This is a genomic window from Yoonia sp. KMU-150 (assembly GCF_056858355.1).
The window spans coordinates 337,392-798,764 of record NZ_JBXEQF010000001.1 but is presented as its reverse complement, the minus strand read 5'-3'; the positions used below and the strand labels follow the sequence as shown (position 1 = coordinate 798,764).

The 461,373-nt window shown below is 63.1% G+C and carries 411 protein-coding genes, 1 tRNA gene, 1 other RNA gene and 4 riboswitches (2 of these 417 running past the window's edge); of the genes, 182 read left to right on the top strand and 231 right to left on the bottom strand.

Annotated elements, in window-relative coordinates; translation table 11 throughout:
• Window positions 1–598, top strand: partial view of an acyl-CoA dehydrogenase family protein gene (locus tag AC04PH_RS03735; RefSeq protein WP_483064400.1) — the 3' portion only. It extends 1,082 nt beyond the left edge of the window; the window shows 598 of its 1,680 coding nt (coding positions 1,083–1,680); its start codon lies beyond the left edge, outside the window; the stop codon is at window positions 596–598.
• 130 nt (window positions 599–728) lie between these two features.
• Here the strand turns inward: AC04PH_RS03735 and AC04PH_RS03730 are convergent, their stop codons facing one another.
• Entirely contained in the window at window positions 729–1,340 is a 612-nt protein-coding gene (locus tag AC04PH_RS03730) for a hypothetical protein (RefSeq protein ID WP_483064399.1), read from the bottom strand.
• 113 nt (window positions 1,341–1,453) lie between these two features.
• Here AC04PH_RS03730 and AC04PH_RS03725 point away from each other — a divergent pair, with 113 nt between their 5' ends.
• A complete protein-coding gene (locus tag AC04PH_RS03725; RefSeq protein ID WP_483064398.1) occupies window positions 1,454–1,837 on the top strand; it encodes an META domain-containing protein in 384 nt (127 codons plus the stop codon).
• On the opposite strand, the gene recO is transcribed toward AC04PH_RS03725, so the two are convergent.
• The 14 genes from recO to folK all read right to left on the bottom strand — a co-directional run bounded on the left by recO (window position 1,825) and on the right by folK (window position 12,241).
• The gene (gene recO / locus AC04PH_RS03720) at window positions 1,825–2,556 is read right to left on the bottom strand and encodes a DNA repair protein RecO (RefSeq protein ID WP_483064397.1); all 732 of its coding nucleotides are present in this window, start codon (window positions 2,554–2,556) and stop codon (window positions 1,825–1,827) included. The genes AC04PH_RS03725 and recO overlap by 13 nt on opposite strands.
• Window positions 2,557–2,823: 267 nt before the next feature.
• On the bottom strand, window positions 2,824–3,153 hold the full coding sequence (locus tag AC04PH_RS03715) for a DUF1491 family protein (RefSeq protein ID WP_483064396.1): 330 nt from the start codon (window positions 3,151–3,153) through the stop codon (window positions 2,824–2,826).
• Entirely contained in the window at window positions 3,153–4,070 is a 918-nt protein-coding gene (gene era / locus AC04PH_RS03710; RefSeq protein WP_483064395.1) for a GTPase Era, read from the bottom strand. The genes AC04PH_RS03715 and era overlap by 1 nt, the downstream gene beginning before the upstream one ends.
• Complete coding sequence (rnc, locus tag AC04PH_RS03705) at window positions 4,067–4,747, bottom strand: ribonuclease III (RefSeq protein WP_483064394.1); 681 nt, start codon at window positions 4,745–4,747, stop codon at window positions 4,067–4,069. Before rnc ends, era begins: the two co-directional genes overlap by 4 nt.
• Complete coding sequence (gene lepB / locus AC04PH_RS03700) at window positions 4,744–5,580, bottom strand: signal peptidase I (RefSeq protein ID WP_483064393.1); 837 nt, start codon at window positions 5,578–5,580, stop codon at window positions 4,744–4,746. The genes rnc and lepB overlap by 4 nt, the downstream gene beginning before the upstream one ends.
• 70 nt (window positions 5,581–5,650) lie before the next feature.
• The gene (gene acpS, locus AC04PH_RS03695) at window positions 5,651–6,055 is read right to left on the bottom strand and encodes a holo-ACP synthase (protein ID WP_483064392.1); all 405 of its coding nucleotides are present in this window, start codon (window positions 6,053–6,055) and stop codon (window positions 5,651–5,653) included.
• Entirely contained in the window at window positions 6,052–6,510 is a 459-nt protein-coding gene (locus AC04PH_RS03690; RefSeq protein ID WP_483064391.1) for a hypothetical protein, read from the bottom strand. The genes acpS and AC04PH_RS03690 overlap by 4 nt, the downstream gene beginning before the upstream one ends.
• Window positions 6,511–6,584: 74 nt before the next feature.
• Window positions 6,585–6,902, bottom strand: a complete 318-nt coding sequence (locus tag AC04PH_RS03685) for a Dabb family protein (protein WP_483064390.1) — start codon at window positions 6,900–6,902, stop codon at window positions 6,585–6,587.
• A gap of 13 nt (window positions 6,903–6,915) precedes the next feature.
• Window positions 6,916–7,539, bottom strand: a complete 624-nt coding sequence (locus tag AC04PH_RS03680) for a LysE family translocator (protein WP_483064389.1) — start codon at window positions 7,537–7,539, stop codon at window positions 6,916–6,918.
• Window positions 7,536–8,279: a pyridoxine 5'-phosphate synthase gene (locus AC04PH_RS03675; protein ID WP_483064388.1), complete on the bottom strand. Its 744-nt coding sequence runs from the start codon at window positions 8,277–8,279 to the stop codon at window positions 7,536–7,538. Before AC04PH_RS03675 ends, AC04PH_RS03680 begins: the two co-directional genes overlap by 4 nt.
• A 39-nt stretch (window positions 8,280–8,318) precedes the next feature.
• Window positions 8,319–8,990, bottom strand: coding sequence for a DUF2062 domain-containing protein (locus tag AC04PH_RS03670; protein WP_483064387.1), 672 nt, complete (start codon window positions 8,988–8,990; stop codon window positions 8,319–8,321).
• Between the two features lie 37 nt (window positions 8,991–9,027).
• Complete coding sequence (locus tag AC04PH_RS03665; RefSeq protein ID WP_483064386.1) at window positions 9,028–11,160, bottom strand: RelA/SpoT family protein; 2,133 nt, start codon at window positions 11,158–11,160, stop codon at window positions 9,028–9,030.
• 43 nt (window positions 11,161–11,203) lie between these two features.
• The gene (rpoZ, locus tag AC04PH_RS03660; protein WP_483064385.1) at window positions 11,204–11,557 is read right to left on the bottom strand and encodes a DNA-directed RNA polymerase subunit omega; all 354 of its coding nucleotides are present in this window, start codon (window positions 11,555–11,557) and stop codon (window positions 11,204–11,206) included.
• Between the two features lie 93 nt (window positions 11,558–11,650).
• Window positions 11,651–12,241 (bottom strand): 2-amino-4-hydroxy-6-hydroxymethyldihydropteridine diphosphokinase, encoded by a 591-nt coding sequence (gene folK / locus AC04PH_RS03655; protein WP_483064384.1) that lies wholly within the window; start codon window positions 12,239–12,241, stop codon window positions 11,651–11,653.
• A gap of 94 nt (window positions 12,242–12,335) precedes the next feature.
• Between folK and AC04PH_RS03650 the strand changes: the two genes are divergently transcribed.
• Window positions 12,336–12,911, top strand: a complete 576-nt coding sequence (locus AC04PH_RS03650) for a LabA-like NYN domain-containing protein (protein WP_483064383.1) — start codon at window positions 12,336–12,338, stop codon at window positions 12,909–12,911.
• Window positions 12,912–13,108: 197 nt separating this feature from the next.
• Window positions 13,109–13,855, top strand: a complete 747-nt coding sequence (locus tag AC04PH_RS03645) for a helix-turn-helix transcriptional regulator (RefSeq protein WP_483064382.1) — start codon at window positions 13,109–13,111, stop codon at window positions 13,853–13,855.
• A gap of 8 nt (window positions 13,856–13,863) precedes the next feature.
• Here the strand turns inward: AC04PH_RS03645 and nudC are convergent, their stop codons facing one another.
• Entirely contained in the window at window positions 13,864–14,811 is a 948-nt protein-coding gene (gene nudC / locus AC04PH_RS03640; protein WP_483064381.1) for an NAD(+) diphosphatase, read from the bottom strand.
• 103 nt (window positions 14,812–14,914) lie between these two features.
• Here nudC and AC04PH_RS03635 point away from each other — a divergent pair, with 103 nt between their 5' ends.
• The 3 genes from AC04PH_RS03635 to rsgA all read left to right on the top strand — a co-directional run bounded on the left by AC04PH_RS03635 (window position 14,915) and on the right by rsgA (window position 18,096).
• Window positions 14,915–16,696, top strand: coding sequence for a bifunctional metallophosphatase/5'-nucleotidase (locus tag AC04PH_RS03635; RefSeq protein ID WP_483064380.1), 1,782 nt, complete (start codon window positions 14,915–14,917; stop codon window positions 16,694–16,696).
• Between the two features lie 48 nt (window positions 16,697–16,744).
• Window positions 16,745–16,843: signal recognition particle sRNA small type (gene ffs / locus AC04PH_RS03630), an RNA gene on the top strand.
• A 218-nt stretch (window positions 16,844–17,061) separates the two neighbouring features.
• Entirely contained in the window at window positions 17,062–18,096 is a 1,035-nt protein-coding gene (rsgA, locus tag AC04PH_RS03625; protein WP_483064379.1) for a ribosome small subunit-dependent GTPase A, read from the top strand.
• Here the strand turns inward: rsgA and AC04PH_RS03620 are convergent.
• Window positions 18,093–18,581: a phosphatase domain-containing protein gene (locus AC04PH_RS03620; RefSeq protein ID WP_483064378.1), complete on the bottom strand. Its 489-nt coding sequence runs from the start codon at window positions 18,579–18,581 to the stop codon at window positions 18,093–18,095. The genes rsgA and AC04PH_RS03620 overlap by 4 nt on opposite strands.
• A 42-nt stretch (window positions 18,582–18,623) precedes the next feature.
• Here AC04PH_RS03620 and AC04PH_RS03615 point away from each other — a divergent pair, with 42 nt between their 5' ends.
• From AC04PH_RS03615 to recR, 4 genes are all read left to right on the top strand, one after another.
• Window positions 18,624–18,995, top strand: coding sequence for a YidH family protein (locus AC04PH_RS03615; protein ID WP_483064377.1), 372 nt, complete (start codon window positions 18,624–18,626; stop codon window positions 18,993–18,995).
• A gap of 72 nt (window positions 18,996–19,067) precedes the next feature.
• Window positions 19,068–20,801, top strand: a complete 1,734-nt coding sequence (locus AC04PH_RS03610; protein ID WP_483064376.1) for a DNA polymerase III subunit gamma/tau — start codon at window positions 19,068–19,070, stop codon at window positions 20,799–20,801.
• A gap of 65 nt (window positions 20,802–20,866) precedes the next feature.
• Entirely contained in the window at window positions 20,867–21,211 is a 345-nt protein-coding gene (locus tag AC04PH_RS03605) for a YbaB/EbfC family nucleoid-associated protein (protein WP_483064375.1), read from the top strand.
• Window positions 21,212–21,313: 102 nt separating this feature from the next.
• Complete coding sequence (gene recR, locus AC04PH_RS03600) at window positions 21,314–21,907, top strand: recombination mediator RecR (protein ID WP_483064374.1); 594 nt, start codon at window positions 21,314–21,316, stop codon at window positions 21,905–21,907.
• A 42-nt stretch (window positions 21,908–21,949) separates the two neighbouring features.
• On the opposite strand, the gene AC04PH_RS03595 is transcribed toward recR, so the two are convergent.
• The gene (locus AC04PH_RS03595) at window positions 21,950–22,513 is read right to left on the bottom strand and encodes a DUF4453 domain-containing protein (RefSeq protein ID WP_483064373.1); all 564 of its coding nucleotides are present in this window, start codon (window positions 22,511–22,513) and stop codon (window positions 21,950–21,952) included.
• Between the two features lie 185 nt (window positions 22,514–22,698).
• Window positions 22,699–23,472: a DUF1013 domain-containing protein gene (locus AC04PH_RS03590; protein ID WP_483064372.1), complete on the bottom strand. Its 774-nt coding sequence runs from the start codon at window positions 23,470–23,472 to the stop codon at window positions 22,699–22,701.
• A gap of 131 nt (window positions 23,473–23,603) precedes the next feature.
• Here AC04PH_RS03590 and AC04PH_RS03585 point away from each other — a divergent pair, with 131 nt between their 5' ends.
• The gene (locus tag AC04PH_RS03585) at window positions 23,604–24,233 is read left to right on the top strand and encodes a ribonuclease T2 family protein (protein ID WP_483064371.1); all 630 of its coding nucleotides are present in this window, start codon (window positions 23,604–23,606) and stop codon (window positions 24,231–24,233) included.
• Between the two features lie 157 nt (window positions 24,234–24,390).
• Here the strand turns inward: AC04PH_RS03585 and fmt are convergent, their stop codons facing one another.
• Genes fmt through def (AC04PH_RS03565) form a run of 4 tightly spaced genes read right to left on the bottom strand, consistent with a single transcriptional unit; the run spans window position 24,391 to window position 26,764 of the window.
• Window positions 24,391–25,290 (bottom strand): methionyl-tRNA formyltransferase, encoded by a 900-nt coding sequence (fmt, locus tag AC04PH_RS03580; protein WP_483064370.1) that lies wholly within the window; start codon window positions 25,288–25,290, stop codon window positions 24,391–24,393.
• A complete protein-coding gene (gene def / locus AC04PH_RS03575) occupies window positions 25,291–25,785 on the bottom strand; it encodes a peptide deformylase (protein ID WP_483064369.1) in 495 nt (164 codons plus the stop codon).
• Window positions 25,785–26,246 (bottom strand): peptide deformylase, encoded by a 462-nt coding sequence (gene def, locus AC04PH_RS03570; RefSeq protein ID WP_483064368.1) that lies wholly within the window; start codon window positions 26,244–26,246, stop codon window positions 25,785–25,787. The genes def (AC04PH_RS03575) and def (AC04PH_RS03570) overlap by 1 nt, the downstream gene beginning before the upstream one ends.
• Entirely contained in the window at window positions 26,243–26,764 is a 522-nt protein-coding gene (def, locus tag AC04PH_RS03565) for a peptide deformylase (RefSeq protein ID WP_483066144.1), read from the bottom strand. The genes def (AC04PH_RS03570) and def (AC04PH_RS03565) overlap by 4 nt, the downstream gene beginning before the upstream one ends.
• Before the next feature lie 106 nt (window positions 26,765–26,870).
• Here def (AC04PH_RS03565) and AC04PH_RS03560 point away from each other — a divergent pair, with 106 nt between their 5' ends.
• On the top strand, window positions 26,871–28,040 hold the full coding sequence (locus AC04PH_RS03560) for a MalY/PatB family protein (protein WP_483064367.1): 1,170 nt from the start codon (window positions 26,871–26,873) through the stop codon (window positions 28,038–28,040).
• A gap of 18 nt (window positions 28,041–28,058) precedes the next feature.
• Here the strand turns inward: AC04PH_RS03560 and AC04PH_RS03555 are convergent, their stop codons facing one another.
• The 8 genes from AC04PH_RS03555 to AC04PH_RS03520 form a co-directional block, all read right to left on the bottom strand.
• The gene (locus AC04PH_RS03555; RefSeq protein WP_483064366.1) at window positions 28,059–28,415 is read right to left on the bottom strand and encodes a hypothetical protein; all 357 of its coding nucleotides are present in this window, start codon (window positions 28,413–28,415) and stop codon (window positions 28,059–28,061) included.
• A gap of 95 nt (window positions 28,416–28,510) precedes the next feature.
• The gene (cobM, locus tag AC04PH_RS03550; RefSeq protein ID WP_483064365.1) at window positions 28,511–29,284 is read right to left on the bottom strand and encodes a precorrin-4 C(11)-methyltransferase; all 774 of its coding nucleotides are present in this window, start codon (window positions 29,282–29,284) and stop codon (window positions 28,511–28,513) included.
• 199 nt (window positions 29,285–29,483) lie between these two features.
• Window positions 29,484–31,325, bottom strand: coding sequence for a precorrin-3B C(17)-methyltransferase (gene cobJ, locus AC04PH_RS03545; RefSeq protein WP_483064364.1), 1,842 nt, complete (start codon window positions 31,323–31,325; stop codon window positions 29,484–29,486).
• A complete protein-coding gene (gene cobI / locus AC04PH_RS03540; RefSeq protein ID WP_483064363.1) occupies window positions 31,316–32,065 on the bottom strand; it encodes a precorrin-2 C(20)-methyltransferase in 750 nt (249 codons plus the stop codon). The genes cobJ and cobI overlap by 10 nt, the downstream gene beginning before the upstream one ends.
• A complete protein-coding gene (gene cbiE, locus AC04PH_RS03535) occupies window positions 32,062–33,264 on the bottom strand; it encodes a precorrin-6y C5,15-methyltransferase (decarboxylating) subunit CbiE (protein ID WP_483064362.1) in 1,203 nt (400 codons plus the stop codon). Before cbiE ends, cobI begins: the two co-directional genes overlap by 4 nt.
• Entirely contained in the window at window positions 33,261–33,899 is a 639-nt protein-coding gene (locus AC04PH_RS03530; RefSeq protein ID WP_483064361.1) for a precorrin-8X methylmutase, read from the bottom strand. The genes cbiE and AC04PH_RS03530 overlap by 4 nt, the downstream gene beginning before the upstream one ends.
• A 67-nt stretch (window positions 33,900–33,966) precedes the next feature.
• On the bottom strand, window positions 33,967–35,166 hold the full coding sequence (locus AC04PH_RS03525; RefSeq protein ID WP_483064360.1) for a sirohydrochlorin chelatase: 1,200 nt from the start codon (window positions 35,164–35,166) through the stop codon (window positions 33,967–33,969).
• Window positions 35,163–35,378 carry a DUF6732 family protein gene (locus AC04PH_RS03520; protein WP_483064359.1) on the bottom strand — a complete coding sequence of 72 codons (216 nt, stop codon included), beginning with the start codon at window positions 35,376–35,378 and terminating at the stop codon, window positions 35,163–35,165. Before AC04PH_RS03520 ends, AC04PH_RS03525 begins: the two co-directional genes overlap by 4 nt.
• Before the next feature lie 315 nt (window positions 35,379–35,693).
• Here AC04PH_RS03520 and AC04PH_RS03515 point away from each other — a divergent pair, with 315 nt between their 5' ends.
• The gene (locus AC04PH_RS03515) at window positions 35,694–36,668 is read left to right on the top strand and encodes a glutathione S-transferase family protein (protein WP_483064358.1); all 975 of its coding nucleotides are present in this window, start codon (window positions 35,694–35,696) and stop codon (window positions 36,666–36,668) included.
• Here AC04PH_RS03515 and AC04PH_RS03510 read toward each other — a convergent pair whose 3' ends face one another.
• Window positions 36,669–37,052, bottom strand: coding sequence for a response regulator (locus AC04PH_RS03510; RefSeq protein ID WP_483064357.1), 384 nt, complete (start codon window positions 37,050–37,052; stop codon window positions 36,669–36,671).
• Between AC04PH_RS03510 and AC04PH_RS03505 the strand changes: the two genes are divergently transcribed.
• The 6 genes from AC04PH_RS03505 (at window position 37,045) to AC04PH_RS03480 (ending at window position 42,130) form a co-directional block, all read left to right on the top strand.
• A complete protein-coding gene (locus tag AC04PH_RS03505) occupies window positions 37,045–37,644 on the top strand; it encodes a DUF1636 family protein (protein WP_483064356.1) in 600 nt (199 codons plus the stop codon). The genes AC04PH_RS03510 and AC04PH_RS03505 overlap by 8 nt on opposite strands.
• Window positions 37,641–38,579, top strand: a complete 939-nt coding sequence (locus AC04PH_RS03500) for a threonine-phosphate decarboxylase (protein ID WP_483064355.1) — start codon at window positions 37,641–37,643, stop codon at window positions 38,577–38,579. Before AC04PH_RS03505 ends, AC04PH_RS03500 begins: the two co-directional genes overlap by 4 nt.
• Window positions 38,580–38,593: 14 nt before the next feature.
• On the top strand, window positions 38,594–39,475 hold the full coding sequence (cbiB, locus tag AC04PH_RS03495) for an adenosylcobinamide-phosphate synthase CbiB (RefSeq protein ID WP_483066143.1): 882 nt from the start codon (window positions 38,594–38,596) through the stop codon (window positions 39,473–39,475).
• A gap of 54 nt (window positions 39,476–39,529) precedes the next feature.
• The gene (locus AC04PH_RS03490) at window positions 39,530–40,693 is read left to right on the top strand and encodes a lytic murein transglycosylase (protein WP_483064354.1); all 1,164 of its coding nucleotides are present in this window, start codon (window positions 39,530–39,532) and stop codon (window positions 40,691–40,693) included.
• A complete protein-coding gene (locus AC04PH_RS03485; protein ID WP_483064353.1) occupies window positions 40,660–41,073 on the top strand; it encodes a ParB N-terminal domain-containing protein in 414 nt (137 codons plus the stop codon). The genes AC04PH_RS03490 and AC04PH_RS03485 overlap by 34 nt, the downstream gene beginning before the upstream one ends.
• A 115-nt stretch (window positions 41,074–41,188) precedes the next feature.
• On the top strand, window positions 41,189–42,130 hold the full coding sequence (locus tag AC04PH_RS03480) for a hypothetical protein (protein ID WP_483064352.1): 942 nt from the start codon (window positions 41,189–41,191) through the stop codon (window positions 42,128–42,130).
• 92 nt (window positions 42,131–42,222) lie between these two features.
• On the opposite strand, the gene smc is transcribed toward AC04PH_RS03480, so the two are convergent.
• On the bottom strand, window positions 42,223–45,678 hold the full coding sequence (gene smc, locus AC04PH_RS03475; RefSeq protein WP_483064351.1) for a chromosome segregation protein SMC: 3,456 nt from the start codon (window positions 45,676–45,678) through the stop codon (window positions 42,223–42,225).
• 239 nt (window positions 45,679–45,917) lie between these two features.
• A riboswitch (cobalamin riboswitch) is annotated at window positions 45,918–46,133 on the top strand.
• A gap of 110 nt (window positions 46,134–46,243) precedes the next feature.
• Between smc and AC04PH_RS03470 the strand changes: the two genes are divergently transcribed.
• The 3 genes from AC04PH_RS03470 to AC04PH_RS03460 all read left to right on the top strand — a co-directional run bounded on the left by AC04PH_RS03470 (window position 46,244) and on the right by AC04PH_RS03460 (window position 48,494).
• Window positions 46,244–46,888: a HupE/UreJ family protein gene (locus AC04PH_RS03470; RefSeq protein ID WP_483064350.1), complete on the top strand. Its 645-nt coding sequence runs from the start codon at window positions 46,244–46,246 to the stop codon at window positions 46,886–46,888.
• 78 nt (window positions 46,889–46,966) lie between these two features.
• On the top strand, window positions 46,967–48,034 hold the full coding sequence (cobW, locus tag AC04PH_RS03465) for a cobalamin biosynthesis protein CobW (RefSeq protein WP_483064349.1): 1,068 nt from the start codon (window positions 46,967–46,969) through the stop codon (window positions 48,032–48,034).
• Window positions 48,035–48,044: 10 nt separating this feature from the next.
• A complete protein-coding gene (locus AC04PH_RS03460; RefSeq protein WP_483064348.1) occupies window positions 48,045–48,494 on the top strand; it encodes a GNAT family N-acetyltransferase in 450 nt (149 codons plus the stop codon).
• A gap of 2 nt (window positions 48,495–48,496) precedes the next feature.
• Here AC04PH_RS03460 and AC04PH_RS03455 read toward each other — a convergent pair whose 3' ends face one another.
• The gene (locus tag AC04PH_RS03455; RefSeq protein ID WP_483064347.1) at window positions 48,497–48,748 is read right to left on the bottom strand and encodes a hypothetical protein; all 252 of its coding nucleotides are present in this window, start codon (window positions 48,746–48,748) and stop codon (window positions 48,497–48,499) included.
• Window positions 48,749–48,795: 47 nt separating this feature from the next.
• On the opposite strand from AC04PH_RS03455, the gene cobN reads away from it, so the two are divergent.
• From cobN to AC04PH_RS03430, 5 genes are all read left to right on the top strand, one after another.
• Window positions 48,796–52,611 (top strand): cobaltochelatase subunit CobN, encoded by a 3,816-nt coding sequence (gene cobN / locus AC04PH_RS03450; RefSeq protein ID WP_483064346.1) that lies wholly within the window; start codon window positions 48,796–48,798, stop codon window positions 52,609–52,611.
• Window positions 52,612–52,816: 205 nt separating this feature from the next.
• Window positions 52,817–53,425, top strand: coding sequence for a cob(I)yrinic acid a,c-diamide adenosyltransferase (gene cobO / locus AC04PH_RS03445; protein WP_483064345.1), 609 nt, complete (start codon window positions 52,817–52,819; stop codon window positions 53,423–53,425).
• Window positions 53,419–54,099 carry a YrbL family protein gene (locus AC04PH_RS03440; protein ID WP_483066142.1) on the top strand — a complete coding sequence of 227 codons (681 nt, stop codon included), beginning with the start codon at window positions 53,419–53,421 and terminating at the stop codon, window positions 54,097–54,099. The genes cobO and AC04PH_RS03440 overlap by 7 nt, the downstream gene beginning before the upstream one ends.
• Before the next feature lies 1 nt (window position 54,100).
• Window positions 54,101–54,445, top strand: coding sequence for a Lin0512 family protein (locus tag AC04PH_RS03435; protein ID WP_483064344.1), 345 nt, complete (start codon window positions 54,101–54,103; stop codon window positions 54,443–54,445).
• Entirely contained in the window at window positions 54,442–54,810 is a 369-nt protein-coding gene (locus AC04PH_RS03430; RefSeq protein ID WP_483064343.1) for a Lin0512 family protein, read from the top strand. Before AC04PH_RS03435 ends, AC04PH_RS03430 begins: the two co-directional genes overlap by 4 nt.
• Before the next feature lie 122 nt (window positions 54,811–54,932).
• Here AC04PH_RS03430 and AC04PH_RS03425 read toward each other — a convergent pair whose 3' ends face one another.
• The gene (locus tag AC04PH_RS03425; protein ID WP_483064342.1) at window positions 54,933–56,576 is read right to left on the bottom strand and encodes a thiamine pyrophosphate-binding protein; all 1,644 of its coding nucleotides are present in this window, start codon (window positions 56,574–56,576) and stop codon (window positions 54,933–54,935) included.
• 122 nt (window positions 56,577–56,698) lie between these two features.
• Here AC04PH_RS03425 and AC04PH_RS03420 point away from each other — a divergent pair, with 122 nt between their 5' ends.
• Entirely contained in the window at window positions 56,699–57,235 is a 537-nt protein-coding gene (locus AC04PH_RS03420; RefSeq protein ID WP_483064341.1) for an NADPH-dependent FMN reductase, read from the top strand.
• Window positions 57,236–57,241: 6 nt separating this feature from the next.
• Here AC04PH_RS03420 and AC04PH_RS03415 read toward each other — a convergent pair whose 3' ends face one another.
• Window positions 57,242–57,658: a VOC family protein gene (locus AC04PH_RS03415; protein WP_483064340.1), complete on the bottom strand. Its 417-nt coding sequence runs from the start codon at window positions 57,656–57,658 to the stop codon at window positions 57,242–57,244.
• A gap of 34 nt (window positions 57,659–57,692) precedes the next feature.
• On the opposite strand from AC04PH_RS03415, the gene AC04PH_RS03410 reads away from it, so the two are divergent.
• Window positions 57,693–58,484 carry an HTD2 family dehydratase gene (locus AC04PH_RS03410; RefSeq protein ID WP_483064339.1) on the top strand — a complete coding sequence of 264 codons (792 nt, stop codon included), beginning with the start codon at window positions 57,693–57,695 and terminating at the stop codon, window positions 58,482–58,484.
• A gap of 46 nt (window positions 58,485–58,530) precedes the next feature.
• Here the strand turns inward: AC04PH_RS03410 and AC04PH_RS03405 are convergent, their stop codons facing one another.
• A complete protein-coding gene (locus AC04PH_RS03405; protein WP_483064338.1) occupies window positions 58,531–59,571 on the bottom strand; it encodes an NAD(P)/FAD-dependent oxidoreductase in 1,041 nt (346 codons plus the stop codon).
• A gap of 48 nt (window positions 59,572–59,619) precedes the next feature.
• Here AC04PH_RS03405 and mnmC2 point away from each other — a divergent pair, with 48 nt between their 5' ends.
• Window positions 59,620–60,315, top strand: a complete 696-nt coding sequence (mnmC2, locus tag AC04PH_RS03400) for a tRNA (5-methylaminomethyl-2-thiouridine)(34)-methyltransferase MnmC2 (RefSeq protein WP_483064337.1) — start codon at window positions 59,620–59,622, stop codon at window positions 60,313–60,315.
• On the top strand, window positions 60,305–61,165 hold the full coding sequence (locus AC04PH_RS03395; RefSeq protein ID WP_483064336.1) for a DMT family transporter: 861 nt from the start codon (window positions 60,305–60,307) through the stop codon (window positions 61,163–61,165). Before mnmC2 ends, AC04PH_RS03395 begins: the two co-directional genes overlap by 11 nt.
• 54 nt (window positions 61,166–61,219) lie before the next feature.
• Here the strand turns inward: AC04PH_RS03395 and AC04PH_RS03390 are convergent, their stop codons facing one another.
• Window positions 61,220–63,313, bottom strand: coding sequence for a lytic transglycosylase domain-containing protein (locus AC04PH_RS03390; protein WP_483064335.1), 2,094 nt, complete (start codon window positions 63,311–63,313; stop codon window positions 61,220–61,222).
• A 153-nt stretch (window positions 63,314–63,466) separates the two neighbouring features.
• Between AC04PH_RS03390 and dapA the strand changes: the two genes are divergently transcribed.
• Window positions 63,467–64,339 carry a 4-hydroxy-tetrahydrodipicolinate synthase gene (dapA, locus tag AC04PH_RS03385; RefSeq protein WP_483064334.1) on the top strand — a complete coding sequence of 291 codons (873 nt, stop codon included), beginning with the start codon at window positions 63,467–63,469 and terminating at the stop codon, window positions 64,337–64,339.
• Window positions 64,340–64,355: 16 nt separating this feature from the next.
• Here the strand turns inward: dapA and AC04PH_RS03380 are convergent, their stop codons facing one another.
• On the bottom strand, window positions 64,356–65,555 hold the full coding sequence (locus AC04PH_RS03380) for a winged helix-turn-helix domain-containing protein (RefSeq protein ID WP_483064333.1): 1,200 nt from the start codon (window positions 65,553–65,555) through the stop codon (window positions 64,356–64,358).
• 76 nt (window positions 65,556–65,631) lie between these two features.
• On the opposite strand from AC04PH_RS03380, the gene smpB reads away from it, so the two are divergent.
• The 6 genes from smpB (at window position 65,632) to AC04PH_RS03350 (ending at window position 70,125) form a co-directional block, all read left to right on the top strand.
• Window positions 65,632–66,105, top strand: coding sequence for an SsrA-binding protein SmpB (gene smpB / locus AC04PH_RS03375; RefSeq protein ID WP_483064332.1), 474 nt, complete (start codon window positions 65,632–65,634; stop codon window positions 66,103–66,105).
• Window positions 66,106–66,249: 144 nt separating this feature from the next.
• On the top strand, window positions 66,250–66,540 hold the full coding sequence (locus AC04PH_RS03370) for a hypothetical protein (protein WP_483064331.1): 291 nt from the start codon (window positions 66,250–66,252) through the stop codon (window positions 66,538–66,540).
• Window positions 66,541–66,682: 142 nt separating this feature from the next.
• The gene (gene sseA, locus AC04PH_RS03365; RefSeq protein WP_483064330.1) at window positions 66,683–67,549 is read left to right on the top strand and encodes a 3-mercaptopyruvate sulfurtransferase; all 867 of its coding nucleotides are present in this window, start codon (window positions 66,683–66,685) and stop codon (window positions 67,547–67,549) included.
• Complete coding sequence (locus tag AC04PH_RS03360; protein ID WP_483064329.1) at window positions 67,549–68,733, top strand: amino acid aminotransferase; 1,185 nt, start codon at window positions 67,549–67,551, stop codon at window positions 68,731–68,733. The genes sseA and AC04PH_RS03360 overlap by 1 nt, the downstream gene beginning before the upstream one ends.
• Window positions 68,734–68,767: 34 nt before the next feature.
• Window positions 68,768–69,061, top strand: coding sequence for a hypothetical protein (locus AC04PH_RS03355; protein WP_483064328.1), 294 nt, complete (start codon window positions 68,768–68,770; stop codon window positions 69,059–69,061).
• 104 nt (window positions 69,062–69,165) lie between these two features.
• Window positions 69,166–70,125 carry an L-malyl-CoA/beta-methylmalyl-CoA lyase gene (locus tag AC04PH_RS03350; protein WP_483064327.1) on the top strand — a complete coding sequence of 320 codons (960 nt, stop codon included), beginning with the start codon at window positions 69,166–69,168 and terminating at the stop codon, window positions 70,123–70,125.
• Window positions 70,126–70,142: 17 nt separating this feature from the next.
• On the opposite strand, the gene AC04PH_RS03345 is transcribed toward AC04PH_RS03350, so the two are convergent.
• Window positions 70,143–70,565, bottom strand: coding sequence for a hypothetical protein (locus AC04PH_RS03345; RefSeq protein ID WP_483064326.1), 423 nt, complete (start codon window positions 70,563–70,565; stop codon window positions 70,143–70,145).
• A 125-nt stretch (window positions 70,566–70,690) separates the two neighbouring features.
• On the opposite strand from AC04PH_RS03345, the gene AC04PH_RS03340 reads away from it, so the two are divergent.
• Complete coding sequence (locus tag AC04PH_RS03340; RefSeq protein WP_483064325.1) at window positions 70,691–71,653, top strand: acetyl-CoA carboxylase carboxyltransferase subunit alpha; 963 nt, start codon at window positions 70,691–70,693, stop codon at window positions 71,651–71,653.
• A gap of 1 nt (window position 71,654) precedes the next feature.
• The gene (locus AC04PH_RS03335; RefSeq protein ID WP_483064324.1) at window positions 71,655–72,344 is read left to right on the top strand and encodes a M50 family metallopeptidase; all 690 of its coding nucleotides are present in this window, start codon (window positions 71,655–71,657) and stop codon (window positions 72,342–72,344) included.
• 16 nt (window positions 72,345–72,360) lie between these two features.
• Here the strand turns inward: AC04PH_RS03335 and AC04PH_RS03330 are convergent, their stop codons facing one another.
• From AC04PH_RS03330 to AC04PH_RS03315, 4 genes are read right to left on the bottom strand one after another with little or no spacing between them, the layout of a single operon-like run.
• Window positions 72,361–72,969 carry a pyridoxamine 5'-phosphate oxidase family protein gene (locus AC04PH_RS03330; protein WP_483064323.1) on the bottom strand — a complete coding sequence of 203 codons (609 nt, stop codon included), beginning with the start codon at window positions 72,967–72,969 and terminating at the stop codon, window positions 72,361–72,363.
• Window positions 72,959–73,714, bottom strand: coding sequence for a lysophospholipid acyltransferase family protein (locus tag AC04PH_RS03325; RefSeq protein ID WP_483064322.1), 756 nt, complete (start codon window positions 73,712–73,714; stop codon window positions 72,959–72,961). The genes AC04PH_RS03330 and AC04PH_RS03325 overlap by 11 nt, the downstream gene beginning before the upstream one ends.
• Window positions 73,711–74,568, bottom strand: a complete 858-nt coding sequence (locus AC04PH_RS03320) for a cell division protein FtsX (RefSeq protein WP_483066141.1) — start codon at window positions 74,566–74,568, stop codon at window positions 73,711–73,713. Before AC04PH_RS03320 ends, AC04PH_RS03325 begins: the two co-directional genes overlap by 4 nt.
• Before the next feature lie 47 nt (window positions 74,569–74,615).
• Window positions 74,616–75,287: a cell division ATP-binding protein FtsE gene (locus AC04PH_RS03315; RefSeq protein WP_483064321.1), complete on the bottom strand. Its 672-nt coding sequence runs from the start codon at window positions 75,285–75,287 to the stop codon at window positions 74,616–74,618.
• Between the two features lie 168 nt (window positions 75,288–75,455).
• Here AC04PH_RS03315 and AC04PH_RS03310 point away from each other — a divergent pair, with 168 nt between their 5' ends.
• Entirely contained in the window at window positions 75,456–76,412 is a 957-nt protein-coding gene (locus tag AC04PH_RS03310; RefSeq protein ID WP_483064320.1) for a zinc-ribbon domain-containing protein, read from the top strand.
• 6 nt (window positions 76,413–76,418) lie between these two features.
• On the opposite strand, the gene AC04PH_RS03305 is transcribed toward AC04PH_RS03310, so the two are convergent.
• The 6 genes from AC04PH_RS03305 to argH form a co-directional block, all read right to left on the bottom strand.
• Complete coding sequence (locus AC04PH_RS03305; RefSeq protein ID WP_483064319.1) at window positions 76,419–79,121, bottom strand: DUF4175 domain-containing protein; 2,703 nt, start codon at window positions 79,119–79,121, stop codon at window positions 76,419–76,421.
• A gap of 31 nt (window positions 79,122–79,152) precedes the next feature.
• Window positions 79,153–80,418 carry a diaminopimelate decarboxylase gene (gene lysA / locus AC04PH_RS03300; protein WP_483064318.1) on the bottom strand — a complete coding sequence of 422 codons (1,266 nt, stop codon included), beginning with the start codon at window positions 80,416–80,418 and terminating at the stop codon, window positions 79,153–79,155.
• A gap of 184 nt (window positions 80,419–80,602) precedes the next feature.
• Window positions 80,603–80,905 carry a DUF2834 domain-containing protein gene (locus AC04PH_RS03295; RefSeq protein WP_483064317.1) on the bottom strand — a complete coding sequence of 101 codons (303 nt, stop codon included), beginning with the start codon at window positions 80,903–80,905 and terminating at the stop codon, window positions 80,603–80,605.
• A 2-nt stretch (window positions 80,906–80,907) separates the two neighbouring features.
• The gene (locus AC04PH_RS03290; protein WP_483064316.1) at window positions 80,908–81,045 is read right to left on the bottom strand and encodes a hypothetical protein; all 138 of its coding nucleotides are present in this window, start codon (window positions 81,043–81,045) and stop codon (window positions 80,908–80,910) included.
• A gap of 58 nt (window positions 81,046–81,103) precedes the next feature.
• On the bottom strand, window positions 81,104–81,292 hold the full coding sequence (locus AC04PH_RS03285) for a hypothetical protein (protein ID WP_483064315.1): 189 nt from the start codon (window positions 81,290–81,292) through the stop codon (window positions 81,104–81,106).
• Window positions 81,289–82,677, bottom strand: coding sequence for an argininosuccinate lyase (gene argH / locus AC04PH_RS03280; protein ID WP_483064314.1), 1,389 nt, complete (start codon window positions 82,675–82,677; stop codon window positions 81,289–81,291). The genes AC04PH_RS03285 and argH overlap by 4 nt, the downstream gene beginning before the upstream one ends.
• Window positions 82,678–82,690: 13 nt before the next feature.
• Between argH and AC04PH_RS03275 the strand changes: the two genes are divergently transcribed.
• Complete coding sequence (locus tag AC04PH_RS03275) at window positions 82,691–83,251, top strand: TlpA family protein disulfide reductase (RefSeq protein ID WP_483064313.1); 561 nt, start codon at window positions 82,691–82,693, stop codon at window positions 83,249–83,251.
• Here AC04PH_RS03275 and AC04PH_RS03270 read toward each other — a convergent pair.
• On the bottom strand, window positions 83,248–83,817 hold the full coding sequence (locus AC04PH_RS03270; protein WP_483064312.1) for a YqgE/AlgH family protein: 570 nt from the start codon (window positions 83,815–83,817) through the stop codon (window positions 83,248–83,250). The genes AC04PH_RS03275 and AC04PH_RS03270 overlap by 4 nt on opposite strands.
• Window positions 83,818–83,937: 120 nt before the next feature.
• Here AC04PH_RS03270 and AC04PH_RS03265 point away from each other — a divergent pair, with 120 nt between their 5' ends.
• Complete coding sequence (locus tag AC04PH_RS03265; RefSeq protein ID WP_483064311.1) at window positions 83,938–84,735, top strand: protein-disulfide reductase DsbD domain-containing protein; 798 nt, start codon at window positions 83,938–83,940, stop codon at window positions 84,733–84,735.
• Here the strand turns inward: AC04PH_RS03265 and AC04PH_RS03260 are convergent.
• The 4 genes from AC04PH_RS03260 to AC04PH_RS03245 form a co-directional block, all read right to left on the bottom strand.
• On the bottom strand, window positions 84,732–88,136 hold the full coding sequence (locus AC04PH_RS03260; protein ID WP_483064310.1) for an efflux RND transporter permease subunit: 3,405 nt from the start codon (window positions 88,134–88,136) through the stop codon (window positions 84,732–84,734). The genes AC04PH_RS03265 and AC04PH_RS03260 overlap by 4 nt on opposite strands.
• A gap of 1 nt (window position 88,137) precedes the next feature.
• Window positions 88,138–89,595: an efflux RND transporter periplasmic adaptor subunit gene (locus AC04PH_RS03255; protein WP_483064309.1), complete on the bottom strand. Its 1,458-nt coding sequence runs from the start codon at window positions 89,593–89,595 to the stop codon at window positions 88,138–88,140.
• A 77-nt stretch (window positions 89,596–89,672) separates the two neighbouring features.
• Complete coding sequence (gene moaB, locus AC04PH_RS03250) at window positions 89,673–90,215, bottom strand: molybdenum cofactor biosynthesis protein B (protein WP_483064308.1); 543 nt, start codon at window positions 90,213–90,215, stop codon at window positions 89,673–89,675.
• Window positions 90,212–91,009, bottom strand: a complete 798-nt coding sequence (locus tag AC04PH_RS03245; RefSeq protein ID WP_483064307.1) for a uracil-DNA glycosylase — start codon at window positions 91,007–91,009, stop codon at window positions 90,212–90,214. Before AC04PH_RS03245 ends, moaB begins: the two co-directional genes overlap by 4 nt.
• Before the next feature lie 110 nt (window positions 91,010–91,119).
• On the opposite strand from AC04PH_RS03245, the gene AC04PH_RS03240 reads away from it, so the two are divergent.
• From AC04PH_RS03240 to AC04PH_RS03205, 8 genes are read left to right on the top strand one after another with little or no spacing between them, the layout of a single operon-like run.
• A complete protein-coding gene (locus tag AC04PH_RS03240) occupies window positions 91,120–92,073 on the top strand; it encodes an aspartate carbamoyltransferase catalytic subunit (protein WP_483064306.1) in 954 nt (317 codons plus the stop codon).
• Entirely contained in the window at window positions 92,070–92,603 is a 534-nt protein-coding gene (locus tag AC04PH_RS03235) for a hypothetical protein (protein WP_483064305.1), read from the top strand. The genes AC04PH_RS03240 and AC04PH_RS03235 overlap by 4 nt, the downstream gene beginning before the upstream one ends.
• Before the next feature lie 2 nt (window positions 92,604–92,605).
• On the top strand, window positions 92,606–93,151 hold the full coding sequence (locus AC04PH_RS03230; protein ID WP_483064304.1) for a hypothetical protein: 546 nt from the start codon (window positions 92,606–92,608) through the stop codon (window positions 93,149–93,151).
• On the top strand, window positions 93,148–93,684 hold the full coding sequence (locus AC04PH_RS03225) for an aspartate carbamoyltransferase catalytic subunit (protein ID WP_483064303.1): 537 nt from the start codon (window positions 93,148–93,150) through the stop codon (window positions 93,682–93,684). Before AC04PH_RS03230 ends, AC04PH_RS03225 begins: the two co-directional genes overlap by 4 nt.
• A gap of 52 nt (window positions 93,685–93,736) precedes the next feature.
• A complete protein-coding gene (gene pyrC / locus AC04PH_RS03220) occupies window positions 93,737–95,026 on the top strand; it encodes a dihydroorotase (protein ID WP_483064302.1) in 1,290 nt (429 codons plus the stop codon).
• Window positions 95,023–95,604 carry a glycerol-3-phosphate 1-O-acyltransferase PlsY gene (plsY, locus tag AC04PH_RS03215; RefSeq protein ID WP_483064301.1) on the top strand — a complete coding sequence of 194 codons (582 nt, stop codon included), beginning with the start codon at window positions 95,023–95,025 and terminating at the stop codon, window positions 95,602–95,604. The genes pyrC and plsY overlap by 4 nt, the downstream gene beginning before the upstream one ends.
• Complete coding sequence (locus AC04PH_RS03210) at window positions 95,601–96,116, top strand: hypothetical protein (RefSeq protein ID WP_483064300.1); 516 nt, start codon at window positions 95,601–95,603, stop codon at window positions 96,114–96,116. The genes plsY and AC04PH_RS03210 overlap by 4 nt, the downstream gene beginning before the upstream one ends.
• Window positions 96,113–96,388, top strand: a complete 276-nt coding sequence (locus AC04PH_RS03205) for a hypothetical protein (protein ID WP_483064299.1) — start codon at window positions 96,113–96,115, stop codon at window positions 96,386–96,388. Before AC04PH_RS03210 ends, AC04PH_RS03205 begins: the two co-directional genes overlap by 4 nt.
• On the opposite strand, the gene AC04PH_RS03200 is transcribed toward AC04PH_RS03205, so the two are convergent.
• The 5 genes from AC04PH_RS03200 to AC04PH_RS03180 form a co-directional block, all read right to left on the bottom strand.
• Window positions 96,374–96,715, bottom strand: a complete 342-nt coding sequence (locus AC04PH_RS03200) for a hypothetical protein (protein ID WP_483064298.1) — start codon at window positions 96,713–96,715, stop codon at window positions 96,374–96,376. The two genes, AC04PH_RS03205 and AC04PH_RS03200, sit on opposite strands and share 15 nt — an antisense overlap.
• Before the next feature lie 242 nt (window positions 96,716–96,957).
• A complete protein-coding gene (locus tag AC04PH_RS03195; RefSeq protein ID WP_483064297.1) occupies window positions 96,958–98,328 on the bottom strand; it encodes a glutamate--cysteine ligase in 1,371 nt (456 codons plus the stop codon).
• Window positions 98,329–98,389: 61 nt separating this feature from the next.
• Complete coding sequence (locus tag AC04PH_RS03190; protein ID WP_483064296.1) at window positions 98,390–98,908, bottom strand: hypothetical protein; 519 nt, start codon at window positions 98,906–98,908, stop codon at window positions 98,390–98,392.
• Window positions 98,901–99,737 carry a GNAT family N-acetyltransferase gene (locus AC04PH_RS03185; protein WP_483064295.1) on the bottom strand — a complete coding sequence of 279 codons (837 nt, stop codon included), beginning with the start codon at window positions 99,735–99,737 and terminating at the stop codon, window positions 98,901–98,903. Before AC04PH_RS03185 ends, AC04PH_RS03190 begins: the two co-directional genes overlap by 8 nt.
• Window positions 99,734–100,456 (bottom strand): 16S rRNA (uracil(1498)-N(3))-methyltransferase, encoded by a 723-nt coding sequence (locus tag AC04PH_RS03180; RefSeq protein ID WP_483064294.1) that lies wholly within the window; start codon window positions 100,454–100,456, stop codon window positions 99,734–99,736. Before AC04PH_RS03180 ends, AC04PH_RS03185 begins: the two co-directional genes overlap by 4 nt.
• Before the next feature lie 11 nt (window positions 100,457–100,467).
• Here AC04PH_RS03180 and ubiA point away from each other — a divergent pair, with 11 nt between their 5' ends.
• The 3 genes from ubiA (at window position 100,468) to AC04PH_RS03165 (ending at window position 103,715) form a co-directional block, all read left to right on the top strand.
• A complete protein-coding gene (ubiA, locus tag AC04PH_RS03175) occupies window positions 100,468–101,424 on the top strand; it encodes a 4-hydroxybenzoate octaprenyltransferase (protein WP_483066140.1) in 957 nt (318 codons plus the stop codon).
• 61 nt (window positions 101,425–101,485) lie between these two features.
• Window positions 101,486–103,360 carry an OmpA family protein gene (locus tag AC04PH_RS03170; RefSeq protein ID WP_483064293.1) on the top strand — a complete coding sequence of 625 codons (1,875 nt, stop codon included), beginning with the start codon at window positions 101,486–101,488 and terminating at the stop codon, window positions 103,358–103,360.
• Window positions 103,361–103,388: 28 nt separating this feature from the next.
• The gene (locus tag AC04PH_RS03165; RefSeq protein ID WP_483064292.1) at window positions 103,389–103,715 is read left to right on the top strand and encodes a hypothetical protein; all 327 of its coding nucleotides are present in this window, start codon (window positions 103,389–103,391) and stop codon (window positions 103,713–103,715) included.
• On the opposite strand, the gene AC04PH_RS03160 is transcribed toward AC04PH_RS03165, so the two are convergent.
• A complete protein-coding gene (locus AC04PH_RS03160; protein WP_483064291.1) occupies window positions 103,712–104,842 on the bottom strand; it encodes a hypothetical protein in 1,131 nt (376 codons plus the stop codon). The two genes, AC04PH_RS03165 and AC04PH_RS03160, sit on opposite strands and share 4 nt — an antisense overlap.
• 111 nt (window positions 104,843–104,953) lie before the next feature.
• Between AC04PH_RS03160 and AC04PH_RS03155 the strand changes: the two genes are divergently transcribed.
• On the top strand, window positions 104,954–106,879 hold the full coding sequence (locus AC04PH_RS03155) for a cation:proton antiporter domain-containing protein (protein WP_483064290.1): 1,926 nt from the start codon (window positions 104,954–104,956) through the stop codon (window positions 106,877–106,879).
• Here AC04PH_RS03155 and AC04PH_RS03150 read toward each other — a convergent pair.
• The gene (locus tag AC04PH_RS03150) at window positions 106,876–107,826 is read right to left on the bottom strand and encodes an L-threonylcarbamoyladenylate synthase (RefSeq protein ID WP_483064289.1); all 951 of its coding nucleotides are present in this window, start codon (window positions 107,824–107,826) and stop codon (window positions 106,876–106,878) included. The two genes, AC04PH_RS03155 and AC04PH_RS03150, sit on opposite strands and share 4 nt — an antisense overlap.
• Window positions 107,827–107,943: 117 nt before the next feature.
• Between AC04PH_RS03150 and AC04PH_RS03145 the strand changes: the two genes are divergently transcribed.
• Both AC04PH_RS03145 and AC04PH_RS03140 read left to right on the top strand, forming a co-directional pair.
• Window positions 107,944–109,647, top strand: coding sequence for an acyl-CoA dehydrogenase (locus AC04PH_RS03145; RefSeq protein WP_483064288.1), 1,704 nt, complete (start codon window positions 107,944–107,946; stop codon window positions 109,645–109,647).
• 45 nt (window positions 109,648–109,692) lie between these two features.
• Window positions 109,693–110,721 carry an MBL fold metallo-hydrolase gene (locus AC04PH_RS03140; RefSeq protein ID WP_483064287.1) on the top strand — a complete coding sequence of 343 codons (1,029 nt, stop codon included), beginning with the start codon at window positions 109,693–109,695 and terminating at the stop codon, window positions 110,719–110,721.
• A gap of 9 nt (window positions 110,722–110,730) precedes the next feature.
• On the opposite strand, the gene AC04PH_RS03135 is transcribed toward AC04PH_RS03140, so the two are convergent.
• Window positions 110,731–111,486 carry a class II glutamine amidotransferase gene (locus AC04PH_RS03135; RefSeq protein ID WP_483064286.1) on the bottom strand — a complete coding sequence of 252 codons (756 nt, stop codon included), beginning with the start codon at window positions 111,484–111,486 and terminating at the stop codon, window positions 110,731–110,733.
• Window positions 111,486–111,725, bottom strand: coding sequence for a DUF6356 family protein (locus AC04PH_RS03130; protein ID WP_483064285.1), 240 nt, complete (start codon window positions 111,723–111,725; stop codon window positions 111,486–111,488). The genes AC04PH_RS03135 and AC04PH_RS03130 overlap by 1 nt, the downstream gene beginning before the upstream one ends.
• A 98-nt stretch (window positions 111,726–111,823) precedes the next feature.
• Here AC04PH_RS03130 and AC04PH_RS03125 point away from each other — a divergent pair, with 98 nt between their 5' ends.
• From AC04PH_RS03125 to AC04PH_RS03110, 4 genes are all read left to right on the top strand, one after another.
• On the top strand, window positions 111,824–112,285 hold the full coding sequence (locus AC04PH_RS03125) for an Lrp/AsnC family transcriptional regulator (RefSeq protein WP_483064284.1): 462 nt from the start codon (window positions 111,824–111,826) through the stop codon (window positions 112,283–112,285).
• Window positions 112,282–112,767 carry a DUF6173 family protein gene (locus tag AC04PH_RS03120; RefSeq protein ID WP_483064283.1) on the top strand — a complete coding sequence of 162 codons (486 nt, stop codon included), beginning with the start codon at window positions 112,282–112,284 and terminating at the stop codon, window positions 112,765–112,767. Before AC04PH_RS03125 ends, AC04PH_RS03120 begins: the two co-directional genes overlap by 4 nt.
• A gap of 65 nt (window positions 112,768–112,832) precedes the next feature.
• Window positions 112,833–112,967 (top strand): aa3-type cytochrome c oxidase subunit IV, encoded by a 135-nt coding sequence (locus AC04PH_RS03115; protein ID WP_483064282.1) that lies wholly within the window; start codon window positions 112,833–112,835, stop codon window positions 112,965–112,967.
• The gene (locus tag AC04PH_RS03110; RefSeq protein ID WP_483064281.1) at window positions 112,967–113,608 is read left to right on the top strand and encodes a twin-arginine translocation signal domain-containing protein; all 642 of its coding nucleotides are present in this window, start codon (window positions 112,967–112,969) and stop codon (window positions 113,606–113,608) included. Before AC04PH_RS03115 ends, AC04PH_RS03110 begins: the two co-directional genes overlap by 1 nt.
• On the opposite strand, the gene AC04PH_RS03105 is transcribed toward AC04PH_RS03110, so the two are convergent.
• Together AC04PH_RS03105 and AC04PH_RS03100 are read right to left on the bottom strand one after the other, a co-directional pair.
• Window positions 113,592–113,921 (bottom strand): AzlD domain-containing protein, encoded by a 330-nt coding sequence (locus AC04PH_RS03105; RefSeq protein WP_483064280.1) that lies wholly within the window; start codon window positions 113,919–113,921, stop codon window positions 113,592–113,594. The two genes, AC04PH_RS03110 and AC04PH_RS03105, sit on opposite strands and share 17 nt — an antisense overlap.
• Window positions 113,918–114,622, bottom strand: coding sequence for an AzlC family ABC transporter permease (locus tag AC04PH_RS03100; protein WP_483064279.1), 705 nt, complete (start codon window positions 114,620–114,622; stop codon window positions 113,918–113,920). The genes AC04PH_RS03105 and AC04PH_RS03100 overlap by 4 nt, the downstream gene beginning before the upstream one ends.
• A 60-nt stretch (window positions 114,623–114,682) precedes the next feature.
• Between AC04PH_RS03100 and AC04PH_RS03095 the strand changes: the two genes are divergently transcribed.
• From AC04PH_RS03095 to AC04PH_RS03060, 8 genes are all read left to right on the top strand, one after another.
• The gene (locus AC04PH_RS03095; RefSeq protein ID WP_483064278.1) at window positions 114,683–115,561 is read left to right on the top strand and encodes a formate dehydrogenase accessory sulfurtransferase FdhD; all 879 of its coding nucleotides are present in this window, start codon (window positions 114,683–114,685) and stop codon (window positions 115,559–115,561) included.
• Window positions 115,561–116,088, top strand: a complete 528-nt coding sequence (locus tag AC04PH_RS03090) for a hypothetical protein (protein WP_483064277.1) — start codon at window positions 115,561–115,563, stop codon at window positions 116,086–116,088. The genes AC04PH_RS03095 and AC04PH_RS03090 overlap by 1 nt, the downstream gene beginning before the upstream one ends.
• Window positions 116,085–116,627, top strand: coding sequence for a hypothetical protein (locus AC04PH_RS03085; protein ID WP_483064276.1), 543 nt, complete (start codon window positions 116,085–116,087; stop codon window positions 116,625–116,627). Before AC04PH_RS03090 ends, AC04PH_RS03085 begins: the two co-directional genes overlap by 4 nt.
• Window positions 116,618–117,214, top strand: a complete 597-nt coding sequence (gene mobA / locus AC04PH_RS03080) for a molybdenum cofactor guanylyltransferase MobA (RefSeq protein WP_483064275.1) — start codon at window positions 116,618–116,620, stop codon at window positions 117,212–117,214. Before AC04PH_RS03085 ends, mobA begins: the two co-directional genes overlap by 10 nt.
• Window positions 117,211–117,702, top strand: a complete 492-nt coding sequence (gene mobB / locus AC04PH_RS03075) for a molybdopterin-guanine dinucleotide biosynthesis protein B (RefSeq protein WP_483064274.1) — start codon at window positions 117,211–117,213, stop codon at window positions 117,700–117,702. The genes mobA and mobB overlap by 4 nt, the downstream gene beginning before the upstream one ends.
• Complete coding sequence (locus AC04PH_RS03070) at window positions 117,699–119,807, top strand: molybdopterin-binding protein (protein WP_483064273.1); 2,109 nt, start codon at window positions 117,699–117,701, stop codon at window positions 119,805–119,807. The genes mobB and AC04PH_RS03070 overlap by 4 nt, the downstream gene beginning before the upstream one ends.
• A complete protein-coding gene (locus AC04PH_RS03065; RefSeq protein ID WP_483064272.1) occupies window positions 119,804–120,397 on the top strand; it encodes a GNAT family N-acetyltransferase in 594 nt (197 codons plus the stop codon). Before AC04PH_RS03070 ends, AC04PH_RS03065 begins: the two co-directional genes overlap by 4 nt.
• A gap of 92 nt (window positions 120,398–120,489) precedes the next feature.
• Entirely contained in the window at window positions 120,490–121,116 is a 627-nt protein-coding gene (locus AC04PH_RS03060; protein ID WP_483064271.1) for a TetR/AcrR family transcriptional regulator, read from the top strand.
• Here AC04PH_RS03060 and AC04PH_RS03055 read toward each other — a convergent pair.
• The gene (locus tag AC04PH_RS03055) at window positions 121,113–122,168 is read right to left on the bottom strand and encodes a serine hydrolase domain-containing protein (RefSeq protein ID WP_483064270.1); all 1,056 of its coding nucleotides are present in this window, start codon (window positions 122,166–122,168) and stop codon (window positions 121,113–121,115) included. The genes AC04PH_RS03060 and AC04PH_RS03055 overlap by 4 nt on opposite strands.
• Window positions 122,169–122,235: 67 nt before the next feature.
• Window positions 122,236–123,348 carry an S-(hydroxymethyl)glutathione dehydrogenase/class III alcohol dehydrogenase gene (locus tag AC04PH_RS03050; protein WP_483064269.1) on the bottom strand — a complete coding sequence of 371 codons (1,113 nt, stop codon included), beginning with the start codon at window positions 123,346–123,348 and terminating at the stop codon, window positions 122,236–122,238.
• A 117-nt stretch (window positions 123,349–123,465) separates the two neighbouring features.
• On the opposite strand from AC04PH_RS03050, the gene AC04PH_RS03045 reads away from it, so the two are divergent.
• The 3 genes from AC04PH_RS03045 (at window position 123,466) to AC04PH_RS03035 (ending at window position 124,587) form a co-directional block, all read left to right on the top strand.
• Complete coding sequence (locus tag AC04PH_RS03045) at window positions 123,466–123,723, top strand: I78 family peptidase inhibitor (RefSeq protein ID WP_483064268.1); 258 nt, start codon at window positions 123,466–123,468, stop codon at window positions 123,721–123,723.
• Window positions 123,714–124,025, top strand: coding sequence for an I78 family peptidase inhibitor (locus AC04PH_RS03040; protein WP_483064267.1), 312 nt, complete (start codon window positions 123,714–123,716; stop codon window positions 124,023–124,025). Before AC04PH_RS03045 ends, AC04PH_RS03040 begins: the two co-directional genes overlap by 10 nt.
• Before the next feature lie 226 nt (window positions 124,026–124,251).
• Complete coding sequence (locus AC04PH_RS03035; RefSeq protein ID WP_483066139.1) at window positions 124,252–124,587, top strand: DUF2794 domain-containing protein; 336 nt, start codon at window positions 124,252–124,254, stop codon at window positions 124,585–124,587.
• A gap of 44 nt (window positions 124,588–124,631) precedes the next feature.
• On the opposite strand, the gene AC04PH_RS03030 is transcribed toward AC04PH_RS03035, so the two are convergent.
• From AC04PH_RS03030 to AC04PH_RS03020, 3 genes are all read right to left on the bottom strand, one after another.
• Window positions 124,632–125,474, bottom strand: coding sequence for a C40 family peptidase (locus AC04PH_RS03030; RefSeq protein ID WP_483064266.1), 843 nt, complete (start codon window positions 125,472–125,474; stop codon window positions 124,632–124,634).
• Entirely contained in the window at window positions 125,471–126,853 is a 1,383-nt protein-coding gene (locus AC04PH_RS03025; protein WP_483064265.1) for a leucyl aminopeptidase family protein, read from the bottom strand. The genes AC04PH_RS03030 and AC04PH_RS03025 overlap by 4 nt, the downstream gene beginning before the upstream one ends.
• Window positions 126,854–126,915: 62 nt before the next feature.
• Window positions 126,916–127,341, bottom strand: a complete 426-nt coding sequence (locus tag AC04PH_RS03020; RefSeq protein WP_483064264.1) for a hypothetical protein — start codon at window positions 127,339–127,341, stop codon at window positions 126,916–126,918.
• A 114-nt stretch (window positions 127,342–127,455) separates the two neighbouring features.
• On the opposite strand from AC04PH_RS03020, the gene AC04PH_RS03015 reads away from it, so the two are divergent.
• Window positions 127,456–128,103 (top strand): carbonic anhydrase, encoded by a 648-nt coding sequence (locus tag AC04PH_RS03015; protein WP_483064263.1) that lies wholly within the window; start codon window positions 127,456–127,458, stop codon window positions 128,101–128,103.
• Window positions 128,104–128,106: 3 nt separating this feature from the next.
• Here AC04PH_RS03015 and AC04PH_RS03010 read toward each other — a convergent pair whose 3' ends face one another.
• Entirely contained in the window at window positions 128,107–129,138 is a 1,032-nt protein-coding gene (locus AC04PH_RS03010) for an NADP-dependent oxidoreductase (RefSeq protein ID WP_483064262.1), read from the bottom strand.
• A 138-nt stretch (window positions 129,139–129,276) separates the two neighbouring features.
• On the opposite strand from AC04PH_RS03010, the gene AC04PH_RS03005 reads away from it, so the two are divergent.
• Both AC04PH_RS03005 and AC04PH_RS03000 read left to right on the top strand, forming a co-directional pair.
• Window positions 129,277–130,254, top strand: coding sequence for a sodium-dependent bicarbonate transport family permease (locus tag AC04PH_RS03005; protein ID WP_483064261.1), 978 nt, complete (start codon window positions 129,277–129,279; stop codon window positions 130,252–130,254).
• A 3-nt stretch (window positions 130,255–130,257) separates the two neighbouring features.
• A complete protein-coding gene (locus tag AC04PH_RS03000) occupies window positions 130,258–130,566 on the top strand; it encodes a P-II family nitrogen regulator (RefSeq protein ID WP_483064260.1) in 309 nt (102 codons plus the stop codon).
• A 2-nt stretch (window positions 130,567–130,568) separates the two neighbouring features.
• Here the strand turns inward: AC04PH_RS03000 and AC04PH_RS02995 are convergent, their stop codons facing one another.
• The 8 genes from AC04PH_RS02995 to AC04PH_RS02960 form a co-directional block, all read right to left on the bottom strand.
• Window positions 130,569–130,721, bottom strand: a complete 153-nt coding sequence (locus tag AC04PH_RS02995) for a hypothetical protein (protein WP_483064259.1) — start codon at window positions 130,719–130,721, stop codon at window positions 130,569–130,571.
• 136 nt (window positions 130,722–130,857) lie between these two features.
• A complete protein-coding gene (locus tag AC04PH_RS02990; RefSeq protein WP_483064258.1) occupies window positions 130,858–131,880 on the bottom strand; it encodes an aspartate-semialdehyde dehydrogenase in 1,023 nt (340 codons plus the stop codon).
• 65 nt (window positions 131,881–131,945) lie between these two features.
• The gene (locus tag AC04PH_RS02985; protein WP_483064257.1) at window positions 131,946–133,124 is read right to left on the bottom strand and encodes an MFS transporter; all 1,179 of its coding nucleotides are present in this window, start codon (window positions 133,122–133,124) and stop codon (window positions 131,946–131,948) included.
• Between the two features lie 66 nt (window positions 133,125–133,190).
• Window positions 133,191–134,702 carry a malonate--CoA ligase gene (locus AC04PH_RS02980; protein ID WP_483064256.1) on the bottom strand — a complete coding sequence of 504 codons (1,512 nt, stop codon included), beginning with the start codon at window positions 134,700–134,702 and terminating at the stop codon, window positions 133,191–133,193.
• Between the two features lie 72 nt (window positions 134,703–134,774).
• Window positions 134,775–135,554 (bottom strand): IclR family transcriptional regulator, encoded by a 780-nt coding sequence (locus AC04PH_RS02975; RefSeq protein WP_483064255.1) that lies wholly within the window; start codon window positions 135,552–135,554, stop codon window positions 134,775–134,777.
• 15 nt (window positions 135,555–135,569) lie between these two features.
• Window positions 135,570–136,928, bottom strand: a complete 1,359-nt coding sequence (locus tag AC04PH_RS02970; RefSeq protein WP_483064254.1) for a TRAP transporter large permease — start codon at window positions 136,926–136,928, stop codon at window positions 135,570–135,572.
• The gene (locus tag AC04PH_RS02965; protein ID WP_483064253.1) at window positions 136,928–137,596 is read right to left on the bottom strand and encodes a TRAP transporter small permease; all 669 of its coding nucleotides are present in this window, start codon (window positions 137,594–137,596) and stop codon (window positions 136,928–136,930) included. Before AC04PH_RS02965 ends, AC04PH_RS02970 begins: the two co-directional genes overlap by 1 nt.
• Before the next feature lie 118 nt (window positions 137,597–137,714).
• Window positions 137,715–138,947, bottom strand: coding sequence for a TRAP transporter substrate-binding protein (locus AC04PH_RS02960; RefSeq protein WP_483064252.1), 1,233 nt, complete (start codon window positions 138,945–138,947; stop codon window positions 137,715–137,717).
• Window positions 138,948–139,085: 138 nt separating this feature from the next.
• Here AC04PH_RS02960 and AC04PH_RS02955 point away from each other — a divergent pair, with 138 nt between their 5' ends.
• Window positions 139,086–140,681, top strand: a complete 1,596-nt coding sequence (locus AC04PH_RS02955; RefSeq protein ID WP_483064251.1) for a GMC family oxidoreductase — start codon at window positions 139,086–139,088, stop codon at window positions 140,679–140,681.
• A 52-nt stretch (window positions 140,682–140,733) separates the two neighbouring features.
• On the opposite strand, the gene AC04PH_RS02950 is transcribed toward AC04PH_RS02955, so the two are convergent.
• Window positions 140,734–141,192: an Lrp/AsnC family transcriptional regulator gene (locus tag AC04PH_RS02950; protein WP_483064250.1), complete on the bottom strand. Its 459-nt coding sequence runs from the start codon at window positions 141,190–141,192 to the stop codon at window positions 140,734–140,736.
• Between the two features lie 134 nt (window positions 141,193–141,326).
• Here AC04PH_RS02950 and ald point away from each other — a divergent pair, with 134 nt between their 5' ends.
• Window positions 141,327–142,445, top strand: a complete 1,119-nt coding sequence (gene ald, locus AC04PH_RS02945; protein ID WP_483064249.1) for an alanine dehydrogenase — start codon at window positions 141,327–141,329, stop codon at window positions 142,443–142,445.
• A gap of 54 nt (window positions 142,446–142,499) precedes the next feature.
• Here ald and mscL read toward each other — a convergent pair whose 3' ends face one another.
• A complete protein-coding gene (gene mscL / locus AC04PH_RS02940; RefSeq protein ID WP_483064248.1) occupies window positions 142,500–142,928 on the bottom strand; it encodes a large conductance mechanosensitive channel protein MscL in 429 nt (142 codons plus the stop codon).
• A gap of 164 nt (window positions 142,929–143,092) precedes the next feature.
• Here mscL and AC04PH_RS02935 point away from each other — a divergent pair, with 164 nt between their 5' ends.
• Window positions 143,093–143,791, top strand: a complete 699-nt coding sequence (locus AC04PH_RS02935; protein ID WP_483064247.1) for a glutathione S-transferase family protein — start codon at window positions 143,093–143,095, stop codon at window positions 143,789–143,791.
• A 30-nt stretch (window positions 143,792–143,821) separates the two neighbouring features.
• On the opposite strand, the gene AC04PH_RS02930 is transcribed toward AC04PH_RS02935, so the two are convergent.
• From AC04PH_RS02930 to AC04PH_RS02895, 8 genes are all read right to left on the bottom strand, one after another.
• Entirely contained in the window at window positions 143,822–144,256 is a 435-nt protein-coding gene (locus tag AC04PH_RS02930; protein ID WP_483064246.1) for a hypothetical protein, read from the bottom strand.
• Window positions 144,253–144,693: a YtoQ family protein gene (locus AC04PH_RS02925; RefSeq protein WP_483064245.1), complete on the bottom strand. Its 441-nt coding sequence runs from the start codon at window positions 144,691–144,693 to the stop codon at window positions 144,253–144,255. Before AC04PH_RS02925 ends, AC04PH_RS02930 begins: the two co-directional genes overlap by 4 nt.
• A gap of 46 nt (window positions 144,694–144,739) precedes the next feature.
• Complete coding sequence (gene pheT / locus AC04PH_RS02920) at window positions 144,740–147,133, bottom strand: phenylalanine--tRNA ligase subunit beta (RefSeq protein ID WP_483064244.1); 2,394 nt, start codon at window positions 147,131–147,133, stop codon at window positions 144,740–144,742.
• 63 nt (window positions 147,134–147,196) lie between these two features.
• Window positions 147,197–148,015 (bottom strand): CE1 family esterase, encoded by an 819-nt coding sequence (locus tag AC04PH_RS02915; protein WP_483064243.1) that lies wholly within the window; start codon window positions 148,013–148,015, stop codon window positions 147,197–147,199.
• 359 nt (window positions 148,016–148,374) lie between these two features.
• Complete coding sequence (locus tag AC04PH_RS02910; RefSeq protein ID WP_483064242.1) at window positions 148,375–148,803, bottom strand: ASCH domain-containing protein; 429 nt, start codon at window positions 148,801–148,803, stop codon at window positions 148,375–148,377.
• A gap of 21 nt (window positions 148,804–148,824) precedes the next feature.
• The gene (locus tag AC04PH_RS02905) at window positions 148,825–149,355 is read right to left on the bottom strand and encodes a hypothetical protein (protein WP_483064241.1); all 531 of its coding nucleotides are present in this window, start codon (window positions 149,353–149,355) and stop codon (window positions 148,825–148,827) included.
• Window positions 149,352–150,425 (bottom strand): phenylalanine--tRNA ligase subunit alpha, encoded by a 1,074-nt coding sequence (gene pheS, locus AC04PH_RS02900; protein WP_483064240.1) that lies wholly within the window; start codon window positions 150,423–150,425, stop codon window positions 149,352–149,354. The genes AC04PH_RS02905 and pheS overlap by 4 nt, the downstream gene beginning before the upstream one ends.
• Before the next feature lie 117 nt (window positions 150,426–150,542).
• Window positions 150,543–151,406, bottom strand: coding sequence for a mechanosensitive ion channel family protein (locus AC04PH_RS02895; RefSeq protein ID WP_483064239.1), 864 nt, complete (start codon window positions 151,404–151,406; stop codon window positions 150,543–150,545).
• A 134-nt stretch (window positions 151,407–151,540) separates the two neighbouring features.
• Between AC04PH_RS02895 and AC04PH_RS02890 the strand changes: the two genes are divergently transcribed.
• Window positions 151,541–152,389 (top strand): hypothetical protein, encoded by an 849-nt coding sequence (locus AC04PH_RS02890; RefSeq protein WP_483064238.1) that lies wholly within the window; start codon window positions 151,541–151,543, stop codon window positions 152,387–152,389.
• Window positions 152,390–152,844: 455 nt separating this feature from the next.
• Window positions 152,845–153,645 (top strand): hypothetical protein, encoded by an 801-nt coding sequence (locus AC04PH_RS02885; protein ID WP_483064237.1) that lies wholly within the window; start codon window positions 152,845–152,847, stop codon window positions 153,643–153,645.
• A gap of 83 nt (window positions 153,646–153,728) precedes the next feature.
• On the opposite strand, the gene rplT is transcribed toward AC04PH_RS02885, so the two are convergent.
• The 4 genes from rplT to pyk all read right to left on the bottom strand — a co-directional run bounded on the left by rplT (window position 153,729) and on the right by pyk (window position 156,127).
• The gene (gene rplT, locus AC04PH_RS02880; protein WP_483064236.1) at window positions 153,729–154,094 is read right to left on the bottom strand and encodes a 50S ribosomal protein L20; all 366 of its coding nucleotides are present in this window, start codon (window positions 154,092–154,094) and stop codon (window positions 153,729–153,731) included.
• 12 nt (window positions 154,095–154,106) lie between these two features.
• Entirely contained in the window at window positions 154,107–154,307 is a 201-nt protein-coding gene (gene rpmI / locus AC04PH_RS02875; RefSeq protein WP_483064235.1) for a 50S ribosomal protein L35, read from the bottom strand.
• Window positions 154,308–154,419: 112 nt separating this feature from the next.
• Window positions 154,420–154,641: a hypothetical protein gene (locus AC04PH_RS02870; protein ID WP_483064234.1), complete on the bottom strand. Its 222-nt coding sequence runs from the start codon at window positions 154,639–154,641 to the stop codon at window positions 154,420–154,422.
• Between the two features lie 37 nt (window positions 154,642–154,678).
• Window positions 154,679–156,127 carry a pyruvate kinase gene (gene pyk / locus AC04PH_RS02865; RefSeq protein ID WP_483064233.1) on the bottom strand — a complete coding sequence of 483 codons (1,449 nt, stop codon included), beginning with the start codon at window positions 156,125–156,127 and terminating at the stop codon, window positions 154,679–154,681.
• 125 nt (window positions 156,128–156,252) lie between these two features.
• On the opposite strand from pyk, the gene AC04PH_RS02860 reads away from it, so the two are divergent.
• From AC04PH_RS02860 to AC04PH_RS02850, 3 genes are all read left to right on the top strand, one after another.
• Window positions 156,253–156,990, top strand: a complete 738-nt coding sequence (locus AC04PH_RS02860; protein WP_483064232.1) for an N-formylglutamate amidohydrolase — start codon at window positions 156,253–156,255, stop codon at window positions 156,988–156,990.
• Window positions 156,991–157,022: 32 nt separating this feature from the next.
• Complete coding sequence (locus AC04PH_RS02855) at window positions 157,023–157,322, top strand: DUF1244 domain-containing protein (RefSeq protein WP_483066138.1); 300 nt, start codon at window positions 157,023–157,025, stop codon at window positions 157,320–157,322.
• 180 nt (window positions 157,323–157,502) lie between these two features.
• Window positions 157,503–159,062, top strand: coding sequence for a calcium-binding protein (locus AC04PH_RS02850; protein ID WP_483064231.1), 1,560 nt, complete (start codon window positions 157,503–157,505; stop codon window positions 159,060–159,062).
• A gap of 75 nt (window positions 159,063–159,137) precedes the next feature.
• Here the strand turns inward: AC04PH_RS02850 and AC04PH_RS02845 are convergent, their stop codons facing one another.
• From AC04PH_RS02845 to AC04PH_RS02825, 5 genes are all read right to left on the bottom strand, one after another.
• Window positions 159,138–159,998: a D-amino-acid transaminase gene (locus tag AC04PH_RS02845; protein ID WP_483064230.1), complete on the bottom strand. Its 861-nt coding sequence runs from the start codon at window positions 159,996–159,998 to the stop codon at window positions 159,138–159,140.
• A gap of 4 nt (window positions 159,999–160,002) precedes the next feature.
• The gene (gene dgcA / locus AC04PH_RS02840) at window positions 160,003–160,968 is read right to left on the bottom strand and encodes an N-acetyl-D-Glu racemase DgcA (protein WP_483064229.1); all 966 of its coding nucleotides are present in this window, start codon (window positions 160,966–160,968) and stop codon (window positions 160,003–160,005) included.
• Window positions 160,969–161,081: 113 nt separating this feature from the next.
• On the bottom strand, window positions 161,082–162,083 hold the full coding sequence (gene dgcN, locus AC04PH_RS02835) for an N-acetyltransferase DgcN (RefSeq protein ID WP_483064228.1): 1,002 nt from the start codon (window positions 162,081–162,083) through the stop codon (window positions 161,082–161,084).
• Between the two features lie 238 nt (window positions 162,084–162,321).
• Window positions 162,322–163,644, bottom strand: coding sequence for an ammonium transporter (locus AC04PH_RS02830; protein ID WP_483064227.1), 1,323 nt, complete (start codon window positions 163,642–163,644; stop codon window positions 162,322–162,324).
• A gap of 22 nt (window positions 163,645–163,666) precedes the next feature.
• Complete coding sequence (locus tag AC04PH_RS02825) at window positions 163,667–164,005, bottom strand: P-II family nitrogen regulator (RefSeq protein ID WP_483064226.1); 339 nt, start codon at window positions 164,003–164,005, stop codon at window positions 163,667–163,669.
• Window positions 164,006–164,277: 272 nt separating this feature from the next.
• Here AC04PH_RS02825 and AC04PH_RS02820 point away from each other — a divergent pair, with 272 nt between their 5' ends.
• Window positions 164,278–166,401, top strand: a complete 2,124-nt coding sequence (locus AC04PH_RS02820) for a transglycosylase domain-containing protein (protein WP_483064225.1) — start codon at window positions 164,278–164,280, stop codon at window positions 166,399–166,401.
• Window positions 166,402–166,558: 157 nt separating this feature from the next.
• Window positions 166,559–167,515 carry a hypothetical protein gene (locus tag AC04PH_RS02815; protein WP_483064224.1) on the top strand — a complete coding sequence of 319 codons (957 nt, stop codon included), beginning with the start codon at window positions 166,559–166,561 and terminating at the stop codon, window positions 167,513–167,515.
• A 193-nt stretch (window positions 167,516–167,708) separates the two neighbouring features.
• Here the strand turns inward: AC04PH_RS02815 and AC04PH_RS02810 are convergent, their stop codons facing one another.
• From AC04PH_RS02810 to AC04PH_RS02800, 3 genes are read right to left on the bottom strand one after another with little or no spacing between them, the layout of a single operon-like run.
• On the bottom strand, window positions 167,709–168,065 hold the full coding sequence (locus AC04PH_RS02810) for a hypothetical protein (RefSeq protein WP_483064223.1): 357 nt from the start codon (window positions 168,063–168,065) through the stop codon (window positions 167,709–167,711).
• Between the two features lie 3 nt (window positions 168,066–168,068).
• Window positions 168,069–168,653: an MlaC/ttg2D family ABC transporter substrate-binding protein gene (locus AC04PH_RS02805; RefSeq protein WP_483064222.1), complete on the bottom strand. Its 585-nt coding sequence runs from the start codon at window positions 168,651–168,653 to the stop codon at window positions 168,069–168,071.
• Between the two features lies 1 nt (window position 168,654).
• Window positions 168,655–169,389, bottom strand: a complete 735-nt coding sequence (locus tag AC04PH_RS02800) for an MlaA family lipoprotein (RefSeq protein ID WP_483064221.1) — start codon at window positions 169,387–169,389, stop codon at window positions 168,655–168,657.
• 175 nt (window positions 169,390–169,564) lie between these two features.
• Here AC04PH_RS02800 and AC04PH_RS02795 point away from each other — a divergent pair, with 175 nt between their 5' ends.
• From AC04PH_RS02795 to AC04PH_RS02765, 7 genes are read left to right on the top strand one after another with little or no spacing between them, the layout of a single operon-like run.
• Window positions 169,565–171,304, top strand: a complete 1,740-nt coding sequence (locus AC04PH_RS02795) for a type I secretion system permease/ATPase (protein ID WP_483064220.1) — start codon at window positions 169,565–169,567, stop codon at window positions 171,302–171,304.
• Window positions 171,301–172,608 (top strand): HlyD family type I secretion periplasmic adaptor subunit, encoded by a 1,308-nt coding sequence (locus AC04PH_RS02790; RefSeq protein ID WP_483064219.1) that lies wholly within the window; start codon window positions 171,301–171,303, stop codon window positions 172,606–172,608. Before AC04PH_RS02795 ends, AC04PH_RS02790 begins: the two co-directional genes overlap by 4 nt.
• Before the next feature lie 56 nt (window positions 172,609–172,664).
• On the top strand, window positions 172,665–173,129 hold the full coding sequence (locus AC04PH_RS02785; RefSeq protein ID WP_483064218.1) for a RidA family protein: 465 nt from the start codon (window positions 172,665–172,667) through the stop codon (window positions 173,127–173,129).
• Window positions 173,126–173,878 (top strand): glycerophosphodiester phosphodiesterase family protein, encoded by a 753-nt coding sequence (locus AC04PH_RS02780; protein WP_483064217.1) that lies wholly within the window; start codon window positions 173,126–173,128, stop codon window positions 173,876–173,878. The genes AC04PH_RS02785 and AC04PH_RS02780 overlap by 4 nt, the downstream gene beginning before the upstream one ends.
• 31 nt (window positions 173,879–173,909) lie before the next feature.
• Complete coding sequence (locus AC04PH_RS02775) at window positions 173,910–175,091, top strand: GNAT family N-acetyltransferase (RefSeq protein ID WP_483064216.1); 1,182 nt, start codon at window positions 173,910–173,912, stop codon at window positions 175,089–175,091.
• On the top strand, window positions 175,088–175,387 hold the full coding sequence (locus AC04PH_RS02770) for a 4a-hydroxytetrahydrobiopterin dehydratase (protein WP_483064215.1): 300 nt from the start codon (window positions 175,088–175,090) through the stop codon (window positions 175,385–175,387). The genes AC04PH_RS02775 and AC04PH_RS02770 overlap by 4 nt, the downstream gene beginning before the upstream one ends.
• 1 nt (window position 175,388) lies before the next feature.
• Window positions 175,389–176,255 carry a mechanosensitive ion channel family protein gene (locus AC04PH_RS02765; protein WP_483064214.1) on the top strand — a complete coding sequence of 289 codons (867 nt, stop codon included), beginning with the start codon at window positions 175,389–175,391 and terminating at the stop codon, window positions 176,253–176,255.
• Window positions 176,256–176,319: 64 nt separating this feature from the next.
• On the opposite strand, the gene AC04PH_RS02760 is transcribed toward AC04PH_RS02765, so the two are convergent.
• Window positions 176,320–176,808: a redoxin family protein gene (locus AC04PH_RS02760; protein WP_483064213.1), complete on the bottom strand. Its 489-nt coding sequence runs from the start codon at window positions 176,806–176,808 to the stop codon at window positions 176,320–176,322.
• A 90-nt stretch (window positions 176,809–176,898) separates the two neighbouring features.
• Here AC04PH_RS02760 and AC04PH_RS02755 point away from each other — a divergent pair, with 90 nt between their 5' ends.
• From AC04PH_RS02755 to AC04PH_RS02745, 3 genes are read left to right on the top strand one after another with little or no spacing between them, the layout of a single operon-like run.
• Window positions 176,899–178,113 (top strand): NAD(P)/FAD-dependent oxidoreductase, encoded by a 1,215-nt coding sequence (locus tag AC04PH_RS02755; RefSeq protein ID WP_483064212.1) that lies wholly within the window; start codon window positions 176,899–176,901, stop codon window positions 178,111–178,113.
• Window positions 178,110–178,670 carry a 16S rRNA (guanine(966)-N(2))-methyltransferase RsmD gene (rsmD, locus tag AC04PH_RS02750; protein ID WP_483064211.1) on the top strand — a complete coding sequence of 187 codons (561 nt, stop codon included), beginning with the start codon at window positions 178,110–178,112 and terminating at the stop codon, window positions 178,668–178,670. Before AC04PH_RS02755 ends, rsmD begins: the two co-directional genes overlap by 4 nt.
• Window positions 178,667–179,056: a hypothetical protein gene (locus AC04PH_RS02745; protein ID WP_483064210.1), complete on the top strand. Its 390-nt coding sequence runs from the start codon at window positions 178,667–178,669 to the stop codon at window positions 179,054–179,056. Before rsmD ends, AC04PH_RS02745 begins: the two co-directional genes overlap by 4 nt.
• Here AC04PH_RS02745 and map read toward each other — a convergent pair.
• Together map and sfsA are read right to left on the bottom strand one after the other, a co-directional pair.
• Complete coding sequence (map, locus tag AC04PH_RS02740) at window positions 179,047–179,859, bottom strand: type I methionyl aminopeptidase (RefSeq protein WP_483064209.1); 813 nt, start codon at window positions 179,857–179,859, stop codon at window positions 179,047–179,049. The genes AC04PH_RS02745 and map overlap by 10 nt on opposite strands.
• Before the next feature lie 63 nt (window positions 179,860–179,922).
• Window positions 179,923–180,624 (bottom strand): DNA/RNA nuclease SfsA, encoded by a 702-nt coding sequence (sfsA, locus tag AC04PH_RS02735; protein ID WP_483064208.1) that lies wholly within the window; start codon window positions 180,622–180,624, stop codon window positions 179,923–179,925.
• A 40-nt stretch (window positions 180,625–180,664) separates the two neighbouring features.
• On the opposite strand from sfsA, the gene AC04PH_RS02730 reads away from it, so the two are divergent.
• Genes AC04PH_RS02730 through AC04PH_RS02715 form a run of 4 tightly spaced genes read left to right on the top strand, consistent with a single transcriptional unit; the run spans window position 180,665 to window position 183,650 of the window.
• Window positions 180,665–181,396: a competence/damage-inducible protein A gene (locus tag AC04PH_RS02730; protein ID WP_483064207.1), complete on the top strand. Its 732-nt coding sequence runs from the start codon at window positions 180,665–180,667 to the stop codon at window positions 181,394–181,396.
• Entirely contained in the window at window positions 181,393–182,118 is a 726-nt protein-coding gene (locus tag AC04PH_RS02725) for a GNAT family N-acetyltransferase (protein WP_483064206.1), read from the top strand. The genes AC04PH_RS02730 and AC04PH_RS02725 overlap by 4 nt, the downstream gene beginning before the upstream one ends.
• A gap of 4 nt (window positions 182,119–182,122) precedes the next feature.
• Entirely contained in the window at window positions 182,123–182,689 is a 567-nt protein-coding gene (locus tag AC04PH_RS02720; RefSeq protein WP_483064205.1) for a peroxidase-related enzyme, read from the top strand.
• A gap of 13 nt (window positions 182,690–182,702) precedes the next feature.
• The gene (locus AC04PH_RS02715; RefSeq protein WP_483064204.1) at window positions 182,703–183,650 is read left to right on the top strand and encodes an OmpA family protein; all 948 of its coding nucleotides are present in this window, start codon (window positions 182,703–182,705) and stop codon (window positions 183,648–183,650) included.
• Window positions 183,651–183,664: 14 nt separating this feature from the next.
• On the opposite strand, the gene AC04PH_RS02710 is transcribed toward AC04PH_RS02715, so the two are convergent.
• Both AC04PH_RS02710 and AC04PH_RS02705 read right to left on the bottom strand, forming a co-directional pair.
• Window positions 183,665–184,402, bottom strand: a complete 738-nt coding sequence (locus tag AC04PH_RS02710; RefSeq protein ID WP_483064203.1) for a GGDEF domain-containing protein — start codon at window positions 184,400–184,402, stop codon at window positions 183,665–183,667.
• A 134-nt stretch (window positions 184,403–184,536) separates the two neighbouring features.
• A complete protein-coding gene (locus AC04PH_RS02705; RefSeq protein ID WP_483064202.1) occupies window positions 184,537–185,442 on the bottom strand; it encodes a LysR family transcriptional regulator in 906 nt (301 codons plus the stop codon).
• A gap of 240 nt (window positions 185,443–185,682) precedes the next feature.
• Between AC04PH_RS02705 and AC04PH_RS02700 the strand changes: the two genes are divergently transcribed.
• The gene (locus tag AC04PH_RS02700) at window positions 185,683–186,414 is read left to right on the top strand and encodes a class I SAM-dependent DNA methyltransferase (protein ID WP_483064201.1); all 732 of its coding nucleotides are present in this window, start codon (window positions 185,683–185,685) and stop codon (window positions 186,412–186,414) included.
• Between the two features lie 19 nt (window positions 186,415–186,433).
• Here AC04PH_RS02700 and AC04PH_RS02695 read toward each other — a convergent pair whose 3' ends face one another.
• The 6 genes from AC04PH_RS02695 to ilvD form a co-directional block, all read right to left on the bottom strand.
• On the bottom strand, window positions 186,434–188,458 hold the full coding sequence (locus AC04PH_RS02695; protein WP_483064200.1) for an FAD-dependent oxidoreductase: 2,025 nt from the start codon (window positions 188,456–188,458) through the stop codon (window positions 186,434–186,436).
• Window positions 188,459–188,542: 84 nt separating this feature from the next.
• Window positions 188,543–188,968, bottom strand: a complete 426-nt coding sequence (locus AC04PH_RS02690) for an HIRAN domain-containing protein (protein WP_483064199.1) — start codon at window positions 188,966–188,968, stop codon at window positions 188,543–188,545.
• Between the two features lie 75 nt (window positions 188,969–189,043).
• Window positions 189,044–189,433: a hypothetical protein gene (locus AC04PH_RS02685; protein ID WP_483064198.1), complete on the bottom strand. Its 390-nt coding sequence runs from the start codon at window positions 189,431–189,433 to the stop codon at window positions 189,044–189,046.
• Entirely contained in the window at window positions 189,433–190,230 is a 798-nt protein-coding gene (locus tag AC04PH_RS02680) for a DUF6478 family protein (protein WP_483064197.1), read from the bottom strand. Before AC04PH_RS02680 ends, AC04PH_RS02685 begins: the two co-directional genes overlap by 1 nt.
• A 51-nt stretch (window positions 190,231–190,281) precedes the next feature.
• Window positions 190,282–190,902 (bottom strand): dihydroxy-acid dehydratase, encoded by a 621-nt coding sequence (locus AC04PH_RS02675; protein WP_483064196.1) that lies wholly within the window; start codon window positions 190,900–190,902, stop codon window positions 190,282–190,284.
• Window positions 190,903–190,930: 28 nt separating this feature from the next.
• Complete coding sequence (ilvD, locus tag AC04PH_RS02670; RefSeq protein WP_483064195.1) at window positions 190,931–192,688, bottom strand: dihydroxy-acid dehydratase; 1,758 nt, start codon at window positions 192,686–192,688, stop codon at window positions 190,931–190,933.
• 227 nt (window positions 192,689–192,915) lie between these two features.
• On the opposite strand from ilvD, the gene AC04PH_RS02665 reads away from it, so the two are divergent.
• Entirely contained in the window at window positions 192,916–193,179 is a 264-nt protein-coding gene (locus AC04PH_RS02665) for a hypothetical protein (RefSeq protein ID WP_483064194.1), read from the top strand.
• 85 nt (window positions 193,180–193,264) lie between these two features.
• Here the strand turns inward: AC04PH_RS02665 and AC04PH_RS02660 are convergent, their stop codons facing one another.
• Window positions 193,265–193,654: a VOC family protein gene (locus AC04PH_RS02660; protein WP_483064193.1), complete on the bottom strand. Its 390-nt coding sequence runs from the start codon at window positions 193,652–193,654 to the stop codon at window positions 193,265–193,267.
• Window positions 193,655–193,800: 146 nt separating this feature from the next.
• On the opposite strand from AC04PH_RS02660, the gene accD reads away from it, so the two are divergent.
• The 6 genes from accD (at window position 193,801) to AC04PH_RS02630 (ending at window position 199,242) form a co-directional block, all read left to right on the top strand.
• Window positions 193,801–194,730, top strand: a complete 930-nt coding sequence (gene accD, locus AC04PH_RS02655) for an acetyl-CoA carboxylase, carboxyltransferase subunit beta (RefSeq protein WP_483064192.1) — start codon at window positions 193,801–193,803, stop codon at window positions 194,728–194,730.
• 64 nt (window positions 194,731–194,794) lie between these two features.
• Window positions 194,795–196,072: a bifunctional folylpolyglutamate synthase/dihydrofolate synthase gene (locus tag AC04PH_RS02650; protein WP_483066137.1), complete on the top strand. Its 1,278-nt coding sequence runs from the start codon at window positions 194,795–194,797 to the stop codon at window positions 196,070–196,072.
• A 130-nt stretch (window positions 196,073–196,202) separates the two neighbouring features.
• A complete protein-coding gene (locus tag AC04PH_RS02645; protein ID WP_483064191.1) occupies window positions 196,203–196,817 on the top strand; it encodes a rhodanese-like domain-containing protein in 615 nt (204 codons plus the stop codon).
• A complete protein-coding gene (locus AC04PH_RS02640) occupies window positions 196,814–197,749 on the top strand; it encodes a LysM peptidoglycan-binding domain-containing protein (protein ID WP_483064190.1) in 936 nt (311 codons plus the stop codon). The genes AC04PH_RS02645 and AC04PH_RS02640 overlap by 4 nt, the downstream gene beginning before the upstream one ends.
• Window positions 197,749–198,309 (top strand): hypothetical protein, encoded by a 561-nt coding sequence (locus tag AC04PH_RS02635; RefSeq protein ID WP_483064189.1) that lies wholly within the window; start codon window positions 197,749–197,751, stop codon window positions 198,307–198,309. Before AC04PH_RS02640 ends, AC04PH_RS02635 begins: the two co-directional genes overlap by 1 nt.
• A 204-nt stretch (window positions 198,310–198,513) precedes the next feature.
• Window positions 198,514–199,242, top strand: coding sequence for a LysM peptidoglycan-binding domain-containing protein (locus AC04PH_RS02630; protein WP_483064188.1), 729 nt, complete (start codon window positions 198,514–198,516; stop codon window positions 199,240–199,242).
• On the opposite strand, the gene zapE is transcribed toward AC04PH_RS02630, so the two are convergent.
• Complete coding sequence (gene zapE / locus AC04PH_RS02625) at window positions 199,239–200,300, bottom strand: cell division protein ZapE (RefSeq protein ID WP_483066136.1); 1,062 nt, start codon at window positions 200,298–200,300, stop codon at window positions 199,239–199,241. The two genes, AC04PH_RS02630 and zapE, sit on opposite strands and share 4 nt — an antisense overlap.
• Window positions 200,301–200,394: 94 nt before the next feature.
• Between zapE and AC04PH_RS02620 the strand changes: the two genes are divergently transcribed.
• Both AC04PH_RS02620 and AC04PH_RS02615 read left to right on the top strand, forming a co-directional pair.
• Window positions 200,395–201,639 (top strand): MFS transporter, encoded by a 1,245-nt coding sequence (locus tag AC04PH_RS02620; RefSeq protein ID WP_483064187.1) that lies wholly within the window; start codon window positions 200,395–200,397, stop codon window positions 201,637–201,639.
• Between the two features lie 105 nt (window positions 201,640–201,744).
• Window positions 201,745–202,887: a GGDEF domain-containing protein gene (locus tag AC04PH_RS02615; protein ID WP_483064186.1), complete on the top strand. Its 1,143-nt coding sequence runs from the start codon at window positions 201,745–201,747 to the stop codon at window positions 202,885–202,887.
• A 262-nt stretch (window positions 202,888–203,149) separates the two neighbouring features.
• Here the strand turns inward: AC04PH_RS02615 and AC04PH_RS02610 are convergent, their stop codons facing one another.
• The 10 genes from AC04PH_RS02610 to greA are packed head-to-tail and all read right to left on the bottom strand — an operon-like array spanning window position 203,150 to window position 211,109.
• Window positions 203,150–204,067, bottom strand: coding sequence for an alpha/beta fold hydrolase (locus tag AC04PH_RS02610; protein ID WP_483064185.1), 918 nt, complete (start codon window positions 204,065–204,067; stop codon window positions 203,150–203,152).
• Window positions 204,067–204,858 (bottom strand): phytanoyl-CoA dioxygenase family protein, encoded by a 792-nt coding sequence (locus AC04PH_RS02605; protein WP_483064184.1) that lies wholly within the window; start codon window positions 204,856–204,858, stop codon window positions 204,067–204,069. Before AC04PH_RS02605 ends, AC04PH_RS02610 begins: the two co-directional genes overlap by 1 nt.
• On the bottom strand, window positions 204,855–205,766 hold the full coding sequence (locus AC04PH_RS02600) for an ornithine cyclodeaminase family protein (RefSeq protein WP_483064183.1): 912 nt from the start codon (window positions 205,764–205,766) through the stop codon (window positions 204,855–204,857). Before AC04PH_RS02600 ends, AC04PH_RS02605 begins: the two co-directional genes overlap by 4 nt.
• Window positions 205,763–206,386 carry an HAD family hydrolase gene (locus tag AC04PH_RS02595; RefSeq protein ID WP_483064182.1) on the bottom strand — a complete coding sequence of 208 codons (624 nt, stop codon included), beginning with the start codon at window positions 206,384–206,386 and terminating at the stop codon, window positions 205,763–205,765. The genes AC04PH_RS02600 and AC04PH_RS02595 overlap by 4 nt, the downstream gene beginning before the upstream one ends.
• A 55-nt stretch (window positions 206,387–206,441) precedes the next feature.
• Window positions 206,442–207,392, bottom strand: coding sequence for a DMT family transporter (locus AC04PH_RS02590; RefSeq protein WP_483064181.1), 951 nt, complete (start codon window positions 207,390–207,392; stop codon window positions 206,442–206,444).
• A complete protein-coding gene (locus AC04PH_RS02585) occupies window positions 207,389–207,841 on the bottom strand; it encodes a YaiI/YqxD family protein (protein ID WP_483064180.1) in 453 nt (150 codons plus the stop codon). The genes AC04PH_RS02590 and AC04PH_RS02585 overlap by 4 nt, the downstream gene beginning before the upstream one ends.
• Window positions 207,838–208,668 (bottom strand): S-formylglutathione hydrolase, encoded by an 831-nt coding sequence (fghA, locus tag AC04PH_RS02580; protein WP_483064179.1) that lies wholly within the window; start codon window positions 208,666–208,668, stop codon window positions 207,838–207,840. Before fghA ends, AC04PH_RS02585 begins: the two co-directional genes overlap by 4 nt.
• 42 nt (window positions 208,669–208,710) lie before the next feature.
• On the bottom strand, window positions 208,711–209,640 hold the full coding sequence (locus AC04PH_RS02575; RefSeq protein WP_483064178.1) for an AEC family transporter: 930 nt from the start codon (window positions 209,638–209,640) through the stop codon (window positions 208,711–208,713).
• A gap of 1 nt (window position 209,641) precedes the next feature.
• Window positions 209,642–210,628, bottom strand: coding sequence for a hypothetical protein (locus AC04PH_RS02570; RefSeq protein ID WP_483064177.1), 987 nt, complete (start codon window positions 210,626–210,628; stop codon window positions 209,642–209,644).
• A gap of 10 nt (window positions 210,629–210,638) precedes the next feature.
• The gene (greA, locus tag AC04PH_RS02565) at window positions 210,639–211,109 is read right to left on the bottom strand and encodes a transcription elongation factor GreA (RefSeq protein WP_483064176.1); all 471 of its coding nucleotides are present in this window, start codon (window positions 211,107–211,109) and stop codon (window positions 210,639–210,641) included.
• Window positions 211,110–211,327: 218 nt separating this feature from the next.
• Between greA and AC04PH_RS02560 the strand changes: the two genes are divergently transcribed.
• The 3 genes from AC04PH_RS02560 to AC04PH_RS02550 all read left to right on the top strand — a co-directional run bounded on the left by AC04PH_RS02560 (window position 211,328) and on the right by AC04PH_RS02550 (window position 215,684).
• Window positions 211,328–212,977 carry an electron transfer flavoprotein-ubiquinone oxidoreductase gene (locus AC04PH_RS02560; protein ID WP_483064175.1) on the top strand — a complete coding sequence of 550 codons (1,650 nt, stop codon included), beginning with the start codon at window positions 211,328–211,330 and terminating at the stop codon, window positions 212,975–212,977.
• A 148-nt stretch (window positions 212,978–213,125) separates the two neighbouring features.
• Window positions 213,126–214,814, top strand: a complete 1,689-nt coding sequence (locus AC04PH_RS02555; RefSeq protein WP_483064174.1) for a tetratricopeptide repeat protein — start codon at window positions 213,126–213,128, stop codon at window positions 214,812–214,814.
• 6 nt (window positions 214,815–214,820) lie between these two features.
• Window positions 214,821–215,684 (top strand): 4-(cytidine 5'-diphospho)-2-C-methyl-D-erythritol kinase, encoded by an 864-nt coding sequence (locus AC04PH_RS02550; protein ID WP_483064173.1) that lies wholly within the window; start codon window positions 214,821–214,823, stop codon window positions 215,682–215,684.
• Here AC04PH_RS02550 and AC04PH_RS02545 read toward each other — a convergent pair.
• The gene (locus AC04PH_RS02545) at window positions 215,681–216,679 is read right to left on the bottom strand and encodes a polyprenyl synthetase family protein (protein ID WP_483064172.1); all 999 of its coding nucleotides are present in this window, start codon (window positions 216,677–216,679) and stop codon (window positions 215,681–215,683) included. The two genes, AC04PH_RS02550 and AC04PH_RS02545, sit on opposite strands and share 4 nt — an antisense overlap.
• 55 nt (window positions 216,680–216,734) lie before the next feature.
• Between AC04PH_RS02545 and AC04PH_RS02540 the strand changes: the two genes are divergently transcribed.
• The 3 genes from AC04PH_RS02540 to AC04PH_RS02530 all read left to right on the top strand — a co-directional run bounded on the left by AC04PH_RS02540 (window position 216,735) and on the right by AC04PH_RS02530 (window position 217,984).
• Window positions 216,735–216,950, top strand: a complete 216-nt coding sequence (locus AC04PH_RS02540; protein WP_483064171.1) for a putative signal transducing protein — start codon at window positions 216,735–216,737, stop codon at window positions 216,948–216,950.
• A gap of 46 nt (window positions 216,951–216,996) precedes the next feature.
• Window positions 216,997–217,695: a tRNA1(Val) (adenine(37)-N6)-methyltransferase gene (locus tag AC04PH_RS02535; protein ID WP_483066135.1), complete on the top strand. Its 699-nt coding sequence runs from the start codon at window positions 216,997–216,999 to the stop codon at window positions 217,693–217,695.
• A gap of 121 nt (window positions 217,696–217,816) precedes the next feature.
• Complete coding sequence (locus AC04PH_RS02530) at window positions 217,817–217,984, top strand: YdcH family protein (RefSeq protein ID WP_483064170.1); 168 nt, start codon at window positions 217,817–217,819, stop codon at window positions 217,982–217,984.
• Between the two features lie 56 nt (window positions 217,985–218,040).
• On the opposite strand, the gene gcvA is transcribed toward AC04PH_RS02530, so the two are convergent.
• The 4 genes from gcvA to AC04PH_RS02510 all read right to left on the bottom strand — a co-directional run bounded on the left by gcvA (window position 218,041) and on the right by AC04PH_RS02510 (window position 222,260).
• Window positions 218,041–218,979: a transcriptional regulator GcvA gene (gene gcvA / locus AC04PH_RS02525; protein ID WP_483064169.1), complete on the bottom strand. Its 939-nt coding sequence runs from the start codon at window positions 218,977–218,979 to the stop codon at window positions 218,041–218,043.
• A gap of 310 nt (window positions 218,980–219,289) precedes the next feature.
• The gene (gene phbB, locus AC04PH_RS02520; protein ID WP_483064168.1) at window positions 219,290–220,015 is read right to left on the bottom strand and encodes an acetoacetyl-CoA reductase; all 726 of its coding nucleotides are present in this window, start codon (window positions 220,013–220,015) and stop codon (window positions 219,290–219,292) included.
• Between the two features lie 88 nt (window positions 220,016–220,103).
• Window positions 220,104–221,279: an acetyl-CoA C-acetyltransferase gene (locus AC04PH_RS02515; protein ID WP_483064167.1), complete on the bottom strand. Its 1,176-nt coding sequence runs from the start codon at window positions 221,277–221,279 to the stop codon at window positions 220,104–220,106.
• A gap of 174 nt (window positions 221,280–221,453) precedes the next feature.
• A complete protein-coding gene (locus AC04PH_RS02510) occupies window positions 221,454–222,260 on the bottom strand; it encodes an EAL domain-containing protein (protein ID WP_483064166.1) in 807 nt (268 codons plus the stop codon).
• An 86-nt stretch (window positions 222,261–222,346) separates the two neighbouring features.
• On the opposite strand from AC04PH_RS02510, the gene AC04PH_RS02505 reads away from it, so the two are divergent.
• Complete coding sequence (locus AC04PH_RS02505) at window positions 222,347–222,898, top strand: DNA-3-methyladenine glycosylase I (protein ID WP_483066134.1); 552 nt, start codon at window positions 222,347–222,349, stop codon at window positions 222,896–222,898.
• Window positions 222,899–223,118: 220 nt separating this feature from the next.
• Here AC04PH_RS02505 and AC04PH_RS02500 read toward each other — a convergent pair whose 3' ends face one another.
• From AC04PH_RS02500 to AC04PH_RS02450, 11 genes are all read right to left on the bottom strand, one after another.
• Entirely contained in the window at window positions 223,119–223,577 is a 459-nt protein-coding gene (locus AC04PH_RS02500) for a molybdenum cofactor biosynthesis protein MoaE (RefSeq protein ID WP_483064165.1), read from the bottom strand.
• A 1-nt stretch (window position 223,578) separates the two neighbouring features.
• A complete protein-coding gene (moaD, locus tag AC04PH_RS02495) occupies window positions 223,579–223,824 on the bottom strand; it encodes a molybdopterin converting factor subunit 1 (RefSeq protein WP_483064164.1) in 246 nt (81 codons plus the stop codon).
• The gene (pgsA, locus tag AC04PH_RS02490; protein ID WP_483064163.1) at window positions 223,824–224,489 is read right to left on the bottom strand and encodes a CDP-diacylglycerol--glycerol-3-phosphate 3-phosphatidyltransferase; all 666 of its coding nucleotides are present in this window, start codon (window positions 224,487–224,489) and stop codon (window positions 223,824–223,826) included. The genes moaD and pgsA overlap by 1 nt, the downstream gene beginning before the upstream one ends.
• A gap of 154 nt (window positions 224,490–224,643) precedes the next feature.
• The gene (gene uvrC / locus AC04PH_RS02485; protein ID WP_483064162.1) at window positions 224,644–226,512 is read right to left on the bottom strand and encodes an excinuclease ABC subunit UvrC; all 1,869 of its coding nucleotides are present in this window, start codon (window positions 226,510–226,512) and stop codon (window positions 224,644–224,646) included.
• Window positions 226,513–226,816: 304 nt separating this feature from the next.
• Entirely contained in the window at window positions 226,817–227,599 is a 783-nt protein-coding gene (locus tag AC04PH_RS02480) for an SDR family oxidoreductase (RefSeq protein ID WP_483064161.1), read from the bottom strand.
• Window positions 227,599–228,555, bottom strand: a complete 957-nt coding sequence (locus tag AC04PH_RS02475; protein WP_483064160.1) for a calcium/sodium antiporter — start codon at window positions 228,553–228,555, stop codon at window positions 227,599–227,601. Before AC04PH_RS02475 ends, AC04PH_RS02480 begins: the two co-directional genes overlap by 1 nt.
• A 172-nt stretch (window positions 228,556–228,727) precedes the next feature.
• Window positions 228,728–229,522 (bottom strand): S49 family peptidase, encoded by a 795-nt coding sequence (locus AC04PH_RS02470; RefSeq protein ID WP_483064159.1) that lies wholly within the window; start codon window positions 229,520–229,522, stop codon window positions 228,728–228,730.
• 41 nt (window positions 229,523–229,563) lie between these two features.
• Entirely contained in the window at window positions 229,564–230,325 is a 762-nt protein-coding gene (locus AC04PH_RS02465; RefSeq protein ID WP_483064158.1) for an ABC transporter permease, read from the bottom strand.
• Window positions 230,322–231,242, bottom strand: a complete 921-nt coding sequence (locus AC04PH_RS02460; protein ID WP_483064157.1) for an ABC transporter ATP-binding protein — start codon at window positions 231,240–231,242, stop codon at window positions 230,322–230,324. The genes AC04PH_RS02465 and AC04PH_RS02460 overlap by 4 nt, the downstream gene beginning before the upstream one ends.
• A 67-nt stretch (window positions 231,243–231,309) precedes the next feature.
• Window positions 231,310–232,287: a type I glyceraldehyde-3-phosphate dehydrogenase gene (locus AC04PH_RS02455; protein WP_483064156.1), complete on the bottom strand. Its 978-nt coding sequence runs from the start codon at window positions 232,285–232,287 to the stop codon at window positions 231,310–231,312.
• Window positions 232,288–232,416: 129 nt separating this feature from the next.
• Window positions 232,417–233,193: a transporter substrate-binding domain-containing protein gene (locus AC04PH_RS02450; protein WP_483064155.1), complete on the bottom strand. Its 777-nt coding sequence runs from the start codon at window positions 233,191–233,193 to the stop codon at window positions 232,417–232,419.
• A 135-nt stretch (window positions 233,194–233,328) separates the two neighbouring features.
• On the opposite strand from AC04PH_RS02450, the gene AC04PH_RS02445 reads away from it, so the two are divergent.
• The 3 genes from AC04PH_RS02445 to AC04PH_RS02435 are packed head-to-tail and all read left to right on the top strand — an operon-like array spanning window position 233,329 to window position 235,199.
• Window positions 233,329–234,072, top strand: a complete 744-nt coding sequence (locus AC04PH_RS02445; protein WP_483064154.1) for an amino acid ABC transporter ATP-binding protein — start codon at window positions 233,329–233,331, stop codon at window positions 234,070–234,072.
• Window positions 234,073–234,103: 31 nt separating this feature from the next.
• Entirely contained in the window at window positions 234,104–234,853 is a 750-nt protein-coding gene (locus AC04PH_RS02440) for an amino acid ABC transporter permease (protein WP_483064153.1), read from the top strand.
• A gap of 10 nt (window positions 234,854–234,863) precedes the next feature.
• Window positions 234,864–235,199 (top strand): carboxymuconolactone decarboxylase family protein, encoded by a 336-nt coding sequence (locus tag AC04PH_RS02435; protein WP_483064152.1) that lies wholly within the window; start codon window positions 234,864–234,866, stop codon window positions 235,197–235,199.
• Here the strand turns inward: AC04PH_RS02435 and AC04PH_RS02430 are convergent.
• On the bottom strand, window positions 235,154–235,744 hold the full coding sequence (locus AC04PH_RS02430; RefSeq protein ID WP_483064151.1) for a TetR/AcrR family transcriptional regulator: 591 nt from the start codon (window positions 235,742–235,744) through the stop codon (window positions 235,154–235,156). The two genes, AC04PH_RS02435 and AC04PH_RS02430, sit on opposite strands and share 46 nt — an antisense overlap.
• Window positions 235,745–235,826: 82 nt before the next feature.
• Between AC04PH_RS02430 and AC04PH_RS02425 the strand changes: the two genes are divergently transcribed.
• The 7 genes from AC04PH_RS02425 (at window position 235,827) to AC04PH_RS02395 (ending at window position 244,519) form a co-directional block, all read left to right on the top strand.
• Window positions 235,827–236,291, top strand: coding sequence for a (2Fe-2S)-binding protein (locus AC04PH_RS02425; protein WP_483064150.1), 465 nt, complete (start codon window positions 235,827–235,829; stop codon window positions 236,289–236,291).
• A gap of 3 nt (window positions 236,292–236,294) precedes the next feature.
• Window positions 236,295–238,535: a xanthine dehydrogenase family protein molybdopterin-binding subunit gene (locus AC04PH_RS02420; protein WP_483064149.1), complete on the top strand. Its 2,241-nt coding sequence runs from the start codon at window positions 236,295–236,297 to the stop codon at window positions 238,533–238,535.
• Between the two features lie 61 nt (window positions 238,536–238,596).
• On the top strand, window positions 238,597–239,160 hold the full coding sequence (locus AC04PH_RS02415) for a hypothetical protein (RefSeq protein WP_483064148.1): 564 nt from the start codon (window positions 238,597–238,599) through the stop codon (window positions 239,158–239,160).
• 13 nt (window positions 239,161–239,173) lie between these two features.
• A complete protein-coding gene (locus AC04PH_RS02410; protein ID WP_483064147.1) occupies window positions 239,174–239,524 on the top strand; it encodes a hypothetical protein in 351 nt (116 codons plus the stop codon).
• Between the two features lie 73 nt (window positions 239,525–239,597).
• Window positions 239,598–241,685: a hydantoinase/oxoprolinase family protein gene (locus AC04PH_RS02405; protein WP_483064146.1), complete on the top strand. Its 2,088-nt coding sequence runs from the start codon at window positions 239,598–239,600 to the stop codon at window positions 241,683–241,685.
• Window positions 241,682–243,385 carry a hydantoinase B/oxoprolinase family protein gene (locus AC04PH_RS02400; protein ID WP_483064145.1) on the top strand — a complete coding sequence of 568 codons (1,704 nt, stop codon included), beginning with the start codon at window positions 241,682–241,684 and terminating at the stop codon, window positions 243,383–243,385. The genes AC04PH_RS02405 and AC04PH_RS02400 overlap by 4 nt, the downstream gene beginning before the upstream one ends.
• A gap of 45 nt (window positions 243,386–243,430) precedes the next feature.
• Window positions 243,431–244,519, top strand: coding sequence for an AI-2E family transporter (locus tag AC04PH_RS02395; protein WP_483064144.1), 1,089 nt, complete (start codon window positions 243,431–243,433; stop codon window positions 244,517–244,519).
• Here the strand turns inward: AC04PH_RS02395 and AC04PH_RS02390 are convergent.
• Genes AC04PH_RS02390 through AC04PH_RS02375 form a run of 4 tightly spaced genes read right to left on the bottom strand, consistent with a single transcriptional unit; the run spans window position 244,453 to window position 248,412 of the window.
• Complete coding sequence (locus AC04PH_RS02390) at window positions 244,453–245,988, bottom strand: phospholipase D-like domain-containing protein (protein ID WP_483064143.1); 1,536 nt, start codon at window positions 245,986–245,988, stop codon at window positions 244,453–244,455. The genes AC04PH_RS02395 and AC04PH_RS02390 overlap by 67 nt on opposite strands.
• A gap of 2 nt (window positions 245,989–245,990) precedes the next feature.
• On the bottom strand, window positions 245,991–247,682 hold the full coding sequence (locus AC04PH_RS02385; RefSeq protein ID WP_483064142.1) for a histidine kinase dimerization/phosphoacceptor domain -containing protein: 1,692 nt from the start codon (window positions 247,680–247,682) through the stop codon (window positions 245,991–245,993).
• A 14-nt stretch (window positions 247,683–247,696) separates the two neighbouring features.
• Entirely contained in the window at window positions 247,697–248,245 is a 549-nt protein-coding gene (locus AC04PH_RS02380; protein ID WP_483064141.1) for an RNA polymerase sigma factor, read from the bottom strand.
• A 2-nt stretch (window positions 248,246–248,247) separates the two neighbouring features.
• The gene (locus AC04PH_RS02375; RefSeq protein ID WP_483064140.1) at window positions 248,248–248,412 is read right to left on the bottom strand and encodes a NepR family anti-sigma factor; all 165 of its coding nucleotides are present in this window, start codon (window positions 248,410–248,412) and stop codon (window positions 248,248–248,250) included.
• Between the two features lie 103 nt (window positions 248,413–248,515).
• Between AC04PH_RS02375 and AC04PH_RS02370 the strand changes: the two genes are divergently transcribed.
• Entirely contained in the window at window positions 248,516–249,325 is an 810-nt protein-coding gene (locus AC04PH_RS02370) for a response regulator (RefSeq protein WP_483064139.1), read from the top strand.
• A gap of 72 nt (window positions 249,326–249,397) precedes the next feature.
• Here the strand turns inward: AC04PH_RS02370 and AC04PH_RS02365 are convergent, their stop codons facing one another.
• Complete coding sequence (locus AC04PH_RS02365; protein WP_483064138.1) at window positions 249,398–249,583, bottom strand: DUF1328 domain-containing protein; 186 nt, start codon at window positions 249,581–249,583, stop codon at window positions 249,398–249,400.
• Between the two features lie 40 nt (window positions 249,584–249,623).
• Between AC04PH_RS02365 and AC04PH_RS02360 the strand changes: the two genes are divergently transcribed.
• From AC04PH_RS02360 to AC04PH_RS02350, 3 genes are all read left to right on the top strand, one after another.
• A complete protein-coding gene (locus AC04PH_RS02360) occupies window positions 249,624–250,070 on the top strand; it encodes an ElaB/YgaM/YqjD family protein (protein ID WP_483064137.1) in 447 nt (148 codons plus the stop codon).
• Window positions 250,071–250,073: 3 nt separating this feature from the next.
• A complete protein-coding gene (locus AC04PH_RS02355) occupies window positions 250,074–250,439 on the top strand; it encodes a phage holin family protein (protein WP_483064136.1) in 366 nt (121 codons plus the stop codon).
• 404 nt (window positions 250,440–250,843) lie between these two features.
• On the top strand, window positions 250,844–251,572 hold the full coding sequence (locus AC04PH_RS02350; RefSeq protein WP_483064135.1) for a Crp/Fnr family transcriptional regulator: 729 nt from the start codon (window positions 250,844–250,846) through the stop codon (window positions 251,570–251,572).
• A gap of 14 nt (window positions 251,573–251,586) precedes the next feature.
• On the opposite strand, the gene pcaG is transcribed toward AC04PH_RS02350, so the two are convergent.
• The 14 genes from pcaG to ugpB all read right to left on the bottom strand — a co-directional run bounded on the left by pcaG (window position 251,587) and on the right by ugpB (window position 266,776).
• The gene (gene pcaG / locus AC04PH_RS02345; RefSeq protein WP_483064134.1) at window positions 251,587–252,168 is read right to left on the bottom strand and encodes a protocatechuate 3,4-dioxygenase subunit alpha; all 582 of its coding nucleotides are present in this window, start codon (window positions 252,166–252,168) and stop codon (window positions 251,587–251,589) included.
• A gap of 18 nt (window positions 252,169–252,186) precedes the next feature.
• Window positions 252,187–252,921: a protocatechuate 3,4-dioxygenase subunit beta gene (pcaH, locus tag AC04PH_RS02340; RefSeq protein ID WP_483064133.1), complete on the bottom strand. Its 735-nt coding sequence runs from the start codon at window positions 252,919–252,921 to the stop codon at window positions 252,187–252,189.
• Window positions 252,918–253,298: a 4-carboxymuconolactone decarboxylase gene (gene pcaC, locus AC04PH_RS02335; protein ID WP_483064132.1), complete on the bottom strand. Its 381-nt coding sequence runs from the start codon at window positions 253,296–253,298 to the stop codon at window positions 252,918–252,920. Before pcaC ends, pcaH begins: the two co-directional genes overlap by 4 nt.
• A gap of 28 nt (window positions 253,299–253,326) precedes the next feature.
• A complete protein-coding gene (gene pobA, locus AC04PH_RS02330) occupies window positions 253,327–254,496 on the bottom strand; it encodes a 4-hydroxybenzoate 3-monooxygenase (RefSeq protein WP_483066133.1) in 1,170 nt (389 codons plus the stop codon).
• Between the two features lie 57 nt (window positions 254,497–254,553).
• Complete coding sequence (locus tag AC04PH_RS02325; RefSeq protein WP_483064131.1) at window positions 254,554–255,609, bottom strand: 3-carboxy-cis,cis-muconate cycloisomerase; 1,056 nt, start codon at window positions 255,607–255,609, stop codon at window positions 254,554–254,556.
• Between the two features lie 7 nt (window positions 255,610–255,616).
• The gene (locus AC04PH_RS02320; RefSeq protein ID WP_483064130.1) at window positions 255,617–256,384 is read right to left on the bottom strand and encodes an SDR family NAD(P)-dependent oxidoreductase; all 768 of its coding nucleotides are present in this window, start codon (window positions 256,382–256,384) and stop codon (window positions 255,617–255,619) included.
• 34 nt (window positions 256,385–256,418) lie between these two features.
• Window positions 256,419–257,813, bottom strand: coding sequence for an aspartate aminotransferase family protein (locus AC04PH_RS02315; protein WP_483064129.1), 1,395 nt, complete (start codon window positions 257,811–257,813; stop codon window positions 256,419–256,421).
• Between the two features lie 140 nt (window positions 257,814–257,953).
• Entirely contained in the window at window positions 257,954–260,797 is a 2,844-nt protein-coding gene (gcvP, locus tag AC04PH_RS02310) for an aminomethyl-transferring glycine dehydrogenase (protein ID WP_483064128.1), read from the bottom strand.
• Window positions 260,798–260,812: 15 nt separating this feature from the next.
• Entirely contained in the window at window positions 260,813–261,172 is a 360-nt protein-coding gene (gcvH, locus tag AC04PH_RS02305; RefSeq protein ID WP_483064127.1) for a glycine cleavage system protein GcvH, read from the bottom strand.
• Between the two features lie 18 nt (window positions 261,173–261,190).
• Window positions 261,191–262,312 carry a glycine cleavage system aminomethyltransferase GcvT gene (gcvT, locus tag AC04PH_RS02300; RefSeq protein ID WP_483064126.1) on the bottom strand — a complete coding sequence of 374 codons (1,122 nt, stop codon included), beginning with the start codon at window positions 262,310–262,312 and terminating at the stop codon, window positions 261,191–261,193.
• Window positions 262,313–262,474: 162 nt separating this feature from the next.
• Window positions 262,475–262,559: riboswitch (glycine riboswitch) on the bottom strand.
• A 56-nt stretch (window positions 262,560–262,615) separates the two neighbouring features.
• Entirely contained in the window at window positions 262,616–263,665 is a 1,050-nt protein-coding gene (ugpC, locus tag AC04PH_RS02295) for a sn-glycerol-3-phosphate ABC transporter ATP-binding protein UgpC (protein ID WP_483064125.1), read from the bottom strand.
• 3 nt (window positions 263,666–263,668) lie between these two features.
• Complete coding sequence (gene ugpE / locus AC04PH_RS02290; protein ID WP_483066132.1) at window positions 263,669–264,505, bottom strand: sn-glycerol-3-phosphate ABC transporter permease UgpE; 837 nt, start codon at window positions 264,503–264,505, stop codon at window positions 263,669–263,671.
• 20 nt (window positions 264,506–264,525) lie between these two features.
• Window positions 264,526–265,407 carry a sn-glycerol-3-phosphate ABC transporter permease UgpA gene (gene ugpA / locus AC04PH_RS02285; RefSeq protein WP_483064124.1) on the bottom strand — a complete coding sequence of 294 codons (882 nt, stop codon included), beginning with the start codon at window positions 265,405–265,407 and terminating at the stop codon, window positions 264,526–264,528.
• A gap of 58 nt (window positions 265,408–265,465) precedes the next feature.
• The gene (gene ugpB, locus AC04PH_RS02280; RefSeq protein WP_483064123.1) at window positions 265,466–266,776 is read right to left on the bottom strand and encodes a sn-glycerol-3-phosphate ABC transporter substrate-binding protein UgpB; all 1,311 of its coding nucleotides are present in this window, start codon (window positions 266,774–266,776) and stop codon (window positions 265,466–265,468) included.
• Between the two features lie 250 nt (window positions 266,777–267,026).
• Here ugpB and AC04PH_RS02275 point away from each other — a divergent pair, with 250 nt between their 5' ends.
• Window positions 267,027–268,205 carry a M24 family metallopeptidase gene (locus AC04PH_RS02275; protein WP_483064122.1) on the top strand — a complete coding sequence of 393 codons (1,179 nt, stop codon included), beginning with the start codon at window positions 267,027–267,029 and terminating at the stop codon, window positions 268,203–268,205.
• 52 nt (window positions 268,206–268,257) lie between these two features.
• Here AC04PH_RS02275 and AC04PH_RS02270 read toward each other — a convergent pair whose 3' ends face one another.
• The 9 genes from AC04PH_RS02270 to AC04PH_RS02230 all read right to left on the bottom strand — a co-directional run bounded on the left by AC04PH_RS02270 (window position 268,258) and on the right by AC04PH_RS02230 (window position 278,580).
• A complete protein-coding gene (locus AC04PH_RS02270) occupies window positions 268,258–269,736 on the bottom strand; it encodes a mannitol dehydrogenase family protein (RefSeq protein WP_483064121.1) in 1,479 nt (492 codons plus the stop codon).
• Window positions 269,737–269,765: 29 nt separating this feature from the next.
• Window positions 269,766–270,539: an L-iditol 2-dehydrogenase gene (locus AC04PH_RS02265; RefSeq protein WP_483066131.1), complete on the bottom strand. Its 774-nt coding sequence runs from the start codon at window positions 270,537–270,539 to the stop codon at window positions 269,766–269,768.
• Entirely contained in the window at window positions 270,536–271,540 is a 1,005-nt protein-coding gene (locus AC04PH_RS02260) for an ABC transporter ATP-binding protein (protein ID WP_483064120.1), read from the bottom strand. Before AC04PH_RS02260 ends, AC04PH_RS02265 begins: the two co-directional genes overlap by 4 nt.
• A 12-nt stretch (window positions 271,541–271,552) precedes the next feature.
• A complete protein-coding gene (locus AC04PH_RS02255) occupies window positions 271,553–272,383 on the bottom strand; it encodes a carbohydrate ABC transporter permease (protein WP_483064119.1) in 831 nt (276 codons plus the stop codon).
• Window positions 272,384–272,385: 2 nt separating this feature from the next.
• Window positions 272,386–273,252, bottom strand: a complete 867-nt coding sequence (locus AC04PH_RS02250) for a carbohydrate ABC transporter permease (protein WP_483064118.1) — start codon at window positions 273,250–273,252, stop codon at window positions 272,386–272,388.
• A 130-nt stretch (window positions 273,253–273,382) separates the two neighbouring features.
• Entirely contained in the window at window positions 273,383–274,699 is a 1,317-nt protein-coding gene (locus AC04PH_RS02245; RefSeq protein WP_483064117.1) for an ABC transporter substrate-binding protein, read from the bottom strand.
• 93 nt (window positions 274,700–274,792) lie between these two features.
• Entirely contained in the window at window positions 274,793–275,794 is a 1,002-nt protein-coding gene (locus AC04PH_RS02240) for a LacI family DNA-binding transcriptional regulator (protein WP_483066130.1), read from the bottom strand.
• A gap of 206 nt (window positions 275,795–276,000) precedes the next feature.
• Window positions 276,001–277,185 (bottom strand): M24 family metallopeptidase, encoded by a 1,185-nt coding sequence (locus AC04PH_RS02235; protein ID WP_483064116.1) that lies wholly within the window; start codon window positions 277,183–277,185, stop codon window positions 276,001–276,003.
• Between the two features lie 21 nt (window positions 277,186–277,206).
• Complete coding sequence (locus tag AC04PH_RS02230) at window positions 277,207–278,580, bottom strand: aminotransferase class III-fold pyridoxal phosphate-dependent enzyme (RefSeq protein ID WP_483064115.1); 1,374 nt, start codon at window positions 278,578–278,580, stop codon at window positions 277,207–277,209.
• 365 nt (window positions 278,581–278,945) lie between these two features.
• Here AC04PH_RS02230 and AC04PH_RS02225 point away from each other — a divergent pair, with 365 nt between their 5' ends.
• A complete protein-coding gene (locus tag AC04PH_RS02225) occupies window positions 278,946–279,770 on the top strand; it encodes a bifunctional allantoicase/(S)-ureidoglycine aminohydrolase (RefSeq protein WP_483064114.1) in 825 nt (274 codons plus the stop codon).
• A 39-nt stretch (window positions 279,771–279,809) separates the two neighbouring features.
• Here AC04PH_RS02225 and AC04PH_RS02220 read toward each other — a convergent pair whose 3' ends face one another.
• From AC04PH_RS02220 to puuE, 3 genes are read right to left on the bottom strand one after another with little or no spacing between them, the layout of a single operon-like run.
• Complete coding sequence (locus AC04PH_RS02220; protein WP_483064113.1) at window positions 279,810–281,120, bottom strand: uracil-xanthine permease family protein; 1,311 nt, start codon at window positions 281,118–281,120, stop codon at window positions 279,810–279,812.
• Between the two features lie 58 nt (window positions 281,121–281,178).
• Window positions 281,179–281,664: an ureidoglycolate lyase gene (locus AC04PH_RS02215; protein WP_483064112.1), complete on the bottom strand. Its 486-nt coding sequence runs from the start codon at window positions 281,662–281,664 to the stop codon at window positions 281,179–281,181.
• Window positions 281,661–283,073 carry an allantoinase PuuE gene (gene puuE, locus AC04PH_RS02210; protein ID WP_483064111.1) on the bottom strand — a complete coding sequence of 471 codons (1,413 nt, stop codon included), beginning with the start codon at window positions 283,071–283,073 and terminating at the stop codon, window positions 281,661–281,663. Before puuE ends, AC04PH_RS02215 begins: the two co-directional genes overlap by 4 nt.
• Window positions 283,074–283,214: 141 nt before the next feature.
• Between puuE and uraH the strand changes: the two genes are divergently transcribed.
• The gene (gene uraH / locus AC04PH_RS02205; RefSeq protein ID WP_483064110.1) at window positions 283,215–283,568 is read left to right on the top strand and encodes a hydroxyisourate hydrolase; all 354 of its coding nucleotides are present in this window, start codon (window positions 283,215–283,217) and stop codon (window positions 283,566–283,568) included.
• Here the strand turns inward: uraH and AC04PH_RS02200 are convergent.
• On the bottom strand, window positions 283,553–284,485 hold the full coding sequence (locus tag AC04PH_RS02200) for a LysR family transcriptional regulator (protein WP_483064109.1): 933 nt from the start codon (window positions 284,483–284,485) through the stop codon (window positions 283,553–283,555). The two genes, uraH and AC04PH_RS02200, sit on opposite strands and share 16 nt — an antisense overlap.
• A 97-nt stretch (window positions 284,486–284,582) precedes the next feature.
• Here AC04PH_RS02200 and AC04PH_RS02195 point away from each other — a divergent pair, with 97 nt between their 5' ends.
• On the top strand, window positions 284,583–285,812 hold the full coding sequence (locus AC04PH_RS02195; protein ID WP_483064108.1) for a urate hydroxylase PuuD: 1,230 nt from the start codon (window positions 284,583–284,585) through the stop codon (window positions 285,810–285,812).
• A 215-nt stretch (window positions 285,813–286,027) separates the two neighbouring features.
• Here the strand turns inward: AC04PH_RS02195 and gspD are convergent, their stop codons facing one another.
• From gspD to gspG, 5 genes are read right to left on the bottom strand one after another with little or no spacing between them, the layout of a single operon-like run.
• Window positions 286,028–287,974, bottom strand: coding sequence for a type II secretion system secretin GspD (gene gspD, locus AC04PH_RS02190; protein ID WP_483064107.1), 1,947 nt, complete (start codon window positions 287,972–287,974; stop codon window positions 286,028–286,030).
• Complete coding sequence (locus AC04PH_RS02185; protein WP_483064106.1) at window positions 287,971–288,837, bottom strand: type II secretion system protein N; 867 nt, start codon at window positions 288,835–288,837, stop codon at window positions 287,971–287,973. The genes gspD and AC04PH_RS02185 overlap by 4 nt, the downstream gene beginning before the upstream one ends.
• A complete protein-coding gene (gene gspI, locus AC04PH_RS02180) occupies window positions 288,837–289,202 on the bottom strand; it encodes a type II secretion system minor pseudopilin GspI (protein ID WP_483064105.1) in 366 nt (121 codons plus the stop codon). Before gspI ends, AC04PH_RS02185 begins: the two co-directional genes overlap by 1 nt.
• Window positions 289,199–289,687 carry a prepilin-type N-terminal cleavage/methylation domain-containing protein gene (locus AC04PH_RS02175; RefSeq protein WP_483064104.1) on the bottom strand — a complete coding sequence of 163 codons (489 nt, stop codon included), beginning with the start codon at window positions 289,685–289,687 and terminating at the stop codon, window positions 289,199–289,201. Before AC04PH_RS02175 ends, gspI begins: the two co-directional genes overlap by 4 nt.
• Window positions 289,684–290,175, bottom strand: a complete 492-nt coding sequence (gene gspG, locus AC04PH_RS02170) for a type II secretion system major pseudopilin GspG (RefSeq protein ID WP_483064103.1) — start codon at window positions 290,173–290,175, stop codon at window positions 289,684–289,686. Before gspG ends, AC04PH_RS02175 begins: the two co-directional genes overlap by 4 nt.
• A gap of 75 nt (window positions 290,176–290,250) precedes the next feature.
• On the opposite strand from gspG, the gene gspL reads away from it, so the two are divergent.
• The 4 genes from gspL to gspF are packed head-to-tail and all read left to right on the top strand — an operon-like array spanning window position 290,251 to window position 294,565.
• Window positions 290,251–291,393, top strand: a complete 1,143-nt coding sequence (gene gspL / locus AC04PH_RS02165) for a type II secretion system protein GspL (RefSeq protein ID WP_483064102.1) — start codon at window positions 290,251–290,253, stop codon at window positions 291,391–291,393.
• On the top strand, window positions 291,390–291,854 hold the full coding sequence (gene gspM, locus AC04PH_RS02160; RefSeq protein ID WP_483064101.1) for a type II secretion system protein GspM: 465 nt from the start codon (window positions 291,390–291,392) through the stop codon (window positions 291,852–291,854). The genes gspL and gspM overlap by 4 nt, the downstream gene beginning before the upstream one ends.
• A complete protein-coding gene (locus AC04PH_RS02155) occupies window positions 291,854–293,353 on the top strand; it encodes a GspE/PulE family protein (protein ID WP_483064100.1) in 1,500 nt (499 codons plus the stop codon). The genes gspM and AC04PH_RS02155 overlap by 1 nt, the downstream gene beginning before the upstream one ends.
• Entirely contained in the window at window positions 293,354–294,565 is a 1,212-nt protein-coding gene (gene gspF / locus AC04PH_RS02150) for a type II secretion system inner membrane protein GspF (RefSeq protein WP_483064099.1), read from the top strand.
• Here the strand turns inward: gspF and gspN are convergent.
• Window positions 294,562–295,179 carry a type II secretion system protein N gene (gspN, locus tag AC04PH_RS02145; RefSeq protein ID WP_483064098.1) on the bottom strand — a complete coding sequence of 206 codons (618 nt, stop codon included), beginning with the start codon at window positions 295,177–295,179 and terminating at the stop codon, window positions 294,562–294,564. The genes gspF and gspN overlap by 4 nt on opposite strands.
• Before the next feature lie 35 nt (window positions 295,180–295,214).
• Between gspN and AC04PH_RS02140 the strand changes: the two genes are divergently transcribed.
• The 3 genes from AC04PH_RS02140 to AC04PH_RS02130 are packed head-to-tail and all read left to right on the top strand — an operon-like array spanning window position 295,215 to window position 297,708.
• A complete protein-coding gene (locus AC04PH_RS02140; RefSeq protein WP_483064097.1) occupies window positions 295,215–296,357 on the top strand; it encodes a penicillin-binding protein activator in 1,143 nt (380 codons plus the stop codon).
• Window positions 296,354–296,893 (top strand): prepilin-type N-terminal cleavage/methylation domain-containing protein, encoded by a 540-nt coding sequence (locus AC04PH_RS02135; protein ID WP_483064096.1) that lies wholly within the window; start codon window positions 296,354–296,356, stop codon window positions 296,891–296,893. Before AC04PH_RS02140 ends, AC04PH_RS02135 begins: the two co-directional genes overlap by 4 nt.
• Entirely contained in the window at window positions 296,890–297,708 is an 819-nt protein-coding gene (locus AC04PH_RS02130) for a type II secretion system protein GspK (protein WP_483064095.1), read from the top strand. The genes AC04PH_RS02135 and AC04PH_RS02130 overlap by 4 nt, the downstream gene beginning before the upstream one ends.
• A gap of 218 nt (window positions 297,709–297,926) precedes the next feature.
• On the opposite strand, the gene AC04PH_RS02125 is transcribed toward AC04PH_RS02130, so the two are convergent.
• Window positions 297,927–298,133, bottom strand: coding sequence for a hypothetical protein (locus AC04PH_RS02125; RefSeq protein WP_483064094.1), 207 nt, complete (start codon window positions 298,131–298,133; stop codon window positions 297,927–297,929).
• Between the two features lie 24 nt (window positions 298,134–298,157).
• Window positions 298,158–299,783 carry a DUF4331 domain-containing protein gene (locus tag AC04PH_RS02120; protein WP_483064093.1) on the bottom strand — a complete coding sequence of 542 codons (1,626 nt, stop codon included), beginning with the start codon at window positions 299,781–299,783 and terminating at the stop codon, window positions 298,158–298,160.
• A 206-nt stretch (window positions 299,784–299,989) separates the two neighbouring features.
• Here AC04PH_RS02120 and AC04PH_RS02115 point away from each other — a divergent pair, with 206 nt between their 5' ends.
• Window positions 299,990–300,442, top strand: coding sequence for a prepilin peptidase (locus AC04PH_RS02115; protein WP_483064092.1), 453 nt, complete (start codon window positions 299,990–299,992; stop codon window positions 300,440–300,442).
• A gap of 101 nt (window positions 300,443–300,543) precedes the next feature.
• Here the strand turns inward: AC04PH_RS02115 and AC04PH_RS02110 are convergent.
• Window positions 300,544–300,619: transfer RNA gene (locus tag AC04PH_RS02110), tRNA-Lys, on the bottom strand.
• A gap of 85 nt (window positions 300,620–300,704) precedes the next feature.
• Here AC04PH_RS02110 and dapF point away from each other — a divergent pair.
• Genes dapF through AC04PH_RS02085 form a run of 5 tightly spaced genes read left to right on the top strand, consistent with a single transcriptional unit; the run spans window position 300,705 to window position 304,711 of the window.
• Window positions 300,705–301,526, top strand: coding sequence for a diaminopimelate epimerase (dapF, locus tag AC04PH_RS02105; protein ID WP_483064091.1), 822 nt, complete (start codon window positions 300,705–300,707; stop codon window positions 301,524–301,526).
• Window positions 301,519–302,775, top strand: a complete 1,257-nt coding sequence (mtaB, locus tag AC04PH_RS02100) for a tRNA (N(6)-L-threonylcarbamoyladenosine(37)-C(2))-methylthiotransferase MtaB (RefSeq protein WP_483064090.1) — start codon at window positions 301,519–301,521, stop codon at window positions 302,773–302,775. The genes dapF and mtaB overlap by 8 nt, the downstream gene beginning before the upstream one ends.
• A gap of 52 nt (window positions 302,776–302,827) precedes the next feature.
• Window positions 302,828–303,493 (top strand): glutathione S-transferase, encoded by a 666-nt coding sequence (locus AC04PH_RS02095; protein WP_483064089.1) that lies wholly within the window; start codon window positions 302,828–302,830, stop codon window positions 303,491–303,493.
• Window positions 303,468–304,097: an FMN-binding negative transcriptional regulator gene (locus tag AC04PH_RS02090; protein ID WP_483064088.1), complete on the top strand. Its 630-nt coding sequence runs from the start codon at window positions 303,468–303,470 to the stop codon at window positions 304,095–304,097. The genes AC04PH_RS02095 and AC04PH_RS02090 overlap by 26 nt, the downstream gene beginning before the upstream one ends.
• Before the next feature lie 11 nt (window positions 304,098–304,108).
• Window positions 304,109–304,711 (top strand): glutathione S-transferase, encoded by a 603-nt coding sequence (locus tag AC04PH_RS02085; RefSeq protein WP_483064087.1) that lies wholly within the window; start codon window positions 304,109–304,111, stop codon window positions 304,709–304,711.
• Here the strand turns inward: AC04PH_RS02085 and AC04PH_RS02080 are convergent.
• Both AC04PH_RS02080 and AC04PH_RS02075 read right to left on the bottom strand, forming a co-directional pair.
• Window positions 304,708–305,355: an outer membrane protein gene (locus tag AC04PH_RS02080; RefSeq protein WP_483064086.1), complete on the bottom strand. Its 648-nt coding sequence runs from the start codon at window positions 305,353–305,355 to the stop codon at window positions 304,708–304,710. The two genes, AC04PH_RS02085 and AC04PH_RS02080, sit on opposite strands and share 4 nt — an antisense overlap.
• A gap of 91 nt (window positions 305,356–305,446) precedes the next feature.
• Entirely contained in the window at window positions 305,447–305,806 is a 360-nt protein-coding gene (locus AC04PH_RS02075; protein WP_483064085.1) for a GFA family protein, read from the bottom strand.
• A 166-nt stretch (window positions 305,807–305,972) separates the two neighbouring features.
• Here AC04PH_RS02075 and petA point away from each other — a divergent pair, with 166 nt between their 5' ends.
• Genes petA through AC04PH_RS02060 form a run of 3 tightly spaced genes read left to right on the top strand, consistent with a single transcriptional unit; the run spans window position 305,973 to window position 308,776 of the window.
• Window positions 305,973–306,554, top strand: a complete 582-nt coding sequence (gene petA, locus AC04PH_RS02070; RefSeq protein ID WP_483064084.1) for a ubiquinol-cytochrome c reductase iron-sulfur subunit — start codon at window positions 305,973–305,975, stop codon at window positions 306,552–306,554.
• 12 nt (window positions 306,555–306,566) lie between these two features.
• Window positions 306,567–307,910, top strand: a complete 1,344-nt coding sequence (locus tag AC04PH_RS02065) for a cytochrome b (protein ID WP_483064083.1) — start codon at window positions 306,567–306,569, stop codon at window positions 307,908–307,910.
• 11 nt (window positions 307,911–307,921) lie between these two features.
• Window positions 307,922–308,776 (top strand): cytochrome c1, encoded by an 855-nt coding sequence (locus AC04PH_RS02060; RefSeq protein ID WP_483064082.1) that lies wholly within the window; start codon window positions 307,922–307,924, stop codon window positions 308,774–308,776.
• Between the two features lie 68 nt (window positions 308,777–308,844).
• Here the strand turns inward: AC04PH_RS02060 and AC04PH_RS02055 are convergent, their stop codons facing one another.
• The 3 genes from AC04PH_RS02055 to thiB are packed head-to-tail and all read right to left on the bottom strand — an operon-like array spanning window position 308,845 to window position 312,021.
• Window positions 308,845–309,546, bottom strand: coding sequence for a thiamine ABC transporter ATP-binding protein (locus AC04PH_RS02055; RefSeq protein ID WP_483064081.1), 702 nt, complete (start codon window positions 309,544–309,546; stop codon window positions 308,845–308,847).
• On the bottom strand, window positions 309,533–311,059 hold the full coding sequence (locus AC04PH_RS02050) for a thiamine/thiamine pyrophosphate ABC transporter permease ThiP (protein ID WP_483064080.1): 1,527 nt from the start codon (window positions 311,057–311,059) through the stop codon (window positions 309,533–309,535). Before AC04PH_RS02050 ends, AC04PH_RS02055 begins: the two co-directional genes overlap by 14 nt.
• A complete protein-coding gene (gene thiB / locus AC04PH_RS02045; protein WP_483064079.1) occupies window positions 311,035–312,021 on the bottom strand; it encodes a thiamine ABC transporter substrate binding subunit in 987 nt (328 codons plus the stop codon). The genes AC04PH_RS02050 and thiB overlap by 25 nt, the downstream gene beginning before the upstream one ends.
• A gap of 51 nt (window positions 312,022–312,072) precedes the next feature.
• Window positions 312,073–312,174, bottom strand: a riboswitch (TPP riboswitch).
• A gap of 105 nt (window positions 312,175–312,279) precedes the next feature.
• On the opposite strand from thiB, the gene AC04PH_RS02040 reads away from it, so the two are divergent.
• Both AC04PH_RS02040 and aroC read left to right on the top strand, forming a co-directional pair.
• Window positions 312,280–312,699 carry a hypothetical protein gene (locus tag AC04PH_RS02040; RefSeq protein WP_483064078.1) on the top strand — a complete coding sequence of 140 codons (420 nt, stop codon included), beginning with the start codon at window positions 312,280–312,282 and terminating at the stop codon, window positions 312,697–312,699.
• A 167-nt stretch (window positions 312,700–312,866) separates the two neighbouring features.
• Window positions 312,867–313,970, top strand: coding sequence for a chorismate synthase (gene aroC, locus AC04PH_RS02035; protein ID WP_483064077.1), 1,104 nt, complete (start codon window positions 312,867–312,869; stop codon window positions 313,968–313,970).
• A gap of 1 nt (window position 313,971) precedes the next feature.
• Here the strand turns inward: aroC and AC04PH_RS02030 are convergent, their stop codons facing one another.
• From AC04PH_RS02030 to AC04PH_RS02020, 3 genes are all read right to left on the bottom strand, one after another.
• Window positions 313,972–314,325: a PRC-barrel domain-containing protein gene (locus AC04PH_RS02030; RefSeq protein WP_483064076.1), complete on the bottom strand. Its 354-nt coding sequence runs from the start codon at window positions 314,323–314,325 to the stop codon at window positions 313,972–313,974.
• 60 nt (window positions 314,326–314,385) lie between these two features.
• The gene (locus AC04PH_RS02025) at window positions 314,386–315,249 is read right to left on the bottom strand and encodes a DMT family transporter (RefSeq protein ID WP_483064075.1); all 864 of its coding nucleotides are present in this window, start codon (window positions 315,247–315,249) and stop codon (window positions 314,386–314,388) included.
• A 70-nt stretch (window positions 315,250–315,319) separates the two neighbouring features.
• Window positions 315,320–315,610 (bottom strand): HU family DNA-binding protein, encoded by a 291-nt coding sequence (locus AC04PH_RS02020; RefSeq protein WP_483064074.1) that lies wholly within the window; start codon window positions 315,608–315,610, stop codon window positions 315,320–315,322.
• A 495-nt stretch (window positions 315,611–316,105) separates the two neighbouring features.
• Here AC04PH_RS02020 and AC04PH_RS02015 point away from each other — a divergent pair, with 495 nt between their 5' ends.
• Window positions 316,106–316,867, top strand: coding sequence for an IS5 family transposase (locus AC04PH_RS02015; protein WP_483064073.1), 762 nt, complete (start codon window positions 316,106–316,108; stop codon window positions 316,865–316,867).
• On the opposite strand, the gene AC04PH_RS02010 is transcribed toward AC04PH_RS02015, so the two are convergent.
• The 6 genes from AC04PH_RS02010 to AC04PH_RS01985 form a co-directional block, all read right to left on the bottom strand.
• A complete protein-coding gene (locus AC04PH_RS02010) occupies window positions 316,864–318,501 on the bottom strand; it encodes an AfsR/SARP family transcriptional regulator (protein ID WP_483064072.1) in 1,638 nt (545 codons plus the stop codon). The genes AC04PH_RS02015 and AC04PH_RS02010 overlap by 4 nt on opposite strands.
• Before the next feature lie 78 nt (window positions 318,502–318,579).
• Window positions 318,580–320,664: a S8/S53 family peptidase gene (locus AC04PH_RS02005; protein WP_483064071.1), complete on the bottom strand. Its 2,085-nt coding sequence runs from the start codon at window positions 320,662–320,664 to the stop codon at window positions 318,580–318,582.
• Window positions 320,661–321,773, bottom strand: coding sequence for a phosphatase PAP2 family protein (locus tag AC04PH_RS02000; RefSeq protein ID WP_483064070.1), 1,113 nt, complete (start codon window positions 321,771–321,773; stop codon window positions 320,661–320,663). Before AC04PH_RS02000 ends, AC04PH_RS02005 begins: the two co-directional genes overlap by 4 nt.
• 563 nt (window positions 321,774–322,336) lie before the next feature.
• Window positions 322,337–323,710 (bottom strand): MATE family efflux transporter, encoded by a 1,374-nt coding sequence (locus AC04PH_RS01995; protein ID WP_483064069.1) that lies wholly within the window; start codon window positions 323,708–323,710, stop codon window positions 322,337–322,339.
• 201 nt (window positions 323,711–323,911) lie between these two features.
• Window positions 323,912–324,241, bottom strand: a complete 330-nt coding sequence (locus AC04PH_RS01990) for a DnaA N-terminal domain-containing protein (RefSeq protein ID WP_483064068.1) — start codon at window positions 324,239–324,241, stop codon at window positions 323,912–323,914.
• A gap of 68 nt (window positions 324,242–324,309) precedes the next feature.
• Window positions 324,310–324,612 (bottom strand): hypothetical protein, encoded by a 303-nt coding sequence (locus tag AC04PH_RS01985; RefSeq protein WP_483064067.1) that lies wholly within the window; start codon window positions 324,610–324,612, stop codon window positions 324,310–324,312.
• 361 nt (window positions 324,613–324,973) lie between these two features.
• Here AC04PH_RS01985 and AC04PH_RS01980 point away from each other — a divergent pair, with 361 nt between their 5' ends.
• The 3 genes from AC04PH_RS01980 to AC04PH_RS01970 all read left to right on the top strand — a co-directional run bounded on the left by AC04PH_RS01980 (window position 324,974) and on the right by AC04PH_RS01970 (window position 328,378).
• Complete coding sequence (locus tag AC04PH_RS01980) at window positions 324,974–326,284, top strand: AAA family ATPase (protein ID WP_483064066.1); 1,311 nt, start codon at window positions 324,974–324,976, stop codon at window positions 326,282–326,284.
• Window positions 326,281–327,345 (top strand): ParB/RepB/Spo0J family partition protein, encoded by a 1,065-nt coding sequence (locus tag AC04PH_RS01975; RefSeq protein WP_483064065.1) that lies wholly within the window; start codon window positions 326,281–326,283, stop codon window positions 327,343–327,345. The genes AC04PH_RS01980 and AC04PH_RS01975 overlap by 4 nt, the downstream gene beginning before the upstream one ends.
• A 193-nt stretch (window positions 327,346–327,538) precedes the next feature.
• The gene (locus AC04PH_RS01970; protein ID WP_483064064.1) at window positions 327,539–328,378 is read left to right on the top strand and encodes a 3-oxoadipate:acetyl-CoA acetyltransferase; all 840 of its coding nucleotides are present in this window, start codon (window positions 327,539–327,541) and stop codon (window positions 328,376–328,378) included.
• On the opposite strand, the gene gndA is transcribed toward AC04PH_RS01970, so the two are convergent.
• Window positions 328,375–329,775, bottom strand: a complete 1,401-nt coding sequence (gndA, locus tag AC04PH_RS01965; protein ID WP_483064063.1) for an NADP-dependent phosphogluconate dehydrogenase — start codon at window positions 329,773–329,775, stop codon at window positions 328,375–328,377. The genes AC04PH_RS01970 and gndA overlap by 4 nt on opposite strands.
• Before the next feature lie 154 nt (window positions 329,776–329,929).
• Here gndA and katG point away from each other — a divergent pair, with 154 nt between their 5' ends.
• The 13 genes from katG to AC04PH_RS01900 all read left to right on the top strand — a co-directional run bounded on the left by katG (window position 329,930) and on the right by AC04PH_RS01900 (window position 341,763).
• Complete coding sequence (gene katG / locus AC04PH_RS01960) at window positions 329,930–332,155, top strand: catalase/peroxidase HPI (RefSeq protein WP_483064062.1); 2,226 nt, start codon at window positions 329,930–329,932, stop codon at window positions 332,153–332,155.
• Between the two features lie 179 nt (window positions 332,156–332,334).
• On the top strand, window positions 332,335–333,168 hold the full coding sequence (locus tag AC04PH_RS01955; RefSeq protein ID WP_483064061.1) for a tryptophan 2,3-dioxygenase: 834 nt from the start codon (window positions 332,335–332,337) through the stop codon (window positions 333,166–333,168).
• Window positions 333,165–334,352, top strand: coding sequence for a kynureninase (gene kynU, locus AC04PH_RS01950; protein ID WP_483064060.1), 1,188 nt, complete (start codon window positions 333,165–333,167; stop codon window positions 334,350–334,352). The genes AC04PH_RS01955 and kynU overlap by 4 nt, the downstream gene beginning before the upstream one ends.
• A 299-nt stretch (window positions 334,353–334,651) precedes the next feature.
• On the top strand, window positions 334,652–335,350 hold the full coding sequence (locus tag AC04PH_RS01945) for an urease accessory protein UreD (protein WP_483064059.1): 699 nt from the start codon (window positions 334,652–334,654) through the stop codon (window positions 335,348–335,350).
• Between the two features lie 3 nt (window positions 335,351–335,353).
• Window positions 335,354–335,656, top strand: coding sequence for an urease subunit gamma (locus AC04PH_RS01940; protein ID WP_483064058.1), 303 nt, complete (start codon window positions 335,354–335,356; stop codon window positions 335,654–335,656).
• A gap of 9 nt (window positions 335,657–335,665) precedes the next feature.
• Window positions 335,666–335,971, top strand: coding sequence for an urease subunit beta (locus AC04PH_RS01935; RefSeq protein WP_483064057.1), 306 nt, complete (start codon window positions 335,666–335,668; stop codon window positions 335,969–335,971).
• 1 nt (window position 335,972) lies between these two features.
• On the top strand, window positions 335,973–337,682 hold the full coding sequence (ureC, locus tag AC04PH_RS01930; RefSeq protein ID WP_483064056.1) for an urease subunit alpha: 1,710 nt from the start codon (window positions 335,973–335,975) through the stop codon (window positions 337,680–337,682).
• 10 nt (window positions 337,683–337,692) lie between these two features.
• Window positions 337,693–338,163 carry an urease accessory protein UreE gene (locus AC04PH_RS01925; protein WP_483064055.1) on the top strand — a complete coding sequence of 157 codons (471 nt, stop codon included), beginning with the start codon at window positions 337,693–337,695 and terminating at the stop codon, window positions 338,161–338,163.
• A complete protein-coding gene (locus AC04PH_RS01920; RefSeq protein ID WP_483064054.1) occupies window positions 338,153–338,800 on the top strand; it encodes an urease accessory protein UreF in 648 nt (215 codons plus the stop codon). Before AC04PH_RS01925 ends, AC04PH_RS01920 begins: the two co-directional genes overlap by 11 nt.
• Window positions 338,797–339,417: an urease accessory protein UreG gene (gene ureG, locus AC04PH_RS01915; RefSeq protein ID WP_483064053.1), complete on the top strand. Its 621-nt coding sequence runs from the start codon at window positions 338,797–338,799 to the stop codon at window positions 339,415–339,417. The genes AC04PH_RS01920 and ureG overlap by 4 nt, the downstream gene beginning before the upstream one ends.
• An 87-nt stretch (window positions 339,418–339,504) precedes the next feature.
• Window positions 339,505–340,440: a pirin family protein gene (locus AC04PH_RS01910; RefSeq protein ID WP_483064052.1), complete on the top strand. Its 936-nt coding sequence runs from the start codon at window positions 339,505–339,507 to the stop codon at window positions 340,438–340,440.
• 59 nt (window positions 340,441–340,499) lie between these two features.
• A complete protein-coding gene (locus AC04PH_RS01905) occupies window positions 340,500–341,255 on the top strand; it encodes a globin domain-containing protein (protein WP_483064051.1) in 756 nt (251 codons plus the stop codon).
• A gap of 40 nt (window positions 341,256–341,295) precedes the next feature.
• Complete coding sequence (locus AC04PH_RS01900; RefSeq protein ID WP_483064050.1) at window positions 341,296–341,763, top strand: VOC family protein; 468 nt, start codon at window positions 341,296–341,298, stop codon at window positions 341,761–341,763.
• A gap of 44 nt (window positions 341,764–341,807) precedes the next feature.
• Here AC04PH_RS01900 and AC04PH_RS01895 read toward each other — a convergent pair whose 3' ends face one another.
• Window positions 341,808–343,079: a DUF3422 family protein gene (locus AC04PH_RS01895; protein WP_483064049.1), complete on the bottom strand. Its 1,272-nt coding sequence runs from the start codon at window positions 343,077–343,079 to the stop codon at window positions 341,808–341,810.
• A gap of 194 nt (window positions 343,080–343,273) precedes the next feature.
• On the opposite strand from AC04PH_RS01895, the gene hemC reads away from it, so the two are divergent.
• Window positions 343,274–344,224 carry a hydroxymethylbilane synthase gene (gene hemC / locus AC04PH_RS01890; protein ID WP_483064048.1) on the top strand — a complete coding sequence of 317 codons (951 nt, stop codon included), beginning with the start codon at window positions 343,274–343,276 and terminating at the stop codon, window positions 344,222–344,224.
• A 174-nt stretch (window positions 344,225–344,398) separates the two neighbouring features.
• On the opposite strand, the gene AC04PH_RS01885 is transcribed toward hemC, so the two are convergent.
• From AC04PH_RS01885 to AC04PH_RS01835, 11 genes are all read right to left on the bottom strand, one after another.
• Window positions 344,399–345,010, bottom strand: coding sequence for a toxin-activating lysine-acyltransferase (locus AC04PH_RS01885; protein WP_483064047.1), 612 nt, complete (start codon window positions 345,008–345,010; stop codon window positions 344,399–344,401).
• Window positions 345,011–345,098: 88 nt separating this feature from the next.
• Window positions 345,099–377,282, bottom strand: a complete 32,184-nt coding sequence (locus AC04PH_RS01880) for a tandem-95 repeat protein (RefSeq protein WP_483064046.1) — start codon at window positions 377,280–377,282, stop codon at window positions 345,099–345,101.
• Between the two features lie 660 nt (window positions 377,283–377,942).
• Window positions 377,943–378,650, bottom strand: a complete 708-nt coding sequence (locus AC04PH_RS01875) for an RES family NAD+ phosphorylase (protein ID WP_483064045.1) — start codon at window positions 378,648–378,650, stop codon at window positions 377,943–377,945.
• On the bottom strand, window positions 378,644–379,054 hold the full coding sequence (locus tag AC04PH_RS01870) for an MbcA/ParS/Xre antitoxin family protein (RefSeq protein ID WP_483064044.1): 411 nt from the start codon (window positions 379,052–379,054) through the stop codon (window positions 378,644–378,646). The genes AC04PH_RS01875 and AC04PH_RS01870 overlap by 7 nt, the downstream gene beginning before the upstream one ends.
• A 56-nt stretch (window positions 379,055–379,110) precedes the next feature.
• On the bottom strand, window positions 379,111–380,424 hold the full coding sequence (locus AC04PH_RS01865; RefSeq protein ID WP_483064043.1) for an HlyD family type I secretion periplasmic adaptor subunit: 1,314 nt from the start codon (window positions 380,422–380,424) through the stop codon (window positions 379,111–379,113).
• Window positions 380,424–382,133 (bottom strand): type I secretion system permease/ATPase, encoded by a 1,710-nt coding sequence (locus AC04PH_RS01860; RefSeq protein WP_483064042.1) that lies wholly within the window; start codon window positions 382,131–382,133, stop codon window positions 380,424–380,426. The genes AC04PH_RS01865 and AC04PH_RS01860 overlap by 1 nt, the downstream gene beginning before the upstream one ends.
• Window positions 382,134–382,199: 66 nt before the next feature.
• Window positions 382,200–407,585, bottom strand: a complete 25,386-nt coding sequence (locus AC04PH_RS01855) for a tandem-95 repeat protein (protein WP_483064041.1) — start codon at window positions 407,583–407,585, stop codon at window positions 382,200–382,202.
• Window positions 407,586–407,608: 23 nt separating this feature from the next.
• Entirely contained in the window at window positions 407,609–408,250 is a 642-nt protein-coding gene (locus AC04PH_RS01850; protein WP_483064040.1) for a hypothetical protein, read from the bottom strand.
• Between the two features lie 52 nt (window positions 408,251–408,302).
• Window positions 408,303–408,869: a toxin-activating lysine-acyltransferase gene (locus AC04PH_RS01845; protein ID WP_483064039.1), complete on the bottom strand. Its 567-nt coding sequence runs from the start codon at window positions 408,867–408,869 to the stop codon at window positions 408,303–408,305.
• Between the two features lie 135 nt (window positions 408,870–409,004).
• Window positions 409,005–412,451: a hypothetical protein gene (locus AC04PH_RS01840; protein WP_483064038.1), complete on the bottom strand. Its 3,447-nt coding sequence runs from the start codon at window positions 412,449–412,451 to the stop codon at window positions 409,005–409,007.
• Window positions 412,452–412,461: 10 nt separating this feature from the next.
• On the bottom strand, window positions 412,462–424,728 hold the full coding sequence (locus AC04PH_RS01835) for a DUF7507 domain-containing protein (RefSeq protein WP_483064037.1): 12,267 nt from the start codon (window positions 424,726–424,728) through the stop codon (window positions 412,462–412,464).
• Window positions 424,729–425,009: 281 nt separating this feature from the next.
• On the opposite strand from AC04PH_RS01835, the gene AC04PH_RS01830 reads away from it, so the two are divergent.
• The 5 genes from AC04PH_RS01830 to AC04PH_RS01810 all read left to right on the top strand — a co-directional run bounded on the left by AC04PH_RS01830 (window position 425,010) and on the right by AC04PH_RS01810 (window position 429,176).
• Window positions 425,010–425,714: an ABC transporter permease gene (locus tag AC04PH_RS01830; RefSeq protein WP_483064036.1), complete on the top strand. Its 705-nt coding sequence runs from the start codon at window positions 425,010–425,012 to the stop codon at window positions 425,712–425,714.
• A complete protein-coding gene (locus AC04PH_RS01825) occupies window positions 425,708–426,424 on the top strand; it encodes an ATP-binding cassette domain-containing protein (protein ID WP_483064035.1) in 717 nt (238 codons plus the stop codon). The genes AC04PH_RS01830 and AC04PH_RS01825 overlap by 7 nt, the downstream gene beginning before the upstream one ends.
• Entirely contained in the window at window positions 426,421–427,224 is an 804-nt protein-coding gene (locus AC04PH_RS01820; protein ID WP_483064034.1) for an ABC transporter substrate-binding protein, read from the top strand. Before AC04PH_RS01825 ends, AC04PH_RS01820 begins: the two co-directional genes overlap by 4 nt.
• 87 nt (window positions 427,225–427,311) lie before the next feature.
• Entirely contained in the window at window positions 427,312–428,340 is a 1,029-nt protein-coding gene (hemE, locus tag AC04PH_RS01815; protein WP_483064033.1) for a uroporphyrinogen decarboxylase, read from the top strand.
• Window positions 428,341–428,414: 74 nt separating this feature from the next.
• Window positions 428,415–429,176, top strand: coding sequence for an IS5 family transposase (locus AC04PH_RS01810; RefSeq protein WP_483064032.1), 762 nt, complete (start codon window positions 428,415–428,417; stop codon window positions 429,174–429,176).
• 226 nt (window positions 429,177–429,402) lie between these two features.
• Here the strand turns inward: AC04PH_RS01810 and AC04PH_RS01805 are convergent, their stop codons facing one another.
• The 5 genes from AC04PH_RS01805 to AC04PH_RS01785 all read right to left on the bottom strand — a co-directional run bounded on the left by AC04PH_RS01805 (window position 429,403) and on the right by AC04PH_RS01785 (window position 434,552).
• Window positions 429,403–429,882: a hypothetical protein gene (locus AC04PH_RS01805; protein ID WP_483064031.1), complete on the bottom strand. Its 480-nt coding sequence runs from the start codon at window positions 429,880–429,882 to the stop codon at window positions 429,403–429,405.
• Between the two features lie 82 nt (window positions 429,883–429,964).
• Window positions 429,965–431,446, bottom strand: a complete 1,482-nt coding sequence (locus AC04PH_RS01800) for an AMP nucleosidase (RefSeq protein WP_483064030.1) — start codon at window positions 431,444–431,446, stop codon at window positions 429,965–429,967.
• A gap of 64 nt (window positions 431,447–431,510) precedes the next feature.
• The gene (ade, locus tag AC04PH_RS01795; protein WP_483064029.1) at window positions 431,511–433,310 is read right to left on the bottom strand and encodes an adenine deaminase; all 1,800 of its coding nucleotides are present in this window, start codon (window positions 433,308–433,310) and stop codon (window positions 431,511–431,513) included.
• Window positions 433,311–433,431: 121 nt separating this feature from the next.
• A complete protein-coding gene (locus AC04PH_RS01790) occupies window positions 433,432–433,872 on the bottom strand; it encodes a c-type cytochrome (RefSeq protein WP_483064028.1) in 441 nt (146 codons plus the stop codon).
• Between the two features lie 173 nt (window positions 433,873–434,045).
• Window positions 434,046–434,552: a copper chaperone PCu(A)C gene (locus tag AC04PH_RS01785; protein ID WP_483064027.1), complete on the bottom strand. Its 507-nt coding sequence runs from the start codon at window positions 434,550–434,552 to the stop codon at window positions 434,046–434,048.
• Between the two features lie 172 nt (window positions 434,553–434,724).
• On the opposite strand from AC04PH_RS01785, the gene AC04PH_RS01780 reads away from it, so the two are divergent.
• Together AC04PH_RS01780 and AC04PH_RS01775 are read left to right on the top strand one after the other, a co-directional pair.
• Window positions 434,725–437,625, top strand: coding sequence for a sensor domain-containing protein (locus AC04PH_RS01780; protein WP_483064026.1), 2,901 nt, complete (start codon window positions 434,725–434,727; stop codon window positions 437,623–437,625).
• Window positions 437,626–437,698: 73 nt separating this feature from the next.
• Window positions 437,699–438,571 carry an NAD(P)-dependent oxidoreductase gene (locus tag AC04PH_RS01775; RefSeq protein ID WP_483064025.1) on the top strand — a complete coding sequence of 291 codons (873 nt, stop codon included), beginning with the start codon at window positions 437,699–437,701 and terminating at the stop codon, window positions 438,569–438,571.
• Window positions 438,572–438,586: 15 nt separating this feature from the next.
• Here AC04PH_RS01775 and AC04PH_RS01770 read toward each other — a convergent pair whose 3' ends face one another.
• The 12 genes from AC04PH_RS01770 to AC04PH_RS01715 all read right to left on the bottom strand — a co-directional run bounded on the left by AC04PH_RS01770 (window position 438,587) and on the right by AC04PH_RS01715 (window position 454,528).
• Window positions 438,587–440,218 (bottom strand): alpha-D-glucose phosphate-specific phosphoglucomutase, encoded by a 1,632-nt coding sequence (locus AC04PH_RS01770; protein WP_483064024.1) that lies wholly within the window; start codon window positions 440,216–440,218, stop codon window positions 438,587–438,589.
• A gap of 3 nt (window positions 440,219–440,221) precedes the next feature.
• Window positions 440,222–442,348 (bottom strand): glycogen debranching protein GlgX, encoded by a 2,127-nt coding sequence (gene glgX / locus AC04PH_RS01765; protein WP_483064023.1) that lies wholly within the window; start codon window positions 442,346–442,348, stop codon window positions 440,222–440,224.
• A gap of 2 nt (window positions 442,349–442,350) precedes the next feature.
• Window positions 442,351–443,772, bottom strand: a complete 1,422-nt coding sequence (gene glgA / locus AC04PH_RS01760; RefSeq protein WP_483064022.1) for a glycogen synthase GlgA — start codon at window positions 443,770–443,772, stop codon at window positions 442,351–442,353.
• On the bottom strand, window positions 443,772–445,004 hold the full coding sequence (gene glgC, locus AC04PH_RS01755) for a glucose-1-phosphate adenylyltransferase (protein WP_483064021.1): 1,233 nt from the start codon (window positions 445,002–445,004) through the stop codon (window positions 443,772–443,774). Before glgC ends, glgA begins: the two co-directional genes overlap by 1 nt.
• Before the next feature lie 62 nt (window positions 445,005–445,066).
• The gene (gene glgB, locus AC04PH_RS01750) at window positions 445,067–447,271 is read right to left on the bottom strand and encodes a 1,4-alpha-glucan branching protein GlgB (RefSeq protein ID WP_483064020.1); all 2,205 of its coding nucleotides are present in this window, start codon (window positions 447,269–447,271) and stop codon (window positions 445,067–445,069) included.
• A gap of 84 nt (window positions 447,272–447,355) precedes the next feature.
• On the bottom strand, window positions 447,356–448,363 hold the full coding sequence (locus AC04PH_RS01745; protein ID WP_483064019.1) for a P1 family peptidase: 1,008 nt from the start codon (window positions 448,361–448,363) through the stop codon (window positions 447,356–447,358).
• Window positions 448,364–448,481: 118 nt separating this feature from the next.
• Window positions 448,482–449,222, bottom strand: coding sequence for a glucose 1-dehydrogenase (locus tag AC04PH_RS01740; RefSeq protein ID WP_483064018.1), 741 nt, complete (start codon window positions 449,220–449,222; stop codon window positions 448,482–448,484).
• Between the two features lie 10 nt (window positions 449,223–449,232).
• Window positions 449,233–450,687, bottom strand: a complete 1,455-nt coding sequence (locus tag AC04PH_RS01735; RefSeq protein WP_483064017.1) for an aldehyde dehydrogenase family protein — start codon at window positions 450,685–450,687, stop codon at window positions 449,233–449,235.
• Window positions 450,677–452,281, bottom strand: coding sequence for an ABC transporter ATP-binding protein (locus AC04PH_RS01730; protein ID WP_483066129.1), 1,605 nt, complete (start codon window positions 452,279–452,281; stop codon window positions 450,677–450,679). The genes AC04PH_RS01735 and AC04PH_RS01730 overlap by 11 nt, the downstream gene beginning before the upstream one ends.
• Window positions 452,278–453,093, bottom strand: a complete 816-nt coding sequence (locus tag AC04PH_RS01725) for an ABC transporter permease (protein ID WP_483064016.1) — start codon at window positions 453,091–453,093, stop codon at window positions 452,278–452,280. The genes AC04PH_RS01730 and AC04PH_RS01725 overlap by 4 nt, the downstream gene beginning before the upstream one ends.
• Window positions 453,090–454,037, bottom strand: coding sequence for an ABC transporter permease (locus tag AC04PH_RS01720; RefSeq protein WP_483064015.1), 948 nt, complete (start codon window positions 454,035–454,037; stop codon window positions 453,090–453,092). Before AC04PH_RS01720 ends, AC04PH_RS01725 begins: the two co-directional genes overlap by 4 nt.
• Window positions 454,037–454,528 (bottom strand): GNAT family N-acetyltransferase, encoded by a 492-nt coding sequence (locus AC04PH_RS01715; RefSeq protein ID WP_483064014.1) that lies wholly within the window; start codon window positions 454,526–454,528, stop codon window positions 454,037–454,039. Before AC04PH_RS01715 ends, AC04PH_RS01720 begins: the two co-directional genes overlap by 1 nt.
• A gap of 34 nt (window positions 454,529–454,562) precedes the next feature.
• Window positions 454,563–454,703, top strand: a riboswitch (FMN riboswitch).
• Window positions 454,704–454,781: 78 nt separating this feature from the next.
• Here AC04PH_RS01715 and AC04PH_RS01710 point away from each other — a divergent pair.
• Window positions 454,782–455,198: a 6,7-dimethyl-8-ribityllumazine synthase gene (locus AC04PH_RS01710; protein WP_483064013.1), complete on the top strand. Its 417-nt coding sequence runs from the start codon at window positions 454,782–454,784 to the stop codon at window positions 455,196–455,198.
• Between the two features lie 41 nt (window positions 455,199–455,239).
• On the opposite strand, the gene AC04PH_RS01705 is transcribed toward AC04PH_RS01710, so the two are convergent.
• Window positions 455,240–456,721: an ABC transporter substrate-binding protein gene (locus AC04PH_RS01705; RefSeq protein WP_483064012.1), complete on the bottom strand. Its 1,482-nt coding sequence runs from the start codon at window positions 456,719–456,721 to the stop codon at window positions 455,240–455,242.
• A 21-nt stretch (window positions 456,722–456,742) separates the two neighbouring features.
• Window positions 456,743–458,056, bottom strand: coding sequence for an acetylornithine deacetylase/succinyl-diaminopimelate desuccinylase family protein (locus tag AC04PH_RS01700; protein WP_483064011.1), 1,314 nt, complete (start codon window positions 458,054–458,056; stop codon window positions 456,743–456,745).
• A 62-nt stretch (window positions 458,057–458,118) separates the two neighbouring features.
• Here AC04PH_RS01700 and AC04PH_RS01695 point away from each other — a divergent pair, with 62 nt between their 5' ends.
• Window positions 458,119–458,673 (top strand): LuxR C-terminal-related transcriptional regulator, encoded by a 555-nt coding sequence (locus AC04PH_RS01695; protein ID WP_483064010.1) that lies wholly within the window; start codon window positions 458,119–458,121, stop codon window positions 458,671–458,673.
• Between the two features lie 63 nt (window positions 458,674–458,736).
• Here AC04PH_RS01695 and AC04PH_RS01690 read toward each other — a convergent pair whose 3' ends face one another.
• The gene (locus AC04PH_RS01690) at window positions 458,737–459,396 is read right to left on the bottom strand and encodes a flagellar hook capping FlgD N-terminal domain-containing protein (RefSeq protein WP_483064009.1); all 660 of its coding nucleotides are present in this window, start codon (window positions 459,394–459,396) and stop codon (window positions 458,737–458,739) included.
• Between the two features lie 9 nt (window positions 459,397–459,405).
• Window positions 459,406–460,932, bottom strand: a complete 1,527-nt coding sequence (locus AC04PH_RS01685) for a flagellar hook-length control protein FliK (protein WP_483064008.1) — start codon at window positions 460,930–460,932, stop codon at window positions 459,406–459,408.
• Between the two features lie 110 nt (window positions 460,933–461,042).
• Here AC04PH_RS01685 and AC04PH_RS01680 point away from each other — a divergent pair, with 110 nt between their 5' ends.
• The gene (locus AC04PH_RS01680; protein ID WP_483064007.1) at window positions 461,043–461,327 is read left to right on the top strand and encodes a rod-binding protein; all 285 of its coding nucleotides are present in this window, start codon (window positions 461,043–461,045) and stop codon (window positions 461,325–461,327) included.
• Window positions 461,320–461,373 carry the 5' portion of a hypothetical protein gene (locus AC04PH_RS01675; RefSeq protein WP_483064006.1) on the top strand. The gene runs 288 nt beyond the window's last position, so only the first 54 of its 342 coding nucleotides appear in the window; it begins with the start codon at window positions 461,320–461,322; the stop codon falls past the right edge of the window. Before AC04PH_RS01680 ends, AC04PH_RS01675 begins: the two co-directional genes overlap by 8 nt.

Below are 461,373 nucleotides of genomic sequence, written 5' to 3'. Positions count from 1 at the left end.
CGGCACCAACCACGATCCCTTCCCGACCCCCGGCATGACGGGCGGCGAGATCGAGGTGCTCGGCTATCGCGGGATGAAGGAATACGAATTGGCCTTCGACGGACTCAAGGTAGCGGGCGACAACCTGTTAGGTGGCGAGACCGGCAAAGGCTTCAAGCAATTGATGCAAACCTTCGAATCCGCCCGCATCCAGACCGCGGCCCGCGCCGTGGGCGTCGCCGCCTCCGCACTCGACGTCGGCATGCAATACGCGCAGGACCGCAAGCAATTCGGCAAACCGCTGATCGCCTTCCCGCGCGTCGCCGGTAAACTTGCGATGATGGCGGTCGAGATCATGGTCGCCCGCCAACTGACCTATTTCAGCGCCGCACAGAAGGATCGGGGCAAGCGATGCGACGTCGAGGCTGGCATGGCCAAGCTGCTGGGTGCCCGAGTCGCCTGGGCCTGTGCGGACAACGCGCTGCAGATCCACGGCGGCAATGGCTTCGCGCTGGAATACAAGGTCAGTCGTATCCTCTGCGACGCGCGTATCCTGAATATCTTTGAGGGCGCCGCCGAAATTCAGGCGCAGGTGATTGCGCGCCGCCTTCTCGGCTAGCGTAACGCGCCAAACTGTCCGGGGGAAAGTTTGGGATCGGCGGCGCGCGGAAATACAGGCCCAGGTCATCGCGCGACGGTTGCTTGCATAAGCCTGATGCGATGGTTTCGTGCACCGTAATTGAACGGCTTCAGCGCAGCGGCAGGACCACGTCGCTGTGCATCACCACGATCACCTCGCAGGGAAAGCCTGTCAGTGGCGTCTCGTCACCGCTCACCCGCCACTCCTCGCAACTGTCCATGGCGATCTGGATCGCTTCATCCACGTCACGCCCGTTCAAGGAACTGCCCCAGGCCCCGTCACCACTGGCGGCGACCGCGGCATAGCCTGCCTCGTTCAGACTATCGACCTCGATGATCCCCTCGGAAATCGCCGGGCTGATCGGCGGATAGTTTTCGGGGCTCATTCCCTTTGGCAAGAGGCGCGCGACGATACGGCACTGCCCATCGTTGTTGGACACATCGGCACAGAACCTGATTGCCGATGCCTCTGCCGCGGCGACGGAATTCGCCTCGTTCGAAAAGCCGTAAGCCTCGCTCGGATGCAGCGCGAAGGCACCGAAATAAAGCGCCCCGTCCAGACTGTCGGAGATCGTCTGCCGCATGATCGGCGACAACGCCGCACCACGGTCGAATTGCAGGCTGCTCGCGGTCGGCAGGTTCAGCACGTCTTCCAGATCGTAGCCCTGCGCCAGCGCCGCAGGTCCTGTCAGGCTCAACGCCAGGGTCAGTATCAGTTTCATCATCAATCCTTTCGCAAAATTCCTCTCCAGCGAAGAAAACTGTGGCGCATCTGTCAAGCCTCGCGTTCCGAATGCCGTTGCCATTGCACTCCAAGCGGGGCTAGGTCGCAAATATGCTACGCATCATCCCCTTTCTTGCGCTTCTGGCGACCTGCGGTCCGGACGAAACGTTGACCGGCTATGCCGATAGCGATGCCACATATGTGCTGCAGTCGCTGGACGGCACGCCTTTTGCCGCCCGGGCGACACTGTCATTGGCCGAACAGGGCCGGATCACAGGCGAAGGACCCTGCAACCGCTTTTCCGCGCGCCAGACCGTGCCTTACCCCTGGTTCGAGGCAGGGCCGATCACCGCCACGCGCAGGGCCTGCCCCGATCTGGTCGCCGAAGCCGCGTATTTTGACGCATTGGCGGCCATGCGTTTTGCAGAAACATTGGGCGCGACGCTGATCCTGTCGAACGATACCGGGCGCGAAATGGTGTTTCAGGCCGAATGACGTGCGATGGCGTCGATCAGACGTCCGCGAGCGGGCGGTATCGGACGATCGCCCAGGCTTTTGACCAAACGGTTCTCGATGAAATAGCCGGTCGTCCGCAACGCGGTCACGATCTCTTTGGCCGACGCCTCGCCCTGCCCGGCCAGCACCGGTGGTAAAGGTAACAGCCGATCAGCCCAGTCGCCCGCAGCCGCACGGCTGACGGCGCGACCGGACCGCGGCGACACGAATGCAAGATCCTCGTTCACGCCACGGACGGCACAGGCGGCCAGATCGAGGCCGAAACCCAAATCTTCGAGCAGCATCTGCTCCCAGCGCAGATAGGCCAATGGCCAGACATCGCCCTGCCCCAGAAGGTCCAGCAAAGCGATGGTATGACGATAGATCAGCGGATGCGCCTCGCGTTCGGGCAGCACCGTCACCAGCAGTGCACACACCGCGTTCAGGCCGGCAAGAGCGAGGCGATCGCCCATCGCGGCAGCCGAACGGCTGCGAACCGGCTCGACCGTGAACGCGCCCAAATGCTGCTCGAGCCTTGCAGCCCACATGACGCGGAGTTGCGCGCCTGGTTGCAGGATCGGCGCAATCTTGCGACTCCGTCCGCCCCGCACGACGCCCGCGTGGCGGCCATGTTCGGCAGTGAACGCTTCGATGATCACCGCGTTCTCGCCGAACGGGCGGGTGGACAGCAGTGCGGCATCGTCGGTCCATGTGATCATGGAGCGACTATCGGCGCGTCGATACACGCGTTGCAAGGACCGATGGTGCGGGATGCGCTCCGCGCGGGAGTATTTGGGGCAAACTGATGCACGCAGCACCACTTTGCCCCTGTCACACTGCGGGTGTCTCCGCGGCATCACTTTGCACGGCCATCGGCTCTCCAGCCTGTACCGCATCCCCAACATCTCGACTTGACCTTAACGCCAAGTAAACGTGAGCGACGTTGGTATCATTTTGCCAAAAATACTCGAAATCCGCCAGGTGCCTTAATCGGCCAATCCCGGTTCATCGAGCAGGTGTCGCCCCGTGCGGTCCTCGACCTCGATCACCCACAGATCAGGATCGAAACCGCGCTGTTTCGCGATGGAAGCATCTACCGCAGATTCCCGACCCTCGGCCAGCACCTGCCAGGTCCGCGCCCCGGTCATCAGATCGAAACTGCGCTGGTAGCACACGGCGTTCCCGTCAAGCGTATTCAGTTTGACCAGTACCGCGCCCGCCGTCGCGTCGCCTCGGGCCACGACAAAGGCGGGGATCGCCGCCAGCCGCAGCCGCGTCAGATAGGCCGCAACCCAGACGTCGGCGGTCAGCCGCATCAGCCGGCGTTGCCGTCTTTGAAATCAAGACCCATTTCGGAATAGCGTTCGCGCTCTTCCAGCCAGTTCGGGCGCACCTTCACCTGCACGAACAGATGGACACGACGGCCCAGAAACTCCTCAAGCTCCAGCCGCGCGGCCGTGTTCACGGCCTTGGCCGTTTCGCCCTTGCGGCCCAGCACGATCCCCTTGTGGCCATCGCGGGCCACATAGATCACCTGATCGATCCGGACCGAGCCATCCTTGCGCTCGTCCCAGTTCTCGGTCTCGACCGTCAACTCGTAGGGCAATTCCTGATGCAGCCGCAGGGTCAGCTTTTCGCGGGTGATTTCGGCCGCGATGTTGCGCAGCGGCACGTCGGCGATCTGGTCTTCGGGATAAAGCCACGGACCCTCCGGCACCTGGTCCGCGAGCCACCCGCGCAGGGCATCGCAGCCATGGCCGCGCTCGGCGGAAATCATGAATGTTTCGGCGAACGGATAGGCGTCGTTCATCTCCGCCGTCAGCGCCAGCAAGGCCTCGGTCTTGACCTTGTCGATCTTGTTGATCGCCAAAGCCACCTTCGCCTTGCCTGTCTTTTCCTGCAGCGCCGCAAGGATCGTCTTGACCCCTTCGGTGATGCCGCGATGCGCCTCGATCAGCAGTACGACGACATCGGCATCCCCCGCCCCGCCCCAAGCGGCGGCGACCATCGCACGGTCCAGCCTGCGGCGCGGCTTGAACAACCCCGGCGTGTCGACGAACACAAGCTGGGTCCGCCCTTCGATGGCGATACCGCGGATACGTGCGCGTGTCGTCTGTACCTTGTGGGTCACGATGCTGACCTTGGCGCCGACCATCCGGTTGAGAAGCGTCGACTTGCCCGCGTTCGGCTCTCCGATCAGCGCGACGAAGCCTGCTCTGGTGGTGTCATTCATTGGCTTACCTTCTTCAGGAGTGCTGTCGCCGCGGCCTGTTCGGCCTGCCGTTTCGATCCCGCACTCGCCCGTTGTGCATGGCCCGACGCCAAGCGCACCTCGATCGTGAATTGCGGCTGGTGATCAGGCCCGCTGCGCTCGACCTCGACATAATCGGGCGGCGCGTCGCCGCGCGCCTGCGCCCATTCCTGCAATGCGGTCTTTGCGTCACGGGCATCGGCCTTCACATCCGTGATGCGCCGCCCCCAGAGCCGCAGAACCATGGCGCGCGCGGCGGCAAAGCCCGCATCAAGGTAAACAGCAGCGATCACCGCTTCCATCGCGTCGGCCAGCAGCGCCTCCTTGCGGCGACCACCGGATTTCATTTCGGAGCGGCCCAGCTTCAAGACGGCGCCAAGGTCGATCTCGCGTGCGACGGCGGCACAGGTTTCGCGCCGCACCAACGCATTGTAGCGCGGCGCAAGCTGACCCTCGGAGGCCACTGTATCGGCCTGTAACAGCGCGTCGGCCATCACGAGTCCCAAAACACGGTCGCCCAGAAACTCAAGCCGCTGGTTGTCGTCACGGTGCGGAGATACCATCGAAGAATGCGTCACCGACCTGACCAATAGTGCGGGATCGGCGAAATCGTGGCCGATCCGGCCGGCAAAGGCGGACAGGTCGGCCGACAGCTTCATTCAAGCGCCTTGAAGAACCGATCGCCGCGCCAGGTCCAGAACGCCAGCATCGACCGTCCGGCGCTGGAGAACATCACCCGGTCCGCGCGGCCCACCAGATCCTCGCGCGGGACGAACCCGACACCACGCGCTGTCTGTGCGACCCGGCTGTCTGTGGAATTGTCGCGGTTGTCACCCATGAAGAAGAAATGGTCGGCGGGCACGGTGAAGACACCGGTATCGTCCGATTGCTGATCCCCGATATTCAGGATCGCGTGGCGCGTGCCGCCGGGCAGTGTTTCATACTGGCGCGACTTGACACAGTCCGCCCCCTGCCCCACAGCACCGTTTTCGCAACGCGGCAACAGCCCCTGCGGGCCCTGATATTCCATCGTCTCGACGAACTGGCCACCGTCCTCCAGCACGACAGGTTCGCCGTTGATATGCAACACGCCTTCCGTCATCTTGATACGGTCACCAGGTAGCCCGATCAGCCGCTTGATGAAATCGCGGCCCGTGACCGGATGGCGAAATACCACGATGTCGCCGCGCTCGGGATCGGACCCGAACAGGCGATCCTCCGCCCCTTCGAAGATTCCGCAAAAGTCGTCGGCGCCGATGTCGATACCGATCGCCGGAATACGGATCGACGGGCAGGAGGCGTAGGAATAGCCATAGGCCATCTTGTTCACGAAAAGGAAGTCACCGATCAGCAGCGTATCCTTCATCGAACCCGATGGAATCCAGAACGGCTGAAAGAACAGCGTGCGGAAAATACCTGCGATCAACAGGGCGTAAACGACGGTTTTCACCGTCTCTTTCAATCCGCCCAGAAATCCGGTGCTTTCGGCCATGTGCTGATCCTCGTTTGCGGTCCAAGGCTACATGATGCGGGGGCACTGGCCTGTCAAGCGGCGCATCGCGTCACATCTCCTTACGCCGCGCCTCGATCACGACAAAGGCCTGCGCCCAGGGATGATCGTCCGTCAGGGTCACATGGATGATCGCCTCATAGCCGTCCGGGGTCATGGCCTCCAGCCGGTCCTTGGCCCAACCCGTGACGGCCATCACCGGCTGTCCGCTGCGCAGGTTGCTGACGGCCATGTCCTTCCAGGCGATACCCATCGCAAGTCCCGTGCCCAAGGCTTTGGAACAGGCTTCCTTCGCGGCCCAGCGTTTTGCATAGGTGCCGGCCACGTCGCGACGGCGTTCGGCCTTTGCCTGCTCGATATCCGTGAACACCCGGTTTTTGAACCGATCCCCGAACCGATCGAGCGTGCCCTGAATCCGTTCGATATTGGCCAGATCCGTCCCGATGCCAAGGATCATTCGACGGCGGCACCCAGCGTCGCGGTGACCTGGCCGGTGGCCTGGTTGACCGTGATGGCAAGGCCCTGGACCGGGAATGTCGATGTTTCCGGCTCATAGACGCTGACGTTGATGTCGAACAAGAGGCCCCGCGCGGGGTCGTAACCGGCCGAAAGAGACGGCCAATAAATGCCGCCGAACCCGACTGACGATGCGTTGGAGATCACCTTGCACTGGCGGCTGCCCAACTCGTCATAGGGGGGTGACAGCACCACGATATGCGCCGCCCCCGCTGCGGGTTCGATGGTGTCGGTATAAACCAGACGCACCGCGCCGTTGGCAAAGGTGGCGCTGTGTTCCTCCCAAGGCTCCACGATGGCGAGCGCGCTGGCGCGCCAGTCACAATCCTCCACGGTCTGCGCTGTGGCGGGCAGGGCCGCGCCAAGAAAAAGGGCCGCCGTCAAATGATATTTCATGATGAATCTCTCCGCTGTATGCGGAACAGTCTGGCCATGCGCACGGCTCCCCGCAAGCCCTTCGCCCGGGGGGATCAGGCGGGCGTCGCGTTCACGTCGAGGTCGACGACCATGATCCCGTCCGCGCCGCCGTCGCACAGCGCTACGAGCCGCGCGCCCAGCGCCTTGTGCCGGGGATCATCGGCATAAAGCTGCAGCGCGGCCTCATCGTTAAAGCTGCAGATAAAACCATAGGGATAGTCGGGTGACTTGCCCTCGAAATCGCGGTTCGGGCCATGCGCGAAATCGACGAACCCCGGAAGGTCAAGCGTCGCCAACTCCGTCAGCACGGCCAGCAATTCAACCGGATCATAACCGTCTTTCAGGCGCAGCATAACGATGTGGCGGATCATGATACGGTCGCTTTCATGTCAGTCTCGCCGTCAATATCTTGAGCCCCGCCAACCCGAAAAGCAACGCAAACATCGCCTCGAACCAGCGGCGCAACCGCTGATAGCCGCGTACAAATGCACCGAGCGAAAACAGCAGCCCGTACCCCCAGAAAACGCTGCACGACACAGAGAGGAGCGCCAGATAGGTCGCAAACACCTCTGCCTGATCCGCACCCACCGGCACCACGATGGCAAAGACCGCGCCCCAGCTGAAGATCGCTTTGGGGTTCGTGAGGTGGATCAGTAGGCCCTTGCGGAACAGGACGGCCAATCCGCCGGATTTCGCCGTGACGGGCAGAAGCGGCTTATCCGACAGCGCGGATCGCAATGCCTTGACGGCAAGAAAGAGAAGGTATCCCGCACCTATGTAGCGCAGCGCCTCGACCAGCCAGATATTGGCGAGCATGACGGCGGACATGCCAAGGGCCGCCGCCAGACCCCAGCTTGCCGATCCGCAGATGATCCCCGTCGCCACGGCAAGACCCGCGGCGCGACCCTGCCTCATCGATGTCCCCGCAATCGCCAGCGTGGCAGGTCCCGGGGTGCCCGCGGCAACGGCCCACCCGATCAGGAACAGTCCGAACTCCCAGCCGGTCACAACCGGGCCTCATCCATTTTCGCGCGCATTTCTCGCAGCGCCGCCTCAAGCCCTGCAAAGATCGCCTCGCCGATGATGAAGTGGCCGATGTTCAACTCCACAGCCTGCGGGATCGCGGCGATGGGGCCGACGCTGTCGTAGGTCAGGCCATGGCCGTAGTGAATTTCCAGCCCGAGCGAAGCGCCGTAGGCCCCCATCGCGACGAGGCGCGCCAGCTCTGCATCTCGCGCGTCGAAACGACCTTCCGCATGTGCATCGCAATAGGTGCCGGTGTGCAGTTCGATGATGTCCGCTCCGATCCGCGCGGCTGCGTCCACCTGCGTTTTCTCCGGCCCGATGAACAGCGATACCCGCGTTCCCGCCTCCTTGAACGGCGCGATGTAGGCCGCCAGCCGGTTATCGTCGCCAGCCACGTTCAACCCGCCCTCGGTCGTCCGTTCCTCGCGCTTTTCGGGCACCAGACAGACCGCGTGCGGCTGTGTCGCCAGCGCGATGCGCTGCATCTCATCCGTCGCGGCCATCTCGAAGTTCAACGGAATGTCGATCGCGGATTTGATCGCCGCCATGTCGGCATCTGTGATGTGGCGACGATCCTCGCGCAGATGCGCGGTGATCCCGTCCGCCCCTGCCGCCTGCGCCATCAGGGCCGCACGCACCGGGTCGGGGTTGTCGCCGCCGCGCGCGTTGCGCACGGTCGCCACGTGGTCGATATTCACGCCGAGGCGCAGTGGAGTGGGCATAGCCATGTCCCTTATGTGTTTGCACAAAGGGTAGGACGTTCAAGACCCCGCGTCATCCATCTGATCGGTTTTTTTGCCCAATTGCGCGAGCTTGGCCTGAAGCGCCTTGCGCCGCCGCTTCTGATAGGCCGCGATCACGGGAACCGACAGGTAATAACAGATCGTCGATACAACGACGCCCGAAATCGCGCCACCGATCAGGTAGGGCCGGAACACCTCTTCATAAAACAGACCCAGCCCGTGCCAATCGGCCACCGCCGGGGTGAACACCGCGCTCAGGTTGTGCCAAAGATCACCCAGCGCGCTGGAAAACTGGCAGCCAAGGCCACACATGCCGTTGTCGGGCGTGCCCGACAGCACGGTCCGGTCGAACGGGTGACCCAGCAGCTTGTGGCCCGTCGAAAGCGCCGCGACGCCGATCGGCACATATGTCAGCGGGTTCCCGAAGAATGTGGCCATCAGCGCGGCCAGGATGTTGCCGCGCATCAGCTTCGCGATCACTGCCGCCACGATAAAATGAAATCCGTAGAACGGCGTGAAAGCGGCAAAGACGCCGGCCCAGATCCCCCGTGCGATCTTTTCGGGCGTATCGGGCAGCCTGCGCACCCGGTGCTTGACGTATTGCGCGGCCCGCCCCCAGCCGCCGCGCGGGTAGATAAAGTCGGCAACGACCTGCCAGACCGGGCGTCTATCCCTGCGCTTGAAGACCAAAATAACTTTCCTTTGCGCAATCCGCGCGGTCGTCGTTCTATTCCACCGTCGCGCTGGCAAGCCCCGGATCGCGGTGCCGTTCCAGCGACGAAACGTTGCTCTCGGCCTCAAGGGCCGTCGTGACGCGATGTAAGTGTTCCGCATCCCGGAAATCAATATCCATCATAAGACGGTAATAATCAGGCTTTCGTTCGATGAAATTGAGATCGGAGATATTGGCGTCCTGTTCGCCGATCAAGGTGCAGATACGGCCCAGTACACCGGCATCGTTGGTAATCGTCGCGTCCAGCGTCACCGTGTTGACCGCGCCATGCGTGCCTTCCTGCCACTGCAGGTCCAGCCAGCGGTCCGGCTGATCCTCGTAGTCGGCCAGCGCATCGCAGTCGATGGCGTGGACGACGACACCCTTGCCGCGGAACGTCAGACCGATGATCCGCTCGCCCGGGACGGGCTGGCAACAGCGGGCGCGGGCAAAGCTCTGGCCCGCATCGAGCCCGATCACGGCCCGCCGCGCGTCGACCAATTCGCCCGTCATCTCATCCAGATCGGGATAGATCGCGCGCACCACGTCGCGCGATGTGATTTCCGCGCTGCCCAGACGCGCCAGCAGATCGTCGACACCGTCCAGCGCCATCGCCTTGGCCGCGGTCCGCAGCGCCTTGACCGTCGCGGCCTTGCCCATGTTCTCGAAACCCACCCGCGCCAGTTCGCGCCCCAGTCTGATATATCTGTCACGGTCCTCTTCGCGCAGCGACCGCCGGATCGCCGTCTTCGCACGACCGGTTACCGCGATGTCGATCCACGTCGCCTGCGGGGTCTGTCCCTCTGCCGTAATGACCTCGACCGATTGCCCGTTCTTGAGCCGGGTCCAGAGCGGCACACGCATCCCGTCGACCTTCGCGCCCACGACCGCCGATCCGATCCGCGTATGGATCGCATAGGCAAAGTCGATCGGCGTCGCGCCGCGCGGCAGCTTGATCACATCGCCCTTGGGCGTGAAGCAAAAGACCTGATCCTGATACATCTCCAGCTTGACCGCTTCGAGAAACTCGTCGTGGTCCTGATCCTCGTCCAGCCGCTCGGTCAGCTTCGATATCCACTCAACCGGATCGACGGCAAAGCGGTTCTCGACCCGCTCGCCGTTGCGGTATGACCAATGCGCGGCGACTCCAGTTTCGGCCACCTCGTGCATTTCTCGGGTCCTGATCTGGACCTCGACACGCTTGCCGTCGCGACCTGATACCGTGGTGTGGATCGACCGATAGCCGTTGGATTTAGGCTGGCTAATGTAATCCTTGAAGCGTCCGGGCACCGCGCGCCAGCGTTGATGAATCGCACCCAGAACCCGGTAGCAATCCGTTTCGGTCGCGGTGACGACCCGAAAGCCGTAGATATCGGACAGTCGGGAAAACGACTGGTCCTTTTCCTGCATCTTGCGCCAGATCGAATACGGTTTCTTGGCGCGGCCCGCGACCTCCGCCTGGATGCCGGCGCGCTCCAGTTCCACCCGCATGTCGGCGGTGATTTTCTGCACGACATCGCCGGTCTCGCGCTGCAGCGTGATGAACCGGCGGATGATCGAATTGCGGCCCTCGGGGTTCAGCACCCGGAACGCCAGATCCTCCAGTTCCTCCCGCATCCATTGCATCCCCATACGCCCTGCCAGCGGCGCGTAGATTTCCATGGTTTCGCGGGCCTTTTGTGCCTGCTTTTCCGGGCGCATGGATTTGATCGTGCGCATGTTGTGCAGCCGGTCCGCCAGTTTGACCAGCGTCACCCGCAGATCCCGGCTCGTCGCCATGAACAGCTTGCGGAAATTCTCGGCCTGCTTGGATTGCGCGCTGGTCAACTGCAGGTTGGTCAGTTTGGTCACGCCATCGACAAGTTCGGCGATCTCGCGCCCGAAGCGTTTTTCGACCTCGGTATAGGACGCCTGCGTGTCTTCTATCGTATCGTGAAGCAGGGCCGTCACGAGGGTGGCGTCATCCATCTGCTGCTCTGCCAGAATCGCGGTCACGGCGACAGGATGGGTAAAATAGGGTTCGCCGGAATGACGGTTCTGGCCGTCATGCATCGCACTGCCGTATGCGAAGGCATCGCGCAGCAGGGCTTCGTTCGTGCGGGGGTTGTAGGCGCGGACCAGAGCGATCAGATCATCGGCTGTCGTCATTCTGGTCCGTCACCTTCATCTGCAAAGGCCGGAAATCCGGACCCTAGCGCTGCCCTTGCGCTTCCATCAGCGCGCGCAGCAGTTTTTCCTCTGACATATCGTCCTCGACCGGCTTGTCGGCTTCCGTGCCCATCAGCAGGGACATGCTGTCCTCTTCCGGCTCGTCCACCTCGATCTGGGTCTGGTTCGCCTCGATCATGCGCTCGCGCAGATCGTCGGCACCCTGGGTCTCTTCCGCGATCTCGCGCAGCGACACGACCGGGTTCTTGTCGTTGTCACGCGACACGGTAATCGGAGCACCGGATGCGATCTCGCGGGCGCGATGTGCGGCAAGCATGACCAGTTCGAACCGGTTTGGAACTTTATCGACGCAATCTTCTACGGTGACGCGGGCCATAAGCGCACTCCATCTGTGGCAGGGAATCCTGTGAAAGCAATTCCATATGCTCAGATGTACGGAATGACAAGCGGTTTCACAGGCCCGGCGACCTCAGGACAGGGGAACCACGCTATCCCTGTCGGCCGCGTGCAGCGCATCGCGCATCTGCACCACGCTGTGGCCGCTGACCGGGTGCACCCAGTCCGGAGCGACATCCACGAGCGGCACCAAAACAAAGGCACGATCCTGCAGACGCGGATGCGGCAGGATCAACGTGTCGGGTGCCTGGCTTTGCTGCGCCTGTGGGGACAGATCGCGCCAGGCGACAAAGCCGTCGATATCCGGCCTGACCGTCGCGCCGACAGCGATCAGATCGAGGTCGAGGGTGCGCTGCCCCCAACGCCTGTCGCGCACCCGTTTCGCCTCCGCCTCGATCCTGTGCAGATGCGCCAAGATCGCGTCTGGCGACAGCGCCGATTGCACACGGACGGCGGCATTGACGAACGCTGGCCCCGCCCCCGGCGGATACGCCGGCGTCGCGTAACAGGGGCTGGTCTGCAACGTCGGTCCGAACAGCGCACGCAGTGCCCCAAAGGCGGCATCGACCGTCTGGCGCGGGGTTCCGTGACACGACGTCATGTTGGATCCGACCGCGATCAGCACGATCTCGCCCGCTTTCGCCGGGGTCTGGGCTTGCGGCATTGGTCGGTTTTACCTACGTTTACGGGGCTGCGTCATTCTAAACCACTCACACACTCACGGACAACGCGCAGCTACATTCGGAAGGACATTATTTATGTTTTATCGTGACGAGCGTTTGGCGCTCTTCATCGATGGCTCGAATCTGTATGCGGCGGCTAAGTCGCTTGGCTTCGACATCGACTACAAGCTGCTCCGCGCAGAGTTCATGCGCCGCGGCAAGATGCTGCGGGCATTTTACTATACCGCGTTGTTGGAAAACGATGAATACTCGCCGATACGGCCACTCGTGGACTGGTTGCACTACAACGGTTTCTCGATGGTGACGAAGCCCGCCAAGGAATACACCGACAGCATGGGCCGCCGTAAGGTGAAGGGGAACATGGACATCGAACTGGCCGTCGATGCCATGGAACTGGCTCCCTACGTCGACCACATCGTACTGTTTTCAGGCGATGGCGATTTTCGCCCACTGGTAGAATCACTTCAACGCAAGGGTGTGCGGGTTTCCGTTGTTTCAACAATCCGCAGCCAGCCCCCGATGATCGCCGACGAACTCCGTCGCCAGTGCGACAACTTTATCGAACTGGAAGAACTGCGCGACGTGATCGGCCGCCCTGCCCGCGACACCCGGCCCGATCGTGAGGCAGAACTCAGCACGACCGACACCTGACGCGCGGCACCAACGACAAAGCAAGCCGGACGCGGTCACACACTGCGTCCGGCTTGTTTCGTGGCAAATCGCCTACTGAACCCTTCCGGCAAAATTGCCGGCACTCATCGCACACGCAATCGCAAAATCGCGACCTTCACAGTAGCCCTCGGGGCTGTGATGCTGTATCCCCACGTCTGGGGGGATACGGCAGCCACGTGAAACTGAACGATCTTGCGCAAGATATTGAGCGGACAACGACAATTCCCGATCTCTGGGACCTGTGCCTGACGGGATTTTCCCGGCTGGGCGTCGCCTTCGTCATTTACAATACAGTCGATGAATCAGGCGAAAATCCGTTCGTCCTCACGAATGTGCCCGACGTTTTCGCAACCGTCGATCCGGTACACGATCCCTTCCTGCAACATTGCTGCAGCAGCTACGACATCTGGTGCACCGGGCCGGAATTTCTACCCGACTACGACTACCTCGCCCCGCGGGAAAAAGCCTTCATCACTGCCGCATCGAAAACCGGGTTCCGGTCCGGGCTTGGGATTCCCATGCGGTTGGCCGGCTCGGAGCGCTATGGCGGCTTCAACCTGGGCACGCGACTGGCGAAGGACGATTTCGTGGCCCGGATTTTGCCGCTGAAAGAAGATTTCCGCTTCGTCTGCCTGCTGGCACACCGCCGCATCGAAGAACTGTCGCGTGGCGGCATGCCGGACAATCCGTCCGACTTCCGCGCGCTGCTCGTCGCACCGGAATCCGATATCCTGTCCGCTCTTAGCCCCCGCGAGAAAGAGGTGATCTACCTTGTGGCGCAGGGTATCAGCCGCAAGGAATGCGCCCGGCTTTGCGGTATCTCGCCCAATACGGTCGCCGAATATACCAAATCCGCCTACCGCAAGCTAGGGGTCCAGAACAGGGTCGAGGTCGCAAACCTCGTCACCCGTGCGACCGGGTAACACCGCCGTCAGGTCAACGTGTCGGCCAACCAGTTTTCCAGCAGAAAATGCGCGATGGCGCCGCTGCGGGCCGGCTTGATCGTGGGATGCTCGCCCGCGAATACCGTCACCATGTCCTCGCGACTGACCCAGATCGCATCGTCAAGTTCGACCGGATCAAGGGTAATCTCCGTGGTCAGCGCCGCACCGGCACAGCCGAACATCAAGGAAGCGGGAAAAGGCCAAGGCTGGCTGGACAGGTAGGTCACCGACCCGACCGTCACGCCTGCCTCTTCCATCACCTCGCGTCGGACAGCGGCCTCCATCGTTTCACCCGGTTCCACAAATCCGGCCAGCAATGAATACATGCCCTCCGGCCAGCCGGGCGACCGTCCCAGCAGCACGCGGTTGCCATGCGTGATCAACATGATCACGACGGGATCGGTGCGCGGGAAATGATGCGTACCGCAGTCCGGGCAATCGCGCTGCCATCCCGACTGGGCCGACACGCTTTGCGCACCACAGGCCGCACAGAACCGATGCGACCGGTGCCAGTTCAACACGCCCTTGGCCGTCGCCGCCAGTTCCGCATCGCGTGCTGACAGGCGGGTCATGATGCCACGCAGTTCCGCGAAACACTGGTTCGCCGCAAGAAGCGGATGCTGCTGCAGGGACGGATCGAGGAACAGACCGAGCGACGCCTCGTCAAGGTCATCCGGCACCCAGCGGCTGATATCGGCGGCAAAGATCGGACCGCTTTCATCGCGCCCCAAGAGCAGACGCGCGGGCGTCGCGTCGTCCAGGACGGGGTGATCAGGTGCGACGAAAACCAGCGCATCGCCCGCGATCAGCGGTTTACCACGCCACAGCACGGCGACCCGCGCCGCAGGGTCGGAAATCAGGTCCGGGTCGCCACGCTCATGCGCTGCGCGGTCCAGACCGCTGCCACCGAATGTCACCGTTTCTGCATGCCTCATGCGGCTGCAATGCCACGCGCCCCGACCGAATTCAATAAATTCGACGCCGCACCGATGCGAGGGGCAATATTCACGCTAGGGTTGCGCGGAAATGTCAAACCACATGCCGCCCAACCCAACCACGGCCACCCTGCGCCTGTTGCAGACCACCGATCTGCATATGAGCCTGTTATCCTATAGCTATCTGCGCGACCGTCGTGACGACGGTCTTGGTCTCGAAGCACTCGCACCGCTGATCGCGCAACGCCGTAATGCGGGTCAAAAGACGCTCCTATTCGACACGGGCGACTTTCTTCAGGGCAACCCGCTGGCCGATACGGTGATGCACGACGCGCAGGGTCGGCAGCCTCATCCGATGATCGCGGCGTTCAACCTGCTTGACTACGATGCGATCACGTTGGGCAACCACGAATTCGACTATGGGCTGGCGGCACTGGACCGCGCCCTCGCCCCGCTCGCCTGCCCGGTCGCCCTCGCCAATCTGGTGGATCGGCAGGGGCGTGCCCGGTTCGCGCCGGGGTGCCTGCTGCCCCTGGAAATGATCGCGTCCGATGGATCACGGATTCCGCTGCGTGTCGGGGTCCTCGGCGTGACGACACCCGAAACGGGTCTGCCACCCGAAGACCCGGGCAGCACCGGTTTTCATATCGCCCCGATGATCCGCGCAGCGCAGGACGCCGCGCATCGGCTGCGCTGCGACGGGGCCGATCTTGTCATCGCCTTGTGTCATGCAGGGATGAGCGGCGCGGCTGGCACGGAAACCGCTATGGACGTCGCGGCCCTGCCCGATGTCGACGCTGTATTGGCGGGCCATATCCACGAAACCTGTCCCGCGCCCGGCAACACGGTCAGTCACGTGGACTGCACACCGGTCATCATGTCTGGCGCATATGGTCGGCATCTGGGCGAATTGGACCTGCACCTGCAACATGATGGCCAGACCTGGCGCGTGACCTCCTCTACGGCGACGGTCCATATGTCCCCCACATCCGTCCCACAGGATTGTCCGGTCGCGGAGTCCATCAGGCAGGCGGCAACGCCGTTTCATGAAACGGCACTAATCACCGGGCGCACCGCAGTCGCCGTCACCCGAACGCCGCTGCACAGCTACTTCGCACGCGTTTGCGCCGACGCAAGCCAGACCCTTCTGGCCGAGGCATTGTCGCACGCGATGGCCCGCGCCGATCTGCCGTCTGACTTGCCGGTGATCACCGCCGTCGCCCCCTACCGCACAGGCGGGCGCGGCGGGGCCGCGGCATTTCTCGACACCGGACCCGGGCCGGTCACACGGCACGCGACGCGCATGATCTTCCCGTTCGACAATGCGCTTGCCGTCGTGCGCCAGACAGGTGCGGATCTGCGCGCGCGGCTGGAGCAGTCCGCCGCGCAGTATCACATGATCGTCCCGCACCGCACGGACCAGCCGCTGATCGTGAACGCCATGCCAAGCTACAACGCCGATACGCTGTATGGTCTGACCTACATGATCGACCTCACGCGTCCTGCCGGGGCAGGGCGCATCCGGCACCTCGCATATCGCGGGAAACCGGTCCGGCCGACGGACGTCTTCGCGCTCGGTATCGGCACGCACCGGCTGGGCGGTGCAGGTGGATATGCTGCCGTGACACCGGCGGATGTGCTGCATATCAGCGAAACGCCCATTCACGGGCTTTTGCTCGCCTATCTCGCCGAGGTGGGCACGATCAGCCCCGAACCTGCCGCCATGCGCCGTTTCAGCCGCATCGCCGGGGCCAGCGCCGTTTTCGAAAGCAGCCCCGCGGCATCGGAACATCTGGCAGAATTGCAGGGTATCGTTTCAATCACGGCGCTGGATGACCCCGATCATCCAGGGCGCTTTCGGATCGACCTCGATCCAGCGGGTTAGCGGCACCTCCGTATTGCGCTCGCCCTGCAACATCCCTATATGAAAGCGCGAGGGGTTGGCGCGGGCAAGTGCCTCGCCAACCTGGTCAGGTCCGGAAGGAAGCAGCCACAACGAGCCCCACTTGGGTCGATGTCCAACCTCTCACCTTTTCGTCTGCCCCACAGACGAAGATCGGGTGTAGCGCATTTTCCAAGGAAATGCGTCGGCCCGAATTGGAATGTTCAACGTACCAATCAAGGAGGACACCATGATTGCATCATCACTCCTCCCGGTTCGGGCGCGCTGACCCTTTTTCCGCTGCCCTTGCCGTTCCTTGGCACCCGCTCGGGTCCGCCAGAACGCAACCCTTCTCAAAGGGCATACCATTGACCAATGACATCACGCTGCGCGACCTTGGCTGGTCGGCGCATTACCAATCCCAACTCGACATCGACGAAGTCACCGCAACCACCCCCGCCCGCATCAACGCCGTGCATCGCACGCAGGTCAGCGGGTTGACTGTAGACGGTGCAGTCGATCTGACTTTGGAACCCGGCATATCCACGGCCGAAATCGCGGTCGGTGACTGGGTGCTGTGCGATCCCGAATCCGCCCGCCTGATCCGGCGGCTCGATCGGCAGTCATCCCTGCAACGCGGATCGGACTACGTTCACGGCGACAGGCAACTGATCGCCGCCAATATCGACACGCTGTTCATCATGACCTCCTGCAATGCCGACTTCAACGTGGCCCGGCTGGAACGCTATCTCGCCCTCGCCCACGATGCGGAAATCACGCCGGTGATCCTGCTGACCAAGGCGGACGAGGCTGACAAACCCGACACCTACGTGGCCGAGGCGCAAAAGCTGGGGCGCGATCTGGCGGTGCTGGCGCTCGATTCGCGCGCCGTGGCCGACACGGGCGTGCTCGTCCCCTGGTGCGGCAAGGGGCAGACGGTCGCACTCGCCGGATCGTCCGGCGTCGGCAAGACGACACTGGCCAATGCGCTTACCGGCGGTCAGGCCGCGACCCAGGGCATTCGCGAGGACGATGCACGCGGGCGACATACCACCACGGGGCGCAGTCTGCACCGCCTGCCATCAGGCGGCTGGCTGATCGACACGCCGGGGATGCGCGGCCTTGGCGTGGCAGACGTCGCCTACGGCATCGACGCGACCTTCCCGGAAATCAGCGAACTGGCCGACCAATGCCGTTTTCGCGACTGCCTGCACGACAGCGAACCGGGCTGCGCCGTTCAGGCCGCCATCGCAAGTGGTGATATCGACCCCGACCGCCTGAAACGGTTTCGCAAGCTCAAGCGTGAGGATGCCATCGCCACCGAAACCATCGCGCAGTCGCGCGAGCGGTACAAAAAACTGGGCAAGATGTACAAGTCGGCGCAGGCCAAGAAACGGCGTTAACCGGCGGCGGTGGCTTCGGCCGCCCACGCCAGCTGTGCAGGTGTCTCGACCGCACAGGGCCGCACCGCGCGAAGCCTGCGCAGCGCCGTCTCCGGCCTCTCACCCAAAGCCACCATCAACCGCAGCGCCACCATCCCCGAACGTCCGCAGCCACCCCGACAGTGGACGACGATCTTTTTGCCATCCCCCAGGTCGTGCAAGATTTCGACGGCGATCTCCGACCATCGCCCCGCGTCCTCAGGCGTGCCGAAATCCGCGACCGGGAAACGCCAGTGCCGCAACCCGGCCGCCGCAATCGCGCGGTCGAGCGGCGGCACGCCCAGCGCCGCCACCTCTTCGGCTTGCGTCATGCTCAGCAGGCCTGCCGCACCCCAATCGACGATGCGCGCGACATCACCGGCCAAATCTCCGCCCAGCCCCGGCAGCGGCGCGATCGCCAACCGCCCATGCCCGGCAGACACTTCGAAAATCGCAAAAGATGTCATATCTTGCCCACTCTCCCGGATTTCCATGCTAAAGGCCTGTCGATGACCGATAAGACCGACAACACGGAAATGGCGCAAGACCGGACCGACTGGGCCGAGGATCGCACCTGCATGGCCAACGAACGCACCTTCGCCGGCTGGATGCGCACAGGCATGGCCTGTATCGCCATCGCCGTGGGTCTCAAGGCCGTCTTCGGCGATTTCGATCCTACCTGGATCGCGAAGACCGTCGCGAGCCTGTTCCTGCTGGCATCGGTCGGGATATTCTGGTCGGCGCGCAACCGGGCAAAAGCCACCAGCCAGCGCCTTGAAAGCCGTGCCGCCGAAATGCAGCCGACCAGCAATTTCACGGCTCTGGCGACAATCATGACGATCGGCGCGACTGGCACCGGCGCGATCCTCTGGTGGCTCTAGCGGCGGTTTACGGCGCCCGCGCCTGCCCTTAGTCTGCGCAGGTCCGCCGAATCCCGCCAACCGAAAGCACCCATGCCAGACCAGCCCGCCTATCAGGTCCTCGCCCGCAAATACCGGCCCGAAACCTTTGCCGATCTGGTCGGGCAGGATGCGATGGTGCGCACGCTGAAAAACGCTTTCGCCGCCGACCGGATCGCGCAGGCCTTCATCATGACCGGCATCCGCGGCACCGGTAAGACCACGACAGCCCGGATCATCGCCAAGGGCATGAACTGCATCGGGCCCGATGGCACCGGCGGGCCAACGACGGACCCCTGCGGCGAATGCGAACACTGTACCGCGATCATGGAGGGCCGCCATGTCGATGTGATGGAGATGGACGCCGCCTCGCGCACCGGCGTCGGCGACATCCGCGAGATCATCGATTCGGTGCACTACCGGGCCGCCTCCGCCCGCTACAAGATCTACATCATCGACGAAGTGCACATGCTGTCGAAAAACGCCTTCAACGCCCTGTTGAAGACGCTGGAAGAACCGCCCGCACACGTCAAATTCATCTTCGCCACCACCGAAATCCGTCAGGTGCCCGTCACGGTCCTGTCCCGCTGCCAGCGGTTTGACCTGCGCCGCATCGAACCCGAGGTGATGATCACCCTGCTGCGCAAGATCGCCGATGCCGAAGGCGCGGAAATCGCCGACGACGCGCTCGCCCTCATCACCCGCGCCGCCGAAGGCTCCGCCCGCGATGCGACATCCCTGCTCGATCAGGCCATCAGCCATGGCGCGGGAGAAACCACCGCCGATCAGGTCCGCGCGATGCTGGGGCTTGCCGACCGCGGCCGCGTGCTCGACCTCTTCGACATGATCCTGCGCGGCGAGGCGGCGGATGCCCTGACCGAACTCAGCGCCCAATATGCCGACGGTGCCGACCCGCTGGCCGTGCTGCGTGATCTGGCCGAGGTCTGCCATTGGGTCAGCGTGATCAAGATCACCCCCGACGCCGCCGAGGACCCCACCATCGGCCCCGACGAACGCACACGCGGCCAGGCTATGGCCGACGATCTGCCGATGCGGGTGCTGACACGCATGTGGCAAATGCTGCTCAAGGCGCTGGAGGAGGTCGCCGCCGCCCCAAACGCCATGATGGCCGCCGAAATGGCCGTGATCCGGCTGACCCACGTTGCCGACCTGCCCACGCCAGAGGACCTCGTGCGCAAGCTGCAAGACGCCACGCCGCCACCCGGCAGCGGGCCGGGCAATGGCGCGCGCCCTGCCCCGACGGGCAGTGCGCCGACCGCAATGGCCCGCACCCCGGCACCACCGCACAGCGGCAATGGCGGCGCGCAGGCCGCCCTCGCCACCGATGCGCTGGCCCATTACGCCACCTTCGACAGCGTGGTCGAACTGATCCGCACCCACCGCGACGTGAAACTGCTGGTCGAGGTCGAAACCGGCCTGCGCCTCGTCGCCTATCAACCCGGCCGGATCGAGGTGAACCCGACACCCAAGGCCGCCCCCGATCTTGTCGGCAGGCTCGGCTCGCGCCTGCAAGCCTGGACAGGCAACCGCTGGGCCATCACCGTGGTGAACGAAGGCGGCGCGCCCACGATTGCAGAGGTGCGCGATGCCGCTGAAAACGCCCTGCGCGAAGAAGCCGAGAAACACCCGCTGGTGCAGGCCGTGATCGCCGCCTTCCCCAAGGCGAAAATCACCGAAATCCGCACCGAAGCCGAAAAAGAGCAGGACGCGTTCGCCGATGCGCTGCCCGAAGTCGACGATGAATGGGACCCGTTCGACGACGCCTGACGCCCTTGTCTTGCGTCGCCCCGCCCCATATCTCTGATCCAACGCTTTCAAAAAGGAAAATCCAGATGCTCAAAGGTCTCGGTGGCCTTGGCGACATGGCCAAGATGATGAAATCCGCGCAGGAAATGCAGGGCAAGATGGCCCAGATGCAGGAAGAGCTTGACCACATCACCGTCGAGGGCGTCAGCGGCGCGGGGCTGGTCAAGGCCACGGCAACCGCCAAGGGTGAACTCAAGGGGCTCGACATCGACCCGTCGATTTTCAACGGCGACGACAAGGAAGTCGTCGAGGATCTGATCCTCGCCGCGATCAAGGACGCCCAGCAAAAGGCGCAGGATCGCAGCCAGCAGGAAATGTCGAAGATGGCGGAATCGCTGGGCCTGCCGCCCGGCATGAACCTGCCGTTCTGAGGTGTGGCACCCTGCTTCTTCTGGTTGAAAATACCTCCGCCGGAGGCGACAGGATTTCACCGAAATCCTGTCTCCAAATTTTCGTGAAAATTTGATACACCCATGAGCAATGGCACCGAAGATCTCGAAAACCTGATCGCGCTGATGGCGAAGCTGCCCGGCCTTGGCCCCCGCTCCGCCCGGCGTGCGGTGCTGCATCTGATCAAGAAACGCAGCCTGCAGCTGATCCCGCTGGCCGAAGCGATGCACCGGGTCGGTGCCACGGCGCGCGAATGTCTGAACTGCGGCAACATCGGCACCACCGACGTCTGTGACCTGTGCACGTCGGAAAAACGCGCAACAGGGCAGATCTGCGTGGTCGAGGATGTCGCCGATCTCTGGGCGATGGAGCGCAGCCAGGTGTTCAAGGGCCGCTATCACGTCCTTGGCGGAACACTGTCCGCGCTTGATGCCATCGGCCCCGAAGAGCTGCGCATCCCCAAGCTGATGGACCGCATCGCAAGCGAGGAGATCACGGAAGTGATCCTCGCCCTTGGTGCGACGATCGACGGCCAGACCACCGCGCATTATATTGCCGATCAACTGCCCGGCGTCACGGTGACCTCACTGGCGCAGGGGGTCCCCGTGGGCGGTGAACTGGACTACCTCGATGACGGAACGATCACGGCGGCGCTCAACGCACGGCGGCGGGTCTAAGAAAACGCGCACCTCTTTAAGCAACGGGGTGCAGCGGCGGCGCTAGCCGGCCCAGTTGTCGCACATATCGTTGGTGATCTCCGGCAGATAGGCCCAGCCTTCGCTGAACCGCTCGCCGCTGCGCAGGGCATAGACGTATTCCCACTGGCCCTGCCGGTCGAACTGGAACAGAATATCGTCGCCGCGTTCAACGGCCCCGACCAAATCGGCGTGCCCGTGCGATGCCGTCCCGAGGTAAAGCGGCGCACCGCGCCAGCCCAGGCAGGCACTTTCTCCGAAACTGCGCACCGGAAGCTCCACCATGCGCGCGCGCATCGCCATGTCCGGCAACGGATGATCGAGCCTCGTCGTGTCAACGGCACAGCCCATCTCGGCTTCGACGGACTTGATATCGGCGACCGCGCGTGTGTCGTAGGGTTCGGCCGGTGTCACTTCTGTTCCGGTGCATCCCGTATTGTCGAAAACGGCCTGGCCCAGCGGCGAGCCAAAGCAGTAACCGGCACGGTCGAACGCAAGGTTCCGCATCGCCCAGAGATCGGCACAGACCTCGTCTGCGATCGCCGAAAAAGGAAAGAGTGAAAGACACAAGGCCAAGACATGCCGCATCGTGCGCTCCTGAAATCAATTGTTTACGATAATCGCAAGATAAGCCTTCGTTTTCGTGTCGGACAAGTCCGGCTTTCCGGACCCCGCAGAACGATACGATAATTCGGCGACCTGACCTGCAACAGGACACAAAAAAAACCCGGCGCTGTGGCCGGGTTTTCGCGCTCTGCAAAAGGCTGTCTGCCTCAATCCTCGTCGTCGTCGCCACCGCCCTCTGGCAGGTTGAAAAAGCTGTCGGCATCGCTGACGTCGCGGGTATCTTCCGGTGTTTCGTCCTCTTCACCAGCGGTATCGTCGCGGCTTTCGGACAGGCTGAAGGTTTCAAGCCCGGCGATGGCCGTCGGCATCTTCGGTTCTGCCGGCATCCCCAGCGATTGCTCGGTGCTCACCAGCTTGCGGCGCTCGTCGTCGGACATCACGCCGCCTTCCTTGGCCTTCTTGGCGTTGGCCTTCTGCACGGCTGTGTCCAGTTCGGACTGCTTGCACAGGCCAAGCGCCACCGGGTCGATCGGGTCGATGTTGTTGATGTTCCAGTGGGTCCGCTCGCGGATCGCCTGGATCGTGGGCTTCGTCGTGCCGACCAGCTTGGAGATCTGCCCGTCCGACAGTTCCGGGTGGAATTTCACCAGCCACAGGATCGACGCGGGACGGTCCTGCCGCTTTGACAGCGGGGTGTAGCGCGGGCCACGGCGCTTTTCCTCGCCCTGCGCGGACTGATTGAACTTCAGCTTCAGCTTATGCATCGGATCGGCTTCGGCCTTGTCGATCTCTTCCTGCGTCAGCTGATTGTTGGAAATCGGGTCGAACCCCTTCACACCGGTCGCCACATCGCCATCGGCGATGCCCTGCACCTCAAGCTCGTGCAGGCCACAGAAATCGGCGATCTGCTTGAACGTGATCGTCGTATTGTCACAAAGCCAGACGGCTGTCGCCTTGGCCATGATCGGTTTGTCAGACATCCTTTGTCTCCTTTGCTTCGGACAAGCCTCTCCTACGCCCTTGAAGGGGCAGACCGTTTCAGGCCGGGTTCGCATTGTCGGGGAACTTGATCGCTATATAAGGGGGCAGGATCAATTAGGAAAGACCCCAAATGCTGCGTCTGATCGCCCTGTTCCTGACATTTGCCGCCCCGGCCCGCGCGCAGGACGTGGCGGGAGAATTCGACTATTACGTGCTGTCGCTGTCATGGTCGGCCAACTGGTGCGCCTACGAGGGCGACGCGCGCAACTCTCCACAATGCGATGGCACGCAGGATTTCGGCTGGATCCTGCACGGGCTTTGGCCGCAATACGAACGGGGCTATCCCGCCGACTGCCGCACGAACTTCCGCAACCCCTCGCGGACCGACACGGCGGCCATGGCCGATATCATGGGGACGTCAGGTCTGGCGTGGCACCAGTGGAACAAGCACGGCGTCTGCTCGGGGCTGGACAGCGAGGACTACTACGCATTGTCGCGGCTGGCCTACGGCAAGATCGACCGACCCGCAGTGTTTCGCGGCCTGACCGATCCGGTCACCCTGCCCGCATCCCTGATCGAAGAGGCATTCATCCGCGACAACCCGACGCTGGAGCCGGACGGCATCACCGTGACATGCCGTCAGGGTTACATCCAGGAGGCGCGCATCTGCCTGACCCGCGATCTGGAATTCCGCACCTGCGGCGCGGACGTCGTGCGCGATTGCGCGTTGGACGACGCGCGGTTCGAGCCGATGCGGTGAGCTTCCCCGCGACGCGATCTTCCCCACGGGGAATACGTGCGTTGCGTTAGAACGCTATTAACCTCCATGTCGAGCGGCACATTCGGCGGACCATGCCTGACTTGGGGAGGCGTGATGCGCGTTTCCGGGGGGAAGTCCGGCGATGCCGGACGGCACGTTAGATCAGTGTCGCGCCCAAATCCAACCCGCGCAGCGCATCGTCAGCATCCATCGGCTTTTTCCCTGCCCGCTGCACTCGCGTCACGCAGACAGCGCCGGTGCTACAGGCAACCGTGAAACCTTCAAGCACCGTACCAGCGGGAGCATCCCCTGTCGCAACCTCAGCCCCGAGCAGTTTCACCCGCTCACCCGCCACCTCGCACCACGCCCCGGGGAACGGCGACAGACCGTTGATCAGGTTCGCCACGTCTGCAGCGGGCCGCGACCAGTCCACCCGCGCCTCTGCCTTGTCGATCTTGGCGGCGTAGGTGACGCCCTCCTCGGGCTGCATCACAGGCGTCAGATCATCCAAACGTGCCAAGGCCTCGACAATCAGCCGCGCACCCATCGCGGACAGCCTGTCGTGCAACTCCCCTGTCGTCTCGGTCGCGCCAATCGTCACCGCCTCGCGCAGCAGCACCGGCCCGGTATCCAGCCCCGCCTCCATCTGCATGATGCACACACCGGTTTCCGTGTCACCGGCCATGATCGCGCGGTGAATCGGGGCCGCTCCGCGCCAGCGCGGCAGGAGCGATGCATGAATGTTCAGACAGCCGCGCTTGGGCGCATCCAGCACCGCCTGCGGCAGGATCAGACCATAAGCCACGACAACGGCGACATCGGCGTCGAGCACCGCGAAAGCCGCCTGCTCCTCCGCACTCTTCAACGATACGGGATGGCGCACCGGCAGACCCAGCGCCTCTGCCTTGACCTGCACCGGGCTAGGGCGCTCCTTCTTACCGCGCCCTGCTGGCCGCGGCGGTTGGGAATAGACGCAGGCAACCTCGTGCCCCGCCCCAACAAGCGCCTCCAACACCGGCACCGAAAAATCGGGCGTGCCCATGAACACCACCCGCATCTAGCGCCGCGCCTTCTGCGATTTGCGGATCAGCATGTCGCGCTTCACCTTGCTCAGACGGTCGAAATACATGCGCCCTGCCAAATGGTCGATCTGGTGCTGGACCGACGTGGCCCAGAGACCGACAAAGTCCTTGCGGTCCCAGATGCCCTGCGCATTGAGGTAGCGCACGGTCACCGCGCGGGGGCGCGTGACCTTGGCCCGGACATGCGGCAGGTTGGGCGAGCCTTCCTCGTGTTCGCGCATCTCGACGCTGCTGTGCAAAATCTCGGGATTGGCCATGCGCACCGCCTGCCCGCGTTTGTCGCTTGCATCGACAACCGCCAGCGCCAGCCCGATCCCCAGTTGTGGCGCGGCCAGCCCGACGCCGGGCATGGCGTCCATGGCTTCGATCATCTCGTTCCAGATCGCCCGTATGTCGTCGGTGATCGTCTCGACCTTCGCGGCGGGGGTGCGCAGCACAGGGTGCGGATACATGACGAACGGTCTGGGCATCAGGCAGCCCTTTCGGGATCGGTGATCAGGATACCGTCCAGGTGGTCGGTCTCGTGCTGGATACAGGCGGCGGCGAAACCGTCGAACGTGCCGCGATGGCGCGCGCCGGTGACGTCCTGCCATTCCACAGTCACCGTGTCGGGTCGGGTCACATCGGTCGTCTCGCCGGGGATAGAGAGGCACCCTTCAGGCCGCGTGACCGGTGTATCGGACCGCCAGACAATCACAGGGTTCACGAAAATCCGCGGGTCGGGCGTGCCGGTCTTCCAGTCCGCATCCATCACGAACAGGCGCTGCGTGATCCCGACCTGCGGGGCCGCCAGACCGCGCCCCGGGGCCGCATACATCGTTTCCAGCATATCGTCCGCAAGTTCGGTCAATTCCGGCCCGAAAACGTCGACAGGCGCACTGACCTGCCGCAGCACGTCGTCAGGCACGATACGGATCGTCAGCACGGTCATCCGCGCGCCATCTCGCGCTTGAGCTTGACCATCTTGCGGGTGATCATCTGCCGCTTGAGCGGTTTGAGGTAGTCGATGAACAGCTTGCCATCCAGATGGTCGATCTCGTGTTGCACGCAGGTGGCCCACAGGTCGTCGAACGTCTCCTGATGCTCCTTCCCGTCCAGCCCCATCCACCTCACTTTGACCGACGCAGGCCGCGTCACCTCGGCGAATTGTTCGGGGATCGACAGGCAGCCCTCTTCATAGACGCTCTGCTCGTCCGAGGTCCACAGCACTTCCGGGTTCAGCAGCACCATGGGTTCGGGCGTCGCATCTTCGTCCTTCACGCAATCCATCACCAGCATCCGTTTCATCACCGCGACCTGCGGCGCGGCCAGCCCGATGCCCGGCGCATGATACATCGTCTCCAGCATGTCGTCGGCCAGGGCGCGCAGATCGTCGGTCACCTCCGTCACCGGATCGGTGGTCTTTTTCAGGCGCGGGTCGGGATGGATCAGAATGTTTTTCAGGGTCATGCCCGCGATGTAGCCCAGCACCCAGCCTGTCGCAAGGCGGCCAGTTTGGCCTTGCACTGCGCGCGGCAACCGCACAGTTTGGCCCAAAGCGATTTCGGAGCGACCCATGAGTTTTGACCACACCCCTGACCGCCGCGGCACACACAGCGTGAAATGGGACGCGATGGAGGCGCTCTACGGCGTGTCCCCCGACGACGGCATTTCCATGTGGGTCGCCGATATGGAATTTCCCGCCCCGGACTGCATTCAGGATGCCGTGCAGAAAATGCGCGACCACGGGGTCTATGGCTACTACGGCGACGAAGGCGAATACCGCGCCGCGATCCAATGGTGGATGCAGACCCGCCACAACTGGGCCATCGACCCGTCGTGGATATTCACGACGCACGGGCTGGTGAACGGCACCGGGATGTGCGTCGACGCTTTCACCGCGCCGGGTGACGGCGTGGTGCTTTTCACCCCAGTCTATCACGCCTTCGCCCGCGTGATCGACGCCGCCGACCGCGTGGTGGTGGAATGCGAGCTGGTGAACAACGACGGCCGCTACGAAATGGATTTCGACGCCTACGACGCGCAGATGACCGGCGACGAACGCATGCTGATCCTGTGTTCGCCCCACAACCCCGGCGGGCGTGTCTGGACCAAGGGAGAGCTGCGCGCCGTCGCGGCCTTCGCCAAACGGCATGAGCTCATCCTCGTCTCGGACGAAATCCACCACGACCTGACGATGCCCGGTCATACCCATATTCCCATGGCCCATATCGACGGGATCACCGACCGGCTGATCACGATGACCGCGACGACGAAGACGTTCAACATCGCGGGCAGCCACTCCGGCAACGTCATCATCGAGGACGCGGACCTGCGCACCCGTTTTGCCAAGCGGATGGGCGCACTCGGCCTGTCACCCAACAGTTTCGGACTTTTCATGGCCACGGCGGCCTATTCACCCGATGGTGCCGCCTGGGTCGACGATCTGCGCCACTATCTCGACGGGAACCGCAAGATTTTCGACGCCGGTATCAACGCGATCCCCGGTGTGAAATCGATGCCGCTTGAATCGACCTATCTGGCCTGGGTGGATTTTGCGGGTACCGGCATGCCCCGTGCCGAATTTACCGCCCGCGTACAGGACAAGGCGCGCATCGCCGCCAACCACGGTCCGACTTTCGGCAAGGGTGGTGACAGCTTCCTGCGGTTCAACATCGGCGCGCCCCGCGCCCAGATCGTCGCGGCGGTCAAGCGAATGCAGGACGCCTTCAGCGACCTCCAGTAACGACCACCATAAACGGTATCAGAGGTGCCAGCCCGCCAGCAGCCCGGCCGGCGTGAACCCCTCGCGGACGAAATCGACCGGCGGCTTGTCCGTCACCGGATGCAGCCATTTGAACTCGAACACCTGTTCCGCGCCCGACATTTCGGAACTGATGACGAGACACTGATAGAGATGCCGCGCGCCGTCGAAAATCTCGACCCGGCCACGCAGCTTGTCCGCGACGCCGGGCTCCAGCGCAAAGCCGTCGTCCCAGATCCGCAAAATGCGATAGACCTCATCGCCGTCATGCACACAAAGTTTGCTGTTCAGCCGAAGCGCGTTGCGGCGCGCCTCCTGCAAGCCCTTCAAAACCGCGTCCGGTAAAATATCGTTCATCACAAAATCTCCGTTGCCGCATATGAAATGCCTGCAATTTATGAAGATCAAGTGACAAAATCCGCCGCGCTGCGGCACGTGCGATGCTGCGCCGCCTAGATCGCAGGCTTCACTTTCGGGCGCAGCACATGCGGTTTGGCCGCGTCATAAAGGGCGGAATCAGGGAATCCTTGGCTTTCGCCCAGCGCCGGGCCAACCATGATCAGCGCAGTGCGTGTGATCTTTGCGTCACGCACCTTTGCGCGCACATCCGCCAGGGTGCCACGGATAATCAGCTGATCGGGCCAGCTTGCGCGGTAGATCACGACGCAGGGGCAGTCCGCACCGTAGTGGGGAATCAACTGCCGTTCGATCTCGCGCAGGGCGCGGACCCCCAGGTGGATCGCCAGCGTCGCCCCGGTGCGGGCGAAATTCTCCAGCGTCTCGCCCGGCGGCATGCCCGTCGATTTCATCGACATCCGTGTCAGGACGATCGATTGCGCGACCTCCGGCACCGTCAGTTCGGTCCCCAGCGCCGCTGCCGCCGCGGCATAGGCCGGCACGCCCGGGATAATCTGATAGTCGATCCCGTCCACTTTCAGCCGCCTGATCTGCTCGGCAATGGCACCGTAGAGCGACGGATCGCCAGAATGCACACGCGCTACATCCTCGCCGCGCGCGTGCGCCGCGACGATCTCCGCATGCGTATCCTCCAGCGTCATCGGTGCCGTATCCAGCACCCGCGCGCCATCAGGCGCACAGGCGACGACAGCCTCCGGCACCAGCGATCCGGCATAAAGGCAAACCGGACATTCCCCGATGATCCGTGCGGCCTTGAGTGTCAGCAATTCCGGGTCACCCGGCCCCGCGCCGATGAAATAAACCGTCATGTGTCCGTCCCCTTCGCGATTCGTGTCAGGGTCAAGGATCGCGGCACGCGACCGCCGCAGGCGGCTTGTCCTTGACGCTGGCGCGACTCGCATGACCCTCGGTATGGCCTGTTTGCGGCAGACCTGCCCGCAAACGGCCTCTCAGCTAATCTTGCGTGCGGGATGGCGGGTGGGGCGCATTTTGCAGCGCAAAACAGCGTCATCCCGCCAGATCCCCGTCGATCTTGCGGGCATAGCCGCGCGGCGTGTACATCCGCGGCCCCGTGCCCAGCTGCGCCAGCCGCGAATGGGACGAGCCCACCAGCACCACGGTCAGCATATCTACCTCATCCACTTTCAACGCATCCAGCCTGCGATACCGGATATACTCCTCAGGCCGTCCCAGCGACGATGCCAACATCACCGGCGTATCCGGCGGTCGGTGCTGCAGCAGGATGTCGCGCGCTTCGGCCAGCAAGGTCCGCCGCCGCATCGAAACGGGATTATAAAAGGCGATCACGAAGTCCCCCTCGGCCGCCGCTTTCAACCGCTTGACGATATCCTCGCGCGGCGTCAGCAGATCGCTCAGCGAGATCGCACAGAAATCATGCCCCAAAGGTGCTCCGGCCCGCGCCGCCGCCCCCTGCAGCGCGCTCACGCCCGGCGAACACACCACCTCGACCCGGCGCGCGGCATCCGACACGCCCATCTGATCCGGTCCGCGATCCAGTAGTTCAAAGACCAATGCCGCCATCGCATAGATTCCCGCATCGCCCGAACAGACCAGCGCCACATCCTTGCCCTTGCCCGCCTGCTCCAGCGCATACCGGCAGCGGTCTTCTTCTCCACCGAGCGGGAAATCCGCCCGTATTTTTCCCACGGCCAATGGCCCCAGCAGATCGATATAGAGGCCGTAACCCACCAGTTCTTCGGCCTCCGACACCAGCCGCGACACTTCCGGCGTGCGCCAGCTAGCCTGCCCCGGCCCGATGCCGACGACAGACAGCCGTCCCCGCGCGCGTCCGCGCGTTTCCGTCAACGGCTCCGGTGCCAGCCCCAGCGCACAGGTCGCATTCGCCGTCTTGCGCTTGGCCACCAATAGCGTCGCGTCCAACCCGCCCTGCGCCAGTGCTGCCGCTTCCGACACGCCATGCGTGCCGACCTCGGCGAAAACCACATCCGACGGGTTCGCCAGCCGTGGCGTCTCCGCCTCTAGCGCGTCCGCGTCGAACAACCGCAAGGGCACGCCCAGATCGGCGGCCAGATCGATGATCGCGAATTCGTCCGCCTTCAGCGTGATCGTGTTGACGGAATGGATCGCCTCCGGCGCGATCCCCGCCTCGTCCAGCACCTGCGCCACCAGTGTCGCCAATTCCTCGGGCGCGCAGTCCCGCGCACAGCCCACGCCCAGCGTCACCCGCTGCGGCGCGAATTGCAGATGGTCCGGCCCCAGCGTCGCGTGCCGTTCCATGCTCGCCGTCAATATGACACCCTCCGCCTTTGGCACGTCCGCCAGCCAGTCCGCCACCGCATCGCCCGCGACAGTCGCCCCGCCCGCCGCCAGCATCCCGGCCATCGCATCCTTGGCGTCGTCGGGGTTCACCAGCCGCCAACCGGCGGGCGGCGCATCGAGCGCCACGCCCATCGCCACTTCGCCCGCCGTCGTCACCGCCGATACGGCCCCCAGCGCATCGGCAATCCGCGCCGCAAGCCGGTTCGCCCCGCGATGTCCGCCCAACAGCGGCACAACCACCGCGCCGTCGTCCGACACCGACACCACCGGCGGTTCCGTTGTCTTGTCGGCCAGCAAAGGGGCCACCGCGCGGATCAGGATACCGCTGGCACAGACACCGATGATCGGCACGCCCGCCGCGAACAGATCGCGCGTATGATCCAGCGCATTGGCGAAGAACGCTTCGGCCTGTTCGACGCGCCCTTCGCGCCCGTGCACGCCGCAGCCCAAAGCCTTCGCCACACGATGTGCCGTGCCTTCACCGGACCGCGACAGCGCCAGTACGACGGGATTGCGCGCCGCCTGAGGCGCGACAGGTTTCACAGCCATGGATCGGCCCCCTTGGTCAAAAGTATCATCGAAAAATAAGGCGCGGTCTCAGGCGCATCGGCCAGCGGCAGGACCACCTCGTCCGGCAGCGTCGCCCGCTCCACATAGACCGCCTGCGCCGTCAGCCCCAGCCCGTCGATCACGCCGCGGATCTTTGCCAGATGCCGCCCGACCTTCATAATCGCCACGCTTTCCGCGCCTGCAATCCGGTCGCGCAATTCGTCTTCCGACAGCGGCCCCGGCAGCACCGTCAACCGCTCGTTCCGCGCCGCCAGCGGCATTCCCGCCGTCGCAGCACAAGCGGTGATCGAGGTCACGCCGGGCACGACCTGCACGTCATAATCGCCGGACAACCGCGCGAAGACATACATGAACGACCCGTAGAAAAACGGGTCCCCTTCGCACAGGCACACCACATCGCGACCCGCGTCCAGATGTGCCGCAACCTGTGCCGCCCCGGCATCGTAGGCCGCTTGCGCAGGCCCGCGCGCCACCGTCATCGGCACGTCCATGACGATCTCGACCGCATCATCGGCGATCAAATCCGCAGCAATCGCCCGCGCAAAACTGCTGCCGCCCGCCAGCGTCGGGTATGCGACTACGCGCGCGTTCTGAATCAACCGCGCCGCCCGCAACGTGATCAAATCCGGGGCGCCCGGCCCCAGACCGACGCCGTAGAGCGTCCCGCGGGACGGCGGGCGGGGCGCATTGGCATCGTCAAGAGCGTCGCGCGACGTCATCGTTTCACGAGGCTCCACTGCGTGACCGGCATCGCGGGCCGCCAGCCCGTCAACCGGCCGACCGGTTCCGCGCGATAGGTCATGATCTTGACCAGATCGCCGCCGAATTCCGCGTGCAGGCCGATCAATGCCGCCTCGGATTCCAGTGTGACCGCATTGGCCACCAACCGCCCCAGCGGGCGCAGGGAGTCCCACGCCGCCTCAAACGTCGCCCGGCTCAACCCGCCTCCGATAAAGATCGCATCCGGTGCCGCCAACCCGTCCAGCGCCTGCGGTGCCGTGCCTTCGACCAGCTCCAGCTTCGGCGTGCCCAGTGCCAGCGCATTGGCCGCCGCCATCGTGCGCCTGTCCGCCCGCGGCTCGATTCCCACGGCCCGCGCATAGCGCGCCGCCCGCATCCACTCGATCGCAACCGACCCGCAACCACAGCCGATGTCCCACAAAAGCGCCCCGCGCATCGGCATCAGTTTCGCCACCGTCACCGCACGGATCTCCTGTTTGGTCATCGTGCCGTCGGATTGGAACAGACTGTCCGCCAAGCCCGGCACGCGTGGCAAGAGCGCCGCGTCGGGCGCCGCTACACATTCGACCGCCAACGTGTTGAAGGCCGGCACCACGTGGTTCCAGCTTTCCGCCAACCCGTCGAACCGCGCCTCCTCCTTGCCGCCCATCGCGGCCAGCACGGTCATCCGCGACTTGCCGAACCCCCGCGCCGTCAGAAACGCTGCGATCTGGCCCGGTGTCTCCGACCCCGTCGTCAGAATCAGCAGCCGCAGGTCGGGCTGGATGAAGGCGATCATCTGCTCCACCGGCCGCCCGTGGACGGTCAGTGTTTCGACGTCCGGCAGCGACCAGCCCATGCGCGCGGCGGCCAGTTGAAAGGCCGAAAGCTGCGGATGATAGACGATCTCCGCCGGGTCCACCGCCCGCCCGATCCGGGCACCGGCCGAAAACCACAACGGATCGCCGGTCACCAGCACCACGGCGCGCCGTCCGCGCAGGCCTTGTATGGTCTCGATCATCGCGTCGAACGGCGAGGGCCACGCCAGCCGCTTCGCCGTCACAGCATCCGACAGTTCGTGATGCCGGTCACCACCCAGAATGACCTCCGCCGCCTCGACGACGGCGCGGGTGGCGGGCAGCAGCCCGTCCAATCCATCCTCGCCGATGCCGACGATATGCAGCCAAGGTTCGCTCACATCGCATCCTCCGGCAAGCCCGCCGCCAGTGCGTTCACCGCTGCAGAGGCCATGGCCGACCCCCCACGCCGCCCGCGCACGGTGACAAAGTCACAGCCGCGTGGGTCAGCCGCCAGTTCCGCCTTGCTTTCCGCCGCCCCGATGAAGCCGACCGGAAACCCGAGGATCACCGCAGGCTTCGGTGCACCTGCGTCGATCAACTCCAGCAGGTGAAACAGCGCCGTGGGCGCATTCCCGATTGCCACAACGGCACCGTCCAGATGGTCGACCCACAGGTCCACCGCCGCCGCCGACCGCGTGTTGCCGATGGCCTTTGCCCGCTCCGGCACGGAGGGATCGTTGAGCGTGACGATCACAGGATTGTCCGCGGGCAGATACCGCCGAATGATCCCGGCACCCACCATCTCGCAATCACACACGACCGGCGCACCCGCTTGCAAGGCCGCATGGCCCGCCGCAACCGCACCTTGCGAAAACGCCAGCCGATCCGCGATTTCGACCATGCCGCAACTGTGGATCAGCCGCGTGATCAGCGGATGCAGCGCGGGCGCGAAACGGTCCATCCGCGCCTCCTTGCGCACCGTCGCGAAACTGGCGGCGTAGATCTCCGCAGGGTCTTTCTCGTAGGGACGCATCAGGTGATCGCCCGATTTTTCGCCGAAAAATCGAGCCTTGCGAATTTTCGCGAAAATTCGGGGGCCTTCACGATTTCACCGATCTGCGCGCACTTTCCGGCCCGTGCGGGTGTTTTGCGTGCGGATATTCGGCATGTACATGATCGTGGTGATGGTGATGATCGTCACCGTGGTGATGATGATGGTGGTGATCATGCTGCGCCTCCAACCGGCACATGCCGGTGCAGAACGTATCGCACAACCTGCAGTCGGCCACGTTCGACCCCGGCGCGTTGGCCCCTTGCCCTTCGACGTGGTGGTGGTGGCTCTCCTGCACGGCACCCACTTCCGCCTCGAACCCCAGAACGGCGGTGCGGTATTTGCACAAAACGCAGGTCGGCGGCGGGGTGTCGTCGAAGGCCGGATGATTGCGCTGATCGGCGCTGATGTGGTGATGCCCGCCGTCCTCGGTCGCCAGCACCTGTTCGCGATAGCCGCAGATGCCGCAGTTGGGCGGCGGGTTCTTTCCGGTCTGTTCGATGATGCGTTCGGCGAAGGTTTCCAGCACCTTTGGGTGATCCCCCAGATAGCCCGCCTTCACGAAGGTGATATCCGGGTATTCCGCCGCGACCCGATCGGTAAAACCATAAATCCGGTCGATCAGGATACCCGAAAACAGGAAATAAGGAAACACGATCACACGCTTGTAGGGCAGCCGCGCGACATGCTGTAAACAGGGCTCCACCAGCGGGAAGGTCACGCCGGAATAGCCGACTTCGCACCAGCCAAAGCCCATGCCCTCCTGCAACATCCGCGCGATCTTGGACACGTTGCCGTTGGCGTCGGGGTCCGACGCGCCGCGCCCGATGACCACCAGGCAGGTCTCCTCCAGCGGCAGGTCGCCGTGGTCGGCATCCGCTTGCGCCACGGCCTCGCGGATGCGGCCCGCGGCGGCGGCGATCATCTTGGGGTCCACGCCCAGCTCGCGGCCGTAGCTGACGGCGATCCCGTGCTTGGCGGCGTAGGTGTTCAGCACCGTCGGAATGTCGTTCTTGGCGTGCATCGCGGCGAAGAGCATCCCCGGCACAGCCAGAATGCGGTCGCATCCGGCCTCGCGCAGGCGGTCCAGACCGTCGCGGATCACCGGATTGGCAAATTCCAGATAGCCATAGTCGGTGAGCCAGTCGTCGGGCAGATAGGCCGGCAGCTTGTCGGCCAGCGTGGCGAATTCATCGACCGCCGACTGGCTGCGCGACCCGTGGCCGCAGATCATCACGCCGGTTTTCATGCGGCTTCGCCTTCGGGGTCCTCGGCTTCGGCCTCCTCGGCCTCACCCTTCTTACGGCCCTTCGCGGCACCGGCCAGCCCGATGATGACGGCGATCCCGATGGCGGCCCCCGCCAGCCAGTGATCGTGGCCCGCCAATTCGCCCCAATGACCCGGATGCGCCTGCGCCGCACCAGCCCAAACCATCGTCATCACACTCAAGAAAATACGCATTGCCCGTTCCCCCTGTCTCTTGCGCCCGGCAGCCAGAGGACCGTGCGTATCGCACGGCAGGTCGACGACGTGACGCGCCGGTTCCCTGTGGGGGTCAACCTTGCGCCACCAACCATTCTGGCCACTGCGGGCTTCGTCACGGGCGGTATATGGGGCGATCCGGCGCGCCGCAATGAAAGAAGCGGCATCCCCCGGCGGAAACCGGCAGACCTGTGCATTGCCGCACCCCACGTGCGCTGTGGCAGGGATTTGTTCGCGGCGGCGACTGGCCTACCTCATGATCGACACGATGATGGATCTGAAAGGACTGTTCTGATGGGACAACTGGTTGACGGCGTCTGGCACGATGTCTGGTACGACACCAAAAAATCGGGCGGCAAGTTCGTCCGGTCCAACGCGAAGTTCCGCAACTGGATCACCGCCGACGGCAGCGCGGGGCCAAGCGGCGAGGGTGGTTTCAAGGCCGAAAGCGGACGCTATCACCTTTATATCTCCAATGCCTGCCCCTGGGCGCATCGCACCATGGTGTTCCGCGCCCTCAAGTACCTGACCGATCATATTGGCCTATCGGTCGTGCACCCCGATATGCTGTCCGACGGCTGGACCTTCGACACCGATTTCGAGGGCGCCACGGGGGACAGGCTTTATGGCCTGCCATTCGCCCGCGACATCTATCTCAAGGCCGATCCGCAGATTTCGGGCCGCGTGACCGTGCCGATCCTGTGGGACACCGAACGCGAGACGATCGTTTCGAACGAATCCTCCGAGATCATCCGCATGTTCAACAGCGCCTTCGACGGGATCACCGGCAACACCGATGACTACTGGCCGGAAGACATGCGCGACGCCATCGAAGAGGTGAACGACCGCGTCTACAACACCGTGAACAACGGCGTTTACAAATCCGGCTTCGCCACGACGCAAGAAGCCTATGATGACGCGGTGCACCCGCTTTTCGACAGCCTCGACTGGCTGGAGGAGCGGCTAGGCAAGACCCGCTACCTGATGGGCGACAAGATCACCGAGGCCGACTGGCGGCTATGGACGACGCTGATCCGGTTCGACCCGGTCTATCACCTGCATTTCAAATGCAATCGCCGTCGAATCGCCGACTATCCGAACCTCTGGGGCTTCACCCGCGAACTCTACCAATGGCCCGGTATCGCCGAGACGGTGAATTTCGATCACATCGTGCGGCACTACCACTACAGTCACGAAACCATCAATCCGAACCGGATTATCCCGATCAATCCGCTGCTGGATCATGCGGCACCGCACGGGCGGGGCTGATCAGCCGCTTCTGGCCAGGGGAGGGTCGGGCACCCGCGATTGCCCGTAATGCATCACGATCGCCGCCAGATCGTCCGGCGGCGTCGTGGTCGTGACGAAGGCCCGCGCGTTGCCGCTGTGTGCAAAGATCGACCCGTCCGAGAAATAATCGGTGTCGGTGACGAAGATCACGTTGGTGCGCGGATGGTTGAAATTGACGAAATCGGCGATGGCGAACGCACTGCCGTTCGGCACCATAAGATCGAGGACGATCACATCGAACCTGTCGGACTGCAACCTGCGCAACGCCGCCTGCCCGTCATCGGCGAGGGTGACCCGCGCACCGGCCGCGCGCAGATGCTCCGCCCAGTTCTGGCCCAACGCAGGGTTGCTCTGAATGATCATGACTTCGATGGCGAACGTCTCCGACCCGGCGCTTGCGCGCACCTGTTTTCCACGTGTCCTGCAATGCGGCCTGCCGATTTCCCGCCGGTCGGCCTTCGCGGGAAACTGTAACACGGGTTGTGGTATCCGCACGGCACGACTTGTAGAGGTGGCGCAAATCCGCTTGAAGAGTGAAAACCCGGAGGCCGAGCGCGACATGACGTCCACATGGATCACAATCTGCGATACCTGCAAACGGCCCGAATGGGACGCATCCGCGGGCGGGCCGACCGACGGCGAAACCTTCGCCGCGCTGATCGAGACGGCGGCGGCGGGGCTGCCCGATGTCAGAACCCGCCGGGTTTCGTGTCTGATGGGCTGCCAGTCCGGGTGCAACGTCACGGTGCAGGGCAAGGACAAGATCGCCTATACCCTGGGCAACTTCATCCCCGGGGCAGAGGCCGCCGAAGGCATCGCTGCCTACGCGGGCCTGCACGCGCAAAGCGAAACAGGGCAGGTACCCTACCGCACGTGGCCGCAGGCGATCAAAGGCCACTTCGTGACCCGCCACCACCCGATCCCCGCCGATCCAGAAACCACCGGCGACGCATGACCGACCGGCCCCGCGACCACGGTGGCGGAATCGACGCCGCCGCCGCACGCTTCGGCGGCGCGAGGGGCGACTGGCTGGACCTGTCGACGGGGATCAACCCGGTGCCTTACCCTCTGCCCAAGCTGCCACCGGATGCCTGGACCGCGCTGCCCGACCGCGCTGCTTTCGACCTGATCACCGCGCGCGCAAGGACCTTCTGGGATGTTCCGCCTGACGCCGCCGTGCTCGTCACACCTGGCGCATCTGCCGCCATCGCGCAACTGCCCCGTCTGGTACCCGCCGCAACCGTCGCCATCCCCGGCCCGACCTACAACGAACACGCCGCCGCCTTTGCCGCCGCGGGCTGGACGCAAGGCGACGCGAGCACAGATGCCATCGTGGCGGTCCATCCCAACAACCCGACCGGGCGTTTGTGGAACCCCGACGATCTCGACCTGCCTTTCACGATCATCGACGAAAGTTTCTGCGACGTCGCGCCGGAAACGTCTCTGATCCGTCTGGCCGACCGCCCCGGCACGATCGTGCTCAAGAGTTTCGGCAAATTTTGGGGGCTGGCCGGTGCACGACTGGGGTTCGCCATCGGCGACCCGGACCTGATCGACGATCTGGCCACGCGTCTTGGCCCTTGGCAGGTCGCGGGTCCCGCGCTGCATATCGGGGCAGAGGCCCTGTCGGATTTTCAGTGGGCCGAGGACACCCGCATTCGTCTTGCGCAGGACGCCGCGCGACTGGATAAACTCATGATCGGTCATGGCGCGGTCGTCGTCGGCGGCACGTCGCTGTTCCGGCTCTACGAGGTGGCGGACGCGCAGGCCGCGCAGGATCACCTTGCAGCGGCGAAGGTCTGGTCGCGCATATTTCCCTATTCCAAAACGTGGCTGCGCCTCGGTCTGCCTGCAACTGATCGCTGGGCGCAACTGGAAGGTGCGTTTTGACGCTGCTGCTGGCGATGCTGCTCGATGCCGCGTTCGGAGAGCCGCGCTGGCTCTGGTCGCGGGTTCCGCATCCCGCCGTGATGATGGGGCGCGCCGTGGGCTGGGCCGACGGGCGTTTCAACATCGGATCGCAGCGCAAGGTCAAAGGAATTTGCGTCTTAGCCGTTCTGGTGATTGCCGCCGCTGCAATCGGCACCATATTGGCGGCGATCCCGGGTCAACTCGTGGACATCCTCGTGCTGGCGATCCTGCTGGCCCAGCGTTCGCTAGTGGATCACGTGAAGGCCGTCGCCAGCGGGCTGCGCACCTCGCTCGGTGACGGTCGGCGCGCACTTGCCATGATCGTGAGCCGCGACACGGGCGACATGGATCAATCCGCCGTCGCCCGCAGTGCCATCGAAAGCGGGGCGGAAAACCTGTCTGACGGCGTGATCGCGCCGGCCTTCTGGTTTGTCGTCGCGGGCCTGCCCGGCCTGCTGATCTACAAGATCACCAATACCGCCGACAGCATGATCGGCTACAAAACCCCGCGCCATGCCGATTTCGGTTGGGCCGCCGCGCGATTCGACGATCTGCTGAACTGGGTACCTGCCCGCCTGACCGCGTTCATCATGCGCCTCGTCACACCGCAGCGGGCTGCCCCCCGCGCTGTTATCGCCGACGCGGCACTGCACCGGTCCCCCAACGCGGGCTGGCCAGAGGCCGCGATGGCCCACGGCCATGACATCGCGTTGAGTGGCCCGCGCAGCTATGACGGCACCCTGCAACCCTTCGCCTATGTGAATGCAGCGGGTCGCAAGGCGCTGACGGCCTCCGATATCGACGCCGCCGTCACGACCCTGTGGAAAACATGGGCTGTGCTGCTTGTCGCCGCCGCGATTTACAGCCTGTTTTAACCCGCTCCTGCGGCTGATAACCAAGGGCCGAAACGATCTGAATTGGAGCCGCCGATGCGCAGCCTGACCATCCTCGCCCTGACCCTTTGCGCCGGCACAGCCACCGCCCAATGCGGCGGCAGTTTTTCCGATTTCCTGTCCGGCATCCGCACGGAAGCATCAGCGCGCGGACTGGATGAAGCAGCCACCGACAGGTTCCTGTCCGGCGCGCGGCAGGATCAAGCGGTCCTGAACGCCGACCGCAGGCAGGGCGTGTTCCAAAAGGATTTCATCGCCTTTTCACGCGCCTTGATCAGCCAGAACCGAATCGACAACGGGCGCACGCAGGCCACGCGCCAGGACGCAATCTTTGATCGGATCGAGGCGGAATACGGCATTCCGCGCCACGTCCTGCTGGCCTTCTGGGCGTTCGAAACCGATTACGGGTCGTTTCAGGGTGACTTCAACACCCGCAACGCGCTGCTGACGCTGGCGCATGATTGCCGCCGGCCGGAGCTGTTCCGTCCGCAGGTCTTTGCGGGGATCGCGCTGACCGCCCAAGGTGGCATGGACCCGGCCCGCACCACCGGTGCCTGGGCAGGTGAAATCGGCATGGTCCAGATGCTGCCCGGCGACATCATCGAAAACGGCCGCGACGGCGACGGCAACGGCGTGGTCGATCTCAAAGGCTCCGCCCCCGACGCGCTCCTTTCCGGGGCTGCGGTGCTTGCCTCACTCGGCTGGCGACCGAACGAACCCTGGCTGCAGGAAATCCGTGTGCCGGATACGCTGAACTGGGCCGAAACCGGGCTGGATCATCCCAAGACGGTGGCCGAATGGAACGCACTCGGCGTGACATCGCGCGATGGCACGGCCCCTGCAGACATGACCGCCCGGGTCATTCTGCCGATGGGACGCAACGGCCCCGCCTTCTTCGCCTATCCCAACTTCGACGTTTATTTCGAGTGGAACCAGAGTTTCACCTACGTCCTGACCGCCGCCTACTTCGCGACGCGGCTGGCGGGTGCGCCGGTCTATGACGCAGGCAGCCCGTCGCCCGCCCTGTCGGGGGAACAAATCCAGCAGCTGCAACGCAAGCTAGCCGCTCGCGGCCACGATGTCGGCGGGATCGACGGTATTCTGGGCGCCAACACCCGTAATGCGATCCGTGCCGAACAACAGCGTCTTGGTATGCCGGCCGACGCATGGCCAACGGCGGCGCTGCTGAACGCGCTGTGACCCTGCGGTCGCAAAACCACATGCGGCCTGTCGGTGGCGCACTGCATGTCTGGGATATCCTGCCACTGATCCGCATCGCCGAAAGCGCAAAGGTCTTCGATCTGCAACTGGCCACACTTGCGGATATCGACAAACCCTACTGGTTTCTGACCGAAGACCAGGTGCCGACATGCCGCGCCGTCATGGCCCACGCAGCCCAGGTCGATGCCGCAGATTTGCGGTACCCGGTACTGGTCTGTGAAAACGACCGCGTGATCGACGGAATGCACCGCATCATGAAGGCCCTGTCGCTGGGGCACACGACGATTCCGGCGCGCCGGATCGTGTTGCCGCCACCCGATGAGATCCGAAGTCTCGCACCCGGTGCCGCGCAGGCCTGACTGGCCGGAAAATGCGCCCTTCCAGCCACAATGACGCCGCAGATCGCCTCTAGCGTGTAGTGCGGTGCCACCCGTTGCGTGTCGCCGTCGTCGATAACCATCAAGGCGCCTTTCCATGATCATCCTGCGTGCGTTTCCCCTGTCGCTCTCTGTCTTCTGGCGCTATCTGCTGGTTTCTCCGGCACTTCTCATCGCCCTCACACTGGCGTCAGGGCTTGCAGTTCTTGTCGCACTGCTGTCCGCACTGATCCTGCCGCAGGGTCTTGCCTATATCCTGTGCCTCGTCATGCTGATGGGGTTGTTCGTGGCACCTGTCCTTGTCGGCGCACGGATCGGTCTGATGACACTTGGCCACAAACCGGCGAACGGCGTCGCGGGCGTATCGAAGTCAGCCATGCTCTACGGCGCGACCATCGGTCTGGTGATCATGGTGGTGTACGGCATGATCGGTATCGCGCTCTACGCGATTTTCGGACGCGGCGGTTTCGACACGCTGACCGTCTCTGCCATGTCCAGCTTCGGTCTGGGTCCTGTCGCCTTGGCTGTCGTCGGTATCGCGCTGTTCTACGTGCTGCCCTCGTTCATCCACGGGCTGTTCATGATGCCGATGGCCGGTGCCGCGATCGGCCGTGACCCCAATGGCGAGCGGCACACACCCTTTGCCGGGTTCGGCGCGGGCGCGCTGCAACTGCTGTGCCTGATCGTGATCGCGCTCGTCATCAACATCGCCGGTGCGGCGCTCGCCACCTATCTGACACTCGCGATCTTCAGCGAACAGTATCTGAGCGGCCTGTATCTCACCGTCCTGTCCGACCCCACGATGCTGCGCGACAGTACGGTCTACCTGCCGTTTCTTGTATTCTTCGGCACGATCCTGACAATCGCCATGTATGCGCTCAGCCTGCAATCGGCAGGTGCCGCGCTGGTCTATCACGACCAGACCGACAACTTCGACAGGATCAAGGCGGAACCCGTCCGACCCGCCCCGGACGCACCGGCATTCACGCCGACCGATGCCCGCGCATTGTGGCAAAGCCGGATGCCGAAACTGCAGTGACCGCGCTTCGTCAACGCATCATCTCGCCGTAGATACACGAAATACGGGACGGTGGGCGGGGCGTCGGCGCAGCCGCGCGTCGCCCGGCCGGATCAGGCCACCATGGACGCGGCACGCTTGAGGTCGACCGACACAAGCTGCGACACGCCCTGTTCCCCCATCGTCACCCCGAACAGCCGGTCCATCCGGCTCATCGTGACGGCATGGTGGGTGATGATCAGGAACCGCGTCTGCGTGCGCCGCGTCATCTCGTCCAGCAGGTCGCAGAACCGCGCGACGTTGGCATCGTCGAGCGGCGCATCCACCTCGTCGAGCACACAGATCGGTGCGGGATTTGCGAGGAACACGGCAAAGATCAGCGCCAGCGCGGTCAGCGTCTGCTCGCCCCCCGACAAAAGCGACAGCGTCGACAGTTTCTTGCCCGGCGGCTGACACATGATCTCAAGCCCCGCATCAAGCGGATCGTCGCTTTCGACCAATACCAATTTCGCCTCGCCACCGCCGAACAGATGCGTGAACAGCAATCCGAAGTTGTCGTTCACCGTCTCGAAGGCCGTCAGCAGCCGCTCGCGCCCTTCCTTGTTCAGGCTGGCGATACCGGACCGCAGCGCCGAAATCGCGTTTTCCAGATCGGCCTTCTCCGCGGCCAACCCGTCGTGCTCCTCCTGCACGGCACGGGCATCTTCCTCGGCACGCAGGTTCACCGCCCCCAGACCGTCGCGCTGGCGTTTCAGCGCATTGACCTGTCCCTCGACGATCTCGGCTGCAGGCATGGCATCGACATCCACGTCCAGACTGTCGAGCAGCCCTTCCGGCGTCATCTCCTGCGCTTCCATGATCCGTTCGGCGGCCGCCTCGACCGTTTCCTTTGCGGCGTCAGACCGCGCCTCCGACCGCGCCCGCGCCTCTCGCGCCTCGGACGCCGCGCGCTCCGCATCGCGTTCGGCATGGCTTGCCGCGCGCAGCGCACTGTCCGCCTCCGCCAGCCGGTCGGCGGCAGCCCTGCGCCGCGCCTCCGCCGCCTCGATCGCATCGGCCAGTTCTGCGCGCTTGGCGGCGATCTCTCCGGGCGCCGCCGCCGCCGTGGCCAGTTCCGCCTCCGACGCTTCCTTGCGTTCGGCCAGTTCCGCCGTCCGCTTTGCCGCCGTCTCCAGCCGGTGTTTCCAGCCAGAGATTTCCTTGGCGACCTCCTGCGACCGCTTCAGCCGCGCCTCGCCTTCGCGGCGCACCTCGTCGTGGGCGGACCGGCGCGACATCATCGTGATCCGTGCGGCCTCTACGGTCATTTTGACATCCTCGACCTGCGCGCGCGCATCGCCCAGATCGCCCAGGTCGCGCAACGCGGCTTCCGCCTCGGCCAGCGCCTTGCGCGCGACCATCGCCTCCTCGGCATGGCGCTTGACCGCAAGACCGGAGGATTCCAACCGCCCCTGTGCCAGATTGCGGTCGGCCTCGGCCTTTGATGCCGCCCGGTTCGCGTCCGCCACCAGCCTGTCGGCGTCCCGCCGCGCCGTCCGCGCCGCCTGATCCGCAGCCGTCAGGTCGGCCAGCCGCTGCGTTAGTTGCTCGTGCGCCTGTGCCGCGCCCTGCGCCCGCGCCGCGACGTCCTCCAGATCACGCTTCAACTCGACAAGCCGGTTCAACTGCTGCAACCGCAGGGCCGCCGCCGATGGCGCGTCTTCCGACGCCGCCCGAAAGCCGTCCCAGCGCCAGACGTCCCCTTCGAGCGATACCAGCCGCTGACCGGGTTTCAGCACCGCCTGCAACTGCGCGCCTTCCTCCTGACGCACCAGACCCACCTGGTTCATCCGCCGTTCAAGCACGTCAGGCACCGCGACATGGCGGGTCAGCGGCGTCACGCCGTCAGGCAGCGACTGCACGGTCAGATACCCCGACAACGTCGCCCAGCCCGACGCCGCGTCCGGCCCGACCGCCGGAGCACGCAGATCATCGGCAAGGGCCGCGCCAAGCGCCTTTTCATACCCGCTGTCGACCGTCAGCAGGTCAAGCACCTGCCCGCCTTCGGCGGTGTCCCGTTCGACCAGCCGTGCCAGCGCCGCCACTTCGGCGCGCAACGCGTTGGCCTCGCCCTCCGCCTCGGATCGCTGCGCACGCGCGGCACTTTCCCGCTCCTGCGTTTCGGCGCGCGCCTCCTCTGCGGCGACGAGCGTTTCCTCCGCCGCACGCGCGGTGGCCTGCGCCTGGGTTTCGGACGCGCCCGCCGTGGCAAAATCGGTTTCCGCCTGCGCCAGCGCCGCCTGTGCCGCCTCGGACGTCGCCTGCGCCTGCGCCGCCTCGCGCTCGTTCTTGTCCAGCGTCGTGCGGGTGTCGTCCAAAAGCCGCTGCGCGGACTGGTGCCGCGCCGCAAGCCGTGCGACATCCTCGGTGCGCTGGCTCAGGTCCGCCTCGCGCTCCTGCAGGACAGCCCCGGCCTCGCGCGCCACCAGTTCCGCCGCAGAAAGGCGATCCTCGTGGCCGACCCCGGCTTTGGCAAGTTCGGCGGCCTCCCATTCCAGCCGGTCAATCGTTTCCCCGGCATCCCGGTTCAGCCCGCCCTCGCGCGCGATATCATGTGTCAGCTGCTCGATCCGCCCTTCAAGCGTCGAGATCGTGTTCAGCGCACGTGTTTCGCTCTCGTCCAGAGCATCGCGCTGCACCTGCAATCTCTGTAGCACCGCACCGGCAATCGCCTCTTCTTCGCGCAGGGGCGGAAGGGCCTCCTCGGCAACCTGCCGCGCCTTCGCCGCCTGCCGCGCGGCGGTTTCTGCCGCCGCCGCCGCGGTCGTCCGCTCGCGTAGCTGATCGGCTGCTGCCAGCAGCGCCTCATCGGCCTCGCGCCAGCGGCGATACAGCAACATCCCCTCCGCCTGGCGCAACTTGTCACCGATCTCGCGGTAGCGCGCGGCCTGTCGCGCCTGCCGGGCCAGTTGCGCCAGTTGCGCAGCCAGTTGCTCGATCACATCGTCGACCCGCGTCAGGTTCGTCTCCGCGCCCTTCAGCTTCAGTTCCGCTTCATGTCGGCGCTGATATAGCCCCGAAATCCCCGCCGCCTCTTCGAGGATGCGCCGCCGCGATTTCGGCTTGGCGTTGATCAATTCACTGATCATCCCCTGCCGCACCAATGCCGGGCTGTGCGCCCCCGTCGACGCATCCGCGAACAGCATCTGCACGTCACGCGCGCGCACGTCCTTCGCCCCCACCTTGTAGGCGGACCCCGCGTCGCGGGTGATCCGGCGGATGATCTCCAGATGGTCGCTGTCGTTGAACGTGGCGGGCGCGAGCCGCTCGCCATTGTCGATCACCAAAGACACCTCGGCAAAATTGCGCGCGGGCCGGGTGGAGGCCCCGGCAAAGATCACATCCTCCATGCCCCCGCCACGCATCGCCGTCGGGCGGTTCTCGCCCATGACCCAGCGCAGCGCCTCCAACAGGTTCGACTTGCCGCATCCGTTCGGCCCGACCACACCGGTCAGCCCGTCCGCGATGATCAGGTCGGTCGGGTCCACAAAGCTCTTGAACCCGTTGAGTCGCAATTTGCTGAAGCGCAAGGCGGATCGCCCCTTCATGATTCCATTCAGGTCAACAAATGTCACCCGGCGATCCGGCCCAAGTCAACGGATCGCCCCTGCATCTGGGCGATTTTGCGCAGTTATCCACAAGATATTGCGGATTTTGAGCGGAACACGGGACGGTGGGCGGGGCGTCTTGGCGTCAGCCAGACGCGTCGTCCGTCGCCCGACCTCATCATCACGTCGCAATTCCACATTGCGTTTCGCACCGAACCGGCGCACAAACAGTCCCGCAAGGTTCCCCATCAGGTGCAAAGCATCCGGGGATCAAATGGGAATGTGGACGGGCCGATCCCTTCGGGAGACCCAAAGCCACAGCCGCCCCCGCGACTGTATGCGGAGAGTGGCTTGTCACGATGTCACTGGGCAACCGGGAAGACGACAAGCCGCATCGACCCGCAAGCCAGGAGACCAGCCTTGCACCGTCCCGCAGACCGGGGCGGCATGATAACAACGGACGGGGTGTTCCGGGGGTCGGCCAAGGCAAGCGCGCCAAGGGCAATCCACGCATTCCCCTCAGAAAAGAAGACCGAAGGGGACAACCATGAAAAGAATTCTCACCGCCGCCGCCGCGACCCTCGCAGCGACACCCGCCCTTGCCCACCACCCGCTGGGTGGCCTGCCGATGGAAACCTTCAGCCACGGCCTGCTGTCCGGCGTCGGCCACCCCGTACTGGGCTTCGACCACCTGTTCTTCGTGATCGCCATGGGCATCGCCGCCGCCTTCACCGCCAACCGCCTGCTGACCCCCGCCGCCTATATCGGCGCGATGCTGGCCGGTTGCGCGCTGATGTACGCGGGCATCGCCATGCCCATCGCCGAAACGGTCATCGTCGTATCTCTGATCGCTGTCGGTGGCATCGTCCTGTCGGGCCGCAAACTGACAATGCCGGTCGCACTGGCTGTCTTCGCAGGCTTCGGCCTGTTTCACGGGTCCGCCTTCGGCGGCTCCATCGCGGGTCAGGAAGGTGGCGTCGGCGGCGCGGTCCTGCTGGGCTACTTCATCGGTCTGGGTGCCATCCAATACGCCATCGCGGTCTTTACAGGTTGGGCCGTGCGCCAGCTGGGTGCTACGGACGCCGCCGCCATCAATGCCCGCCTCGTCGGTGCGATGGTTGCCGGTGTCGGCGTGTTCCTCGCGCTCGAAATCATCGAAGGCCCCATCGTCGCGGCCCTCGCCGGCGCGTAAACTAGGCCTGACTTACTCAAAGGGAAGGCCACCCGGCCTTCCCTTTTTCACGCCGCCCCCATTCATCACAGGTGTCCCATGCCAGCCAAAATCCCCGCCACCGTCGTCACAGGTTTTCTGGGTGCCGGTAAAACCACGTTGATCCGCCACATGCTGCAAAACGCCAAGGGCAAGCGTATCGCGCTGATCATCAACGAATTCGGCGATCTGGGCGTGGACGGCAATATCCTCAAGGGCTGCGGCGACGAGACCTGCCGCGAAGAGGACGTGGTGGAATTGTCCAACGGCTGCATCTGCTGCACCGTGGCCGATGACTTCATCCCGACGATGGAAAAGCTGCTGGACCGCCCGGACAAGCCCGACCACATCGTGATCGAAACCTCCGGCCTTGCCCTGCCGCAACCGCTGGTGCGCGCGTTCAACTGGCCCGGCATCTCCACCCGCGTCACCGTCGATGGCGTCGTCACGGTCGTCGATGGCCGCGCCGTCACCGACGGTCAGTTCGCCCACAACGTCGCCGCCGTGGACGCCCAGCGCGCACAGGACGAAAACCTCGACCACGAAACCCCGCTGTCGGAATTGTTCGAGGACCAGATCGCCTGCGCCGACATGATCGTCGTCAACAAGTCCGACCTGTTGAGCGAGGTTGAGGCGACCACCCTCACCACCCGCCTGAAATCCGAATCCCGTGACGGAGTGCAGGTCGTCAAGGCCTCCATGGGCGCGCTGCCCGTCGATGTGCTGCTGGCTCAGGGGATCGGTGCGGAATCCGACCTCGAAGCACGTCACGAGGTCCACCACCATCATCATCACGATGATGACGACGACGGCGATCACCACGACCATGAGCACGAACACGGCCACGATGAATTCGAGAGCTTCATCGTCACCCGCGGCGAAATCGCGGATGCCAAGGCGTTCACGGCACAGGTTACCGACACCATTCGCGCCCACAACATCCTGCGTCTCAAGGGCTTCGTCGCGGTGAGCGGCAAACCCATGCGCCAGACGCTGCAAGCCGTCGGCCCCCGCGTCGATACCTATTTCGACCAACCCTTCGGCGACGCGCCCCGCAAAACCCGCCTCGTGGTCATCGGAGAGGCCGGACTGGACAGGGACGCGATCACCGCGGCACTGACCACGTGAATGTCGCACCATGATCGTCGTCGCGAAAACCGATCCCCACGATCCGCAGGCCACCGCCCTGCTGAAACAAAGCCATGCACTCATGCAAAGCCTGTTCCCGCCCGAAGATAACTTCTACCTCGATGTGGGCGACCTTTGCGCCGACCACATCCATTTCTACACCGCCCGCGAAGGCACCACGACACTGGGCACCGGTGCGGTCGCGATTAAATCCGATTATGCAGAAATCAAATCCATGTTCGTCGCTGAAAACGCGCGCGGCAAGGGCGTCGCTGCCGCCCTCATGCGCCAGTTGGAAGATACCGCGCGCGAGGCGGGCGTTCTGGTGCTGAAACTCGAAACCGGTAATGTTCTGCACGCCGCCCACAGGCTCTACGCGCGCCACGGGTTCACCCCCTGTGGCCCCTTCGGCGATTACCACGCCGCCGCGTCCTCCATCTTCATGGAGAAACAGCTGTGACCCTACTGCTTGTCCTCGCGCGCGCGATCGGGGTCATATTGCCCCCCATCCTTGTAGGTTTCGTCCTCGGGTTGCGCGGGCACATCCAGTTCGGTCTTGCCCTTGCCCTGTTGCGCTCGCTTCATCCGCTCCAGCAGGTCTTCCTTGTCTGCACGTCCACCAAACGGTTTCTTATCGGATCCATGCTGATTGTGTTCGCGATGTTTCGGCGCGTTCTTGCCCTTCTTGGGCGCACCGGCTGCCTTGTAATCCATGATGCTCTCCTGTGGTCGAACGCCCGGCTATCACGCCGGTTCCGCCCATGCACCTGCTAGCCGCGACCCCCGGCGCGATTTCCGACGGGCAGGAGCCTGTCGATCTGGGCCAGACCCCGGCCGATATCGTGGTCATCTCCGCCGCCGATACCGAACTGGCCGCCCTGTCGGACGCCCGGTCGCAGATGGGTGCCCCGCCCGATCTGCGTCTGGCCAACATGATGCACCTGCAACATCCGATGTCGGTCGACCTGCATCTGGACGATTGCGCCACCAAATCGCGGCTGGTGATCGCCCGCGTGCTGGGCGGCGCGGGGTATTGGAAATACGGCCTGACCCAATACGCCGCCCGTCTGCATGATGCAGGCGTGACCTTCGTGGCCCTGCCCGGCGACGATAAACCCGACGCCGAACTGCGCGGGTTGTCGACCTGCACTGATGACGACTACGACGCGCTCTGGTCCTACCTCGTCGAGGGCGGGCCGGAAAACAGCACCAACTTCCTGCGCTACGCCGCCGCGATGCTGGACGGGACCGATAAGCCACAAGCCGCCAGCCCACTGCTCAAGGCCGGTCTTTACTGGCCGGGGGAGGGCATTTCCGACGCCTCGGCAGTGCACGCCCGGTGCACGCCCGGTGCACGCATTGTGCCGCTCGTCTTTTACCGCGCGCTGGTGCAGGGTGGTGGGCTGAACCCGATCAATCGCCTGACCAAATCGCTTCTGCGCGCGGGCCTCACGCCACTGCCGATCTTCGTGTCCTCGCTCAAGGATCCGCTCTCCGTCGCCACCCTCGACACCATCTTTCGAGCCGCACCGCCCGACGTGATTCTCAACTGCACCGCCTTCGCCGTGGGCTCCCCGCATGACGGCGACGACAGCCCGCAGAACCCGTTGACAATGCCTTCCGCCAACAAGGCCCCCGTCTTTCAGATCGTCCTCTCCGGCGCTTCCGAGGCGACATGGGCCGACAACCCCCAAGGCCTCACCGCCCGCGACATCGCGATGAACGTGGCCCTGCCGGAAGTCGACGGCCGCATCCTGTCCCGCGCGGTCAGCTTCAAGGGCGAGGCCTATTTCGACGAAGCGACACAGTGCCCCATCGCCACCTATCAGGCGCGTGGCGACCGGATCGACTTCGTCACAGCGTTGGCCAAAAACTGGACCGACCTGCGCCATACATCCAACAAAAACAAACGCATCGCCCTCATCCTCGCCAACTATCCAAACAAGGACGGCAGGCTCGCCAACGGCGTCGGCCTCGACACCCCCGCTGCCACCGTCCACGTGATGAACCTGCTGCGCGATGCGGGTTACGTCACCACGCCTCCCGCAGACGCGACCGCCCTGATGGACCGGATCATGGCAGGCCCCACCAACTGGCTGACCGACCGCGCCGAAAAAGAGGGCGGCGCGTTCCTGCCGCTCGACATCTACAGGCAGCACTTCGATGCGCTGCCATGGGACGTCAAGCAACAAATCACCGACCGCTGGGGGAGTGCGGAACAGGATCCCTTCTTCTGGTCCGCATCGGGGCTCCGCCCGTCACAACCTGAAACGCTCCCCCAGAGCGTTTCCAAGACGGTTGCGACCCCCGCGCCGGGGGCTCCGACATCAGCCCCATGCACAGGCTTCAAACTCAGCATCCACACCTTCGGCAACGCAACCGTCTGCCTGCAACCCGCGCGCGGCTACAACATCGACCCGGTCGATACCTACCACTCCCCCGACCTCGTGCCACCACACAACTACCTCGCGTTCTACTTTTACCTGCGCCACCATTGGGGCGCCGACGCGATCGTTCACGTGGGCAAGCACGGCAATCTCGAATGGCTGCCCGGCAAGGCCGTGGCGCTCTCCGAAACCTGCTGGCCGGAGGTCGTGTTCGGCCCCACGCCGCACGTCTATCCCTTCATCGTCAACGACCCCGGCGAGGGCACGCAGGCCAAGCGCCGCACGAGTGCCGTCATCGTCGACCACCTGACCCCGCCCCTGACACGCGCCGAAAGCTATGGCCCGCTGCGCGATCTCGAAGCACTGGTCGACGAATACTACGAGGCCGCTGGCGTCGATCCGCGCCGGATCAAACATATCGCAGGCGAAATCCTGTCCCTGTCCGAGGTGACGGGACTGGCCAAGGATGCCGCCTTCACCGGCGACAGGGACGGTGATCTGGCGAAGCTCGACGCGTACCTCTGCGAGTTGAAAGAGGCGCAAATCCGCGACGGCCTGCATATCTTCGGCCAAAGTCCGACGGGCACACTCGCACGCGACCTGACCATCGCGCTCGCCCGCGTCCCGCGCGGCGACGGCAAGGGCGGGAATGCATCGCTGCTGCGCGCGCTGGCCGCCGATCTGGACCTGTCCATCGACCCGCTGGACTGTGACCTCGCTGTCCCCGCGTCGGAAAAACCAGACGCATTGCTAGACATAACAACGGACCCGTGGCGCACGAACGGCGATACGGTGGAACGCCTCGAAATCCTCTCGCAGAACCTTTTGCGGGATGGTGGGCGGGGCGTCGGCACAGGCCGCGCGTCGCCCTCCGTCCTGAAAGAAATCCGCGAGACGATCATCCCCAAGGTCGTCCGCTCCGGCCCGGCCGAAGGCGCGGGTCTGCTCACCGCGCTGAACGGGCAGTTCCTGCACCCCGGCCCGTCCGGTGCCCCCACCCGTGGCCGCCTCGACACGCTGCCCACCGGCAAGAATTTCTATTCCGTCGACAGCCGCGCCGTCCCCACCCCCACCGCCTGGGCGCTGGGGTGGAAATCCGCGAACCTGCTGATCGAAAAGCACCTGCAGGACCAGGGCGACTGGCCGCGTACGATGCTGCTGACCGCATGGGGCACCGCCAACATGCGCACGGGTGGCGACGACATCGCGCAGGCGCTGGCACTCATGGGCTGCAAACCGACATGGGACAGCGCAAACCGCCGCGTCACCGGGTTCGAGGTGCTGCCGCAATCCGTTTTGGGGCGCCCCCGCGTCGATGTCACTCTGCGCATTTCCGGCTTCTTCCGCGACGCCTTCCCGCAACTGATCGCTCTGGTCGACTCTGCAGCCAAAGCCATCCAAGCACTCGATGAACCCGAAGACCTCAACCCCGCCGCCGCTCGTGCCAGACAGGGCGAAGATTCTGCCCGCGTCTTCGGCTCCAAACCCGGCGCTTATGGCGCGGGCCTTCAAGCGATGATTGACGAAAAACTCTGGGCGGACAAAGCCGACCTTGGCGCGGCCTATGTCGAATGGGGCTCTTACGCTTACGGGGCCGGGCAGGACGGCAAACGCGCCAAGGCAGAATTCACACAGCGCCTGTCCCAGACCGAAGCCATCGTGCAAAATCAGGACAACCGCGAACACGACATCCTCGATTCTGACGACTACTACCAGTTCGAAGGCGGTGCATCCGCTGCCATCTCAACAATCCAATGCGTGGACCGCCCAATCTACCATAACGACCATTCCCGCCACGAACGTCCGCTGATCCGCACGCTGGACGATGAAATCGGGCGCGTCGTCCGGTCCCGCGTGGTGAACCCCAAGTGGATCGCGGGTGTCATGCGCCACGGCTACAAGGGCGCTTTCGAAATGGCCGCGACGCTGGACTACCTCTTCGCCTTCGCCGCCACCACAGGGGCGGTGAAAAACCATCATTTCGATCTGGTGGAAGAGGCGTTTCTGGCCGACGACGCCGTCCGCCAATTCATCGCCGACAACAACGCGCCCGCGTTGCATGAGATGGCGCAGCGTCTGCAGGAAGCGATCGACCGCAACCTGTGGCAGCCGAAATCAAACTCCGCCCGCGCGCGTATCGCCGGGCTGCTGGGTCAGATGCCGGCCGCCAGCGCCGCGACACCGAAGTAGCTCATGAAAATCACCAAAGAGAAAATCCGCATCGTCCCGCCTCGTCGTTTCTTGCCGTTTTGCCCGAACAAATTCCGGGCTGTCCAATTCAATAACCGACCCCTCCACAAATCGTTCCGCGACTGAGTCGGATCGGCCACAGCAACTTGCACCCCGCAATGGTTCCCGCCACAATTCCCCCGACCCGCCCGAAAGGACCTGCACCATGACCGAAGACACCGACCGCCACGCAATGAAGATGGCCAAGAAAAAGGCCGCCCGGGACAAGATCATGGCGACAAAGACCGACAAGAAGGGTCTGATCGTCGTCCACACCGGCAAGGGCAAGGGCAAATCCTCCGCCGCCTTCGGCATGATCTTCCGCTGCATCGCACACGATATGAAATGCGCCGTCGTGCAGTTCATCAAGGGCGGCATGTCGACGGGCGAGCGTGATCTGATCCTCGACAAGTTCTCCGACACCTGCGCGTTCCACACCATGGGCGAAGGTTTCACCTGGGAAACACAGGACAAATCCCGCGACACCGAAATGGCGCAGGCCGCCTGGGCCAAGGCCAAGGAGTTGATCCTGGACGAGACGAACCACATGGTCCTGCTCGACGAGATCAACATCGCAATCCGCTACGATTATGTCGATATTGCCGAGGTCGTCGAATTCCTCGCCACGCAGAAACCCGACATGACCCACGTGGTTCTGACCGGACGCAACGCCCATGACGACCTGATCGAGATCGCCGATCTCGTCACCGAGATGGAACTGGTCAAGCACCCGTTCCGCTCCGGTGTGAAGGCCCAGGTCGGGGTGGAATACTGACCGCCCTGCTCGCACTCGACGCCGCAAGCCAGGTCGCCGCGGGCGTGCAGCGCAGCGTGCATCTGCACCCGAGCGATCCGACCAGACTGATCAAGGTTCTGCGCCCGGATCACACCCGTCCGAAACGCCGCAACTTCAATGGGGTGATGGACCGGCTGTTCCCTTCCACTCGCCTGCGCCAGATCCGCAAGGAATACCGCGAATACCTGCGCTACATGCTCACCCTGCCGCACGCAGATTTTCACGTGCCGATCAGCCATATGGCGGGCTTCGTGCAGACCGATATCGGGCTGGGCTGCGTGACGGAGCGTATCATCGCCCCCGACGGCACCCTCGCACCGACCCTGTCGCACCTGCGAAAGACAGGCACTTTCACCCCTGCCGACCTCGACCTGCTCAATGACACGCTCTCACGCATCATCGAAAGCCACCTGCGGGCGAGCGACATGAACCCCGCGAACTTCGTCTTCGGGCAGCGACACGTCGGCGACACGCTCGGCCCGCGCGAATGTGTGCTGGTCGACGGGTTCGGCGATATCCATGCGATCCCGGTGCGCTCCATGGCGCGCTGGATGAACCGGATCGCTATCCTGGAAAGCTGTGCCAAACTGGCGCGCAACACCGGGCTGCACTGGGACAAATCCACCCGCCGCCTGACCCTGAAGGAGAACTGACATGCCCAAAACCCGCGTCCTCACCGAATTCGGCATGGGCACAAGCCTGCGCCGGCAGGACTATACGCAGGCGACAAAACGCGCGCTGCAGGACGCGCTCTGGCACAACTCGATCAACCTGGCCGAGCTGTTCGGCGCGCCGAAACAGGCGATGCTGATCGACGTGGAGATCGCCGTGCAAAACCCGGATGCCGTCGACACCGACGCCCTGCTGGATATCTTCCCCTACGGCCAGCCCACGATTACCGTCCACAAAGGCGGACTCGACATCCCGCGACCGGACGGCAAGCCCACGGTCATCGCCAATGCAGCGATCAACGTATCGTTCAACATGGAGCGGACATGACCGAAGACCAACGCATCATCATCGAAATAGGCATGGGCAACGACCTGCACGGGATGGACTATCAAAAGGCCGCCGCCCGCGCGATCGAGGATGCGATGCGCCATTCCACCCTGCCGATTTTCGCGACGACAGGTATTTGCCACACCGATATGCGTGTCGCGGTCACCGTCGGCGTGCAGAAGCCCGACAAGCTGGACACGGATGCCCTCGCGGTACTCCTCCCACGCGGCCGCGCAAGCGTGTCGGCGACCTTCGGTGGTCAGAACGTCCACAACCCGCAAACCGGCGACACGGCGGTGATCGCCACCGCTGCGATCGAAGCGTTCCTGCCCGACCAGTCCGCGCATTGGACCGTCACGTCCTGATCGCAGCCCGCTGATCGCAGCCCGGCTTCTTCCGGTTCCAAATACCTCCCGTGCGGAGCACGAAACGCTGGCCCGGACGGGCCTGCAAAACATCATGTGCGCCTGCAAGGCGCTCCACACCGTCAGCCGCGATCAGGGAGGGACGCGCCTGTGGACATGACCCTGGAGTCCAGCACACATTCGATCACCGCGACGGTGCCGCTGTCCTGCGCCCGCGCGAAGGCGTCTGCGAATTGCGCGCCGTCCGTCACCGTCTCGCCGTGCCCGCCATAGGCCCGCGCCAAAGCCGCGAAGTCGGGCGAGCACAGATCGGTCCCCGACACGCGCCCCGGATAGTGCTTTTCCTGATGCATCCGGATCGTGCCGTAGCGGCCGTTGTTCATCACGATCACGATGGGTTTCGCCCCGTGCTGCACCGCCGTCGACATCTCGTTGCAGGTCATCTGGAAACAACCGTCCCCGGCAAGGCAGACCACCGTGCGATCAGGATATTCCAGCGAAGCCGACACCGCCGCCGGGAAGCCGTAGCCCATCGACCCGGAGGTCGGCGCAAGCTGCGTGCCGTACTGCTTGTAGATGAAATACCGGTGCAGCCAGGCCGCATAGTTGCCCGCACCATTCGTCAGTATCGCATCTTCGGGCAGGTTTTCCGACAGCCAGCGGATCACCTGTTCCTGCTTGACCGCGCCGGGGCTTTCCACCGGCACCAGCCAGCTTTCGTAATCGGCGCGACAGGCGGCGATCCAATCCGACCGGTCCGGCGCCTCGACCTCATGAAACCCCGCCCTCAGCGCAGATACCGCGCGCGGTGCTTCTTCCTGCCAGCCGTAGGTCGCGCCATAGACGCGCCCGATCTCACCCGCGTCCGCATGAATATGCAGGATAGTCTTTTCCGGTGCAGCCGGGTCCACCAGCGTGTAACCCTGCGTGGCGATATCCCCGAACCGGGTGCCGATCAGCAGAAGACAGTCCGCCTCACGCACCCGCGCAGCCAGTTTCGGGTTGATACCCACGTTCAGGTCACCGGCGTAATGCGGGTGGCGATTGTCCAAGTAATCCTGCTTGCGGAACGATGCGGCGACCGGAGCCTGCGCGGCCTCTGCCAGGGCAGCCAGATCGTATGACGCTGCCGCACTCCAATGTGGACCACCCACGACGATCAGCGGCCGCTCTGCAGCCAACAGCGCGCTCACGAACACACCCGCGCTGTCCACGGTGCCAGCGGTATCGGGCTGAATCACGCCGGTGAAATCCGGCACATCGACGCTGGTACTCAACATATTCTCGGGCAGCGCCAGCACCACCGGGCCGGGCCTGCCCGACATTGCGACGCGAAACGCCCGCGCGATATATTCCGGCAGCCGTTCGGTCTGATCGACCTGCGCGACCCACTTGGCCAGCCCGCCGAACATCGCGCGATAGTCGATCTCCTGAAAGGTCTCGCGGTCGGTCTGGCGGTTGTCGATCTGCCCCACGAACAGCACCATCGGCGTGCTGTCCTGCATCGCGATATGCACGCCAGCCGATGCGTTCGTGGCACCCGGCCCGCGTGTGACGAAACACACACCCGGCTGGCCGGTCATCTTGCCGTAGGCCTCTGCCATCATCGCGGCACCGCCTTCCTGCCGGCAGACGATGTTCGCGATCCCGCTGTCGTAAAGCCCGTCGAGCGCCGCCAGAAAGCTCTCTCCCGGAACGGAAAACACGCGCCGCACGCCCAGCCTGACCAGCTGATCGGTCAGGATTTTTCCGCCGTGACGTTGCATGGGACCTCCCGTCTTGCTGCCGCGCACAATGTGCCAGCGCAGGCGCACAGGCAAGCACCTTGGCAACCCCGGCCCGGCGACTACGTAAGGTTCAAAGCAAGCCATGCAAAAGGACAGATTACATGACCACGTTACTGGGCATTTCCGGCGCGCTGCGCGCTGCCTCCACCAATACGATGCTACTGCACCACGCCGCGCGCATCTTCGACGCGGACACGTTCGTCGCGGGCGATATCCGCTTTCCGCTCTACGACGGTGATCTGGAAACGGGCGATGGCATCCCCGATGCCGTGCAGACGCTGTCCGATCAGATCGCCGCAGCCGATGCCGTGATCATTTCGACACCGGAATACAACAAGGGCATCCCCGGCGTGCTCAAGAACGCGCTGGACTGGGTCAGCCGCACCGACGGCGCTCCCTGGACAGGCAAGCCCGTGGCGATCATGTCCGCCACCGCCGGGCGCGCGGGCGGTGAACGTGCGCAGACGATGCTGGTCTCCGCACTGGTCCCGTTCCGCCCGCGGCTGGTTCTCGGGCCAGAGGTGCTGGTGGGTCAGAACAGCGGTCAGTTCGACGACGATGGCGCACTGACGAACGAGATCAATCTCAAGGCACTCAAGGCGCTGATGGAGAACCTGAAAGCCGCCATCGCATCCTAGACGACCTTATGCCGTGACACGGTTGGCGACCTCGATCAGATTGCCATCCGGGTCACGCACATAGACCGACAGGATCGGCCCGGTCGCACCGGTCCGCAGCACCGGGCCGTCTATCACCGCGATCCCCGTGGTTCGAAAATGGGCGACCCAGTCGGCGACGGGAGTCGCGGACAGAAAACACAAATCCGCCGTCCCGGGGGCGGGAGAATCTGCGTGCGGCGCAAAAGGTCCTGCGGCGGCATGCAGGTTGATCTTCTGATCCCCGAACGTCAGCGCCGTGCGTGTCGACCCGTCGGCAGGCACGAACCGCTCCGACTGCATACCCAGCACGTCCTCGTAGAACGCCACCGTGGCGTCGATATCGGCCACCGTCAGCACCAGATGATCCAGTGCCGTCACCGCAGGTCCTGTCGCCTTCGCCATTTGCGGCCTCCGCACAATCGTCTATCACCGCAGCATGCCCGATCCGCAAAGCCCCGTGCAAACCCAAACCGATGTGATGGACCCCGCCCGCGCCCGCGCGCTGCAGGCGACACTCGGCCAGACCCCCGATATCGAAAGCGGCGACCCGCTGCCGCCCTTTGCGCATCAGGTCTATTTCTGGGACCCGCAGCCGCCCGCCAATCTGGGCCGCGACGGGCACCCGGCCACCGGCGCGTTCATCCCCGATCTGGGTCTGCCGCGCCGCATGTGGGCCGCCGGTCGGCTGGTGTTTCACAAACCGCTTCTGGCCGGGGTGCGCGCCGAAAAAACCAGCCGCATCGAAAGCGTCACCCGCAAGGAAGGTCGCTCCGGCCCGCTCGCCTTCGTGCGTATCCGCCATGACATCAAACAACGCCATGGCCTCGCCGTCAGCGAATGGCAGGACCTCGTCTATCGCGCGGATGACGCCCCCGCCGCCACGCCACCTGTCGCAAGCCTCGCCGAAACCCATGCCGAACAGGTCAGCTTTACCACGACACAGTTGTTTCGTTACTCCGCACTCACCTTCAACGGCCATCGCATCCACTATGACGAAACATATGCCCGCGAGATCGAAGGCTACGACGGGCTCGTCGTGCATGGCCCATTGCTCGCGCATCTGCTGATGGATCTCGCAAAGCGTCACCTCGGCACGCTCCAGACCTTCGCCTACCGCGCGACCGGTCCGCTGATGCACACCGATACGGCCGACCTGTGTATCAAGGACAGAACGCTCTGGGTCCGTGCCCCCAACGGACGGCAGGCGATGGAGGCGCAGGCGACCTGAAACGCAACTTTCGCATTATCTTGCCAGAAATACTCAAGAAAAACGCCTACAGACTGCGCTCCGGCCGAAAATCGTCCGGCACCCGGTCCACGCCCTCCAGCACCAGATCGGCCATGACCTCACCCACCAGCGGTGCCATCCCGAACCCGATCTTGAAGCCGCCATTGGCGATGAACTCACCGGGTCGGAACGGATGCGCGCCCAGCACCGGCGCGCGACTGCGGCTGCGCGGACGCACCCCGGCCCAGCGCTCGACGACCTTCGCACCGACCAATACCGGAAGCGCCTCCACCGCCCGCGCATGAATATCGTCAAGCTGGCCGTCCGTGCTGCCGGGATCATCGAACGCCCGCTCCGACGTCGACCCGACCGCCACGGTGCCATCGGCATGCGGCACGATATGCAGCCCGTCGGCGAACAGTTGCGGCTGCCCGACAGCGTCATGTTCCAGCAGCAGCGCCTGCCCCTTCACCCCGTTGCCGACCAGCCGGTGATGACGGGCGGTCATCTCTTCCAGACCTCGCCATCCGGTGGCCCAGATCACGCGCCCTTGCGGGTCTGCTGCCGTTGTGATCGCGCCGCCCCGCTCCACGATCGCCCGGGCCAGTGCGGCGACGGCACGCCGCGGGTGGATCAGCGCCGATAGCGTGTCTCGCACGACCAGACTGGTCGGTGACGGCGGCACCCAGTAAGCCCCGCCGTCTACCGCGATCACATCCCACGTCGCGCGGCCCTGCCAGAGTGCTGCGGCGCCGTCAGCGCGCGCCCGCGCCAGCGTGACCGCAGCCACATCCGCCAATGGCTGCAAACGCCCGGTGGGCCGATAGCCCGTATCGACCCCGGTCTCCTGGCTGATCCCGTCCCAGTAGGTCCGTGACAGCAGCAGACTCTCCAGCTGAAACGCCTTCTTTTCATTCCACTGTTCCGGCACATGCGGGGCCAACGCGCCGACGATTCCGCCGCTGGCACCGGCACCGACGCCGCCCGGGTCGATCACCTGCACCGCAGCACCCCGCCGCGCACACGCACAGGCGCAGGCCAGCCCGAAGGCACCTGCCCCCATCACCGTGACATCGACCGTTGCCATTCCGCCCCCCCGTCGCCATTGATGTTCGCGTGCATAAGGCAATCCCGCATGACCGACCAGCCGACAGATATCACCTGGCGCGACAGCCCTTCGGGTCGCATCCCGGTTTCGACCCGCTTCGACGACCCCTATTATTCACTCGATGACGGGCTGGCCGAGACCGCGCATGTGTTCCTTGCCGGCAACGATCTGCCCGCAAGGCTGCGCGACGGATTTCACATCGCCGAACTGGGGTTCGGAACGGGGCTGAACTTTCTGGCCACGCTGCAGATGTGGCAAGCGCGGGACATCGCGGGCCAGCTGCATTTTACCAGCTTCGAGGCGTTTCCGATGCGCCAGGCCGACGCGCGGCAATCGCTATCCGCGTTTCCGCAACTGGCGGATCAGACGGCGGCCTTGCTGCAGCGATGGGACGACATCTTCGACGAACCTGTCGCGATCACACCGCAGGTCACGTTGCAGGTCATTACCGGGGATGCCCGCGATACCCTGCCGCCTTGGCCGGGTGCGGCGGATGCCTGGTTCCTTGACGGGTTTTCGCCTGCCAAAAACCCCGAACTCTGGCAACCGGATCTGATGCAGGTCGTCGCAAGACACACGCGCCCGGGCGGTACTGCCGCTACCTACAGCGCCGCAGGGCACGTCCGCGCAGCACTGACCGGGGCCGGATTTCATGTCAGCCGCCAACCCGGCTTTGGCCGCAAGCGCCACATGACCACAGCATGGCTGCCCGATGCAGAATAATACGCGCGCCGGGATCGCCCTTATGGTCGCGACCACAATCGTGTTTGCCGTACAGGACGGCATCAGCCGCCATTTGGCGGGCGAATACAACGTGCTGATGGTGGTGATGATCCGTTACTGGTTCTTCGCCGCCTTCGTGATCGCCATCGCCAAACGGCAGGCCGGATCGATCAGGCAGGCCGCGGCCACCACGCAACCGGTGCTGCAGATTTTCCGCGGTCTGCTGCTCGCCTCCGAAATCTGTGTCATGGTCGCTGCATTCGTTCTGTTGGGGCTGGTGGAAAGCCATGCGATATTCGCAAGCTACCCGCTGCTGGTCGCGGCCCTGTCGGGGCCGGTTCTGGGTGAACGTGTCGGCTGGCGCCGATGGGCGGCCATCGTCGTGGGTTTCGTCGGCGTCCTGATAATTCTGCAACCGGGTGTGACGGTCTTTACGCCAGCCGCCATCGTTCCGCTGATCGCGGCCTTGATGTTTGCGCTCTATTCGCTCCTGACCCGCTTTGCCGCACGGCGCGACGGGGCCGCGACGTCCTTTTTCTGGACAGGTGTGTCGGGGTCCGCGCTGATGACACTGATCGGCATCTGGTTCTGGGAGCCGATGAGCGCCCCCGACTGGGGCTGGATGGCCGCACTTTGCCTGACCGGCGCGAGCGGGCATTTCCTGCTGATCAAATGTTACGAGATGGCCGAGGCCAGCGCCGTGCAGCCCTTTGCCTATCTGCAACTCGTCTTTGCCAGCATGATCGGATTGGCCGTCTTCGGCGAAACGCTGAAACCCCATGTCGCAATCGGCGCGGCGATCGTCATTGCAGCGGGGCTGTTCACGCTCTTGCGCGCCCGCAGGGCCTGACGCCTGCGGGACGGCGGGCGGGGCGTCGGCGCAGCCGCGCGCCGCACCGCCGTTCTACCCGCCGGGCCGTGAAATCGGCCTGATCCCCGGCACACCGCTTGGTGCCTGTGGTGCGACCGGGGCCGCGACGGCGGGCGCTTCGGGTGCCGTCGATGTCGAGATCGCTGCCGGTTCGACAGCCAGACTGCCATCCTCGCGCGCACGCGGGCGGATCAGCGGCTTTGCCCCGACCAGCAGTTCCGTAAAGCGGTTCGGCCCAGTCTCGCCGGTCAGACGCGCCTCGTAGACCGGGATCGATTCGGTGACGCGCATCACGTAATTGCGAGTCTCGCGAAACGGGATGTGCTCGATCCAGTCGACCACGTCCACTTCGCCCAGCCGCGGGTCGCCGCGTTCGTCCATCCACCGCAAGGGGCGGCTCGGCCCCGCGTTGTAACCGGCAGCCATCTGCACCGGGGAATAGCCGAATTGATCGCGCAATCCGGCCAGATACCGCGATCCGAGAATAGCGTTGTATTCCCAATCACTGGTCAGACGCGGTTTCGCATAGGGCAGCGCCAGCGTGCCAGCGACCTCCTGTGCCGTGGCGGGCATCAGTTGCATCAGGCCAAGCGCGCCGACCGGGCTGCCCGCATCCGCCCTGAATTCACTTTCGCGCCGGGCGATGGACAGGGCCAGCGCCATCGGCACCGGCAGGTCCATCTCCGTCATGTCGTGCAGCGGGAAATAGACCGAGTTCACGACGATCCCGCGCAACGCCGCGGCCTTGCCCAGCAAGACCGCATAATAGCTTTCGTCATTCTGTTGCAGCCACGCCCCCAGCTGCCCGATCCCCTCGGCATCGAGCCTGCGCCCCAACTGCGCGAAAAAGAGCGTCGCGCGGCCCCGTTCATCGGCGGCTAGCAGCGCCAGCGCGGCGCGGGTCAGGTCCGCGTCCATGACGGCGGCACCCTGCCAGTCCTGCGCATCCTCAGCACCGGTCAGCGCCGGGTCATACGCCATCCCCAGCTTTTCCGCCGCCAGCAATCCGTAAAACCCGGTCTGATGCTCCGCCGCACGCGCATAGGCCTCCGCCGCCGCATTGGCATCGCCCAGCGCCGCATGCGCCCGCCCGATCCAGTAACCGGCCCGGCCTTGCGAAATCGGGCTGTCCACGGCGGCGGACAGGTTTTCAAAATGCACGAGCGCCTGCGCCGGATCGTCCAGGTAGCGCAGCGCCAGATACCCCGCAAGCCACTCCAGATCGGCATAGGCGCTGCCGTCGGTCAAAAAGTGCTGCGATGCCAGTTCGTAGGCAGAGGCGATCCGGCCCTCGCGCATCTCCCACCGGGCCAGCGACCGCCGCCAGCCCGACAAGCGAAACGGCTCGCCCAGCGCATCCGCGCTCACCGACCGCTCGCGCAGGATCGCGATGGCATCGGTCCGCTCGCCCCGGTCGGCCAGCCAGTTGTAGCGGTCATAGGCCAGACCGGGATGATCCGAAAGCCGCGTCGGCACTGCCGCCAGCCGCTCCGCCACATCGCCGGTATTGCGGATATAGCCGACGCGCGCCGCCATCAGCGCGCGCTGATCCTCGTCCAGCAGGGGTGCCATCCGCTGCGCGTCGCTGGTGCGCCAGCGCCAGAGCAGCGCATCGGTCCGGGCCGCGTGATACGGCGCAAGCACATCGTCGAAAGCCGCCAGCATCGCCGTCTGCCCACTGTCCGTCAGCCCAAGCGTCAGCCAGGCTGCGACCAGCACCTCTTCAGCCTTGGTATCCTCGCCCAGCATGATCAGGGCCTCGGCGAGCTTGACCGCACCCTGCCCAGTTTCGGGCGCGGCTTCGCCAAAGAAATCCAGCACCGTCGCGGGCGGCAGTCCCTTGGGCATGTCCACTTCTGCGTGCGCGCGAATCCGGTCAAGCCCGGGCCAGTCCGGGCGCGTGGCCAGAAACGCGCGATATTCCGCAAAAACCCCGTCGCCGTCGCGCAGCTTGATCCACTGCACGAGATCGCGCGCGACCGCGTCGTCACCGGCCAGCGTCATGGCACCGGCATAGTCGCCGACATCCGCAGCGACGATCGCCTCCACCGTTTCGGGTGACACCTCCTGCGCAGACACCGGCATGACCGGCAACACAACAGCTAAGACCACGGCTAGAAAACGCATCGACGGCACCACCTTTGCACAAGCGTAACACAGCCTAGCTTCCACCACCGCAATGACAACGCACAAACTTGGCATTTGGCGGAAACACGTCTAGGTTCCGCGCGACTTCGCGCCGGGCCGCTGGGGCCCGCCAGACACAAAAGGAAACGCGTCATGTTCAAGGGATCCATGCCCGCACTTGTCACGCCGTTTACGGACGGCAAAGTGGACCACGATGCGCTGAAAAAACTGGTCGACTGGCATGTCGATCAGGGCAGCCACGGCCTTGTTCCCGTCGGCACCACCGGCGAAAGCCCGACGCTCAGCCATGCCGAACACGATGCGGTCGTCGAAACGGTCGTGCAGGCCGCCGCGGGCCGCATTCCCGTCATCGCCGGTGCCGGGTCCAACAACACGACCGAAACGGTGCGGCTCGTGAAGGCCGCAAAATCCGCGGGGGCCGATGCGGCCCTTGTCGTGACACCCTACTACAACAAGCCGACACAGGCCGGGCTGATCGCGCATTTCACCGCCGCTGCCGACTGCGGGTTGCCGATCATCATCTACAACATCCCCGGCCGCTCTGTCGTCGACATGACACCGGCTACGATGGGCGAACTGGCCAAGCTGGACATGATCGTGGGCGTCAAGGATGCCACCGGCGATCTGGCCCGCGTCCCGCGTCAGCGCATGACCTGCGGCACCGACTTCATCCAGTTGTCGGGCGAGGACGCGACCGCACTCGGTTTCAACGCCCACGGCGGTCAGGGCTGTATCTCGGTCACCGCCAACGTCGCCCCGAAACTCTGCGCCGAATTCCAGAATGCCACGCTCGATGGCGACTACGGCACAGCGCTGACGTTGCTCGACCGGCTGATGCCGCTGCACGAGGCGGTGTTCACCGAACCCGGTCTTGTCGGGGCCAAATATGGCATGTCCTTGCTGGGTCTTTGCAGCGACGATGTGCGGATGCCCCATGTCGGCCTGACCGACGGTACGAAGGAAAAGATGCGTAACGCAATGGTGCACGCGGGATTGCTGAACTGACGGGACAGATGGGGTTTCACCCCACCTTCACCCACCCGTCCACATAGGCGATATCGTCACAGCCGCCGAACCGCGCTGCACGGGCGATCTCTGTCTCCAGCCGCTGCAACCGCCCGGCCCCCATGCGCACACCGCGCTCCGGCCAGAACGCGGTGACGTCCAGTCTGCGCGCCGGGCGGTCGGCCTTCATGTCGATCCGCCCGATCATGCGACAGCCCTCCATCACCGGAAAGACGTAATAGCCGTATTGCCGCTTGGCCTCCGGCACGAATATTTCGATCCGGTAGTGAAAGCCGAACAGACGCTCCGCCCGCTTGCGGTCGCGCAGTGCAGGGTCGAAGGGGGACAGGATGCGCACCCTGTTCAGCGGTGCTACGGGGATATCGCCCATCAGGTCGGGCCGTGCCACGCACCGCCGCAGCTTGCCGTCGACCCCCTCCACATCGACGGGAACGACGCGGCCCTCACCCAGCGCGGTGGTCACCCACGCCTTTGCCTCGACCGACGTCGCGATATCCCAGAATGCCGCCAATTCGCCGCTCGTTGCAAAGCCCAGCCTGTCCAGCGCGGCACTGCAGGCCCAATCAACCGTTTCCTGTTCGTGAAACCGCGCATTCAACTGCTCGGGCGGAATGACCCGTTCGGTCAGGTCGTAGATCTTGCGAAATCCCTCGCGCCGCACGACCGACAACGCGCCCGACCGCCACAGATACTCCAGCGCCGTCTTGGACGGATGCCAGTCCCACCAGCCGCCCTTGCCGCGTTCCTCGCCCTCGCCCACGTCGCTCGACGAGCAGCAGCCATGATCGGTCACATGCCGCAGCACATCGTCGATCTTTGCATGCAGATCGCCGCGGCGCGCCGTGCTCCAGTATCCGGCCAGCCGCTTGGCATCGCGGGCCATCTTCAGCCGCCAATGCGGGAAAAGCGCGATGTCGATGGCGGCCGCATCATGTGTCCAGTGCTCGAATACGGTGCGGTCCCGCGCAAGCGCATGCCCCAGCGCAGGCGGGCGATACTGCTGCCGCCGCGCCCAGAGGATCAGATCATGCGCGCGGGCAAAGGTATTCACGCTGTCCAACTGGACAAACCCCATATGCCCGATGACCCCGGCCAGATCGGCCCCCTTCCCCGTTCCGCTGGGGTTTTGGGACAGCAGATGCCGCTCCAGAAACACGTGCCGCGCGGCGCTGTTTGTCAGGATCGGCACGGTCATGGCTTGGTCCTTATCGCGGTGCACGCCCGGTGCACGCCTTGTGCACGCGTAGTGCATCGCCTATTTGGCGAAGATCATGGCAAAGAAACCGGAAAACAAAAACTACAAAGTCGTCGCCGAAAACCGGCGCGCGCGGTATGACTATGCCATCGAGGACGATCTTGAGGTCGGGATCGTCCTGACCGGGTCAGAGGTGAAATCCCTGCGCATCGGACAGTCCAACATCGCCGACAGCTATGCCTCCGTCGACGACGGCGAACTGTGGCTGACCAATGCCTACATCGCGCCCTACAACCGCGCGATGTTCCCGCACGAAGAACGCCGCAAGCGCAAATTGCTGTGCAGTCGCAAGGAGTTGTCCAAGCTCTGGAACGCGACAAAGCGCGAGGGCATGACCATCGTGCCACTGGTGATGTATTTCAATGATCGCGGTCTGGTGAAGCTGAAGATCGCCACCGCTAAGGGCAAGAAGAACCACGACAAGCGCGCGACCGAGGCCAAGCGCGACTGGGGCCGCCAGAAACAAAGGCTGCTGCGGCACGGCGGCTAAGGCCTCGCAGTTACGGGGAAATCCCGCCCCAAGCTCCCACTCTTGTTTGATCGACCCGACCTGCTACGCTCCGCCGCAGGGTGCCGCTGGGCCGGCAGCACCTGTCAACATCAATGACGGCCCGAAAATAAGGAACTGGGGACAATGGAACAAATCATCGCACAACTCGTCGCGGGTGCGGCTGGCGGTAATGCCGTCGGCGCAGGCGCGAAAGGCCTTTCGCTGGGCACGATCGGCAATACGATCGCTGGTCTGATCGGCGGCCTCGGCGGCGGCCAGATCCTGGGGATGCTGACAGGCGGTGCCGCCGCTGCAGGCGACGCTGCGACCGGCACGGATATGAGCGGGATCATCGGTCAGCTTGTCGGCGGCGGCGCCGGTGGCGCGATCCTGACTGCGGTCGTGGGCTTCATCAAGAACAAGATGGCAGGATAAGGCAAACTGCCGGTTGCACGACGACACGGGCCGGGCCAACGGTGTTCGGCCCGGTCTCGCCTTGCCCGATGCGGCTTGTCACGCCTGCGCGCCCGCGATACTCACGCGGCATGTTTTCGCTTGTATGCCACGGGGGCCGGACATGACATCGTCACTGCAGGACGATCCGCAAACGCTGGTCAGCACCGACTGGCTGGACGCGCATCTCAAGGACCCGGATCTGCGTATCTTCGATGCGTCCTGGTATCTGCCGGGCAGCGACCGCGACGGGCGCGCGGAATACGACATCGCCCATATCCCCGGCGCACGTTTCTTCGATATCGACGAGATCAGCGACCACCGCTCCGAACTGCCGCACACCGTGCCGCCGGTCGAGAAATTCATGTCCCGGATGCGCGCCATGGGTGTGGGCGACGGGCATCAGGTAGTGGTCTATGACGGGGCGGGCCTGTTTTCGGCGGCCCGCGTCTGGTGGCTGTTTCGCCTGATGGGGCAGAAGAATATCGCGGTGCTCGACGGCGGGATGCCGAAGTGGATTTCCGAGGGCCGCAAGATCACTGACGACAAACCGCTGATCCGTGACCGCCACATGACCGTGAGCCGCCAGAACCAGATGGTGCGTGATGTGACACAAGTGGCGCGCGCGGCGAAACTGGGCGATCACGAGATCATCGACGCCCGCGCCGCCGACCGATTTGCGGGTACGGCACCAGAGCCGCGCGCCGGTATGCGCTCCGGCCATATTCCAGGGTCACGCAACGTGCCCTACAGCACGCTGATGAACGCCGACGGCACCATGAAAGACCCCGCCGGTATCCGCACGGTCTTCGAGGGTGCCGGTGTCGACCTGAACAAACCCGCCATTACGACCTGCGGATCCGGTGTCACCGCCGCAATTCTGGCGCTGGCGCTGGAGCGGATCGGCAAGACCGACCACAGTGTCTATGACGGATCATGGTCCGAATGGGGCATGTATGATGATTTACCTATCGCGACAGGAGCAGCCTGATGCTTGAGAACCTGACAGAACAGCCGCCCGACAAAATCCTGGCCCTCATGGCTGCCTATCGCGAGGATCCACGCGATACCAAGGTCGATCTGGGTGTCGGCGTCTACAAGGACGCATCCGGCAACACCCCCGTTATGCGCGCCGTAAAAGAGGCGGAGCGCCGTATCCTCGCAGATCAGTCCAGCAAGGCCTATACAGGGTTGGCGGGCGACCCTGCGTTTTCCGACGCGATGATCGACCTTGTGTTGGGCGATGCCGTGACACGTGACCGTATCGCCGCTGTCGCCACACCCGGCGGCACCGGCGCGATCCGGCAGGCGCTGGAACTGATCAAGATGGCCGCCCCCGGTGCGACCGTCTGGCTTTCCGATCCGACTTGGCCGAACCATCCGTCGATCATCAAGTATCTGGGCATGAAATCCCGCACCTATCGCTATTTCGACAGCGAGACACGCAATGTGGACTACATCGGGATGCTCACCGATCTGGGCGCTGTTTTACCCGGTGACGTTGTGTTGCTGCACGGCTGCTGCCACAACCCGACCGGCGCCAACCTGACCATGCCGCAATGGGATGGTCTGATGAAACTGCTGAAGGAAAAATCCGCGATCCCCTTCATCGACATCGCCTATCAGGGCTTCGGCGACGGGCTGGACACCGATGCCGCCGCGACACGGAAGGTCGTGGGCGCCTTTGAAGAGTGCCTCGTCGCGGCGTCCTGTTCCAAGAACTTCGGCATCTACCGCGAGCGGACCGGCATTCTGATGGCGGTCAGCAAGACCGCCGATGCACAGCCGCTGACGCAAAAGACGCTCGCTTTTCTGAACCGGCAGAACTATTCCTTCCCGCCCGATCACGGGGCACGGGTCGTCACCACGATCCTCAACGACCCTGATCTGCGCGCCGATTGGGAGGCGGAACTCGAAGAGACCCGCAACACGATGCTGGGCCTGCGCAAGCAACTAGCGGATGAGTTGCGCCGCCTGTCGAACTCCGACCGGTTCGATTTCCTTGCCGATCATCGCGGCATGTTCAGCCAGTTGGGCACGACGCCGGAAATGGTCGAGAAACTGCGTGCCGATCACGGGATCTACATGGTGGGCGACAGTCGCATGAACATCGCCGGTTTGAACGAGAAAACCGTGCCGATCCTGGCGAAAGCGATCATTGACGCAGGGATCTGACAGACCCGCCCCGCTTGCCGCCGGTGATGCGGTTATGTTGCGCGGGCCGGAAGGTGCGCGCGCGGGCGTCGTCGATGCGGTCAAATCATGGGAGTGGATTCGCTTTTCCACTGACGATGACTGGTGGCTCGACGTCGTCGTGCACAACAGCTTCGTCAGCTGGAGCCTCGTTTGTCGCCTCGACGGTCGGGCGAGTGATCAGCTTTGCGACGCAATCGCCGCAAAGGTCACCAGCCGCGAAATCGCCAAGCGACCGCGCGGGCCGGTTTCTGACATTCCGGGATTGAGGGAAACCTGCGGCACCGCATGGAGCATGTCGCGCGCCTGATCCGGCCAGAATGCTGCAACTGCGAAAAGCCTGTTGCGACGCCGTAAGCAATATAATACCAACCCGACAACGCATTGCGCAATTATCATACGTCGAGGTTTCTCATGTCCTTCCGCCTGCAACCCGCGCCGCCTGTCCGTCCGAACCGGTGTCAACTGTTCGGGCCGGGGTCCAACACCAAATTGCACCCGAAAATGGCGGCCAGCGCGGCGGATGTGATCAACCTCGATCTGGAAGACAGCGTCGCGCCGTCCGACAAGGATGCGGCCCGTGCCAACGTCACCAAGGCGACCCATGACATCGACTGGGGCAACAAGACACTGGCGGTGCGGATCAACGGGCTGGACACACCCTATTGGTATCGCGACGTGGTCGACCTGATGGAACAGGCGAGTGACCGGCTCGACCAGATCATGATCCCCAAGGTCGGCTGCGCGGCGGATGTCTATGCCGTCGACGCGCTGGTCACGGCGATTGAAACGGCGAAAGGCCGCGCCAAGAAGGTCAGCTTCGAAGTGATCATCGAAAGTGCTGCGGGCCTCGCGCATGTGGAGGAAATCGCCGCGTCATCGCCCCGGATGGCGGCGATGTCGCTGGGTGCCGCCGATTTTGCGGCCTCCATGGGCATGCAAACGACCGGCATCGGCGGCACGCAGGACAACTACTACATGCTGCACGGCGACACGCGGCATTACTCCGATCCGTGGCACTGGGCGCAAACGGCCATCGTCGCGGCCTGCCGCACGCATGGTGTGCTGCCCGTCGATGGCCCGTTCGGCGATTTCAGCGACGACGAAGGCTACCGCGCGCAGGCGCGGCGGTCGGCCACCCTTGGAATGGTCGGCAAATGGGCGATCCACCCCAAGCAGATCGCGCTGGCCAACGAGGTTTTCACCCCATCGGATGAAGCCGTCGCAGAAGCCCGCGAGATCCTTGCCGCCATGGAAGACGCCAAGGCGCGCGGCGAAGGGGCGACCGTCTACAAGGGCCGCCTCGTCGATATCGCCAGCATCAAGCAGGCAGAGGTCATCGTGAAGCAGTCACAGATGATCGCCGGGGCCTGACCCCCGGCCACACGGTATCAGCGCAGGAACAGGACTTCCGCTTCATATCCGGCCCGGCAATCGGAAGCGTCGGCCATGATGTCTTCTTCCAACAACGCCGTCGTGGTCATCGCCTCGCCGACAAAGCGCAGGTCGTCACACTCGCCGTCATTGGCCCATTGGCTGCTGTCGTCGCCAAAGTCGATTGTGCCGTCGACAGCGACACCGCGCTGAGTGATCGCGCCCGCGTTGAACGCCGTTGCGCAATCGCTGGCATCGCGGTTCACGTCGTCAAACAGAAGCGGCGTCTGCGTCATACCCGGCCCTTCGAAACGCGGATCGTCACATTCGCCGTCATTGGCCCAGTCACCGCTGTCGTCGCCGAATTCGACCTCCTGCGCCTGCGCCGGGACCGCGGCCAGTACCAACAGAAGGCTACAGCAGCCCAGAAACACTTTCATCGCAAATATCCTTTCCAACTTCGCCCGACTATTATGGCCCCCTCCCGAATGGGATACAATCGTCGCTCCATTGCATTGCCGGGTGCCTGATGCCTATATCGGTGCAAGACGTAAAAAGGTGCCGCATGACCCAATATCTGGAATTCGAGAAACCGCTGGCCGAGATCGAAGGCAAGGCGGAGGAACTGCGCGCGATGGCCCGCGCCAACCCCGAAGCGGATGTCGAAAAAGAGGCGGCGCAGCTGGACAAGAAAGCGCAGGATCTGCTGAAACAGATCTACGGCAACCTGACCCCCTGGCGCAAATGCCAGGTCGCGCGTCACCCGGAGCGGCCGCACTGCAAGGACTATATCGACGCGCTTTTCACCGAATACACACCCCTTGCCGGTGACCGGAACTTTGCCGACGATCACGCCGTCATGGGCGGGATCGCCCGGCTGGACGGGCAGCCGGTGATGGTGATCGGGCACGAAAAGGGCAGCGATACCAAAAGCCGGATCGAACGGAATTTCGGCATGGCCCGGCCCGAGGGCTATCGCAAGGCGATCCGCCTGATGGAACTGGCCGACCGGTTCCATCTGCCAGTCATCACTCTGGTCGACACGCCTGGTGCCTATCCCGGGAAAGGCGCCGAGGAGCGTGGCCAGTCCGAGGCCATCGCGCGTTCGACCGAAAAATGCCTGGACCTGCAGGTCCCGCTGATCAGCGTAATCGTCGGCGAAGGTGGATCAGGCGGGGCTGTCGCCTTTGCCACGGCCAACCGTGTCGCGATGCTCGATCACTCAATCTATTCGGTAATCAGCCCGGAAGGATGCGCATCGATCCTGTGGAAGGACGCGGGCAAGGCCGGCGAAGCGGCAGAGGCGCTGCGCCTGACCGCCCAGAACCTTTACGAGTTGGGCGTTTGTGACAGGATCATTCCCGAACCGACCGGCGGCGCGCACCGCGATCCGGCCACCGCAATCGAAAACGTGCGCAAGGCGCTCGTGACGATGCTCAAGGAATTCAAAGGCAAATCGGGTGACGACAACCGTTCGGCCCGCCGCCGCAAATATCTGAAACTCGGATCAAAAGGTCTGGCCGCCTGAGATGATGGCGGCATTACGCGGCCATTGGCAACTGCTGCTGATGATCGTCGTTGTTTTTGCCCTTTGGCGCACGCCGGTGATCGTGCCGCTGAAGATACTCGTCGTTCTGTTGCACGAACTGTCCCACGCGATCATGGCGGTGGCCAGCGGGGGCGAGGTCGTCAGCCTCTCTGTCTCGGCCGATCAAGGCGGCGTTGTCTGGACGCGGGGTGGCAACCGGTTTCTGACGCTGTCGGCGGGATATCTGGGATCGCTGCTGATCGGTCTCGGTCTGTTGCTCGTCGCCCTGCGCACGCAGTGGGATCGTGCGCTGATGGCCGGTTTCGGGGTGACCCTGCTCGCGGTGACCCTGTTCTACGTCCGGGACATCTTTGCCATCGGGTTCATCACAGGAACGGGGCTTGTGATGCTGGCACTCGCCCGTTTCGCCAGCATCAACGTCAACGATCTGGTGCTGCGACTGATCGGGCTGACAAGCATGATCTACGTGCCCTACGACATTTTCAGCGACACCATCGCGCGCAGTGCCCTGCGTTCCGACGCGCGGATGCTCGCAGAAGAAATCGGCGGCGCGACGATGATCTGGGGGGCGCTTTGGCTGGCGATCAGCCTTTATGTGATCTATCTCGCGGTCCGCCGTGGTCTGGGACCGCACAGCAACATCGGCTTTCGTGCGAAAACGCGCGGCTAGCCATATGAGGTGACGGTTACCACATCGTCTTGGCCGCACGCGGAGCCCAATCCGCGTCATATGCGGCACCGTCGAAACCTGCCTCCATCTCGGCCAGCATATCGCCGACGGTGGGCAAGCCGCCGCTTTCGTCACCGCTTTTCCACGTATTGGCCCGCATCAGCGCCCGGGCGCATTGGCTGTAGACCTCTGCGATGCGGATCACGATGACGGAACGCGGCGCGCGCCCGCGATCGCTGAACCGGTCGAGCATTTTCAGGGCGACCGACACTTCGGCCCTGCCATTGATCCGTACGACGTTGTTCGATCCCGGCACCATGAACATCAGGCTGACGCGACCGTCGGTCACGATATTGCGCAGGCTGTCCATCCGGTTGTTGCCGCGCCAGTCCGGCATCAGCAGGGTCTGCGGATCGAGTTCCTGCACCACGGGACCGTCATCGCCACGCGGGCTGCCGTCCGTCCCGTCGGGACCGACCGTGGACAGGACGCAGAGCCGCGACGCCATAATCCATTTGCGATAGGCCGGTGTCAGCCGGTTGGCAACCTTGATCAACGATGCCTTGCCGGGCTGACCGTACAACGCCTCCAGCGCCGCGATGTCGGTGATGCGATCACCGGACAATATCTTGGTCCGTCACATGCGGTATGAAACCGGCCTCTGCCGCAAGCGCGGCAGAGCGTGTCTCGACCGCGTTTTCCATGCGCTCCATGAATTCCGCAATGCCGAGACCCGGCGGGATCGGTTCCAGAAACTCGACCACGGCAAGGCCCGGCTTGCGGTAGATCCCACGCTTGGGCCAGAACACACCGACGTTGCAGGCCACCGGCACACAGGGCTGCCCCAATTCCTGATAAAGCGCACCGGTGCCGACCTTGTATTTCGCCTTCACCCCCGGGGCCACACGCGTGCCTTGCGGATAGATGATCAACTGGCCCGGCAGTGCGGCTCCCTTGCGCACGTCCTCGACCATCCGCTTGATCGCGGCACCACGCTTGCCACGGTCCACCGGCACGCAGCCGATGCGCAGACCGAACCAGCCGAGGATCGGCGCGTATTTCAAAATACTTTTCATGATGAACTTGCCGCGCGGCACAGCGCCGTAGATCAGGATGACGTCCATGAACGACTGATGCTTGGCCGCGATCATCACCTCACCCTCCGGCGGGGTGCCGCGTACTTCTGTCCGCAGGCCGATCATCCATGCCGCCGACCATCGCACCCAGTCGCAATACTTGTGACAGGCCGCAATCGCGCCACGCCGGGAAAAGATCGCCCAGGGCAGATAGGCGACACCGATCACCAGCATGGCCAAATACATGCAGCAGATAAAGATCAGGGACCGCACCCACTGGATCACGTAGCTCATGACTGTTCCTTCAGAACGCGCAATGCCGCGGCGCGGGTCGCGCCGAATGCGACGGCCGCCGCCAGCAAGGGTATGACGATGGGCAACAGCCAATGCCAGCCCTGAAAACCAAGACCGGTCAGGAAGCCACCGGCGACCTCTGCACGGGGGAGCAACATGACAGCGCCAAGGCCCAGCACAGTTCCGACCGCCGCCCCGGTCAACGCCCGCAAGGTGAACCGCCGTACGAAAGCCCGCGCGATATAGGCATCCCGCGCGCCGACGAGCCGCATCACCCGGATGACCTGCGCGTTTGCGGACAGTGCCGCCTGCGCGGCCAGCGTGATCATCGCCGCGGTCGATGCCGCGATCAGCAGGATCGCGATCCAGCCCAACGCGCGCAACCGCCCTGCGGCCGCGACCAGCGGTTCGCGCCAGCGCGTATGATCGTCCAGCACGGCACCCGGCACCTCTGCCTGCAGGCGCGCGCGCAACCCGGTGGGGTCATAGCCATCGCCCTCTTCGATGATTTCGACAAGTTGCGGGATCGGCAGCGTTTCGACCGGCAGGTCCGGTCCGAACCACGGTTCCAGAAGCGCGCGCTGCTCATCGGGTGTCAACGGGCGGGCAAGCGCGACCCCGGGCGTTGTTTCCAGCACTTCAATCGCGGCGCGCAGCTGCGCATCCGCCTGATCCGCAGGTGCAGAGATGCGCAGGGTCGACGTGCGGGCCAGTTCGGCGGACCAGCGATCCGCCAGACGCCCGGTCGCCAGCGACAGTGCCATGGCAAAGACCGCAAGAAACGCCATCGCGGCGCTGGTAAAGACGGTCAGCCGCGCGGTGAAGCCGGTCGGCGGCACGGCACGGTCAGCCATCTTGTCGCCGACAAGCAGGGCCACGATCTGTTTGAAATCCGGGCGCGTCACAGTTCCGCCCCCGCTTGCTGCAGACGCCGGTCCTTGAGCCGCAGCACCCGCGCCGACACCTGCGATTTCGCGGCACGGATCAGGTTCAGATCATGGGTGGCGATCAGCACGGCCTTGCCCATCCGGTTCAGTTCGACCAGCAGCGTCAGCAGGCGCTGCGACATCTCCCAGTCGACGTTGCCTGTCGGTTCATCGGCGATGATGACATCGGGCGACATGATGACGGCACGGGCCAAGGCAGCGCGCTGCCGCTCGCCACCCGACAGTTCCGGCGGCAGTTGCCGCGCCTGATTGCGCAAACCGACCCAGGCCATCAGGTCATCGAGGTTGTCCAGACCGTCCGTGCGCCCGGCGACGGTCAGCGGCAAGGCGACGTTTTCGCTGACGGGGAGATGATCGAGAAACTGGCAATCCTGATGCACTACCCCGATCCTGCGCCGCGCCATCGCGATCTGGTCGCGGTCAAGATCCCGTGCCGCGGCGTCGAACAGGCGAACCTCGCCCGCGGTTGCCTGCAGTTCCCCGTAGCACAGCTTCAGCAACGTCGTCTTTCCGGCACCCGAAGGCCCCGTCAGAAACTGGAACGACCCGGGTGCCAGTGTCAGCGACAGTTGGGAAAAAAGCTCTGCCCCGCTGTAACTGTAGGCCACATTGTCAAGTTCGATCACTGGGCGCACCTCTGGGTCTGTCGCCCTCTTCTGCCCAAATCTGCAACAGGTTTCAATCATATCGCACGGATGCGGGCTTCACATCGTTGGCGTTTCGTTGAAGGGTTGTTACTAAAGTTCAGTCAATACAGGATAAGGCTGAATATTGGCGGGCAAAAGGAAACAGTTATGCGCTTGATCTGCCCCAATTGCGGTGCGCAATACGAAGTCCCCGACGATGTAATACCGGCAGGCGGCCGGGACGTTCAGTGTTCCAACTGCGGTCACACGTGGCTTGAGACGCCGGGTGCTTCTGCCGAGGCCGAAGAGGCGGTGTCCGACCGCGTTTCGGTCGATGACGCGGTGGCAGGTGCCTCGGCCGCGGTGAAGCAGCCGACCGACGACCGCAGTGACTATTCCGGCTCGATCTCGGACGCCTTTGCAGACATCACGCCGTCCGATCCGCCAGCCGATCTGCCTGACACAACGACCGACTTTGAAAGTGCAGAGGGCGAGGAGACACCGACCGTCGCGCCACGCCGCCGCCCCGTCGATGCCTCCGTCGCCAGCATCCTGCAGGAAGAGGCCGCCAGAGAGGCCGCCGCCCGCCGCAAGGAGGCCGATCATATACTCGAACGGCAGGAGGACCTCGACCTGCCGGAACGACCCGCCGTCAGGACCACCCCGACGAACCGTGCGGCGGACACACAGCGCCTGGTTCGGGAAATGCAGGCCGAGACCGAAGCCGCACAGGCCGCTGACGCTCAGGAGGCGCAGAGCGTCGCCGCCGCAGCGACGGTGACGACAGCCGGATCGCGCAAGGAGTTGCTGCCGGATATCGAGGAAATCAATTCCAGCCTGCGATCGAATGCGGAGCGTGGCGACGAAATGATCCCGGAACCGGAGGAGGTCGAGGAAGAAAAGCGCCGCGGCTTCCGGTTCGGCTTCTTCACGGTGCTGCTTATCGTGGCGCTGCTGGTCGCGCTCTACGTCTTTGCGCCCCAGATTTCAGAGGCCGTACCGGCCTTGGCCGGGGCGATGGACAGTTATGTCGCGGGTGTGGACGCTGCACGGATCTGGCTGGATATCCAGGTGCAGGCGCTGCTCGAAATGATCCGCCCGGCAACCGAAACACCGGCGGAATAGACCCGTCTAGAAGCGGTCCAACAGGCGCCGCAGATAGTCACGCTCAACCTCGGGCCGGTCCTGTTCGGCTGACCGACGCCGCAATTCGTTCAGCAGCTCTTCCGCGCGGCGATAGACGTCTTCGCCCTGCAGCAGATTTTCATCCGTGCCGAACTGTCCGGTGTTGCCCAACTCGCGCCCAAGCGGATCGCGTCGGCTGGGTTCCACCCTGCCGGTCGTCTCGCCCTGCTCGGACCCCTGACCCGGTTCCTGATTGCGGTTTTCGGCCAAAGCCTCCGACAGACTGCGCATGCCGTTACGCAAGGCATCCATCGCTTCGGCCTGACGGTCGATGGCTTCGGCCAGATCGCCCTCGCGCAGCGCCTCCTCCGCACCGTCCATCGCATTTTCGGCCCGCTCCAACGCCCGGCGCGCGATATCACCCGCCTCGCCGTCAAGGCCCGGCAGGGCACCGCGCTGGCGGTTCAGTTCGTCGCGCAGCGCCTGCTGACGCTCGGAAAGGGACCGGCCGTCACTGCCGTCCTCACCGCCTTCGCCACCGGCACCGCCATCGTCCTGCAAGCCGTTCTGACCATCGCGCCCAGTACCTTCGGCATCACCCTGACGGCCACCCTGGCCGTCGTCGCCCTGCTGCTGGCCCTGTTGTCCTTGCTGGCCCTGCTGCTGGCCGTCCTGCCCCTGTTGACCTTGCTGCTGCCCCTGTTGTCCCTGCTGGCCTTGTTGCCCCTGCTGCCCCTGTTGCTGTTCACGCTGTTCGGACCGCTCCTGCAACTCCCGGAAAGCATCGTCTGACAGGTCCTCCTGATCCCGCAGGGTTTCGGCCAGATCCTCCATGGATTGCTGACCGGGCGTGCGCGGCCCGTCGCCGCCGCCCTCGCCCTGCGTGATGCGCATGTTTTCAAGAAGCTCGTTCAACTGCTCCATCAGCGCCTCGGCCTCGGCCATGCGGCCTTCCTCCATCAGCTCCTGAATACGGTCCATCAGGGCCTGCAGCTCGTCCTGCGTAAATTCGAAACTATCCTGATTGGAGTCGGGCTGATCCGTCTGGTTCTGCTCGGCGAAGTCCGTCTCGTCGGCAAGCAGCTGCATATAGTCGTCCGTCGCCTCGCGCAGTTCCTGCATCAGTTCTGCGATCTCTTCGTCGGATGCCCCGTTCCGCATCGCCTCTGCCATACGTTCCTGCGCACGGCGCAGCCGTTCGCGGGCGTCCGCGAGCGTGCCGTCCTCAAGCTGAATGGCAAGGTCCCACAGCGCCTGCACGATTTCCGCCTGCCCCTCTTCGGTCAGGCCGAACTGGGCGAACGCATCGAGCCGCCGGATGATCGCCCGCATCCGCAGATAGGTCGTCTCGTTCGAAAACAGGCCCTCGGGGCGATGCGAGATCGCCTTCATGATCTGGGTGATCCGGGTCGCATTGGCACGCGCCCACATCAGATCCCGGCGCTGTTCGATCACGGCTTTCGCAAAAGGCTGAAAAAACCTCCGTCCCGGCAGGATCAACGCCTCCGGCGGGCTGCTCGCCGTCTGGTCGGCGGCATCAACAACTTCGAGCGTCAGCGTCACCGGCAGGTTGGCCAGGGGATGTTCCGACAGGTTGTCAACCAGGAAATCCTCGAAATCCGTGCGGTCACCGTTGAACGGCATCGGCAGATCGAGAACGACAGGCGCGAAACCGTCGGGGTCCACCGTCAGGCCATGCGCCCTGTCCACGGCATCGAGGTCCAGCGCGATGGTCGCGGTGCCGGATACCACGCCGTAGTCATCCATGGCGAGGAACGGCTGCGACATCTCCCCGTCGGCATCGGCCTCGATCGGGCCGGTCAACTCAACGAGCGGTGGCTGGTCCTCGACGACCGTCACGGTCCACGACGCGCCGTTTTCCCCGTCAATCGACAGCGTTCCGGTCTGGTTGATGACGAAACTCTGCTGGGCGTCCGATGCCGCCCCGACATCGCCGGTCCGCCCCGAGACGGTCTCGGCCACGGTGAGCGCACCCACCTCGCCATATAGTCGCAGTGTAATCCGGCTGCCCACAGGCACCCGCAGCGGACCTTCGGGAATATCGTTGAGGTAAATCGAAGGTTTCCCGGTATAGGCAGGCGGTTCGACCCAGCCCTCCCAGACCGGCCCGGTCGCCAGCATCTGCGGATCGTCAGACACCACAGGTGCCTCGCCCACGCGCAGCAGGGACCCGAAGAACAGCGCGACCATGAAGAACAGCAGGGCGATAAAACGCAGACCATAGGGATCGCGGTCGGACACACGCAGGTCCGGGTGCACGGCGGTCGCCGCACGGGTGCGCTCTTCCATCCGGGTGACATGCACGCGCCAGACCGCTTCGGACGCACGGTCACCGCTACCGATGATCTGGCTGTCGGCGATCGCGGCAATCGGACGGCCGGGCAATTTCGCATCCACGCGCGCGACAGCCTCTGTACGGGCGGGCCAGCGGAATCTCCGCAAGCCCAAAAACAGCGTCGCGAGCAGGGCAAGGGTGATCAGAACGACGAAGCCCCATAGAACCTCGAGGGAAACCTGATCCTGCCAACCGAACAGAACCGGTGCGAGCGCGATCAGCACCACCGTCCAGAACGGCCAGAACGCGCGCACCGCCTGTTCGGCCACCATCCCCGCATGGGTCAGCCCGACAGGCAACGCAAGGTGGCGCAGCAGATCGGGGCGGGATGGCGTTTGCTGGTTCAGGTCCATTCTCCGTTCGGATTGCGCCACTCTGGCAGGGTCAGAGCCATTCGGGAACCGTATCGCGTGCAATCATCTCTTCATAGGTAGGCCGTGGGCGGATAACTGCAAATTGATCCCCCCTCACCAGGACTTCCGGTATCAGGGGGCGCGAGTTGTATTCGGACGACATCACCGCGCCATAAGCCCCGGCAGAGCGGAACGCGACCATGTCACCGGATAAGACGCGCGCCATCGTCCGGCCCTTGGCAAAGGTATCGCCGCTTTCACAGACCGGCCCCACGATGTCATAGGTGGCCGGTTCCGCGCCTGGGTCAGCCTCCTGCACCGGCACGATATCGTGCCAGGCGTCATACATCGCCGGGCGGATCAGATCGTTCATCGCGGCGTCGAGAATCAGGAATTGCCGGTCCTCGCCCTCTTTCACATAAATCACCTTGCTGACCATCAGCCCTGCGTTGCCCGAAATCAGTCGTCCCGGCTCGATCTCGATCTCGCATCCCAGATGCCCGACGGTCCGCTTGATCACGTCACCATAGTCCAGTGGCACAGGCGGGGCTGCGTTGGACCGCTCATAGGGGATGCCAAGCCCGCCACCCAGATCGAGGCGCAAAATCTCGTGTCCGTCGGCGCGCAGTTGTTCCGTCAGGTCGGCAACCTTGCGATAGGCCTGCTCGAACGGCTCCAGATCGGTCAGTTGAGAGCCGATATGCACGTCAATTCCCACCACCTTCAGGCCCGCCATGCCCGCCGCCTGCGCATATACGGCGCGTGCCCGGCTGATCGGGATGCCGAACTTGTTTTCCGATTTCCCGGTAGCGATCTTAGCATGTGTCTTGGCATCCACATCCGGGTTCACCCGCACCGTGATCGGGGCGACGACACCAAGCTCGCGCGCCACACCATCCAGCACGGCCATCTCCGGCTCGCTCTCGACATTGAACTGCCGGATGCCGCCCGCAAGTGCCATGCGCATTTCATCGGCGGTCTTGCCCACACCCGAAAAGACGATCCTGTCACCCGGCACACCCGCGGCCTTCGCACGTGCGTATTCGCCGCCCGACACCACATCCATGCCCGCGCACGCATCGGCCAGTACCTTGATGATTGCCTGATTGGAGAGCGATTTCATCGCAAAGCAAACCATATGCGGCAGCCCGTCCAGCGCCTCGTCGAACAGCTTGAAATGCCGGGTCAGGGTGGCCGTGGAATAGACGTAGAACGGCGTGCCGACCTTTGCGGCGATCTCCGCAATCGGCACGTCCTCGGCATGAAGCGCGCCGTCGCGATACAAGAAGTGATCCATGCGTCAATCCGCCCTGTTCAAACCGCGCCAGACATAGCAGACCGCGCGCGATCCAAAACCCTTCTTTTGGTCAAAAATACCTCCGCCGGAGGCATCCGGCGCCTGCGCCCGGCGCACCGGCAGCGATCACATGATCACGCGCCACTTTCAGAACCGGGAATGGCGCGGCAGCGCCTCCGCTGTTTCAGGCCCGGTGTCGCAGGAAGAGGTAAAGTGGCAGCCCACAGCTGACGCCGATCCCGAAGGTCGCCGGGATCGCGATCAGATGCAGCCACCGGCGCGTCCGCACGACCTCCACCACGATCCAGACCGTCAGCGCGACAGCGGCGATCGTCAGGTCCCAGACCAGACCGCTCGAGGCCGCGTTCACGTGCCAAGCGTCGACCATGCGCGACAGGCTCCAGCCCTCGGCCTGAAACCAGGTGACGAAGTAATACATCGGGTGAATGGCACCCCAGATCGCAAGGGCCAGATAGATAAACCGCATCGTCAGAGCTCCACACTCGGGCCAAGCGGCGTGAACGCCGTCGGCGGGTCTTCCGCGCGAAAGCTGTCGGATTCAGTATCGAAATTCAGACCCGAGACCTTGCAACCGCCCAGAAGCGTCAGAATGAGAAGATATCGCATGTCGTACTCGCCCCCTGCCTGATGACCAACATGGCACGGCGCATAGGGAAATCAACGCTCAGCGACGAATGCGCTGCCCCAGGCCGACGCTGAACGTGCCGTTCGACAGGCCGACGTTCGATTGCGCCGACACACCGTTCGTCCCCACGGATATGCTGCCCGACTGTGTCGGGCGCAACGGCGCGCCGTCGGCACCGCATCCGGCCAACATCACCAGAACCACACCGGAAATTACTAGCGTTTTCATCCCAAACGTCCTTTCCATGTGGCGACCTGTGCGCGGACATTGTCCGGTGCGGTGCCGCCGAAACTCGTGCGCGACGCGACCGAGTTCTTCACCCCCAGCACGTCGAACACATCTGCGCGGATATCCTTATGCACCTCGCGCATGTTATCCAATGTCAGGTCCGGCAGATCGCAGCCCTTGCTTTCCGCCATGGCCACCAGCGATCCGGTCACGTGATGCGCATCGCGGAACGGCAGGCCCAACTCGCGCACCAGCCAGTCCGCCAGATCGGTCGCGGTGGAAAACCCGGTCGCGGCGGCGGCCTCCAGATTGTCGACGTTGGCGGTCATATCCGCCACCATCCCCGTCATCGCCGCCAGCGCCAGCATGAAGTTGTCGGCAGCGTCGAAGACCTGTTCCTTGTCCTCCTGCATGTCCTTGGAATAGGTCAGCGGCAGGCCCTTCATCACCGTCATCAGCGCCACGTTGGCACCGAATATCCGCCCGATCTTGGCACGGATCAGTTCGGCGGCGTCGGGGTTGCGTTTCTGCGGCATGATCGACGAGCCGGTCGACCACTTGTCGGACATCTTCACGAAACGGAATTGCGCCGATGACCAGATCACCAGCTCCTCGGCCAAACGCGACAGGTGCATCGCACAGATGCTGGCCGCCGACAGGAATTCCAGCGCAAAATCGCGGTCGGCCACGGAATCGAGGCTGTTCGCCGTCGGCCCGTCAAACCCCAGCGCCTTTGCAGTCATCTCCCGGTCAATCGGGAACGACGTACCGGCCAGTGCCGCAGCCCCCAGCGGCGAAAGGTTCATCCGCTTGCGGGCATCGGCAAAACGGGACCGGTCGCGGCCGATCATCTCGACATAGGCCAGCATGTGGTGGCCCCAGGTGACGGGCTGCGCCACTTGAAGATGTGTGAACCCCGGCATGACCCAGTCCGCCCCCGCCTCTGCCTGCCCCAGCAGTGCCTGCTGCAACGCATCGAGCTCCGTATCGGCGGCGTCGCACTGGTCCCGCACCCACAAGCGGAAATCCACCGCGACCTGATCGTTGCGCGACCGGGCTGTGTGCAACCGACCAGCGGCATCGCCGATCAGGTCGCGCAAACGCGCCTCGACGTTCATGTGGATATCTTCCAGAGCGGCGGAAAATGGAAAATCACCGGTTTCAATCTCTGACAAGACCGTGAGCAGGCCTTTCTCAATCGCTTGCGCATCGGTATCGCTGATGATGCCCGTCGCGGCCAGCATGGCGGCATGGGCACGCGACCCTGCGATGTCCTGTGCGGCCATCCGCTGATCGAACCCGATGGACGCGTTGATCGCCTCCATGATCGCGTCCGGTCCCGCGGCGAACCGCCCGCCCCACATCGTATTCGCGGTCTTGGTCATGAAAGGAAGCCCCATGCGTCTGTTCTATTTCGCTCCGCTTTATACGGCGCTCGTGTTGCTTGCAAACGAAGCGATGGCCGATACAGCGGCGCTGGAAGCCCTGCGCGAGGGTGACATGCGAAAACTGAACTTCCACAGCGAACCCGAGCCGGTGTCGCAGGAGACCTTTCTTGACGCGGCGGGCGAAGAAACCCAGCTCGCGGCCTCCGACGGCAAGGTTCGCGTCGTCAACTTCTGGGCCACATGGTGCGCGCCCTGCCGGGCCGAAATGCCGCAACTGGCTGAGCTGCAGACCGAACTGGGCGGCGACGAATTCGAAGTCGTGACAATCGCGACGGGCCGCAATCCACGCCCGGCGATGGAGATGTTCTTTGAAGAAATCGGCGTCGACAACCTTCCGCTCAATACCGACGCGCGCTCATCGCTGGCGCGCAGCATGGGTGTTCTCGGCCTGCCGATCACCGTGATCTTGGACCGCGAAGGCAACGAGATCGCACGGCTTCAGGGCGACGCAGAATGGAACAGCGACAGCGCCGTCGCGATCATGGAGGCACTGATCGCAGGCGACAGCTAGGCGTGGCCTGCGGTATCCGACAGAAGCAGCGGATCGACCCCAAGAACCCTGAGCGCGGCAGTCCATTTATGCTCGTTGGCGCGCCCGAACAGGATGTCGTCGCGCGGATCGCAGGTCAGCCAGCCGTTGCGCGCGATTTCGCCCTCCAACTGCCCCGGCCCCCAACCCGCGTAGCCCAACGCGAGCATCGACGCCTCGGGTCCCTTGCCGCGCGCGATGTCCTCGAGCACGTCAAGTGTCGCCGTCATGCAGATGTGATCGGCAACATCTAACGTGCCGGTTTCGGATCGGTAGTCGGTCGTATGCAGGACGAATCCGCGGGCGTTTTCCACCGGGCCGCCGATATGCACGCGGATATTGCGGGTGTCCGGGCCGGTATCGATATCAAGCTGCTTCAGGAGATCGCGAAACCGGACCGATGTCGCGGGCTTGTTCACGATCAGACCCATCGCGCCTTCGGTCGAATGGGCACACATATAAACGACACTCCGCGCAAAACGGTCATCATGCATCTGCGGCATCGCGATCAGTAGTTTGCCACACAGATTGGTATCACTCATGTCCATGCCCGATTATCGTCCTGCCGCCGTCAGGTGGCAAGGGCCGCACAGCCGCGTTGTGTCCGCATTTCACTGGATCATCACAACGTGATTTTCGCCTGCGCCGGATTTGCATATGTAGAAGCCATGAAGAATGTATTGACCGCAATCGCCCTGACGATGACGACAGCCTCCGGTGCGGCCGGACAGTCGCTGGATGACATCGCCCGGCTGGATGTCCTGCCGGGATGGCAGACGCGCGACGGCACGCAGATGGCGGGCCTGCGGATCACGCTGGCCCCGGGCTGGAAGACCTATTGGCGGGCACCGGGCGATGCGGGGATTCCGCCGCAACTGTCGCTCGATCCTGCTGGCGGCGTCACGCAGGCCCGGTTCCATTGGCCGACGCCGGAGGTCTTTCATCAGGACGGCATGCGCTCCGTCGGATACCATGACAGCGTGGTCATCCCGCTGGAACTCACCGCGCCTGGCGATGGTCCGGTCGAGGTGTCGGGGCAATTCGACATCGGCGTCTGCGACGAGGTTTGCGTGCCCGTTCAATTCAGCTTCGAGGCGTCGCTGCCCCGCGACGGCGGGCGTGATCCGGCGATCACGGCGGCATTGATCAATAAACCGATAGACGACGCCGAAGCCGGCGTTCACGCCGTGACCTGCAGCGTCGCCCCGACGGACCGTGGGCTGAGCGTGACGGCGTCACTGTCCGTGCCGGCGTCGCTGCGGGCGACCGATGTGGTAATCGAAACCGGCGACCCGCAAGTCTGGGTGTCGGAACCCGATGTCAGACGATCCGGCACGCAGATCACGGCCACGTCGCATCTTATCCATGCTGCGGGCGCGGGCATCGCGCTCGATCGGTCCGCGATTAGGATCACCCTGCTCGGCGGCAGTCAGGCGGTGGATATCACGGGCTGCGCCGCGGGCTAGCCATTGCGTGATCCACGCCATCGCCACGCCAGAAGCAGGCCCGCCAGAGCGTAGATCAACAGCAAGGCCGCGATCAGCCCGGCTGCGAAGACACCGATCGCGATACCCACACCACCTGCCAGAAGCGGCAGCAGGTTGACGAGCGCGGGTAGCGGCGCGCCGGTGATCAACACAGGTGCGACCGTGACGCCGAACCATACCGCACCCAACGCCCCACCCAGCATGGCGGGCCACGTCGCAGCGAACCGCCCGGGACGCAGGGCACGCCGCGCCGCGCGCAGTTGTTTGGAAAAGTCTGCCTGCATCGCGATCAGCGACGGCACGACGAGAAGCACCAGAACCATCCCGAAACCAAGCCCGTAGACCAGCGTAACGACCGTCGGTTTGAGGAATTCCGCCTGGTTCGATCCTTCATAAAGCAACGGCATCAGGCCAAGAACGGTCGTCAGCGTCGTCAGCAGAACCGGTCGCAGGCGGTCACAGGCCCCGTCGATAATCGCCGGAATCAACCCGCGGTCGCGTGCGTATTCGTCGATGGTGGTGACCAGAACGATACTGTCGTTGATCACGATGCCGACCATACCCAGCATGCCCACGACCGTGAACAGGCTCATCGGTATGCCCCAGGCATTGTGGCCATAGATCGTCCCGACAAGCGCGAACGGAATGACCGACATCACGACAAGCGGACGGCTCCAGCTGCTAAAAATCCAGGCGAGCGTCAGGTAGATCCCCGCCAACACGAAGATCAGCCCGTTGCGCGCATCGTTCAGGAACGCGCTTTCCTGCTCGCTCAGCCCCGACAGATCGGTGGTGACGCCGTATCGTTCTCCGATACGCGGCAGAATGTCCTCGTCGATGGCGCGTTGTACCTCTGTCGCGCGTTCGGCGTCGTCATCGGCCAGATCGCCCAGCACGGAAATCAATAGAATACCGTTCTCGCGGCGCACCGTGGAAAACCCCGTGCGGGTCTGCACGGTGACGACATCGGCCAATGGTACGTAAATGCCGTCGGGCGTCCGGATCTGGGTCCGGTCGAGGAAATCGGACGACAGCTCTCCCGCAGGCAGCTCGACCCGAATGGTCGCCGATCTGGGGCCGTCCGGGTAGGTCGCGGCCTCAATCCCGCCCAATCGATTGCGCAATGACCGCCCCAACTGGTCGATATTCAGGCCAAGCGCCTGGCCCTGCGCCGTCAGCTCGAGGATCATCTCTTCCTTGTCGTAGGCCAGCGTATCTTCCAGTCCGGAGATTTCGGGATAACGCGCAAGCTCGGTCTTGAGCGCCTCTGCCGCCTCTTTCAGGGTCTGCGCATCGGCCCCGTACATCTGGATATCAAGACTGTCCCCGCCCGGCCCGCTGGCCCAACTGCGAAAACTGACCGTTTCGGCCAGCGGATGCTGGCGCACTGTATCCTGAAGCTCGGCCACAAAGGCGTAGCTTGAATAGGGCCTGCTGTCCGCGTCGATCAACTCGATGCTGATCGCACCCAGCTGATCGGCATCCTTGGTATCGGCACCCGACAGGGCCCGGCCGGAATTGCCGCCGATCTGCGCAAAAACGTAACTGAGCGGGTTGGTGCCGTAACGCGCCTCATAGTCAGCACCCAGTGCCTCTGTCGCGCGCTGCATCTCGCGCATCATCGCCAGCGTGTCCTCGCGCGTCGCCCCGGGCAGCATCGCGAAGTTTCCGGTGACCTGACCCTGCTCGGGTGCCGAGAAGAACCGCCACTGCACGTCACCCTTGATGAACAGAGCCAGCTGGCTGGCCAGCACCAGCAGCATGCCCGCGAACACCGGATACCGCGCCCAAATGACAAACCCAATGAACGGACGAAAGATAACCCGGCGCGCCCACTCGAACCCCCGGTTCACGATCCGCGACGGGATATCGTACCAGTGTTCCTTCGCCGAATGCGCGATGGCATGGCTGAGGTGGTTGGGCAGGATGATGAAACATTCCACCAGCGAGGCGAGCAATACAACGACCACGGTGAACGGAATATCGGCGATGAGATCGCCGAACCGGCCGCCGATGATGACCAGACCGAAAAACGCGATGACGGTCGTGATCGTCGCCGAAAAGACCGGGCTGAACATTCTGCGCGCGGCGTTCTCTGCCGCCTGAACCGGGTCTTCGCCCAACTCGCGTACCCGGTAGTCGGCGTGTTCCCCCACGACGATCGCGTCGTCCACCACGATCCCGAGCGTGATGATCAGGGCAAAGAGCGAGATCATGTTGATGGTCAGCCCCGATACATACATCAGGGCAATCGCCGCCAGCATCGCAACGGGAATACCCGCCGCCACCCAGAACGCTGTGCGGGCGTTCAGGAACAGGAACAGCAAAAGCACGACAAGAGCCAGCCCGGTCAGACCATTGTCCAGCAGTATGTTCAAACGGCCGGAAATCACCTCTGCCCGCGTGCTGGTCAGGTCGATGCTGACACCCGCGGGCAGGACAGAGACCAGTTCTTCCGCCACCTCCTCCACGGCTGTCTGCAAGCTGATCGCATCGCCCTGTGCAGTACGCTGCACCGAAATCTGCACCGCCTGATTGTCGCCGACGAAATACGCACGCTCCCTGTCGGCCCCTTCGACGCGCACGGTTGCGACGTCGCCGATCGTCAGGTTGGATCCATCGGGATTTGCGCGCAAAACGATCCCCGCGATATCCTCGGCGGTGCGCTTGGCGACACCCGTCCGCACCCGCGCATTACCTGATACGTCACCGGCCGGATCGGCCGCCGCTTCTTCACCGATGCGTGCCGCAATGTCGGACAACCCGATATCGTGCTGAATCAGCGACAGCGAAGGCACCTCGACGATCGTCGACGGGGCGGCGACCCCGCGCACCGACACGCGTGTCACACCGCGCGCGAACAACCGCGTGACCATCTCATCGGCGAAGCGACCAAGCTGATCGACGCCGACCGGTCCCGAGATCACCACATCCGTGACCCGGTCCGACCAGCCGCCCCGCCGAACGTCCGGGTCATCGGCGTCGTCCGGCAGGTTACCGGTCGAATCCACCGCAAGCTGCACGTCCTCGACGGCCCGCTCGATGTCGTAACCGGGTTCGAACTCAAGGCGGATCGTCGCCCGCCCCTCGCGCGACGTGGCCGAGGACGAGGTCACGCCTTCGACGCCAAGCAGCACCGGTTCAAGCACCTGCACGATGGCCGCGTCCACGTCCTCTGCCCCGGCACCTGACCAGCCGACAGAGACCGAAAGGTCATCGACGACAACGTCAGGAAAAAACTGCGCCCGCATGTTCGGTGCCGCCGCCAGCCCCGCCATGATCATCAGGACCAGCAGCAGGTTCGCTGCCGTGCGATGGCGCGTGAAATAGGACAGGATACCCCCGGCCCCGGCTGTCAGACGCTCTCCCCCCGTGGCCATCTCAGCTGCCCATCCGCGCTTCGAGCCGCGTCACGGTTTCCGATGACACCTCCGGCTGTTCGAGTTGCGACAGCACGCGGGCCTTCGCCTCGTCCGGCATCCGGCTTTCGGTGACGAAAGCGACCAGTTTCGCGCGCCGCGCCTCGTCCAGCACGATCATCTCGGGTTCGGGCGGCGCCTCCGCCTGCTGGCCCGGGCGGATCGGGTTCACCTTGATCCCCGTTCCCAGCAGCGGCGACCGCTCGGCCACGATGGTGCGCCGGTCCAGCCCTGCGGCGGAAATGATCACGTCGTCGCCCTGTCGCCGCAACAGCGTGACCGCCTCTGCCGTCAGGCGGTTTTCATCGTCAAGAACAAGCACGGTGCTGTCCGCAGCGACAGCCGTGGCGGGAACAAGCGCGACTTGCTCAAGCGCCGGTTCGACAATCTGGACGGTCACAAAGTCACCGGGCCGCATGCCGGGGGCGTAATCGAGTGCCGCGAAAAGCAGGCGACCGGTCTGGCCCACGCCGACCCCGGCGCTTTCACGCGTGATGACACCGGTCGTGGTCAGGTTCAGGCCGGACACATCGAGCGCGACAGTCACATCCGACTGCATCAGATCACCGGCATTGTCGAGCAGACGCGCATATTGCGACGTTGAAACACGGAATGACACCTCAAGCTGCGTCGGGTCGATCAGCCGCGCGAAAAGCTCGTTGGGTGTGAGACGGCCACCGTCGCTGATGCTCACATCCGACAAGGTTCCGTCGAAGGCCGCAACGACCGTAGTGTCTTCGACAGCCCGCTCCGCCTCGGCCAGGGAAATGGCGATCCGGGCCAACCGTGTGCGGGCCAGATCGAGCCGCGCCTCGGCCTGTGCAAGCGACTGCCTGCGCGACAAAACCGCCGCCTGCGCGCCGGACACCGCAAGTTCCGCAGTCTCGACGGCGGCAGCCGTGCCGACGCCGCGCTCCTGCAGATCACGTGCACGGGCCAGCGCCGCCCGGCGCAGCGTCTCCTGTTCCTCGGATGCGGTCAGCTCGTCGCGAGCAAGCGCCAGCGTCCGCTCGGCGTCGCGCAACTCCGCTTCGGCATCCAATGCATCGGCATCGACCCGATCCCGCGCGGTCTGCGCCTCGGTCGGGTCGATCTGCAGCAGGATCTGGCCCTTGCTTACGACGCCACCCTCGGTCAATGCGGGGTCCGCCATCAGAATGGTCCCGCCGACCGGGCTGCGCAGATCGAGCGTACGTTGACTGCGCAATTCACCAAAGACGGTCAGGGTCGGCGTCATCGTCGCGACTGCAATATCGACCACATTGACCGCGATCACCCGTTCGCGCTGCGGAAAGCTGCGCGGCTCCTGCGCCATCCTTTCGGCCACGGCCTCGCGCAAAGTATTCCCGGCCCAAGCCAGCAGCGCGAACGTCATCGCGAGCAGGAAAATGCCGACAAGGCTGCGTCTGAGAAATCGCATCGAGGGGCCTTCCGTGGACGGGATCGGGTCAGGGCTTTGTTTTTCTTACGTTTGCAAGGCTCATACGGATCAACCGGTCATTTCCGGCGCAGGTGTTCGTCCAGTCGCGGCATGATTTCGACAAAGTTGCAGGGGCGATGGCGGAAATCGAGCTGCGGCTGCAAAATCTCGTCCCAGGCATCCTTGCACGCGCCGGGGCTGCCGGGCAGTGCAAAAAGATAGGTCCCCTGCGCCACGCCCGCGGTCGCGCGGCTTTGCACCGCTGACGTGCCGATCTTGTTCATGCTGACGATGGTGAAGACAGTGCCGAATGCGCTGATTTCCTTTTCATAGACATCGCGATGCGCCTCGACGGTGACGTCCCGCCCGGTCAACCCCGTCCCGCCGGTCGATATGATGACATCTACGGCGTCATCCGCGCACCAAGTGCGCAGCTGGCCCGCGATGGTGGCGCGCTCGTCAGGCAAAATCTGCCGGGCGGCGATGCTGTGTCCGGCAGCCGTGATCCGCGCAGCCAGCGTATCGCCCGATTTATCGTCCGCTGCGGTTCGCGTGTCAGATACGGTCAGCACTGCGATCCGTACCGCAACGAACGGTCTGGTTTCGTCAATCCGGCTCATCCGGCCTCCTGCAATCTGACTTTCAGGGCCAGCAGATCGGCCCAGGCGTCACGCTTTGCCCCCGGGTTCTTCAACAAATGCGACGGATGGAAGGTCGGCAGCATCGGATATCCCGACAGGGTCAGCCATTTACCGCGGCGTGTCGTCAGACCGCCCCGTCCGGTCAGCATGTGCAACCCGGTTTGCCCCATGATCAGGACGACCGCCGGGTCGGCAAGCGCGATATGGCGCTGCAGAAACGGTTGCATCATCGCCAGATGATCCGCAGCGGGCATTTCTGACGGGGTCCGCCATGGGATCGGCGCGACGAGGTATGCGGCCCGCATCGGATCCCCCGCCGTGCGGTCCAGACCGATGGCCGCCAGCATCTTGTCCAGCAGGGCACCGTCCTCACCGCTGAACGGCGTGCCGGTGCGGTCATCCGCGCGGCTGGGAGATTCGCCGATGATCAGCGTCCGGGCCGAGGGTGAACCGCTGGCGAACACCGTCTTGCGCGCGCCGTGCCGCAACTCGCAATGGGCAAAGTTTCCCACGGCCGTTTCAAGCGCGGTCAGATCGCCCGCCTGCGTTGCAATCGCCTCGGCTTCCGCCTGCGCGTCGATTTTCGGGGCGGCGGGTTGCTGTTGCGGGGTTTCCGACGACACCTGCGGCGGCGCTGCCGCCATGGGGGCGGGCGGACGCGGCTTCAGCGCATAGCGATCAATCGGTGCCTCGCAGATCGCGTCGGTCACGCCAAGCTCGATCTGCCATTCCAGCATCGCCCGGTCGGCCCAGTATGTGTTCACAGAATCCATGCTGTCTGCAATCTACGCCCAAACGACGGCAATGGGCAGGGGGCAGTCACACGGCATTGATGCACCCTCGCCCGCCCCCTATAACGCCGGGGACAAGCGAAAGGTGATCCATGACATTCCGCGCCCGCCACCTTCTGGGAATAGAACATCTGGCACCGGATGAGATCACCACACTGCTCGACCTTGCCGATCAATATGCCAACGCTCCCGGCAGTGTCGCCTATCGCGAGGTGCTCGCCGGTATGACGCAGATCAATATGTTCTTCGAAAACTCGACCCGGACGCAGGCCAGTTTCGAGATCGCGGGCAAGCGGCTGGGTGCCGATGTGATGAACATGGCGATGCAGGCATCGTCGCTCAAGAAAGGGGAAACCCTGATCGACACGGCGCTGACGCTGAACGCCATGCACCCGGATCTTCTGGTGGTGCGCCATCCGCATTCGGGCGCGGTCGACCTTCTGGCGCAAAAGGTCAAGGGCGCGGTGCTGAACGCGGGCGACGGGAGGCACGAACACCCGACACAGGCGCTGCTCGATGCGCTGACAATCCGGCGTGCCAAGGGGCGTCTGCATCGGCTCTCCATCGCGATCTGCGGCGACATCGCGCACAGCCGGGTCGCACGCTCCAACATCATGCTGCTGGGGAAGATGGAAAACCGCATCCGTCTGATCGCCCCGCCGACGCTGATGCCTGCCGGTGTCGCCGATTTCGGCTGCGAGGTTTTCGACAGGATGGAGGACGGCCTGCGCGACGTCGATGTCGTGATGATGCTGCGCCTTCAGAAAGAGCGGATGGATGGCGGCTTCATCCCGTCGGAACGCGAATACTATCACCGCTACGGGCTGGACGCGGCCAAGCTGGCCCTGGCCAAGCCCGACGCCATCGTCATGCATCCCGGCCCGATGAACCGCGGGGTAGAGATCGACGGCACCATCGCAGACGACATCAACCGCTCCGTGATCCAGACGCAGGTGGAGATGGGCGTCGCGGTGCGCATGGCGGCCATGGACCTGCTGGCCCGCAACCTGCGCGCCGCCCGAAAGCCACAGGGGGTCATGGCATGACCCGGCATACGAAACACGGCGAAGTCTATCTGTTCGACCTCGGCTATCAGCTCAGTATGGAATTGAGCCACGCGGACACGCTGGCACCGCTGGCGCAGGCCCTCGGCACGGCGGGTCTGAATGCCGCAGACGTCCAGATCGTACAGATGAGCACGGTCGATGACATGGGCCTCGCCGCTTTTCTGGAAATGGGCTATGGCATCGACCCGGCTGAACTGGCACCCCTCGCCGACGACTTCGCGCAGCTGAAAGGCAATGTCGCCATCGTGCGCGGCGGTGGGTTTGCAGACACGCGCTTTGCGCTGGCCGACGACGAGGCGGCCGCTCTGATCGCTGTCCTGCAGGAGGAGAGCGGCGCGGCCGCCGATCTTACGCCGTTGCGCAGTCAGACAAGCGGTGGTGCAGTCGCCCCAGGCAAGTCACCGGCACCAAAACCGAAGTCGGATGCGCGCATCGGGGGCATGGTCGCCACTGTCGCCCTTCTGGTCATGTTCGCCCTGGTGGCGCTGATGGTCTGGGTCGCAGGATAGCGATGAAGGAGCTGCCCCCCCTGGACGACGACGAGGAAATTCTTTGGGAGGGCCGCCCCAGCACCCGGCCCCACTTCGGCGTCGAAACGATGGGCACCGGGATCTTTGCTGGGGCGCTCGTTCTGGCCTGTCTGGGGCTTGCCACGGTCATCGACAGGTCCGATCCCGGCGTTTTCTGGTCGATCCTTGCGCCCGGTATCGCCATCGGGGCCGTCATCGTCCTGGCCTTTCCGCTCTGGCAAAGCTGGCGGAACGCTGGCACCCGATACGTTCTGACGAACAAGCGTGCGTTCGTATTGGGTCGCAATAACCCGAACGTCACCGAACATGATCGCAACGGCTATCCGATCCCGATCCCGGAGCGCCTGATCTATCAGGCGGGCACGCCCCCCAGCATCTATTTCGGACGCCGGGGGAAACCCGGTCGCGGACCCCGGCAAGGACAATATACCGACGTCGGGTTCGAACGGATCGCGGATGCGCGCGACGTCTATCCCCTGATGCGTGACCTGGCAGAGGCGGCCCGCGAAAAAGAGACGACAGCATGAGCAATCACACACCACAGGGTTGGGACGGCATCCTGTCCGAAGGTGAAGAGATCCTGTGGCAGGGTCGCCCCGAACCGGGGCTCCGGTTTTCGCCACGCCACATATTCCCGATGATATTCGGACTGTGCTTTGCCGGCTTCGCGCTGTTCTGGATGACGCTTGCCGCGCAGGCCGGCGGAACCTTCTGGATGTTCGGACTGCTGCACTTTGCCGTGGGTCTTGGCCTGGCGTTCGGCACGGTGCTTTGGCCTGCCTATACCGCAAGCCATACATGGTACACGTTGACCACCAAACGGGCCTATATCGCGACCGACAGTTTTTTCGCCCGCAAGAGGCTGAAATCCTATCCGATCGACGACCGGACCAACCTGTCCATCGAGACCGGCAAACTGACGACGATCAATTTCGCCAGCCGCGAAAGACGCCGGTCAAAGGGCGGCAGCTATACCGAGCATATCGGGTTTCGTGACCTCACCGACGGACAGAAGGTCTATGCGATGATGCGAAAGCTGACCGATGAGGCCCGCGATTGACAGACCAAACCGAACCCCTTCAGGTAACCCTGCCAATGAAAGCGACGCGCCCTTGACCAAGACCCTGTTCACCAATGCCCGTCTCATCGACCCGGTCGCGCTCACCGATCTGCCCGGCGCACTTTTGGTCGATGCGGGGCGCATCGTCCAAATATACGATACACCGTCGCCCGAAGTCACCGGGCCGCAGGTCATCGACTGCGGCGGCAAATGCCTCGCTCCCGGGATCGTCGATATCGGCGTCAAGGTGTCCGAACCGGGTGAACGGCACAAGGAATCGTTCCGTTCTGCCGGGCGGGCCGCCGCAGCGGGCGGTGTGACGACGATCGTCACACGCCCCGACACCCTGCCCGCCATCGACACACCCGAGACGCTGGAATTCGTGGCCCGCAGGGCGGCGCAGGATGCGCCGGTGCACGTGCTGCCGATGGCCGCCCTGACAAAGGGCCGGGCCGGACGCGAGATGACGGAAATCGGGTTTCTGCAGGATGCGGGTGCCGTGGCCTTTACCGACTGCGACCGGGTGATCACCGACACCAGGGTGTTCTCGCGCGCGCTGACCTATGCGCGCAGTCTGGACGCGCTCGTCATCGCGCATGTGCAGGATCCGGGACTGTCGCAGGGTGCGGCTGTCACGTCGGGCAAGTTTGCGTCGTTGCGGGGCCTGCCCGGGGTTTCGCCGATGGCGGAACGTATGGCGCTGGACCGCGACATCGCCCTGCTGGAAATGACCGGTGCCCGTTACCATGCCGATCAGATCACGACCGCCCGCGCGCTGCCCGCGCTGGAACGGGCAAAACGGAACGGCCTGTCGATCACCGCAGGTGTCGGTGTGCATCACCTGACGCTGAACGAACTGGACGTGGCCGACTATCGCACGTTCTTCAAACTCAAGCCCCCGCTGCGGTCAGAGGATGACCGTCTGGCCGTGGTGCAGGCGCTGGCCGACGGGCTGATCGACATCATCTCCTCGATGCACACGCCGCAGGACGAGGAAAGCAAACGCCTGCCCTACGAGGAGGCGGCCAGCGGCGCGGTGGCGCTCGAAACGCTCCTGCCCGCGGCACTCCGGCTTCATCACAGCGGCCATGTCGATCTGCCGCGGCTGTTCCGCGCGCTGTCGCTGAACCCCTCGCGGCTGCTGCGCCGCGATACCGGCCGGATTCAAATCGACGCGCCGGCCAATCTGGTGCTTTTCGATCCGGACGCCCCGTTCAAACTCGACCGGGGAACACTGCTGTCGAAATCAAAGAATACCCCCTTTGACGGCGAACTTTTGCAGGGCAAGGTATTGGGCACATGGGTGGCCGGCACCCGCATCGACACAAAGGACACGGCATGACCCTCTTTCTCTGGTGCGCCCTCGGGTATCTGATCGGCTCGATCCCCTTCGGTATCGTGATCGCCCGCGTCATGGGCCTTGGCAACCTGCGCGACATCGGATCGGGCAACATCGGTGCGACGAACGTGTTGCGCACCGGAAGCAAGACCGCTGCCGTTCTGACCCTCTTGTGCGACGCGGGCAAGGGCGCCTTGGTGATCGGGCTGGCAAGACTGTCGGAGCCGGAAAGCACCGTGCAGCTTGCCGCGATCATGGCGCTTGTCGGGCACTGCTTCCCGATCTGGCTCGGCTTTCGCGGCGGCAAGGGCGTCGCCACGTTTCTTGGGATTGCATGGGCGCTGGCATGGCCGCTGGGTCTGGCGGCCTGCGCCACCTGGCTGGCGGTCGCGGCGATCTTTCGGTTCTCGTCGCTGGCCGGAATGCTTGCGGCAGGCTTCACGCCGGTCTGGGGCATCCTGCTCGATCTCAACGCGACCGTGCTGGCCACCTTCATCATGTCGATCCTCATCTACCTGCGTCACTGGTCGAACATCAAACGGTTGCGGGCCGGCACGGAACCGAAGATCGGACAGAAATGAAACCAATCCTGATACCCCTGATCGTCGCGGCGACGCCGCTTGCAGCACAAAACGAAGACCTGCGCCGATACGTCGCCGACGCCCCCGCAGCCCGCACGATCATCGACGCGGCAGCGGCCTTTTGCCTGAGCGAGACAGGCAGCGCAAAGATGGAGGCAGACGCCTTTCAGTCAGTCGTTTTTACCGATCTGGACGGCGACGGGCAAACCGGCCCGAACGGGGAAATGGACGATCTGGTCATCGATTTCAACTTTATCCATTGCGCGCGGGGGAACCTCTGGGCCGGGACCGGCGGCGCGCCCGTGCATCTTGTCGTCGATGGGACCCTGGCAGAGGTCTGGACCGCCCTGAGCTGGGACATCGTGCGGTTCAATGCCTACATCCCCGCTGTCGTTCTGCTGGGTCGCCATGGCAGTGTCTGCGACGGGGCGGGTGTGACGCCCTGCGTTCAGGCAATCGTGGTCGACGATACGGCGTTCAGCACTGTCCAGTTCCCAGAACCGCGACGGTGAGCGACACGGAAACAGCGTTCCTGCGCGCTTTCAATGCGCTTCCGAACGGCACGTTCCACGGATGCGCTCATGGCCGTCGCTACGTCGTCACCCGCAGCCAGATGGCAGACGGCAAGGCGGAAAAGCTGGTGGCCGAGGCATTGGATGGATCGGACTATATCAGCTTGAACCTCTATCACCTCGATGCGGGCACCCAGTTGCGACCCTGCGAAATGCCATCCGACAAAGTCATCGCCTTTGTCCTCGACCTGCACCTGTCAGAGAAACGCTAGCCCCAGCTTGCGTTTGATCCACCACAACCCGGCTGCCGAGGCCGCCATGATCGGACCTAACCCGATATCCACGTCAGCGGCATAGAAGATCAGGCCAGTCATCAGCAAAAGCACCGGCAAACGCGCCAGCGGGGCGAGCGTTTCGCCAAGGCTGCGCAGGCGCAACACCCAGAGGATCACGGCCAGCGGCGGACCAACAGTCAACACGCCCGCCCAGGCACCGATCACGAACGCCCCTGTCGCCTGCGGGTGAAGCGCCGTGCCACCGGCAAGCGGCAGGCCGATCATCAGCAGAAATGCAAATCGCGGGTTCAGAATGAATGGCATCGGCCCCTCCGCCCATCGGGATTGCGGCAAATTGCGACAAAATTGTGGCAAAGCGCGGCGGGCGTTAAGGCTTTGGTCACGTCCGGGGTGAATGATGCAGATGGCTCAACATCCCGGCTGATTCCGTCAAAGGCGGGCGAAAGGTCGCAATGTCCGAAGTGACGACAATCTCTGCCGCACCGAAGTGCGGCGCGACCGTGCCGGGGATGTGAGCGGCGCAAACTTTCGACCGCGGATCGGGTTCAGTAGCTGTATTCGTCGTAGATCCGGCTCAGATCACCATTCCATGCCCCGTGAAACTGGTCGAGCATCTCGTCGGCCTGTGTCTTGCCGGTTTCGATGGTCTCGTGCAGCGCATTCAGGAAATGCGTCTCGTCGGGGATCGCGCCACCGGCCCCGGGCATCGCACGGGCCGCCAGTCCCTGCTGTGCGATTCCAACGACCTCGCGCGCCAGATCGTGCATCTTGATCCCGTCGACCTGAGCGGCAAGTCCGTCGGTATAGGCCGCAACCCGCAGCGCCTCGCGCTGCTCCGCCGTCCAGCCCTTGCACAGGTCCCACGCCGCATCCAGCGCGCCCTGATCGTAGAGCAGCCCGACCCAAAGTGCCGGCAGCGCGCACAGCTTGCGCCACGGCCCGCCGTCCGCACCACGCATCTCGATGAACTGCTTGATCCGCGCTTCGGGGAACACCGTCGTCAAGTGGTCGGCCCAATCCGACAGCAGCGGCTTTTCTCCCGGCAAAGCGGGCAACTCGCCTTTCAGAAAATCACGAAACGACATGCCCAGCGCGTCGATATACTTGCCGTCGCGATAGACGAAATACATCGGCACATCGAGAACCCACTGCACCCAGGCCTCGAACCCGAAGCCGTCCTCGAACACAAAGGGCAGCATGCCGGTGCGGTCGGCGTCCAGATTGCGCCAGATGTGCCCGCGCCAGGATTTCATCCCATTCACGCGGCCCTCGAAGAACGGCGAATTGCCGAACAGCGCGTTGGCCACAGGTTGCAGCGCCAGCGACACGCGCAACTTTTGCACCATGTCCGCTTCCGACCCGAAGTCGAGGTTCACCTGAACCGTGCAGGTCCGCCGCATCATGGCAGTGCCCATGGTGCCGACCTTCTGCATGTAATCGTTCATCAGCTTGTAACGCCCCTTGGGCATCAGCGGCATCTGGTCATGGGTCCACTCGGGCGCGGCACCCAGGCCGATGAACTTCACACCGATCTCGTCTGCGACCGACCGCACCTCTGCCAGATGGGTATTCACCTCGTCACAGGTCTGGTGCACGGTTTCCAGCGGCGCACCAGACAGCTCCAGCGCGCCGCCGGGTTCCAGCGACACGTTCGCGCCGTCCTTGGTCAGGCCGATGATGTTGCCGTCCTCGAAAACCGGGGCCCAGTCGAAGCGGTGCTGCAAGCCTTCCAGCACGGCCCTGATCGACCGGTCGCCCTCATAGGGCAGCGGCTTGTGCGTATCCTGACAATAGCCGAACTTTTCGTGCTCCGTCCCGATCCGCCACTGGTCGCGGGGCTTGCATCCCTTGGCCAGCAGCTCGGCCAGTTGGTCGTGATGTTCGATCGGGCCGCCGCCGGACTGTGGAATGGACATGGGTGGGCCTCGTGTGGGGGTCGTGACAGGATTTGAAACCTGACCTGCCCGTATCACCCCGTCAATGCAAGAGCGGTTGCACCCGCCGCCAGATCACAACCCGCTGATCGGGGGGGTGCGCGAGGGCGTTCAGCATGTCGTCCGTGCGCATGCCCGGCAGGCCGGCGAAGGCATCGAACAACTCATCCGCGCCCTTGGCCGTGACCGGGATCGCAAAGTGATTATTCTGAATACCGGTCAGCACCCAATGCGGCGCGGGATGGGCGGTCGGGTCAAGCTCCAGCACCTGCAGGTCGGCAAGGTCGAGCGCGCCGCCGGTCAGCGGTCCGAAATACCCGATCCGCCGTTCCACGATCTGCACGACACCCGGCCCGCCCGTGCCCTGCCGGAACCGGCCGCGCTGAATGCCGGTGAACACCAGCACGGCACCCAAAGCGATCAACAGATACCCCAGCCATTGCAGTATCCCGAAACTGCGCAACCCCCACCACAGGCCCAGCGCCAGAATGGCCAGGGCAACGATCACGTCGCGCCAGCGCCAGAATGCGGCGCGCAGTTCGGGGCGGATGAAATCAGCCATCCAGCACCACTGGCACATCATAGATCACGATCATGAAGTCTCCGATCCGGGTGAAACCCAATGCGGTATAGGCGCGCGCCGCGGCCATGTTCGCCGCGGACAGCACCGCCCGGTCAACTCCGGCTTGCCGTGCCTCCAGCAGGTGCAGCCCCAGCGCCTTGCGGGCATAGCCCCGCCCGCGCAAGGCTGCGGGTGTATAGACACCGCCGACCATCACCGTCTCCGGCAGGATCGAGTTGAAGCCGGTCATTGCGACCGGTCTGTCCTTATGCAGCAGCACGCGATGACTGTCGCGGGCGATCATCGCTGCAATCGCGTCGACCGCCTGCAGCGCCGCCGTATCGGGCTGCATGTCCAGCGCGTCGACACCGTATTGCATGCGCCACGCGATCATATCGGCCTGCGGCACCGCCGAAACGGGGACAACCACGCAATCGCGCGTGTCGGGCATCTGCAGATCGTCGAGCCGCAACTCCAGATGCGGTTCGGGCCGGTTTAGATTGCCCTCGGAAAGCCCAAGCGCCCGCTGCACAAACGCGACCGGCCCGGCCTGCCCGACGATGCCCGCGACCCTGGTGCCGCGCAGCACATCGTGCACACCGTCGACCGTAGGTGAGGAAAAGACAGGCATGACCATGCCTCCTTCCGTGCATCCCAGAACATCGGTCAGCCTGTCCCCGTCGCAGGACAGCCAGAACGTCATCGCACGCGGATGCCCGCCCGCCATGCCGAAGTCGCGCAGATTGCAGATCGGGAACATGGCGACGGTCTGGCGCGCCATCAGGAAATCCATGATCGCTTCGCGGTCCGCTTCCGCCGCGCGTCTCATCGCCAGTCTCCCCGGTGATACTGCCACAACGTCAGCGCCGCCAGCGCCGCCGTCTCGGCCCGCAGGATACGCGGACCAAGGCTGATCGGGCGGGCGAACGGCAAGGCACGCAGCCGATCCCGCTCGGCGGGCGAGAAACCGCCCTCGGGTCCGATCAGAATTGCCGATTTTGGTGCCACCGACCCGAAATCGGATGCTTCACCGGCACGCGCCTCGTCGCAGAATAACAGTTCACGTTCCTCAGACCAGTCGGCCAGCACCTGCGCCAGCTTCATCGGCCCGCTCACCTGCGGCACGTAAGTTGCACCGCATTGCTCTGCCGCCTCGATGGCCTGCGCCTGCAATTTCTCCGGGCGCACTCGGTCGCCGTTGTTGGTATAGTCCGTCTGCACGACGCTCATCGCCCGCACCCCAAGTTCCACCGCCTTTTCAACGACGAAGGCCATGCGTTCCTTGCGAATGGGCGCAAAAAGCAACGTCACGTCGCTTGGCATCTGCAACGGGCGTGTCTGCGACAGGCATTGCAAAACGCCGGCCTTCTTGCCCGCCTGCATGACCTCTGCATCCCATTCCCCGTCACGACCGTTGATCAACGACAGCACGGTCCTGACCGGCAGACGCATGACCGAAAAGAGATACAGCGCCTGATCCCGCGACAACTGAACGGATTGCCCCGCCCCCAGCGGCTGATCTACATATAAACGAACCTTGGATGCCATGGGCGGACCTTATGACCGGCGCGGATCAGACACCAGAGGGCGCTGTCGCCGACAGTGCGGGCAATTGGGTCGATACGCTGGCCCCGCCGCACACGCGCCCCTACCTGCGCCTGTCACGCGCGGATCGTCCCATCGGGACATGGCTCCTGTTCATTCCCTGCCTCTGGGGGCTGATGCTCGCGATCCTGTCGAACGGTCGCTATTCGAGCCACGATCTGTGGACCATCGTCGGATGCGGTGCGGGCGCGTTCCTGATGCGCGGGGCGGGCTGCACATGGAACGATATTTCCGACCGCCACATCGACGGTCAGGTCGCGCGCACGCGGTCACGTCCGATCCCGTCCGGTCAGGTCGGCGTGACGGGCGCGATGGTCTGGATGGCGGTGCAGGCACTGGTGTCCTTCGTCATTCTGCTCACGTTCTATGAAACCGCGATCTGGCTGGGCGTGATCGCGCTGCTCCCCGTCGCAATCTACCCCTTCGCCAAGCGATTTACCTGGTGGCCGCAGGTGTTCCTCGGCCTCGCGTTCAACTGGGGCGCGCTGCTGGCCTGGGCTGCCCATACCAACGGCCTCGCCTGGCCCGCTGTCGTTCTCTACGGTTCCGGCATCGCCTGGACCCTGTTCTACGATACGATCTATGCGCATCAGGACACAGAGGACGACGCGCTGATCGGCGTGAAATCCACGGCGCGCCTGTTCGGGGCCGATACCGCGCGCTGGCTGGGGTGGTTCCTGATCGGTGCGGTCGTGCTGATGGCGATGGCGGTGATCATGGTCACAATCGACCGGTCGGTCCTGTCGCTCGTCATCGCGCTGTTGGGGCCATGGGCGATGGGCGTGCACCTGTGGTGGCAGCTGACACGGTTCGATCCCGACGATCAGCCGGGGCTGTTGCGCCTGTTCAGATCGAACAGAAACGCCGGGCTGATCCCGTTGCCGTTTTTCGCCGTGGCCCTGTTCGTGTGATTGAACCCCGTCACAACTGCGCCTATGCAGGGTTCGACTGACAAAACCGCTCAGGACATACATGCGCCTCTCTGCCCTTTTCATGCGTTTCGCGGTCTTTGCACTGGCAGGTATCCTTTCCGTCGTCGGCGCGCGCGCCACGGCGGTGTTCATCGAGGACAGATCGGTCATCGGTGTGCGCGAAACCCTTATAGATCAACAGATTGAATGGGCCTCCGTCGTCAGTGACGGCCTGCAGGTGATCCTGGAAGGCGAAGCACCGACCGAAGCCGCAAGGTTTCGCGCGATGTCTGCCGCCGGAGAGATCGTCGATGCCAGCCGCGTCATCGACAACATGACGGTCACCGAATCGGACAGCATCGCGCCGCCCGAATTCGCCATCGAAATTCTGCGCAACGACAGCGGCGTGTCGCTGATCGGGCTGATCCCCGCCACCACCGACCGGGAGGAGTTCGCCGGGCGCATCACCCGCATCGCACAAAACCAGCCGGTCACCGACCTGCTGGAACAGGCCGACTACCCGGTGCCACCCACCTGGCGACCCGCGATGACCTACGCACTGCGCGCGCTCGAGGAATTGCCGCGATCAAAGATTTCGGTGACGGCATCGCAGGTTTCCGTCGACGCCATCTCCGACAGCGCCGCGCAAAAGCGCACGCTGGAACTTGCCCTGACACGCAATCAGCCTGCCGACGTGCAGGTCATGCTGAACATCACAGCGCCGCGCCCGGTGATTTCACCCTTCACGACCCGCTTTGCGATTGATGAAAACGGCGCGCGTTTCGATGCCTGCGCGGTCGACAGCGAAGCGGCGGAAACCCAGATCGTCAACGCCGCACGTGCGGCCGGATTTACCGGGGATGCCGACTGCACCGCCGCCCTTGGCGTGCCGTCACGCACCTGGGGCACGGCTGTATCGCTCGCCATCAAGGCGGTCGGCGATCTTGGCGGTGGCACGGTCACCATCGCGGACACCGACATCGCGCTGGTCGCGCTGCAGGGCACCGATCAGGACTTGTTCGATACCGTCGTGGGCGAGTTGGAGAATGCGCTGCCCGATGTCTTTGCTCTGGCCTCCGACCTGCCGAAGGCACCGGATGCCAGCGCCGAAGGTCCGCCGACATTCACCGCGACGCGCAGCCCCGAAGGTGCCGTGCAACTGCGTGGCCGCGTGCCCGACGCCCTGATGAACCAGACCGCCGAAAACTATGCGCTCGCCAAATTCGGGCGCGAGAATCTCACCATGGGCACCCGCGTCGTGGAAGGGCTGCCGCAAGGATGGCCTGTCCGCGTGCTCGCCGGGATCGAGGCGCTGTCGGAACTCTCCAACGGCTCTGTCGTGGTCGAACCGGACCGCGTGACGGTGCGCGGCAATACCGGAAACGAGAACGCCCGCAGCGACATCTCGCGCCTGTTGATCGAAAAGCTGGGCGAGGCCGCCGAATTCGACATCGACGTGACCTATGTCAAGCAACTCGATCCTGTCGCGGGGCTGCCGACGCCGGAAGAATGCGTGGCCCAGATCGGCGCCGTCACCGAAAGCCGCAAAATCACCTTCGACCCCGGATCGGCGACGCTGACGGCGGAAACGCAACCGGTGGTCGACGATATCGCCGAAATCCTGAAACTCTGCGCCAACCTCCGCATCCGCATCGCGGGCTACACCGACAGCCAGGGCCGCGAGACGATGAACCAGCAACTGTCCCAGGATCGCGCACAGGCCGTGCTCGACGCGCTGCGCGTGCGCCGCGTGCCCGTCGGCACATTCGAGGCCGAGGGCTTTGGCGAGGCGGATCCCATCGCCGACAACGACACCGCCGAAGGGCGCGAGGCGAATCGCAGGATTGAATTCAGCCTGATTGTGCCGGAAACTGTCCCGGAAGAGCCGACAGCCCTTGAACAGATCGAACAGGAAGCGGCAGAAGGCGACCAGTAGCCGCCCGCGCCAGAGACAGGACCGACACTTGAACAGAACCGAATTTATCATCGCCACCGCCGTCATCCTGTTTGTGGCGTTTGTCCTGGGCTGGTTCGCAAGCTGGCTGGTCAACCGCTTTACCCGCGTGACCAAGGCCGAAATCGGCGAGCTGGACAAGATGGCGCAGGCCCTGCACGAGGCCGAGGAAACCCGCGATCAGGCGATCACCTATCTGCAGCAGCGTGAGGCCGAGATCACGAACCAGCTGTCGCAGACAGAGGCGGAACTGCGCGCGGCGATGGACGGGTTGCGCGAGGCGCGGCGCGAGGCCGAGGAATTGCGCGCCGTGCTGGATCGACAGAACGTCGGCTAGCGATAGAGCGTGATAAACCGGCGGGTGTGATAGTCGCCGCCGACCTTGCCGTTCCAATAGACGACCCCTGCCATCGTGTCCTCGCTGATGAAGTGCAGCACGGTCGTCATGTCCACCGTCTCCCCGCCGGTAATCGCGACCGGGCCGGACACACGCACGATCGGCAGTTGCGTGCTCTCGCACCCCGGCGGTGATGGCAGGGCATCGAAGTCCATCCGCTGTTCGCCGGTCTTGCCGGGCACCAGCATCCCGAATTCACCCTGATTGCCGCCCTGCTCCACATCCACGATGAACCCGTCGGCGGCGCCGATCTGCGCCATCGTGCCACCTTCGGCCGGACGGAAGTTGACCAATGTGCTACGTTCGCCACCACGAATGCCGTCGCGCGGGCTTTCGGTCAGCCCGTCGTCCGACAGGATTTGCCCATAGCCGAACTCCGCCGACCACTGGCCCAGGATAATGTCGTTGATCTCGGTCTCGAAACCTTCGCCTGTCTCGCACCCGTCGAACAGCACCTCCGTCTCGGGTCCGTCGATGACCGGCTCCAGCACGAATTGCTGCGTGCCGACCGCGCGGCTGCCCGTCGCGGTATTCACACCCATGGCCTGCTGCGGCTGGCGGAACCAGACGACCGTCGACAGCGTGCCACCCGACCATGTCCGATCCTCGCGAAGCGCCGGCACCTCGTCCAGCGGGCAATCGAACCATCTTGAGATGAAGTCGTTGCCGACCAACCGCCCGTCGCCCTGCAGGAAATCGGGCCGGTCGAAATCGACCTCCACCTTGTCTTTCCATTCCAGCCTGACAGGGATCGACCGGTCACCGATATAAAGATCGAACCCACGACGGGTGCGGTACATTTCCGCAGGCAGCGTCATGGTGAACGTGTCGGGCAGCACCATATCGTCGACGACCACGACGCCGCCCAGAAACGAAAAATTCCAGTGCCGGGCGATCTGCGGACTGATCTCCGCACGCGCGGTCGCCGCATCACCCGAACAAAACGCGGCCTCGTTGGCAAACCCGATCAGGGCGCTCTCCTCCAGCAGGATATCGTAGATACCCTCATCCTGCGCCAAAACGGCCGTGCCCAGCGGTACAAGGCTTGCGAGAAGAAATTTGTACATCTGCGACCCCTTCACATTACGCCATAAGGCGACCAAAACCGGCACGCCCTTGCAACCCCTCCCGATTGGGGGATGATCGCACGATGGACTTTCACCCATAAGGAACGGCACATGACCGGGTTTCTCCTTCTTTCCTTCATTTTTCTGATCGCGGGCGTCATTTCCGTGCCGATTGCGGCGCGGCTCGGTCTGGGCTCCGTTCTGGGTTACCTGATCGCCGGGATCGTGATCAGCCCGGTTCTGGGTTTCCTTGGCGTCGATGTCGTTTCGATCCAGCACTTCGCGGAATTCGGCGTCGTTATGATGCTGTTTCTGGTCGGGCTGGAGCTGGAGCCGAAGTTGCTCTGGTCGATGCGGGCAAAACTTCTCGGTCTGGGTGGCGGGCAGGTTGGCCTGACGACACTGGCGGTGACGGGTCTGGCGATGCTCTTCGGTCAACCCTGGACCATCGCGCTGGCCGTCGGACTGGTGCTGGCCCTGTCGTCCACCGCCATCGTGCTGCAAACCCTGAACGAAAAGGGATTGATGAAATCGGATGGCGGGCAGTCGTCGTTCTCGGTGCTGCTGTTCCAGGACATCGCCGTGATCCCGATGCTGGCCCTGATCCCGCTGCTGGCCCTGCCGGAACTGGCCGACAGCGGATTGCCCGCCGCCCACGGTGCCGATACCGGCGAGGTGATCGCGGTCGAGGACAGCCACGCCGGAGACGAGCATCACGCCGACGACGGCCACGGTGCGGAAATGAGCCTCGTCGACGGTCTGTCGGGCTGGCAGACCGCGCTTGTCACGCTGGGTGCCGTCGCGGCGGTGGTCCTCGGCGGGAACTTCCTGACCGGTCCGATCTTCCGGTTCATCGCGGCGGCTCAACTCCGCGAACTCTTCACCGCGACGGCGCTGATGATCGTCATCGGCATCGCCCTCTTGATGACGGTCGTCGGCCTGTCCCCGGCACTCGGCACCTTTCTGGCGGGCGTCGTGCTGGCCAACAGCCCCTACCGGCACGAGCTGGAATCCGACATCGACCCGTTCAAGGGCCTGCTGCTGGGCCTCTTTTTCATGACCGTCGGCGCGGGCATCAACTTTACGCTGCTCTTCGACAACCTGCCGCTGATCGTGGGATTGACGCTCGGTCTGATGGTGCTGAAATCGCTGATCCTGCTTGGCCTCGCCGTCGTCTTCGGCATATCGGGAGCGGATCGCTGGCTCTTTGCCCTCGGCCTGGCGCAGGCCGGTGAATTCGGTTTCGTGCTGCTGTCGTTTACCGTGGCGAACGGCGTGATCCCCGACGCCCTCGCCGATCAATTGCTTCTGGTCGTGGCCCTGTCGATGCTGCTGACGCCGGTTCTTTTCATTCTGTATGACCGCGTGATCGCGCCGCGCTTTTCAGGGGACGATAGCCGCCCGATGGATGACATCACCGAGCAAAGCAACATCGTGGTCGCGGGTCATGGTCGTGTCGGGGGGCTGGTCAGCCGTATTCTGAAGGGGGCAGGATACGCGCCAACGGTCATCGACTTCAGCGCCAAACAGCTTGAGATGCTCGAGAAATTCGGTATCCGCGCCTACTACGGCGATGCCACCCGCCCGGATCTGCTGCATGCTGCGGGACTGAAGGATGCCAAACTCTTCGTGATCGCCATCGACGGCAAGGAACAGATCACCCGACTGGTGCACTACGTCCAGCAGACATATCCCGACCTCCACGTCGTCGCCCGCGCGGTCGACAGGAACCATGTCTATGATCTTTGGGCCGCGGGCTGCCGGGACATCATCCGCGACTACTACGACAGTTCCCTGCGCATGGGCCGCAGCGCGTTGGAGGCGCTCGGCGCCAACCGCGATCAGGCCGACCGTATGGTCGGCGCATTCAACGATCTGGACGCAAAGGCGATGCTGGAAATGGCGGAACACTACTCGACGGAAATCGCCGCAACCGAAAACGAGGCCTACATGCGCAAGGTACGCGAAATGGTCGATGTCTGGGAAGACGATCTCAAGGCGCGGATGAGCGACATCATGGCCGACGCCAAAGACTAGCCGCGCGGGGCCGCCGCCCTGCGCAACCGGTCATTGATCGCCCGTCCAAGCCCGTGCGCGGGAATGGGCGACACCGCGATCCGTTCCGCGCCCATCGCGTCGAGTTGGTGCAGGCAATCGAACAGCCGCGCCGCCGCCTCTGTCAGGTCTCCACTCCGCGACAGGTTTACCGCCGCGGCGACAGGCCCGAACCCCAGCAAAGTCTCGCCGTCCTCGACCCGCGTCGCATCGAGCCGGACCGACCCGCGCGGCGCATAATGCGACAGCAACTGCCCGGGCGACTGCGGGATCGCTGGATCGTCGGGCATGGCAAGCGGCACCCCAAGACAGGCTTCAATCGCTTCGGCAGGCAGCCCGCCCGCGCGCAGCAACGCAGGCGCCGGCACGACCCGAACGATCGTCGACTCCAGCCCGACGGCACAGGGACCGCCGTCAAGCACCGCCGCGATCCGCCCGCCCAGCCCGTCGATCACATGTGAAGCCGTGGTGGCGCTGATCCGGCCCGACGGGTTGGCGGACGGCGCAGCGACAGGCCCGCCGAATGCCCGCAACAACGCCTGTGCCAGCGGCTGGTCCGGCACGCGCACGGCAACCGTATCGAGGCCCGCCGTGACCAGCTTGGAAATCCCGGCATCCGCGCGCACGGGAAGCACCAGCGTCAGCGCGCCGGGCCAGAACGCATCCGCCAACCGGTCCGCAACATCATCGAACGCACAGATGCTGCGGGCCGCCGCAATATCCTCCACATGCACGATCAGCGGGTTGAAAGCGGGCCGCCCCTTTGCCTCGAAAATACCGGCCACGGCACGGTCGTCACGCGCACCCGCCCCCAACCCGTAAACCGTCTCGGTCGGGAAGGCGACGCATTCACCGGCACGCAAAAGTGCCGCGGCCCGCGCGACCCCATCGGCGTCCGGCATCAGTCTGGCGGTGGTCATCTCGGTCATGACGTGGCGTTTCGGTTGATGGGCCAGCGGGGTCAGCTACCCTTGGGCGTGAATTTCAAACCCATACCTGCGGCATGTGTTCTTGCCAAGCCACAGGGCACACGACAGGAGCGTCCGATGCCATACACTGCCCCCGTTGCCGACTTCCTTTTCCTGATGGATCACGTGGCCGGTTTCGCGGACGTCGCCGCGACCGATACGTTCGCCGAAGCCACGCCGGACATGGTCGACGCGATCCTGACCGAGGCGGCAAAGATGGCCGAAACCGCGCTCGCCCTCTTGCAGCGCGAAGGCGACCTGCATCCGGCGGTACTGGAAAACGGTGTCGTGCGCACCTCCCCCGGCTTTGCCGACGGCTACAAGGCGATTGCCGAAGGCGGCTGGATCGGCATGTCCGCCCCGCAAGACTTTGGCGGCATGGGCCTGCCGATGACGCTGACGACAACGGTCAACGAAATGATGTCATCCGCCTGCCTGTCGCTGCAACTCAACCCGCTGATGACGCAGGGCCAGATCGAGGCGCTGGAGCACCACGCCAGCGACGAAATCAAGGAATTGTATCTGCCGAAACTGATTTCCGGCGAATGGTGCGGCACGATGAACCTGACCGAACCGCAGGCGGGGTCCGACGTCGGCGCGCTGCGCACCAAGGCAGAGCCCAACGACGACGGCACATACGCGATCACGGGTCAGAAGATCTACATCTCCTGGGCCGACAACGATTTCACGGAAAACGTCTGCCACCTCGTCCTCGCCCGCTTGCCCGATGCGGTGCCCGGCACCAAGGGCATCAGCCTGTTCATGGTCCCCAAACTGATCCCCGATGCAGACGGCAACCCCGGCGAACGCAACGAGTTGCGCGTCGTATCGCTCGAACACAAGCTCGGCCTGCACGGCTCTCCCACCGCCATCATGGAATACGCAGGTGCCACGGGCTGGCTCGTCGGGCCGGAAAACGGCGGTATGGCCGCCATGTTCACGATGATGAACAACGCGCGGCTGGGTGTCGGCGTGCAGGGCATCGGTGCCGCCGAAGGCGCGTATCAGCACGCACTCGCCTATGCGATGGAGCGCAAGCAGGGCAAGGCCGGCGGCACCGGCACCATCGTCGAACACGCCGATGTGCGGCGGATGCTGGCGGGCATGAAGGCCGACATCTTCGCCGCCCGCGCCATCGCGCTGATGAACGCCGCCGCGATCGACATGGCGACCGCGACGGGCGACGCCACGTGGAAAGCCCGCGCTGCCTTCCTGACCCCGATCTGCAAGGCCTTCGGCACCGACACCGGCATCGCCGTCGCCTCGACCGGCGTGCAGGTCCACGGCGGCATGGGCTTTGTCGAGGAAACCGGGGCCGCGCAATACAGCCGCGACGTGCGCGTCACCGCGATCTACGAGGGTACCAACGGCATCCAGGCGATGGACCTCGTCGCGCGCAAGATGATGGACGGCGGTGATGTCGCCCTGTCCCTGATCGACGAGATTCAGGAAGGCGCCGACGCGGGCAAGGCCACCCATCCAACGCTGGCAAAGGCCGTGTGGAATGCCGCCGAAAGCCTGCGCGAAACGACCGAATGGCTGGTCGCGCAGGACGATCTGACACAGCGGTTCGCCGGTGCCGTATCATATCTGCGGGCCTATGCGCGCGTTCTGGGCGGCCACGCGCATCTGCGTGCGGCCCTGTCCGGTGACGCGACGCGCGAGAAACTGGCGACCTTCTACATCACCCGTCTGCTGCCCGAACATGCCAGCCTTCTGGCCGAGGTGCGCCACGGAGCCGACGATCTGATGGCGATCACGCCCGACGATCTTGCCGCCTGATCGCGCTGTTGTGCCGGACGCCGATTGCGGCGACAAGCACCGACCATGACTGACGGTATCAGATACCCCTACCCCGACCCGCCCGCCGAGGGTGCAGCAATCACCGTGGCCCCCGGCGTGCTCTGGATGCGCCTGCCGCTGCCGATGGCACTGGATCACGTCAACGTCTATGCGCTGGACGACGGCGACAGCTGGACGGTGATCGACACCGGCTTTGCATCGCACAAATCCCGCGCGATCTGGCAAACACTGCTGGATGGCCCGCTCGGCGGCAAACGTGTCAGCCGCGTCATCGTCACCCATCACCACCCCGATCACGTCGGGCTGGCGGCGTGGTTCGTGGCACAGGGGGCCGAACTGCTGATGCCGCGCACGCCTTGGCTGATGGCGCGGATGCTGACGCTGGACGAACAACCGTCCTACCCGCCCGAAACCATCGCGTTCTACACCCGAAACGGCATGGACCCGGATGAACTGGCCAAGCGCCGGACCGAACGCCCGTTCAACTTTGCCGATTGCGTCATGCCGCTGCCGCTGGGTTTCACCCGCCTGGCCGAGGGCGATACGATCAGTATCGGCGGGCGCACCTGGGACATCCGCATGGGCGACGGCCACGCGCCGGAGCATGCGACGTTCTGGAGCCGCGAAGACAACCTTGTGATCGGGGGCGATCAACTGCTGCCGTCGATCAGCGCAAACCTCGGCGTCTACCCGACGGAACCGGAGGCCGACCCCGTCGCCGAATGGCTGCGGTCCTGCGAGGATTTCCTGCCGTTCGCCCGCGACGATCAACTGGTTCTCGGTGGTCACAAGCTGCCCTTCACGGGGCTACCGCTCCGGCTGGCCCAGATGATCGACAATCACCACGGCGCGCTTGCCCGGCTGGTCGATCATCTTGCGCAACCGCGGACGGCGGGTGACTGTTTCGTCCCGCTCTTCAAGCGCAAGATCGGTCGCGGCGAATACGGGCTGGCCCTGGTCGAGGCGATTGCCCACCTCAATCACCTGCATCAGACCGGCCGCGCCACGCGCACGCTGGGCAAGGACGGTGTCTATCGCTGGCAAGCGGTCTGAACAACGCCGTCACGCGACCCGGTCAAGCCGCGCGGGGGATATATCCGCCACGGTACAAACGGTGTTTTCCGGTATCGGCCGCCATCTGTCGGCAACCCCGCACAGCGGTTCCGACGCGATCGCCTGCCCGCCGTTGTCCAGCGCGCCGGACAGATAGAGCGTCGGCGCCGGGCCTTCCGATGCATGGCGATAACCGTAAAGCGACTGGCCATCCGAGAAAACGCAAGTGATCTTGACCGGCTCTCTTCCGGTGCCGATCTGCGCGATGGTCCTGTGCAGGGCGCGCTCCGGATCGTCGGACAACCCGTTCGCCAGCAGCGTCAGAAAGATCATCTCGCTGTCGGTCGTGCCACGGCGCGCGGCATAAAGATCATCCGGCAATGCCACTTCGAGTGCACGGCGCACCTGCGGAAAGTGGGGGATCTGGCCGTTGTGGCAGAACGACCATGCCTCGTGGGTAAACGGATGACAGTTCGCCCTGCTGGTTTCACCCATGGTCGAGGCCCGGACATGCCCGATAAAGAGCCGCGACCGGACCATCCGGCACAGGCTCGTCAGATTGCCGTCGGCCCAGGCCGGCAGGACATCCCGGTAAAGCCCGGGAACCGGGTCCACATCATACCAGCTGATCCCGAATCCATCGCCGTTGACCGCCAGCTTCGCCTCGGTCGCGTGCTGGCTTTGCGTCAGCAGGGAATGTGCGGGCCGTATGATGATATTCTCAAGCGGAATCGCAGGCCCGCAATACGACGCGATGCGACACATCAGTGGCGGGCCGACATCTTGGCCGTCAAACGCTTCAGGATACGGCTGGCCGTGGTTTCACAGGCGAACGGCAGAAACGCATGGACCAGCGCCGCGATCCCTGCCACCGTCAACCAGAACGCAAAGCCGAGCGCGAATTTCATATGACCGAAATAGGTTTCGTTCACGCTCGCCGGGTGATCGGTGAACAGCGCCTTGATCGGGTTGGCGGAGGTTTGTGGTGATGTGCTGTCGGTCATGGGAATCTCCTTGATTTCCGGCAGGATATCTCGTCGCGATTGGCACAGCGTCCCAATTTACACTTCAAATTTGTGAATACTTGGGACATGATCCCAATATGGCCTATGAAATTGACGATACGGATCGCAAGATCCTCGATATCCTGCAACGGGACACCACCGTGTCGGTCGATGACATCAGCGACCGCATCGCACTGTCGCGCAACGCCTGCTGGCGGCGCATGCGCCAGATGAACGACGCCGGTGTCATCACCCGCCGCGTGGCGCTGGTCGATCCCGCACGGGTCGGCTGTCCGTTGACGGCCATGGTGCTGATCCGCACCCGCCGCCACGACAAGGAGTGGCTGGACCAGTTCCAGGCCGTTCTGCGCACAATGCCCGAGGTCGTGGGGGCCTACCGGATGACCGGCGATCTGGACTATGTATTGCGCGTGCGCGTCGCCGATGTCCCGGCCTATGATGCGTTCTACAAAAGACTGACATCACGGATTTCTGTGTCGGATGTATCGGCGAGTTTCGTTATGGAAGAAATCAAGGAAACGACGGCGGTACCCTTATGACCCAGCAACCCGACCCGGTGATCATCGCGACGGCGGCGGAAGCTGCCGAAAACGCCGTGCTGCCGACGATCCGTGAAATCCACACCAACCCCGATGCCGACAGCCCCGCGGACGGAAATCTGCCCCCGGCGCTGAAGGAGCCCGCGCAGAAGAAAAGCCCGGCGCAATGGGCCTACGAACGGATCATCCTCTACATCCAGAACTTCGAGAAACAACTCGACAACGATCACGAGGTCGGGCTCGGCTTTACCGGCGGCGATGCAGGCGTCATCAGGATCGAGGGTCTGGGCTTTTACGACCCCGACATCATCACGTTTTACGGCAGCAACGGCGCGGGCATGAAAACCCAGCTGATCCAGCATGTGAGCCAGTTGAACGTGATGCTGACCGCCAGCCCCAAACACATCGACCAGGGTGCGCCGATCCGCATCGGTTTCAAACTGGGCGAGGCGCTGGAGCGTGCGCCGGATGCGGCGACCTGACCCCGTGACACGCCCCGATGAATCGGCTACCACGCATCAAATCGTAACGGAAAGGGTCCCGCCTCATGTCTGACCACAAGCACGGCGAAATGGATATCTCGGCACAGGAAGCCACCTTCAACGGCTTCGTCACCATGGTCACGCGCGCCACGATCATCATCATCGTGGCTCTGATCCTGCTTGCCCTGATCAACGGCTGATGACCGCCCACCGTCTGTCGCGCCGGGCGTTTCTGGTCGGCGCGTCTGCCGCTGCCGCCGCATGCTCCGGGCCGCAGCCGGTCTGGGCACCGCAATCCGACATCGATCGCGTCATCCACAGGACAAGCGGACCCAGATCGCTCACGCTGATCACGGTGCGCAACGTCAGTTCCGGCAACGGGGCGCACACCGCGCTTCTGGTCGATGCCAGCCAGCGCGTGCTTTTCGATCCGGCCGGATCGTTCGGGCATCCGTCGATCCCAGAACGAAACGACGTGCTGTTCGGTTTCACCCCATATCTGGAAGACATCTACGCCAGCTTTCACGCCCGCGAGACGTTCTTCGTCGTCAGCCAAAAGGTGATCGTGCCGCCGCAGACCGCCGAACGCGCGTTGCGGCTGGTGATGGAAAACGGTGCCGTCGGCCAGATGAGCTGCACCCGGGCCACGTCCCGTATCCTGTCGCAGCTGCCCGGCTTCGAACAGATCGGCACGACATGGTTCCCTAACAACCTGATGGACGAGATGCAGCAAATTCCCGGTGTCCAGCGCAGCGAATTGCGCGAAAACGACGCCGATGACAAATCCATCGCCGCCCGTGAACAGGCGGCCCAGATCGACGCCGCTATACCTGCCCGGTAAGCGACAGCCCGGCGGCGAGCGTCAGCGCACCCGCGGCAATCGCCAGCAACACATTCTTGCGCCACAGCCCGACGATAACCGTCACCAGGGCGGCGGTCATGCGCGCCGGATCAGGGTCACCGCCCGTCGCCGCGGGCCACAGCACAAGCGGTGCCACCATCCCCGGCAACACGGCCACGGGCGTATAACGCAGCAGCCGCAAGACCATCGGCGGCATCGGGCGGTTGCCGATCAGCCCCAGAAAGGAAAACCGGATCAGATAGGTCCCCGCACCCAGCAGCACGATGATCAGCCAGATTTCAGCGTCGCTCATGCCCGCCGCTCCATCGCCATCTCGACGACCACGCCCACCACCATGGCGCAGACCGCCGCGATCAGCAGACCCGACCCGGACGGCAACCCGACCAGCACCAGGCTGACAACGATCGACACCAGCGCCGCTGCGACATGCGCAAGTGTACGCATCATCGGCGCGACCATCGCCAGAAACGCAATTGGCAGCGCGAAATCCAGGGCATATTCCGGCGGAAACGCGGCCCCAAGAAGCGCGCCGACATAGCTCATCGAAATCCACAAGGGTGCGATCGGCGTGGCCGTCCCGAAGTAATAGGCGAACCGCTCGCGCGTCGTCATCTGTGCCTTTTCGAACTTCGCGATACTGATGATGTAGGGCTGGTCGAACAGGAAATACGCGGCGAACGCACGCTTCCACAGCGGCGCATCGCCCATGTAGGGCACCAGCGACGCGGAATACATCGCCATCCGCAGGTTCACAGCCAGCGCCGCCAGCAACACAAGCGCAATCCCCGCCTGATCGACGATCATCTGCACGGCGGCGAACTGCGATGCCCCGGCGATCACCAGCACGGTGAACCCCATCACCTGCGCGACCGTCAGCCCCGCCTCTGTCGCCACGACACCGAACAGCAGCGCAAAGGGCACGACCATGAAAACAAAAGGCAGCCCGTCGCGAAAGCCAGCGGCGAAGGCGGATTTCTCGGTGGCGACGGACATGAATTCGGCCTAGCTTGAGCGGGTCTTCATCGTCCTATCCCCGCCGCAAAGGAATGACAATTGGCCCGTCTGAACGACACATCAGGCTACCTTGTCGCGCCCCGGCCCGACACGCCCGGACTGGCGCGCGGCATGCAGGGAACAGACCACACCGGTCAGACCGTCGATCTGCGGGTCGTCGAAGAACGCCCGCTGACGATCTACCTCAACGCCCGCGAAATCGTGACGGCCATGACCATCGGCGACTATCCCGAATACCTGGCCCTGGGGTTCCTGCGCAATCAGGGCATGCTGGCCGACACCGATACCGTGACCGGCGTGGACTACGATGCAGAGCTTGACGTGGTCGTCGTCCGCACCGCCCGCGAGACCGATCACGAGGCGAAGCTGCAAAAAAAGACCCGCACCAGCGGCTGTGCCGTCGGCACGATCTTCGGCGATATGATGGAGGGCCTGGCGCAGGTGCGCCTGCCGGATGCGCGGGTCCGCACCTCCGATCTCTACACGCTGGCGGCGACGATCAACCGGACGCCCTCGCTCTATCTCGACACCGGTGCCATTCACGGCACCGTCCTGTGTCAGAGCGACCGGCCGCTGGCCTTTATGGAAGACGTCGGCCGCCACAATGCCGTCGACAAGATCGCCGGCTGGATGTTCTCCGAACAGGTCAGCGCCGACGACAAGGTGCTTTATACCACCGGGCGGCTGACCTCCGAGATGGTGATCAAGACCGCCCTGATGGGAATCCCCGTGCTGGTGTCGCGCTCGGGATTTACCGCCTGGGGGGTCGAGATCGCGCGGCAGGTCGGGCTGACGCTGATCGGCCGGATGAAGGGACAGCGGTTCGTCTGCCTGTCCGGCGCGGAACGGCTGGTCCGCGATGCGGATCTTGCGACCGTCGCGGACGACCCGGCCAACGCCCGGCGCAAGGGTGCGTGATGGACAAGATTGAACTGACCACCCGCTTCGATGCGCAAGCCTATATGGAAGCCGCCCAGATGATCGGCCCCGCCAACGCAGGCGACAGCTTTGCGATGTCGTTGTTCAAGGGTCTGGCCTTTGGCCTTGTGCTGGGCGGCGGCGGCATGCTGCTGGTCCGGCTGGGCTTCGGGTTCGATCCCGATGGCAGCCATTTCGTGGCACTCGCCATCGGTGCTGTGGCGGTTTTCGCCATCTGGCTGGGCCTCGCGCATCGCACGCGAAACCGGATCATCGCGCTGGCCCAGACCGCGGCCACGATCAACGATCCGCAGATCGTGACGATTTCCGAAACCGGCGTCGCCACGCGCAGCGACCACAGCACGTCGCACATCGGTTGGGCGGCGATTTCCGGGGTCGTCACCGGCCGCCATGCGACCGTCATCCAGTTCGGCGTGATAAATCTGCCGATTCCACACCGCGATTTGCCGACAGGCATGACGCCCGAGGCTCTGGCCGCTGATATCGAGAAGTGGAGGACATCTTGACCGACAAGGTGACATGGACCCACGTGTGGACGCCCGCGCTCTATGCCGACACCCAGCGCGCCAACATGGGCGGCTATGCGCCGGGCATCGACAGCCCCAAGGGCGTGGACACCATCGGTATCCTGCGGTTCGTCGTCTGCCTGCTTCTGGTGCTGGCGATCGGTATCGCCGTCCCGCTCGGGCTGGACCGCACGATCGCCATGGCGCTGATCGGCGGGACCGTGCTCGGCTATCTGATCTTCGGCATCGTCTTCACCTATGTGCTGCAGACCACCGACAGGAAACTGGCCGTGCGCGAACTGTCGAAACTGGAAGTCTTCGAAATGCAGATCGACGCGACGGGGATCGCGCAAAGCAACAGCCATACCGAGGGCCGCACCCGCTGGGCCGGTGTCACCCGCACCTTCGACGCGGCGACCGGCCTCGGCATCGCCTATCACGGTGGCCAGTGCCTGATCGTCCCGGACACCGCACTTCCCGATGGAATGACGCGCGACGACCTCAAATCGCTGATCAAGGGATGGCTGACATGGCACTAGGTCAGCGCGCCCCGCTCGGCGTGATCCTGGCCGGGGGTCAGGCCACACGTATGGGCGGTGGCGACAAGGGGCTGCTGGCGCTGGGCGACACCACGATCATCGGTCACGTCATCGCCCGGCTTTCACCGCAGGTCGACGGCGTCGTTCTGAACGCCAATGGCGATCCGGCCCGTTTCGATCTGGGGATACCGGTGGTGGCCGACAGCATCGCCGGGTTTGCCGGGCCGTTGTCCGGTGTGCTGGCGGGGCTGGATCATGCCGCAAAGCAGGGCTTTTCACACATCGTGACCGCCGCCGCAGATACACCGTTTCTGCCGTGCGATCTGGTCCCGCACCTGCAACTGGCAGCCGAAACCAGCGCGACCGGACTTGCACTGGCCGCCTCTCCGTCAGGTCGGCAACCCACCTTCGGCATCTGGCCCACCGCGCTGCGCGACGATTTGCGCAGCGCCCTGAACGACGGGCTGCGCAAGGTCGTGCAATGGACCGAGCGCCATGACGGCAAAATGGCCGAATTTCCCGACGATACGGCCTTCTTCAACGTCAACACCCCAGACGATCTGAAAACGGCGCAGGCCATGCTATGAAGATTTTCGGGGTCGTGGGATACAAGAACGCCGGAAAGACCGGGTTGATGGAACGGCTGGTGCAAAACATCACCGCGCGCGGTCATACCGTCTCGACGCTGAAACACGCGCATCATGCCTTTGATGTCGACCAGCCGGGCAAGGACAGCCACCGCCATAAAACGGCGGGCGCGCAGCAGGTCCTGCTCGCCTCCGGGACACGCTGGGCGCTGATGACAGAATTGCGCGACACGCCGGAACCTGCGCTGAAGTCGCTGCTGGCGCGGCTCGATCCGGTCGACCTCGTGCTTGTCGAAGGGTGGAAAAGCGACGCCCACCCCAAGATAGAGGCCTATCGCGCCAGCACCGGCCACCCCCTTCTCGCACCGGGCGATCCGACAGTTCTGGCACTCGCAAGCGACACGCCCCTCGCGGTCGACCGACCGGTCTTCGACCTCGACGATACCGCAGCCATTGCGGACTTCATTCTGGCGCAGGTCGGCCTATGACGTTCGACACGGTGATCATGGTGGATTGGTCCGGCGGGAACGACCGGGGGGCGAGACCGAAAAAAGACGCGATCTGGACCTGTCGCGCGCGGCAGGGGCAGGCGGAACCGCCGATCTACCACCGCAACCGGCAGGTGGCAGAGGCATGGCTCGTCACGGCGCTGGAGGAAGAAGTGCGCGGGGGTCGCACCTGCCTGGTCGGGTTTGACCTTTGCTTCGCCTTTCCCGCCGGTTTTGCCCGGAACCTTACCGGCTCGGACGATCCACTTGCTCTCTGGGACTGGTTTGCCGCGCGGGTGACGGATGCCCCGGATCGCAACAACCGCTTCGATCTGGCCGCGGATATCAACGCCCTGTTCCCGGGCACGGGTCCGTTCTGGGGCAATGCGCTGGGCCGCGATATCGCCCATCTGCCGCGCAAGGGCAGTGCCCGTGCGGGCCACGGGTTGCCGGAAAAACGGGCCGCCGATATCGCGGCGAAAGGCGCGTTCTCGCCTTGGCAATTGTCCGGTGCCGGCGCGGTCGGCGGACAGGTGATCATGGGCCTGCCACTGCTGTCACGTCTGCGGCAACGGTTCGGCACCACGCTGAGCGTCTGGCCGTTCGAGGCACCGCAATCCCCTATCGTTCTGGCTGAAACCTATTTTTCTCTGATGCCTAAGGCGCTCGCGGCAGCGACCACCGACAACATCAAGGACGCGGCGCAGGTCCGCCTGTTCGCCAAAGTTTTCTCTGCGCTCGACCCCGACGCCTGGCGGCAACTCCTCGACGTTCCGGCCAGTGAGGAGGGCTGGGTGCTTGGCGCCGGGCAGGAAGACCTGCTTGAACGGGAAGCAAAAAAAATAACCGTCGGATTGGCCCCGCCGCCGTTGCGCAACGACTGTTTCGCCATGCCGCAAGGCGCATACTGGACCCCGGTCGCCGACGCGCTGGACCACCTGCGCAACAGCCTGCGTCCGGTCACATCGACGGAAACCATTCCCATTCAGGCGGCGGCGGGCCGCAGGCTGGCGCGTGACGTCTTGGCCGCGCGCGCGCATCCGCCGTGCGCGAATGCAGCCGTCGACGGTTATGGCTTTGCCGGACCGGCGAGTGCCGGGCCGCAGCAAATGCCACTGGTCGCCGGACGTGCCGCAGCGGGACAGCCGCATGGCGAAACCGTACCACCGGGTCACGCGATCCGCATCCTGACCGGGGCCAGTCTTCCCCGCGGTGTCGACACCGTCATCCTGCAGGAAGACGTCAGCACCGACGGCGCGCATATCGCCTTCCACGGCCCGCTGGCATGCGGCGCGAACGCGCGCAAGGCAGGCGAGGACATGCAGACGGGCGACGTGATCCTGCTGCAGGGGCGCAGGATCACACCGGCCGATCTGGCCACCGTCACCGCGACCGGCGTGGGCGCGGTTGAGGTTCATCGCCCGCTGCGCGTGGGTATCCTGTCGACCGGGGATGAACTGGTATCGCCCGGTGACGCGGCGACGGATGCGCAGATTTACGATGCCAACTGCCCGATGCTTTGCGCGACCGTCGCCGCCTGGGGGCATCAGGTCGTCGATCTTGGCCAGGCCCCCGACGACCGCGACGCGCTGCGTGCGATCCTCGACGATGCGGCAACCCGCTGCGATGCGATCCTGACCTCCGGCGGCGCTTCGGCAGGCGACGAGGATCATATGTCCGCGCTTTTGCGCGACACCGGCAGCTTCGCGCTCTGGCGGCTGGCAGTCAAACCCGGGCGACCGCTGGCGCTTGGCCTGTGGCGACAGAAACCTGTGTTCGGCCTGCCCGGCAACCCGGTGGCGGCGCAGGTCTGCACGCTGATCTTCGCGCGTCCGGCGCTGGGCGTTCTGGCCGGCGCGCACTGGGACGACCCGCAACCTTACCTGCTCCCCGCCGGCTTCTCGAAATCGAAAAAGGCCGGGCGCCACGAATACCTGCGCGCGCGCGTCGTCGACGGCGTGGTGGAAATCTTCGCCTCCGAAGGATCGGGTCGGGTGTCGGGGTTAAGCTGGGCCACCGGCCTTGTCGCGCTATGCGACGACGCGATGACGATCGCGCCGGGCGACCCGGTCCCGTTCATTCCGTTCTCGGCGCTTGGCCTGTGATCGTCCGCTCCGGCTTTGCCGATGAAGACCGCGACACCGCTGCCACCCTGTATTGGGAGGCCTTCGGCGAAAAGCTCCGTATCCCGCTGGGTCCGCGACGGCGGGCGCTGGACTTCGTGACCGGCGTGCTCGATCCGACGCACGCGATTTCCGCCTACGACCCGGATGGCACGCTGCTGGGGATCGTCGGCTTCAAGACCCACAAGGGCGCGCTGGTCGGCGGCACGTTCGCCGATCTGCGCCGGGTTTTCGGCCTTGTCGGGGCGACATGGCGCGCCGCACTGCTGACCCTGCTGGAACGGGACACCGAAAACGAACGGTTCCTGATGGACGGGATCTTCGTCGCCCCGTCCGCGCGCGGTCAGGGGGTCGGGACCGCACTGCTGCGCGCCATCGTGGCAGAAGCGCGTGACCGCGGATACCAGGACATCCGCCTCGACGTGATCGACACCAATCCGCGCGCCCGCGCGCTTTACGAGCGTGAAGGCTTCGTGCCCGTCAAGACCCACGAGATGGGACCACTGCGATGGATTTTCGGCTTTCGGTCGGCGACCACCATGGTCAAAGAGATTGCCCCGCCATCCGGCTGACGCTTGCGGAAAACGGAAATGTCATGTCGTGCCCGCTTGCCGGAACTGAACCGAACGGTTTAAGTTATCCCTCTGGAGATGCAGGAGGCGAAATGCCCGACGGAGGCCCGGATATCAAACGTGGACGCAAGTTCGACCAGGTGCTGAAAGGCGCGCGCGACGTCTTCATGTCTGACGGTTTCGAGGGCGCCAGCGTCGACGATATCGCGAGGGCGGCGCAGGTGTCCAAGGCCACACTCTACAGCTACTTTCCCGACAAACGGCTGTTGTTCATGGAGGTCGCCCGCAGCGAATGCAGGCGACAGGCCGAAACCGCCATCGACATCATCGACATGGGTATGCCGGTGCGCGAGGTTCTGACCAATGTGGCCTCGCAGTTTCTGGAATTTCTGACCTCGCCATTCGGTCAGCGGATCTTCAGGATTTGCGTCGGTGAAAGCGACCGGTTCCCCGAGCTTGGACAGGAATTCTACGAAAGCGGCCCGATGCTGGTGCGCGCGAAGCTGATGGAGTTTATCGCCGCCGCCGTCGCGGAAGACGCGCTTATCGTGGAAGATACGGAACTGGCGGCGGATCAATTTGCGGAACTGTGCAAGGCCGATATTTTCCCGCGGATGGTCTTCAACATGAACACGACGTTCACCGACAGAGAAAAGACCCGGATCATCACCGGCGCGGTCGATATGTTCATGTCGCACTACGGCAGCGCCGCGGATTAGGCGGCGACGCGCGCGACATGATCGAAAATCGCACGCTCGTCCGGTGAGAATGCGTCGCTTTCATCGCCGACATCCAGCCCGTTCAGCGCATAGGCAAAGGCGGTGTCGGCCGCGCGGTCATACCAGATACCACCGTTGAAACCGTAAGCATTGCCGAAGTGGCCGATCAGGGGGCGGGGATAGAACCGTGGGCTGTCGAAATACTGAAGACCAAGACCGTAATGCTGGAATACCCCGTCCAGCAGAACCCCATCATCGTCCCCTTCGCGCCAGAGCGGGTCTGGCGGGGCGTCGGCCAGCGCGCGCGCCAGCGCCAACATACTCGCCAAAGAGGTCCGCAAGCCGCCCTGCGGCGACAGTTGTGCCGTATGCTCGCCAAGGCGATAGCCGGCCTCTGCAATTACACCGCCCAGCGGATGGGTCACGCCTGTATCCGGAACCGCGTCGTCGATCTGGGGGAGGTAGCGCACCCCGTCGGTGCGAAACGTCGGCAGGGCAGCGCGGCGCGACTTGGCGTCGACCCCTGACCAGTTGAATCCGCCGGTGACGCCCATCGGCTGCAAAACCGTCGCCTGTGCCAATACGTCGAACCGCCGCCCCGACAGACGCTCCGCGATCGCCGCCAGCAGGATGTAGCCGAGGTTGCTGTAGCGAAAGCATGTGCCGGGACGATCCGGCCCGAAACACAACGCCGCGTCCCAATGTGTGGCCAGACCGTCCAGCAGAACCGGCGGCGCCAGATCGGTCAGCCCCGCCGTATGGGTCAAAAGCATCCGCAGCGTGACCGGTGTCTTTGGCCAGGCCGGATGCCGCAATGCAAAACCCAGCAGTTCGCCTGCATCCGCGTCGAACGGCGGGCCGATCCCGACCGCCCGTGCCGCCGCGACGCAGGCCGCCGCCGTCACCCCTTTCGACACAGAGGCGACGCGGAACATGGTGTCGTGATCGGCCACGATCCCGGCGGCCGTCTTGACGCTGAACGAAACGTCGCGCCCCCGCGCTAGGGCAAGCCCCGCGAAGGCATAGTCACGCCTGACCGGCAGATCCGTCATTGCGGGCTCTCATGACGACCGCAAAACGCGGTAGCGCAGGGCAAAGCCAAACGCGAGCCCTCTCCGATCAGAATTCCACCACTGCCCGGATCGACTTGCCTTCGTGCATGAGGTCGAACCCTTCGTTGATCTGATCCAGCGTCAACTTGTGGGTGATCATCGGGTCGATCTCGATCTTCCCGTCCATATACCAGTCGACGATTTTCGGCACGTCCGTCCGGCCCGACGCACCGCCGAAGGCCGTGCCACGCCAGCTGCGGCCTGTGACCAGCTGGAAGGGGCGCGTGCTGATTTCCGCTCCGGCAGGGGCCACGCCGATGATGATGCTTTCGCCCCAGCCCTTGTGCGCCGCTTCGAGTGCGGTCCGCATCACCTGCACATTACCTGTCGCATCGAAGGTGTAGTCCGCGCCGCCGCCGGTCAGGTCCACCAGATGCGCGACAAGATCGCCGTCGACTTTCGACGGGTTGACGAAATCGGTCATGCCGAAATGGCGGCCCATCTCTTCCTTGCCGTCGTTCAGATCAACGCCCACGATCTGGTCCGCCCCGGCCAGCCGCAGGCCCTGGATGACGTTCAGACCGATCCCGCCCAGACCGAAGACGATCGCGCGGCTGCCGATTTCCACCTTGGCGGTGTTGATGACCGCGCCGATGCCGGTCGTCACACCGCAGCCGATGTAGCAAATCTTGTCGAAAGGCGCGTCCTTGCGCACCTTGGCCAGCGCGATTTCCGGCACGACGGTGTGATGGGCGAAGGTCGAGCAGCCCATGTAGTGATGAATCGGCGTGCCGTCGAGCATCGAAAACCGGGTGGAGCCATCGGGCAGAAGCCCCTGTCCCTGCGTGCTGCGGATTTTCTGGCAGAGGTTGGTTTTCGGGTTCAGGCAATATTCGCATTCACGGCATTCCGGCGTGTAGAGCGGGATCACGTGATCGCCGACCGCAAGCGAAGTCACGCCCTCGCCCACCTCTATGACGACACCGGCACCCTCGTGGCCCAGGATCGCAGGGAAGATACCTTCCGGATCGTCGCCGGAGCGGGTGAATTCATCCGTGTGACACAGCCCCGTGGCCTTCACCTCGATCAGGACTTCACCCGCGCGCGGGCCTTCCAGTTCGACTTCCATCACTTCGAGCGGTTTTCCGGCTTCCAGAGCCACGGCGGCGCGTGTTCGCATTTTCTCTCTCCCTCTACGATTACGGCGCAGGTTCCGTGAAACGCGATCGGGTTTCAAGCCCGGACAGGACCGGCCGAAACAGTTGCCAGAGTGTCGAAAACCTGATTCTGTCTGGTTATGAAACTGATCCTTGCCTCTCTGGCCCTGTCTGCCTGCGCGCCACCGGTAACGTCGGGCGGCACGCAACCCGACACCTGTGGCAAGGACGGCTATGCGGCGCTGATCGGCGCGCCGTTGGCCGCGACCACCTTTCCCGCCGACCTGAACGCGCGGATCATCGGCCCCGAAGACGATGTGACGCTCAATTTTCAGCCTGACCGCCTGAATATCTTTACCGACGCCGATGGTCTGATCACGAGGATATCATGCGGTTAGCCATCTCGATTGCACTTTGCGCCGGGCTTGCCGCCTGCGCCACGACCACCCCCCCGACCGGAGGCGAGCGCCCCGGTGCGCAGATCAGCGGATCCTACCCGACCGGGCTGGACGACACCTGTGGTGCCGAACAATATGCTGTGCTGATCGGACAGGACGCCACGGCGCTCGAACGGATCCTGATCCTGCGCGAGGTCCGCGTAATCCGCCCGGGCAGTATCGTCACGCAGGATTACGTGCCCGCACGGCTGAACTTCCGGGTGAACGCGGCCGGTGCGATATCTGAGCTGACCTGCGGTTGATCGTTTGCGGTCGTGGTGCTTCTGGTTTTGGGGAGCAGCAAAAGTCCTCCGACGTCACGAACTGGGTGGGGGCAAATAATCGCGACGCCGGAGTAGCACTCTTGCTATGGACGTGTTCTGCACCCCGATTGTGGCGCGGGTTGGAACGGGGCGTGACCGTTTCGCGGCGATGCCTGCGTCGCGCAAGGCCCTTGATCTGACCGCCGTTTGCGGCAACTCTCGGATCATGTTGAACACCCCCTCCAGCGCCTTCGGTCTGCCCGATCAGGTCAGCTTTCACCGCACGGAACTGGCCCCGATCCTGACGCTTTACGGGCGTATGGTGGCCGCGGGCGAATGGCGCGACTATGGCATCAGCAGCCTGCGCGACGTGGCCGTTTTTTCGGTGTTTCGTCACACCGCGGAAAACCCGCTTTACCGGATCGAGAAGCGGCCCAAGCTGCGGCTGCGGCAGGGGCAGTATCTGGTCGTGGGCATGGACGGGCAGATCCTCAAGCGCGGCGACGATCTGCGACAGGTGCTGCGGGTGCTGGAGCGCAAGCTGATCCGCGCGGTCGACTAGGCGTTTCGCATGCGAAACGTATTATGTTGCTTATTAACAGATAGTTAATTCTGGCGCAGGCCCGTTAACCGTTTGCGCGCCAACACGTCGCCGTCGCCCTGTGCCGCGATCCGCAGGATCGCATCGGCGATGGGTTCGTAGGCGACGGCCATGTGATGCGCGTTGGCGTGGATCATCACCTCTGCGTCGACCATCATGCCGACATGGCCTTTCCAGAACATCAGGTCCCCGCGTTGCAGCGCCGCATCCGGCGGCAACATCTGCCCGGTCTCGGCGCGCTGCATGTCGCTGTCCGCCGGGCAGTATATGTCGCAAGCCATCAGCGCGGCCTGCACAAGCCCGGAACAGTCGATCCCGCGGATGGAGTTGCCGCCCCAGAGATAGGGTACGCCAAAAAACAGCTGCGCGATGCCAGCGGGGTCGGCAAAGGGGCGGTCAAGCGGGCGTAGGTGTTTCTTGGGGATGTAGCCCTGCGGCGTCTCGAAGAACTTGCGCCGCTCGTCCACGACCCGCAGCCGGGCACCGAAACTGAGCGCCATCAGGTCGGGTGATTTGAAATCCTCGTCGCGGTAGGCGTGGGTCGCCGGTGTGGCGACGCGATGCGTTGGTTCGACAGGTGCGCCCAGCGCATCGGTGGCCACGTAGCCGACATAACCGTCGGCGGCGGTTTGAACGAAAGACCAGCCGTCGCGATCGTCAAACACCGTAATCTTCGCGCCCAGCAGGATTTGCCGGTCGCGCGCGCCGCCGGGCTGCGCGCAAAGATCGGTCACGGACACGGCGACCGACTGCCTTTCACCGGCCACGAACCTGTCCGCCGTGACCTGGCCCTGCAGGTGCAGCGCGGCCACCCGTCCGTTCGCGGGTGTCAGCCGCCGGTCGCTCATAGGTTCAGCAGCTTTGGCAATGCGTCCAGCATCGCGCGTGCGCCCATGCCCACGCCGCCTTTGGGGCGGGCGGGTTTGGCGCTTGGCTGCCAGCCGTAGATATCGAAATGGGTGTAGGGCGCGTTTTCGACGAACCGGCGCAGGAACAGCGCCGCCGTGATGCTGCCCGCCATGCCGCCCGACGGCGCGTTGTCCAGATCGGCGATGCCCGGTTCGATCATCGCCTCATAGGGGGTGTGGAACGGCATCCGCCAGACCGGATCGGCGACACGCGCCGCCGCATCCGAAATCGCCGCCGCGTGGGTATCGTCGTCGGTATAGAACGGGGCGAGGTCCGGACCCACGGCCACGCGCGCCGCCCCGGTCAGGGTTGCCATCGAGACGATCAGATCGGGCGCGGATTCATCGGCGAGCGCCAGCGCGTCGGCCAGTACCAGCCGCCCCTCGGCATCGGTGTTGTTGATCTCGACCGTGAGACCCTTGCGGCTGGTCAGGATATCCTGCGGGCGGAAGGCGTTGCCGTCGATACTGTTTTCCACCGCCGGGATCAGCACCCGCAGGCGCAGTTTCAGGCCCAGCCCCATGATCATATGCGCCAGCCCCAGCACGGTTGCGGCACCGCCCATGTCCTTTTTCATCAGGCCCATGGAACTGCCGGGCTTGATGTTCAGCCCGCCGGTATCGAAACAGACGCCCTTGCCCACCAGCACCAGCGTCGGCCCGGCATCGCCCCAACTTAAATCGATCAGGCGCGGCGCGCGCTGCGAGGCGCGGCCGACGGTGTGGATCATCGGCAAATTCTGCGCCAGCAGGTCGTCGCCCACCGTGACCGTGATCGCGGCACCGTGGCGGTGACACAGATCGCGGGCCGCGTCCTCAAGCTCTTGCGGTCCCATGTCGGAGGCGGGCGTGTTGATCAGATCGCGGGTCAGCGCCTCTCCCGCCGCGATGGTCTCCAGCCGCCGAGCGTCGACCCCGTCGGGCGCGACAAGACGCGCGGCGAGCGCATTGCCCTTGGCGTAGCGGTTAAAGCGGTAACCCGCCAGCAGCCACCCCAGCGCCGATTCTTCTGCCGTCGCAGGCGTCAGCCCCGACACGATGCGATACGTGCCGGCCGGCAGTTTGCCCGCCCCTGCCGCGACGGCGAACCGACCGCGCCGGCGCGCCGCTTCGGTGCCGATGCCGATCAGCGCGCATTGCGCCCCGCCCAAAGCGTCGGGCAGCATCACCGCCTCACCGATCCTGGCGTCGAACCCCTGCAGCGCGGCAAATGTCTGTGCCGGTCCGGGGAGCGAGGACAGGACTTCGGACAGCGTGTCGGGGGTGACGATATGCAGGTCGATGGCATCGTCGGTCGGCGCGGCGAACGTCAGCGGCATGGGGTGTCCTTGGGTCAGGTTTGCCCCAGACTACCGACCGCAGACGCGACCGCAAGGGATGCCTAGACCGGGCGATTGCGGCGGAAGGTCCAGATCTGGCTGACGGCCAGGTCGAAAGCGCGTTCAAGGCGGGCCAGTGTCGCCCCCACGGCCACCCCGCCCTGCCCCTGTGCCGCCTCTGCCACGTTGTCGGCCGTCGTCGCCACCGTCGTCAGCCCGATCTGCAACGCGATCGCGGCGACGCGGCGCGCCGGCTTGCACATCTGTGACAGGTTGCCGCCCGCGCGGGCCTCGTGCAGGCGATCCAGCCGATGCGCGATATCTTCAAGCGCACGGCAGATCATCGCCTCTGCCTCGTGTTCGGAGAGATCGAGAAACAGAAGTTCGAGCGGAGCGGGATCCATCGTGAATACCTCGTGGCATCGCAGGACCGAAACGCTGGCGGAACGGGTGGGCACATGGGCCGGAAGGGGGCTTTGATAGGTCATGGCCCCGTCTTAGCGGTGCTTGGTATCCAGATAGTTGATACGGCGGGCAATTATCTCTCGAAATCATCGCAAATCCGGCTTAGTGAAATTTGACGAAAAGAAAGGGACAATGCCATGGAATTCGCCCGTCCGCTGCCCGAATACCTGACCAAACGCTATCACGGCTGGAAGGCCACCACCTATGCCGAGAACAAGGGCTGGTACAAACGCCTTGCCGACGAGGGCCAGCGCCCGCGCGCCATGGTGATCTCCTGCTGTGACAGCCGGGTGCATGTCACGGCCATCTTCGGGGCCGATCAGGGCGAGTTCTTTATCCACCGCAACATCGCCAATCTGGTGCCGCCCTACGCGCCGGACGGTGATCATCACGGCACCTCTGCCACCGTCGAATATGCGGTCAACGCGCTGAAGGTCGCGCATCTGGTGGTGCTGGGGCATTCGGGCTGCGGCGGGTGCGAAGGCTGCTATGAGATGTGTTCGGGCAACGCCCCCGAACTGGAAGAGAAAAGCAGCTTTGTCGGGCGCTGGATGGACATCCTGCGCCCCGGTTTCAACCGCCTGCCCGACGGCGACGACGAGACCCGCAAGACCGCGCTTGAAAAAGAGGCGGTGCTGGTCAGTCTGGAGAACCTGATGACGTTTCCCTTTGTCGAACAGGCGGTGAAGGATGGCACCCTGTCCCTGCACGGGCTGTGGAACAACATCGCCGACGGGTCGCTGGAGGTCTATGACCCGGAAACCGGCAGCTACCTGCCGATCTGAGCTTCAGCCGACTTTCACCACAACCTTGCCGAAACTGTCGCCCAGCAGGACATCGTTCAGGGCCTGCGGGGCGTTCTCCAGCCCCTCGACCACCTGTTCGCGGTAAGCGATGCTGCCGTCCGCCAGCCAGCCTTCCATATCCTTGCGGAAAGCCTTGTAGTCGTCGCGCCCGAAATTGTCGAAGATGATGAAGCCCTGCATCTTTACCTTCATTTTCAGGATCGTGCTCAGGATCGACGGCCCCCGGTCCGGCCCGTCGGGCAGCTTGCTCAGGTTATACCACCCGGCGACACCGCAGACGGGCACGCGGGCAAAGGGGTTCAGGAGCGGCAGGACGGCATAGAGCACCTTGCCGCCGACGTTCTCCCAGTAGATGTCGATCCCGTCCGGGCAGGCGGTTTTCAGTTGATCGGCGAAATCGTCTGCGCGGTGGTCGATGCAGGCATCGAAGCCGAGGGTGCCCGTCACATGGCGGCATTTGTCCGCGCCGCCTGCCACGCCGACAACGCGGCATCCCTTGATCTTTGCGATCTGGCCGACCGTCGCGCCGACGGGGCCGGAGGCGGCGGCGACCACAAGGGTTTCGCCCGCTTTCGGTTCACCGATATTCAGCAACCCGGCGTGCGCGGTAAACCCCGGCATTCCCAGAACACCCAGCGCCCAGGACGGTTTGTCGGGGTCCGGGCCGAGGTTCAGCACCTCTTTGCCGTCAGATAAGTCATAGTCCTGCCAGCCGCTACCCGCGACGACCAGATCGCCCTTGGCGAAACCGTCGCAGTCGCTCTCCATCACCTCGGCCACAACCTGCCCCGTCATCACGCCGCCGATGGCCACCGGGGTGGCATAGGATTTCGCGTCGTTCATCCGCCCGCGCATGTAGGGGTCGATAGACAGGTAGCGGGTGCGCAGCAGCATCTCGCCCTTGCCGGGACGGGGCACATCAGCCGTTTCCAGCCGCAGGGTATTGTCGTCAGGCAGCCCGCGCGGGCGTTCGGCCAGAACGATGCGGCGGTTGGTGTCGGCGGATTGTGGCATGAGGTGATCTTTCCCTGTCGAAGGTTCTCCTGCCAAACCTAGTGCAGATCGTCCGCGGGCAACAGCATCCGCCGGATTTCGCTAGGCGCGGCGCGTTGCCGACGCTAAGACAACGGGCAAAGTGATGCGGGGCGGATCATGTCGGAAATTCTATCGCTTGCGGGCAGCAACCTGATCTCTCCGATCATCCTCAGCTTTGCGCTGGGTCTGGCCGCAGCACTTGCCCGGTCCGACCTGACGATCCCCGAGGCCGTGGCCAAAGGCATGTCGATCTACCTACTGTTCGCCATCGGCTTCAAGGGCGGGGCCGCCGTTTCGGCGCACGGGGTCGACGGCACCTTGCTGGCGGCGATTGCCGCCGGTGTCGTGCTGTCCTTCGGTCTGCCGTTCGTCGCTTTCGCCCTGTTGCGGCTGATCACCAAGCTGGACCGTGTGGATGCCGCCGCCGTGGCCGCGCATTATGGCTCCATCTCCATCGTGACCTTCGTGGCCGCGACATCCGTGCTCGAAGGGCGCATGATTTCCGCCGAGGGCTACATGGTCGCCGTCGCCGCGGCGATGGAGGCACCGGCGATCCTGTCGGCACTCTGGCTGGTCGCGCGAGGTGGCGTAGGTGGCAAGATGGCACCGGGGCTGATGCGCGAGATCCTGTTGAACGGGTCCATCGTGTTGCTGGTCGGGTCTTTCGCCATCGGTGCGGTGACCGGGGAAAAGGGGCTGGCAGAAATTTCGTCGTTCATCGTCAATCCGTTCAAGGGCGTGCTGTGCCTGTTCCTGCTGGATATGGGCCTGATCGCGGGGCGCGGGCTGCGGCAGGCGCGCGGTGTGGTCAACCTGCCGATGGTGGCCTTTGCGATTGTCATGCCGATGATCGGCAGCATCGCTGGTCTGATCCTGGGTATGCTGGTCGGGCTGTCGGTGGGCGGCGTGGTGCTGATGATGGTGCTGGCCGCTTCCGCGTCCTATATCGCAGTGCCCGCCGCGATGCGTGTCGCCCTGCCGCAGGCCAATCCGGCTGTCTATCTGACGCTGTCGCTCGGCGTCACATTCCCCTTCAACCTGACCCTGGGCATCCCGATCTATCTGGCCATCGCCCGGGCCATGACAGGAGCCTGACCGATGAAGACCCATACCGCAAAGCGCGTGGAAATCGTGATCGAGGCCCCGCTGGAACGGCGTCTGAAACAGGCGTTGCTGGATGCGGGGGTAACGGGGTTTACCGTCCTTCCGGTGCTAGGCGGTTCGGGCCGGTCCGGTAACTGGTCACGCGAGGGTCAGGTGGGCCGCGCGGGCATGGTCGCAGTGATCTGCATCATCGCGCCCGAACGGCTCGACCCGCTGCTGGAAGCGGCATTCGCCGTCGTCGAACCGCACATCGGGGTCGTGTCGGTCGTCGATGCGCAAGTGCTGCGGGCGGAACGGTTCTAGGATCAACCCGCGTAGCCAAGCTCTTGCGCGAACAGTTTGGCCAGCTCCTCGCGGGTCAGCTGGACGTCGCGGGCCGTATCGCGTGGGGCGGACGGCGTTTCGCTGAATGAATTACGTGACAGGGTGGCGCGGAACATTGCGATGGCACGGGTCATTGGCAGTCTCGTTCGTTTGTGCGCCCCCACACGTCCCAAGCCACGCCGCCGCCACAAAAGAGTTTCATAAAAGCCGCAAAAAAAGGCGGCGCAGAACCACATCTGCGCCGCTTTTCAGAATAAATCGCTGGATTACTTAGCCTTTTTTCAGGCACTCCCGCCCCAACAGCTCTGCAATCTGGACCGCATTCAATGCGGCCCCCTTGCGCAGGTTGTCGGACACGCACCACAGGTTCAGACCGTTGTCGATGGTGCTGTCCTGCCGGATGCGGCTGATGAAGGTCGCGTAGTCGCCGACACATTCAATCGGCGTGACGTAGCCGCCGTTTTCGCGCTTGTCGATCACCATGATGCCCGGTGCCTCGCGCAGGATGTCTCGGGCCTCGTCCTCGTCCAGGAAATCCTCGAACTCGATGTTCACCGCTTCGGAGTGGCCGACGAAAACCGGGACGCGCACGCAGGTCGCGGTGACCTTGATGGACTTGTCGACGATCTTTTTCGTCTCGGCGACCATCTTCCATTCTTCCTTGGTCGAACCGTCTTCCATGAACACGTCGATATGCGGGATCACGTTGAAGGCGATCTGCTTGGTGAACGTGTCGTAGGATTTGTCGTCGGTCGGGTTGTAGATGCTCTTGGTCTGATCCCACAACTCGTCCATGCCGGCCTTTCCGGCACCGGACACGGATTGATAGGTGCTGACCACGACGCGCTTGATCTTCGCGCGGTCGTGCAGCGGCTTGAGGGCTACGACCATCTGTGCGGTGGAGCAGTTGGGGTTGGCTATGATGTTCTTCTTGGCGTAGCCGTGGATCGCCTCCGGGTTCACCTCCGGCACGATCAGCGGGATGTCCGCGTCGTAGCGGTAGAGCGAGGAGTTGTCGATCACCACACAGCCCGCGGCGGCGGCCTTGGGCGCATATTTCTTCGTCGCTTCGGACCCCACGGCGAAGAGCGCCATGTCCCAGCCAGTGAAATCGAAGGTGTCCAGATCGAGGGTCTTCAGGGTCTTGTCGCCGAAGGACACTTCGGTGCCCAGCGATTTCCGACTGGCAAGCGCGGCAATCTCGTCCACCGGGAACGCGCGTTCCGCGAGGATGTTCAGCATTTCGTGGCCCACGTTGCCCGTGGCCCCGACGACGGCGATTCTGTAACCCATTGGTCCTGTCCTTCTAGCAATGCGCCCCTTTACCGTGCAGGTGCAGCGAAAGGAAGGGGGTCGCGTCAGTCGGTGCGGTCACGGCTGAAGGCGTAGGCGAAAAGACCCAGCGCCAGCACGATGGCAAAGAACAGGAAGATGAGGGCGAAACTCTCGGTCGTGGCCTTGGTGTCGATCCGGCTCGCCTCGAACAGGCGGCCGGTGGCGAATTGCATGACGCCGACGCCGCCGATGCCGAAGAGGTTCATCAGCGTCACCCCCCGCCCGGTCAGGTGGGGCGGCAGGAACGCCTTGCCGTGTGCGATGATCATCGGGAAGCTGGCACCCGCCAGACCGACGATAGCCAGAAGAACGGTGGCAAGCACGACGCTGTCCGCCGGGAACATCCACAACGCCAGCAGCGCCGCCAGCCCGATCAGGTTGCCCACGAGGATCACGCCCTTGCGGGTGCCGAACAACCGATCAAGCGGGCCGTAGATGAAACTTCCGGCGATCATCGCCAGCGCCATCACGAAGGTCGCGCGCCCGATGCCTGTGGCGTCCAGCCCGAAGACCTCGGCCATGTAGGGCCCGGCCCAGAGGCCGCGCAAGCCCGCCGCGGGCGCGTAGGACACGAAGATGATCGCGAAGATCGGCCAGAGCACGGGCATCTTCAGCAGGTCCAGCACGGAGCCGCGCTGTGCGTGCACCACGCGCGGCGGGTCCTTGACGAAAATCCAGATCAGCGCCGCGATCACGAGGCAGAGCACCGCCAGCCCGAACATCGTCTCGCGCCAACCGAAAGTCGCCACCGACCAGGCCATCGGGGCCGATCCCGCCAGATTGCCGAGCGATCCCAGCCCGATCATGGCCCCGGCCAATGTGGCGAAGACCGCGGGCGAATAGACCTTTGCAAAGATGTAGTATCCCGCCATCAGCACCGGCGAACAGCCGACCCCGATCAGCGCCATCGCGAGGCTGATGTGCAGCGGCGATTGCGCCAGTGCAAAGGCGGCTGCCCCACCGGCACCGCCCAGCGCAAAGATCAGGGCCGCCGTGATCCGCGGCCCAACACGATCCAGCATCGCGCCCACGGGTATCTGCATCGCGGCGAAGGCCAGAAACCACAGGCCCGACGCCTGCGCCAGATCGTCCGCCGTCGCCCCGATGTCGCGGTCCAGCGCAGGCGTCAGCACCGCCAGAAACGCCCGGAAGAACTGCGACATCGCATAGGCCGCGACAAGGATGGCGATACTGGCTTTCATGGAGTGCGCCCTTTGCTGAACCCTTGGCAATCTGTTGGCACGCCCGCCCGACAGGGGCAAGCCGCGTCAGGGGCGTGGCGTGAAATGGGCTGCGTAGGTTTGGCGCAGGGCGGCCTTTTGCACTTTGCCCATGGTGTTGCGCGGCAGCGCATCGACGGCGACGAGCGCGCGCGGGTGTTTGAACTTTGCCAGGCTATCGACCAAGGCAGCGGCAATCGCCTCCTCCGGCAACGGGCCGTCCAACACCAGAACCGCCAGTGCCGCCTCGCCCAGATCGGGGTGCGGCACGCCGATCACGGCACTCTCGATCACACCCGGAACCCGGTCCAGCACGTCCTCGACCTCCTTGGGGTAGATATTCAGACCGCCCGCGATGATCAGATCCTTGCCGCGCCCGACGATTGTGACGTAGCCGTCGTCCGACATCGTGGCGAGGTCGCCGGTGATGAAGAACCCGTTTTCCCGCAGTTCCGCCGCGGTCTTGTCGGGCATCTGCCAATAGCCCGCAAAAACGTTGTCGCCCCGCACCTCCAGCGTGCCGATCTCTCCGCGCGGTAGCTCCCTGCCCGCGCCATCGCAGACCTTCGCCTCTACCCCCGGCAGGGGCAGACCGACGGTGCCCGCGCGGCGTTCGCCCTCATAGGGGTTCGAGGTGCTCATATTGGTTTCGGTCATGCCGTAGCGTTCGAGGATGCGATGCTCGGTCCGCGCGGTAAACGCACGGTGGGTTTCGGCCAAGAGCGGCGCGGAGCCGGACACGAACAGCCGCATTTTCGCGGTGAGGGCCGCATCGAAACCCTTCGCCGCCAACAAGCGGGTGTAGAACGTTGGCACGCCCATCAGCGCGGTCGCCCGCGGCATGTGCGCGATCAGCCCGTCCAGATCGAATGTCGGGAAGAACACCATCCGCCCGCCTGCAAGCAGGGTGATGTTGGTCGCGACGAACAGACCGTGCGTGTGAAAGATGGGGAGTGCGTGGAGCAGAACGTCATCGTCCGTGAACCGCCATGCCTCTGCCAGCACCCGCGCGTTCGACAGCAGGTTGCGCTGCGTCAGCATCGCGCCCTTCGACCGCCCTGTGGTGCCGGACGTATAAAGGATCGCGGCGAGGTCGTCGGGTGCGCGCGGCGCGACCGGTGCGCTGCCACCCGCCGCCGCCGCCCTGTCGGCAAGTGTTCCGGACCCGTCCCGGCCCAGTGTCAGCACCACTGGTGACGCATCCACGACTATATCGCGCAGGGCCGTCGCCTTCGCCGGGTGAACGATGATCACCGCCGGATCGGCATCTTGCACAAAATACCCGACCTCGGCGGCGGTATAGGCGGGGTTGAGCGGCACCAGCAGCAGCCCCGCGCGCACGCAAGCCGCATAGACGGCAAGCGCCGTCACCGACTTTTCCGCCTGCAACAGGATGCGGTCACCGGACACGGCACCTGCGTCCTGCAACACCTGTGCGATACGCCCCGCCTGCGCCACGAAATCTCTGTAGGAGATCGAGGTGCCATCAAGCAGCGTCAGGAATACCTCATCGCTGTCAGCGTGGCGGCCGAATAGTTCATAAAAGAGGGGGTTCGTCATGGTCGGACCTTCGGCGGATCATACGGCACCAGCCTACCGCGCGCCGCGCGAAACCGGAACCGCATCCGCGCCCTAGTCGTCCATCACCAGCCGGGCCAGCTTGGCCGCCGTCTCCTGCATCAGCGGCAGATAGGATTCGAGCCCGGCAATGTCGATCCGCTGCACCGGGGCGTGGATCGACAGGGTGGACAACAGACGCCCGGTTTCATCCGCGATCGGTACCGCGATGGCGACCATATCGTCCATGAATTCCGCGTTGTCGGTCGCATAGCCGCGCCGCGCGATCCCGCGCAGTTCCATCGTCAGGGTCGGCGGATCGGTGATGGTCTGTGCGGTCTGCTGCCGCAGCGGGGCCGCGTTCAGATACTGATCCAGATGCGCCGGGCGCAGTGTCGACAGATACATCTTGCCGCTGGCGGTGCAGTGAAACGGCACCGACGTGCCGATGGGCAGCTGGATGCGCAGTGGCCATTTCGTCTCCACCCTGTCGAGATAGGTCATTGCGTCACGATCCGGCGTGGCGATATTGCAGGTTTCGCCCACCTCGGCGGCCAGCGATTTCAGCACGGCCAAGCGGGCCGCCCTGATTCGCAACGACGAAAACACGTTGACCGACAACCGCCGCAGCCGTCCGCCGGGGCTGTAGGATCGCCCGTCGAGATCGCGTTGCAGGAAGCCTTCGGCCTCCAGCGTCGAAAACAGCCGGTGGATCGTGGGTTTCGGCAGGCCCAGCTTGGCGTTCACTTCCGTCGGGGTCACAGGCACCCCGATGGCGGCCACCTCCTCCAGCACCAAAAGCAGGCGCAGGTTGGTCGGGATGGTCTGTTTGCCACGCAGGTCGTCAGCCGCCATGGGATATGTGCTCCGTCAGATCGCGGGTATCAGCATCAGCGCCAGCGCCGGGGTCAGCGATACGATCACCCAGACCGAAATCAGCGCGACCAGATACGGCACGGTGTAGCGCAGCAACCTGAAATACGGAACACCCGTGACACCGGACGCCACGTAAAGATTCAGCCCGTAGGGTGGCGTTATGAACCCGATGGAGGCACCGACAAGGAAGATCACCGAAAAGTGGATCGGATCGACACCGACCGACGCCGCGATGGGGGCGAGGATCGGCGCGAGGATGATCGTCACCGGCAGCGATTCCAGGATCATACCCGCGACGAAGACGATGATCATCGAAGTGAAGAGCACCGCGTAGTATCCGCCCATACCCCGCACGAAGCCACCGATCACTTCTTGCGCGCCCAGCAGCGACAGGTTCTGCTGCATGACCACGGAAATGCCGATCAGTGGCGCGAGGATGCCGGTGATCTGTGCGGACCGCATCACGATGCTGGGCACCTGCGTCAGCTTGAAGCCTTCGACGACGACCATGTCGCGATAGCCCTTTTGCTCGACCGGGGTGTCGGCGTCGTTATGCATCACCTTGTTGAGCGGATAACAGATCAGCCCAACGATGAGACAGAAACCGACGGTCACCGCCGCCGCCTCTGTCGGGGAAAACTTGCCGGTGTAAATGCCGTAAAGCACCAGCCCGATGGCGAAGAACCCGAGCCATGCGCCGAACGCCGTTTTCAGGATGCGGGTCAGTTGCAGCGGGATCAGGTAGCCCCAGCCGTTCAGGGTGCAGATGATGAAGGCCGCGGTCATCATCGCCAGCACCATCAGCGCGCCGGGCACGATGCCCGCGATGAACAGGTCGGAAATCGACAGGTTCATCAGGTAGCCATAGACGATGAAGATGATCGACGGCGGAATGATGATACCCACCGTGCCGCCCGCAGCCGCCGTGGCCGCGGAAAACCGTTCGTCATAGCCCCCCTTGACCATTTCGGGGTGCAGCATCGACCCGATGGTCGCCGTCGTGGCGGAGTTGGAGCCGGAGATCGCGGCAAACAGGCCACAGGCCCCGATAGAGGCCATCGCCAGACCGCCGCGCAGCCAGCCCAGGCAGGAATAGGCGAAATCGGACAATCGCCGCGCGATACCGGACTGGTTGATCAGGTCCCCGGTCAGGATGAACAGCGGCATCGCCAGCAGTGCAAAGCCCTTGACGAAGACGTTGGCCAGTTCCGCGCCGACGTTGTCGAGCGTCTGTCCCAGCACGAAGGTGGTGCCGATCACCCAGTAGCCGATGACGAGGAAAACCGGCACACCCAGCATGAACAGCACGGTGACACCGACGGAAATCAGCGTGATCCAGGTCGAGATATCCATTATACGTCTCCCCCGATCACGGCCTGTTCGATCATCACCTCGCCCGAGCGGAATTTGGCGATGTCGGTGAACCAGTTCTGCAGCACCCGCCCCGCCATCATCATGAAGGCGATGGGCACGGTGATCAGGAACCACCATTTCAGAAAGTTATCGGTTCCTTCCAGAATCTGGAAGTTGGAGGCCGATTGCGCCGTGACCCGCGAGGCGGTCACCACGACGATGATACAGAAGCCCAGCCAAAGCACCGCGTCCAGCGTCAGGCAGAACATCTGCCCCGCGCGCGGCATCTTGGTGCGGAATTCGTTGAACGCCAGATGCGTCCGCAGCTTGATATTGTAGGAACAGCCGAACCACGTCATCACGAGGAACAGCACCGGCGGAAAGGTCGTGGACCACGGGGCCTGCACGGAAAAGACGAAACGCCGGATGACCTCCACGAAGATGATCACGGCGATGGCAAGGTAGCTGTAAACCATGATGGACCGCTCAAGATGGCGTTCCAGAAACGGCACGAGACGGTAGATCAGCACGATCAGAAGACCGCCGCCGATTGTCAGGATCGTTCCGGCCAGCCACGCCCCGTTCGTCTTCAACGCCGTGCTGATTTCCCAGCTGTCGTTGCTGGACATGGCTGTGACGACACCAATCGCTTCGGACCACAGTGACATGGCCGCTCCTCCCTCGGTTGTCCCTCCTGCAGGATGCAGGGCCCCTGGGACCTATCGTTCCATAAGACGGCAAGACCGGCCCCGTAACAAGGGCCGGTCCCGATGACGCGTGTGGCGTTTAGCCTTTCCACCAGCGGCGTGGCTCGACGTTTTCGGCCAGCGTGTCGGCGTCGATCTCGCGGGCGATGTCGTATATCTCCTGGTAGGTGTCGGCACCACCCTGCCAGCCGTTGATCCGCTCGCGCCACTGTTCCCACAGTTGCGGCTGGAATTCGGGCGAACACATTTCCTCGGCCTTGCGGATTTCCGCATCCGACAGCGTCGCCAGACGCACGTTGTTTTCCTTGAACATCGTGCCATCGAGCTGCGGCGTGGAGAAGCCGACCGTGTTGACCAGCGCGGCCTCGTTGGCGGCCTGCACGTGGGTCTGCGCCCAGTAGGAGGACTCCATCACGGCGTCCTGCAGATAGCCTTCCAGCCCGTCGAAGACGGAAGCCGACATCGCCGTGTGCTCTGTCCCGCAGAAGAACCGCAGGTCGACGCACTGCGACACCACCGGCGACATACCGGCGTAGGCCACGGCGGACGCCCATGTTTCGGCCCCGTCGATCAGGCCTTGACGCAGACCGTCGAGCGTTTCTTCCCAGGCCACCGGCACCGGGTTCAGGTTCAGCGCCTGCATCGCGATCCGGCCCAGCTGCGTGCCGGTCACGCGGTTCTTGGTGCCGAAAAGCTGTTCGATGGACGTGACGGTTTCCTTGTCTTCCCAGGCCAGTCCCAACTGGATGCCCCGCAGTTCGGCGTGGCTGAACAGGAATTTCAGGCCATGGCGCTTTTCATAGGGGTCACGCAGCAGTTCGACCGACTTGGGGTGATAGAGGAAGTGGTACTGATCCGCACGGCTACGGAACATATAGGCATAGTCCAGCACGTTTAGGTAAGGCGCGCCACCGGCAGAGTTCTGCGTCGAGGCGGCATAGATATCCACGATCCCCTGCTGGGTTTTCTCCACGCACGATGTCTGACCGCAAATCTGGTTGTCGCCGATGAACTCGATCCGAATCTCTCCATCCGTCCGTGCTTCGAGGTCGCGGGCGAATTCGAGGGCACCCGCACGCTCGATCAGAAGGTTGCGCGCATTGAAGCCGGCGGCACCGAACTTCAGCGTGTGCTTGGCCTCTTTCGCAAAGCGGCGCTCATAGGTCGATTCCGCCGCAGAGGCCAAGTTTGCAAGGCTCATCGCCCCGCCGAACGTGCCCGCCGCCATCAGCGTGCTGCTCATCCCGTATTGTCCGGCGAGCTTGAAAAGATCGCGCCGATTGATGCGGCTCAGCTTGTTGCCAACACTCATTATAGTTCCTCCCTTGGTGTGATCTCAATTAATGAGACTTATAGTTTCAAAAAAAGACTAGTATGAGACAGACGTTCTGCATAGACTTTTTTTCACATTCGGGACGACGGCGTGCCGAGCAGCGAACGGGGGATCGCCATGAATGCCGATTTTGTGATTGTGGGCGCCGGCTCTGCGGGCTGTGTCATCGCAAACCGGCTCAGCGCCGACCCCAAGAACCGCGTCGTCCTGCTGGAGGCCGGTGGCCGCGACCTCAATCCGTGGATTCACGTGCCTGTCGGCTACTTCAAGACGATCCACAACCCGTCCGTCGACTGGTGCTACAAGACCGAGCCCGATCCCGGGTTGAACGGCCGGTCGATCGACTGGCCGCGCGGCAAGGTGCTGGGCGGATCGTCGTCGCTCAACGGATTGCTTTACGTGCGCGGGCAGCCGCAGGATTACGACCGCTGGGCGCAGATGGGCAACACCGGCTGGGCGTGGGACGATGTCTTGCCGCTGTTCAAGCGCGCGGAATGCAACGAACGCGGTGCCGATGAATTTCACGGCGATCAGGGGCCGCTGTCGGTCAGCAATATGCGTATTCAGCGCCCGATTTGCGATGCCTGGGTGGCGGCGGCGCAGGCCGCTGGCTACCCGTTCAACCCCGATTACAACGGAGCGACACAGGAAGGCGTGGGATATTTCCAGCTGACCACCCGCAACGGGCGGCGTTGTTCCGCCGCGGTGGCCTACCTCAACCCGGTCAAATCGCGCGACAACCTGACGATCATCACCCACGCGCAGGTGCAGAAGGTGATCATAGAGAACGGACGCGCCACCGGTGTTTCCTACCGTGACAAGACCGGGACGGTGCAGACGGTGCACGCTGCCGCAGAGGTGATCCTGTCGAGCGGTGCCATCGGATCGCCGCAGATCCTGATGATGTCGGGCATCGGCGAGGCGCAGCAGTTGCAGGACAACGGTGTCGCGGTCGTCAGGGACCTGCCTGCGGTGGGCAAGAACATGCAGGACCATCTGCAGGCCCGGCTGGTCTATAAATGCAACGAACCGACGCTGAACGACGAAGTGCGCGGCATATTCAACCAGGCCAAGATCGGCCTGAAATATATCATGTTCCGCGCGGGTCCGATGACCATGGCGGCATCACTTGCCACCGGTTTCATGAAGACCCGCGAAGATGTCGAAACGCCGGATATCCAGTTTCACGTGCAGCCGCTGTCTGCGGAAAATCCGGGGCGCGGGGCGGACCCGTTCAGTGCCTTCACCATGTCGGTCTGCCAGTTGCGCCCCGAAAGCCGTGGCGAAATCCGATTGAACGGGCCGGACCCGCTGACCTATCCGAAAATCATCCCGAACTACCTGTCGACGGAAACCGACTGCCGCACCATCGTGGCCGGCGTGAACATCGCTCGCACCATCGCGCGCCACGCGCCACTGACCTCGAAGATTTCAGAGGAATACCGCCCGAACCCCGATCTGGACATGGACGACTATGACGCCACGCTGGATTGGGCGCGCAACAACACCGCGTCGATTTACCACCCCACGGGCACCTGCAAAATGGGCAAGGGGCCGAACACCGTCGTCGATCAGGACCTCAAGGTGCATGGCATCGCGGGGTTGCGCGTGGCGGATTGCGCGATCATGCCGGAAATCGTGTCCGGCAACACCAACGCCCCGGCGATCATGATCGGCGAAAAAGCGAGCGATCTGATCCTGGCGAGCCGTTAGGCAGACTTTCATCGAAAGTCTGACCCAAAATCCTCTGCAAGGATTTGTGCCGTTAGACCGGAAGCGCCGTCGTCTGCCGCACCGTACGCAACGCAAAGGACGACTGCATCTGCGCAACCCCCGGCAACCGCGCCAGAAACTGCCGATGGATGCGCGCGAAATCTTCGGTGTCGCCTGCCACGACCTTGAGCAGGTAATCCGCGCTGCCCGCCATCAGGTGACATTCCAGAACGTCGGGGATGCGCGCCACCGCGCGCTCGAAGGCGTCCAGCACCTCGTCCGCCTGCCCCGACAGCGTGATCTCTACGAACACCGTCGTCGGGCGGCCCATCTTGCGGGTGTCCAGCAGCGCCACGTAGTCGCGGATGATGCCCACCTTTTCCAGCCGCTGCACGCGCCTGTGGCAGGCCGAGGCGGACAGGCTCACCTTTTCCGCAAGATCGGCATTCGACATACGCCCGCTGCGTTGCAGCACCTCCAGAATACGCCGATCAAGGCTGTCGATCTCCATTTTGCGCAGATTCCTTCGGGCAAATGCGGCTTCTGCGCAAAACCCTACGAATGATCACGCTAACATGCAATGAAATCGCCCCTGCAATTGCGCGTGAGCTGCGCCACAATACCGCAAACGCAGGAGGATTCGTCATGCACATCGGTTGCCCCAAGGAAATCAAACCACAGGAATTTCGCGTCGGCATGACACCCAACGCCGCGCGCGAGGCCGTGGCTCATGGCCACAGTGTCAGCATCGAGACGGCTGCGGGCGTCGGGGCCGGTTTCCCGGACGAGGACTATGTCGCGGCAGGTGCCACGATCATCGACACGGCGGAGGAAATTTTCGCCAGCGCCGACATGATCGTGAAGGTGAAAGAACCGCAGGCGCCCGAGCGCAAGATGCTGCGCGAAGGGCAGATACTGTTCACCTATCTGCATCTGGCGCCCGATCCCGACCAGACCCATGACCTGATTGCATCCGGTGCCACCTGCATCGCCTATGAAACCGTCACAGACGACCGCGGCGGCCTGCCGCTGCTGGCCCCCATGTCAGAGGTCGCGGGCCGTCTTGCGCCGCAGGTGGGCGCGTGGACCCTGCAAAAGGCTAACGGCGGGCGTGGCGTGCTGATGGGCGGCGTGCCCGGTGTCGGCCCTGCCCGCGTCGTCGTGATCGGTGGCGGCGTCGTCGGCACCCATGCGGCGCGGATCGCCGCCGGTATGGGCGCGGATGTCACCGTGCTCGACCGCTCTTTGACGCGGCTGCGCTATCTGGACGATATGTTCGGCGGACAGTTCAAGACCTCCTACGCCAGCGCGGGCAATACCCACGACCTGGCCGTGGCCGCAGACATGATCATCGGCGCTGTGCTGGTGCCCGGTGCTGCCGCACCCAAGCTGATCTCGCGCGATCAACTGGCCGATCTGAAACCGGGTGCGGCCCTTGTGGACGTGGCCATCGACCAGGGCGGTTGTTTCGAAACGTCGAAAGCCACAACGCATCAGGACCCGGTCTATGACGTCGACGGCATCATGCACTACTGCGTGGCCAACATGCCCGGCGCGGTAGCGCGCACATCGACCATCGCACTGGGCAACGCCACGATGCCCTTCATGCTGGCCCTGGCCGACAAGGGTTGGAAACAGGCCTGCGAGGATGACGCGCATCTGCTGAACGGGCTGAACGTGCACGCGGGGCATTTGACCTATTACGCCGTGGGCAAGGCACTGGGCCTCAGTGTCATGTCGCCGCAGAAAGCGCTGAAACTCTGAAACGAAAAAGGCCCGCCAAACCGGCGGGCCTTTGCAATGCGGGGGCGGTGGACGTTACCGACCGGCCTTCAGCGAGTCGCGGATTTCCAGCAGCACATCCAGCTCCGACGGGCCGGTGTCGACCTCGGGTGCCACGTCTTCCGGCTTCTCTGCGGCGGCCTTCACCCGGTTGACCATCTTGACCAGCATGAACACCACAAAGGCGATGATCAGGAAGTTGATGATCGCCATCAGGAAGTTACCGACGGCAAAGACCGAAATACCGGCTTCGGTACAGGCCGCGACCGAGGCGCATTCGCCGTCACCCAGTACATAGAACCAACCCGAGAAATCCATCCCGCCGGTGAACAGCGCGATGATCGGGTTGATCAGGTCGCCGACCAGCGACGTGACGATTGCGGTGAACGCGGCACCGATGATGATACCGACGGCCATGTCCATGACATTGCCCTTGGCGATGAAATCCTTGAATTCTTGAATCACGATATGTCCCTTCTGTGTGTGGTTGCACGCCGCCGATCTGATGCCGCCCTGCGCGCTCGCGCACATCATTAGCGCGATATCGTCACAGAACCATGGCTTTTTTTACGATTGTTTCCCCTTAGGTTGGTTCTGACGCAACCCGGACCTCATACAGGAGCCATATCATGGCCGATCTTTCCCAATTCCCCATCACACAGCGCTGGCCCGCCAAGGACTCGTCGGTCATCCAGCTTTATGCCTTTCCGACACCGAACGGCGTCAAGGCCTCCATCGCGCTGGAGGAGATGGGGCTGGCCTATGAACCCCACCTGGTCACGCTGTCGGACGACGACGTGAAAAGCGATGCGTTCCTGTCGCTCAACCCCAACAACAAGATTCCCGCGATCATCGACCCTAATGGCCCCGACGGCCCCGTGGGCCTTTGGGAAAGCGGTGCGATCCTGCTCTATCTGGCGGAAAAATCCGGCAAGTTCATCGGCACCACCGCGACCGAAAAGGCGCATATCACGCAATGGCTGATGTTCCAGATGGGCGGCGTCGGGCCGATGTTCGGGCAGCTTGGCTTCTTCACGAAGTTCGCGGGCAAGGATATCGAAGACCCCCGGCCCCGTCAGCGCTACTTGGACGAGGCCAAGCGCCTGCTGTCGGTCCTCGACGGTGCGCTTGCGGGTCGCGACTGGATCGCGGGTGATTATTCCATCGCCGACATGGCCATCGCACCTTGGCTGAACGCGCTGAATTTCTACGGCGTGAAGGACGACGTGGGCTTCGACGATCTTAAGAACGTGCCCGGTTACGTCGACCGTTTCTACGCCCGCCCCGCCGTGGACAAGGCCAAGAACATCCCGGCGCGGCCCGCCTGATCCGGATGACCGGGGCCACATCGGCCCCGGTCACTCTCCCAATGCAAAGCCGCTGCCGCTCCAGCGCAGCGACCACGGCGCGCCGCCATGCGCATAGCCCGAAATCACGGGGCGATCGCCAGAGCCGAGCGTGACACCGCCACCCAGAAGTTCCTCTTCGAGTTTCAATAGCTGGCCACGGCGCAGATAGATTTTCACGGTGCAGACCTGCACGCCACAAAAGCCGCTCAGGCTGCGGTCGCCACCGGCGCAGATCAGGCCGTCATGCGACAGCATCAGATCGGGACGGCCATCTCCATCGAGGTCACGCTCGACAGCACCTTCAGGTAAAAATCGGCCCGCTCCGTCACAGCCCGCTGCGATTTCCTCTGCCATGAGGTATCGCGCCGCGTTCGAATAGGTTTGCGCATGGGCGAAAGGCGGCAGACCCGCCAATACCAGCGCGATGAGAATCCGGCGCATCATGGCAGCGTGCCATCCTGCACGTAGCGCAGGATATGCACGACCTGCTCCGGTGTTTCCACGACGGCAAGCGCGGCGGCATCGACCTCTTTCAGCGCGTGCTGATGGTCGGACCCGTGCATGACGATCAGCGACTTGCCAAGTGCCGCGGCATAGCCCGCATCGAAGGCCGCGTTCCACTGCTTGTATTTGTCACCGAAGCGCACGACGACGATATCGGCATCCGCAATCGCCTTGCGGGTGCGGATCGCGTTCAGCTTTGCCCCTTTGTGGTCATGCCAGAACTTGCTGTCCTCCGCGCCCATGATCGCCACGCCGCAATCGTCGGACGCGGCGTGGTCCGTGACGGGTGCGGTGAAGATCACATCCAGCCCCGCCGCGCCGTCGATAATTTTGTCGCGCCAGTCGGTATGGATTTCACCGGACAGATAGATTTTCATCGCGCTACGTTCCTCATTACCTTGCACAAAATACTCAAATCCAAGATCAGCCACGCAGCACACCGCCCGTGGCCTTGCTTACCTTCTCGACGATCCTGGCGGCAACCGCCTCGATCTCCTTGTCTTTCAGCGTGGCCTCTCTCGGCTGCAACCGCACCGTCACGGCGAGCGATTTCTTGCCCTCGCCCAGCGACCCGCCGATGAATTCGTCGAACACCCGCACATCCGCGATCAGCGCCTTGTCGGCCCCGGCGGCGGCGTTCACCAGCGTCAACGCCTCGACGTCCGCGTCGACGACAAAGGCAAAGTCGCGCTCCACCGCTTGCAAATCGGTCGCCTCCAGCGCGGGGCGCGTGGCGGTCTTGCTGCGCGGCAGCGGCACCTCTGCCGGGTAGATCGTGAAGCCGACGACCGGTCCCTTCACATCCATCTCGCGCAGGATTTTCGGGTGGATTTCGCCGAACACACCCAGCACCTTTTTCGGCCCGAGACAGATGCGCCCGTGGCGGCCCGGATGCCACCAGCCCTCGCCACCGCGCAGGATCTGCACCTTAGCAGGCGCGCCGATGGTGGCGAGAATCGCCTCTGCATCCGCCTTGGCGTCGAACACGTCCACGGCGCGGGACTCGCCCCGGACATCCTTTGGCCCGGTGCGACCGACCAGAATGCCTGCCACCTGCAGGTGCTGCTCGCCCGGTTCTCCGCCGTGGAAGGCGTCACCCGCCTCGAACAGCGCCATATCGGCAAAGCCGCGCGCCTGATTGCGCGCCGCCGCCCGCAACAGGCCGGGCAGCAGGCCAGGGCGCATGTGCGACAGATCGGCAGAGATCGGGTTTTCCAGCATCGTCGCGTCGTCACCGCTGCCGAACAGCGTGGCCGCAGCCGCGTCGATGAAGCTGTAGGTCACGCATTCGTTGTAGCCCAGCGCCGCCGCCGTCCGCTTGGCCGCGCGGGTGCGCAGTTGCATCGGCGTCAGCACGGGCTTCGGCACACCGGGTTTGCGCGGCAGTGGTTTGCCTTTCAGCTTTGTCAGCGACGCGATGCGCGCAACCTCTTCCACCAGATCGGCCTCGCCCTGCACGTCGGGCCGCCAGGATGGCACATGCGCCATGTCACCGTCGAGGGTGAATCCCAATGCTTCCAGCGTCGCGCGCTGCGTGTCGGCGGGGATTTCCATACCCACGAGCGACACGACGCGATCGGTGTCCAGACGGTAGGCGCGATCGGTGTCAGGCACGGCCCCGGCGACGATCATCTCCGACGCCTCGCCACCCGCGTGGTCCACGATCATCCGCACGGCGTGCTCCAACCCTTCGGGTGTAAAGGCCGGGTCCACCCCACGCTCGAACCGGTAACGGGCGTCAGAATTGATCTTGAGCGCGCGGCCCGTATACGCAATCTGAACCGGATCCCAGTAGGCGCTTTCGACGAAGACGTTGACCGTCTCCACAGTGCAGCCGGTGTCCAGCCCACCCATGATCCCGGCGATGCTTTCGGGGCCATTGTCATCGGAAATGACCATCTGGCCCGCCTGCATCTTATATGTCTTGTCGTCCAGCGCGGTGATCGTCTCGCCGCCCACGGCGCGATGCACCCGCAGGTTGCCCGCCACCTTGTCGGCGTCGAAGACGTGCAGCGGGCGGTTCAGGTCGTAGGTGAACCAGTTGGTGACATCGACGAGGAAGGAAATCGGGCGCAACCCGATGGCGCGCAACTGCGCCTGCAACCAGTCGGGGCTCGGCCCGTTCTTCACGCCCCGGATCAGCCGGCCCGTGAACAGAGGGCAGCCGTCCAGCGTGTCGTCGGCAATGCTGACGGTCAGGTCGGACGTGAAGGCCGCAGGCACCGGATCGACGCCCAGCGGTTTCAGCGTGCCTAATCCACGTGCGGCCAGATCACGCGCCACGCCCCGCACGCCCAACGCGTCAGGGCGGTTGGGGGTGATCGCAATTTCGATCACCGGATCGACCTTGGCGGGATCGTTCTGCGCCAGCCAGTCGGCAAAGCTCTGCCCGACCTCGCCCGAAGGCAATTCGATGATGCCGTCGTGTTCTTCGGACAGTTCCATCTCGCGTTCGGAACACATCATGCCGTGGCTTTCGATGCCGCGGATCTTGCCCACGCCGATGGTCGTGTCGATGCCGGGGACATAGGTGCCAGGGCTGGCGATCACGACGGTGATGCCGGCCCGCGCATTGGGGGCGCCACAGATGATCTGCGTCATGCCCTGCGCGGTATTCACCTGACAGACCTTCAACTTGTCGGCGTCGGGGTGCTTTTCGGCGCTTTCGACGTGGCCGATGGTGAAATCGGACAGCTTGGCTATGGGGTTCTCGATCCCCTCGACCTCCAACCCCAGATCGGTGAGCGCGTCGGCGATTTCATCGACCGAGGCGTCGGTCTCAAGGTGCGATTTCAGCCAGGAAAGCGTGAATTTCATGGGTCGGGTCCGTCCATCAGATGTGTCGGACACGTCCTAGCGCATCGGCTAGCGGGGGGAAAGCTATGGATAGCGGTTGGGCAGGCCCAGCAGTTCGTCCAGCTGCCGCGCGATCCAGCCGCGCGGAATCAGGTGGCCGCCCGGATGCAGGTCGAGGATCACGGCGCGGTCGCCACAGTCCCAGCGCGCGCGGGTGAAGGTGCGGATATCGGTCGCGGCCCAGTCACCGGCGGGCGTTCCTGCCTCGGCACAGTCGAACAGGTCGCGCCACAGCCGCACCGGTTGCGTCGTATCGCCGCCCGGCCCCATGGGGAAGTCGAGCACGGTGTCGCGCAGGCCATACACGCTGCGCACCTCGGTCGGGGCCTGATCGCAGGACAGGCTGTTGTAGGCGGCGCTGATGGACAGCATCGCGGCCACGCCATCGCCGCTTTCGCAGGCGTAGCGCCAGGCCATGAGCGCGCCGTAGGAGTAACCGGAGACGTAGATGTGACTTGTGTCGATAGGGTAACGTGCGGCGACATCGGCCATGACGGCATCGGCGAAGGCCACGTCATAGCTGCCGTTCTGGCGGAAGTTCCAGGTCTTGTTCAGCCCCGTGGGGGCCACCAGCAGCACGCCGCGCCGCCGCGTCGCCCCGGAAATCCGCCCGTGATAGACCGGCACCGCCCCGGTGCGCGCCCAGCCGTGGAAATGCAGCAGCACCGGCAGCGGGCTGACGCCGTCCCAGCCATCGGGTTCCTTCACATGGTATTCCCGCCCGTCCAGCGCGCAAGGCGCATCGCGCCCGTGGCAGGGATTGCCGGGCAGGATGCTGTCGGGGTTGGTCTGCGCCGGGGCGGCAGTGCCGAGGAACAGAAAGATGATGATGAGGACGATCATGGCGTCCCTTCTAAACGGTCGGGCGCGACTGTCACGTCACATGATTGTGGGCGTCGGCCATAAATCGGACGCAATGATATGCGATCTGCGGGATGTGTCCTGCGCGAAGGAATCGTCGGCATGTTTGCATCACCTGTCAGACTGGGGATCGTCGCGTCCCTGCTGCTGCTCGTCGCAGCAGCCCTTCACGGGCAGCGGCTGAATATCGCGGCACTGCCGACACTTGTGCACGATTTCTATCGCAGTGCGGAAAGCTGTCAGGGCAAGACCGCGATGCAGCGTCTGGGGTGCGGACGGGCGGTGCATGTCACCGACATTCGCAAGCTGGACCTGCGCCGCGACAACAGCCTGATCCGCCGCTACAGCTCCCGCCCGGCCAGATCCTCGACCAGTTCGAAGTGTTCGAAGATCAGCGGCATTTCCGGGTCCCAGCCGCCGTTGCGTTTGAAGAACGCCTTGTGGTCCTTGCGCCAGCCGACCAGCGCGTCGTTCTCGCCTTCGGCCAGTGCCATCTCCTCGGTCACGTCGCAGAAGCGGACAGTCTCGACTTTCGTGGTGCGGATCACCAGAGCGGGCGTGCCGTCCCAGTTCGCCGCGATATCGCAGCGGCCGACGACGGGCATCGTCTCGGGTTCATCTTCGAAGTCCCGCGCGGCCCCGCAGGTGGCGGTTTTCTTGCCTTGGCGCACGAGGGCGATCAGGTGCTGACAGAGCGCGGCGGAGTCGCCGAATTTGAACGTGCCGGCGCCGGGGTAGGTGTCTTGCAGATCTTCGATGTTGTTGGTCATTGTTACATGATGTACATAAATCTACCGCAAGAAACCTAGCATCCGCGCTTGTATCTTTGCCATTTCTGACATTGCTTGAAGAATGTGCTCCAGAGTAATCCTTGTCTCACCGTAAGTGTCTTTGCGCATTGCTTGGAGTGCTATTGCTCTACCACTTTCATATTTGTCTATAGCAAGTACGAATGCGTCGTAACCCGCTTCTACTTCTTGGAAATCGGTACCAAATTTTTGTTGCTCAAGCTGCAAATCGGAGACGAGTTTCGGGATATCAACCCAAGCCTCAGCGACTGGATCTGGGCAAGCAACTTGAATTTCTGCAATCGTGACTTCTAGCGCACGAATAGCTTCAATTTGCTGCGTTTCGTCAGGATCGTTGGTTGAGAGTTGTTGATTGACGCGTTCAAGCAAGACAGCGGCATTCCGATATAGTTCACGTCGTTCACGGCTGATTTCGTTAGCACGATCAATTTGTTTCTGAAGCACGTAAATCAGCGCGCCACCAATCAATCCTACAATTGGGACAATCAGAGTTATCCAGTTTGCAGCCGTCACCCACTCAACCCCCCCGCCAGTTCCGGCACATCCAGCGCGCGGAAGCCGTAGTGGCGCAGCCAGCGCAGGTCGCTGTCGAAGAACGCGCGCAGGTCGGGGATGCCGTATTTCAGCATCGCGATGCGGTCGATGCCGACGCCGAAGGCGAAGCCCTGGTATTTGGTGGCGTCGACGCCCGCGGCCTCCAGCACCTTGGGGTGGACCATGCCGGAGCCGAGGATTTCCAGCCAGTCGTCGCCCTCGCCCACTTTCAGCGTGCCGCCTTCCCATGAGCAGCGGATGTCGACCTCTGCAGAGGGTTCGGTGAAGGGGAAGTGGGAGGCGCGGAAGCGGAGTTCGACGTTATCGACCTCGAAGAAGGCTTTGACGAATTCCTCAAGACACCATTTCAGGTTCGCCATCGAAATGTCGGTGTCGATGGCCAACCCCTCGACCTGATGGAACATTGGGGTGTGGGTCTGGTCGTAGTCGGCGCGATAGACGCGGCCGGGGCAGATGATGCGGATAGGCGCGCCCTGCGCCTCCATCGCGCGGATTTGCACGGGGGATGTGTGGGTGCGCAGCACGTGCGGCGGGCGATTGTCGCCGTCCTTGCGGTGGGTATAGAACGTGTCCATCTCGGCCCGCGCGGGGTGGTGGCCGGGGATGTTGAGCGCGTCGAAATTATACCAGTCGCTTTCGATCTGCGGGCCTTCCGCCACGGCGAATCCCATGTCGGCAAAGATCGCCGTAACCTCTTCCGTCACCTGTGAAATCGGGTGGATCGTTCCGGCGGGGCGGCGACGGGACGGCAGGGTCACGTCGAGCCATTCACCGCGCAGGCGTTCGTCGAGCGCGGCATCGCCAAGGGCGGTTTTTCTGGCGATCAGGGCGGAGTTGATCTCGTTCTTCAGGGCGTTGAGCGCGGGGCCTGCGGTCTGGCGTTCCTCGGGCGACATCTTGCCCAGTTCGCGCATTTGCAGGCTGATTTCGCCCTTCTTGCCAAGGGCCTGCACACGCAGGTTTTCCAACGCGGCCTCGTCACCGGCGTCGGCGATCAGGGTCAGGTATTTGGATTTGAGATCGTCCATGGCGCGCCTCTTGCATGTGTCCTCGCGGGGTTAGCGAAAGGCGGGCGCGGTTGCAAGTTTGGCCGCGAAAGCGGTGTATGAAACGCGTGCACCGGGCGTGCACCGCACGTGCACCGGTCAGTCGCCTTTCTCGTCCTCCCTGTCAGGCAGCGATTGCACCGGCAGCGGTTCCTTGAAGGTGAGCGTGCGGTAGGGGAACGGGATTTCGATACCGGCATCATCCAGCGCGCGCTTCACGGCGGCGACGACCTGATCGCGGGATTTGCGCACCTCGACCGGTTTGGAGCCGGTCCACCATGTTACCTCGAAATCAATCGAGGAGGCGCCGAAGGCCTGCGCGAAAATCTGGATCGGCTTGCCATCGGTGATGACGGTGTCACAGGACTGCACGGCGTTTGTAATGACGTCACGCGACTGGTCCACATCCTCGTCATAGGCGACGCCGCAGATGATCGTGACGCGGCGCTGATCCTGATGGGTGCGGATCACGACCGGATTCTTGAACAAGATCGAATTCGGGACGATCACAAGCTGGCCGTCGGTTTGCAGGATGTGGCTTTCGCGGATGGCGATATGTTCGACCTTGCCTTCGATATCCTCGCATTCGATGAAATCGCCGATCCGCATTTCGCGGCGGAACAGGATGATGATGCCCGCGAGGAAGTTTTCGAACACGTCCTTGAAGGCGAACCCGATGGCGACGGACCCGATGCCCAGACCGGCGAGGATGCTGGCGGGGGTCAGGCCGGGGAACAGGATCACGGCGGCGATCATCAGACCCAGCACCCAGATCAGGATCGACAGCAAAAGCTGGAACAGTTCCTTGAGGCTGGGCCGCAGCTTGGTGCGCGACAGGGAGCGGCGCAGGATGGCGGATGCGCCCTTGCTGACCAGCCAGGTCAGGACAATGACGACGATGGCGACAGCCAGTTGCGGCAGGAGTTCGATGGACGCGCGTACAATCTCGCGCAGTTGGGTCATCAATATTCGGACTGGTTCCACGCGGTCGGGTCCCCTTTTTCATCCAAATTTTCGTTCGCCGTCACCCAGTTGGGTGATGATCCATGCGTCACAGACCGGCACGTTTCATGCAGTTTCAACGACGAGGTTACATCATGCGACTGCAAGTTTTTCCACCACTTTTGTGCGCGGCCCTTGCCGCCTGTTCCGGCGGCGGGTCCTCCACGATGGAGATGGATGATATGGATATGGAAATGGACGATACCATGCGCGATACCGTCGCGGGGCCGTTCACACCGACCAACAGTTTCGGCCTTGGCAGCGGCAGTTCGGTCAACGTACCATCGTTAGGCACTCCGCTGCCGGCCAGCTTCGAAGGTGGCAACGGCGGTGTGCCGCAGACGTTCAGCCGGGACGACACGCTCGATGTCGGCGACGCGACGGCCTACCGCGTTGCGGATCGGGACAGTCTCATCACGATCAACCGGACCGAACACAGTCAGGCGGCGCTCGTCTATCTGCCGCCGGCTCTTGGTCAGAACGTCGGCGTGGCGGTCTCGCGGTTCACGGAGGCGGGCAATGCCCTCGCCGCGACCGGCAGCGCGGTCTATGAAGGTGACTATACCGGGATCATCACGGACGAGAGCGGATTTCAATTGCAGCGCACAAGCGGCGACGTGGCGATTACTGCGGACTTTGCCGCGCGCAGCATCAGCGGCGGCATCACCAACCGCCAGATGATGAGCCTCACGAGCAACACGCCGTTCAATGTCGACGCGACCGATGTGGTTTTCGCAAATGGCGGTATCAGCAACGACGGCCGAGTCGGGACGAGCCTGACCGGAGGAGAGGTGAATGCAGCCGGATGGGACACGGGGACCGGCACCATGACCGGATATGTCGCGGGACCGGAAAGTCAGGACATTGCCGGGTTCGTCCGGATCGAGCACAGCATCAACAACGCGCCCTATTCCGAGCTGGGCGGATTTGTGAGCAGCCGCTGAGGCGCTGACGGTCAGGCGCCAGTGCGGGCCGGGTGCGTGGTCGAGCGTGACCATCACCCGGCCCTTCCCAGACATCGCAGCGGAGTTGCATAGGCGATAGCCCTCGCGGGAGAGATCGGCGTTCGGGGTCGTGATCGGACCGGCATGGTCCCAAACGCGCGCGAAGACAGGTCGTGCTCCAGTGTCAGGAAATCGCTGTCGAGATAGACGCTGCGTGGAATGGCGCGGGCCAGACGAAGGGGTCGGCGACCGTTTCGGGAGGTTGGGTGGCGGCGTCTTTCATGATCCGATCATTACTGTCAGCAACATTGCAGCGGACTTAGCGGAACGGGCCAAGAACCCAACGAAAGCGGTGCCTTATACGGGCATTGGATGGTGAGGATATCCATTGGTCGTTTGCCGGTTTTGACTTGAGCGGTGCGTGGCTGCTATCGTCAAAGTGGAAGGACGGTCCAATGCATACTGCAAATACTATCGTTGTGGCTTCACTGTTTCTTGCGGCTTGCAGCGGTTCAAGTGAATCGACCCAAAATTTCGCTGCCTTCGATACTGACATCGGCGGACGTAGCACGACCGTGGTGCCGGGGGCTGCACCGGGTACTTTCACGGTCGAAGCAGGCGGGCGGACGATCGAGACGATACCGCTGCCGCTTTTTGACAATGGCAGCTTTGTCGCGACACAGGGCACCGCTTCACCGCAAAGTGGGCTTTTCATCAGCAGCACGGATAGCAGCGAAGTCACGCTTTTCCGGCCCGATCCAGCAACGCTGTCTGGCGGCCCGACCGTCGCGATGCGCCGTCTTGCGCCCGCCGAGGTGCCGACGCGCGGAACGGCAACCGTGACAGGGACCTATCAGAGCGTATTGCAGGCCGGCACCGAGGCCGATGTCACTATGCTGATTATCGGCGATGGACGGCTCGATTTCGATTTCGCTGCCGGCACAGTCAGCGGTGCGGTGATCAATCGCGAGGCCCGTGATCGGGAACGGAATATGCCGCCACCTATTGACGGGGCCGATGTGACGGTCGCTGATCTTATACTTAACGCTGCGGTCATCGACGCCAACGGTGCATTCACGACGGACACGTCAGGCGGTGAAATTACGTATGTCGGTCTCGCCACCTCGATCACAGAGGGCGAATATCGCGGTCTGATTGCCGGTGGAGGGGACGAAGCCGTTGCGGGTATTCTCGTCGATCACAGTTTTGGATTTGGAGGCGGCATCGAAGTCGGCGCGCTTGCGGGCGGTCATTGATCGTCGTTCCGGATGTCCCGGTTACAATTGAAAAGGGCCACCCGTGACGGGTGGCCCATTCATTATCCGTAAAGCAACCGGCCTTATGCAGGCAGCGCGTCTTTCGCCTTGCCGACGATGGCGGCAAACGCTTCCGGCTCGTGCACGGCGAGGTCGGCGAGGACCTTGCGGTCGACCTCGATGCCCGCAAGCGTCAGGCCGTTGATGAACTTGGAATAGTTCAGGGTCTCGTCGACCGAACGGACACCGGCGTTGATCCGCTGGATCCACAGGGCGCGGAAGTTGCGCTTGCGGTTGTGACGGTCGCGGGTTGCGTACTGGTTCGCCTTGTCGACGGCCTGCTTGGCGACCTTGAAGGTCTTGGAGCGACGGTCGTAGTAACCTTTGGCCGCGTCAAGAACCTTCTTGTGACGGCGATGAGCGACGGTTCCACCTTTGGTACGTGACATATCAAACTCTCCTTAGCGCGCGTAGGGCATCATCGGCTTGATGATCTTTTCATCAGCCTTGGCGAGAAGGGTCGTGCCGCGAGCGTCACGGATGAATTTGTTGGAGCGCTTGATCATGCCGTGGCGTTTGCCGGCCTGACCCGCCTTGATGCGGCCCGAGGCCGTCATCTTGAACCGCTTTTTGCAGCTCGATTTCGTCTTCATTTTCGGCATTTCCGTCTCCTGTAAAGTGCGGTCGTTGAACGCGACTCGGCATGCCATATCGGCCGGACGCGCGGATAGAGTGCGCCGTATAGGCGCGGATCGTCAGACTGACAAGTGATTCCTAGAACAGATTGCCCACGACGCGCACAAAGACGTCCGGCAGCGTGTCGAAGTTGTAGGCACCCGGGCGCTGATTGATGGCGTAGCCGATCATGACCGCCCCGATCAGAACGATGACGGCCGGCACGCGCGGCGCGCGCCCGTCGAGAAACGCGCTGATGACGGCCGGAATGGCGAAGACCGCGATGATCGCGCCCAGGACAAAAATTGTGTCGGTATCCATACTGCAAAATCCCCGGACAATTATTATTGCCGGGACGCTACTCTGGATCGGCGGCGTAAATCAATCTTTCCGCGCAGGGTGCCACGCGCAGGATGTTGGTCGAACCGGGTGTGTTGAAGGGCACACCGGCGGTCACGACGATCATGTCGTCCTCTGTCGCAAGCTCTTCTTTCAACGTCGCGCGCACCGCCCCGATGACCGCATCCTTGAAGCGGTTGACGGAGCCTGTGACCACGCAGTTGGTCCCCCACGACAGGCACAACCGGCGTGCGGTGGAACGGTGGCTGGTCAGCGCGATGATCGGCACGCGGGGCCGTTCGCGCGATACCAGAAGTGCCGTGGTGCCCGATTGCGAGAAACAGCAGATCGCCTTGACGTCGGTGGTTTCGGCGATCTCGCGCGCGGCGGCGACGATGCCGTCGGCGACGGTCGTGCGGGTGGCGCGGCGTGACGCCTCGATGATTTCGGTATAGGTGGGGTCGGCCTCGACCTCTGCCGCGACGTTGTTCATCGTGGTCACGGCCTCCACCGGGTAGGAGCCGGCGGCGGATTCGGCCGACAGCATGATCGCGTCGGCGCCTTCGTAGATGGCGGTGGCGACGTCGGACACTTCAGCGCGCGTGGGCATCGGGGATTCGATCATGGATTCGAGCATCTGCGTCGCCACGATCACCGGCTTGGCGGCGGCGCGGCACTTGCGGACCAGCTGCTTTTGGATCGGCGGGACGTTCTGCACCGGCAGCTCGACGCCCAGATCGCCACGGGCGACCATGATACCGTCGGAGACCTTGAGGATGTCGTCGAAGGATTTCACAGCCGCAGGCTTTTCGATCTTGGACAGCAGGGCCGCGCGGCCCTTGGCCAGTGTGCGCGCATCTTCCACGTCGGCGGGGCGTTGCACGAAGGACAGGGCCAGCCAGTCGACACCCAAATCGCAGACGAAATCGAGGTCCTTGCGGTCCTTGTCGGACAGCGCAGCCAATGGCAGAACCACGTCGGGCACGTTCACACCCTTGCGGTTGGAAATCGTGCCGCCGACGATGACCTCGCAATCTGCGTGCTTGGCGCTGCAGTCGGTGACCCGCAGCTTGATCTTGCCGTCGTTCACCAGCAGGTGCGCGCCGGGTTCGAGCGCGTCGAAGATTTCCTTGTGCGGCAGTTGCACGCGGGTCGCGTCGCCGGGCGTGTCGTCGAGATCGAGCCGAAACGATGCACCCGGCTCCAGTTCCTCGCCGTCGTCATTGGCGAATACTCCGACGCGCAGTTTCGGACCCTGCAGGTCGGCCAGGATGGCGATGGGCGTGTCGAGGTCCTTTTCGACCTGGCGGATGATCTCGTGACGCACCTTGATTTCCGCGTGGTCGCCGTGGCTCATGTTCAGGCGGAACACATCGGCACCGGCCTCGACCAGCTTGCGGATCATTTCGTAGTCATTGGAAGCCGGGCCAAGGGTGGCGACGATTTTGACATTGCGGTGGCGTCTCATGAAACGGGTCCTTCCGGTGACATGGCATGTGGCGTTAGCGGTAACAAAGCGGTTGCGGCCCTTATTGCGCAATTCCAATCCGGTCACAACTGGCCTATGCGGTAGCGGGATGGAATGAAGCCAATATGACAAGACCTGCCTATATCATAGACGGTGCGGATCGGCCCGGGCGCTGGCTGGTGGCTTGCGACCACGCCAGCAACCATGTGCCCGGCTGGATCAACGGCGGCGATCTGGGACTGCCCGGTGCGGATATGGACCGGCATATCGCATACGATATCGGGGCGGCGGGGTTGTCGACGCATCTGGCTCGGCTTCTCGGCGGGCCTGCAATCCTGTCGCAGTTCTCGCGGCTGGTCATCGACCCGAACCGGGGCGAGGACGACCCGACACTGATGATGCGGCTTTACGATGGCACGATCATTCCCGCGAACCGGCATGCCACGGCGCAGGACATCGGTGACCGGCTGGACCGGCTTTATCGCCCCTACCACGATGCCTATGCGACACTGGCGGCCCGGCGTGACGACACGGTGATTTGCGCGGTGCACAGTTTTACACCGCAGTTGCGCGGCCGGCCGCGCCGCCCTTGGGAGATCGGTATCCTTTACGCCGCTGACGACAGGCTGGCGCGACCGATGCTGGACGCCTGCCGCGCGCAGGGCTGGTGCACCGGCGACAACGCACCCTATGTCGGCTATTTTCCCGGCGATGCCATCGACCGGCATGCCACGCCGTTTCAGCGGCCCAACGTGCTGATCGAGTTGCGCAACGACCTGATCGCCGACGACGCCGGTCAGGCGCTGTGGGCGGCGCGGCTGGCCCCGATCCTGCAGGACGTTCTGACCGAAAGCGGCCTGTGACCGACCCGAAAAAGGAGACCACCTTGGACAAGATCGACGAACAGACACAAATCGAACTGGAAGCCGCGGCCTTTCGCACGTTGCGCGACCATCTGATGAACAAACGGCCGGATGCGCAGAATATCGACATGATGAACCTCGCCGGGTTCTGCCGGAACTGCCTGTCGCGCTGGTATCAGGAGGCCGCCAATGCCCGCGGCATCGCCATGGATAAGGACGAGGCCCGCGAGATTTTCTACGGCATGCCTTTCGCGGATTGGAAGGCCCTGCACCAGACGGACGCCTCTGCCGCGGCGCAGGCAGCGTTCGACAAGAGTCACCCGAAGGATTGATGCCGATCCGGCAACAGTGGTCCGGTTTCAGGGTGGTTATCGCCGTTCCGGCACCAGTGTTTGCGATTTCTTGACAACGGCCCACCCCGCACATTCAATTGCGATGGGCGGGTCCATGCGCCGCGATTTCGTGCGTTTGGGTCCCGATATTTTGCTTTCGGTTTTCTGGGGACGATGACGATGGAATTCTTGCTGCCTGTATTGCTGCTGCTCGGTCTGGGCTTTTTGATTTTTGACGACAGTTCCGACGATGACGGAGAAGGCTCCGGGAGCGGCACCGCCGGGCAAGGCGACGGTGGCGAGACGCCGGTGCAGCCGATGCCTATCGGTCAGATGATCGACATCTCCGCGGAGGGCGGCTTTGGCCAGGGCACGCCCGGCGCTGACACCATAACCGGGCTGGGTGGTGATGACGCGGTCGTCGCGGGTGCCGGAGACGATGTGATCTCGACAGGCGACGGTGACGATACCGTCGCGGGCGAGGCCGGCGACGACGTGATCGACCTTGGCGCAGGTGACGATACCGCGACCAACGATCAGGCCTTTGCGGGTCTGGCGCTCCAGCCTAGCGGATCGCCCGCCGCAGGCGATGACCGGATCAGCGGTGGCGAAGGTGACGACCGGATCATCGACATTCTGGGATCGAACACGCTGTTCGGCGACGCCGGGGACGATATCCTGTCCGGTCGCGATGCGGCGATCGACCAGGGGTCTGTCGACACGCTCTTCGGCGGTACGGGCGACGATGTGCTGCGCGCCAACGACGGCGATATCCTGAGCGGCGGTGAAGGCGACGATATCTTCGACGTAGAGATCAGCGGTACGGCCGGGCCTGCGGTGATCACAGACTTTGAAGAGGGTGAAACGCTTTTGATCCGGATGCCGGGCGAAGGCCCCGCCGACATGAACCGCATCAGCACGGCGCTGGCCGAGAACGGTGCGGATACCAATGTCCTGCTCGACGATCAGGTGGTCGTGGTTCTGCAGGGCTTGACCGAGGTACCGGCAGGTGCCTTCGACCAGATGGCCGGCGGTACGGCAGGCGCGTCAGGCGAAGCCAGCGGCGGCAACTTCGAGAACCCGCTTTTCGGCACGGATGAAGCCGACACGCTCCTTGCCGATGCCGGGCAGGACGCCGTCTTTGCCGGAGACGGCGACGACCGGATTTCAGTCGCACCACCACCCGGGTTCGTCAGCAGCCCCGACGATCAGGACATCCGCGTGCAGGCCGGGGACGGCGACGATATCGTCGTCGGTGGCGGCGGCGATGATGTACTGCTCGGCAGCCTTGGCGACGATATCCTTGGCGGCAACAACGGCACCGACAGCCTGAGCGGCGGATTTGGCCGCGATCTGCTGATCACCGACGATACGGTGGGCGATACGCCGGACACCGCGGACGGCGGGCGCGGCAATGACGTGCTGGTCGGTGATAACGGCGATACGTTCACCGGCGGCGGCGAGACCGACGGGTTCACGAACATCCTGCGCGACGTGACCAGCGACCCGATCATCGTCACAGACTTCGATCCGCAGACCGAGGCGCTGGAAATCGTGGTCCGTCCTGTCGACGACACGGCGACGCCCGGCGTGCCACCGGCGGTCTTTGCCGCGGGAACGGCAGACAACAGCGGTACCGAAGTCTTCTATGGCGACACGGTGGTCTTTTTCCTGCGCGGGGTGGACCCGCAGGATGTCAATGTGGGCGACATCATCGTCACGCAAAGCGCGACGATCTGACGGTTTCCGTCAGCACATGACGAAGGCCGCATCCAATGGGTGCGGCCCTTTTCATTGGCGTCGGTCAGGTGAGGGTCAGATCGCGGCCTTGCGCATCTCGTCCAGGTAGATTTCCCGCAGCCGACCGACGACGGGGCCCGGCGTGCCGCCCCCCACTGCAACCTCGTCGATCTCGACCACCGGCATCACGAAAGTCGATGCGGAAGTGATGAAGGCCTCGTCCGCGGCCTGTGCCTCTGCGATGGTAAAGCTGCGTTCCTCCACCGTCATCTGCGCCTCGCGCGCGAAACGCAGCACGGCGGAGCGGGTGATGCCGTGCAGGATCTCGTTGCCCAGATGCCGGGTGATGATCGTGTTGCCCTTCACGATATAGGCGTTGTTGGAAGACCCTTCGGTGACCTCGCCGTCCTCGACCATCCAGGCGTCGTCCTTGCCCTGCGCCTTGGCGGCCATCTTGGCCATGGAGGGGTAGAGCAACTGCACCGTCTTGATGTCACGCCGCGCCCAGCGCTGATCCTCGACCGAGATGACTTTCATTCCAACCCCGGCGCGCGGATCATCGGCCATGCTCGGCTTGTTCTGAGTGAAGAGCACGATGGTGGGGGCGGTCGTCTCGGGGTCGGGGAACACGAAATCCCGATCGTCCGGCGCGCCACGCGTGATCTGCAGGTAGATCATGCCGTCGGTGATGTCGTTGGCGCGCACAAGCTCGCGGTGGATTTCGAGCAGTTCGTCCATGTCTACGGGGCTGCGCATGTCCAGTTCACCCATCGACCGCTGCAGGCGCCTGGCATGGCCTTCGAAGTCGATCAGCTTGCCGTCCAGCACGGACGTCACCTCGTAGATGCCGTCGGCCATCAGGAAGCCGCGGTCGAAGATCGATACCCTAGCCTGATCCTCGGGAAGGTAGTCGCCGTTCAGATAGACAGTGCGCATCGTGTCAGCCCCATAGTTTGGCGGAGGGGGCATGCACGCCCGCCGCGTCGAATGTCAAAGGTTCGTCCCGGTCTTCAGCCAGAAGCAGCGGGCCGTCAAGGTCGGTAAAGGCCACACCCTGCGCCAGGATCGTCGCAGGGGCCATGGCGAGCGACGATCCGACCATGCAGCCGACCATGACATCATAGCCCGCCGCCTGCCCGGCTTTTTTCAGCGCGAGCGCCTCTGTCAGGCCGCCGGTCTTGTCCAGCTTGATGTTGATCATGTCGTATTTGCCGCGCAGCGCGGGCAGCGACGCGCGGTCATGACAGGCCTCATCGGCGCAGACAGGCAAGGGGCGTGCGATTTCGCCCAGCATGTCGTCCTGCCCCGCAGGCAGCGGCTGTTCGACCATCGCCACGCCAAGGCGCAGCAGATGCGGGGCGAGATCGGCATAAACCTCCGCCGTCCAGCCCTCGTTCGCATCGACGATGATGGTGGCATCAGGCGCGCCGCGGCGCACGGCTTCCAGCCGGGCCATGTCGTCGGGCGTGCCAAGCTTGATCTTCAGCAAGGGCCGGTGCGCGTTCTGCGCCGCCTGCGCCTGCATCTTGTCCGGCGTGTCGAGCGACAGGGTATAGGCGGTGATTTCGGGGCGCGGCGCGGGCAGGCCCAGCAAATCCCAGACCCGGCAGCCCGCCTGTTTCGCGGCCAGATCCCACAGTGCACAATCCACGGCATTACGGGCGGCCCCCGCGGGAAGCGCATCCTGCAGCGCGTCGCGGGTCAGATCACCCGGAAGACCTGCAATCTGGGCGGTTACGCTGTCCAGCGTCTCGCCGTAACGCGCGTAGGGCACACATTCGCCCCAGCCCGTCACACCGCCATCGGTCACGCGCACGGTCAGCACCTTCGCCTCTGTGCGCGAGCCCCGGCTGATCGTGAAGACCTGCGCCAGCCTGAAAACGTCCGACGTCACTTCGATGCGCATCGCCTGTCCTTCTTCCGGTTCTCAAATACCTCCGCCGGAGGCATCGGGATTTCAACGAAAGCCCGAATACGAATATTCGCGAATATTCGCGAATATTCATGGCACCCGATATGTCAGATCGCGTCCAGCGCATCCACCAGCTTGGCCGCGCCATAGCGGAACGGATCGGTCGCGGGCAGGTCCATCCGGGCCTCGACGTCCGCCAGATACGCTTGCGCGTCGGCATCGGACATATGCTGCGTGTTCACCGAAATGCCCGTGATCACACAGGCCGGGTTGGCGATGCGGGCGATGGGGAGGACCATGTCGCGCAGCGCCTCCAGCGTCGGTAGCTTGTAGTCCGGCAGGCCGCGCATATGGGTGCGGGTCGGCTCGTGCGCCAGGATCAGCGCATCGGGCTGACCGCCGTGGATCAACGCCATGGTCACGCCGGAATAGCTGACGTGGAACAGGCTGCCCTGCCCTTCAATGTGGTCCCAGTGATCGGCATCGTTGTCGGGCGTCAGGTATTCGACGGCACCGGCCATGAAATCGGCGATCACCGCGTCGAGCGGCACGCCGCCGCCGGTGATCAGGATGCCGGTCTGGCCGGTGGGCCGGAAGGTGGATTTCATCCCGCGTTTCTGCATTTCGGCATCCATACACATGGCCGTGTACATCTTGCCGGCCGAACAGTCGGTCCCGACGGCCAGACAGCGCTTGCCGGTCCGCTTCTTGCCGTTGGCGATAGGGTAAGCCACGGAAGGGATGCGCACGTCGAACAGGGTCTGCCCGTTCACGCGGGCCGCCGACATCAGTTCCTTCTCGTCGCGCAGCAGGTTGTGCAGGCCGGAGGCGATGTCGTAGCCCATCTTCAGCGCCTGCACGAGAACCTCTTTCCAAGCTGCCGAGATCACGCCGCCCCGGTTTGCGACACCGATCACCAGCGTCTTGGCGCCGGCTGCCAGACCCTCCTCCAGCGTCATGTCCTGCAGGTCGACATCCGCGCCGCAGCCTTCCATGCGGAACTGGCCGACGGCGTTTTCGGGACGCCAGTCCTTGATCCCGCGGGCGACCTTCGCGGCGAGCTGGTCGGGCGCGTCGCCCAGAAACAGGAGATACGGTGTCTGGATCATGGCGCGGGTCCTTTCGGGGATCGGAGGTGACTGATTCTGTGTTGGCGCGACGATATCGGACATTTTGTGCAAATCGCTCTCAATTCCTGTCGTCTTTATTCAATTTGAATGAATATTCTTCGTAAAAATATTCAATAGTTCGAAGAAATTTCTGTTCCTGACATGAGCGCAGCAGGTTTCTTGCGCAAAAAAGCCCGGACCGTGGCCCGGGCTTTTCCAACTTCATGGCACCTACGCCTTAGCCCTTGGAGAAGTCGGGATAGGCTTCCATACCCAACTCGCTCATATCCAGACCGTTGATTTCGGCCTCTTCGCTGACGCGGATACCCATGACACCCTTGAGGATGACCCAGAGCACGATGCTGCCGACGAAGGTGAAGACACCGTAGGCGAAAATGCCGGTCAGCTGTGTCACCAGCGATGCGTCGGTGTTGTAGAAGACCACCGCGATGGTACCCCAGATGCCTGCGAACAGGTGAACCGGGATCGCGCCGACGACGTCGTCGATCTTCAGCTTGTCGAGGAACGGCACCGCGAAGACGACGATCACACCGCCGACGGCACCGATCCAGAGCGCACCGAAGAGCGAGGGTGCCAGTGGTTCGGCCGTAATCGACACCAGACCGGCAAGTGCGCCGTTCAGAACCATGGTCAGGTCGACCTTCTTGAACATCACCTGCGTCAGGATCAGTGCGGCGACAGCGCCGGAGGCCGCGGCCATGTTGGTGTTGGCGAAGATCCGGCCGATGTCGGTGATGTCACCCACGGTGCCTGCCGCAAGCTGCGAGCCGCCGTTGAAACCGAACCAGCCCAGCCACAGGATGAACGTGCCCAGCGTGGCCAACGCGAGGTTGGAACCGGGCATCGGATTGACGCGACCGTTCTTGTACTTGCCCAGGCGCGGGCCAAGGATGATCGCACCGGCCAGTGCCGCCCAGCCACCGACGGAGTGCACGATGGTCGAACCCGCGAAATCCTGGAAACCGGCGGCGTCGAGCCAGCCCGCGCCCCATTTCCACGAACCGGAGATCGGATACATGACACCGGTCAGCACGACGACGAACACCAGAAACGGCCAGAGTTTGATCCGTTCGGCCAGCGCGCCCGACACGATGGAGGCCGTGGCGGCCACGAACATCAACTGGAAGAAGAAGTCGGAGGCGACGGACGCGTAGTCGAGCGATGCATCCGCAGCGGCAAGGCCGACCGGTTCCAGCGATGTGACGGAGAAAAACGGCCCGATCCAGCCCGCCATGATCCAGCCATCGCCCGGATACATCAGGTTGAAGCCGATCAGCCAATAGGCGATGGAGGCCAGCGAGAACAGTGCGATGTTCTTGGTCAACTGCATCGCCACGTTCTTGGACCGGACAAGCCCGGCCTCCAGCATGGCGAAGCCCGCGGCCATCCAGAACACCAGAAAACCCGCCACCAGGAACAGCAGCGTGGTCATGATGTAGGGGCCGACCTCGTCGAACGAGGGGGCGGCATCCTGTGCCGCGGCCAGTGTCGGCAGCAGGGCGAGGCCCGCACCGACCGTGTATTTGTTCAGAAGTATCATATCGTTCTTTCCCCTTCGCCGCTCAAAGCGCTTCGTCGTCTGTTTCGCCGGTGCGGACGCGCAATGCGCTTTCCACATCCAGCACAAAGATTTTCCCGTCGCCGATCTTGTCGGTCTTGGCGGTCGTGGCGATGGTGCTGACGACCTGATCGACCATGCTCTCGGGCACGACGATCTCGAGCTTGACCTTCGGCACGAAGTTCACGGCGTATTCCGCGCCGCGGTAGATTTCGGTATGGCCGGACTGCGATCCGAACCCCTTGATTTCAGAGACCATCATCCCGCGCACCCCGATGGTGGTGAGGGCCTCGCGGACCTCTTCGAGCTTGAATGGTTTTATCGTTGCAATGATGAGTTTCACTGATTTTCCCTTGCGCTTCACCCTGCGGCGGTGCCGACCTCCGACTCCGTCGTTCCGCGGTCAGGAGGACAAATGCTGCAGGTGCAAACAAGGGCGCGCCCTGAGAAGACTGACGTGACATCGGGAGATTTGCACAATATTTGCACAAATTGGCATGATTGCCTGAAAATTAGGCGATCACTTAAGAAAGGCGGGGCGCGGCTTGTGGGTCGTTATTTCCGGCAAGGGCCGATATGGTGCCGCAAAAGACAAACAAAGCAGTTGAGCGCAAGATGAGTGGAAACCGCAAATCGCGTGCCCCCCTGGTGGCAGAGCGACGCAACACATCCGGCAAGAAACCGGCAGCCAAACGCAAGCCCGCTACCCGCCGGCGCCCGGCAAAACGGCAACGGCGCGGTCCTATCGGCTGGTTGCTGGCGCTGATCGGGGGTGTTCTGCGGCTTATCTGGCGATTGGTCTGGCGGCTGACGCTCGTCACCGCGCTGATCGTCGGGATCGGCGTTTTCTACGTCGCCTCGCAACTGCCGCCGATGACGGAACTGGTGGACGGGCGGGCGCGCGGGTCGGTCACGCTGACAGACCGGTCTGGTGAAATCTTTGCGTGGCGCGGCGACCAGTTCGGCGGGATGATCACCACCGACAGCGTCAGCCCGCATATGGTGAACGCGGTCGTCGCCTCCGAAGACAAGCGGTTCTACCGGCATTTCGGTATTTCGCCGCGCGGTATCGCGTCGGCGATCCGTATCAACCTGCGCGCCGGGCGCGGGCCGCTGTCCGGTAACGGCGGCTCCACGATCACGCAGCAGGTCGCGAAACTCCTGTGCCTCGGCGTGGAGTTCGACCCGACAGCGTGGGAGTCGGAAGCGGCCTATGAGGCGGACTGCCGCCGCACGACGCTGTGGCGCAAGGCCAAGGAAGCGGTGTTCGCGATGGCGCTGGAGACGGCCTATACCAAGGATGAGATCCTCACGATCTATCTGAACCGGGCCTATCTGGGGGCCGGTTCGCGCGGGTTCGAGGCGGCGGCACAACGGTATTTCGGGAAATCTGCCGAAGAGGTGCGCCCGGCGGAGGCCGCGATGCTGTCCAGCCTGTTGCCCGCCCCGTCGTCACGCGCCCCGACCCGCGATCTGGCCCGCGCGCAGCAACGTGCGAATGTGGTGATCGGGCTGATGGAGGTTCAGGGGCTGCTGTCTGCCTCCGCCGCGGCAGAGGCGCGCGCCAACCCCGCCACCCTGTCGCCCAACGCGCGGCAGGAGGCCGGTGGCTATTTCGCGGATTGGGTGATGGCATCGGGGCCTGAATTCTTTACCCGCGACACCACCGAGGACGTGATGATCCGCACCACGCTGGATCCCGCCATGCAGGCCGCCGCCGAGGAGGCGCTGGCATGGGTGTTCGAAAACAAGGTCCGCGCGGGATCGGAGGCCGAGGCCGCGATCGTCGTGATGTCCGCCGATGGCGCGGTGCGCGCCATGGTCGGCGGGCGCGATCCGTCGGTCGTGGGCGCGTTCAACCGCGCAACGATGGCGGTGCGGCAGACCGGATCGGCGTTCAAGCCCTTCGTGTTCGCCGCGGCGCTGGAACTGGATTTCTCGCCGCTGGATACGGTGGTGGATCAGGAAACCTGCTGGAACACGCCCGGGTCGGGGCAATGGTGTCCGCAGAACTATGACCGCACCTACAAGGGGCAAATGACGCTGACGCAGGCATTGGCTGAGAGCCGGAACATCCCCGCCGTGCTGTTGTCGGAGGATGTGGGCCGCGAGGTGGTGCGCACGGTGGCGACGGGTTTCGGCATCGAGAGCGATCTGGCAGCGGGGCCGGCGCTGGCGCTCGGTGTGTCGGAAAGCACGCTGCTGGAGATGACCGGGGCTTATGCGGGCATCCTGAACGGCGGATCGTCGGTGACGCCCTACGGGCTGGTGGAACTGCGCCTGCAGGGCGACAGCGAACCGCTGATGACACAGGGCGGCGGCATCGGCGAACGGGTGATCCGCGAATTCGCCGCACGCGAACTGACCTATATGATGACGCAGGTGGTCGAGGGCGGTACCGGCACGCGCGCCCGGATCGACGGCTGGCAGATCGCGGGCAAGACCGGCACCACGCAGGCCGCGCGCGATGCCTGGTTCATCGGGTTCACCGGCGATTACGTGACAGGTGTGTGGATGGGGTATGACGACAACAGCCCGCTGTCGGACGTGACGGGCGGCGGCCTGCCCGCCGACATCTGGCGCGAGACGATGGTCCGCATCCTCGCCGGTCGCGTCCCGACACCACTGCCGCTGCAGGTGCCGCAGGGCGGCGGGCAGCCAATCGACGGACCGACGAACCTCGACGCCCCGAATCAGGAGATTATCAATGTGCTTGAGGGGATATTGAGTGGGCAGTGAGGGGGCCGTGGAAGGGTGGTGTGCGGACAATGCCGTCAGCTCCAAAAGGTCCGCGTTGGAGCTTCGCTCATGGACAAGCGTACTTGGAGGTGACAGCGTCACCGTAGGCTGAAAAAAAGAGATTGATTAAATGGGTTGGCGAGGAACAATGCGTTCCATGGCTGCCATTGCGCGGCAAATGGAACGGGAAGCGGAAAAGAAGCGCAAACAGGAATACAAGGAGGCCGTTGCGGCAGACGCAGCGCAGGACGTTGGTGACTGGAAAAACTACATCGCAGAGCTTGTAAGCATTCATACACGTCTGACTGAGCCGATGGATTGGCAAAGCATTCTCACAAAGCCTGAGCCGCCCAAACCAGTCAGGTCATCCGCCAACGAACGAAAGGCTCGAGAAGCGCTTGAGCGCTTTCGCCCCAGACTTCGCGACAAGGTGCTGGGAAGGACTGCGAAGCGTAAGTCAGAATTGGAACACAAACTCTCCGTTGCGCCTGATCTGGACGACAAGAAGCTCGAAGGGGAACAGCACCGATACGAAAAAGCGCTTGTGGAATGGAAAGAGGATCGGGCGCTGGCGGAACGTCTTGCCGCTGGCGAAGTTGCCGCCATCCGAGAGGTGATCGAAGAAATGCAACCGCTGGTCGAGGAAGACAAGATAGGTTCGGCAATCAACTTCGAGATTGCAGACAACTACCTACATGCCAAGCCAATGGTCCACGGCGACGAGATTGTTCCCGATTTCCGGCGCAAGCAACTCGCCTCGGGCAAACTCTCACAAACCAAAATGCCAAAAGGCGAGTTCAATGAACTGTATCAGGACTACGTGGCAAGCGTTGCGCTCAAGGTCGCAGGCGACCTGTTCCACGTCCTTCCACTCGATGAGGTCTACGTGACCTGCGAAGCCGAGATGCTCAACACCGCGACCGGCCACCTAGAGCCGGCCCCAATACTATCGGTTCAGTTCGTCAGGCCGACCATGGACAAACTTAACCTCGCCAGCGTCGATCCTTCAGATAGTATGGCGAATTTCAATCATCGCATGTCGTGGAGCAAAACTAAGGGCTTCCAAGTAGTTGAACCTCTTGGGGCGGATAGGGTTTCAGCAAGGCTCCCATAAGACCCTTTCTTACAACCACTACCTCAAGGCTCAACCAAAGCGATGAGTTTAGAGACAGTTGCCAAGAGAGCCGTCACTTGCTGCGGTCCAAAAAGCGGTGGGTATAGGCTCAAACCCGGCGTTCGCTGCCGACGCAAAAGGTTCTGTGGTCGATAATCAGTGCACCAACTCACTGCACGCGACGTTGAACCGCTCAGTTCTCGCCCTCTTCGCACCGGTCATAGGCAAACACATAGCCGTCCCACATCATGATGATCCCGTCGTCTTCGGCGGCGTTCATCAGCAGGGCGCGTTCGGTCCAGATCTGGTCCTCGCCGGAGCATTGCATGGTGTAAAGCGTCGCGTCCATATCCACGACGTTGACGGGGCGGGTCATGCGGCATTCGACCTCGACACCGTAGAAAATCCCGTCCTCGATCTTCAGCGATCCGCCGTCGGCCCCGACGAGGGCGCATTCGGCGTTGGCGTTCTGCTTGAACACGCCGTCATAGGGGGTCGCCATGGCGAGTGTCGGGACAAGGGCGAGCGTGGCGGCGATGGTGCGATACATATGTCAGCCTCCGAGTTGGGCGATCAGGGCATCGAGGTCGCGGCCCTGCCGGTCGAGCATCGCGCCGATCTCGGCCCGTTCGGTCAGCAGCATGTTCACGCCCTCGATGATGAAGTTGAAGAACTTGTGGCTGCCGGAGCGATCGGAGACGTGGAAGTCCATCCGCAACGGGGAGCGGCCCTGCAACAGCACGGTGGTTTCGACCTCGATCCAGCTTTTGACCGGCTCGGCCCCCTGCACGGTGATCTGCCCGCCGATGAATTCGCGGAAGCGGCGGCCGTATTTGGACGCGATGTAGTTGCGGAACACGGCTGTCCATGCCTGCAGCTGTGCGGCGGATGCGGTGCGCGCATCGGCACCCAGACAATAGCGGGCGATGGTGGGCACATCCGAATAGCGGTCGAAGATTATGGCGAAGTCGGCGATCATCGCCTCTTCGGACTTGCCGGAGGCGATGACGGCGTTCACCTCCTCCACTAGACTGGTGACGAGTTCTTGCGCGGTTTCGACGGAGAGTGCGCGCGCGGTCTGCGGAACCATGACGGCAGCGGCGGTAGCCAGACACATCTGGCGGCGGGTCAGGAACATCCTATTGGTCTCCAAACAGTTCATCATACGGATCCACCGCATCCACATCGTCGACACCAAGTTCGAATCGGCGGTTCTGCAGATAGATGAGCCGTGTTTGCGCATAACTGTCGGCGCTATCATATAACACGCTGTCGATGGCCCCGCTGTACTGGTCGCGTTTCAGCACCCGCGCGCCCAGACGGGCCACGATGCCATAGTCGACCTGTGCCGCCGCACCAAAGCGGTCGAGCGGGTCGATCAGGTTGTCCACGATCCGCCCGGCCACATCCCTTTCGGTCGATGGGCCCAGCACGGGCAATTCCAGATAGGCACCTTCCGACACGCCCCATGTGGCCAGCGTCTGCGCAAAATCGGTTTCGACCTCGGGCAGGCCGATCGCATCGGCGGGGTCGAACAGGCCCAGTACACCGACGGTGCTGTTCAGCACGAACCGGAATGCGTTGGTGCCGGCACTTGCGATGTCACCCTGCAAAAGACCGTTGAGCACCATGCCCGGACCGCCGGTATTGTCGGCGAAGTTGATCACCATGGCGCTGATGTCGGGATGCAGCAGCGGTGTCGTGTCGCTTGTGCCGTCGTCGTCATCTGCAAAAAGCGCGGCATCCAGCGCCTTGTTGAAGGCGTGCGCCTGCCGGTTTGCCTGCTCGTAAGGGTCGTTGACCACCGCGCCGTCGGGCGCCACGGCGCAGCCCAAAAGCCCCAGCATGCTGAACAGGATTGCAATTCGAGCCATGGGCAATACGGTCTCAACTCAACTTATTCATATGACGATGACATATGGTGTCAGATGTGACACCTGCCATAGAAATGCTGCAAGGCACAGTTATCCTGTAACCAATCGCCGCCTTTTCGACTATTTTGTCGGATTAGAACAGGCGGGCACCAAAAGCAAAGGCGGAATTACGCGCATGGCTGACGAATTCGAGGAAAAAGGCAGAGCAGAACTGCGGGCCGCACGGCGCGAGAGCCGCGGACTTTACTGGATGGTCGCGATTTTCAGCTTCTTCGTGAACATGCTGATGCTGACCGGTCCGCTCTACATGCTCAACGTTTATGACCGGGTGCTGGGGTCGCGCAGCCTTGAAACGTTGATCGCACTGTCGGTGCTGGTGGCGTTTCTCTACGGCATGATGGGTATTCTCGATTTCGTGCGCGGGCGGGTCATGGGCCGCGTCGGCGCGCGGTTCCAGGCGGCCATGGACCGCCGTGTGTTCGCCGCCGCGCTGAAGGCCACGACGATGAACCGGGCCGTCAAGGAAGCGGCGACCGGACTGCGCGATCTGGAGTCGATCCAGCGGCTGATCACCTCGCCCGCGTTGATGGCGCTGTTCGACCTGCCGTGGACACCGCTGTTCTTTCTCGGCATCTTTATCTTCCACCCCTATATGGGCCTGCTGGGTCTGGTCGGCGGGGTGATCCTGATCACCATCGCGATTTTCAACCAGCTTGCGACCCGCAAGCCGCTGCAGACGGCCAATGCCGCGACCTTCCAATCAGAGGCGCTGGGCGCGCAGATCAGATCGGAATCCGAGATGGTCCATTCGCTCGGCATGCGGGATGCCGCGTTTGGCCGTTGGCAGATCGCCCGGGCGGAATCGCTCGATGCGACGATCGGTGCCGCTGACAGCGCGGGCACGTTCAACGCGATGACCAAATCGTTCCGGCTGTTCCTGCAGTCGGCGATGCTCGGCCTGGGTGCCTATCTGGTGCTGCAGGGCGAACTGACACCGGGCGCGATGATCGCGGGCTCGATCTTGCTGGGTCGTGCGCTTGCGCCATTGGAGATGATCGTTGGCCAGTGGGCTGTCTTTCAACGCGGTCGCGAGGGGTGGCGCAACGTGGCCGTGCTGCTGGGCAACGTACCGCCAGACGATCCACGCACCAACCTGCCGGCACCGTCCGCACGGCTTGTCGCGGATCAGGTGACGGTGGTGCCGCCGGGCGAACAGGTGGCGGCGCTGCGCATGATCTCTTTCGCGGTGGGGCCGGGTCAGGCGGTCGGTGTGATCGGCACGTCGGGCGCCGGTAAATCCACGCTGGCGCGGGCGCTGACCGGCGTGTGGCGTCCGGCGGGCGGGAAAATCCGGCTGGATGGTGCTGCGCTGGATCAATACGACCCGGACGTGCTGGGGCAATATGTCGGATATCTGCCGCAGCGGGTGTCCCTGTTCGACGGCACGATCAAGGAAAACATCGCGCGGATGTCGATGCAGCCCGACGATAGCGCCGTCGTCGCCGCCGCCAAGAAGGCGGATGCGCATGAGATGATCCTGAAACTACCCGACGGATACGACACCCGGGTGTCGGCCAACGGCGGACGGTTGTCAGGCGGGCAGATTCAGCGGATCGGGTTGGCACGGGCGCTTTACGGCGATCCGGTGGTGCTGGTGCTGGACGAACCGAATTCGAATCTCGACAACGATGGTTCGCTCGCGTTGAATAACGCGATCCGGGGGGCCAAGGCCGAGGGGCGCTGTGTGTTCATCATGGCGCACCGGCCTGCGGCCATTCAGGAGTGCGATCTGTTGCTGGTGATCGAGAACGGCACCCGCCGTGCCTTTGGCAAAAAGGACGAGGTGCTGCGCGAAATGGTGCAGAATGCGGATCAGATCAAACAGGGCGCCGGTGCCGGCGGGGGTGTGTCATGAGCAATGCGGAACACAAGAAACGCTGGTCGACGACCAAGCCGATGGTGATTGGCCTGCTGGCCCTGCTGGTGCTGGTCGGTGGCTTTGGCACCTGGTCGGTCATGGCGCAAATCAACGGTGCCGTCATCGCATCCGGCCAGATCGAGGTCGACCGTAACCGGCAGGTGATCCAGCACCCCGACGGCGGCGTCGTGAAGGCGATCATCGCAGACGAGGGTGAGTTCGTCGAGGAAGGTGCGCTGCTGATTCAGCTGGACCCGGATGTGCTGCAGTCCGAACTGTCCATCGTCGAGGGGCAGCTGTTCGAAATCCAGGCCCGGCGCGGTCGGCTGGAGGCAGAGCGCGACGGCACCGACGAGATCACCTTTGCGGAAACCCTGCTGGACCCTGAAAACGAAGGGGCCGCCGAGCTGATCGCCGGGCAAACCCGGTTGTTCGACGCCCGGCGCGAATCCATCGCCCGCGCGCAGGAACAGCTGAGCCAGCGCCGCGCACAGATCGTGAGCCAGATCGGCGGGATCGGGGCGCAGCAGGCCGCACTCGAAACCCAGCGGGAGTTGATCACGCGTGAACTGGCAGACCAGCAATCGCTGCTGGATCGCGGTCTGGCGCAGGCCAGCCGGGTGCTGGCGCTGCAACGCGAGGATGCCAACCTGCTGGGTCGTGTCGGGGAGTTGACCGCCGCCGCCGCGCAGGCCGCCGAGCAGATCACCGAGATCGAGATCGAGATGCTGGGGCTGGAAACCAGCCGCCGCGAAGAGGCGATCACCCGTCTGCGCGACATCCAGTATAACGAGCTGGAGCTGTCGGAACGGCGGCGTACGCTCAAGACTCAACTGGACCGGCTGGACATCCGTGCACCGGTGTCGGGGATCGTTTACGGGCTGACGGTCTTTGCGCCGCGATCCGTCATCCGGCCCGCCGACCCGGTGATGTTCCTGATCCCGCAGGATCGGCCGCTTGTCATCGCGGCACAGGTGCAGTTGACCGACGTCGACCAGATTCATCTGGGGCAGGAAGCGACGCTGCGGTTTTCCGCGTTCGACCAGCGGCGCACGCCGGAGCTGATGGGCACGGTCACGCTTGTTTCGGCTGATGCGTTTCAGGACGAGGCATCGCTGCAGTCGTTCTATCGGGTGGAGTTGCGTCTGGACGAAGGCGAGCTTGAAAAGCTGCCGGTGGACATGACGCTTATTCCCGGGATGCCGGTGGAGGCCTTCGTGCGCACCGCAGACCGCAGCCCGATGGATTACCTGATCAAACCGCTGGCCGACTATTTCGCCAAGGCATTCCGAGAGACGTGATTGCAGAGCCGCGCCCGCGCGGGTAGCGTTCCGGCCAACACATACCGGAGGGCGCGATGACATCTGCGATCGAGACCAGACTGAACGAACAGGGCGTCAAGCTGCCCGAGGCCGCCGCGGCGGCGGGCAACTATGTGCCCTATGTGGTCGTGGGCGACATGGTCACGATTTCGGGTCAGTTGCCCACCGGGCCGGATGGCTTGATCAAGGGCAAGCTGGGCACCGATATGGACGTGGAGGCCGGGGCGAAGGCGGCGGAATATTGTGCCGTCGCCCTGCTATCGCAACTGAAAGCGGCCTGCGACGGCGATCTGGACCGAGTGGTCCGCGTCGTGCGGCTGGGCGGATTCGTGAATTCGTCCGCCGACTTCGGCGACCAGCCCAAGGTCATCAACGGCGCGTCCGATCTGATGGTCGCTGCTTTCGGAGATGCAGGGCGTCATGCGCGGGCGGCGGTGAGTGCCGCGAGCCTGCCCTTCGGTGTCGCGGTCGAGATCGAAGGCACGTTTCAGATCAAATGACACTGGACCCTGTATTTCTTGACCGCCCTATTGCGCATCGCGGCCTGCATGACATCGCGGACGGACGCCCCGAAAACAGTGTCGAGGCGATCCGCGCTGCCATGGCGCATGGCTACGGAGTCGAGATCGACCTGCAACTATCGCACGACGGCGTGGCGATGGTTTTCCATGATTACGATCTTGGCCGCCTGACCGGGCAGGCAGGTGCGGTGGCGCAGCGCGATGCGACGGAGCTGTCGCAGATCACCTTGACCGGCGGGGTGGCGGGCATCCCCACATTTGCCGAGGTGCTGAGGCTGGTCGATGGTCAGGTGCCGCTGCTGGTGGAAATCAAGGATCAGGATGGCGCGATGGGGCCGAACGTAGGCGCGCTGGAACAGGCCACGGCGCGCGATCTTGAAGGCTACACCGGGCCGGTTGCGGTGATGTCGTTCAACCCGCATGCGGTGCGCGCCTTCGGTGCCGCGGCACCGGGTATCGCGCGCGGTCTGGTGACCTCTGCCTATGACCCGGCGAACTGGGCACCCCTGCCCGTTTCTGTCTGCGAGCGGATGCGCGACATCCCCGACTATGATGCGACGGGTGCCTGTTTCATCAGCCATGAGGCCGCCGATCTGGGGCGCGACCGGGTGGCGGAACTGAAAGCGGGTGGTGCGCATGTGCTGTGCTGGACGATCAGATCGGCAGAGCAGGAGCAAGCCGCCCGGCAGGTCGCCAACAACGTCACCTTCGAAGGCTACATGGCTTGAACTTGCACGCATCGCGGCCAGTTAACACTGCATGACGGATACCATCGAGATTACGGCGCACCCTGACCTGTCTGGGATCGCACAGGAAGACTGGGATGCCTGCGCATGCCCCGAGGCGGCGGAGGGTCGTCCGGTCGATCCGTTCACGACCTACAGGTTTCTGCGCGCACTGGAGGTGTCGGGGTCCGTCGGGCCGGGGACAGGGTGGCAGCCGCGCTACCTGACCGCCGAACAGGACGGGCAGATCATCGCGGTGGCCCCGCTTTACGCCAAGGGACACAGCCAAGGCGAATACATCTTCGATCACAACTGGGCTCACGCCTATGAGGGTGCGGGCGGGCGGTATTATCCGAAGCTGCAGATGGCGGTGCCGTTCACGCCGGCGACAGGGCGGCGGTTCCTGACGCGGCCGGGGCACGAGGTGTCGGGCATGTCGGCGATTCTGCAGGGGGCGACGCAAATCGCCGCCGACAACGACCTGTCGTCGATGCACGTCACTTTCTGCACCGAAGGCGAGGCGCTGGCGGGCGAGCAGATGGGCCTGCTGCCCCGGATCGGGCAGCAGTTTCACTGGGAAAATGACGGATATGCCGATTTCGCCGGTTTCCTCGCCAGCCTGTCCAGCCGCAAGCGCAAGAACATCCGCCGCGAGCGCGCACAGGCGCAGGATTTCGGTGGCGAGATTGTGCAGCTGACCGGCGACGCGATCCAGCCGCATCACTGGGATGCCTTCTGGCGGTTTTACCAGGACACAGGCAGCCGCAAGTGGGGCACGCCCTATCTGACACGCGCGTTCTTTGACGCAGCACAGGAAACCCTGCGCGACGATCTGCTGCTGGTGCTGGCACAGCGCGACGGCGTGCCTGTGGCGGGTGCGCTGAACGTGATCGGGCGCAATACGCTTTACGGGCGTTACTGGGGCTGCACCGAGCATCACCCCTGCCTGCATTTCGAACTGTGCTACTATCAGGCCATCGACTTTGCCATCGCGCAGGGCATGAAACGGGTCGAAGCGGGCGCGCAGGGTGAACACAAGCTGGCGCGCGGGTATCTGCCGGTGGCCACGCATTCGCTGCACTGGTTTCGGGACGCGGGCTTTCGCGATGCCGTGGCGCGCTACCTAGAGGCGGAACGCGCAGCGGTGGACGAGGAGATCGAAATTCTCACCAGCTATGGCCCGTTTCGCAAGACACATCAGGAGGAACAGGAATGACCGACAAACTGACCGAAGGCGAACGCAAGGACGATCTGCAACCGCTGCTGGACAACGGTTGGGCCATGAGCGACGGGCGCGATGCGATCCACAAGACCTATCAGTTCCGCAACTTCGTGGATGCCTTCGGCTTCATGACCCGCGCTGCCATCTGGGCGGAAAAGTGGAACCACCATCCCGAATGGTCCAATGTCTACAAAACTGTCGAGGTGACCTTGACGACGCATGACGCAGATGGATTAAGCGCGCTCGACGTGAAACTGGCCAAAAAGCTGGATCAACTGAGCGAAGGATAACATGGAAGAGTTGCTGAATACCGAAATCGTCAACGGCAAGACGCTTGCCGACGTGCTGACACTCGAATTCCTGCTGTCCATCACCGGATCGGTGCTGGGCGCGATCCTGATCCTGTTCGTGGGCTTCATGATCGGCGGCTGGGTGCGCAACCGCATCACGTCTATCGGCGGGCGACACAAGCATCTGGACGAGACGCTGTTCAACTTTCTGGGCAATATCGCGCGCTACATCGTCGTCGGTTTTGCGTTTCTGTTCATCCTCAACACCTTCGGCGTCGAGACGACATCCTTCGTCGCCGTCATCGGTGCCGCAGGTCTGGCCATCGGTCTGGCGCTGCAGGGCACGTTGTCGAACGTGGCGGCAGGTGTGATGATCATCTTTTTCCGCCCGATCAAGCTGGGCGATTTTGTCGAGGTGAACGGTAAGATGGGCACGGTGAAGGATATCACGCTGAATTACACAGAGCTTGCATCGCTGTCGAACGTGCAGATCATCATCCCGAACTCCGAAGTCTGGGGCAACACGATCGAGAACTATTCGGTCTATACCACCCGCCGGGCGGAATGGACCTTCGGCGTGGGCTATGGCGCGAACCTGGCGGATGCGGAGCGGATCATCCGGGAGACGATCCTGTCGGACGAGCGGGCACACGAAACACCGACACCCTTCATTCAGGTCAACAACCTGAACGCCAGTTCGGTGGACTTTCTGGTGCGGGTCTGGTGCGACAGCGCGGTGTTCTTTCAGTTCCAGGCCGACATGAAACGGCAGGTGAAAGAGGCGCTGGACGCCGGTGGCGTGGATATTCCGTTCCCCACGCGCACCATCGTCCAGGCAAAGACGGACGAGACTGCGCAAGAGGCATAGAAAAAGGGCGGGGATCACCCCGCCCTTTCTGCCTTGGTAGAACCGCCGCGCAGGTGCGCTGCGACTACATCGCGTCCAGCAGTGTCTCGCCTGCGGAAATCTCGCATTCGCCGGGGCTGCCCTCTTCGTTGAGCACCTTGACGACGCCGTCCTCGACCAGCATCGCATAGCGTTTTGACCGTCCGATGAAGCCCGCGGGCGGGGCCGTGAAATCCATGCCGATGGCCTTTGTATAGCTGCCGTCGGCATCGCCCAGCATCGTGAGTCCCGCGTCGGTCGCCCCGGTGGATTCGCCCCAAGCCTTCATCACGAAGGGGTCGTTTACCGAGACGCAGATGATTTCATCGACGCCGTTCGCCTCGAACTGATCCTTGGTGCGGATAAAACTGGGCACATGGGCGGTTGAGCAAACGCCGGTATAGGCACCGGGCAGTCCGAAGATCACGACCTTGCGGCCCTTGAGCTTGTCGGAAAGCGAAACCGCCTCGGGTCCGCCCTCACCCATTTGCAGCAAAGATGCGTCGGGCAGTGTGTCGCCTGTCTTGATCGTCATATCCGGTATTCCCTTGTTGGATTGCGTCGGTCGTTAGGACGCATATAGGGTTTGCGCAACAATCAGGCCAGCGGGACAGGACATTTCATCATGCAGCACATCGTCGTCGTGGGGGCCGGGCAGGCCGGTGCATCGCTGGTGGCGAAACTGCGCAGCGAGGGGTTCGACGGGCGCATCACGCTGATCGGGGTTGAAAAGGTGCCGCCCTATCAGCGCCCGCCGCTGTCCAAGGCCTATCTGCTGGGCGAGATGGTAGAGGAGCGGCTGTATTTGCGGCCTGCCGGATTCTATGCCGACAACAACATCACCCTGCGCTTGGGTGTGCAGGTCGTGGCGGTCGATACCGTCACGCGCACGATCACCCTCGATACCAAGGAAGCGATCACCTATGACGCGCTGGCGCTGACCACCGGATCGCATCCCAACCGGCTGCCCGCCAAGATCGGCGGCGATCTGGGCCACGTGTTCACCGTGCGCGATCTGCAAGACGCCGATGCCATGGCCCCGCATTTCGCGGCTGGCAAGCGCGCGCTGATCGTCGGGGGCGGGTATATCGGGCTGGAGGCGGCAGCGGTCGCGGCAAAGCGCGGTGTCGACGTGACATTGGTGGAGATGGCGGACCGGATTTTACAACGGGTCGCGGCACCGCAGACGTCGGACTATTTTCGCGAACTGCACAAGTCGCATGGCGTCGATATCCGTGAGGGTGTTGGGTTGGAGCGGCTGACCGGCGAAGGCACCGTCACCGGCGCGCGGCTGACGGACGGGACGGAACTGCCGGTCGATTTCGTGATCGTCGGTGTGGGTATCCGGCCCGCCAGGGCGTTGGCGGAAAGCGCGGGGCTGACGCTCGACAACGGGATCGCCACGGACCGGCAAGGCCGCACGTCGGACCCGTATATCTGGGCTGCGGGTGATTGCGCTTCGTTCGATTTTCGGGGGCGGCGGATCCGACTGGAAAGCGTGGGCAACGCCATCGACCAGGCCGAGGTCGTGGCGCAGAACATTCTGGGCAAGGGTGTGGACTATACCGCCGCGCCTTGGTTCTGGTCGGACCAGTACGATTGCAAGCTGCAGATCGCGGGGCTGAATGTGGGCTATACGGATGTCTATGTGCGCAAGGGCGACTCGGATGGTGTGCAGTCGCACTGGTACTACGATGGCGACACGCTGCTCGCCGTCGATGCGATGAACGATCCGCGCAACTATATGATCGGCAAGCGATTGATCGAGGCGGGGCGCAGCCCCGACCATGCCGCGATCACCGACCCGGCGACGGATATGAAGGCGCTGTTGAAGGCGTGAGGATCATCGCAGGCACCCATCGCGGCACGGCACTGGCCGCTGTCGGCAAGGGCGATGCGGCGGCGCATCTGCGCCCGACGTCCGACCGGGTGCGCGAGAGCCTGTTCAACGTGCTGGGTGGCGGACGGTATGGCGATGCGGTGACCGGCGCGCGGGTGCTGGACCTGTTCGCGGGCACCGGCGCGCTGGGGCTGGAGGCGCTGTCACGCGGGGCGGCGCATGTCACGTTCGTGGACAATGGACGCGCCGCGCTTGATCTGATCCGCGCCAATATCGCGAAACTGCGCCGCGAGGAGGCGTGTCAGGCGATCAAAACCGATGCGACCCGCCTGCCCGAGGCCATGGCCCCGTGTGACTTGATCTTTCTCGACCCACCCTATGGAAAGGGATTTGGCACCCGCGCGCTGGCCGCGGCATCCGTCGCGGGCTGGATTGCGCCGGAGGCGCTGATCGTATGGGAGGAAAGTGCCGCGCAAATTGCACCGTCGGGTTTCCAGACCCTCGACCAGCGCCGCTATGGCGACACATGGATCACACTGATGAGGGCGCTCGCATGACCGAATGGCCAGACCACTTCTGCCCTGCCTGTGGCGCGCAGCGAAAGGCGTTCGCCCGCTATCCGTGGTATTTCTGCCGGGACTGCACCTTGGGGGCCGTCGCCTATGACGGGCGGCGTCTGGAATTTTTCAACACCCACCCCGGCGGCGGGTTCGGTTGGGCCTTCGCGGGCGAGGATGTGTATTACGATCAACACTACGGCGCGATGTGCCTGATCTCACACCGCCCGGTTCTGGTCGGCGAAGCGCGTTTCGGCGGGATCGTGGCCGAACCCCTGATGGATCGCCCGCTGGGGGATCGCTACGACAGATACGTGGACCTGCGGCGGGGGCTGAGATCGAAAGAGCCGCTGCGTCCGATCCCGCGCGTGCCTCGTCAAACCTGATAGGTCGGGTGAAACATACCGCCGGGGGACAGCGTGAAGATATCCGCGCCGTCCGCTGTGATGCCGATGGAATGTTCGAACTGCGCCGACAGCGACTTGTCGCGTGTCACCGCTGTCCAGTCGTCGGCCAGCACCTTGGTATCGGCACGGCCCAGGTTGATCATCGGCTCGATGGTGAAGAACATGCCTTCGTCGAGCCGTGCACCGGTGCCGGGGCGGCCATAGTGCAGCACATTGGGGGCGGCGTGAAAGACGCGCCCCAACCCGTGTCCGCAGAAATCGCGCACGACCGACATGCGCTGCGCCTCGGCATAGGTCTGGATCGCGTGGCCGATGTCGCCGAAGGTATTGCCGGGCTTCGCCGCCTCGATCCCCTTCATCAGCGCGTCATGCGTCACCTGCAGCAGGCGTTCCGCCTTGCGGTTGGGTTTGCCCGCGACATACATCCGGCTGGTGTCGCCGAACCAGCCATCGACAATGACCGTGACGTCGATGTTGAGAATATCGCCATCCTTGAGCACCTTGTCGCCGGGGATTCCGTGACACACCACGTGGTTCACCGAAATGCAGCTGGCGTGTTGATACCCCTTGTAACCGATCGTGGCAGAAGTCGCGCCCGCATCGTTCACCATGGCGGTGATCTTTTCGTCGATCTTGGCAGTGGTCTGGCCGGGAAAGACGTATTGCGCGATGTCATCGAGGATTTGCGCGGCCAGACGGCCCGCAGCGTGCATCCCCGCGAAATCGGAGGGATCGTAGATGCGGATGCCATCCTTGGTCAGGCGGGTCTGGTTCGTTTCCACGGGCGGTGTCCTCTTGCCTAGCTTGCCCGCCACATAGGCGATCTTACCGCGTAAAACCAGTGGTCAGGCCTCCGTGAATGGCAGCGCGCCCCGCAGGGTGATGCCTCCGGGGCTGATCGCGCAGTCGAAGGCCAGCACCTGAACGCCCGCCGCACGCGCCTGCGTGAAGGCCGCAGCATAGGCGGGGTCGAGATCGGCGGCGAGGGTGACGCGGCTGCAATCGGTGCGCTGCACGAGGTAGAACATGACGGCGCGGTGCCCTTCACCCACCATGCGCGCAAGGTCCGCCAGATGCTTTGCACCCCGTGCGGTCACGCTGTCGGGGAATTCGGCAAGGCCCGGCTGGCGGGACAGCGTGACGCTTTTCACCTCCACATAGGTATCCCGGCCCTGCCCCGTCAGCAGAAAGTCGATGCGGGAATTGTCGGCGTATTTCACCTCTGGCCAGACCAGATCGTAGGTCAGCCCCGGCACCTGATGCGCCAGCAAAGCGGCCTTCAGCGCGCGGTTGGGGACGGAGGTATCAACACCGGTGAAATGGCCGTTTTCGTGATCGACCAGCCGCCAGCCGAATTTCAGCTTCTTCTTCGGGTCGTCGTTGGGTTCCAGCCAGATTTTCGTGCCGGGTTCCGCCAGTCCCATCATCGAACCGGGATTGGCGCAATGGGCCGTGACCTCTGTACCGTCCGCCAGCGTCACATCTGCAAGAAACCGTTTGTAGCGCCGGATCAGGCGGGCGGGGACAAGGGGCGTGGCAAACTGCATGGGACGATCTATAACCACGATGACCCGAGCGGAGAAACCCATGACCGACCCAAAGCCCAACCCGACCGCCGCCATGCTGGTGATCGGCGACGAGATCCTGTCGGGGCGCACGCGCGACGGCAACACGCACCATCTGGCGGGTCGACTGACCGAGGCCGGGATCGACCTGCGCGAGGTGCGGGTCGTGTCCGACGACCGCGACGCGATCATCGACGCGGTCAAGGCACTGTCGAAGTCTTACGACCATGTCTTCACCAGCGGCGGTATCGGCCCGACGCATGACGACATCACCGCGGATTGCATCGCGGCGGCCTTTGACGCGCCGATTGACGTGCGCGACGACGCACGCGCGTTGTTGCAGGCGCACTACGATAAATCCGGACAGGAGTTGAACGCGGCCCGCCTGCGCATGGCGCGTATCCCTGATGGCGCGACGCTGATCGACAACCCGGTCAGCACGGCACCGGGATTCAAGCTGGGCAACGTGCATGTGATGGCAGGCGTGCCGTCGGTGTTTCAGGCGATGGTCGCTTCTGTGCTGCCGACCCTGACCGGGGGCGCGCCGTTGCTGTCGCGGTCCCTGCGCGTCGTGCGCGGCGAAGGCGATATCGCCGGGCCGCTGGCGGATTTCGCGCAGGGCCACGCGGACCTTTCTGTCGGGTCGTATCCGTTCCAGAAGGATGGCGTTTACGGGGCCAACATCGTCGTGCGGGGCAATAATGCGGCGCGGCTGGATGACGCGATGAGAACGCTGCAGGCGATCTTTGCATGACACTACCCGACGCCGACACGGTCTTTGACGTGATCGCGGCCACATGGCGCGCGGCGGCGATACAGCGCATCGGCCCCTGGACGATCCTCGAAGGGCGCGGCGGTGGAAGCCGGGTGAGCGCCGCTTCCACGGGCGAGAACGTGACTGCCGCCGATCTTGCAGAGGCGGAGAACGCGATGCGGGCGCTAGACCAACCGCCGATCTTTTCGGTGCGCGGCGGGCAGGATCGGCTCGACGGCCTGCTGGCTGACGCCGGATTTATTGTCCGCGATGCCTCCGTCCTCTACGCCGCGCGCACAACGGATATCGCCACCGAACGTCCTCCGCCCGTGACCAGCTTTGCGGTTTGGCCGCCGTTGCAGGTGCAGATCGACATCTGGTCCGATGGTGGCATCGGGCCGGGGCGCCTCGCGGTGATGGACCGCGCGCCGCATCCCAAGACCACCCTGCTGGGCCGATTGAATGACAGACCCGCCGGGACGGCGTTCGTCGGGATGGCGCATGGCTGTGCGATGATCCACGCGCTGGAAGTCGCTGCGGGATCGCGCCGTCAGGGTCATGCGCGGCACCTGACACGGGCGGCGGCGTTCTGGGCGGCAGAGCAGGAGGCGGAATTTCTGACGCTGGTAACCACGCAGGCGAACGTGGCGGCCAATGCGCTCTATACTTCACTTGGGATGCAGGTTGTGGGACAGTATCACTATCGCATCAAACAGGACTGACACCGTGACAGACAGCCCCACCGCGCTTGACCTGCCGATCGTCGACCCGCTGCCGCCAGAGACGCAAAAGTATTTCGATATCTGTCAGGACAAGCTGGGCATGGTGCCGAACGTACTGCGCGCCTACGCCTTCGATATCGACAAGCTGAACGCTTTTACGGCGATGTACAACGACCTGATGCTGGGGGAGTCTGGCCTGAGCAAGCTGGAGCGCGAGATGATCGCGGTCGTCGTGTCGTCGATCAACAAATGCTATTATTGCCTGACGGCGCATGGCGCGGCGGTGCGCAAGCTGTCGGGCGATCCGATGCTGGGCGAGGCGCTGGTGATGAACTGGCGGGCCGCCGATCTGGACCCGCGGCAGACGGCGATGCTGACCTTTGCGGAAAACGTGACGGTGGCTAGCGCCAAGACGTCAGAAGCCGACCGCGACGCGTTGCGCAAAGTCGGGTTCAGCGACCGCGACATCTGGGACATCGCATCGGTCGTGGGGTTCTACAATATGTCGAACCGTATCGCGTCGGCCACAGACATGCGCCCGAACGATGCCTACCACAGTCAGGCGCGATGAGCGGGCAGACCGGATGATCAGGCGCCTTTGCGCCGCGCTGGCCTGTGGGCTGGCGTTGCCCGCTGCTGCGCAGGACCTAGCCCTGCCCGGAAACGCGGTGCTGCAACTGGAAACGGTGCAAAGCCCCGACAGCTATGCCATCGCGACCGGAGCATGGCAGGGCGACCTGCCCGCACTGCACGTCGAAGGTGCGGTCCGCAGGTCGGTCTGGCGCGTGCCGGCCGTCGGTCTGACGACTTTGCAAATGATCGCACCCCTGCGGCGTCAGCTATTGGCGGCGGGATATGAAGAGATGTTTCGCTGTGACACCGACGCCTGTGGCGGGTTTGATTTCCGCTTTGCGCTCGACCTTGCGGCCCCGCCCGCGATGCAGGTGGACCTGGGCGATTTCCGGTATTTCGCGGCACGGCAGGCGTCCGCGGAAAACGCGCAGCACATCGCCATCCTGGTCAGTCGCGGCGGGCGCGCAGGCTATATCCACATCGTGCAGATCGGGCCGGAAGACGCCGCACCGGTGGTGCCTGCCTCGTCCGGGCCGGTGTTGCGTGACGATACGCCCGATACCCCCGCCGCCGGCGAGCCGCTCACGTTGGCACAGGCGTTGACGCAGCAGGGCCGGGCAATCCTGCACGACCTGCGGTTTGCGACCGGGTCGGCGCAACTGTCGGATGCACCGTCCGCCGCGTTGCAGGACCTGGCCGATCACCTTCTGGCCAACCCGGACCTGACGGTCGCATTGGTCGGGCATACCGATTCCTCGGGTTCACTCGACGGCAATATCAGCCTGTCGAAGCGGCGTGCGGGATCGGTGCTGGAACGGCTTGTCACCGCCTATGGCGTGTCGCGCGATCAGGTCGAGGCGCAGGGGATGGGATACCTGTCGCCGGTGGCGAACAACCGGACGGACGCAGGCCGGGAGGCAAACCGCCGGGTCGAGGTGATCGTCACCGCGACACAGTGACGTGCAAAGAGTGTTCAGGCCGCCGTTGCTTCCGATACTTCGCACCACGTCTTGAGGCATGCGCGGCCAGCGGCCTTGGCGGCATAAAGCGCCTCGTCCGCCTGAATTAACAGCCGGTCGAGGGACGTTTCATGCGCCGTCGACACCGCGCCGACAGAGAGAGTCACGCTCAGGTGGGGATGATCATCGCCGCCCCGAAACGGGATCGGGCGCACCAGCCGTTCCCCGATGGCGCGCGCCTGCGCGATGGTCACGCCCGAGATCAGCACGGCAAACTCCTCTCCACCGACGCGCCCGGCGACGTCGTCAGCCCGCAAATTCCACGAAACGTGCCGCGCGATCGCGACAAGGCAGGTATCGCCCACCGCATGGCCATAAGTGTCGTTGATCCGTTTGAAATGATCGGCGTCGAGCAAAAGCAGAACCGATGTCGGGGCATCGCGCAGGCGGCGCTGCGCAAGATCAAGGAACGTGTAGCGGTTGTTCAGCCCGGTCAGCCCATCCTTGCGGGACCGCAGCGAAAGGTCACGCAGGATCGCGATTTGCCGCAGGGACACGATAAAGAACAGGGCGACGAACGGCGTACCGGTAAAGACCGCGTTGCAGATGATGAGGGCGACCGGCCAGCCCGGAACGTTGGGCAGACTGTGGAACAGCAGATTGACCAGCGTGATCGCGATCAGGCTTGCGGCAATCCCGACCAGGGCCTGCCGCGCGGTGTCCGGTGTCAGAAACTCAATTACGCGCCGCATCGATCACTTTCACATGGAACTGCGAAAGAGCCTAAACGGAACCTGTTTCGACACTCTTAAGGACACAAAAAAACGCAGCCACTGTGGGCTGCGTCAGTCGGGTGCGGTGCACCTCGGGGAAAATGTGTGACGGGTTACCAGACGTCCGGGCCCTTGTCGGCCAGCGTATGCACGAGATAGTCGATAAACGCGCGGACCTTGGGCTGGGTAAACCGCCCCGGCGGATAGACCGCATAGATGCCTTGCGTTTCGACCGGCAGATCGGGGATCGCCTCTTCGACCAGACCGGATTTCATCGCGTCGGCATAAAGAAAGCTGGGCAGGTAGGCGATGCCGAGGCCCCCGACGCAGGCGTTCAGCAACGACTGCCCGTCGTTCACCGTCAGCCAGCCCGCCGTGCGCACCTGGCGCTTTTCACCCGATGGCGCGGTCAGCTTCCAGACTGCGGAATTGGCCTGGTTGGAATAGTGCAGCAGCTTGTGTTCGTTCAGATCGTCGATCTTTTCGGGGCGTCCGTATTCCTCGAAATACTTCGGGCTGGCGATCATGCGTTTCGTGGTTTCGGTGAGCTTGCGGGCGCGCAGGGTGCTGTCCTCCAGCTCGCCGATACGCACGGCCATGTCGAAACCTTCGGAAATCAGTTCCACATAGCGGTTGTTGAGCACCATGTTGACCGTGATATCGGGAAATTCCGTCAGGAAATCGCCCAGCACCGGCGACAGGTGGTTCACACCAAAGTCCGTCGCCACCGAAATCCGCAAGAGGCCGGACGGAGCCGATTGCATGGAGGTGACGAGTGCATCCGCCTCTCCCGCGTCATTCAGCACGCGGCGGGCGCGGTCGTAGTAGGCCAGACCAATCTCCGTGGGGCTGACGCGGCGGGTCGTGCGGTTCAGCAGACGGGCACCCAGCCGCGCCTCCAGCGACGACACATGCTTGGAGACGGCGGATTTGGAGATCCCCATCTTCTTGGCCGCGTCGGTAAATCCGCCCTGATCCACCACCGTGGCAAAGGCTTCCATTTCAGTCAGGCGATCCATTCGCGGTCCTCAACACTACTGCTCTCGTTGATGGACTGTTTGCCGGTCAAATCGGACACGAATGGGGCGGATGCCTGACAATTGCGGGGTAATGCGGGTGACTGTTGCGACAGGCGAAACAGGGCAGCACCTGGATCGACCAACAGGAAAGTCTGCAATTCGGCAAATTTCGATGCCGTTAACCACCTGCGCTTGGGCTACACAAGCAGTGCGCATTTCCTACGGGGAAAGGAGAGAGTTATGACGACCAATCATTTCGACAGCGACATCGCGGCCATCTATGATGCGGTCCACGGCGGCAGCGATACCGCCGAGGTCCGGCAGATGGTCGCAACCCTTTCAGACCTCGCCGGGTCCGGACCGGCACTGGAATTTGCAATCGGAACCGGTCGTGTGGCCCTGCCGCTTGCTGCGCGCGGGGTCGACGTCCATGGGATTGAACTGTCACAAGCCATGCTGACGCAGTTACATGGAAAGCCGGACGGCCACCGGATCAAGACTGCGCGCGGCGATATGATCACGACACGGCTGGAGCGGACATTCACGCTTGTCTATCTCGTCTATAACACCATTGATAACCTGACATCGCAGGATGCGCAGGTTGCCTGCTTCGAAAATGCAGCGCAGCATCTTGTTCCGGGCGGCTGCTTCGTCATCGAAACGCTGGTGCCGCCTTTGCAGAAAATTCCGATGGGCGAAACGATGTGCGCGTTCGACTGTACCGATCAGCATTGGGGCATCGACACATTCGACGTGGTCAGCCAGAGGTATCAGTCGCACCACCTGCATATCGGCGCGGACGGCAACCGGGTGAATTCGGTGCCGTTCCGCTATGCCTGGCCATCCGAACTTGACCTCATGGCACGGATCGCCGGACTGACGCTGGAATCGCGTTGGAGCGGTTGGGACAAATCGAAGTTCACGAAAGACAGCACCGCCCATGTCTCGGTCTGGCGCAAACGCCGGGATTGAGCGGCCCCTGCTCGCCGACCTACAGCGTTGCCGCCAGCCGGGTCCCCTGATCAATCGCGCGTTTGGCGTCCAGTTCCGCGGCCACATCCGCGCCGCCGATCACATGCGGTGTGCGGCCAGCAGCGATCAATTCGTCGGCCAGGCTGCGTTCCGGCACCTGCCCGGCGCAGAGGATCACGTTGTCCACGGCGATCAGGGTCGGGTTCTCGCGCTCCTTGCCGAAGGTGACGTGCAGGCCGTCGGCGTCGATCTTTTCATAGTTCACGCCGCCGGTCATCTGCACCTCTTTCATCTGCAAGCCCGCGCGGTGGATCCAGCCGGTGGTCTTTCCCAGCCCCTTGCCCAGTTTCTGCGCCTTGCGCTGGAGCAGCGTGACCTGACGCACCGCAGGATCGGGCTGCGGGCCTTCGGGGGCGAGACCGGCGCGATGTTCTTCCGGGTCAGCTACGCCCCATTCTTCCAGCCACGCCTGGAGGTCTTCTGTCGGGCTATCGTCGGTCACGAGGAATTCAGCGACATCGAACCCGATCCCGCCCGCACCGATGATCGCGACGCGCTTGCCGACCTCGGCCTTGCCGCGTAGCACGTCGATATAGGACAGCACGTTGTCACCGTCCTGACCTAGGATTTCCGGGTCACGCGGCAGAACGCCGGTGGCGACGATCACCTCGTCGAAGTCCTTGAGCGCGGCGACATCCGCCGCCTGCCCCAGCTTCACCGTGATCCCGGTCTCGGTCACGGCGGTGTTGTAATAGTCGACCAGCCCCCAGAATTCCTCTTTCCCCGGGATTTGCTTGGCCATGTTCAACTGCCCGCCCAAGGCATCGGCCTTGTCGAACAGTGTGACCGTGTGGCCCCGCTCTGCACAGGTCAGGGCAGCGGCGAGACCTGCAGGTCCCGCGCCGACGACGGCGACCGCTTTAGGGGTGTCGGCCTTCTCAATCACCAATTCGGTTTCGTGACAGGCACGGGGATTCACCAAACAGGACGACAGCTTGCCGCCGAAGGTGTGATCCAGACAAGCCTGATTGCAGGCGATGCAGGGCGTGATTGTCTCGGCCCGGCCCGTCTGTGCTTTGGCGACGAAATTGGGATCGGCGAGGAAAGGCCGCGCCATGCTGATCATATCGGCGCAACCGTCGGCCAGCACGTCCTCGCCCACCTGCGGGGTATTGATGCGGTTGGAGGTGATGATCGGGATCGACACCTCCCCCATCAGCTTCTTCGTGACCCATGTGAAAGCCCGGCGCGGAACGGAGGTGGCGATGGTCGGAATCCGCGCCTCGTGCCAGCCGATACCGGTGTTCAGGATGGTGGCACCGGCGGCTTCGATGGCTTTGGCAAGTTGCACCACCTCGGCCCAGGTCGATCCGTTCGGCACGAGGTCGATCATCGACAGGCGGTAGATGATGATGAACTCAGGCCCCACAGCCTCGCGCACGCGGCGCACGACCTCGACCGGCAGGCGCATGCGGTTTTCGTAAGCGCCACCCCACTCATCCTCGCGCTTGTTGGTATGAGTGACAAGAAATTGATTGAGGAAATATCCTTCAGACCCCATCACCTCGACCCCGTCATAGCCCGCCTCCTTCGCGCGGGCGGCGGCGGTGACCATGTCGGCGATCTGTTTCTCGATACCGTCGGCGTCCAACTCTTTGGGTGGGAACGGCGAAATCGGGGATTTCACCGGCGACGGGGCTACACACTCAGGCGAGTAGGCATAGCGGCCCGCGTGCAAAATCTGCATCGCGATCTTGCCGTCTGCGTCGTGCACGCGGTCGGTGACGACCCGGTGGTTGGCGATGTCTTGGTCGGAAAACAGGCCCGCAGCACCGGGAAATACGCCGCCCTCGCGATTGGGGGCCATGCCGCCGGTGACCATCAGCGCCACACCGCCGCGGGCGCGCGCGGCATAGAATTCCGCAACGCGGTTCCAGTCTTTCGTTTCTTCCAGCCCGGTATGCATCGACCCCATCAGCACCCGGTTCTTCAGCGTCGTGAAACCCAGATCGAGCGGGGCGAGAAGATGCGGATAAGTGGTCATGGCGGCACTCCTGTCTGATTGCGGGCACTCTGCCGAAAGCTGACGCGCGCGTCATCATCAACGCGGCGTCAGCGCCGGGATTTTTCAGGCGGACAGTGTGATCACGGGATCACCACCCATAACCCCGGTAAACACGAGATCATCCGGCAGCGTCACATACCCACATTCGTCATGGCCGACAAAGCCGGTGATTTCGGCTTGCAGGGTATCGCCCGCGTCCAGCCGTTCTGCCAGAACCGCAGCGGCCTTGCGAGGCACGTAGCCCAGCTTTGTTCCGTCCTCGGTCAACATTTCGATGGCGTTGGCATCGTAGCGGTTGTCGGCCTCGCGTCGCAACTCCAGTCGCTGCCCTGCCGCCAAGGTGTTCATCACCTTCCCGAAGTCGTAATATGCAGTGCCTGCAATCGCCACTTTCATCACGGGTTGCGCCGCCTTGGCGCGTGCTTTGATCGGCAAGACGACAGTGGCGGCAAGCGCCGTCAAAAAAGCGCGTCGGTCAAATCGTAACATAATCGCACCCTCCCTTGCTGTCTGCGCGAGCCGGTGGCGATAACTTTCGCCTACCGCTGCGTCAAGCAGAAAGAGTCAGCCGGTTTCGGCGCAATGCCTGCGAAATGCACGTTTCAGCATATCCAGTTCCGCGCGCAGCAAATCCATCTCCGCCCGGATATCCTCGGCCAGACCCTCGCCCGCGAGCAAAGCAAAGCTCGCTAGCGTATCGCCTGTCGCCTCGTCCACGATCACGAAGGTCTGGACACCATCGGCGATCAGCGTCGCGGGCACCGGCACCTCGACCTGCCAAGTGCCCGCCTTTTCCGCCGCGGTCAGGGTAATGCCGGGGACCAGCGTATCCTGATGACGTACGGTCAGCACCGGTTCGGTCTTGCCCGCGCCCGTCAGGATGCCCTGCCAGACGCCGGCGGTCATTCGCGTCTTGGTCAGTTTGAGCGTGACGGACTTCGTTGTTTTCGCCATCAGAGTTCCGCCCTTGGATACCGACACAGGGTCAGATCGCGCAGAGTGACCTGATTCATCGCAGGGCCCTCGAAGATCAGATCGAGCCACAGCCGTTCGACCCGCTGTTCGTTGATGTCGGCATAGGCCAGATCGAATTCGACCATGACATCCGGTGTGTCGGTGGGCAGTTCGGCGACGATCTGTTCGGTGTTCGGGCCGTGTTTGATGTTGAGGCGGGCGAATACCTCGATCCGGCGTTCAAGCTGCAGGATGGCGTTGAGCCGCATGACGTGGCGGCGCGACACCCCGGCGGCGGCGTCCAGCGGCAGATCGACGACCAGCGACAGGAAACCGCCGTCAAAGTTCAGCACGTCCATGCGTAGTCCGAACGGGGCAAGGTCTTCCTCGCGACCATTGCGCAACTGGCGCAGGGTGATTTCGCTCGACTTGCAGTCGTGGAAGATCGTGATGGCCTCGCCCAGCTTCGTCTTGTTGTCGACGGCGGCATAGCCTTTACGGCCCAGCGACCCGCGCCACAGGTTCGGTCGCCAGCTCCACTGGGTGCCGGGCGGGCGGTCGAACGCATTCGATCCGACGCGCGGCAGCGCCAGCCGACTGTCGGCAACATGCATCACGGTATCGAGCCTGCTGCGCAGCTGACGCGCCCGCTGGCGTTGCAGGCGCAGGGCCTCCAGTTCGGCGGTCGGAGCCTTCGCGGCATGCTGCGACCAGCGCGCAAGGGTGCGGGTATGCAGCAGCCGTTCCATCAATTCCGAACCCCGATGTGCCACGCTGCGCCCCAGTTTCCTGTCCATTCTGTCGTAACGATAATCCTAACTGCCAAACTGTTGACGGAAAGAAAACAATTATCCGTCGCTGGCGGCACCCGCAGTAGCGGTGTTCACAGATCGCACCGCATCCACCGTCCGGTTGAGAAGTGCGCGCCCGGCGCTGTCGGACAGGGGCTCTGCTGCGAGGCCACGCACCGACAGGGTCACGAGCCGCCCGTTCACATCCAGAAAGGCCCGCCACTGCCGGGACTGGAACCCGGGGAACGGCTCTGGTGCGGTATCGTCGAACACGACGGTGACGCGGTTGGCAGAGCTTTCGGCGCGATGCAGGGTGATCGTCTCGCTCGACCCCGCGCGGCTGAGCAGGCTTTGACCAGCTGCGGACTCCAGAAACGCCTGCATCGCGCCTTCCTGCCCGGCGACGGTCGCCGTCGCCTCTGTTCCGACCTGCGCCGTGATCAGACCGTTCAGCGCAGGGCGCACCGGGCCGCCTGAGATCGCATCGCAGGCCGCGATCAGGGCGAACCCCGCCGTGGCACTGCTCGCCCCCGGAGCCACGCAATAACCTGCGGGTCCCGCGACGGCGACGGCCCCGTCGCGCAGCACCAGCGCGGGCACGGGCGAACCCGCGCCGATCCCGGAAAGCGAGAAAGCCCCGGCGCAGCCCGCCAGCGCTAGCGCGGCACCGAGTGCCATCGCGGTCTTGCGGAACCCCGGCACGACGTCAGAGATCCATGTAGATGTGACGCTCTTCCTTTGCGCCGGGATGCGTGACGGCCCCCAGCCGGGTCGAGCCGACGAGTTTTGCGAACTTCCACAGCGCGCCGGAGGCGTAGATCGTGGGTTTCATGCCTTTCCACTCATCCTTGCGGGCGGCCAGCTCCTCTTCCGTCAGATCGACCGTGATCGTGCCGTTGACCGCGTCGAGCGAGATGACATCGCCATTCCGGATCAGCGCGATGGGGCCGCCGTGTGCGGCCTCCGGTCCCACGTGACCCACACAGAACCCGCGTGTCGCGCCCGAGAAGCGCCCGTCGGTGATCAGCGCCACCTTCTTGCCCATACCCTGACCGGACAGGGCTGCCGTCGTCGCCAGCATCTCGCGCATGCCGGGACCGCCTGCGGGGCCTTCGTTGCGGATCACGATGACCTCGCCTTCCTCGTAAGCGCGGGCCTTGACGGCGGCGAATGCGTCTTCCTCGCTCTCGAACACGCGGGCGGGCCCCTGGAAATACTGTTCCTGCGTGGCCATACCGGCGACCTTCACGATAGCCCCTTCGGGGGCAAGGTTGCCCTTGAGGCCCACGACACCACCGGTTTTCGTCAGCGGGCTGTCGATATGGTAGATGACCTTGTCGTCGGGTTCGCCCTTGATCCGGTCAAGCTCCTCGCCCACCATACGGCCCGATGCGGTCATGCAATCCTCGTGGATCAGACCCGCCTTGCGCAACTCCTTCATTACGACAGGCAGGCCGCCAGCCTCGTAAAGGTCCTTAGCGACGTACTGGCCGCCCGGTTTCAGATCGACGAAATAGGGCGTGTCCTTGAATATCTCGCAGACGTCGGACAGGTCGAAGTCGATCCCGGCCTCGTGCGCGATGGCGGGCAGGTGCAGACCGGCATTGGTCGACCCGCCCGTACAGGCCACGATACGGGCCGCGTTTTCCAGTGATTTGCGGGTGACGATATCGCGGGCGCGGATGTTCCTGGCGATCAGGTTCATCACCGCCTCGCCGGATGCGACGCCATATTGATCGCGGGATTCATAGGGCGCGGGTGCACCGGAGGAATTGAATAGCGCCAGACCAATCGCCTCTGACACGCAGGCCATGGTGTTGGCGGTGAACTGCCCACCGCAGGCCCCGGCCGACGGGCAGGCCACCCGTTCGAGGATTTCCAGCGCGGCATCCGACAGCTCACCCGCCTGATGGCGGCCCACGGCCTCGAACATATCCTGCACGGTCAGGTCGCGGCTGGCGAAATCGGCTGGCACGTCGGCCCCTGTCGGCACCTTGCCCGGCAGGATCGAGCCGCCATACATGAACACGGACGGTGTGTTCAGGCGCACCATCGCCATCATCATGCCCGGCAGGGATTTGTCGCAGCCCGCCAGCCCCACCAGCGCGTCATAGCAGTGGCCACGCATCGTCAGTTCGACCGTGTCGGCAATCGCCTCGCGCGAAGCCAGCGACGACCGCATGCCCTCGTGACCCATGGCGATGCCGTCGGTCACGGTGATGGTTGTGAATTCGCGCGGCGTGCCCATGCCTTTTTTCACGCCCAGCTTGACCGATTGCGCCTGACGGTTCAGGGCGATGTTGCAGGGTGCGGCCTCGTTCCAGCAGGTCGCCACGCCGACCCAAGGCTGGGCGATCGCCTCTTCATCCAGACCCATCGCATAGAAGTAGGACCGGTGCGGCGCACGCGCGGGCCCTTCGGTCACATGACGGCTGGGAAGTCTTGATTTATCGACACGGGACATGGGGCGGCCTTTCACGAAAAACTGTTGAACCGGGTCTAAATAAGCCCTCGGCGCGTGACAAGGCATTTGGGCGGATTCACGCCCTGATGCGGCGGCCATGTCGAAATCGGCCAAAACACACGCAACCCTTCGGACAGACGGGCGTTCTCAGGTCAAGAAACCCGGCGTAGCGATCAAAGGCGAATTTCGGTCGACACAACGCGCCGGATAAATACCGGAGACGAAAAATGGCTGACCAAAACAAAGAGCAAAGCACCCATACACGCGAGACGACGGTCGTGACGACCGGTGGCGGCGGCGGTGCAAGCTGGCTACTGATCGGCATCCTGCTGGTCCTTGTCGTCGGCGGCGTCTATGCCTTCAGCACCGGCATGATCGGCGGCGGTGGCGAAGGTGCGACGATCGATGTCGACATCACCGCGCCTGCCAGCGAAGAGGCTGCACCTGCAGAGGAGGCCGCACCGGCAGAAGAAGCGGCACCTTCCGAATAATTGCCATCACCCGGCATTTGACGCGCCGTCGCCTTGCTTTGGCGGCGGCGCTTTTCTGCGCGGCTTTATCTCGCGATAAACTAGCCTAGATTTCTTGGGCGATCTCCCAGACATTCCCATCCGGATCGGCGAAGGCGGCGGTTCTTCGCCCCCAGTCCTGATCCGTCGGACCGTTGAGCAGACCGACCCCATGGTCGGCCAGTTCCGAAATGACAGAATCGACGTCCGAAACCTTGACCGTCAGCAACATTGCAGCGGCGGTGTCGCCCGTCGCGACGGGCCTTGGCTTTACAAGGTCGGTGGCTTCACCGCGGTCGAGAAGGTTGATCATCAACGATCCGAACGACACGACAGCCGACACGTCATCTTCGAAAACGACGCGACACCCGAAAACGTCGGTGTAGAACGCGCGCGATGGTGCCAGATCACTGACGAACAAGGTCAGCACTTCCAGCTCTTTCAAGGCGTCGATCATGCTGTGGCACCCCTCAAGTCAGCGCAATATGTGCAGGCATTCTTCCGGTATGCGGCCAACCTATCCGACTTTGCCGTTCAGGTAACGGGCATTTGCAATCGCCCTCCGGCCCGCATATCTCTGGATCAACATCGCAGAGGTTTCGCATGAACTGGATCACGAACTACGTCCGCCCGACCATCAACTCGCTGTTCTCGCGCCGCGAGGTGCCGGAAAACCTGTGGTCGAAGTGCGAAGACTGCGGCACGATGCTGTTTCACCGCGAACTCAGCGACAACCAGAACGTCTGCACCAACTGCGGCCACCACATGCCCATCGGTGCGCGCGAGCGGCTGACCGCGCTGTTCGACAATGGTGTGTTCAAAGAGGTCGCGGTGCCGGAACCGGTGACCGACCCGCTGCATTTCCGCGATCAGAAGAAATACACCGACCGCATTCGCGACGCCCGCAAAAAAACCGGCGAAAAAGACGCGATGCTTGTGGCCGAGGGCGAGATCGGGCGCACGCCCATCGTCGCCGCCGTGCAGGACTTTTCGTTCATGGGCGGGTCGATGTCGATGTATGTCGGCAACGCGATCATCGCCGCCGCCGAACGCGCCATCGACCTGGGTCGCCCGCTGGTGCTGTTTTCCGCAGCCGGTGGCGCGCGGATGCAGGAAGGCATTCTGGGCCTGATGCAGATGCCGCGCACGACCATCGCCGTGCAAATGCTGAAAGAGGCCGGACTGCCGTATATCGTCGTGCTGACCCACCCGACGACCGGCGGCGTAACCGCGTCTTACGCGATGCTGGGCGACGTGCAGATCGCCGAACCCAATGCGCTCATCGGCTTTGCCGGGGCGCGCGTGATCGAACAGACGATCGGGGAAAAACTGCCCGAGGGGTTCCAGCGCGCGGAATATCTGCTGGATCACGGCATGCTGGACCGGGTAACGCCCCGCAATGCGCTGAAAGAGGAACTGGTGACCATCATCCGCATGTTGATGGGGATGGAGCCGCAGGTGCGCGGCGATCTACCCGCCCCCGGGGACGCCAAGGCAACGCCCGACACCGGAAAGGCCGCACCCGCAACCTGATGCTTCGCGGGCTGGCTGACGCCCCCGCTGCGTCCTGTTCTTTTCGCACCAGTGAAAGCCCATGATGGCTGTGACATCCGACCAGATCCTTGCGCGCATGATGGCGCTGCACCCAAAGATCATCGACCTCACGCTCGACCGGGTCTGGCGGCTGCTGGACAGGTTGGGCAATCCGCAAGACCGGTTGCCGCCGGTGATCCATATCGCCGGGACCAACGGCAAGGGATCGACGCAGGCGATGATCCGCGCGGGGCTGGAGGCATCGGGGGCGCGGGTCCATGCCTATACCTCTCCGCACTTGGCGCGGTTCCATGAACGAATCCGCCTTTCCGGAACGCTGATCACCGAACCCGCACTGACCGAGGTGCTGGATCGCTGCTATGCCGCCAACGGTGACGAACCCATCACCTATTTCGAGATCACGACCGTCGCCGCGATCCTCGCCTTTGCCGAAACACCTGCCGACTACACCTTGCTGGAGGTGGGCCTTGGCGGGCGGCTGGACGCCACGAATGTGATCGCGAAGCCCGCGCTGACTGTCATCACGCCAGTCGATCTCGATCACCAAAGCTATCTCGGCGATACATTGACCGCCATCGCGGGCGAAAAGGCAGGGATCATCAAGCGTGGCGTGCCCTGCGTCGTCGGCCCCCAGCGTGACGAGGCGATGGACGTGATCGAGGCCGTGGCCGCCCGACACGCCGCACCGTTGCAGGCGCATGGGCAGCACTGGCATGTCATGACCGAACGCGACCAGCTGGTCTTTCAGGACGAGGCGGGTCTGCTCGACCTTCCACTGCCCGCCCTGCCCGGCCCGCACCAGATCATGAACGCAGGGGCCGCCATCGCCGCGTTGCGTCTTTTGGGCCGTGGTGAGGATGCCTGCACCGCCGCGATGACGCAGGTCAGCTGGCCCGCACGGATGCAGCGGCTGCGCGCGGGCGTGCTGGCCGATCTTGCCGCGCCTGCGGAACTCTGGCTTGACGGGGGGCACAATCCGGCCGCAGGTCAGGCGCTTGCCGCGACCTTGCAGGCGCAGCCGCCACGACCCACGCATTTGATCTGTGGCATGCTCAACACCAAGGATATCGCCGGATACCTCGCCCCGCTGGCAGAGGTCGCGCAAAGCCTGACCGCAGTGTCGATCCCCGGTGAGGCAGCGACACTATCTGCCGAGGAAACTGCGCGCATCGCGGCCAAGGTCGGATTGCCGTCGCAGATCGCCGCGGACGTCCCAGACGCGATCCGGGCGATCACGACGGCGACGCCGAACGCCCGGATCCTGATCTGCGGATCGCTCTATCTAGCGGGTGACGTGATCCGCACGAATCAGCCCGTATAAATTTCCCGCACTGATTCGTTTTGGTTTGACCCGCGAATCAGTCATGCGCTATATCTTGCCGAAATTACTATAGACGCCGGGCCTGCCAGCCTTTCGGTCAATATGTAGTAAGTCTGATTGGGGGATCGGCATGAAATCGCGCGTTACCGCGGCCATCGCTTTGACCGGCATCTATATCGCGTCGCATGTCGGCGCACAGGACACCGTCAACGTCGCCTTCGTCTATGACGGCCAGCCGATGTCCATCACACAGGCCCCGACCGTCAATGCAGGTGCCGTGGCCGCGCTCTACCATCTGCCGTCAGACTGTGCCGATTTCTGTCTTGCGCCCCATGCGGCGGCAGAGGGTGTCGCGACCATCGGCGAGGCGGAAGTGATCGCCTTCGTCACCAGCGCCGTGGCCGACGGAAGTGGCCTCCTGATCGACAGTCGCCTGCCCGCGGATCGGGCCGTCGCGTATCTGCCGACATCCATCAACGTGCCGCACACGCTGATATCGCCGGACAACGCGCTTTTGCCGGATATCCTTGTCGCGATGGGCGCGCGGTCACTGGACGGATCGCTCAACTTCTCCGACGCGCTCGATATCGTGGTCTTCGACGACGGACCGACGACACAGGACGCGGCCAGGTTCATCCAATCCATCATCACCGCGGGATATCCCGCCAACAAGATCAAATATTATCGCGGCGGCATGCAGGTATGGACCGCCGTCGGACTGAATGCAGAGGGAGCATCATCATGAGCACAGCAGGACCGATCAGAGAGACACGCCGGTCGTCGGCCCTGCCCTGGGCCATCGCGGTCGGCGCCGTGACATTCGCACTTGGCGCGACAGGGGCGGTCTTTGTGATGCAGTCGCGGCAGGCGGCGCAGACCGAAATGATGACGGCCCTTGCGACGCAAATGATGCAGATGCAGCAGGACACGGTGACCCGTAACGCGGCCCCGGCCCTGCTGGCTGTACCCGCGCAGCCGGTCACCGCACCTGCACCGGCGGCGATACCTGAACCGGTCACCGCCGCGGCCAGCATCCCATCGGCCAGTTCCGCCCTCGCCGCGATCCCGACGGCCACGTCCGCACTGACCGAAACCGTGCAACCTGTCGCCGCCGCGACCGACACCCGGTCACAGGAGGAAAAGGTGGCAGAGGCGATCGCCGCCGCGAACCGCAATCAGGTGCGGATGCTGACCGAAGGGATCGTCGCGGGCCTTTATGACGTCACCAACGAAGGGGACAACGGCGAGTCGCGGATTGCGCTGGCATCGCGCAACGCACCCAGCGCCGTCGTGAAGCTGGAGGACCTGCTGACAGAGGCCGTCGCAAGCGGTGAAATCGAATTGCCGGACTCCGTGGCAAATGCCGATGGTGTCGTCGATTCCCAGACGATGCTGTTCGATCTGGTCCAGCGGTCGCTTGAAAGTGGCAGCGAAGAGGAAATCGCTGCTGCCGCCGAATTGCGCCGCCGCGCGTTCGAGGCATCCTCGGCCCAGACGGAAGTCGTGAACGGCGCACGGTACTACACCGTGGAAAGCGGTGACAGCCTTGCCTACATCGCGCTGCAATTCTACGGCAGCACCGGTGCCTATGGCCGCATCTACGAGGCGAACCGCGACATCATCCCTGCGCCCGACAAGATCCAGATCGGGCAGCGCCTGCGCATTCCCAACGTCTGATGCCCGACCGTCGGTGCCTGTCGGCGATCCGGACCGCGATCCTGTCGGTCGTCTGCTGTGCGACCGGCACCATGACTGTGGCGGCTGATCTGCATATCTGCTGGATCGGCGCAAACGGCTACACCATGACCGGTCAGATGACCGTGCCCGACAGGGCCATGGCCCAGCCGGTCGTCACCGAGGACGACGTGACCCGGTTCAAGATCGCGGGCTATCACGAAGGACGCCTGCTGGGCACGTGGGACAAGGCAGAGGCCGGACCGACGACGACGTGGTATCTGCGCTTTGTGCCCGCAACGATGACCTTTCCTACCGGCGGGCAGTTCCGCAGCCCCGATAGCCAAGGCTGGAATGCCGATGGCCAGGTGAAAAATTGCGGCGTGCCGGGTTTCGGTTTCAACGTCGGCAGCTATGCGCAGGATATCTGCGTCGACGGTGTCTATATCCGCGCCAGCAGCATCGCACCGGACACACCGCTGATCGCGACGACGCGACCGGCCGCAGCGGGCTGCACGGCGGCGGCACCGCTCAGCAAAATGCAGAAAGGCGAATCATTGTGATTGACCCCGAATCACTTTGCGACATAGATTCGCCGCAACGGGACAGAGGCGGACAAAGCCCCTTATTCCACAGACCTTGGCAGGGCGAGGGGGCGGGCTTCGGCCTGTCTTCTTGTTTCTGCAATCCACATATTCCCGGGGGTCCGCACATGGCCCCGCGCCGCCCTGCCGCGCGACCTGTTCTGAAAGAAAGCCGTTTTTGAAATGATCCGCTTTGTTCTTGGCCTATTCGTGTTCGCCGTCGCTCTTTGCGCCTATATCGTCACACGGCCTGCGGACGACGGACGTCGCTCTGCGCTGCCTGTTCCGCAGGCGGACGTCAGCCGCTCGGGATCGGATGATGCGCTGGCCCTGCCGCGTCAGATCACGCTTGGCGACTTTGCACGGCCCGCCGCTGCGCCTGCCATCGCCGTCAGCCGCGACCCCCTTGCGACCACCGTGGCAAACGTTCTGGTCGGTGTGGGGATGACACCAGAGAAGATCAGCGATCTGTCCGCGTCTTCCCGGGGCCCGCAGACCCGTCTTGAGCTGGATGTGCTGCGGATGTTGCAGGCGCGCTGGTCGGATGCCAAGATCGACACTTACATCAACACCGCGGCGCGCGATGCGGGCATGACTGTGCCGGATGTGCTGGTGCGCGCCGATGGCGCTGTCGACACGGCTGCATTGTTGCAATCCATCATCGTGCAGGCCGGGATCGTGGCCGGACAGCCTGCACCGGCAGCGCCCGACTTGCGGAACCACAGCGCGATTTCCTGGGATGGTGCACAAGCGATCTATCAGGTGACGGAAAGCGACAGCCTCGCGGGTATCGCGCAGCGCCTGCTTGGCGATGCCACCCGCGCCGAGGACCTGCTGATCGCAAATGCGCTGACACTGCCCGCAGCCGACCGGCTGGCACCGGGCCAGGTGCTGATTATTCCGACGCGCTAACCGCCCCGTTTCGGCCAGTCATCCGCCTGCATCTCTCGCAGACGACTGGCGGTGCGTTCGAACTCGAACGTTCCTTCGCCTTCGAGGTAGAGCATTTCCGGTGGCGCCGCCGCCGAACAGATCAGCCGGACCTTGCCCTCGTAAAGCGCGTCGATCAGCGTGACGAACCGTTTCGCCTCGTTGAAGTTGGAGCGCGACAGCGTCGGGATGTCGGTCAGTACCAGCACCCGCACCGCTTCGGCCAGCGCCAGATAGTCGGCCGCCCCCAGCGCCTTGCCACACAAGTCATAGAACGGCGCGCGCGCCACGCCGTTCTGATAGCCCGGCAACGTCACGTCGCGGCCCTGCACCCGCAGCACCAGCGGTTCCGACGTGCCGCCGGTCAGGTCATTCCAGATCGCGTCGATGGCGGCTTTCGCCGCGGCGTTGACGGGTGTGAAATACGTCTCGCTGCCAGACAGCCGGCCCTGCCTGTAGTCGGTATCCGACGTCAGTTCATGCACGACCATGTGCTCTTTCAAAAGTGCTATGAAGGGTGTGAACAACTGTCGATTCAGCCCGTTCTTGTATAGGTCGTCCGGCACCCGGTTCGACGTGGTCACAACCGTGACACCGGCGGCGAAAAGCGCCTCGAACAACCGCCCCACGATCATCGCATCGGTGATGTCGGTGATCTGCATTTCATCGAACGCCAGAAAGCGGACCTCGTCGGCCAACGCCTTGGCGACCGGGGCGATGGCGTCGTCCACGCCCTGCTTGCGCGCCTTGGCCATTTCCGCGTGCACCCACTGCATGAAAGCGTGAAAGTGGCGGCGCTGCTTTGGCGAGTCGACAGCCCCGAACAGCAGGTCCATCAGCATCGATTTGCCGCGCCCCACGCCACCCCACATATACAGCCCCTTCACAGGCTCCGGGGCTTTGCGAAAGAAACCGGTCTTCACCGGCGCGGCCAGCCCGGCACGGATCCGTTCCAGCTCGGGCAGAACCGCCTCCTGCGCGGGGTCGGCGCGCAAGGTGCCGTCGGCGACGGCTTTTTCGTAGATCGCTGTCATCGTCATGGGCGCATCGTGGTCAAACTGTCGGGGCATGGCAATGCCCTGCCCCCGACAGGCATGGATTGACGCGCCCGATGCAATCGCATCAATGTGCGGGATGGAACACAAGGCGCCCCTGATCACGCCGGTGCTGATCGCCGGCTGCATCGTCATCATGACGGGGTTCGCCATTCGGGCGTCGTTCGGGGTTTTCCAGATTCCCATCGCCGAAGAATTCGGCTGGCTGCGAGCCGATTTTTCGCTCGCCATCGCGATACAGAACCTTGCCTGGGGGATCGGTCAGCCGATCTTCGGCGCAATTGCGGAAAAGATCGGCGACCGCAAGGCAATCATCGTCGGTGCGCTGTGCTATGCTGCCGGTCTGCTGCTGTCGTCCGGGGCCACAACGCCGCTCGCCCACCAGGCCTATGAGGTTTTGGTGGGGTTCGGGATCGCGGGGACCGGTTTTGGCGTGATCCTCGCTGTCGTGGGCCGTGCCGCTTCGGACGAAAACCGCTCCATGGCATTGGCGATCGCGACAGCGGCGGGCTCTGCCGGGCAGGTCTTCGGCGCGCCGCTGGCGGAATATTTCCTGACCTTCATGACGTGGCAAATGACCTTCGTGACTTTCGCCGGGATGATCCTGGCAGTGCTGCTTGTTCTGCCGATGATGCGCGCGCCGGTCACGGCCGACAAGGCACAGCTGCAGGACAGCATGAGCACGGTCCTGATCCGCGCCTTTCGCGACCCGTCCTACACGCTGATCTTCCTCGGCTTCTTCTCCTGCGGCTACCAGCTTGCCTTCATCACCGCGCATTTCCCGGCCTTCGTGACGGAAATGTGCGGACCGATCATGCCGGGTGGCATGCTTGACGGAATGGGTATCAGCACGACAAGCGCGCTGGGTGCGGTCGCGATTTCGCTGATCGGTCTGGCCAACATCGGCGGCACGCTTTTCGCCGGGTATCTCGGCAAGCGGTATTCCAAGAAATACCTACTGGCGGGCATTTATACCGGGCGCACCATCGTCGCGACGGTTTTCATCCTGATGCCGATCACGCCCACCTCGGTCATCATCTTTTCCGTCGCCATGGGGAGCCTCTGGCTCGCCACTGTGCCGCTGACCTCCGGTCTGGTCGCGCATCTCTACGGCCTGCGCTACATGGGAACGCTTTACGGCATCGTCTTTTTCTCGCACCAGCTAGGGTCGTTCGTGGGAGTGTGGCTGGGCGGCAGGCTCTATGATGTCTACGGCACCTATACCCATGTCTGGTGGGTCGGCGTGGCCGTGGGGGCGTTCAGCGCCATCGTGCACCTGCCAATTCGGGAAAATCGACCGGCACCCATGGCACGCGCAGCCTGAATTCGCGCTGATATGTGTCAAAATTTCACGATTTGACGCCGATCTTAAGTTTACGCTCATCTTCTGCACCTAGGGTCTCCGCAACCGGATGAACAGGTGACACCGATGGAAGACCTCTGGCCCAAAGTGATGATTGTGGCAAATCCCGTGGTGCTCGCCATCGTGCTTGCCTATTCCTACGGTTTCATCGTGCGCAGCATGGCGACGCCGCTGGCCGCAAACTGCGCCATGGGCGTCGTGATGGGAACCGCCGCGATGCTCGCGATCCTGTCGCCGATGCAATTTGCCGAAGGCGTGATCGTCGACCTTCGCACCCTGATCGTGGGCCTCGCCGGCGCGTTTTTTGGGGCCATCGGCGTCGGGATCGCGGCAGCGATGGCAATCGCCACGCGGATATGGTCGGGCGGTGCGGGTACCGTCGCCGGTGTCAGCGGCATCGCCCTGGTGGCAATGCTCAGCATGGTTTGGGCCCGCTGGGTGCGGCCACGGATGACCTCGAACCTGCTGGCGCTGTTCTGGCTGGGGTTCGCTGTGAACCTGACGCTTGTCAGCGCCTTCCTGCTGCCGACACCTATCGCGGTCAGGTTCATGACAAATGTAGCGCCCGTTCTGGTTCCACTCAACTTCCTGGGTGCGATCCTGATCGGAAGCCTCATCATCTACGAAAAGCAGCAGATCGCCCTGACCTCTGACCTGATATCAGCCGCATCGACCGATCCGCTGACCAAACTCCTGAATCGCAGACGGTTGGTGGAACTCTATGACCGGCTCGCACAACCGAAAACGCCCAGTCGCGGCACTGCGATGCTGTGCTTTGACATCGATCACTTCAAGGGGATCAACGACACCTATGGCCACCTGATCGGGGATGAGGTGATCCTGAAGATCAAGGAGCGTATCTCGGCCTGTCTGCGGCCCAGTGATCTCTTCGCGCGCATCGGCGGGGACGAGTTTTTGATCATCCTCCCTGACGTCAGCGCACATCAGACCGCAACCATTGCAGAACGGTGTTGCGGTGCTGTCGGCTCCAACTCCCTGCGCATCGACACCGGAGACATCGACGTGACGATCAGCATCGGCGTCAACTGGTCGCGATCACATCAGGATTTCAACGCCCTCCTGTCGCAGACCGACCTGTGTCTTTACGAAGCGAAGGCCAAGGGGCGGGACTGTGTCGCCTACGGTTACGCGCCATTTGCGCAGGCAGCGGAAGGTGCATTGTCCGCGGCTCGACGGGCGAGCGCATGATTGCGGGGAAACGCACACCGCAATTGCCAAACGGACCAGGGTTGACCTTTTTCCAGGTGAAAGCCCGACATTTGATTGATGTCACCGGATATTGCCCGGTATTGCGCGGTCCGGGTGTCGCTCTAGCGGATCGCAGTTTTTGACCAATTGATCACGACAGCTGACCCGCACGGCGGTCCAATTCATCGCCATCCTACAAGAAACCAGTCGCCGTACGCCGTATGGGTCGCCTCAACGCACAGCGCAGGGCCAATCCACAGCACTAACTTTCCCGGAACGTATCCGTCAGGATTTTCATGACGTCGGACGCGTGGGTGAAGGGCAGACCATGACCTGCATGCTTGACCTCATCCTGTCTGGCGCTGCGGTTCCACTGGGCAAGCCGGCCCATCGCCGAGATCGGGATCACCTCGTCCTGCCCGCCCCAGACCGCAACGACCGGCACGTCCGCACGGCCCAACGCGCGGTGTTCTTGCTCCAGCGTTTCATCGAGCACCCCACGGCGGCTGGACATCACGGAACCAAGAAAACCGCGCCGGTCCAGTTCCGCTTCCTGCGCCGCGCGCACGGCCGGGGGGGCCTCTCCACCCGTCGCCAAGCCGCGCTTCATCCGCCGCGCGCCGATCACGTGATGCACCCAGTCACCGATCACCGGAACACGACGGCAGAACGCTGAAAACCCGCTCTCGCGCGTATCGACACCGGCAGTCGCCAGCAGGATGACCCGCTTGACCCGTTCGGGGTGCGCTGCGGCAAACGCCGTGACAATCGACCCGCCCATGGAATAGCCGACAAGCGTGATATCCTCGGCAACACTCTGATCCTGCAGCAGATCATCGAGTTGCCGCAGGAAAAACGCACGGTCCTGCCGGCCCGCAGGCGCGTCGGACAACCCGCGACCGTAGAGGTCATAGACCAAAACGCGGTAGCCCAGCGCACCGATCCCGGCAGCCAGATCGTCGAACGCGATGGAGGGGGTCGTCAACCCATGCACCATCACGGCCACCGGTCCGCGGACCGGACCGATCCAGCGGTAATGCGTGACGCCTTGCGACAGCCGGACGGTTCGCCCGGAAGACGCTTTGCGCTGCGCGGATGTGATCGGGCTACGCGCCTGTTCCAGAACGAACGGCAGCGCCGCGATGCCGCAGAACACGATCAGCAGAACGATCCAGCCCATCAGTCCTGCCCCTCCTGAATGATCGGAAACCAGTCGGTCCGCAGACGATCACCGTCCTGCATCCCGTGTCCCGGAAACGGCGGCGACGTGCGGCCCGGCCGTGTGACATAACGCGCGTCGTCGCCGACCCAGCGTAATGAAAGTGCCCGCCGCCGCGCCTGCGCGGTGTTACCACGCGCGCCATGTGCAGTGCGGAAATCGAAAAGCACGACATCGCCCGGTTCCATCGCCCATTCCAGCACGCGCTGGTTTTCGGGGTTGGCGTCCGGGTTCGGCACCGGGGTCCAGTCGCCGCTGTCGTAGAAATCGCTGTCGTCGGCCCAACTGACCGGACGGATCATCCTGTCCCAGCGATGCGATCCCGCGATAAACCGCAACGACGCCTCTTTGACCGGATCGAGCGGAATCCAAAGGCTGACCGTCTGTTCACCGGTCACGAAATAATAGGGCGCGTCCTGATGCCATGGCGTAGGCTTTGGCGTGCCGGGTTCCTTCACCAGCACATGATCGTGAAAGAACTGCGCACGCCGCGATTGCATCGCCTGCGCCGCGATCTTTGCCGCCGGGCTTTTGCGCACCACATCCTCGAACGGCGTGATGCGGGTCCAGTTGCAGTAGTCGTCGAAAAACCGACCCTGTGTGACCGCATTCTCAGAGGCATAGGGACCCGGGTCCGCCATGTTCTGCGCCACACCGTCGGCCATCACGTCAATCCAGTCGGCGAATACGCCGCGCAAAACGACGGCCCCATCACGCTGGAAATCGGCGATCTGCTCTTCCGTCATCGTCATTTCTCAGTCCACGCATCCAGAATGTAGCGGCTTGTCATCAGGTCGAGATGCGCGCCGCCGCCGTTCTTGAACAGGGTGATTTCGTCATCACTATGACGCTGAAACCGGTCCAGCGCATAATAATCCGCGATCACATGATCCGCTTCGATGATCCCTGCCGCGATCGGGATTTTCAGCTCTCCGATGTGACCCACGGTGGTGTGGCGGTTATCGACGAATACGCGCGACCGCAGCAGCGCCGCATCGTCGACCTCGCGCATATCGGGGCGATAGGCGCCGATCAGGTCGATATGCTGGCCGGGCTGCAACCAGTTGCCTCGGATCACCGGTTCGGTCGACATCGTGGCGCATGTCACGATATCGGCCGCGCGCACGGCAGTTTCCAGGTCGTCGGCGATGGTCACGTCCGGCAGGTCCGCCTGAAAGGCCTGCGCGCCCTCCGGCGAGCGGTTCCACACGGTGAAAGCAGCATCGGGAAAGGCAGCACTATAGGCCTGATAGAGCGACCGTCCGACAGTCCCCGCCCCCACGATCAGGATGTTGCGGCTGTCAGGGCGGGTCAGACGACGCGCTGCCAGCAGGCTGTCACCGGCGGTTTTCCATTTGGTCACCAGATGAAAATCGAGGATCGCCTCCAGCCTACCGTCATCATCCGAAAACAGGTTCACCGCGCCGCCGATCATCGGCTTGCCCGCAGCCTTGTTGCCGGGAAACACGGTTGCGCATTTCACCGCCAGACCCATCCCCGCGATCCAGGCGGACCGGTTCAGCAATGTGTTGTCGTCACGGTAAAGAAACACGTCCTCGACCTCGGCGGCCGGGGCATCGTGACCCGCGGCAAGCGCATCTGTCAGAGCCAGCCAATCCAGATTGGCCTCACCCTCGGCAAAGGGGATTATGACGGTCATTTCGCGTCCTCCGGTGTCAGCAATCCTTCGGCGACCAGCCGGTCGGCCCAGCCCTGCGGCGTGTCGAACAGATGCGTCTGCCAGCCACGCGCGGCGGCGGCATCGAGGTTTTCCTGTCTGTCATCCGCGAACAACAGGGCCGTGGGCGGCACGCCACAATCCTCCTCGACCATCTCATAAATCCGCGCATCCGGTTTCACGCATTTCATGTGGCCGGAGATGTAGCGTTTGTCGAACTCAGCCAGAAACGGATACACCGGCTCGGCCAGCGCAAAGGTTTCGACGCCGAAATTTGTCAGCGCGAAGACCGGCACACCCTTGATGCGCAGGGCGCGCAGCAAGCGCACGGAATGTGAAATCTCCGGTGTCGCCAACGCCAGCCAATCGTCGTGCCAGCGGCGGATATCCTCGCGGAATTCCGGATACTGCGCTGCCGTCGCATAGACCACATCGCGAAAATTCTCGCCCCGGTCGACGCGGTCGTTCATCGCGTGCAGGTCCACCGCGTCGAACATCGCACGGCGGCGGTCCTCTCCGACCACCCTGTCGAAGTAGCGTTCCGGCTGCCATTCGATCAGCACGTTGCCGATGTCGAAGACAACGGCCTTGATGTCGGACATATGTGGGCTCCCTGATGGCTGTCCGCACTCTACCGGTTGGGGCCGCGCCGTCCAGTCAGCGGCGCAGAATCGCCGCCTGCCGCTGCTCGCGCCATATGGTCACCAGTCCCGATCCGACGATCAGCACGATGCCCGCATATGTCACCGCATCGGGCCATTCGTCGAACACGGCGATACCCCAGACGACGGCCAGTGGCATTGCGAGATACTCGAACGGAGCGACCACCGCCGCTTCCGCCACACGGTAGGCCTGACTGATGAAAAACCCGGCAAATGCGATGCCGCTGCCCAGTAAAATGAAGAGCGGCCAGTCGGCGACGGCGGGCCAGACCCAAGAACGGAACAGAAACGACAGCGACGGATCGTCGAAGGTGTCGAACCGCCCGTCGCCGATCAGCAGACCGGCGACGACACCCACGATCACGAAGGTCAGCTGAATATAGAGCGCCATCGTCGTGGCGCTTTCGGTGCCGCCGATCTTGCGGGTCAGCATGTGCAGGGAGGCGTAGCAGAACGCAGCCCCCAGAGGCAGCAGCGACGCCAGTTGAAACGCACCGGTGCCGGGGCGCATAACCACCAGCACGCCGACGAACCCGGTTGCGATGGCCGCCCAGCGCCACGGCCCCACGACCTCGCGCAGGAATACGACCGAAAAGGCAGTGATCAGCAGCGGGCTGATGAAGAAAATCGCGACCGCATCGGCGAAGGGCATCGCCGCGAGACCCAGAAAGAACAGCATATTGGCGAAGACGACGAACATGCCCCGCAGCAGATGCGCAACCAGCCTGCGGGTGCGGAACGCGCGCAAGCCACCGGTCAGCGGCATGATGAAACCACAGATGATCGTGAACCCGATCAGCGACCGGATCATCACGACCTGATGCAGGGCATAGTCGCCGCTCACGAACTTGATGATGACGTCGTTGAAGGAAAAGAAGGCGACCGCCAGCAGCGCCGACAGTGCCCCCAGTTGCGCCGGGCGCAGTGCACTTAGCCAGCCGGTCACCTGCGCACCGCCGCGGCGCGACGCAACGTGGTTTCCAGCGCATCCAGAAACCGCGACCTGTCAGCCTTGGAAAACGGTTTTCCGCCGCCCTGCCGGAACGGATCGGCCGCGCGCATGTCCGCCATCAGGTCCCGGGTCGCCAGCACGTTGCCGATATTGGCCTGCGTCAGCGCCTCGCCGTTGTGTTTGAGCACAAGCGCACCGTTCTCGACACAGCGCGCGGCCAGTGGAATATCCCCGGTGATCACCACGTCGCCCACCGTCGCTCTATCGGCGATCCACATATCGGCGACATCGGGACCGTCCGGCACGATCACGGTTTCGACAAGCGGATTCTGCGACGGCCGCAAACCACCGTTCGATACGATGAACATCCGCACCTTGTGGCGCGTGCCGACACGTTCGACCTCGGCCTTGACCGGGCAGGCGTCGGCATCGACGTAGATCATGCGTAAAGCGCCTCGGCATGGAAGGCGACATGATCTTCCATGAAGGTCGCAACAAAGAAATACGAATGATCGTAGCCCTTTTGCAGCCGGATCTGCGCCGGTTGCCGTTGCGCGGCGATCGCCTGCGCGAGATGCTCTGTCCCCAACAGATTGCCGAACTGATCGTCGGTGCCGGTGTCGATCAGGATCGGCCCGTCGAAGCCATCGTCCCGCATCAGCAGGGTCGCGTCGTGGGCGGCCCATTTGCTTTCATCCTCACCCAGATAGGCGCTGAACTGCTTGCGGCCCCAGTCGCTTTGCGTCGGATGACAGATCGGGGCAAAGGCAGAGACCGACCGGAACCGCCCCGGCAAGCCCATCGCCAATGTCAGCGCACCGTGCCCGCCCATCGAATGCCCGGTGATCGCCTGCCGGTCCATGTCGAGCGGGAACCTGTCGCCCAGCAACGCAGGCAACTCGTCAGCCACGTAATCCCACATCCTGAAGTGCGCAGCCCACGGGTCCTGCGTGGCGTTCAGATAGAATCCCGCACCCTGCCCCAGATCGAAAGCGTCGTCGTCCGCGACGCCCTCGCCCCGTGGCGAGGTATCGGGAAACACAAGCGCGATCCCCTGTTCCGCCGCCCAGCCCTGCGCGCCGGCCTTGTCCATCGCATTGGCGTGGGTGCAGGTCAGGCCCGACAGATACCACAGCACAGGTACCGGCCCGTGCGCCGCCTCTTCCGGCAGGAACAGCCCGAAAGTCATGTCGGTCCCGGTCGCGGTAGAGGCGTGGGTATAGACCCCCTGCGTGCCGCCATGGCAGCGGTTTTCGGATACAGTTTTCATGGGCGGCGCTCCTTCGCTTTTCGCCCAATGGCTATCCCAGCCTCAAAGCGTTGTCACCCATGCGATCACACCGGAAACCGTCAGCACGCTCAGCACCGTGGATACCAGGATCGCGGCGGAGACGCGCGCAGGTGCCACGCCATAGTGCTGCGCGATCATATAGACGTTGCCCGCGACCGGCAGGGCCGCCGCCGCGATCATGACACCAGCAGCATAGGGTTCGACCCGAAAAACGAACAACGCCGCTACGGCCACCGCCGCCGGGTGCAGCGCAAGTTTGCACAGCGTCAGCCAGCCTGCCACGGCCAGCCGTTCCGCCGACTTGCTGGCCAGCGACGCGCCGATGGCGAACAGTGCGCCGGGCGTCGCCGCCCCGCCCAGGATCGTCACGAATTCGTTGAGCGGCACCGGGATCGGCAAACGGAAGCCTGACACCAGCAGCCCAAGCCCCATCGACATGATCATCGGGTTCTTCAACAATCCCAGCCCGACCGTACGCAGGATCCCGAAACTGACCCGCCCGTCGCGCGATCCGGTGATCAGAATCACGATCAGGCTGCCAAAGAAGATCAGATCGACCGCAAGCACCATCATCACCGGGCCGATGGCGTCTTGGCCCAGCAGCAGGACCAGCATCGGAATGCCCAGAAAGCCTACGTTCCCGATCACGGCGACCTGCGCCTCGACTGCGCCTTCGGCCACCGTCAGCCCACGCAAAAGCGCCACGAGGGTCGCGATCAGATAGACGAACAACGTGCCGCCGAAATAGGCCAACACGAACCGCAGGTCGAAGATGTCCGCCAGCGAAAGGTTCGCGGCAAAGCGGAACAGCATCGCCGACAGGGCGAAATAGAATACGAATTTCGTGAGATACGCCGTCGCTTCCGCCGTAAAGAACCCCGTGCGCGCCGCACCGTATCCCAATGCGATCAAGGCAAAGAACGGCAGCGTTTGCAGGAATATGGCCAGCACGCTAGTCGAAGGCCCCCGTCACCCGCCCCATCAGCATGAAGGCGCGCGCGGTGCGGGTTTCCGACAGCGCGGCGATCTCCTCGTCGCTGGCCTGCGGCTCGAACGCCTGCAGCATCTGGTCGAACTTGCGCAGGAAATGGTGTGCCGCATCGCGAAAGATCGTGTCCTCGCGCATCCGCCCCGCCGCCAGCGCCAACGACGACCGGTCACGCACCCCGCCCAGCGCCGCCATCGGCCGCCCGCGTTCGCCACGCGCAAAACGCCGCCACAATTCGGGGCGGGCACGGTCGGGGCGCAGATCGTCCATATAGATGCCGTCCTGCGACAGCAGCGTCAGCAGGTCCTGACTGGCCTGCACCAACTGCCGTGCACTGCGATCCTTGAGCGCGCGGCGCAACGCGGCGAACCCCTTGGTGTCCTGTTCAGTGTCAGGAAAGTTCAGCGCGCGGATCAGATCGGAATTCAGCAGCGGCGGCGTGATGTCATCAGCAGAGGTGCCCAGCGCCAGCGCGGGCTGGTCGTCCTGCGGTGCTTTCGCGCGTTCGGTGACGAGTTTCTGCGCCTCGCGCGACGATGTGAAGGTCGCCAGCGCGGTTTCCGTTTTGCGGGTCGCTTGAGCGATCTCGTTCAGCTTCTTCTCGACCGTGGGTTCGATCGCGGCCCCGGCGGGACGCCCCTGACGTTCGGCCAGATAGGTCTGGCGCATCCCGTCGATTGCGGTGTGCAAGCGCTGTGCCTCTTCACGCATGACGCGCGCGGACCGGGCGGCAGCGACCGCCACCCAGATCATCGCCACGGGCAGAAAAATCGCCATCAGGGTCAGAACGAACCGCAGACTGTCGAATGACGCCGCATCACCGGTCGGCGGAAGTACCAGAAAGAACAGCCCGACGACCAGCATCCAGCCGACCGACAATGCCAGCGCGATCACCTCAGCGCGGGACGTCGCCGATTTGGCGGGTGGTTGCGGCTGTGGGGTGCGTGCCATCGGCGACCGGTTACTTGTAGGCGATCGACAGGATTTCGTAGGCACGGTCACCACCCGGCGTGCGCACCTCGACGCTGTCACCTTCCTCTTTACCGATCAATGCACGGGCCAGCGGCGACTTGATGTTCAGCAACCCGGCCTCGATATCCGCCTCGTACTCGCCGACGATCTGATAGGTCTTTTCCTCGTCGGTATCCTCGTCGACCAGCGTGACATGCGCGCCGAACTTGACGTTGCCCGACATCTTGGCCGTGTCGATGACATCGGCGAGCGAGATCACGCCCTCCAACTCCTTCACCCGGCCTTCGATGAATGACTGCTTTTCCTTGGCGGAATGATACTCGGCATTTTCCGACAAATCACCATGCTCGCGCGCCTCCGCAATGGCGCGGATGATCGCCGGACGTTCCACCGATTTGAGGTGCTTGAGCTCCGCATCCAGCTTGTTGAAGCCGGTCCGTGTCAAAGGTATCTTTTCCATGCGCGTGCACCCCTCCGGGGCTGTTTGGTGTCAATCGGACGTTCATACATTAGTCTGCCATCGGAAAGTCAAGGGCAAGCCCGTGTTTGCGGGCCGGATCGGCGGTTTTGTCGTGGCGTCCCGATTGCCCAGTCATGGCACTTGCGCTAGGTCGGTTTGCAACTGATTTCATGATTGATGCGGGCGCTGCCCCCGGACGCAAGCAAAGGATACCAACCATGGCCGAAATCGAACGCGAAGCAATGGATTACGATGTGGTCATCGTGGGCGCCGGGCCCGCAGGCCTGTCTGCGGCGATCCGCCTGAAGCAACTCGATGCCGATCTGAACGTCGTCGTGCTGGAAAAAGGGTCCGAAGTGGGCGCGCATATCCTGTCCGGCGCGGTGCTCGACCCGTCCGGCCTCGACAAGCTGATCCCGGACTGGAAGGCCAAGGGCGCGCCGCTGAACGTGCCGGTCAAGGCCGACAACTTCTACATGCTGGGCGAGGCGGGCAAACTGCGCGTGCCGAACTTCGCCATGCCGCCGCTGATGAACAACCACGGCAACTACATCGTGTCGATGGGCAACGTCTGCCGCTGGATGGCCGAACAGGCCGAAGAACTGGGCGTGGAAATCTTCCCAGGCATGGCCTGTTCCGAACTGGTCTATGGCGACGATGGCGAGGTCAAGGGCGTGGTCGCCGGTGAATTCGGCATCGAATCCGACGGCACCAAGGGGGCTAACTACGAACCCGGCATGATCCTGAACGGCAAATATGTCTTCCTGTCCGAAGGCGTGCGTGGATCGCTGTCGAAGCAGGTGATCGCGAAATACGATCTGGATGCGGACGCCGACGTTCAGAAATACGGCCTCGGCATGAAGGAAATCTGGGAAATCGACCCGGAGAAACATAAAGAAGGCACCGTCACCCACACCATGGGCTGGCCGCTGTCGGAAACCGGCGCGGGCGGTGGATCGTTCATTTACCACCTCGACAACAACCAAGTCTACGTGGGTTTCGTTGTCCACCTCGGCTACAAGAACCCGCACACCTTCCCCTACATGGAATTCCAGCGGTTCAAGCACCATCCGATGGTCGCCGAACTACTGAAGGGCGGCAAGCGGGTGGCCTATGGCGCGCGCGCGATCACCGAGGGCGGCTACCAATCCATGCCGAAACTGACCTTCCCCGGCGGCGCGCTGCTGGGCTGTTCGGCGGGCATGGTCAACGTGCCGCGCATCAAGGGCAACCATAACGCCATGCTGTCGGGGATCGCGGCGGCAGAGGCCGCGCACCACGCGATCAAGGCGCACCGTCAGGGTGACGAACTGACCGCCTACGAAAAAGAGGTCCGCGACGGGCCGATCGGCACCGACCTGCTCCGCGTGCGCAACGTCAAACCGCTCTGGTCGAAATACGGGCTGCTGGCGTCGCTGGGCATCGGCGGCATGGATATGTGGACCAACACCTTCGGCTTCTCCCTGCTCGGTACGCTCAAGCACGGCAAGTCCGATGCCGCAGCGACAGAGCCCGCAGGCAAGCACAAGCCGATCGACTACCCCAAGCCCGACGGAAAGCTGTCGTTCGACCGGCTCACGAACGTCGCCTTCAGCTTCACCAACCACGAGGAAAGCCAGCCCGCACACCTCAAGCTCAAGGACCCGTCGATCCCGGTCGACGTGAACCTGCCGACCTATGCCGGTCCCTCGGCGCGCTATTGCCCGGCGGGTGTCTATGAATTCGTGGGCGAGGGCGTGGATACGAAATTCCAGATCAATTTCCAGAACTGTGTCCACTGCAAGACCTGCGACATCAAGGACCCGAGCCAGAACATCACCTGGACCGTGCCGCAGGGCGGCGACGGTCCGAACTACCCGAATATGTAGCGGCCGGGGGGCGTCGCGCCCCCCACCTCGGCAAGGCCCCGCCGCTCTCGGCACGATCCCGCAGCTTTTGCGGCCTGCGGCAATCGGGCAATTGCGCAGATTCGCACCCTCCCCTAGGGTCCGCCTGAACCAAACGGGGGCATTGGGCATGTTCAGAAAATTCACGATGACGACGGGTGTTCTGGCGATGCTCGCGGGCCCGCTTCACGCGCAAAGCGACCCTGGCTCGTATCTTGCGGCGCGGCAGGCCGATTTCGCCAACGACTACGTCGCGGCGGCCCGCTACTACGGCAATGCCCTGCTGTCGGACCCGTCCAATCCGCAACTGCTCGAAGGCACGATGGCGTCGCACCTGTCACTCGGCAATATCGACGCCGCGGCCAGTATCGCGGACGCGATGGTCGACTACGGTATCGAAAGCCAGGTCGCCAATATCGTGCGCAACGTCGACGCCGCCCGGAGCGACAACTGGGTCGCGATCTTCGAGGCGCTGGAGGCTGGACATTCCGTCGGCCCGCTGGTCGACGGTCTGGCACAGGCCTGGGCGCATATGGGCGAAGGCAAGGTCAACAAGGCCCTGATGAGCTTTGACGAAGTGATAGATGCCCCGGGTCTGCGCGCCTACGGCCTGTTGCACAAGGCGCAGGCGCTCGCCTCCGTCGGCGATTTCGAAGGCGCGGAGGCGCTGCTGTCGCTCTCACCGGACGGGGGCGTCCGCCACAACCGGCGCAGCGCGATTGCACTGGCGCAGATCCTCAGCCAGCTTGACCGGAACCCGGACGCTATCGCCCTGATCGACGCGGTCTTCGGCGACAGGCTCGACACCCGGCTGGAAAAGATGCGCGCCGATCTGGAGGCCGGAGATACCCTGCCCTACGACATGGTGCGCAGCGCACGCGACGGTTTGGGCGAGGTGTTCTTTCTTGTCGGCAGCGCCCTGCGGGGGGAGACGCCTGACGGCTATACCCTGCTTTACGTGCGTGCCGCGCAGGCCCTGCGCCCCGACGATACCGAAATCCTGATGGTGGCGGCGGATCTGCTCGACGATCTGGGCCGTTACGAAATGTCGAGCGCGGCCTTCGCGCAAGTCTCACCCGACGACCCCGCTTATATCGAGGCGGAACTGGGCCGTGCCGAAGCGTTGCGCAAGGCTGAAAACTTCGCCGCCGCCGTCGAGGTGCTGCAATCGCTCTCGCGCCAGTATCCCGAAACGCCGCGCATCTATGCCGCCACCGGCGACGTCCTGCGGCAGATGGATCGTGATCAGGACGCGAACGCGGCCTATACACAGGCGCTGGACCTTTATCCGGAGGATGACCCAGCCTTGTGGTTCGTCCACTACACCCGCGCGATCACCTATTTCATGCTCGATCAGTGGCCCGAGGCAGAGGCTGACTTTCGCGCCGCGCTTGCGATCAATCCCGAACAGCCCCAGGTCCTGAACTTTCTGGGATATTCACTGGTCGAGCGCGGCGAAAAGCTGGACGAGGCACTCGACATGATCGAACGCGCCGTCGCGGCCCAACCCGACAACGGGGCCATCGTCGACAGTCTCGGCTGGGTCTATTTTCAGCTGGGCCGCTATCAGGACGCGGTCGAACCGATGGAACGCGCGGCGTCGCTGGAACCGGTCGATCCTGTGATCAACGACCATCTGGGCGATGTCTACTGGGCCGTCGGTCGCGAAATCGAAGCGCAGTTTCAGTGGGAACGCGCACTGTCGTTTGATCCCGAAGAGGACGAAGCCATCCGCATCCGCCGCAAGCTCGACGTCGGTCTCGATGCCGTGTTGATCGAGGAAGGTGCAGAGCCTGTTCGCGTCGCAAGCGATGACTGATCGGCAATGATGCTGCAGACGATCAAGGCTCCGGCCAAGCTGAACTTGACGCTGCATGTCACCGGGCAGCGCGGCGACGGCTACCACCTTCTGGACAGTCTCGTCGTTTTCGCCGACGCCAGCGATACCCTGTCGATACGCCCCGCGCCGGACCTGCGGCTCAGCGTGTCGGGGCCGTTTGCAGAAGGCGTGCCGACCGATCATTCAAACCTTGTCATTCGCGCCGCCGAAACCCTGCGCCGCCTGCGCAACGTGACCGCGGGCGCGGATATCACCCTTGAAAAACAATTGCCCCACGCGGCAGGTGTCGGCAGCGGATCGGCGGATGCCGCAGCCGCGCTCACCGTTCTGGCGCAGGTCTGGAACGTCGCCCCGCTGACGCCGCAGGACGATGCCGTCGCGCGGCTCGGCGCGGATGTTCCCGTCTGCCTTGCCGGTCCCGCACCGCAGCGTATGCAGGGTATCGGCGATACCGTGACGCCGGTGCCGCGCCTGCCGCGCTGTGCCGCTGTTCTTGTGAACCCGAAAATCGCCGTGCCCACGGCACCGACCTTCGCCGCGCTTCAATCGAAGACAAATCCGGGCATGTCCGATCTGGCCGCACAGCTTGATTTCGACGGGTTCATCGGCTGGCTCGACCAGCAACGCAACGATCTGCAGGTCCCGGCAACCACAATCGTGCCCGAAATTGCGCACGCCTTGACCCGGATGCGCAAGATACCAAACGTCGCATGGGCCGGAATGTCCGGATCCGGGGCGACATGTGTGGCACTGGTCAGGGATATGGCGACCGCGCGGCAGGTCGCACGGGTCATTCAGGTGGCCGAAATGGGCTGGTGGGTCACGCCCGCCCGCATCCTGAGCGTCTAGGTAATCCGCGCCACGACGTAGTCGGACAGGTCTTCCAGCATGGTCCGCAACGGGTGTTCGGGAACGGCAGACAGCGATGCACGCGCGCGGCCAGCCCATTCGATCGCGGTATCGCGCGTGCTGTCCATCGTGCCGTGTTTGGCGAGCAGGGCCTGCGCCTGTTCTAGATCGCCGTCCTCCTGTCGGCCCTTGCCGATGGTCCGCGTCCAGAACGCCTGCTCCGTCACATCCGCGGCAGCGATTGCGCGGATCACCGGGAGTGTCAGCTTACGCTCGCGGAAATCATCACCGGTGTTCTTGCCGATGGCGTCACTGCCGCCATAGTCCAGCAAATCGTCCACGATCTGGAACGCGATGCCCAGCGCATCGCCATAGTCGAACAGCGCCTGTTTCGTGGCCGCGTCCTGCCCGGCGATCTCTCCGCCCACTTCCATCGCGGCGGAGAACAGCGCCGCCGTCTTGCCGCGCACGACTTTCAGGTAGGTCTCTTCCGTGGTGGTGATATCAGCAGCGGCGGTCAGTTGCAGCACCTCGCCCTCTGCAATCGTCGCGGCGGCATTGGCCAGAATATCCAGCACCCGCAGCGATCCGGTTTCCACCATCAGCTGGAACGACCGCGCGAACAGGTAGTCACCGACCAGCACCGACGACGAATTGTCCCACAGCAGGTTGGCCGTTGGCCGCCCGCGCCGCTGGTTACTCTCGTCGACCACATCGTCGTGCAACAGCGTGGCGGTGTGGATAAACTCCACCGTCGCGGCCAGATGCACATGATAAGGTCCGTCGTAGCCACACATCCGCGCCGCCGCCAGCGTCAGCATCGGGCGCAGCCGCTTGCCGCCCGCCTCGACCAGATGCGCCGTCACTTCGGGGATGCGGGGCGCGTGTTCGGATGCCATCCGCGCGCGGATCATCGCGTTGACGGCGCTCAGATCGTCGGCCAGCGCCGCGGCGAGTTGCTCGTGCGGTTTCGTGGCTGCAACATCAAGACTCATCACTGATCCCGGCGTGTTTATAGACAAAGGCGGCGGCCCGCCCTAGGTCATCATTATGAAAGAACTTCTGCGCACAAACGACCCGACCGTCATCGCCTTTGCCAGCGCCCTGTTGGATGGCGAGGGTATAACCTTCTTTGAATTCGACGTAAATATGAGCGTGCTGGAAGGCAGCATAGGCATATTGCCGCGGCGCTTGATGGTCGCCGACCGCGATCTGTTTCTGGCCGAAAGCGTCATGCGCGACAACGAGATCGACCTTGGCCGGTGACGACAGTGCCGATCTGACCCGCGATGCCTTTCTGGGCGGCAAGGTCATGGCCTGGCAACCCGCGCGCGGATTTCGCTCCGGAATCGATGCCGTCCTGCTGGCGGCAGCCGTGCCAGCGAAAGCGGGGCAAAGCGTTCTGGAACTGGGCTGCGGTGCGGGGGTCGCATCGCTCTGCCTCGGTGCCCGCGTCGGCGGACTGTCCCAAACCGGGGTCGAGGTGCAGCCTGCGTATGCCGCACTCGCCGCCCGGAATGGTCCCGCCATGAGCATCGTGAACGCCGATCTGCGCGCACTTCCGCCCGATCTGCGCCAGCGCCAGTTTCACCACGTCATGATGAACCCGCCATATTTCGACCGCGCGCGGGGCACCGCCGCCAGCGACACAGGCCGCGATCTGGCGCTGTCGGGCGACACACCGCTGGCTGACTGGATCGACGTCGCCGCCAAACGGCTCGCGCCCAAAGGGTATCTGACGATGATCCAGCACATGACCCGCCTGCCAGAAGTGCTGTCCCACCTGCAGGGCAGGCTCGGGTCGGTCATCGTTCTGCCGATCATGCCGCGACCGAACCGCGCACCCGATCTGTTTTTGCTGCAGGCGCGACATGGCGGGCGGGCGCCGTTTATGATGCGCCCCCCGCTTTTGATGCACGAACACCCGACCCATGACGGCGACCGCGAAAGCTATACCCCGCAGATCAACGCGATTTTGCGCGATGGCGCGGGATTGGACAGTGCTGCTTAACGAAATGGCAATCCTTTCGGCACAGCATCGCTGACAGATCGGCAATGCTGCCCCGCGGCGTGACAGATCGTTCCAACTATGGTGCTATGAATGCACTTTCACACTTCAGAGGAGGACGACCATGAGCTTGAGTTCGCATTTGCAGGAACTGAAGAAGAAACACGAAAACCTCTCTGCCTCGGTCGAGGCGCTGCAACGCTCTCCCGCGACCGACGATCTTGAAATTGCGAAGCTGAAAAAGCAGAAGCTTATGCTCAAGGAAGAAATCACGCGCCTCGCCGCGCACTGACCAGCTATTGGCGCTGGCGGCGTTCGCCAGCGTCGCTTCCCGGCGCACGACAGCGATCAAAGGTCCACAGCCCTCACAAATGTGCGGCCTGCCTCGAATGATTTCGTGGCCTGGATTTCTTTTTTTACCCACTCATGAAATGCCGCGACATGCGGGCGTTTCTCGTGGCCTTTCGGGCACACGAACCTGAACTGCGCCTCGATCACAAGGCCAAGGCTGAACGGTGCCACAAGACGGCCGGTCTGTAAGGCGCGCGTCGCCAGCGAGACCCGCCCGAGAACGACACCCGCACCGGCCATCGCCGCATCGAGCGCGTGGTCGGCTTGTGAAAACTGCGGGCCGTGTGCCGTGTCGACATCCACCTTTGCCGCGCGGCACCACGCCGCCCAGTCCGAAGGTGTGCGAAACCCCGACAGCGAATTGTCATGGATCAGCGTTACACCCGTCAGATCAGCCGGATCACGTAAGCCGGCGGCGATTTCAGGGGTCATCATCGGCGTCGCCCATTCCTTGATGAGCGGGTCGGTATAAAGCGCAGGATCGGCATCGACACCGAAACGGATGGCCACGTCGACAGCGTCCCGGTCAAAATCAGCGACCCGCAGCCCGGCTGCGAACCGCAACTCGACCTCGGGGTGGGCCTGTGCGAAATCGTACATGCGCGGCGCCAGCCATTTCGACGTGAATGCAGGCCCGGCCGTGACGGTCAGCACGCCGGTATTCGTCAAACGCCGGGTGTTCCTCCATGCTGCCGTCAGCGACGCAAACCCGTCCGCCACACCCGGTGCAAGTGTGCGCCCGGCCTCCGTCAACGCGACAGCGCGGTTCAGGCGGTGGAAAAGCGGCTGACCCAGATCGGTCTCAAGCGACTTGATCTGATAGGACAGCGCCGCGGGCGTGACGAATAATTCCGCCGCAGCCTGCGCAAACGACATATGGCGCGCCGCGGCCTCGAAGGCACGCAATGCGGTCAGGGATGGCAGTCGATCAGACATATTCAGTTAAATACAGCTTAACCGAAGTGATGAAAAGTCTCGTTTGCGATGCAGCATTCCAAACGCCATATTATAGTCAAACGCCGAAACCTCTCAAAGGATTTGAACCATGATCGAGACAGCACGCAACACCCGTGAAGCAAACGCCTACCGCATCGCCCACGCCGAACGAGGTGCGGCTTTGCGCCATGTTATCCGGTGGATGACAGGACGCCGCTAAGTCATTCGCTCCGGTGGCCCCCGCGTCGCCGAACGAAAAAGGGCCGCGCCTGATCAGCGCGGCCCTTGCCAATTCTAATTTCCGACCGGTCTAGGCCATATATTGACCACCGTTGGCCGAAATCGTCGATCCCGTGATGAATCCGGCATCGTCGGACGCAAGGAACGCGACCGTGCGCGCGATCTCGGATGCCTCGCCCAGACGCCCGACGGGAATCTGCGGCAGGATCACTTCGTTCATCACCTTTTCGGGGATCGTGCTCATCATCTCTGTGTTGATGTAACCGGGGGCGACCACGTTCACGGTGATACCGGCGCGCGCGCCTTCCTGTGCCAGCGCCTTGGTAAAGCCGATGTCACCGGCCTTTGCGGCTGCATAGTTGGCCTGCGCGAATTGCCCCTTCTGCCCGTTGATCGAGGAAATAGTGATGATCCGCCCGAACTTGCGCTCGCGCATGCCGGGCCAGACGGGATGGGTCATGTTGAAGACACCGGACAGGTTGGTCGAAATCACCTCGTTCCACTGCTCGGGCTTCATTTTGTGGAACGGCGCATCGCGGGTGATGCCCGCGTTGTTGACCAGAATGTCGATGGGGCCCAGATCGCCCTCGACCTTGGCGATGCCCTCAGCGCATGCGTCGTAACTGCCCACGTCCCATTTGTAGGTCTTGATGCCGGTCTCTTCAGTGAAGGCCGCGGCCTTTTCGTCATTGCCCGCATAAGTAGCAGCGACCTTGCAGCCTGCGTCTTGCAGGGCTTTTGAAATGGCAGCGCCGATACCGCGGGATCCGCCGGTGACAAGTGCAACACGGGACATGGAGGTTCTCCTTCAGGAATTTCGTTCGTGATTTAATTACAATGCAACAGCCCATTGCGCAATATTATTACGCCATTGGCTGATCAACTCAGTCGCGGGCGACACACAGGGCCACGCCCATGCCGCCGCCGATGCATAGGGTCGCAATGCCCTTCTTGGCGTCACGGCGCTGCATTTCGAACAGCAGCGTGTTCAGCACGCGGCAGCCGGATGCACCGATCGGGTGACCGATGGCGATTGCCCCGCCGTTCACGTTCACGATCTCGGGGTCCCAGCCCATTTCCTTGTTCACCGCACAGGCCTGCGCGGCGAACGCCTCGTTCGCTTCCACCAGGTCAAGGTCGTCCACGGACCAGCCCGCCTTTTCCAGCGCCTTACGCGACGCCATGACCGGGCCGACACCCATGATCGACGGATCGAGGCCCGCCGTCGCATAGGATGCGATCCGCGCCAGCGGCGTGATGCCACGCTTTTCAGCGTTCTCTGCCGTCATCAGCAGTGTCGCCGCCGCGCCGTCGTTCAGGCCCGAGGCATTGGCCGCCGTCACCGACCCGTCCTTCGTGAAGGCCGGGCGCAGTTTCTGCATCGCCTCCATCGTGGCGCCGTGGCGGATGTATTCGTCCTGATCGACGGTAATGTCGCCCTTGCGGGTCTTCACGGTAAATGCGGCGATCTCATCAGCGAACTTGCCCGCCTTCTGCGCGGCCTCCGCCTTGTTCTGCGAGGCGACGGCGAATTCGTCCTGCTGGTCGCGGCTGATCTGCCATTTTTCGGCGACGTTTTCCGCCGTCTGGCCCATGTGGTAGCCGTTGAAGGCATCCCACAGGCCGTCGCGGATCATCGTGTCGATGTATTTCATATCGCCCATCTTCTGACCGGCGCGCAGGTGCGCGGCATGCGGCGACAGCGTCATGTTTTCCTGCCCGCCCGCGATCACGATATCCGCGTCGCCCAGCTGGATATGCTGCGCGCCCAACGCCACGGCCCGCAGGCCCGACCCGCACACCTGGTTGATCCCCCAGGCCGCACTCTCGATCGGCAAACCGGCGTTGATGTGCGCCTGCCGCGCCGGGTTCTGCCCCTGTGCCGCCGTCAAAACCTGACCCAGGATCGTTTCGGACACGTCTGCCTTGTCCACCCCGGCCCGTTCGACCACGGCTTCCAGCACCGCGGCGCCCAGATCGTGCGCGGGCGTGTTGGCGAAGGCACCGCCAAAGCTGCCGACGGCAGTGCGGGCAGCGGATGCGATTACGACATTGGTCATGTTCAGTCCTCTCAAAGGTTGTTCCTCTGGCGTGCGGGGCAAATGCGCGATCACCGACACAGACCCCGCCCAGCCGCTTGCTATCGTGTTTATGGTGATAAGGGGGGCAGAGCAACGCGATTCCCGGACGGGCAGACCGGCCTTGCCGGAAGCACATGCCGCGACAGGCGGCGATCAGCCACCCAGCTTCGGCACCCCGAAATGATAGCCTTGCAGGCAGTCCGCACCCATGGCCGTCAGAAACCGGGCGTCCCGCTCGGATTCGACACCGTCGGCGACCACGAACATTTCGAACTGATGCGCCACCGTCATCAGTGCCTCTGCCAGGACCTGATTGTCGGGGTCGCCCGCGATCCCCCGCACGAACCCCTTGTCGATCTTGACCAGATCGAAAAAGAAATCCTTGAGATGACGAAAGGCGATCAGCCCGGCACCGAATCCGTCCAGCGCAAAGGCTACGCCGCGCGGCTGCATTTCCGCCATGAAGCGGATCACCACCTCGTGCAGCAGCATGGCAGAGGTCTCGCTGATCTCGAAAATCAGGCGTTCGCCCAGCGTCGGCAGCCCTGCCAGTTCAGCATCCAACGTGCGACGCCACGCGCCATCCCCGATGGATCGGGCAGAAATATTGACCGACAACCGCACCTCCGGATGTTTATGCAGATGGGCAAAGGCCAGTTTCAGCATCGCGCAATCGATGTCCCGCCCGAGCGACGTATCGGCCACGATATCCATGAAATGCGCGGCCGGTATCGTGCGCCCCGCTGGGTCCATGACGCGGATCAGCCCCTCGTAGAACGCGATCCGGCTGGTATCTCCGGCGACCACGATGGGCTGGACCGCGATCCGGGCGCGATTGGCACGCAACGCATCCGACACCAACGACAAGACATCCGCATCGCGGCTGGCCATCGCGGCCTGCAACGGGTCGAGCGGCGGCTGGTCCGGGTCGCCTGCGCGCGGCGGGGGGGCGTGATACATGAGGCCTGTCCTGACTGAACCCTGCCAATCTGCGCCGGGATGCGCTAAGGCGGGGTTAAGACACGGGCAAGAGGGCAGAACAAATGGTGCAACGCTGTGCATGGGCGGGTAACGATCCGATCTATCAGGCCTATCACGACACCGAATGGGGCGTGCCTGAATACGACAGCCGCGCGCTGTGGGAAAAGCTGATCCTCGACGGGTTTCAGGCCGGCCTGTCGTGGATCACGATTCTAAAGAAACGCGACAACTTCCGCGCCGCCTTTGCCGGGTTCGACCCGAACATCGTGGCGACATGGGGCGAGCCGGAGGTCCAGCGTCTGTTGGCCGATCCCGGCATCATCCGCCACCGCGGCAAGATCGAGGCCACGATCACCAATGCCCGCGCGTGGCAACGCATCGAACAGGCGCAGGGCTTCGACAAATTCCTGTGGGACTACGTCGGCGGCACGCCGCTGGTGAACCACTGGCAGACGCAGGCCGAGGTGCCGACGCAGTCGCCGTTATCCGTGCAGGTGTCAAAGGATCTGAAAAAGGCCGGGTTCAAATTCTGCGGCCCCACCATCGTCTATGCCTTCATGGAGGCGACGGGCTTGATCAACGATCACATCGTGAGCTGCTACCGGTATGGGGCGTAGACACGAAAGTCCTGACCGGGACATCGCCGACATCGCTTGGTGGCACAACGCCAGGTTCGCGACCGACCCCGGGGGCGACCCTCAGCATGGCAAGCCGATCACATAAAAATCTACGTCTCATTGTTCATCTGGCCCGGCAAATTCGCGCCCGCCCTGGGGGACAGGGTCGGTCGCGAACCGGATTGCAAGCAGTCCGGGGGATCAAACTGATCTTTTGCCTTCAGGATCTGATCCCCTGCCGCCAGCGGTCCAGCGCCGCCTCGTCGTCGTCTTTCGCGGCAACCCAGCCCGCCCTGTCGCCTGTCGTTTCCTTCTTCCAGAACGGCGCGCGGGATTTCAGGTAATCCATAAGGAAATCGGCTGCCGCAAAGGCATCCGCCCGATGCTGCGACGCCGTCGCCACCATCATGATCGGCTCCGCCGCGCGCAGGGTGCCGAACCGATGGATCACCAGCACATCGGCCAGTGACCAGCGGTCCTGCGCTTCCTGTGCGATCGCCTTGATCGCGCGTTCGGTCATGCCGGGATAATGCTCGATCTCCATGGCCTGCAAACCACCGGCCACGTCGCGCACAAGGCCGGTAAAGCTGACCACCGCGCCCACGTCCGCCCGGCCCTGTGCAAAGCGGTTCAGTTCCGCCCCCGCATCGAACCGGGCCTCCTGAACGCGGATATGCACGTCAGCCACCGGTCATTGGCGGAAAGAACGCGACCTCGCGCACACCTTTCAGCGGCGCATCGAAATCCGCCAGCTCCTGATCGACCGCGACCCGCAGCGCCGTGGTATCGGCAAAGGCCGCGGCGTAGCGTTCTTCGCGCCCGCGCAGTTCCGCCACCAGATCGGCCACAGTCACGGCGTCCGTCTCGATCCGCTCTTTCGGCAGGCCGATCCGTTCGCGGACCCATGCGAAATACATCACGTCCATCACTTCGCTCCCGTCAGATAGGGCATCGCCTTGCGCAGGTAATCCCAGCCGGTGATGAACGTCAGTGCCGCCGCGATCCACAGCAGGCCGATGCCGCCGAACCAGCAGATGTTCCAGCCCAACTCCTTCCAGCGCAACCCGACGAAATCGTCGATCGTGCCGTTCATGATGCCGTCGATGGTATCCTGATCCATGCCGATGGTCTGCTCGATCAGGAAATGTTCGAACGCGCCCTTGGCAAAAAGCACGGCAATGGCGACCATCTGCGCTGTCGTCTTCCACTTGGCCAGGTTGGTCACCTTCAGCGTGCCAGCCGTATCACCCAGAAACTCGCGCAGGCCCGACACGAAAACCTCGCGGAACATGATGACCGTCGCGGGCAGCAGGATCCACGGGTTCATCCCCGAAAAGCCGGTGATGACCAGCAACGCGATGACCACCATCGCCTTGTCGGCAATCGGGTCCAGCATCGCGCCGAACTTGCTTTCCTGTTTCCACGCCCGCGCAAGGTAACCGTCGACGAAATCCGTCACCGCAGCGACGACGAACAGCACCAGCGCGAACCAGTCGGCATAGGGGCGCGAGAAATAGAGGAACATCACCACGACGCCGGGCGCGGCCAGAAGACGCAGAAGCGTCAGGATATTCGGCAGATTCAGGTTCATGTCTGATATCTAGTCTGCTTGCGCGCGTCTTGCCATATGCAGAATGGGCCTTGGCCTGTTTCGGCGGGATCGCGTCCCGCTGCCGGTTGTAGCGCGTTGTGGTCGAGTTGGTTAAATATTTGTTAATATTGGGAAACCTTCCCCGTGGGGAAGGTCAGCCGTTCTCGTGGAAGTAGTCATAGATCGTCTGTGCCATATTGCCCGACACCCCCGGCACCGCCTTGAGGTCGGCAAGGTTCGCGCGCGCGACCGCCTTGGCCGATCCGAAATGCGCCAGAAGCGCCCGCTTGCGCATTGCCCCTACGCCCGGCACGTCGTCAAGCGGGTTGGCGCTGATCGCCTTGGCGCGTTTGGCACGGTGGGTGCCGATGGCAAAGCGGTGCACCTCGTCGCGCATCCGCTGGATGAAATACAGCACCGGGTCGTTGTGGCGTAGGGCCATGACGGGCTTGCCGGTACGGTGGAAGACTTCCTTGCCCGCATCCCGGTCCTCGCCCTTGGCGACGCCGACCATGGGCACATCGCCGACGCCCAGTTTCTCCATGATCTCGCGCACGGAACTAACCTGCCCCGCACCGCCGTCGATCAGCAGCAGGTCGGGCCAGACGCCGCTCTTGCGCTCGGGGTCCTCTTTCAGCAGGCGTTGGAAACGGCGGGTCATCACCTCTTTCATCATGCCGAAATCGTCGCCCGGCGTCAGGTCTTCCCCACGGATGTTGAACTTGCGGTACTGGCTTTTCTCATACCCTTCCGGCCCCGCGACGATCATCGCGCCAACGGCATGCGCGCCCTGAATGTGGGAGTTGTCGTAAACCTCGATCCGCTGCGGCACCTTGTCCAGATCGAAGGCTTCCGCCACGCCTTTGAGCAGGCGGCCCTGCGTCGCGGTTTCCGACATCTTGCGCGCAAGGCTTTCGCGGGCGTTGCGCAGCGCGCCCTGCACCAGTTCCGCCTTCTCGCCCCTCTGCGGCACCGTGATCTCGACCTTGCGGCCGGCCTTTTCGGTCAACGCCTCCGCCATCAGGTCGTCGTTATCCAGCCCGTGCGACAGCAGCAGCAACTTCGGCGGCTCGCGGTCGGAATAGAATTGCCCGACGAAGGCTTCCATCACGACAGCCAGATCCTCCTCGCCACTTATCCGTGGGTAATAGTCGTGGTTGCCCCAGTTCTGGTTGGCACGGATGAAGAACACCTGCACACAGGCCTGGCCGCCGTCGACGTGGAGCGCGATCACGTCCGCCTCTGCCGTCGATTGCGGGTTGATGCCTTGCGCCGATTGCACCTGCGTCAGCGCCTTGATCCTGTCGCGCAGGGCGGCGGCGCGTTCGAACTCCATCGCCTGCGAGGCTTCGTTCATCTCGGACGCCAGCGCCTCCTGTATGCCCTTGGTGCGGCCCGACAGGAATTCCTCGGCGCTTCGCACGCTTTGGCGATAGTCCTCTTGCGAGATCAGCCCGACGCAGGGGCCGGAGCACCGTTTGATCTGGTATTGCAGGCAGGGGCGTGTGCGGGTCTCGAAATCGCTGTCGGAACAGTTGCGCAGCAGGAACACGCGCTGCAACTGGTTCAGCGTGCGGTTGACGGCCCCGGCACTGGCGAAGGGGCCGAAGTAGTTGCCCTTCTCCTTTTTCGCGCCCCGATGTTTCTTGATCTGCGGATAATCGTGCGAGCGTGACACCAGGATATTGGGAAAGGATTTATCGTCGCGCAGCAGCACGTTGTATTTCGGCTTGAGCTGCTTGATGAGGTTCTGTTCCAACAACAGCGCCTCTGTCTCGGTCCGCGTCGTCAGGAACATCATCGACGCTGTCTCTTCGATCATCCGCGCGATGCGCCCCGAGTGTTGCCCCGGACGACTGTAGTTGCTGACCCGCGCCTTGAGGTTGCGGGCTTTGCCGACGTAGAGCACCCGGCTTTCGGCATCGAGCATCCGATACACGCCCGGCGACGCATCCAGCGTGCGCAGATAGGACGCGATCAGGTCGTATCCGGTCTTGGTTTTGGGTGACGCTGGGTCAGCCATGAACGCCTCGTGATTCTAGATGTAGCTGCAATGGTAACGCCCCATGGGCAAGAGGAAAGGCATCCACGAAAATTGTGGATAACTGCGTGGGCAAATACAGATGGCACCGATTTTTTCGTTGTAAACAGGAGGGTTCGCCAGAGTGCCTGTTTTTTAGGCGGTCTTTTAACATTCTGTTTTAACTACATATTTTTCTTAACGCCTGGTAAATATTTGAAAACCCACGTGAATTATGACAGTTACGTGACTGCCCGAGAAAGCAGTGCACAACTTACGACGGCGATCCAAAAAATGAGACTCCGGATCAGGGTTCGACGCCCTGAATGTCCGGGGTACGCCATGCCAGATGTTGTCCCCCGTCGACACTGATCATTTGCCCCGTCACAGCCGGGGCATCGAGGAAATAGCCCAGCGCTGCGGTGATGTCGGACGGGTTCGCGCCACGCTCCAGAATGGTGGCTGCGCGCTGTCGGTCAAAGTGGTCCTGGCTCTGGCGGTGGCCTTTGAGCGTCGGGCCGGGGCCGATCCCGTTGACGCGCACGCGCGGGGCCAGCCCCTGTGCGGCGGTCCGGGTGAAGGCCCACAGCGCCATCTTTGCCAGCGTATACGTCATGAATTCCGGCGTGAGCTTGTGCACCCGCTGGTCGAGCATGTTGATCACCAGCGCCTGTGCGACGGGTTCGCCGTTGTCATCTGTCGCAGGGTCGGGTGCCTGTGCGGCCAGTGCCTGCGTCAGCACGAAGGGCGCGCGCAGGTTGCTGCCGAAATGCCTGTCCCAGCTTTCGCGGGTGGCGGATGAAATCGTGTCGTATTCAAAGACGGAGGCATTGTTGATCAGGCAGGTGATCGGGCCGCCCAAGCTGTCGATGGCGCTGGGGAACAGGGCCTGTGTCGCATCCTCGTCGAGCAGGTCGGCCTGCAGCACCACGGCGCGGCGACCGGTCTTTTCGATTTCTGCCGCGGTATCCCGCGCGCCCTTGTCGGAGGTCGCGTAATGTACCGCGACGTCAAAGCCACGTCCGGCAAGATAAAGCGCCATTGCGCGGCCAAGCCGTGCGCCCGCGCCGGTCACCAGCGCCGCAGGCATCAGGCCAGCACCATCACGATATAGATCACATACAGCGCGCTCAGGATCAGGCCCCAGACGCGATTGATATCGACCTTCATGAACACGAAAGGAATCAGCAGCAGCGATGCCGCCAGCATGACCCACAGATCGAAGGTCAGGAATTGCGGGTCGACCGGGATCGGCCCGACGAGGCTGGCTACGCCCATGATCCCCAGCAGGTTGAACATATTGGAGCCGATCACGTTGCCCAGTGCGACATCGGCCTGGCGGCGCAGGGCGGCCATGACCGTGGTTGCGAGTTCGGGCAGCGACGTGCCGACGGCGACCAGCGTGAGACCGATCACGGTTTCGGAAATCCCGAACGCGGTAGCGATGCTGACCGCACCGTCCACAAGCAGGGATGCGCCGAGAGGAAGGCCGATCAGGCCCAGCACCAGATAAAGCGCGATCTGGCTGCCCTTCATGTCGGGGTCGGCACCTTCGACCTCTTCCAGCCCTTCCTCCATCGCTTCGGCCTTGGCAGCGTTGCGATGGGAATTGGCCTGCATGGCGGCATAGGTCAGCATGGCGGCCAGCGCCGCCAGCAGGATCAGGCCGCTGATCCATGTGAATGTGCCGAAGAAGCACAAGACGATGAACAGTGCCGTCGCCGCGATCATCTGGATGAAGCTGTTGCGAGTATTGCATTCGCTGGTGTGCATCGTGGCCAGCAGCGCCGGCACGCCCAGCACCAACAGGATATTGGCGGTGTTCGATCCCACCACGTTGCCCAGCGCAAGCCCGGCGACGCCGTCCCAGATTGCGTTGATGGAAATCAGGAGCTCTGGGGCGGAGGTGCCGAAAGCCACGATGGTCAGCGACACGATCAGCGCGGGCACACCAAGACGCAGCGACAGGTTGACCGCACCCTTGACCAGCATGTCCCCCGCCAGAAGCAGGATCACCAGACCGACCGCGACGTAAACCCAATCCATGCCTATCCTATCCCTGTCTGCAACGGCATGGGCCTTTGCCTAGTTTGTAGCGGCCGCAGCGGCGGCACTTTGCGGCGGCCAGACGTGCCTGCCCCGGAAACCGCCATTTCCCGAAGATAGCCAGAACGCCCATGAAGGCCAGAAACAGAAAGACGATTTTTGCCAGCATCGCTCAGAGGCCGAACCGTGCGAAGGCCGCGCGTTCCTCGATCCTCGCGACGGCGTCGTGCACGAGCCCCATGCCGAACCGTTGCAACAGGCCGCGTTTCTGGCCGTAGCGGCGGAACTTGACGTTGTCGCCAAAGCGCCGCTGCATTTCCGGCACAAGATGGGCGATGCCGTCGACAAGGCCCTGATCGACGCCTTTCTGGCCGATGAACACCTCCCCGGTGAACAGGTCGGGATTGTCGGCCAGTTTGACCCCGCGGCGCGATTTGACCCAGTCGATGAAGGTCGCGTGCAGGTCTTCGAGCCAGCCTTCGAGGCGCTTGATGTCCTCGGGCTTTTCGGGGCGGAAGGGATCGAGCATGGATTTGGATTTGCCCGCCGTGTGCACCCGGCGTTCGACGCCGTAGCGGTCGATCGCCTCGTGCAAGCCGAAGCCTGCGGCGATCACACCGATGGAGCCGGTCAGCGAGCAGTTATCGACGTAGATTTCATCGGCGGCGCAGGCGATCCAGTAACCGCCCGAGGCCGCGACATCCTCCACGAAGGCAAAGACCGGAACCTTGTGTTCCTGCGAGAGCCGCCGGATGCGCGCGCCGAGCAGAGAAGACTGCACGGGCGATCCGCCGGGGCAGTTGATTTCGAGCGCGACGGCAGCGGGCTTGCCACGCGAAAACGCCTTCTTCAGGACCGGTGCCAAGCCGGTGTCGTCCAGCCCGCGGCCGGAGTTGGTGATGGCCCCCTGCAGGCGCACGACGGCGACGAAGGGATCGGATTTCACGAAGGGAATAAAGCGTTTCATCATATGCACCTATGCAGCGGCCCGACCGGTCACAAGCCCGGTCATTCGCGAATGCGCCAGCCGGTGCGGAATATCCACCAGATCACGGTCAGGCAGATGCCGGTGAAGAGCGCGATCGCGAAAAGCGATATGCCGATGGGCACGTCGGCGGTGCCGAAGAACGACCAGCGGAACCCGCTGATCAGATAGACGACCGGGTTGAACATGGTGATCGTCTGCCAGACGGGTGGCAGCATAGTGACGGAGTAGAAGCTGCCGCCGAGGAAGACGAGCGGGGTGATGATCAGCAGCGGGATGAGCTGGAGCTGTTCGAAATTGCCCGCCCAGATGCCGATGATGAAGCCGAGCAACGCAAAACTGACGCAGGTGAGCACGAGAAACGCGAGCATGGCCAGCGGATGCGCGATTTGCAGGTCGACGAAGAAAAACGCAGTGATCAGGATTATGACCCCGATAAAGAGCGCCTTTGTCGCCGCCGCCCCGACATAGCCCAGCGTGATTTCAAGGAAGTTCACGGGGGCCGACAGCAATTCGTAGATGGTGCCGATGAATTTCGGGAAATAGATACCGAAGGAGGCATTGGAGGTCGCCTGCGTCATCACCGACAGCATGATCAGGCCCGGCACGATGAACGCGCCGTAGCTGACGCCTTCGACGCTTTCGATGCGGCTGCCGATGGCGGTGCCGAAGACCACAAAATAGAGTGAGGTGGACAGGACCGGTGACACAAGCGACTGCGTGATGGTGCGGAAGAACCGGGCCATTTCGAACCGGTAGATGGAGGCGACGGCGGTGAGGTTCATGCGGTTTCCTTTACCAGACCGACGAAAATGTCTTCGAGACTGCTTTGCTGAGTTTGCAGGTCGACCATCTGCAGACCTGCCTTTTGCAGATCGTTGAGCAGGGTCGTGATACCCGTGCGTTCGCCGCGGATGTCGTAGGTGTAGATCAGTGTGTTGCTGTCGGCGGCCAGATCGTAGCCAGCGAGCGCCTTGGGGATGTCGGACACCGGGTCCGCCAGTTCGATCCTCAACTGCTTCTTGCCCATCTGGTCCATCATCTCTGTCTTGTCCTGCACCAGCAGGATCTCGCCCTTGCTGATGATGCCGACGCGGTCGGCGATGGCCTCTGCCTCTTCGATGTAATGCGTGGTCAGGATGATGGTGACGCCGGTGGCCTTCAGGTCCGCCACGACCTGCCACATATCCTTGCGCAACTCCACGTCGACGCCGGCGGTGGGTTCATCGAGGAACAGGACGCGGGGATCGTGTGCCAGCGCCTTGGCGATCAGCACACGACGTTTCATGCCGCCCGAGAGCGTCATGATCTTGCTGTCCTTCTTGTCGTAGAGCGACAGTTGCTTGAGAATCGCATCGAGTTTCGCGTCGTCACGCGGCTTGCCGAACAGCCCGCGCGAAAAACGCACGGTGTTGCCGACGGTTTCGAACGGTTCGAGGTTGATTTCCTGCGGCACCAGACCGATCAGGCTGCGGGCGGCGCGGAAATCGGTCTGCGTGTCGTGGCCGCCGACGGTGATCGTGCCGCTGGTCGGCACGGCGATACCGCAAATCGTGGAGATCAGGGTGGTCTTGCCCGCGCCGTTGGGGCCGAGCAGGGCGAGGATTTCGCCTTCCATGATCTCCAGATCGACACCCTTGAGCGCCTCGAAGCCCGAGCCATAGGCCTTGCGCAGGTTCTGGACCGAAACGATGGATGTCATGCTGCCCCCGGTATCATTCGCGCAGAACCTAGTGGCGGAGCGGGCAAAGGGAAAGACCGCGCAGTGCTTATTCCGCCGCCATGCGGGATGCCATTTCCAGCATCCGGCAGGAAAAGCCCCATTCGTTGTCATACCAGCCAAAGACGCGCAGCAGACCAGCCTGTGTCACATGCACCTCTGGCAGCGCGATGACGAGGCTTTCGGGGCGGGCGCGCAGATCGGTGGAGACGAGCGGCTTGTCGGTGGTGCCGATGATGCCGGATTGATCGGTAAACAGCGATTTTACGGTGGTGGTGTCGGGAAGCGTAGCGAGCGAAACCGTCAGATCGACGGCGGAGACGGAGGCGACAGGCACCCGGACGGCGGCCCCTTCGATCCGGCCCGCGATGTCAGGAAGCACCTGATCGAGCAGGCGCATGGCGGAGGTGGTGGTTGGCACCATGGACAGCGCTCCCGCGCGGCTGCGCTGGAAATCGCCGCGCGGCGCGTCGATCATCGGCTGGCTGCCGGTATAGCAATGGATTGTCGTCATCCAGCCCGCGGTGACGCCGTAATGATCGTGCAACAGCCGCACCAGCGGGGCCAGCGCGTTGGTGGTGCAGGAGGCGTTCGAGACGATCTGTTGCCCCGCCAACCGTTCGTCGTTCGCACCGAGAACGATCGTGACATCGGCGGCATCGGACGGCCCTGAAATCAGCACTCGCCGCGCCCCCGCTGCGAGGCCGCGCCCGGCCACGGCAGGGTCATCTGCCTTTCCGGTACATTCCATCAGGATATCGACGCCCAACAAATCGAGAGTGGCCGCATTGTCGGTGCAATGGATCGGAATGGCGTGGCCTGCGATATGCAGGTGACCGTCCGCGACATGCACATCGCCGGGGAACGGGCCGAAGACGCTGTCGTAGGCGATCAGATGGGCGCAAAGATCGGCGGCGGCGATGTCGTTGACGCCGGTGATCGTGATGTCGGGGGCCTGCCCCAGCGCCCAGGCGCGCAGGACCGTCCGGCCGATCCGGCCCAAGCCGTTGATGAACACCTTTGTCATGTGCGATCCCCTTTCGCCTTTGGGCACGCTGCACCTGCCGTGCAAGCGCGGCAAGGGGGCGACGCACAAAAAAAACCGCGACACCGGGCGGGTGTCGCGGTTTTCATTATTCAGAGGTCCCTTCCGAGATCAGAGACCCCAGTTCGCCGCCGTCTCTTCAAAGAAGCCTTGGGCCTTTTTCAACTCGATCCAGCTGTTGACGTAGTTGATCCAGACCTGATCGTTCTGCGGCATCAGCATGGCGATGGGGGTCGGGGCGCGGGGGGCGTCGACCTCGATCTGGCGCAGATTGGGGAATTTTTCCAGCAGGGTGGAGCCTTCGATGTTGGAGGTGATGAAGACATCGGCCCGGCCCGACAGCACCTCTTGATAGCCGCGCGCAGGGGCCTCGACCACGACGATTTCGGCATCGGGGAACCATTCGCGGACCATCTGCTCGAAGGAGGTACCCAATGTGGTGGCGACGGTCACACCCTCGGCGTTGATGGCATCCCAACCGGCGTAGGCGTCGATCTTGTCGTCGGTGGTGAAGGGCAGGATTTCGACAGAGATGTAGCTGTCGGAATAGCCCGCCGCCTTGAGCCGCGCGGGGCTGATCGAGGCGGAGCCGGTGATGTGATAGTTGCCGGCGACGACGCCGTTCACCAATGTTTTCCAGTCGGTCGGCACGAACTCAAGCTCGACCTCCAGGTCGGCGGCGAGTTGGGTCATCACGTCGACATCATAGCCGATATAGGAATTTGTGGCAGGGTCGCGAACAGCCATCGGGTTCCAGTCGCCGGTGGTGCCGACCTTCAGCACGCCGTTGTTCAGAATGTCATTCAGCGCGGATTGCGCGGTGGCCGGTGCGGCCATGAGTGCCGCTCCGAAGGCCGCTGCCAGCGCTATTGTTTTTGTCAGTTTCATCGGTCGTCTTCTCCCCGGAGGTGTTGGTCATTCTTTTGTTATATGACGTACATAAGCTGGAATACCGGTTTGAATAGCTTTAGGGGGGATAAAACGTGATCGTGATCGCCCGATTGTCCCGCTGGAGCCCTGCCGATGCCTGAAAATTCACCAGCCATCGCGATTTCGGGGCTGAACAAATGGTTCGGGGATTATCACGCGCTCAAGGATATCGACCTGACGGTGGATCACGGTGAACGGGTGGTCGTGTGCGGGCCTTCGGGGTCGGGCAAGTCGACGCTGATCCGCTGTGTGAATTCGCTGGAAGAGCCTGATGGCGGGCAGATCACCGTGGACGGGATCACGATGGATGGCCCAAGGTCTGTCGAGGCGATCCGGTCGGAGGTCGGGATGGTGTTCCAGCAGTTCAACCTGTTTCCGCATCTGTCGATCCTGCAGAACCTGACGCTGGGGCCGATGAAGGCACGGGGGTTGTCGCGCAAGGATGCGGAGGCCCGCGCGATGACATACCTCGAACGGGTGCGGATCCCCGAACAGGCGCACAAGCGGCCGCGCGATCTGTCGGGCGGGCAGCAGCAGCGGGTGGCGATTGCCCGGTCGCTGTGCATGGAACCCAAGATCATGCTGTTCGACGAGCCGACATCGGCGCTGGACCCGGAGATGATCTCCGAGGTGCTGGACGTGATCATCGACCTGGCGCGCGACGGGATGACGATGATCGTGGTCACGCACGAGATGGGGTTCGCGCGCAAGGCGGCGGACAGGATGGTGTTCATGGATCGGGGCGAGATCATCGAGACCGGCACGCCGGAGCAGTTCTTTACCGCGCCGCAGACGGAACGCTGTCGCGCGTTCCTGAGCCAGATCCTGAAGCATTGAGAGGATGACCGCAGTGCGCAAAGGAATGATTTTGGCTGTCGGCGCGTGCCTGCTGCTGGCCGGTTGCGCCGAAAGCGGCGTCAGCTGGGGCTGGTATGTGATCAACCCGGCGACACCGGCAGGCAAGGCGAACATCCAGTTCCTTTTGAACGGGTTTGGCGCCACGATCCTACTGTCGGTGATCGCGGCGCTGATATCGATGACCATCGGGTTGCTGGTGGCACTGCCGGGGATGTCGGCGAACCGGTGGGTGCGGCTGCCGTCGCGTATCTATATCGAGTTCGTGCGTGCGATCCCGCTGCTGCCGATGCTGTTCTGGGTGTTCTACGGCCTGCCGATCGTCTTGCGGTCAATGGGCATCAACGTGAGTATCGACGCGTTCTGGGGCGCAATCATCACGCTGGCGATTTCGGACAGCGCGTTCACGGCGGAAATCTATCGTTCGGGCATCCAGTCGATCAGCAAGGGCCAGACAGAGGCCGCGCGGACCGTGGGACTGAATTACCGGCAGACGATGCGTTACGTGATCCTGCCGCAGGCGATCCGGCGCATCCTGCCGCCGCTGGCCAACCAGTTCATCTATATCGTGAAGATGTCGGCCTTTGCGTCCGTGATCGGCATGCAAGAGTTGACACGGCGCGCGAACGAATTGGTGGTGACAGAATACCGGCCGCTGGAAATCTACACGCTGCTGATTTTCGAATATCTGGTGCTGGTGCTGATCATCAGCTTTTTCGTGCGCTGGCTGGAGCGCCGGATGGGCGCGGACGAAAGCCGCTGAGGAGAACTGAATGAACTGGACTGCATTTCTGGGCGATACCGTGCGCCGGATCGGGGTGCTGCAAAAGGAAACGCCGGGCATGTTCGCGGGTTTCGATGCAATGTCGAAGGCGGCCAAACGCGACGGCGCGCTGGACGAAAAGACGAAGGAGTTGATCGCGCTGGGGATCGCCGTCAGTACGCGCTGCGAAAGCTGCATCGGATTTCACGTCAAATCGCTGGTGCGTCTGGGCACCACGCGGGCAGAACTGTGCGAGGCGCTGGAGATGATCGGTTATATGGGCGGTGGACCGTCGATTGCCTACGGTGCGAAAGCGCTGGAAGCCTTCGACGAATTCTCGGCCTGAGCGTCGAGCAGCGCAAGCACCGAGGTTCGCAACACCTGCAACCGGGTTTCAACGACGGCGCGGCTGGCGGCGTTGTACTTGGCATTCAGGCTGGTGGCATAGATGAAGTCGGCCAGAGCAGCCGCATCGGCCGGCGCAGGATGCAAAGCGCGAAGCTCTTTCACGAAAAGCGCCTGCCACTGAGTCGCGGCCTGCTGCAACTCCTCCTTGGCAGCCTGGTGGACACCGTCGAATACCTCTGCCGCCTGCGCCGACGATGCGGCCATGTCGTAGGCCGCCAGCGGAATACGGTTGCTGAAGATGTCCAGCTTGGCACCGAAATCTTCCGCGTCCGCCCAGGCGGCGGTCACGTCGCGTATCGCCTCGGCGGTGAAGCTGCGAACGACGGCGCGCAGCACCTCTTCCTTGCCGGCGAAGGCGTTGTAGAGCGTCTGGCGCGCCACGCCTGCCTCTGCCGCGATGTCGTTCATCGTCGCGCGCGCATAGCCGAACCGCATGAACACGGTCTGGGCGGCGTCGATCAGTTTGTTGTGCCGTTGTTCCATCAAGATGCGGCTTTCCATTGACAAGTAGATCGTTATTGGACAATTTTACGTAAGATGTCCAAATATACAAGTGGAGACTCGCATGCAGTTGACGGTGAACGGACAGACCCACGAGGTCGATGTCGAGGACGACATGCCGCTGCTGTGGGTACTGCGGGATGAACTTGGAATTACCGGCGTGAAATACGGCTGCGGGATCGCGCAGTGCGGGGCCTGCACGGTGAATATGGACGGGATCGCGATGCGCAGTTGCCAGGTCGCTGCCGGGTCCGCCGATGGAGCCACGATCACCACGATCGAGGGACTGGGTAAGCCAGAGGCGCTGCATGTATTGCAAGAGGCCTGGATCGCGCATCAGGTCGCGCAGTGTGGTTACTGTCAGCCGGGACAAATCATGCAGGCGGCGACACTCCTCGATTTTAACCTGACACCGACCGACGACGATATCGACGCGGTGATGGGTGGCAACCTGTGCCGCTGCGCCACATATCCGCGCATCCGGGCGGCGATCAAGGATGCCGCCGCAAAAATGCGGGAGGAGGCGTAGATCATGGGCAAGCTGAGAACATTTACACGACGCGGCTTCCTGATCGGTTCGACTGCCGTGATGGGTGGCGTGGCCTTCGGTACCTATGTCGTACAAAAGCCGCATGACAATCCGCTGCGGGCGGACCTTCCCGACGATGCGGCGACGTTCAATCCCTATGTCATCGTCACGGAGTCAGAAATTACGCTGATCGCGCCACATGCGGACAGTGGGCAGGGTGTACAGTCGTCGCAGGTCGCATTGATCGCCGAGGAACTGGATGTGCGGCCGGATCAGGTCGCGATTTCCTTCGGGCCGCCCGATCCGGCCTACTACAATCAGGGTCTGGCAGCAGAGGCCGCCGATAGCATGGGCCTGAACAACAACATGGCCAAACAGATCATACGCAGTGTCGTCGGCAGCGCGGTGAAGGTGATGGGGCTGCAGCTGACCGGCGGGTCGTCTTCGATGCCGGATGCCTATCATAAGATGCGCATGGCCGGCGCTGTCGCGCGGGAAACGCTGAAGCTGGCGGCGGCACAGGAAACCGGTGTGCCGGTGAACGATCTGACGACGGCGGATGGTGCGGTGATCACCCCCGACGGGACCACCCTACCCTATACGGCGCTGGCCCGGACCGCGGCCACGCTGGAACCGGTGCAGCAGGTGACCCTGCGCGACCCGCGCGACTGGCGGCTGATCGGCACGCCGATGATGCGCACGGATATCGCGGCCAAGACGACGGGTGAACTGAAATACGGGATCGACCTGCAGATGGACGGGATGGTTCATGCCGCCGTCCGGTTGAACCCGCGTCATGGTGGCGTTTTGAATGGATACGATGCCAGCGCCGCCGAGGCGATGCGGGGTGTGCAGAAGGTGGTGCCGATCACGAACGGGGTTGCGGTAATTGCCGACAACACCTGGCGGGCGATGCGCGCCGCCGAAGCGGTCGACTGCGACTGGGGGCCGGCGCCCTATCCGGCGGAGATGGCCGATCACTGGCAAGCGGTGAGCGACAGTTTCGTGCCCGACCGGCTGGACCGGGAGTGGCGCGCGGACGGTGATGTCGATGCGGCCATGACCGACGCGGAGGTGATCGCCGCGGAATACCGCGCGCCCTATGTGGCACACGCCCCACTGGAGCCGCTGAACGCCACGGTTCTTGTGATGGACTCGGGCGCAGAGGTTTGGGCCGGGCATCAGATCCCGGGATTTGCCGTACAGCGCGTGGCGGAAATCGTCGGCTGCGATATCGCCGACGTGACCTTCCACAACCAGTTCATGGGCGGCAGCTTTGGCCACAGGCTGGAATCCGGTTTCGTCGCGCAGGCTGCGGAGATTGCCGCGCAATTGCCGGGTGTGCCGGTCAAGCTGACCTACAGCCGGGAGGAGGATTTCGCGCAGGACTATCCCCGCCAGATCGGTATGGCGCGGGCGCGTGGCACTGTGAAGGATGGCCGTGTCGAAAGCGTGGCGCTCGATATCGCGACGGTGTCGGCCACGCGGTCGCAGACCGGACGGATGAACCAGCAGGTGCCGGGACCGGATTCGCAGATCGTCGCGGGGGCGTCGAACATGGCATACGCCATTCCGCATCTGCGGGTACGCGGCTATGCGGTGCCCGATCTTGCCCCGGTGAGTTCGTGGCGGTCGGTCGGCGCATCGACGGCGGGGTTCTTTGCCGAGGGGTTTCTGGACGAGTTGATCCACGCCGCCGGGGCCGACCCGATGGAAGAGCGGTTGCGGCTTTGCAGCGATCCCGTGCAACGCAAGGTGCTGGAAGCCGTGGCGGAGATGTCGGATTGGGGCGGTGCCATGGGTGAAGGGCGCGGGCGCGGTGTGGCGATGGTCACCAGCTTCGGCGTGCCGATGGCCGAGGTCGTGGAGGTCAGCCAGACCGAGCGGGGCATCAAGATCGACCGAGTGTTCGCAGCTTGCGACGTGGGCCGTGTGCTGGACCCGGTGAATTTCGAAGCGCAGGTGATGGGCGGCATCAACTGGGGACTGGGCCACGCGATCAATAGCGAGATCACCTATGCCGATGGCATGGTGGAGCAGACGAACTATCACCGGCACGCGGGCATGCGGATGTATCAGTCGCCCGAGGTCATCGTGCGCGGGCTGGAAAACGGCACGGAGGTCCGCGGGATCGGAGAGCCGGGTGTGCCGCCCGCCGCACCGGCATTGGCAAACGCTGTGTTTGCCGCAACAGGCGTGCGCCTGCGCGAGATGCCCTTCCAGAACCATATGGACTTTGTGTAGGATGCGGTTTTTGAATTTCAGACTGCTCGCTCTTGTTACAGCATTGACCGGGACAACGGGTATGGCAGAGACGACCGGCACCGTAATCGACCCGCCGCCCGCCGGTTCTGTGTCGCGCGATGAAGGACTGGCGGCATTCGACCGAGTGTTCGAGGTTGCGTCGCATCCGCGCTGTTCCAACTGCCATGTCGGCGAAAGCAACGTGCCGATGTGGTCCGGCCCCAGCTATGACCGGACGCAGCCGCATGGGATGAACATCAACGCGGGCGAGAGCCGGATCGGGGCGGAGACGATCCAGTGCGTCACCTGCCACGCGTTTCGCGCGACAGTGAACGACGTGCCGCATGCGGCACCGCAGGTCGATGACAACTGGAAGCTGCCGCCGCCGGAATTCGCTTGGTTCGGCAAGACGTCGGACGAGATCTGCGCACAATTGCGCGACCCCGCCCGCAATGGCGGCCGCACGATGATCGAACTGGCGGACCATCTGGGCCACGACATCATTCTGCATTGGGCGTGGGAGCCGGGCGGTGGGCGCGAGCCTGCACCCTACAGCCTGCAGGAACATATCGACGATCTGCTGATCTGGGGCGTCGCGGGCTTTCCCTGCGCGGCTGATCGATGAAAGGGATTTCACCATGTTGCATCTGACAGGCCCATACCGTGTGTCCGCATTTTTCGGCCTGATCAGCGCGGCGCTGCACTTGACCGCTTTCCTACCCGCCGGGGTGACGCCGCTGACGCTGGGTTTCGTCGGCGTCGGGCTGTTCTACCTGCTATTGGTGACTGGCCTCGTGCGAGAACGGCGCGGGGTCGCGTGGTTCACATTTTTTGTGATGGGTCTGGGTGGCAGTGTCGCATTGTCGATGGTCTGGACCACGGGGCCGATCCTGATCTGGTGGATCGTCGGGATCGTTGCCGCCGATTGGCTGGCGGCGCTCTGCCTGCTGCTGCCGCTTTGGCGAGCCGCGCCGGAACATCGCGCATAGTCATCGACATCCGTGACCTGCTTGCACGTGCTGACCGATCTGGTCAAAGTCCGCCGCAAGAGGAACGGATGACATGACACAACACCCTGCGCGCCTTGGCGTCGATATCGGCGGCACCTTCACCGATGTCGTTCTGGAACGCGACGGCGAAAGCCATTCGACCAAGGTTTTGACGACCTACGCCGCGCCCGAAAATGCGATCATCGACGGCATGACGCAAGTCTGCACCAAGGCAGGTATCACACCCGGTGACATCACCCAGATCATCCACGGCACGACGCTGGCGACCAATGCGCTGATCGAGCGGCGCGGCGCAAAGACGGCGCTGATCACCACCGAGGGGTTCCGCGATGTGATCGAGATGCGGACCGAAAGCCGGTTCGAACAATACGATCTTAACCTGACGCTCCCGGAACCGCTGTTGCCGCGGCAGATGCGCTATACCGTGCCGGGGCGGATCGATGCCACCGGAGCGGAATTGGTGCCGCTGATCTGCGCGGACATAGAGCCCGTCGTCGAGAAGATCGCGGAAGCCGGTTATGAAAGCGTGGCGGTCGGGTTGCTGCATTCCTATCTGAACGACAGCCACGAACGGCACGTGCGTGACATGCTGGCCGAGATGCTGCCCGACGTGATGGTGTCGATCTCCAGCGAGGTCAGCCCGCAGATGCGCGAGTACGAACGGTTCAACACGACCGTTGCCAACGCCTATATCAAACCCTTGATGAAGTCCTATCTGGGGCGCCTGCGGGGCCGGCTGCGCGACGAGGGTGCTGACTGCGACATTTTTCTGATGCATTCCGGCGGGGGTATCATCTCGATCGAGAGCGCGGCTGACTTTCCCGTGCGGTTAGTCGAATCCGGCCCGGCGGGCGGGGCGGTCTTTGCGGCGAACATCGCCGCGCGTTATGGTCTGAACAAGGTTCTGTCGTTCGATATGGGCGGCACCACCGCAAAAATCTGCCTGATCCAGAACCAGACGCCGAAAACCAGCCGGGTGTTCGAGGTGGCGCGGACCTATCGCTTCAAGAAAGGGTCCGGCATGCCGATTTCGATCCCGGTGATCGACATGGTCGAGATCGGGGCCGGTGGCGGATCGCTGGCGCATGTGGACAGCTTGCGCCAGATCAGGGTCGGGCCGGAAAGCGCAGGATCGGAACCGGGACCGGCATGCTATGGCCGCGGAGGTGACAAGCCCGCAGTGACCGATGCCGACCTTGTGCTGGGTAAGCTGGACCCCGACAATTTCGCGGGTGGTTCGATCAGGCTGGACAAGGCCGCGTCGGAAACGGCGTTGATGACGGTGCTCGGCAGCCCGCTGGGGATGAACGCCGAAACCGCCGCCTTTGGGCTGGCCGAGGTCGTCGACGAAAACATGGCGAACGCGGCGCGCGTGCATGCGGTCGAAAACGGCGAGGACCTTTCGGACTATACGATGATCGCCTTTGGCGGTGCCGCACCACTACACGCTGGACGTCTGTGCGAAAAACTGGGCGTCGACCGGCTGCTGGTGCCTCCGGGTGCGGGTGTGGGGTCGGCCATCGGGTTCCTGCGCGCACCGTTTTCATTCGAGGCGAACCGGTCGGTCTACATGCGGCTGTCGGATTTCGATGCCGATACGGTCCGTGGACTTCTGAAGGAATTGCAGGCCGAGGCCGCCGGTTTCGTGCGCAGCTGTGACGCGAACGCGCCCATCCTGTCCGAGTTCAAGGCCTACATGCGCTACACCGGGCAGGGCTGGGAAATTCCCATCAACCTGACGGCCGAACAGGCCGCCGACCCGGACGCCACGACCTTTCAGGCACTGTTCGAGGCGGCCTATGCCAAGCTGTTCAGCCGGACCGTGGCCGGTCTGGACATCGAGATCACGGTCTGGGCCGTGAATGCCACCACCCCGCCGGAAGAGGTGACACCGGTGCGGGAAAGCGCTGATGCCGGGCTTGCGCGATTGGACGGGAAAACCGGGTTTTTCGATGCGGCCAAGGGACAGTGGGCAAACGGCTACCTGCATCTACGGGACGTGATGAAAATAGGCACCACAACATCCGGCCCCGCCGTGATCCGCGAGGACGAGACGACGATCATCGTCCCGTCGAGCTTTCGCACGATCTGCCAACCCGACGGCTGCATCGACATGACACGCAAGGAGGCCACGCCATGAACCCGTCGAACGTCGCCTATCAGGTCATGTGGAACCGGCTGATCTCGGTCGTCGAGGAGCAGGCGCAGGCGCTGATCCGTACCGCGTTTTCCACCTCCGTCCGCGAAGCGGGCGATCTTTCCGCAGGCGTTTATGACGCCAACGGCCTGATGCTCGCGCAGGCGGTTACGGGCACACCGGGGCATGTGAACGCGATGGCCGACGCTGTCGCGCATTTCATCCGTCGCATCGGGCGCGACACTATCCGCGACGGTGACGTCTATATCACAAACGATCCCTGGGAAGGCACGGGCCATCTGCATGACATCACGATGGTGACGCCGGCGTTTCACGACGGTGCGCATGTCGGGTTTTTCGCCTGTACCGCGCATGTGGTCGACATCGGCGGGCGCGGCTTTGGCGCGGATGCGGCAAGCGTTTACGAGGAAGGGCTTTATCTTCCGATTATGCGCTTCATTGACCAGGGCACGGTCGACGCCACGCTGGTGCGGATCGTGCGTGGCAATGTGCGCGAACCGGACCAGCTGATCGGCGATATGTACGCGCTGGCCACCTGCAACGACATCGGGCGGCACCGGCTGAACGAAATGATGGATGAGTTCGGGCTGGATGACCTGAGCGGGGTCGCAGCCTTCATATTCGACAATTCGCGCCGTGCGACGCTGGAAAAGATCGCAGCCCTGCCCCGGCAGACGGCACATGGGGAAATGACCATCGACGGCTTCGATGCGCCGATCACGATCAAGGTGGCGCTGACGATCCGCGAGGACAGCATCCTGACGGATTTCGCGGGCACATCGGGAATCGACAGGAAGGGCATCAACTGCCCGCTGGTCTATACCAAAGCCTATGCGTGTTACGCGCTGAAATGCGCCATCGCCCCGGATATTCCAAACAACGCAGCCTCGCTTGCGCCGTTCAAGGTGACGGCACCCGAAGACAGCATCGTCAACGCGCGTCATCCGGCACCAGTGGCATTGCGTCATATCATCGGGCATTTCGTCCCGGACGCCGTCTATGGTGCGCTGGACAAGATCCTGCCTGATCTGGTTCCGGCCGAAGGGGCGGGATGCCTGTGCAATTTCCAGGTTTCGTTGCGCCCCCGCAGTGACGCGCCGGCCCCGCCGGATGCGGTGCGGGCCGAGGTGCTGACCTTCAATTCGGGCGGGTCCGGTGCGCGGCCGACGCTCGACGGGATGAACGCCACAGCGTTTCCGTCTGGCGTGATGACCATGCCGGTTGAGGCGACAGAACACGCCGGGCCCGTCATCATCTGGCGCAAGGAGTTGCGGCCGGATTCCGGTGGTGCGGGCGCACGGCGCGGCGGTCTGGGACAATACATGGATGTCGGCGCGCGCGACGGGCACGAGTTCGACATTCAGGCGATGTTCGACCGGGTCGACCACCCGGCGCGGGGACGTCACGGCGGGCTGGAAGGGGCGCCCACCACGATCAGCCGCGACGACGAGCAACGTATGCGCGGCAAGGGCAAGCAATTTGTTCCGCATGGCGCGCGGGTGCGCATGGCGTTCCCCGGTGGCGGCGGTTATGGCGACCCGTCGCGACGCGCGAAGGCCGACATCGAAAGGGACCTCGCGCGGGGCTATATCTCGCCCGCTGCCGCTCGCGATATCTATGGGCTGACCGAGGCGGAAATCGCCATGGTCGAGCAGGCCGTCGCACGGGGCGAGACGATCTGATTTCCGGATGTGCCGCGGCGGAACGTTTTCCAAAGGCGCGCGTTCGTGTCGAAGGGGATCACGGATTTGTCATTACGCGCCATTCAGACCATTTGCCTTGTCGTGCTTGCGGCGATCGCGCTGTTCGCGGCGCTGCAATATTCACGCGATCTGTTCGCGCCGATCATCGCGGCGATGCTGCTCGGCGTCGTGCTGACGCCGCTGTCGGATCTGTGGGACAAGTTGCGCGTTCCTGCTGCGCTCGCGGCGCTGATTTCGGTCCTGCTCGCGCTCTTGCTGATCCTCACGTTGCTGTTGCTGATCGAACCCTATGTCACTCAGGCGATCTCGCGTGCGCCGTTGATATGGTCGGAATTGCGATCCACCATCGAGGAATTCCGCCGCGCCCTGCGCGGACTGGAAGAAATGACCGACAGCGTGGCGTCGGCCATCGACCCGGAGAACGCAGGCAAGAGCCAAACCGAAGAGGGCGATCCTGTCCCGGTGCCGACATGGACGGACGCGCTGTTCTATGCACCGCAGTTCGCAGCGCAGCTGCTGATCTTTACCGGCACGCTCTACTTCTTTCTGGTTTGCCAGAACCGGGTCTACGAGTGGGTCGGCGAAACCTTTCCAAAGCTGGGCGAAGCGGATCTGCGCTTTGCCGGGTCGCAAGTGGCGCGTTACGTACTCACAATCAGCGCGATCAACTTTTGCTTCGGGGCCATCGTCGCCATCGTCATGAGCCTGATCGGCATGTCGACACCCATTCTTTGGGGCGTCCTGGCATTTGCCTTGAATTTCATCATGTATCTCGGGCCCTCGATGCTGATCCTCGCCTTGCTGGTCGCCGGTATCGTTACCTTTGACGGCGCGATGAGCTTTGTTCCCGCTCTGGCCTATCTCGGCATGAACGCGACCGAAGCGCAGTTCGTCACGCCGACGCTGGTCGGGCGCAGCCTTTCGGTCAATCCGCTGATGGTGTTCCTCGCGCTGGTGTTCTGGCTTTGGCTCTGGGGGCCGATCGGCGGCATTATCGCCATTCCGCTGACGATCTGGTGCATCACCATGTTCAAGCGACTGACGGATCAGACCATTTCTTCGGGAACGCCCGGCAGGTTGCGCGCGAAACCCTCTGCCGGCGAGATCGAGTAAGGCACGATAAAACCGGTCCGGTCTTCGGGCGGTTTTTGCACGTTGTCGTCGGCCAGCTGCGCCCAGGCGCGCTGCGCGTTCTCAAGGTCGAAGAGGTCATCGTCGGCATCATCCTCCAGCCAATGACGGAAGCAACGATCCCGGATATGGTCCACTTCGGTCGCGCGCGTCGTGGCGATGCCCGCTTCGGTGTCCCAGGCCAGACTGCGGCCATTGAGATTGGCCGACGACACGATCGCCGCCTGATCGTCGAAAATGGACACCTTTGCATGGAGGTAGATCAGCGGCGCGTCGTGCAGTGTCGCGCGCCCCGCCCGGTTGGACCGGCGTTTCTGCACCGGTGAACCGACGAAGACCCGGTCGCCAAAGGCCTCTTTGACGATCCGCAGGGATTTGACCTGCAGGTGCTCGCCATAGGCGGCATCGCTACCTGGGTCGTCGCCAAAGGCCACATCTTCGGGGGCCGCCGGTAGGATCAGGATAAGTGACAGCTCCGGCTCCTGCGTTGCGCGCCTGGCGAGCACCTGTGCAAGACCCACATCGCGAAAGAACTGTGTCTCAAGGTAGATCAGTCTGGTCGCGGCCGTGATCCCGTCATGATGCGCCTTGGACAGCGACACGTCGTGCACTTCCGGCGAAAGGAACGGGGCGGAAATTTCGCGTTTGCGCGACAGCGTCCGCAAAAGATAGCGATAAGGAGATTGCGGCTTGCGGTCCGCCTCCTGCGCGAAGCTGCGGATATGCCGTGCGGCCTCTTCCACGACCGGGCCATCGACGGTGATCTGGGTGTCGTGCCAGGTTTCTTCGGGCGCCTGGCGATGGTCCTTGGTATCGAACCGACGGTCATTCAGATCAAGACCGCCTAGATAAAGACGTTTTCCATCGATCACGGCGAGCTTCTGATGATGGCTGACGGGGACCAGCGGCGGAACCGGCCACCATTTCGGTGAAACCCGGTCAGGCGTGATATTCAGCAGCGGGCGCAGCAGCGGCAGGTCGCGCAGCCTTTCGCGGCGCTCCGGTGCGGGTAGATCGTTCAGCTTGTCCGTCGTCGCGCGCATTTCCTTGATCAGGCGGGGCCAGAGCAGCAGTCGCGGCAGTATCCCCACCCGCGCGGGATGCATCGCGGCGCGGGCCTGCAGCAGATGGGGTTTCCCGGAAGCCTCTCCTGCTGCACGCAGCGCCCGCATGCAGGCCCATGTGTAGGCGTGCATATCCGACCGCACGACAGGATCGAAATCACTGATCTTCAGGTCGAATTTGATACCACGACGCAGCAGGGCAACCAGCAGATCGAACCAGGTCTCGCCGACGGCCTTTGCCTCGTCCGACTGCAGATGGGTCCAGGGATCAAAAACGCGAAAACTCGCCTCGACGCTGTCCTGTGCACCCAGCACTTCGCGCTCGAACGCGGGATATGCTTCCTCTGCCGTCAGGTGTAGAGAAAGAGAATCGTGGCCATTTTCCATGATCAGTAGTCTGGCGTATCTGGGACGAAATCGGCAACTTTGAAATCAAGCGACAGCGCGTAGCTGTCAGGTTGCTTGTCGATTTCCACTTTCCCGCCCAACTGGATCGCAAAGGCGTTGATCAGGCGTGTGCCCAGCCCGGTGCTTTCGGCATCGTCCTGCTCTCCGATGGAATTGCTGATGGCGAAATGACAGGTGTCGCCGGTGGTTTTCAGCGTGAGGCTGAACCATGGTTTCCTGATCTGATCGACGCCAAGGTGCTTCATCGCGTTCGTCGTCGCCTCCGCGACCAGCAGCGACAGCGGCACGGCCTGATCGGGGAACAGAAGCACCGGATCTATTTCAAGCGTGACGTCGACATCCGCATCGCTTTCGACGCCAATCTCCAGCGACTTTTCCGCAACCTCACGGACAAGATCGCCTGCGTTCACCTGACCGCTGCCTTCGGATTGATAGAGGTCGCGGTGGATCGTCGCGAGGCTGAGCACCCGGTCCTGCAGACGGTGCAGAACCGACCGTGTCTCTTCGTGTTTCGCCTGACGGATATGCATGTTCATGATCGAAGAGATCAGCTGCAGGTTATTTTTGACACGGTGATGCACTTCCTTGATGAGCACGCCCTTTTCACGCAGGGCATCCTCGATCCGCGCCTCGTCCTGCATGACCTCGCGCGTCATTCGCACGAAGTTATTGTGCAATTCCTGAATTTCGGTGGGCATCGAAACGCTCGCCGGTTGAATTTCGGCGGTCGCCCTGTTGGACGCAAAATCATCCATGTCGCGCCGCAACCGGGTGACGTGACGCAGGACAAGCGTGTGGATCGACAGCATCGCGACCGCCATACTGGCGGCCCACATCAGCAAGGGAAACAGGGCGGGACGCACGAGGGCCGTCACGTAACCGGGCGACGCCGCGGTCCGTTCCCAGACGCCGATGACGCTTGCCGGGCTGCCGTCGAGCGGTGTCAGCGCATAGGTATATGTCTGGTTGTCACGGCCGATGTCGTTGAAGACCAGACCGTCGGCGCCGACAAGATTTTCGAGGGCGCGGTTGCGTGGCAGGAATTGATCTGCCGTGTCCAGACCATTGCGGGCCGTCAGCACCTGCCCCGACGCGTTGAATACGATCAGCTCGCGCAGTCCCTGCTCGATCAGCGACGGGCGCAGTTGCGGCATGTTTTCGTGCGGTATGGAAATCGTGACATAGCCGGATATGTCCGGCCCCAACCGATAGGGTTGCGCCACGACGAAAACCGACTTGCCACTGATGCGTCCGCGCTGCGCCACCTGGATCGAAGGGCCCTGTGCGTCAACGATGTTTTGGAAGGTTTCGGACCCTGACAGGTCCTGAACGTCAGACGCCGAGGAGCAGGAGATCACACCCGAAAGCGGCACATATCCCACGAAGCTATAGCTGCTGTCGGATTGCGTGAACCGTGCAAAGTCGGAATTGCATTGTCCGGGGGTGTTGACGAAATCAACCGCCAGCGCAGCAAGAAACCGGGCCGCACCGAACGCCCGCTCGATTGCAAGCTGTTCAGCTTTCACAGCGCGTTCAGTGAGCGCGACAAGCGCGAGATCAGCGTTTCTCTTGGCCTCTTCCGCGACCTGGTTGGTCTGGTAGATCGCCACCGAACCAAGCGGCAAAAGCGCCAAGGTCAAAAGAAGAAGGATCTGGACGCGAAGGTTGTTCAACCAGGCGAAAATCATCAGGCTGGCAAACCGGGACTTCCTACCACGGCCTGAGTCGCCGCATCCGTCAGCTCAAGCACGTCATCGTCGCTGAGGTTCAGAAGTTCGGTCAGTTTGCCCCGCGCGCGGTTGACACGGCTTTTCATCGTACCAGTCGCGACGCCGCACATCTCTCCTGCATCTTCGTAGGAAAACCCCTGTGCACCGACAAGGATAAGCGCCTCGCGCTGCTCGTCGGCCAACTGATCGAATGCGACCTTGAAGTCGCGCATCTGCAGGCGTCCGTCATGATCGGGCTTGACCGATAGCTTTTCGGAAAACGCATTGTCGATGTCAGCCACTTCACGATTCAACTTGCGACGGCTGGAATAGAAATTGTTGCGCAGAATGGTAAAAAGCCAGGCGCGCATGTTCGTACCGGGTTTGAACTTGTCCATGTTCGTCCATGCCTTGAGCACGGTATCCTGCATCATATCGTCGGCAGTGGCGCGGTTGCGGGTCAGGCTGAGCGCGAATGCACGCAGAGCCGGCAGATGTTCCACCAGCTCATCCTTCGGGTCGGTCATCTTCACCTGTCACCCTCACGCTCATGATCCTGTGCGCGCAGAACTGACAGCAGATCGGTGATCTGGTCGGGTAATTCGTCTTTCTCAAGTTCCGAAAAGACCCGTTTCAGATTGGAGTCTATATATTCGGAAATTTTTGCGTTCCGTGGGTCTTCTGCGGTTGCCATCGCTTAAATCGGCCTCAAATTTTTGCATAGTTTACTTGCGCTGGAACCAAACGCAGGGTCTGACGTTTGGTTCCAGCAATTAGCGCAAAAAAGGCAAAGAATAATGAACGACACACCAGTTCAGGAAACGTTTTCCGATCTGATCGCGGCAGAATTGCCATACCTGCGGCGTTACACGCGGGCCCTGACGGGGTCGCAGTCGCGCGGCGACCAATACACGATCGCCACGCTCGAGGCGATCCTGAAAGACCGTTCGGAGTTCGACAACGAGGACGGCATCAAGGTCAACCTGTTCAAGTGCTTTCATGCGATCTGGGTCAGCACCGGTCAGACCTTCGCGGAACCGGAGGACAGTCTACGCGGTCGGGCACAGGGACTGCTTGCAAAACTCACGCCGAACTCGCGCGAGGCACTGTTGCTGCGGACCATCGAGGAATTCAATCTTGGCAGCATCGCCAAGATCATGCGAATAGATGTCGAAGAGGTGCGCGAACTGATCTCGACCGCGAACAGCGAGCTTGCGAGCAGCGTCAAGGGGCGCGTCATGATCATCGAGGACGAGCCGATAATCGCAGCCGACCTGACGGCAATCGTCGAAGGTCTGGGTCACACCGTCAACGGGGTCGCGCGGACACAGACCGAGGCCGTCGCGCTTGGCAAAGAAGGCGAGGTCGATCTGATCCTCGCCGACATTCAGCTTGCGGACAACTCTTCCGGCATCGACGCGGTCAACGACCTGCTCGAAACGATGGACGTTCCTGTCATCTTCATTACTGCCTTCCCGGAACGTCTGCTGACAGGTGATCGCCCCGAGCCAGCGTTTCTGATTTCCAAGCCATTTCAGGAGGCACAGGTACAGTCGGCCGTCAGCCAAGCGATCTTTTTTGCCTCAACGGCGACTTTGCGCAACTAACGGGTCACTAAGTAAAGGACCCCGCACGGATGTCCGTGCGGGGTGTGTACTCTTTCACTGCCTGGTCGGCACCTAATCTCGTGACGGACCGCCGCTCCTCGTGCGCATAAAGTGTATGGCCAAAGCGGCCACGAACAGCACGGCGAAGATGAAGAAAAGTATCTGAGCGATTGCAGCAGACGCCACGGCGATCCCTCCAAAACCGAACAGAGCCGCAACGAGTGCAACGGCTAGAAATGCTATTGCGTAATTCAACATTTTTGCTCCTTTCGCTTTAGGGTTGGTCCGCATTGCGCGGTTGTATTGGGACGACAACCGCTTCTGGCCAAAGGAAGTTCCATATTTTCCTATCTCCGTCCCGGGAACTCTTGCGGGTGTGACACGTTGTCGGGCTGAAACCAGAATGACGTGGAAGGAATGGACAATGGCGACGAAATCGACACGAGGCGCGGCGACGGTCGAAGACCTTTCTAGCGAAATTGAAACACTGCGGAGTGATATCTTGTCGCTGACGCAAACAATGGCGGATTTTGGACGCGCCAAAGGCGACCAGGCCCTGTCGGCGGCGAAAGCGAAGGCGGCAGACGCGCGCGACGCCGCCGCGGAGCATGCCGAGGCTGCACGCCAGCAAGCGTTGCGCCTGCAGGATGATGCGCATGACTTTGTGCGCGCACAGCCTGCGACGGCACTTGGCATCGCCGCGGGCGTCGGGTTTTTGATCGGTTTCCTTGGCAGCCGGAAATAACGGATGTTCGGCATCAAGGACAAAGTCGCCGACACTGCAAAGCGTGCAGGCCTCCTGACAGGAGGTCTGCTTTTTTGCGTTGTCGGCATGGCTTTTCTCACCGTCGCCGGCTGGTTTGCACTCGTACCGCTGCTGGGCCATCAAATGACGGCACTGGTGATCGCGGGCATCTATTTCGGCGTTGGCCTGATCCTGATCGGTGTCGCCTCGGGCACGCAAAACAGTCACGAAGAACACGGATCGTCACATGCGGCCCACTCACAGCATGCCGCAAAACCTGCAGCCGACGTCGAGAGCCCGCCGTTGATGCAGGCCTTTATGTACGGCCTTCAGGCGGGGAACCGTGCAAATCAGGCGCGTCGGAAGTAACAGCTGAAAGGATCATCTGCGATGTAAACGGGAGATCGACAGCCTCTAACGGGAAGGGAACGCCGCCCTTCCTTCCAAGCCCGATCACACGGCATCCGCGTGCAGCAAGATTTTCAAGCTCAGACAAATCTGCGTGCTCCGCGACGTCACCGCTGAGAAAGACGATCAGGTCGCTGGGCTGGATGGCGATAAACCGGTCAAGCATATCCGGCGAGTCCACTGAGTCCACGAATGCATCGGGAAATGCCTCTGAGAGCATCCCCTGCAGGTCCAATCGGATGATCGGGTCGGTCGCAATAATGAGGAATGACGTTCCCACAAAACCCCCGGATGGCAGATGCCGCCTCTCTATATGGTACTCAGCTTGTTCTCATTAATGTATGACATAGAAAGGACAAGAAAAATTGGCCACAAAATGTGAGTATTGCCCGCTGCGTCGCCGCGATCTTTTTGCCCCGATGTCGAAGGACGACGTGCGGATCATGCAACGTTTCAAGGTCGGGGAGCTAATCGTCGACCCAGGCACGCCGATCCTGCTCGAAGGATCGAACAGCCCCCAGTTGTTCACCGCGTTGCATGGCATGGGGCTGCGTTACAAGATGTTGCAGAATGGCAAGCGACAAGTCATCAACTTCATTTTCCCCGGCGATTTCATCGGTCTGCAGGCCGGCATCATGAAAGAGATGGGTCATTCGGTCGAAGCCACGACCAAAATGACACTCTGCGTTTTCGACCGGTCGACCCTGTGGTCCTATGTGCGCGAGCGACCGGAAAGATCGTTCGACCTGACATGGCTGGCCGCGACCGAAGAGCATTTTCTGGGTGATGCGCTCGCCACGCTTGGCCAACGAAACGCGGAGCAGGCCGTTGCATGGGCGATGACGCGGGTGTTCGGCAAGGGACAGGCCCTGGGCATGGTGGAAAACGCCAAGATGAAGCTGCCTTACCGCCAACAGGATCTCGCCGATGCCCTGGGATTGTCTCTGGTGCACACAAACAAGACACTGGCATCGCTGAAATCCCGCCAGCTTTGCCATTGGACAGACGGCATGTTGCGGGTCAACGATCCGGACGGGCTTGCAAAACTCGCAATGGTGGATAACCCCAAACCACCGCAGCGCCCGATCATGTAAGGTATCGCGCTGAACTATATGTCCAGGAAAATCGTCTCGCCGGGGCCCTGCAACGTCACGTCGAAACGATAGGCGTTTTCGGAAACCATCGTCGCGATCAGCGTGTCCGCCCGCCCTGTCTCTCGCGCCGCGCGGAGTAGCGGGTCGTTCCGGTTGGCCATGCTTTCATCATCAAAGTAGATGCGTGTCTGGAGCGGCGTATTGACTCCACGCGCCGCGATCCAAAGCGTGATGTGCGGTGCACTTTCGCTGCCGTCGTGCGCCGCGACCGGCCCCGGCTTGCAGGTCTCGAAGCAGTATGTGCCTGACGTGGAGTCGGTTGTCGTGCGCCCGAACCCGTCGCAATTCAAATCCGTGGCCGAGGGGCGCGATGCATATATGCCGCGCGCGTCGGCTTGCCATATCTCGATCAGCGCATCGCGCACCGGGTCAGCGTTCCCGTCGCGTACCGTGCCTTCGATCACGATCAGATCAGCGGCTGGCGGTGCCGGGTCCCAGATGACCGCGCCCGGGTCGCCCCATGATGGACGTGCCAGGTCAAGCGACGGACGACATCCGATATGCAGATAAGGTCCCGCCGTCTGGGATGGGGTCACGCGCCGCCTTTCCGACATCTAGCCTCCCTCCGGGCGGGTTTCGAAACAGGTCTGGTCGCGCCCGCGCAGGGTGATGTCAAAGCGGTAGGCCAAAGCATCCATCGGCTTCGCGCGGTCCATGTCCAGCGGGGCGATCAGGCTTCTTACCGCATCGGCATCGGTGACCGTTTCCACGATAGAGCAAAGCTCGATCAGCGGATCGCCCTCGAAATACATTTGCGTGATCAGACGTTGCGCGAAACTCTGCCCGAACACGCTGAAATGAATGTGTGCAGGCCGCCAGTCGTTCGGCCCGTTGGGCCATGGGTATGGTCCGGGACGGATGGTCTGGAACATATATGCGCCGTCGGCATCCGTCATGACACGCCCGCAGCCGCCGAAATTCGGATCGAGCGGCGCGAGGTAGCTTTCACTGCGGTGACGATAGCGGCCACCGGCATTGGCCTGCCAGATTTCGATGAGCGCATTGGGCACGGGGCGCGCGTTTTCATCCTGCACACGACCATGCACGATGATCCGCGGGCCGATGGCACCCTGCGCCGGATCGCCGAAGTTGTGGATCAAATCGGCATCGGCCTCGGAAATGGCGGCATGCCCAAACACCGGACCGCTTTCCTCTGATACAGACGTCTGCATCTGCAAGGGTGCATGGTTTGGGCTACGCAGCAGCGTGGATTTGTAGGCCCGTGATCGTGCGACCGGCTGGCGCGCCAGATCCCGCGGCAGGAATGGCGCGTCTTTTCTTTGCGTCATGGCTCTGCATCCATTTCGGCATAGGTCTGCTTGGCCAGTTTGACGGCCCGATTGGCCTTGGGCACGCCGGCATAGACCGCGACGTGCAAAAGCGCCTGCATTACGTCGGCGCGACTGGCCCCTGTTGTCTGCGTCGCGCGGATATGCATCGGGATTTCGTCGAAGCTGCCGGTGGCCGCAAGGATCGCGAGCGTCAGAAGCGACCGGTCGCGGCGGGACATGGTGTCGTCGGCCCAAAGCGTGCCCCAGGCCCCTTCGGTGATGAACGCCTGAAACGGCGCGTCGAAGTCGGTCGTGGCGGCAGTGGCGCGGTCCACATGCGCATCCCCCAGAACGGCGCGGCGGGCGGTATCACCTTTTTTCATCCGGTCGGCCATTTCGGTGCCCTTTCAGCTATCTCGTCGGTCAATACGGTAGCCCGACATAGTTCTGCGCCATCGCGCGCTGCGCGTGTTCGTTGGTTTGCAGGAATGCGATTTCCGCCAGCTGCATCTTGATATCGAAAGGCGACTGATCAGGATAGCGATGCAGGAGCGACGAGAACCACCACGAAAACCGTTCGACTTTCCAGACCCGGGCCAGCGCGTTCTGCGAGTAGCGATCAAGCCGATCCATCTGGCCGGTCGCGTAATGCCCCGCCAGCGCCTCAGATAGGTAGTGCACATCCGAGGCTGCCGTGTTCAGACCCTTGGCGCCGGTTGGCGGCACGATATGGGCTGCGTCGCCGCACAGGAACAGCCTGCCCCATTGCATCGGTTCGGTGACGAAAGACCGTAGTGGGGCGATGGATTTCTCGACCGACGGGCCGGTCACGAGAGATGCGGCCTGTGCGGCAGGCAACCTGCGTTTCAATTCCTGCCAGAAGGTATCGTCCGTCCAGTCCGACGGGCTGTCTGAAATCGAACACTGGATGTAGTAGCGGCTGAGGTTCTCGTTGCGCATCGAGCAGAGCGCGAAGCCGCGATCCGAAGTGGCATAGATCAATTCGTGGCTGACCGGTGGCGTGCGCGACAGGACCCCGAGCCAGCCGAAGGGATAGACCTTTTCGTATTCCCGCCGCACCGTCGCGGGGATCGTGCGGCGGCTGACGCCGTGAAACCCATCGCAGCCAGCTATGAAATCGCAGGCGATGCGGTAGTCCTCTCCGTCAACGGTGCACAGCACTTGCGGGGTGTCGGTATCCGCGCCGGCGATCACTACGTCGGAAACCTCGAACAGCGTCGGCGCGCCCGATGCGGCGCGCGCATCGTAGAGGTCGCGCGTCACCTCCGTTTGGCCATAGACGACAACCGGTTTGCCGGTGAGCGCGGCGAAGTCGATGCGGAAGATGTCGTCTCCGCTGGCGATCTGTGCGCCGTTGTGGACATAGCCCTCGGCATGAAGCCTGTCGGCGCAGCCCGCCTCTTCCATCAGATGCACGAGACCCTGTTCCAGAACACCCGCTCGGATGCGGCCAAGCACATGCGCCTGCGTCTGCCGTTCCAGCACGATCGTGTCGATGCCCCGCCGTGTCAGCAACTGGCCAAGCAGCAACCCGGCAGGGCCTCCGCCGATGATCGCCACTTGTGTCTTGATGGTCCGGTTCATGTCACCGGCACTATGGCGGCGGTGGCCGATCCTGTAAAATGACAATCACGCCGGGGCGCCGCCCATGGAGCTAATCTGGTCCAGCAAGGTCGCGCAATGGCGCAGTGCCGCGCCGCAGGTTTCCGCCATTTGTGGCAGGACCATCCATTCGAGTGCCCAGGCTGTGCCCGACCGTTCCTGCTCGTGGATAAGCGCCTGCGCAAGCACCGCCTGCTGACCGGCGGCATGTCGGGCCAGCGTCACGAGCGTTTCGGCAAGGATCGGATTTTGTTTGTGGGGCATGGCGGAGGATCCGCCGCTACCGGTCAAAGCGATCTCGTCAATGCCCTGCTGCGCCATGAGCGCGATATCCGCGCCGATCTTGCCACAGTGACCTGTGATTTTCGCGATCAAGTGGCCCGTGTCGACGATCCGCGTCCGGTCAGTATGCCAGACCGGACCTGCGGCGAGGCCCAGCGCGTTGGCGACGTGCGGGAGCAACGCTTCGATGTGCGCGTCGCGCATGCCGACCGGCCCGCCGATCTGCACTGTGCTAATCGCGTCGCGCTGCTGCTGGCACGCCTGATGCAATCCGCTAATAGGAGACTGCCACTGACCCAGACGATGGCCTACGCTGATCGGTAGGGCAGCCTGCATCCGGGTGCGGCCCATCATGGACCGTGCGCCGAAACGTGTGGTCAGTTCATCCAGTTGCGCGGCGATGCGATCGAGTGCGGTCAGAAAGCCTTGGAGACAGATCCGCAGGCAAAGGACCATCGCCGTGTCGATCACATCCTGGCTGGTGGCACCGGTATGGATTGCGGCCTGCACGTCCGGCGGCAGACCATCGCGCAGCTGCTTCACGAGGGTGGGCACCGGCAGCCCGTCCCGTTCGCTGCCCCGCGCCAAAACAGTCGGGTCGAGTTGCGCCACGGCCATCGCCTGCAAGGCTGCGGTGCCATTTTCCGGGGTCACTGACCCGGTCTCGATCAGCGCCTGTGTCCAGGCCGCCTCGAACGCAAGCATGTGCGACAGCACGGTCGGCGCGGAGAACGCCGCCGCGACACTTGCATCAGCGAATAGATCGCCCCAGAGGCCGTTTCGGAGCAGTGGGCCGCTCATGTGCGGATCATCTGGGGGCCATGCGAATGGCCCCGTCGAGGCGGATCACCTCGCCGTTCAGCATCGGGTTGTCGAGGATATGGCAGACCAGTTTCGCATATTCCGCAGGCCGTCCCAGACGCGACGGAAACGGGACCTGTGCGCCGAGCGACGCCTGCACATCCTCCGGTAACCCCTCCAGCATCGGCGTCAGAAACAAACCCGGCGCGATTGCGCAGACGCGCACGCCCTTGTCCGCCAGATCACGGGCCATGGGTAACGTCATGCCGACGATACCGCCCTTCGATGCGGCATAGGCGGCTTGCCCGACCTGCCCGTCGAATGCCGCGACAGAGGCGGTATTGATAATGACGCCCCGGGTGCCGTCGTCATCCAACGGGTCGGCCGCCACCATCAGGGCAGCGGCCTGACTGGCGCAGATGAAACTGCCGATCAGGTTGATCTGAATCGTTTTCGCAAACATCTCGGGGTCATGCGGGGCACCGCGCGACACTGTTTTGCCTGCGGGGGCGATGCCGGCGCAGTTGACGAGAATAGCGGGCGTGCCAAGCCGCGTTACGACGTCCTCCAGCGCGCTGGTGACGCTGTCTGGGTCGACCACATCGACGGGGCATAAGATTCCACCTGTGGCTTCGGCGGTGGCTTTGCCGCCAGCTTCGTCCCGGTCGAGTATAGCCACCCGCAGGCCTGCGTCGGCGAGCGCACGGGCAGTCGTGGCCCCCAGCCCGGATGCGCCGCCGGTTATCACCGCGACCCGGTCTTTCCATATCTCCATTACCGCGTTCCTTTCCGGTGCGCGTTTCCCTGTCTCAGGCGGCGCGGTTCAGTCCCTTCGCCTCGATATCGGCGAGCGTCTTGTCGAGCGCGATGGTCGCACGCGCGATGATCAGATCGACCTCCTCCCGCGTGATGACCAACGGCGGCGCGATAATCATACGGTCGCCGACGTGGCGCATCACGAGGCCGTTGGCAAAGCAGTGTTCGCGGCACATCAAGCCGACCTGCCCGCCCTCGCCTGCGAATGCGGCGCGGGTGGATTTGTCGGGCGTCAGCGCGATGGTGGCAAGCAGCCCGCGGCTGCGCGCCTCGCCCACCAGCGGGTGATCGGCAAGCGTCGCCCAGCGGTCGGTGAGATAGGGGCCGATATCGTCACGCACCCGGTCGACCAGGCCTTCTTCTTGGATGATCCTCAGGTTTTCCAGCGCAACGGCGGCCGCGACGGGATGGCCGGAATAGGTGTAGCCGTGATTGAAATCGCCCGCCTGTGCGACGGTCTGCGCAATCTCGTCACAGACGATGGATGCGCCGATGGGGATGTAGCCGGACGACAGGCCCTTGGCCACAGTCATGATGTGCGGCTGGATGCCCACCGCCTGAGAGCCGAACCAATGGCCGGTGCGCCCGAAGCCGCAGATCACCTCGTCCGCGATCAGCAGAATGTCGTGGGCGTCGCAGATCCGTTTGATCTCCGGCCAATAGCTGTCGGGTGGAAAAACGATACCGCCCGCGCCCTGGATCGGCTCGGCGATAAATGCGGCGATCTTGTCTTCGCCGAGTTCGGCGATCTTCGCTTCCAACTGGCGCGCGCGCTCCAGCCCGAAGGCGTCGCGGTCCATATCGCCGCCTTCGTCGTACCAGTGCGGCTGATCAATATGGGTGATGTCGGGGATCGGCATTCCCCCCTGTTCGTGCATCCCGGTCATGCCGCCAAGGCTACCCCCGCCCATGGTGGAGCCGTGGTAGGCGTTCTTGCGGCTGATGATGACCTTCTTGTCGGGCTTCCCCTTGGTCGCCCAGTAGTGGCGCACGAGACGGATGTTGGTGTCGTTTGCTTCCGAACCGGACCCGGCGTAGAAAACGTGGTTGAGGTCGCCGGGTGCCAGTTCGGCGAGTTTTGCCGACAGCTTGATCACCGGCACATGGCTGGTCTGGAAGAATGTGTTGTAGAACGGCAGTTCCGCCATCTGGCGCGCAGCGACATCGGCCAGTTCGGTGCGCCCGTAACCGATGTTCACGCACCACAGGCCGGACATGGCGTCGATATATGTGTTACCCTCGGTATCGGTCAGGGTGACGCCCTGCGCCGATTTCATCACCCGCACGCCTTTTTCGGCAAGTTCCGCCCCATCGGAAAATGGATGCATGTGGTGGGCGGCGTCCATCGCCTGAAGCTCGGCGGTGGGCGGATGGTTGGAGCGCGGCATCGGGGCCTCCTGCAAGGGGGTTGGTGCGGTGGTGTTCCGCATAAACCAGCATATCGTCGAGCCTGCGCAGGCTCAATCGGCTTTGCATGGGCAGAAAGGAAAACGACCGGTGGATTTCAGCCCACCGGTCGCATTGTCCTTTACTCTGCAGCTTCGGCGTAGTCTTCCATCGGCGGGCAGGTGCAGGTCAGGTTGCGGTCGCCCCAGACGTTGTCGACCCGGTTGACGGGCGGCCAGTATTTGTCGACACGGAAAGCACCGGGAGGGAAGCAGCCTTCCTCGCGCGAATAGGGTCTGTCCCACTCTTTCACGAGGTCCTCCATTGTATGCGGCGCATTCTTGAGCGGATTGTTTTCGGCGTCGATCTTGCCGTCCTCGATCTGGCGTATCTCGGCACGGATCGCGATCATCGCGTCGCAGAATCGATCAAGCTCTGCCTTGGTCTCCGATTCCGTCGGCTCGATCATCAGGGTGCCGGCAACAGGCCAGCTCATCGTGGGCGCGTGGAAGCCGCAGTCGACGAGGCGCTTTGCGATGTCGTCGACCGTGACATGCGCGGAATCGGCAAAGGGCCGTGTGTCAATGATGCACTCGTGCGCGACACGACCGGACGGGCCTTTGTAGAGCACATCGAAGGATCCTTCGAGCCGTTTCGCGATGTAGTTTGCGTTCAGGATCGCCACACGGGTGGCTTGCGTCAGCCCTTCGCCACCCATCATCAGGCAATAGGCCCAGGAGATCGGGAGTAGCGACGGAGAGCCAAAGGCGGCGGCGGATACCGCGCCCTCGCCTGTCGTCGGATCGCCGGGCAGATGCGGGATCAGGTGTTCCTTGACACCGATCGGCCCCATGCCGGGGCCACCGCCGCCGTGCGGGATGCAGAAGGTCTTGTGCAGGTTCAGGTGGCTGACGTCGCCGCCCAGATCGCCGGGGCGGGAGAGGCCGACCATCGCGTTCATGTTCGCGCCGTCGATATAGACCTGCCCGCCGTGTTCGTGGGTGATCTTGCAGACCTCGATCACCGTTTCCTCGAACACGCCGTGGGTCGACGGATAGGTGATCATGCAGCCCGCGAGGTTGTCGGCGTGCTGTTCGGCCTTGGCGCGGAAATCGGCCACGTCGATATCGCCGTTGGCGTCGGATTTGATCGGCACGACCTTCCAGCCCACCATCTGCGCCGATGCCGGGTTTGTACCGTGCGCCGACATCGGGATCAGACAGATATTGCGGTGATCGTCACCGTTGGCGCGGTGATAGCCCGCGATGGACAGCAACCCTGCATACTCGCCCTGCGCGCCAGAATTCGGCTGCATCGAGATCGCGTCGTAGCCTGTCACATCGCAGAGCTTCGCCGACAGATCGTCAATCATCTCCAAATACCCCGCCGCCTGATCGCGGGGGATGTAAGGGTGCAGCAGGGAAAACTCGTCCCACGTCACCGGCATCATCTCGGCCGCCGAATTCAGCTTCATCGTGCAGGATCCCAGCGGGATCATCGCGCGGTCCAGCGCCAGATCACGGTCGGCCAGACGACGCATGTAGCGCATCATTTCCGTCTCTGCCCGGTTCATATGGAACACCGGGTGGGTCAGGTATTCCGATGTGCGGATCAGCTTTTCCGGCATGTTGTAATGCGGGGTGTAGTCCTTGTCCTCGCGGTCGATCCCGAAAGCAGCCCAGACGGCCTCTATCGTATCGGACCGTGTGCGCTCGTCGAGCGTAACACCGACCTTGGTATCGCCCACCTTGCGCAGGTTGATCCCTTCGGACACGGCCTTGTCCATGACCGCTTTTTGCTTGTCGCCGACGTCCACCGTGATCGTGTCGAAGAAGGTCGCCGGGCGAACGTCATAGCCGCCGTCCTTCAACCCCTCGACCAAGCGCGCCGTCTTGCGGTGGATGCGCTGCGCGATTGCACGCAGTCCGTCCGGCCCGTGGAATACGGCATAAAAACCCGCCATGACGGCCAGCAGCGCCTGCGCGGTGCAGACGTTCGACGTCGCCTTTTCGCGGCGGATGTGCTGTTCGCGGGTCTGGAGCGACAGACGATAGGCGCGATTGCCATGGCTGTCGATGGACACACCGACGATGCGGCCCGGCATATTGCGGGCATAGCTCTGCTTGGTCGCCATATAGGCTGCATGTGGGCCACCATAGCCCACAGGCACGCCAAAACGCTGGGTGCTGCCCACTGCAATGTCGGCGCCCATCGCGCCCGGCTCCTTGAGCAGGCAGAGCGACAACGGGTCGGCGGCGACGATACCGATGGCGTTTGCCACGTGCAGCTTTTCGATTTCGGGCGTGAAATCGCGCAGGTGGCCGTGGGTGCCGGGAAACTGGAAGATCGCGCCGAATACACTGTCGGCGTCCAGATCGTCAGGGTTGCCGACCGTCACCTCGATCCCCAGCGGGGCGGCGCGGGTTTTCATCACGGCGATGTTCTGTGGATGGCAGTTCTCGTCGATGAAAAAGCCCTTCACTTTCGATTTGGAGACCCGCTGCGCCATGGTCATCGCCTCGGCGCAGGCGGTGGATTCGTCCAGTAGCGAGGCGTTGGCGATTTCAAGACCGGTCAGGTCGGACACCATCGTCTGGAAGTTCAGCAGCGCCTCCAACCGGCCCTGAGAGATTTCCGGCTGGTAGGGGGTATAGGCCGTGTACCAAGCCGGATTTTCCAGAATGTTGCGCTGGATCGCAGGCGGGGTGACGGTGCCGTGATACCCCTGCCCGATGAGGGACACGAGCACCTTGTTCTTGCCCGCCACGCCCTTCATGTGGTGCAGCAACTCGCGCTCCGACATCGGTTTGCCGAAATCGAGCGGTTCCTTCTGCCGGATCTTGGCGGGCAGCGTGTCGTCGATCAGCGCATCCAGATCCTTCGCCCCCACGGTTTCCAGCATCTGCGCCATTTCAGAAGGCGACGGGCCGATATGCCGCCGGTTGGCGAAATCATAGGGAAGGTAGTCAGTGGGGGTGAAGGTCATGGCAGGCTCCGGTGCTCAGGCGATCATGGCTTTGTAGGCGGCTTCGTCCATCAGGCCGTCCATCTGGGACGGGTCGGCGGGCTTGATCTTGAAGAACCAGCCGTCACCGATGGCATCTTCGTTGGCGAGTGCAGGGTTTTCGGCCAGCGCCTCGTTTACCTCGACAATCTCGCCGTCGATGGGGGCCATGATGTCAGACGCCGCCTTGACGCTTTCGATCACGACAACCTCTTCGTCCTTCGTGACAGTCGTGCCGACCTCGGGCAGTTCGACAAAGACGATGTCGCCCAACTGTGTTGTCGCATGCTCCGTGATGCCGACGACGACGACATCGTCTTCTTCGCGCAGCCATTCGTGTTCTTCGGTGAATTTCATTTTTTGGGTCCTTGCTAGTTAGCGTTTGAAGTTGGCGGGCAGGAAAGGCAGGGCGGTCACCCGCAGCGGCAGGCGCTTGCCGCGCAACTCGCCATAGACTGTCGTATCAACGGCAGCATGGTCCAGCGGAAGATATCCCATGGCAACAGGGCCGCCAACGGAGGGGCCGAAACCGCCGGAGGTGATGGTGCCGATGGGTGTGGCGCCGTCTTCGTCAGCGAAAAGCGCAACACCTTCGCGCATCGGCGCGCGCCCATCGGGGCGCAGGCCGACACGGCGGCGGGTCGGGCCATCGACGAGTTCGTTCAGGATGACGTCAGCACCGGGAAAGCCGCCCGCGCGGTCCCCACCAGCGCGGCGCACTTTCTGGATGGCCCAGGTCAGCGCGGCGGCGACCGGCGTGGTATTCGCGTCGATGTCATGTCCGTAGAGGCACAGGCCCGCCTCCAGTCGCAGGCTGTCGCGCGCGCCAAGACCGATGGGGGCCACGTCTTCATCCGCCAGCAACGTTTGGGCGAGAGCGACCGCATGGTCGGCAGGCACCGAAATTTCGAAACCGTCTTCGCCGGTATAGCCGGAACGGGACACCCAGCAGTCCACGCCGTCCAACGACAGGGTCGCGACATCCATGAAACGCATTTGCCCAGCGCGGGTATCAAGTGCAGAAAGCACCTTGTTGGCCTTCGGACCCTGCAGCGCCAGCAAGGCACGGTCAGTAATCTCGGTGACGGTGACGCCGGGCAGATTGGCCCGCATGTGGGCGATGTCCTGCGCCTTGCAGGCTGCGTTGACGACGACGAAAACGTGGTCGCCGCGATTGGCCAGCATCAGATCATCGAGAATACCGCCTTGATCGTTGGTGAAAAAGCCATATCGCTGCCGGTCTTCGGCAAGGCCGAGGATATCGACGGGGATCAGGGTCTCCAACGCACGGGCGACCTGTGCATAGTCGTCGCCCCTGACGATCACCTGACCCATGTGACTGACATCGAAAAGACCCGCCTTTTCGCGGGTATGCAGATGCTCCTGCATGACACCCATCGGGAACTGAACCGGCATGGCATACCCGGCGAACGGTACCATTTTCGCGCCAAGCGCGACATGCAGGTCGTGCAACGGCGTTTTCAGAAGGTCAGACATTTCAGCCCCTTTGTATCTCGACCAACCGGAATTTCTATGTTCCAGCGGCACCACAGCGTCTGCGCAGGCACGGCCTGCACGGGTGATGCCCCCTCTGTCCTTGCGCCTGAGATTGCTATCCCTTCGGCGGGCACATATCCTGTGCCACTCTCCAGAGTGTTCGTCTCAACGTCGGTCCCTTGGCCTGAGAGTTTCCGGGGCGGTTGCTCCTTCGGCACCAGTGAACTGGTTCTCCCGACGATGATTTGACGCGCAACCTGCCCGTTTCCGCCGCGGCAGGCAAGATGATTCTTGCACAAGCTGTCAGCGGATCAGGCGCAGGCCGGTCTTCGGGTCAAAGACATGGGCAAGGCCCGGTGTCACGGCAAAGCGCATTTCCGTGTCCGAAAATGCGTGCACGCCTTGCAGGCTGACGGTAAAGGGGGCGTCCGTTTCGGCCAGCTTTCCATGGAATAGCGTGTTCGCGCCCAGCGGTTCCGTCAGTTGCACCCGCAAGCGGATCGGACCCGCTGCATCCCGCTCCATGTGCTCGGGCCTGACGCCAAGTTTAACCGGCCCGTCGGGCGCATCGAACGGACCGACTTTCGCGTCACCCAGCATGATCGTATTGTCCACGATCCGCGCGTCGACGATATTCATCGCAGGGCTGCCGATGAACTGTGCGGCGAACAGTGTGCGCGGCGTTTCGTAAACCTCCAGCGGGGTACCGATCTGTTCGGCGATCCCGCCGTTCATCACGATCATGCGGTCAGCCATGGTCATTGCCTCGACCTGATCGTGGGTGACGTAAAGCGCGGTGATCCCCAGCTTCGACTGGAGTTCCTTGATCTCAAGCCGCATCTGCACCCGCAGTTTCGCGTCAAGGTTCGAGAGTGGTTCGTCGAAGAGAAACACCGCAGGTTCGCGCACGATAGCGCGGCCCATCGCGACCCGCTGTCGCTGGCCGCCGGACAGTTGCCGCGGCTTGCGATCCAGCAATGGGCTGAGTTGCAGCAAATCAGCCGCCGCCTCGACCTTTTGATTGATCTCGGCCTTCGGCAGACCCGCGATCTTGAGGCCGTAGCCCATGTTCTGGCGCACCGACATATGCGGATAAAGCGCGTAATTCTGGAACACCATGGCGATGTCGCGGTCCATCGGTTCCTTGTCGTTGGCGCGCTGGCCACCGATCAGCACCTCGCCCGCAGAGACGGTTTCCAGCCCAGCCACCATGCGCAAAAGGGTGGATTTGCCGCAGCCCGACGGGCCGACGATCACGATGAATTCGCCGTCGGCGATGTCCGCGTCGATGCCGTGGATCACGTCCGTCGCGCCAAAGCTCTTTTTGATGTCTTTCAGGGTGACGGTGGCCATCGGTTATTTCTCGCTATCGACAAGGCCGCGCACGAACAGGCGCTGCATGGATACCACGACGATCACCGGCGGGATCATCGCGAGGATGGAGGTCGCCATGATCGTGGGCCAATGGGCAAAGTCATCGCCGGACGGGAACATCTGCTTGATGCCCATGACGATGGTGTTCATCTCCGGGTCGGTAGTGATCAGCAGCGGCCAGAGATATTGGTTCCATCCGTAGATGAACAGGATCACGAAAAGGGCAGCGATGTTCGTACGGCTCATCGGGACGACGATATCCCAGAAAAACCGCATCGGACGCGCGCCGTCGACGCGGGCCGCCTCTGCCAATTCGTCTGGTATGGTCAGGAAGAACTGGCGGAACAGGAAGGTCGCCGTGGCGGACGCGATCAGCGGGAAAATCAGGCCGGAGTAGGAATTCAGCATCCCGAACCCCGCGACGACCTCATAGGTCGGGACGATCCGCACCTCGACCGGGAGCATCAGCGTCAGGAAGATCATCCAGAAGAACACCATCTTGCCCGGGAACCGGAAGTAGACGATGGCAAAGGCCGACAGTAGCGAGATGACGATCTTGCCCACCGCGATCCCGATCGCCATGACCATGCTATTGAACAGCATCGTCGCCACCGGCACGTTGATGCCCGAAAACAGCGCCCTGCGGTAGTTTTCGAGGAACTGGTCGCCGGGCCAGACCGGCATCGGCGGGCGGATGATGTCGGCCTGCGTCACGGTCGATGCGACGAAAGCCAGCCAGATCGGAAAGAAGATCACCAGCACGCCGAAGATCATGAAAACATGCGTCAGCCAAAGGCCCGCGCCACGCTTTTCGACCATGCCGTGGATTTCACGCGCCATCAGTAATGCACCCGCTTTTCGATGAATTTGAACTGTATCACCGTCAGCAGACCCACGACGATCAACAGGATCACCGACTGCGCGGCGGACGACCCAAGATCCTGCCCGACGAAACCGTCCGAAAAGACCTTGTAGACCAGGATCGTCGTCGTCTGTTGCGGACCGCCCGCAGTGATCGTGTGGATCACGCCGAAGGTTTCGAAGAACGCATAGACGATGTTCACGACCAGCAGGAAGAATGTCGTCGGCGACAGCAACGGAAGAACGATCGTCCAGAACCTCCGCCAGAAATGTGCGCCGTCGATGGCGGCGGCCTCGATCACCGATTTCGGCACCGCCTGCAACGCGGCGAAGAAGAACAAAAAGTTGTAGCTGATCCGCCCCCAGGCGGAGGCCACGACGACAAGGCCCATCGCCTCGTTCCCGTTCAGCACATGGTTCCAGTCGTACCCCAGTTGTCCCAGATACCATGACACCACGCCGACGCGGGTGTTGAACATGAACAGCCACAGCACGCCCGCCACGGCAGGGGCGACGGCATAGGGCCAGATCAGCATAGTGCGATATACGCCCGACCCCTTGATCAGCCGGTCTGCCATGACAGCCAGAAACAGTGCCGGAATCATCGAACACAACGTCACGAGGATCGAGAACACCGCCGTCGTGACGAAAGACGCACGATAGAACCTGTCGGACAGCAGGAATTCGAAATTGCCCAGCCCGACCCACTGCATCGACAGGCCGAACGGGTCGGGGATGAAAAGGGATTGCCAGATTGCCTGCCCGGCCGGATAGAAGAAAAACACGGCCGAGATGATGACCTGCGGCGCGATTAGGATCAGCGGCAGTAGCCATCCGCGAAATGTGACGCGCTTTTCCAATACAGTCCCCCGTCAGGCAAAAGGGGCGCACCGCGTGGCACGCCCCTTGAGTAATCGCCTAGTTGGCGGATTCGAACCGGCGCAGCAGCGCGTCGCCGCGCTCCTTGGCGCTGTCCATCGCCTCTTGCGCGGTCTTGTCGCCGGCCCAGATCGCCTCGAGCTCTTCGTCGATGATTCCGCGGATCTGGTCAAACGATCCCAGACGCAGACCCTTCGAATTCGCGGTCGGTTCGTTCGCGGTCATCTGTGTCACAGCAACATCGGTGCCGGGGTTCTCTTCATAGAAACCGGACTCGCGTGTGGCTTCACCCGCGGCAGCGGTGATCGGCAGATAGCCGGTGTCCTGGTGCCACTGCGCCTGCACCGGAGTCGAGGACAGGTAAGCCAGGAATTCACCCACGCCCTTGTATTCCTCTTCCTCATGCCCGGACATCACCCAAAGCGACGCCCCGCCGATGATGGTGTTTTGCGGGCTGTTGCCCACGCCTTCCCAATAGGGGAGCGGGCGTACATCGAAATCGAAATCGGCCTCGGCCTTGATCCCGGCATACCCGGCAGAGCTTTCGGTAAAGAGCGCGCACTCACCGGACCGGAAGTTGGCGCCGCCCTCGTTGCGACGACCGGTGTAGATGAACTTGCCGTCCTGCGCCCATTCACCCATCGCGGTCAGATGCGCGACCTGCGCCTCGCCGTTCAGCATCAATTCGGTGTCCAGACCTGCAAAGCCATTCTCCTGCGATGCAAACGGCACGTCATGGTAGGCCGAGAAATTTTCCAGGTGGATCCAGCTTTGCCACGCGGTGACCAGCGGGCAATCCTCGCCGCCCTCCTGCAGTTGCGTCAGCACCTCGCCCACGTTCTGCCAGGTGGACAGATCGGTATCGGGGTCGACACCGGCAGCCTCCATCGCGTCGCGGTTGACCCAAAGTACGGGCGTGGACGAGTTGAAGGGAAGCGACAGCATCTGGCCGTCGGTCGTCGTGTAATATCCCTTCACCGCACCGATGTAGGCATCGGGGTCAAACTCCGCACCGCTCTCGGCCATGACCTCGTACACCGGGCGCGTCGCACCGGGGGCGGCCATCATCGTGGCTGTGCCGACCTCGAACACCATCAGGATATGCGGCTGTTCATCCGCCCGGAACGCGGCAATGCCCGCGTTCAGCGTTTCGGAGTAGTTGCCCTTGTGGCTGGCGACGACGGTGTATGCGTCCTGGCTTGCGTTGAAATCCTCTACCTGAGCGGCGACCAGCTCACCCAGACGGCCGGTGAAGGCGTGCCAGAACTGCACTTCGGTCTGTGCGGTGGCCGCAAGCGGCGTCAGGATCGTACCGGCCAGCGCCAGCCCTGCAATCATCGAATTTTTCATCATTCCTCCCATGCGCCGCAGCGGCGCTGTTCTGTTGATCTGAGGTTTCAAAATGAAACTGCGCTGCGGATAGCGCCGTCAGATCACAGGAGCGTGACATGCGGTCGGATACAAATCAAGTGATCCGAAATGGCCTGTGGACGCGCCTGACTGACGGCACCGTGGGTCAGGAAGGTTTCAGCGACATTGACCGGTCATGCGGCGCGCGCGATACAAACGGTGCCAGAACACCCGTCCGAGTGAGCATGCCTTGACCACACCGATCGCACCGCCGCGTGGCTTTGACCACGCCGAATATCAAGCGCGTACCCAGTCAGTGCAGGCCCGCATGGCGGACGCGGGATTGTCCGGTATCCTGCTGATGAGCGAAGCCGACGTGCGGTATTTCACAGGCTTTCATACGCTGTTCTGGCAAAGCCCGACACGACCATGGTTCGTCTTCGTCCCGGCGACCGGCAAGCCCATCGCGATCATCCCGGAAATCGGCGCTGCTTTGATGGCCCGCACATGGATCGACGACATCCGCACATGGGCCGCGCCGGCACCGCAGGACGATGGCATCACATTGCTGACCGACCTGTTGGCCCCGCTTGCCGCATCCGGTGCCTCTATCGGCGTGATGAAGGGCCACGAGACGACGTTGCGCATGCCGCTGGGCGACTGGGAGCCTCTGATGGCGGCGCTGCCCGGATTGCAGATCGCCGATGCGACGGCGATGATCCAGCGCCTGCGCATGGTCAAGTCCGAGGCTGAGATCGCAAAGCTGCGACATATCTGTGCCATCGGTTCAGATACGTTTGCCCGGGTGCCCGACCTCATTTCGACCGGTCAACCGCTGGACGAGGTATTTCGCTCCTTTCGCCGCGCCGCGCTCGACTGCGGTGCGGATGATGTACCCTATCTGGTGGGCGGTGCCGATCAGGGCGGGTATGCCGATGTGATATCCCCGCCCACGGCGCAGCCGCTGCGCAAAGGCGATGTTCTGATGCTCGACACCGGGTGCACCTGGGACGGGTATTTCTGCGATTTCGACCGGAATTGGGCCATCGGTCGTGCGGACGATCCGGCCCGTCGCGCATATGATGTTCTGTATCGCGCGACCGAGGCGGGCATCGCCGCAGCCGTGCCCGGAAATACCTGCCGTGACGTTGCCGCCGCAATGTCGCAGATCATCGCCGAGGTGGACCCCGGCGGCGGCGATGTCGGGCGGCTGGGGCACGGTCTGGGGATGCAACTGACCGAACAGCCCTCACTCGCTCCATTCGACGACACGGCGCTTTGCGACAGCATGGTGCTGACGATCGAACCGTCGCTTTCCTACGGCCACGGTCTGATGATGGTGCACGAGGAAAATATCGTCGTGCGACTGGGTCGTGCAGAGCTTTTGACGCGGCGTGCGCCGCCTGAACTGCCGGTCATCGACGGTTAAGAAACGTCAACGGCTACAGCAATATCACGCACTGCCCGCGCCGGCGTGTATGTCAGGCAACCGGATCGGGCAGTTTGCAATAAGCGGCGAGCGTCTGCTCGCATCCGTCGGCCCACACCCGGTCAAGCCAATGTGCGAACTCGTCACCGAAACGCGCATCATGCGCCAGATCACCATAGATCGATTCCTGTGCCAGCCAGGCCGCGGGCGAGGTGCGGGCGGCGAGGGCCGCTGCGTTCAGCTGATCCCAGATCGGGTCGTTCGCGGCGATGGCGCTGCCGTCCTCGCGGGTTCCCGCGCACATCCGCGCCCAGAGCGCCTCTGTCAGGGCAAGACCGCTGATGTCTCCGCCCGCAGCCAGTGCTTCGCGCAGGATCGGCAGCACGAATCCGGGATGACGCGACGATCCGTCAAAGGCGACGCGGCGGGTGGTGTCATGAATTTTAGGGTTCGCGAAACGCCGCACGATCAAATCAAGATATTGATCCTGCGTCATGCCCGGAACGGCATCGACATAGGGCGCGATAGCATCGGTTTCGACCTTGCGGAAAAACGTGGCGAGGCCCGGATGTGCCATGCAGGCGGCAATCGTCGGCAGACCCAACAGCTCTCCCGCGTTGGCCAGCACCTGATGCCCTGCGTTCAGCATGCGGATCTTCATGGCCTCGAAGGGGTGCACATTGTCGGTCAGCGTCGCGCCGACCTTCTCCCACGGGGGGCGACCGGCGCAGAACGCATCCTCGATCACCCATTGGCGAAAATTCTCGTGCGTCACGGGTGCCGCATCCTCGATCCCCAGTTCCCGCACCAGCGCCAGTTCGGCCTCGCCTGTCGCGGGGACGATGCAATCGACCATGGCATTGGGGAAGGTCGCATGTTCGGCGATCCACTCCGCCAGATCGGTATCGCTTTGACGTGCAAGGCCGACGACGGTCTGGCGCAGAACGTCGCCGTTATGTTGCAGGTTATCGCAACATTGTCCGGTAAACGGAACGACACCTGCGGCACGGCGCGCCTTGTAGGCCGCGACCATTGCACCAAAAGCCGTGCGCGGGCTGTCGGGGTTGGCGGCGTCATGCGCGATATCCGGATGATGCAGGTCCAGTTGCCCGTCCGCATTGCGATAATAGCCGCCCTCGGTCACCGTCAGCGCGACGATGCGGATTGCCGGGTCCGACATGGCGCGGATCAGTGCGCCGTTGGCATCTTCCACCGGCAGAAAGTCGATCATCGGGCCGGTGACTTCGGCCGATGTGCCCTTGGGGTCAAGTTCGATCAGCGTGGTCAGACAATCCTGCGCCAGCAGCCGGTCGCGCATGGCCGCGTCGCCGGCGCGCACACCGGCGCCGATGATAGCCCAGTCAAGTGCAAGCCCCTGTTGCATCAGGCTGTGCAGATACCACGCCTGATGTGCCCGGTGAAAATTGCCCAACCCGATGTGAACGATACCCGGGGTCAGGGCAGCGCGGTCATAGACCGGCCCCGGCGTGCCTTCGGGTAACTGCGACAGATTTGCGTTGCACAGCTTCATGGGCGCCTCCTCTGATGACCGGGTGCGCATCAACTCATCCAGTTCCCGCCATCGACGTTATAGGTCTGCGCGACGATATAGTCCGCCGCATCGGATGCCAGAAACACCGCCATCCCGGTCAGATCGTCAGCGGTGCCCATGCGCCCGTATGGCACAGCCGCCGCGACCTCTTTCTTCTTTTCGCCGGGTTTTTTCTTTTCGTATCTGGCGAAAAATGCATCGACACCGTCCCAGTGTTCACCGTCGACGACACCGGGGGCGATGGCGTTAACGTTGATGCCATGGGCGATCAGGTTCAGCCCGGCGGACTGCGTCAGGCTGATGACAGCCGCCTTGCTGGCACAATAGACAGATACCAGCGCCTCGCCGCGACGCCCGGCCTGACTGGCCATGTTGATGATGCGGCCCTTGATCTTGCGGTCGATCATGTGGCGCGCAACGGCCTGCATCGTGAACAGCGTGCCCGCGACGTTAATGCCGAAAACACGCTCATAGTCCGCGCGATCCACCTCGACCAACGGCGCGGCCGTGAAAATCGCCGCATTGTTGATCAGAATGTCGATCCGGCCAAGTCTGTCCTCAGCCTCGGTCACGGCGGCGTCGATGCTGTCCTGATCGGACACGTCCATGCGAACCGCAACCGCCGCATCGCCCAGCGCATCCGCAGCCTCGCGCGCGCGGTCAATGTCGATGTCGGCCAGCGCGACACGCGCACCCTCGGCCACGTAAGCCTTTGCAAATGCCAGACCTATGCCACGGGCAGCCCCGGTAATCAGCGCGGTTTTGCCAGACAGCTGCATCAGCCGATCCGCAACCCGTCTTTGCCGAACTTGTGGATTTCATCGACACGCGGGTTCAGGTGGATCGTGTCGCCGTGCTTGAGGCTCACGTCGCCGATCGAACGTACGGTGATCGTTTCGGCCAACCCGGTGTCATGGATATGGAAAAACGTGTCGGAGCCAAGGTGTTCGGCCACACCGACAGTGCCCTTCCAGACACCGCCATCGGCCACCACATCGATATGTTCGGGGCGAATGCCGATGGTGTCTGCACCATGCTTTGCCGCTTCCTCGCCACCGAAAATGTTCATTTTCGGAGAGCCGATAAAGCCCGCGACAAAGACGTTGCGCGGGGTGCGATAAAGCTCCAGCGGAGAACCGACCTGCTCGATCACCCCGGCCTGCAGCACCACGATCTTGTCGGCCATCGTCATCGCCTCGACCTGATCGTGGGTCACGTAAATCATCGTGGTTTCAAGCCGCTTGTGCAGTTCGGAAATTTCCAGCCGCATACCGACGCGGAGCGCCGCATCGAGGTTCGAGAGGGGTTCGTCGAACAAAAACGCTGCAGGTTCGCGCACGATCGCGCGCCCGATGGCAACCCGCTGGCGCTGTCCACCAGACAACTGCCCGGGGCGGCGATCCAGATAATCGGTCAGGTTCAGAACCGATGCTGCGCCTTCGACGCGCCGGTCGATTTCGGACTTGTCCATCTTGGCCATCCGCAGCGGGAAGGCGATGTTCTTGCGCACCGACATATGCGGATAGAGCGCATAGGACTGAAACACCATCGCCAGACCACGCTTGGCCGGCACAAGATTGGTCGCGTCCTTGCCGTCGATTTCGATCAGACCGGAGGTGATGTCTTCCAGACCCGCGATCAGGCGCAGCAACGTGGACTTGCCACAGCCCGACGGGCCGACGAAGACCGTGAATTCGCCATCGTGAATGGTGAGGTCCAGCGGCGGGATGACCTGCACGTCACCGAAGCTCTTGGTCACCTTCTTGAGTTCAATCTGTCCCATGGGTCAGGTTCCTTATTTCACCGCGCCGAATGTCAGGCCGCGGACGAGTTGCTTCTGGCTGAACCAGCCAAGGATGAGGATCGGCGCGATAGCCATCGTCGAGGCTGCGCTGAGTTTCGCGAAGAACAGACCTTCGGGCGACGAATAACTCGCGATGAAAGCCGTCAGAGGTGCCGCATTCACCGCCGTGAGGTTCAGCGTCCAGAACGCCTCGTTCCAGGCCAGAATGAAATTGAGCAGCATCGTGGATGCGATACCGGGGATCGCCATCGGCGTAAGGATATACAGAACCTCATCCCTGAGCGTTGCGCCATCCATCCTGGCGGCTTCCAGAATCTCGACCGGGATTTCGCGGAAGTAGGTATAAAGCATCCAGACAATGATCGGCAGGTTGATCAGCATCATCACGATGACAAGACCGGCCCGGCTGTCCAAAAGCCCCATTTTGATGAACAAAAGGTAGATCGGATAAAGAACACCGACGGCGGGCAGCATCTTCGTCGACAGCATCCACAGCAGGATATCCTTGGTCCGGCGCGACGGCACGAAGGCCATCGACCAGGCGGCAGGCACTGCGACGATCAGACCGAGGATGGTGGAACCACCTGCGATGATGATCGAGTTCCAAAGGAAGCGCGCGTAGTTCGATCGCTCCATCACGACGCTGTAGTTTTCCAGCGTCCAGTCGAAGTTGAGAAAGATCGGCGGGCTGGCGATGGCCTGCCCCTCGGTCTTGAACGACGTCAGGATCGTCCAGAGGATCGGAAAGAAGATCAGCAAACCGATAGCCCAGGCAAAGGCCGTATTCACCAGCTTGCGGCGGGATGTGACTGCACGTGCCATGATCAGTTATCCAGATTCTTGCCGACGATTCGCATCAGGAAAATCGCGACGATGTTTGCAAGGATGATGGCATAGACACCACCGGCGGAGCCGAGACCGATATTCTGGCTTTCCAGCACGCGCTGGAAGATCAGGTAGGACAGCGTCCGCGTTCCGAACGCACCGCCGGTCGTCACGAAAATCTCGGCAAAGACTGCCAGAAGGAAAATCGTCTGGATCAGGATCACGATCGTGATCGCGCGGCTCAGATGCGGCAGAATGATGTAGAAGAAGCGCTTGAGCGTCGGTGCGCCGTCCATCTCTGCGGCTTCGAGCTGCTCGCTGTCGAGCGACTGGATCGCCGTCAGCAGGATCAGGGTCGCAAAGGGCAGCCATTGCCAGCTGATGATCAGGATCAAGGCCGGCATCGCCGCGTCCGAAAGCCAACTGACTGGCGCGGCGCCGAAAAAGCGCCAGAGGTGCGCGAACAATCCGTTCACGGGATCCATGAACATATTTTTCCAGACCAGTGCGGACACGGTCGGCATTACGAAGAAAGGTGCAATGACCAGAATGCGGACAACGCCTTGCCCCCACATGGGCCGATCCAGCAGCAGCGCCAGCAGCACACCCAGAACGACGGTGATCACCAGAACGCTGATGACGATGGTCAGGGTCGTCAGAATGGCGGGCCAGAAAGAACTCGACGTCACGAACCGGACGTAGTTGTCAAAACCTGTCCAGCCCTGGTCGCCGCCGCGCAGCGGAAGATAGGTGCGGAACGAGAACCACAAGGTCATTATCAGGGGGACCAGCATCCAGCCCAGAAGCAGGACTACTGCCGGGGCCATCATCAGCCGGGCCGCGGATCGGGAAGCTTTGGTAGCCATCGGGATGCATCTCCTCCGTTGACAGGTCGCCGTTGTTCAGCGCTGTCGGGACAGGATAACGAGTTTGATTGTGAAAAAGTAGGGATTCGGGGGCGACCCGTGGCCGCCCCCGATAACTCACGCGCCGGGCTTACTGGTAGCCTGCGCCTTCCAGAGCTTCGTTCACGATCTGCTGGCCCTTTGCAAGCGCCTCTTCGACCGTCTGCTGGCCTGCATAAGCGGCCGAGAATTCCTGGCTCACTTCGGTCCAGAAGCCAGCGAACTCAGGGATCGCCATGAACTGAACACCAGTATAGGGAACCGGGTCCACGGTCGGGTTGTTCGGATCAGCCGACAGGATCGAGTCCAGGGTCATCTGAGCGAATGGCACTTCCTGATACTCGGGAGTCTCATAGAGAGACTGACGCGCACCCGGAGGAACGTTGGCCCAGCCTTCGTTCTCTGCAACCAGCTCGATGTAGTCCTTGGAAGTGGCCCACTCGATGAACTGCTTGGCTTCAGCTTCCTGCTGTGTGCCGGCAGGGATCGCCAGCGCCCATGCCCAGAGCCAGTTGGCGTTCTTGCCAAGGCCTGTGTTGGGTGCAAGGGCGAAGCCAACGCTGTCAGCCACTTCGCTGTCGTTGGGGTTGGTCACGAAAGATGCAGCCACGGTGGCGTCGATCCACATGCCGCACTTGCCCTGGTTGAACAGCGACAGGTTCTCGTTGAAGCCGTTGGTGGCGTAACCGGTCGGTCCGCTTTCGTCCATCATGCCTTTGTAGAAGTTCAGGGTATTGGCCCAGGCTTCGCTGTCCAGCTGCGCATTCCAGTTTTCGTCGACGACGCGGGCACCGAAAGAGTTGGCCATGGCGTTGATGAAGGCACCGCCCTCGCCCCAACCGGCCTTGCCGCGCAGGCAGATACCGTTGATGTCGTTATCGCGATCGGTCATGGCAGCCGCTGCTTCGCGGATGAACTCCCATGTAGGCGATTCAGGCATTTCCATGCCGGCAGCTTCCATCAGGTCCGTACGGTACATGATCATCGAGCTTTCGCCATAGAACGGTGCCGCATAAAGCGTGCCGTCGTGGCTCAGACCACCAGCCATCGCGGGCAGGATATCAGCAGCATCGTATTCGTCGGACAGATCGTCCAGCGGGACGAGCCAGCCATTGGAACCCCAGATCGGCGCTTCGTACATGCCGATGGTCATGATGTCGAACTGGCCACCGCTGGTGGTGATGTCGGTCGTCACACGCTGGCGCAGTGTGTTCTCTTCCAGTGTCACCCACTCGACGGCGATGCCGGTCTCTTCGGTGAATTGATCGGTATAGCCCTGCATACGGATCATATCGCCGTTGTTCACGGTGGCGATGGTGATCGTTGCCGAGTGGCCGTCTGCAAATGCACTGGTTGCTGTGATCAGCGAAAGTGCGGTTGCAGCACGAAGTGTGCTCTTCAAAGACATCCGGTATCCTCCCTATTGGATGTGATGTGCCGAAACTATTGACAGGACAACGCGGCGTCAACCAAAAATTTACGCGCGTAAAAATTTCATCTGTCACGCGGAGTCTCTTAAAACGAGCCGTCCTTCCAATCTTGTGCTTTTCCAAGGTGCTACGTGTCCGTCGATACCCGCGAACAGCGTATCCGCCGCAGCTTTTGAGACCGCATCGTAGTTGTGCGAAATGGTCGTCAGCGGCGGACAGGTGTAGCGCGAATGCGGATGTCCGTCCTGTCCCGCGACACGAATCGCACAGTCCGCGCCGCGTCCGACCCGCAGCCCGCGTTCATAGCAGGCCGTCAGCAGCCCGATGGCCAGCCGATCGTTGCTGCAAAGAACCGTGTTGGTCGAAAACCGCCCGTGTTCCAGGGCTTCGTGCCCTCCCAAGCGCCCGATTTCCTCGAACGCCCAGCCCTCGCCTGCCACGGAAATCACCTGCGGTTCAAAGCCGAACGTCGCCATCGCATTCAGATAGCTTTGCCTGCGGCGGTGGGCATTTGGGTTGGCCGGCGTCTTCATCTCGAAAAAGCACGGCGGCTCTCCCGTGCGGCAAAGGTAATCGGTGATATGGGCGGTGAACTGCACGTTGTCCGACCCGACGAAAGCGATCCCGAACTCTTCGACACTGCTGTCGAAGATCAGGGTCGGCACATCCTCGCAGAACTTCTCCAGCGCATCGCGGTCGGATGCGCGCCCCAGCGGTGCGAGCAATACGCCAGCGGGTTTCAGCGAACGCAGGTTATCCAGCACCTCGACCTCGTGCTCGGGTCGACCGTGCGAACTGAACAACGTCGGACGATACCCAGCGTCGATACACCGCTGTTCCAGATTGCGGGCGATTTCTGCGAAATACGGATCGACCAAAAGTGGCACCACGATACCCACGTTCTTCGTGAGTTTCCGGTTCTGGTTCATCGCATAGATGTTCGGACGGTAGTCATGTTCCTGCAACGCCTGTTCGATCTGCGCGCGGGTTCTGGGGCGCACGCTCTCGGGCGCGTTGAAGTATTTCGAGATCGTGGGGCGCGAAATTCCGCTGACGGCGGCGAATTCCTCCATGTTCTTTATTTTCAAAACGGGACCCGCCTTCGTCGCAAATATTTCGCAGGCAGATGTTATACGATTGCTTTCCGCGCGCAAACTTTAATTCCGGATTGGCAGATTTCCCGCTTTCCGCATGACAATTCAGAGCCTTGTCGCGATGAGCCTGGTTGGAAAGCCATCAAAGCCTCGCTGCGGAATAGACCCAACGGGGGTTCGGTCGCTCATGGTTTAACGAACAATCTGCGCTCCACATCGCACAGCGTCTCTGCCGCGCCGTCTTCGCGGATCAGAATGGTTTCGGTGGACTCCAGCCCCCAGGTTTCCATCCACAGCGCAGGCATGAAATGAAACGTCATGCCCGGTTGCAGGATCGTCCGATCCTCGGCCCGGATCGATGCCGTACGCTCGCCCCAGTCGGGCGGATAACTCAGCCCCACGGCATATCCCATCCGCCCCTGTCGCGCGATCCCGTGCGCCTTCATCACCGTCATGAACGCGTTGGCGATATCACAGGTGCGGTTGCCCGCGCGCGCAGCCTCCAGCCCGGCGGCGATCCCCTCGATCTGCGCGGCCCCGACGCGCCGGACATGATCGCCGGGGCGGCCCAGAAATACGGTCCTGCACAGCGGCGCGTGGTACCGGCGATAACACCCGGACAGTTCAAAGAACGTCGCCTCGCCCGCGCACATCGGCGCACCATCCCAAGTCAGATGCGCTGCGGTGGCATCCAGACCCGACGGGGTCAGCGGCATAATCGCGGGATAGTCGCCCCAATCGTCCCCGACGCCCGTGATGCCCGTATGCAGGATGTCGGCCACCAGATCGTTCTTGCGCACGCCGGGTTCCGCCCGTGCGATTGCCGTCTCCATGATCCTGTCAGAAATGGCCGCCGCGCGGCGCATGAAACCGATCTCGGCCTTCGATTTGACCAATCGTTGCCAATTCACCAGCGCGGTTGCGTCCACCAGCGTTGCACTGGGCAGAGAGGCCTCAAGGACGGCATGCGCCTTGGCGGAGTAATAATAGTTCTCCATCTCCACGCCGATCCGTCCCGTGCCGACCCCACGCGCCGACAACTGGTCGGCAAGATCCTGCATCGGATGTATGTCGGTCGCCTGCACATAGTGGTCGCCATAACCGACGATATTGTCATGCGGCATCCAGCATGTTCGTCGTCCACCCAGCATGTCCATGTGCCGACCCCACCAGACGGGATCCCCGGTCGGCAGCACGATGACCCCCTGATGCACGTAGAACGACCAGCCGTCGTAGCCGGTCAGCCAAGCCTGATTGGACGGGTCCGTAACGAAAAGCGCGTCCAGACCGGCCGCGTCCATCGCTTTACGCGTTTTAACCAGACGGGCCTGATACTCAGACATGGAGAACGGTGCCTTGGTGTCCGACATTCTAACCCCCGATTATCCGCCTCAACCCAGAACTGCAGTCACGGCACGCTGTGTTGCCGCGACGATGGTGTCGGCCTGTTCCCGCGTCAGGCAGAATGGCGGTGCAAATCCAAGGATATCACCCTGCGGCATCGCGCGGGCAATGATGCTGTCCTGTTCCAGCAACGCTGCCGCGATCCGTGGTCCGACCTTCTCCGCAGGGTCGTAGAACCGACGTGTATCCCTGTCGGCCACAAACTCGACAGCGCAGAGCATCCCCTCGCCGCGGATATCCCCCACCCGTGGATGGTCACATAGCGCATCGTGCATCGCGGCGTTCAGATAGGCCCCTACGTCACCGGCATTCGCGATCAGGTTCTGTTCGTCCAGCACCCGCAGGTTGGCGACACCCGCAGCCGCCCCGACCGGATGCGCCGCATAGGTCCACCCGTGGCCAAGCGGACCGTTTTCATCCGTGCCCTGCTCCAGCACCCGCCAGACCTTGTCCGAAACGATTGACCCTGACAACGGGGCATAGGCCGAGGTCAGCCCCTTGGCGATGGTGATCAGGTCGGGCCGCATGCCGTAGTGTTCGGACCCGAACATCGTCCCCAGACGCCCGAACCCGGTGACCACCTCGTCGGCGATCAAAAGAATGTCGTGTCTGTCGAGGATCTGCTGAATTGCCGGCCAGTATCCCGCTGGCGGCGGGACGATGCCACCTGTGCCCAGCACCGGCTCACCGATGAAGGCGGCGATGGTGTCGGCCCCTTCGCGCGCGATCAGGTCCTCCAAATCCGCAGCACATTGCGTCACGAACGCCTGTTCACTCTGCCCGGGATCGGAGCGGCGAAAATAATCGGCGGCCCCCGTGTGAAGCACATGAGCCAGCGGCAAATCGAATTTCCTGTGGAACAGGTCGAGGCCCGTCAGCGATCCGGTCATGAGGCCGGACCCGTGATATCCGCGCCAGCGCGAAATGATCTTCTTCTTCCCTTCGCGTCCCAGAATGTTGTTGTAGTACCAGATCAGCTTGATGTTCGTTTCATTCGCGTCCGACCCGGTCAGCCCGAAATAGACTTTCGACATATGATCCGGCGCGCGGTCCAGCACCATCTTCGCCAGGGTGATAGAGGCTTCGGTCCCGTGACCTACATAGGCGTGATAATAGGCGAGCGTCTTGGCCTGTTCGGCAATCGCCTCGGCTATCGCCGTCTGCCCGTAGCCCGCGTTGACGCAATAAAGCCCGGCAAAGGCATCGAGCAGACGGTGTCCGTCTCGGTCCTCTATATAACATCCCGACCCGCCGGTGATGACGCGCTGCGGGACCTCTCCACGGGCAAAACCCGCAAGATGCGTCGACGGATGAAAGAAATTCTCCCGGTCCCAGTGTTCCAGTTGGTCGTTTCGCAGCATATCCCTGCCCTTTCCCGCGGCATCGCACCGCCGTCGATCTTGAAGGAGCCGGATGCACGCGAGGGGCAAACCCGCTGCAGGTGCAGTCAGGCTCCGCTGACCCGGACAGCAGCGCGCGATGCCTTTATTGTCGGGGTGATAAGTGTATGAAATCACGTCCCGAGGTGCGGTGGCAACACAAATGTGCCATCCGGTATTGCGTCGACCGGTCCGACACCCTCGACCGGAATTTGTCACCTCACCTCCGGCAAAGATCGGGCGTGCCGATTGTCAAAATAGTGCAGAAGGTGCTGCTCGGCGGATCGGCGTGGTGCTGCGCAATCCGGCCCCGCATACTCCGACCGATCGCACCATCAGGTATTCACATGACGTCCCGATACTACTCACCCACAGGTGGCCACCCGCCGCAGAACCAGCTTCTGACAGATCGTGCGGTGTTTACCGACGCCTATGCCGTGATCCCGCGCGGCACGATGCGCGACATCGTCACCAGCTATCTGCCGTTCTGGACGGGGACGCGGCTCTGGGTGCTGTCGCGTCCGCTCAGCGGGTTTGCCGAGACCTTTTCACAGTATATCATGGAGGTGGCACCCGGCGGCGGGTCGGACCGCCCGGAAACCGACGCAAGCGCGGAGGCGGTGCTGTTCATCGTCGACGGCACCGCGACCCTGACGGTCGATGGCGAGACCCATCACCTGTCACCCGGTGGCTATGCCTATCTGCCGCCGCAAGCCGACTGGACGCTTAGAAACCTTACAGGCGATCCGTTGCGGTTCCACTGGATCCGCAAATCCTACGTGTTCGTTCCCGGCCTCGACACCCCGGATGTCGTCATAGCCAATGAAAACGATATCGCGCCCACGGTCATGCCCGATACCGATGGCAAATGGGCGACGACACGCTTCGTCGATCCGGCAGATTTGCGCCACGACATGCATGTGACCATCGTGACGTTCGAACCCGGCGCGGTCATTCCGTTTCTGGAAACCCATGTGATGGAACACGGCCTTTACGTTCTCGAAGGCAAGGCCGCCTACCGGCTCAATCAGGATTGGGTCGAAGTCGAGGCCGGTGATTATATGTGGCTGCGCGCGTTCTGCCCGCAGGCCTGCTATGCCGGTGGACCGGGTCAATTCCGCTACCTGCTTTACAAGGACGTGAACCGGCATATGCCGCTGGGGCCGCGTTAAGGAAAAAGGCCCGATCCTGATGACCGGGCCTTTGTGTGGTCAGTCCTCTTCCGGCAGGACGAGGTTGAGGATGATCGCCATCAGCGCGGTGGGTGCCACGGCAGAGGTGGCCAGCACCTTCACCACGCCGGGCAGATATTGCACGGCCGTCGGCACAAGGTTCAGACCCAGACCAAAGGCCAGCGAAACCGCGATGATGATCATGTTGCGGCGCGACATATGCACGTCCGACAGCATGTTCAGACCAGCCGAGGCGACCATGCCGAACATCACGATCACGCCACCGCCCAGCACGGGCAACGGCATGGAGGCGACGACCGCACCCACCTTGGGCACCAGACCGCAGACGATCATGATCAGACCGGCGATGGTCACGACATGGCGGCTCATGATGCCGGTCATGCCGACGATGCCGACGTTCTGGCTGAAGGATGTATTGGGCAGACCGCCAAAGACACCGGCCACGGCGGTGCCCAGACCGTCGGCATAGGTGGCACCGGCGATTTCCTGATCGGTCGCCTCGCGCTGTGCACCGGCCTTGGCAGTGGCAGAGGCATCCCCCACCGTTTCGATAGCCGACACGATCGACACAAGCGTGACCGCGATAACCGCGCCCAGGTTGAACTCGAACCCGTAGGGCAGCGCCGTTATGGATGTAAGCCACGCGGCCTTGCCCACCGGTTCAAAGTTGACCATGCCCAGCACGTAGGCCAGCACATAGCCCGCCAGCAGGCCGATCAGGATCGCGGCATTGGACAGCGGCCCCTTGGCAAAGAACTTCAGCACCAGCGACACGATGATCACGGTCAAAGCGACTGACCAGTGCATCAGCGAACCGAAGCTCTCTGCGGCCATCTGGAAATCGGCAGCTCCGCCGGCCGCGTATTTGATCGCGACGGGGATCAGGTAAAGACCGATGGCAAGGATCACGAGGCCGATCACCAGCGGCGGAAACAAGAACCGCAGCTTGTCGATGAACGCACCGAGAATGAAGTGGACGACACCACCGATGATACAGGCCGTCAGCGCCACGCCCAGGCCCAGCGTTGCGGCGATTCCCGCCAAGACGCCCACAAAGGCGAAACTGGTGCCCTGCATGATCGGCAGGCGCGCGCCGATGGGGCCAAGGCCCACAGTCTGAAACAGGGTGGCGACACCTGCAAACAGCATCGCCATCTGGATCAGATAAATCTGCTCCGGCCCGCCAAAGGCCAGACCCGCCGCACCCGCGACGATTATCGACGGTGTGACGTTGGAGGCGAACATCGCCAGTACGTGCTGCAGTCCAAGTGGCACCGCCTGTCCGATCGGCGGCGTCACATTCGGATCGCTGTAGGATATGTCAGTCATTTTATATGTCCATATTGAGTGGTGTTGCGCCGGTCGTCGCGCCGGCTTTGGTGACAAGTCAGAGATCGACCACCATCGGTGTCTCGAACCAGTATTCCTCTAAGTTCGGGCCGTCCCCGACCCGGTCGATCACGGCGAAAAGGCCGGGTGCATGCAGCGGTGTCAGCACCCCGTGCCACGTGCCTTTGTGAAAGTTGATCGCCTGTCCGGGCGTGGTGACGAAGGCTTGCGGCCTATCGGGCCTGTCGCCTGCGTCGGGCGCCACGATGACCAGAAACGGATCCATGCTCATCGGGATGAATGCCTGCGACCCATCGGGGTGGCGTTCCATCATGTCGAGAGTCAGCGGCAACTTGCGCGGGGTGGCCTTGAAAAGGTTCAGGCAGGCCCTGCCGTCGGTGAAATCCAGCTTTGCCCGGTCATGATAACGACCACACATGCCCTGATTGATGATCCTGTCCGCCTCGCCCGCAGCGTCGAGCACATCACCGAAAGAGGTAAAATCCGTCGCGGTCAGCGGCTGGATGCGGATCGTGTCGGTCATGTGCCGAACTTCTCCTGCAGACGCAGCGCTGCGATGCGTTCGACCTGACGGCAGGCTTCGGCAAATTCGGTGTCGCGGTCATTTTCGATCCGGCTTTCGAACGCCGCGACGATACTTGCCTTCGTGTTGTCCTTGACCGCGATGATGAAGGGAAAGCCGAACTTGCCGGTGTAGGTTGTGTTGAGCGCGGTGAACCGCGCGCGTTCGTCGTCTGTCAGCAAGTCCAGCCCGGCACCGGCCTGCTCGACGGTGCTTTCGGCGGTCAGACGACCGGCGGCTGCCAGTTTCCCGGCAAGATCGGGGTGGGCGTTCAACACACCCAGCCTTTGGTCCGGCGTCGCGCTGCGGAACACCCGCGCAAGGGCGCTGTGCACACCTGCGGCAGTGTCATGCGTCGGCCCCAGTTCCAGCCCATACGCGGCTTCGGCGATCCATGGGCTGTGCTCGAAAATACCGCCGAAGGCAGCGACGAAACTGTCACGATCCATGCCCGAGGGGCGGGGGGTCTGCACAGGGGGATGCGCCTTTGTCCAATGGTCGGCAATCTGTTCGCGTGTCGCGAACCATACGCCATCATGAGATTTGAAATGATCGAGCGCGCGGCGCAAGGCAGCAGCGCGTCCAGGGCGGCCCGCAATCCGGCAATGCAGGCCAATCGACATCATTTTGGGCGCACCGTCGCAGCCTTCGGCATAAAGTTCATCGAAACTGTCGCGCAGATAGCTTTCGAACTGGTCGCCGTTGGTAAAGCCCGCCTGAATGGCAAAGCGCATGTCGTTGCAATCCATCGTATATGGCACGATCAACTGCGATTGCCGCCCGAACCGCATCCAGTACGGCAGATCGTCGGCATAGCTGTCGGCGACATAGGCGAACTGCCCAGTCTCGGCGGCAAGCCGCACCGTGTCGTTCGAACAACGGCCTGTGTACCAGCCGCGCGGCGGCGTGCCCACAACCTCGGTATGCAGCCGGATCGCTTCGGCCATCTGCGCCCGCTCCACATCCTCGGGCATATCCTTGTGTTCGATCCATTTCAGGCCGTGGCTGGCAATTTCCCAGCCCGCGTCTTTCATGGCAGCCACCTGTTCCGGCGCACGTGCAAGGGCTGTCGCCACCCCATAAACGGTAACCGGAAGATCCATCATCAGCCGGTGCAAGCGCCAGAACCCGGCCCGCGCGCCATATTCATAAAGCGACTCCATGTTCCAGTGACGTTGACCGGGCCAAGCCTGGGCGCCGGTGATTTCGGACAGAAACGCCTCTGACGCGGGATCGCCGTGCAGGATGTTGTTCTCGCCGCCCTCTTCGTAATTCAGCACGATCTGGACCGCGATCCGTGCACCGCCCGGCCAATCCGCCTGCGGCGGCGTCGCGCCGTAACCGGTCATGTCACGCGGGTATCTTGTCACGCCTGGTCCTCCTGATCGGCACGCTTGTATTTCAAACCGATAGCCCTGTTTTTCAAATAATATCAGAAGCAGTTTACCGATGTCAGTGTTTGCGGTCGGTGTCGCGGATCGCCAGACTGATGTCACGCAAGGAGGACGCCCATGTCCGGATACCTGACGACCCATGTTCTTGACACCGCCAGAGGTTGCCCTGCCGACGGCATGACGATCGAACTTTACCGCGTGACAGGCGACACGCGCAGTCTGCTGAAAACGGTGGAAACCAACAGTGATGGCCGCACCGACGCACAGATACTACCAGCGGAAGAATTCGAGATCGGAACATACGAACTGGTCTTTCATGCAGGCGCATATCTAGACCGCACCGGCATTCCATCGGAAGAACCCCGTTTCCTCGATATCATTCCGGTCCGGTTCGGCATGTCGGCGGCACAGCACTACCACGTCCCGCTCTTGCTTTCGCCGTTCAGCTTTTCAACCTATCGCGGCAGTTGATCGGGCAGACGTGTGTCCCTGATCACATCGCTGATGCGGTCCGACACGAAATCCATGAAAAGCCGCGTCTTCGGGTCCTGATGGCGCCTGTGTGTAAAAAGACATGCCATCTGGATCGGTTCGGGTGGCGTCGCCTCGCCGACGATGACAAGCGCGCCGGACGCCAGATGACCGGCTACCTCGAACACAGGCTTGAGCGCGATCCCCTGCCCCGCCAGCGCCCAATCGGTCAGGACGTCACCGTCATCGCACTCGTGACGCCCGGTAGTGCGAAACCGTTTCGGCCCCGCTTCCGTCATCAGGGGCCAGTGGAATTCGGTCGCGCCCGGAAACCGCAGGTTCAGGCATTCGTGTCGGTCCGCCACGATCTCTTCGCCGGACCGGGGGTGCCCGCGCACCGCGATATAGGCGGGTGAAGCACAAAGCACACGCTGCACATCGGCAATTTTCCTGATTTTCAGATTGCTGTCTTCGGGCTGGCCCAGAAAATATGCCAGATCCAGACCTTCGGTCGTCAGATCGACCTTGCGGTCGGTCAGGCGCAACCGCAGGTTCACATCCGGGTATTCCGCAAGAAAGGCAGGCACCTGAGGCGCGATCAGACGGCGACCCACGCCAAGCGGTGCCGCGACATAAAGCGACCCGCGGGGCCGGTCGGTGATCGCCGTCACCTCGGCCTCGGCCGCCTCGACCGACGCCAGCACCTCGCATGCACCTCGATAGAACGCCTTGCCCTGTTCCGTGGCACTCAGATTGCGGGTCGTGCGTTGGAAAAGCCGCACGCCAAGGTAATTTTCAAGCTGCGAAATCCGCGAAGACGTCACAGCCGGCGATATCCGCAAATCCCGCCCCGCCGCCGACATACTGCCCAGCTCATAGACACGGACAAACGTGCGGATATTGTCGAAATAGGACATTTTTCGGCTTTTCTTGATACAGCTTGGCAATTTCACCCGATACCAGCATAAACCGGTCTCGCCTAGGGTAAGAGGCACCCGCATTCCGGAGGATGGCATGTACGACATAGCAGTGGTCTGGGACTGGATCGCGTTTTCGGTCCGCTGGCTTCACGTGATCACGGCAATGGCGTGGATCGGCGCATCTTTCTATTTCATCGCGCTGGATCTGATGCTCAAACCTGCCTCCGACATGCCCGAGGGCGCGTCCGGCGAGGAATGGGAGGTCCACGGCGGCGGTTTCTACCACACGACGAAATACATGGTCGCGCCCGCACGGATGCCCGAGCATCTGACCTGGCACAAATGGCAAAGCTACATGACCTGGGTGTCGGGCGCGGCACTTCTGATGATCATCTACTGGGTGGGCGGGGAACTTTACCTTCTCGATCCCACCAAGGCCGATCTGGCGCTTTGGCAGGGTATCGTGATCTCCGGCGGGTCATTGACGGTCGGATGGCTGGCCTATGACGCCATGTGCAAGTCCCGGCTGGCGGACCGCCCGACAGTGCTGATGCTGCTGTTGTTCGCGATCCTTGTGGCGATGTCCTGGGGTTACAATCAGATTTTCACGGGGCGCGCCGCGCTGCTCCACCTTGGGGCGTTCACCGCGACGATCATGACGGCGAACGTTTTTTTCCAGATCATGCCGAACCAGCGCATCGTGGTCGCGGACCTCAAGGCCGGGCGCAAGCCGGACGCGAAATACGGCAAGATCGCAAAGGTGCGGTCCACGCATAACAACTATCTGACGCTGCCCGTCGTTTTTCTGATGCTGTCCAACCACTATCCATTGTCATTCGGCACACCCTATGCCTGGATCATCGCGAGCCTGATTTTCCTCACCGGGGTCACGATCCGGCACTACTTCAACACCATGCACAAGACCGGGCGCGGCCCGCACTGGACCTGGGCGGTCACGGTCCTGCTGATGATCCTGATCGCCTGGCTGTCGTCTCTGCGCCCCGACGCCGCAACCGTCCAGGCACGCGCGCTCACGCCCTACGAGGAACGCTTTGCCGCCGCCGCAGGGTTCGATGCGGCCTACAACACGGTGATCGGCAATTGCTCCATGTGCCACGCGCGGGACCCCTATTGGGAGGGGATCAGATGGGCCCCGAAAGGCGTATTCCTCGAAACCGAAAGCGACGTCGCGCGCCACGCCGATCAAATCTATCTGCAGGCGGGTATCAGCCACGCGATGCCTCCGCCCAACGCCATCCAGATGCAGCAGGGCGACCGGGAAACGATCATTGCATGGGTTCAGGCCGCACGCGACACGCCCTAACGCGGCGACCCGCGCGAAGACGCACTGCCCGACAGGAGTCGATGGATATGAAACGCATCAGACTTGGCATGGTCGGTAGACTCGGCATGGTCTGTATGGCGTTCATTCGGGCCTGCGTGACGTCGTCGCGGCAAAACGCCGCTTGGGTGCAGGTCTGACGGCAAAACGCCGCTGCCGCGGGGATTATAGCCTCATGCCGCCGTGACGGGCCGACCTCAATAAAGACCCTGAATTTCAAGCGGAAGCTGACGCACCTCTGTTTCGTTCAGGATGGTGCGTGGCGGCTCCGTGATGTCCGCCGTCTGGACACGGTTGTAGCGGGTCTCTGCCGCATGCTGGATATCCTCGCGGCTGCGCAGGATCGTGGGTCGCAGGAAGACGAACAGCGTGCGGTTCGTCTCGCGCGCGTTGCGTGATCGGAAAAGCTCGCCGACGATCGGAACATCGGACAGGCCGGGCACCCTGTTTTCCCCGCTTGTGCGGTCATCGGTGATCAACCCGCCCAAAACGACAGTGCCACGGTTGTCGGCCATCACGGTCGTGTTGATGACCCGCCGGTTGGTCACTAGATCGGCGGCACCCTCGACATTTGCGTTCACAAGGCTGGAAATTTCCTGCTCGATCACAAGCTGCACGACACCGCCGGCGGTGATCCGGGGGACCACGTTCATCGTGATGCCGACATCACGGCGTTCGATGGTCGTGAACGGGGTCACCGTATTTCCGTCGGTCGCAAAGCTGCCGGTGCGGAACGGCACGTTCTGACCGACGACGATCGTTGCCGGTTCGTTGTCGAGCGTCGTGACGCTTGGCGTGGACAGCAGCCGTGCGCGGGTCGATTGCGACAGGGCCTGGATCAGGATACCGAAATCGTTCGTTCCGCCCCCCAGCGTGAGGCCCGTGGACAGGGCCGCCGACGCCGGCGCACCGACCGCCGCAAGCACGCCCTGCAACGACACGCCGCCGTTGCCAAAGGATGTGGCCGCGATCCCGCCGGATTCGGGTCCCGTGCCGAAACCAAGCTGCACACCGAGCCGTTCGGCGGCGTCGCCCGAAACCTCGACGATCGCGGCCTCGATCATGACCTGCGGGCGTCGCACGTCGAGCGCGTGGACCAGTTGCCCGATCTCCTGAACCTGTGCCGCGGTTCCGCGCACGATGATCGAATTCGTTTCACGTGACGGCGTGATGGTGACCGCATCCGGTGCGACCACGCGGGTGATCGGCACGAATTGCCCACCTTCGACGTTCTCCGTCTCCGGTTCGGCTGCACCAATATCAGCGGCGACTGCGTTGGTGATGTTGGTGGCGTCGCCGACAGTGCCCTGAATGATTTCCGCGATGATCATCGCGTCACCGTATTGCAGGTTGAAGACCGTGGTGCTGACGGTTTCGCGCGGATTGGTAATCGGGCGCACGTCCAGCGCATCGGCCAGTTCGCGGATTTCCTGAATATCCGCAGGCGTGCCACGCACCAGCAGCAGGTTCGATCCCGGATCGACCGACAGCCGTGCCGCCGTTCCCGCCGGGCCAAGCACTTCCAGAATGGCGTTGCCGACCGATGCGGCATCGGCGCTGCGGAAGCGGATCACTTCCGCGCGCACGGTCGCGTCACCGTCAAAGGACCTGGCGATGGTCATGATCCGCTCGACGTTGGCACTGGTGTCGGTGATCACGATGGCGTTCGGGTCCTCGACCGCCTCGATATAGCCGCTGTCGGCGATCAGGGGGCGCAGGATGCGCACCGCTTCTGACGACGGCAGACGGTTCAGGCGCAACATTTCGGTGACGAAATCCTGGCTGCCCGCGTCATCCACATCATCCTGTGTCGGGCCACTGACGGTGCGCGCCTCGCCTTCGGGGACAACCTGCCAGATGGTGCCGGATTGCACGGCGACGAAGCCACGCACCTTCAGGATCGACTGGAACAGGGACCAGACGCCCTCTTGATCCAGTGCCTGCGCCGACACGACGGTCACATCGCCCGACAGCCCCGGATCAAGAACAAGCGTGCGGCCCGTAATCTCGGAAATCTGCTCGACAAGCGCAGAGATGTCCGCATCCCGCAGGTTGATGACGAATGTTTCATCCTGCGCCTGCGCAGGAACGGCCATCGCCGCAAGACATAGCGCCAGCGCATAGCGTCGCAGCAGCGCGATCATTGCAATGGAAACGACATCACTATCGTGCGGCCGTCCCTCTCTACCTCGATGCGGGCAAGACCGGACTCAGCCACCTGATCGTATAGCACACGATCGCTGTCCACGTCGCCCACAGGCTGACCATTCAGAGTTCTCACGATATCACCTGCTCTCAAACCCGCGCGGTTTACACCGCTGTCATGTTTTTCAGCGATCATATAGCCGTTTTCCACAGGCACCAAACCAATTGCGTCCATCACCTCAGCCGGATTCGCTCTGATGCGGTCACGCCACAGATCAATGTAATCCTGCGTGCTCTGCGGCTGCGCGCGCTGCGCCTGATCGTTGCGTTCGCTGATGGTCGTGCCCTGTCCGATCGCCATGATCGCCGCCAGCCTGTCCTGGCCAGTCGGCGTCGCGTCATCCTCTGCGATTTCCGCACCGTCGAAAGCCAGCTTGCGACTTTCGCCCGCCACATCCAACGTCACGAACTCCGAAGCGACAGCGGTCAGCGTGACCGTATCGGTGATCGCATCGCCGATACGGTAATTCGCCTCGCCGGTCTCCGACGCGATCAACGCAAGCGACCGCGCGGGGTCGTCACGCACGATCACGCCCAACAGGGCAAGCTGCGGCATTGCCGGCCCGTCATCGCGCACGGGTGCATCCGCCGCCGGTGCGGCGCCGAACGGCGCGAGATCAAGAACCGGGTCGATGTCGATGGGCGCCGCGTCTGTGGCGGTTTGCGGCTGCAAAACGGCGACCGGCGGGATGACCGTATCATGGCCGCGCAGCTTCCAGACGACAGGGGCGGCGGCGGCGGCGACACTGCCGATACAAATCAGGATCACCAGAGTTTTCAGCATGCGCGCACGTCCCGACATCAGTTTCCTCCTGCGGCCACATAGCCATCCAGAACATAAAGAACCTGCACAGCGTCAGCCCGTGACACCCGCAGCGTGACCGCGACAAGCCCGGGATCGGCGGTTTCGGTCCGGTCCATGTCGATATCATAGCTTTCGCCGAACATCGCGATACCGGTTTCGGCGACAGGCAGCCCCATCTGCGCTTCTGCCAGTGCGTTGGTGGCCACCCACCGGGCCGCGACACGCGCGCTGACGTCGCTGATCCGTCCCGTATGCCCTTCGGCCGCCGTCAGCAACGACACCGCGCCCAGCGCAAGGATCACCATGGCGACCAGTGCCTCGATCAGGGTAAAGCCCGCATCGGAGCTGCGTTTCGGCGTCATGGTCGATCCCCGATCAGCGTTGCGTTGACCGCATCGAACCGGAGTGCACTGGCAACGGACCCGTCGGCTATAAACTGCATCTCCAGCGCCTCGCCACTTTCTGGCACGAGATCGGACCCGACGATCAGCATCGCGGCGTCCGATTGTGCCCGCAGGCGCAGCGCCTCGGGCAAGGTATGCTCCGTGCCCAGGATCGCCACGGGATGCGGCACCCAGTCTTCATCCAGCGACACCTCGAAGCGATAGGTCGTGTCCGTCCAGCGAAACCGCATCGGCGTGGCCGTCAGCAACACCTCGTCCGCCGCGCGGTTCAGGCGGGCTGCGAGCAATTCAGCTTCCTGCGTCGCCGAATTCCCGCGCCCGACCCCACCAAGGCTCAGCGCGACCGCACCGGTCATCACGCCCAGCAGCGCCAGCACCACCAAAACCTCGACCAGGGTTACCCCGGCCTGTCCGTCGCGTGGGCTGTGTCGCTTATGGGTCAACCGCCGTTCGATGTCTGGCCATGCAGGATATCGGCGGCCGTGCCGTCCCCGCCGGGCTGCCCGTCCGATCCCAGCGATACCAGATCAAAGCCTCCTGTGTCGCCGGGGGACCGGTACAGATAGTCATTGCCCCAAGGGTCCATCGGCACTGCCGTCAAGTAACCACCCGCGACCCAGTTGCGCGGCTCCGGCGGGCTGGTCGGTCGTTCGACAAGAGCGGCCAACCCCTGCGACGTCGTCGGATAGGTCTGGTTGTCGAGGCGGTACAGCTCCAGCGCGCTGCCGATGGCGCGAATATCGGTCTGCGCGACGCTGACCCGCGCCTCGTCCGGACGACCCACGACATTCGGCACCACGATAGCCGCGACGATGGCGATGATGACCAGAACGACCATCATCTCGATCAGTGTCACACCGGCGTCTGGCCTGCGCCGGGTAACCGTGCGCCCAACCCGTCGCTGCGTGGGTTTTGGCTGCCGCTCATCCATGAAACTCTTTTCCTTCCGAAAACGTAGTTTCTGTGACAGTATCTCAGATGCAGGGAAATTCAAAGGTCGAAATTCGTGTTAAATCAAAAACTTAACGACGTTTTTGACGCCTCAGGGCGACCCGACGACACGCCCCACCGACAGCCTCCTGCAATCGCCGCTTTCCGGCCCGCCGCCGGGTTGGTGGAGCGCGCGCAAAGCCTCGGCGCCAAGGGCAGGGCCGGGGCGATCACGCTGCTTGCCGCAGAGCATACGAGCGCCCACGTCGTCGACCTGCCCAAGGCTTCGGCCAGACAGCAGGCGGCCATGATGCGCTTTGCCGTGGAAGACCAGATTGCGACGCCCCTCGATCAGGTCGTGGTCAGCAAGGCCGGTCCACATCTTGCCTTTGTCACGGCCAAAGTGGTGCTGGACATCCATGCCGATACGCCGAACCTGCTGCCCGAAATCCTGATGATCCCCGCCCCGGACGCCCCGGCGACATGGCGTGTCTGGCGGGAAGGTGTACGAGCGGTCGTGCGGGCGACCGACGGCACAGGGTTCGCGGTACCGGCGGACATGCTACCGGCCCTTTGGCGCGCCGCGGGGCGACCCGGGGTCGAGGCGCTGGCCGAACCGCTGCCGCCGGAGCTGAATGCGACCGACCTTTCAGATGCGCCGCCTCGTCCCGCGCCCGCCGACCTGGCCTTTCAGTTTGCCCACGACCAGGCGCGCGAAACCGGTAGCCGCCTGCGGCTGGTGCTGATCGCGGCCTCTGCCGTCTTCGCGGCGGCACTGGTGCATCTGGGGCTGCTTGCAGCGGACACATGGGCACTGGCCAGGCAGGCCGAGGGTGAACGCGCAACCGCACAGGCCGCCATTGCCGGCCCGCTGCCCGGCGTCACGCTGACGGATGATGTATCCCCGGTTCTGGCCCGCCTCGCGCCGACCGCATCGGCACCCCGCAGGGGTGCGTTCCTGCCACTGCTGTCGGACGCCACACGCATCATAAGCGCGACGCCATCGGACACCGGGACACCCACCAGCCTGCGCCGCCTGACGTGGGGCGCGCAAAGCGGGCAGTTGGTGATGCTCGTTCAGGCCGGTGGTCTGGACGACCTGCAGCGCTTGCAACAGGCTCTCGCCGCAAACGGCTTCGCCGTTTCCGCCGGGGCCGCAAATGCCGGTGAAGGTGGCGCGGAAGCCGAGTTGCGGATCACACGGGAGAGCACGCAATGACATGGTTCCATGCCCTGACGCTGCGCGAGAAAATCCTGATCGTCGCTGTCCTGCCGCTCGCGGCACTGGCCGCCGCATATCAACTTGCGTGGGTGCCGCTGCAGGCTGCCAGGGCCGATCATATCCGCGCGATCTCCGACTACCGCCTTGTCACGGACACCGCCGCGCTCGCCGCGCGCACGCAGGACGCGACGGACCGACCGGCAGCGTCACCCGAAAACAAGACGCCGCTGCCGAACCGCATCACCGCCTCGGCGCAGGCGGCAGATGTGACGGTGCGCCGGATCGAACCGGACGGCGACGGCGTGCGTGTGACCGTCGGCGATACGCCGTTTTCGCAGCTGATGGTCTGGATCGCGGATATGGAACAGACATTCGGCGCCACACCGATCGCGGTCGAGATCGACCGCCGTCCGGAGCCGGGCGTGGTCTCTGCCCGCCTTCTGATGGGAAACCTCTGATGTCGGAAGTCGCCGCCACTCCGAAACTGCTTTACAGCTTCGCACAGACCCAGGGCGTGATCCTGACGGCGGATGACGACATGATCCTGTGCAAGCATCGCGCGGATGCAAGCGTCTCGGCCCTGATCGAGGCGCAACGCGTGGCCGGGCGACCGCTTGTCGCCGCCGAAGTCAGCCCGGCAGAATTCGAGGCCGCGCTGGGCATCACCTATCGCGACAGCGCCAGCGAGGCCGCGCAGGTGGCCGCCGACGCCGACGATGATCTTGCCAGCCTGGCCGACACCGCAGCATCGGTCGACGACCTGCTGGCCCAGAACGACGATGCGCCGGTCGTCCGCCTGATCAACGCGCTGCTGCTGGAGGCGGTGCGCGAGGGCGCGTCCGACGTTCACATCGAAACCGAAGAACGCCGCCTGCTCGTCCGGTTCCGGATCGACGGCGTCCTGCGCGAAGTCATCGCGCCCAAACGTGCGCTTGCCCCGCTGCTGGTCAGCCGGATCAAGGTGATGGGCAAACTCGACATCGCAGAAAAACGCCTGCCGCAAGATGGACGGGTATCGCTCCGCGTCGGTGGCTACGAACTTGACGTGCGCATTTCCACGATCCCCAGCCAGTTCGGCGAACGTGTCGTGCTGCGTCTGCTCGACCGGGGGCAAACCCTGCGCGGCATCGACCATCTCGGCCTGACCGACAGCGATCTGGACAAGCTGAAACGCATCCTGACGCGGCCCGACGGGATGGTGCTGGTCACCGGCCCGACCGGTTCGGGTAAAACGACGACGCTCTATGCCGGCCTCGACATGCTCAACGACCGCGAGCGCAACATCATGACGGTCGAGGACCCGATCGAATACACGATGGACGGCGTCGGCCAGATGCAGGTCAACGCCAAGACCGATCTGACCTTCGCACGCGGGTTGCGGGCAATCCTGCGGCAGGACCCGGACGTCATCATGGTGGGCGAGATTCGCGACCGGGAAACCGCACAGATCGCCGTCGAAAGCGCCATGACAGGGCACCTGCTGATTTCCACGCTGCACACCAATACTGCCATCGGCGCGATCTCACGCCTTGTCGAAATGGGGGTCGAACGCTTCCTGCTCGCGCCCATGCTGCGTGGCCTGATCGCGCAGCGTCTGGTGCGCCGGGTCTGCGACAGTTGCGCGGCGGATCATGAAATCACAGACGCCGAAAGCGCCCTGCTGTCGGGCCATATCCCCCAAGGCACCGTCGTGAAAAAGGGCACCGGCTGTCCCGATTGCCACGACAGCGGCTTCCGTGGCCGCCTGCCACTCTATGAAATCATCGAGGTCGACGCCGATCTCGAACGCCTGATCCACGAGGGCCTGTCGGAGGCGGCGCTGATCGCCGCCGCGCGCGAACGCGGCCCCGGCATTCTGGCCGACGGCATCGCCAAAATGCGGCAGGGCCTGACGACCGCGCAAGAAGTGGCGCGCGCCGTGCACGAAGACCCGACCCTACAAGAAAGTGACGCCTAGATGGCCGCCTTCGCCTATCAGGCCGTCGATCCCAAAGGGAAAACCGCCAAAGGTATCATCGAGGCGTCCAATGCCGCCGCCGCGCGGCAGGCCCTGCGCGCGCGCCAACTCATGCCCGTGTCCGTGTCGCCGACGACGCAAAAGGCAGGCACCGCCCAGCCCCTGTTTCGCCGCAGCCGGATCAGCAGCAAAGCCCTCACATTGTTGACGAGGCAGCTTGCCACCCTTGTCGGAACGGGTCTGGGCGTCGAACAGGCACTGAAGACCGTGGCGGATCAGGCGTCGCAACCGGCGGTATCGTCGTTGCTGCTGAACCTGCGCTCCGCCGTGCTGGACGGGCGCAGCTTTGCGCAGGCGTTGGGTGACTACCCGCATGTCTTCGGCGACTACTACCGTGCGTCGGTGGCCGCGGGCGAGGCATCGGGACAGCTTGGCCACGTGATGGCGCACCTGTCCGCTTTCGTCGAAAACCGTGCCAAAAACCGTCAGACAGTGCAGCTTGCGCTGATGTATCCCGCCATCCTTGCTGTTGTGTCACTGGCCGTGATCGTGGCCCTGCTCACCTTCGTCGTGCCCGATATCGTGCGCGTCTTCACGTCACGCGGTGCGGAATTACCGTTTCTGACCCGCGCGCTGATCGGGATCAGCGATTTCATCAATCAATGGGGTCTGGTGGTGCTGGGCGGCATCGCCGCCACGATCCTGATCGTGCTGGCCCTGATGCGTCGCCCGGCGGTCAGACGCATCTGGCATCGCTGGCTTGCCCGGTCGCGCCTGACCCGCAGTTTCGTTCTCAAGGCCAATGCCGCGCAGTTCGCGGGTACACTCGCCACGCTCGCCGTCAGCCGCGTTCCGCTTGTCGATGCCCTGTCGGCCGCCGCCGCCACCGTCCCAAACCTGCACATCCGCGACAAGGTGAACACCGCCGCCGCCCGCGTCCGCGAGGGTGCGGCGCTGTCGCGTTCGCTGGACGATGCACAGGTATTTCCGCCGATGCTGATCGCGATGGTCGCCAGCGGCGAGGCGGGCGGTGTGCTGGGTGAAACGCTGACCCGTGCGGCAGAGGATCAGTCGCGCGACCTCAACGCGCTCGTCGCCGCCTTGGTGGCGCTCGTCGAACCGGCGGTGCTGCTCCTGATGGGCGGTATCGTGATGCTGCTGGTGCTGGCGATCATGCTGCCCATCGTGAACCTGAACACGCTGGTGAACTAGAACGGATACTCCAGAATGATCGGCCCGGACGTCGGCAGCCCCGGCACCAGCGTCGCCCCTTCTGGCTCGACCCGGACGATCAACCGGCGGTCGCCCGCAACGGCGACACGCGCCAGCTGACCGTCGCGGTCGGTCAGGATCGCGACCGCATCACTGCCCTGCGTCAGCAGATCGATCTCCATCTCGGGCACGGTCTGTTGGCGGTCGAACCGGTCGATACAACTGCCCGCGTCGATCGACACCGTGCCGTCCGCCGATGCGGCATCGCCTGTCATACGCAACTCCTGGATATCCACGACCGCGCGTGATGTGCAGCTCTTGATCGGCAGTCCAGGTATCAGTTGCAAAAGACCCGGCCCGGCGCGCCCGCGCAGATCGGTCACCGCACCCTGCCACGGCGTCACCGCGCCGACACCGGACAGTTGCGTGTCCGGCCCGGCAAGCTGCACGTCGAACTCCGCCCTCAACGTCGCCAGCGCGGCCGGACGCGCCTCCCATTCGAGCGTATATCCGCCGACAAGCTGCGCCCTGCCCCGCCACAGACTGCCATAAAGCCCTGTGACTTGCGCGGGGAGTGTGGCAAACTCCGTCACGACAGTGGCCGGAAGCGTCACCAGCAGTGAACCGACAAAAACAACGGCGGCAAACAATGCAAGACCACAGGCAAACAACAGCTTTCTTATCCCGCGACCCAAGCGCCCGGAACGGTCTGGCGCGGCGGCGTTTCTTGCAGTCGCTTGCTGGGTCATCGGCTCTGTTCGGTTTGGCGGGCTGCGGGTATCTCGGCTCTGATCAAGAGCCGGACCTGCCTCCGGCGGGAACGATCGGGCGGGCGGCTTTGCTGGCACCCTTGTCGGGTGCGCGTGCCTCAATAGGGCAGATCATGGGGCAAGCTGCAAGCATCGGCGGGGCCGGGGCCGGGTCAACCGCGGAAATTTTCGTGGTCGACGGCGGCGAAAGCACCGAATCCGCGGTGGCCGCGGCCACATCGGCGGTCAGCGACGGTGCGCAGATGATCATCGGGCCGCTGTTCTCGGCACAGGCGCGGCCGGTCGCGGATGCCGTCGGGCGCAATATCCCCGTCGTGTCACTGACCAACGACAGCAGTGTCGCGGGTGCCAACCTCTTCGTGTTCGGGATCACTCCGCTGCAGGCCGCGAAGGCGGTCATGGGATTTGCGGCAGGGCGCGGTCTGCGCCGTTTCGCGATCGTCACACCACCCGGGCGGTTCGGGGACCTGTCGGTCGCGGCCGGCCAGGCCGCCGCCAGCGGGTTTGGTCTCGATCTGCTGCCGCCTGTCGTCACATCGGATGCGGGCGGCGTCGTCGCGACCCTGCGCAGTGCCGGAGGGGGGACACTTCCCGATGCGGTCTATTTGCCCATCGTCGGTGGCGCGTTCGAGGCGCAGGCAGCCGCGCTTTCGGCGGCGGGCGTGCAAATTCTCGGGTCCGATCAGTGGGCCGCCATCGACGCCGGGCGGATCGGGGCGCTGGACGAGGCCTGGTTCGCGGCCCCCGACCCCGTCCGGTTCGAGGCGTTTTCGATCGCGCTGGAACAGCAGGCGGGCGTCGACGCGGGCGTAGTCGCCGGATTGACCTTCGATGCGGTCGAAATGGCCCGGCTGCTGGGCCGGATCGGCCAGCAGGATCGCGATGGCCTGTTGCGCGAGGCCGGCTTCGACGGGATCGTCGGGCCATACCGCTTTCGCGACACGGGCCAGTGCGAACGCGGGCTTGCGATCCTCAAGGTGACGGGTGGCGCGACCAACCTGATCGGCACCACCGCGGTATGACACCGGCCCGACAGACCGGCGCGCGCGACGGGGCTGCAGGCATCACGCTGATCGAGATGCTGGTTTCGCTGGTAATTTTCGCGTTCGTCGGGCTTGCGTCCTTCACCATGCTCGACACGCTGCTGCAGGTCAGGGACCGCACGGACGGGCGGCTGGAACAGGTCGCGCGCATCGACCGGGCGCTGACCCTTTTTGCACACGATCTGCTGCAGGCCGACCCGACCACGCTTGATCTGTCCGACGATACGCTGTCGGTCGGCGTATCGACGGGCCGCACGCTGCGCTATAGCGGCACCGACGACGGCCTCATCCGTCAGATCGTCTTTCCCGAAACCCCGGATCGTCCGCTGGAACAGACATTGATCGCCGACACGCAGCAGATCAGTTTCAGGCTCCGCGATGTCGCCGGAAACTGGCATACCGCCTGGCCTGCCGAAGGCGCTCCCGCGCTTTTGGGCGTCGAGATGCAACTGCGTCTGCGCGACGATCGCAGCGTGTCGCGGCTGGTCCCGCTGGCGCGGATCGCGGCCCCATGAGGCACGACGGCGGCGTGATCCTCGTGAACGTGCTGGTCGTTCTCGCCATCGGCTCCGCAGTGATCGTGCTGATGTTCACATCCCAGGACAACCTGCTCGACCGCACCAGCCGCGCCGCCGCGGCGACGCAGGCCGAGGCGCTGGCATTCGCGGCTGAAACCTCGGTCGTGCTGGCCCTGCAACGGGATATGCAAGAGGCCCCCGAGACCGACCACTATGCCGAAGCATGGGCCGGTGCCGCGCAGGAAAATGTCACGCTGTCGACAGGACAGTTTTCGGTCGACATCATCGACCTGCAGGGGCGATTCAACCTGAACACGCTGATCGGCCCGACGATCCTCCCCGCGCAGATCCTGCTGCGCCTGTCACGCAGCCTGGGCCTGCCCGATGAACAGGCCAATCTGATCGTGCGGCATCTGGGGTCGCGTGGCGCGGTCACGACACTTGAAGATATACCCGGGCTTTCGGACGCGACCTACACAGCCCTCACGCCGCATGTCATTGGCCTGCCCCCGGACCTTGAAGTCAATCTCAATACGGCGGGCGAGGAGGTGATGGCGGCGGTTCTGGGCAATCCCGCCGCGGCGCGTCAATTGATCAAGACACGCGAACGGATCGGATTTCTCACGCAGGGTGACCTGACCGATGCCGGCATCCTGTCCGTGAATGGCGCGGGCTATACATCCGCGATGTTCGACGTGATTTCCGTGGCAGAGGTTGACGGTGTCACCATCACACTGCTGTCGCGCGTCGCACGGGTCACCGGGGTCGGGGTGCAGCGCGCGCAGGTCGTCTCACGACGGCTTGGCCGGTAAACCGTCCGGATCGTCATCTGCTTGCCAGAGTTTGTGTGTCCACAAGTGCCGCCAAAACCGGACAGCCGACCACAACGCCGTAACAGTGCCTGCTTCGGCACCGACGTGCCAAATCGACCTGCCCGATGCGATTGCTTGTCACGCCGACCGGACCGCCAACGGAAAACGCGGCCACCGTTCCCGGCAGCCGCGCTCTTTGATTTACCTTGACCGAAACCCTAGGGGTTAAACGGTTCCGCATTCGGGGTCAGGATCAACTGCAGATCCGAGGGATCAAGCGGTTCATCGTTGGGATCCTGCTGAAACGCGCGGACAAAGTCGTTGCCCAGTGTCTCAATTCCCTCCGGGTCGTTGCCGATGCCAGCTTCGTCGCAGGCAGCGAGCACCAGAAGTGCGGCGGAAAGGTAGGTTAGATTCTTCAACATATCGTCTCTCCTATCCTGTTCCCCTTACGACCGCGAACCTGGCAGTGGTGTGTTCAGGTATGGGAATGCATCACCCAGTTCGGATGCGTTCAGCGGCGCACCGTCCGTCAGCGGTGCCGTACCGGCGGGCGCATCAGCTGGTTCACACAGACCCAGGTTCACCAGATCGCTGTCCGTATCTTCGACGGCACCTTCGACACCCAGTTCAGCGCCAAGCGGCACAGGGTGACACAGTGCACCCATGGCGACCCGCAGTGCGATGTCGACGGTATCGTCACCCGGACGACGGCCATTCGGGAAACCTGCAAGGTCTTCGGCCACGACGCCGAATGTATGCTGGCTGTCACGCGGTGTGGCAGGCACACCCGTATTCAGGCGCAGCATCTCGGACGGTGTGACAGTCGCCTGCTGGTTGAACCCCGGGAAGCCGGTCAGGAAAGCCGCGACAAGGTCCGCACGTGGGAAGTTCGACGGTGCAAGATTGGTCGTCGCACCTTCACCCAAGACCGCTTCGCGGAACAGCACGTCGATCAGGGCAGGCAATGTCGGATTGGTGACATAGACTGCAAGCGCACCGTCCTGCATCGGCTCGGCTGCGTTGAACAGGTCCTTGTCGGGCAGGCCGATCACGACTTCGTTCACCAGTGGAGCCGACAGACGCGACTGCTGCACCCAAGCACCGCCATAGACGGACGTGCCATCATAGGTGGGCGAAGGATCTTCCAGTTCGGCCTGTGGCAGGCTGGCTGTGGTCCAGGCACCGATCACACCGTTGCCGCCGCCGGTCAGGCAGGCAATCGGAACTTCGATGGCGATCGACGTCACGTTGGCGATACCGACAAGATCGTCATTCGCACGATCCTGCGTGATGCCACCGGGGAACTGCTGATCTGCAGGCACATTGTACTGCGGCCACATGGCATTGTCGGCGCCTTGGATCGGCACGAGGTTCACAAGGTCAAAGACTTCGCCAAGGTTCACGGCGAACGCTTCTGCACGCTGCCCGACGAAGACGCGCGAGTCAGCCTCACAACCAGGCATGCTGACGTCGTTGTAGATGTAGGAGTCGGCATACGCACCATAGGCAGGCATCGTCTTCTGCCCGAAATAGTCAGCCGGCTTGGTGAACGTCGCACCGCCACCATGTGACAGCGTCGTCGCTTCGCCGCTCCGGCGATCACCCGAAACCATAGTCACGGAATAGGTTTCGATCTCTCCGAGCTTTGAAATATCGCGGTTGAAGATTTGACCAGCTGCACGCAGCGGGATCGAAACCATCTCGCCGTCGATGTCGAGTTGTACACCGGTTCCACCGACGAGCGTGTTCTCGAAATCGAACTGGAACGTCAGATCCTCGATCGCGTCGCCATCGTTGTCGATGTGAATTTCATAGAGAGCGTCCGGGTCCATCGTAAAATAGTTCGGACCGCCATAGGGCGCCTGCAACGGCTGATAGTTGGCGATCAGCGTGACATAACCTTCACGGCCGGTCTCGTAGCTGCGGAACATATAGAAGTCCGTCGCATCGACCTTCGGCTGCTCGGTGATCCCGGGTGCCTCGCGGTGCGACGACGCGGTCGCCATCGTGGCTGCAAGACAAAGCGTTGCCGCGGTTGTGCCTAGCAGAAATTTGGAATTGGAAATCGTCAATTGAAAGTCCTCCGACTGTCGGTTTTTGTTGACGGCTATAATTTTGCCGCATTGCATCCGGGCGGGCGCAGTTCAATTTGCGAACCTGCCCCTACGTCCGTTACAAGGAACCACGCGCAGTTAGACAAAAGGTTTCATGAAAGTGGCAACAATAAGATGCCATCTGCGCAAGACACTGAAATCTATGCATTCTATTGTTGGCTTTTTTGGCGCATAGCGTCTGGCTTGTCGCAACAGCCGGTCTGACGGCGGTTCTGTTGCGGCTGGTCTGGATCGACCTGCGTACCCTGCGCCTGCCCGATACCTACACCCTGCCGCTCATCGTCGCGGGCCTGGCCATCAATACCGTCCTATACGGCGCTTTGCCGCATCAGGCGATCTGGGGCGCGATAGCCGGCTACGGTGTCTTCTGGGCGCTGGGCACGGGTTTCCATCGCCTGCGCGGTCGCGAGGGCCTCGGTCTGGGCGACGCCAAACTGTTCGCCGCGGCAGGCGCATGGGTCGGCATCACGTCGCTGCCCTACGTCCTGCTGATCGCCGCCGGGGGCGCGTTGCTGTTCACGCAAATGACGTCACGGGACTCTACGCAGGGCCTGGCTTTCGGACCGTGGCTCGCGCTGGGATTCTGGAGCGTTTGGGTCGTTCAATGGCTGATCTGACACTGTCCCTGACCGGCATCGATATACGAGCCACCGCCAGGTGCCCGGTATTCCTGCCGGGACAATGCAGGCGACCGCCACCCTAATATCCGGGGTTTCAGTGGTGAGCCGTGCAGGATTCGAACCTGCGACCCACTGATTAAAAGTCAGTTGCTCTACCAACTGAGCTAACGGCCCACTAGAGGCGGGTATTAGAAACCATGGGGCATGGGGTCAACCCCAAAACGCGGCGCGTCTGGAATAGTCCGCGGGCATTGGCTATATGCGCCGCATGATCCGCGACCACACCACATCATTGCCCTTCATGAAGATGCATGGGCTGGGCAACGACTTCGTCGTCGTCGACGAGCGTGGCGGCGCACCGCGGGTCGATGCGGACCTCGCCCGCGCCATCGCGGACAGGCATCGCGGCGTCGGTTTCGACCAACTGGCCGTGCTGTCCGACCGGGCCGGAGCGGACGTGCATCTGACGTTTTGGAATAGCGACGGATCGCAGTCGGCAGCCTGCGGCAACGCCACCCGCTGCATCGCCCGGCACCTGATGGATCAGACCGGGCGCAGCGCGCTGACGATTACGACCGACCGCGGAACTTTACAGGCCCGCGATGTCGACGGCCTGGCCAGCGTCAACATGGGACAGCCGCAGTTGGACTGGCGCGACATCCCGCTGGCCCGGGCGATGGACACGCTCAAACTCCCCATTGATGGCAGCCCGACGGCGACCGGCATGGGCAACCCGCATTGCACGTTTTTCGTGGAAGACGTCGATGCCATCGACCTTGGTGCGCGCGGAGCCGAAATCGAACACCACCCGCTCTATCCGCAACGCACGAACGTCCAGTTCGCCCAGATTGTCGGCCCCGACCACATTCGTATGCGGGTCTGGGAACGCGGTGTGGGCATCACGCTGGCCTCAGGCTCTTCGTCCTGCGCCACCGCCGTCGCCGCCGCGCGGCGGGGGCTGACGGGGCGCAAGGTGCAGATCGACCTCGACGGCGGCACGCTGCAGATCGACTGGCGCGACGACGGTGTCTGGATGACCGGCCCGACCGCCCATGTTTTCGACGGCGTCTGGCATGGCTGACGCGCCGATATTCTCCAACCACGGCTGCCGCCTGAACGCCTATGAAACCGAGGCGATGAAGGACCTCGCCGCACAGGCGGGCGTCACCGACGCGGTGATCGTCAACACCTGTGCTGTCACGGCAGAGGCGGTGCGTAAGGCCAAGCAGGACATCCGCAAGCAACGCCGCGCCAACCCCGACGCAAAGATCATCGTCACCGGCTGCGCCGCCCAGACGGAACCCGCGACCTTCGCCGACATGGCCGAAGTCGACGTCGTCATCGGCAATACCGAAAAGATGCAGCCCGCCACCTGGGCCGGAATGGCCCCCGACCTGATCGGCCGGACCGAACCCGTGCAGGTGGACGACATCATGTCGGTGACCGAAACCGCGGGCCACCTGATCGACGGGTTCGGCACGCGCAGCCGTGCCTATGTGCAGGTCCAAAACGGCTGCGACCACCGCTGCACCTTCTGCATCATCCCCTACGGGCGCGGCAATTCGCGGTCGGTGCCGGCGGGTGTGGTCGTGGACCAGATCAAGCGCCTCGTCGATCGCGGCTATCAGGAGGTCGTGCTGACAGGCGTCGACCTCACATCCTGGGGCGCGGACCTGCCCGCGACGCCGAAACTGGGCGATCTAGTCATGCGCATCCTGCGCCTCGTCCCCGATCTGCCGCGCCTGCGGATCAGCTCCATCGACAGCATCGAAGTGGACGACAACCTCATGCAAGCCATCGCCACCGACCAGCGCCTGATGCCGCACCTGCACCTCAGCCTACAGGCAGGCGACGATATGATCCTGAAACGGATGAAGCGCCGCCACCTGCGCGACGACGCGATCCGGTTCACCGAAGAGGCCAGCAAGCTGCGCCCCGACATGACCTATGGCGCGGATATCATCGCGGGCTTTCCCACGGAAACCGACGCGATGTTCGCCAACTCGCTGGCGCTGGTCCGCGACTGCAACCTGACGTGGTTGCACGTCTTTCCCTATTCCGCCCGCCACGGGACGCCCGCCGCAAAAATGCCCGCCGTCAACGGCAAGGTCATCAAGGACCGCGCCGCGCAACTGCGCGCCGCCGGTGAGGCACAGGTCGCTCGCCATCTGTCTGCACAGGTGGGCCAGCGCCACGCCGTGCTGATGGAAAACCCCCGCATGGGCCGCACCCCGCAATTCGCGGAGGTGCATTTCGACACCGATCAGGCCGAAAGCCGGATCGTGGAGGCGACGATTTCCGGATACACCGGATTCCACCTGTCGGCTTGAGCGCTATTCCGTATTATCTTGCCGAAAATACTCCCGCCGGAGGCTCCGACACGTGCCGCAAACGCCCATCCTCTGGACCTTCCGCCGCTGCCCCTACGCCATGCGCGTCCGGCTGACGCTGCGCTACACCGGCGTAGAGGTCGAACTGCGCGAAATCCTGTTGCGCGACAAGCCCGACGCCTTCCGCGCCACAAGCCCCAAGGCGACCGTCCCGGTCATCGACACCGGCGACCGGGTGATTGCGGAAAGTCGCGACATCATGCTCTGGGCGCTGGCGCAGAACGACCCTGACGGCTGGCTGGACATGACCGCCGAAGACGTTGCATTGATCGACACCAACGATGGCCCGTTCAAGGCGGCACTCGATCACACCAAATACTGCGTGCGCTTCCCCGACCGGAACGAAGCAACCGACAGGGCCGAAGCCGCTGGATACCTGCGCATGCTCGACACGCGCCTGCAAAACCACGCCTTCCTTACCGGTGACCGCCGCCGCATGGCCGACACCGCCATCGCCCCATTCGTCCGCCAGTTCGCAAACACCGACCGTGCCTGGTTCGACGCGCAGGACTGGCCCCACCTGCGCCGCTGGCTTGTGGATTTCGAAACCGGCGTGGACTTTGCCGCCGTCATGCACAAGTATCCGCCATGGCAGCCCGGTCAGCCGCCGGTTCTTTTCCCGGATAACCCAAATGCACCCCAATCCGACGTTTCGTAAGACAGCCCGCGATCGCAACATCGCCTTCGCCCGCGACCGCGCGTTCGGCGTGTTGTGCATCAATGGCGAAGACGGCCCGCTGCTCGCACATATTCCCTATGCATTGTCCGAGGATGGCCAGAGCGCCGATCTGCATCTCGTGCGCTCCAACCCGATCCTGCGCCTGCTCGACGCGCCCATCGCCGCCTGCATCGCAATCACAGGGCCGGACAGCTATGTCTCGCCCGACTGGTACGGCGTGCCCGATCAGGTGCCGACATGGAATTACGTGGCCGTCCATTTGCGCGGGTCACTGACAAAGCTGCCGCAGGACGAAATGCGCGCGATGCTCGATCACCAATCAGCAGGATATGAAACCCGCCTGGCCCCAAAGACGCCGTGGACTACCGACAAGATGACACCCGATTTGCTTGGCCGCATGATGCGCCAGATCGTTCCCTGCCACCTGGCCGTCACTGCCATCGACGGCACGTGGAAGCTGGGCCAGAACAAGCCGGACGGCGTCCGCCTCTCCGCCGCCGATCAGGTCGCGCAGGCGGCCATCGGGTCCGACGTCAAGACGCTCGCCAGCCTGATGCGCGACCCGCCCGCGCCCTCATCTTAAAGGAAAATCCGATGAAACTGCTGATGTCACCCGCCTCCCCCTTCGTGCGCAAGGTCCGCGTGCTGCTGCGCGAGGCGGATCTGCTCGATACCGTCGAAGAGGTCGCGGTCTCTACCACCCCGCTCAATACCGATCCGGCGGTCGTGTCCGCCAACCCGCTGGGCAAAATCCCCGCACTGATCCGCGCAGATGGACCTGCCCTTTACGACAGCCGCGTCATCACCCGGTTCTTGGACGATCACGCCGGGGCGGGCCTCTATCCACAGTCGCGTCTTTGGGAAATCCTGACGCTGGAAGCGACGGCAGACGCGATCATGGACGCGACCGTGTCCATGACCTACGAGGCGCGCCTGCGCCCGGAGCCCCAGCAGTCACCCGAATGGGTCGAGGCGCAGTGGGGCAAGGCGTCCCGCGCGCTCGACGCCATCGAATCCCGCTGGATGAGCCACCTGTCAGGCCCGCTCAACATCTCCCAGATCGGTGTCGCCTGCGCACTGTCCTATATCGACCTGCGCCATGACGCGCGCGGGTGGCGCAGCGGTCGGCCCGCTCTCGACAAATGGCACGCCGCGTTCAGCGAACGCGACAGCATGAAAGCCACGATCCCCGGCTAGAACGCGAAACTGACGCCGACGTTCAGGGCGTTCGTCGTGATATCCGTGTCCAGCGTTCCGCCGCCCTCCAGCGTTACGGAGTTGCGCGTAAAGGTGCCTTTGTATTCACCGAACACGGACCAGTCCTCGGTGATCGGGTAGCTGGCCCCGGCGATCAGCGTGGCGGCAGGGCCCGCGATCTGGTAGCCGCGGGTGTCCGACCCGCCGCTTTCGACCTCGGCATAGGGGATCGACAGGCCGACCCCGGCCCCGACATAGGGCGTGACGCCTGCGAACGTCGTGTCCCACTTCGCATAGGCGTTCAGGGTCAGCGTGTTCAGCCCGTCGGTGAACTCCAGCCGGTCATAGCCGGTCGGCAGCGTTGTCGGGTAAACCTTGTTGTGCGTGAAATCGACGCCGTAGCCAAAGCTCGGCGTCTGCCAGACCGTCGCGCGCAGCCCGTAATAGATCGGCGCGTCAAACGAACGCCCCTCCCAGTCCTGCGCAAAATCGCCGCCGGTCACGAAGCGGTCTCCCCGCACCGAAATATCCGACGGCTGGGCCTGCTGGGCGCCGCCGTAGAAGCTCAACTCGACATCCTGCGCTGTCGCTGCACAGGGCGCGACCAGCGCCAAGCAGAACGATAAGATGCGGCCAAGCGTCATGACTGTCTCCGAACTATCGCACGGTTCTCATTGTTAACAACGAATCGGCCGACGAAATGGTTTCAAGCCGCGACCTGCGGATCGCATCCGGTCAATCCACAAAGCGCCAGCTGTCGGCGCCGTCGAAATGCCGCACCCGGATGTCCGCCAGCGCCGCGGCCTCCATCAGGTTCACGTTCACCGCGCCGTTGCGTGGCGGCGCGTCGATCAAAGATATCCAGTGCGTCGTGCAGCCGCAGGTGCGGCAGGTGTGAAACGCCAGCGACTGTTCGCCATAGGCATACGCCAGTGTCGCATCCGGCTCTGCCACGATCTCGATCACACCCTCCGGCCCGTGCGCCCAGCGCACCCCCAGACGCCTGCAAATGCTGCAATTGCACACGACAATACGGGGCGGGACCCCGTGATACCGCACCGTCACCGCGCCGCAGTGGCAGGACCCTTCGATCATTTTGCACCTTTCCGGGGTCGCCGGACCCCCAATCTCGCCCCCTGCGCCCTATTGTCCGCTGGACGCGACCGGCTTAGACAGCTAGAAACCGCTGCAAGACGGCACCTTTCACAAGGTTGCCCGCCAATGTCACGTGGGCACAAGGCCCGCGCACACCAAACCGGAGATGCACCCCGTGTCACAAGCAGACGAACACGCAAATGGCCATCAGGGCACACGCCGCGACTTTATCTACTACGCCACCGCCGGCGCGGGTGCAGTCGCGACGGGGGCCGCCGTCTGGCCGCTGGTCAACCAGATGAACCCCTCCGCCGACGTGCTGGCGCTCGCCTCGATCCGCGTCGACATCAGCGCGGTCGCGCCCGGTACACAGATCACCGTGCTGTGGCAGGGCAAGCCCGTATTCATCCGCTCCCGCACCGAGGCCGAGATCGAAGAGGCCCGCGCCGTGGACGTCTCCGACCTGCCGGATGCCGACGCCAACAATGCCAACCTTGGCGAAGTGCCCGCGACGGACGAAAACCGCGCGCTGGACGAATCCGGTCAATGGCTGGTCCAGATGGGTGTCTGCACCCACCTGGGCTGTGTGCCGCTGGGCGACGGTGCCGGTGAATTCGGCGGCTGGTTCTGCCCCTGCCACGGCTCGCACTACGATACCTCCGGCCGTATCCGCAAAGGCCCCGCTCCGCGTAACCTGCCCGTGCCGGTTGCCGAGTTCATCGACGAAACCACCATTCAACTCGGTTAAGGAGACAGACCCATGGGCGGTATTCCCCACGACCATTACGAACCGAAGACCGAATTTGAAAAAGGCATGCAAAAGCGCCTGCCGGTGATCGGCCTGCTGTACGACACCCTGATGATCCCCACACCCAAAAACCTGAACTGGATGTGGATCTGGGGCATCGTGCTGACCTTCACGCTGGCGCTGCAGATCATCACCGGCATCGTGCTGGTGATGCACTACACGCCGCACGTCGACATGGCCTTTGCATCCATCGAACATATCATGCGCGACGTGAATGGCGGCCACATGATCCGCTATTTCCACATGAACGGCGCATCGCTGTTTTTCTTCGCGGTGTATCTCCATATTTTCCGCGGCCTTTACTACGGTTCCTACAAAGCCCCGCGTGAGGTGACGTGGATCATCGGCATGTTGATCTACCTGCTGATGATGGGCACCGCCTTCATGGGCTACGTATTGCCCTGGGGGCAGATGTCGTTCCACGGCACGGCGGTGATCACCGGCCTGTTCGGCGCGATTCCCTTCGTCGGCGAAAGCATTCAGACATGGCTGCTGGGTGCCGGTGCCGTGGGTCAGCCCGCGCTAAACCGCTTCTTCTCGCTGCACTATCTGCTGCCCTTCGTGATCGCGGGTCTTGTGATTGTCCATATCTGGGCCTTCCACACGACCGGCAACAACAACCCCACAGGGGTCGAGGTGCGCCGCACCAGCAAGGAAGACGCCGCGAAAGACACATTGCCGTTCTGGCCCTATTTCGTGATCAAGGACCTGTTCGCACTCGCGATCATCCTTGTCGTGTTCATGGCCATCGTCGGCTTTATGCCCAACTACCTGGGTCACCCCGACAACTACATCCCGGCCAACGCGCTGGCGACGCCTGCACACATCGTGCCCGAATGGTACTTCCTGCCATTCTACGCGATCCTGCGTGCCTTCACCGCGGATGTCTGGGTCGTGCAACTGGTCAACTTCATCAGCTTCGGCATCATCGACGCCAAGTTCTTCGGCGTGCTGGCGATGTTCGGCGCGATCGCGGTGATGGCGCTGGCGCCCTGGCTCGATACATCCTCCGTGCGCTCGGGCCGCTATCGCCCGATGTTCAAATGGTGGTTCGCGCTGCTGGTCGTCGACTTCATCCTGCTGATGTGGGTGGGCGCGCGCCCGGCCGAATTCCCCTATGACTGGATTTCGCTGATCGCATCGACCTATTGGTTCGCCTACTTCCTGATCATCCTGCCGCTGCTGGGTGTTCTGGAAAAGCCGATGCAGCCGCCCGCGACGATCGAGGAAGATTTCGACGCGCATTACGCACCCAAAGTCGGTGGCACAAAAACCATCGTGAATCCGGCCGAGTGAGGACGACAAGAATGACGATTTTCCGAAAACTCACACTGGCTGCGGCGCTGGCCTTCACAGCCGGCACCGCCACGGCAGAGTCAGAAATCCATGTCGAGGATTTCGACTTCTCGTTCGAAGGGCCCTTCGGTGCGTTCGACCAGATGCAGCTGCAGCGCGGCCTGCAGATCTACACCGAGATCTGCGCCGCCTGTCACGGGCTGGAGCATGTCGCTTTTCGCAACCTGCATGACGAGGGCGGCCCCGGCCTGCCCGAGGATCAGGTCTTCGCCTACGCGGAATTCTACGAGGTCTTCGACCCCGCGCTGTTCGACGGAGAAGGCGACTTCCGCCCCGCGACCCCGGCAGACAAGTTCCCTGGCTCGAACCTGTCCAACGCGCCCGACCTGTCGCTGATGGCCAAGGCCCGCGCGGGTTTCCACGGCCCCTACGGCACCGGTCTGGCGCAACTCTTCAAGGGCATGGGCGGGGCGGAGTATATCGCGTCGCTGCTCACCGGATATGCCGATCCGCCTGACTGCGCGCCTGATGATTTCGAAGGCTATTACAACACCGCATTCGCCTCCGGTGGCTATCCCGAAAGCTGCAAGGACCACGGCCACAACACCGTGCCCGGCTCCTGGATCGCGATGGCACCGCCGCTTTATGGCGATGACGTCGAATTCGCCGACGGTCACTCCACCGATCTGCACCACGAGGCGGAAGACATCGCCGCCTTCCTGATGTGGACGGCGGAACCCAAGATGATGGCCCGCAAACAGGCCGGCCTGACCGGCGTGATCTTCCTCGCTTTGCTGTCGGTGCTGCTCTACCTGACGAACAAGCGTCTGTGGGCACCCCACAAGCACAAGGATGACGAGGCGTAGATCACGCGTCCCTCAATCGACAAGGCCCGCCAAACAGGCGGGCCTTTTTCTTTGTGACTGCCCGAACCTCATGATCGCTCGCCCAGATACGCGCGCAAGGCTGGCGGCGGATTGGCAAATGTCTCTGCCGTCGTGACAGGCGCATGGGCCACGCCCCCCGCTACCAGCACTACCTGATCCGCCACGTCCAGCGCGTCCTGCGGGTCATGCGTGACCATCACGACGGTCTTGCCCGCCGCGATCAGGACCGACCGCACCAACCCCAGCATCTCCTGTTTCAGCGCGGGGCCGAGCGCCGAAAACGGCTCGTCCAGCAGGACAAGCGGGCGCTCCGCGACCAGCACACGCGCAAGCGCCACCCGGCTTTGTTGCCCACCGGACAGCGCACCGGGCTTGCGATCCGCGAAGCCGGTCAACCCAACCTGCGCCAGCGCCGCCGCCACCGCATCGCGCTCGGTCGCGGTCAGCTTAAGGTCTGGCCGGACACCAAGCCCGATATTCTGCGCCACCGTCATATGCGGAAACAGGTTGTTGTCCTGAAACAGCATCGCCACCGGGCGCTGCCCTGGCGGCAGGCCGTTCAAACGGCTGTCTTGCCACAGCACCGCGCCGGACCGCGGCTCAAGAAATCCCGCCACAGCCGATAGAAACGTGGATTTGCCTCCGCCTGACGGGCCGATCACCGCCGTTACGGTGCCCGCCGCGATGGACAGATCGGCGGTCAGCACGAAATCCCCCTGCGCCAAGGTCACCTTGTCAAACGTCAGCATCCACGCGTCCTCCCCTGTCGCACAGCCAGAACAGCAGCAGGCTCAGCGCGACAAGCAGCAACCCCGCTCCCGCCGCCGCCTCCATTCGGTAGCTGCCCATCAGCCGATACATCTCAAGCGGCAGCGTCGCATTCCGCTCGTCCGCGAACAATGCGATCACGCCAAGGTCGCCCATCGACAGCGCCGCCGCTAGGCCCGCGGCGAACCCAAGCGGGCGGCGGATGCGCGGCAGCACGACCAGCCGCAACCGCGCCCAGCCACCGATCCCCAGATGCGCACTCAACCTTCCGTAATCCGCCCGCACGGCATCGACCGCCGGCGCGATGGACCGCAGCGCAAAAGGCAGCGCCATCGCCGCATTGACCACAGCCGTCACCGGCAGCGCCAGATCGGCGGGTCGCACGAACGGAAAAACAATCAGAAACAGCCCCGTGCCCATCACCAGTGACGAGGCCGCCAGCGGCAACACCCCGATCATCGACACCAGCACACCGCCGCGCAACGCGAGAGCCAGCGCCAGAACCACCGTCAGCAGTGCCGAGGCCAGTGCGACGCAAACCGACCGCACCGCCGCCGTCAGGATCGACGGTGACAATTCCAGCAGCCCCGGCACACCGCGCCACAGGATCATCGCGAGCGGCACCATCAGGAAAACCGCTGCCGCCCCGATCCACACAAAATCCAACACGCGCGACCCGTCCCACCGCTGCACGACCCGGTCCAGCCCCGCGCCGAACCCGTCTACCGCCGTCACCCGCCAGGCCACCAGCGCCGCCCCCGCGCAAATCCCGAACTGCACGCAGGCCAGCAGTGCCGCGCGCCCAAGGTCGAAATCGAACCGCACCGCCTGATAGATCGCCAGCTCCACCGTCGTCGCCCGCGGCCCGCCGCCCAACGTCAGCGCCACGGCAAAGCTGGTCAGGCAGATCAGAAACACCACCAGTAAGGCCCCCGGCACCACCGTTCGCAGCATCGGCCACTCCAGCAACCTCCCGACCGGCGCGTTCAGCGATGCAGCAAGCCGAAACCGCTCTGCCGGAATCGCCAGCCAGCCCTGCAACAGCAGACGCGTCGCCAGCGGCAGGTTGAAGAACACATGCGCCAGCACGACCCCGTGAAACCCGTAGATCGACACCGGCGGCAAGCCGATCAGGCCCAGCGCGTCATTCAGCAATCCGCCCCGGCCAAAGACCGCCAGCAGGCCCAGCACCGCTACGATCACCGGCAACAGGAACGGCGCACCCAGCAAGGTGATCAGCAACGACCGCCCCCGAAACGACTGCCGCGCCAGCGCCCGCGCGACCGGGATCGCCAGACCGACGCTCAGTGCCGCGGACAGCAGTGCCTGCGTCACGGTGAACCGCACCGCAGCCCAGTCCGCCCCGGACAGCCCGCCGCCCCATTCGGCGCGCAGTGCCACCGCGGCCAGTGTCCCAAGCGTCAGAAAGGCGATCAGCGCCCCCGCAATCCATGCAGGGGCGCGCAGGATCATTGCGACAGCGCCGCGCGCCATTCGGCCAGCGCCGTATCGCGCACCGCCGCCGCGTCCTCCGGCGACAGCAGCAGCGCCTTTTCCGGTGCGATCAGCGTGTCGAACCCGTCGGGCAAACCGTCCTCGGGAACGACTGCTGGATACATCCAGTTCGTCGTCGGGATCACCGCCTGAAACGCGTCCGACACCACGAAGGCCATGAATTGATCCGCCAGGTCCGGCACGTCCGTGCCCGCCAGCTTGCCCGCAACCTCGACCTGCATGTAATGGCCCTCCTGAAACGCCCAGGCGGTCTTGCTGTCATCCTCCTCCGCAATCAGGTGATAGGCGGGCGAGGTGGTGTAGGAAAGCACCGCATCGGCCTCGCCTTCCAAGAACAGGCCATAGGCTTCTGACCAGCCCGGCGTAACGGTGACGATATTGTTGGCCAGATCGGACCAGAGCGCCTCTGCCTCGTCGCCGTAAGCCGCCTTTACCCACATCAACAGACCCAGGCCCGGTGTGGATGACCGCGGATCCTGAATGACGATCTGCAAGTCACTGTCCGCCAGTTCACGCAGCGATCCGACCGCAGGGGTATCGCCGTCCGCGACAAAGGCGAAAAAGCCCCAGTCGAAAGGCAGAAAATCCGCGTCGTCCCAGGCGACCGGCAGGTCAAGGTCGGCCTCTACCCCATGCGGGGCAAATAGCCCGGTGTCGCGCGCGGCGGCGGTCAGGTTCGTATCCAGCCCCAGCACCACGTCTGCTTCCGTCCGTGGCCCTTCCAGTTGCAAACGGGCGAGCAACGCCGCCCCGTCGCCCGCGCCTACGAACTCCAAATCGCAACCGCAAACCTCTTCGAACGCCGCTTCCACCGCCGGGCCCGGGCCCCACTCGGTGACGAAGCTGTCGTAGGTCAGCACGGTCAGTTTCGGGGTCTGGGCCGCGGCCATCGTGGCACAGCACATCCCCGTCACAGCCATCAGATAAGTGATGTTTCGCATCGTATCCTCCAAATGCGCCCGAAATAAAACAAATGGCGGATTTGGGGTACGGCGTCATTGCCAAACCTTCCCTCCGCCGGTCTTAACCGGTTCAGGTTCAACGGGTCAGCTTGCGCAATCTCAGCCACATCAGTGGCCCCCCGAGGTAAGGGTTAGGTAGCGCGCCGAACCTGCAGGTGCAAGGGCGTCGCGGCTGGCACCGCGAAACGGGTCATGCAATCATTCCCGAAACCAGTGGCGCAGAAGGACGAAACCGTCATGGCACGACCCGAAACGATCTATCGCTTCGCCGAGAAATCCTGGGAGCCGGTCGTCGAGATCGGGACGGAAAAACTGATTTATGCCGTCCCCGTCGCCTCGGGTCATGTGGATAAGGTGTTCCGGTTCGAAATCTCCGAAACCGAATTCGAGATACTGAAAGCGGATCCGGAGCGCCGTTCTTTCCTGTACGCCCTGCTGCACAGCCGGTATCAGATGCAACCGATGACGACCGACGTGCTTGCGGATCGCCATATCGCACTTGTGCTGTTCGCGCCGCAAGCCGTTGTCGAGCAGGTGTTGACCGCCGAGGATGCCGCAAGCAACGGGGCTGTCTCGAACCTGATCCGCATCTTTCTGGCGCGCGACCAACGCCGGATGCGGGACGGACGCTGGTTCATGGATCAACCGGGCCCATAGCCGATACACAAATGGGTTGATAAATGACTGACCGACCGCCCGGTTTCTGATTCCAAACGCAAAAATGGCCACAGGTTTCGCATGCGAAACCTTTTGCCCCCTGCACCGCGCCGCTTTCCCACCCGCGCAAACTGTCCTATCAGGGGCCGCAAAGAGGGATACCGCGTATGTCGATCAACAGCTTTGGCCATCTGTTCCGCTTCACAACTTGGGGTGAGAGCCACGGCCCCGCGCTCGGCGCCACGGTCGACGGTTGCCCGCCGGGCGTGCCGCTGGAGCCTGCGATGCTGCAACGCTGGCTCGACAAGCGCCGCCCCGGTCTGAACAAGAACACCACCCAGCGACAGGAACCGGATGCTGTCGAAATACTGTCTGGCGTGTTCGAGGGACAGACGACCGGAACGCCGATCCAGTTGATGATCCGCAACACCGATCAGCGGTCCAAGGATTACGGCGACATCGCCAACACCTTCCGCCCCGGTCACGCCGATATCACGTACCACCAGAAATACGGCCTGCGCGATTATCGCGGCGGTGGCCGCTCATCCGCCCGTGAAACCGCATCGCGGGTGGCGGCGGGTGGTGTGGCGCGCGAGGCGATCCAAGCGATTGCGCCCGGCGTGCAAATCCGTGGCTACATGACCCAGATGGGCGCCAAGCAGATCGACCGCGCCAAGATCGACTGGGACCAGATCGACCGGAACGATTTCTTCTGCCCCGATGCTGACGCCGCCGCCGAGTGGAACGATTATCTGGCGTGGCTCCGCAAAGACGATCACAACTCGGTCGGCGCAATCATCGAGGTAGTCGCGCGCGGCGTGCCAGCGGGCATCGGCGCGCCTGTTTACGCGAAGCTCGACACTGATCTGGCCGCTGCGATGATGTCGATCAACGCCGTCAAAGGCGTCGAGATCGGCGAGGGGATGGCCGCCGCCGCCCTTACCGGGCGCGAGAATGCCGACGAGATTTTCATGGGGCCGGATGGGCCGGAATATTCATCCAACCACGCGGGCGGAATCTTGGGCGGGATCAGCACCGGGCAGGACATCGTCGTGCGTTTCGCGGTGAAACCGACGTCGTCCATCCTATCGCCGCGCAAATCCATCCGTATGGATGGCACAGCGACGGAAGTGATCACCAAAGGTCGCCACGATCCCTGCGTCGGCATCCGCGCCGTGCCGGTGGGCGAGGCGATGATGGCCTGTGTGATCCTCGATCATCTGTTGCTGGATCGTGGCCAGACCGGCGGCGTCCGCGGCGGGATCGGCTGATCTACATCCAGTAGTGCGCAGCTCCGTAGTGGGCGAAAACGTTCTTCTCCCATTCCCGGTCGCTGGCCCAATCCTCGCGGCGTTCCGGCGCGTTCTGCAACCGCTCCCTCGTGATGTCAGTGCGGTAACCGCCCGAGTCCTTGTCGTAATGCAGCGCGGACCACGGGATCAGGTGTTCGTCTTCACCAACCCCCATGAAACCGCCGAAAGTCATAACGGCATATGCAACATTGCCGCTGACCTTGTCGATCAGAAGGTGGTCGATCTCGCCCGCCTCCTCGCCGTTCGCGGCGAAAACCTTGGTGCCGTTGATGCGGGTGGATTCGATCAGGTCGTGATTTGTATCAGTGAGCATGTTGTCCTCCATTCGCTTGGGACTATGAGGGATCAACGCGCAACCTGCGGTATTGGTTCGCTAAAGCTGCTTGGACAGCTGTACCGCCAGAATGCCGCCCGCGATGATCGCGACGCCCAGAATATCAAGCGGGCCGATCCGTTCCGACAGGATCGCCGCGGCGACGGCGACGCCCAGAAACGGGTTGAGGAAGTGGAAGGTGGAAGCCTTCACCGCGCCGATCCGCCGCACCAGCATGAACCAGACCCACGTGGCCAGCAGACCGGGCACGAGGGTCGTATAGGCGAAAGCGGCGATCAGTTGCGCGTTCCAGGTGACGTCCCAGGTTTCCAGCGCCAGGGCCGGACCGGTCAGGAACGCCGCGCCGACCAGCATCTGCAAACCGACGATCATCAGCACGTTGCCGCCGGAGGAAGCCCCCATGACGGCCATTGTCGCGGCGGTCAGGGAGAAGACGCCGATCAGGCAAAGCACGAGGCCGAAGACATCGACGCCGCCCTGCAACCGCGCGCCCATGATCAGCGCAACGCCCGCGATCCCCGCGACAAGGCCCAGCATCCCCAGACGGTTCACCCGTCTTCGGAATAAAAGCCAGCCGGACAGTGCCACAAGCAACGGCATGGCGGAGGCAATGATCGCGGCGAGCGAGGCCTGGATCGTCTGCATCGCGACGAAATTCAGGCCGAGATAGAGCGCGTTCTGGCAGATACCAAAGACCAGCACGCCGATCCATTGCTGGCGGGTCAGTTGCATCCGCTGTCCCAGCGCCCAAGCCAGCCCGATGCCGATCAGGCCGGAGACGAAGAACCGCAGGGCGAGTGCCGTCAGGGGCGGCGCGTATTCGACGATGATCCGGGCGGAGGTGAAGGCCGAGGACCACATCAGCGCGAATGCCAGCCCCATGCCGATCGCCTTGATGTCCATGTCCACCTCGCAAAGAAAAAGGGCCGCCCGTCGGGGCGACCCTTTCCTAATCCTGCGACAGGTTCAACGCCTAGTCGTTGACGCTGTCCTTGAGCGCCTTGGCGATGGTCATCTTGACCACCTTGTCGGCATCTTTCTTGATCTGCTCGCCCGTGGCGGGGTTGCGGACCATACGCTCCGGGCGCTCGCGGCAATAGATTTTGCCGACACCGGGAAGGGTGACTGCACCGCCGCCCGAAACTTCGCGCGTGATGATCGCGACGATCCCGTCGAGTGCGCTGCTTGCGCCTTTTTTGTCCATGCCGGTTTCTTCGGCGAGTGCAGTGACAAGCTGCGCTTTCGTCATCGGCTTCGTTGCCATTTTTGTGGTCTCCCTCGTTTATTCACTGCCCAATCCTTGGGGCCTCATACCCGCGTAGTAAACGGCATATGGTAGGTATCCACAACAATTAGTGTATCCAAGGCAAGCAAAAACATGCTGTTTTTAAGGTTTTTCGCCGATTCTATGGTCATGATACCATTCTCATGGGTAATTTGTGACAGAGACGTAATCACAACTCGAAATTTGAACTGGAAAACTAAAGGCCATCAACAGGGTTTTCAGCAAAATTTTGCTAGCACACTAAACCTTATCGCACGAACAGCACAATAATGCATGCTGACCTATTCAAGTTTCCTGCACGTAATGATGCGCTTCAAAAACTGCTACTAGAGTCGCTCTATAGGCTAAAGTGACAAATTCAGCCTACTGCCGATAGGCCCTGTTCACGAAGCAGCGCTAGTGCGTGTACTCAATTGGGGTATTCCCGTGGGATGGCACTGGTGGTTCATTCCTGCAAAAGAGCAGGAGGTTGTCATGGCGCGATACGATCTGAGCGACGAGGAATGGATGATCGTGCATCCGTTACTGCCGAGACCCGGCAAGTGCGGGCTACAGGTGGGCGATCGGCGGGTGGTCAACGGAATACTCCATGTGCTTCGCACCGGTGCGCCCTGGCGCGATCTGCCGGAGCGCTACGGCCTCTACATGACCGTCTACAATCGGTTCAATCGCTGGGCCGAACGCGGTATCTGGCTGAAGACATTCGAAGAACCGGCACGGCGGTCGCCGCATTCCCTGCACCTGATCGGTAGTTCTATCGTCCGAGCCCACCAACACGCCGCAGGCGGAAAAGTGGGGACGGATAACGCCATCGGCCGCTCTCGTGGCGGATTGAGCACCAAGGTCCACGCCGTCGTCGATCAGGATGGTATACCGGTCAAGCTGTTGATCCCCCCCGGACAAGCCTCCGACAAAACCGCTGCACCGCTCCTGCTGAACGCCTTGCTATCCGGCACCGTCATATCTGACAGGGGTTACGACAGCCGCGCCTTGGTCGAGTTGGTGCGCGACCGCGGTGGCGAGGCGCACATCCCGACGCAAAGCCGGGTGCGACTCCAGCGCAGCGTTCCAGCCGATCTCTATCGTCAACGCAACCTCGTGGAACGCTTCTTGTGCAATCTCAAACAGGTCCGCCGCATTGCCAAATGCTTCGAGAAACACGCCGCCACTTTCATCGCCGCCGTCGCCCTCGCATCCTCAAGACTGTGGCTGCGTGCTATCGAATCCACGCCCTAGTCGTCGACGTCGTCGAGCTTGTCCAGCCCCAGCGCGCGCAGGGTCGCGGCCGGAAAATCCGGGTCCTCGCGCAACCGTCGCATGGAAAAATCGGGCTCCAGCTTGCGCAACGCGGTCAGGGCCGTACGCGCACCCGCCCTGTCTCCGCGATAAAGCCGCAGCGCATACAGGTGCCGCAGCGGCGGGCGCGAGGTCGGTGCCAGCAGCGACGCCTGATAGGAAGCCTCCGTCGCCGCATCGAAATTGCCCATCGTCATGGCCGCCACGCAGAACCGCATCAGCGCGAATACCTGCAAAGACGTGTTCTGCAGCTGGCGCTTCGCGCGGCTCGCCGCCTCCAGCGCCGCCGCCCCCTGCCCGCGCCGCAACTCCAGCGCGCCCAGGCTGGCATAGGCGTAACCGGTCCCCGGATTGGCCTGCAGTGCCTTGTTGGCGTATGACAGCGCCGCATGCGGATCGGTAAAGACCAGGTCCTGTACGTCCGCGATAAAGGCGAGCGCCAGCGGGTTGCCGCCGTCCTGTCGCAACGCCTCCGCGATCAGATGATCGGCCTCCTGCTGCAGGGTCGCGGCGTCGTGGTCATCGCTTTCCAGCGCCAGAAACGCCTTGGCCAGTGCCCGCAAGGCAGGGCGCGGGGCAAAGGCATCCAGCGCCTGTGCCTGTTCCAGCAGCCAGTCGGCCTGACGCAGACGCGCGGGGTCGAAACTGAACACATCGCCAAGCGCCTTGGCGGCCATCGCGTTTGCCCGCTCCGCCGCACTCCCCCCGCCATCCAGCGCCGCGTGCGCCTCGGTCGCTTCCAGCGCCAGCGACGCCGCGACATCCACCGCTTCCAGATCGTCGTTGGCATCGAAGCTGACCCGCCGGGTCCAGATCTGGCGGCCCGCGGGTTCCAGCGTCAGCCGCGCCAGCACCAGCATCCGGTCGCCCTGCCGGGTGACCCGCACCGTGCAGCGTGACCCCGGTGCCATCACGCTTTGCGTCAGCGCGCCGTCGAGCACGACAACCTCGGTCCGGGCGTGTTCCACAGCGGTCTGCGCAAGCTGGGTGCAGATCGCCTCGGCGATGAAACTGTCCAGTCCCTCGCTCATGCCCCGCGGGTCCGCATAAAGACGTGGGAGGTCCATCAGAACGCCCGGGTTTCGGATCAGCGTCGGGCCGCTCAGCTCCGGCACGGCACCCGTTTCGCGTTCACGCCGGTCCTCCAGAGCCGTCCGCTCCTGCCGCAACCAGTCCTCGAATTCCTCCGATCGCAGATCAAGTCCGTCGAAGAGCGCGCCGCCCGCCGCCAGCTTGGCAAAGGCCTCCTGCGGTGCGTCGAACAGATCGACCGCCACCCGGTGCGGATCGAGCGACAGGTCGGTGCGCCCGGAGACCAGAATATCGTCGTGCGGCCTCAACGCCCTGCGGATCACCCCAAGCACCTGCCGCAAACTGCCCGACGCCTGCTTGCCGTCCCGGTCGGGCCACAGGAGCGCCTCGAGTTTGCGGCGGGCCACGGTCATGCGCGGCGACAGCAGGATCACGGCGAGCACCGCGCGCGGCAACGCTCCGGGCGGTGTCAGATGACGCCCGTCAGGCGCGGTCAGGTGCAAAACACCCACCGTTTCGATCACAACCTTGTCAGATGCCACGTGGTCCCCGTCCCTGCCGGACAGTCAGGCGGAAACGAGACGTGTTGTCAAACGCTGACCCCGGCACGCGCCGAATTTTCAGGCCAGCCGCGCCTTTTCGCGGCGATAGGGTGCGGGAATGCGCCCGGCCCCCAGCACCGGTGCAAGCCCTGTGCTGAACCCCGTCGGGTGCACGCCATCGGCCTCTGCCTGTGTGGCCATCCCGACCAACCGATCCACATCGGTGCCGGTCTGGGCCGGGTCCATCAGGCTCTGCACAAGCGCGCGGGCTGCCTGTGACGCGGCAAAGCTGGTGCCCTGCATCGCCGCGACAGAACCCTCCGCCGCCCCCGCCGCCAGTATTCCGAAATGCACCGTGCCGTCATCGGTGGGAAACGCCGCCGTGGGGGTCGATGCGCGGCCCGCATTGCCCAGATTGGCCACCGTCGTGCCGTCCGGGCCGTTCTCTGCCGCACCGCGCCCGGTGGCCGAATAGGGCGCGGGACGCCCGTCCGACTGCCGGTAACCGCCTACCCTGACCACCTGATCATGCGCGGCAGAGGCGTTCATCGTCCCATGCCGCCGCACCGCAGAACCCGACTGTGTATCCAGGTTGTCGACGTTGCCGCCCGCATCCGGCGGAAAGCTGTAGCTGTCCAGCAAACGCCCATCCGGCCCATGCCGCACATAGGTCGCATCGTCGAAATAGGATCGCAGATTGACACCCCCTTCGCCGCCGTTGACCTGATCGGTCTGCACCGAAAGCGCGCATTGCAGCGTGGCACCGCCCCGGTTCTGCAGCGCGATCCGCCAGGTGCCGTGCGGCGCGATACCCGCTTTGCCGGTCGGATCATGGGTGGGCGCCACGCAGAATGTATAGCACAGCTTTTTCGCGGCCTGCCCGTCGCCCGCTGCCGGATCGGACGGCAGCGACTTATGCAGCGCATAAATGCGCGCCACGGTCGCGCCGTCACTGTCCAGCAGGTCCCGGACATGGTCCTGCCCGTCGTGCGGCGGGTCGGTCGGCGCGCTGCTGACGAAGGGCGGCGTAAGGTCGATGGCCAGCGGCGGCGCATCCGCATCGTCGACCCAAAGTTCGGTGAAATTCGATGACTGGTCCTGCGGCAGAATCCGCCAATCCAGTGTCTCGGTCGCCCCCGAAACAGGCTCTAAAAAGGCGTTGCAGCGCATCAGGTTGTCATTGCCCGATGGCATTGTGAAGGAGACCGGCGGCCGTCCCGCCGCCGCGCGCGCCGCGTGGAACCGTGCGAGTTCTGCCGGAAACAGGTCCAGCGCGTCCTTCGAACCGGCTTGCCTGCCGAACGACATATTGATCACGATGGCAAAGCCACGCTGCCCGTCGGCGTTGCTGTGATCGCCGTCAGGGTGCTGCTTGTCCCAGATCGCATCGGCCAGATCGACGATCCGCTGGATGCCATGGAACATGAAATTGTCCAGATAGGTGCCCGATGCACCGAACGTGCGGCTCGACGGTGCATTCACCGCGATGATGCGCACCCGCTCTGCGACAGGGTCGTCCGGTTCCGCCCCCGCGACGACATCCAGCACATGCGACCCGTGCGACACGCGCCGCGCCGCGAACCGCTGCCCCAGTCGTTCGGTCATATGGGTCACACCGGTGGTCCGGTTCAGCGCCGCCTCGTCCAGCAGCCCGCGGCGGTTGCCGTTGCTGCTGGCCCTGATCATCCGGTTGATGTCGCGGGCATAGAATTCACATCCGAACGGCAGATAGTCGTGCCCGCTCAGCGTCCAGTCACCCATCATCTGCCATGCCGCGAGGATGCGGGTCTTGCCGTTGGCCAACCGCGTGCGCCGGTGACCCAGCGGCATGCCGACGTCGATGACACCCGCGATGATCGTGTCGTCGGGGATTTTCAGGCTCCCGTCCGCGCGTATCCCGCCGGGAAGACTGTTCTCCGGCGGCAGGCCGGGCAAAGGCAGATCGGGGCCCACATGGGTCCCGTTTCGCGCAAACGCGGGGATTGGCAGCGGGTCGGTCAGCCCGTCGAAGGCAAAACCCGGCGCGGTGCCCTGTGGCTGCACAAGTGTCAGCCCCTCGCCCGCCTCACTGTCGATCCGGTCCTCGCCGGGGCCGTTGCGCGACCAGTCGATGTAGATCGACCCGCCCCCATAGGGACGCCACCCGCTCCATGTCAGGCTCATACCATCGCCCCGGCATCCGCGCGCCACTCCGCGACGGCCTCGGCCCACAGGCCTGCAAACAGCGGCATCCGCGCCCCGGGATAGGTCGATGTCGCCCCGCCCTGCCCCAGATTGGCGCGCATCCATTGCAGCGAATAATCCTCCGTATCGGGGAACGTACCTGCACCGAAGTCCTGCTTCGGCGTCTCCACCCCTTCGGCCAGATTGGCGATCGCTTCGGCCATGACGCTGCCCACGATCGCGCCTGCGGCGGAATCCACCGGGAAGTGCACGCCCGCCACCGTCCGGTTGACGGCCACACGGTGCGCCGCCCGGAACAGCATCGGCATCTCGTCCGTGGCCATCGCCGTGGCAAGGCTTTCGCCGGTCTGCAACCGGTGCAGCACCGTCGCCAGTGCCGTGATCTCCATCGCGTGGCCGGACGGAAAACTGGAGTGATCCGGCGTCGGGATGACCGGCTGTACCTGCGGCGCATAGTCGATGGGCCGCGCCATCCAGCAGTAGTGCTTGATCTGCATCTCCTGCTGCATCACCACATCATGCACCGCCGACAACACATGCAGTGTCTTTTCATAGCGAAACGGGTTCAGCGGCACGACACTGCCCAGAAATGACAGGATGTCGTCGGTCTGCACGACGATCTCCGCGATCCGGTCCGCCCGCAGGTCCGCATAGCCGCGCACATGCGCCATCTGTTTCGCGATGTCGATATCGGGGCGGGTCACGGTCGACAGCGGATCACTCGCAACCGACACCGTCGCCCCCGCGCCACCGGCATCCGCCACGCTGAAATTCGCCGCGACCTCGTTGACGTAGATCTGCTGCCGCCGCCCGTCGGACAGATAGGTAAGCCGGTCAAGGTCGGCAGGCGCCGCGATGGTGTCGTAGCTGGCGTTCTGCAGATCCCAATAACCCGTCGTGGCATCGCGCGCCGCGGCCAGTGCTGCGGCCATCAATGGCGACGCGGCGCCTGCCGCGCGAAACCCCCCGTGCGTTCCACCGTGGGTGCCGCCATGCGTTCCCCCGTGTGTCCCGCCGTGGGTTCCGCCATGCGTGCCTCCATGGGTGCCGCCATGTGTCCCGCCGTGTGTTCCGCCCGCCAATGCCATGCCGCATACCCCTCGTGTGAAATCTCTTGAACGCCGACCGCCCAACGCGCCCGGTCACGTTAACCCTTGCAAACGCCCCGTGAGCGTAGCGCAAGTCTAGCGTGAGATAACAGCACACCGATCCGAGAAGCCTTTGAAACCGCTTAGGTGGCAGTTGACACGGACCACTCGCGCTCTGGTTTTACCGCGCGCAAAACGGCCTCGACCTGTGTGTGCAACACACGGTTTTCTCTCGCGGTCCTCACCCGAACCTCACGCAAGCCTCACGCTGTGTGTCTTAACCTTACGTCATGTCTTGCGGGACATGGCCGTTCACGCGGCCCCCCTGAAATTCGGTCAGGGGCAGTCCTGCACGACCAGAGCGTATTTTAGACGTTTATTTCACGTTTGTCGGGGCTGTGGATTATCCATGACTACGCCCCGGTGAACAACTCCCTGAGATCGGTGACAGCAACCTCTAATTTCCCGGCTGTCCTGATACGCTGGCCTGCGCGGGCTCCCCCGTGCATGGCAAGCCGCAGCACCGGACGATTGAGTGGTCGTCCGGTGCCCGGCGGCCGCTTTCAGGTCTGCGCAGGCCGCAAGCCCCCGATTTCCTCACGCGCGATCCGGGCCGCGACAAACAACGCGATCACCCAGCCCGAGGCCACAGCCGTGGCGATTCCCAGCCAGACGCCCCAGACGTCGAAATCCAGTACACCGATGAAAACCCAGATGAAAAACGCCACCCCGAACCCCTGTCGATAGATGCTGATCCACAGCGTCCAGATCGGCCGTTTCAGACCCTGCAAAAGGGAATTGATGGCGAACAACATCATGTAGATCGAGAACAGGACCGCATCGACCCGCAGGTAACTGACACCGATATCGATCACCTTGCCGTCGTCGGTGAACAGCCCCATCGCGGTCCGCCCGCCGAACCACAGCACCGGCATCGCGATTGCGGACATGGCAAAGCCGACCTTCCAGCAGAAAAATAGCGCCGCGCGCACCCGGTCGGGTTGGTCGGCGCCGAAATTCTGTCCCACGATCGGCAGCAGCGCCCCGGTCATGCCCAGAACCGGGAGCAGCAGAATCTGCTCGATCCGCAGCGCGATGCCATAGGCCGCGATGGCTTCTTCCCCGAAACCCTTCAGCGCGAACTGCACGACGAAACCGGACACGAACATCACGATCATCGCCGTGCTCGACGGCAGCAGCTGCGCGATGATGTCCCGAAACGTGCCCAGATCAGGGATGAACTCCACCGCCTTCACCCGTGCCATCATCTCCAGCTTCAGGATGCGCGAAAGCACCCACAGCATCACACCGGTCTGGCTGACGATCGTGGCGACCGCGATACCGTTGAAGCCCATACCGCCCCAGATCCCCGGCACCCCGAACATCAGCAGCGGGTTCAGCCCCACATTCAGGAAAAATGCAGCCATCAGCCCACGCTGAAGTGTTCGGCTGTCGCCATGGGCCTGCAAGATTCCGTTACCGCCGTAGGCCAGAAAGAACCCCGGCAATGCAAATATCAGCCAGCGGAAATACCCGGTCGCCGCATCCCGATATCCGCCCTCCTCCGACACAAGCTGGATCAGATACGGGCCACCGATCCACCCGATCACCATAAAGCTGACGGTCGCGATCACGCCGAAACTCAATCCCTGCGCCGCGATGCGCCGAGTGCTGCGGGTATCCTTTTTGCCTTTGGCGTTGCTGACCAGCGCCGACATCGCCGATCCAAGACCAAAGCCCACGGCCATAAGGATAAAGAACGCCTGAAACCCGATGGCCAGCCCGGCCTGCGCCTCGGTCGACAGCCGCCCCGCCCAGTAAACGTCGACAACGTTGTAAAGCGTCGAAAACAGCATCCCGAGCGCAGCGGGGATCGCCAGGGTGCGGAAATGTCCGGCCATGCCGCCGCTTGTCAGATCGTCTTGGATCGCTTTCATCTCATGCCCCCGATGGCCGTTACCGCACAGGGCGAAACGCCATCACAGTGCCGGAAAATGTCACGATGTCCGAGGATCGGTCTTCGTCTTGTCTCACAGCTAGCCCGGTCAGGCCGATCTGGCAAACGATTGGGGTGCAACTGCCCGAACCACTTCGCACCTTAACATCGTTGGAGCAGTCACAAACACACTGATTAGAGTCTATTGCGAGGCGCGTGCTGTCAAAACGATCCGGCGACCGGGACCGATCATCGCTTCGACAGCCTCGGCCAGAATCGTCATGCAATGGGTTTCCACGTATTGCGAGACGAACCGCCCCGGCGCCTCCAGTCGCACGTACCGCCCGTCATCGCCTAGATAGATCAACTGTGCGATCCAGCTTTTATAGGTTGCGGGATGTGCATCGCGCACGCGCTGGCAGACATCCCGCCAGGCCCCCTGCCCCTCCGGCAAAGCGGCACTTGCCTTTGACTTGCCGGCAAAATCGACCTGCACCACCTTTGCACCAGCTTGCGGTGCGACGTCACGCATACGCTCATCGAAATTCGGACCGACCGCGGCCCAGAACGGGGCGGACAACCGGTATATTTCAGGGTAATTCAACCGGTATGCTGCGACACGCCCGCGCGTTTGACGATGACGAGCCGGTTCTCGGTCCAGAACTTGATTTCGCGTTTCACGCTGCGTTCGGTGATATTCCACATCCGTGACAGATCGCGCTGCCCGACGCTGAACTCATCAAGCCGCCAGTTATACCGCGCGGTCATCAGGGTGGTCAGACGCGCCATGGCAATCTGCATCCGTGGCCCGCTGTGCAACCCATAGACGGACAAGGCCGTCAAAAGGTCATACATCATGGCGCCGGCATTGACGCCGGTCAATCGTTTTGCATCCATGACCATGGGCCACTGCTCTGCTCTAGATCGGTCATCCGCACCGATTCTGATTATGTGTCACCGAACCATGAAATCCCGTTTTCTGTCAGCATCGCTGAATTTAGCGGAAATGGAGTCGATTTCGCAAGAATAGACATAGATCAGGTTATATTGGTTAAGGGTGACACCGGTCGTGTCACCATATCTGGTGAGTCATGTCACCCTAACCTTCGTTCGGAACGATAGCGTATCACCAAATATAGCGCGAGGATGTTGTCAGACACTAGTCATAGCGCAATGGAGAAAGGCGGGTTTCCTGAAAATAGAAAATTGCAAAACCGTGATTTCTCGTTATCCAGCGTGTGAGCAGAAAAAACGAGAAATCAAGATGCGCAATCACACAGACCTCCAGAACATGAACGAGCGCAGCCTCGCGCAGCAGGCCGCCGTGCGCCGCGCGACCTTTTCGCCCGGCGAAGTGAAAACCCTGCGGCCGTTCTCGATCTGGGAAATCAGCCAGTTTATGTTCGACGTGCCCGCCGACACTTTGCGCAAGAAACTCGCCGACGACCCCTCCTTGCCACAGGGCGAGACTGAAGAGGATGGGCGGCAGCGATGGTTCACTTTGCAGGAGATCAACGAGCTGCGCCGTCGCGTGAAGTTCCGCGGCAAGTCGCTGCTGCCCAAACGGCCGAAGGGCCGCGCTCTGCGGGTCGCCGTCAGCAACTTCAAGGGCGGTGTCGGCAAGACTGTCGTGGCGCAGCACCTCGCCAACGCCGCCGCCCTCGACGGTTACCGCGTGCTCTGCGTCGACTTTGACCCGCAGGCCACGCTGACCCATTCGATGGGCATCACCGAGGTGAAGGAGTGGAACACGGTCTGGGGCATCATGTGCCGCGATCTCTGCCGCGAGGCGGACCGGATCACCGACAGCTATGACGACCCCGACGATTGCCCCTACCCGTCCAGCGATGAATTGCCCGACGATGTTCAATCCATCGGCGCGCAGCGGTTCCAGGATTTCATCCAGCCGACCTGCTGGCCGACCATCGACATCATCCCGAGCTGCGCCAACGCGGCCTTCGTCGAATTCGCCAGCGCGCAATACCGCAGCCTGCACAAGGCGTGGAGTTTCTTCGGCTGTGTCGATCGCTACCTGAACGAGTTGCCCGACGATCAGTATGACCTGATCATCTTCGACTGCCCACCGGCGATCGGCTATCAGTCCTTGAACGCGGCTTTCGCCTCCGACATCCTCTATATCCCCTCCGGCCCCGGCTATTGGGAATACGACAGCACGACCAGCTATCTGGGACAGCTTGGCGATGCGATGGCGGATATCTCCGACGGTTTCGCGGCACTTGCCAAGGACGCGGGCCTGACGCTGCCCAAGACCTTCATGGACTTGCGCCTGCTGATGACTCGGTTCGAGGCGAACAACCCGCTGCACGGTGCGATGATGGAGGCGTTCCGCAACGTGTTCGGCGCCGATGTCTGCCTGAACCCGATCGAGATGACCCGCGCGGTCGAACAGTCGGGCCGGTTCCAGATGAGCGTTTACGAACAGGACTATCGCCAGATGACTCGCGAGACCTGGAAACGCGCCCGTCAATCCTTCGACCGGGCCTATAACGAATTCAAAACCACTGTTCTCAATGCTTGGGAGCAACCGAAAAAAACAGATGAGGCCAAGCAATGACACCGAAGAACAAATTTGGAATTACGCCGGTCGACGCGCCGTTCGAAACCCGTCGCGAACGGTCCGTCGGGCCGATGGGGGCCGCGGTGCGCGAGGCGGCGGAAAGCCTGACGGAGACCACCGAGGCCAAGGTCGAGCAGCGGCGCAAAAACGTCGAAGATGCCAAGGCCTTTCGCGCCGCACAAAGCGAGGGGCGGGTGCTCGTCGCCGTGCCGCTGACGGATGTGCAAACAACCGACCTGCCGCGCGACCGGCTGGACCTGCGCGCGGTCGCCACTTCGGACGAGATGGAGGAGCTGAAGAACTCGATCCGTGCGCGGGGACAGAAGGAACCGGTGGAACTTTATCGCGATGCGGAGGGCACGTTGCAATTGAAGAAAGGCTGGCGGCGGTTCACTGCATTGTCGCAGCTTCATGCAGAAACCGGAGCGGAAGAGTTCAGCACCATCATCGCGCGCATCGACGAGAGCGGCGACAGTCGGATCACGCGCTATATCGACATGGTCGAGGAGAACGTCGTGCGTGAGGATCTCACCTTTGCCGAAATGGCACAGGTGGCGATTCTGGCGGCGGAGGACGAGGCGACAAATGGTGCCGACCCCGATGAAATGGTGCCGCGTCTTTATGGTTCGCTGCACAAGATGAAGCGGTCCTATATCCGTAATTTCGTGTTCCTGCTATGCGCGCTGGAAGACGACCTGAAGTTTCCCAAGGCCGTTTCGCGCAATCTCGGGGCGGATGTGGCCCGTGCGCTGAAGGTGACGCGGAACCAGGAGGCGCTGCGGCTGGAGTTGCGGGCCTGCACGACAGAGGATGCGCAGACACAGGTCTTGACGCGATTCCTCCAGCGGGAGCGAACCCGGGGTGCGCCCAAGGGAAATGCCGAACGCAAGGAAAAGCGCGAGTTTCACGTCGGCGACATGAAGGTCACGGCGCGCAACGGCGAATGCCGGATCGTCGCCGGAGTGGATTTCGCGAGCATTCCGAAAGGGCAGCTGGAGGATGCGGTTGCCGCGTTCGAGGCGGCGCTGAAGGGTAACCCACGGGTTACCCGGCTGTAATCCGGCGTGGTAACCCGTGGGTTACCTTGTTGGGCGTTTTGAGGGACGGTAACCCGTGGGTTACTGCCGCTGCATCGCCAATAATTGAAATAATTGATTAATATCAATATGTTATACTATATTTGCGATTGGTCGTCGTCAAACTCCATGCGGCCCGGTAAGATTGACGTGCAGCCATCCCGAAGGTAATGAAATGGTCGAGCCAAGCCAAAATCCCTGTATTCTATGTTGCGCGATCACCGGATCGGTGCCGACGAAAGCGGCCAACCCCGCGGTGCCGATCAGCGTGTCTGAGCAGATCGAGAGCAGCCACGCGGCGGTGGAGGCGGGGGCGGCGATCATCCACGCGCATGTGCGCAACGACGACGAGTCCCCGTCAAGCGATCCGGAGAAATTCGCGGCGCTGAAGGAAGGATTGGAGAAGCACTGCCCCGGCGTGATCATCCAGTTTTCGACCGGCGGCAGGTCCGGGGCAGGGGCCGAACGCGGCGGGATGTTGCCCCTGCGGCCCGACATGGCGTCGCTATCCGTCGGGTCTAACAACTTTCCCACGCGGGTTTACGAGAACCCGCCGGACCTCGTCGCCTGGCTGGCGGGGGAGATGGGAAAATACGACATCACGCCCGAGGTCGAGGCCTTCGATCTGAGCCACATCCTGCAGGCCATCGCCATGCACGGGGAAGGGGTGCTGCCGGGGAAACTCTATGTGCAATTCGTGATGAACGTGAAGAACGCGATGCCGGCGGATCGGGAGGTGTTCGATTTCTACGTCAAGCTGATGCGCGACCGCGCGCCGGATGCGAACTGGTGCGCGGCGGGTGTCGGCCCGGCGCAGGTGCTGGTCAACGAATGGGCCATCGCCGCGGGCGGGCATACCCGTGCGGGGCTGGAAGACAACGTGCGGCTGGACCGTCACACGCTTGCCCCGTCGAACGCCGCGCTGATCCGCCGTGCGGCCGAGCTGTGCGAGAAATACGAACGGCCCGTCGCTACATTTGCGCAGGCGCGGGCGATATTGGGATTGCGGCCCTAGTCGTCCCAGGGGCCGTGGTGGTCCTTGCCTTCGGCATCGAAGCGGGCAAAGCCGTGCCTGCCGAAGTAATCGCGCTGGCCCTGGATCATGTCGGCGGTGCCGCGCGCGGTGCGCATCGCGTCGAAATAGGCGAGGCCGGATGACAGGGCGGGCATGGGGATGCCGTGCATGGCCCCGGTCGCCACGACATGACGCAGGGCGGCGTGGGTGTCCTTGAGGTATTGGGCGAAGGTCGGCGCGAACATCAGGTTGCGGCTGGGATCGTCTTCCAAGGCGCTGGCCATATCGTCGAGCATGGCGGAGCGGATGATGCAGCCCGCGCGCCAGTTGCGGGCGATGTCTGGCAGGGGCAGCGCCCAGCCGAAGGCCTGCGCCGCGGCGGCGATCATGTTGAAGCCCTGCGCATAGCAGATCACCTTGCCCGCAATCAGGGTCTGTTCCAGCTGTTCGAGACTGATTTCGTCCGATGTGATGGTCTGCGGGGCTGTGCCGAAAATGTCCTGCCCGATGGCCCGTTCGCCGGTGCGCGAAGACAGGTTGCGCGCGACGATGGCGGCCTCAATCGCAGGGATGGGGGTAGCTAGTTCCTGCGCCTCGATCGCGGTCCAGCGGCCGGTGCCTTTCTGGCCTGCGGCATCGACGATCATGTTGAGCAGCGGCTTGCCGGTCGCGGTATCGGTGGCCCCCGCGACCTTGCCGGAAATCTCGATCAGGTAGGATTGCAGCGCGCCTTCGTTCCAGCGGGCGAAGGTTTGCGCAATGTCGCTCATATCCATGCCCAGTCCGTCGCGCATGATGCCGTAGGATTCGGCGATCATCTGCATGTCGGCGTATTCGATGCCGTTGTGCACGGCCTTGACGAAATGCCCGGCGCCTTCCTCGCCCATCCAGGTGGCGCAGGGTGTGCCTTCGTACTTCGCGCTGATCGCTTCGAGAATAGGCGCGACCCGGTCCCAGCAGGCGCGGTCGCCGCCGCCCATGATCGCGGGGCCGTGACGCGCGCCTTCCTCGCCGCCGGACACGCCGATGCCCATGAACGGGACGGTCGCGCATTCCACACGGCGCACTGTATCGTGGAAATTCGCGTTGCCCGCGTCGATGATCAGGTCGTCGGCGTCGAGCAGCGGGGTCAGCGCGTCGATCTGGTCGTCCACCGGCTGACCTGCGGGCACCATGATGATGATCGCGCGGGGCTTGGCGATGGCGGCGACGAGATCCTCGAGCGTATCCGTCGGCGTGATCCGGGGGGCGAGATCGCCCGCGTCCGCGTGAAAGTCATGGGTCTTGGAGGTCGTGCGGTTGAACACCGCGATGTCATAGCCTTTGTCGGCGATATTCAGTGCCAGGGCCGCGCCCATGGTGCCGAGGCCGATCAGGCCGATATCTGCGTCGCTCATGGGGTGGTCCTTTGGTTGCTCGCCACTACAGTTGTGGCGGCAGCGCAGCGTGTCAAATCACGCGGGCGTGCGGCGGGCCGCGTCAGTTTTGGCTTAAACTCGGCAGGGCGGCTTGTTAGAACAATTCCAAATTCATGCGCGACAGGAGAGAATCATGGACGGCGACAGCACAGTTGGAGAGATGAACCAGGACACCGGCGGCAAATGCCCGGTGCTGGGTGGGGCGCATCACCACGGCGCGCGCGGCACGACGGCCAACCAGCATTGGTGGCCGAATATGCTGAACCTCAAGGTGCTGCACCAGAACACCGCCGAGAGTGACCCGATGGGTGCGGAGTTCGACTACCGCGCTGCGTTCAAGACACTCGATCTGGAAGCGGTGAAAGCCGACCTGCACGCGCTGATGACGGACAGTCAGGACTGGTGGCCCGCCGACTATGGCCACTATGGCCCGTTCTTCATCCGCATGGCCTGGCATTCCGCCGGCACATACCGCGTGGGTGACGGGCGCGGCGGGGCGGGGGCCGGCAACCTGCGGTTTGCGCCGCTGAATTCCTGGCCCGACAATGGCAACCTAGACAAGGCGCGTCGTCTGCTGTGGCCGATCAAGCAGAAATACGGTGCGGCGCTATCCTGGGCCGATCTGATGATCCTGACGGGCAACGTGGCATTGGAGTCCATGGGGTTCGAAACCTTCGGCTTTGCCGGGGGTCGCGCCGATATCTGGGAGCCAGAGGAAGACATCTATTGGGGGCCGGAAACCGAATGGCTGGCCGACAACCGTTATTCCGGCGACCGCGAGCTTGAGGGCGACCTGGCCGCCGTGCAGATGGGCCTGATCTATGTGAACCCCGAGGGGCCGAACGGCACGCCGGACCCGCTGGGGTCCGCCCGCGATATCCGCGAGACGTTCCGCCGTATGGCGATGAACGATGAGGAAACCGTCGCACTCGCAGCTGGTGGCCATACCTTTGGCAAGGGGCATGGCGCAGCCGACCCCGATGCCTATGTCGGCGCGGAACCGGAGGGCGCCGCGATGGAGGAACAGGCGCTTGGCTGGAAAAACAGCTATGAGAGCGGCAAGGGTGCGCATGCGATTACGTCCGGCCTCGAAGGGGCGTGGACGAACAACCCGATTCAGTGGGATATGGGCTATCTCGACAACCTACTGAACCATGAGTGGGAGCTTGGCAAAGGGTCCGGCGGGGCGCATCAATGGTATCCCAAGGGAATGGACCCGAATGTGCCCGACGCGCATGATGCGTCCAAAAAGCATCTGCCGACGATGTTCACCGCCGATATCGCACTGAAAGAAGACCCGGCATATCGCGAAATCTGCGAGCGGTTCCACAAGAACCCCGATGCGTTTGCCGCCGCCTTTGCGCGGGCCTGGTACAAGCTGACCCATCGCGACATGGGGCCTTATGTGCGCGGTCTCGGCCCGCTTGTCCCGGCAGAGCCGGAACTGTGGCAGGACCCGGTGCCAGAGGTCGACCATCCGCTGATCGACGCTGCCGACATCACCGCGCTGAAGGCGCGCCTGCTGGACTGCGGGCTTTCGGTCAGCGATCTTGTTTTCGTCGCCTGGTCGTCCGCCGCATCCTATCGCGGATCGGACATGCGGGGCGGGGCCAACGGCGCGCGCATCGCTCTGGAGCCTGCGAACGGATGGGCAGTGAACCGGCCCGCAGAACTGGGCGGGATGCTGGACAAGCTGCGCGGCGTGCAGGAGGCTTTCAATGTCGAGGCCGACGGCGGCAAGCGTGTGTCGCTGGCCGACCTGATCGTGCTGGGCGGGTCCGCCGCGATCGAACAGGCCGCACGGGATGCGGGCAGCAGCGTGACTGTGCCGTTCACACCGGGCCGCACGGACGCCACGCAAGAGCAGACCGATGTGGAAAGCTATGCCTGGCTGGAGCCGAAGGCGGACGGGTTCCGCAATTTCTATGACCATGACCGGGCCATGCGGACACCGGCGGAGATGCTGGTCGACAAGGCGCAACTGCTGACGCTGAGTGCGCCGGAGATGACCGTTCTTGTCGGCGGTCTGCGGGTGCTGGGCGCAAATACCGACGGGTCGGACAACGGCGTGTTCACGGACAAGCCGGGCGCGTTGACCAACGACTATTTCGTGAATTTGCTGGACATGGGCACGGAGTGGAAGGCCACGTCGAAGAACAGCTATGACGGTGTGGACCGGGCGAGCGGGGACAAGAAATGGACCGGCACGTCGATCGACCTGCTGTTCGGCTCCAACTCCGTCCTGCGGGCGGTGTCGGAGGTTTATGCTGCCGATGATGCGGGAGAGAAGTTCGTGCGCGATTTCGTGGCCGCCTGGACCAAGGTGATGGAACTGGATCGCTTCGATCTGGAAGACTGAACGGGAGAGGGGGCGTTTTTCGGAGCGCCCCCTTTTCCGATTGCGTCTCGCCCGGCATCGCCGGGCAGCGCCTGACTTCCCGACGGGAAGGCGCTTCGCTTCCGCCCGCGGACAGGCCCTGCCCTTGCGGAGGATAGGCGCCTCGGGCAACCTGCGCTCAACCACGAAGGGCGCACCCCATGATCATCCCACACAACCCTGAAGACGACGGCGCGAAAATGTCCTTCGCCAAGGATATGTCCTATGGCGATTACCTGTCGCTCGACCCGATCTTGGGCGCGCAGAACCCGGCATCGGATGCGCATGACGAGATGCTGTTCATCATCCAGCACCAGACGTCGGAACTGTGGATGCGATTGGCGCTGCACGAGTTGTCCCATGCCCGCACGCATCTGATCGCCGGGGATTTCCAGCCCGCGTTCAAGATGCTGGCGCGGGTGTCGCGGATATTCGAGCAGCTCAACAACGCCTGGGACGTGCTGCGCACGATGACGCCCAGCGAATACACCGCGTTTCGCGACGATCTGGGCGCGTCGTCCGGGTTTCAGTCGCACCAATACCGGCTGATCGAATTCATCCTGGGCAATCGCAACCCGGCGATGATGAAGGTCCACGAACACCGGCCGGAGCTGCACCGGATGCTGGCGCAGGAGTTGCGGACGAAATCGCTGTATCATGTGGCGCTGGACAAGCTGGCCGCCCGGCTGGGCGTGACATTTGGTGCCGGCGTGTACGACATGGACCAGCCGCACATGCACAGCGACGCGGTGATGGACGCCTGGACCGTGATCTACCGCAACCCTCGCGAACACTGGACGCTGTACGAACTGGCCGAAAAGCTGGTGGACCTCGAAGACTATTTCCGCCGCTGGCGGTTCAACCATGTCACAACGGTGGAACGCATCATCGGCTTCAAGCGCGGCACCGGCGGCACGTCGGGCGTGAAGTATCTGCGCCGCATGCTAGAGACTGAATTATTCCCGGAGTTGTGGAACATGAGAGGGCAATTATGACGCTGCCGAGGAAAGACCTGTTCGATCTGCCGGACGGCATGATCTATCTGGACGGCAATTCGCTGGGGCCGCTGCCCAAGGCGGTGCCGGACGCGCTTGCCAACATGGTGACGGACCAGTGGGGCGCGCATCTGATCAAGGGCTGGAACGCGGACGACTGGATGGGCCAGCCGATGCGCGTGGGCAATATGGTGGGACGCCTGATCGGGGCTGGCGCGGATACGGTGACGATGGGGGATACCCTGTCGGTGAAGGTGTATCAGGCGCTTTCGGCGGCGCTGAAAATGCGGCCGGACCGCAAGGTGATCCTGTCGGACAGCGGCAACTTTCCGTCCGATCTGTATATGGCGCAGGGGCTGATCGCGCAGCTGGATACGGGGCATGAGTTGCGGATCGTGGACCCGGAGGAGGTCGCGGATGCGATCACCGACGATGTCGCCTGCGCGATGATCACGCAGGTGGATTACCGGACGGGGCGGATGCACGACATGGCCGCGATCACCGCCAAGGCGCATGCGGCGGGGGCCGTGATGGTCTGGGATCTCGCGCACTCCGCCGGGGCGGTGCCGGTGGATGTGACGGGTTGCCGCGCCGAATTCGCGGTGGGCTGCACGTACAAGTACCTCAACGGCGGGCCGGGGGCGCCTGCGTTCATCTATGTCCGGCCCGATGTGATCGGCGACATCGCGCCCGCGCTGTCAGGGTGGCTGGGGCATGACGCACCCTTTGCTTTCGAGCAGGGCTATCGCCCCGCCATGGGGATCGAACGGATGCGCGTCGGCACACCGCCGGTGCTGCAACTGACGGCGCTGGAGGCCGCACTGCACGTCTGGGACGATGTGGATATGGAGGAATTGCGCAACGTTAGTGTCGCATTGTGCGATCTGTTCATCGCGGAGGTAGAGGCGCGCTGCCCGCAACTGACCCTCGTCAGTCCGCGCGATGCGGCGCAGCGGGGCAGTCAGGTGTCGTTTGCTTTCGAGAACGGATACGCCGCGATGCAGGCGCTGATCGCCCGCGACGTGATCGGTGATTTCCGCGCGCCGGACGTGATGCGCTTTGGCTTCACGCCGCTGTATGTGGATGAAGCGGATGTGTGCGGCGCGGTCGATGTGCTGGCGGACGTGCTCGACAACCGGCTGTGGGACGATCCGGCCTATCGCAAGACCGGGCGTGTGACCTAGGACGGATCAGTCGAGCGCTGCTTTCACGGGCAACAAATTCCGGATTGCCTGAAAATCAGACGTTTTGTGTTTTCATGTCGTGTAGTGTGGCGTGTGACCTGACCCCACCCTGTGCGATGTGATCAAAAGAGCCGTCGCACAAGCTGCAGGGGTCCACCATTCTACTGACCGAAGACACGACGGGAGCATTTTCGCGCGCGCGGCAACCGCGGGCGGTAGGCGCGGCTGCGCTGACGGTCGGTTGCGACGGGGGTGCGTCGCGCATCCGCGATCTGCGGCAATCGGGGTCGTGCCGGCTTGTGTTTCCGCGCCATGCTCGCAGTGCCGTCGAGGCGGTGGTGGTGAACACGGCGGGCGGGATCACCGGAGGCGACGATTTCACGCTGGATTTCACCGTGCGGGCCGATGCCGCGTTGACGGTGACGACGCAGGCCTGTGAGCGGGCCTATCGTGCGCAGGCCGGAGAAGTCGGGCGGGTTGGCACTCGGCTGACGGTCGGGCCGCGTGGGCGGCTGCACTGGTTGCCGCAGGAACTGATCCTTTACGATAATTGCGCGCTGGAGCGGCGGCTGGACGTCACGCTCGCCCCCTGTACCGAACTCCTGTTGGTGGAGCCGGTGGTGTTTGGGCGCGCCGCGATGCGGGAGACGCTCACCGACATCATGTTCCGCGACCGGATCGCGATCCACCGCGATGGTCGCCCGCTGTATCTGGACGGGGTGCATCTGGCTGGCGATGCGGCGGCGCATCTGGCCGGGCGCGCGCTGGCCGGAGGGGCAAGGGCCATGGCCAGCGTCGTGTTGGTGCGTGACGATGCCGCGGCACACCTCGATGCCGTGCGCGCCGCCCTGCCAGCGACAGCCGGGGCCAGCCTGATCGCCGATGACGTGCTTGTCGTGCGGCATCTGGCAGCCGACAGTTTTACCTTGCGCCGCGATCTGCTGCCGATTCTGGCGCAGCTGGCACGGACCCCCTTACCAACATCATGGAGGCTTTGACCCATGCAACTGACCCCCCGCGAAAAGGACAAGCTGCTGATCGCCATGGCCGCCGAAGTCGCCCGCAAGCGGCTGGCGCGCGGTGTGAAACTGAACCACCCGGAAGCGATCGCGCTGATCACCGATGCGGTGGTCGAGGGCGCGCGCGACGGGCGGTCCGTAGCCGACATGATGGAGGCCGGTGGCACGGTCGTCACCCGCGACCAGTGCATGGAGGGCATCGCAGAGATGATCCGCGAAGTGCAGGTCGAGGCCACGTTTCCCGATGGCACGAAACTTGTCACCGTGCACAACCCGATCAGATAGGAGAGCGCCATGATCCCCGGAGAGATGTTTCCCGCCGACGGCACGCTGACGCTGAACGCCGGTACCAGTGCGGTCACGCTGATGGTCGCCAATACCGGCGACAGGCCGGTGCAGGTCGGCAGCCATTACCATTTCGCCGAGGCGAACCCGGCGCTGGAGTTCGACCGCGATGCGGCGCGAGGCTGCCGCTTGGACATTGCAGCCGGCACGGCGGTGCGGTTCGAGCCGGGTCAGCGGCGCGAAGTGCAGCTGATTCCTGTGGGAGGTGCGCGCTGCATCTACGGGTTCAACCAACAGATCATGGGAGAGCTTTGACATGCCCGTTGAAATCGCACGCGATCATTATGCCGCCATGTATGGCCCGACCACGGGCGACAGGTTGCGGCTGGCGGATACCGATCTGATCATCGAGGTGGAGCGGGATCTGACCACCTATGGCGAGGAGGTGAAGTTCGGCGGCGGCAAAGTGATCCGCGACGGCATGGGGCAATCCCAGGTCACGCGCGCGGGCGGGGCGGTGGATACCGTGATCACCAATGCGCTGATCGTGGATCATGCCGGGATCTACAAGGCCGATGTCGCGCTGAAAGACGGGCTGATCCATGCTATCGGCAAGGCGGGTAACCCGGATATGCAGAGTGGTGTCGACATCATCGTAGGTCCCGGCACGGAGGTGATCGCGGGCGAGGGGCGTATCCTGACGGCGGGCGGCATGGACAGCCATATCCATTTCATCTGTCCGCAGCAGATGGAGGACAGCCTGCATTCGGGTGTGACGACCTGTTTCGGTGGCGGCACCGGTCCCGCACACGGGACGCTCGCCACGACCTGCACGCCGGGACCGTGGCATATCGGGCGGATGCTGCAGGCCTTCGACGGCATTCCGATGAACATCGGGCTGGCGGGCAAGGGCAACGCGAGCCGCCCCGATGCGCTGGTCGAGATGGTCAACGGCGGGGCCTGCGCGCTGAAGCTGCACGAGGACTGGGGCACCACGCCCGCCGCGATCGACTGCTGCCTGTCGGTGGCCGACGACTTGGATGTGCAGGTGATGATCCACACCGACACGCTGAACGAAAGCGGGTTCGTGGAACATACGGTCGCCGCGATGAAGGGGCGCACGATCCATGCCTTTCACACCGAAGGGGCGGGCGGCGGCCATGCGCCGGATATCATCAAGATCTGCGGCGATGCCAACGTGCTGCCGTCCTCGACGAACCCGACGCGGCCGTTCACGGTGAATACGCTGGAAGAGCATCTGGACATGCTGATGGTGTGTCATCACCTCGACAAGTCGATCCCCGAGGACATCGCCTTTGCCGAGAGTCGTATCCGGCGCGAGACTATCGCGGCGGAGGATATCCTGCACGACATGGGCGCGTTTTCGATCATCGCGTCCGACAGTCAGGCGATGGGGCGCGTGGGCGAGGTGCTGATCCGCACCTGGCAGACCGCCGACAAGATGAAGAAGCAGCGCGGGCGACTGGCCGAAGAGACCGGCGACAACGACAACGTGCGCGTGCGCCGCTACATCGCGAAATACACGATCAACCCGGCGATTGCGCAGGGGGTGAGCCACGTTCTGGGTGACATCGCGGTGGGCAAGCGGGCCGATCTGGTGCTGTGGGATCCCGCGTTCTTTGGCGTGAAGCCGGAGATGGTGCTGTTGGGCGGCACGATCGCGGTGGCGCAGATGGGGGACCCGAACGCCTCGGTTCCCACGCCGCAGCCGGTTTATACGCGGCCGATGTTCGGAGCTTACGGCGGGGCGGTGGCGCGATCCTCCGTCAGCTTCGTGTCCGCGGCGGCGCAGGCGAACGGGCTGCGCGATACGCTACGGCTGGCCAAGCAGACAGTGGCGGTGCGCGGCACGCGCGACATCGGCAAGGCCGACATGGTGCTCAACGCCGCCATGCCGCAGATGGAGGTCCACCCCGAAACCTACGAGGTGCGGGCGGACGGTGAGTTGCTGACCTGCGAACCTGCGGATGTACTGCCGATGGCGCAGCGGTATTTCCTGTTTTGAGGGGGCTGCGATGACGCTTCCCCTTGCACAGACACTTGTGCGGGCCGGTCAGTGGTCCGGCGCGGCAGAGGATTGCGTGCTGGACTATGCGGGGCGGTTCTTGCGGCGCAAGCGGCTGGAGACCGTGGCGGGCACGGATTTCGTCGTCGATCTGGCGCAGACCACGTCGCTGGATCACGGTGACGCGCTGGTGCTCGACACCGGTTTGCAGGTGCGGATCGTCGCGGCGCGGGAACCGCTTTATCACGTGACCGGGCCCGATCTGGCGCGGCTGGCCTGGCACGTGGGCAACCGGCACACGCCCTGTCAGATCGGCTCGGATCATCTACTGATCCAGGCGGATAAGGTGATCGGGCATATGCTGGCGCATCTGGGGGCGGACGTGGCGGAGGTGACGGCACCCTTCACGCCGGAGGGCGGCGCCTATGGTCCCGGGCGGACCCATGCACACGCACATGGGGCGACGGCGCATGAACACTGAAGACCAGATGCTGACACTGAACCAATGGCTGTCGCCGGGTTATCCGGTGGGGGCCTTTGCCTATTCCCACGGGCTGGAGGCTGCGATTGCGGGCGATGCGGTGGGAACCGGCGAAGATTTGCAGAGCTGGCTGGGTGACATCCTGCGGCACGGGACGGGGCGGACGGATTGCATCCTGTTGCGTGCGGCACATGGTTGCGACGGGGCGGAGGCGCTTGCGGCGGTGAACGCCGCCGGCCTCGCCTTCGCCGCATCGGCGGAGCGGCGGCAGGAGGCGGAGCTGACCGGGGCGGCGTTTACGAAGGTGACCGCAGCGGTGTGGGGTGGGGACGACACGTCGCTGATCTATCCGGTGGCGGTCGGAGCGGCGGCGGCGCGGCAGGGGTTCGACGCGACTGTGACGGCGACGCTCTATCTACAGGCTTTCGCGGGTAATCTGGTGGCGGCGGCGCAACGGCTGATGCCGCTGGGCCAGACCGAAGGGCAGGGGATCGTCGCGGCTCTGGCTCCCGTCTGCCGACAGGTCGCGCGAGAGACGGCAGGCGCGACACCGGACGATCTACACGGTACTGCGTGGCTGTCGGACATCGCGGCGATGCGGCACGAAACTCTCCAGCCGAGGATATTCAGGACATGACACTAATGAACGGCCCCCTGCGCGTGGGCATCGGTGGCCCGGTGGGCGCGGGCAAGACGACACTGACGGCGGCACTGGCGCGGGCGCTGAATCCGGCGGTTTCGCTGGGGGTGATCACAAACGACATTTACACGCAGGAAGACGCCGAGGCGCTGATGCGGATGCAGGTTTTGCCGCGTGACCGGATCATCGGGGTGGAGACGGGTGGCTGTCCGCATACGGCGATCCGGGAGGATGCGTCGATCAACCTGGCGGCGGTGGCAGAGATGCAGGACCGGCACGCCGATCTGGAACTGGTGTTGATCGAAAGCGGCGGCGACAATCTGTCGGCGACCTTCAGCCCCGAACTGGCGGATCTGACAATCTACGTCATCGACGTGGCCGCGGGCGAGGAGATCCCCCGCAAGGGTGGCCCTGCGATCACCCGGTCGGATCTGCTCGTGATCAACAAGACCGACCTCGCGCCGCATGTAGGCGCATCGCTCGACGTCATGCGACGCGACAGCGACCGGATGCGGGACGGACGGCCCTACGTCTTTGCCGCGCTGCGCCACGGTGAGGGGGTCGAAGAGATCGCCGCATTCATCGCGGAGCACGGCGGGTTGGCGGTGGACTGAACGGGTGGCACGGCGCGCGCCGAACCTGCGCCCTTTCCAGCGGTGGGCAGACGCCCCATATTGATCGCAGGTACACAGGAGAGAGACATGAGCTGGAATCCCGCACTTGCGCCCGGTTGCCCCGACGAGATCGGGGTGGATGCCATCGAGACGCTGATCATTCCGCGCGCACGCGATCTGGGCGGGTTCGAGGTCAAGCGGGCACTGCCCGCTCCCAAGCGTCAGATGGTCGGACCTTTCATCTTTTTCGATCAGGCGGGACCGGCGGAGTTTTTGACAGGGCAGGGGATCGACGTGCGCCCGCACCCGCATATCGGGCTGGGCACCGTGACATACCTTTATCAGGGTGACTTTCATCACCGCGACAGCCTGGGCACCGATCAGATCATCCGCCCCGGCGCATTGAACTGGATGGTCGCGGGCAAGGGTGTCACCCATTCGGAACGCACATCGGATGCCGCCCGGACCGGGCCGCATGCGCTGCACGGTATCCAGACGTGGATGGCGCTGCCCGAGGACCGCGAGGACATGGACCCGATCTTCGAGCATCACGGCAAGGATGCGATCCCCGAGATCGAGGCGGAAGGGATCAACGCCAAGCTGATCCTTGGCACGGCCTATGGCGAGAGCGCGCCGGCGACGATGTATTCGGAAACCTTCTATCTGGATGTGACGCTGGAGGCCGGTGCGCGGTTTCCGTTGCCTGACGATCACGAGGATCGTGGGCTTTTCATCACGCAAGGGTCGGTCAGTATTGCCGGACAGGATTTTGACGCGGGACAGATGATAGTCTTTCGCCCCGGCGACAAGATCACCGTTTCCGCCGGAGCGCAGGGCGCGCGTCTGATGGCGCTTGGTGGGGCCACGCTGAACGGGCCGCGGCATATGTGGTGGAATTTCGTCGCGTCCAGCAAGGACAAGATCGAGGCCGCAAAGGCGGACTGGCGGGCGAACCGCTGGGGCGAAGGGCTGTTCGATCTGCCGGTCGACGACCGGGACGAGTTTATCCCGCTGCCGGACTGAACGGAGCGGATGCAGATTGTAGATGGATCGGGTGCCAGCCGCGCACGCCGGATCGCACCATGACGGGTGCGGAGGCGCACCGATTTCCGACGCAGGCCGGTTTCATGACGGAACAGGCGCGGCATGATTACATCGCGGCGGCGATCAAGGATGGGCTGCTACCCGACGCGGCCTATCGTCTCCCCGAAATCATGGCGCTGACCGCGCCGCACGACCCTGCGCTGCCGATTCAGTTCTGGCAGCTTTATTCGGTGCTGGGCCAGCAGGTGATCGTCGATCTGGTTGCCGCGTTCTATCGGCGTGTCTTTGCGGACGAAGACTGGTTTACGTCGGTCTTTGCCCGGGTCGGGCCATTGCATCATCACGTCAACACGCAGGCCGCAATGTGGATCGACGTGATGGGGGGCGGGCCTTATTACCATGGCGCGGAATACCGGTTACGGTTTCATCACACACATAACGCCATGCAGCTGATGACCGACGCAGGGGCTGCGCGGTGGGCGCTGCTGATGCGCCGTACCCTTGCAGAGGGCACCGCGACGCTGCCGGACGACCCGCGCATCCGGCCTGCGATCAATACTTTCCTGACGCACTTCATGGGGCAGTACGCGGCGGACTTCGGGTTTGGCGATGCCGGGTTTTTCGGGCAGACAAATCCGGCGTTTCGCTACAGGATCAATTTCAGGGCGATGTCGGAGCAGAGCATTGCGGCCTTGCCCGAAGCGGCCTTGCGCGCTGCACTCAAGGACCGTGGCATCGCTATGCCCGACGATGCAGACAAGGCGGCGCTTGTCGCGCGGGCCGTGGCGATGTGACGGCCCGCTGGCCATCGACCGGAGAAGGGAAAGGTTGAGGATGGGGACTGATGCAAAGCTGCGCACTTGCCTGTGGTTCGACAAGGGTGGTCTGGACGCGGCCCGGGCCTATGTCGCGCTTTTTCCCGACAGCCGTATCGATGGCGTGCTTGCCAATGGTCAGCCGGATGATCCGATGATTGTTGAATTCACGCTGGCCGGGGCACCGATGATGATCCTGACGGCGGGGCCGCACTATCGGCTGACGCCCGCGGCCTCGATCAGTGTGACGACCGGGGATCAGGAGGAAACCGACCGGCTGTGGGAGGCGCTGACTTCGGATGGTGGCGCAGCGCAGCAATGCGGCTGGCTGGTGGATCGCTTTGGCGTGTCGTGGCAGATTGTGCCTCGAAGACTGACCACGCTTCTGGCCAGCGAAGATCAGGGCGCGGTTTCGCGGGTCACAGCGGCGCTGATGCAGATGGGCAAGATCGACATCGCGACACTTGACGCAGCAGCGGCGGGGTAGGGTGCTCCCCTCCCCGCAAGCGGGCGCAGGATTTGCCGGGCCGATTACTCCAGGTGACGGCGCAGCCGACGCAGGAACAGCCAAACGCAGAGCAGCACGACCGGTGCGGTGCAAGCGGCGAGAATGGTTTTCGACAGGCCAAAGTTTTCGCCCAACGGCCCCAGCAGATAAAGCGCAAGGTTGGTCGCGTAATAGCTGATGGCCACGACCGACAACCCCTCGACGGTGCGTTGCAGGCGGAGCTGCATGTCTGCGCGGCGGTCCATGCTGGTCAACAACGCCTGGTTCTGAGCCGATCGTTCGACATCGACCTTGGTGCGCAGCAACTCCCCCGCGCGCAGGGCGCGGTCCGACATGGCCTGCAGCCTGCGTTCCGTGGCCGCGACGGTGCGCATGGCGGGATCGAACCGGCGCATCATGAATTCGCCGAACGTCTGGCAGCCGAGAAACCGTTCCTCGCGCAGCACCGCGATCCGCTGGTTCACGATCTGTGCATAGGCCGCCGTCGCCGCGAACCGGTAGGCCGATTGTGCGCCCAGATTTTCGACGGTGCTGGACACGTCGAGCAGCTGCGCCAGGATCGCTGCGGGGTCAGAGGTGGCGCCGGCCATGTCCGACAGAAGACCGGTCAGTTTGGCGTCGATATGGTCCAGTTCCGCGCCCAGCCGGGCGGCGCGGGTCAGCCCCAGCATCGACATCGCCTTGTAGGTTTCGATTTCGCACAGGCGCTGGATCACGCGGCCGATCCGTTGGGGGCCGACCTCGGGGCGTGTGAAGACGGCAAGGCGCATATGGCCCGCCGGGTCGATGCGGAAATCCGCGGCGATGACCAGCGCATCATCGAGCGCGCGGCTGATCGCAACGCTTTCCGGAACGAACCACTTGTGCGCGCGGGCCAAGATTGTGCTGTCGTCGGGGGCGGGCTCGACCCGGATCAGCGCAGAGGTGATCCGCTGACCGGAGGCCGCGGCAAGCCAGTCGTCGGGGAATACGGCGAAGGCATCGGGCGCGTAGGGCGTTTCGCCAAGATGATCGACGAAGATCGTATAGGTCACGAATTCGGTATGGCTTTCCCATTTCAGCGTCATCCGGCCGATGGTGCCGGAATAATGCGTGGCACCGGGCTGCGGGTGGGCCGCGCCGAACCGGTCGAGCAGGGCGATAAGATGTGCACGCTCGCTCTGCCTGTCGCGCGGGTCGTCGCGCTTCATCGCGAGGTAGGCAGCCTGACTGGGCGCGCCGACCGTGGGAAAGGGGCGGGCGTGCAGCTCGTTGGCGAGGGCATAGCGCAGTGGATGGTCGGTGACGGGGGGCATCGGTGCCTCGCAATCGTGGGTTCTGATCGGCTTGTAGCGACGGGTCGCCGCAGATGCATCAGAAAAATCCTCGTATACCAACGGTTTATATGAATACAATGGTATGCCGTGGTGCAGCAGGCGTATGGTCGCTCGCGCCGATAGCGGCACGGTGTCGGTTGTCATGGCAAATCGACGGGCTTAGGAGTGACCGCATGAAACATGCCGCCCCCACACCGGATCACCCGTTCAGAATTGGTACCCGCGGATCGCCTTTGGCGCTGGCGCAGGCCCACGAGACGCGCGACCGCCTGTGCCGCGCGTTCGATCTGCCGCAGGACGCCTTTGTCATCCAGGTGATCACAACGACCGGCGACAGGATTGTCGACAGGCCGCTGAAGGATATCGGTGGTAAGGGCCTGTTCACCCGCGAGATCGAAGCCGCTATGCTGGCCGGGCAGATCGACATCGCCGTACATTCGATGAAGGACATGCCGACCCAGCAGCCGGATCGGCTGCTGCTGGATACCTATCTGCCGCGCGAGGATGTGCGCGATGCGTTCATTTCGCTGGATGGCGGGCGTCTCGCCGAATTGCCTGCTGGCAGTCTGGTCGGCACGTCAAGCCTGCGCCGCCGTGCGCAGTTGCTGGTGCGGCGGCCCGATCTGCAGGTCGTGGAGTTTCGGGGCAACCTGCAGACCCGCCTGAAGAAGCTGGGCGACGGGGTGGCAGCCGCGACGTTTCTGGCGATGGCCGGATTGAGGCGGCTGCGGATGGACGATGTAGCGCGCACGCCCATCGCGCCCGACGACATGCTACCCGCCGTCGCACAGGGGGCCATCGGGATCGAGCGCCGTGCCGACGACATGCGCGCCGCCGAGATGCTGGCGGCGATCCACGACGGGCCAACGGGGCAGCGGGTCGATGCGGAACGCGCTTTTCTGGCGGCGCTCGACGGATCCTGCGAAACCCCGATCGCGGCGCTCGCCGAACTTGACGGACCGTCCTTGCGGCTGCGGGGCCAAGTGCTGCGCCCGGACGGGTCGGACGCCATCGCCGACGACGTAACCGTGCCGATTGCCGACGGCCCGGCAGCAGGCCGCGCTATGGCGGCAGAGATGCTGAAAACGGTGGGGGCCGGGTTCTTCGACTGGCGGACGTTCTAGGGACGGCTCCCATGCGATGTTCTCCTGTCAGATAACACATTGTTTTCCAATAGGAGTCGCACTTCAAAGTAGCGCGCGCCCTGGCGCACATAGATGACCAATAACGTTGATTATGTAATGTTTTTTGCCAAGATTTTGAGTCACGTCTCGGGGCTTCGGGCGCCGTCTAGCCGTTTACTCTTTCGGGGCCTTGTTGCGGGTCATTTTGTCCAGTGTGGCCTTGTCGACGAGGCGCGAGATGATCGGGTGGACTTTGAGTTCGCCTTCCTTGACCACCTGCTTGAAGTTCGCGATCACCGATCCTGTGGTTTCGCGATCTGTCGCCAGCACGTCGAGGAGCCAGTTGATATCGCCGGAATTCCAGTCGTCCGCTTTCAGGCGGATCGGGAAGACCCCGGCCTTGATCTGATCGACGATACGCGCGTCGACCTCTTCCGAAACACTGGCCCAGATCGCGAGGCCCGCGACGTCGTTCGTGGTGTTTTCCGCTGTCGCATGCGCGATTGCGATCCGGTCGCGGATCAGCGGTTCCAGCACGATGTGGCTGAGATCCATGACCGACTGATGCCGGTAGCGCGGCAGACCCATCATCGCCATGACCACCTGTCCGAAGGTTTCCCTCAGATGGCTGCGCAGTTTGCCGACGCGTTCCATGACCTCCTGGTCGATCGTCGGCGCCTCGGTCTTGGGGGTCTCCTGTGCCTTTTTGGCCGATTTTGCCGCCGGTTTCTTTTTCTTGTCAGCCTGCTTTGCAGCGCCGTTTTTCGTGTCTTTTCGTCCGGCCATTGCGGTTATCCTCGGTTTGTTGTGTCGGTTGTCGCGGGCGAAGGATGCGCGCATCCCGGTTCCGCAGCCTGACAGGTCACAGGGTTTCTCAGATCACATCCATGCTGCCGTCGTCATAGGTCCAGACACGATTGATCCGTGCGCCGTCCGGTCCATAGGTATCGACATAGCTGGTCCAGTCATAGACGTCCGCGACATCTGTCATCGTCGCGACCGACCTGGTGCCGTCGGCGTATTCGGTCACGAGGGTCCGCCCGTCATCATAGGTCAGCGTCCGGTCGGTGAGCACACCGCCATCGTCGTAGTTGTCGACATAGCCGGTCCAGATGAATTCGTCCGCGGGGAACGTCATCGCCGCCGTGGATTTCACGCCATCGGTATAGTCGGTGGTGAGGACCCGTCCGTCGTCATATGTCAGTTCGCGCGACGCCAGGACGCCATCCGTATCGTAATCATCGACATACTGCTGCCAGATGAACTCATCCGCCACGTCGGTCATGGTGGCGGCGGATTTGGTGCCGTCCACATAGGTGGTTTCCAGCTCGCGCCCGTCGTCATAGGTCAGGGTGAGTGCTTCGAGGTCTCCGCTGTCGTCGTAGTCGTAGACGTAGCTTGTCCAGATAAACTCGTCCGCCACATCGGTCATCGTCGCCGAAGACCGTGTGCCCGCATCGTATTGCGTCTCGAGAATACGGCCATCGTCGTAAGCCATCGTACGTGCGGCGAGGTCGCCGTTCGTGTCGTAGGTATTTTCGTAGCTGGTCCAGATGAATTCGTCCGCGACGTCGGTCATCGTGGCGGATGATCTTTCACCGTCGGTATACGTGGTCGTCAGGATGCGACCGTCGTCATAGGTCAGCGTGTAGGACTCCAGCACGCCGGTTTCGTCGTAGGCGAAGGTATATGTGTCCCAGACGAAGGCGTTTTCGGCGTCCGTCAGCGTGGCCGAGGATTGCACGCCATCGGTGTAGAGCGTGTTCATGATGCGCCCGTCGTCATAGGTCAACGTGCGCGATGTGAGAACGCCGGCACCATCGAAGCGATAGACATAGCTCGTCCAGTCGTAGACATCGGCGGCGTCGGTGATGGTCTGCGACACCTTCTCGCCGTCCTCGTATTCGGTCACGCGGATTCGGCCACCGGACAAGACCTCTGTGATGGTGTTGCCTTCGCCGTTCACCGTGATTTCAATCGTGGCGTTCGCCTCGACACCGGCGGCGTCCACGACACTGTATGTGAATGCGGTGGTCGCTGTCTGGCCTTCGAGCAGGGCATCGAACGCCCCGTTCGGATCGAAGGACGCGATACCGCTGGCGGCGACGGTGAGCAGGCCGCCGTTGTCACCCGCGACGGCAACAGCGACATTCGCGGTATTGCCGTTCACGCGGCGCACGGTGAGCGTATCGCCGTCAGGGTCCGTGTCGTTGGCCAGCAGATCGCCGAGGGCGGTGACGTCGACCTCGCCCACCGTGAATGCGTCGATGACGGCGGTTGGGGCATCGTTGACGGCAGCCAGGCGCAGGGTGAGTTGCTTGAGGGTATCGGCCTGCCCGTCGCTTACGAAGAGTTCGAGTGCCACGTCACCTGCGAGGTTTTCGGGGGGTTGTCCGGTGAGCGCGTAGGTTTCCGGATCGAACGACAGCCACTCCGGCAACGCGGCACCCGAAACGCCACGCAGTTCCACAAAGAGCGCATCGCCGTCGGCGTCGCTGATGCTGGTCCGTGGCAGCGCGATCGCGACCGGCTCGTCCTCTGTGCCGTTCAGCACATCGGCAAGGTCGATGATCGGCGCATCGTTGGACGACTCGACCGTGACGGCGACACGTGCGGTATCGCGCAGCCCGGTGGAATCGGCGATTTCATAGTCAAACCAGGCCGCACCGAAGAAGCCGTCATCGGGATTGATCAGCACTTGACCGTCGACCGTCAGTTCGACGTCGACATTCTCGCTGTCCAGCAGGCGCGTGATGGCAAAACCCTGAAGATCCGGGTCGCTGTCGTTGGCGAGAAGTGCGGACACAAAGACCGCTGCGGGCTGATCCTCGATAATGGTGATCGCATCGTCCTGCGCAATCGGCGCATCGTCGGTGCCGATGACATCGATGGTCACCGTCGTCGGAACGGCAAAGCCGGTCTCGTTGGTCAGTGCGTATTCCAGCACCAGTTCGCCGAAGAAATCGGGCGCGGTCGTGACTTGCCATTTTCCGTCTTCAAGTTGTTCGACCGTGGCGTCCTGATTTTGAAGCTGCGACACCGTCAGGCCGAGGAAGGTCACATCCGACCCGAGCGGCAGGTCGTCGTTGGCCATCAGCTCTGCCTGATCGATGATCAGGGTGGTGTCTTCGAGCATCTCGTAACCTGCGTCGGACACGGCGACCGGCACGGCGAAGAGCGGCATCACTATGACCTGTGCGTAGCCGATGCTGGTCGCGCCGAATTCGTCGGTCACACGGTAGTTGAAACCGCCGTCGCCGAAATAGCCCTCGCGCCCGAGGAAGACGGCGGTTTCGCCGTCCTGATAGACGGTGCCGTTATCGCCGTCGAAAATCTCGACGATCGAGAAGTCGTCGCCCTCGACATCGCGGTCGTTGAACAGCAGGTCTGCAAAACTCACGACCAGCGGCTGATCCTGTGTGCCGAAGAAGAATCCGTCGGTGTTGGCAATCGGCGCGTCGTTGACGGCCTCGATATTGAAGGTGATCTGACCAAGGTCGAAAGCGCGACCGTCTGTGATCCGATAGTTGAAGGTCACCGGGCCGTTGACGTTTTCGTCGGGCACGAATTGGTAGCGGTCGCCGGGCAGTTCGAGGATGCGACCGTTTTCGACCTCCTCTTCAAGGCTGACGAACGATACGGCGTCGCCATCCGGGTCGGTGTCGTTGGCCATCAGCTCGGCGATAGTGAATTCGAACGGCGTGTCTTCGACCGTTTCAAACACGTCGGCCACCGCATCGGGGCGCTGGTTGGTCGATACGACCTCGACGGCGACGAAGCCGACGCTTTCACCATGGGTATCGTCGGTGATGCGGTAGCTGAAGCCGGCGTCACCGGCAAAGTTTGCGGTCGGCGTGAACGTGATCCCGCCGTCCTGGAAGACGACGATGCCGTTCTGTGCGTCCTCGACCCCGAGGAAGCGGATCGCATCGCCATCGACGTCGAAATCGTTCGCAAGAAGCTGTTCGGGCAGCAGGTTCAGGCTGCCGTCCTCGAACATCGAGAAGACATCTTCGGCGGCGATCGGTGGATCGAGCAGCGAGGCGACGTCCAGTATGACGGTGCCCGTGACCTCGCCCTCCGCATCGTCGGTGAGCGTGTAGGTCAGGATGTCCTCGCCCGCAAAGAGCGGCAGAGGCGTGTAGGTCACGGTCGCCGCGGCATTCCCGTCAAGGCTGACGGCCACGCCTTCGGAATTGCTCGTCGCGATGGCGGTATTGGCGCTGGTGAACAGCAGGTCGAAGTTGGCCCGCACATCCAGCGGGATGACCGCTGTCACGGTCCCTGTATCCGTATCGACGATCATCCACTCCGGCAGCGCCGATCCGTCTGCCAGCGTAACGGTCCATGTCCCGCCGGCGACTGGTGTCAGCGTGTCGGGTGCGGCGATGTCCACGCGCCCTTCGGTGATGACGATCTCACCCTGCGACGGATCGTCGAAGCCGGTGATACGCAGATAATCGCCATCGTCGTCGCGGTCGTTCGTCAGAAGATCGGCCACCTGGAAGGTGACAAGGCCGCCTTCGAACAGATCGACGCGATCCTCGTTCGCGACCGCCAGTTCGCGTGCGGCGCGGACGTTGAAGACGATCTGGGCAGACTCGTCCGAGCTTCCGCCTTTTTCGTCCTCGGCTGTATAGTCGATGACCAAGGCACCGTTGAAATCTGCGGGCGCCGTCAGGTCAAGCCGCTCCGGCAGATCGCGGATGGTAAAGCCTGCCAAAGGATCGGTTTCGACAAGCGTGTAGGTTTCGTCGACCACAGCTTCGGTGATGATCGACATTGCGGGCAGATCGCCACCGGCGCCGATGTCGATCCGCACCGGAACCGCACCGACATATTCCGACGGCGGTGTGCCGGTAAACGTAAAGGTATCCTCGTCGAACGTGAGCCAGTCGTTCAGCGGCGCGCCGCTTTCCCGCGCGACGGTGATGTCCATGGCGGTCGAGAAGTCGAGGCCGAAGGTGTCGGTTCCGGCCAATGCAGGTGCACCGGCGAGAACAGTGTTGATCATCGCGAGTTGCGGATCGGTCGGATCGATCACGAATTCGAGGGTGAAGCCCCGGTCGGTCGCATAGTATTCGAACTCTTCAAGATCGGGCTTGTCGCCGGGCGTAAAGACGATCTGGACACGGGCGGGGCCGTCATCCCCGTCGATACCGAAGTCAGAAATCGCAAGGCTGCGTGTCGTTTCGTCGAAGACCAGCCAAGAGGGCAGCGCGCGACCGCCGTTGACCTGTGCGGCGAACGTCCCTTCGGCGATGTCGAAGGCCGCGATGCTGTCGGCGTCCTCGTCCAGAGTCCATTCGAACGGTTCGCGCAGAATGAAGCCGCTCAGAATAGTTTCACTGACGCTTATGCCGGTGGACAGCGCGGTGATCTGTGGCGCGTCATCCCAGATGTAGCGGAAATTGTGAACCGCACCGCTGACAGGATCGGTGACGAATACGGCGACTTCGACGGGTCCGTCGTGATCGGTCGGCACGTCGCCCATGAAGGTCATGGTCGCCGCGTCGAACGTCAGCCATTCGGGCAGATCGGTGTTGTTGGCCGACGTTGCCCGGACGGTATAATCGGCGGACAGGAATTTCTGCGCGAACTGACCCAGCAGCGTGGCGTCTTCGAAGAAGAGCACATCACCATCGACATCGAGGTCGTTGCCGAATGCCTCGGCCGGGATCACGTAGAGCGGTCCGTCCTCCAGCCCGGCGGCGACATCGTTGCGCACGACAGGGCCGCTGTTGACCGGCAGGATCGTGAGATGGGCGATCGCGGAATCGAAACCGCCGTTGCCATCGCTGATCGTGTATTCAAAGCTGGCCGCGCCGTTGTAGTCTGCGCGGGCGGCAAATTCGATCATGCCATCGGCGTTGACCCGTACCTTACCGTTCTCGGCAAAGCGGTAAACGCTGTCGAATGTCAGGGTGTCGTCATCGGGGTCACGGTCGTTGGCCAGCAATGTCGCCGGGTCGATGGTGATGGTCCCGTTCTGCAGCAGCTGCAGCCCACGATCGTCGACTGCGATCGGCGGCAGGTTTTGCGGACGGACGTTGATGTTGAACGCAAGCGTGGCCTCCGCGCCGCGCGCGTCGATCACTTCGAATTCGATATAGGCGGCACCAAGCTCTTCGGGCGTGTAGAAGATGTCGCCGGTGTCCGCATCAAAGGTCTCGGACCCGTTGAAGGACGCATTCCCGTCCGCCCCTTCATGCAGGCCGACAAAGGTGAATGTGTCGCCTTCGATGTCATAGACCTTGCCCATGAGGTCGGAGACGTTGAAGATCGTGATCTCTTCGAGCTTTGCCGACACCGCGCGGTCATTGATGCGCGGTGCATCGTTGACGGGGGCGAAGTAGATTTCCACATCCGCACGGGACTGCGCACCGTCACCGTCTTCAAGGACGTAGCGGAACCCTGCGAAGCCGAAATGATCGGGGCGGCTGGCCAGTTCGATGTAATCGCCCTTGATGCTCCAGGTCGCATCGGTCGCCGGGCCGTCGTAGTTCTGACGGTCTTCATAGGGCCGGATTGCATCGCCCGCGCCATCGGTGAGTGGTTCGAGCGACACGATACGCAGGGATTCCATCTCTGCGTCGCCATCGACGTCATAGTCGTTGGCCAGCAGATTTTCGATCCGGATGCGCAGCGGCACATCCTCGATCCCGTATTGCAGCGGATCGTCGACCGCGACGGGCGCATCGTTTACGGGCGTCAGGTTGACCTCGACCCGCGCCGTGGATTCACGGCCGGAGGGGTCGCGCACCGTGTAGGCAAAGAAGGCGTCGCCGTTGAAATCCTGATCACCCAGGAACGCGATGCGGCCATCGGGTTCGATCCAGACACTGCCGTCGCGTGCGGCCTGTACCGAAACGAGTTCAAGCGTTTCGACGCCTGTTTCGGCATCGTTCGCGATCAGGTCGGCGGGGTCGATATAGCTGACCTCGTCCTCGACACCCAGCAGATAGATATCGTTTTGCGCATTGAAACGCCCGTCGCGCAGGTTTTCGGCGATATAGGTGCGGTCCCAGATCGTGCCGTCCTCGAAGACGATCTGTTCAAGACCGGTTTCGCCACCGAGGAAGTGATCGGTCACAAGGGCAGTGTCGATCAGGAAACCGTCGTCACGCTCCAGTTCGACGAAGAGATCGTCGCCCTGCCGCAGCAGGGACACGTCCTTGGCCGCGATGCCCGGACCCATGACCAGACGGTCGATGTCGGCCAGATCGCCGATCTCGGCGATGGTGTCGGCACCGCTGTCGAAACCGAAGAGATAGTCGTCGGACCCCCCTGCCCCGGACAGGGTATCGTCGCCAAAGCGACCGTCGAACGTATTGGCACCCGAATCACCCGAAAGGGTATCTGCGTGGATCGAACCCGTCAGCGCCTCGATCCCGGACAGCTCGTCGCCAAGCGCCTCGCCCGCAAGACCAAGCCCAAGGGCGAGGTCGACGGTAACCGCTTCGTCGGCATTGGCGTAATCAGCTGTGTCGGTCCCTGCGCCACCGTCGATGGTGTCTGCCCCGCGACCGCCGCGGAAGACGTTGTCGGCGTCGTCGCCGATCAGCGTGTCGTCGTGGAAGCTGGCCTGAACGATTTCGATACCGGAAAGGGTATCGCCTTCCGCGTCACCGCCCGTCGCCGTGCCTGCGGCCAGATTGATCTGGATACCGGCGGTCGACAGCAGGTAATCGGCCGTGTCGATCCCGGCCCCGCCGTCGAGTGCATCCCCGTCGCGACCGCCTGACAGCAGGTCGTCGCCGTCACCGCCGAGCAAGGTGTCCGCGCCACGCCCGCCGATAAGCGTATTGGCGTTGGCGTCGCCTTCCAGACGGTCGGCGGCGTCGGTGCCGATCAGGTTTTCGATGCGCGACAGCACGTCGCCCGCGGCATCGCCGCCCGCGGCTGTGCCGACCGCCAGCGAAATATCGACGCCGACCGTTCCAAATTCGTAGGAGGCTGTATCGTTTCCGGCACCACCGTCGAGCGCATCCGCACCGGCGCCGCCTTGCAGCGTGTCGTCGCCAGCACCGCCGGACAGGGCGTCGGCCCCGCCGCGACCCTGCAGCAGGTCGTCGCCGGCAGCGCCTTCAAGATCGTTGCCCCGGTCATCGCCGCCGAGGATGTCGCCGAACGCCGACCCGACAAAGCCCTCGATCTCGAAGTATTTGTCGCCCGCGGCAAACCCGCCCTGCCCGATCAATGTCGTCAGATCGGCGCGTACGCCGGTGTTGGACAGGCCGAAGGTCACGACGTCAAAGCCGGCCCCGCCACGAATCTCGTCGGCATCGTCACCGGCGTCGATCACATCGTTGCCGAAGCCGCCAAAGATCACGTCCGCACCTGCACCGGTGAAGATGGTATCGTCACCGCCCAGTGCGACGATCAGATCATCGCGATTGTAGCCGATGATGGTTTCGTCAAGATCGTTGCCTTCGATATAGTCGACGTCCGGCGAGCCGGTCAGCACCTGACCGTAGAAATCGGCGACCGTCGCATAGGCAAAGCCCACGTCCTGCAGTCCTTCGACATCGGCGATGCTGTATTCGATCGTGACGTCGCCGGAGAAGCCCTCTTCGAAGCGGGCCACAAGAAAATCCTCGCCGCGGAACGACACGATCTCGAACGCGCCGACCTCGACGCGGTTGCCCTGCGCCAGTTCGACCGGGTCATAGAGCGCATTGACCGTGACGAAATCGGGCCGTGGCCGGTCGGGGTTGTCCAGATCGACGTCGATGACGCCGTCACCGTCGGTGTCGGCCTGTTCGATGTCGTAGTCGTTGAAGACCAGGTCCGACACACGCACCACCAGCGGTACGTCAAGCGGGGTGACAAATCCCGGATCGTCGACAACGGTCGGGTCGTCGTTCGACGGGACGATCACGATGTCGACCAATCCCTCGACCGTGCGGCCTTCGCCATCTGTCAGGAAATAAACGAACGCACCGGCAAGCGAGGCGTCGATGTTCGGCGTATAAAGGAAATCGCCGTCGGCGTTTTCCTCGATGATACCGTTGAGATCGCCAAGCGCCTGCGCGCCGAACTTGAACGCATCGACAATCGGGTCCACGTAGCGCCAGCCGGTGACTGTCAGGTCCGTGCCGTCGATGTCGCTGTCGTTGGCCAGCAGCGTATCGAGACGGATGACTGTCGGGATGTCCTCGGGTACGAGGAACTGGTCGGTCACCGCGACTGGCGGCGCGTCCGAAGTCGGATCGAAATAAAGCGTGACCTGTGCCCCGTCGACAGCGCCTTCGGGATCGGTGATCGAGTAGCCGAACGTCGTGACGCCCCAGAAATCGGTATCGGGCGTGAAGATCACCGTGGTATCGGTCTGTTCGATGGTACCGCGCACTGCACCGGTGGCGTTCTCGAACGTCACGGCAAAGCCTTCGACATCCTCGTCATTTGCGAGCAGATCGAGGATCTGGATTTCAAGCGCCGTGTTCTGTGTGCCGCGCAGCAGATGGGCCTGGCTTTCGTTGCGGAAACTGTCGTTCCGCGCGATCGGGTTGTCGTTCACCGCCTCGAAGACCAGCGTTGCGGTCGCTGTATCGCGCCCGCCCTGTCCGTCGTCGATAGTGTAGCGGAAGGTCGCCTCGCCATTGAAGTTGTTGCCGGGCGTGAACAGCACGGTCTGGTTGTCGAGCAGTCTTGCCCGGCCGCCGGTGCCGCCACTTACGGAACTGAGCGTGATCGTGCCAAGCGGATTGGTGTCGTTGGCGATCAGCTGATCGAGGCTGATGATGACCGGATTGTCTTCGAGCAGTTGCGTGCCGTTGCTGTCGGTGGTCAGCAGGTCATCGCGCGCGTCGGTGCCGGTTTCGTCGGCGGTCACGGTCAGTGTCGCGGTCGCGACATCTGTAAGCCCCTGACCGTCCGTCACGATATAGTCAAAGGATGTCGTGCCGAAGAAGTCCTCGACCGGGATTACCCGCACGTTGCCGTTCGCGTCGATTTCGACGGCGACATCGGCGGAGGGGATCACCTCGACGATGCTCAGCGCGTCGCCGTCCACGTCGAAGTCGTTGCCCAGAAGGGCGGAGGCGGCAATCGTGAGCGGTGTGTCTTCAAGTGTCACAAAACCGGTATCGTCGCGCGCCACTGGCGCGTCGTTGACCGGTGTGATGTCGATATAGACGATGGCCTCGGCCCGGCCGCCTTCCGGTGTATTCGCGGCATAGGTGAACTGTGCCGGACCGTTGTAGTTTTCCGCGGCGGTAAAGCTGATCTGACCGTTAGACGACAGGGAGACTGTTCCGCCGATGGGGTCGAACACCTGACCGACGATCATGCGGTCACCGTCGACGTCGTTCGACAGAAGCCGGTTGACGTCGATGACGAGGTTGCCGTCTTCGGCCAGGGTAAACCCGCGGTCGTCGCGCGCCTCTGCCACGGGCCGGACCGTCACATTGATATCGGCAGTAGCAAACGCATTGCGCCCGTCGGAGATCGTATAGGAAATCTTTGTCGCCCCGATGAACCCGTCGACACCGGTGAACCGCAGCGTGCCGTCGCCCGGCAGGTAGGCGGCACCGTTTTCGCCGGCATCGACCGAAATCACGGAGAGCGGATCGCCGTCGGAATCGAAGTCGTTGCTGAGAATTTCCGCAAGTGACAGGACCAGTTCTTCCCCGGTCACCACGGCAAAGAAACCGTCCTCGTTCGCGCGGGGTGCGTCGTTTTCGACCAGCGTCAACAGGGTGTCGCGGGTCCACAGGGTACCGTCGTCGAACAGATATTCCTCGATCCCCGCGCCGTCGGTCGACAATGCGTTGATCACCGTCAGCCCGTCGGACGGCATGCCCGCGAACTGGAACGATACTGCCGTGCTGCCCTGGAATACCCGGTCGACCGAGACGTCGTCGGGGGTGACACCGGTCAGCAGGACCCGGTCGACATCGGTCGGATCGGCTGTCCCGCTGTCGCGGATTTCGATCTGCCCCAGCCCGGCGGACCAGAAATAGGTGTCCGCGCCGCCGTGGCCTTCAACGGTGTCGTTGCCACCTGTCAGAACGAAGGTATCGTCGCCGTCGAAGCCTTCGATATAGTCGTCGCCCGGCGTCCGCACGCCGTCGATGGCGGCAGCCCGCATTTCGTCCGCGGACCAGCTGCTGCCGTCGGCGAAATCAAGCGTCAGCGTTGCGCTGACATGGTCCTGCAAGGCGTCGATCAGCGTCAGGCGGTCACCTGCGCCGAAGTCGATCACAAGGTCCAGCAAGGTCGGGCCGGACCGCACGACAGACACGATATCGGCACGGTCGAGGTCTTCGAGGATCACCGTGTTCGCGCCGGAACCGAAGGCGTCGATCCGGTCGTCGCCCGCATCGCGGCCGAAGCGGAAGATATCGTCGCCCGCCAGACCCAGCAGCAGATCCGCACCGGCACCGCCGGATAGATCGTCGGCCCCGCTGGTGCCGAAAATCACATCGGCATCGGGAGAGATCTGCGCATTCGTCAGAAGCAACTGGATATCGGCGACTGTCAGCGTCGCGTCGGCGTGGTCGACAAAGACGAGGCTTTCAATGCCGCGTGATGTGCTCAGCCCGTCAACGATGATGATCTGGTCGTCCTGCGAACCGTCGAAGGTGATACGCAGATCGGGGCTGTCGGAGCCCAGGCGCGCAAAACGAACGTACTCGGGTCCATAGCCGGCAATTTGCAGCACATCTGCTGTCGAAAATGCCCTGTCGCGAACAATGTCGGACCCGTCACCCGCGTTGAAGATATAGACATCGTTACCGCCGCCGCCGCTGATGCGATCATCGCCCAATCCGCCGATCAGCGTGTTGTCCGCGCCGTTGCCATAGATGAAGTCGTCCAGAACCGTCGGTACGCGCGCGATCAAATCGGCGATCTGCAACTCGGCACCGGTGTCGGTAAAGCGCACCGTTTCGATCTCGCCCGCACCCAAAGCGCCGTCGATGCGGACCCGGTCGCCGTCTTCTCCAATCCGGAGGATCATGGCGGAACCGTCGCTTGACTGCACTACGGTCAGCATGTCTTCGGTGATGCCCGCGCCCAGGATCAGAACATCCGCGTCACCACCAGCGTCGACGATGCGGTCCTGATCGTCGCCAAGATCGAACCGGTAAGTGTCGTTGCCCTGCCCGCCTTCGAGCAGGTCAACGCCAGACCCGCCGGCGAGGTCATCGTCGCCATCCAGACCAAGCAGCCGGTCATCGCCGCCCATACCGCCGAGCATGTCGCCCGTATCGGTCCCGTAAACGACGTCGTCTTCGGCGGTGGTGGTCAGCGCCATGTCGACCAGACCTGCTGCCGTCCACACGCTCGGATCGTCGGCGAAGTGAACCTCGATCGGCATGGTCAGGCTTGGGGCAAGGCCAGTATCGACCCTGTCGCCGCTGCCGATGATCTGGAACTGGATCGTCGGTTGTCCGGCGACAAGCGCGACGTCGGATGGCAGAATCCCCGGGCCGAAGCGCAGGATGCTCAGACCGTCGGTGTCCTCAATCCGGTCCTGTCCGTCGCCAAGGTTGAACACATATGTGTCGCTGCCCGCACCGCCCCTCAGCAGGTCATCGCCCGCACCGCCGGAAATCTCGTCAGCCTGGTCGGAGCCGGTCAGGATATCGTTGCCAGCGAGGCCGTCGAGCGCATTGCCGGTCAGAATCTTCAGGTCGTCGTCACCGGCGGTCGCGGCCATTGCGGCGGTCAAAAGGGCTGTCTGGTCCCAGAGCGTGCCGTCTTCTTCAAAGCGGATCGCTTCGATTGCCAGCGTAGGCGGCGTAGCGGCCGCCCCGACCAATAGAATCCGGGTATCGCCGGTGGTGACGCGCAATTCGATGTCATCGCCGCGCATCCGCACGGCAAGATCGGCCGCAGCGATTCCGGTCTTGAAGACGAGCGTATCGGTTCCGCCGGTATCGGTCAGCGTATCGTGGCCATCGTTGGCACCAAAGAAATACGTGTCGTCCTCTTCGCCACCGATCAGGGTGTCGTCGCCGGTGCCGCCCTCGAATGTGTCGTCGCCCGCGAATTGCGCGCTTGGGTCACCATTGCCGCGCAGCACGTCGTCGCCGCTGCCGCCGGACAGGATATCGTTGCCCGCGCCGCCCGACAGGTCGTCGTGCCCGGCCTCGCCCGCCAGCGCATCGTCACCGAACCCGCCTTCGAGGGTGTCGTCATCCGCACCGCCGGCCAGTTTGTCGTTGCCGGCAAAGCCAGACAGCGTATCGGCACCGCCGTTCCCGAAGAAGCGGTCGGAGTCCGGCGTGCCGAGCATCTCGTTGGCGACGTCGTCACCATAGACCGGAGCGTTCAGCACCTCGTCGGGGGACACGCCGCCGAAGTTCGCGGCAGTCAGTTCGGTCATCGTTACGCCGACGAGGCGAATGATCTGCTGTGGTGTGCCGTCGTTGTCGAAGGAAATGACGGTATCCGCACCGTCCTGCGCAAGTGATAAAAGCCCGCTGGCGAAGGGGTTGGGCGACTGGGTTTCAAGCCGCAGGATATCGCCTGTGTCACCCGCTTCGAAATCGGTGATGATATCCAAGGCGGCATCCGCAGCCAGCCCGGAGGTTGGCAGATAGCGATAGATGTCGCGCCCGGTACCGCCGGTGTAGCTGTCGGTCGACTGATCGAGCAGAAGATCGCCGAAGACGTCGTCACCGGCTCCGCCGTCGATGGTGTCGGCCCCTGCCCCGCCTTCGATGTAGTCGCCGAGCGCCGATCCTGTCAGCGTCTCATCGCTCGCGTCACCGAAGATCACGTCGCCGTCGACGCCCAGATCGGGACGAATTCGATCCGCGATTTCCGCAAACGTCAGGCTGGCACCGCTATCGGTCATCAGCAGGGTTTCGATCTGGCCCGCATTGCCCGCAAAAGCACCGGAGACAGTGATGCGGTCATCGCTGCCCGCAAAACGGATGGTCAGGTCGGACCCGCCGGGCCCGGTTTGCGAGAACCGCAGATCGGTCAGGTCGTAGCCCGAAACCTCAAGACGGTCTTCGCCTGTGGTGTCACCCTGATCGTCGATGACCAGGCTGCCATCGCCCGCCGCGAACACATATGTATCGCCGCCAGTGCCGCCGGAGGCGACATCCTTGCCGCGACCTGCATCAAGCAGGTCGTCGCCTGCTTCGCCCGACAGGTTGTCATTCCCGTCGCCGCCGTACAGGTCGTCGTTGCCCGCACCGCCGGTCAGGTCGTCGTCACCGCCCAGACCGATCAGCAGATCGTCACCTGCAGTGCCGACGTAGGTGTCGTCGCCTGCAGTGCCGGAGGTCGCGAGCGCGATGAGTTCAGCCTTATCCAGCTCAGCCCCGTCATCGAACGTCACGCGGATTACGCTGCCGTCAGTCAGCGCATCGACCAAACGAAGACGGTCTTCGGTGCCGTCGATCTTGAGCACCAGATCGGTGCCATCCATGACGGCGCGCAGATCGGCCGTTGCGATACCGGCCCCCAGTCGCACGCTGTCCATGCCTTGAGTGTCGGTGATCCGGTCTTGACCGTAGCCGAGGCCGAAGAGGTAGATATCGTCGCCGCCGCCCCCGGCGAGCAGATCGGTTCCGCTGCCACCGTCGAGCGTGTCGGCCTGATCGCCGCCGGTGATATCGTCATGACCTGTGCCGCCGGTCAGCGTATCGCCACCACCCCCACCGATGATTGTATCATCGCCTGCCAGACCGGCCAGATCGTCGGCGGCCTGCGTGCCGACCAGAACCTGATCCGCAGCAGTTCCGACTTGGCTTGCTGCGACAAGTTCGGCCCAGGTCCAGGTTGCGTCATCGTCGAAACGCAGGGTTTCGATCGCGCGTGCTGGATCGGTCAATGCGCCGACCAGCACGATACGGTCCGCAGTGCCGTTCACCCGGAGGACAAGATCGCCCGTGACCGTCGCCGAAACGCGCAGGTCTTCCGATAGCACGCCAATCAGCGCGATTTCGTCGGTCCCGGCCAGGTCGGTGATCCGCGCCACGCCGTCGCCTACCGCAAAGCGATAAAGATCGTCGCCGTCCAGATCGGTCAGAATATCGTGACCCGTGCCGCCGCTGATCGTGTCGTTCCCCGACCCGCCTTCGACGGTATCGTCGCCGGACCCTGCGTCGATGTCGTCGTTGCCCGCACCCGCGTCGATCAGATCATCGCCGTCCTCGCCCGCGATGGTGGCGCCAATATCGCTGCCGATCAGGGTTTGGTCAGGACCGCTGTTCTCAAGCGCGAAGGTAATCAGCTGATCCATCGTCCAGCTTGTCGCGTCGTCGAAAACGACGGTCATATCCATACCGCCGAGCATGGCGTCGCGCAGGATCACACGGTCTTCTGTCGTGCCCAACCGCAGGGTGATGTCGTCACCGTCGGTCGCAAAGGCGATTGCCGATGCGAGGATGCCGCCGCCCATCTGAAGGGAATTTGTTCCGTCCTGATCCGTGATGACGACGTTTCCGTCGCCCATCGCATAGATATAGGTGTCGTTGCCGAGGCCGCCGTCGAGATGGTCGAGCCCGCTGCCGCCTGACAGGGTATCGGCCCCGGCGCCACCGGTGATGCTGTCCGATCCGGTGCCGCCCAGCAGGCTGTCGTCACCGCCGCCGCCGTCGATGCTGTCGTCACCGGCCTGTCCGTCGATGGTCTCACCGAAGAGTGTGCCGGTAATATCGTCCGACTGCTCGGACGGCCGCAGTGCGAGCGACCGTAGGGTCGCAGCGGTCCAGCCTGCTGCAGGCGCATCGATAAACTCAATCGTTTCAATAAGTTGCGTATCACCCATGCCGCCGATGATGATCACGCGATCATCCGTGCCAATTTGCAGCATCAGGTCGAGATCGTTCACTACGGATACGGTGATGTTCTCCGGCAGGATGCCGGAACCGAAGACCAGCGTATCCTGACCGCCAAGATCGTCGATCGTGTCGACGCCATCACCGAGATTGAACAGATAGGTCTCGTCGCCCGCTTCGTCCGACAGCCGGTCATTACCCTCGCCACCGGCGAGCGTGTCGTTTCCTGCCCCGCCGACAAGGCGGTCGGCCCCGGCAAGACCGCTCAGATCGTCGTTTCCGGCCATGCCGTCGATCAGGTCGTCGCCGGACGATCCGGCTGTCACATCATCCGCGATGATCGCATCGACGGTCACACCGGTCGCCGGGACGGCGCGTTCGAGCGTTTCCTGATGGGTCCAGACGGTGCCGTCGGCAAATTCGATGGTTTGCACGACAGCGCGAGTCGCGCCACGTTCTATCGTCAGGCGATCGTCGGAATTGTCGAACCGCAGGATCAGATCGAGACCGGACGTTTCGACGATGACAGAGGCAGGCGTGATCGTGGCATCGAACACGACGCGGTCGCCGCCATAGCTGAAGTGATAGTCGATCAGGTCCTGCCCGAAACCTGCAGAGAATTGATACGTATCGGTGCCCCATCCGCCATCGAGGACGTCGTCACCCGCGCCGCCGATCAGCGTGTCGCTGCCGGAGTTGCCATCGAGTGAATCGTTCCCGCCATTCCCGATCAGAACATGGCCGGACCCGTTGCTTTCGATCAGGTCATCGCCATCACCACCTGAGTCCAGGGGAGTCACGTCGCCGCTCAGGTTGATATTGACCGGGTCGACCGACATGGTCTGCAGGTCGTTGAGCGTGAAAGTCGAACCGCCTTCGAAACGTACCTGGCTGACGCCGTGAGAGAACACTTCACCGGCCATGCGCACGTCGATCTCGATCCGGTCACTCGTGCCGGTAAAGCGCAGCGCAAGAGGTCCGCCCTCATACGTCCGCTCGACAAAGAAGTCGGCCTCGCTCAGCGAGGTGTCAAAGATGACGATGACGTCGCCGCCTTCCAGCAGCACTGAAATGTCGTCCTGTCCGAAGCCTGCGGTGTAGTTGTATGTCACGCCGCCGCCGCCGTCGCGCAGCAGGTCGTCACCGGAACCGCCGGTGACCGTGTCGTCGCCGTTACCGGTAATGACACGGTCATCGCCGCCGCCCGCGACGACAATGTCATCGCCGCCGCCCGCGACGACAATGTCATCGCCGCCGCCGCCGTTGATGATGTCGTCGGAATCGCTGCCTGTCAGCGTGTCATCCGACACCGACCCCACCAGTTCCGCGGGCGCGACGCTGGCGAGGGCCACGACATCGGCCCAGGTCATCGTGCTGCCATCCGCGGCAAAACGGAATTCCGTGATCTTCGCCGGATTGTCGTAGTAGTCGATGACTTCGATACTGTCGCCATCGGCGGTGGCGATGATCAGCGTTTCGTCGGGCGTCCAATGTGCGGTGATCCCGCTGGGGTCGATCCCGGCCCCGAAGGCGACGATGTCGACATCGCTTTCATCGAAGCTGATGTAGAGCTGATCGTGGCCGAAACCTGCCTCAAATTGATAGAGGTCGTCGCCGCGCCCGCCTTCAAGCTGGTCGTGGCCGCGTCCGCCGGTGATCGTCTGATCGTTCGATCCGCCATAGACCAGATCGGACCCGTCGCCGCCGTTCAGCGTACCTTCGCCCCACAGGTAGAGGGCGTCATCGGCATCGGTTCCGATAACTTCGCCATCTCCGTCTCCGTCTGAGTCCTCGATGCCCCGCGGGGATGCGGCGGCTGCATCGACGAGGGCCCTGAATTCGTCCCATGTCCAGACAGTGCCGTCGGCGAAATGGATTTCGTCCACGCTACCGTTGCCCATACGGATACGGCCTTCGCCACCGGCGACGGCGATCTGCAGGAAGTTGTAGCCGAACTCTCCGGATTCGATATCCGGTTCCGCAATGACGTCTGCCGCGTTCAGATCGGTCAGCTCGAGCGTGTTGACGGCCATGATGCCGTCGTCGTCGAAGATGACCGGAATGGTGACCAGATCGAAATCGCCCGACACGCGGATCGTGTTGTCGCCACCGCCGTCGACGATATCGACGCGGCCGCCACCCGCGACCAGCAGGTCGTTACCGGCACCACCATACAGATCGGCATGATCGGCCTGGCCCGTCAGCGTGTCGTCACCGCCGCCGCCATAGACTTCGCCTGCCGTCTGCGTGGCGGTCAGCGTGTCTGCGACATCGTCACCATTCAGCACCAGCCCAGCGGGCAATGGCACCGCGAGCGCCTGCAACGCGGCATAGTCGAGCGACGAACCGGCACCGAATTCGAATGTGACGGCATAGGTCGGGTCGAAGCCCGTCTCGCCCTCACCTTCACCCTCGCGCTCGCCAAAGTCGCCGTCACCTTCGCCAAAGTCGCCCTCGCCCTCACCGAGGTCGCCCTCGTCGAAAATCGGACCTTCTTCGAAGTCGTCCCTCGGCACGTTCAGGACGACACGGTCTTCGGTCCCGGCGAAGGTCAGGATCAGATCGCCATTGTCCGCCTCAAAGACGAGCAGGTCGGCAGGATCGATCGTGTCGTCGAATACCAGCGTCGTCAGATCATCTTCGGGGCTTTGATACTCATTGATCGTGTCCGACCCGAAACCGGCGGAGAAGCGATAGGTGTCGTTGCCCTCGCCGCCGTACATGCGGTCATTGCCTTCGCCGCCGATCAGCAGGTCGTCGCCGTCGCCGGCTTCGAGTTCATCGTTGCCGCCGCGCCCGTCAAGCGTGTCCGAGCCCTGCAACCCTTCGAGGAAATCATCGCCCGCGCCGCCGGTGAGCGTGTCGTCGACAGGGCCATCGACCGCACCGATCACGAGGCCGTCCGGGTTGGCGGGGCCTGCCATCGTCTGCAGGTCAGCGACGGACCAGACCGTGCCCGGTGCATCGTCAAACGTTACCGTGTCGATGCCGCCCGTCGCGGGATCGACCAGATTGCCGCCTACGATGCGAAGCCGGTCACCGGCCCCGATCTTCAGCACCAGATCGTCGCCGGTGTCGCTGTCGACCTCGACCGTGACGTCGGCCGGCAGAATGCCCGCACCGAATACGATCATATCGATATTCTGGCCTGCGCCGTTCATACCGCCATCGTCGATCACGTCCTGGCCGAAGCCCGCATCGAAGCGATAGATGTCGTCGCCACCGTTGCCGGTAAGCGTGTCGTTGCCAGTACCACCGATCAGCGTTTCACCGCCCGCACCACCGAAGAGAATATCGTTGCCACCCGCGCCGACCATCCGGCTTGCCGTTGCGGAAAGACCTTCGATCAGATCGTCGCCGGCACCGCCTTCCAGCAGGTTCGTGGCTGGATCGCCCTGCAGGACAAGACCGGTCGCGCCCGGCCATGGCAGGGCGTCGGCGATCATGCTGTCATGTGTCCAGTCGGGATCGCTGTCGCTTTCGAAAGTCACGGTTTCGACACGCTTGCGGGTCTCATCCAGGGCCCCGGCGATGCGCAAAAGGTCATTGCTGCCGACAGCCAGCAGCAGATCGTCGCCATCGGTGAAAATCCGAACGTCCGTGCGTGCAATGTCAGCCGCAAAAATGATCCTGTCAGACCCGGCGCGCCAGCTGAAGCCGGCGCTTTCGTCGATCGTATCGTGGCCGAAGCCCGCCGCGAAGAGATAGACATCGTCGCGGTCGCCACCGCTCAGAAGATCGTCACCGGCTCCGCCATCTAGCGTATCGCCGGTATCGCCGCCGAACAGCTGGTCGTTGCCTTCGCCGCCAAAGAGCGTGTCTGCGCTGGACCCGCCTTGCAGCGTGTCGAAGCCGTCGCCACCGGACAGCGTGTTCGTGCCGCGCCCACCGAACACGGCGTCGTCGCCTGCATCACCGCTCAGATCATCGGCATCGTCACCACCGTAGATGATGTCGTCACCGGCCCCGCCTGCAACGGAATCGTCACCGTCAAGTGCTGTCACGGTGTCGTTGCCCGCCAGCGCGTCAATCGTGTCGTTCTCGTCGGTGGCGGTCACGTCGTCGGCGAATTCGGTTACGGTCGCCGCGAGTGCAAGAAGGTCGTCGCGGGTCAGCGGGTCGACCCCGGGTGCATCATCGTCGAACCGCACGAATTCGATACGGTTGCTGTTGTTCGTGGCCCCGTCCCTGATCAGTAGCCGGTCTTCGGTGCCGACAAAACGCAGCTCGATGTCGTTGCCGATGACGCGCGCGCGCAGGTCAGCGCGGGTCAGCCCTGCGCCGAAACTGATCTCGTCTTCGTTGGAGAAGATGCCGCTGTCGGCAATCGTGTCCTGACCGAACCCGGCGGCAAAGCGGTAGACGTCGCTGGTCTGGCCCCCGGACAGGAAATCGTTGCCGGTGCCGCCTTCCAGCGTATCCGCGCCCGCGTTGCCGAAGAGCGAATCGTTGCCGCCGCCGCCGGCAATCGTCTCGGCATTGTAGCTGCCGACGAGGGTCTGATCGGCATCGCTGGCGGCGAGGGCCAGGGTAACCAGTTCCGCGTGCGACAGTTCCACATCGTTGGCAAAGCGTAGTGTCTCGATCCGCGCGCCTTCGCTGTTCATCGTGTCGACAAGACGGATTTCGTCATCGGTTCCGTCAAAGGACAGGATCAGATCGTCGCCTTCGGCGCTTACGCGCAGCAAGTCCTGCGTCAGACCATCGCCAAGCTGGATAACGTCGTTATACGAATTGTTCCGCAGTGCATTGTCGTCGATGACGTCGCGCCCGAAGCCGATCTCGAACAGATAGGTATCGTCGCCGTACCCGCCTTTGAGCAGGTCGTTTCCGGTATCTCCGGAAATGGTGTCCGCGCCGGACCCGGCCTTGATCGTGTCGTCGCCTGCACCGCCCGCAATCATTTCGGCGTCGTATGACCCGAACAGTGTCTGGTCCGCGTCGGTCGGCACGGTGGCGCGTGTGACCAGCTGTGCATGGGTCAGCACGGCACCATCGTCAAAACGCACGGTTTCGATACGGTTCTGCGTGCTGGTCAGTGTGTTGATGATGCGAAGCCGGTCATCGGATCCCTCAAACGACAGGATCAGATCGGTCGAGGTAGCGACCACCCGCAAATCGGCCACAGCAAACCCGTCCCCGAACACGATTTCATCGTTTGGCGAGAAGCTCGTGTTAAGCCCGTCATCGAGTATCGTATCGTCACCGAAACCTGCGTTGAACACGTATTGATCGCTGCCGCGACCGCCGGTCAGACGGTCGTTTCCGGTGCCACCGTCAAGCGTATCGTCGCCGACGCCCGTGTCGATCGTATCGTTGCCGCCGCCGCCGAACAGAGCGTCATTGTCCTCATAGGATCGCAGGGTCTGGTCCGCGTCGGTCGCGGCCGTCAGACGTGCAAGCAGGTCCGCGTGGGTCACCGCGGTCCCGTCATCGAACCGATAGACCTCGATCCGGTAGTTCGTGTTCGACAGACGCTCGATCCGCAGAGTGTCGCCGGTCGCGCCAAAACTCAGGACAAGGTCGTCGCCATCGACGGCGGCATCCATGTCGCTTTCAAGCAGGCCGGGGCCGAATACGACCGTGTCGTTGACCTCGGTGCTGCGCCCGGCGTCGACGATGGTGTCCTGCCCGAACCCGGCATCGAAGACATAGTTGTCATTGCCCACACCGCCCGAGAGGCGGTCGTCGCCCTGCGCGCCGACGAGCGTGTCGTCGCCGCGACCCGCGCTGATGGAATCGTCACCCCAGCCGCCCGTGAAGGTCTCGTCATCGTTGGTGCCGGACAGCGTTTGCGGCAGGGTGGTGGCGAAGGGCTGTCCGCTGAAGTTACCGCCGCTCAGATCACCGAGAGCCACGTCTTCAAGCCGGAAAAGCTGGCGCGCCGCATCAAGGCTCGTCGTGCCTGCATCGACGAAGTAGACGTAGGTATCTTCGCCCTCCTGACGGGCCACAACTTCGCCCGACAGATTCAGCGCCAACTGGATATCGAGCGCATCGCCCAGATCGCCGACCTCGAAATTCTCGATCGTGATCAGGCCGTCGCCTTCATCGACTTCGGGCACGAAGGTCGTGAACGTATCGACCTGACCATCCACGGCAACAAAACGCCGCGGTGCTGCAGCCCCGCCGCCCGAACCACCGCCGGTGGCCCCGCCGGAAAGCGTGAAATCGTCGAAGAGCGGATCGGTGAACGGATCCGCATCCGGGACAGAAGGCGACAGGCGTTGCTGCGCTGCGGCTTCATCGACCAGAAGGGCCGTCAGACCCGCGGCGGTGAGCGGTGAAAACCCTGCAAATTCAAATGTTTCGACCAGCGGGTTTGAGAAGCGATATTGGTTCTCGACCAGCAATTGCTCGTCGGAGCCCACAAAGCGGATCAGCAGATCGTCGCCGCGTTGGACCGCGACCATATCCGCCGGGTCGAAGCCGTCGAACCGGATCGTGTCGTCAGAACCCGCACCGTTGACTTCCGTCACCGTGTCGCGGCCGAAGCCGGGTCTGAATATATAGAGCGTATCGCCGTACCCACCGGCAAGGCTGTCGTTCCCGAACCCGCCTTCGATCTGGGTGTCGGCTACAAAATTCGTACCAAGCGAGATAACGTCGTCGCCGTCACCGTTTGCCGTTACAAAGGCGACGATGTCAGCCAGTGTCATCGCCGGGTCTGCGGCAAATTCAAAGCGTTCGATCTGCTGCAGGCGCAGGCCGCTGCTGAACATGCCCTTGATCGTGATCCGATCCGCGGTGTCCCTGATCCCGATGATCAGATCGTCGGGGTCGCCCGCAATGATCTCCAGATCGGCGCGGGCGATCCCGGCACCGAAACGCAGCGTGTCAATCGTGCTGTTGTCGAAGGCCTCGACGTCGATGATCGTGTCCTGCCCGTCGCCGGGATTGAAGACATAGATATCGGCGCCTGAATTGCCTTCCAGCCGGTCGTTGCCCAGACCACCGGTCAGGACATCGGCACCCCGGCCGGTTTCCAGCCAATCGTTGCCGTCGCGGCCAAAGACATTCGCACCCGGAGTCGTGCCGTTCGCGGCGTTCGGACCAGAGGCAAGGATCACATGATCGTCACCGTCCGTCGCGGGGATCGCTGCGGCGAGCGCGAAGACCGATTGCGTCTGGCCGTCGCTGAACATCAGCGTCCCGACGATGGCATCCGGGTCGTTGACCGGATCGATCAGGGTCAACCGGTCGTCGGTACCCGCGATCAGCAGGATGATATTGCCTTCGGCGTCGCGCTTGGCGGTGACATCCTCGGCGGCAATTCCCGGACCAAAGGCGATGGTGCCAAAACCGTCGGCAGCGTTCGAGGTCGTGATACGGTCCTGTCCGTCGCCCAGGTTGAAAGTATAGACATCGGCCCCGCGCCCATCGACGATGATGTCGTTGCCCAGACCCGCGATGTACCCCTCGGCGCCGCTGGTCCCTCTGAGCAGGTCATCGGTATCGGTACCAATGGCATTGAGCGTGTTGAGCAGGTCTTCCTTGAGGATAACCGTGCCGTCCGAGAAGATGATCTCCTCGATCGACGCATTGCGGATCAACAGGCTGTCGTCGCTGGCCAGAAAGCTGATCAGTACATCGTCGCGATCGTCCGACAGGCGGTCGACCAGCATCTCGGATGGACGATAGCCGATGATTTCGACGACGTCGTAGCCCTGGAAATCCTCGATCACGTCCTGCCCGGACCCGAAGCGGAAGACATAGTGGTCGTTGCCGCGATCACCCGTCAGAATGTCGTTGCCCTCGCCACCGTCAAGCGTATCCGCCCGGTCTGATCCGCGAACATAGTCATTCCCGTCGGTGGCCTGATCATCGACGAAGGCCTGCACCAGATCGGCGGCGGTCCATGTTGTGAAATCCGAGAACTGGATTCGGGGCACCGCGCCGCCGCCCATTGCCCCCGCGATGACGATCTGCTGACCGTCGGTGAAGTTCAGAACCAAATCGTCAGAGGATCCGTCGCCGCGCACGACGCTGACCGAATTGCTGTGCTGATCGGTGATGCGCAGCAGGGCGTCGGACGCGCCTGACAGCATTTCGACACGGTCGCTGCCGAACGCGCCGTTGAAGGTGACCTCGGCCCCGTCGCTGAGCAGGATCAGGTCGTTGCCCGGCCCGGCATTCAGGGGCGTCCCGGCGGGGAAGTCGCTGGTGTCGAGGATATTTTGCCCGGCGAAGGACGTCGCCTCGTAGATCTTGATGCGGATGTCCTCGATCGAAATCGAGACCTCGTCGTCGGTCCCCGCAAAAAAGACGAAGTTTTCGACCGGCGTATCTTTGTAGCCGCCAATCACGACGATGCGTTCGTCGCTGCCGGACAGCGTCAGAACGAGGTCGCCGTCGACATTCTGGTAGGCTACGTCCATCGGGCGGATTTCGGCGCCGAACACCAGCCGGTCGATACCGGCGGAGTCGTAGATCGCGGTGGACTCGTCGCCGTAGTTGACACGGTATTCGTCGTCTCCCGCGCCGCCTTCCAGCCGGTCGGCCCCTGCCCCGCCTGACAGCGTGTCGTCACGGCTGTCGAGACCCTGCAGCAGTTCTGATGCCGCCGTTCCGGTCAGCATCGTGTTCAGGATTTCCTCAAGCGTCAGGACACTGCCGTCGCCAAAGCGGAACTCTTCGACCCGCGTGTTTGCCAGCCCGCCGACGATTGTCAGTACATCGGAGCCCAGGCCCAGGTCGATCACCAGATCATCGCCGTCGCGGCTGATTTTCAGCGCGTCGCGAGTGACGGAAATTCCGAATTGAACATGGTCAATGACACCCGGCGCATCCGGGGTTTCCAGAATACGGTCAAAATCGTAATCCGCGCCAAAGGCGTAGGTGTCTGCAGCGGCCCCGCCGATCAGCACGTCGTCGCCCTGGCGTCCGTCCAGCACATTGGGCTGCGTCGGATTGCCTTCGATCACGTTGTCGCCCCGGTTGCCGCCTGTGATCTGCAGGCGTTCCTCGATATCCGCGATCGACAGCACCTCGCCGTTCACGAACTCGAACCGTTCGACCCCTGTGTCGATGCTCAGGAACTGGTCACGAATGCGGAGGGTATCGGTACGATCCTCGACGCTGATCAGGAGGTCGTTGCCGTCTTTGGTAAAGACGGCATTGTCCACTGTGATATCGTCGCCGAAAGCCACCACATCGTCGACGGGCACATTGATGCCCTCCCGGTCGGTCCAAGCCGCGCGCAGGCGGGTATCGACGATGACATCCTGCCCATAGCCAACGTCGAAAACGTAGGTATCGCCGCCGTCGCCACCGATAATCGTGTCGTCACCGCCGCGACTGTCAAGTTTCTCGGCAAAGTTGGACCCGGTGATCGTCTCGGACGCATCCGTGCCGACAAGGTCGATATCTTCGGGGTTGAAATTCTCGTATTCCAGCACCGTATCGTCGAACTGGAAGAATTCGATCGCGTGCGTTTGCCGGTCGGTGCGGACATACTGGTTTTCCAGAATGATCCGGTCGTCCGTCCCGTCAATCGAAATGATGAGATCGAGAGCCGTTCGCGAGAAAGACACATCGGCTGCGGTCAGGGAAGTGAAAACGATCTTGTCTGCGGCACCGGCTGGCGACAGGAAGGCATTCGACTCATCAAAGACGGTGTCTTCGCCGTATCCACGCGCGAAGACATAGGTGTCGTTGCCACCGAACCCTTCCAGCCGGTCATTGCCGAGCCCGCCGTCAAGACGATCCTGATTGAATTCAAAGCCATAGATGGTGTCGTCGCCATCGGTCTTGGCGATATCGACATAGTGCTGCAACAGCTTCAGGTAGTCCCAGGTCGTGCCGTCGGCAAAGTTGATTTCCTCGATCAGGTTGGTGAAACCGACGAAGAAGACATGCTTGAGATATTCGGACAGGATCACCTGATCGTCGGTGCCGCGGATCTGCAGGCGCAGTGTGTCGCTGGACCCGTCGCGTAGGAATTCGATATCTGTCCAGCGCAGATCGTCCTTGAACTGCAGCAGGTCGTCCTTGGGTCCGAAGGGGCCGCCGAAATCGGCGTCATAGATCACGTCCTGCCCGTAGCCGCGCCCGAAGATATAGGTGTCGAAACCGCCGACACCGGTCAGGTAATCGTCGCCCGCGCCGCCATCCATCGTATTGGCGTTCAGATAGCCAAAGACAACGTCATCACCGTCGGTCTGCGAATTCGCGATGACCTCAGCGATGATTTCGTCCTGTTCCAACTGACCGCCGAACTCGAACGTGATCACCTCGATCATGTTGGGCGCGACGAAGTCGAGACCGGTCTCCGACCCCACAGCCTCGGCAAAGAATCCGAGGTTCAGTTGCAGGCCGCCCAGCTGTCCGACGATCTTTACCGACTGGCCGGAAAATTCGCCGTCCTGAAGGACATGGATGACGATATCGTCAGCATCGCCGTCGCGGGTGATGTAGAGATCGTCCTTGGAGATATCGCCGCGGAAATGCAGGAAATCCAGCCCGGCCTCCAGCGGACCGAACGAGAAACTACCAATGTCGTCAATGACATCGTGGCCGTCGCCCCGTTCGATATAGTAGCTGTCACCGCCTTTACCGCCAGACAGGTAATCGTTGTTCAGGCCGCCGTACATGACATCGACCGACCCGGAGCCATAGTAGGCGTCCGCTTCATCCTCGCGGCCTCGTTCAAAATCGACGACGCCGAACGACATCCGGAATCTGTCCCAGATTGTCCCGTCCGCAAAGATGATCTCGTTGACCCCGCTGTCGATCTGGGTCCCGTTCTGGAGCAGTTTGTTCTCTTCGCCCAGGAACTGGTCCTGAACCCGCAGGGTCGCCCTGCCGCCCTGCTCATCGTCCCAGGTCATGACGAGATCCTGGCCATCACGCTCGAAGTCGATGTCGTCGGACGCAAGATGCAGGAAACGCAACTGGTCGTGATCACCCAGATCGTAGTCGACGATGGTATCGGTTCCGGTCTGGCGACCGACGAAATAAATGTCGATCTGCACATCGTCGGTGTAGACGGTGGCGTCCTTGGGATAGCTGCCGTAAACGGTGGTTTCGCCTTCGGAGAGGTAGAAGAAGTTGATACCTTCCTTGGTGATCATCGCCGTGTCGTCGACACCATGTGTGACCAACTGCCGCTCATCGACGTTCAGCGCGTTGGCGATGGCGAAAACATCCAGATCGATGGGCACGTTCTCATAGGCGGCGAGCGCCATTTGCAACACGAACGAGGGATCGAGATCGACCTTGGAGTCGACGATCGTGGCACCTTCGCTGGTCTGGTAGTTGGCGTAGACCATCGCCAGAACGCCACTCCACTCGGCCAGATAGTCATAGACCGCGTCGTCGGTATTCGTCGCCGGGGCAGATTCGAAGATCGCCTCGAACATCGGCGCCAGTTCACGATCTGTCGTCGGCACATAGGCATCGGCCTCGATGTCGAATTCGACACCACGGGCAAAGTCAGACAGCCCGGATTGCAGCGCCATTTCGACGGCCACGCGCTGGCTCATCAGCAGGTACTGCGTCATGATCTGACCGGCCAGGTCGATCATCGGGGTGATGACGGATTCGTAGCGATCCTGAGACAGCGTGTAGTCGCCGCCTTCGACCACGCGGTAGTCGATCAAACCGGTATCGTTATCGAGCGTCGCCGCCAGCATTTCCGGGCGGAATTCGATTGCGCCGAGGTTTGTCGCATATTGCAACTGCCCGGGCGTCATCACGACGACACGGTAGGCGCTGTCGTCGGTCACACCCACTTCGGACAACGTATCGAGATCGACTTCGTAGTTACGCAGGTTGAATTCGCGGCTGTCGCCGGTCTTGAACTGCAGCTCGAGCGCGCGATCCAGATTACGGGCCCAGACCAGGAACGTGCCGTCCTGGTCGGTTACCTCGACTGTGTAGTCGACGGTAATGCCGTCGGTGACACGAATGCCGATCCGTTCGGTGGGTACCGCGGCAATCGGGTTGTAGCTGATGTCTTCGACCCGCCATTCCTGGCCGGGGTCGCGTGCCAGTGCGAGAACGTCGTCGATTGTGGGCGCGGCCACGACCGCACCGTCAGGACCCGTGATCTCGCGACCGCTCGCCAGTCGCCAGCTGCCGTCCTCGTTCTGAATGCCCCAGTCATCGACGACGGCACGCTCTTCGACGATGCGTACAAGATAGGGGGCGGGGGCGCGGTCGACCGGGTCGAACCCGCGGCTGGCCGGTGACCAGCTTTGCTCCATCTGCCAGTGGAAACCATCCGCGGCGGCTTGCGCCATGACGTCTTCCAGCGTCGGACGCGCAATTGCAAGCCCGTCCGCGTCAAGCACATCCGCCCCGCTGTCAAGACCCCAGTATCCGCCATCGACATCCTCGTGATAGACGCCGAAGTCGATCAGAGTGACCGCCCCGTTCGATGCGGTCTGCAGCAGAACAGGCAAAAGTTCCTGCGTGGTTTCAAGGGTTTGACCCCAATACGACAGAACAGGACCGACAGCGTCCATCAGCGCCCTGATCTGGGGCACCGTCATGCTCGCGGCGGCGTCGGCAACGATATCGGCCAAGGCGATGTCGTTCGCCATCGCGGTCGTCAGATTGGTGACCTGTCCGTAACCATGCGCGTTCAAATCGACCGGCAGGCCCCATTCCGGCGCACCGTTTTCACCGATATAACGCGAATCCGTCGGGATCGCCTCGAAGATCGTCTCGAACATATCGACGACGCTGCCATCGGCAAATTCCACATGCCCGGTCGACAGCAGTTCATTGCCCTGTGGCTGCGTGAAGTTCAGGTCGATCGTGTCCAGATCGAGCGCGACAATACCCCAGGCATCCAGCGTCTGAAGCTCGCCGTCGTCGGTGACGCCGTCCTCGTTCTGGTCGCGCCAGATCAGCAGGTCGGCCCAGATCGCATCGGCGGCGGTAATCTTGCCGTCGGCATTCCCGCCAAGCTCTACCGTGTCGAACACGCCAAGGTCGTCGTAGCCGCGCCCGGTGTTCAGGCCGAACATCTCGGTCGCGTTGTCGATACGATCATTGTTGTTGATGTCGCGGACAAGGAAACCGTCATCGCCCTGCAACCAGCCTGTCCGCTCTGCGAATTTGTCGTCGCCCAGATCGAAATACGTGCTCGAACGATAGACCGCGATGGTTTCCAGCCCATCGCCGTCCAGGTCGATCACAAGCGGATCATTGCCGTTTGCCCAGTCAAGCTGCTTTGACAGCCGGACCGCCGCGCTGGCGAACCACGCGGCTGTGTCCGCCTTTTCCACCCAGCTATAGGCTTGCAACAACGCACCGACACCGGCAGGCAGCGCCTTGATCGCAGATTGTGCCACTCCCAGAACGCTCATGAACGCTGCAAAAATGCTCGGCCCGTTGAAGGCCAAGCCAAGGTCGGCGGTTTTGTTCGCTCCCGCGTTATCAAGTGCGGTGAAGCCGCCGAACGTTCCGGCAAAGACGTTCGTCTGGAAGAACCCGGCATCCTGCACGTCGAAGTTGGGAATGTCCTGAATGCCCGTCGGCAGACCTTCGGGCGCAGAAACGCCGATCGAAACCTGCAGGGCCGACCAGAAGAGGTTGCCGATGTCGACCACTTTCATGCCGCCGTCGGGATCGAGGACGTAGGCGATCGACGGCACGAAGGTGTCGTAGAACACGCTTTTACCGATGCCCGCCGACATCGCCAAAGCCGCCGTTTGCGTGGCCGCGGAAATACCGCCCGCGATGGCGTCTGCCAGCCCGCCCGCCAGCCCGCCGACGGCCCACATCACCGACCCCGGTGTCACATCACCACCTGTCAGCGGCACACCGTAATAGACGAGAACATCGTCGATTTCCGGATCCATGATCGTCGTATCGGTCGCGAAGTAGAACAGGTCCGCGTTCTCCGGCTTATTCTCGCCGGTCGTCGGGCGACCGTTCCCATCGCGCCCGGATGGGTAATAGCCCGTGGTCGTGTCGCCAAATAGCGTACCACCGGCCGAAAAATTCATGACGACGTCACGGCCAAGGCCGCCTGCAGTCGTGACGCCGGTGCCCTCCAATACCGCAACGATGTCGTCGCCATCGCCACCGTCGAGTGTGAGGTCCCAGCCCTCCGGCATCGCCTCGACCAGAATGGTGTCGTTGCCTGCCTCGGCGTCGATGTAACCCTGGCCCGACATATGACGCAGGCCCTCGTCGTCGCCGAAACCGATGATGAAACGGTCTTCGTTCGAGGTCAGCGATACCGAGTCGATATCGTCGAACACGAGATTTTCGTAGAAATCCGCGCTGCCGATTTCATTGCGGGCCGACGTCGTAAGCCGGTCCACTGCCAGTTTGCTGACATAGACAAGGCTTCCGAGATCGTAGTTTCCGCGATCTGCAGCCGCAAACTTGCCGTTGGCGAAAAGGATGCCGTTTGCATTGTCGCCGCTATCGGTGAAGTCGAGCGTATCGCCGCGCGAGTTCGATCCGCCACCGTTGAACGAGATCGTCGTCGCGCTCTCGATATCGCCGTTCAGCGTGAGATAGACAGTATTCTGGTTATCGCTCAACTCGATATCTTCGAGACCTGCAACCGTATCCAGCCGGTTGAAGTCACGGTCGAGAATGTAGAGGTCGACGTCGCTCGTCGTGCCGGTCACGATGTCGAAATCGTCGCCCTGTTCGGAATAATCGAGCGTATCGTCACCCGATCCGCCATAGATCGTGTTGTCATCGGAATCGACGACAAACTCGTCGTCGCCGCTTCCACCGTAAAGGGTGTTCTCGCCGCTTCCGCCACTGATCAGGTCATTGCCGGCGCCGCCATAGATTTCGTCGGCACCACTCTCCCCTGCCAGCGTGTCATCATCGCCGCCGCCGTAAAGCGTGTCGTCGTCTTCGCCTCCGTCGATCGTGTCGTTGCCGTCCGATCCGTAGACCGTGTCGTCGCCGGTATCGCCGGTGATTATGTCATTGCCGATGCCGCCGTCCACAACGTCATTGCCGCTGTTGCCGGTGATGATATCGGCACCGGTGCCACCTGCCAGCACGTCATTGCCCGCGCCGCCGATGACGGTATCGTCGCCAGCGCCGGCATCGACCGTATCGTCGTCCGCTCCGGCGTCGATCTGGTCTGCGCCGCCACCGCCGGAGATGACATCGTTCCCGTCATCCCCTCTGATCAGGTCACCGCCGGTCCCGCCGATGATGTCGTCGTTGCCTGCTCCACCGTAGAGTGAGGATACCCCCGAAGACACCAGCAGCGTGTCGTCACCTTCGCCGCCGAACAACGTATCCGAACCGCCGCCGCCGATGACGGAATCGTTGCCTGCATCGCCATGCAGGACGTCACCTTTCAGACCACCGTCGATCAGATCGTTGCCCTGACCGCCGAATATCGAGTCCAGTCCGTCACCGCCCGAGGCGATATCGTCGCCTTCTCCGCCATAAAGCGAGTCGACCCCATCGCCACCTTTGAGCACGTCATTCCCGATACCGGCATAGAGGAAATCGGTCTGGCGGCCCCCTTCGAGTACATCGTCCCCCGCGCCACCGATCAGAATGTCGGAACCGCTTGCGCCGATCAGCGTATCGTTGTCACCCTGACCGTCGAGCGTATCGTCGTCGTCGCCACCATAAAGCGTGTCGACGCCAGCTCCGCCCAGCAACGTGTCTTCGCCATCTTCGCCCAAGAGCGTGTCGTTGCCGTCATCGCCCAACAGGGTGTCGTTGCCGTCACCACCCGCGATGTCGTCATTGCCCTCACCGCCGAACACCGAGTCTTCGCCGCTGCCCGCGACGACGATATCTTCCCCGTCTCTGCCGAAAATGACATCGGCACCGGAGCCGCCGTCGATTGTATCGTCGCCGCTTCCGCCGTCGATATCGTCGTTCTCGGCACCGCCCAGGATCACATCGTTCCCGGCGTCTCCGACGAGAATGTCCTCTCCGGTGTCGCCCAGAATGACGTCGTTGCCTGCGCCGCCGGAAACGACATCGTCGCCGCCTTCACCGGCGATCGTGTCGTCGCCCTCACCACCCAACAGCGTGTCGCCGTCGGTGCCGCCTTCGATAATGTCGTTGCCCGCGCCGCCGTCGATTTCGTCGATACCCTCACCGCCGTCGATCACGTCGTTGCCGGTGCCTCCCACGATGATGTCCGCACCATCAAGACCGCGCAGATTGTCGTCTCCGCTGCCGCCGTCGATGGTGTCGACGCTGTCGTGGCCTTCGACGATATCGTTGCCGGCACCACCGTAAATCTCGTTTTCGCCGCCACCGGTGGCAATTGTGTCGTCGCCGTCATCGCCGTGGATGGTGTCATTATCGGAGCCGTTGAAAATTGTGTCGTTGCCCGCGCCGCCATATACGATGTCGTCGTCAGCCCCGCTCAGGATCTCGTCGTCATCTTCGCCGCCGTAGATTTCGTCTGCGCCCTCATCGCCGACAATCGTGTCCGCGCCTGCATCACCGCGCAGTGTGTCGTTGCCTTCGCCGCCGACGAGGGCGTCGTCGTCTTCGCCACCTTCGAGGGTGTCGTCGCCATCGCCGCCGAACAGCTCGTCCGCGCCTGTTCCGCCATAGAGCGTATCGGCACCGTCATCACCTTGCAGGATATCGTCGTCGCCCTGACCGCTCAGCGTATCGTTGCCGTCGCCACCGGACAGCAGGTCATTTCCGTCACCGCCCTCAAGTGTGTCGTGTCCGGCCTCGGCGATCAGTTCATCCTCGCCATCATTGCCGCGGAGGGTATCGTCGCCGATACCGCCGATAATGGTGTCGAAGTCATCGCCACCCTCGAGCCAGTCGTTCCCGGCCTGACCCAGAATAAAGTCATCGCCCTCGCCGCCGAAGATACAGTCGTCATCCGCGCCGCCCGACAGCAGATCGTCTCCGCCGCCGCCGAAAATGCAGTCGTCCCCGGCCTCGGTGCTGACGGTGTCGTCACCGCCGCCGGTGGATACCGTGTCGTTCCCGGCACCGGTCGAAATGGTCACGGGGGTGCCGGAGTCATTCTGGGACAGGTCGATAATCTGCGACCCGCCCGGCAGGATCACCTGTTCGATGCCGGAATACGTGATGGTGCCCGACCCGGTGGTGATTGTCCCGCTTTCGGGGCCGGAGGCATTGAATGTAATTGCAGAGGTCACCCGGGTCAGGTCGAGGATGTCGTAGTCGCTGTTGTCCGCATCCTCGCCGCCGATGACGGTCGTGTCGCCGTGACCGTCCTCGATCACGATACGGTCGCTGCCCTCACCACCGTCAAGCGTATCGCCGCCGGCACCACCGGTAATGGTGTCATCGCCGGACGTGCCGGTGATCGTGTCCGCGCCGTCCGTTCCAAACAGGGCGTTTGGATCCGTTGCACCGTCGTCGTCCATGAGCGCGTCCCTCAGTACTTATGTTCGGGCCGCGGCAAAGCCACGGCGAAATCTCCGATCATCAGGCACGCTGAAAATGAAAATGAAGCCGATCCTGCCAGACAATTGGCGTTGCGACTTCAGGCAGCTGCGGTATGCCCCCAATCAAAAGACGGTGCGTGTTGTTTGCCCACAGAAATTTTGGGCCGCACAATCAATCTCCCGATCACTTCAAATAGTCATATGCCTTTCACGATGCGCCAAAATTAGGCAGCATCGTACAGTGGAGCAAGAAAATATTTACCAAGCGACGTGTGCGGAGACGCGCAGCAGAAAGGGCGTTATGCGAAGTAAACCACTCAAAAAGAAACGTTAAATTTATGTGAAGAACAACTTTAGCGTGAATTTTGCTATTAATCTGCAAATTTTCATCTGGTGAAAACAGTGAATTTCCTGAATTTTCAGTGCAAACCGAGCGAAATATGCGTTTCGCAAGGTATGGAATGCCTGACCGCGACCTGCGGCATTATTCCGAATCACCATTGAGAATCAGGTCATGAATGGCTGATTCGCACAGTCTTTCATGGCATAGAGTGCAGTTGCCGTCGTGTGCAGAAACCGCTTATGAAATCGGTCTGTATAGCTCTCGCTGAGCCGTCCGATCAGTGGAATTCCTGCGGCTCAGACGACGCGAAAAACGTCGCCCGTTCCGGCGTCGCGCACCAGATTTACCGATGTGCCGTCCCAGTGATAGTCAAGGTGCCGACCCTGCATCGGATCGCGCGCGAGGTCGGGGAAAAACAGGGCTACGCAAGCGCCGGGCGCGCGCACGCTTGGATAAACTATACCTTCGCCGCCCGCTGCGCGGACACCGGCAGCGAACGACTGCGCCGCACCATAATCATCCGGGTCAAGGCAAGGGTCGTCGCGCCGCCCACGCAGGTCATGCGCCTGCGCATCGACTGTCATGACGAGTTCGCGAAACTGCGACGTCCAGCCCGGAGTTTGCGCGGTCAACGTCATAAAGCGGGCGTGATGGTGAATCGTCTCGTGCACGGCAGTTTCAAAGTCTTGCGCCACATACAGCACGCCGCGCCGTCCGTCCGAAAACCGGCTCGGCCGATCCGTGCTGGTATGTGTGAAGGGTGCCATAAGATAGCTCGCGCCGGGGCCGCCGACGCGCCGCTCCGGGGGGATCAGATCGAGCGCACCGATACTGTCCATCAAACGCGGATTGGTTTTTTGCTCGGCCGAGATCAGCAGAGGCCAGTCTTCGGGGTCGGCGATGTCCTCGAACAGGTCGATGGGGGGATAAGTGCTGCGGATGATGCGGCGCGCGTCTGGCCACAGCACATGATTGATCGGCACCGCGTCCGGTGTGATCACCATGCGCCGCGCACTGAATCCAGATAGCGTCGCACCCGCATCAGATCGGTCAGGTCGCCGCGCTGCATGACGTCGAGCGCGGAAGCACCGCCAAACGCTGTGTTCGGCGCCTTGATCCAGTCATAGCCGCGCTGAGGCTCCGTAAAGACAATTCGCAAGGCCTTGTGAATGCCCAGAATATTCGACAGTCGCGCCTTTGTATCGCGGTCGAAACGCCCCGGCTGTCCGGCCTTCCAGCGCCGGTAAGTGCGCAACGGAAGGTCAAGCAGAATTGCCGCCATATCGTCGGTCAATCGCCATTTGTCGAACAGCGTCAGCGCGGCGCGCAGCATTGCGCCTGCCTCTGCATCCGTGATCGGATCAGGGACAAATTCATGGGCCTTGGTTTCAAGCTGCTGCAAAGACATTTTATTTCCTTTTGGCACCATATAGAGTTTATAATGCCATTTGGCAAGGATGATCCCTATTCCTCCCGGAATGCCTGAGTCAATTGTTCAGTGAGCGGTTTCGTCAGATAACTGAACACGGTGCGTTTTCCGGTTTGCAAAAAGGCCTGCACCGGCATGCCCGGCACCAGTTCCAGCCCGCTCAGCCGGGCCAGTTCATCCTCCGGTATTGCGACGGAAACGCGATAGAATGTCAGCCCAGTCGCTTCGTCCATCACGCTGGTCGGTGAAATATCCGTCACGCTGCCGGTCAATTCGGGTGTGGTGCGCTGGTTGAATGCGGGGAAGCGCACCGTAGCCTCCTGCCCCGGAAATACCTGATCGACCGATGCAGGGTCGATCTGCAATTCGAAACTCAGGTCATCGTCACGTGGAATGATCTGCAGGATCACCGCCCCGGGGGCGACCACCCCGGCGATCGTCGAAAACTGCAACTCGTGGATACGCCCGGCATCCGGCGCGCGGATTTCCACCCGTTCCAACTGCTTCTCTGTGCTGAAAATTTGTTGCGACAGTTCCTGTAATTGCGTGGTGGCATCGCGCAATTCAGTCACAACGCCCTCGCGGAATTGACGGTCGCTCTGAAGGATTTCAAGCTCTGTATCGCGTATCGAATTCTCGATCCGCGCAAGTTCCGAGGCGTGTTCGGAGATCTGCCCCAGCATATCCGCCTGTCCGCGCAAGAGGGACAACAACTGGCTTTCGCGGGCAAGTCCACGGTCAACGAGCGTCTGGGTCGCGGCGATCTCGGTTTCCATCAGGGCAAGCTGATCCTCCTTGGAGGTTATCAGCCCGCGCACACCCTCAGTCTGGTTGTCGAACTGCAGGATCTTTTCGGCCAGTTGTTCGCGCCGCCCGTCCTGTAACTCGCGCCGCGAACGAAAGATTTCTTCCTCGCCCGAGCGGATCAGGGCCACGTCGATGTCACCGGTGGGAATGTCCAGCGGAGTCCAGGCAATCTCATTGCGTCCTTCCTGTTCGGCGATCAGGCGGTCGCGGCGGGCAGAGACCTCTGCCAGGCGGGTCTGATAAATGTTCAGGTTGGCCGCAAGCAGCGTCGCATCAAGCCGCATCAGCACGTCGCCCTGCTCCACTGTGTCGCCGTTGGAGACAAGGATTTCCTCGATGATGCCGCCATCCAGATGCTGCACCGACTTCGGGCGCGACGCGACCTCGACCCCGCCTTGCGCGATCACCGCGCCGTTGATTTCCGTCAGCCAGGTCCAGCCCCCTGCCCCCGCGACAAAAGCGATGGTAACGATTACCCCGAGGACAGCGGGCCAGCGATAGCCGGTCTTCAGATCAGGTGTTTCGGCAAGCATGTTGGTCATCAGACGGGCTCCGGCACGGGCGGTTGACGGGTGGCCTTTTGAAGCACCTCGGCCTTGTCGCCGAACTGCGCGACCCGGCCCGCGTGCATGACCAATACCTTGTTTACCGCGGCGATGGCACTAGGCCTGTGCGCCATGACAACAACGGTTGATCCCGCCTCGCGCAGGGCAGTGATTGCGGCGGTCAGCGCCTCGTCACCGCTGGCGTCGAGGTTAGCGTTGGGTTCATCCAGCACGATATAGCGCGGCACCCGGAACACCGCGCGCGCCAGCCCGATCCGCTGCATCTGGCCACCGGACAGCGGCTGCGTGTTGAAGCCAAGTTGCGTGGCATAGCCATCGGGCAAGTGCAGGATCATGTCATGCACCCCGGCCATACGCGCGGCGGCGATCACGTCCTGATCGTCGGCTTGCGGATCGAAACGGGCGATGTTGTCGCGGATCGTACCCGTCAGCAGTTCCAGATGCTGCGGCAGGTATCCGATGTGCCGCCCAAGCGCCATCGGGTCCCACTGATCCAGCGTGGCCCCGTCCAGCCTGATTTCGCCGGCTTCCAGCGGCCACGCCCCGACAAGCACGCGCGCGAGCGTCGATTTGCCGGATGCGCTTGGCCCGATGACACCGAGTGCATCGCCCGGGGCCAGTTTGAAGCTGACCTGATCGAGGATCGGTGCGCGGTCCGCCCGGCGTTCGCTAGCGGGTGCGAATTTGGTCGCGCCAATGACGTCAAGATGTCCTTCGGGCGCGGGCAGGTCGATCGGGGTTTCCAGCGCTGGCACCTGATCGAAGGCCAGTTTGAGCCGCTTGTGCGCCTCGCGTGCGCGCACCACATTGCGCCAGGCACCGATCACTTGGTCGATGGGGGCAAGTGCCCGCCCCGCGATGATCGAAGCGGCGACGATCATCCCGGCAGAGATTTCCTGCTGAAGCGCCAGATACCCGCCCAGCCCCAGCAAGGCCGATTGCAGCAAAAGCCGGAACGCCTTGGATGCGGCGGTGAAGCCTTCGGCACGGTCGCCACCGCGCTGGCCGGTGGCCAGCCCTTCGGTGTGCATGTCACCCCAGCGATTGGCGACCGGATCGGCCATGCCCAGCGTCAGTATGGTTTCGGCGTTGCGGCGGGTCTGTTCGACATAGAATGATTCCGATCCGTCCATCTGCATCGCTTTGGCCAGATGCCGCTGGGTCATCACTTGGTTGGCAAGTGCCAGCACGATCACTACGCAGGTTCCGCCAAGGGCGAGAAAACCGAGCCACGGATGCACGATAAAGACGATAACAAGGTAAAAGGGAATCCACGGAAGATCGAAGAACCCCAGGATCGCGGGACTAGTGAGAAATCCGCGCACGACCGCCAGATCGGACAACGGACGCTGGATCGTCGCGTTCTGATGTATGCCCGACCGCACCCAGATGTCATAAGCGGCCCGCCCGACCGCCTGATCCAACCGGTAGGCGGCACGCGACAGCACCCGCACGCGCAGGAAATCGTAAAGCCCCAGAAAGAGATAGGCAAAGACCATGATGATCACGAGGCCCTGCAACGTGGCGACGGACCCCGACGACAGCACCCGGTCATAGACCTGCAGCATGAACATCGGTCCGGTCAGCATCAGGATATTGACGGCCGCGCTGAACAACCCGACCGCGATGAACGACCGTTTCAGCCCGCGCAGGGCCTTTTTGTAAAGATTGACTTTCCTGGCCACGATCGCTGCTGCGCCTCTATGAACGGTCAGGGAACGGCCCCGGCAGGCCGTCCCGTCATCCGCACCCTAGTAGAACGAAAACTGGTCCTCGTCCAAGGCCGCAAGCCGCGTGCCCTGCAAGAAGATCTGGTCGCCGTTGCCGAAGTCGAACAGCACACCGCCGCGTTCCTGGCTCGCGGTGTCCATCAGGTCGGCATAACTCTCGACACCGTCGACGCCCAGCCTGATCTGGTCGCCCTGGATGAATGACCGGCGCTGCGCGCGGAAGCCGAAGATCGTATCGGCCCCGTCGCCGGTTTCATAGACGAAGGTATCCTGACCGTTGCCGCCGAAGATCAGGTCGTCACCCTCGCCGCCGCGAATCGTGTCACGCCCGCGACCGCCGAACAGCAGGTCCGATCCGGTGCCGCCGTCGATGGTATCAGCGCCGCGACCGCCGAAGAGCAGGTCACTTCCGCTGCCGCCAAGCAACGCATCCGCACCGCGGCCACCGAACAGGTAGTCGGTTCCCGCACCGCCCGTGACCAGATCGCGACCGCGACCGCCGAACGACACATCCGTGCCGTCGCCGCCCTGATCGACCTCGCCGTAGGGGTTGTCGACGGTCACGGTGACGGTCGCCTCGTCGGTCTGGCTGCCGTCGGTCACGGTATAGGTGAACTGGTCAGCGCCTTCGAAGTCAAAGTCGGCGAGATAGGTGACTGTGTTGCCTTCCAGCGCGACCTGCGCGTTTGCGGACCCCTGAACGCCGATCACCGTCAACCCTGCATCGTCATTGGCCAGAAGGTCCGCCGTGTCGATCTGCAACCGGTCCGGCACCGTCACATCGAAGGCATCGTCGTTGGCCACAGGTGCCGCGTCGCCCGGCGCGATCGTCAGGACAAAGATGTCCGATACCTCTGCGGTGCCGTCAGTGGCCCGCATCGCGATTTCGATATCGCCCGCCGCCGTCAATGGCGGCGTGCCGGTGAAAGTCGTGCCATCGAACGTCAGCCAGTCGGGCAAGGCGTTGCCATCGGCCAGGGTCGCGGCAAAGGCCAGCGGTGTGCCGTCGGGATCGGTGAAATTGCCGATCGGCGCGGCGAAGGCAAAGGCATCCCCTGCGGTCAGCGGATTACCATCGGCGTCGGTGGCGATATCCGGCAAGGCGGAGATCAGCACCGGTGCATCCGGCGTCCCGCTCACGATCAGGCGGAAATCGTCGGAAATCGTACCGGTGCCGTCACCGATATGCAGACGCAGCGGCACGATACCAAAGAAGTCCTGCGGCGGCGTGCCGGTCAGCGTCAGGCTCTCTGCATCGAAACCGATCCACTCCGGCAGATCCGTGCCGTCCGCCTGCGTCAGCGAGAAATCGAGCGGGTCACCATCGGGGTCGCTGTAGATATTCCGCTGCAGCTGGATCGCAAAGGTCGTGTCCTCGGTCGCGGTCCGGTCGGACAGTGGCGCGGACAGAACCGGCAGATCATTCACCGGATCGAGGATCAGGTCGAACGCCTGCGTGGTGGCGAACTGCCCGTCGCTTGCCGTCACCTGCAGCGCAATAACGCCGTTGAGGTTCTGCGGCGGCGTTCCTGTGAAACGGCGAGTCTCGCCATCAAAGTTCAACCACGTCGGGAGGTCGGAGCCGCCCGCGCGCGCGGCGGTCAGCGTGAGCGTATCACCGTCGGGATCACTGAACGCATCCGCAGGCAGGGCCAGGTCGATGAACGCATCCTCTGGCGATTGAAGTGCTTCAAGCGGCGCGATCTCTGGTGGCCGGTTGGCGATCTCAAGGTCGATGAGCAACACCGACTGTGCCGTCAGGGCTCCGTCAGACACCTCGTATCCGACGGCGATCTGCCCGCCCAGGCCCGGGTCACGGGTGATCGTCACATGACCGTCCGCCAGCACCGCGTCAAAGCCTTCACCACCGGTGACGGCGACAACCTGCAGCGCATCGCCATCGATGTCGAAATCGTTGGCCAGCAGGTCCTGCGTCGACAGGGTTACCGAAACACCCGTGCCGATATCCAGCGTATCGGGACGCGCCACCGGCGCATCGTTCGCCGGTGCGAGCGTCAGCGTGACCGGGCGCGTCACCGCGACCGTGCCATCGGACACCGCAACCTGAAGCGTGATGTCTCCGTTGAAATCGGCGGGCGGGGTGCCGGTCACCTGCAGGGTATCCGGATCGAACCCGATCCAGGCAGGTCGTTCGGCCCCGTCCGCGCCGCGCAGCGAAACGGTCAGCGTATCACCATCCACATCGCCGAAGGCCGCCGCATCGAGCGTGATGTCCAGCGGGGTATCCTCGATCCCGGCAAGGCTGATCGGCGAGATCGTCGGCGCGTCGTTGACCGGCGTGATCGTCAGCGTCAGCGGTTCAACCGTTTCCAGCGCACCGTCGAAAGCGAAAAGCTCCAGCGCCACGATGCCGTTGAAATCCTGCGGCGGGGTGCCGGACAGGGTGAAGGTCGATTGATCGAAAGTCATCCAATCGGGCAGTGCCGTATCGTCCGCGCCGCGCAAACCAGCGAGCAAAGCATCGCCATCCACATCGGTAAAGATCGCCGGATCGAAGGTCGTTGTGAACGCCGTATCCTCGACCCCGGTCAGATTGGTTACCGCGATTTGCGGCGCATCGTTGACCGCGGCGAGGGTCACGGTGACCGATGCCGAATCCGTGCGTCCGGTGCTGTCCGCAATTTGGTAATCAAACGTCGCCTGTCCGTTGCGATCCGCTTCGGGTGTGATGACGATCTGCCCGGCCTCGTTCACCGTGACCGTGGCCCCGACAGGGTTGGAGAAGCCAGTGATCGACAGTGCCTCCAGATCAGGCTCCCTGTCATTGCCCAGCAGGGCAGAGGGGGCCAGCGTCAGCACCGTATCCTCGGTGCCAGCGATGGTGTCGTCGACCGCAATCGGATCATCGGGGACCGGCAACAGATCGATCACGATCGTTCCGATGGCAGCCTGTGGCCCACCGTCTGAAACCGTGTAGGTCAGCGTGTCGCTGGTGAAATCGTCGGGGTACGGCGTGTAGAGCCAGTTGCCGTTGGCCAACAGCGTTGCGCCATTGATCCCCGTCACGGTCAGCGTATCGCCGTCCGCGTCAAAGTCATTGGCGAGCAGATCGGCCGCGCTGATCTCCAGCGGTGTGTCCTCTTCGGTTTCGAGCCGGTCGAGCACAGCTTGCGGCAAATCGTTCTCCGGGCTGAGCGTGATATGGGCAAAGCCCTCGGTTTCGGCACCCCGCACATCGGTCACGACATAGCGGAAACCGGCGTTGCCGAAATAATCGGCCCGCGGCGTGAATATCGCAATCGTCCCGTCAAGCGTCACCGATCCGTTTTCGGGGTCAAACACTCGCGTAACGGAAAAGCTGTCGCCTTCGATGTCAGTGTCGTTGGCGATAATCTGCGCCATATCAACCGTCATCACCTGATCCTCGACCCCCGCGAACACCGGATCGTCGCCAAGACGTGGCCCGTCGTTCACAGCGGCAAAGTCGATCACGACCGCACCTGTGGATTCGGCCCGCCCGTCGGTGATGCGATAGGTAAAGGTGATCTCTCCATTAATGTCCTGATCCGGGACGAACTGAATCTCGCCACCTGGCAGGACGAAGGTCCGGGCGTCCGCGACACTGGCCGCGATGCTGACAAAGCTGATGGCGTCGCCGTCGGGATCGCTGTCGTTCACCATCAGATCCGCGATGGTCAGCGTGATCGGCGTATCCTCTGCCGACAGGAACCGGTCGGTCGCTGCAATCGGCGCCTGGTTGGTCGAGATGACGGTGATCTCGACCCGGCCGGTCGATTCCCCGTCGGCCCCGTCCGTGACCACATAGTCGAAGCCAGCGGGTCCGTCATAGTTCGGCGTCGGGGTAAAGGTGATCTCGCCGTCAACCAACGTCACCGTGCCATTCGACGGGTTGGACACCGACAGCACGGTCAGCGCATCGCCGTCCACGTCGATATCGTTTGCCGTCAACGTTGCCGGGTCGATCACCAGAACCGTGTCTTCCAGCACGGTCAGCTCGTCCGTCACAGCCTCGGGCGGGTCGTTCACGGCGGCCACGTTGATCGTGACCGTGGCGCGATCCGTGCCCTGCGCATCGTCGGTTATGACATAGTCGAAATCATACGTGCCGTTGAAACCGGGTTTCGGCGTAAAGATGACCGATGCACCGTCGTTGCCATTGGCATCTACTGTAATCGTCTCGACATGGGTTTCGGTGCCATTCGTCACGGTGATATCCAGCGTCAGCGCCATGCGCACGTTGAAGGGCACTTCACCCGACACCACGCCGGTATCGCGGTCGATCTGCAGCCAGAACGGCAGGTCGCTGCCGTCGCTCATCGCCATCAGGTAAACGCCGCCGTCCAGTACGGGCAGCCCTGCAGCGGTCACGCCTGTCGCCACCGGTCCGGCTTCCGCGGCTTCCGGCGCGGGCATATCGGCACCGGGAACGGTCTCTTCGGCCAAGGCCAGCCAGCTGAGCGTGCGATCCGCAAAGGACAGGAAATCGACCGAACTTGCGACATAATCCACCGCCTCGCCGATCACCTGCAGCGTGTCACCCAGAACCGCGAAGGCATAATCCGAGAAATTCTGCGCAAAGACGACAAGGTCCGTCCCGGTGCCACCGATGTAGGTATCACTGCCTGCGCTGTCATAGAACGTATCCTGACCCGCGTTGCCCGTCAGGATGTTGTCGGCATCGTTGCCATAGAACGTCTCGTGCCCGGCCCCGCCGATTGCGTTCTCGATCACCGTGCCTTCGGTGATCGTCAGGTTGCCATAGCGCCCGGCCAGGTTCGAGAACGCCGGAACAAGCGACCCGCGATCCGACGCCTGCAGGCTGATCAGCGTATTGGTATCGAAACCCGACACGTCCAGCGTGTCGATGCCGCCGCCGTCCACGATGGTCGATGCGGTCACATCGGCCCAATCGGTCCAGTTCGCCCAAAGGTCGCTGACCTCCGGTGTCACCGTGGTATTGAAGCCCCAGGTCGTATCCTCGGTATAGGCATTGGCGATACCAAAGCCCTGCGCGCCATAGATATCGTCCAGCGCCATCCAGTCGACAGCCATCGGCGTCTGCAGGAACATGAAATCGGTCACGGTGTGATAATTCATGCTCTGGCTGAAATACGACATCATGGTCGTGTGCCAGCTGTCGTTGTCGTAGCGTTGATCGACACCGTATTCGCCTACCAGATTGTAGTCACCCTGATGGCCCAGCCCGAGGACGTGACCGATCTCGTGGAACACCGTCTGCAGCGTATAGTCGTTGTAGGTCGACGTACCCTGCGACCAGGAGGCGGCGATATTGATCCGCGAATAGTCGATCTCGCCATCAGACAACAGATAGGAGAACGCGTTGGCACCCGTGGCGTTGTCACCGAAGAAGATGTCGGTGATCGACGTATCTGTCTCTTCGGTCTCGCGGAATTCGATCCCCAGCGCGGCCTCGTAGAGCTTGAACGCCTCGCGCACCAGATCGGCGCGTGCGGCGCTAATCCCGTCGGCATCCTCGGCCCAGCCGCTGACGTTGTATAGGATCACGCCATCGTTCGGATCGGCGCCGGTATCGGTCACGTTGTGATAGCGCGCGCCGCCGTTGCCGTCCCAGAAATCCGCAGCCACAAAATCTGCCATCTCGCCCAGCGTGCCGAACTGCGCGCTGCTGCCTGCAAGACCACCGGACAGCGGGCTCTGGTCCTGCGCGTGGTCGTCCGCATCGTGGTCATCGCCATGGGCATGGTCGAACAGCAGATAATCCTCGGTAGCGGCAAAGCCGAAACCGCGTGCCTCCTGTCCGATGATGTCCGACAGGCTCATGTTCACAAGGCCGGTCTGCCCCGCGCCGCCACCTGTACCAGAGCCGCCACCGATGGTCGCCGCGTCAGCCGGGTCGATCAGGCTGATGGTACCGCGTGTCACCTCAAGCACGTCGTTCTGCTGCAAAGCGATCACGCGGATGGGGTTACCTTCGGCATCGACGTCGTTTGTCAGCAGATCGCTCAACAGGATCTCGATCCGCCCGTCTTCGAGCATGTCAAAGCTGTCGTCCATCGCGTCAGGCGCTTCGGGCGTGTTCAGCACATTGACGACGATCTCTGCAGGCGCTTCGGACACGCCACCCTTTTCATCGGTCCCGGTATAGCGCAGCACAACCTGACCAAAGAAATCCTCTGGCGTGAAAAGCTGGAACCGGTCGTTGAGCAGCGTGGTCGAGAACCCGTCGCCACTGATCAGCGTATAGGTGTCGTCGATCGGCAGTTCGGTCAGCACTGCATAGTCGACGGCACCACCGGTGCTGTCCACACGCACCGGCGGGGTACCTACAAAGACACCCGGCGGCGTGCCGGCAAAACCAAAGCTATCCGCATCGAAGGCCAGCCACTCGTCTAGCGGCGCACCATTCTCCTTTTCCGCAGTGCGGGTCTCGCCCGCGGCACGCGGCAAGGCATAAAGCCCCTGCCCCGCAAAGAACGCGTCGTTGGCAAAAAGGTCGTTCACGGCTGCAGGGATGTCCGCCTGCGGGTCGATCAATACCTCGATGGCAAAGCCGCGACGCCCGTACGACTGCTCGCCCGGTGCAAGGTCCGGTGCGTCGGGCTCAAAGCGCAGTTGCAACCGTAGCACGTCGGAGTCGTCTGCCGGGGCATCAGCCACCTTGGTAACTTGCAGCGTTTCGGCATCAAATTCCAGCCAGTTCGGCAGCGATTGGTTGCCAGCCGGATCAAGGCTCCACGTGCCTGCCGCGATGTCGAACAGGACAATGTCGGGTGTGACGCTTACACCGCTGGCCAGATCGGCGTCGGGCGCAATTGCCACATCCTGCGTGAATTGCGTGCCGTCTTCCGCATTCGTCCAGGTCACGGTCACGTCAATCGGGTCGATCGTGCCCGCAGGCACCTCACCTGTCAGCGTCAGTGTTTCGGCATCGAAAACGATCCCGGCGGGCAGGTCCGTGCCATCCGCAAGCGTCGCGGCGACGGACGTGTTTTCGCCCAGCTTTCCGGCATCGAAACCATAGGAAATATCGACCGGATCGCGATCGGTATAATCCGCGTCGATCACACCCAGGATTTCGAGGTCGTCAAAGAACACGACATCGCCTTCGGGGTCCAGATCGTTGCCGAACACTTCGCCCGGGATCACCCAGATTGGCTGATCCTCCAGCCCCAGCGCGATATCGTCGCGCAGGACGGGGCCGTCGTTGGTCGGCAGGATGGTGATGTTGACATAACCGATATCGAACCCGCCATTACCGTCGGCGACGGTGTACTGGAACCCGGCCTGGCCATTGTAATCGGTGCGCGGCGTGAAGGCTATGCGCCCGTCTTCGGTCCAGGCAACCTTGCCGTTTTCCGCAAACCGGTCGAGTGCCGAGATGAACAACACTTCGTCCAGCGGATCGGTGTTGTCGGTGTCGTTGGCCAGCAGATCAGCGGGATCAAGATAAAGGATTGCGTCCTCATCAGTGATGAACGGTCCGTCGTCGCGGGCCACGGGCGCATCGTTCAGCGGGATGACCGTCAGGTCGACGGTGATCGTCGCGCGGGCACCGCGAACGTCCTCGACGTCATAAGAGAATCCGGCAGACCCCAATGCATCCGGCGTGAACGATACCGTGCCTGTTTCCGCGTCAAAGGTCATCTCGCCGCCGAACGCCGAATGAACACCTTCGAAATCAAAAGCGTCGCCCTCGATGTCATAGTCGTTGGACAACAGATCGGCGACCGTGATGTCCGCGGTGCGCTCAAGACGGATGGTATAGTCGTCGTCGCGGCTGCGCGGCGCGTCGTTTACCGGCAGTAGATAAAGCTCGACGTCCGCCGTCCCTTCGGCGCCGTCCAGATCGGCGACGGTGTACTGGAACCCGGCATAGCCGAAGTGATCGGCCCGCGGGTTGAAATTCACATGCGTCCCGTCAAGCCAGACGATCCCGTGGGTCGCGCCCTCGGTGAAAGGGAAATCGCTAGGGAACGGCATCTGCGGATAGAGCGGTTCACCGTCGATACCGATGACCGGCGACACCCCGACGATGGTCAGGACCTCCTCGGCGTCGACATCGACGTCATTGGCCAGCAGATCGGCATAGGAAATCCGCAGGATCGTGTCTTCGGTCCCCGCAAAGATGCCATCCTCAAACCCGACAGGCGCGTCGTTCACAGGCGCGATGTTGACCTCGACACGGGCGCTGCTTTCGCGCCCGAATTCATCGCGCAGCACGTAATCGAAGAACGCATCGCCGTTGAAATCCTGATCGCCGGTAAAGGTGATCATACCGTCAGCGTTAATTCCCACCGTTCCGTTCACGGCGTTTTCGACGGCGATCAGCGTGATGCCCGTCACGTCTTCGGCATCGTTCTGGATCAGGAAGGCGGGGTCGATGATCGCCTCCTCGTCCTCGATGGCCAGACGGTAGATATCGTCGTCCGCATTGAACCGGCCAAGACGTTGCAGCGCGTCGATCTGCGCGCGGTCCCAGATCGTGCCATCGGCAAAGACGACTTCCTCGATCCCCGTCGCTGCGCCGACGAAATGATCGGTGACCCGCAACGTGTCGATCAGGAAGCCTTCATCACGTTCCAGTTCCAGCAGCAGGTCGTCGCCTTCGCGGATCACCGAAAGGTCCTTGGGCGCAATGTCGGCCGTGAGCAGAACACGGTCCGTGTCACCGGCATCGCCCGCCTCGATCACAAGATCGGTGCCGCTGTCGTAACCAAAGACATACCCGTCCGACCCGGCACCCCCGGCGATGGTATCGTCGCCCCAGTTGCCATCGAACCATTCGTCGCCCGCGCTGCCGGTAATCGTGTCGTTCCAGACCGAACCCGTTACCCCTTCGATCCCGGTGTAGATGTCGCCAAGCGCCTCGCCCGCCGTACCCTGCCCGGTCGACAGATCGACGCCCACGGCCTCGTCCGCGATCGCGAAATCGGCAATGTCAAACCCGCCGCGTCCGTCCAGCGCATCCGCGCCGCGCCCGCCGCGCAGGATATTGTCGCCTGCGTCGCCGCGGATCGTATCGTCGTGATACGACCCCTGCACGATCTCGATCCCGTCGAACGTGTCGCCAGTGGCGTCTCCGCCGCTGGCTGCGCTGTCAGCCATGTCGATCAGCACGCCCTCGGCCGAGATCGTATAGTCGGCCACGTCGATCCCCGCACCGCCGAACAGCGCATCGGCACCGCGGCCACCCGACAGAATGTCATCGCCAGCACCGCCATAAAGCGTGTCGTCACCGCGTTCGCCAGACAGAATATTGTCGGCGTCGGACCCGGTCAGCGTGTCCGCCTCGCCGGACCCGGCAAGGTTCTCGATGCCCGTCAGCGTGTCGCCGTGGGCATCGCCACCCGCAGCCGTGCCATCGGCCAGCGAAACGGTCACGGCCTCTGCCGACCCGCGATAGTCCGCCGTGTCGGACCCGTCGCCGCCGAACAGGGCATCGGCACCCTCGCCGCCAACAAGCGTGTCGTCGCCCGTGTCGCCCGCAAGGATATCGTCGCCGGCACGCCCTTCCAGCAGGTCGCGCCCGGCGCCACCCGAGATGCTGTTGTCCGCAAGACCACCGCGCAGATAATCGTTCCAGTCCGAACCGATCAACCCCTCGATGTTGGTCAGCAGATCGCCCTGGGCGTACCCGCCCTGCCCCAACCGCGCCGCCAGATCGACACTGACCGTCACGTTGGAGTCTGCATAAGTAACGGTGTCGGACCCGTCGCCGCCGTCGATGCTGTCGGCATCGTCGCCGCCGTCGATCAGATCGTCGCCTGCGCCGGCAAGGATCGTGTCCTCGCCCGCGCCGGCCTGCACGGTATCGTCGCCCGCACCCGCTTCGATGATATCATCACCCGCAAGGCCGATGATGGTTTCGTCCAGCGCGTTGCCCAGCAGCAGATCGTTCTGCGGCGTGCCGGTCAGCACACGGCCGTAGCCGTTTTCGACCAATGCGGTAATCGTGGTGGTATCCTCGACCCCTTCGGTATCTGTGATCCGGTAGGTCAGCTGGACCGGCCCGTCATAGCCCTCCGGCGTTCTCACGACGATAAACCCGTCGCGTACTTCGGCGGTGCCCACAGTTACGGAATCCACGCCGACAAAGCTGATCGAGGACGGTCCGTCCGGGTCGTCGTCCACGTCAAAATCGTTGGCCATGATGTCGCTGATCCGAATGACCAGCGGCACGTCGAGCGGTGTGCTCGACACGGAGTCCGGCGTGGCGTTCGGTTGGTCGTTGACGGCGATGATCTCAATATCGACGAAACCCTCGGTGGTGCCGTCAGCATTGTCGGTGACGTAGTAGAAGAAGCCCAGCTCATCCGTTTCGTTCAAACCGGGGGTGTAGAGGAAGCCTTCCGGCGTGACCTCCACCGACCCTGTGAAGGGCTGCACGAATTGTTCGATAAAGTTGGGCAAACGCCAGCCGTTGATCGTCAGCGGATCACGGTCGATGTCCGTATCATTGGCCAGCAGCAATGCGGCCGGAATAAGGTAGGGCACATCCTCGTAAACGGTGATCGTATCCGTGACGGCAACGGGCGGCGCATCGCCGACATTCTCGAAATAGAGCGTGACGGTCGCATCGTCGACCAGCCCTTCCGCGTCCGAAATCAGATAGCTGAAGTTGGTTTCGCCCCAGAAATCCTGATCGGGTGTGAACACGATGTTGCCGTCGATCACCTCGACCTCGCCATCGGCCGGGTTCGAGACGTTCTCGAACTGCAGGACGATGCTTTCCAGGTCGGTATCGTTCTTCATCAACTCCGCGATGGGAATGACCAGCGGCACGTCTTCGGTGCCGCGCAGGATCGTCTCGAAGGCGACGTTGCCGTAGCTGTCGTCGCGGGCGATCGGGCGGTCATTGACCGGGTCGATCTGCACGTCGGCGATGCCAATGGCCACCCCACCCTGCCCGTCATCGACGACATAGCGGAAACTGCCTGTCCCGTTGAAATTGGCCCGCGGCTCGAACAGGATCGTGTCGTTCTCAAGCAGCGTCGCATTGCCGCCGCTATCGAACCCGGTCAGCGACGTGATCGTCAGCAGGTCGTTGTCGCGGTCGATATCGTTGGCCAGCAGATCGGCGACACTGATGATGAACGGCACATCCTCGTCGGTCACGACAAGATCGGTCACTGGTTCCGGCGCATTGTTGACCGGATTGATGTAAATCGACGCCCGCGCCGTGTCGGTCAGCCCGTCAGGATCGACCACCGTGTAGTCGAAATAGGCATCGCCAAAGAAATAGGCGCGCGGGGTCACGATGATCACGCCGTCCTCGGTCAGCGTGACGTCGATGTTCTCGTTACTTGTAACGCCGCTCACGGTCAGCGCATCGCCATCAACATCACGGTCGTTGCGCAACAGGCGGCTCGCCAGGATCTGCACCGGCACGTCTTCATCGGTCACAAAGCCACTGTCGTCACGTGCGTCGGGCGCATCGTTGACGGGTGTGACGTCGATAGTCACCCGCGCCTCGGCACGGCCCCCCTCGGGGGTATTTGCAACGTAAGTAAACGCCGCGACGCCGCTGAAGTTGGCATCGGGCGTAAAGGTGACCTGCCCGTTGCTGGCAAGGCTGACGGTTCCGTTTTCGGCACCGAACACCTGGCTCACGATCATCCGGTCGCCATCCAGATCGTTTGACAGCAGGCGCACAGCGTCGATGGTGAGGAATCCGTCTTCGGCGACAGTGAAGCCGCTGTCGTCACGTGCCTCTGCCACCGGACGCACGCGCAGGTCGACCGCACCGGTGGCGATCCCGTTGCGCCCGTCGCTGATCGTGTAGGTGAATTGCGTCGGGCCGTAGTACCCAGGCATGGGCGTATAGACGATGTTGCCGTCGGCGTTGATCTCGGCCAGGCCGTGAGCACCGCCGGATACAGCGATGATCGCCACATCATCACCATCCGCGTCAAAATCGTTTCGCAGCAGGGTCTGTGCGTCCAGCACCAGCGCCTCGCCGCTGGTCGCGGTGAAATAGCCGTCGGCGGTGGCGACGGGCGCGTTGTTGGCCAGCAAAGTGTCGATGATCGCGGGCGTCCAGACCACCCCGTCAGAGAACACCAGCTGTTCCACCCCGGCACCGTCAGGGGCCAGGGCATCGACAATCGTCAGACTGTCATCGGGCGCACTGGCAAAGCGCAGGACCACCGTGTCGCTGCCCTTGAACAGACGCGCGACCGAAACCTCGGACGAGACGAAATCCGGCATTTCCACGCGGTCGGTGTGGAACGTGCTGTTCGTTTCCTCGATGATGACGTCTTCACCGTGCCCGCGACGGAACACATAGGTGTCCGACCCCGCAAGACCGATCAGCCGGTCATCGCCTGTCGATCCCTCAAACCGGTCGTTGCCACTATACCCATAGACCGGTTCGGACGCGGCCGTCTGCGTATAGGCGATGGTTTGGGCGCGCATCTCGTCGCGGTCCCAGATCGTGCCATCGGCAAAGACGACGCTGTCGACTCCCTCGCGGGACGCCCCCAGCGCGTTTTCAAGGATCACCCGGTCGCGCGTGCCTGCAAAGAACAGTACCAGATCGAAGCTGTTGGCCCCGGCACGCAAGGCGTATTCCACATCCCCGGGTGTGTAGTCGGTCAGTGTCAAGACATCGTCGGGATCGAACCGACCGCTGTCGCTGATCCGGTCGTCACCGTCACCCGCCGCATAGCTGTAACGGTCATTCCCTTCGCGCCCGTCGATCAGGTCGGTCCCGGCCCCCGCACTCAGCGTGTCGGCGGCATCGGACCCGACGACCACATCGTCGAAGTCACTGCCCTGCCCCGACACGACATCACGGCGGATATCGTCGATCGACAACACCGTGCCGTCGTCGACCAGCGTGACCGTGGACACCGGGGCGCCGCCGAAACCGTTGTCGATTCCGTTAAGGACCGTGATCTGGTCACCGGCATCCGCAAACCGGATGATCAGATCCGGCCCGTCGATCCCCTTGCGCGCAAAGGTCAATTCTGCGGCGGTATAACCGCTGATCTCCAACGTATTCGCGTCGCCTGACCGGTCGTCGATCACGTCGGTGCCGTCACCCCGCATAAAGACGTAAGTATCCGCACCACCGCGGCCTTCGATCAGGTCGTCGCCTTGCAGGCCCGCAATAGTCTCGGCATCGCCGGTCCCGACGATACGATCGTCACCGGGCGTGGGCCCGGGTACGAGGATCCGCGAGAAGATGTCGGCGCGCGTCCATTCGGTGCCGTCGTCAAAGACGATCCGCTCGACGCCTTCCTCTGCGTTTTCATAAGCGTTGCTGCGCAGCACGATACGTCCCGCATCACCGGCACCGCTGTCGGCAATCTCCACGATCAGGTCACCGCGATAACCTGCGCGCAGGGTCACGTCATCTGCCACGATCCCGTGCAGGACAAGCGTATCGGCCACGTTCTGCAGAAACCCGTTGTCGGTGATCCAGTCATCGCCGTCACCACGGGTATAGATGTAGGTATCGACCCCCTCGCCGCCCGACATCATGTCGTCGCCCTTCTTGCCTTCCAGCGTCTCGTCGCCGCTGCCGCCTTCCAGAAGGTCGTCGAACGGTGTCACGCGGGCCGCAATCATGTCGGAAGAGATTTCACCGGCTGTCTTCACCGTGCCGTCGGCAAACACGATTTCCTCGATCCCGGTATTCGCCTCGTCAGATTCGTAGGGGTAGTCGTTTCCGGCAAACAACCCGTGCACGAGAATGGATCCCGCATCCCCTGCACCCTCCGCGCTTTCGGCGATAAGCAGCTTCAGGCCCGCCGGCGTCAGATCGTAGGTCACTGCGTCCGCATTGATATCCGTGAATACGATCCGGTCGGTCGACGGCAGCGGCGTGTACTGGTTCTCCTCCAGAATATCGTCATGCCCGTCACCGCGGGAATAGACATAGGTATCGTCCTCGTCCTGCCCCTTGAGAACGTCATTGCCCGGCCCGCCCGTCAGGGTCGAGGCAAAGCCCATGCCCGTGATGCGATCATCCCCTGCGGTCGCGCTTTGCGTCAGAACCGTCTGCAGAAGATCGCGGGTAATGACCTCGCTCTCGTCGGCAAAGACGATCCGCTCGATCAGCCGGCTGTTGAAATCGGTCGTGCTGAAGGCGAACTTCATCGTGACTCGGCCTGCGGCGATACCGCGATCCGCGTCAGCCATGATATCAATCACAAGATCGGTGCCGTTCCGGCTGAACTGCATGTCATCCGCCAGCAGGTCGGGAAAGCGCAGCACATCCTCGCCAGGTCCGTCCGGGGTCTCGGGATTGTCCCCGTCCTCGACATAGACGTCGAACCCGTCACCGTTGTTGTAGATATAGGTGTCGTTGGAATCCGACGTGATGACCAGGTCGTCCCCGCCCAGCAATTCATAAGTGTTGTCGCCCGGCAGGTCCTCGATCACGTCGTTGCCGGCGGTGCCCAGATCGCGCGCGACCATCGCGGCGATTTCGGTCGGCGTCCAGCGGGTGCCGTCCTCGAAGACAATCGCATCCAACCGCGACCCGTATGTCGGGGGGTTGCTGCCGCCAAGCAGATAACCGTCGACATAGCGGATCACACCGCCGTCGCCCGCATCGGGCGCGGACTCCGCCACGCGGATCAGCAGATCCACACCATGCTGCACCAGCTTCACATCCGCAGGGTCGATCGCTTTCAGATCAAGCGTGTTCTCTTCACTCTGATAGCTGTAGGTGCGCGGCGCGGTGATGATGTCGTTGCCGTCGCCACGGCTGTAGATGAAGGTCGCGCCGGATTCGTAGGATTGCAGGAAATCGTCGCCGCCAAGACCTTCCAGAACGATCGGCGCACCGTTACCCGGACCGTCCGGGCCACCAAACGCACCGCCCCCTTCGCGGAACACGTCATCTCCTGCGGTCGCCATAACCGGCGGCACCAGCGCGATCAGGTCAGAACCGGTCAGCGTGGTCCCGTCGTCCAGTACGACGTTCGCCGAATTCGCGATGAATTGACCGCCCAGCCACAACGCGATCCCGTCACTGCCGTCTGGCAGCCGGGGTGCCACATGCATGATGAATTCATCCGCCCGCTTGACGACCGAAATCTCGGCCGCTGTCACGTCCGCAAGGGTCAGCGTCAGCGGATCCCCACCCTCGCCGCCTGGTGGTGGAAAGTCGGGCGGGAAATCGCCGTCGTCGCCACCCGGGGGCGGACCGTCGCCGAACGGATCGTCGTCCAGATTGAAAACACCGATAGGCGGACCATCGGGACCGCCCGGACCGCCAAAGGACGGACCTTTGGCAAAATAGCTGCCCGCATCGGTGCCGCGCGTCAGCGTCGCCGCGCCTTCCAGAATTCGCGGATCGGCCGCTTCCGCCGCCTCGGCCTGCGCGACTAGCTGGTCCAGCGTCAGAATAACACCGTCGGCGAATTCCACCTCGCGCAGACCGTTCTGCACGAAACTGTCCGGGTCGAATTTGGCCCCGACGATCCGCACACTGTCGTCGTCCGATCCGAAGGTGATCAGCAAATCGTCCCCATCTGGCCCTTCCTGTGACAAGGCAGATACGAAGGGCAGAATCTGGAGCGTGACCGCGGTCGACGCGATATCGGTCAGCACCAAACGGTTCTGATGGCCGTCGCCATAGTCGGGAGAGATGAACTGGTCATGTCCACCGCCCTGCGCATAGGTGAACGTCACAGACTGCGACCCGTCCGAGAACGACGGCAAGGTATGCGCCTCGTCCTGATCGGTCGACGCATGGGTGTTGGTATAGGGCGAGACACTGACCCGCAGCGTCTCTCCCGCCGGGGGCGGCAGCTGTTCGATCGCCGCGCGTACCTCGGTCGTGCCCCAAACCGTGCCATCGGCAAAGGTGATTCCGCGCAGGCCCTGCGCACCGTCCTGAATGAAGACACGGTCGTCGGACCCGATCACACGCACATCGACACTGTTGCTGTAGGCGTTCAGCGCGGTTGCACGCAACGGCACCTCGACGATGCGGATGTCATCCGGGTTCAGATCACGGAGGGTGAGCGACAGCCCCGGATAGTCGTCACCATAGACGGTCTCCACGCCGTCGCCGCGCCCGAATACGATCACATCCTCGCCGTCGTCGGCCTCGATATAGTCGTCGCCCTTGAGCGGTACGAAGGTTTCGTCCTCGTTACTGCCGACAAGCACGTCGTCGCCGTCGGTGCCCTGGCTTCCGCCGACCGGCGGGGCAAGCGCGTCCAGCGTGCTCGCGGTCCAGACGGTACCATCGGCAAAGGTCACGCGCTCCACGCCACCCAATCCGGTCCGGCTCGACCCGACAAGTGTGATCATGTCCGTGGTATCCGCGAACGTCAGCGTATAGCCCGCCTGCGCATAGATATCGCGCGAGACTGTCACCTCTGCCGGCAGATAATCCACGATATCAAGCGTCGCGCGTCCATTTGACGACGGCAGGATCACATCCTGCCCATCGCCCCGGGCAAAGACGATCACATCATCGTCCAGCGCCCCGGTTATCGTGTCGTTGCCCGCACCCGCAGTAATCGTTTCGGGCGCATCCAGCGCGGTGATCAGATCGTCACCGTCACTGACCTGCCGCGCCATCAGCAGCGCCGCCAGATCGTCATAGTCGATGGTCTGGTCGTCAAATTCGAATTGCGAGATCGTGCGCCAATAGGTGCGGATCCAGACGCCATCGACACGGGTGCTGGAATAATGACTGTTGTACCACGCATCCTCGATGGTCAGTTGATCGTCGGTGCCGTCAAAGCGAATGACCAGATGATCGTCGGTTGTCGGTCCCGCGCCGAAGATCGCGTCCGCAAAGTCGTAGCCTTCGATACGCAGCGTATTGGTGGTGTTGGACGCCGTATCGCTGATAATCGTATCGGTGCCGCCACCGCGCTGATAGACGTATGTGTCACTGCCCCGTTCGCCGATCAGGCTTTCCGAAAAGGCAGTGCTGGTCAGCGTCTCGCTTGCGTCGGTGCCTTGAATGGTGCGCGGTAATTCAGGCACCAGACCGGTGTCCGCGGCGTTGCGCAGGGCCGTGATATTCCAGACGACGCCATTGCCGAATTCGATCCGGTTCACGTTCGCCGAATAGGTCGAGAACAGACCCTTGAGCAGGATTTCGTCGCCGTCCGACAGGCGCAGGACCATATCACTGCTGTCGGGCAGACGGGCCGCGCGCACGTCGGCGGGCGTGTGGTCGGGCAGACGCAGGGTATTGGTGTTGAACCGCGAACCACCCTCATCAATCACATCCCGTCCGTCACCGGCCCGGAAGATATAGACGTCGCTGCCACCGGGATCTTCGATGATGTCGTCACCGCCGCCCGCCTCGATGGTGTCGCTGCCGGTGGTGCCGTCAATCAGATCGGCAAAATCGGTGCCGCGCCCGACGACCTGGGCAAAAAGCGCATCGCGCGTGAATTCCGTGCCATCGTCGAAACGAATGATATCGACACCGTTCTGGTCGGCATCATAGCGCAGGGTGATTTCGTCCAGCGTACCGGTAAAGCCCAGCACAAGCTCCATCCTAGCACCGACACCAAAGGCCTGCGACCCGTTGACAGGCAAGCTCACCGTCATGTCGGCGGCGGCATAGCCGCGGATTTCGAGCGTATCGACGCCGGCATCATCGGCAATCACGTCCTGCCCGTCGCCCAGCGTAAAGATGAACAGATCGTCAGCACCTTCACCACGAATATCGTCGTTGCCCAGCCCGCCGATGATCGTGTCGCTTTGGCCGGTGCCGAAGATCACGTCGTCGCGTTCGCTTTGCTGGCTGGCGATCAGCGCCTCGAACAGTTCCGCCCGGCCCCATTCGACACCGTTGGCGAAGGCGATGACCGGCAGATCGACCGCGGCCCGCGCGCCGACAAGCAGAATCTGGTCGCCGGTGTCCGGGAACGACAGCGTCAGGTCGTCGCCGTTGATCCGCGTCACCCGTACCTCGACATCCGCACTCGTCAGGTCATCTAGCACGATCCGTGCCTCGCCCACCTCGTCGGGGGTCATGATCCGGTCGATGCCGTCGCCTGCGCGGAAGTTCACCACGGTATCGGCACCCATGATCACGCTGTCGAAACTGGCACCCGGTGTCAGGGCAAAATCGTTGTCGAGCACCGTGGCGTCAATCAGGTCCATGCCCGCGTTCTGCAGTTCGGCCAGCGCGATGACACGGGCGTCCGACAATGACAGCTCGGTGCCGTCGGCAAAGACGAAACGTTCGATCCAGTCGCCACTGCTGGCCGACGCCCCCCTCAGGATCACCAACGTCTCGTTGGTCTGCGTCAGCGTGACGAGGAAGTCTTCCCCCACTTCGGTAAAGCGCAGATCGGCCTGGGTGATTCCGGTGCCAAAGACGATCCGGTCCACACCGCCGGTGTCCCGCACGCTGTCCGCACCGTCGCCATAGCCAAAGCGATAGGTATCGTCGCCACCGCCGCCTTCCATCGCATCCGATCCGCCGCCGCCGGCAATCGTGTCGTCACGCCCATCGAACCCGATCAATTGGTTGTCGGTGTCGTCGCCGGTCAGCAGCCGGTCGCGCAGCATATCGCTGGTCAGGGTCGTGCCATCGGCAAAGAGGAATTCCTCGATGCTCTTGTCGCCCAGCCCGTCGACGATGGTCAGCACGTCCTCGCCGTTGCCCAGGTCGATCAGCAGATCGTCAAGGTTGCGCCGGATCACCAGCGTATCGGCGCGCACCGTCTCGCCAAAGATCACCCGGTCGATGATGCCCGCGCTGTCCGTCCGCTCCTCGATCCGATCAAGATCGTAGCCCGCACCGAAGGCGTAGGTATCGGCAAGGTTGCCGCCGCGCAGGATGTCGTCACCCTGACGTCCGTCCAGCACGTTTTCCTGATCCGGCAGGCCGTCGATCACGTTGTCGCCCCGGTTGCCGCCTTCGATGGCCAACAGCTCCTCGACATCGGAAATCGCCATGACGGTGCCGTCAAAGAAGGCGAAGCGTTCCACACCCTGCGTCAGCGACGCGAACTGGTCGCGGATGCGCAGCGTATCTGACCGGTCGGTGATGGACACCACAAGGTCATTGCCATCTTTGGTGAAAATTACGTTCTCGCGCGTGATGTCACCGCCGAATTCAACCGTATCCTCGGTGACTTTCGGCACAAACCGACGGTCTTGCCACGCGGCCCGCTCCTGCCGGTCGATGATGACGTCGTTGCCATAGCCCGCGTCGAATTCGTAGATGTCGCCGCCGTCACGCCCGATCAGCGTGTCGTCGCCCGCGCGCCCGTCCAGCCGCTCAGACAGGTTTGACCCGGTGATGGTCTCATCCGTGCCGTCGCCGACAAGGTCGAGGTCTTCGGCATTCAGGTCGGTGAACACCATGATCCGGTCGGCAAAGACCATCTCCTCGACGGCGTGAACCTGCTTGCCCTCACGCACATACTGGTTCTGCAGGATGACCCGCTCGCCGGTGTCGTTGATCGTGATGATCAGATCGAGGTCGGTACGCGAGAACGTCACCTCGTCGGAATTGATGTTACGCAGTTCCAGCCGGTCGACGAGCTTGTCATCACCGACACTCAGTACGGTGTCGGTGCCGTACCCGCGTTCGAAGATGAACGTGTCGCCGCCACCCTGCCCGACCAAATAGTCATCGCCCGCACCGCCGTCGATGACGTCGGATACGGTGAACCCGTAGATCGTGTCGTCACCGGTCGTGCGCGCGATCGCCACATAGTGCTGCAGCAGTTTGGTCCAGGACCAGACGGTCCCGTCGCCAAAGGTCAGGTCCTCGATCCGGTTGATGAATCCGATGAAGGGGAAGCTATCGAGATAGTCCTTCAGGATCACAGCATCCTGCGTGCCCTTGATCCGCAGGGTCAGCGTGTCGCCCGCCCCGTCGCGCTCGAAATCGAAGTCGGTCCAGCGCAGGTCGTCGATAAATTCCAGATGGTCAGGCGGCGCACCGAACAGCTTCATGCTGTAGTCGCCGTCGAGGATCAGGTCCTCGCCATAGCCGCGGCCGAAGATATAGGTGTCGGACCCTTCCAGACCGGTCAGGAAATCGTCGCCCCCCTTCCCGTCCAGTGTGTTGTCGTTGATCATGCCATAGATGGCATCGTCACCCGCTGTCCCGGCCTCTTCCAGCACGCGCTGCGACACCTGTTCGAAATCCATCGCCTCGCCGTTGTCAAAGACAAAGCGTTCGATCAGGTAGGGCGAGGAATAGTCGATCGCCAGGGACGGATCCAGATCACCCAGGATACCGAGGTTCAGCCTGATACCCGCGAACTGGTTTTCCACTTCCAGCGTGTCGCCGGTCTCGACGCCGTCATCGTCAAGGAACGTGATCTTGAGATGGTCGGAAATACCGTCGCGCTGCAGGCGCACGTGCTCCGATGTGATCCCCTCACCGAAGAAGATAAAGTCCAGACCGCCCGCCAACGGCCCGTAACCCGCCTGCGCCACGGTCGCGCCGAAATCCAGTGCCTCGCCAAAGACGTCCTGCCCGTCGCCGGCATTGTAGAAATAATAATCGCCACCGGCCCCGCCGCGCACGACATCGTTGCCCTTGCCACCGCGCAGCACGTCACCCGAACCCGATCCGATCAGGATGTCGTTGGTGTCGCTCTCCGTGGCGACCTCGATCGCCATCTGGAACCTGTTCCACAACACGCCATCCGCGAACACGATGCTGTCGACACCAGATTCCAGCAGCTTGCCGTTCTGCAGCCGGGGGTTCAACTCGCCCAGGAACTGGTCTTTCAGACGCACGACATCGTCGGTGCCGTCGATGCTCAGGATCATATCCTGCCCGTCGCGCGTCGCCGTCACCTGCGTCGACAGGACACCGGCAAAACGCAGGCTGTCCTTCTGCCCGGTATCGACCTCGTCGATGATGTCGACACCGTTGTTCTGGCTGCTGACAAAGAACAGATCCTCGCCGCGCCCGCCGCGATAGGTCTGGTCGCCCTCGCTCATATAAAGATAGTCGACACCGGCCGTGCCGTTCAGCTCTGTCGCCGCGGCATCGTGTTTACGCAGCCTGCTTTCGTCGATGGACAGCGCATACAGCACGCTCTGCAAATCCAGATCGGTCGGGATGGTCTCGAACGCGGGCAGCATCATCTGCATGATGAACGCCTGATCCACGCTGACAGACGCCCCGCCGACACTGTTTGCGCCAGGCAGGTAGTCCGGCCAGACCTGCGTCAGGATTTCGTTCCAGTCGGTCAGATAGTCGCGCGCCGCGTCATAGCCCGCCGGGATTGCCTCGAAGATCGCCTCGAACATCGGCGTCAGTTCGCGATCCGATGTGCCGCGATACTTGTTGATTTCGGGCAGGTACTCCAGATCGCGGGCAAAGTCGGACAATCCGCCCTGCAGCGCCAGATTGGCCGCAATCGCGCGCGAACTGTCGATGTACTGCCGCACGACCTCGTCCAGCATCTCGATCATCGCGACGACGCTGCTCTGATACCCGCCGGGCAGCGTGACGGTGGTGTCAAACTCCGGGCTGATCGTGTAGCTGATCACGCCCTGTGCGTTCAGCGTTCCGGCCAGCATCTGCGGCTGGAACGCGACGCCCATCAGCGACGTGGCGAAATGCAACTGACCGGGTGTCAGAACCTCGACCCGGAAGGTGCTGTCGTCCGTGGAACCGACCTCGTCGAGCGTGGCAAGGTCGACCTCGAAGTTGCGCAGATTGAAATCGCGAGCGTGACCGTATTTCTCCTGCAGCTCAAGCGCGCGATCCAGATTGCGCGCCCAGACGAGGAACGTGCCGTCCGCATCGGTGATCTCGACGGTATAGTCGACGACATAACCGTCGATCATGTTTACACCGATCTGCTGCACCGGGATGGCGCCGTAGGGGTTGAACGTGATCTCCTCGACCCGCCATTCCTGCCCGAACGGTTTCAGGCTGGTGATGACATCGTCGAGCGTGGGCGCGGCAATGACCGTGCCCTGCGCATCGGTGACATCGTTGCCGCTGGCCAGTCGCCAGCTTCCGTCGGGGTTCTCGACGCCCCAATCATAGACGACCATACGCCCGTCGATCCGCTCCGACAGATAGGGGCGTTCCGTACGGTACTGCAACGCCGCGTCCCGCGTGGTCGGCGAGAACACCTGCTCCAGCTGCCAGGCCCCCGCCGCCGGGACCTGCGCCATGACGTCTTCCAGCGTCGCCAGCGCGATTTCCGCACCGTCCCCATCCAGCACCGGATCGCCGCTTTCCAGCACCCAGTGACCCGTGGATTCCGTCTCGACATAGATCGCCCGGTCGACCAGCGTCACGGTCCCGTCCGGTGCCGTTTCCAGCAGCACCGGCGCAAGCTCGCGCGATGTAGGCTGCACCATCGCCCACTCGTCGATCAGCGCGCCGGTCTGTTCGACGAGCGTTTTCAGCTTGGGTGTATCCAGAGTGGGTGCCAGCGCATCGGCCCTGCGACCAAACGCAATGTCATTGGCGATCGCGATCTCCAGATCGACGACAGAGCCAAAGCCCCGCGCGCTCAGCACCGAGTTGTTGAGCCAGGCCGGCAGACCCGTCTCGCCGGCGAAAACCGTGTTGACTTCACTGGTCTCGAACACCGCGTCATAGGCCCGGTTCACCTCGCCATCGGCAAAGGTGACGGCCGCGGACGCATCAAGCCGCGTGCCGGAACTGTCGGTGATCCCCAGTTCATCCTTGTTCAGCGAGATCGACGTGATCCCCACATCGTCCAGCGTGAACAGCTCATCCACCGTCGCTTCGCGGTCCTGATCCAGATCACGCCAGACGCGCAATTCATCCCAGATCGCATCCTGCGCGTCGATCAGCCCGTCGCCGTTGTCGTCATGCGTGGCAAGCTCGTCGAAGCCGGATACACCCGGCCCGCCGAACATCTCGGCCACATCGTCGATCCGGCCGTTCTGGTTTTCATCGAGAACAAGAAATCCGTCGTCCGGCCGCACCCAGCCCGATTGTTCTGCAAACCGGTCGCCGTCGAAATCGTAAAACCCCTTGGAGGACGCCAGCGAAATAAACTCCAGCCCGTCCCCGTCGAGGTCGATCACCAACGGATCGTTGTCCTCGCGCCATTCCAGCGATTTCACCCAGAGCTGGGTCGCGTAGTTGAGCGTCAGTAAGCGGTCGATCATCGGCAGCGTGCGCGTCAACGCACCGATCGCCGGCGCGGGAATCATCGCCAGAATATCAAGGAATGGGTTTGCGTTCTTGAACAACATCCCCATGTCGCCGGCTTTGCTCGGATCGACACTGGCACCGTAGAATACGAGATCGAAAAGGCTGTTTGCCCCGTCCGCAGCATTGCCCTTCAGGAAACCGGAACTCCAGTAAGTTGCCGCGGTTTCAAAATTCAGGAACCGCATGGATCCCTGAATGTTCGGCACCACCTCGCCGGTTTTCAGACGCTCCGCTTCCGTCGGGATCTGATCAGCACCGAACAAGCTGTCGAAAACGTTGAAGACGTGCATGGTGCCGTCTTCAAACTGCATATACCCGATGAAAGGCATCCAGTAGTCGAAGTAGAGTGGGCTGAGGAACAGCGACAGCCCGGTCACCGGCACGACGGAATTCAGCACCGTCGTCGGCGCAAAGCTCAGCGGCATATCGTTCGTCCCGCCGATCAGCGGCACACCGAAGAACCGCAGACGGTCCGCCTCGGACGGGTCGTGCATTGTCGTGCTGGGCCACCACCAGATCAGGTCGGCGTGATCACTCGACGTATCGTCCAGCGGGATCTCGATCCCGCCCGGTCCGATGGTCGTGCCGTTACGTGTGTCGCCCCAGATATTCGCGCCACGGCTCGCGACGAAGATCGTGTCCTGCCCCTCACCGCCGTAAAACTCGCCGCCCTCGCCAGAGCGGACGATGATCCAGTCGTTCCCCTTCTGTCCCAGCGCCGTCAGACCCTGATTGGTTTGCGACGCGATCAAGTCGCCGCCGTCACCGCCCAGAACCAGACCGTACCCGTTGTGGTAGAGTTCGTCCGCACCGCCCCCACCGTCGATCGTAGCACCGTTGCGGCCATAGATGATTTCGGCATTGTCGGTGCCGCGGAACCGGTCGGCAAACTGGTCGTCTTCGTCGTCGGCGATCACCTGAATCGCAAAAGGCTCATTCGGCTGCGGCTCGCCTGTCTCAGCTAGCGAGTCCATGAACCGCATGATCAGAACATTATCGCGATTGCCTTCGACAGCCCCGCCAAGATCAACGCCGCCTGTAAACCAATCAGCCAAATCGTCGGTAATCTTGCCGAACAATTCGCTACCATTCACAAAGGAATCGTAAAGCCCGTAAGCGGCCCAGCCCGCGCCGATGGCCGCAGCGGCCAGTGGTCCGCCAAAGAATGCCGCAACCGCTACCGATCCACCGACCAGTACGGAACTCAACACAATCGCAAAGCCAAAATCCTTGGTGGCCTTCAGAAGCGGGCGGATGTCACCTTCGGTCAACAACGTCTTGATCGCGTCGTAGGATACGTTCAGATACTCGACGACATCGCTGAGAACGCCGCCGCCAAGACCGCTTAGCCCGCCGCTGACCTTGTCCATCGACCGGATAATCGACCCTTTGGTATCCTCGTCGATCTGCAGAAAGTCAGGTGTGATCGCAGAACGAATATCTGCCATCTTGTTCAGCAGCGATGCCCAGAAAGCCTGAGCCTGCTCAAAGGAGATCTTGTTACCAAACAGCAGGTGCGCCTCGGCGCTCAACACCTCGATAGTGGCGTCCAGACTTCTGTTCAGCACGCCTGTCGCTGCGTTTTTGGCATTTGCAATGGCAGCGATCCCGGCAGAACTGACATGGCCCGGGGATTGCGCCATATCGGCGACTTTCTGACCGTGAAACTCGGCGTCGATCACGCCAATCGCCAACAGCCCGTCAAGCAGCGACTTGACGACCTCCTGGCGCATGTTTGTGTTAGAACCGGGGCCATCAACCACATTGTTGTTGAAAGCGTCGCCGTCATAGCGATCTGAAATGATACCGGCGGCGGTTGTTTCGATCGGCGACATCGGGTCGGCGGGATCAAACGTCGCATAGTCGACCTTGCGGCTTTCATAGGCCGAATTGTATTCATCGACCGAGGTATCATAGACCCCGACACCGGGCACGTCGCCATTCACCACATCGACGGCAAACGCGTGAACCAGTTTGGCAGCATTCGCCTTTTGCTGGTCTGTCAGGTCCGCTTCTGCAATCCGCGTCAGTTCGTCAGCAAAGAACTGGTTGTAGTCGGGGTGGCTGCCGTCCTCGCGTGCGTTGTGACCGGCCTTACCGAAACTGGCGTCGTTCAGAACGCCGGCAATCGCATTGTCCGAAAAAAGCGCGTCACCGGTTTCCGGCGTCCGAAACAGCGCAACCTTATTGCCACGCGCATCTTCGTTGATGCCCAGTAACGCCAGCACATCGGCGATTTCAGCCAGACGGAACAGCTCGCGTGGGAAAATATGGTGAATTTCGAAACCGTATTCAATGCCACCGTCAACGGTAATATCTTCAATAGACATTAATCTTACCCTTGTAAGTCGTACTATTCAGCCAGGCGCGTCAAACGCATCCCTTCACCAAACCCTGCATCAAGAAGATCGCCCGCCAATGCGTCGCTAAGAAAATGCGACCGCAAAACACGGGGATCGAACCAATAATCCGCTGGTGTTTCCGGCAAACCGGACACCGAAAGCGCGTTGATCCCGCCTCGTTTTGTCGGCAGCATGTAACGCGGCGGATCCGTGTGGGGCACGTCCCGCAACGGCGGTACATCCGTCTGCAGAGTGTTCCAGGCTGCCCGCGAGACAAGCGCATACAGCGTGCCCTCGATCGGCGTTTTGCCATCCACGTCGAACAGTGGCAGGGGGAAAAGCCGGGTGTCACTCAAGTCGTGTTTGCGGAACACCGCCGCGACGTCTTCGCGCAGCAGCAGAAAGCCCAGATAAGACACGGGCGGCAACCCATCGAATGGCTTGAGGTCCCAGTGATCCCAAATCAGACGGTCCGGTAGTTCGTCGTCCGTAAACGGTTGCCCGCGCCCGATGCGCCGCAGGCATTTGGCAAATTCAACGGCCTTGGCCTTGATTGCGGGATCGGCATTCTGATCGGCGGCAGGCCAGAAAGCAAAGCCGCTTTGCGCAGACTGCTGCGCCATGACGTCGCTCAACCAAACACCGCGCGTCATGCCGCCAGCATCCCAAACCAACGTGCAAACAGGGTTAACAGACACCGACGCGTCACTGCACCGTATCCGTCGACACCGATGTCACACCCTTGCTTGCGCCCATCTTGCGCAGCGTTTCCTCGTCGACCAGCCGTGCAATCAGGGGGTGCAGGCGCAGGTCGCCGTCTTTCACCACCTGCTTGAAGTTCGACAGCACGCGCGCGGTCGCTTTCTGGTCGGGCGCGATCACATCGAACAGCCAGTGGATATCGCCGCTCTTCCACTCGTCCGGCCGCAGCCGGATCGGGAACACACCCGACTTGATCTGGTCGCGGATCTTGGCATCGACCTCAGGCGAAACGCTGGCCCAGAAGGCCATACCGGCGACGTCGGCATCTGCGTTGTCGGTGACATAGGCCAGCGCCACGCGATCCTGCAAAAGCGGTTCAAGAACAAGATGCTGGAGGTCGGAGATACTGTTGTGACGGTACCGCGACAGCGCCATCATCGCCATGGCGACCTTGCCGAACTGCTCGCGGACCTGCGCGCGAATTCCGGCGATCTGCGCCATCGCCTCAGGGCTTGGCGTCTTGTCCGTTGCGTCGGGCGCAGCTGTCCCATCGTCTTGCTTGTCCGTCACCCGATCTATCCCCCGGAAAGTTCCCCAGTCGTTTTTGAACAACTTTCCGTGACCTGACAACCGCCAATACGCCCTAAACGTGCATTTTCTGCAGATCGGCGGGAACCAATCTGTTTCCGCCTGCGTTAAGATTTTTCAAAATTTCGCTATCAAATTAATGAACACGCCCTGATCGTCATAGGTCAGATCTGTCAGATCGTCCGAGAACGTGCCGAAGTTATACCCCACACCGATCTTCACGTTCGGATTGATATGGCGATAGACCGCACCCAGCAGGCTGTTCTCCTGCGTCTCGGCCTGCACCAGATTCAGGCTGCGCACCTCGATCAGCGCATCCCAGTTGTGAACCATGTGATAACGCGCGCTGGCGACCGCCAGCCAGGCATCGTTCTGCGCAAAACCGCTTGTGCCGTCAGGCGAGGTTTCCGCGCTGCGATACCCCAGCTTGCCGCCGATGGTCCACGTCTCGTCGAGATCGTATGACGCATCGACGCTCAGCACGTGGCTACGCTGCCGCGGCCCCCTGTCGTCGGTGGCATCACGCAGCCCATATAGATCGTAAAGATAGCGATAGCGGGCCAGCACGTTCAACCGATCGTCATTGGTGGGCCGGTAAGCATAGCCGACGACCAGGTCGGCGTAGTTTCCGTCAAGTAGCGCGCTTTGTTCGGTCTCGGACCGGGCCAGATCGGCAGAGAACACCAGACGATGTTCCTCCGTGATCCTGTAAGCCGCATCGGCGCTCACCAAAAGCGTGTCGGAATTCACCTGCGTGCCGTCGCGCAAACCGTCCTCGGTGCGGTATTCCACCCGTCCCGCGACGGACAAAGTCTCATCCTGATAGGTGACACCCAGCGACAGCGCATTGCGGTCGAAATCATAGAACAGATCGTCCCGGACCCGGCCCAGTTCGATGGCACCGGTGAAACTCAGCACGTCGTTGGGCGTGTAGGTCAGGCCATAACGGCTGGTCAGCGACCGATGCGCACCGAACAGGTCATAGGCGTTTTCGCCGTAGACGTTGACCGTTTCGGTCAGCTGCTTCGTCGCCCCGGCGATCACCCGGCCCCTGTCGCGCCCGCGTAACGTCACACCGTCCAGTTCACGCCCCGGGTCGATCTCGTAACCCACATAGCGCGTGTTGCCCGCTTCGTCCGTATAGTTCGCGGTGATCAGGCCGCCGGCCCCAAGCGTGCCGTCCGACACCTCGCCTGCGACGCTCCAGCCGTTGCCGAAATCATAAGCCCCGCCAAGACCGTAGCGGTTGTTTTCGCGCAGTCCCTCGCGGGCGGCCGTCACCTGTACGAACCCGTAGAGTGCGATCTGGTCATTGGGCGTAAACGTCACCCGTGCAGCCATGTCCGTCCGGCTGCCCTCGCGCGTGCCGCCTTCGCGGTCCTGGCTTTCGACCGCAAGCGTATATGCGAAGCGGTCGTTGGCGCGGTAGGTCGCCTCTGCAGCGCCGGTCAGGCTGGTCTCGCCGACGCCGTTCTCATAGCTTTCGAAACTGCCCGCGATGTGCAGCTGATCCGTCACCGCGACATCGCCGTCGATGCCCCAGAACGTCTCGTCACCCGTGGCCGTCGTCACCTGGGTGTCGAGCGAGGCGAACCCTTCGGTACGCCGTTCGAAGTAAGCCCCGACAGACCCATCGGCGGCGATCCCCAGATCGGCCAGAAGCACGCGACCCGTGACCTTTAGCGCCTCGCCCTCCGACCCGGCACCGGCGATGTTCTGCACGATCAAACCGCCGTCGGCGGAAAACGTGCTGCCGAACCCTGTTCCCTCGCTTTGCGCATAGTCCAACCGCACGAAGCTGTCCGGCGTGGGTTGATATAGAACGTCCGCGCCGATCACCCGGTGATCGGTCACCCCGGTTTCGTCAAGTTGCCCGCTGACTCCGAAACGCAGTGTATCGGTGACCCAGCCCTCGGCCCGTGCGCCATAGGCGAAGCCCTCCAGATCGGTCGCCACCGGCGTATGCTCATAGGCCGCGACCAATACCGCGTCGGCATTGCCAGCCCCGCCGTCACGGATCAGCCCGGCCTGAACCTCGCTGGCCAGGGGCCGGGTCAAAGTCACGATGCCCTGGATATAGTTGATCGCGTAATCCTGTCCCGCGATCAGCGTGCGGGTTTCGATGATCCGGCCATTGTCGGGGTCGCGCAGCTGGATCGACAGTTGTTCGGACCCCTGCGCGATATCCTGCTTGTCCAGAAAGAACACCGATCCGCCGGTGCCCAGGAACGTATCGCGCTGCGGCAAACGCCCCGGCTGCGCGGCATAAGCCAGCACCCTGCCCCGCGCATCGCCGCGTGACGTTGTTTCGCGCGTGGCGTAAAGCCCCTGCAAACCATAAAGCGTGCGGTTGTTGCGCACGAACTGGTTGTCACCCAGATCGGCATCGAAATCGCCCCACTGGACGTAGTTCCCGTCCTGTTCGATCCGCAGGTAGAGCTTGCCGGAGGTCGGCGTGTTGTCGACGCTGGTGCTGTCGTCGCCATAGGTCGGATAGAGGTCCTCGGGGTCCACGCGCAGCAGCAGTTGTCGCGGATCACGCTCGTCCAGCCCGCGGAAAATCTGGTCGAGGTCCCCCTCGCCCGTATCCAGTGACCCGGTGATCTGCACGCCGGTATCCGTCTGTCCATCCACATAAAATGCGACACGCCCGGTCTGATAGCTTTCGCGCTCACCGGTTTCGCCATCCTCGCGCAGGCCGAACGTCAGGTCGGCGGTGGCGACATAGAACCACTCCGATGTCGGGATCGTCACGTCGCGGATCAGGTCGACATTCTGCCCTGCCCCGTTCACGCGCACGTCGACGCCATAGTCACCGGCGGGCAGGATCCGCTGGATCACGAAACCGCCCGACCCGTCAGGGCGGATACGTTCACCCAGCGCCGTCACCGTCGCACCGCGCGCCACGTTGGACCCCGATACCGTGATCGCGCCACCCGCTACGGGAATGTTGCGGATCGCGGCACTGTCCACGCCCTCCTCCACACCGTCGAGGTTCGGGCGCTGGTCGGCGATCCGCAGGGCCAGCGGCCGGGTCTCGTCATACCGTCCGGCGGCATCGTAGACCCGGTGTACGATCACCAGATCGTCACCTTCGGGCACGGTCAGCGACGCCTGCCCGTTCGGGTCGATCGGCACGGTCGCGACCGTGCGCGGCCCGCCTATTGCACTGCGGTCGACAACCCGCAACTCGCCACGGGTGACATAAGCCGGGTAATTCAGCGCCGATTGCACCGTCACCACGTCACCGGCGTCATAGGCGCGGTCTCCGCCCACGGTCTCCAGATCCAGTCGTGGTTCCGCGCCCAGCCCGTCGAAGGATACCTGCACATCGGCATTGGCAATCTGCACATCGGTGCGGCGCACGATATCCACGACCTCGCGGTCGCCGGCAATCGCCTGCCCGTCGACCGAAATCACGAACCCCGTTACCGGCAGCGCGGGCGTGCTGGCCGGTTCCGTGTTGGCACCCACCGGGATCGTCACGGCATCCTGTGCCAACGCTCCTGCCCCGATCAATGTCAGCGCGGTGGCGCCCAGCAGATATGTTGTGCGTTTCATCATCGTCATCATCCTACTGCATCTGCCGGATCGTGCGTTCGATCAGCAAACGATACCCACCGCCGCCGCGCCAGCGGTCGCGCACCAGCGCCTCGACCGTATCGAGCCGCAGTCGCGCGACATCGCGGCCTTCGCCGTTCATGTAATAGCTCAGCCGCAGCACCGATGGCTCCGTCTGCAGATAGGCCACCAGCTGATCGACACCGGCCACCAGCGCCCCCGAAGGCTGCGTGCCGACGAATGCCGACGCGATCAGGTCGATATCCACGACGTTGGCGATCGCCGCGCCAAAGTTCAGCTTGGCCACCGTGCCCGGCGTCAACCGGATCACCCGCGGGTTCTCTGTCGTCACGCGATAGCCTGTCGGCAACGTGCGCTCGTCCAGCTTCAGCGTGAAGTTCGATCCGATATCGGCAGGCAATTCCGCACAGGGCACACTGAAGCGGCCATATTCATCGGTCGTGATCAGCGTGCCGGTCACAGTCGACAGGCGCACGCCCGGCAGGCCCGGTTCGTAGTCCGGGGCCTCGATAACCGGCGCGGGCGCACCCTTGCCACCGTCATAACTCTGGTCGGTGATCTGCGGATTGTTGCCCGGCTGGCCATAGGCCGGATCGGAAATGCCGTCCTGATAGCCGTTCATGTTGCGGTCGTCGAAGACCTTGCCGATCACGTCGCCGCATTCGAACACGGCCTCCGGTGGCCGCCGCAGGGTCGCAGTCGCGGTGTTCGATACCTGCGTGCCGTCCGGTCCCAGCACATAGGCCCGGTTCACCAGCTCTCCCGCCGCACCCGTGACACGGGCGTCGAACGTGATCACGACCGTTTCGCGCGGGCCAAGCGTCACACCCGACCAGCGCATCTGCCGCCCGATCACGACCGGCACGGGCGTTTCCGCACCGTTGTAGCGCGCCGTTCCGGGCGTAAACAGCACACCGGGCGGCAGGTCGTCTACGATCGTCAGGTTCGCCTCTGCCGTGCCCAGCTGGTTTTCGAACGACAGCCGATATGTGACGGTCGCCCCCAGAAACGCATTGTCCGGAGTCACAGATTTCATCGCAAAGATATCCGGGTCGTCGACCGCCGGCACTGCGGCCGTGGCCAGCGCGGCCCCGATCAAAGTGTCCGAATTCACCACCAGCGTGTTCGGCTGCGCAGGCGATCCGTTCGTCGTGTCGTAAACCACGGTGATCGCGATCGTGCCCGTCGCTTGCGGCGCAAGGTTCGCCCCCGCCGTCAGCAGCGCGGTATCGCTCACCCCGTCGTAGCCCGTATTGGCCGTGCCGTCGAAGCCCGCAACCTGCGGCGGCGTCACCGACACCAGCGTCGCCAGGGCGACAAAGGCCGCCAGATCGTCGCGGATATCCAGGTTGCGCTGCGTCACGTTGCCGGTGTTGGTGACGGTCATGTCGAACGTCACCTCGAACCGGTTGGGTGCCACGCGTACCGGCAGGGTCGCGTCCTTGGTCACATCGACCGACGACACCTGCCCCAGCGGAATTACCGTCGGGTCGTCGAGCACATTGCCATCAGTATCGTCACCATCGTCGGACACGTCGGTCAGCGGGATACCCCCCGGCGTGGTCACGTCAGCCGTCGCCGTGTTGCTGATCCCGCCCGCGTCTATATCCGCCTGCGTCAAGGTATAGACCAGCGTATAGACATTGGTCTGCCCCGTGCCGATCTCCGTCTCGGACACACCGGTCGTCAGGGTCAGGCTGTCCGGCGTCAGCACCGCACCGTCAAGATTGGTCATCGTGTCCGTCAACACCAGATTGTCCAGCGTGACGTTGCCCGTGTTGCTGACCGTGATCAGATAGCTGGCGGTCTCACCCGCCCGCACGACCGCAGCCGGATCGGCGAAGGGCACCGCCGTCTTGACCACTTCGAATGCCGGGGTCGGCACGATGGCAAGGCGCGTGGGATCGTCCACCAGATTGCCGTCGCTGTCGTCACCGTTGTCCGCGACATCGCGCACCGGTGCGCCACCCGGATCGGTGCCCGTCACGACCGCCACGTTGGCCAGGCCGCCCGCGTCCACGTCGGCCTGCTCCAGCACGTAGCGGACCAGCCAGGCGCGGCTGTCGCCCGGTGCCAGAGGCGTGCCCGCCTGTGTCGGATCGACAAGGTCGGTGCTCGCGATGCCAGCCGTGATGTCGGTACCGTCGGCCCGCGTCATAGTGTCGGCCAGCGTCACGTTATCAAGCGACACGTTGCCCACGTTGCGCGCGGTGACGGTAAAGACCACCTCGTCGCCCGCGACCGCACCGCCCTGCGTCAGCACCTTGGTCGCGTCAAGCGCGGGTCCTGGCACGATCTCCACCTCGGTCGGGTCGTCGGCGGTGTTGCCATCCGCATCATTGCCGTTGTCGGACACGTCCTGCACCGGGTTCCCGAACGGATCGGTCGCGTCGACCGTCACCGTGTTGCGCAAGCCGCCGGCGTTTACATCGTCCAGCGTCAGCGTGTATTGCGCGACGTAGACCCAGGTTTCCGAAACGTCGATCCGGCGGTCGCCGTCAGTGTCGCCCGACTGGAAGGCAAAGGTCACCGGGGCAAGCCCGGCAGTGGTGCCATCGAACCGTGTCATGGAGTCGGTGATCCCGGTCGGTGTCAGCGTCACGTCCCCGGTGTTTCGCACGAACAGCGTATAGTCGATGGTGCTACCCACAGCGGTGCCGTTCAGGCTGGCCACCTTGGTGGCCTCGATAGCCGGACGCGGTGCCTGCGACGGTGTCGTGATCGTGTCGCTTGCCGTCAGCGTCGTGCCGTTGGGGTCGACGGCACTTGCGCGCGCAGTATTCGTGATCTGCCCCGCATCCACCATGTCCTGCGTCACCGGCAGCGACAGCGTGCACGTCCCATCGCTGCCCCCGACAGCGATCCGCGCGATGGTGCAGGTGAAGGGCGGCGTGGTGATCGGATCGGTGACCGTAACATTGGTCAGCGTGACGTTGCCGGTGTTTTCCGCCGTGAACACATAGGTGATCGCGGACCCCACAGGGCCGAACGGATCGGGCGTGGCGGTCTTGGTCAGGGCCAGCCCCGGCACTGCCGCCGGTCCGGGGGTTACCAGCGTGGTGTTGTCGCCGACGCCTGTGCCCTGCGGCGTCACGGCGGCGGTGCTGGCGCTGTTGACCACCTGGCCCGCATCCACGTCGGCCTGCGTTACGGTGTAATCCGCTGAACAGGTTTCGGTCGCACCGGGCGGCAGCGTCGCAAAGTCACACACCAATCCCGGCAAAAGCGGATCGCGCGCAGTGACAGAAGTCAGCGTCTGGTTGCCGGTGTTCGACAGCGTCAGGGTATAGCGGAGCACCTCACCCACGGTGTTGAACCGTGCCGGCGTCGCCGACTTGGCGATGGCGATCTGCGGATCGTTGTCCGCTGGCGTCGTCTGCGTCACCGGGTCGGACACGACAGGCCGGTTTGCGGCGCCAAAGATCGTTTCGGCAAAGGCCTCGTTCACGACCTCGCCCGCATCCAGATCGTCCTGTGTGACGGTGTAATCCGCCGTACAGCTGATCGTCTCGCCCGCCCGCAGATCGGGATCGGCGGTCGAGGGGGTAAAGCAGGTGATCGGTGCCGCGAACTTCGTGTCGCTGATCGTCACGTCGCGGGCAAAGGCAATGCTGCCCGTGTTGGTCACGTCGAACTGATAGGTCAGTATGTCGCCAACCTCGTCGAACGCAGTCCCGGTCGACGCGCTCCCGTCGGGATTGGTGACACCGACCAGCGATTTCACCGTCTCAAGCGCGGGCTTGCCATCCGCAGGCACCGTCACAGAAACGAGCGGCGACCTCGTGGTGCCTGACATCGCGGAGGCGATATTGGTCACGGACGTGATCTGCACATCCGTTTCCGTCACCGTGTATTGCGCGGTGCACTCCAGCGTTCCCTGCGGGACAAGACCACCCGCAGGCAGGGCCGGGCAGGTCACAATGCTGATCAGGTTGTCGGTCACCGTAACGGGCTGGGTCAGCGTCGTATTGCCGGTGTTGGTCACCGTGTAGCGATAGTCGATGACAGCGCCCGTCACGAACAGCTCTGCCGTCAGGCTGGTGCTGGTGACCCCGTCGACGGTGATCGCCGTCGCGGTTTTTTCCGTCTCGAGCGCCGGGGCCTGGAACGCGGGCACACGCACGGTCGACGGCGGAGTGACCAGCACGCCGGCGCTTGCCGTCGCCGCATTCAGCACCTCGCCCGCGTCGATATCGTCCTGCGTGACATTATAGCTGCCGGTGCAGGTCAGGTCGGCCAATGGTGTCAGCGGCACCGGCCCACAGGTGATCGTTCCGCCGGCATCCGTGATCAGCGGATCGCTGATGTCGACCGGATCCGTCAGGGTGATGTTGCCGGTGTTCGTCACCGTAAAGGTATAGACAAGGACGTCGCCCACGGCATCGAACGTCGGCCCGCCCGAGGTCAGCGCCTTGGTCATCGCGATGCCCGGCATCGGCGGAATCGGTAGCCGTGTCGGATCGTCCGTGGTGTTGCCGTCGGTATCGTCGCCATTGTCGGTCACATCGGTGACCGGCGATCCGACCGGCGGCGTGCCCACCACAGTTGCCGTGTTGGCGATTCCGCCCGCGTCGATATCCTCCTGCGTCAGCACGTAGGTGGCGCGATACGTCGCCACCTCACCCACCTGAAGCGTCCCGGAGGGCGACCCCTTGTCGGCGGCAAAGAATGCGGGGGGCGTCGTCAATGTCAGCGGCGTCGCCGCAGGGTCGTCGCGCGTCAGCGTATCGCCCGACACACCCACCGAGGACAATGTGACATTGCCGGTGTTGCGTACGCGGATTTCGAACCGGACGATATCGCCCAGACCGACCGTCGTCGAGGTAATCACCTTCTCTGCCTCGATGGCAGGTCGCGCGGGGATCAGGACCCGCGTCGGCTCGTTCGGTGTTGCTGGGTTGATCCCGTTGTCGGACAGGTCCGACACAGGGTTACCCAGCAAATCCTGGGACGACGCGCGCACTGTATTGGACAACCCGCCCGCGTCGATATCCGCCTGTGTCAGAGCATGTCGGACCTCGTATTCCCAGACCTCGCCGATCGACATCAGATCGTCACCGCCAGTATCACCGCGCAGATAGACCGCCACAGGTGCCGGGCTGACCACGGTCGTGTCAAGCCGCGTCAGAGTGTCCGACAGGGCCGGTGCCCGCAAAGTAACGTTACCGGTATTTTCGACTGTGACGGGGAACACGACGGTCGCCCCCCGCTCGAGTGTCGCGGGCAATGTCACGTCCTTGATGACCTCCAGCAGCGGCGCGTTCGGGGCAACCGTCACAAGGGCGTCGTCGACCTGCGGCGCGGGCGGCGTGAAGCCAAAGCGCGTCTCGGCCGTCGCTGTCGCCACGTTGGTCAGATCGACCTGCTGGTCGATATCGTCCTGCGTCACCGTGTATGTCGCGGTGACCGTCTCCGGCTGCCCGGGCAGGATCAGGGGGATCAACCCGCCGTTCGACAGGCTCAGCGCGACGGTGCCACTGGCCGATGTGTGCTGATCGCTCAACTGCACATTGGTCAAACTGACGTTGCCGGTGTTGGTGACGGTATAGCTGTAGGTGATCACGTCGCCGGCGCGCACATCCGTCGTGATCGACGGTGTCTTCACCAGCGTCATCGACGACCGGCGTTCCGCCGTGACGGTGGCGGTTTGCGGCGGCGTAGTCAGCGGCGCACCGCCCAGCGGATTCGCCACACTGGCCGTCGCGAGGTTGGTCACGAAACCCGCATCCACATCGTCCTGGATCACCGTGTAGTCACCACGGCAGGTCACCTCCTGCGAAGGCCGCAACCCGGTTGCGGGCAACGGATCGCACACCACGTTCGCGATCTTGTCGTCGGTGATCTGCGGCAGCGCCGTGATGGTGATGTTGCCAAGGTTCGCCACGACGTAGCGATAGCTGACGACATCGCCGACGACGTCGAAGCCGGCAGTGTCGGCGATCTTGCTCATCGCGATCGCAGGCAAACGGTCAGGGCCGGTGTTGTTCAGCCGCGCGGTGTCGGTCACAACCGTCGCATCGGGCGTGTCGGCGGTGGATGTGGCGGTCGCACTGTTGATGATGAAACCGCGGTCGATATCTTCCTGCGTGACGATGTAGTCATAAGAGACGCTCCGGTCTTCCTCACCCGGTGCCAGCGCGCCGATGCTGCGCACGTCGCCCGGGAACAGGATGTCCGAAACGTCCGTCGTGGCCAACGTGACGTTGCCGGTATTGGTCACCACCATGTCGTAGGTTAGGATCTGGCCGGGGTCGGTAAAGGCGGGCTGTCCGCCGGACGGCGGATTGCGCAGTGTCTTTACGATGTCGACCGCCGGCATATCGTCGACCACCGGCTGCATGGCACTGCCGCTTGCCGTCACCGGGTCGCCCTGCGGGTTCGATCCGGTCGCGGTCGCGGTGTTGTTCAGCGCCTGCGCGTCGATGTCATCCTGCGTCACGGTATAGGGACCAGTGCAGATCACCTCCTCACCCGGTGCAAGGCTGATGTTGGACGGGGCCGCAAGCCCGCCGATGGTGCAGGTCAGCACGTCGATGCGCGGATCGGTGACCACCACGCCTGAAATCGTCTGGTTGCCCGTGTTGCGGGTCGTGATCGTGTAGGTCAGCATATCCGTCACCGCCGCGGGCGACGGCCCGGCCACGGTCTTGGTCACGGCAAGGGCGGGCAGCGCCTCGCCCACCACGGTCACGCTGCGCGGTGGCGAGACGACATCGGTCGTGCCGAACCGGGTCTGACCCGAGGCATTGTTCGTCACGAAACCGTCCGTCACTCCGGCGGCGACCGCATCCAGATCGTCCTGCGTCACGCGGTAGGTCGCGGTGCAGGTGGCCTCGTCTCCGGGGCTCAGCGACGGATTACCCCCCGCCGTTGTATAACACAGGATCGGCGTCGGGAACTTGTCGTCGTTGATGAAGATATCATTGGCAAAGGCCGGTGGCGGCGACCCGGTCGAGGTGTTGCGCACCGTGTAGGTATAGACGATCGGGTCGCTCACAGCGCTGAAAGTCGTCACATCCGCGACCTTGGTGATGCTCAGCGCGGGCACGCCGTTCTCAGGGATCGTCTCGGATGTGGGCGGGCTGCTGACGGTCGGGCTGCGGGCGAAGGCCACGTTGGTCACACTGCCCAGCCGCACGTCGTCCTGCGTGATGACGTAAGTGCCGGTGCAGCTGATGGTGTCACCCGGTGCCAGATCGCCGGGCGAACATTCGAATGTCCCGATCAGGTTGTCGACGATGTCGATCGGACCGACGGCGGTCTGGTTGCCGGTATTGGTCACGCTGAAACTGTAGGTGGCGACACTCGGATCGACGAAGACCGGCGGCACGAGGGACACGAAGGCCTTTACCGTTGCCAGCGCCGGTTGCTGCACCGCATTGGCGGTGGCACTCGAGGGGCCGGACGGAACAGCCATACCGTTGAAGGTCGTGCTCGCGTTCGCCGTATTCTGGAAACTGCCGTTGTCTATGTCGATCTGCTGCGCGGGCCAGGTGCCCGTGCAGGATGCCGTGGCCTCCGGTGCCAGCCCCGCCGGCGCACAGGTGATCGGCGCACCGACAGCCGGGTCGGTCACGGTGATTGGCGCGGTCGTCGTCACGTTGCCCGTATTGCGCACCGTGAAGGTATAGCTGATCGTATCGTTCACCGCGTCATAGGTCGTCGGCGTGCCGGGCGTGATCGCCTTGTTCAGGCTGATCGCGGGCTGCTGGTCGGCATCCACCGTCACGCTGTCGGGGGCAGAGGTGATCGCCGCGGTCCCGTTCGGATAGGTCGGGCCGGGCACGACGGTCTGCGTCACCGATGCCGTGGCCGTGTTCATCACGTCACCTGCATCCAGATCGGCCTGCGTGACCCGGTAGGTCGCCGTGCAGGTGATCGTGTCACCCACCGCCAGCCGTGCGCCAGCCGCCTGCGTGCAGCTGACCGTGGTGCGGTCGTCGGCCACGGATATCGGCGCGGTCAGGGTGATGTTGCCCGTATTGCGAACCGTATATTCATATCCGATGATTTGCCCGACCGCATCGAATTCAAAGGTCGTCACACCACCGGCGGTCGTCGGGTTCGGCCCGCTCACCGCCTGCTTGTCGATGGTCAGCGCGGGCAGTTGCTCGGGCCCGTTCAGCGTCAACATGGTAGAGCCAGTTACCGGCGTGTTCCGCGTCGTTTCACCACTGACGCTGGCGGTATTGTCCAGCCCGCCCGCGTCGACATCGCCCTGCTGCACGATATAACTGCCCTGCAAAGTCTGTGCAGGCACGTCACATTGCGTGGTGCTGATACCGGGGGCAAGCGTCGCGATTTGGCAGTTCAGCCCGATCATCGCGTCGACGACCTGCAGGTTCTGCAAGGTCACGTTGCCGGTGTTCGTCACCGTCAGATCATAGTCCTGCGTCGTGCCCGCGGCACCGAACAGACCGTCACCGTCACGATCCGCCTTGGCGATCGTGACCGCCGGGGCCTCTGCCGGGCCGTCGACGACAGCGGTGCCGGGGTTGGTCACCGTCTGCCCGCCACCGGTACCGCTGGCCGTGGCGGTATTGGTGATCTGCCCGCGATCCACGTCACCCTGCATGACCTGATAGGTCGCGATACAGCTGTCGGTCGCGCCCGGTGCCAGATCGGCAAGATTACAGGTCAGAGCAGGTGTAAAGAAGGGATCGGTGATCGTCACACCGGTCAGCGTCACATTGCCCGCGTTACGCGCCGTAAGGGTAAAGGTCACCACGTCGTTCACGGCAGTGAACGGCGCATCGGCCACCTTGGTCATGGTAATCGCGGGCGTGCGGGTCGGCCCGGTGACGCTCGCGTTGGCGGGCGCATCCGGCGTGCCCGCCGCCGTCGCCGTCGCCGTGTTGGCGAAACTGCCCGCGTCGATCAGCGGCTGCGTGACCGTCAGTTCGGCGGTGCAGCTGCTGTCGGTCACACCGGGCGGGATCGTCGGGATCAGGCAACTGGTGCCAAGCTGCGGGTCGGTGACGGTCACATCGGTCAGGGTGACGTTGCCGGTGTTCGTCACCCCGAAGGTATAGGTGATCTTGTCGCCGACTGCGGCATAGGTCGCGCTCGATGGCGTCTTGACCATGGTCATCGCGCGGTTGATGGCACCGACGGGACGGGTGATCGTCGCGCTCGCAGTCCGCTCGGGGATCGTGGTGCCGGTGGTGGAAACGGCCGTGGCCGATGCGGTATTGGTGAACGTGCCGCTGTCCATATCCGCCTGTGTGGTCGTATAGACCCCGGTGCAGGAGCCCTCGTTCTGCGGCGCGAAGCGCGCCGGACGCAGACCGGTAATCGTGCAGCTGAAGCCCGGAATGGCCGGGTCAGTCACCGTCACGGTCGCGATCCGCTGGTTTGACGTGTTCGTCGCGGTGAACCGGAACGTCACCTGTTCGCCAGCGGCCGTGAAAGTCGGGTTCACCGCATCCTTCGCAAGGGTGAAATCGGGAACCACATTGGTCTCCACCCGGGCCGAGGATACCGGCGACGTGTAAAGCGTGGGCGTCCCGTTGCGGTTGAACGTGAAACTGGCCGTGGCGGTGTTGTCGATGAAGCCGCGGTTGATGTCGCCCTGCGTGACCCGGTATTCGCCGGTACAGACAAAAGACGTCGGCCCGCCGCCGGTCTGCGTCGAAAACAGCGTGGGGTTTGGTTGCGCCGAACAATCGACACCGCCCGCAGGCGCATTGTTGTCGATCAGCGGGTCGCTGACGGTGATCTGCTCGGCCGAGGAAATCGTCCGGTCGCCGGTATTCGTGATCGTGAACGTATAGGCGACGATATCGCCGACATCGTTGAACTCTGCTGTGCCGTCTGTCGAATTGGCGTCATCCGCCGCCTTGACCAGCACCAGCTCCGGTTCACCGGCCTGCGGAATAGTCACGCTGTCGGTGGGCGATTCCGTCGTGCCGGACACGGCCAGAGCGATGTTGGTGACGAAACCCGCCGCCGCATCAGCCGCCGTGATGATGTAATCCGCCGTGCACACCCGCGTCTGCGTCGGGGCAAGCGCACCGGACCCGCAGGCGAATTCCGCCGGGAACTTGTCGTCGCGGATCAGGATCGGGTCGGTCAGGCCGACATTGCCGGTGTTGGTGACGGTATAGGTATAGGTGACGGTCTGGCCCTGCGCATAGATCGCGGGCTCCTGCGCGGTCTTTTCAATCGCCATCGCAGGCATCCGGTTGGCAAGGACAGTTTCCTGCGCGGTCACGGGCGGCACCGGATCGCCCTGCGGATCGTTGGCGCTTACGGTCACGGTGTTCAGCACCTGCCCCGCATCGAGGTCGATCTGCTGAATACTGTAGGGGTCGGAGGTGCAGACCAGTGTCGCGCCGGGGGCCAGCGAACCCACCGGGCAGTTCGGCGCAACCTTGTCGTCGGTGACCGTCACTGCCGCCAGCGTCACATTACCGGTGTTGCGCACGGTGAAACGATAGGTCAGCTCCTCACCCACTGCTGAAAACGGTTTGGGGCCGGACAGGTATTCCTTGTCGACGGTAAAGGCAGGGCTTTGCGTGCCAGTCACACTGGCGGTATCGGTCGCCGTCGCAGTCACGCCATTTACAGTGATACTGGCCGTAGCACTGTTGTCGATCTGGCCCGCGTCGAGGTCCGGCTGCGTGACGCCGTAGGTCGCGCTGCAGGTCACGCTGGCGCCGACATTCACCGCACCGGCAGGACATGAAACCGCGATCCCCAGCGAATCCGTGATCGTCGGCGGTCCGGGCCAGGTCACGTTGCCCGTATTGGTCACACGGAACTGATAGCCGATGTTGTCAGTCGTCGCGTTGAAATCCGTCGCCTGCACGGTCTTGACCAGCGTCATCGCCGGCTGTGCGGCGGGGCCTGTTACTGTCTCGGTCGCGGTCGCCTGAACCAGCCGGTTCTGCGGATCGCGCGACCGCACGGTCGCGGTGTTGCTCAGGTCGTTGCCCGCGGCAGAGGCGTCGACATCGGCCTGCGTCGTCACATAGGTCCCCGAACAGGTAAAGCTGTTGTCGGTCGGATTCGCCGCACTGATCGGAAGCAGGGTCGGTACCGTGCAGCTCAGCCCCGGAATCCTCGGGTCGGTCACGACGACGTTGCGCAGCGTCGCGTCACCGGTGTTGCGCACGGTAAAGTCGTAGCGGATCGTTTCGTTGATGGCGGCGAAACTCTGCGGCACCGCCACCTTCTCCAGCGTGATCGCCGGGGACAAGGCGGGACCGGTGATCATCACCTGGTCGGTCAACGTGCCCAGCACACCGAACTCCGGTGTACCGTTGGCCTGCGCGATGTTCGTGACGCTGCGGTTGTCGTAGTCCTCCTGCGTGATGGTGTATGTTCCGGTGCAGGTCGCGCGGTTGGGTTGCGTCGCCGTGCCGCGCCGCGTGCGCTCAAGCTCGGTCGGCGTACAGGCGACGTTGCCGATCTGGTCGTCGAACACCGTAATATTCTCGATATCGACCGACCCGATGTTGCCGACGATATAGTCATAGGTGATGACGTCGCCGACCGCGTCGAACGTCAGATCGCCGCCGCGCACCGTCTTTTCCAGCTCGTAGCCCGGCGCGATGCTGCGCAGGTCGGGGCGCGGCAGGCTGCCGCCGCGCGTGAAGTCCCAGTAGTTGTCGTCCGGGTCCCGGTCGCGCACCTGGGTCGACGTTTGCCCCGTATCCAGGATGTTGTTGAGCAGCGCCGGGTTCTGCGACGAAAACCAGCCGGTGTTGAACGTGTTGTTACCGAATCCCGTCACCAGACCAAAACTGACGGTGCCCGCGTTGTTGGTCTGGTCCGTCGTCCGGTTCGACCAGCTGCCGACGTCGAAGCCGTTCATCACCAGAGAGATGTCTTCGTAGTCGAAACCACGCTGGTTGGCGGGCGTGGTCGGCGTGCCCTGCGTATCGCCGTCATATGCGGAAAACCGGATATCGACCCGCGCCAACGCGCCACCGAAATAATCCCGGCACGGCCGAAACCCGCAATCGAGCGCAATCGGATCGTTGATCGTGAACGGGTTACCACGGAACCGCGCCGGCTGCCCACGATACTGGAACCCGACAAAGGCACCGGCCGGGTCCGAGAACTGGTAATAGATGTTGCCGTTCACACCCGTCAGCACGATCGCGACACCGCCGGCTCCGGGATACTCGTCCGGCAGCGCAACTCCGGTGCCCGGCACCGTCTGGGTAAAGGGCGTCGCCTGCACGGTGACCGGTGCCGCAATGACCAGAGTCGCAAGAATCGGGATCAAACGAGAGAACAGCCTGCGGATCATCTGAACATACGCCCTGTTGGCGGGTCCGAACGGCAATCGCTCACGCCCGCGTGTTATCTTTTGCTTGTGTTTACCGTCACAACTTCCGGGGGAGCGTCAAGGTGAACTCTCCAGATTTTTTGTCATATCCGGCAATGCGGCACGAACTGTTGCAACGCAATCGCGCCGCCGGTGCCAACGGGATTGATCCATGACATCCAAGGCCCAGCCCCCTGCATGTTGCGCAGGGGGCCGTCTTGTGATCGACAGGCAAGACGGCACCGAAACGGCAAAGGCGCGACATGGGTGACATCCTCGAAGGTTTGCAGGCTGCGGCCCGGCTGATCCTGTCGGGCGATGCCGACCTAATCGCGATCAGCCTGCGCTCTCTGCAGGTGTCGCTGTCGGCGCTGGTGATCGCCTGCGCCATCGCGATCCCCTTCGGCACGTTTCTCGCAGTGCAGCGGTTTCGCTTCCGCCGGTTCTGTATCGCGGTCATCAATGCGCTCATGGGCCTGCCACCCGTCGTCGTCGGGCTGATCGTCTATATCCTGCTGTCGCGCTCCGGCCCCTTCGGCGTGCTGGGGCTGCTTTTCACCCCCACCGCGATGATCATCGCGCAGGTGATCATCATCACGCCCCTGATCGCGTCGATCACCCATCAGGCGATGCGCGAACTTTGGGCCGAATACCATGACCTTCTGATCTCTCTGAACACCGGCAAATGGCAGCGCATCAAGACGCTGATGTGGGACGGACGGCGCAACCTGCTGACTGCGGCCCTCGCCGGTTTCGGCCGCGCCATCGGCGAGGTCGGCGCGATCATGATCGTGGGCGGCAATATCGACAACGCCACCCGCGTGCTGACCACCGCCATCGCACTGGAAACCGGAAAGGGCGATTTCGCGCTGGCCCTTGGTCTGGGCTTCGTGCTGATCGCGCTGGCGCTGCTGGTCAACATCGCGATCCACTGGCTGTCGCGCACCGAAAGGTCGGGCCGATGGTAGCGTCGCTGTTTCCCATCTCGCTGCGGGGCGTAACGGTCAAACGCCGGGACCGCACGATCCTCGGTCCCGTAACACACACGCTCGACGACCGTGGGCTGACCGTGCTGCTGGGTCCCAACGGGTCGGGAAAAACGACACTGTTGCGGGCAATTCACGGTGTCGAACGCCTCAGCGAGGGCGCGATCGACTGGCCCGTCGCCCCCGCAACGGCCCGCGCGGCACAGGCCTATGTGTTTCAGCAACCGATCATGCTGCGCCGCTCGGTGGCCGACAACCTGCGCTACCCGCTGCAACTGGCCGGCTGGGCGCGGCGACGGATAGAAGACAGCGTCACCTACTGGCTCGCGCGCACCGGTTTACAGGATGCGGCTCGCCTGCAGGCCACACGCCTGTCAGGCGGCGAGCGGCAAAAACTGGCACTTGCCCGCGCCCTGATCCGTGAACCGGCGCTGCTGTTTCTCGACGAACCTTGCGCCAGCCTCGACGGTCGCGCCACGCGCGAGATCGAAACTCTACTCGTCGCCACGCTTGCCGCGGGCACAAGGATCGTCATGGCGACACACGACATCGGTCAGGCGCGCCGCCTGGCTACGGACGCGATCTTCATGCTTGGCGGACAAGTGCACGAAACCGGCCCCGCCGCCGCGTTTTTTGAAACCCCACAGACAAGCGCCCTGCGCGCCTTCCTGAGAGGAGACATCGTCGAATGATCCGCACGATCCTGTTGGCTGCCGCCACGTGTCTGTATGCGGTGCAGGCGCAGGCCGAAACCCTGCGCCTGGCCGTCACCACCTCGTTCGAAAACTCCGGGCTGGCCGACGTGCTGCTGCCACAGATCAGAGCCGACACGGGGATCGAGGTGCAACTGCTTGTCGTGGGCACAGGACAAGCCCTGCGGCTTGGCCAGGCCGGTAACGTCGACGCGATCCTCGTGCATGCCCGCGCGGCGGAAGAGGCTTTCGTCGCCGCCGGTCATGCCACCCACCGGCGCGAGATCATGTACAACGACTTTGTCCTGATCGGCCCGTCCGCCGATCCCGCCGGCATCGCCGACGCGGGCAGCACGGCAGAGGCATTCGCGCGCATCGCAGACGTCCGCGCGCCATTCGTCAGCCGGGGTGACGAAAGCGGCACGCACCAGACGGAACTGGCGATCTGGGCCGCATTAGACACTGATCCGGCGCAGACAGGACCGTGGTATCACGCCGTCGGTGCCGGCATGGGCGCCGCGCTGAACACCGCAGCGGGTCTCGATGCCTATATCCTCGCCGACCGGGCAAGCTGGCTGAATTTCGGCAACACCGCCGGTTTGGCGCTGCTCTATGCGGGCGATCCGGCGCTGTTCAACCAATACGCCTATCTTCCGGTCAATCCCGAGCGGCACCCCCATGTCGCTCATGCGGCGGCTCTCCGGCTGGAACGCTGGCTGACCGGGGATGCGGCACGCACGCTGATCGACGGCTACACCATCGACGGCCAGCAACTCTTCGTCTTCAACGCTGACAACTGATCCACGCCCGCCCTTGCGACACGACGCGCACTGGCAAAGCCCCTTGACCTGTCATATGCACGCCCGACGAACCGAAAGGGACAGATGATGACCAAAACCATCCTGCGCGCGCTGGCAGGCGAAACGCTGCCGACACCGCCAATCTGGATGATGCGGCAGGCGGGGCGGTATCTGCCTGAATACAAGGCCACGCGGGCGCAGGCGGGCGACTTCCTGTCGCTGTGCTACAATCCCGAACTGGCCGCAGAAGTCACGCTGCAACCGATCCGCCGCTACGGGTTCGACGCCGCGATCCTGTTCGCCGACATCCTGCTGGTGCCGCAGGCCCTCGGCGCCGATCTGTGGTTCGTTACCGGCGAAGGCCCGCGCCTGTCGACCATCACCAGTCGCGCGCAACTCGATGCGCTCAAACCCGCGAACGCGATCCACGATCACCTCGCCCCGGTTTATGAAACCGTGAAAATCCTGTCGCGCGAACTGCCTGCCGATACCACGCTCATCGGTTTCGCCGGTGCGCCGTGGACCGTCGCCACCTATATGATCGCCGGGCGCGGTACGCCCGATCAGGCCCCGGCGCACGCGCTGAAATCCGAAGACCGCGCCACCTTCACCGCTCTCATCGACCGTATCACCGACGCGACCATCGCCTACCTGTCGATGCAGATCGACGCGGGCGCCGAGGTGGTCAAACTCTTCGACAGCTGGGCCGGATCGCTGGAGGGTGCGGATTTCAACGACTTCTCCATCGCCCCGATGCAGCGCATCACCGCCGCCCTCAAGGCGAAGCACCCCACCGTTCCTGTCATCGCCTTTCCGCGCGGGGCCGGCGCACGTTATCAGGGTGCGCACCGCGCTATCGGAGCCGACTGTATCGCGGTGGACGACGGTATCAATGCGGCATGGGTGGCCGAACACGTGCAGCCCATGGGCTGCGTGCAGGGCAACCTGAAATCCTTGCATATGGTCACCGGCGGCGACGCGCTGGTGACCGAGACCCGCCGCATCGTCGACGCCCTGTCGGGCGGCCCGCATATCTTCAACCTCGGCCACGGCATCACCCCCGATGCCGACCCCGACAACGTGCGACTGATGATCGACACCGTGCGCAGCGGCTAGTGCGTGTACTCAATTGGGGTATTCCCGTGGGATGGCACTGGTGGTTCATTCCTGCAAAAGAGCAGGAGGTTGTCATGGCGCGATACGATCTGAGCGACGAGGAATGGATGATCGTGCATCCGTTACTGCCGAGACCCGGCAAGTGCGGGCTACAGGTGGGCGATCGGCGGGTGGTCAACGGAATACTCCATGTGCTTCGCACCGGTGCGCCCTGGCGCGATCTGCCGGAGCGCTACGGCCTCTACATGACCGTCTACAATCGGTTCGACCGCTGGGCCGAACGCGGTATCTGGCTGAAGACATTCGAAGAACCGGCACGGCGGTCGCCGCATTCCCTGCACCTGATCGGTAGTTCTATCGTCCGAGCCCACCAACACGCCGCAGGCGGAAAAGTGGGGACGGATAACGCCATCGGCCGCTCTCGTGGCGGATTGAGCACCAAGGTCCACGCCGTCGTCGATCAGGATGGTATACCGGTCAAGCTGTTGATCCCCCCCGGACAAGCCTCCGACAAAACCGCTGCACCGCTCCTGCTGAACGCCTTGCTATCCGGCACCGTCATATCTGACAGGGGTTACGACAGCCGCGCCTTGGTCGAGTTGGTGCGCGACCGCGGTGGCGAGGCGCACATCCCGACGCAAAGCCGGGTGCGACTCCAGCGCAGCGTTCCAGCCGATCTCTATCGTCAACGCAACCTCGTGGAACGCTTCTTGTGCAATCTCAAACAGGTCCGCCGCATTGCCAAATGCTTCGAGAAACACGCCGCCACTTTCATCGCCGCCGTCGCCCTCGCATCCTCAAGACTGTGGCTGCGTGCTATCGAATCCACGCCCTAAACGGAAAATCTTGACAATCGGCCATTTGTTCAAGATATATTTTAAAGTAGGCGGAGAAGCTGGACAGCTCCCCCGCCGATATGCCCCTCAAGTGGGGCTGCACCCGGATAGCCATGCTTCGCATCGCACACCGGCTGGGGAACTATATGGGCACTTTTGGCCTCATATCGTTCTCCTCGCAGCTTCCAGTGCGAGGTCTGGCCTGCGGAGCGCAGGAAAGTTGAAATCAGAACAAGCTTTTGCTTGTCCTATCAAAGGAAGCTGCAACTTCCTTGGTTTCTGAGCCGCTTTTGGGCGGCTCATTCTCTTCCATGACAAGGGCAAACAATCCTTTGCCGGGTCTGTTTAAACGTCCATCCTTCGCAAACTTGTAAATTGTTGGCGCAATTTGGGATTTATTGACACCAGGCCACCAACGGAATCCAATTTCATTTACAATACTGTCAACCAACATTGGGCCACCATCTGTCTCCTCAAGAACGGACCGAGTCATCTCCCATATCGTTGGAATTCCATCAGGACGCTGGGCTCCCTCAGTTGTGTTTGCAGCATTTTTGATGCCCATATCTTGATGTTGAGACTCAGCGTAGCGACTGATGATTTCAATTGCCGAGACGATCTCAACGCGTTCGGCTTCCAAAGATTTTTGTGCAGCCTCAATATCTTTGAGACGCTTCCGTAGGGATTCGGGGATATAAGTTCTCATGAGCATCAATTAGCAGGGATGGAAGATGCCCTCAAGAACATATTGATAGAACATTAATGGAACAAAATTATTTATTGATGCGCTACAAAAACGCAGTTTCCTCGAAACTGCGTAATTTCCGGCTGTGGATGCGTTCCAGCGGCATCTCGCGCAGGCGCTCCATTGCGCGGATACCGATCAGGAGATGGCTGGCCACCTGCGTCTTGTAGAAGTTGGACGCCATGCCCGGCAGCTTCAACTCGCCATGCAGGGGTTTGTCTGACACACAGAGCAGGGTGCCGTATGGCACGCGGAACCGGAATCCGTTTGCGGCGATCGTGGCACTTTCCATATCCAGCGCCACGGCACGTGACTGCGAAAGGCGCTGCACGGGGCCGGAATGGTCCCGCAGTTCCCAGTTGCGGTTGTCGATGGTGGCGACGGTGCCGGTGCGCATGATGCGCTTCAACTCGAATCCTTCCAGCGCGGTGACGTCGGCCACGGCGGTTTCCAGCGCGATCTGGATTTCGGCGAGTGCCGGGATCGGCACCCAGACCGGCAGGTCGTCATCCAGCACGTGATCCTCGCGCAAATAGGCGTGGGCCAGCACGTAGTCGCCCAGCCGTTGCGTGTTGCGCAGACCGGCACAGTGGCCGACCATCAGCCAAGCGTGGGGCCGCAGCACGGCGATGTGGTCGGTCGCCGTCTTGGCGTTCGACGGGCCGACGCCGATGTTTACCAGCGTGATCCCGCCGCCGCCCTTGCGCTTGAGGTGGTAGGTCGGCATCTGCGGCATCTTGGCGGGTGCCTCGATGGGAGCGTCGGGGTCCGTAATCTCGACGTTGTAGGTGCTGACGAAGCTGGTGTAGCCGCTGTCGGGATCGGCAAGCATCTGGCGTGCGTAGGCCTCGAATTCCTCGACGTAGAACTGGTAGTTCGTAAACAGGACATGGTTCTGGAAATGCTCTGCCGCGGTGGCGGTGTAATGCGACAGACGCGCCAGTGAATAGTCGATCCGCTGGGCGGTGAACGGGGCCAGCGGGCGCGCGCCGTCGGGATAGAGATAGCCCTGCCCGTTGACGATGTTGTCGTGGGTCGTGGCCAGATCGGGCACGTCGAAGACATCGCGCAGGTTGAACTCCATGCTGCCGTCCTGTGGCACGGACAGGTTTGCGTCGTTGGCGACAGCGAAATGCACCGGCATCTCGGTCATGGACGGACCGATCACGACGGGGACGCCGTGGGATTTGATCAGGAGGCCGATCTGCTGTTCCAGATAATGCGCGAAGAGATCGGGGCGGGTGACCGTTGTGGCGTAAACGCCGGGTTCGGCGACGTGGCCGAACGAGAGGCGGGAATCCGTCGTGGCGAAGCTGGTCGTCGTCAGGCGGATTTCGGGGTAATAGGCGCGGTAGCGCCGGTCCGGCATGCCGTCGGTCAGGGCGTTCGCGAAGTTGTCGCACAGGAATTTCGCTGCCGTGACATAAAGCTCTTCCAGCCGGGCGACGGCCGCTTTCGCGTCCATGAACGCCTCGGGCGCGGGAACGTCGGGCGTGTGCAGGGCAAGGTGTGTGGTGTCGATCATTTGTTATCCTTTTTGGCCACGGTGATGCGTGACGGTCTTGTGTGAAATCTATGTGTAATCTGCGTCACTCGGATGAGGTCAGCAGGTCCGTGAAGGTGAATGTCGTCACGTCGACCAGCCCCAGATCGCTGATCCTGAGTTCCGGTATGACGACCAGCGCCAGCAGCGAGTGCTGCATGTAGGCGTTGTTGAGGGTGCAGCCGCAATCGGCCATGGCCTTTACCATGCGGTCGGCGGCTTTCGCGACCTCTGCCGCCGGACGGTCGGACATCAGGCCCGCGATGGGCAGTTCGACCAGCGCGATTTCCGCACCGTCCTTCCAGACGGTGACGCCGCCGCCGACCTCGCCCAGCCGGTTGGCGGCCTGCGCCATGCTGTCGCGGTCCGTGCCGACGACGATCATGTGGTGACTGTCGTGCGCCACGGTGGAGGCCATGGCCATCTTGCCGGTGTAGCCGAAGCCGGAGACGAAACCGTTGACGACATCGCCGGTGCCGCGGTGACGTTCGACGAGCGCGATCTGGCAGGTTTCGCCTTCGCCTTCGACCACGCCGTCTACCACCGGCAGATCGGCGGTGAGGGCCTTTGTCGGGGCCTGATTTTCAATGACGCCGATGACCTTGGCGGTGACGGTGTTCGCGCCGTCCGGGGCTTTCACCGCGAAATTGGCGGCATTGAGGGTCTTACCCATGTGCACGGTTTGTCGCGCGGAATCGGGCCAGTCGTAGTGCGGACAGTCCACGGTGATCTTGCCGTTTTCCGCCACGATCTGCCCGCGCGCGATCACGGTGTTGATCGGCAGGGTGATCAGGTCGTCGGTAAGGATCACGTCGGCGCGCCTGCCCGGCGCGATGGAGCCCAGCTCGCGTTCCAGTCCGAAATGGGTGGCGGTGTTGATCGTGGCCATCTGCAACGCGATGAGCGGATCGCAGCCACAGGCGATGGCGTGGCGGACGACGCGGTTCATGTGGCCGTCGTTGACGAGCGTGCCGGCCATGCAGTCGTCGGTGCACAGGATGAAATTGCGCGGATCGAGGCCCTTTTCAGTGACGGCGGTGATCTGCGTTTCCACGTCATACCACGCCGAGCCGAGGCGCATCATGGAGCGCATCCCGTTGCGCACGCGGGCGATGGCATCAGCCTCTGCCGTGCCTTCGTGATCGTCCGCCGCCCCGCCTGCGACATAGGCCGAGAACGCGGTGCCCTTGTCGGGGGAGGCATAATGCCCGCCCACGGTCTTGCCCGCGTTCATGGTGGCGGCCATTTCGGCGAGCATCTGCTTGTCACCGTCGGTGACACCGGGAAAGTTCATCATCTCGCCCAGCCCTATGATGCCGGGCCAAGACATCGCTTCGGCCACGTCATCGGCCGTGATTTCGAACCCGGTGGTTTCCAGACCGGGGGCGGAGGGCGCGCAGGAGGGCATCTGTGTGTAGATGTTCACGGGCTGCATCAGCGCCTCGTCATGCATCATGCGCACGCCGTCGAGGCCCAGCACGTTGGCGATCTCGTGCGGGTCGGTGAACATGGTGGTGGTGCCGTGCGGGATCACGGCGGCGGCGAATTCGGCGGGGGTGAGCATCCCGCTTTCGATGTGCATGTGACCGTCGCAGAGGCCGGGGATGAGGTATTGGCCGTCGGCGTCGATAATTTGCGTATCGGGGCCGATGCAATGGGAGGCGTCGGGGCCGATGTAGGCGAAACGCCCTTCAGTGATGGCGACCTGCCAGCCGTCGAGGACCTCGCGCGACTGGACATTGACCAGCTTGCCGCCACGGATCACCGTGTCGGCCGCTTCGCGACCGGCGGCGACGGCGACAAGGCGGGGGGCCACGTCGGCCCAGGATTTGATGTGAGTTACCATCCCCAAATATTTCACTGATTTGAAGCGGGAACAAGGGGGGCCGACGCGCTGCATGGCGGACATGCAAGACGGGCCGCCACAATCCGTGACGGCCCGCCGAATGTTTCACGCCGCGGCGTGTCTATTCGCTGAACTGTGCCAGGAAGGCGTAGATGTCGTAGGCCTGCTGTTCGTCGCGAACCTGATAGGACATCTTGCCACGTGCGCGGCGGTTTTCCAGAACCTCTTTCAGGAAGTCGGTCGGCCCCTGTACGTAGGCCACGAAGTTCTCTTCGGTCCAGACCGCGCCGGTTTCGCCGTATTCCACGATCGAGTCGCCGTAGCGGAAATCCTCGACCGAGCCGGGCTGTCGCCCCGCGACGCCGTAGAGGTTCGGGCCGGTGCGCGCGTTGCGTCCGGCAAGTACCTCACCCGAGGCATCGGCGACGACGTGGCAGGCGACGCATTGCCGGTTGAACTGCTCTTCCCCTGCGGCGATGTCACCCTGCGTTGCGGCATGACCGTCCGCGAATGCGGGGGCAGCCAGAACAGCGAACGCAGCTGCGGCTGTAAATCTCTTCATCACTCATCGTCCTTTTGATCGTTTGACCACACCGCATCGCGGGTGCCCTGATGAAATCAGCTTAGCGTCTCAGCAGTGACAGTCCAGTGCGGGGGTCAAAACTCTGCGTGAACGATCAGCCGGAGGTTGTCGGCCAGCGCCGGTGGTCGGGCGGACAAGTGCGGTATCACCGATCAGGAATCGCCGTCTGCCGTTTCCCCGTGATCCATCTCGCCGTGGTCCATTTCGCCATGATTCATGTCGTCGGCCACGCGCGGCTCGACGTTGAAGGTGATCGCGACCGCGCCCGCGCGTTCGAAAACCAGCGTCGCGTCGATTTTTTCATCAACCTCGAACGGATCGCCGCCCAGACCCATGAACATCACGTGCTTGCCACCCGGCGCCAACCGAACCGTTTCGCCGGGTGCAATATCTAGCCCGTCGATATGCACCATGCGGCTGATATCGTCGGTCACGATGGTGTCGTGGATCATCACGCGGGGAAAATCCGCCTCGACCGCGATGAGGCGGTCCGGGGTATCGCCGGTATTGGTGATCTCAAGGTATCCCGCGCCGCTTTGCGCGGTGGCGGGCGTTTCGAATGCCATCGGGTGCGCGATGACAAGGTCACCGACGTTATAGTCGTGGGCGGCGGCCATGGCAGGCAGGCTGCCAAGAAGGAGGGCTGTCAAGAAACGCATCGGGTGTGTCCTTATTCCGGTGATGCGACCGGGGTAGGAAATGCGCAGACGGGACACAAGGCACCTTTTGTCACAGATGCGTTTAGGTGCCGCCGTCGCAGTGCGGGATCGTTTCCGATATTTTCACGAAGTTCTGCGCCAATGGCAGCACGTCGCGAAAGAGGGTGCGGTCTTGAAACTGGAACGGGATCTGGGTGGCGATCTTCAGCGGGTCGGCATGATCGACCAGATCGATGCGCCCGCCCTGCTGATCGGCGGCGATCATACCGTACGCCACGCCAACAGCGCCTGCGCGCAATTGATCGCTGCCGGTGGCGACGCGCGGGGGCTGTCCGTGGCGACGTTTGTCGATCCGGCCTCTTGGGTGGCGTTCAAGGACGCAAAGAGCGGGGATGCGCCCGGGCGGTGGCAATTGCGTCTGATCGGGGCCGACCACATCCTGTCGGTGACACCGCTGACCTGCGGCGACGCCCGGATGCGCGAATATCTTGGGCTGATCCACCCGCAAGACGGGACCGGCAGCGCGCCCGACCTGCTGGACCGCTGGCAACGCATCGTCGACCACCTGAGCGATGGTGTCTGGGATATCGACGTCGACAGCGACGACCGGTTCCGGTCGAACGGCTGGCGCAAGTTGCGGGGGCTGAAAGCGGACGATCACAGTCGCGACAGCCGCGAGGACTGGGTCCAGCACATTCATCCCGAGGATCGCACGGCGGTCGATATCGTCGCCGGGGAGCTTCTGGCCGGGACCCGCCACAGTTTCGAGGCCACCTATCGCGAACGCCATGCCGACGGGCATTGGATCTGGATCGAAAGCCGGGGTCAGGTCACCCGGCTTACGCCGGACGGCGGGCCCGCGCATATCGTCGCGACCGACCGCGATGTGACCGAACTGCGCAAGACCACCGACCGCCTGCACGAGATGGAGGCGTCGCGCCAGTTGTGGCAGGTCGCCGTGGAAAGTGCCGGACAGGGTTTGTGGGATCACGATCTGGTGTCGGGGAAACGGTTCTGTTCCGACATCTGGCACGCGCTGCGCGGGCTGCCGCCCGGCGAGGGCCACCGTGCGACGCAGAACGACTGGTTCGCGAACGTCCACCCCGACGACGCCGACAGGCTGCGCGCGGCCATTGCGCGGATCGACGACGGGGAGACCGATGAAATCCGGTACGAATATCGCGAGCGTCACGCCGACGGGCACTATGTCTGGATCCTGAGCCAGGGGCGCGTGATGTCGCGCGGGCCGGACGGTCGCCCGGCGCGGATCATCGGCAACGATACCGACGTCACGCGGCTGAAATCGCGCACGGATGCGCTGCAAAGCGTATCGCGCACGCTGGAACTGGCCGTGACGACGGCCGGCATCGGCGTGTGGGAATTCGACCTGCGCAAAAAGGAAACGACATGGGACCGGCAGATGTTCGCCATCTACGGGCTCGACCCCGCAACGACGCCCTCGCTTTCAGGTGTGTGGGAAAGGCACCTGCACCCCGAGGATCGCGCGGCGACGATCGCGGCGGCGCAGCAGTGTCTGGACACCGGCGAAGATTTCATCCTCGATTACCGGATCACACGCAAGGACGGGACCGTGCGGCATATCCGGTCGCGGGCGTCGCATTTTTCGGACCCCGGCGGCGGGCACAAGCTGATCGGCGTGAATTGGGACATCAGCGCCGACCGCAAGCGTGCGGACGTACTGCGGGAGGCCAATGCGCTGGCGCGCAAGCAGAACACCGCACTGGAAGCGGCGCGCGCGCAGATGGAATTCGACGCGCTGCACGACACACTGACCGGTCTTGCGAACCGACGTAAGTTGGACGATTTCGAGCGCACGACGCGGGACCGCCCTGCTGTGCTGCACATCGATTTGGATCGCTTCAAGCAGGTCAACGATACGCTTGGCCACGCCGCAGGCGATCAGGTGATCATTCACGCAGCCGGAATCCTGACACGACATGCGCCGGAGGGCGCGCTGGTCGCACGGGTGGGTGGTGATGAGTTCGTCATCTACATCCCCCGCGCACCTGCCGACCGCGATCTGGCCTCCCTGGCCGAACGGATCATCGCCGCCGCGGGCAAGCCGCTCATGATCAAGAACCATACTTGCCGGTTCGGGATGAGCGTCGGGATCGCCACGGACCGCGACGATACACAGGCCGGTACGACCCTGTTCGCCAATGCCGATCTGGCGCTTTATCTGGCCAAGAACGATGGCCGGGGGCGGTTCCGGTTCTACAACGATGATCTGAAGACCGCCGCCCAGGCACGCAACCGGCTGGCCGACGAGATTCTCACCGGGCTGCAGAACGACCAGTTTTATTGCATCTATCAGCCGCAGTTCGATGCGCGCACGCTGGACCTGTCCGGCGTAGAGGCACTGGTGCGGTGGAAACACCCCAGCGGAGAGACGATCCCGCCGGACAGGTTTTTGCCCGTCGCGGAAGAGTTGAACGTGGTCGGCCGGATCGACCAGCTTGTGCTGGATCAGGCGATCCGTGACATGGGCCAGTGGCAACGCGCGCGGCTACCTGTGCCGCGCATGTCGGTCAACGTCTCGGCGCGGCGACTGGCCGATCCGGGCCTGTCCGACAAGTTGCAGACGTTACGCGACGCGCCGGGTGAATTTGCGTTCGAACTGCTGGAATCGGTCTTTCTGGACACGCAGGACGAACAGCTGGCGGCCAACCTCGCGTTCATCCGCGATATGGGGATCGATATCGAGGTGGATGACTTCGGGACCGGTCACGCCTCGATCGTCGGGCTGCTCAAGCTCAATCCGGCGCGGCTGAAAATCGACCGGGAGCTTGTCGGCCCGGTGGACACATCGGCCAAGCACCGGCGGCTGATCAAATCCATCATCGAAATTGGGCGCGTGCAGGGCATCGCCGTGGTCGCGGAAGGGGTGGAGACACCGGCCCATATCGACGTGTTGCGCGATCTTGGCTGCGACTATCTGCAAGGCTACGGGTTGGCCAGTCCGATGCCCAGGCATCAAGTCATGGCGCTCTTGAACGCCGCGCATTCCAACGGGCGTTACAGCCCCTACGACGGGAAACCCGCGGCGGGCTGACTTCGGGTCAGATGCCACTTGCGGCCCAGATCAAATGCGCGATGCTGTGCCGGACAAATCTGGAGGGCAAGCGATGGCAAAACTGGCATTTTTGGGTCTTGGCGTGATGGGTTACCCGATGGCGGGGCATTTGCAGGCCGCCGGGCATGACGTGACTGTTTTCAACAGGACCTGTGAGAAGGCAGCGGCCTGGGTGAATGAACATGGCGGACGGCAGGGCGACATACCGCGCGCGGCGGCGGAGGGTGCCGAGATGGTGATGGCCTGCGTCGGCAACGACGACGATCTGCGCAGCGTCTGCCTGGGCGACGACGGTGCCTTTGCAGGCATGGCGAAGGGGAGCGTTTTCGTTGACCACACGACAGTTTCCGCCGCAGTGACCAAGGAACTGGCCGACGCGGCGGGGGAACGGGGGATCGGCTATGTCGATGCGCCGATTTCCGGTGGTCAGGCGGGTGCAGAAAACGGTCAGCTGTCGATCATGTGCGGTGGCGCGCAAGATCATTACGATGCCGCCGAAAAGGTGATCACGACCTATGCCAAGCTGTGCCGGCGGATCGGTGACGTGGGCGCGGGGCAGATGACTAAGATGTGCAACCAGATCGCCATCGCAGGACTCGTGCAGGGGCTGTCGGAGGCTTTGCATTTCGCCCAGAAAGCGGGGCTAGACGGTGCCGCAGTGGTAGAGGTGATCAGCCAGGGCGCCGCCGGAAGCTGGCAGATGTCGAACCGCTATCAGACCATGCTGAACGATCATTACGACCATGGATTCGCGGTGGACTGGATGCGCAAGGATCTGGGCATCTGTCTGGCGACGGCGAATGAAAACGGTGCCAGCCTGCCGGTGACTGCTCTGGTCGATCAGTTCTACAAGGACGTGCAGAAACTGGGCGGCGGGCGCTGGGACACGTCGTCGTTGCTCAAACGGCTGGCGGCGATGGGGTAGCGCGGGCGGACTTGTTCAGGTGATCACGTCAGGCTTCTCGCGGCCCAGACTGCCGCGGAAGCCGACCAGTTCCTCGGCCGCCGCGATGATCGGGGCGAGCGCCTGTTGCGGGTCTTCGTCCAGCTTGTCGGGGTCGGTTTCCAGCCGTTCGAGGTAAAGCCGCAGCGTCGCCCCGCTGGTGCCGGTGCCGGACTTGCGCAGCACGAAGCGCGAGCCGCCCTTGAAGAGGACACGCAGGCCCTGCTGGCGCGACACGGAGCCGTCGACCGGATCGGTATAGCTGAATTCATCCGCCTGATCGACAATGAGGTCGCCGATCGTCGCCCCGGCCAGCGTATCCAGATCGTCGCGCAGTTTTTGATAGGCGGCTTCGGCCTGATCGGTATCCACGGCCTCGTAATCATGACGGGAGTAGTAGTTGCGGCCATAAGTTTTCCAATGGTCGCGCAGCAGTTCACCCACGCCCTTGCCAGTCGCGGCGATGATGTTGAGCCACATCAGCACCGCCCAAAGCCCGTCCTTTTCCCGAACGTGGTCCGAGCCGGTGCCGAAACTCTCCTCGCCGCAGAGCGCGACCTTGCCCGCGTCCATCAGGTTGCCAAAGAACTTCCACCCCGTCGGTGTTTCGAAGCACGGGATATTCAGCGCCTTTGCCACACGGTCCACCGCGGCGGAGGTGGGCATCGACCGTGCCACACCGGGCAGGCCGTCCTTGTAGCCGGGCGCGTTTTTCGCGTGGGCGGCGATCAGGGCGAGGCTGTCGGACGGGCTGACATAGACGTTGTGGCCGACGATCATGTTCCGGTCACCATCGCCATCGGAGGCGGCGCCGAAATCGGGGCCGTCCTCCCTGAACATCTCTTCCATCAGCTCGTGCGCCCAGGTCGGGTTCGGGTCGGGGTGCATGCCGCCGAAATCGGGTAGCGGGGTACCGTGCACGACCGTGCCTTTCGGCGCGCCCAGCCGGTTTTCCAGCACTTCGGTCGCATATGGGCCGGTGATCGCGTTCATCGCGTCGAAGCGCATGGTGAAGTCCTCGGAGAACAGCGACCGGATTGCGCCGAAGTCGAACAGGGTTTCCATCAGGTCCGCGTAGTCGGAGACCGGATCGACCACGGTGACCAGCATATCGCCGAGGTGGCTGTCACCGATCACGTCGATATCGGGCGCGTCGCCATCCCAGATTTTGTAGCTTTCGATGCTGCCGGTCTTGGCAAAGATCGCGTCGGTCACGCTTTCAGGTGCGGGGCCGCCGTTGGCCATGTTGTATTTGATGCCGAAATCCTCATCCTCGCCACCGGGATTGTGGCTGGCCGACAGGATGATGCCGCCGTCCGTCTTGTTCAGCCGGATCAGATGCGATGCGGCAGGCGTGGACAGCAAGCCGCCCTGCCCCACGATCACCCGTTTCGCGCCGTTGGCCGCCGCCATGCGCAGGATGGTGCGGATGGCGACATCGTTGTGAAAGCGCCCATCGCCGCCGACCACGAGCCTCTTGCCCTCCACACCGCCGATCCCGTCAAAGATCGCCTGCACGAAGTTTTCAAGGTAGTGATCCTGCATGAAAACCTTTGTTTTCTTGCGCAGGCCCGATGTGCCGGGCTTTTGATCGTCGAAGGGTGTGGTGGAAACCGTCAGGATCGGCATGGCTTACTCCTTGGTTGTGATGGGCGTCCGGGCGAACACCTGAACTGCGTTCGCCTGCGCCGGCACGAGGGGTCCTGTCAGGCAGACCGGCCCATCGGTCGGGAAGGCGGTGTTCAGGACCTGCTCCCAGACCAGACCAGGCGCGCTGGGTGGCAACTGCACCTCGCAGGCGGGGCCGTTGTTGAAGACCAGAAAAAGGACATCGTCGGAGGCGGCGTAGGCGGGCGTGTCGGAGGATGTCCGCACCTCGACGCAGATGGTGTGCAGATCGGGGCGCTGCCAGTCCGCGGTCTCCGGCTTGCTGCCATCGGGCAGCCGCCAGAACAGATCGGGGATGCCGTCCTTCTGGCGCGGGCGCGAATGCAGGAACCGGTTCTGTCGCAGGACCGAATGTTTGCGGCGCAAAGCGGTCAGGCGATGCACGAAAGCGAGCAGGTCGGTGTCCGCATCGTCCCAGTTGACCCAGCCGATGGGGTTGTCCTGACCGAAGGTGTTGTTGTTGCCGTGCTGCGTGTTGCCGATCTCGTCACCCGACAGCAGCATCGGCGTGCCTTGTGATAGGAACAGCGTGGCGAGGAAGTTACGCTTGCGCTGGGCGCGGGCCGCGTTGATCGCGGGGTCGTCCGTCGGCCCTTCGACGCCCATGTTGTCGGAATAGTTGTCATCCTTGCCGTCGCGATTGTCTTCGCCGTTGGCCGCGTTGTGCTTGCGGTCGTAGCTGACCAGATCGTTCAGCACCATGCCGTCGTGCACCGACACGAAATTCACCGAAGTGGTGGCGGCACGGCCGGAATGGTCGAACTGGTTGGCACTGCCGAGAATGCGCTTGGACAGCTCGGACACATTGGCCTCGCCCTTCCAGAACTTGCGCACACCGTCGCGGTATTTGTCGTTGTATTCCAGAAACGGGTGCGGGAATGCGCCGAGTTGGTAGCCACCCGGCCCGAGGTCCCATGGCTCTGCGATCAGCTTCACGTCGGCCAGAACCGGGTCTTGCCGGATCGCGTCGAGGAAGCCGCCGTTGCGGTTGAAGCCTGTGGATTCGCGCGCCAGCACGGTAGCCAGATCGAAGCGGAAGCCATCGACGTGCATCACCTCGACCCAATAGCGCAGGCTGTCCATGACCATCCGCAGGACCATCGGGTGCGCGACGTTCAGCGTGTTGCCGGTGCCGGTCTCGTTGGTGTAGTAACGACCGCCCCCGGTCAGCCGGTAGTAGGATTTGTTGTCGAGGCCGCGGAACGACAGTGTCGGGCCGAAATGATTGCCCTCGCCCGAGTGGTTATAGACCACGTCGAGGATCACCTCGATCCCGGCGGAATGGAAGCCTTTGACCATCTGCTGGAATTCGACGATGTCGTCGTGGCCCAAATAACGCGGTTCGGGCGCGAAAAAGCCGATGGTCTGGTAGCCCCAGTAGTTCGACAGCCCGGCATCGAGCAGGAACTTGTCGTCCAGAAAGGCGTGTGTCGGCATCAATTGGACAGAGGTGACCCCGAGCTTTGTCAGGTGGTCGAGGACCGGGGCGCTGGACATGCCGGTGAACCGTCCGCGCTGATGCTCCGGCACGCCGGGGAACTGGGCGGTCATGCCCTTGATGTGGGCTTCGTAGAGAACGGTATCGGACCGACCGATCCGCGGTTTGCGGTCGCCGCGGACAAAAGGCACCGGGTCGGCCACGATGGAGCGTGGCACATAGGGCGCACTGTCGCGCATGTCGAAGGTCAGATCTTCGTGCGGCGCACCGACCTTGTAGCCCATCACCGCGTCGTTCCATTCCAACCCGCCGCTGATCTGCTTGGCGTAGGGGTCCAGCAATAGCTTGTGGTGGTTGAAACGGTGCCCCTCTTCGGGCGCGTAGGGGCCGTGCACCCGGTAGCCATAGGCAGCACCCGGGGCGAGGCCATGCACATAGACGTGCCAGATGTCGCCGTCGCGTTCCATCAGCGGGATGCGTGCGACCTCGGTGCGGGTATCCTCGGCGAACAGGCACAGTTCCACCCGCTCGGCATGTTCGGAGAACACGGCGAAGTTGACGCCGAACCCGTCGTAGGTCGCGCCGACAGGATGTGGTCTGCCGGCGGCCAGCGCGTGGTTGCGCAGCTTGTGCGGCAAAAGGGCAAGTGTCACGGTCAGAGTGCCTCGTAGAGTTTCGCATATCTGGCCGAGGACGCGCCCCAGCCGAGGTCTTGCGTCATCCCGCGTTTCTGCATGGCCGTCCAGCCCTTCTTGTCGGCGAAGGCCCGGATCAACTGGTTCAGCGCGCGTGACAAGCCCAGCCTGTCGATGCCCTGAAACACGATGCCGGTGCTGACACCGGCGGCGAGCGCTACCGGGTTGGCGTTGATCACCGTATCGGCAAGCCCGCCGGTCGCTGCGACGACGGGGACCGTGCCGTAGCGCAGGCCGTAAAGCTGGGTCAGGCCGCAGGGCTCGAACCGGCTGGGCACGAGGACCGCATCGCCGCCGCCGAACATCCGGTGCGACAGCGCCTCGTCATAGCCGATGCGCAGGCCGACGCGGCCGGGGTTGCGGGTGGCCAGCGCCTGCAACTGCCCTTCGAGCCACGGATCGCCTGAGCCAAGGATCGCAAGACCGCCACCCTGAGAGACGAATTCGTCGGCACATTCCACCAGCAGGTCGATGCCCTTTTGTTGGGTCAGGCGGCTGACGACGATGGCCAGCGGCCCGTCGATGTCCGACAGGTTGAATTCCTTGCAGAGTGCCGCGCGGTTCTTCGCTTTGCCGCCCATCTTCCCGGCGCTGTATGGCGTGATGGCCGGATCGTTGGCCGGGTCCCAGACGGAATCGTCGATGCCGTTCAGGATACCGGTCAGGTCCTTGGAGCGAGAGGCGATCACACCGTCGAGACCCATACCGAAATCCGGTCGCATCAATTCCTCGGCATAGGTCGGGCTGACAGTTGTGATCGCATCCGCCGTCACCAGACCCGCCTTGAGCGTGCTGATCTGGCCCCAGTATTCGAGCCGGTCGGACGTGAACGCAGCTGCGGGCAGCTTCAGCGCGGCGAGTTTGTCCGCCGGGGTCACGCCCTGGAAAGCGATGTTGTGCACCGTCATCACCGTCTTCACGGGCGATTTGGCAAAGCGCAGATAGGCCGGCGCCAGTCCGGCCTGCCAGTCGTGGGCGTGCAGCACTTCCGGCGTCCAGCCATCATTCAGCCCGTTCTGCGCGATCTGTGCCGCAGCCCAAGACAGAGCGGCGAACCGTTCCGCGTTATCGGCAAAATCGACGCCGTCGCCGTAGGGGCCACCCTTGCGGTCGTAAAGATGCGGCGCGTCCAGTAGAAGCATGGCCGCCCCGCCCACATCGACGGCCAGCACCTTTGCAGCGTCGCCGAAAAGATCGTCGGTCTGCCAGACGACCTTTACGGCCTTGGTTTTCTTTATCAACCCGCGATAGGCGGGCAGCAGCGTGCGCATATCCCAGCCATGATCCGCCAATGCGGCAGGCAATGCACCGGCAACATCCGCAAGCCCGCCGGTCTTGATCAGCGGGACGCATTCGGAGGTGACCGACAGGACCCGTTTCATCAGCCGTTCTCGGCGTTGTAGCGGGCGATCATCTTTTTGGTGATCAGCACGGTTCCGCTTTCAGAGCGGTTGAACCAACGCGCGTCGGCTTCCTTGTCCTCGCCAACGACAAGGCCTTCGGGGATCACCACGCCACGGTCGATGACACATTTCGTCAGCTGCGCGTTACGGTTCACCTCGACGTAGGGCAGTGCGACGACGCCGTGCAGTTTCGCGAAGGAGTGGGTGCGCACACCGGTGAACAACAGGCTTTCCGAGATTTCCGAACCGGAAATGATACAGCCCCCCGACACCAGCGACGATACGGCGGACCCGCGCCTTTCGGGATCGTTGTGGATGAATTTTGCCGGTGGGACGGCCTCTGAATAGGTCCAGATCGGCCAGCTCGTGTCATAAAGATCAAGCGGCGGGGTGAAGTGCGTCAGGTCGATATTGGCCTGCCAGAACGCGTCGATGGTGCCGACGTCGCGCCAGTATGGCTCCTTTTCAAGCCCGGAGGTGACACAGCTTTCCTCGAACCGGTGCGCCATGGCTTTGCCGTTGGCGACGACATGGGGAATGATGTCATGGCCGAAGTCATGGCTGGAGTTGCTGTCTTCCTTGTCCTTCAGCAACAGGTCACGCAGGAAATCCCAGCGGAAAACGTAGATGCCCATAGAGGCCAGCGCATGGTCGGGATCGCCGGGAATGCAGGGCGGGTTTTTCGGCTTTTCCAGAAAATCGGTGATCCGGCCCTTTTCATCGGTGTGCATGACGCCGAAGGCTTTTGCCTCGTCCAGTGCCACGGTCAGGCAACCAATCGTCACGTCCGCACCTGTATCCAAGTGCTGCTGCAGCATGATCTCGTAATCCATCTTGTAGATGTGATCACCGGCAAGAACGACGATGAAATCGACGCCATAGCTGTCGATGATGTCGATGTTCTGAGTCACGGCGTCGGCGGTGCCCTGATACCAGTTTTCGTCGTTCATCCGCTGGCTGGCGGGCAGGATATCGAGGTATTCGTTCCGTTCCGCCCGCAGAAAGCCCCAGCCCCGCTGGCAATGGCGGATCAGTGAGTGCGCCTTGTACTGCGTGGCGATCGCCATTTTGCGGATGCCGGAGTTGAGCGCGTTGGACAGGGCGAAATCGACGATCCGGGTCTTGCCGCCGAAAAACACCGCAGGCTTGGCGCGATCATCGGTCAGTTCTTTCAGGCGGCTACCACGGCCCCCAGCCAGAACGAATGCCATCGCCCGGCTGGACAGCCTTTGGTTGGGTCTTGCTTACATGTCGTCGTCCTCCCCATTCATATTCATATTTCACCGCCATTCCGCGTCGGCCTGAAAATCAGCGTCGATAGCGGCGGCAGCGTCAGTGTCGCGGATTGCGCCTCTCCCATGGCGGCAATCTGCTCGGTCGTGACCTGCCCCAGATTGCCCCGGCCCCCACCGCCGTAATCGGTGGCATCGGTGTTGATCACCTCGTCCCAGACTCCGCCAAGCGGAAATCCGACGCGGTAGCCGGTGCGTTCCAGCGGCGTCATGTTGATCACAACCACGAGCGGCGGATCATCGTTCCGCCCGAAGCGGGCGAAGGCAAAGACGGATGCCTGCATATCGCCACCTTCGAGCCACTTGAAACCCTCGGGTCGGCAGTCGTTGACGTGCAGACCCGGTTCGTCGCGATAGGCCCTGTTCAGGTCGCGGATCAGTTTCTGGACGCCGTCATGGCGCGGTTCGTGCAGCAGGTGCCATTCCAGTTGCTGGCCGTGGTTCCATTCGCCCCACTGCGCGAACTCGCACCCCATGAACAGCAGCTTCTTTCCCGGATGCGACCACATGAACCCGTAGTAGGCGCGCAGGTTGGCGAACTTCTCCCAGTCGTTGCCGGGCATCTTCGCGATCATCGACCCTTTGCCGTGCACGACCTCGTCATGGGAAATCGGCAGGACGTAGTTTTCCGAGAACGCGTAGTCGATGCCGAAGGTCATCTTGTGATGATCGTAGGACCGGTAGATCGGATCGGCCTCCATGTAGGACAGGGTGTCGTTCATCCAGCCCATGTTCCATTTGAACCCGAACCCCAGCCCGCCGTGATCTACGGGACGGGACACGCCGGGAAAGGCGGTGGATTCCTCGGCCACAGTCATGATGCCGTCGACCGCGCCGTAGGTGTTGATGTTCATGTTCTGCAGCAACGCGATGGCTTCGTAGTTTTCGCGGCCACCATCCTTGTTCGGTATCCACTCGCCCGCATTGCGCGAGTAGTCGCGGTAGAGCATCGAGGCCACGGCATCGACGCGGATACCGTCGAGGTGGAATTCCTCCAGCCAGTAGAGCGCGTTGGAGGTGAGGAAATTCGCGACCTCGGGACGTCCGAAATTGTAAATGTAGGTGTTCCAGTCGGGGTGATAGCCCTCGCGCGGGTCGGCGTGCTCGTAGAGCGCCGTGCCATCGAAGCGTGCCAGCCCGTGTTCGTCGGACGGGAAGTGCCCCGGCACCCAGTCCAACAGCACGCCGATGCCACGCTTGTGCGCCGCGTCGATGAATGCGCGGAATTCCTTCGGCGTGCCGTGCCGGATCGTGGGCGCGTAAAGACCGATGGGCTGATACCCCCAGGAGCCGTCGAAGGGATGCGCGGAGATCGGCATCAGTTCGATATGCGTAAAGCCAAGGTCGACCACATAGTCGATCAGTTGCTCCGCCAGTTCGGTATATGACAGCGGGCGGCCACCCTCGACGCGGCGCCAGCTGCCTATATGCACCTCGTAAATACTGATCGGTGCGTCGATGTTCTGCAGGGCAGCACGCTTGTCCATCCAACCGCCATCGCGCCAGTCCGGGTCGGCCAGATCGCGCACGACAGAGGCCGTGGCAGGTGGATGTTCGGCTCCGAAGCCGACGGGATCGGCCTTTTGCGTCACGTGATGGTCGGCACCCAGCACGGCATATTTGTACACCGCCCCCGCGCCGACGCCCGGCAGGAAAATTTCCCAGATGCCCGAGGCCCCCCTGCGCCGCATGCCATGGCGCGCCTCGTCCCAGTGATTGAAATCACCGACGACGGCGACCCGTTGTGCATTGGGCGCCCAGACCGCGAAATGCGTACCTGCAACACCGTCATGCTGCATCACATGCGCACCCAGCGCGTGCCAGATGCGCTGATGCTGGCCGGTCCCGATAAAGTAGAGATCGTCGTCGGTCAGAACCGGGCCAAAGCGGTACGGGTCCTCGACCTCCCAGGTGGCGTCGGCGTTGTTCGCGCGCAGGCGGTAAGCCCCGCGCCCCGGCACGATCCCGCGAAACACGCCCTGCGCGATCGGGGTCAGGGGTACCGGCTTGCGCCGCGGCGTGATCGCAGCGACGGTTTCTGCCCCCGGGATGAACACTGTAACCTGTCGATCCTTGCCGACGAGATGCGGCCCGAGGATGTCGAACGGCGCGCCATGCCGTCCGTGCACCAGCGCCTCGATGGCAGGCCGATCGTCGAGCGTGATCGCGTTTTCGGTCTTTGACATCCCAACCCCTTTTTGGTTGCCGGCACGCAACGAATGAAAGCATTGCACGATTCTCCAACGCATTCAAAGCGGTTTGGGTCCCGTTCAGGGCGCGCGATAGGGTGCGATCAGGTCGCCGGGGGCCGGTGTTGCGGCGTAGATCGCCCGCGCAATGGCCCGGCTGAGACAGACGGATGCCGCATGACCGATGACGAGCAGAGCCGTATCATCGACAGGTGCGGCATCGGTCGCGGTGGACAGACCGAAGACCAGATCGCCGTCGAACGGCGTGTGCGCGGGTACGACGGCGCGGGCGATCCCATCATGGGCGGCGACCGCCAGACGATGGCATTGCGCCTTTGTCAGTGGCGCATCGGTCGCCACGACGGCGACCGTCGTATTTGACCGGTCTGTCGCCTGCAGGTGCATCGCATGGCTTTTGCGACTGTCGGGCAGTTGGAAGACACCCCCGGCGGTGTCCACCCCGCGGCCGCCGAATTCCTGCCCGACCTCGAACGGGGCGGCCCAGAAATGCACGTCACCCGGTGTCGTGACGCTGCCGATGGGGTTTGCCGCCACGAGGGCGGCGACGGTCGTGCCGTCGGGCAGTACGAACGAAGCGGAGCCCAGCCCCCCCTTCTGCATCGCGGCCATCGCCCCGGTACCGGCGCCGACCGAGCCCAGCGCGAAGGTCTTTGATGCGGCGGCATAGGCCGCGCGACCCAGTGCCGCGTAGGGGTTGGCCTCCCACGCCTTTTCGCCGCCGTTGAGCAGATCGAACAGGATCGCGCCCGGCACCAGAGGCACCCGCACCGGCCCGACGGCGAAGCCGCGACCGGCGGCGCGCAGGGCATCCATCACACCCGAGCAGGCATCCAGACCGAAAGCGGAGCCGCCGGACAGCACCAGCGCATCGACCCCCGCGACGGTCTTGTCCGGGGCCAGCAGATCGGTTTCGCGGGTACCGGGCGCGCCGCCCATGACATGAACGGAGGCCACGAACGGCGCATCCGCCGTCAGCACGGTGACGCCGGATTTGACGACATCGTCCTGCGCATTGCCGACCTTCAGGCCCGCGATGTCGGTGATGAGATTTCGGGGTCCGGGTTTCATCGTGTCTGATCCCATGGAGCGGCTGCGCCGCACGATATTTTTGATGTTTGGCCCGTGCCGGGCCAATTGGAGGTTTTGCACCTCCAAACCTCCGCAAGGTATTTCCGACCAAAAGAAATCAGATACACCGCCCGCCGTCGACCTCCATCGCGACGCCCGTCACCATGCTGGCCTCGCCGGAGCACAGATAACAGGCGGCATTTCCCATATCTTCGGGGGTAGAGAAGCGACCCAGCGGGATCGTGGCGAGGAATTTGGCCCGCACTTCCGGCGTGTCCTCGCCCATGAAGGATTTCAGCAGCGGCGTCTCACCCGCGACTGGGTTGATCGCGTTCACACGAATCCCGTGCGGGGCAAGTTCGACGGCCATGCCCTTTGTCGCGGTGATCATCCAGCCTTTCGACGCATTGTACCAGGTCAGCCGCGGGCGCGGGGAGACGCCGCCGGTCGAGGCGACGTTGAGAATGACGCCCCGACGGCGGTCCTTGAAATGCGGCACGATTGCCTGCGCGGTCAGATAGACTGACCTGATGTTCACGGCGAAGACCTTGGCGAAGTCATCATCGCTCACGGTTTCAAGATCGGCTGGAAGGTGCGTGGCACCGGCGTTGTTCACAAGGATATCCAGCGCGCCCCAGCGCGACAGGGCTGCGTCGCACATGGCCGTGACGCTGGCACGGTCGGAGACATCGCAGTCTTGCGCAAGACCGCCGATTTCCTCCGCAATGGTCTGTGCTGCCGCCATGTTGATGTCGGCGACCATGACCTTTGCGCCTTCGGCGGCGAATTTCCGGGCGATTCCCGCGCCGAAACCCGACCCGCCACCGGTCACGATTGCCGTCTTGCCGTTCAGTCTCATTCCCATGCTCCTATCCGTGCCAGGCCGCGACGGTTTTGAGGGTAGAGAAGCCATAAAGCGCCTCGAACCCTTTTTCGCGACCGTGGCCCGATTTCCCGACACCGCCGAAGGGTAGTTCGACACCCCCACCCGCGCCGTAGTTGTTGATAAAGACCTGGCCCGCTTTCAGGGCTTTCGCCAGCCGCATCTGCCGCCCGCCATCCGCTGTCCAGACCGCCGCGACAAGGCCATAGTCGGTGCTATTGGCGACCTGCAACGCCTCGGCCTCCGTCTCGAAGGGGATGAGCACCTGCACGGGGCCGAAGATTTCCTCTTGCGCCAGCGGGTGATCGGGCGGGACGTCGGCAAAGAGTGTCGGCGCGACATAGGCACCGTGTTCCGGGGCGGCGGCGTCGATCTGCCCTCTTGCCGCGACGGTAAGGTCCGCGCCCTGGTCCAGAAAAGCCGCCACGATGCCCTTTTGCCGGGCAGAGATCAGCGGGCCGAGGGTGTGATCGTCGAGCGCCGGGCCGACCGTCATCGCCGAGTAGGCCGCTGCCATACGGTCGCGTACCATGTCATAGACACCGCGCTGCACCAGAATGCGCGACGCGGCCGAGCAGGTCTGCCCCGCGTTCTGCACACCTGCATTCACCAGAAACGGCAGCGCGCGGTCGATGTCGGCATCGTCGAATACAAGTTGCGGAGACTTGCCGCCGAGTTCCAGCGTTACGGGAACCACATTCCTTGCAGCTGCCGCCTGGATCATCTCGCCGGTGCGGACCGATCCGGTAAAGGAGATATGCTGCAGGCCCGGATGCGCCGCAAGGGCCGCGCCCGCCTCCGCGCCGGTACCGTTCACGACATTCAGCGCGCCGGGCGGAAGGCCGGCTTCGGTCGCGATTGCCGCAAACGCCAGTGCGGTCAGGCAGGCCTCTTCCGCAGGTTTCAGCACGCAGGCGTTCCCCATCGCCAGCGCCGCACCGACCGAGCGGCCGATGATCTGCATCGGGTAGTTCCAAGGGATGATGTGACCCGTCACGCCGTGCGGCTCGCGCAGGGTATAGACGGTGTAGCCGTCCAGATAGGGGATCGTTTCGCCCATCACCTTATCGGCAGCCCCGCCGTAGAATTCCATGTAGCGGGCAAGTGCCACCGCGTCGGCGCGGGCCTGTGTCAGCGGTTTGCCGACATCCGCGGCCTCCAGCCGGGCGAGCGTTTCGACGTTGTCGAGTACACGCTGTCCGATGCGGGTCAGGATACGGCCACGCTCCAGCGCAGTCGTGCGGCCCCACGCACCGTCGCGGGCTGCCTGTGCGGCATGAACGGCAGCGTCGATGTCCTGCGTGTCACTTCCGGCGATGTCGCAAAGCGCCGTGCCGTCGGACGGGTTGATCAGTGGCAAGGTCCGGCCTGTCTGCGGTGGCAGCCACTGGCCGCCGATCAGGTTGTGTGACGGGTCGATACCGAAAGCCTCAAGACACATGCGCGGCAGTCCTTTCCAGATTTGGCAGACGCGGTGCGACGGCAAGAAGGGTCTGCGTGTAGGGGTGTTGCGGATCGGCGAAAACAGTCTCTGTTTCGCCCTGTTCCACGATTTTCCCGGCCTGCATGACGAGAACGCGATCGGTCACCGTGCGCACCACCGACAGATCGTGGCTGATGAACAGATAGGACAACGGACGGTCACGGCAGAGGTCGGCGAGCAGATCGAGCACCTGCGCCCGCACGGAAACGTCGAGTGCCGAAACGGCCTCGTCAAAGACGATAAGATCGGGCGAGGTGATCAGCGCGCGCGCGATGGCGATGCGCTGCCGCTGTCCGCCCGAAAATTCGTGAATGTACTTCTTTGCATCCGCAGCCTTCAGACCCACGTCGGTCAGGGCCTTTGCAATCGCGGTCGCGCGCGCGGCGCCCTTGGGCGGGTGATCCATAAGGTGAAACGGTTCGGTGATCAGGCGGTCGACGCGGTGCCGGGGGTTGAAAGAGCCGAAGGGGTCCTGAAACACGACCTGCATCTTGCGGCGGACCACGGTGTTGGGTCGCTTGCCCGCGTCAACCGGCATGCCATCCAGCGTGATCTGACCCGCCTGGACGGGCTCAAGACCCAGAATGGCCCGCGTCAGAGTCGATTTTCCGCAGCCGGACTCGCCCACGAGGCCGAGCCGCTCGCCACGCTGCAGATCGAAACTCACGTGATCCACGGCGCGGAAGTGACGTGCGGCGGTAAACGGCATGCGCGGGAGGGCGTAGTCTCGCACCACGTCGCGGACCGACAGCAAAGGCGCGGGCGGAGGCGGCTTTGGCAGATCGACCCGATGACCGGAAGCGGCGAACAATGCTTTCGTGTATGGGTGCTGCATGTTGTGGAGCAGATGCGTTGTCGCCCCCTGTTCGACAAGGCGCCCGTGCTGCATCACGACGATGCGGTCCGCAAACTGGCTGACGACGGCAAGGTCGTGGGTGATCATGACCAGACCCATCCCGAATTCGTCGACCAGACCCTTCAGCAGGTCCAGGATCGTCGCCTGCGTCGTCACATCGAGGGCGGTCGTCGGCTCGTCCGCGATCAACAGCCTGGGGCGCAGGGCGATGGCGGTCGCGATGACGACACGCTGTCGCTGGCCCCCCGACAGCTCGTGCGGGTAACGCCCGAGCGGGAAGCGATCATTGGGCAGGCCGACACGTTCGAGCGTCTCGGCGGCCCGGAGCAGAGCCTGCTTCCGCGAGCCGCCCTCATGCACCAGAATGGCCTCTGCTACTTGGTCGCCGATGGTCTGGACCGGATTGAGTGCGGTCATCGGCTCCTGAAACACCATGCCCATGTCGTTGCCGCGCATCCTGCAAAGCTCCGGTTCCGGTGTGGCGGTGACATCGACGCCGTCGAGCATGATGCGGCCGTTCGTATTCGCGCCACGCGGCAAAAGACCCATGATCGCGAGCGCGGTCATCGACTTGCCCGATCCGCTTTCGCCGGTCACCGCGACGATCTCGCCCGCGGCGACGTCGAAGCTCACGTCGTGCAAAATCGGGATATCGTGAATCCCCAGCGATAGACCCTGTATCGACAGTAGCGTCATACCCGCGCCACCCGCATTCTGGGATCGAGCCAATCGCGCAGGCCGTCGCCCATCAGGTTCAGCCCCAGCACCATCAGGACGATCGCCATGCCGGGAACCAGGGCCGTGTGCGGCGCGAAGCTGACGAGTGTCTGGGCATCGGCCAGCATTCGCCCCCAGCTTGCCGTGGGGGGCTGTGCGCCAAGGCCAATGTAGGACAACGCGGCCTCTGCCAAGATGCCCAGGCTGAACTGGATCGTGCCCTGCACGATCATCAGGTTGGTGATGTTGGGCAGTATATGTTCGAACGAAATACGGAAGGCGGATTTGCCCGACACGCGCGCGGCAAGGATGAAATCACGCTCCCACAGCGACAGCGCGGCAGAGCGGGTGAGGCGCGCGAAAACGGGGATGTTGAAAATCCCGATCGCGATGATCGCGTTGACGGCGGATGCACCGAATACCGCTGTAATCAGGATCGCGATGACGAGCGACGGGAAGGCGAAGATCAGATCGTTGCCCCGCATGATCACCTCGTCGAGCAAGGATCCGCGCCGCGCCGCCGCCCAAAGGCCGAGCGGAATGCCAAGCCCCATACCGATGCCGACCGCGACAAGTGCGACGGCGATTGAGGTGCGCGCGCCCATCATGATCATCGACGTGATGTCGCGCCCGAAATGGTCAGTGCCGAGCCAGTTGCGGGTATCCGGCGGGTGCAGTTTATTGGGGATATCCAGCGCGTTGATGTCATAGGGTGTCCACGCGAATGACAGCAGCGCGAGTGCCACAAAGGTCAGCGTCAGACACGCACCGAAGATCAATCCGCGCCTCATGTCCTCGTCCTCAATCTCGGGTCGACGGCGGCATAGGCCAGATCGACAGCGAAGTTCACGACGATCACCATAAAGACCAGCAGCATGACGACGCTTTCCACGACGATCAGGTCACGCGCGCTGATCGACTGGAAAATCAGCCGACCCAGCCCTGGCAGGAAAAACACCTGTTCGATGACGATGCCACCGGCCAGCAGGAACGAAAACTGCAACCCGATAATCGTCAGCACCGGGATCAGCGCGTTGCGCACCGCATGTTTCCAAAGCGCCTGCCTCCGGGTCAGGCCCTTGGCCCGCGCGGTGCGCATGAAATCCTCGCCCAGCATGTCGAGCAGCGACGACCGCATGACCCGCGCCAGAATCGCGGCCTGCGGCAGGGCGAGGGCGATGGCCGGAAGGGTCAGCGCCTTGATGCCATTCAGGACGCCGTTGTCCCATCCGGGAAAGCCCCCGGCGCTGAACCAACGCAGTTTGATCGCAAAGATGCCGACCATGATCATCGCGAACCAGAAATTCGGGATCGCAACGCCCAGTTGTGTCGCGCCCATGATCGTCACGTCACCCGCACTCCCCCGGCGCGACGCGGCATATATACCTGCCGGAAACGCGATCAGGGTCGACAGGAACAGCGCATAGATCGCCAGCGGCAGCGAGACCCAGACCCGATCCGCCACGATTTCGGCGATCGGCGCGCGGTAGGTATATGAGGTGCCAAAATCACCGCGCAACATCCCGGTCACCCAGGTGAAATAGCGTTCGATCTTGCTGACATCGAGGCCCAGTTCCGCCCGCAGCGCCGCGACCGTATCGGGCCGCGCGTTCACACCAAGCATAAAGGCCGCCGGGTCGCCCGGCACGATCTCGATCACGACAAAGATGACGATGCTTGCCACGAAAAGGCTGACGACCAGCGACAGGAGGCGGGAGAGCACGTAGCGCAGCATCAGCTTTCCAAGGCCTTTGCGAAGGTCAGTTCGCCCGCGGGCTCCGGCCCTTTGAAACGACTATACTGCACCAGTCCCGGCGAAAGGTCGCGGTAGGTCAGTGCCGGGCGGGAAGTAAAACCCATTGGCCCGTAGACCTTGGGATCACCGATCAGCGCGATACCCTGCGCGCCCTTTTTTTGCAGTATACGAAGCCCCTCGGCGACGAGGGATGAACCGATACCCAGTCGTTGCCGGGCGATTGCAACGGCAATGGGACCAAGGCCGAACCAGTGTCTGACGTTGGGGATTTGAACCGGGGAAAACGCGACATGACCGACGAGGACGCCCTCCTCTTCGACCACCAGCGACAGGGACAGATCGCCCGCGTCGCGTAGCTGCCCGATGATCGCTGCCTCTGTCCCGTCAGAGAACGCCATCGGTGCAAAGGCTGCGGCGGTCAGATCGTGGATCGGCTGTGCATCATCAGGGCGTTCCGGTCGGATCAGCATGGCTTGCGCCACTGTATCAATCGTGTATCAATCGGCGTGTTCTCAGGGCGGGGTGAAATTCCCCACCGGCGGTATGTGGCGACACGAGCCCGCGAGCGCCTTCCGGTGGAAGGGTCGAGCAGATCAGGTGCGACGCCTGGGCTGACAGTGAAAGTCTGGATGAAAGAGACCGCGCGGCGGCGCCCCGAATGCGGTGGGCAACCGCGTGTGATGCCTTGGGTGACGTGTCGTTTGCAAACCAAGGAGATCATCAATGACACCACCCCGTTTTGCCTTCATCAGGGCCCGCTGGCACGCCGAAATCGTTGATCAGGCGCTGGCGGGGTTTCAGGAAATCGCCCCCGTCGACGACACCTTCGATGTGCCCGGCGCTTTTGAATTGCCGCTGCTGGCCCAGCGTCTGGCGCCCGATTATGACGCCATCATCTGCGCCGCGCTGGTCGTGGACGGCGGCATCTACCGGCACGATTTTGTCGCCGGGAGCGTCGTGCAGGGTCTGATGAATGTCGGTCTGACCACCGGCACGCCCATCCTGTCGGTCGTCCTCACGCCACATCATTTTCAAGAGACCGACCACCATATCAGTGTCTATTCCGGCCATTTTCGTATCAAGGGGCGCGAAGCGGCCGAAGCGGCGCTGGCCATCATAGAGACCCACGCGACGCTCTGAAAAGGTTGCCCCGGCAAAACCGGTCTGCCGGGGCATGTCGTTCACTCGGCCCAGCTGACCATTGTGAGATCAACAGCCGCTGTCGGCTGGTTCTCCCACAGACCCTGCACGCCCGCCTTGGCGACCGTCGGGTAAGCCAGTTCGAACAGATATCCGTTGACATAGTCCTCCGAGATGATGGTCTGCGCCTGCGCCAGAAGGTCCGAGCGCGCGGCCGGATCAGCCGTCGCCTCAAGATCTGTCATCAGGGCCTGAAACTCGGGATTGTCATACTGGAAATAGTAGTCGGGGTTGGCATAAATCCCGATGTCCATCGGTTCGGTATGGCTGACGATCGACAGGCCGAAGTCCTTGTTGGTGAACACTTCCTCGATCCACTGCGCCCATTCGATGTTGCTGATTTCCGCTTCGATCCCGACCTCGCGCAGCTGTGCCGCGATGATCTCGCCACCGCGCCGGGCATAGGACGGTGGTGGCAGTTTCAACGTGGTGGTGAAACCATCGGCAAAACCGGCCTCGGCCAGCAATTCCCGCGCGCGGTCGGGATCGTAGGGTGAATTATCCAGCAGATCGACGTAGTCGGGATTGTGCGGCGCGAAATGCGTGCCGATGGGGGTGCCATAGCCGAACATCGCGCCGTCGATAATCGCCTGACGGTCAATCGCATGGGCAACGGCCTGACGGACCAGTACGTTGTCGAATGGCGGCATCTTGTTGTTGGTGGACAGGATCGTCTCGCCTTCGGTATTACCGACGAGCACCTGGAAGCGTGGATCGGCTTCGAATTGCGGCAGGTTTTCAGGTGCAGGAAAGCCCGCAAAGACATCCACGTCTTCGGCCATCACCGCGGCGAAGGCTGCGGTCGGATCGCTGATGAACCGGAACGTCGCGGATTCCAGCGCCGGGGCGTCGCCCCAATAGGTATCGTTGCGCACCATTTCGAGGCGGTCGCCCTGCACCCAGTCTGAGAACATGAACGCGCCCGTACCGATCGGGTTGGTCGCGTTGCTGTCAGCCGTTTCGGGTGCCACGATCACGGCATCGCCCCACGCCATATTGAACAGAAACGACCCGTTCGGCTGTTCCAGCGTGACCTTGACGGTCGTCGGGTCGACGACCGTGACATCGGTGATGCCCGCGAAAAGCCCTTTTTGGGCGTTCACGCTGTCCTCGGCCCGGGCTCGGTCGAGCGAAAATTTCACATCTTCGGCGTCCATGGTCGAGCCATCGTGAAAGGTCACGCCGTCGCGCAGCATGAATGTGTATTCCGTCCCGTCCTCGGAAATCTCCCAGCTTTCGGCAAGGCCCGCGACGACGGAGCCGTCACCCATAAAGCGGGTCAGCCCCTCGAACACATTCGAATAAAGCACTGAGTCGATCGCCTGCGCGGCACCTGCCGTCGGGTCCAGGTTCGGCGGCTCCAACTGGATGGCGACGGTGATGCTGTGGTTTTCCGCAGCCGCCATCCCGGCACAGAGCGCCAGCGCGCTGGAGGCGATAAGCCGCGTCGTGAATTTATGCATGTCGTTTCTCCCTATTTGCGGTCAGTCGGCGGGCAGCAGCAGGTCTGCCAGGCTCCGCGCCATGACCGCGACACTGTCCATCATATCATCAACGCCGACATATTCATCAGGCTTATGCGCCAGTTCCAATATGCCGGGGCCATAGGCCACGCAGTTTTTCAGTTTCCCGATGCGGTCGATATGTTTCTGGTCGTAGGTGCCGGGTGAAGCGACGAACTTTGCGGTCCTGCCCATGACCTGTTCGATCTGCGCCGCCACCGTCGCCGCCACCGGCGCATTCCGATCGGTCATGGATGGCAGGACGCTGTTCAACTCGCGCATTTCATAGTCGAAGCGCGGCCTGTCCGCCTTGAGGCGTTCGAGGATCCCCGCCACCTCATCCCGTACCTGGTCGAGCGGTTCCTCGACAAGGAACCGGCGGTCGATCACGATCCGGCAACTGTCGGGAACACAATGCGCCGGCAGGCCGGTGAAGTCATCGTCCTGTTCCTTTTGGCCGCCATGGATTGAATTGATGTTCATCGTCGATTGCCGCGCGCCTTCTGGAACGACGGGCATGTCGGTGCGGCGGGACGCCATGGCCGGAAACAACTCGCTTTCGAATTTGTCGAGCACGGCCCCCATGTGGCGCACCGCGCAATCTCCCAGAAACGGCATGGACCCGTGCGCGATTTCGCCGAACGTCTCGATCTCGGCCCACCAGCCGCCGCGATGCCCCAAGCAGACGCGATCCTTGTTCAGCGGTTCGGGGATAATGACGTGCTGCACGCGGTCGGGGCTGAAAAAACCCTGTTCGGCGAGATAGGCGACACCGCCGTAGCCACCCGATTCTTCATCGGCCGTACCGGAAATTTCGATCGCGCCGTGAAAATCGGGAAAGCAGGCGAGAAACGCCTCGGCAGCGATGATGCTGGCGGCCAGACCGCCTTTCATGTCGCAGGAGCCGCGCCCGTAGATTTTCCCGTCGATCAGCGCACCGCCGAAGGGGTCGGTCGTCCATCCCTTGCCAACCTCGACCACATCGGTGTGGCTGTTGAAGTGCACGCAATCGCCGCTGTGCGCGCCCTCGCGCCGCGCGACGATGTTCCAGCGGGGATAACGCTCGCTGTCGCCCGGGGTCCCTTCCGCCCGCACCAATTGCGTTTCGAATCCGGCGGTCCGCAACCGGGTGTCGAGGTAGTCGCAAATGGCCCGGTAATTCTCGCCCGGTGGGTTCAGTGTCGGTATTCTGATCAGGTCCTGGGTCAGCGCAACAAGCGCATCACGCCGGTCCGCGATGGCGGCCATCAGCGGTGCAAGGCGCGCTTCGTCATGCCGTGAGACAGATTTGCCCATGGCATCAGTATGACATCGAAATATACGGTATCAATACCGTATTATTACGGTATCATCCGACCATGACGGACACAGCCGACCTAATCGCGACAGCGTTCGACGCTGCCCCTATCGGGATCGTCATGACCCGCAAGCGGGTGATCGCGACCTTCAATCGCACCTTTGCCCGGATGCTTGGATATCGCCCCGCAGCATTGGCGGGGCAGTCTTTCAGGCTGTTCTATGGCACAGATGCCGAATTCCATAATATTCGGGATATCGGGCTGTCGGTTCTTCATGCCGGTGGGCAGTACACCGATGAGCGTTTGCTGCGGCACCGCGCGGGGCACACGATCTGGTGCCGGTTCCGGGCGGTGACGCTGACGCCCGCCGCGCCTCTCGATCATCTGGTCATGAGCGTGGCGCAGATACCGGATGCAACCCAGCCACCGACCCTGACACGGCGCGAACGGCAGGTGCTGGGTTTGATGAACAGGCATTTGACCAGCAAGGAAATCGCGCGGGAACTGGGTATTTCACCGCGCACTGTCGACGACGTGCGTGGGCGACTCATCAAACGATTTGGGGTCAGGCGGGCCACGGACCTGCTCGGGCGTATCGCGCAGCCGAAAGGATGATCCGGGGTCTGCGCGATGATCTGAGCCGCGCGCAAGTCGCCTGCGACCGGTCAAATCCTGAAGTCAGGGCGCGGCACGCAGCGCGGTGACCTCCGCCGCCGAAACCGTCTGCCCGTCTGCGAGGACAAGCACGACGCCATCCGGCATCTTGCGTACCTCGGTCACCATGGCAAAGACGGTCGCCTGCTGTTCGGAAAGCACCGCCGCGTCGGCATAGCTGACGGTGTGAAAGCTGTAACTGCCCGGCGGCATCGGCGCGCCATCCTGACCAACGCCGGCCCACTCCACAGGCCCCGATGTCGGTGCAATGTCGATTCGCTGCACTTCCGTCCCGTTGGCATCGCGCACGACAATCTCTGCGCGCGTGGCTTCTGCCGCGACCACAGGCACAATACTGACGGGGCTGCCGGTAAATGATGCTGCCGCAGGCGCGCGCACTTCTTTGCCGACCCAGCCCGAAAGCTCGGACAGGCCGCCCGCGCGCAGTGCAAGGGCGAGATCACGAAGCAGATCGTTGGTCTGCACCTGCTGTTCCACCCCCGAAAACGTGGCAAGCTGAACCGCATAATCCGAGGACTCGATCGGGTTCAACGGGTCCTGGTTCTGCATCTGGACGGTCAGCATGCGCAGGAACGTATCGAAATCGGAGCTGATCGTGCTGCCGGTCGGCGCATTTGTGGCCCCCGGCGTTTGCAAAGCAGGCGGTGATTGGGCAATTTCCATGCAGGTCCCCTAAAGTCGAAGATCGAGGGCAGTCGATCCATTTTGATTGGCGCCTATGTCCGGTTCGTCGTCTTCGATCGGTCCGGTTTCCACTCCAACCTCTTCGAATGCGGCATTGGCCTGTGATCCGACGGATGTTCCACCGCGATCGCCACCGTCGGTGAAGCTGAAGGCCAGCGTGCCGTAACCGAGCGCGCGCAGTTCCTGACTGAGGATATCAAGATGCCGACGCATCAGCTCGGACGTTTCCGGGCGTTCCGCCATGATCGAGAGCGTCAAGTGACCATCGGTCCCGGTCAATTGCATCCGCACGCGGCCCAGTTCTTCGGGGCGCAGGGTAATTTCCGTCACCTGATCCTGCAGCGGAGTGATCGCGACCGCCACCTGCCGCGAGATGTCGCGCGGACCCGATGGCGGGTTTGCAGACGAATTCGGCATCTGCGCCGATGAAACCCTATCAAAGCCCTGAGTGCCGACCGCCCCGTTCGCGATCTCGTCACCGGTGGGCAAAGCGCGGCCAACCTCGTCGTTCAATTGCTGTGCCAGCGGTGCAGGCTTCGGCGTTTGAACCGAGAAGACGGATTGCGGCGCGACAATCGGCGGCGCGGGTGAAACGACTGCCGTCCCTGTCGCAATGCGTTCGATTGCCACCGGACTGCCTAATTCGACGACTTCAACACTTGCGGGCAAAGGCGCGGGCATAGTGGCAGTGCTGCCTATCGGTGGCAGCGGTGCAGGCACGGGCTGAAACTGCGGGCCATGATGCTGCGCCGCCGTTTCGGGCGTGGACCGCGCCGGGAAACGCGGGCGAAGCGGTTCCGATACAACCGCATTCTCAGCTTGGCGCGGCGTCAGTCCCGGGTACTGTGTCCGGAGATCCCGCAGGTGATGCGTGCTTGATTGCATCGCCGCTTTGTCGACATCTGTCATGCCGACAACCGCCCCGGGCGCGGGTTGAGGGCCGCGCATCGGATCGACTGATGACGCCGGCGTTTCCTTTGGCGAAGGCATCGGCTGGATTGAGGCCATGCGCCACGGATGGGCTTGTAGCTGTGGCACATGCTGCGCAATTTCTGCGCGCGATGGCGTATCAGTGGCCGGGTGATGTCCATGATCGAACTGGGCTTCGGAAATCCCCGTGCCTTGCGATGGCGCGTCAGTCAATCCGCGTCCTGAATGAGAATGGTGTTTGTCATTTTGCTGTGTCGCGGTCTCTGAAACACCGGTCCCGGCACGCTTCGAACCGGAATCATTGCTTTGTGCCGCCAGTATCCCGACAATCGACACGGGATCGTCCGACACTGCGAAATCAACGTCATCGGCATCTTTGTTCGGTGTGGTTGATTCTTCAGGGTGATCCTCTGGCGTGTCGATTTTGCCACTGTCCAATTCCACATCGTCGGGCGTGACTGCATCGTCCTGTTGCGCGACCAGCAGGCTGAACATAGCAGCCCCGTTCGGCGTTACTTGGCTGGCCGTCCCGCCGTGCAGCGGACCGGCGATTGGATCGCCGACAATCAGTGGCGCAAAGTGCATGGGACGGCTCCGGTCACGGGTCTTTTCGCGGCCACCCTCGCGCAAATTGCTTACCGAATGTTTACCGCTGGCACCGATAAGGGCCGAACCCGACCCTGCCGGAGAAAACGATGCGACCCATCCCCGTTCCACCCCGCCCCGCCCCGGTGCCGATGCTTGCCGACAGCGACCGTGCCCTGCGCGCGGCAGCGGTGCAACTTGAAGCGGCCTTTCTGTCGGAGATGCTCAAGTCAGCCGGATTCGGTACGGCAAGGGGCGCGTTTGGGGGTGGGATCGGCGAAGAGCAGTTTTCGTCGTTCCTGCGTAAAGAACAGGCCCGGACCCTCGCGCAACACGGCGGTATCGGCCTTGCCGAGGCGCTGTTCGAAGCCATGAAAGCGCGGCAGGATGGGTAACGCCGACATTTCATGCCTGTCCGATATCCTGTCGCAGGAACGACAG

Bases quoted from the DNA above. Each gene is read 5' to 3' on its own strand.
- AC04PH_RS03730 (WP_483064399.1), bottom strand. From the start codon at position 1,340: ATGAAACTGATACTGACCCTGGCGTTGAGCCTGACAGGACCTGCGGCG.
- AC04PH_RS03725 (WP_483064398.1), top strand. From the start codon at position 1,454: ATGCTACGCATCATCCCCTTTCTTGCGCTTCTGGCGACCTGCGGTCCG.
- recO (WP_483064397.1), bottom strand. From the start codon at position 2,556: ATGATCACATGGACCGACGATGCCGCACTGCTGTCCACCCGCCCGTTC.
- AC04PH_RS03715 (WP_483064396.1), bottom strand. From the start codon at position 3,153: ATGCGGCTGACCGCCGACGTCTGGGTTGCGGCCTATCTGACGCGGCTG.
- era (WP_483064395.1), bottom strand. From the start codon at position 4,070: ATGAATGACACCACCAGAGCAGGCTTCGTCGCGCTGATCGGAGAGCCG.
- rnc (WP_483064394.1), bottom strand. From the start codon at position 4,747: ATGAAGCTGTCGGCCGACCTGTCCGCCTTTGCCGGCCGGATCGGCCAC.
- lepB (WP_483064393.1), bottom strand. From the start codon at position 5,580: ATGGCCGAAAGCACCGGATTTCTGGGCGGATTGAAAGAGACGGTGAAA.
- acpS (WP_483064392.1), bottom strand. From the start codon at position 6,055: ATGATCCTTGGCATCGGGACGGATCTGGCCAATATCGAACGGATTCAG.
- AC04PH_RS03690 (WP_483064391.1), bottom strand. From the start codon at position 6,510: ATGAAATATCATTTGACGGCGGCCCTTTTTCTTGGCGCGGCCCTGCCC.
- AC04PH_RS03685 (WP_483064390.1), bottom strand. From the start codon at position 6,902: ATGATCCGCCACATCGTTATGCTGCGCCTGAAAGACGGTTATGATCCG.
- AC04PH_RS03675 (WP_483064388.1), bottom strand. From the start codon at position 8,279: ATGCCCACTCCACTGCGCCTCGGCGTGAATATCGACCACGTGGCGACC.
- AC04PH_RS03665 (WP_483064386.1), bottom strand. From the start codon at position 11,160: ATGACGACAGCCGATGATCTGATCGCTCTGGTCCGCGCCTACAACCCC.
- rpoZ (WP_483064385.1), bottom strand. From the start codon at position 11,557: ATGGCCCGCGTCACCGTAGAAGATTGCGTCGATAAAGTTCCAAACCGG.
- folK (WP_483064384.1), bottom strand. From the start codon at position 12,241: ATGCCGCAAGCCCAGACCCCGGCGAAAGCGGGCGAGATCGTGCTGATC.
- AC04PH_RS03650 (WP_483064383.1), top strand. From the start codon at position 12,336: ATGTTTTATCGTGACGAGCGTTTGGCGCTCTTCATCGATGGCTCGAAT.
- nudC (WP_483064381.1), bottom strand. From the start codon at position 14,811: ATGAGGCATGCAGAAACGGTGACATTCGGTGGCAGCGGTCTGGACCGC.
- AC04PH_RS03635 (WP_483064380.1), top strand. From the start codon at position 14,915: ATGCCGCCCAACCCAACCACGGCCACCCTGCGCCTGTTGCAGACCACC.
- AC04PH_RS03620 (WP_483064378.1), bottom strand. From the start codon at position 18,581: ATGACATCTTTTGCGATTTTCGAAGTGTCTGCCGGGCATGGGCGGTTG.
- AC04PH_RS03615 (WP_483064377.1), top strand. From the start codon at position 18,624: ATGACCGATAAGACCGACAACACGGAAATGGCGCAAGACCGGACCGAC.
- AC04PH_RS03610 (WP_483064376.1), top strand. From the start codon at position 19,068: ATGCCAGACCAGCCCGCCTATCAGGTCCTCGCCCGCAAATACCGGCCC.
- AC04PH_RS03605 (WP_483064375.1), top strand. From the start codon at position 20,867: ATGCTCAAAGGTCTCGGTGGCCTTGGCGACATGGCCAAGATGATGAAA.
- recR (WP_483064374.1), top strand. From the start codon at position 21,314: ATGAGCAATGGCACCGAAGATCTCGAAAACCTGATCGCGCTGATGGCG.
- AC04PH_RS03595 (WP_483064373.1), bottom strand. From the start codon at position 22,513: ATGCGGCATGTCTTGGCCTTGTGTCTTTCACTCTTTCCTTTTTCGGCG.
- AC04PH_RS03590 (WP_483064372.1), bottom strand. From the start codon at position 23,472: ATGTCTGACAAACCGATCATGGCCAAGGCGACAGCCGTCTGGCTTTGT.
- AC04PH_RS03585 (WP_483064371.1), top strand. From the start codon at position 23,604: ATGCTGCGTCTGATCGCCCTGTTCCTGACATTTGCCGCCCCGGCCCGC.
- fmt (WP_483064370.1), bottom strand. From the start codon at position 25,290: ATGCGGGTGGTGTTCATGGGCACGCCCGATTTTTCGGTGCCGGTGTTG.
- def (WP_483064369.1), bottom strand. From the start codon at position 25,785: ATGCCCAGACCGTTCGTCATGTATCCGCACCCTGTGCTGCGCACCCCC.
- def (WP_483064368.1), bottom strand. From the start codon at position 26,246: ATGACCGTGCTGACGATCCGTATCGTGCCTGACGACGTGCTGCGGCAG.
- def (WP_483066144.1), bottom strand. From the start codon at position 26,764: ATGACCCTGAAAAACATTCTGATCCATCCCGACCCGCGCCTGAAAAAG.
- AC04PH_RS03560 (WP_483064367.1), top strand. From the start codon at position 26,871: ATGAGTTTTGACCACACCCCTGACCGCCGCGGCACACACAGCGTGAAA.
- AC04PH_RS03555 (WP_483064366.1), bottom strand. From the start codon at position 28,415: ATGAACGATATTTTACCGGACGCGGTTTTGAAGGGCTTGCAGGAGGCG.
- cobM (WP_483064365.1), bottom strand. From the start codon at position 29,284: ATGACGGTTTATTTCATCGGCGCGGGGCCGGGTGACCCGGAATTGCTG.
- cobJ (WP_483064364.1), bottom strand. From the start codon at position 31,325: ATGGCTGTGAAACCTGTCGCGCCTCAGGCGGCGCGCAATCCCGTCGTA.
- cobI (WP_483064363.1), bottom strand. From the start codon at position 32,065: ATGACGTCGCGCGACGCTCTTGACGATGCCAATGCGCCCCGCCCGCCG.
- AC04PH_RS03530 (WP_483064361.1), bottom strand. From the start codon at position 33,899: ATGCGTCCCTACGAGAAAGACCCTGCGGAGATCTACGCCGCCAGTTTC.
- AC04PH_RS03525 (WP_483064360.1), bottom strand. From the start codon at position 35,166: ATGAAAACCGGCGTGATGATCTGCGGCCACGGGTCGCGCAGCCAGTCG.
- AC04PH_RS03520 (WP_483064359.1), bottom strand. From the start codon at position 35,378: ATGCGTATTTTCTTGAGTGTGATGACGATGGTTTGGGCTGGTGCGGCG.
- AC04PH_RS03515 (WP_483064358.1), top strand. From the start codon at position 35,694: ATGGGACAACTGGTTGACGGCGTCTGGCACGATGTCTGGTACGACACC.
- AC04PH_RS03505 (WP_483064356.1), top strand. From the start codon at position 37,045: ATGATCATGACTTCGATGGCGAACGTCTCCGACCCGGCGCTTGCGCGC.
- AC04PH_RS03510 (WP_483064357.1), bottom strand. From the start codon at position 37,052: ATGATCATTCAGAGCAACCCTGCGTTGGGCCAGAACTGGGCGGAGCAT.
- AC04PH_RS03500 (WP_483064355.1), top strand. From the start codon at position 37,641: ATGACCGACCGGCCCCGCGACCACGGTGGCGGAATCGACGCCGCCGCC.
- cbiB (WP_483066143.1), top strand. From the start codon at position 38,594: ATGCTGCTCGATGCCGCGTTCGGAGAGCCGCGCTGGCTCTGGTCGCGG.
- AC04PH_RS03490 (WP_483064354.1), top strand. From the start codon at position 39,530: ATGCGCAGCCTGACCATCCTCGCCCTGACCCTTTGCGCCGGCACAGCC.
- AC04PH_RS03485 (WP_483064353.1), top strand. From the start codon at position 40,660: ATGGCCAACGGCGGCGCTGCTGAACGCGCTGTGACCCTGCGGTCGCAA.
- AC04PH_RS03480 (WP_483064352.1), top strand. From the start codon at position 41,189: ATGATCATCCTGCGTGCGTTTCCCCTGTCGCTCTCTGTCTTCTGGCGC.
- AC04PH_RS03470 (WP_483064350.1), top strand. From the start codon at position 46,244: ATGAAAAGAATTCTCACCGCCGCCGCCGCGACCCTCGCAGCGACACCC.
- cobW (WP_483064349.1), top strand. From the start codon at position 46,967: ATGCCAGCCAAAATCCCCGCCACCGTCGTCACAGGTTTTCTGGGTGCC.
- AC04PH_RS03460 (WP_483064348.1), top strand. From the start codon at position 48,045: ATGATCGTCGTCGCGAAAACCGATCCCCACGATCCGCAGGCCACCGCC.
- AC04PH_RS03455 (WP_483064347.1), bottom strand. From the start codon at position 48,748: ATGGATTACAAGGCAGCCGGTGCGCCCAAGAAGGGCAAGAACGCGCCG.
- cobN (WP_483064346.1), top strand. From the start codon at position 48,796: ATGCACCTGCTAGCCGCGACCCCCGGCGCGATTTCCGACGGGCAGGAG.
- cobO (WP_483064345.1), top strand. From the start codon at position 52,817: ATGACCGAAGACACCGACCGCCACGCAATGAAGATGGCCAAGAAAAAG.
- AC04PH_RS03435 (WP_483064344.1), top strand. From the start codon at position 54,101: ATGCCCAAAACCCGCGTCCTCACCGAATTCGGCATGGGCACAAGCCTG.
- AC04PH_RS03430 (WP_483064343.1), top strand. From the start codon at position 54,442: ATGACCGAAGACCAACGCATCATCATCGAAATAGGCATGGGCAACGAC.
- AC04PH_RS03425 (WP_483064342.1), bottom strand. From the start codon at position 56,576: ATGCAACGTCACGGCGGAAAAATCCTGACCGATCAGCTGGTCAGGCTG.
- AC04PH_RS03420 (WP_483064341.1), top strand. From the start codon at position 56,699: ATGACCACGTTACTGGGCATTTCCGGCGCGCTGCGCGCTGCCTCCACC.
- AC04PH_RS03415 (WP_483064340.1), bottom strand. From the start codon at position 57,658: ATGGCGAAGGCGACAGGACCTGCGGTGACGGCACTGGATCATCTGGTG.
- AC04PH_RS03410 (WP_483064339.1), top strand. From the start codon at position 57,693: ATGCCCGATCCGCAAAGCCCCGTGCAAACCCAAACCGATGTGATGGAC.
- AC04PH_RS03405 (WP_483064338.1), bottom strand. From the start codon at position 59,571: ATGGCAACGGTCGATGTCACGGTGATGGGGGCAGGTGCCTTCGGGCTG.
- mnmC2 (WP_483064337.1), top strand. From the start codon at position 59,620: ATGACCGACCAGCCGACAGATATCACCTGGCGCGACAGCCCTTCGGGT.
- AC04PH_RS03395 (WP_483064336.1), top strand. From the start codon at position 60,305: ATGCAGAATAATACGCGCGCCGGGATCGCCCTTATGGTCGCGACCACA.
- AC04PH_RS03390 (WP_483064335.1), bottom strand. From the start codon at position 63,313: ATGCGTTTTCTAGCCGTGGTCTTAGCTGTTGTGTTGCCGGTCATGCCG.
- dapA (WP_483064334.1), top strand. From the start codon at position 63,467: ATGTTCAAGGGATCCATGCCCGCACTTGTCACGCCGTTTACGGACGGC.
- AC04PH_RS03380 (WP_483064333.1), bottom strand. From the start codon at position 65,555: ATGACCGTGCCGATCCTGACAAACAGCGCCGCGCGGCACGTGTTTCTG.
- smpB (WP_483064332.1), top strand. From the start codon at position 65,632: ATGGCAAAGAAACCGGAAAACAAAAACTACAAAGTCGTCGCCGAAAAC.
- AC04PH_RS03370 (WP_483064331.1), top strand. From the start codon at position 66,250: ATGGAACAAATCATCGCACAACTCGTCGCGGGTGCGGCTGGCGGTAAT.
- sseA (WP_483064330.1), top strand. From the start codon at position 66,683: ATGACATCGTCACTGCAGGACGATCCGCAAACGCTGGTCAGCACCGAC.
- AC04PH_RS03360 (WP_483064329.1), top strand. From the start codon at position 67,549: ATGCTTGAGAACCTGACAGAACAGCCGCCCGACAAAATCCTGGCCCTC.
- AC04PH_RS03355 (WP_483064328.1), top strand. From the start codon at position 68,768: ATGTTGCGCGGGCCGGAAGGTGCGCGCGCGGGCGTCGTCGATGCGGTC.
- AC04PH_RS03350 (WP_483064327.1), top strand. From the start codon at position 69,166: ATGTCCTTCCGCCTGCAACCCGCGCCGCCTGTCCGTCCGAACCGGTGT.
- AC04PH_RS03345 (WP_483064326.1), bottom strand. From the start codon at position 70,565: ATGAAAGTGTTTCTGGGCTGCTGTAGCCTTCTGTTGGTACTGGCCGCG.
- AC04PH_RS03340 (WP_483064325.1), top strand. From the start codon at position 70,691: ATGACCCAATATCTGGAATTCGAGAAACCGCTGGCCGAGATCGAAGGC.
- AC04PH_RS03335 (WP_483064324.1), top strand. From the start codon at position 71,655: ATGATGGCGGCATTACGCGGCCATTGGCAACTGCTGCTGATGATCGTC.
- AC04PH_RS03325 (WP_483064322.1), bottom strand. From the start codon at position 73,714: ATGAGCTACGTGATCCAGTGGGTGCGGTCCCTGATCTTTATCTGCTGC.
- AC04PH_RS03320 (WP_483066141.1), bottom strand. From the start codon at position 74,568: ATGGCTGACCGTGCCGTGCCGCCGACCGGCTTCACCGCGCGGCTGACC.
- AC04PH_RS03310 (WP_483064320.1), top strand. From the start codon at position 75,456: ATGCGCTTGATCTGCCCCAATTGCGGTGCGCAATACGAAGTCCCCGAC.
- AC04PH_RS03305 (WP_483064319.1), bottom strand. From the start codon at position 79,121: ATGGACCTGAACCAGCAAACGCCATCCCGCCCCGATCTGCTGCGCCAC.
- lysA (WP_483064318.1), bottom strand. From the start codon at position 80,418: ATGGATCACTTCTTGTATCGCGACGGCGCGCTTCATGCCGAGGACGTG.
- AC04PH_RS03295 (WP_483064317.1), bottom strand. From the start codon at position 80,905: ATGCGGTTTATCTATCTGGCCCTTGCGATCTGGGGTGCCATTCACCCG.
- AC04PH_RS03290 (WP_483064316.1), bottom strand. From the start codon at position 81,045: ATGCGATATCTTCTCATTCTGACGCTTCTGGGCGGTTGCAAGGTCTCG.
- AC04PH_RS03285 (WP_483064315.1), bottom strand. From the start codon at position 81,292: ATGAAAACGCTAGTAATTTCCGGTGTGGTTCTGGTGATGTTGGCCGGA.
- argH (WP_483064314.1), bottom strand. From the start codon at position 82,677: ATGACCAAGACCGCGAATACGATGTGGGGCGGGCGGTTCGCCGCGGGA.
- AC04PH_RS03275 (WP_483064313.1), top strand. From the start codon at position 82,691: ATGCGTCTGTTCTATTTCGCTCCGCTTTATACGGCGCTCGTGTTGCTT.
- AC04PH_RS03270 (WP_483064312.1), bottom strand. From the start codon at position 83,817: ATGGACATGAGTGATACCAATCTGTGTGGCAAACTACTGATCGCGATG.
- AC04PH_RS03265 (WP_483064311.1), top strand. From the start codon at position 83,938: ATGAAGAATGTATTGACCGCAATCGCCCTGACGATGACGACAGCCTCC.
- AC04PH_RS03260 (WP_483064310.1), bottom strand. From the start codon at position 88,136: ATGGCCACGGGGGGAGAGCGTCTGACAGCCGGGGCCGGGGGTATCCTG.
- AC04PH_RS03255 (WP_483064309.1), bottom strand. From the start codon at position 89,595: ATGCGATTTCTCAGACGCAGCCTTGTCGGCATTTTCCTGCTCGCGATG.
- moaB (WP_483064308.1), bottom strand. From the start codon at position 90,215: ATGAGCCGGATTGACGAAACCAGACCGTTCGTTGCGGTACGGATCGCA.
- AC04PH_RS03245 (WP_483064307.1), bottom strand. From the start codon at position 91,009: ATGGATTCTGTGAACACATACTGGGCCGACCGGGCGATGCTGGAATGG.
- AC04PH_RS03240 (WP_483064306.1), top strand. From the start codon at position 91,120: ATGACATTCCGCGCCCGCCACCTTCTGGGAATAGAACATCTGGCACCG.
- AC04PH_RS03235 (WP_483064305.1), top strand. From the start codon at position 92,070: ATGACCCGGCATACGAAACACGGCGAAGTCTATCTGTTCGACCTCGGC.
- AC04PH_RS03230 (WP_483064304.1), top strand. From the start codon at position 92,606: ATGAAGGAGCTGCCCCCCCTGGACGACGACGAGGAAATTCTTTGGGAG.
- AC04PH_RS03225 (WP_483064303.1), top strand. From the start codon at position 93,148: ATGAGCAATCACACACCACAGGGTTGGGACGGCATCCTGTCCGAAGGT.
- plsY (WP_483064301.1), top strand. From the start codon at position 95,023: ATGACCCTCTTTCTCTGGTGCGCCCTCGGGTATCTGATCGGCTCGATC.
- AC04PH_RS03210 (WP_483064300.1), top strand. From the start codon at position 95,601: ATGAAACCAATCCTGATACCCCTGATCGTCGCGGCGACGCCGCTTGCA.
- AC04PH_RS03200 (WP_483064298.1), bottom strand. From the start codon at position 96,715: ATGCCATTCATTCTGAACCCGCGATTTGCATTTCTGCTGATGATCGGC.
- AC04PH_RS03195 (WP_483064297.1), bottom strand. From the start codon at position 98,328: ATGTCCATTCCACAGTCCGGCGGCGGCCCGATCGAACATCACGACCAA.
- AC04PH_RS03190 (WP_483064296.1), bottom strand. From the start codon at position 98,908: ATGGCTGATTTCATCCGCCCCGAACTGCGCGCCGCATTCTGGCGCTGG.
- AC04PH_RS03185 (WP_483064295.1), bottom strand. From the start codon at position 99,737: ATGAGACGCGCGGCGGAAGCGGACCGCGAAGCGATCATGGATTTCCTG.
- AC04PH_RS03180 (WP_483064294.1), bottom strand. From the start codon at position 100,456: ATGGCATCCAAGGTTCGTTTATATGTAGATCAGCCGCTGGGGGCGGGG.
- ubiA (WP_483066140.1), top strand. From the start codon at position 100,468: ATGACCGGCGCGGATCAGACACCAGAGGGCGCTGTCGCCGACAGTGCG.
- AC04PH_RS03170 (WP_483064293.1), top strand. From the start codon at position 101,486: ATGCGCCTCTCTGCCCTTTTCATGCGTTTCGCGGTCTTTGCACTGGCA.
- AC04PH_RS03160 (WP_483064291.1), bottom strand. From the start codon at position 104,842: ATGTACAAATTTCTTCTCGCAAGCCTTGTACCGCTGGGCACGGCCGTT.
- AC04PH_RS03155 (WP_483064290.1), top strand. From the start codon at position 104,954: ATGACCGGGTTTCTCCTTCTTTCCTTCATTTTTCTGATCGCGGGCGTC.
- AC04PH_RS03150 (WP_483064289.1), bottom strand. From the start codon at position 107,826: ATGACCGAGATGACCACCGCCAGACTGATGCCGGACGCCGATGGGGTC.
- AC04PH_RS03145 (WP_483064288.1), top strand. From the start codon at position 107,944: ATGCCATACACTGCCCCCGTTGCCGACTTCCTTTTCCTGATGGATCAC.
- AC04PH_RS03140 (WP_483064287.1), top strand. From the start codon at position 109,693: ATGACTGACGGTATCAGATACCCCTACCCCGACCCGCCCGCCGAGGGT.
- AC04PH_RS03135 (WP_483064286.1), bottom strand. From the start codon at position 111,486: ATGTGTCGCATCGCGTCGTATTGCGGGCCTGCGATTCCGCTTGAGAAT.
- AC04PH_RS03130 (WP_483064285.1), bottom strand. From the start codon at position 111,725: ATGACCGACAGCACATCACCACAAACCTCCGCCAACCCGATCAAGGCG.
- AC04PH_RS03125 (WP_483064284.1), top strand. From the start codon at position 111,824: ATGGCCTATGAAATTGACGATACGGATCGCAAGATCCTCGATATCCTG.
- AC04PH_RS03120 (WP_483064283.1), top strand. From the start codon at position 112,282: ATGACCCAGCAACCCGACCCGGTGATCATCGCGACGGCGGCGGAAGCT.
- AC04PH_RS03115 (WP_483064282.1), top strand. From the start codon at position 112,833: ATGTCTGACCACAAGCACGGCGAAATGGATATCTCGGCACAGGAAGCC.
- AC04PH_RS03110 (WP_483064281.1), top strand. From the start codon at position 112,967: ATGACCGCCCACCGTCTGTCGCGCCGGGCGTTTCTGGTCGGCGCGTCT.
- AC04PH_RS03105 (WP_483064280.1), bottom strand. From the start codon at position 113,921: ATGAGCGACGCTGAAATCTGGCTGATCATCGTGCTGCTGGGTGCGGGG.
- AC04PH_RS03100 (WP_483064279.1), bottom strand. From the start codon at position 114,622: ATGTCCGTCGCCACCGAGAAATCCGCCTTCGCCGCTGGCTTTCGCGAC.
- AC04PH_RS03090 (WP_483064277.1), top strand. From the start codon at position 115,561: ATGGACAAGATTGAACTGACCACCCGCTTCGATGCGCAAGCCTATATG.
- mobA (WP_483064275.1), top strand. From the start codon at position 116,618: ATGGCACTAGGTCAGCGCGCCCCGCTCGGCGTGATCCTGGCCGGGGGT.
- mobB (WP_483064274.1), top strand. From the start codon at position 117,211: ATGAAGATTTTCGGGGTCGTGGGATACAAGAACGCCGGAAAGACCGGG.
- AC04PH_RS03070 (WP_483064273.1), top strand. From the start codon at position 117,699: ATGACGTTCGACACGGTGATCATGGTGGATTGGTCCGGCGGGAACGAC.
- AC04PH_RS03060 (WP_483064271.1), top strand. From the start codon at position 120,490: ATGCCCGACGGAGGCCCGGATATCAAACGTGGACGCAAGTTCGACCAG.
- AC04PH_RS03055 (WP_483064270.1), bottom strand. From the start codon at position 122,168: ATGACGGATCTGCCGGTCAGGCGTGACTATGCCTTCGCGGGGCTTGCC.
- AC04PH_RS03050 (WP_483064269.1), bottom strand. From the start codon at position 123,348: ATGCGAACACGCGCCGCCGTGGCTCTGGAAGCCGGAAAACCGCTCGAA.
- AC04PH_RS03045 (WP_483064268.1), top strand. From the start codon at position 123,466: ATGAAACTGATCCTTGCCTCTCTGGCCCTGTCTGCCTGCGCGCCACCG.
- AC04PH_RS03040 (WP_483064267.1), top strand. From the start codon at position 123,714: ATGCGGTTAGCCATCTCGATTGCACTTTGCGCCGGGCTTGCCGCCTGC.
- AC04PH_RS03035 (WP_483066139.1), top strand. From the start codon at position 124,252: ATGTTGAACACCCCCTCCAGCGCCTTCGGTCTGCCCGATCAGGTCAGC.
- AC04PH_RS03030 (WP_483064266.1), bottom strand. From the start codon at position 125,474: ATGAGCGACCGGCGGCTGACACCCGCGAACGGACGGGTGGCCGCGCTG.
- AC04PH_RS03025 (WP_483064265.1), bottom strand. From the start codon at position 126,853: ATGCCGCTGACGTTCGCCGCGCCGACCGACGATGCCATCGACCTGCAT.
- AC04PH_RS03020 (WP_483064264.1), bottom strand. From the start codon at position 127,341: ATGACCTATCAAAGCCCCCTTCCGGCCCATGTGCCCACCCGTTCCGCC.
- AC04PH_RS03015 (WP_483064263.1), top strand. From the start codon at position 127,456: ATGGAATTCGCCCGTCCGCTGCCCGAATACCTGACCAAACGCTATCAC.
- AC04PH_RS03010 (WP_483064262.1), bottom strand. From the start codon at position 129,138: ATGCCACAATCCGCCGACACCAACCGCCGCATCGTTCTGGCCGAACGC.
- AC04PH_RS03005 (WP_483064261.1), top strand. From the start codon at position 129,277: ATGTCGGAAATTCTATCGCTTGCGGGCAGCAACCTGATCTCTCCGATC.
- AC04PH_RS03000 (WP_483064260.1), top strand. From the start codon at position 130,258: ATGAAGACCCATACCGCAAAGCGCGTGGAAATCGTGATCGAGGCCCCG.
- AC04PH_RS02995 (WP_483064259.1), bottom strand. From the start codon at position 130,721: ATGACCCGTGCCATCGCAATGTTCCGCGCCACCCTGTCACGTAATTCA.
- AC04PH_RS02990 (WP_483064258.1), bottom strand. From the start codon at position 131,880: ATGGGTTACAGAATCGCCGTCGTCGGGGCCACGGGCAACGTGGGCCAC.
- AC04PH_RS02985 (WP_483064257.1), bottom strand. From the start codon at position 133,124: ATGAAAGCCAGTATCGCCATCCTTGTCGCGGCCTATGCGATGTCGCAG.
- AC04PH_RS02980 (WP_483064256.1), bottom strand. From the start codon at position 134,702: ATGACGAACCCCCTCTTTTATGAACTATTCGGCCGCCACGCTGACAGC.
- AC04PH_RS02975 (WP_483064255.1), bottom strand. From the start codon at position 135,554: ATGGCGGCTGACGACCTGCGTGGCAAACAGACCATCCCGACCAACCTG.
- AC04PH_RS02970 (WP_483064254.1), bottom strand. From the start codon at position 136,928: ATGGATATCTCGACCTGGATCACGCTGATTTCCGTCGGTGTCACCGTG.
- AC04PH_RS02965 (WP_483064253.1), bottom strand. From the start codon at position 137,596: ATGTCACTGTGGTCCGAAGCGATTGGTGTCGTCACAGCCATGTCCAGC.
- AC04PH_RS02960 (WP_483064252.1), bottom strand. From the start codon at position 138,947: ATGAGTGTTGGCAACAAGCTGAGCCGCATCAATCGGCGCGATCTTTTC.
- AC04PH_RS02955 (WP_483064251.1), top strand. From the start codon at position 139,086: ATGAATGCCGATTTTGTGATTGTGGGCGCCGGCTCTGCGGGCTGTGTC.
- AC04PH_RS02950 (WP_483064250.1), bottom strand. From the start codon at position 141,192: ATGGAGATCGACAGCCTTGATCGGCGTATTCTGGAGGTGCTGCAACGC.
- ald (WP_483064249.1), top strand. From the start codon at position 141,327: ATGCACATCGGTTGCCCCAAGGAAATCAAACCACAGGAATTTCGCGTC.
- AC04PH_RS02935 (WP_483064247.1), top strand. From the start codon at position 143,093: ATGGCCGATCTTTCCCAATTCCCCATCACACAGCGCTGGCCCGCCAAG.
- AC04PH_RS02930 (WP_483064246.1), bottom strand. From the start codon at position 144,256: ATGATGCGCCGGATTCTCATCGCGCTGGTATTGGCGGGTCTGCCGCCT.
- AC04PH_RS02925 (WP_483064245.1), bottom strand. From the start codon at position 144,693: ATGAAAATCTATCTGTCCGGTGAAATCCATACCGACTGGCGCGACAAA.
- pheT (WP_483064244.1), bottom strand. From the start codon at position 147,133: ATGAAATTCACGCTTTCCTGGCTGAAATCGCACCTTGAGACCGACGCC.
- AC04PH_RS02915 (WP_483064243.1), bottom strand. From the start codon at position 148,015: ATGATCGTCCTCATCATCATCTTTCTGTTCCTCGGCACTGCCGCCCCG.
- AC04PH_RS02910 (WP_483064242.1), bottom strand. From the start codon at position 148,803: ATGACCAACAACATCGAAGATCTGCAAGACACCTACCCCGGCGCCGGC.
- pheS (WP_483064240.1), bottom strand. From the start codon at position 150,425: ATGGACGATCTCAAATCCAAATACCTGACCCTGATCGCCGACGCCGGT.
- AC04PH_RS02895 (WP_483064239.1), bottom strand. From the start codon at position 151,406: ATGACCCAACTGCGCGAGATTGTACGCGCGTCCATCGAACTCCTGCCG.
- AC04PH_RS02890 (WP_483064238.1), top strand. From the start codon at position 151,541: ATGCGACTGCAAGTTTTTCCACCACTTTTGTGCGCGGCCCTTGCCGCC.
- AC04PH_RS02885 (WP_483064237.1), top strand. From the start codon at position 152,845: ATGCATACTGCAAATACTATCGTTGTGGCTTCACTGTTTCTTGCGGCT.
- rplT (WP_483064236.1), bottom strand. From the start codon at position 154,094: ATGTCACGTACCAAAGGTGGAACCGTCGCTCATCGCCGTCACAAGAAG.
- rpmI (WP_483064235.1), bottom strand. From the start codon at position 154,307: ATGCCGAAAATGAAGACGAAATCGAGCTGCAAAAAGCGGTTCAAGATG.
- AC04PH_RS02870 (WP_483064234.1), bottom strand. From the start codon at position 154,641: ATGGATACCGACACAATTTTTGTCCTGGGCGCGATCATCGCGGTCTTC.
- pyk (WP_483064233.1), bottom strand. From the start codon at position 156,127: ATGAGACGCCACCGCAATGTCAAAATCGTCGCCACCCTTGGCCCGGCT.
- AC04PH_RS02860 (WP_483064232.1), top strand. From the start codon at position 156,253: ATGACAAGACCTGCCTATATCATAGACGGTGCGGATCGGCCCGGGCGC.
- AC04PH_RS02850 (WP_483064231.1), top strand. From the start codon at position 157,503: ATGGAATTCTTGCTGCCTGTATTGCTGCTGCTCGGTCTGGGCTTTTTG.
- AC04PH_RS02845 (WP_483064230.1), bottom strand. From the start codon at position 159,998: ATGCGCACTGTCTATCTGAACGGCGACTACCTTCCCGAGGATCAGGCT.
- dgcA (WP_483064229.1), bottom strand. From the start codon at position 160,968: ATGCGCATCGAAGTGACGTCGGACGTTTTCAGGCTGGCGCAGGTCTTC.
- dgcN (WP_483064228.1), bottom strand. From the start codon at position 162,083: ATGATCCAGACACCGTATCTCCTGTTTCTGGGCGACGCGCCCGACCAG.
- AC04PH_RS02830 (WP_483064227.1), bottom strand. From the start codon at position 163,644: ATGATACTTCTGAACAAATACACGGTCGGTGCGGGCCTCGCCCTGCTG.
- AC04PH_RS02820 (WP_483064225.1), top strand. From the start codon at position 164,278: ATGAGTGGAAACCGCAAATCGCGTGCCCCCCTGGTGGCAGAGCGACGC.
- AC04PH_RS02815 (WP_483064224.1), top strand. From the start codon at position 166,559: ATGGCTGCCATTGCGCGGCAAATGGAACGGGAAGCGGAAAAGAAGCGC.
- AC04PH_RS02810 (WP_483064223.1), bottom strand. From the start codon at position 168,065: ATGTATCGCACCATCGCCGCCACGCTCGCCCTTGTCCCGACACTCGCC.
- AC04PH_RS02805 (WP_483064222.1), bottom strand. From the start codon at position 168,653: ATGTTCCTGACCCGCCGCCAGATGTGTCTGGCTACCGCCGCTGCCGTC.
- AC04PH_RS02800 (WP_483064221.1), bottom strand. From the start codon at position 169,389: ATGGCTCGAATTGCAATCCTGTTCAGCATGCTGGGGCTTTTGGGCTGC.
- AC04PH_RS02795 (WP_483064220.1), top strand. From the start codon at position 169,565: ATGGCTGACGAATTCGAGGAAAAAGGCAGAGCAGAACTGCGGGCCGCA.
- AC04PH_RS02790 (WP_483064219.1), top strand. From the start codon at position 171,301: ATGAGCAATGCGGAACACAAGAAACGCTGGTCGACGACCAAGCCGATG.
- AC04PH_RS02785 (WP_483064218.1), top strand. From the start codon at position 172,665: ATGACATCTGCGATCGAGACCAGACTGAACGAACAGGGCGTCAAGCTG.
- AC04PH_RS02780 (WP_483064217.1), top strand. From the start codon at position 173,126: ATGACACTGGACCCTGTATTTCTTGACCGCCCTATTGCGCATCGCGGC.
- AC04PH_RS02775 (WP_483064216.1), top strand. From the start codon at position 173,910: ATGACGGATACCATCGAGATTACGGCGCACCCTGACCTGTCTGGGATC.
- AC04PH_RS02770 (WP_483064215.1), top strand. From the start codon at position 175,088: ATGACCGACAAACTGACCGAAGGCGAACGCAAGGACGATCTGCAACCG.
- AC04PH_RS02765 (WP_483064214.1), top strand. From the start codon at position 175,389: ATGGAAGAGTTGCTGAATACCGAAATCGTCAACGGCAAGACGCTTGCC.
- AC04PH_RS02760 (WP_483064213.1), bottom strand. From the start codon at position 176,808: ATGACGATCAAGACAGGCGACACACTGCCCGACGCATCTTTGCTGCAA.
- AC04PH_RS02755 (WP_483064212.1), top strand. From the start codon at position 176,899: ATGCAGCACATCGTCGTCGTGGGGGCCGGGCAGGCCGGTGCATCGCTG.
- AC04PH_RS02745 (WP_483064210.1), top strand. From the start codon at position 178,667: ATGACCGAATGGCCAGACCACTTCTGCCCTGCCTGTGGCGCGCAGCGA.
- sfsA (WP_483064208.1), bottom strand. From the start codon at position 180,624: ATGCAGTTTGCCACGCCCCTTGTCCCCGCCCGCCTGATCCGGCGCTAC.
- AC04PH_RS02730 (WP_483064207.1), top strand. From the start codon at position 180,665: ATGACCGACCCAAAGCCCAACCCGACCGCCGCCATGCTGGTGATCGGC.
- AC04PH_RS02725 (WP_483064206.1), top strand. From the start codon at position 181,393: ATGACACTACCCGACGCCGACACGGTCTTTGACGTGATCGCGGCCACA.
- AC04PH_RS02715 (WP_483064204.1), top strand. From the start codon at position 182,703: ATGATCAGGCGCCTTTGCGCCGCGCTGGCCTGTGGGCTGGCGTTGCCC.
- AC04PH_RS02710 (WP_483064203.1), bottom strand. From the start codon at position 184,402: ATGCGGCGCGTAATTGAGTTTCTGACACCGGACACCGCGCGGCAGGCC.
- AC04PH_RS02705 (WP_483064202.1), bottom strand. From the start codon at position 185,442: ATGGATCGCCTGACTGAAATGGAAGCCTTTGCCACGGTGGTGGATCAG.
- AC04PH_RS02700 (WP_483064201.1), top strand. From the start codon at position 185,683: ATGACGACCAATCATTTCGACAGCGACATCGCGGCCATCTATGATGCG.
- AC04PH_RS02695 (WP_483064200.1), bottom strand. From the start codon at position 188,458: ATGACCACTTATCCGCATCTTCTCGCCCCGCTCGATCTGGGTTTCACG.
- AC04PH_RS02690 (WP_483064199.1), bottom strand. From the start codon at position 188,968: ATGTTACGATTTGACCGACGCGCTTTTTTGACGGCGCTTGCCGCCACT.
- AC04PH_RS02685 (WP_483064198.1), bottom strand. From the start codon at position 189,433: ATGGCGAAAACAACGAAGTCCGTCACGCTCAAACTGACCAAGACGCGA.
- AC04PH_RS02680 (WP_483064197.1), bottom strand. From the start codon at position 190,230: ATGGACAGGAAACTGGGGCGCAGCGTGGCACATCGGGGTTCGGAATTG.
- AC04PH_RS02675 (WP_483064196.1), bottom strand. From the start codon at position 190,902: ATGGCACTCGGTGCCGCGCTAGCGCTGGCGGGCTGCGCCGGGGCTTTC.
- ilvD (WP_483064195.1), bottom strand. From the start codon at position 192,688: ATGTCCCGTGTCGATAAATCAAGACTTCCCAGCCGTCATGTGACCGAA.
- AC04PH_RS02665 (WP_483064194.1), top strand. From the start codon at position 192,916: ATGGCTGACCAAAACAAAGAGCAAAGCACCCATACACGCGAGACGACG.
- AC04PH_RS02660 (WP_483064193.1), bottom strand. From the start codon at position 193,654: ATGATCGACGCCTTGAAAGAGCTGGAAGTGCTGACCTTGTTCGTCAGT.
- accD (WP_483064192.1), top strand. From the start codon at position 193,801: ATGAACTGGATCACGAACTACGTCCGCCCGACCATCAACTCGCTGTTC.
- AC04PH_RS02650 (WP_483066137.1), top strand. From the start codon at position 194,795: ATGGCTGTGACATCCGACCAGATCCTTGCGCGCATGATGGCGCTGCAC.
- AC04PH_RS02645 (WP_483064191.1), top strand. From the start codon at position 196,203: ATGAAATCGCGCGTTACCGCGGCCATCGCTTTGACCGGCATCTATATC.
- AC04PH_RS02640 (WP_483064190.1), top strand. From the start codon at position 196,814: ATGAGCACAGCAGGACCGATCAGAGAGACACGCCGGTCGTCGGCCCTG.
- AC04PH_RS02635 (WP_483064189.1), top strand. From the start codon at position 197,749: ATGCCCGACCGTCGGTGCCTGTCGGCGATCCGGACCGCGATCCTGTCG.
- AC04PH_RS02630 (WP_483064188.1), top strand. From the start codon at position 198,514: ATGATCCGCTTTGTTCTTGGCCTATTCGTGTTCGCCGTCGCTCTTTGC.
- zapE (WP_483066136.1), bottom strand. From the start codon at position 200,300: ATGACGATGACAGCGATCTACGAAAAAGCCGTCGCCGACGGCACCTTG.
- AC04PH_RS02620 (WP_483064187.1), top strand. From the start codon at position 200,395: ATGGAACACAAGGCGCCCCTGATCACGCCGGTGCTGATCGCCGGCTGC.
- AC04PH_RS02615 (WP_483064186.1), top strand. From the start codon at position 201,745: ATGGAAGACCTCTGGCCCAAAGTGATGATTGTGGCAAATCCCGTGGTG.
- AC04PH_RS02610 (WP_483064185.1), bottom strand. From the start codon at position 204,067: ATGGGCTGGATCGTTCTGCTGATCGTGTTCTGCGGCATCGCGGCGCTG.
- AC04PH_RS02605 (WP_483064184.1), bottom strand. From the start codon at position 204,858: ATGACGATGACGGAAGAGCAGATCGCCGATTTCCAGCGTGATGGGGCC.
- AC04PH_RS02600 (WP_483064183.1), bottom strand. From the start codon at position 205,766: ATGACCGTCATAATCCCCTTTGCCGAGGGTGAGGCCAATCTGGATTGG.
- AC04PH_RS02595 (WP_483064182.1), bottom strand. From the start codon at position 206,386: ATGTCCGACATCAAGGCCGTTGTCTTCGACATCGGCAACGTGCTGATC.
- AC04PH_RS02585 (WP_483064180.1), bottom strand. From the start codon at position 207,841: ATGATCTACGTCGATGCCGACGCCTGCCCGGTCAAGGCCGAGGTCGAA.
- fghA (WP_483064179.1), bottom strand. From the start codon at position 208,668: ATGAAAACTGTATCCGAAAACCGCTGCCATGGCGGCACGCAGGGGGTC.
- AC04PH_RS02570 (WP_483064177.1), bottom strand. From the start codon at position 210,628: ATGGCACGCACCCCACAGCCGCAACCACCCGCCAAATCGGCGACGTCC.
- greA (WP_483064176.1), bottom strand. From the start codon at position 211,109: ATGGAAAAGATACCTTTGACACGGACCGGCTTCAACAAGCTGGATGCG.
- AC04PH_RS02560 (WP_483064175.1), top strand. From the start codon at position 211,328: ATGGCCGAAATCGAACGCGAAGCAATGGATTACGATGTGGTCATCGTG.
- AC04PH_RS02555 (WP_483064174.1), top strand. From the start codon at position 213,126: ATGTTCAGAAAATTCACGATGACGACGGGTGTTCTGGCGATGCTCGCG.
- AC04PH_RS02550 (WP_483064173.1), top strand. From the start codon at position 214,821: ATGATGCTGCAGACGATCAAGGCTCCGGCCAAGCTGAACTTGACGCTG.
- AC04PH_RS02545 (WP_483064172.1), bottom strand. From the start codon at position 216,679: ATGAGTCTTGATGTTGCAGCCACGAAACCGCACGAGCAACTCGCCGCG.
- AC04PH_RS02540 (WP_483064171.1), top strand. From the start codon at position 216,735: ATGAAAGAACTTCTGCGCACAAACGACCCGACCGTCATCGCCTTTGCC.
- AC04PH_RS02535 (WP_483066135.1), top strand. From the start codon at position 216,997: ATGGCCTGGCAACCCGCGCGCGGATTTCGCTCCGGAATCGATGCCGTC.
- AC04PH_RS02530 (WP_483064170.1), top strand. From the start codon at position 217,817: ATGAGCTTGAGTTCGCATTTGCAGGAACTGAAGAAGAAACACGAAAAC.
- gcvA (WP_483064169.1), bottom strand. From the start codon at position 218,979: ATGTCTGATCGACTGCCATCCCTGACCGCATTGCGTGCCTTCGAGGCC.
- phbB (WP_483064168.1), bottom strand. From the start codon at position 220,015: ATGTCCCGTGTTGCACTTGTCACCGGCGGATCCCGCGGTATCGGCGCT.
- AC04PH_RS02515 (WP_483064167.1), bottom strand. From the start codon at position 221,279: ATGACCAATGTCGTAATCGCATCCGCTGCCCGCACTGCCGTCGGCAGC.
- AC04PH_RS02510 (WP_483064166.1), bottom strand. From the start codon at position 222,260: ATGTATCACGCCCCCCCGCCGCGCGCAGGCGACCCGGACCAGCCGCCG.
- moaD (WP_483064164.1), bottom strand. From the start codon at position 223,824: ATGGACGTGATGTATTTCGCATGGGTCCGCGAACGGATCGGCCTGCCG.
- pgsA (WP_483064163.1), bottom strand. From the start codon at position 224,489: ATGAACCTGAATCTGCCGAATATCCTGACGCTTCTGCGTCTTCTGGCC.
- uvrC (WP_483064162.1), bottom strand. From the start codon at position 226,512: ATGGCTGACCCAGCGTCACCCAAAACCAAGACCGGATACGACCTGATC.
- AC04PH_RS02480 (WP_483064161.1), bottom strand. From the start codon at position 227,599: ATGCCTGCGGCGCTGGTGACCGGCGCGGGCGCACGGCTTGGCCGCGCA.
- AC04PH_RS02475 (WP_483064160.1), bottom strand. From the start codon at position 228,555: ATGGATTGGGTTTACGTCGCGGTCGGTCTGGTGATCCTGCTTCTGGCG.
- AC04PH_RS02470 (WP_483064159.1), bottom strand. From the start codon at position 229,522: ATGAAACGCTTTATTCCCTTCGTGAAATCCGATCCCTTCGTCGCCGTC.
- AC04PH_RS02465 (WP_483064158.1), bottom strand. From the start codon at position 230,325: ATGAACCTCACCGCCGTCGCCTCCATCTACCGGTTCGAAATGGCCCGG.
- AC04PH_RS02460 (WP_483064157.1), bottom strand. From the start codon at position 231,242: ATGACATCCATCGTTTCGGTCCAGAACCTGCGCAAGGCCTATGGCTCG.
- AC04PH_RS02455 (WP_483064156.1), bottom strand. From the start codon at position 232,287: ATGACAAAGGTGTTCATCAACGGCTTGGGCCGGATCGGCCGGACGGTC.
- AC04PH_RS02450 (WP_483064155.1), bottom strand. From the start codon at position 233,193: ATGAAACTGACAAAAACAATAGCGCTGGCAGCGGCCTTCGGAGCGGCA.
- AC04PH_RS02445 (WP_483064154.1), top strand. From the start codon at position 233,329: ATGCCTGAAAATTCACCAGCCATCGCGATTTCGGGGCTGAACAAATGG.
- AC04PH_RS02435 (WP_483064152.1), top strand. From the start codon at position 234,864: ATGAACTGGACTGCATTTCTGGGCGATACCGTGCGCCGGATCGGGGTG.
- AC04PH_RS02430 (WP_483064151.1), bottom strand. From the start codon at position 235,744: ATGGAACAACGGCACAACAAACTGATCGACGCCGCCCAGACCGTGTTC.
- AC04PH_RS02425 (WP_483064150.1), top strand. From the start codon at position 235,827: ATGCAGTTGACGGTGAACGGACAGACCCACGAGGTCGATGTCGAGGAC.
- AC04PH_RS02420 (WP_483064149.1), top strand. From the start codon at position 236,295: ATGGGCAAGCTGAGAACATTTACACGACGCGGCTTCCTGATCGGTTCG.
- AC04PH_RS02415 (WP_483064148.1), top strand. From the start codon at position 238,597: ATGGCAGAGACGACCGGCACCGTAATCGACCCGCCGCCCGCCGGTTCT.
- AC04PH_RS02410 (WP_483064147.1), top strand. From the start codon at position 239,174: ATGTTGCATCTGACAGGCCCATACCGTGTGTCCGCATTTTTCGGCCTG.
- AC04PH_RS02405 (WP_483064146.1), top strand. From the start codon at position 239,598: ATGACACAACACCCTGCGCGCCTTGGCGTCGATATCGGCGGCACCTTC.
- AC04PH_RS02400 (WP_483064145.1), top strand. From the start codon at position 241,682: ATGAACCCGTCGAACGTCGCCTATCAGGTCATGTGGAACCGGCTGATC.
- AC04PH_RS02390 (WP_483064143.1), bottom strand. From the start codon at position 245,988: ATGGAAAATGGCCACGATTCTCTTTCTCTACACCTGACGGCAGAGGAA.
- AC04PH_RS02380 (WP_483064141.1), bottom strand. From the start codon at position 248,245: ATGACCGACCCGAAGGATGAGCTGGTGGAACATCTGCCGGCTCTGCGT.
- AC04PH_RS02375 (WP_483064140.1), bottom strand. From the start codon at position 248,412: ATGGCAACCGCAGAAGACCCACGGAACGCAAAAATTTCCGAATATATA.
- AC04PH_RS02370 (WP_483064139.1), top strand. From the start codon at position 248,516: ATGAACGACACACCAGTTCAGGAAACGTTTTCCGATCTGATCGCGGCA.
- AC04PH_RS02365 (WP_483064138.1), bottom strand. From the start codon at position 249,583: ATGTTGAATTACGCAATAGCATTTCTAGCCGTTGCACTCGTTGCGGCT.
- AC04PH_RS02355 (WP_483064136.1), top strand. From the start codon at position 250,074: ATGTTCGGCATCAAGGACAAAGTCGCCGACACTGCAAAGCGTGCAGGC.
- pcaH (WP_483064133.1), bottom strand. From the start codon at position 252,921: ATGACGCAAAGAAAAGACGCGCCATTCCTGCCGCGGGATCTGGCGCGC.
- pcaC (WP_483064132.1), bottom strand. From the start codon at position 253,298: ATGGCCGACCGGATGAAAAAAGGTGATACCGCCCGCCGCGCCGTTCTG.
- AC04PH_RS02325 (WP_483064131.1), bottom strand. From the start codon at position 255,609: ATGAGCGGCCCACTGCTCCGAAACGGCCTCTGGGGCGATCTATTCGCT.
- AC04PH_RS02320 (WP_483064130.1), bottom strand. From the start codon at position 256,384: ATGGAGATATGGAAAGACCGGGTCGCGGTGATAACCGGCGGCGCATCC.
- AC04PH_RS02315 (WP_483064129.1), bottom strand. From the start codon at position 257,813: ATGCCGCGCTCCAACCATCCGCCCACCGCCGAGCTTCAGGCGATGGAC.
- gcvP (WP_483064128.1), bottom strand. From the start codon at position 260,797: ATGACCTTCACCCCCACTGACTACCTTCCCTATGATTTCGCCAACCGG.
- gcvH (WP_483064127.1), bottom strand. From the start codon at position 261,172: ATGAAATTCACCGAAGAACACGAATGGCTGCGCGAAGAAGACGATGTC.
- gcvT (WP_483064126.1), bottom strand. From the start codon at position 262,312: ATGTCTGACCTTCTGAAAACGCCGTTGCACGACCTGCATGTCGCGCTT.
- ugpC (WP_483064125.1), bottom strand. From the start codon at position 263,665: ATGGCCACCGTCACCCTGAAAGACATCAAAAAGAGCTTTGGCGCGACG.
- ugpE (WP_483066132.1), bottom strand. From the start codon at position 264,505: ATGGTCGAAAAGCGTGGCGCGGGCCTTTGGCTGACGCATGTTTTCATG.
- ugpB (WP_483064123.1), bottom strand. From the start codon at position 266,776: ATGAAAAATTCGATGATTGCAGGGCTGGCGCTGGCCGGTACGATCCTG.
- AC04PH_RS02270 (WP_483064121.1), bottom strand. From the start codon at position 269,736: ATGAAGCTGTGCAACGCAAATCTGTCGCAGTTACCCGAAGGCACGCCG.
- AC04PH_RS02260 (WP_483064120.1), bottom strand. From the start codon at position 271,540: ATGGGACAGATTGAACTCAAGAAGGTGACCAAGAGCTTCGGTGACGTG.
- AC04PH_RS02255 (WP_483064119.1), bottom strand. From the start codon at position 272,383: ATGGCACGTGCAGTCACATCCCGCCGCAAGCTGGTGAATACGGCCTTT.
- AC04PH_RS02250 (WP_483064118.1), bottom strand. From the start codon at position 273,252: ATGGCTACCAAAGCTTCCCGATCCGCGGCCCGGCTGATGATGGCCCCG.
- AC04PH_RS02245 (WP_483064117.1), bottom strand. From the start codon at position 274,699: ATGTCTTTGAAGAGCACACTTCGTGCTGCAACCGCACTTTCGCTGATC.
- AC04PH_RS02240 (WP_483066130.1), bottom strand. From the start codon at position 275,794: ATGGAGGAATTCGCCGCCGTCAGCGGAATTTCGCGCCCCACGATCTCG.
- AC04PH_RS02235 (WP_483064116.1), bottom strand. From the start codon at position 277,185: ATGTCGGACACCAAGGCACCGTTCTCCATGTCTGAGTATCAGGCCCGT.
- AC04PH_RS02230 (WP_483064115.1), bottom strand. From the start codon at position 278,580: ATGCTGCGAAACGACCAACTGGAACACTGGGACCGGGAGAATTTCTTT.
- AC04PH_RS02225 (WP_483064114.1), top strand. From the start codon at position 278,946: ATGACGTCCCGATACTACTCACCCACAGGTGGCCACCCGCCGCAGAAC.
- AC04PH_RS02220 (WP_483064113.1), bottom strand. From the start codon at position 281,120: ATGACTGACATATCCTACAGCGATCCGAATGTGACGCCGCCGATCGGA.
- AC04PH_RS02215 (WP_483064112.1), bottom strand. From the start codon at position 281,664: ATGACCGACACGATCCGCATCCAGCCGCTGACCGCGACGGATTTTACC.
- uraH (WP_483064110.1), top strand. From the start codon at position 283,215: ATGTCCGGATACCTGACGACCCATGTTCTTGACACCGCCAGAGGTTGC.
- AC04PH_RS02200 (WP_483064109.1), bottom strand. From the start codon at position 284,485: ATGTCCTATTTCGACAATATCCGCACGTTTGTCCGTGTCTATGAGCTG.
- AC04PH_RS02195 (WP_483064108.1), top strand. From the start codon at position 284,583: ATGTACGACATAGCAGTGGTCTGGGACTGGATCGCGTTTTCGGTCCGC.
- gspD (WP_483064107.1), bottom strand. From the start codon at position 287,974: ATGATCGCGCTGCTGCGACGCTATGCGCTGGCGCTATGTCTTGCGGCG.
- AC04PH_RS02185 (WP_483064106.1), bottom strand. From the start codon at position 288,837: ATGTCGGGACGTGCGCGCATGCTGAAAACTCTGGTGATCCTGATTTGT.
- gspI (WP_483064105.1), bottom strand. From the start codon at position 289,202: ATGACGCCGAAACGCAGCTCCGATGCGGGCTTTACCCTGATCGAGGCA.
- gspG (WP_483064103.1), bottom strand. From the start codon at position 290,175: ATGGATGAGCGGCAGCCAAAACCCACGCAGCGACGGGTTGGGCGCACG.
- gspM (WP_483064101.1), top strand. From the start codon at position 291,390: ATGACATGGTTCCATGCCCTGACGCTGCGCGAGAAAATCCTGATCGTC.
- AC04PH_RS02155 (WP_483064100.1), top strand. From the start codon at position 291,854: ATGTCGGAAGTCGCCGCCACTCCGAAACTGCTTTACAGCTTCGCACAG.
- gspF (WP_483064099.1), top strand. From the start codon at position 293,354: ATGGCCGCCTTCGCCTATCAGGCCGTCGATCCCAAAGGGAAAACCGCC.
- AC04PH_RS02140 (WP_483064097.1), top strand. From the start codon at position 295,215: ATGCAAGACCACAGGCAAACAACAGCTTTCTTATCCCGCGACCCAAGC.
- AC04PH_RS02135 (WP_483064096.1), top strand. From the start codon at position 296,354: ATGACACCGGCCCGACAGACCGGCGCGCGCGACGGGGCTGCAGGCATC.
- AC04PH_RS02130 (WP_483064095.1), top strand. From the start codon at position 296,890: ATGAGGCACGACGGCGGCGTGATCCTCGTGAACGTGCTGGTCGTTCTC.
- AC04PH_RS02125 (WP_483064094.1), bottom strand. From the start codon at position 298,133: ATGTTGAAGAATCTAACCTACCTTTCCGCCGCACTTCTGGTGCTCGCT.
- dapF (WP_483064091.1), top strand. From the start codon at position 300,705: ATGCGCCGCATGATCCGCGACCACACCACATCATTGCCCTTCATGAAG.
- mtaB (WP_483064090.1), top strand. From the start codon at position 301,519: ATGGCTGACGCGCCGATATTCTCCAACCACGGCTGCCGCCTGAACGCC.
- AC04PH_RS02090 (WP_483064088.1), top strand. From the start codon at position 303,468: ATGCACCCCAATCCGACGTTTCGTAAGACAGCCCGCGATCGCAACATC.
- AC04PH_RS02085 (WP_483064087.1), top strand. From the start codon at position 304,109: ATGAAACTGCTGATGTCACCCGCCTCCCCCTTCGTGCGCAAGGTCCGC.
- AC04PH_RS02080 (WP_483064086.1), bottom strand. From the start codon at position 305,355: ATGACGCTTGGCCGCATCTTATCGTTCTGCTTGGCGCTGGTCGCGCCC.
- AC04PH_RS02075 (WP_483064085.1), bottom strand. From the start codon at position 305,806: ATGATCGAAGGGTCCTGCCACTGCGGCGCGGTGACGGTGCGGTATCAC.
- petA (WP_483064084.1), top strand. From the start codon at position 305,973: ATGCACCCCGTGTCACAAGCAGACGAACACGCAAATGGCCATCAGGGC.
- AC04PH_RS02065 (WP_483064083.1), top strand. From the start codon at position 306,567: ATGGGCGGTATTCCCCACGACCATTACGAACCGAAGACCGAATTTGAA.
- AC04PH_RS02060 (WP_483064082.1), top strand. From the start codon at position 307,922: ATGACGATTTTCCGAAAACTCACACTGGCTGCGGCGCTGGCCTTCACA.
- AC04PH_RS02055 (WP_483064081.1), bottom strand. From the start codon at position 309,546: ATGCTGACGTTTGACAAGGTGACCTTGGCGCAGGGGGATTTCGTGCTG.
- AC04PH_RS02050 (WP_483064080.1), bottom strand. From the start codon at position 311,059: ATGGCGCGCGGCGCTGTCGCAATGATCCTGCGCGCCCCTGCATGGATT.
- thiB (WP_483064079.1), bottom strand. From the start codon at position 312,021: ATGCGAAACATCACTTATCTGATGGCTGTGACGGGGATGTGCTGTGCC.
- AC04PH_RS02040 (WP_483064078.1), top strand. From the start codon at position 312,280: ATGGCACGACCCGAAACGATCTATCGCTTCGCCGAGAAATCCTGGGAG.
- aroC (WP_483064077.1), top strand. From the start codon at position 312,867: ATGTCGATCAACAGCTTTGGCCATCTGTTCCGCTTCACAACTTGGGGT.
- AC04PH_RS02030 (WP_483064076.1), bottom strand. From the start codon at position 314,325: ATGCTCACTGATACAAATCACGACCTGATCGAATCCACCCGCATCAAC.
- AC04PH_RS02025 (WP_483064075.1), bottom strand. From the start codon at position 315,249: ATGGACATCAAGGCGATCGGCATGGGGCTGGCATTCGCGCTGATGTGG.
- AC04PH_RS02020 (WP_483064074.1), bottom strand. From the start codon at position 315,610: ATGGCAACGAAGCCGATGACGAAAGCGCAGCTTGTCACTGCACTCGCC.
- AC04PH_RS02015 (WP_483064073.1), top strand. From the start codon at position 316,106: ATGGCGCGATACGATCTGAGCGACGAGGAATGGATGATCGTGCATCCG.
- AC04PH_RS02005 (WP_483064071.1), bottom strand. From the start codon at position 320,664: ATGAGCCTGACATGGAGCGGGTGGCGTCCCTATGGGGGCGGGTCGATC.
- AC04PH_RS02000 (WP_483064070.1), bottom strand. From the start codon at position 321,773: ATGGCATTGGCGGGCGGAACACACGGCGGGACACATGGCGGCACCCAT.
- AC04PH_RS01995 (WP_483064069.1), bottom strand. From the start codon at position 323,710: ATGAAAGCGATCCAAGACGATCTGACAAGCGGCGGCATGGCCGGACAT.
- AC04PH_RS01990 (WP_483064068.1), bottom strand. From the start codon at position 324,241: ATGCGTGACGTCGCACCGCAAGCTGGTGCAAAGGTGGTGCAGGTCGAT.
- AC04PH_RS01985 (WP_483064067.1), bottom strand. From the start codon at position 324,612: ATGGTCATGGATGCAAAACGATTGACCGGCGTCAATGCCGGCGCCATG.
- AC04PH_RS01980 (WP_483064066.1), top strand. From the start codon at position 324,974: ATGCGCAATCACACAGACCTCCAGAACATGAACGAGCGCAGCCTCGCG.
- AC04PH_RS01975 (WP_483064065.1), top strand. From the start codon at position 326,281: ATGACACCGAAGAACAAATTTGGAATTACGCCGGTCGACGCGCCGTTC.
- AC04PH_RS01970 (WP_483064064.1), top strand. From the start codon at position 327,539: ATGGTCGAGCCAAGCCAAAATCCCTGTATTCTATGTTGCGCGATCACC.
- gndA (WP_483064063.1), bottom strand. From the start codon at position 329,775: ATGAGCGACGCAGATATCGGCCTGATCGGCCTCGGCACCATGGGCGCG.
- katG (WP_483064062.1), top strand. From the start codon at position 329,930: ATGGACGGCGACAGCACAGTTGGAGAGATGAACCAGGACACCGGCGGC.
- AC04PH_RS01955 (WP_483064061.1), top strand. From the start codon at position 332,335: ATGATCATCCCACACAACCCTGAAGACGACGGCGCGAAAATGTCCTTC.
- kynU (WP_483064060.1), top strand. From the start codon at position 333,165: ATGACGCTGCCGAGGAAAGACCTGTTCGATCTGCCGGACGGCATGATC.
- AC04PH_RS01940 (WP_483064058.1), top strand. From the start codon at position 335,354: ATGCAACTGACCCCCCGCGAAAAGGACAAGCTGCTGATCGCCATGGCC.
- AC04PH_RS01935 (WP_483064057.1), top strand. From the start codon at position 335,666: ATGATCCCCGGAGAGATGTTTCCCGCCGACGGCACGCTGACGCTGAAC.
- ureC (WP_483064056.1), top strand. From the start codon at position 335,973: ATGCCCGTTGAAATCGCACGCGATCATTATGCCGCCATGTATGGCCCG.
- AC04PH_RS01925 (WP_483064055.1), top strand. From the start codon at position 337,693: ATGACGCTTCCCCTTGCACAGACACTTGTGCGGGCCGGTCAGTGGTCC.
- AC04PH_RS01920 (WP_483064054.1), top strand. From the start codon at position 338,153: ATGAACACTGAAGACCAGATGCTGACACTGAACCAATGGCTGTCGCCG.
- ureG (WP_483064053.1), top strand. From the start codon at position 338,797: ATGACACTAATGAACGGCCCCCTGCGCGTGGGCATCGGTGGCCCGGTG.
- AC04PH_RS01910 (WP_483064052.1), top strand. From the start codon at position 339,505: ATGAGCTGGAATCCCGCACTTGCGCCCGGTTGCCCCGACGAGATCGGG.
- AC04PH_RS01905 (WP_483064051.1), top strand. From the start codon at position 340,500: ATGACGGGTGCGGAGGCGCACCGATTTCCGACGCAGGCCGGTTTCATG.
- AC04PH_RS01900 (WP_483064050.1), top strand. From the start codon at position 341,296: ATGGGGACTGATGCAAAGCTGCGCACTTGCCTGTGGTTCGACAAGGGT.
- AC04PH_RS01895 (WP_483064049.1), bottom strand. From the start codon at position 343,079: ATGCCCCCCGTCACCGACCATCCACTGCGCTATGCCCTCGCCAACGAG.
- hemC (WP_483064048.1), top strand. From the start codon at position 343,274: ATGAAACATGCCGCCCCCACACCGGATCACCCGTTCAGAATTGGTACC.
- AC04PH_RS01885 (WP_483064047.1), bottom strand. From the start codon at position 345,010: ATGGCCGGACGAAAAGACACGAAAAACGGCGCTGCAAAGCAGGCTGAC.
- AC04PH_RS01880 (WP_483064046.1), bottom strand. From the start codon at position 377,282: ATGGACGACGACGGTGCAACGGATCCAAACGCCCTGTTTGGAACGGAC.
- AC04PH_RS01875 (WP_483064045.1), bottom strand. From the start codon at position 378,650: ATGGTGATCACACCGGACGCGGTGCCGATCAATCATGTGCTGTGGCCA.
- AC04PH_RS01870 (WP_483064044.1), bottom strand. From the start codon at position 379,054: ATGTCTTTGCAGCAGCTTGAAACCAAGGCCCATGAATTTGTCCCTGAT.
- AC04PH_RS01865 (WP_483064043.1), bottom strand. From the start codon at position 380,424: ATGACCAACATGCTTGCCGAAACACCTGATCTGAAGACCGGCTATCGC.
- AC04PH_RS01855 (WP_483064041.1), bottom strand. From the start codon at position 407,585: ATGTCTATTGAAGATATTACCGTTGACGGTGGCATTGAATACGGTTTC.
- AC04PH_RS01850 (WP_483064040.1), bottom strand. From the start codon at position 408,250: ATGACGCGCGGTGTTTGGTTGAGCGACGTCATGGCGCAGCAGTCTGCG.
- AC04PH_RS01840 (WP_483064038.1), bottom strand. From the start codon at position 412,451: ATGATGAAACGCACAACATATCTGCTGGGCGCCACCGCGCTGACATTG.
- AC04PH_RS01835 (WP_483064037.1), bottom strand. From the start codon at position 424,728: ATGATCCGCAGGCTGTTCTCTCGTTTGATCCCGATTCTTGCGACTCTG.
- AC04PH_RS01830 (WP_483064036.1), top strand. From the start codon at position 425,010: ATGGGTGACATCCTCGAAGGTTTGCAGGCTGCGGCCCGGCTGATCCTG.
- AC04PH_RS01825 (WP_483064035.1), top strand. From the start codon at position 425,708: ATGGTAGCGTCGCTGTTTCCCATCTCGCTGCGGGGCGTAACGGTCAAA.
- AC04PH_RS01820 (WP_483064034.1), top strand. From the start codon at position 426,421: ATGATCCGCACGATCCTGTTGGCTGCCGCCACGTGTCTGTATGCGGTG.
- hemE (WP_483064033.1), top strand. From the start codon at position 427,312: ATGACCAAAACCATCCTGCGCGCGCTGGCAGGCGAAACGCTGCCGACA.
- AC04PH_RS01810 (WP_483064032.1), top strand. From the start codon at position 428,415: ATGGCGCGATACGATCTGAGCGACGAGGAATGGATGATCGTGCATCCG.
- AC04PH_RS01805 (WP_483064031.1), bottom strand. From the start codon at position 429,882: ATGAGAACTTATATCCCCGAATCCCTACGGAAGCGTCTCAAAGATATT.
- AC04PH_RS01800 (WP_483064030.1), bottom strand. From the start codon at position 431,446: ATGATCGACACCACACACCTTGCCCTGCACACGCCCGACGTTCCCGCG.
- ade (WP_483064029.1), bottom strand. From the start codon at position 433,310: ATGGTAACTCACATCAAATCCTGGGCCGACGTGGCCCCCCGCCTTGTC.
- AC04PH_RS01790 (WP_483064028.1), bottom strand. From the start codon at position 433,872: ATGAAGAGATTTACAGCCGCAGCTGCGTTCGCTGTTCTGGCTGCCCCC.
- AC04PH_RS01785 (WP_483064027.1), bottom strand. From the start codon at position 434,552: ATGCGTTTCTTGACAGCCCTCCTTCTTGGCAGCCTGCCTGCCATGGCC.
- AC04PH_RS01775 (WP_483064025.1), top strand. From the start codon at position 437,699: ATGGCAAAACTGGCATTTTTGGGTCTTGGCGTGATGGGTTACCCGATG.
- AC04PH_RS01770 (WP_483064024.1), bottom strand. From the start codon at position 440,218: ATGCCGATCCTGACGGTTTCCACCACACCCTTCGACGATCAAAAGCCC.
- glgA (WP_483064022.1), bottom strand. From the start codon at position 443,772: ATGAAACGGGTCCTGTCGGTCACCTCCGAATGCGTCCCGCTGATCAAG.
- glgC (WP_483064021.1), bottom strand. From the start codon at position 445,004: ATGGCATTCGTTCTGGCTGGGGGCCGTGGTAGCCGCCTGAAAGAACTG.
- glgB (WP_483064020.1), bottom strand. From the start codon at position 447,271: ATGTCAAAGACCGAAAACGCGATCACGCTCGACGATCGGCCTGCCATC.
- AC04PH_RS01745 (WP_483064019.1), bottom strand. From the start codon at position 448,363: ATGAAACCCGGACCCCGAAATCTCATCACCGACATCGCGGGCCTGAAG.
- AC04PH_RS01740 (WP_483064018.1), bottom strand. From the start codon at position 449,222: ATGAGACTGAACGGCAAGACGGCAATCGTGACCGGTGGCGGGTCGGGT.
- AC04PH_RS01735 (WP_483064017.1), bottom strand. From the start codon at position 450,687: ATGTGTCTTGAGGCTTTCGGTATCGACCCGTCACACAACCTGATCGGC.
- AC04PH_RS01730 (WP_483066129.1), bottom strand. From the start codon at position 452,281: ATGACGCTACTGTCGATACAGGGTCTATCGCTGGGGATTCACGATATC.
- AC04PH_RS01725 (WP_483064016.1), bottom strand. From the start codon at position 453,093: ATGAGGCGCGGATTGATCTTCGGTGCGTGTCTGACGCTGACCTTTGTG.
- AC04PH_RS01720 (WP_483064015.1), bottom strand. From the start codon at position 454,037: ATGCTGCGCTACGTGCTCTCCCGCCTCCTGTCGCTGGTCGTCAGCCTT.
- AC04PH_RS01715 (WP_483064014.1), bottom strand. From the start codon at position 454,528: ATGCTGATCCGACCGGAACGCCCTGATGATGCACAGCCGATCCACGAT.
- AC04PH_RS01710 (WP_483064013.1), top strand. From the start codon at position 454,782: ATGACACCACCCCGTTTTGCCTTCATCAGGGCCCGCTGGCACGCCGAA.
- AC04PH_RS01705 (WP_483064012.1), bottom strand. From the start codon at position 456,721: ATGCATAAATTCACGACGCGGCTTATCGCCTCCAGCGCGCTGGCGCTC.
- AC04PH_RS01700 (WP_483064011.1), bottom strand. From the start codon at position 458,056: ATGGGCAAATCTGTCTCACGGCATGACGAAGCGCGCCTTGCACCGCTG.
- AC04PH_RS01695 (WP_483064010.1), top strand. From the start codon at position 458,119: ATGACGGACACAGCCGACCTAATCGCGACAGCGTTCGACGCTGCCCCT.
- AC04PH_RS01690 (WP_483064009.1), bottom strand. From the start codon at position 459,396: ATGGAAATTGCCCAATCACCGCCTGCTTTGCAAACGCCGGGGGCCACA.
- AC04PH_RS01685 (WP_483064008.1), bottom strand. From the start codon at position 460,932: ATGCACTTTGCGCCACTGATTGTCGGCGATCCAATCGCCGGTCCGCTG.
- AC04PH_RS01680 (WP_483064007.1), top strand. From the start codon at position 461,043: ATGCGACCCATCCCCGTTCCACCCCGCCCCGCCCCGGTGCCGATGCTT.